438 protein-coding genes, 24 pseudogenes, 5 riboswitches and 2 other annotated features (2 of these 469 only partly in view) are annotated in these 461,373 nt (G+C 34.8%); of the genes and pseudogenes, 352 read left to right on the top strand and 110 right to left on the bottom strand.

The features are described 5' to 3' along the window. From nrdG to AC2CGR_RS12935, 7 genes are all read left to right on the top strand, one after another. On the top strand, nt 1-312 hold the 3' portion of the coding sequence (gene nrdG, locus AC2CGR_RS12965; protein ID WP_087967285.1) for an anaerobic ribonucleoside-triphosphate reductase activating protein. The gene continues 141 nt to the left of window position 1, outside the view; the window shows 312 of its 453 coding nt (coding positions 142-453); its start codon lies off the left edge, out of view; its stop codon occupies nt 310-312. Nucleotides 313-330: 18 nt separating this feature from the next. Continuing rightward, on the top strand, nt 331-1,008 hold the full coding sequence (locus AC2CGR_RS12960; RefSeq protein WP_001044683.1) for a response regulator transcription factor: 678 nt from the start codon (nt 331-333) through the stop codon (nt 1,006-1,008). Between the two features lie 202 nt (nt 1,009-1,210). Further along, nucleotides 1,211-2,452 carry a S1C family serine protease gene (locus AC2CGR_RS12955; protein ID WP_087967287.1) on the top strand — a complete coding sequence of 414 codons (1,242 nt, stop codon included), beginning with the start codon at nt 1,211-1,213 and terminating at the stop codon, nt 2,450-2,452. 79 nt (nt 2,453-2,531) lie between these two features. Next, nucleotides 2,532-2,945, top strand: a complete 414-nt coding sequence (locus AC2CGR_RS12950; protein ID WP_000151382.1) for a CoA-binding protein — start codon at nt 2,532-2,534, stop codon at nt 2,943-2,945. Nucleotides 2,946-3,320: 375 nt separating this feature from the next. Beyond that, nucleotides 3,321-5,285 (top strand): DNA topoisomerase IV subunit B, encoded by a 1,965-nt coding sequence (gene parE / locus AC2CGR_RS12945; protein WP_061657340.1) that lies wholly within the window; start codon nt 3,321-3,323, stop codon nt 5,283-5,285. 1 nt (nt 5,286) lies between these two features. Next, nucleotides 5,287-7,710 carry a DNA topoisomerase IV subunit A gene (parC, locus tag AC2CGR_RS12940; protein WP_001147477.1) on the top strand — a complete coding sequence of 808 codons (2,424 nt, stop codon included), beginning with the start codon at nt 5,287-5,289 and terminating at the stop codon, nt 7,708-7,710. A gap of 169 nt (nt 7,711-7,879) precedes the next feature. Continuing rightward, nucleotides 7,880-8,911 carry an oxidoreductase gene (locus AC2CGR_RS12935; RefSeq protein ID WP_087967289.1) on the top strand — a complete coding sequence of 344 codons (1,032 nt, stop codon included), beginning with the start codon at nt 7,880-7,882 and terminating at the stop codon, nt 8,909-8,911. Between the two features lie 56 nt (nt 8,912-8,967). Here the strand turns inward: AC2CGR_RS12935 and AC2CGR_RS12930 are convergent, their stop codons facing one another. Next, nucleotides 8,968-9,411: a VOC family protein gene (locus tag AC2CGR_RS12930; protein WP_087967291.1), complete on the bottom strand. Its 444-nt coding sequence runs from the start codon at nt 9,409-9,411 to the stop codon at nt 8,968-8,970. A gap of 82 nt (nt 9,412-9,493) precedes the next feature. On the opposite strand from AC2CGR_RS12930, the gene AC2CGR_RS12925 reads away from it, so the two are divergent. Continuing rightward, on the top strand, nt 9,494-10,438 hold the full coding sequence (locus tag AC2CGR_RS12925) for a helix-turn-helix transcriptional regulator (RefSeq protein ID WP_484480895.1): 945 nt from the start codon (nt 9,494-9,496) through the stop codon (nt 10,436-10,438). A gap of 93 nt (nt 10,439-10,531) precedes the next feature. Here the strand turns inward: AC2CGR_RS12925 and AC2CGR_RS12920 are convergent, their stop codons facing one another. Beyond that, nucleotides 10,532-11,134: a TetR/AcrR family transcriptional regulator gene (locus tag AC2CGR_RS12920; RefSeq protein ID WP_270185582.1), complete on the bottom strand. Its 603-nt coding sequence runs from the start codon at nt 11,132-11,134 to the stop codon at nt 10,532-10,534. Between the two features lie 155 nt (nt 11,135-11,289). Between AC2CGR_RS12920 and AC2CGR_RS12915 the strand changes: the two genes are divergently transcribed. The 10 genes and pseudogenes from AC2CGR_RS12915 to AC2CGR_RS12870 all read left to right on the top strand — a co-directional run bounded on the left by AC2CGR_RS12915 (nt 11,290) and on the right by AC2CGR_RS12870 (nt 24,368). Then, nucleotides 11,290-12,183, top strand: a complete 894-nt coding sequence (locus AC2CGR_RS12915; protein ID WP_087967298.1) for an ABC transporter ATP-binding protein — start codon at nt 11,290-11,292, stop codon at nt 12,181-12,183. Then, the gene (locus AC2CGR_RS12910) at nt 12,176-12,982 is read left to right on the top strand and encodes an ABC transporter permease subunit (RefSeq protein WP_087967300.1); all 807 of its coding nucleotides are present in this window, start codon (nt 12,176-12,178) and stop codon (nt 12,980-12,982) included. The genes AC2CGR_RS12915 and AC2CGR_RS12910 overlap by 8 nt, the downstream gene beginning before the upstream one ends. A 351-nt stretch (nt 12,983-13,333) precedes the next feature. Then, complete coding sequence (locus AC2CGR_RS12905) at nt 13,334-13,867, top strand: sigma-70 family RNA polymerase sigma factor (RefSeq protein WP_087967303.1); 534 nt, start codon at nt 13,334-13,336, stop codon at nt 13,865-13,867. A 12-nt stretch (nt 13,868-13,879) separates the two neighbouring features. Then, a complete protein-coding gene (locus AC2CGR_RS12900; protein ID WP_087967305.1) occupies nt 13,880-14,878 on the top strand; it encodes an anti-sigma factor in 999 nt (332 codons plus the stop codon). A 17-nt stretch (nt 14,879-14,895) separates the two neighbouring features. Further along, entirely contained in the window at nt 14,896-15,933 is a 1,038-nt protein-coding gene (locus AC2CGR_RS12895; RefSeq protein ID WP_000427602.1) for an LCP family protein, read from the top strand. A gap of 205 nt (nt 15,934-16,138) precedes the next feature. After that, a pseudogene (locus AC2CGR_RS12890) lies at nt 16,139-17,401 on the top strand (dicarboxylate/amino acid:cation symporter). A gap of 347 nt (nt 17,402-17,748) precedes the next feature. Then, on the top strand, nt 17,749-19,461 hold the full coding sequence (locus AC2CGR_RS12885; protein WP_140349799.1) for a peptide ABC transporter substrate-binding protein: 1,713 nt from the start codon (nt 17,749-17,751) through the stop codon (nt 19,459-19,461). Between the two features lie 380 nt (nt 19,462-19,841). Further along, nucleotides 19,842-21,548, top strand: coding sequence for a peptide ABC transporter substrate-binding protein (locus AC2CGR_RS12880; protein WP_000728446.1), 1,707 nt, complete (start codon nt 19,842-19,844; stop codon nt 21,546-21,548). A 280-nt stretch (nt 21,549-21,828) separates the two neighbouring features. Continuing rightward, a complete protein-coding gene (locus AC2CGR_RS12875) occupies nt 21,829-23,535 on the top strand; it encodes a peptide ABC transporter substrate-binding protein (RefSeq protein WP_087967307.1) in 1,707 nt (568 codons plus the stop codon). Nucleotides 23,536-23,648: 113 nt separating this feature from the next. Further along, nucleotides 23,649-24,368, top strand: a complete 720-nt coding sequence (locus AC2CGR_RS12870; protein ID WP_087967309.1) for a class I SAM-dependent methyltransferase — start codon at nt 23,649-23,651, stop codon at nt 24,366-24,368. Between the two features lie 41 nt (nt 24,369-24,409). On the opposite strand, the gene AC2CGR_RS12865 is transcribed toward AC2CGR_RS12870, so the two are convergent. Then, nucleotides 24,410-24,805, bottom strand: a complete 396-nt coding sequence (locus AC2CGR_RS12865; RefSeq protein WP_087967311.1) for a hypothetical protein — start codon at nt 24,803-24,805, stop codon at nt 24,410-24,412. A gap of 134 nt (nt 24,806-24,939) precedes the next feature. Between AC2CGR_RS12865 and AC2CGR_RS12860 the strand changes: the two genes are divergently transcribed. From AC2CGR_RS12860 to AC2CGR_RS12835, 6 genes and pseudogenes are all read left to right on the top strand, one after another. After that, nucleotides 24,940-25,275 (top strand): hypothetical protein, encoded by a 336-nt coding sequence (locus AC2CGR_RS12860; RefSeq protein ID WP_029439686.1) that lies wholly within the window; start codon nt 24,940-24,942, stop codon nt 25,273-25,275. 222 nt (nt 25,276-25,497) lie between these two features. Beyond that, nucleotides 25,498-25,641: pseudogene (locus AC2CGR_RS12855) on the top strand (VOC family protein); the annotation flags it as partial. A gap of 288 nt (nt 25,642-25,929) precedes the next feature. Further along, the gene (locus AC2CGR_RS12850; RefSeq protein WP_131100516.1) at nt 25,930-27,285 is read left to right on the top strand and encodes an RNA-guided endonuclease TnpB family protein; all 1,356 of its coding nucleotides are present in this window, start codon (nt 25,930-25,932) and stop codon (nt 27,283-27,285) included. 587 nt (nt 27,286-27,872) lie between these two features. Next, a complete protein-coding gene (locus AC2CGR_RS12845; RefSeq protein ID WP_087967317.1) occupies nt 27,873-29,972 on the top strand; it encodes a vWA domain-containing protein in 2,100 nt (699 codons plus the stop codon). A 78-nt stretch (nt 29,973-30,050) separates the two neighbouring features. Then, nucleotides 30,051-33,413 carry a tubulin-like doman-containing protein gene (locus AC2CGR_RS12840; protein ID WP_087967318.1) on the top strand — a complete coding sequence of 1,121 codons (3,363 nt, stop codon included), beginning with the start codon at nt 30,051-30,053 and terminating at the stop codon, nt 33,411-33,413. Between the two features lie 57 nt (nt 33,414-33,470). After that, nucleotides 33,471-33,605, top strand: a complete 135-nt coding sequence (locus AC2CGR_RS12835; protein WP_001116178.1) for a hypothetical protein — start codon at nt 33,471-33,473, stop codon at nt 33,603-33,605. 78 nt (nt 33,606-33,683) lie between these two features. Here the strand turns inward: AC2CGR_RS12835 and gerSC are convergent, their stop codons facing one another. Genes gerSC through gerSA form a run of 3 tightly spaced genes read right to left on the bottom strand, consistent with a single transcriptional unit; the run spans nt 33,684 to nt 37,453 of the window. Further along, nucleotides 33,684-34,820 carry a spore germination protein GerSC gene (gerSC, locus tag AC2CGR_RS12830; RefSeq protein WP_087967320.1) on the bottom strand — a complete coding sequence of 379 codons (1,137 nt, stop codon included), beginning with the start codon at nt 34,818-34,820 and terminating at the stop codon, nt 33,684-33,686. Next, nucleotides 34,821-35,918, bottom strand: coding sequence for an endospore germination permease (locus AC2CGR_RS12825; RefSeq protein ID WP_484480894.1), 1,098 nt, complete (start codon nt 35,916-35,918; stop codon nt 34,821-34,823). After that, complete coding sequence (gene gerSA, locus AC2CGR_RS12820; RefSeq protein ID WP_087967323.1) at nt 35,915-37,453, bottom strand: spore germination protein GerSA; 1,539 nt, start codon at nt 37,451-37,453, stop codon at nt 35,915-35,917. Before gerSA ends, AC2CGR_RS12825 begins: the two co-directional genes overlap by 4 nt. A gap of 448 nt (nt 37,454-37,901) precedes the next feature. On the opposite strand from gerSA, the gene fdhF reads away from it, so the two are divergent. The 17 genes from fdhF (at nt 37,902) to AC2CGR_RS12735 (ending at nt 53,527) form a co-directional block, all read left to right on the top strand. Then, complete coding sequence (gene fdhF / locus AC2CGR_RS12815) at nt 37,902-40,841, top strand: formate dehydrogenase subunit alpha (RefSeq protein WP_484480893.1); 2,940 nt, start codon at nt 37,902-37,904, stop codon at nt 40,839-40,841. Between the two features lie 12 nt (nt 40,842-40,853). Next, nucleotides 40,854-41,336, top strand: coding sequence for a helical membrane plugin domain-containing protein (locus tag AC2CGR_RS12810; protein WP_061685805.1), 483 nt, complete (start codon nt 40,854-40,856; stop codon nt 41,334-41,336). 116 nt (nt 41,337-41,452) lie between these two features. Beyond that, nucleotides 41,453-41,797 (top strand): Na-translocating system protein MpsC family protein, encoded by a 345-nt coding sequence (locus AC2CGR_RS12805; protein WP_000039582.1) that lies wholly within the window; start codon nt 41,453-41,455, stop codon nt 41,795-41,797. A gap of 16 nt (nt 41,798-41,813) precedes the next feature. Then, a complete protein-coding gene (fdhD, locus tag AC2CGR_RS12800; protein WP_087967329.1) occupies nt 41,814-42,611 on the top strand; it encodes a formate dehydrogenase accessory sulfurtransferase FdhD in 798 nt (265 codons plus the stop codon). A 20-nt stretch (nt 42,612-42,631) separates the two neighbouring features. Further along, nucleotides 42,632-43,648, top strand: coding sequence for a GTP 3',8-cyclase MoaA (gene moaA / locus AC2CGR_RS12795; RefSeq protein ID WP_240687573.1), 1,017 nt, complete (start codon nt 42,632-42,634; stop codon nt 43,646-43,648). A 200-nt stretch (nt 43,649-43,848) separates the two neighbouring features. Beyond that, nucleotides 43,849-44,628, top strand: coding sequence for a formate channel (locus AC2CGR_RS12790; protein WP_029439229.1), 780 nt, complete (start codon nt 43,849-43,851; stop codon nt 44,626-44,628). Between the two features lie 24 nt (nt 44,629-44,652). After that, nucleotides 44,653-45,669 (top strand): molybdopterin-synthase adenylyltransferase MoeB, encoded by a 1,017-nt coding sequence (locus AC2CGR_RS12785; protein WP_131100508.1) that lies wholly within the window; start codon nt 44,653-44,655, stop codon nt 45,667-45,669. Nucleotides 45,670-45,687: 18 nt separating this feature from the next. After that, nucleotides 45,688-46,995: a molybdopterin molybdotransferase MoeA gene (locus tag AC2CGR_RS12780; protein ID WP_087967335.1), complete on the top strand. Its 1,308-nt coding sequence runs from the start codon at nt 45,688-45,690 to the stop codon at nt 46,993-46,995. After that, on the top strand, nt 46,976-47,440 hold the full coding sequence (moaE, locus tag AC2CGR_RS12775) for a molybdopterin synthase catalytic subunit MoaE (protein ID WP_131100505.1): 465 nt from the start codon (nt 46,976-46,978) through the stop codon (nt 47,438-47,440). Before AC2CGR_RS12780 ends, moaE begins: the two co-directional genes overlap by 20 nt. 4 nt (nt 47,441-47,444) lie before the next feature. Next, the gene (gene moaD, locus AC2CGR_RS12770; RefSeq protein WP_029439232.1) at nt 47,445-47,681 is read left to right on the top strand and encodes a molybdopterin converting factor subunit 1; all 237 of its coding nucleotides are present in this window, start codon (nt 47,445-47,447) and stop codon (nt 47,679-47,681) included. Nucleotides 47,682-47,899: 218 nt separating this feature from the next. Further along, nucleotides 47,900-48,949: a P-loop NTPase gene (locus tag AC2CGR_RS12765; RefSeq protein ID WP_484480892.1), complete on the top strand. Its 1,050-nt coding sequence runs from the start codon at nt 47,900-47,902 to the stop codon at nt 48,947-48,949. A 13-nt stretch (nt 48,950-48,962) separates the two neighbouring features. Beyond that, nucleotides 48,963-49,187, top strand: a complete 225-nt coding sequence (locus AC2CGR_RS12760; protein ID WP_131100503.1) for a group-specific protein — start codon at nt 48,963-48,965, stop codon at nt 49,185-49,187. Nucleotides 49,188-49,229: 42 nt separating this feature from the next. After that, the gene (locus AC2CGR_RS12755) at nt 49,230-49,628 is read left to right on the top strand and encodes a hypothetical protein (protein ID WP_061685800.1); all 399 of its coding nucleotides are present in this window, start codon (nt 49,230-49,232) and stop codon (nt 49,626-49,628) included. A 158-nt stretch (nt 49,629-49,786) separates the two neighbouring features. Beyond that, nucleotides 49,787-50,035: a DUF1294 domain-containing protein gene (locus tag AC2CGR_RS12750; RefSeq protein ID WP_087967345.1), complete on the top strand. Its 249-nt coding sequence runs from the start codon at nt 49,787-49,789 to the stop codon at nt 50,033-50,035. A gap of 92 nt (nt 50,036-50,127) precedes the next feature. Then, nucleotides 50,128-51,069 (top strand): EamA family transporter RarD, encoded by a 942-nt coding sequence (gene rarD / locus AC2CGR_RS12745; protein WP_087967347.1) that lies wholly within the window; start codon nt 50,128-50,130, stop codon nt 51,067-51,069. Between the two features lie 79 nt (nt 51,070-51,148). Then, nucleotides 51,149-51,574: a divergent PAP2 family protein gene (locus AC2CGR_RS12740; RefSeq protein ID WP_087967349.1), complete on the top strand. Its 426-nt coding sequence runs from the start codon at nt 51,149-51,151 to the stop codon at nt 51,572-51,574. A 99-nt stretch (nt 51,575-51,673) separates the two neighbouring features. Next, on the top strand, nt 51,674-53,527 hold the full coding sequence (locus AC2CGR_RS12735; protein ID WP_087967351.1) for a terpene cyclase/mutase family protein: 1,854 nt from the start codon (nt 51,674-51,676) through the stop codon (nt 53,525-53,527). A gap of 73 nt (nt 53,528-53,600) precedes the next feature. Here AC2CGR_RS12735 and AC2CGR_RS12730 read toward each other — a convergent pair whose 3' ends face one another. Next, on the bottom strand, nt 53,601-53,750 hold the full coding sequence (locus tag AC2CGR_RS12730; protein ID WP_001035808.1) for a YfhD family protein: 150 nt from the start codon (nt 53,748-53,750) through the stop codon (nt 53,601-53,603). A gap of 281 nt (nt 53,751-54,031) precedes the next feature. Between AC2CGR_RS12730 and fabG the strand changes: the two genes are divergently transcribed. Next, nucleotides 54,032-54,772 carry a 3-oxoacyl-ACP reductase FabG gene (fabG, locus tag AC2CGR_RS12725; RefSeq protein ID WP_000395029.1) on the top strand — a complete coding sequence of 247 codons (741 nt, stop codon included), beginning with the start codon at nt 54,032-54,034 and terminating at the stop codon, nt 54,770-54,772. Between the two features lie 50 nt (nt 54,773-54,822). On the opposite strand, the gene dhaS is transcribed toward fabG, so the two are convergent. After that, nucleotides 54,823-56,307, bottom strand: coding sequence for an aldehyde dehydrogenase DhaS (gene dhaS, locus AC2CGR_RS12720; protein WP_000080293.1), 1,485 nt, complete (start codon nt 56,305-56,307; stop codon nt 54,823-54,825). Between the two features lie 273 nt (nt 56,308-56,580). On the opposite strand from dhaS, the gene AC2CGR_RS12715 reads away from it, so the two are divergent. From AC2CGR_RS12715 to AC2CGR_RS12690, 6 genes are all read left to right on the top strand, one after another. Next, nucleotides 56,581-56,859, top strand: a complete 279-nt coding sequence (locus tag AC2CGR_RS12715) for a YhdT family protein (RefSeq protein ID WP_000800722.1) — start codon at nt 56,581-56,583, stop codon at nt 56,857-56,859. Nucleotides 56,860-56,862: 3 nt separating this feature from the next. Then, the gene (panF, locus tag AC2CGR_RS12710; protein WP_131100491.1) at nt 56,863-58,302 is read left to right on the top strand and encodes a sodium/pantothenate symporter; all 1,440 of its coding nucleotides are present in this window, start codon (nt 56,863-56,865) and stop codon (nt 58,300-58,302) included. A gap of 117 nt (nt 58,303-58,419) precedes the next feature. Further along, nucleotides 58,420-59,352, top strand: coding sequence for a nucleoside hydrolase (locus AC2CGR_RS12705; RefSeq protein ID WP_087954667.1), 933 nt, complete (start codon nt 58,420-58,422; stop codon nt 59,350-59,352). A 117-nt stretch (nt 59,353-59,469) separates the two neighbouring features. Further along, nucleotides 59,470-60,579 (top strand): serine hydrolase, encoded by a 1,110-nt coding sequence (locus tag AC2CGR_RS12700; RefSeq protein ID WP_087967359.1) that lies wholly within the window; start codon nt 59,470-59,472, stop codon nt 60,577-60,579. A gap of 101 nt (nt 60,580-60,680) precedes the next feature. After that, nucleotides 60,681-62,189: an argininosuccinate lyase gene (gene argH, locus AC2CGR_RS12695; RefSeq protein WP_087967361.1), complete on the top strand. Its 1,509-nt coding sequence runs from the start codon at nt 60,681-60,683 to the stop codon at nt 62,187-62,189. A 67-nt stretch (nt 62,190-62,256) separates the two neighbouring features. Continuing rightward, nucleotides 62,257-63,090, top strand: a complete 834-nt coding sequence (locus tag AC2CGR_RS12690) for a GNAT family N-acetyltransferase (RefSeq protein WP_087967363.1) — start codon at nt 62,257-62,259, stop codon at nt 63,088-63,090. A 35-nt stretch (nt 63,091-63,125) separates the two neighbouring features. On the opposite strand, the gene AC2CGR_RS12685 is transcribed toward AC2CGR_RS12690, so the two are convergent. Next, nucleotides 63,126-63,875: a (S)-benzoin forming benzil reductase gene (locus AC2CGR_RS12685; protein WP_087967365.1), complete on the bottom strand. Its 750-nt coding sequence runs from the start codon at nt 63,873-63,875 to the stop codon at nt 63,126-63,128. Between the two features lie 117 nt (nt 63,876-63,992). Here AC2CGR_RS12685 and AC2CGR_RS12680 point away from each other — a divergent pair, with 117 nt between their 5' ends. Continuing rightward, a complete protein-coding gene (locus tag AC2CGR_RS12680; protein WP_484480891.1) occupies nt 63,993-71,465 on the top strand; it encodes a DUF7507 domain-containing protein in 7,473 nt (2,490 codons plus the stop codon). A gap of 43 nt (nt 71,466-71,508) precedes the next feature. Here AC2CGR_RS12680 and AC2CGR_RS12675 read toward each other — a convergent pair whose 3' ends face one another. Then, the gene (locus AC2CGR_RS12675; protein ID WP_087967369.1) at nt 71,509-72,066 is read right to left on the bottom strand and encodes a CatB-related O-acetyltransferase; all 558 of its coding nucleotides are present in this window, start codon (nt 72,064-72,066) and stop codon (nt 71,509-71,511) included. 110 nt (nt 72,067-72,176) lie between these two features. Here AC2CGR_RS12675 and AC2CGR_RS12670 point away from each other — a divergent pair. The 7 genes and pseudogenes from AC2CGR_RS12670 to AC2CGR_RS12640 all read left to right on the top strand — a co-directional run bounded on the left by AC2CGR_RS12670 (nt 72,177) and on the right by AC2CGR_RS12640 (nt 76,569). Beyond that, nucleotides 72,177-72,482 (top strand): annotated as a pseudogene (locus AC2CGR_RS12670) (ASCH domain-containing protein). A 32-nt stretch (nt 72,483-72,514) separates the two neighbouring features. Beyond that, on the top strand, nt 72,515-72,910 hold the full coding sequence (locus AC2CGR_RS12665) for an NUDIX hydrolase (protein ID WP_087967373.1): 396 nt from the start codon (nt 72,515-72,517) through the stop codon (nt 72,908-72,910). Nucleotides 72,911-72,996: 86 nt separating this feature from the next. Continuing rightward, nucleotides 72,997-73,617 (top strand): acetate uptake transporter, encoded by a 621-nt coding sequence (locus AC2CGR_RS12660; RefSeq protein WP_000070938.1) that lies wholly within the window; start codon nt 72,997-72,999, stop codon nt 73,615-73,617. A 140-nt stretch (nt 73,618-73,757) separates the two neighbouring features. After that, nucleotides 73,758-74,201 carry a flavodoxin gene (locus AC2CGR_RS12655; RefSeq protein ID WP_087967375.1) on the top strand — a complete coding sequence of 148 codons (444 nt, stop codon included), beginning with the start codon at nt 73,758-73,760 and terminating at the stop codon, nt 74,199-74,201. A 16-nt stretch (nt 74,202-74,217) separates the two neighbouring features. Beyond that, nucleotides 74,218-75,117, top strand: a complete 900-nt coding sequence (locus AC2CGR_RS12650; RefSeq protein WP_484480890.1) for a WD40/YVTN/BNR-like repeat-containing protein — start codon at nt 74,218-74,220, stop codon at nt 75,115-75,117. Nucleotides 75,118-75,333: 216 nt separating this feature from the next. Next, a complete protein-coding gene (gene cspB / locus AC2CGR_RS12645; RefSeq protein WP_001179150.1) occupies nt 75,334-75,534 on the top strand; it encodes a cold shock-like protein CspB in 201 nt (66 codons plus the stop codon). A 189-nt stretch (nt 75,535-75,723) separates the two neighbouring features. Beyond that, on the top strand, nt 75,724-76,569 hold the full coding sequence (locus AC2CGR_RS12640) for an exonuclease (protein ID WP_087967379.1): 846 nt from the start codon (nt 75,724-75,726) through the stop codon (nt 76,567-76,569). 35 nt (nt 76,570-76,604) lie between these two features. Here the strand turns inward: AC2CGR_RS12640 and AC2CGR_RS12635 are convergent, their stop codons facing one another. From AC2CGR_RS12635 to AC2CGR_RS12625, 3 genes are all read right to left on the bottom strand, one after another. Next, nucleotides 76,605-77,357 carry a hypothetical protein gene (locus AC2CGR_RS12635; protein WP_087967382.1) on the bottom strand — a complete coding sequence of 251 codons (753 nt, stop codon included), beginning with the start codon at nt 77,355-77,357 and terminating at the stop codon, nt 76,605-76,607. Nucleotides 77,358-77,483: 126 nt separating this feature from the next. Then, nucleotides 77,484-78,575, bottom strand: a complete 1,092-nt coding sequence (locus AC2CGR_RS12630; RefSeq protein WP_087967384.1) for a DUF3900 domain-containing protein — start codon at nt 78,573-78,575, stop codon at nt 77,484-77,486. Nucleotides 78,576-78,691: 116 nt separating this feature from the next. Beyond that, nucleotides 78,692-79,033 carry a hypothetical protein gene (locus AC2CGR_RS12625; protein ID WP_002022967.1) on the bottom strand — a complete coding sequence of 114 codons (342 nt, stop codon included), beginning with the start codon at nt 79,031-79,033 and terminating at the stop codon, nt 78,692-78,694. 363 nt (nt 79,034-79,396) lie between these two features. On the opposite strand from AC2CGR_RS12625, the gene AC2CGR_RS12620 reads away from it, so the two are divergent. From AC2CGR_RS12620 to AC2CGR_RS12600, 5 genes are all read left to right on the top strand, one after another. Then, nucleotides 79,397-80,308 carry a VanW family protein gene (locus AC2CGR_RS12620; protein WP_087967386.1) on the top strand — a complete coding sequence of 304 codons (912 nt, stop codon included), beginning with the start codon at nt 79,397-79,399 and terminating at the stop codon, nt 80,306-80,308. Between the two features lie 225 nt (nt 80,309-80,533). Further along, nucleotides 80,534-80,640: riboswitch (SAM riboswitch) on the top strand. Nucleotides 80,641-80,709: 69 nt separating this feature from the next. After that, a complete protein-coding gene (locus AC2CGR_RS12615) occupies nt 80,710-81,378 on the top strand; it encodes an amino acid ABC transporter permease (protein ID WP_000667175.1) in 669 nt (222 codons plus the stop codon). A gap of 19 nt (nt 81,379-81,397) precedes the next feature. After that, nucleotides 81,398-82,159 (top strand): amino acid ABC transporter ATP-binding protein, encoded by a 762-nt coding sequence (locus tag AC2CGR_RS12610; RefSeq protein WP_270184905.1) that lies wholly within the window; start codon nt 81,398-81,400, stop codon nt 82,157-82,159. 11 nt (nt 82,160-82,170) lie between these two features. Then, on the top strand, nt 82,171-82,962 hold the full coding sequence (locus AC2CGR_RS12605; RefSeq protein ID WP_029439258.1) for an amino acid ABC transporter substrate-binding protein: 792 nt from the start codon (nt 82,171-82,173) through the stop codon (nt 82,960-82,962). 74 nt (nt 82,963-83,036) lie between these two features. Then, on the top strand, nt 83,037-83,945 hold the full coding sequence (locus AC2CGR_RS12600) for a VOC family protein (RefSeq protein ID WP_000249867.1): 909 nt from the start codon (nt 83,037-83,039) through the stop codon (nt 83,943-83,945). A gap of 21 nt (nt 83,946-83,966) precedes the next feature. Here AC2CGR_RS12600 and AC2CGR_RS12595 read toward each other — a convergent pair whose 3' ends face one another. Together AC2CGR_RS12595 and AC2CGR_RS12590 are read right to left on the bottom strand one after the other, a co-directional pair. Further along, nucleotides 83,967-84,884, bottom strand: a complete 918-nt coding sequence (locus AC2CGR_RS12595) for a GNAT family acetyltransferase (RefSeq protein ID WP_270184908.1) — start codon at nt 84,882-84,884, stop codon at nt 83,967-83,969. After that, on the bottom strand, nt 84,881-85,399 hold the full coding sequence (locus AC2CGR_RS12590; RefSeq protein WP_087967392.1) for a GNAT family N-acetyltransferase: 519 nt from the start codon (nt 85,397-85,399) through the stop codon (nt 84,881-84,883). The genes AC2CGR_RS12595 and AC2CGR_RS12590 overlap by 4 nt, the downstream gene beginning before the upstream one ends. A 291-nt stretch (nt 85,400-85,690) precedes the next feature. On the opposite strand from AC2CGR_RS12590, the gene AC2CGR_RS12585 reads away from it, so the two are divergent. Both AC2CGR_RS12585 and colA read left to right on the top strand, forming a co-directional pair. Beyond that, nucleotides 85,691-86,368: an MgtC/SapB family protein gene (locus AC2CGR_RS12585; RefSeq protein WP_270184909.1), complete on the top strand. Its 678-nt coding sequence runs from the start codon at nt 85,691-85,693 to the stop codon at nt 86,366-86,368. A 202-nt stretch (nt 86,369-86,570) separates the two neighbouring features. Beyond that, nucleotides 86,571-89,486, top strand: coding sequence for a collagenase ColA (colA, locus tag AC2CGR_RS12580; protein WP_270184910.1), 2,916 nt, complete (start codon nt 86,571-86,573; stop codon nt 89,484-89,486). A gap of 461 nt (nt 89,487-89,947) precedes the next feature. Here colA and AC2CGR_RS12575 read toward each other — a convergent pair whose 3' ends face one another. After that, on the bottom strand, nt 89,948-91,201 hold the full coding sequence (locus AC2CGR_RS12575; protein ID WP_087967398.1) for an ATP-binding protein: 1,254 nt from the start codon (nt 91,199-91,201) through the stop codon (nt 89,948-89,950). A gap of 634 nt (nt 91,202-91,835) precedes the next feature. Here AC2CGR_RS12575 and AC2CGR_RS12570 point away from each other — a divergent pair. Further along, entirely contained in the window at nt 91,836-92,276 is a 441-nt protein-coding gene (locus AC2CGR_RS12570; protein ID WP_000671236.1) for a hypothetical protein, read from the top strand. A 252-nt stretch (nt 92,277-92,528) separates the two neighbouring features. Here AC2CGR_RS12570 and AC2CGR_RS12565 read toward each other — a convergent pair whose 3' ends face one another. Next, nucleotides 92,529-92,882 (bottom strand): hypothetical protein, encoded by a 354-nt coding sequence (locus AC2CGR_RS12565; protein ID WP_484480889.1) that lies wholly within the window; start codon nt 92,880-92,882, stop codon nt 92,529-92,531. A gap of 705 nt (nt 92,883-93,587) precedes the next feature. Here AC2CGR_RS12565 and AC2CGR_RS12560 point away from each other — a divergent pair. The 4 genes from AC2CGR_RS12560 (at nt 93,588) to hlyIIR (ending at nt 98,182) form a co-directional block, all read left to right on the top strand. Next, nucleotides 93,588-93,881 (top strand): ArsR/SmtB family transcription factor, encoded by a 294-nt coding sequence (locus AC2CGR_RS12560; RefSeq protein WP_000209271.1) that lies wholly within the window; start codon nt 93,588-93,590, stop codon nt 93,879-93,881. 471 nt (nt 93,882-94,352) lie between these two features. Next, nucleotides 94,353-95,588, top strand: a complete 1,236-nt coding sequence (locus AC2CGR_RS12555; protein ID WP_000791593.1) for an N-acetylmuramoyl-L-alanine amidase — start codon at nt 94,353-94,355, stop codon at nt 95,586-95,588. Between the two features lie 300 nt (nt 95,589-95,888). Next, nucleotides 95,889-97,127: a hemolysin II HlyII gene (hlyII, locus tag AC2CGR_RS12550; protein WP_000710127.1), complete on the top strand. Its 1,239-nt coding sequence runs from the start codon at nt 95,889-95,891 to the stop codon at nt 97,125-97,127. 449 nt (nt 97,128-97,576) lie between these two features. Then, entirely contained in the window at nt 97,577-98,182 is a 606-nt protein-coding gene (gene hlyIIR, locus AC2CGR_RS12545) for a hemolysin II regulator HlyIIR (RefSeq protein ID WP_000520492.1), read from the top strand. Nucleotides 98,183-98,631: 449 nt separating this feature from the next. Here the strand turns inward: hlyIIR and AC2CGR_RS12540 are convergent, their stop codons facing one another. Beyond that, complete coding sequence (locus tag AC2CGR_RS12540; RefSeq protein ID WP_000636229.1) at nt 98,632-99,138, bottom strand: GNAT family N-acetyltransferase; 507 nt, start codon at nt 99,136-99,138, stop codon at nt 98,632-98,634. A 255-nt stretch (nt 99,139-99,393) separates the two neighbouring features. Here AC2CGR_RS12540 and AC2CGR_RS12535 point away from each other — a divergent pair, with 255 nt between their 5' ends. After that, nucleotides 99,394-99,792: a DUF2871 family protein gene (locus AC2CGR_RS12535; RefSeq protein WP_000737904.1), complete on the top strand. Its 399-nt coding sequence runs from the start codon at nt 99,394-99,396 to the stop codon at nt 99,790-99,792. Between the two features lie 679 nt (nt 99,793-100,471). On the opposite strand, the gene AC2CGR_RS12530 is transcribed toward AC2CGR_RS12535, so the two are convergent. Beyond that, complete coding sequence (locus AC2CGR_RS12530) at nt 100,472-101,416, bottom strand: acetyl-CoA carboxylase carboxyltransferase subunit alpha (protein ID WP_000050721.1); 945 nt, start codon at nt 101,414-101,416, stop codon at nt 100,472-100,474. Nucleotides 101,417-101,448: 32 nt separating this feature from the next. Then, on the bottom strand, nt 101,449-101,895 hold the full coding sequence (locus AC2CGR_RS12525; protein WP_000817663.1) for a MarR family winged helix-turn-helix transcriptional regulator: 447 nt from the start codon (nt 101,893-101,895) through the stop codon (nt 101,449-101,451). A 625-nt stretch (nt 101,896-102,520) separates the two neighbouring features. On the opposite strand from AC2CGR_RS12525, the gene AC2CGR_RS12520 reads away from it, so the two are divergent. From AC2CGR_RS12520 to AC2CGR_RS12500, 5 genes are all read left to right on the top strand, one after another. Further along, nucleotides 102,521-103,912: an FAD-binding oxidoreductase gene (locus tag AC2CGR_RS12520; protein WP_071679926.1), complete on the top strand. Its 1,392-nt coding sequence runs from the start codon at nt 102,521-102,523 to the stop codon at nt 103,910-103,912. Nucleotides 103,913-103,916: 4 nt separating this feature from the next. Continuing rightward, nucleotides 103,917-104,885 (top strand): bile acid:sodium symporter family protein, encoded by a 969-nt coding sequence (locus AC2CGR_RS12515; RefSeq protein ID WP_000865818.1) that lies wholly within the window; start codon nt 103,917-103,919, stop codon nt 104,883-104,885. A gap of 12 nt (nt 104,886-104,897) precedes the next feature. Continuing rightward, nucleotides 104,898-105,245, top strand: coding sequence for a DUF4260 domain-containing protein (locus AC2CGR_RS12510; protein ID WP_087967408.1), 348 nt, complete (start codon nt 104,898-104,900; stop codon nt 105,243-105,245). A 23-nt stretch (nt 105,246-105,268) separates the two neighbouring features. Then, a complete protein-coding gene (locus AC2CGR_RS12505; RefSeq protein ID WP_000813600.1) occupies nt 105,269-105,796 on the top strand; it encodes a GrpB family protein in 528 nt (175 codons plus the stop codon). Between the two features lie 134 nt (nt 105,797-105,930). Then, the gene (locus AC2CGR_RS12500; protein WP_000275804.1) at nt 105,931-106,536 is read left to right on the top strand and encodes an FMN-binding negative transcriptional regulator; all 606 of its coding nucleotides are present in this window, start codon (nt 105,931-105,933) and stop codon (nt 106,534-106,536) included. A 309-nt stretch (nt 106,537-106,845) separates the two neighbouring features. Here AC2CGR_RS12500 and AC2CGR_RS12495 read toward each other — a convergent pair whose 3' ends face one another. The 5 genes from AC2CGR_RS12495 to AC2CGR_RS12475 all read right to left on the bottom strand — a co-directional run bounded on the left by AC2CGR_RS12495 (nt 106,846) and on the right by AC2CGR_RS12475 (nt 111,378). Beyond that, nucleotides 106,846-107,034: a Phr family secreted Rap phosphatase inhibitor gene (locus tag AC2CGR_RS12495; RefSeq protein WP_000592021.1), complete on the bottom strand. Its 189-nt coding sequence runs from the start codon at nt 107,032-107,034 to the stop codon at nt 106,846-106,848. Continuing rightward, on the bottom strand, nt 107,031-108,125 hold the full coding sequence (locus tag AC2CGR_RS12490; RefSeq protein ID WP_484480888.1) for a response regulator aspartate phosphatase: 1,095 nt from the start codon (nt 108,123-108,125) through the stop codon (nt 107,031-107,033). The genes AC2CGR_RS12495 and AC2CGR_RS12490 overlap by 4 nt, the downstream gene beginning before the upstream one ends. A 257-nt stretch (nt 108,126-108,382) precedes the next feature. Continuing rightward, nucleotides 108,383-109,849 carry a protein adenylyltransferase SelO gene (locus AC2CGR_RS12485; RefSeq protein WP_061402626.1) on the bottom strand — a complete coding sequence of 489 codons (1,467 nt, stop codon included), beginning with the start codon at nt 109,847-109,849 and terminating at the stop codon, nt 108,383-108,385. A 176-nt stretch (nt 109,850-110,025) separates the two neighbouring features. Next, nucleotides 110,026-111,024 (bottom strand): NADP-dependent oxidoreductase, encoded by a 999-nt coding sequence (locus AC2CGR_RS12480; RefSeq protein ID WP_484480887.1) that lies wholly within the window; start codon nt 111,022-111,024, stop codon nt 110,026-110,028. Nucleotides 111,025-111,042: 18 nt separating this feature from the next. After that, nucleotides 111,043-111,378 (bottom strand): ArsR/SmtB family transcription factor, encoded by a 336-nt coding sequence (locus AC2CGR_RS12475; protein ID WP_206701894.1) that lies wholly within the window; start codon nt 111,376-111,378, stop codon nt 111,043-111,045. A 527-nt stretch (nt 111,379-111,905) separates the two neighbouring features. Between AC2CGR_RS12475 and AC2CGR_RS12470 the strand changes: the two genes are divergently transcribed. Then, nucleotides 111,906-113,525 carry an FAD-dependent oxidoreductase gene (locus AC2CGR_RS12470; RefSeq protein WP_484480886.1) on the top strand — a complete coding sequence of 540 codons (1,620 nt, stop codon included), beginning with the start codon at nt 111,906-111,908 and terminating at the stop codon, nt 113,523-113,525. 387 nt (nt 113,526-113,912) lie between these two features. Continuing rightward, entirely contained in the window at nt 113,913-114,857 is a 945-nt protein-coding gene (locus AC2CGR_RS12465) for a glycerophosphodiester phosphodiesterase (RefSeq protein ID WP_484480885.1), read from the top strand. A 43-nt stretch (nt 114,858-114,900) separates the two neighbouring features. Here the strand turns inward: AC2CGR_RS12465 and AC2CGR_RS12460 are convergent, their stop codons facing one another. The 3 genes from AC2CGR_RS12460 to AC2CGR_RS12450 all read right to left on the bottom strand — a co-directional run bounded on the left by AC2CGR_RS12460 (nt 114,901) and on the right by AC2CGR_RS12450 (nt 117,025). Beyond that, nucleotides 114,901-115,578 (bottom strand): YdcF family protein, encoded by a 678-nt coding sequence (locus tag AC2CGR_RS12460; protein WP_000236532.1) that lies wholly within the window; start codon nt 115,576-115,578, stop codon nt 114,901-114,903. Nucleotides 115,579-115,671: 93 nt separating this feature from the next. Then, nucleotides 115,672-116,181 (bottom strand): DUF3916 domain-containing protein, encoded by a 510-nt coding sequence (locus AC2CGR_RS12455; RefSeq protein WP_061402621.1) that lies wholly within the window; start codon nt 116,179-116,181, stop codon nt 115,672-115,674. Continuing rightward, the gene (locus AC2CGR_RS12450) at nt 116,174-117,025 is read right to left on the bottom strand and encodes a LysR family transcriptional regulator (protein WP_071709383.1); all 852 of its coding nucleotides are present in this window, start codon (nt 117,023-117,025) and stop codon (nt 116,174-116,176) included. Before AC2CGR_RS12450 ends, AC2CGR_RS12455 begins: the two co-directional genes overlap by 8 nt. 107 nt (nt 117,026-117,132) lie before the next feature. Here AC2CGR_RS12450 and AC2CGR_RS12445 point away from each other — a divergent pair, with 107 nt between their 5' ends. Continuing rightward, the gene (locus tag AC2CGR_RS12445) at nt 117,133-118,347 is read left to right on the top strand and encodes an MFS transporter (protein ID WP_484480884.1); all 1,215 of its coding nucleotides are present in this window, start codon (nt 117,133-117,135) and stop codon (nt 118,345-118,347) included. Between the two features lie 192 nt (nt 118,348-118,539). On the opposite strand, the gene AC2CGR_RS12440 is transcribed toward AC2CGR_RS12445, so the two are convergent. Beyond that, the gene (locus tag AC2CGR_RS12440; protein ID WP_087967428.1) at nt 118,540-118,770 is read right to left on the bottom strand and encodes a hypothetical protein; all 231 of its coding nucleotides are present in this window, start codon (nt 118,768-118,770) and stop codon (nt 118,540-118,542) included. Between the two features lie 258 nt (nt 118,771-119,028). Between AC2CGR_RS12440 and AC2CGR_RS12435 the strand changes: the two genes are divergently transcribed. The 8 genes from AC2CGR_RS12435 to AC2CGR_RS12400 all read left to right on the top strand — a co-directional run bounded on the left by AC2CGR_RS12435 (nt 119,029) and on the right by AC2CGR_RS12400 (nt 127,167). Beyond that, nucleotides 119,029-120,156: a serine hydrolase domain-containing protein gene (locus AC2CGR_RS12435; RefSeq protein WP_131100437.1), complete on the top strand. Its 1,128-nt coding sequence runs from the start codon at nt 119,029-119,031 to the stop codon at nt 120,154-120,156. Between the two features lie 287 nt (nt 120,157-120,443). Further along, nucleotides 120,444-121,601, top strand: a complete 1,158-nt coding sequence (locus tag AC2CGR_RS12430; protein WP_484480883.1) for an agmatine deiminase family protein — start codon at nt 120,444-120,446, stop codon at nt 121,599-121,601. 169 nt (nt 121,602-121,770) lie between these two features. Beyond that, a complete protein-coding gene (gene psiE, locus AC2CGR_RS12425; protein WP_000916565.1) occupies nt 121,771-122,190 on the top strand; it encodes a phosphate-starvation-inducible protein PsiE in 420 nt (139 codons plus the stop codon). A 179-nt stretch (nt 122,191-122,369) separates the two neighbouring features. Then, nucleotides 122,370-123,308, top strand: coding sequence for a bestrophin family protein (locus tag AC2CGR_RS12420; protein WP_000233825.1), 939 nt, complete (start codon nt 122,370-122,372; stop codon nt 123,306-123,308). Between the two features lie 184 nt (nt 123,309-123,492). Further along, a complete protein-coding gene (locus AC2CGR_RS12415; protein WP_071679920.1) occupies nt 123,493-124,470 on the top strand; it encodes an agmatine deiminase family protein in 978 nt (325 codons plus the stop codon). Between the two features lie 42 nt (nt 124,471-124,512). After that, entirely contained in the window at nt 124,513-125,334 is an 822-nt protein-coding gene (locus AC2CGR_RS12410) for a MerR family transcriptional regulator (RefSeq protein WP_000288087.1), read from the top strand. Nucleotides 125,335-125,456: 122 nt separating this feature from the next. After that, a complete protein-coding gene (locus AC2CGR_RS12405) occupies nt 125,457-125,714 on the top strand; it encodes a hypothetical protein (protein WP_484480920.1) in 258 nt (85 codons plus the stop codon). 415 nt (nt 125,715-126,129) lie between these two features. Next, a complete protein-coding gene (locus AC2CGR_RS12400; protein WP_484480882.1) occupies nt 126,130-127,167 on the top strand; it encodes an agmatine deiminase family protein in 1,038 nt (345 codons plus the stop codon). 47 nt (nt 127,168-127,214) lie between these two features. Here the strand turns inward: AC2CGR_RS12400 and pepF are convergent, their stop codons facing one another. Continuing rightward, nucleotides 127,215-129,002, bottom strand: a complete 1,788-nt coding sequence (gene pepF / locus AC2CGR_RS12395) for an oligoendopeptidase F (protein ID WP_087967437.1) — start codon at nt 129,000-129,002, stop codon at nt 127,215-127,217. A gap of 117 nt (nt 129,003-129,119) precedes the next feature. Next, nucleotides 129,120-129,911, bottom strand: a complete 792-nt coding sequence (locus tag AC2CGR_RS12390) for an arylamine N-acetyltransferase family protein (protein ID WP_087967439.1) — start codon at nt 129,909-129,911, stop codon at nt 129,120-129,122. Between the two features lie 203 nt (nt 129,912-130,114). On the opposite strand from AC2CGR_RS12390, the gene amyS reads away from it, so the two are divergent. From amyS to AC2CGR_RS12360, 6 genes are all read left to right on the top strand, one after another. Further along, nucleotides 130,115-131,656: an alpha-amylase gene (gene amyS / locus AC2CGR_RS12385; protein ID WP_131100431.1), complete on the top strand. Its 1,542-nt coding sequence runs from the start codon at nt 130,115-130,117 to the stop codon at nt 131,654-131,656. A gap of 483 nt (nt 131,657-132,139) precedes the next feature. Next, the gene (locus tag AC2CGR_RS12380; protein WP_087967444.1) at nt 132,140-132,859 is read left to right on the top strand and encodes a hypothetical protein; all 720 of its coding nucleotides are present in this window, start codon (nt 132,140-132,142) and stop codon (nt 132,857-132,859) included. A gap of 452 nt (nt 132,860-133,311) precedes the next feature. Then, entirely contained in the window at nt 133,312-135,213 is a 1,902-nt protein-coding gene (locus AC2CGR_RS12375; protein ID WP_484480881.1) for an endonuclease MutS2, read from the top strand. 6 nt (nt 135,214-135,219) lie between these two features. After that, a complete protein-coding gene (locus AC2CGR_RS12370; RefSeq protein WP_061131723.1) occupies nt 135,220-135,744 on the top strand; it encodes a GNAT family N-acetyltransferase in 525 nt (174 codons plus the stop codon). A 160-nt stretch (nt 135,745-135,904) separates the two neighbouring features. Next, nucleotides 135,905-136,615 (top strand): histidine phosphatase family protein, encoded by a 711-nt coding sequence (locus AC2CGR_RS12365; RefSeq protein ID WP_071722783.1) that lies wholly within the window; start codon nt 135,905-135,907, stop codon nt 136,613-136,615. 278 nt (nt 136,616-136,893) lie between these two features. Further along, nucleotides 136,894-137,676 carry a putative protein N(5)-glutamine methyltransferase gene (locus tag AC2CGR_RS12360; protein ID WP_000369193.1) on the top strand — a complete coding sequence of 261 codons (783 nt, stop codon included), beginning with the start codon at nt 136,894-136,896 and terminating at the stop codon, nt 137,674-137,676. A gap of 263 nt (nt 137,677-137,939) precedes the next feature. On the opposite strand, the gene AC2CGR_RS12355 is transcribed toward AC2CGR_RS12360, so the two are convergent. Beyond that, the gene (locus tag AC2CGR_RS12355) at nt 137,940-138,905 is read right to left on the bottom strand and encodes a quinone oxidoreductase family protein (RefSeq protein WP_087967448.1); all 966 of its coding nucleotides are present in this window, start codon (nt 138,903-138,905) and stop codon (nt 137,940-137,942) included. 124 nt (nt 138,906-139,029) lie between these two features. On the opposite strand from AC2CGR_RS12355, the gene AC2CGR_RS12350 reads away from it, so the two are divergent. The 3 genes from AC2CGR_RS12350 (at nt 139,030) to AC2CGR_RS12340 (ending at nt 141,231) form a co-directional block, all read left to right on the top strand. After that, complete coding sequence (locus tag AC2CGR_RS12350; protein ID WP_087967449.1) at nt 139,030-139,923, top strand: LysR family transcriptional regulator; 894 nt, start codon at nt 139,030-139,032, stop codon at nt 139,921-139,923. A gap of 301 nt (nt 139,924-140,224) precedes the next feature. After that, nucleotides 140,225-140,737, top strand: coding sequence for a DUF2690 domain-containing protein (locus tag AC2CGR_RS12345; protein WP_484480880.1), 513 nt, complete (start codon nt 140,225-140,227; stop codon nt 140,735-140,737). Between the two features lie 17 nt (nt 140,738-140,754). Next, complete coding sequence (locus AC2CGR_RS12340; protein ID WP_071715722.1) at nt 140,755-141,231, top strand: DUF2690 domain-containing protein; 477 nt, start codon at nt 140,755-140,757, stop codon at nt 141,229-141,231. Between the two features lie 98 nt (nt 141,232-141,329). Here AC2CGR_RS12340 and AC2CGR_RS12335 read toward each other — a convergent pair whose 3' ends face one another. Together AC2CGR_RS12335 and AC2CGR_RS12330 are read right to left on the bottom strand one after the other, a co-directional pair. Continuing rightward, nucleotides 141,330-141,878: a GNAT family N-acetyltransferase gene (locus AC2CGR_RS12335; RefSeq protein WP_071715721.1), complete on the bottom strand. Its 549-nt coding sequence runs from the start codon at nt 141,876-141,878 to the stop codon at nt 141,330-141,332. A 228-nt stretch (nt 141,879-142,106) separates the two neighbouring features. After that, nucleotides 142,107-142,595: a DinB family protein gene (locus AC2CGR_RS12330; protein WP_087967453.1), complete on the bottom strand. Its 489-nt coding sequence runs from the start codon at nt 142,593-142,595 to the stop codon at nt 142,107-142,109. 205 nt (nt 142,596-142,800) lie between these two features. On the opposite strand from AC2CGR_RS12330, the gene AC2CGR_RS12325 reads away from it, so the two are divergent. After that, the gene (locus tag AC2CGR_RS12325) at nt 142,801-143,259 is read left to right on the top strand and encodes a DinB family protein (protein WP_087967455.1); all 459 of its coding nucleotides are present in this window, start codon (nt 142,801-142,803) and stop codon (nt 143,257-143,259) included. Between the two features lie 242 nt (nt 143,260-143,501). Here AC2CGR_RS12325 and AC2CGR_RS12320 read toward each other — a convergent pair whose 3' ends face one another. Beyond that, nucleotides 143,502-144,017 carry a TetR/AcrR family transcriptional regulator gene (locus AC2CGR_RS12320; protein WP_087954937.1) on the bottom strand — a complete coding sequence of 172 codons (516 nt, stop codon included), beginning with the start codon at nt 144,015-144,017 and terminating at the stop codon, nt 143,502-143,504. 391 nt (nt 144,018-144,408) lie between these two features. Between AC2CGR_RS12320 and AC2CGR_RS12315 the strand changes: the two genes are divergently transcribed. Next, on the top strand, nt 144,409-146,619 hold the full coding sequence (locus AC2CGR_RS12315) for an MMPL family transporter (protein WP_327918734.1): 2,211 nt from the start codon (nt 144,409-144,411) through the stop codon (nt 146,617-146,619). A 255-nt stretch (nt 146,620-146,874) separates the two neighbouring features. On the opposite strand, the gene AC2CGR_RS12310 is transcribed toward AC2CGR_RS12315, so the two are convergent. Beyond that, nucleotides 146,875-147,642, bottom strand: a complete 768-nt coding sequence (locus tag AC2CGR_RS12310; RefSeq protein WP_087967457.1) for a DUF817 domain-containing protein — start codon at nt 147,640-147,642, stop codon at nt 146,875-146,877. 275 nt (nt 147,643-147,917) lie between these two features. Between AC2CGR_RS12310 and AC2CGR_RS12305 the strand changes: the two genes are divergently transcribed. The 5 genes from AC2CGR_RS12305 to AC2CGR_RS12285 all read left to right on the top strand — a co-directional run bounded on the left by AC2CGR_RS12305 (nt 147,918) and on the right by AC2CGR_RS12285 (nt 151,992). Next, the gene (locus AC2CGR_RS12305) at nt 147,918-148,952 is read left to right on the top strand and encodes a FecCD family ABC transporter permease (protein WP_087967459.1); all 1,035 of its coding nucleotides are present in this window, start codon (nt 147,918-147,920) and stop codon (nt 148,950-148,952) included. Continuing rightward, nucleotides 148,953-149,969 (top strand): FecCD family ABC transporter permease, encoded by a 1,017-nt coding sequence (locus AC2CGR_RS12300; RefSeq protein ID WP_087967461.1) that lies wholly within the window; start codon nt 148,953-148,955, stop codon nt 149,967-149,969. A gap of 21 nt (nt 149,970-149,990) precedes the next feature. After that, complete coding sequence (locus tag AC2CGR_RS12295; protein ID WP_484480879.1) at nt 149,991-150,899, top strand: ABC transporter substrate-binding protein; 909 nt, start codon at nt 149,991-149,993, stop codon at nt 150,897-150,899. Nucleotides 150,900-151,113: 214 nt separating this feature from the next. After that, nucleotides 151,114-151,665, top strand: coding sequence for a GNAT family N-acetyltransferase (locus tag AC2CGR_RS12290; RefSeq protein ID WP_484480878.1), 552 nt, complete (start codon nt 151,114-151,116; stop codon nt 151,663-151,665). A gap of 99 nt (nt 151,666-151,764) precedes the next feature. After that, nucleotides 151,765-151,992, top strand: coding sequence for a coiled-coil domain-containing protein (locus AC2CGR_RS12285; RefSeq protein ID WP_001047304.1), 228 nt, complete (start codon nt 151,765-151,767; stop codon nt 151,990-151,992). A gap of 72 nt (nt 151,993-152,064) precedes the next feature. Here the strand turns inward: AC2CGR_RS12285 and AC2CGR_RS12280 are convergent, their stop codons facing one another. After that, on the bottom strand, nt 152,065-153,390 hold the full coding sequence (locus AC2CGR_RS12280) for an ArsB/NhaD family transporter (protein ID WP_049114097.1): 1,326 nt from the start codon (nt 153,388-153,390) through the stop codon (nt 152,065-152,067). A 251-nt stretch (nt 153,391-153,641) separates the two neighbouring features. Here AC2CGR_RS12280 and AC2CGR_RS12275 point away from each other — a divergent pair, with 251 nt between their 5' ends. The 5 genes from AC2CGR_RS12275 (at nt 153,642) to AC2CGR_RS12255 (ending at nt 157,317) form a co-directional block, all read left to right on the top strand. Beyond that, the gene (locus AC2CGR_RS12275) at nt 153,642-153,992 is read left to right on the top strand and encodes a YojF family protein (protein ID WP_000407039.1); all 351 of its coding nucleotides are present in this window, start codon (nt 153,642-153,644) and stop codon (nt 153,990-153,992) included. 15 nt (nt 153,993-154,007) lie between these two features. Continuing rightward, nucleotides 154,008-154,670, top strand: a complete 663-nt coding sequence (gene bshB2, locus AC2CGR_RS12270) for a bacillithiol biosynthesis deacetylase BshB2 (RefSeq protein WP_000439461.1) — start codon at nt 154,008-154,010, stop codon at nt 154,668-154,670. A 379-nt stretch (nt 154,671-155,049) separates the two neighbouring features. Beyond that, on the top strand, nt 155,050-155,430 hold the full coding sequence (locus tag AC2CGR_RS12265; protein ID WP_000581443.1) for a hypothetical protein: 381 nt from the start codon (nt 155,050-155,052) through the stop codon (nt 155,428-155,430). Nucleotides 155,431-156,485: 1,055 nt separating this feature from the next. Then, on the top strand, nt 156,486-156,764 hold the full coding sequence (locus AC2CGR_RS12260) for a hypothetical protein (protein WP_087967468.1): 279 nt from the start codon (nt 156,486-156,488) through the stop codon (nt 156,762-156,764). Nucleotides 156,765-157,092: 328 nt separating this feature from the next. Further along, the gene (locus tag AC2CGR_RS12255) at nt 157,093-157,317 is read left to right on the top strand and encodes a hemolysin XhlA family protein (protein WP_000390461.1); all 225 of its coding nucleotides are present in this window, start codon (nt 157,093-157,095) and stop codon (nt 157,315-157,317) included. 43 nt (nt 157,318-157,360) lie between these two features. On the opposite strand, the gene AC2CGR_RS12250 is transcribed toward AC2CGR_RS12255, so the two are convergent. Continuing rightward, the gene (locus AC2CGR_RS12250; RefSeq protein WP_087967470.1) at nt 157,361-157,933 is read right to left on the bottom strand and encodes a DUF5823 family protein; all 573 of its coding nucleotides are present in this window, start codon (nt 157,931-157,933) and stop codon (nt 157,361-157,363) included. Between the two features lie 365 nt (nt 157,934-158,298). Here AC2CGR_RS12250 and AC2CGR_RS12245 point away from each other — a divergent pair, with 365 nt between their 5' ends. After that, nucleotides 158,299-159,498 carry a multidrug effflux MFS transporter gene (locus AC2CGR_RS12245; protein ID WP_484480877.1) on the top strand — a complete coding sequence of 400 codons (1,200 nt, stop codon included), beginning with the start codon at nt 158,299-158,301 and terminating at the stop codon, nt 159,496-159,498. A gap of 723 nt (nt 159,499-160,221) precedes the next feature. Beyond that, nucleotides 160,222-161,613 carry an amino acid permease gene (locus AC2CGR_RS12240; RefSeq protein WP_484480876.1) on the top strand — a complete coding sequence of 464 codons (1,392 nt, stop codon included), beginning with the start codon at nt 160,222-160,224 and terminating at the stop codon, nt 161,611-161,613. Nucleotides 161,614-161,661: 48 nt separating this feature from the next. Here the strand turns inward: AC2CGR_RS12240 and AC2CGR_RS12235 are convergent, their stop codons facing one another. Beyond that, entirely contained in the window at nt 161,662-162,681 is a 1,020-nt protein-coding gene (locus tag AC2CGR_RS12235) for a zinc-binding alcohol dehydrogenase family protein (protein ID WP_484480875.1), read from the bottom strand. A 187-nt stretch (nt 162,682-162,868) separates the two neighbouring features. Between AC2CGR_RS12235 and aiiA the strand changes: the two genes are divergently transcribed. Continuing rightward, the gene (aiiA, locus tag AC2CGR_RS12230) at nt 162,869-163,621 is read left to right on the top strand and encodes a quorum-quenching N-acyl homoserine lactonase AiiA (protein ID WP_484480874.1); all 753 of its coding nucleotides are present in this window, start codon (nt 162,869-162,871) and stop codon (nt 163,619-163,621) included. Between the two features lie 40 nt (nt 163,622-163,661). Here aiiA and AC2CGR_RS12225 read toward each other — a convergent pair whose 3' ends face one another. The 3 genes from AC2CGR_RS12225 to AC2CGR_RS12215 form a co-directional block, all read right to left on the bottom strand. Next, complete coding sequence (locus tag AC2CGR_RS12225; RefSeq protein WP_484480919.1) at nt 163,662-164,156, bottom strand: hypothetical protein; 495 nt, start codon at nt 164,154-164,156, stop codon at nt 163,662-163,664. Between the two features lie 89 nt (nt 164,157-164,245). Next, nucleotides 164,246-164,710 carry a DMT family transporter gene (locus AC2CGR_RS12220; RefSeq protein WP_000965820.1) on the bottom strand — a complete coding sequence of 155 codons (465 nt, stop codon included), beginning with the start codon at nt 164,708-164,710 and terminating at the stop codon, nt 164,246-164,248. Nucleotides 164,711-164,723: 13 nt separating this feature from the next. Then, a complete protein-coding gene (locus AC2CGR_RS12215; protein ID WP_002021936.1) occupies nt 164,724-165,170 on the bottom strand; it encodes a DMT family transporter in 447 nt (148 codons plus the stop codon). A 109-nt stretch (nt 165,171-165,279) separates the two neighbouring features. On the opposite strand from AC2CGR_RS12215, the gene yeiL reads away from it, so the two are divergent. From yeiL to AC2CGR_RS12195, 4 genes are all read left to right on the top strand, one after another. Next, entirely contained in the window at nt 165,280-165,972 is a 693-nt protein-coding gene (gene yeiL / locus AC2CGR_RS12210; protein ID WP_033702248.1) for a transcriptional regulator YeiL, read from the top strand. A gap of 21 nt (nt 165,973-165,993) precedes the next feature. Beyond that, nucleotides 165,994-166,725, top strand: coding sequence for a metallophosphoesterase family protein (locus AC2CGR_RS12205; protein WP_484480873.1), 732 nt, complete (start codon nt 165,994-165,996; stop codon nt 166,723-166,725). Nucleotides 166,726-166,864: 139 nt separating this feature from the next. Next, nucleotides 166,865-167,908, top strand: coding sequence for a flavin-containing monooxygenase (locus AC2CGR_RS12200; RefSeq protein ID WP_484480872.1), 1,044 nt, complete (start codon nt 166,865-166,867; stop codon nt 167,906-167,908). Between the two features lie 280 nt (nt 167,909-168,188). Next, on the top strand, nt 168,189-168,437 hold the full coding sequence (locus AC2CGR_RS12195; protein WP_000666952.1) for a hypothetical protein: 249 nt from the start codon (nt 168,189-168,191) through the stop codon (nt 168,435-168,437). A 35-nt stretch (nt 168,438-168,472) separates the two neighbouring features. Here AC2CGR_RS12195 and AC2CGR_RS12190 read toward each other — a convergent pair whose 3' ends face one another. Then, the gene (locus AC2CGR_RS12190) at nt 168,473-169,510 is read right to left on the bottom strand and encodes a serine hydrolase domain-containing protein (RefSeq protein ID WP_001050171.1); all 1,038 of its coding nucleotides are present in this window, start codon (nt 169,508-169,510) and stop codon (nt 168,473-168,475) included. A 109-nt stretch (nt 169,511-169,619) separates the two neighbouring features. Next, complete coding sequence (locus AC2CGR_RS12185; RefSeq protein ID WP_000819653.1) at nt 169,620-169,814, bottom strand: hypothetical protein; 195 nt, start codon at nt 169,812-169,814, stop codon at nt 169,620-169,622. A gap of 132 nt (nt 169,815-169,946) precedes the next feature. On the opposite strand from AC2CGR_RS12185, the gene AC2CGR_RS12180 reads away from it, so the two are divergent. After that, nucleotides 169,947-170,228 (top strand): hypothetical protein, encoded by a 282-nt coding sequence (locus AC2CGR_RS12180; protein ID WP_484480871.1) that lies wholly within the window; start codon nt 169,947-169,949, stop codon nt 170,226-170,228. Nucleotides 170,229-170,255: 27 nt separating this feature from the next. Here AC2CGR_RS12180 and AC2CGR_RS12175 read toward each other — a convergent pair whose 3' ends face one another. Continuing rightward, nucleotides 170,256-170,546: a DUF3784 domain-containing protein gene (locus AC2CGR_RS12175; protein WP_071709372.1), complete on the bottom strand. Its 291-nt coding sequence runs from the start codon at nt 170,544-170,546 to the stop codon at nt 170,256-170,258. Between the two features lie 116 nt (nt 170,547-170,662). On the opposite strand from AC2CGR_RS12175, the gene AC2CGR_RS12170 reads away from it, so the two are divergent. The 3 genes from AC2CGR_RS12170 to bla2 all read left to right on the top strand — a co-directional run bounded on the left by AC2CGR_RS12170 (nt 170,663) and on the right by bla2 (nt 172,624). Then, nucleotides 170,663-170,944, top strand: coding sequence for a MazG nucleotide pyrophosphohydrolase domain-containing protein (locus tag AC2CGR_RS12170; RefSeq protein WP_001028128.1), 282 nt, complete (start codon nt 170,663-170,665; stop codon nt 170,942-170,944). A 34-nt stretch (nt 170,945-170,978) separates the two neighbouring features. Next, nucleotides 170,979-171,716, top strand: coding sequence for a glycoside hydrolase family 25 protein (locus tag AC2CGR_RS12165; protein WP_000727670.1), 738 nt, complete (start codon nt 170,979-170,981; stop codon nt 171,714-171,716). Nucleotides 171,717-171,850: 134 nt separating this feature from the next. Then, nucleotides 171,851-172,624 carry a BcII family subclass B1 metallo-beta-lactamase gene (bla2, locus tag AC2CGR_RS12160; protein WP_000739381.1) on the top strand — a complete coding sequence of 258 codons (774 nt, stop codon included), beginning with the start codon at nt 171,851-171,853 and terminating at the stop codon, nt 172,622-172,624. Between the two features lie 608 nt (nt 172,625-173,232). On the opposite strand, the gene AC2CGR_RS12155 is transcribed toward bla2, so the two are convergent. Then, nucleotides 173,233-174,264, bottom strand: a complete 1,032-nt coding sequence (locus tag AC2CGR_RS12155) for a hypothetical protein (protein ID WP_484480918.1) — start codon at nt 174,262-174,264, stop codon at nt 173,233-173,235. Nucleotides 174,265-174,539: 275 nt separating this feature from the next. On the opposite strand from AC2CGR_RS12155, the pseudogene AC2CGR_RS12150 reads away from it, so the two are divergent. The 6 genes and pseudogenes from AC2CGR_RS12150 to AC2CGR_RS12125 all read left to right on the top strand — a co-directional run. Next, nucleotides 174,540-175,205 (top strand): annotated as a pseudogene (locus AC2CGR_RS12150) (anaerobic carbon-monoxide dehydrogenase catalytic subunit); the annotation flags it as partial. A gap of 205 nt (nt 175,206-175,410) precedes the next feature. Then, nucleotides 175,411-175,731, top strand: coding sequence for a PadR family transcriptional regulator (locus tag AC2CGR_RS12145; RefSeq protein ID WP_000429483.1), 321 nt, complete (start codon nt 175,411-175,413; stop codon nt 175,729-175,731). 75 nt (nt 175,732-175,806) lie between these two features. Next, nucleotides 175,807-176,148, top strand: a complete 342-nt coding sequence (locus AC2CGR_RS12140) for a DUF1048 domain-containing protein (protein ID WP_061658395.1) — start codon at nt 175,807-175,809, stop codon at nt 176,146-176,148. A 155-nt stretch (nt 176,149-176,303) separates the two neighbouring features. Beyond that, nucleotides 176,304-177,065 (top strand): ABC transporter ATP-binding protein, encoded by a 762-nt coding sequence (locus AC2CGR_RS12135; RefSeq protein WP_131100376.1) that lies wholly within the window; start codon nt 176,304-176,306, stop codon nt 177,063-177,065. Further along, nucleotides 177,066-177,815 carry an ABC transporter permease gene (locus AC2CGR_RS12130; RefSeq protein WP_484480870.1) on the top strand — a complete coding sequence of 250 codons (750 nt, stop codon included), beginning with the start codon at nt 177,066-177,068 and terminating at the stop codon, nt 177,813-177,815. A 289-nt stretch (nt 177,816-178,104) separates the two neighbouring features. Then, complete coding sequence (locus AC2CGR_RS12125; RefSeq protein WP_087967494.1) at nt 178,105-178,476, top strand: DUF805 domain-containing protein; 372 nt, start codon at nt 178,105-178,107, stop codon at nt 178,474-178,476. Between the two features lie 188 nt (nt 178,477-178,664). Here AC2CGR_RS12125 and AC2CGR_RS12120 read toward each other — a convergent pair whose 3' ends face one another. Further along, nucleotides 178,665-179,627, bottom strand: coding sequence for a helix-turn-helix transcriptional regulator (locus tag AC2CGR_RS12120; protein WP_484480869.1), 963 nt, complete (start codon nt 179,625-179,627; stop codon nt 178,665-178,667). A gap of 108 nt (nt 179,628-179,735) precedes the next feature. Between AC2CGR_RS12120 and AC2CGR_RS12115 the strand changes: the two genes are divergently transcribed. From AC2CGR_RS12115 to AC2CGR_RS12080, 8 genes are all read left to right on the top strand, one after another. Then, nucleotides 179,736-180,215 carry a GyrI-like domain-containing protein gene (locus AC2CGR_RS12115; protein WP_003267174.1) on the top strand — a complete coding sequence of 160 codons (480 nt, stop codon included), beginning with the start codon at nt 179,736-179,738 and terminating at the stop codon, nt 180,213-180,215. A 146-nt stretch (nt 180,216-180,361) separates the two neighbouring features. Continuing rightward, nucleotides 180,362-180,619 (top strand): DUF3963 domain-containing protein, encoded by a 258-nt coding sequence (locus AC2CGR_RS12110; RefSeq protein WP_001036174.1) that lies wholly within the window; start codon nt 180,362-180,364, stop codon nt 180,617-180,619. A gap of 151 nt (nt 180,620-180,770) precedes the next feature. Further along, nucleotides 180,771-181,403, top strand: coding sequence for a LysE family translocator (locus AC2CGR_RS12105; protein WP_484480868.1), 633 nt, complete (start codon nt 180,771-180,773; stop codon nt 181,401-181,403). 96 nt (nt 181,404-181,499) lie between these two features. Beyond that, a complete protein-coding gene (locus tag AC2CGR_RS12100) occupies nt 181,500-182,261 on the top strand; it encodes a glycosyltransferase family 2 protein (RefSeq protein WP_484480867.1) in 762 nt (253 codons plus the stop codon). 592 nt (nt 182,262-182,853) lie between these two features. Then, nucleotides 182,854-183,576 (top strand): RNA polymerase sigma factor SigI, encoded by a 723-nt coding sequence (gene sigI / locus AC2CGR_RS12095; protein WP_087967498.1) that lies wholly within the window; start codon nt 182,854-182,856, stop codon nt 183,574-183,576. Then, on the top strand, nt 183,566-184,978 hold the full coding sequence (locus tag AC2CGR_RS12090; RefSeq protein ID WP_484480866.1) for an anti-sigma factor domain-containing protein: 1,413 nt from the start codon (nt 183,566-183,568) through the stop codon (nt 184,976-184,978). Before sigI ends, AC2CGR_RS12090 begins: the two co-directional genes overlap by 11 nt. Nucleotides 184,979-185,149: 171 nt before the next feature. Beyond that, nucleotides 185,150-188,497: a trifunctional glycoside hydrolase family 18/polysaccharide deacetylase/glycosyltransferase family 2 protein gene (locus AC2CGR_RS12085; RefSeq protein ID WP_484480917.1), complete on the top strand. Its 3,348-nt coding sequence runs from the start codon at nt 185,150-185,152 to the stop codon at nt 188,495-188,497. Between the two features lie 228 nt (nt 188,498-188,725). Further along, complete coding sequence (locus AC2CGR_RS12080) at nt 188,726-189,001, top strand: ArsR/SmtB family transcription factor (RefSeq protein WP_000662958.1); 276 nt, start codon at nt 188,726-188,728, stop codon at nt 188,999-189,001. 253 nt (nt 189,002-189,254) lie between these two features. Here AC2CGR_RS12080 and AC2CGR_RS12075 read toward each other — a convergent pair whose 3' ends face one another. Next, a complete protein-coding gene (locus AC2CGR_RS12075; RefSeq protein ID WP_087967504.1) occupies nt 189,255-189,578 on the bottom strand; it encodes a winged helix-turn-helix transcriptional regulator in 324 nt (107 codons plus the stop codon). 122 nt (nt 189,579-189,700) lie between these two features. Between AC2CGR_RS12075 and AC2CGR_RS12070 the strand changes: the two genes are divergently transcribed. From AC2CGR_RS12070 to AC2CGR_RS12040, 7 genes are all read left to right on the top strand, one after another. Next, nucleotides 189,701-190,234 (top strand): NAD(P)H-dependent oxidoreductase, encoded by a 534-nt coding sequence (locus AC2CGR_RS12070; RefSeq protein WP_131100363.1) that lies wholly within the window; start codon nt 189,701-189,703, stop codon nt 190,232-190,234. A gap of 134 nt (nt 190,235-190,368) precedes the next feature. Then, nucleotides 190,369-191,871, top strand: coding sequence for a class I adenylate-forming enzyme family protein (locus AC2CGR_RS12065; RefSeq protein WP_102990376.1), 1,503 nt, complete (start codon nt 190,369-190,371; stop codon nt 191,869-191,871). Nucleotides 191,872-192,036: 165 nt separating this feature from the next. Next, the gene (locus tag AC2CGR_RS12060) at nt 192,037-192,585 is read left to right on the top strand and encodes a GNAT family N-acetyltransferase (protein ID WP_087967512.1); all 549 of its coding nucleotides are present in this window, start codon (nt 192,037-192,039) and stop codon (nt 192,583-192,585) included. Between the two features lie 145 nt (nt 192,586-192,730). Beyond that, nucleotides 192,731-193,294 (top strand): GNAT family N-acetyltransferase, encoded by a 564-nt coding sequence (locus AC2CGR_RS12055; RefSeq protein WP_131100361.1) that lies wholly within the window; start codon nt 192,731-192,733, stop codon nt 193,292-193,294. Beyond that, entirely contained in the window at nt 193,291-193,995 is a 705-nt protein-coding gene (locus AC2CGR_RS12050) for an SDR family NAD(P)-dependent oxidoreductase (RefSeq protein WP_087967515.1), read from the top strand. The genes AC2CGR_RS12055 and AC2CGR_RS12050 overlap by 4 nt, the downstream gene beginning before the upstream one ends. After that, entirely contained in the window at nt 193,992-194,768 is a 777-nt protein-coding gene (locus AC2CGR_RS12045) for a GNAT family N-acetyltransferase (protein ID WP_000638684.1), read from the top strand. Before AC2CGR_RS12050 ends, AC2CGR_RS12045 begins: the two co-directional genes overlap by 4 nt. A gap of 11 nt (nt 194,769-194,779) precedes the next feature. Beyond that, entirely contained in the window at nt 194,780-195,679 is a 900-nt protein-coding gene (locus AC2CGR_RS12040; protein ID WP_484480865.1) for a PhzF family phenazine biosynthesis isomerase, read from the top strand. Nucleotides 195,680-195,858: 179 nt separating this feature from the next. Here AC2CGR_RS12040 and AC2CGR_RS12035 read toward each other — a convergent pair whose 3' ends face one another. Further along, nucleotides 195,859-196,068, bottom strand: a complete 210-nt coding sequence (locus tag AC2CGR_RS12035) for a hypothetical protein (protein ID WP_000801653.1) — start codon at nt 196,066-196,068, stop codon at nt 195,859-195,861. Between the two features lie 175 nt (nt 196,069-196,243). Between AC2CGR_RS12035 and AC2CGR_RS12030 the strand changes: the two genes are divergently transcribed. The 4 genes and pseudogenes from AC2CGR_RS12030 (at nt 196,244) to AC2CGR_RS12015 (ending at nt 198,686) form a co-directional block, all read left to right on the top strand. Further along, nucleotides 196,244-197,092, top strand: coding sequence for an aminoglycoside phosphotransferase family protein (locus AC2CGR_RS12030; protein ID WP_484480864.1), 849 nt, complete (start codon nt 196,244-196,246; stop codon nt 197,090-197,092). A 41-nt stretch (nt 197,093-197,133) separates the two neighbouring features. After that, nucleotides 197,134-197,250 (top strand): annotated as a pseudogene (locus AC2CGR_RS12025) (DUF7010 family protein); the annotation flags it as partial. A 25-nt stretch (nt 197,251-197,275) separates the two neighbouring features. Then, nucleotides 197,276-198,103 (top strand): MBL fold metallo-hydrolase, encoded by an 828-nt coding sequence (locus AC2CGR_RS12020; protein ID WP_270184925.1) that lies wholly within the window; start codon nt 197,276-197,278, stop codon nt 198,101-198,103. A gap of 16 nt (nt 198,104-198,119) precedes the next feature. Beyond that, on the top strand, nt 198,120-198,686 hold the full coding sequence (locus AC2CGR_RS12015; protein WP_484480863.1) for an SGNH/GDSL hydrolase family protein: 567 nt from the start codon (nt 198,120-198,122) through the stop codon (nt 198,684-198,686). Between the two features lie 43 nt (nt 198,687-198,729). Here AC2CGR_RS12015 and AC2CGR_RS12010 read toward each other — a convergent pair whose 3' ends face one another. Then, nucleotides 198,730-199,146: an SRPBCC family protein gene (locus AC2CGR_RS12010; RefSeq protein WP_087967527.1), complete on the bottom strand. Its 417-nt coding sequence runs from the start codon at nt 199,144-199,146 to the stop codon at nt 198,730-198,732. 79 nt (nt 199,147-199,225) lie between these two features. Continuing rightward, entirely contained in the window at nt 199,226-200,236 is a 1,011-nt protein-coding gene (locus AC2CGR_RS12005) for an aldo/keto reductase (RefSeq protein WP_484480862.1), read from the bottom strand. A gap of 429 nt (nt 200,237-200,665) precedes the next feature. Here AC2CGR_RS12005 and AC2CGR_RS12000 point away from each other — a divergent pair, with 429 nt between their 5' ends. The 5 genes from AC2CGR_RS12000 (at nt 200,666) to AC2CGR_RS11980 (ending at nt 205,054) form a co-directional block, all read left to right on the top strand. Next, complete coding sequence (locus tag AC2CGR_RS12000) at nt 200,666-201,007, top strand: winged helix-turn-helix transcriptional regulator (RefSeq protein ID WP_000860823.1); 342 nt, start codon at nt 200,666-200,668, stop codon at nt 201,005-201,007. Nucleotides 201,008-201,199: 192 nt separating this feature from the next. Further along, nucleotides 201,200-201,526 carry a winged helix-turn-helix transcriptional regulator gene (locus AC2CGR_RS11995; RefSeq protein ID WP_131100337.1) on the top strand — a complete coding sequence of 109 codons (327 nt, stop codon included), beginning with the start codon at nt 201,200-201,202 and terminating at the stop codon, nt 201,524-201,526. A gap of 319 nt (nt 201,527-201,845) precedes the next feature. Next, entirely contained in the window at nt 201,846-203,018 is a 1,173-nt protein-coding gene (locus AC2CGR_RS11990) for a cyclopropane-fatty-acyl-phospholipid synthase (RefSeq protein ID WP_484480861.1), read from the top strand. A 204-nt stretch (nt 203,019-203,222) separates the two neighbouring features. Beyond that, complete coding sequence (locus AC2CGR_RS11985; RefSeq protein ID WP_087967536.1) at nt 203,223-204,284, top strand: oxidoreductase; 1,062 nt, start codon at nt 203,223-203,225, stop codon at nt 204,282-204,284. Nucleotides 204,285-204,316: 32 nt separating this feature from the next. Then, nucleotides 204,317-205,054: a GntR family transcriptional regulator gene (locus AC2CGR_RS11980; protein WP_087967538.1), complete on the top strand. Its 738-nt coding sequence runs from the start codon at nt 204,317-204,319 to the stop codon at nt 205,052-205,054. 66 nt (nt 205,055-205,120) lie between these two features. On the opposite strand, the gene AC2CGR_RS11975 is transcribed toward AC2CGR_RS11980, so the two are convergent. Further along, entirely contained in the window at nt 205,121-205,462 is a 342-nt protein-coding gene (locus tag AC2CGR_RS11975; RefSeq protein WP_029440935.1) for a winged helix-turn-helix transcriptional regulator, read from the bottom strand. 582 nt (nt 205,463-206,044) lie between these two features. Between AC2CGR_RS11975 and spxA the strand changes: the two genes are divergently transcribed. From spxA to AC2CGR_RS11920, 11 genes are all read left to right on the top strand, one after another. Beyond that, entirely contained in the window at nt 206,045-206,440 is a 396-nt protein-coding gene (gene spxA, locus AC2CGR_RS11970; protein ID WP_087967542.1) for a transcriptional regulator SpxA, read from the top strand. 46 nt (nt 206,441-206,486) lie between these two features. Next, a complete protein-coding gene (locus AC2CGR_RS11965) occupies nt 206,487-206,621 on the top strand; it encodes a BA3454 family stress response protein (RefSeq protein WP_029440937.1) in 135 nt (44 codons plus the stop codon). A 111-nt stretch (nt 206,622-206,732) separates the two neighbouring features. Further along, on the top strand, nt 206,733-206,867 hold the full coding sequence (locus AC2CGR_RS11960; protein ID WP_000573529.1) for a BA3454 family stress response protein: 135 nt from the start codon (nt 206,733-206,735) through the stop codon (nt 206,865-206,867). A gap of 163 nt (nt 206,868-207,030) precedes the next feature. After that, a complete protein-coding gene (saiR, locus tag AC2CGR_RS11955) occupies nt 207,031-207,444 on the top strand; it encodes an Rrf2-family transcriptional regulator SaiR (RefSeq protein WP_087967544.1) in 414 nt (137 codons plus the stop codon). A gap of 127 nt (nt 207,445-207,571) precedes the next feature. Continuing rightward, the gene (locus tag AC2CGR_RS11950; RefSeq protein ID WP_484480860.1) at nt 207,572-207,907 is read left to right on the top strand and encodes an IDEAL domain-containing protein; all 336 of its coding nucleotides are present in this window, start codon (nt 207,572-207,574) and stop codon (nt 207,905-207,907) included. A gap of 99 nt (nt 207,908-208,006) precedes the next feature. Further along, a complete protein-coding gene (locus tag AC2CGR_RS11945; protein ID WP_484480859.1) occupies nt 208,007-208,690 on the top strand; it encodes a DUF3888 domain-containing protein in 684 nt (227 codons plus the stop codon). 1,014 nt (nt 208,691-209,704) lie between these two features. Continuing rightward, nucleotides 209,705-211,024 (top strand): aromatic amino acid transport family protein, encoded by a 1,320-nt coding sequence (locus AC2CGR_RS11940; protein ID WP_001014168.1) that lies wholly within the window; start codon nt 209,705-209,707, stop codon nt 211,022-211,024. Nucleotides 211,025-211,318: 294 nt separating this feature from the next. Then, nucleotides 211,319-211,672, top strand: a complete 354-nt coding sequence (locus AC2CGR_RS11935; protein ID WP_087967549.1) for an ArsR/SmtB family transcription factor — start codon at nt 211,319-211,321, stop codon at nt 211,670-211,672. A gap of 1 nt (nt 211,673) precedes the next feature. Further along, the gene (locus tag AC2CGR_RS11930) at nt 211,674-212,114 is read left to right on the top strand and encodes a DNA mismatch repair protein (RefSeq protein ID WP_087967551.1); all 441 of its coding nucleotides are present in this window, start codon (nt 211,674-211,676) and stop codon (nt 212,112-212,114) included. 88 nt (nt 212,115-212,202) lie between these two features. Continuing rightward, nucleotides 212,203-213,957 carry a SulP family inorganic anion transporter gene (locus AC2CGR_RS11925; RefSeq protein WP_484480858.1) on the top strand — a complete coding sequence of 585 codons (1,755 nt, stop codon included), beginning with the start codon at nt 212,203-212,205 and terminating at the stop codon, nt 213,955-213,957. Nucleotides 213,958-214,103: 146 nt separating this feature from the next. Next, nucleotides 214,104-214,445 (top strand): zinc ribbon domain-containing protein YjdM, encoded by a 342-nt coding sequence (locus AC2CGR_RS11920; protein ID WP_087967555.1) that lies wholly within the window; start codon nt 214,104-214,106, stop codon nt 214,443-214,445. Nucleotides 214,446-214,633: 188 nt separating this feature from the next. Here AC2CGR_RS11920 and AC2CGR_RS11915 read toward each other — a convergent pair whose 3' ends face one another. Then, entirely contained in the window at nt 214,634-215,116 is a 483-nt protein-coding gene (locus AC2CGR_RS11915) for a VOC family protein (protein WP_087967557.1), read from the bottom strand. Nucleotides 215,117-215,620: 504 nt separating this feature from the next. Here AC2CGR_RS11915 and AC2CGR_RS11910 point away from each other — a divergent pair. The 7 genes from AC2CGR_RS11910 (at nt 215,621) to AC2CGR_RS11880 (ending at nt 223,188) form a co-directional block, all read left to right on the top strand. Beyond that, on the top strand, nt 215,621-216,136 hold the full coding sequence (locus AC2CGR_RS11910) for a heme-degrading domain-containing protein (protein WP_131100328.1): 516 nt from the start codon (nt 215,621-215,623) through the stop codon (nt 216,134-216,136). A gap of 46 nt (nt 216,137-216,182) precedes the next feature. After that, a complete protein-coding gene (locus tag AC2CGR_RS11905; protein WP_484480857.1) occupies nt 216,183-216,656 on the top strand; it encodes a tautomerase family protein in 474 nt (157 codons plus the stop codon). A gap of 582 nt (nt 216,657-217,238) precedes the next feature. Continuing rightward, nucleotides 217,239-218,453: an MFS transporter gene (locus AC2CGR_RS11900; protein WP_484480856.1), complete on the top strand. Its 1,215-nt coding sequence runs from the start codon at nt 217,239-217,241 to the stop codon at nt 218,451-218,453. Between the two features lie 16 nt (nt 218,454-218,469). Continuing rightward, nucleotides 218,470-219,309, top strand: a complete 840-nt coding sequence (locus AC2CGR_RS11895) for an aldo/keto reductase (RefSeq protein WP_484480855.1) — start codon at nt 218,470-218,472, stop codon at nt 219,307-219,309. Between the two features lie 405 nt (nt 219,310-219,714). Then, a complete protein-coding gene (locus AC2CGR_RS11890) occupies nt 219,715-220,788 on the top strand; it encodes a WD40/YVTN/BNR-like repeat-containing protein (RefSeq protein WP_484480854.1) in 1,074 nt (357 codons plus the stop codon). 381 nt (nt 220,789-221,169) lie between these two features. Continuing rightward, entirely contained in the window at nt 221,170-221,769 is a 600-nt protein-coding gene (locus tag AC2CGR_RS11885; RefSeq protein ID WP_087967567.1) for a nitroreductase family protein, read from the top strand. A 624-nt stretch (nt 221,770-222,393) separates the two neighbouring features. Further along, nucleotides 222,394-223,188 (top strand): SDR family NAD(P)-dependent oxidoreductase, encoded by a 795-nt coding sequence (locus AC2CGR_RS11880; RefSeq protein WP_087967570.1) that lies wholly within the window; start codon nt 222,394-222,396, stop codon nt 223,186-223,188. A 282-nt stretch (nt 223,189-223,470) separates the two neighbouring features. Here AC2CGR_RS11880 and AC2CGR_RS11875 read toward each other — a convergent pair whose 3' ends face one another. Further along, nucleotides 223,471-224,466 carry a zinc-dependent alcohol dehydrogenase family protein gene (locus AC2CGR_RS11875; RefSeq protein ID WP_484480853.1) on the bottom strand — a complete coding sequence of 332 codons (996 nt, stop codon included), beginning with the start codon at nt 224,464-224,466 and terminating at the stop codon, nt 223,471-223,473. A gap of 105 nt (nt 224,467-224,571) precedes the next feature. Between AC2CGR_RS11875 and AC2CGR_RS11870 the strand changes: the two genes are divergently transcribed. The 11 genes and pseudogenes from AC2CGR_RS11870 (at nt 224,572) to AC2CGR_RS11820 (ending at nt 237,736) form a co-directional block, all read left to right on the top strand. Next, nucleotides 224,572-224,751: a hypothetical protein gene (locus tag AC2CGR_RS11870; RefSeq protein ID WP_484480852.1), complete on the top strand. Its 180-nt coding sequence runs from the start codon at nt 224,572-224,574 to the stop codon at nt 224,749-224,751. Between the two features lie 134 nt (nt 224,752-224,885). After that, nucleotides 224,886-225,839: an LLM class oxidoreductase gene (locus AC2CGR_RS11865; protein ID WP_484480916.1), complete on the top strand. Its 954-nt coding sequence runs from the start codon at nt 224,886-224,888 to the stop codon at nt 225,837-225,839. 13 nt (nt 225,840-225,852) lie between these two features. After that, complete coding sequence (locus AC2CGR_RS11860) at nt 225,853-226,806, top strand: NADP-dependent oxidoreductase (RefSeq protein ID WP_131100313.1); 954 nt, start codon at nt 225,853-225,855, stop codon at nt 226,804-226,806. 254 nt (nt 226,807-227,060) lie between these two features. After that, nucleotides 227,061-227,597: pseudogene (locus tag AC2CGR_RS11855) on the top strand (glucose-6-phosphate dehydrogenase); the annotation flags it as partial. Nucleotides 227,598-227,945: 348 nt separating this feature from the next. Then, nucleotides 227,946-229,430, top strand: a complete 1,485-nt coding sequence (gene zwf, locus AC2CGR_RS11850) for a glucose-6-phosphate dehydrogenase (protein WP_087967583.1) — start codon at nt 227,946-227,948, stop codon at nt 229,428-229,430. A gap of 39 nt (nt 229,431-229,469) precedes the next feature. Then, complete coding sequence (gene tkt, locus AC2CGR_RS11845; RefSeq protein WP_484480851.1) at nt 229,470-231,464, top strand: transketolase; 1,995 nt, start codon at nt 229,470-229,472, stop codon at nt 231,462-231,464. Between the two features lie 112 nt (nt 231,465-231,576). Beyond that, nucleotides 231,577-232,470: a phosphogluconate dehydrogenase (NAD(+)-dependent, decarboxylating) gene (gnd, locus tag AC2CGR_RS11840; protein WP_001195910.1), complete on the top strand. Its 894-nt coding sequence runs from the start codon at nt 231,577-231,579 to the stop codon at nt 232,468-232,470. 51 nt (nt 232,471-232,521) lie between these two features. After that, on the top strand, nt 232,522-233,190 hold the full coding sequence (gene fsa / locus AC2CGR_RS11835; RefSeq protein WP_131100310.1) for a fructose-6-phosphate aldolase: 669 nt from the start codon (nt 232,522-232,524) through the stop codon (nt 233,188-233,190). Nucleotides 233,191-233,550: 360 nt separating this feature from the next. Next, nucleotides 233,551-234,876, top strand: coding sequence for a gluconate permease GntP (gene gntP / locus AC2CGR_RS11830; RefSeq protein WP_087967590.1), 1,326 nt, complete (start codon nt 233,551-233,553; stop codon nt 234,874-234,876). A gap of 130 nt (nt 234,877-235,006) precedes the next feature. Beyond that, complete coding sequence (gene gntK, locus AC2CGR_RS11825; protein WP_484480850.1) at nt 235,007-236,548, top strand: gluconokinase; 1,542 nt, start codon at nt 235,007-235,009, stop codon at nt 236,546-236,548. 120 nt (nt 236,549-236,668) lie between these two features. Then, nucleotides 236,669-237,736, top strand: a complete 1,068-nt coding sequence (locus AC2CGR_RS11820) for a lactonase family protein (RefSeq protein WP_087967594.1) — start codon at nt 236,669-236,671, stop codon at nt 237,734-237,736. A 42-nt stretch (nt 237,737-237,778) separates the two neighbouring features. Here AC2CGR_RS11820 and AC2CGR_RS11815 read toward each other — a convergent pair whose 3' ends face one another. After that, on the bottom strand, nt 237,779-237,955 hold the full coding sequence (locus AC2CGR_RS11815; protein ID WP_001207874.1) for a DUF1272 domain-containing protein: 177 nt from the start codon (nt 237,953-237,955) through the stop codon (nt 237,779-237,781). Between the two features lie 195 nt (nt 237,956-238,150). On the opposite strand from AC2CGR_RS11815, the gene AC2CGR_RS11810 reads away from it, so the two are divergent. Beyond that, nucleotides 238,151-238,972 (top strand): pentapeptide repeat-containing protein, encoded by an 822-nt coding sequence (locus AC2CGR_RS11810; RefSeq protein WP_087967596.1) that lies wholly within the window; start codon nt 238,151-238,153, stop codon nt 238,970-238,972. A gap of 45 nt (nt 238,973-239,017) precedes the next feature. Here AC2CGR_RS11810 and AC2CGR_RS11805 read toward each other — a convergent pair whose 3' ends face one another. After that, complete coding sequence (locus AC2CGR_RS11805) at nt 239,018-239,902, bottom strand: DMT family transporter (protein ID WP_270184938.1); 885 nt, start codon at nt 239,900-239,902, stop codon at nt 239,018-239,020. Nucleotides 239,903-240,239: 337 nt separating this feature from the next. On the opposite strand from AC2CGR_RS11805, the gene AC2CGR_RS11800 reads away from it, so the two are divergent. Beyond that, complete coding sequence (locus AC2CGR_RS11800) at nt 240,240-241,016, top strand: glycosyltransferase family 2 protein (RefSeq protein WP_270184939.1); 777 nt, start codon at nt 240,240-240,242, stop codon at nt 241,014-241,016. Here AC2CGR_RS11800 and AC2CGR_RS11795 read toward each other — a convergent pair. The 5 genes from AC2CGR_RS11795 to AC2CGR_RS11775 all read right to left on the bottom strand — a co-directional run bounded on the left by AC2CGR_RS11795 (nt 240,985) and on the right by AC2CGR_RS11775 (nt 245,862). Next, on the bottom strand, nt 240,985-241,908 hold the full coding sequence (locus AC2CGR_RS11795; RefSeq protein WP_484480849.1) for an NAD-dependent epimerase/dehydratase family protein: 924 nt from the start codon (nt 241,906-241,908) through the stop codon (nt 240,985-240,987). The genes AC2CGR_RS11800 and AC2CGR_RS11795 overlap by 32 nt on opposite strands. Then, nucleotides 241,905-243,128, bottom strand: a complete 1,224-nt coding sequence (locus AC2CGR_RS11790; protein WP_484480848.1) for a methyltransferase domain-containing protein — start codon at nt 243,126-243,128, stop codon at nt 241,905-241,907. Before AC2CGR_RS11790 ends, AC2CGR_RS11795 begins: the two co-directional genes overlap by 4 nt. A 12-nt stretch (nt 243,129-243,140) precedes the next feature. Then, nucleotides 243,141-244,196 (bottom strand): CDP-glucose 4,6-dehydratase, encoded by a 1,056-nt coding sequence (gene rfbG, locus AC2CGR_RS11785; RefSeq protein ID WP_484480847.1) that lies wholly within the window; start codon nt 244,194-244,196, stop codon nt 243,141-243,143. Nucleotide 244,197: 1 nt separating this feature from the next. Beyond that, nucleotides 244,198-244,965, bottom strand: coding sequence for a glucose-1-phosphate cytidylyltransferase (gene rfbF / locus AC2CGR_RS11780; protein WP_087967605.1), 768 nt, complete (start codon nt 244,963-244,965; stop codon nt 244,198-244,200). A 114-nt stretch (nt 244,966-245,079) separates the two neighbouring features. Further along, nucleotides 245,080-245,862 carry a glycosyltransferase family 2 protein gene (locus AC2CGR_RS11775; RefSeq protein ID WP_102990374.1) on the bottom strand — a complete coding sequence of 261 codons (783 nt, stop codon included), beginning with the start codon at nt 245,860-245,862 and terminating at the stop codon, nt 245,080-245,082. 253 nt (nt 245,863-246,115) lie between these two features. On the opposite strand from AC2CGR_RS11775, the gene AC2CGR_RS11770 reads away from it, so the two are divergent. The 4 genes from AC2CGR_RS11770 (at nt 246,116) to AC2CGR_RS11755 (ending at nt 249,185) form a co-directional block, all read left to right on the top strand. Next, entirely contained in the window at nt 246,116-246,523 is a 408-nt protein-coding gene (locus AC2CGR_RS11770; protein WP_087967609.1) for a MerR family transcriptional regulator, read from the top strand. A 120-nt stretch (nt 246,524-246,643) separates the two neighbouring features. Next, nucleotides 246,644-247,972 carry a hemolysin family protein gene (locus AC2CGR_RS11765; RefSeq protein WP_000402271.1) on the top strand — a complete coding sequence of 443 codons (1,329 nt, stop codon included), beginning with the start codon at nt 246,644-246,646 and terminating at the stop codon, nt 247,970-247,972. Nucleotides 247,973-248,024: 52 nt separating this feature from the next. Continuing rightward, nucleotides 248,025-248,438, top strand: coding sequence for an ATP synthase subunit I (locus AC2CGR_RS11760; protein ID WP_000613872.1), 414 nt, complete (start codon nt 248,025-248,027; stop codon nt 248,436-248,438). A gap of 198 nt (nt 248,439-248,636) precedes the next feature. Next, entirely contained in the window at nt 248,637-249,185 is a 549-nt protein-coding gene (locus AC2CGR_RS11755) for a DUF2179 domain-containing protein (RefSeq protein WP_063548070.1), read from the top strand. 117 nt (nt 249,186-249,302) lie between these two features. Here the strand turns inward: AC2CGR_RS11755 and AC2CGR_RS11750 are convergent, their stop codons facing one another. Beyond that, complete coding sequence (locus AC2CGR_RS11750; RefSeq protein ID WP_000747691.1) at nt 249,303-249,542, bottom strand: DUF3923 family protein; 240 nt, start codon at nt 249,540-249,542, stop codon at nt 249,303-249,305. A gap of 76 nt (nt 249,543-249,618) precedes the next feature. Next, complete coding sequence (locus tag AC2CGR_RS11745; protein WP_270184941.1) at nt 249,619-249,999, bottom strand: hypothetical protein; 381 nt, start codon at nt 249,997-249,999, stop codon at nt 249,619-249,621. A 295-nt stretch (nt 250,000-250,294) separates the two neighbouring features. Between AC2CGR_RS11745 and AC2CGR_RS11740 the strand changes: the two genes are divergently transcribed. Beyond that, nucleotides 250,295-251,209, top strand: a complete 915-nt coding sequence (locus tag AC2CGR_RS11740; RefSeq protein ID WP_087967613.1) for a tetratricopeptide repeat protein — start codon at nt 250,295-250,297, stop codon at nt 251,207-251,209. Between the two features lie 54 nt (nt 251,210-251,263). Here AC2CGR_RS11740 and AC2CGR_RS11735 read toward each other — a convergent pair whose 3' ends face one another. Further along, on the bottom strand, nt 251,264-252,445 hold the full coding sequence (locus AC2CGR_RS11735) for an MDR family MFS transporter (RefSeq protein ID WP_087967615.1): 1,182 nt from the start codon (nt 252,443-252,445) through the stop codon (nt 251,264-251,266). A gap of 112 nt (nt 252,446-252,557) precedes the next feature. Here AC2CGR_RS11735 and AC2CGR_RS11730 point away from each other — a divergent pair, with 112 nt between their 5' ends. The 3 genes from AC2CGR_RS11730 to AC2CGR_RS11720 all read left to right on the top strand — a co-directional run bounded on the left by AC2CGR_RS11730 (nt 252,558) and on the right by AC2CGR_RS11720 (nt 256,390). Continuing rightward, a complete protein-coding gene (locus AC2CGR_RS11730) occupies nt 252,558-253,100 on the top strand; it encodes a CGNR zinc finger domain-containing protein (protein ID WP_131100297.1) in 543 nt (180 codons plus the stop codon). A gap of 41 nt (nt 253,101-253,141) precedes the next feature. Then, entirely contained in the window at nt 253,142-253,897 is a 756-nt protein-coding gene (locus AC2CGR_RS11725; protein WP_087967618.1) for a class I SAM-dependent methyltransferase, read from the top strand. Nucleotides 253,898-254,044: 147 nt separating this feature from the next. Next, nucleotides 254,045-256,390 carry a collagen-like protein gene (locus AC2CGR_RS11720; RefSeq protein WP_484480846.1) on the top strand — a complete coding sequence of 782 codons (2,346 nt, stop codon included), beginning with the start codon at nt 254,045-254,047 and terminating at the stop codon, nt 256,388-256,390. Between the two features lie 71 nt (nt 256,391-256,461). Here AC2CGR_RS11720 and AC2CGR_RS11715 read toward each other — a convergent pair whose 3' ends face one another. Together AC2CGR_RS11715 and AC2CGR_RS11710 are read right to left on the bottom strand one after the other, a co-directional pair. Further along, nucleotides 256,462-256,605: a hypothetical protein gene (locus AC2CGR_RS11715; protein ID WP_000945246.1), complete on the bottom strand. Its 144-nt coding sequence runs from the start codon at nt 256,603-256,605 to the stop codon at nt 256,462-256,464. Nucleotides 256,606-256,702: 97 nt separating this feature from the next. Then, nucleotides 256,703-256,845: riboswitch (cyclic di-AMP (ydaO/yuaA leader) on the bottom strand. Between the two features lie 38 nt (nt 256,846-256,883). Further along, nucleotides 256,884-257,345 carry a GNAT family N-acetyltransferase gene (locus AC2CGR_RS11710; RefSeq protein WP_029439012.1) on the bottom strand — a complete coding sequence of 154 codons (462 nt, stop codon included), beginning with the start codon at nt 257,343-257,345 and terminating at the stop codon, nt 256,884-256,886. Nucleotides 257,346-257,482: 137 nt separating this feature from the next. On the opposite strand from AC2CGR_RS11710, the gene AC2CGR_RS11705 reads away from it, so the two are divergent. Together AC2CGR_RS11705 and AC2CGR_RS11700 are read left to right on the top strand one after the other, a co-directional pair. Further along, nucleotides 257,483-257,731 carry a GlsB/YeaQ/YmgE family stress response membrane protein gene (locus tag AC2CGR_RS11705; RefSeq protein WP_087967622.1) on the top strand — a complete coding sequence of 83 codons (249 nt, stop codon included), beginning with the start codon at nt 257,483-257,485 and terminating at the stop codon, nt 257,729-257,731. Nucleotides 257,732-257,794: 63 nt separating this feature from the next. Next, a complete protein-coding gene (locus AC2CGR_RS11700; protein ID WP_131100283.1) occupies nt 257,795-258,916 on the top strand; it encodes an AI-2E family transporter in 1,122 nt (373 codons plus the stop codon). A 65-nt stretch (nt 258,917-258,981) separates the two neighbouring features. Here AC2CGR_RS11700 and AC2CGR_RS11695 read toward each other — a convergent pair whose 3' ends face one another. Next, nucleotides 258,982-259,278: a hypothetical protein gene (locus AC2CGR_RS11695; protein ID WP_087967626.1), complete on the bottom strand. Its 297-nt coding sequence runs from the start codon at nt 259,276-259,278 to the stop codon at nt 258,982-258,984. A gap of 152 nt (nt 259,279-259,430) precedes the next feature. After that, nucleotides 259,431-259,638, top strand: a binding site (T-box leader). A 197-nt stretch (nt 259,639-259,835) separates the two neighbouring features. On the opposite strand from AC2CGR_RS11695, the gene AC2CGR_RS11690 reads away from it, so the two are divergent. The 7 genes from AC2CGR_RS11690 (at nt 259,836) to AC2CGR_RS11660 (ending at nt 266,972) form a co-directional block, all read left to right on the top strand. Continuing rightward, nucleotides 259,836-260,834 (top strand): tryptophan--tRNA ligase, encoded by a 999-nt coding sequence (locus AC2CGR_RS11690; RefSeq protein WP_484480845.1) that lies wholly within the window; start codon nt 259,836-259,838, stop codon nt 260,832-260,834. A gap of 75 nt (nt 260,835-260,909) precedes the next feature. After that, entirely contained in the window at nt 260,910-261,059 is a 150-nt protein-coding gene (locus AC2CGR_RS11685; RefSeq protein ID WP_087967630.1) for a hypothetical protein, read from the top strand. Then, on the top strand, nt 261,049-261,810 hold the full coding sequence (locus tag AC2CGR_RS11680; RefSeq protein WP_270184943.1) for an ABC transporter ATP-binding protein: 762 nt from the start codon (nt 261,049-261,051) through the stop codon (nt 261,808-261,810). The genes AC2CGR_RS11685 and AC2CGR_RS11680 overlap by 11 nt, the downstream gene beginning before the upstream one ends. Beyond that, nucleotides 261,807-264,296: an FtsX-like permease family protein gene (locus AC2CGR_RS11675; protein WP_484480844.1), complete on the top strand. Its 2,490-nt coding sequence runs from the start codon at nt 261,807-261,809 to the stop codon at nt 264,294-264,296. Before AC2CGR_RS11680 ends, AC2CGR_RS11675 begins: the two co-directional genes overlap by 4 nt. A 305-nt stretch (nt 264,297-264,601) precedes the next feature. After that, complete coding sequence (locus tag AC2CGR_RS11670; protein ID WP_000845612.1) at nt 264,602-265,165, top strand: maltose O-acetyltransferase; 564 nt, start codon at nt 264,602-264,604, stop codon at nt 265,163-265,165. A 336-nt stretch (nt 265,166-265,501) separates the two neighbouring features. Further along, nucleotides 265,502-266,530 (top strand): ROK family transcriptional regulator, encoded by a 1,029-nt coding sequence (locus AC2CGR_RS11665; protein WP_484480843.1) that lies wholly within the window; start codon nt 265,502-265,504, stop codon nt 266,528-266,530. Nucleotides 266,531-266,591: 61 nt separating this feature from the next. After that, entirely contained in the window at nt 266,592-266,972 is a 381-nt protein-coding gene (locus AC2CGR_RS11660) for a VOC family protein (RefSeq protein ID WP_071726219.1), read from the top strand. A gap of 7 nt (nt 266,973-266,979) precedes the next feature. On the opposite strand, the pseudogene AC2CGR_RS11655 reads toward AC2CGR_RS11660, so the two are convergent. Beyond that, nucleotides 266,980-267,240: pseudogene (locus tag AC2CGR_RS11655) on the bottom strand (transposase); the annotation flags it as partial. A 285-nt stretch (nt 267,241-267,525) separates the two neighbouring features. Between AC2CGR_RS11655 and AC2CGR_RS11650 the strand changes: the two are divergent. The 7 genes and pseudogenes from AC2CGR_RS11650 to AC2CGR_RS11620 form a co-directional block, all read left to right on the top strand. After that, a pseudogene (locus AC2CGR_RS11650) lies at nt 267,526-267,786 on the top strand (ABC transporter permease); the annotation flags it as partial. 263 nt (nt 267,787-268,049) lie between these two features. After that, on the top strand, nt 268,050-268,742 hold the full coding sequence (locus AC2CGR_RS11645) for a response regulator transcription factor (protein WP_071715289.1): 693 nt from the start codon (nt 268,050-268,052) through the stop codon (nt 268,740-268,742). Continuing rightward, nucleotides 268,739-269,734 carry a sensor histidine kinase gene (locus tag AC2CGR_RS11640; RefSeq protein WP_087967638.1) on the top strand — a complete coding sequence of 332 codons (996 nt, stop codon included), beginning with the start codon at nt 268,739-268,741 and terminating at the stop codon, nt 269,732-269,734. The genes AC2CGR_RS11645 and AC2CGR_RS11640 overlap by 4 nt, the downstream gene beginning before the upstream one ends. 115 nt (nt 269,735-269,849) lie before the next feature. Beyond that, nucleotides 269,850-270,611, top strand: a complete 762-nt coding sequence (locus tag AC2CGR_RS11635; RefSeq protein WP_484480842.1) for an ABC transporter ATP-binding protein — start codon at nt 269,850-269,852, stop codon at nt 270,609-270,611. Next, nucleotides 270,601-272,448, top strand: coding sequence for an FtsX-like permease family protein (locus AC2CGR_RS11630; RefSeq protein WP_071715292.1), 1,848 nt, complete (start codon nt 270,601-270,603; stop codon nt 272,446-272,448). Before AC2CGR_RS11635 ends, AC2CGR_RS11630 begins: the two co-directional genes overlap by 11 nt. A gap of 187 nt (nt 272,449-272,635) precedes the next feature. After that, the gene (locus AC2CGR_RS11625) at nt 272,636-273,343 is read left to right on the top strand and encodes a TraX family protein (RefSeq protein ID WP_071715293.1); all 708 of its coding nucleotides are present in this window, start codon (nt 272,636-272,638) and stop codon (nt 273,341-273,343) included. 119 nt (nt 273,344-273,462) lie between these two features. Beyond that, entirely contained in the window at nt 273,463-273,717 is a 255-nt protein-coding gene (locus AC2CGR_RS11620) for a YbeF family protein (RefSeq protein ID WP_071715294.1), read from the top strand. Between the two features lie 92 nt (nt 273,718-273,809). On the opposite strand, the gene AC2CGR_RS11615 is transcribed toward AC2CGR_RS11620, so the two are convergent. Both AC2CGR_RS11615 and AC2CGR_RS11610 read right to left on the bottom strand, forming a co-directional pair. Next, a complete protein-coding gene (locus AC2CGR_RS11615) occupies nt 273,810-274,259 on the bottom strand; it encodes an NUDIX hydrolase (RefSeq protein WP_071726214.1) in 450 nt (149 codons plus the stop codon). A gap of 17 nt (nt 274,260-274,276) precedes the next feature. Beyond that, nucleotides 274,277-275,116, bottom strand: coding sequence for a DUF2785 domain-containing protein (locus AC2CGR_RS11610; protein WP_088307315.1), 840 nt, complete (start codon nt 275,114-275,116; stop codon nt 274,277-274,279). Nucleotides 275,117-275,239: 123 nt separating this feature from the next. Here AC2CGR_RS11610 and AC2CGR_RS11605 point away from each other — a divergent pair, with 123 nt between their 5' ends. The 3 genes from AC2CGR_RS11605 (at nt 275,240) to AC2CGR_RS11595 (ending at nt 277,963) form a co-directional block, all read left to right on the top strand. Continuing rightward, on the top strand, nt 275,240-275,962 hold the full coding sequence (locus AC2CGR_RS11605) for a GNAT family N-acetyltransferase (protein WP_087967641.1): 723 nt from the start codon (nt 275,240-275,242) through the stop codon (nt 275,960-275,962). Between the two features lie 49 nt (nt 275,963-276,011). After that, nucleotides 276,012-276,851, top strand: a complete 840-nt coding sequence (locus tag AC2CGR_RS11600; protein WP_087967642.1) for a hypothetical protein — start codon at nt 276,012-276,014, stop codon at nt 276,849-276,851. Nucleotides 276,852-276,940: 89 nt separating this feature from the next. Further along, on the top strand, nt 276,941-277,963 hold the full coding sequence (locus AC2CGR_RS11595; RefSeq protein WP_484480841.1) for a tyrosine-protein phosphatase: 1,023 nt from the start codon (nt 276,941-276,943) through the stop codon (nt 277,961-277,963). Between the two features lie 95 nt (nt 277,964-278,058). Here the strand turns inward: AC2CGR_RS11595 and AC2CGR_RS11590 are convergent, their stop codons facing one another. Next, nucleotides 278,059-278,484 carry a DUF1648 domain-containing protein gene (locus tag AC2CGR_RS11590; protein WP_071726208.1) on the bottom strand — a complete coding sequence of 142 codons (426 nt, stop codon included), beginning with the start codon at nt 278,482-278,484 and terminating at the stop codon, nt 278,059-278,061. A gap of 340 nt (nt 278,485-278,824) precedes the next feature. On the opposite strand from AC2CGR_RS11590, the gene AC2CGR_RS11585 reads away from it, so the two are divergent. Both AC2CGR_RS11585 and AC2CGR_RS11580 read left to right on the top strand, forming a co-directional pair. After that, complete coding sequence (locus AC2CGR_RS11585; protein ID WP_131100256.1) at nt 278,825-279,532, top strand: YjjG family noncanonical pyrimidine nucleotidase; 708 nt, start codon at nt 278,825-278,827, stop codon at nt 279,530-279,532. Between the two features lie 135 nt (nt 279,533-279,667). Further along, the gene (locus tag AC2CGR_RS11580) at nt 279,668-280,630 is read left to right on the top strand and encodes a tubby C-terminal domain-like protein (RefSeq protein WP_484480840.1); all 963 of its coding nucleotides are present in this window, start codon (nt 279,668-279,670) and stop codon (nt 280,628-280,630) included. Nucleotides 280,631-280,677: 47 nt separating this feature from the next. On the opposite strand, the gene AC2CGR_RS11575 is transcribed toward AC2CGR_RS11580, so the two are convergent. Both AC2CGR_RS11575 and AC2CGR_RS11570 read right to left on the bottom strand, forming a co-directional pair. Continuing rightward, nucleotides 280,678-280,881: a helix-turn-helix transcriptional regulator gene (locus AC2CGR_RS11575; RefSeq protein ID WP_270184948.1), complete on the bottom strand. Its 204-nt coding sequence runs from the start codon at nt 280,879-280,881 to the stop codon at nt 280,678-280,680. Then, on the bottom strand, nt 280,869-281,228 hold the full coding sequence (locus AC2CGR_RS11570; RefSeq protein WP_484480839.1) for a DUF3796 domain-containing protein: 360 nt from the start codon (nt 281,226-281,228) through the stop codon (nt 280,869-280,871). The genes AC2CGR_RS11575 and AC2CGR_RS11570 overlap by 13 nt, the downstream gene beginning before the upstream one ends. A gap of 179 nt (nt 281,229-281,407) precedes the next feature. On the opposite strand from AC2CGR_RS11570, the gene AC2CGR_RS11565 reads away from it, so the two are divergent. The 6 genes from AC2CGR_RS11565 (at nt 281,408) to AC2CGR_RS11540 (ending at nt 287,081) form a co-directional block, all read left to right on the top strand. Continuing rightward, nucleotides 281,408-281,602 carry a hypothetical protein gene (locus AC2CGR_RS11565; protein ID WP_000958870.1) on the top strand — a complete coding sequence of 65 codons (195 nt, stop codon included), beginning with the start codon at nt 281,408-281,410 and terminating at the stop codon, nt 281,600-281,602. An 87-nt stretch (nt 281,603-281,689) separates the two neighbouring features. Then, the gene (locus tag AC2CGR_RS11560; protein ID WP_087967652.1) at nt 281,690-282,415 is read left to right on the top strand and encodes an ABC transporter ATP-binding protein; all 726 of its coding nucleotides are present in this window, start codon (nt 281,690-281,692) and stop codon (nt 282,413-282,415) included. Beyond that, nucleotides 282,408-284,066, top strand: a complete 1,659-nt coding sequence (locus tag AC2CGR_RS11555) for a putative ABC transporter permease subunit (RefSeq protein ID WP_270184949.1) — start codon at nt 282,408-282,410, stop codon at nt 284,064-284,066. Before AC2CGR_RS11560 ends, AC2CGR_RS11555 begins: the two co-directional genes overlap by 8 nt. A 56-nt stretch (nt 284,067-284,122) precedes the next feature. After that, entirely contained in the window at nt 284,123-284,881 is a 759-nt protein-coding gene (locus AC2CGR_RS11550; protein WP_087967655.1) for an SDR family oxidoreductase, read from the top strand. Nucleotides 284,882-285,219: 338 nt separating this feature from the next. Continuing rightward, nucleotides 285,220-285,930: a hypothetical protein gene (locus AC2CGR_RS11545; RefSeq protein WP_484480838.1), complete on the top strand. Its 711-nt coding sequence runs from the start codon at nt 285,220-285,222 to the stop codon at nt 285,928-285,930. Nucleotides 285,931-285,989: 59 nt separating this feature from the next. Continuing rightward, the gene (locus AC2CGR_RS11540) at nt 285,990-287,081 is read left to right on the top strand and encodes a pyruvate kinase (protein ID WP_131100242.1); all 1,092 of its coding nucleotides are present in this window, start codon (nt 285,990-285,992) and stop codon (nt 287,079-287,081) included. A gap of 51 nt (nt 287,082-287,132) precedes the next feature. Here AC2CGR_RS11540 and AC2CGR_RS11535 read toward each other — a convergent pair whose 3' ends face one another. Both AC2CGR_RS11535 and AC2CGR_RS11530 read right to left on the bottom strand, forming a co-directional pair. Further along, the gene (locus AC2CGR_RS11535) at nt 287,133-287,414 is read right to left on the bottom strand and encodes a DUF1292 domain-containing protein (RefSeq protein WP_484480915.1); all 282 of its coding nucleotides are present in this window, start codon (nt 287,412-287,414) and stop codon (nt 287,133-287,135) included. 147 nt (nt 287,415-287,561) lie between these two features. Then, nucleotides 287,562-288,245 carry an NAD(P)H-dependent oxidoreductase gene (locus AC2CGR_RS11530; RefSeq protein WP_087967663.1) on the bottom strand — a complete coding sequence of 228 codons (684 nt, stop codon included), beginning with the start codon at nt 288,243-288,245 and terminating at the stop codon, nt 287,562-287,564. A gap of 128 nt (nt 288,246-288,373) precedes the next feature. Here AC2CGR_RS11530 and AC2CGR_RS11525 point away from each other — a divergent pair, with 128 nt between their 5' ends. After that, a complete protein-coding gene (locus AC2CGR_RS11525) occupies nt 288,374-288,754 on the top strand; it encodes a winged helix-turn-helix transcriptional regulator (protein WP_000340656.1) in 381 nt (126 codons plus the stop codon). Nucleotides 288,755-288,813: 59 nt separating this feature from the next. Here AC2CGR_RS11525 and AC2CGR_RS11520 read toward each other — a convergent pair whose 3' ends face one another. The 3 genes from AC2CGR_RS11520 to AC2CGR_RS11510 form a co-directional block, all read right to left on the bottom strand. Beyond that, nucleotides 288,814-289,413: a hypothetical protein gene (locus AC2CGR_RS11520; protein WP_131100235.1), complete on the bottom strand. Its 600-nt coding sequence runs from the start codon at nt 289,411-289,413 to the stop codon at nt 288,814-288,816. Between the two features lie 260 nt (nt 289,414-289,673). Further along, nucleotides 289,674-289,985 carry a hypothetical protein gene (locus AC2CGR_RS11515; protein WP_087967666.1) on the bottom strand — a complete coding sequence of 104 codons (312 nt, stop codon included), beginning with the start codon at nt 289,983-289,985 and terminating at the stop codon, nt 289,674-289,676. Between the two features lie 161 nt (nt 289,986-290,146). Further along, a complete protein-coding gene (locus AC2CGR_RS11510) occupies nt 290,147-291,424 on the bottom strand; it encodes a histidine--tRNA ligase (protein ID WP_131100233.1) in 1,278 nt (425 codons plus the stop codon). Nucleotides 291,425-291,764: 340 nt separating this feature from the next. Here AC2CGR_RS11510 and ybaK point away from each other — a divergent pair, with 340 nt between their 5' ends. The 11 genes from ybaK to AC2CGR_RS11455 all read left to right on the top strand — a co-directional run bounded on the left by ybaK (nt 291,765) and on the right by AC2CGR_RS11455 (nt 301,856). After that, nucleotides 291,765-292,241, top strand: a complete 477-nt coding sequence (ybaK, locus tag AC2CGR_RS11505) for a Cys-tRNA(Pro) deacylase (protein WP_131100229.1) — start codon at nt 291,765-291,767, stop codon at nt 292,239-292,241. A 583-nt stretch (nt 292,242-292,824) separates the two neighbouring features. Beyond that, a complete protein-coding gene (locus AC2CGR_RS11500) occupies nt 292,825-293,043 on the top strand; it encodes a hypothetical protein (RefSeq protein WP_087967673.1) in 219 nt (72 codons plus the stop codon). A gap of 51 nt (nt 293,044-293,094) precedes the next feature. Further along, on the top strand, nt 293,095-293,481 hold the full coding sequence (locus AC2CGR_RS11495; protein WP_087967675.1) for a DUF5412 domain-containing protein: 387 nt from the start codon (nt 293,095-293,097) through the stop codon (nt 293,479-293,481). Nucleotides 293,482-293,774: 293 nt separating this feature from the next. Beyond that, nucleotides 293,775-294,899, top strand: coding sequence for a helix-turn-helix domain-containing protein (locus AC2CGR_RS11490; protein WP_071726184.1), 1,125 nt, complete (start codon nt 293,775-293,777; stop codon nt 294,897-294,899). Nucleotides 294,900-294,911: 12 nt separating this feature from the next. After that, a complete protein-coding gene (locus tag AC2CGR_RS11485) occupies nt 294,912-295,907 on the top strand; it encodes an alpha/beta hydrolase family protein (protein ID WP_084644680.1) in 996 nt (331 codons plus the stop codon). A gap of 157 nt (nt 295,908-296,064) precedes the next feature. Then, nucleotides 296,065-296,640, top strand: a complete 576-nt coding sequence (locus tag AC2CGR_RS11480) for a TetR/AcrR family transcriptional regulator (RefSeq protein ID WP_071726182.1) — start codon at nt 296,065-296,067, stop codon at nt 296,638-296,640. 46 nt (nt 296,641-296,686) lie between these two features. After that, the gene (locus AC2CGR_RS11475) at nt 296,687-297,907 is read left to right on the top strand and encodes an MFS transporter (protein WP_087967679.1); all 1,221 of its coding nucleotides are present in this window, start codon (nt 296,687-296,689) and stop codon (nt 297,905-297,907) included. A gap of 128 nt (nt 297,908-298,035) precedes the next feature. After that, nucleotides 298,036-298,494, top strand: a complete 459-nt coding sequence (locus tag AC2CGR_RS11470; RefSeq protein WP_484480837.1) for a DUF2262 domain-containing protein — start codon at nt 298,036-298,038, stop codon at nt 298,492-298,494. Nucleotides 298,495-298,833: 339 nt separating this feature from the next. Further along, nucleotides 298,834-298,937, top strand: a riboswitch (purine riboswitch). Nucleotides 298,938-299,100: 163 nt separating this feature from the next. Further along, nucleotides 299,101-299,979, top strand: coding sequence for a 5'-methylthioadenosine/S-adenosylhomocysteine nucleosidase (locus tag AC2CGR_RS11465; protein ID WP_087967683.1), 879 nt, complete (start codon nt 299,101-299,103; stop codon nt 299,977-299,979). Between the two features lie 212 nt (nt 299,980-300,191). Next, nucleotides 300,192-300,548 (top strand): hypothetical protein, encoded by a 357-nt coding sequence (locus AC2CGR_RS11460; RefSeq protein ID WP_001968922.1) that lies wholly within the window; start codon nt 300,192-300,194, stop codon nt 300,546-300,548. A 480-nt stretch (nt 300,549-301,028) separates the two neighbouring features. Continuing rightward, nucleotides 301,029-301,856 (top strand): endonuclease I family protein, encoded by an 828-nt coding sequence (locus AC2CGR_RS11455; RefSeq protein WP_071726178.1) that lies wholly within the window; start codon nt 301,029-301,031, stop codon nt 301,854-301,856. Between the two features lie 147 nt (nt 301,857-302,003). On the opposite strand, the gene AC2CGR_RS11450 is transcribed toward AC2CGR_RS11455, so the two are convergent. Further along, a complete protein-coding gene (locus tag AC2CGR_RS11450; RefSeq protein WP_071726177.1) occupies nt 302,004-303,434 on the bottom strand; it encodes a YfcC family protein in 1,431 nt (476 codons plus the stop codon). Between the two features lie 200 nt (nt 303,435-303,634). On the opposite strand from AC2CGR_RS11450, the gene rraA reads away from it, so the two are divergent. The 6 genes from rraA to AC2CGR_RS11420 all read left to right on the top strand — a co-directional run bounded on the left by rraA (nt 303,635) and on the right by AC2CGR_RS11420 (nt 310,388). Then, nucleotides 303,635-304,114 carry a ribonuclease E activity regulator RraA gene (gene rraA, locus AC2CGR_RS11445; protein WP_071726176.1) on the top strand — a complete coding sequence of 160 codons (480 nt, stop codon included), beginning with the start codon at nt 303,635-303,637 and terminating at the stop codon, nt 304,112-304,114. Between the two features lie 338 nt (nt 304,115-304,452). Beyond that, nucleotides 304,453-306,279: a DUF4430 domain-containing protein gene (locus tag AC2CGR_RS11440; RefSeq protein ID WP_484480836.1), complete on the top strand. Its 1,827-nt coding sequence runs from the start codon at nt 304,453-304,455 to the stop codon at nt 306,277-306,279. A 57-nt stretch (nt 306,280-306,336) separates the two neighbouring features. Beyond that, nucleotides 306,337-307,179: a DUF4430 domain-containing protein gene (locus AC2CGR_RS11435; RefSeq protein WP_484480835.1), complete on the top strand. Its 843-nt coding sequence runs from the start codon at nt 306,337-306,339 to the stop codon at nt 307,177-307,179. A gap of 22 nt (nt 307,180-307,201) precedes the next feature. After that, nucleotides 307,202-308,080, top strand: a complete 879-nt coding sequence (locus AC2CGR_RS11430; protein ID WP_087967689.1) for an energy-coupling factor transporter transmembrane component T — start codon at nt 307,202-307,204, stop codon at nt 308,078-308,080. Further along, nucleotides 308,053-309,714: an ABC transporter ATP-binding protein gene (locus AC2CGR_RS11425; RefSeq protein ID WP_484480834.1), complete on the top strand. Its 1,662-nt coding sequence runs from the start codon at nt 308,053-308,055 to the stop codon at nt 309,712-309,714. Before AC2CGR_RS11430 ends, AC2CGR_RS11425 begins: the two co-directional genes overlap by 28 nt. Further along, nucleotides 309,687-310,388, top strand: coding sequence for an ECF transporter S component (locus AC2CGR_RS11420; RefSeq protein ID WP_087967693.1), 702 nt, complete (start codon nt 309,687-309,689; stop codon nt 310,386-310,388). Before AC2CGR_RS11425 ends, AC2CGR_RS11420 begins: the two co-directional genes overlap by 28 nt. A 168-nt stretch (nt 310,389-310,556) precedes the next feature. On the opposite strand, the gene AC2CGR_RS11415 is transcribed toward AC2CGR_RS11420, so the two are convergent. Then, nucleotides 310,557-310,748: a hypothetical protein gene (locus tag AC2CGR_RS11415; protein WP_000544998.1), complete on the bottom strand. Its 192-nt coding sequence runs from the start codon at nt 310,746-310,748 to the stop codon at nt 310,557-310,559. 122 nt (nt 310,749-310,870) lie between these two features. Beyond that, a riboswitch (SAM riboswitch) is annotated at nt 310,871-310,969 on the top strand. A gap of 88 nt (nt 310,970-311,057) precedes the next feature. On the opposite strand from AC2CGR_RS11415, the gene AC2CGR_RS11410 reads away from it, so the two are divergent. The 4 genes and pseudogenes from AC2CGR_RS11410 (at nt 311,058) to AC2CGR_RS11395 (ending at nt 312,922) form a co-directional block, all read left to right on the top strand. After that, nucleotides 311,058-311,327, top strand: coding sequence for a hypothetical protein (locus AC2CGR_RS11410; RefSeq protein ID WP_086387814.1), 270 nt, complete (start codon nt 311,058-311,060; stop codon nt 311,325-311,327). 252 nt (nt 311,328-311,579) lie between these two features. Continuing rightward, nucleotides 311,580-311,969, top strand: coding sequence for an SWIM zinc finger family protein (locus AC2CGR_RS11405; RefSeq protein WP_087967694.1), 390 nt, complete (start codon nt 311,580-311,582; stop codon nt 311,967-311,969). A gap of 27 nt (nt 311,970-311,996) precedes the next feature. Next, complete coding sequence (locus AC2CGR_RS11400) at nt 311,997-312,572, top strand: NAD(P)H-dependent oxidoreductase (RefSeq protein WP_087967696.1); 576 nt, start codon at nt 311,997-311,999, stop codon at nt 312,570-312,572. Further along, a pseudogene (locus tag AC2CGR_RS11395) lies at nt 312,569-312,922 on the top strand (group-specific protein). Before AC2CGR_RS11400 ends, AC2CGR_RS11395 begins: the two are co-directional and overlap by 4 nt. Before the next feature lie 40 nt (nt 312,923-312,962). Here the strand turns inward: AC2CGR_RS11395 and AC2CGR_RS11390 are convergent. Continuing rightward, nucleotides 312,963-314,309, bottom strand: a complete 1,347-nt coding sequence (locus AC2CGR_RS11390) for a short-chain fatty acid transporter (protein ID WP_484480833.1) — start codon at nt 314,307-314,309, stop codon at nt 312,963-312,965. 410 nt (nt 314,310-314,719) lie between these two features. On the opposite strand from AC2CGR_RS11390, the gene alo reads away from it, so the two are divergent. From alo to AC2CGR_RS11370, 4 genes are all read left to right on the top strand, one after another. Beyond that, complete coding sequence (gene alo / locus AC2CGR_RS11385; RefSeq protein ID WP_270184955.1) at nt 314,720-316,258, top strand: anthrolysin O/cereolysin O family cholesterol-dependent cytolysin Alo; 1,539 nt, start codon at nt 314,720-314,722, stop codon at nt 316,256-316,258. Nucleotides 316,259-316,590: 332 nt separating this feature from the next. Then, nucleotides 316,591-317,148 carry a TetR/AcrR family transcriptional regulator gene (locus tag AC2CGR_RS11380; protein ID WP_484480832.1) on the top strand — a complete coding sequence of 186 codons (558 nt, stop codon included), beginning with the start codon at nt 316,591-316,593 and terminating at the stop codon, nt 317,146-317,148. Between the two features lie 14 nt (nt 317,149-317,162). Continuing rightward, on the top strand, nt 317,163-317,525 hold the full coding sequence (locus tag AC2CGR_RS11375; RefSeq protein ID WP_131100189.1) for a DMT family transporter: 363 nt from the start codon (nt 317,163-317,165) through the stop codon (nt 317,523-317,525). Continuing rightward, nucleotides 317,522-317,941, top strand: coding sequence for a YvaD family protein (locus AC2CGR_RS11370; protein WP_484480831.1), 420 nt, complete (start codon nt 317,522-317,524; stop codon nt 317,939-317,941). Before AC2CGR_RS11375 ends, AC2CGR_RS11370 begins: the two co-directional genes overlap by 4 nt. 171 nt (nt 317,942-318,112) lie before the next feature. On the opposite strand, the gene AC2CGR_RS11365 is transcribed toward AC2CGR_RS11370, so the two are convergent. After that, on the bottom strand, nt 318,113-318,655 hold the full coding sequence (locus tag AC2CGR_RS11365; RefSeq protein ID WP_087967707.1) for a transcriptional regulator: 543 nt from the start codon (nt 318,653-318,655) through the stop codon (nt 318,113-318,115). A 125-nt stretch (nt 318,656-318,780) separates the two neighbouring features. On the opposite strand from AC2CGR_RS11365, the gene AC2CGR_RS11360 reads away from it, so the two are divergent. The 3 genes from AC2CGR_RS11360 to AC2CGR_RS11350 are packed head-to-tail and all read left to right on the top strand — an operon-like array spanning nt 318,781 to nt 320,707. Beyond that, the gene (locus tag AC2CGR_RS11360) at nt 318,781-319,020 is read left to right on the top strand and encodes a PLD nuclease N-terminal domain-containing protein (RefSeq protein ID WP_087967709.1); all 240 of its coding nucleotides are present in this window, start codon (nt 318,781-318,783) and stop codon (nt 319,018-319,020) included. Beyond that, on the top strand, nt 319,017-319,922 hold the full coding sequence (locus tag AC2CGR_RS11355) for an ABC transporter ATP-binding protein (RefSeq protein WP_484480830.1): 906 nt from the start codon (nt 319,017-319,019) through the stop codon (nt 319,920-319,922). The genes AC2CGR_RS11360 and AC2CGR_RS11355 overlap by 4 nt, the downstream gene beginning before the upstream one ends. Then, a complete protein-coding gene (locus AC2CGR_RS11350) occupies nt 319,919-320,707 on the top strand; it encodes an ABC transporter permease subunit (protein WP_484480829.1) in 789 nt (262 codons plus the stop codon). Before AC2CGR_RS11355 ends, AC2CGR_RS11350 begins: the two co-directional genes overlap by 4 nt. 421 nt (nt 320,708-321,128) lie before the next feature. On the opposite strand, the gene AC2CGR_RS11345 is transcribed toward AC2CGR_RS11350, so the two are convergent. From AC2CGR_RS11345 to AC2CGR_RS11335, 3 genes are all read right to left on the bottom strand, one after another. After that, the gene (locus AC2CGR_RS11345; RefSeq protein WP_484480828.1) at nt 321,129-322,388 is read right to left on the bottom strand and encodes a serine hydrolase domain-containing protein; all 1,260 of its coding nucleotides are present in this window, start codon (nt 322,386-322,388) and stop codon (nt 321,129-321,131) included. 100 nt (nt 322,389-322,488) lie between these two features. Then, nucleotides 322,489-323,688: an MFS transporter gene (locus AC2CGR_RS11340; protein WP_131100174.1), complete on the bottom strand. Its 1,200-nt coding sequence runs from the start codon at nt 323,686-323,688 to the stop codon at nt 322,489-322,491. A gap of 15 nt (nt 323,689-323,703) precedes the next feature. Beyond that, on the bottom strand, nt 323,704-324,120 hold the full coding sequence (locus AC2CGR_RS11335) for a MarR family winged helix-turn-helix transcriptional regulator (protein ID WP_131100171.1): 417 nt from the start codon (nt 324,118-324,120) through the stop codon (nt 323,704-323,706). A gap of 189 nt (nt 324,121-324,309) precedes the next feature. Here AC2CGR_RS11335 and phaZ point away from each other — a divergent pair, with 189 nt between their 5' ends. The 8 genes and pseudogenes from phaZ to AC2CGR_RS11295 all read left to right on the top strand — a co-directional run bounded on the left by phaZ (nt 324,310) and on the right by AC2CGR_RS11295 (nt 331,431). Then, nucleotides 324,310-325,212, top strand: coding sequence for an intracellular short-chain-length polyhydroxyalkanoate depolymerase (gene phaZ, locus AC2CGR_RS11330; protein ID WP_484480827.1), 903 nt, complete (start codon nt 324,310-324,312; stop codon nt 325,210-325,212). A gap of 60 nt (nt 325,213-325,272) precedes the next feature. Then, a complete protein-coding gene (locus AC2CGR_RS11325) occupies nt 325,273-325,506 on the top strand; it encodes a hypothetical protein (protein ID WP_071726155.1) in 234 nt (77 codons plus the stop codon). 113 nt (nt 325,507-325,619) lie between these two features. Beyond that, nucleotides 325,620-326,816: an MFS transporter gene (locus AC2CGR_RS11320; RefSeq protein ID WP_029438957.1), complete on the top strand. Its 1,197-nt coding sequence runs from the start codon at nt 325,620-325,622 to the stop codon at nt 326,814-326,816. Then, complete coding sequence (locus tag AC2CGR_RS11315) at nt 326,800-327,000, top strand: NETI motif-containing protein (RefSeq protein ID WP_000166303.1); 201 nt, start codon at nt 326,800-326,802, stop codon at nt 326,998-327,000. Before AC2CGR_RS11320 ends, AC2CGR_RS11315 begins: the two co-directional genes overlap by 17 nt. A gap of 537 nt (nt 327,001-327,537) precedes the next feature. Further along, nucleotides 327,538-328,773: a CapA family protein gene (locus tag AC2CGR_RS11310; protein ID WP_087967719.1), complete on the top strand. Its 1,236-nt coding sequence runs from the start codon at nt 327,538-327,540 to the stop codon at nt 328,771-328,773. A 48-nt stretch (nt 328,774-328,821) separates the two neighbouring features. Further along, nucleotides 328,822-329,553 carry a M15 family metallopeptidase gene (locus AC2CGR_RS11305; RefSeq protein ID WP_087967721.1) on the top strand — a complete coding sequence of 244 codons (732 nt, stop codon included), beginning with the start codon at nt 328,822-328,824 and terminating at the stop codon, nt 329,551-329,553. A gap of 255 nt (nt 329,554-329,808) precedes the next feature. Next, nucleotides 329,809-330,570: pseudogene (locus AC2CGR_RS11300) on the top strand (alpha/beta fold hydrolase); the annotation flags it as partial. 402 nt (nt 330,571-330,972) lie between these two features. Next, nucleotides 330,973-331,431, top strand: coding sequence for a VOC family protein (locus tag AC2CGR_RS11295; protein WP_087967726.1), 459 nt, complete (start codon nt 330,973-330,975; stop codon nt 331,429-331,431). 127 nt (nt 331,432-331,558) lie between these two features. Here AC2CGR_RS11295 and AC2CGR_RS11290 read toward each other — a convergent pair whose 3' ends face one another. After that, a complete protein-coding gene (locus AC2CGR_RS11290) occupies nt 331,559-332,644 on the bottom strand; it encodes an S-layer homology domain-containing protein (RefSeq protein ID WP_087967728.1) in 1,086 nt (361 codons plus the stop codon). 403 nt (nt 332,645-333,047) lie between these two features. On the opposite strand from AC2CGR_RS11290, the gene AC2CGR_RS11285 reads away from it, so the two are divergent. Further along, a complete protein-coding gene (locus AC2CGR_RS11285) occupies nt 333,048-333,380 on the top strand; it encodes a DUF3895 domain-containing protein (RefSeq protein ID WP_001071925.1) in 333 nt (110 codons plus the stop codon). A 101-nt stretch (nt 333,381-333,481) separates the two neighbouring features. On the opposite strand, the gene AC2CGR_RS11280 is transcribed toward AC2CGR_RS11285, so the two are convergent. Further along, nucleotides 333,482-334,189 (bottom strand): DNA alkylation repair protein, encoded by a 708-nt coding sequence (locus AC2CGR_RS11280; protein ID WP_071726151.1) that lies wholly within the window; start codon nt 334,187-334,189, stop codon nt 333,482-333,484. 349 nt (nt 334,190-334,538) lie between these two features. Here AC2CGR_RS11280 and AC2CGR_RS11275 point away from each other — a divergent pair, with 349 nt between their 5' ends. The 13 genes and pseudogenes from AC2CGR_RS11275 to AC2CGR_RS11215 form a co-directional block, all read left to right on the top strand. Next, nucleotides 334,539-334,997, top strand: a complete 459-nt coding sequence (locus AC2CGR_RS11275) for a hypothetical protein (RefSeq protein WP_071726150.1) — start codon at nt 334,539-334,541, stop codon at nt 334,995-334,997. A 537-nt stretch (nt 334,998-335,534) separates the two neighbouring features. Beyond that, entirely contained in the window at nt 335,535-337,310 is a 1,776-nt protein-coding gene (locus AC2CGR_RS11270; protein ID WP_484480914.1) for an S-layer homology domain-containing protein, read from the top strand. 324 nt (nt 337,311-337,634) lie between these two features. Then, nucleotides 337,635-338,384 (top strand): DnaD domain-containing protein, encoded by a 750-nt coding sequence (locus AC2CGR_RS11265; RefSeq protein WP_098215180.1) that lies wholly within the window; start codon nt 337,635-337,637, stop codon nt 338,382-338,384. A gap of 80 nt (nt 338,385-338,464) precedes the next feature. Then, on the top strand, nt 338,465-340,855 hold the full coding sequence (locus tag AC2CGR_RS11260; protein WP_484480826.1) for a penicillin acylase family protein: 2,391 nt from the start codon (nt 338,465-338,467) through the stop codon (nt 340,853-340,855). Between the two features lie 552 nt (nt 340,856-341,407). Further along, nucleotides 341,408-342,235, top strand: a complete 828-nt coding sequence (locus tag AC2CGR_RS11255; RefSeq protein ID WP_484480825.1) for a helix-turn-helix transcriptional regulator — start codon at nt 341,408-341,410, stop codon at nt 342,233-342,235. Nucleotides 342,236-342,527: 292 nt separating this feature from the next. Beyond that, nucleotides 342,528-342,767 (top strand): cupin domain-containing protein, encoded by a 240-nt coding sequence (locus tag AC2CGR_RS11250; protein WP_000997182.1) that lies wholly within the window; start codon nt 342,528-342,530, stop codon nt 342,765-342,767. 201 nt (nt 342,768-342,968) lie between these two features. Then, nucleotides 342,969-344,036 carry a glycoside hydrolase family 113 gene (locus AC2CGR_RS11245; RefSeq protein WP_131102617.1) on the top strand — a complete coding sequence of 356 codons (1,068 nt, stop codon included), beginning with the start codon at nt 342,969-342,971 and terminating at the stop codon, nt 344,034-344,036. An 89-nt stretch (nt 344,037-344,125) separates the two neighbouring features. Then, nucleotides 344,126-344,317 carry a DUF378 domain-containing protein gene (locus tag AC2CGR_RS11240; protein WP_000670803.1) on the top strand — a complete coding sequence of 64 codons (192 nt, stop codon included), beginning with the start codon at nt 344,126-344,128 and terminating at the stop codon, nt 344,315-344,317. Nucleotides 344,318-344,523: 206 nt separating this feature from the next. After that, complete coding sequence (gene serC / locus AC2CGR_RS11235; protein ID WP_484480824.1) at nt 344,524-345,606, top strand: 3-phosphoserine/phosphohydroxythreonine transaminase; 1,083 nt, start codon at nt 344,524-344,526, stop codon at nt 345,604-345,606. Between the two features lie 12 nt (nt 345,607-345,618). After that, entirely contained in the window at nt 345,619-346,791 is a 1,173-nt protein-coding gene (locus tag AC2CGR_RS11230) for a 3-phosphoglycerate dehydrogenase family protein (protein ID WP_071743215.1), read from the top strand. Nucleotides 346,792-346,804: 13 nt separating this feature from the next. Beyond that, nucleotides 346,805-348,052, top strand: coding sequence for a DUF1015 domain-containing protein (locus tag AC2CGR_RS11225; protein WP_131102615.1), 1,248 nt, complete (start codon nt 346,805-346,807; stop codon nt 348,050-348,052). Nucleotides 348,053-348,195: 143 nt separating this feature from the next. Continuing rightward, nucleotides 348,196-348,705, top strand: coding sequence for a DUF4303 domain-containing protein (locus AC2CGR_RS11220; RefSeq protein ID WP_131102613.1), 510 nt, complete (start codon nt 348,196-348,198; stop codon nt 348,703-348,705). A gap of 72 nt (nt 348,706-348,777) precedes the next feature. Beyond that, a pseudogene (locus tag AC2CGR_RS11215) lies at nt 348,778-348,897 on the top strand (enoyl-CoA hydratase); the annotation flags it as partial. Between the two features lie 672 nt (nt 348,898-349,569). Here the strand turns inward: AC2CGR_RS11215 and AC2CGR_RS11210 are convergent. After that, on the bottom strand, nt 349,570-350,865 hold the full coding sequence (locus AC2CGR_RS11210; protein ID WP_000193978.1) for an APC family permease: 1,296 nt from the start codon (nt 350,863-350,865) through the stop codon (nt 349,570-349,572). 150 nt (nt 350,866-351,015) lie between these two features. Here AC2CGR_RS11210 and AC2CGR_RS11205 point away from each other — a divergent pair, with 150 nt between their 5' ends. The 13 genes and pseudogenes from AC2CGR_RS11205 to AC2CGR_RS11145 form a co-directional block, all read left to right on the top strand. Then, nucleotides 351,016-351,456 (top strand): Lrp/AsnC family transcriptional regulator, encoded by a 441-nt coding sequence (locus AC2CGR_RS11205; RefSeq protein ID WP_000342841.1) that lies wholly within the window; start codon nt 351,016-351,018, stop codon nt 351,454-351,456. Between the two features lie 201 nt (nt 351,457-351,657). Beyond that, the gene (locus AC2CGR_RS11200) at nt 351,658-352,239 is read left to right on the top strand and encodes a cysteine hydrolase family protein (RefSeq protein WP_000872526.1); all 582 of its coding nucleotides are present in this window, start codon (nt 351,658-351,660) and stop codon (nt 352,237-352,239) included. An 82-nt stretch (nt 352,240-352,321) separates the two neighbouring features. Further along, nucleotides 352,322-353,350, top strand: a complete 1,029-nt coding sequence (gene hypE / locus AC2CGR_RS11195; RefSeq protein ID WP_484480823.1) for a hydrogenase expression/formation protein HypE — start codon at nt 352,322-352,324, stop codon at nt 353,348-353,350. A gap of 10 nt (nt 353,351-353,360) precedes the next feature. Continuing rightward, nucleotides 353,361-355,691 carry a carbamoyltransferase HypF gene (gene hypF, locus AC2CGR_RS11190; protein WP_000755927.1) on the top strand — a complete coding sequence of 777 codons (2,331 nt, stop codon included), beginning with the start codon at nt 353,361-353,363 and terminating at the stop codon, nt 355,689-355,691. A 78-nt stretch (nt 355,692-355,769) separates the two neighbouring features. After that, a complete protein-coding gene (gene ectB, locus AC2CGR_RS11185; RefSeq protein WP_000261661.1) occupies nt 355,770-357,044 on the top strand; it encodes a diaminobutyrate--2-oxoglutarate transaminase in 1,275 nt (424 codons plus the stop codon). 81 nt (nt 357,045-357,125) lie between these two features. After that, nucleotides 357,126-357,269 carry a hypothetical protein gene (locus AC2CGR_RS11180; RefSeq protein WP_000366276.1) on the top strand — a complete coding sequence of 48 codons (144 nt, stop codon included), beginning with the start codon at nt 357,126-357,128 and terminating at the stop codon, nt 357,267-357,269. A gap of 1,004 nt (nt 357,270-358,273) precedes the next feature. Further along, entirely contained in the window at nt 358,274-358,972 is a 699-nt protein-coding gene (sdaAB, locus tag AC2CGR_RS11175; protein ID WP_001024894.1) for an L-serine ammonia-lyase, iron-sulfur-dependent subunit beta, read from the top strand. 22 nt (nt 358,973-358,994) lie between these two features. Further along, complete coding sequence (sdaAA, locus tag AC2CGR_RS11170) at nt 358,995-359,885, top strand: L-serine ammonia-lyase, iron-sulfur-dependent, subunit alpha (protein WP_000281785.1); 891 nt, start codon at nt 358,995-358,997, stop codon at nt 359,883-359,885. 284 nt (nt 359,886-360,169) lie between these two features. After that, nucleotides 360,170-361,489: an aromatic amino acid transport family protein gene (locus tag AC2CGR_RS11165; RefSeq protein WP_001014209.1), complete on the top strand. Its 1,320-nt coding sequence runs from the start codon at nt 360,170-360,172 to the stop codon at nt 361,487-361,489. 761 nt (nt 361,490-362,250) lie between these two features. Further along, nucleotides 362,251-363,186, top strand: coding sequence for a S8 family peptidase (locus AC2CGR_RS11160; protein ID WP_205687605.1), 936 nt, complete (start codon nt 362,251-362,253; stop codon nt 363,184-363,186). Nucleotides 363,187-363,202: 16 nt separating this feature from the next. Further along, complete coding sequence (locus AC2CGR_RS11155; protein WP_000800054.1) at nt 363,203-363,949, top strand: SAR2788 family putative toxin; 747 nt, start codon at nt 363,203-363,205, stop codon at nt 363,947-363,949. Nucleotides 363,950-364,075: 126 nt separating this feature from the next. Next, nucleotides 364,076-364,477, top strand: a complete 402-nt coding sequence (locus tag AC2CGR_RS11150; protein WP_000105602.1) for a DUF4279 domain-containing protein — start codon at nt 364,076-364,078, stop codon at nt 364,475-364,477. Between the two features lie 252 nt (nt 364,478-364,729). Beyond that, a pseudogene (locus AC2CGR_RS11145) lies at nt 364,730-365,014 on the top strand (carbohydrate-binding protein); the annotation flags it as partial. A 176-nt stretch (nt 365,015-365,190) separates the two neighbouring features. Here the strand turns inward: AC2CGR_RS11145 and AC2CGR_RS11140 are convergent. After that, nucleotides 365,191-365,493, bottom strand: a pseudogene (locus AC2CGR_RS11140) (hypothetical protein); the annotation flags it as partial. Nucleotides 365,494-365,529: 36 nt separating this feature from the next. Between AC2CGR_RS11140 and AC2CGR_RS11135 the strand changes: the two are divergent. From AC2CGR_RS11135 to AC2CGR_RS11125, 3 genes and pseudogenes are all read left to right on the top strand, one after another. Beyond that, a pseudogene (locus AC2CGR_RS11135) lies at nt 365,530-366,651 on the top strand (MFS transporter). Nucleotides 366,652-366,872: 221 nt separating this feature from the next. Beyond that, nucleotides 366,873-367,088 (top strand): DUF2164 family protein, encoded by a 216-nt coding sequence (locus AC2CGR_RS11130; RefSeq protein WP_000403244.1) that lies wholly within the window; start codon nt 366,873-366,875, stop codon nt 367,086-367,088. A 24-nt stretch (nt 367,089-367,112) separates the two neighbouring features. Next, nucleotides 367,113-367,223 (top strand): annotated as a pseudogene (locus AC2CGR_RS11125) (HXXEE domain-containing protein); the annotation flags it as partial. A 268-nt stretch (nt 367,224-367,491) separates the two neighbouring features. On the opposite strand, the gene AC2CGR_RS11120 reads toward AC2CGR_RS11125, so the two are convergent. Further along, on the bottom strand, nt 367,492-368,523 hold the full coding sequence (locus AC2CGR_RS11120; protein WP_484480822.1) for a S66 family peptidase: 1,032 nt from the start codon (nt 368,521-368,523) through the stop codon (nt 367,492-367,494). Between the two features lie 290 nt (nt 368,524-368,813). Here AC2CGR_RS11120 and AC2CGR_RS11115 point away from each other — a divergent pair, with 290 nt between their 5' ends. Then, complete coding sequence (locus tag AC2CGR_RS11115; protein ID WP_087964588.1) at nt 368,814-369,455, top strand: ATP F0F1 synthase subunit alpha; 642 nt, start codon at nt 368,814-368,816, stop codon at nt 369,453-369,455. A gap of 194 nt (nt 369,456-369,649) precedes the next feature. On the opposite strand, the gene AC2CGR_RS11110 is transcribed toward AC2CGR_RS11115, so the two are convergent. Then, nucleotides 369,650-369,904 carry a SunI/YnzG family protein gene (locus AC2CGR_RS11110; RefSeq protein ID WP_029438938.1) on the bottom strand — a complete coding sequence of 85 codons (255 nt, stop codon included), beginning with the start codon at nt 369,902-369,904 and terminating at the stop codon, nt 369,650-369,652. Between the two features lie 265 nt (nt 369,905-370,169). Between AC2CGR_RS11110 and AC2CGR_RS11105 the strand changes: the two genes are divergently transcribed. The 5 genes from AC2CGR_RS11105 (at nt 370,170) to AC2CGR_RS11085 (ending at nt 374,498) form a co-directional block, all read left to right on the top strand. Then, nucleotides 370,170-370,439, top strand: coding sequence for a 2TM domain-containing protein (locus tag AC2CGR_RS11105; protein ID WP_029438937.1), 270 nt, complete (start codon nt 370,170-370,172; stop codon nt 370,437-370,439). Nucleotides 370,440-370,775: 336 nt separating this feature from the next. After that, nucleotides 370,776-371,615 carry a YitT family protein gene (locus AC2CGR_RS11100; RefSeq protein WP_087964589.1) on the top strand — a complete coding sequence of 280 codons (840 nt, stop codon included), beginning with the start codon at nt 370,776-370,778 and terminating at the stop codon, nt 371,613-371,615. A gap of 146 nt (nt 371,616-371,761) precedes the next feature. Then, nucleotides 371,762-372,439, top strand: a complete 678-nt coding sequence (locus tag AC2CGR_RS11095) for a response regulator transcription factor (RefSeq protein ID WP_000781968.1) — start codon at nt 371,762-371,764, stop codon at nt 372,437-372,439. Nucleotide 372,440: 1 nt separating this feature from the next. Next, nucleotides 372,441-373,817, top strand: coding sequence for a sensor histidine kinase (locus AC2CGR_RS11090; protein WP_087964590.1), 1,377 nt, complete (start codon nt 372,441-372,443; stop codon nt 373,815-373,817). Between the two features lie 210 nt (nt 373,818-374,027). Then, on the top strand, nt 374,028-374,498 hold the full coding sequence (locus AC2CGR_RS11085) for a DinB family protein (protein WP_000820997.1): 471 nt from the start codon (nt 374,028-374,030) through the stop codon (nt 374,496-374,498). A 104-nt stretch (nt 374,499-374,602) separates the two neighbouring features. Here the strand turns inward: AC2CGR_RS11085 and AC2CGR_RS11080 are convergent, their stop codons facing one another. After that, nucleotides 374,603-375,862: an MFS transporter gene (locus AC2CGR_RS11080; RefSeq protein WP_087964591.1), complete on the bottom strand. Its 1,260-nt coding sequence runs from the start codon at nt 375,860-375,862 to the stop codon at nt 374,603-374,605. Between the two features lie 216 nt (nt 375,863-376,078). Next, the gene (locus AC2CGR_RS11075; RefSeq protein ID WP_087964656.1) at nt 376,079-376,702 is read right to left on the bottom strand and encodes an ArsR/SmtB family transcription factor; all 624 of its coding nucleotides are present in this window, start codon (nt 376,700-376,702) and stop codon (nt 376,079-376,081) included. 185 nt (nt 376,703-376,887) lie between these two features. Here AC2CGR_RS11075 and AC2CGR_RS11070 point away from each other — a divergent pair, with 185 nt between their 5' ends. Continuing rightward, nucleotides 376,888-377,952, top strand: a complete 1,065-nt coding sequence (locus tag AC2CGR_RS11070) for an ABC transporter permease (RefSeq protein WP_087964592.1) — start codon at nt 376,888-376,890, stop codon at nt 377,950-377,952. Continuing rightward, nucleotides 377,952-378,623, top strand: coding sequence for an ABC transporter ATP-binding protein (locus AC2CGR_RS11065; RefSeq protein WP_000202597.1), 672 nt, complete (start codon nt 377,952-377,954; stop codon nt 378,621-378,623). The genes AC2CGR_RS11070 and AC2CGR_RS11065 overlap by 1 nt, the downstream gene beginning before the upstream one ends. Nucleotides 378,624-378,687: 64 nt before the next feature. On the opposite strand, the gene AC2CGR_RS11060 is transcribed toward AC2CGR_RS11065, so the two are convergent. Together AC2CGR_RS11060 and AC2CGR_RS11055 are read right to left on the bottom strand one after the other, a co-directional pair. Beyond that, nucleotides 378,688-379,806, bottom strand: coding sequence for an LPXTG cell wall anchor domain-containing protein (locus tag AC2CGR_RS11060; protein ID WP_484480821.1), 1,119 nt, complete (start codon nt 379,804-379,806; stop codon nt 378,688-378,690). Nucleotides 379,807-379,956: 150 nt separating this feature from the next. Beyond that, nucleotides 379,957-380,538, bottom strand: a complete 582-nt coding sequence (locus AC2CGR_RS11055) for an ATP-binding protein (protein WP_000819857.1) — start codon at nt 380,536-380,538, stop codon at nt 379,957-379,959. Nucleotides 380,539-380,752: 214 nt separating this feature from the next. Here AC2CGR_RS11055 and AC2CGR_RS11050 point away from each other — a divergent pair, with 214 nt between their 5' ends. The 5 genes and pseudogenes from AC2CGR_RS11050 (at nt 380,753) to cuyA (ending at nt 386,550) form a co-directional block, all read left to right on the top strand. Beyond that, nucleotides 380,753-381,673, top strand: coding sequence for a class I SAM-dependent methyltransferase (locus AC2CGR_RS11050; protein ID WP_270184972.1), 921 nt, complete (start codon nt 380,753-380,755; stop codon nt 381,671-381,673). A gap of 451 nt (nt 381,674-382,124) precedes the next feature. After that, nucleotides 382,125-383,236, top strand: a pseudogene (locus AC2CGR_RS11045) (aminopeptidase). Between the two features lie 69 nt (nt 383,237-383,305). Continuing rightward, a complete protein-coding gene (locus tag AC2CGR_RS11040; RefSeq protein ID WP_087964596.1) occupies nt 383,306-383,719 on the top strand; it encodes a DUF6892 domain-containing protein in 414 nt (137 codons plus the stop codon). Between the two features lie 302 nt (nt 383,720-384,021). Beyond that, complete coding sequence (locus AC2CGR_RS11035) at nt 384,022-385,254, top strand: DUF4073 domain-containing protein (RefSeq protein ID WP_484480820.1); 1,233 nt, start codon at nt 384,022-384,024, stop codon at nt 385,252-385,254. A 300-nt stretch (nt 385,255-385,554) separates the two neighbouring features. Then, nucleotides 385,555-386,550 carry a D-cysteate sulfo-lyase gene (gene cuyA, locus AC2CGR_RS11030; RefSeq protein WP_087964598.1) on the top strand — a complete coding sequence of 332 codons (996 nt, stop codon included), beginning with the start codon at nt 385,555-385,557 and terminating at the stop codon, nt 386,548-386,550. 168 nt (nt 386,551-386,718) lie between these two features. Here cuyA and AC2CGR_RS11025 read toward each other — a convergent pair. Then, a pseudogene (locus AC2CGR_RS11025) lies at nt 386,719-387,008 on the bottom strand (hypothetical protein). 99 nt (nt 387,009-387,107) lie between these two features. On the opposite strand from AC2CGR_RS11025, the gene AC2CGR_RS11020 reads away from it, so the two are divergent. The 9 genes and pseudogenes from AC2CGR_RS11020 (at nt 387,108) to AC2CGR_RS10980 (ending at nt 397,293) form a co-directional block, all read left to right on the top strand. After that, the gene (locus tag AC2CGR_RS11020; RefSeq protein ID WP_484480819.1) at nt 387,108-387,527 is read left to right on the top strand and encodes a YhfM domain-containing protein; all 420 of its coding nucleotides are present in this window, start codon (nt 387,108-387,110) and stop codon (nt 387,525-387,527) included. Between the two features lie 893 nt (nt 387,528-388,420). Continuing rightward, nucleotides 388,421-389,866, top strand: a complete 1,446-nt coding sequence (locus AC2CGR_RS11015; RefSeq protein ID WP_484480818.1) for a L,D-transpeptidase family protein — start codon at nt 388,421-388,423, stop codon at nt 389,864-389,866. 1,002 nt (nt 389,867-390,868) lie between these two features. Beyond that, nucleotides 390,869-391,999 (top strand): RNA-guided endonuclease InsQ/TnpB family protein, encoded by a 1,131-nt coding sequence (locus AC2CGR_RS11010; protein WP_087964601.1) that lies wholly within the window; start codon nt 390,869-390,871, stop codon nt 391,997-391,999. A 152-nt stretch (nt 392,000-392,151) separates the two neighbouring features. Further along, the gene (locus AC2CGR_RS11005; protein ID WP_087964602.1) at nt 392,152-392,367 is read left to right on the top strand and encodes a hypothetical protein; all 216 of its coding nucleotides are present in this window, start codon (nt 392,152-392,154) and stop codon (nt 392,365-392,367) included. Nucleotides 392,368-392,476: 109 nt separating this feature from the next. Next, a pseudogene (locus AC2CGR_RS11000) lies at nt 392,477-392,779 on the top strand (LysE family translocator); the annotation flags it as partial. 604 nt (nt 392,780-393,383) lie between these two features. Further along, nucleotides 393,384-394,628 (top strand): MFS transporter, encoded by a 1,245-nt coding sequence (locus tag AC2CGR_RS10995; RefSeq protein WP_087964603.1) that lies wholly within the window; start codon nt 393,384-393,386, stop codon nt 394,626-394,628. Nucleotides 394,629-394,639: 11 nt separating this feature from the next. Next, nucleotides 394,640-395,902 (top strand): ATP-grasp domain-containing protein, encoded by a 1,263-nt coding sequence (locus AC2CGR_RS10990; RefSeq protein WP_102990394.1) that lies wholly within the window; start codon nt 394,640-394,642, stop codon nt 395,900-395,902. Between the two features lie 557 nt (nt 395,903-396,459). Next, nucleotides 396,460-396,621 carry a hypothetical protein gene (locus tag AC2CGR_RS10985; protein WP_165507137.1) on the top strand — a complete coding sequence of 54 codons (162 nt, stop codon included), beginning with the start codon at nt 396,460-396,462 and terminating at the stop codon, nt 396,619-396,621. Nucleotides 396,622-396,894: 273 nt separating this feature from the next. Continuing rightward, nucleotides 396,895-397,293 (top strand): DUF1259 domain-containing protein, encoded by a 399-nt coding sequence (locus tag AC2CGR_RS10980; RefSeq protein WP_484480817.1) that lies wholly within the window; start codon nt 396,895-396,897, stop codon nt 397,291-397,293. Nucleotides 397,294-397,487: 194 nt separating this feature from the next. Here the strand turns inward: AC2CGR_RS10980 and AC2CGR_RS10975 are convergent, their stop codons facing one another. Continuing rightward, nucleotides 397,488-398,459, bottom strand: coding sequence for an NAD(P)H-dependent glycerol-3-phosphate dehydrogenase (locus AC2CGR_RS10975; protein ID WP_240687572.1), 972 nt, complete (start codon nt 398,457-398,459; stop codon nt 397,488-397,490). Between the two features lie 223 nt (nt 398,460-398,682). On the opposite strand from AC2CGR_RS10975, the gene AC2CGR_RS10970 reads away from it, so the two are divergent. Further along, entirely contained in the window at nt 398,683-399,333 is a 651-nt protein-coding gene (locus tag AC2CGR_RS10970) for a YwbE family protein (protein ID WP_087964605.1), read from the top strand. 279 nt (nt 399,334-399,612) lie between these two features. Here AC2CGR_RS10970 and AC2CGR_RS10965 read toward each other — a convergent pair whose 3' ends face one another. After that, the gene (locus tag AC2CGR_RS10965; RefSeq protein ID WP_131102594.1) at nt 399,613-400,215 is read right to left on the bottom strand and encodes a hypothetical protein; all 603 of its coding nucleotides are present in this window, start codon (nt 400,213-400,215) and stop codon (nt 399,613-399,615) included. A gap of 521 nt (nt 400,216-400,736) precedes the next feature. Between AC2CGR_RS10965 and AC2CGR_RS10960 the strand changes: the two genes are divergently transcribed. The 5 genes from AC2CGR_RS10960 (at nt 400,737) to AC2CGR_RS10940 (ending at nt 407,825) form a co-directional block, all read left to right on the top strand. Continuing rightward, the gene (locus tag AC2CGR_RS10960; RefSeq protein ID WP_087964607.1) at nt 400,737-402,215 is read left to right on the top strand and encodes a DHA2 family efflux MFS transporter permease subunit; all 1,479 of its coding nucleotides are present in this window, start codon (nt 400,737-400,739) and stop codon (nt 402,213-402,215) included. A 661-nt stretch (nt 402,216-402,876) separates the two neighbouring features. Beyond that, a complete protein-coding gene (cypD, locus tag AC2CGR_RS10955) occupies nt 402,877-406,074 on the top strand; it encodes a bifunctional P-450/NADPH--P450 reductase (protein WP_087964608.1) in 3,198 nt (1,065 codons plus the stop codon). A 282-nt stretch (nt 406,075-406,356) separates the two neighbouring features. Then, nucleotides 406,357-406,776, top strand: a complete 420-nt coding sequence (locus AC2CGR_RS10950; protein WP_001048550.1) for a MarR family winged helix-turn-helix transcriptional regulator — start codon at nt 406,357-406,359, stop codon at nt 406,774-406,776. Between the two features lie 212 nt (nt 406,777-406,988). Continuing rightward, nucleotides 406,989-407,339: a DoxX family protein gene (locus AC2CGR_RS10945; RefSeq protein WP_060633152.1), complete on the top strand. Its 351-nt coding sequence runs from the start codon at nt 406,989-406,991 to the stop codon at nt 407,337-407,339. A gap of 180 nt (nt 407,340-407,519) precedes the next feature. Then, nucleotides 407,520-407,825, top strand: a complete 306-nt coding sequence (locus AC2CGR_RS10940; protein WP_087964609.1) for a monooxygenase — start codon at nt 407,520-407,522, stop codon at nt 407,823-407,825. A gap of 445 nt (nt 407,826-408,270) precedes the next feature. On the opposite strand, the pseudogene AC2CGR_RS10935 reads toward AC2CGR_RS10940, so the two are convergent. Together AC2CGR_RS10935 and AC2CGR_RS10930 are read right to left on the bottom strand one after the other, a co-directional pair. Further along, a pseudogene (locus AC2CGR_RS10935) lies at nt 408,271-408,753 on the bottom strand (PRK06770 family protein). 285 nt (nt 408,754-409,038) lie between these two features. Continuing rightward, a pseudogene (locus tag AC2CGR_RS10930) lies at nt 409,039-409,295 on the bottom strand (IS4 family transposase); the annotation flags it as partial. Between the two features lie 449 nt (nt 409,296-409,744). Between AC2CGR_RS10930 and AC2CGR_RS10925 the strand changes: the two are divergent. Then, the gene (locus tag AC2CGR_RS10925; protein WP_484480816.1) at nt 409,745-409,960 is read left to right on the top strand and encodes a hypothetical protein; all 216 of its coding nucleotides are present in this window, start codon (nt 409,745-409,747) and stop codon (nt 409,958-409,960) included. Further along, nucleotides 409,950-412,025: a serine hydrolase domain-containing protein gene (locus AC2CGR_RS10920; RefSeq protein WP_484480815.1), complete on the top strand. Its 2,076-nt coding sequence runs from the start codon at nt 409,950-409,952 to the stop codon at nt 412,023-412,025. Before AC2CGR_RS10925 ends, AC2CGR_RS10920 begins: the two co-directional genes overlap by 11 nt. Nucleotides 412,026-412,178: 153 nt before the next feature. Here the strand turns inward: AC2CGR_RS10920 and AC2CGR_RS10915 are convergent, their stop codons facing one another. Further along, nucleotides 412,179-412,493: a hypothetical protein gene (locus tag AC2CGR_RS10915; RefSeq protein ID WP_129075286.1), complete on the bottom strand. Its 315-nt coding sequence runs from the start codon at nt 412,491-412,493 to the stop codon at nt 412,179-412,181. A gap of 69 nt (nt 412,494-412,562) precedes the next feature. Continuing rightward, the gene (locus AC2CGR_RS10910) at nt 412,563-412,955 is read right to left on the bottom strand and encodes a VOC family protein (RefSeq protein ID WP_484480814.1); all 393 of its coding nucleotides are present in this window, start codon (nt 412,953-412,955) and stop codon (nt 412,563-412,565) included. Nucleotides 412,956-413,066: 111 nt separating this feature from the next. Between AC2CGR_RS10910 and AC2CGR_RS10905 the strand changes: the two genes are divergently transcribed. Together AC2CGR_RS10905 and AC2CGR_RS10900 are read left to right on the top strand one after the other, a co-directional pair. After that, nucleotides 413,067-415,376, top strand: coding sequence for an AAA domain-containing protein (locus AC2CGR_RS10905; protein ID WP_484480813.1), 2,310 nt, complete (start codon nt 413,067-413,069; stop codon nt 415,374-415,376). Nucleotides 415,377-415,451: 75 nt separating this feature from the next. Further along, nucleotides 415,452-415,553, top strand: a riboswitch (SAM riboswitch). A gap of 88 nt (nt 415,554-415,641) precedes the next feature. Beyond that, nucleotides 415,642-416,847: a M20 family metallopeptidase gene (locus AC2CGR_RS10900; RefSeq protein ID WP_087964614.1), complete on the top strand. Its 1,206-nt coding sequence runs from the start codon at nt 415,642-415,644 to the stop codon at nt 416,845-416,847. A 169-nt stretch (nt 416,848-417,016) separates the two neighbouring features. Here the strand turns inward: AC2CGR_RS10900 and AC2CGR_RS10895 are convergent, their stop codons facing one another. Further along, nucleotides 417,017-417,457 carry an Lrp/AsnC family transcriptional regulator gene (locus AC2CGR_RS10895; protein WP_001178569.1) on the bottom strand — a complete coding sequence of 147 codons (441 nt, stop codon included), beginning with the start codon at nt 417,455-417,457 and terminating at the stop codon, nt 417,017-417,019. A 169-nt stretch (nt 417,458-417,626) separates the two neighbouring features. Between AC2CGR_RS10895 and AC2CGR_RS10890 the strand changes: the two genes are divergently transcribed. The 6 genes from AC2CGR_RS10890 (at nt 417,627) to AC2CGR_RS10865 (ending at nt 425,184) form a co-directional block, all read left to right on the top strand. After that, on the top strand, nt 417,627-418,391 hold the full coding sequence (locus AC2CGR_RS10890) for an SDR family oxidoreductase (RefSeq protein ID WP_484480812.1): 765 nt from the start codon (nt 417,627-417,629) through the stop codon (nt 418,389-418,391). Between the two features lie 282 nt (nt 418,392-418,673). Continuing rightward, on the top strand, nt 418,674-419,270 hold the full coding sequence (locus AC2CGR_RS10885; RefSeq protein WP_484480811.1) for a TetR/AcrR family transcriptional regulator: 597 nt from the start codon (nt 418,674-418,676) through the stop codon (nt 419,268-419,270). 62 nt (nt 419,271-419,332) lie between these two features. After that, nucleotides 419,333-420,475: an MFS transporter gene (locus tag AC2CGR_RS10880; RefSeq protein WP_484480810.1), complete on the top strand. Its 1,143-nt coding sequence runs from the start codon at nt 419,333-419,335 to the stop codon at nt 420,473-420,475. A gap of 357 nt (nt 420,476-420,832) precedes the next feature. Continuing rightward, on the top strand, nt 420,833-421,399 hold the full coding sequence (locus tag AC2CGR_RS10875; RefSeq protein ID WP_001072301.1) for a TetR/AcrR family transcriptional regulator: 567 nt from the start codon (nt 420,833-420,835) through the stop codon (nt 421,397-421,399). 58 nt (nt 421,400-421,457) lie between these two features. Beyond that, nucleotides 421,458-423,314, top strand: a complete 1,857-nt coding sequence (locus AC2CGR_RS10870) for an alpha/beta fold hydrolase (protein ID WP_484480809.1) — start codon at nt 421,458-421,460, stop codon at nt 423,312-423,314. 272 nt (nt 423,315-423,586) lie between these two features. Further along, nucleotides 423,587-423,843 (top strand) — a binding site (T-box leader). Nucleotides 423,844-423,924: 81 nt separating this feature from the next. Further along, entirely contained in the window at nt 423,925-425,184 is a 1,260-nt protein-coding gene (locus AC2CGR_RS10865; protein WP_484480808.1) for an MFS transporter, read from the top strand. A 363-nt stretch (nt 425,185-425,547) separates the two neighbouring features. Here the strand turns inward: AC2CGR_RS10865 and AC2CGR_RS10860 are convergent, their stop codons facing one another. Further along, nucleotides 425,548-426,093 (bottom strand): dihydrofolate reductase family protein, encoded by a 546-nt coding sequence (locus AC2CGR_RS10860; RefSeq protein WP_131102575.1) that lies wholly within the window; start codon nt 426,091-426,093, stop codon nt 425,548-425,550. Nucleotides 426,094-426,440: 347 nt separating this feature from the next. Here AC2CGR_RS10860 and AC2CGR_RS10855 point away from each other — a divergent pair, with 347 nt between their 5' ends. The 11 genes from AC2CGR_RS10855 (at nt 426,441) to AC2CGR_RS10805 (ending at nt 435,412) form a co-directional block, all read left to right on the top strand. Beyond that, nucleotides 426,441-426,971, top strand: a complete 531-nt coding sequence (locus AC2CGR_RS10855; RefSeq protein ID WP_277482789.1) for a DinB family protein — start codon at nt 426,441-426,443, stop codon at nt 426,969-426,971. A gap of 492 nt (nt 426,972-427,463) precedes the next feature. After that, nucleotides 427,464-427,769 carry an arsenical resistance operon transcriptional regulator ArsR gene (arsR, locus tag AC2CGR_RS10850; RefSeq protein WP_000046018.1) on the top strand — a complete coding sequence of 102 codons (306 nt, stop codon included), beginning with the start codon at nt 427,464-427,466 and terminating at the stop codon, nt 427,767-427,769. A 60-nt stretch (nt 427,770-427,829) separates the two neighbouring features. Continuing rightward, nucleotides 427,830-428,267, top strand: a complete 438-nt coding sequence (locus tag AC2CGR_RS10845; RefSeq protein WP_001271026.1) for an ArsI/CadI family heavy metal resistance metalloenzyme — start codon at nt 427,830-427,832, stop codon at nt 428,265-428,267. 18 nt (nt 428,268-428,285) lie between these two features. Further along, nucleotides 428,286-429,326 carry an ACR3 family arsenite efflux transporter gene (arsB, locus tag AC2CGR_RS10840; protein WP_131102571.1) on the top strand — a complete coding sequence of 347 codons (1,041 nt, stop codon included), beginning with the start codon at nt 428,286-428,288 and terminating at the stop codon, nt 429,324-429,326. Nucleotides 429,327-429,351: 25 nt separating this feature from the next. Continuing rightward, entirely contained in the window at nt 429,352-429,756 is a 405-nt protein-coding gene (gene arsC, locus AC2CGR_RS10835; protein ID WP_484480807.1) for an arsenate reductase (thioredoxin), read from the top strand. Between the two features lie 150 nt (nt 429,757-429,906). Further along, a complete protein-coding gene (locus AC2CGR_RS10830) occupies nt 429,907-430,737 on the top strand; it encodes a GNAT family N-acetyltransferase (protein ID WP_087964626.1) in 831 nt (276 codons plus the stop codon). Nucleotides 430,738-430,793: 56 nt separating this feature from the next. Next, nucleotides 430,794-431,777, top strand: a complete 984-nt coding sequence (locus AC2CGR_RS10825) for a phosphotransferase enzyme family protein (protein WP_484480806.1) — start codon at nt 430,794-430,796, stop codon at nt 431,775-431,777. A gap of 54 nt (nt 431,778-431,831) precedes the next feature. After that, nucleotides 431,832-432,431 (top strand): DJ-1/PfpI family protein, encoded by a 600-nt coding sequence (locus AC2CGR_RS10820; protein WP_087964627.1) that lies wholly within the window; start codon nt 431,832-431,834, stop codon nt 432,429-432,431. Nucleotides 432,432-432,776: 345 nt separating this feature from the next. Next, on the top strand, nt 432,777-433,772 hold the full coding sequence (locus AC2CGR_RS10815) for a CgeB family protein (RefSeq protein WP_270184983.1): 996 nt from the start codon (nt 432,777-432,779) through the stop codon (nt 433,770-433,772). 199 nt (nt 433,773-433,971) lie between these two features. Beyond that, nucleotides 433,972-434,880 carry an alpha/beta fold hydrolase gene (locus tag AC2CGR_RS10810; RefSeq protein ID WP_087964629.1) on the top strand — a complete coding sequence of 303 codons (909 nt, stop codon included), beginning with the start codon at nt 433,972-433,974 and terminating at the stop codon, nt 434,878-434,880. Nucleotides 434,881-435,178: 298 nt separating this feature from the next. Beyond that, the gene (locus AC2CGR_RS10805) at nt 435,179-435,412 is read left to right on the top strand and encodes a hypothetical protein (RefSeq protein WP_270184984.1); all 234 of its coding nucleotides are present in this window, start codon (nt 435,179-435,181) and stop codon (nt 435,410-435,412) included. 139 nt (nt 435,413-435,551) lie between these two features. On the opposite strand, the gene AC2CGR_RS10800 is transcribed toward AC2CGR_RS10805, so the two are convergent. Both AC2CGR_RS10800 and AC2CGR_RS10795 read right to left on the bottom strand, forming a co-directional pair. Continuing rightward, nucleotides 435,552-435,764, bottom strand: coding sequence for a hypothetical protein (locus AC2CGR_RS10800; RefSeq protein WP_333491299.1), 213 nt, complete (start codon nt 435,762-435,764; stop codon nt 435,552-435,554). 289 nt (nt 435,765-436,053) lie between these two features. Further along, nucleotides 436,054-436,191, bottom strand: coding sequence for a DUF3956 domain-containing protein (locus AC2CGR_RS10795; RefSeq protein WP_000376554.1), 138 nt, complete (start codon nt 436,189-436,191; stop codon nt 436,054-436,056). A 269-nt stretch (nt 436,192-436,460) separates the two neighbouring features. Here AC2CGR_RS10795 and AC2CGR_RS10790 point away from each other — a divergent pair, with 269 nt between their 5' ends. From AC2CGR_RS10790 to menA, 3 genes and pseudogenes are all read left to right on the top strand, one after another. Further along, nucleotides 436,461-436,679 (top strand): hypothetical protein, encoded by a 219-nt coding sequence (locus tag AC2CGR_RS10790; RefSeq protein ID WP_061402363.1) that lies wholly within the window; start codon nt 436,461-436,463, stop codon nt 436,677-436,679. A gap of 147 nt (nt 436,680-436,826) precedes the next feature. Further along, nucleotides 436,827-437,028, top strand: a pseudogene (locus AC2CGR_RS10785) (hypothetical protein). 357 nt (nt 437,029-437,385) lie between these two features. After that, a complete protein-coding gene (gene menA / locus AC2CGR_RS10780) occupies nt 437,386-438,297 on the top strand; it encodes a 1,4-dihydroxy-2-naphthoate polyprenyltransferase (RefSeq protein ID WP_484480805.1) in 912 nt (303 codons plus the stop codon). Nucleotides 438,298-438,377: 80 nt separating this feature from the next. On the opposite strand, the gene satA is transcribed toward menA, so the two are convergent. Continuing rightward, complete coding sequence (satA, locus tag AC2CGR_RS10775) at nt 438,378-438,935, bottom strand: streptothricin N-acetyltransferase SatA (RefSeq protein WP_484480804.1); 558 nt, start codon at nt 438,933-438,935, stop codon at nt 438,378-438,380. A 97-nt stretch (nt 438,936-439,032) separates the two neighbouring features. Between satA and AC2CGR_RS10770 the strand changes: the two are divergent. The 6 genes and pseudogenes from AC2CGR_RS10770 to AC2CGR_RS10745 form a co-directional block, all read left to right on the top strand. Further along, nucleotides 439,033-439,131 (top strand): annotated as a pseudogene (locus AC2CGR_RS10770) (peptidoglycan N-acetylglucosamine deacetylase); the annotation flags it as partial. 371 nt (nt 439,132-439,502) lie between these two features. Beyond that, nucleotides 439,503-439,865 (top strand): Na-translocating system protein MpsC family protein, encoded by a 363-nt coding sequence (locus tag AC2CGR_RS10765; RefSeq protein ID WP_016717920.1) that lies wholly within the window; start codon nt 439,503-439,505, stop codon nt 439,863-439,865. Nucleotides 439,866-440,508: 643 nt separating this feature from the next. Continuing rightward, nucleotides 440,509-442,041 (top strand): NADH dehydrogenase subunit 5, encoded by a 1,533-nt coding sequence (locus AC2CGR_RS10760; RefSeq protein ID WP_087964634.1) that lies wholly within the window; start codon nt 440,509-440,511, stop codon nt 442,039-442,041. Beyond that, the gene (locus tag AC2CGR_RS10755) at nt 442,041-444,665 is read left to right on the top strand and encodes a DUF2309 domain-containing protein (RefSeq protein WP_484480803.1); all 2,625 of its coding nucleotides are present in this window, start codon (nt 442,041-442,043) and stop codon (nt 444,663-444,665) included. Before AC2CGR_RS10760 ends, AC2CGR_RS10755 begins: the two co-directional genes overlap by 1 nt. Nucleotides 444,666-444,744: 79 nt before the next feature. Next, nucleotides 444,745-445,266, top strand: coding sequence for a carbonic anhydrase (locus tag AC2CGR_RS10750; protein WP_484480802.1), 522 nt, complete (start codon nt 444,745-444,747; stop codon nt 445,264-445,266). Between the two features lie 300 nt (nt 445,267-445,566). Then, nucleotides 445,567-446,784 carry an NAD(P)/FAD-dependent oxidoreductase gene (locus tag AC2CGR_RS10745; protein ID WP_484480801.1) on the top strand — a complete coding sequence of 406 codons (1,218 nt, stop codon included), beginning with the start codon at nt 445,567-445,569 and terminating at the stop codon, nt 446,782-446,784. 138 nt (nt 446,785-446,922) lie between these two features. Here AC2CGR_RS10745 and AC2CGR_RS10740 read toward each other — a convergent pair whose 3' ends face one another. Next, the gene (locus AC2CGR_RS10740; protein ID WP_000743889.1) at nt 446,923-447,492 is read right to left on the bottom strand and encodes a DUF3841 domain-containing protein; all 570 of its coding nucleotides are present in this window, start codon (nt 447,490-447,492) and stop codon (nt 446,923-446,925) included. Nucleotides 447,493-447,705: 213 nt separating this feature from the next. Here AC2CGR_RS10740 and AC2CGR_RS10735 point away from each other — a divergent pair, with 213 nt between their 5' ends. From AC2CGR_RS10735 to AC2CGR_RS10720, 4 genes are all read left to right on the top strand, one after another. After that, nucleotides 447,706-449,136: a cryptochrome/photolyase family protein gene (locus AC2CGR_RS10735; RefSeq protein WP_270184989.1), complete on the top strand. Its 1,431-nt coding sequence runs from the start codon at nt 447,706-447,708 to the stop codon at nt 449,134-449,136. 131 nt (nt 449,137-449,267) lie between these two features. After that, on the top strand, nt 449,268-449,723 hold the full coding sequence (locus tag AC2CGR_RS10730) for a TspO/MBR family protein (RefSeq protein WP_270184990.1): 456 nt from the start codon (nt 449,268-449,270) through the stop codon (nt 449,721-449,723). 103 nt (nt 449,724-449,826) lie between these two features. Beyond that, nucleotides 449,827-450,537 carry an alpha/beta hydrolase gene (locus tag AC2CGR_RS10725; protein WP_087964639.1) on the top strand — a complete coding sequence of 237 codons (711 nt, stop codon included), beginning with the start codon at nt 449,827-449,829 and terminating at the stop codon, nt 450,535-450,537. Nucleotides 450,538-450,706: 169 nt separating this feature from the next. Continuing rightward, on the top strand, nt 450,707-451,162 hold the full coding sequence (locus tag AC2CGR_RS10720) for a hypothetical protein (RefSeq protein ID WP_131102544.1): 456 nt from the start codon (nt 450,707-450,709) through the stop codon (nt 451,160-451,162). A 17-nt stretch (nt 451,163-451,179) separates the two neighbouring features. Here AC2CGR_RS10720 and AC2CGR_RS10715 read toward each other — a convergent pair whose 3' ends face one another. Beyond that, a complete protein-coding gene (locus AC2CGR_RS10715) occupies nt 451,180-451,545 on the bottom strand; it encodes a YxeA family protein (RefSeq protein ID WP_087964641.1) in 366 nt (121 codons plus the stop codon). 457 nt (nt 451,546-452,002) lie between these two features. Between AC2CGR_RS10715 and AC2CGR_RS10710 the strand changes: the two genes are divergently transcribed. From AC2CGR_RS10710 to AC2CGR_RS10695, 4 genes are all read left to right on the top strand, one after another. After that, a complete protein-coding gene (locus tag AC2CGR_RS10710; protein WP_001051400.1) occupies nt 452,003-453,550 on the top strand; it encodes a spore germination protein in 1,548 nt (515 codons plus the stop codon). 4 nt (nt 453,551-453,554) lie between these two features. Then, nucleotides 453,555-454,658 carry a GerAB/ArcD/ProY family transporter gene (locus tag AC2CGR_RS10705; RefSeq protein WP_087964658.1) on the top strand — a complete coding sequence of 368 codons (1,104 nt, stop codon included), beginning with the start codon at nt 453,555-453,557 and terminating at the stop codon, nt 454,656-454,658. Further along, the gene (locus AC2CGR_RS10700; RefSeq protein WP_087964643.1) at nt 454,655-455,758 is read left to right on the top strand and encodes a Ger(x)C family spore germination protein; all 1,104 of its coding nucleotides are present in this window, start codon (nt 454,655-454,657) and stop codon (nt 455,756-455,758) included. Before AC2CGR_RS10705 ends, AC2CGR_RS10700 begins: the two co-directional genes overlap by 4 nt. An 839-nt stretch (nt 455,759-456,597) precedes the next feature. Continuing rightward, on the top strand, nt 456,598-456,897 hold the full coding sequence (locus AC2CGR_RS10695; protein WP_484480800.1) for a hypothetical protein: 300 nt from the start codon (nt 456,598-456,600) through the stop codon (nt 456,895-456,897). 114 nt (nt 456,898-457,011) lie between these two features. Here AC2CGR_RS10695 and AC2CGR_RS10690 read toward each other — a convergent pair whose 3' ends face one another. After that, entirely contained in the window at nt 457,012-457,146 is a 135-nt protein-coding gene (locus AC2CGR_RS10690) for an acyl dehydratase (protein ID WP_416241365.1), read from the bottom strand. Nucleotides 457,147-457,269: 123 nt separating this feature from the next. On the opposite strand from AC2CGR_RS10690, the pseudogene AC2CGR_RS10685 reads away from it, so the two are divergent. From AC2CGR_RS10685 to AC2CGR_RS10660, 6 genes and pseudogenes are all read left to right on the top strand, one after another. Further along, nucleotides 457,270-457,386, top strand: a pseudogene (locus tag AC2CGR_RS10685) (YflT domain-containing protein); the annotation flags it as partial. Nucleotides 457,387-457,508: 122 nt separating this feature from the next. Next, a complete protein-coding gene (locus AC2CGR_RS10680; RefSeq protein ID WP_087964646.1) occupies nt 457,509-457,901 on the top strand; it encodes a peptidase U61 in 393 nt (130 codons plus the stop codon). A gap of 35 nt (nt 457,902-457,936) precedes the next feature. Continuing rightward, a complete protein-coding gene (locus AC2CGR_RS10675; RefSeq protein ID WP_484480799.1) occupies nt 457,937-458,962 on the top strand; it encodes a ParM/StbA family protein in 1,026 nt (341 codons plus the stop codon). A gap of 303 nt (nt 458,963-459,265) precedes the next feature. Beyond that, nucleotides 459,266-460,216 carry a magnesium transporter CorA family protein gene (locus tag AC2CGR_RS10670; protein WP_087964647.1) on the top strand — a complete coding sequence of 317 codons (951 nt, stop codon included), beginning with the start codon at nt 459,266-459,268 and terminating at the stop codon, nt 460,214-460,216. A gap of 461 nt (nt 460,217-460,677) precedes the next feature. Further along, nucleotides 460,678-461,110: pseudogene (locus AC2CGR_RS10665) on the top strand (MarR family winged helix-turn-helix transcriptional regulator). A 224-nt stretch (nt 461,111-461,334) separates the two neighbouring features. Beyond that, on the top strand, nt 461,335-461,373 hold the beginning of the coding sequence (locus AC2CGR_RS10660; RefSeq protein ID WP_087964649.1) for a LysR family transcriptional regulator. Its footprint extends 840 nt past the window's final position; 39 of the gene's 879 nt are visible here — the first part of the coding sequence; its start codon is at nt 461,335-461,337; its stop codon lies off the right edge, out of view.

Raw genomic sequence — 461,373 nt, 5'->3', positions numbered from 1 at the left:
ACAGTAGATGGAATTGTGAAAGAGATTGCAAGTAATTCATTAACTGATGTAACATTTTCAGGTGGAGATCCATTTTTTCAAGCTGCTGAAGTGAAAAAAGTAGCAAAAGCTGTGAAAGATTTGAAAAAAAATCTATGGATGTATACAGGTTATACGTTAGAAGAGATACAGAGTTCTCAAAATAATGATATGATAGAGTTGTTACATTATGGGGATGTTTTAGTCGATGGAAGATTTGAAATCGAGAAAAAAGATTTAACACTTCCATTTCGCGGAAGCTCCAATCAACGTATTATTCGATTGAAAGAGTAAAAAGGCGGGATAGATTATATGAATAAAACAGTATTACTTGTTGAAGATGAAAGAAGATTACGTGAAATTGTTAGTGATTATTTTCGTAATGAAGGCTTTGAAGTAATCGAAGCAGAAGACGGAAAAAAAGCGTTAGAATTATTTGCAGAGCATGAAATTGATTTAATTATGTTAGATATTATGTTACCAGAAATAGATGGATGGTCTGTTTGTAGACGAATTAGAAAAGAATCAGCAGTGCCAATTATTATGCTAACAGCACGTTCGGATGAGGATGATACATTACTAGGGTTCGAATTAGGTGCAGATGAGTATGTAACGAAACCTTTCAGCCCGAAAGTGTTAGTAGCTCGCGCGAAGACGTTATTGAAACGTGCGGATGGCGTGGTAGGAGTAGCAGAAGAAAATGCTATGTCTTTGGCTGGAATAGAAGTGAATCGTCTATCTAGAACTGTTTTAGTAGATGGAGAAGAAATTATATTGACACATAAAGAATTTGAACTTCTCGTTTATTTAATGGAGAACAAAGGAATTGTGTTGTCACGACAACATTTATTAGATCAGTTATGGGGATATGACTATTACGGCGATGACCGAACGGTTGATACTCATATTAAAAAGCTAAGAAATAAGCTAGGAGATAAAGCGAAGCATATCGGTACTGTTATTCGAGTGGGTTATAAGTTTGAAGAATAATTGTAACGGATTGTGTACTTTAGCCTAGGGAAATGTCAATTTTATGTCCTCTTTGGCAGGTAGAATGTACAAAAAATACTTTTTTTGTCTACAATGTTAGATGAGAGTATTTTTTTAATTGGATTTCACGATGAGTTCACAAGAAGGACACAAAACGTGACTATACTGAAAATACGAATTCACCAGAGAGGGGAAGTAAAACATGGGATATTACGACGGACCAAATTTAAATGAAGAGCATAGTGAAACGAGAGAAGTGAGAAAATCAGGTAGTAAAAAAGGTTATTTTTTCACAGGTTTAGTCGGAGCTGTAGTTGGGGCTGTTTCAATTAGTTTTGCGGCACCTTATATGCCATGGGCTCAAAATAATGGAGCGGCTGTATCATCATTTAGTTCGGACTCAAAAGTTGAAGGTACTGTAGTTCCTGTTGTCAATAAAGCAAAAAATGAAACGGATTTACCTGGTATGATTGAAGGCGCGAAAGATGTTGTTGTAGGTGTTATTAATATGCAACAAAGTATTGATCCATTTGCAATGCAACCGACAGGTCAAGAACAACAAGCTGGATCAGGATCAGGTGTTATTTATAAAAAAGCAGGAAATAAAGCATATATTGTAACGAACAACCATGTAGTAGATGGAGCAAATAAACTTGCTGTAAAACTAAGTGATGGTAAAAAGGTAGATGCAAAACTAGTAGGAAAAGATCCATGGTTAGATTTAGCTGTTGTTGAAATTGACGGGGCTAATGTAAATAAAGTTGCCACTTTGGGCGATTCTAGTAAAATCCGTGCGGGTGAAAAAGCAATTGCAATCGGTAACCCATTAGGGTTTGATGGAAGTGTAACGGAAGGCATTATTAGTAGTAAAGAACGTGAAATTCCAGTAGATATCGATGGCGATAAGCGCCCAGATTGGCAAGCACAAGTTATTCAAACAGATGCAGCAATTAATCCAGGTAACAGTGGTGGTGCGTTATTTAACCAAAACGGTGAAATAATTGGAATTAATTCAAGTAAAATTGCACAACAAGAAGTTGAAGGGATTGGATTTGCTATTCCAATTAACATCGCAAAGCCAGTTATTGAATCACTTGAAAAAGACGGAGTAGTAAAACGTCCAGCTCTTGGAGTAGGTGTCGTTTCATTAGAAGATGTGCAAGCTTATGCAGTAAATCAATTGAAAGTACCGAAAGACGTAACAAACGGCGTTGTATTAGGTAAAATTTACCCAATATCACCTGCTGAAAAAGCTGGTTTAGAACAATATGATATTGTAGTAGCATTAGATAATCAAAAAGTAGAAAATTCACTTCAATTCCGTAAATATTTATATGAGAAGAAAAAAGTAGGCGAGAAAGTGGAAGTTACATTCTACCGTAACGGTCAAAAAATGACGAAAACAGCTACTTTAGCAGATAACTCAGCTACAAAGAATCAATAATCGGAATAAAAGAAAGTCTCTTTCATATTGAAAGAGACTTTCTTTATCGGCTATACTAAAGGAATAGGAGGGATAAATTATGACAATTGAAAACCCAACCCGTACGGAAATTGGTGAAGTATTAAAGAAAAGCAAAACGATTGCAGTTGTTGGTTTATCGGATAAGCCAGAACGTACATCGTATATGGTTTCAAAAGCAATGCAAGATGCTGGGTATCGCATTATTCCAGTAAACCCAACAGTAGATGAGGTGCTTGGAGAAAAAGCAGTTGCTTCACTAAAGGATATTAAGGAACATGTTGATATTGTAAATGTATTCCGCCGTTCAGAATTTTTAATGGATGTTGCAAAAGAGTTTGTAGAGATTGATGCAGATGTTTTTTGGGCACAATTAGGAGTACAAGATGAAGATACATACAAACTTTTAAAAGAAAAAGACTATACTGTAATAATGGATCGTTGTATAAAAGTAGAACATGCGATGACAAAATAGTATAGATTGTAAAGGTAGGAAGATTGCTTCAGCCCTAGTTACATATATAGGGGACGATGAACGAGGTGTTCATCATGAGATTTTTTAAAGGCTGTTTGTGGGGATTGTTACTTGTAATCCCGTTTTGGATATTGATCATTTGGATCATAAAAAAGGTTTGGAATGTGTAATCTTGGCATACATATCCATTTCTCGTTGACAAACGATTATTTTTCTGAAATAGTAGCCTAGAGGAATCCTTGTGAAAAAACAAGGATTTTTCTATTGAAAATGGTATATAAAAGAGATAAGATAACTTGCCAAAACGATAGTCGAGGCGTTATTCTATAATAGAAACATATGTTCTGATTTTGGATTAGGAAAGGGGCAAGGAGTTTGGCGAAGCATCAGTTCCAATATAATGAAGATGCGATTCAAGTGTTAGAAGGACTTGAAGCCGTTCGAAAACGCCCGGGTATGTATATCGGGAGCACGGACAGCCGTGGATTGCATCATTTAGTATACGAAATAGTAGATAACTCCGTTGATGAAGCGTTAGCGGGATTTGGCGACGAAATTTCTGTCGTAATACATAAAGATAATAGTATTAGCGTTATAGATAAAGGGCGAGGAATGCCTACGGGAATGCATAAGCTTGGAAAACCTACACCAGAAGTTATTTTAACTGTACTTCATGCCGGTGGTAAGTTTGGTCAAGGTGGTTACAAAACGAGTGGTGGTTTACACGGTGTTGGGGCATCAGTTGTAAATGCCTTGTCTGAATGGTTAGTCGTAACGATTAAGCGTGACGGAAATATTTATGAACAACGCTTTGAAAATGGTGGTGTTCCTGTAACGACGCTTGAGAAAATCGGAAAGACGAAAGAATCTGGTACGACAATGCATTTTAAACCAGATACAACGATTTTCAGCACAACAAATTACAATTATGAAACATTATGTGAGAGATTACGCGAATCTGCATTCTTATTAAAAGGGATGAAAATCTCAATAAAAGATGAGCGAAATGATTTAGAAGATGTCTTTCATTATGAAACAGGAATTGAAGCTTTCGTTTCCTATTTAAACGAAGAAAAAGATTCAATTCACCCAGTTGTATACTTCACTGGTGAACAAAATGGGATTGAAGCAGAATTAGCATTTCAATTTAACGATGGCTACTCAGAAAATATTCTTTCGTTTGTAAATAATGTACGTACAAAAGATGGTGGAACACATGAAGCTGGATTTAAGACAGCAATGACGCGTGTGTTCAATGAGTATGCTCGTAAAGTAGCACTATTAAAAGAAAAAGATAAAAACTTAGAAGGTACAGATATTCGTGAAGGTGTAGCGGCTATCGTTTCTGTACGTGTACCAGAAGAAGTACTTCAGTTTGAGGGACAAACGAAAGGGAAACTAGGTACAAGTGAAGCTCGCTCTTCAATTGATGCCATTGTATCAGAGCATTTAGCTTACTTTTTAGAAGAAAACCCGGACGTAGCTACACTTCTTGTGAGAAAAGCAATTAAAGCAGCACAAGCACGTGAAGCCGCTCGTAAAGCGAGAGAGGAAGCGCGTACTGGTAAAAAGAAAAAGAAATCAGAAGGTACATTAAGTGGTAAGTTAACACCCGCACAATCACGTAACCCGCAGAAAAATGAACTGTACCTAGTAGAGGGTGACTCTGCCGGTGGTTCTGCGAAACAAGGACGAGATCGACGTTTCCAAGCGGTATTACCATTACGTGGTAAAGTAATTAATACAGAAAAAGCAAAGCTTGCTGATATCTTTAAAAACGAAGAGATTAATACAATTATTTATGCGATTGGCGGCGGCGTAGGCAATGAATTTGATGTGGAAGACATTAACTACGATAAAGTTGTCATCATGACCGATGCTGATACAGATGGGGCGCACATTCAAGTATTGTTATTAACATTCTTCTACAGATATATGAAACCACTTATCGAAGCTGGTAAAGTATTTATCGCACTGCCACCTTTATACAAAGTAAGTAAAGGAAAAGGGAAAAGTGAAGTAATCGAATACGCTTGGTCAGATGAAGAATTAGACGGTGTAACGAAAAAAGTTGGAAAAGGTTATATGTTACAGCGTTATAAAGGGCTTGGTGAAATGAATGCGGATCAATTATGGGAAACAACGATGAATCCTGAAACGCGTACATTAATTCGTGTGAAAATTGATGATGCAGCTAGGGCAGAACGCCGCGTTACAACGTTAATGGGTGATAAAGTAGAACCGCGTCGTAAATGGATTGAGCGTAATGTACAGTTCGGTATGCAAGAAGAAGGAAATATTTTAGAAAATGAAATGATTATGGAGACGGAGGTGGAATAACATGCAAGCAGAGAAGTTTCATGACCTCCCGCTTGAAGACGTGTTAGGTGACCGCTTTGCACGTTATAGTAAATATATTATTCAAGATCGCGCACTTCCAGATGCGCGTGACGGTTTAAAGCCGGTACAAAGACGTATTTTATATTCTATGTATGTAGAAGGAAACGTACACGATAAAGCGTTCCGTAAGTCAGCTAAAACAGTCGGTAACGTTATCGGTAATTATCATCCGCATGGTGATTCCTCTGTATATGAGGCGATGGTACGTTTAAGCCAAACTTGGAAAGTACGTAATGTTTTAGTTGAAATGCATGGTAATAACGGTAGTGTTGACGGAGATCCAGCAGCAGCAATGCGTTATACGGAAGCCCGATTATCACCAATTGCATCTGAGTTATTACGTGATCTTGACAAAGAAACAGTAGAATTCGTATCAAACTTTGATGATACGAGTGAAGAACCGGTTGTTTTACCAGCAGCGTTCCCGAACTTATTAGTGAACGGATCTACAGGAATTTCTGCTGGTTATGCAACAGAAATTCCTCCGCATCATCTTGGAGAAGTTATTGATGCTACAATGATGCGCATTGATAAGCCGAATAGTACTGTTGATGATTTATTGACAGTTATGAAAGGTCCAGATTTCCCAACTGGCGGTATTATTCAAGGGATTGATGGTATTAAAAAGGCGTATGAAACAGGTAAAGGTAAAATTATTATTCGCGGGAAAGCAGAAGTTGAAACGGTTCGTGGTGGGAAACAGCAAATCGTAATTACTGAAATTCCATATGAAGTAAATAAAGCAAACCTTGTTAAGAAAATGGATGAATTACGTCTAGATAAAAAATTAGATGGCATTGCTGAAGTACGTGATGAGACAGATCGTACAGGTCTTCGCATTGTCGTAGAATTAAAAAAAGAAGCAAATTCTGAAGGTATTTTAAATTATTTATATAAAAATACAGATTTGCAAATACCATATAACTTTAATATGGTAGCGATTAATAATCGTCGTCCAACGCTTATGACATTACCGAAAATTTTGGATGCTTATATTGGCCATCAAAAAGAAGTTGTTACGAGACGTTCACAATATGAATTACGAAAGGCGGAAAATCGTCAACATATTGTAGAAGGTTTAAAGAAAGCATTATCGATTTTAGATCAAGTTATTGAAACGATTCGAGCTTCAAAAGATAAGCGTAATGCAAAAGATAATTTAAGTGCGAAATTTGGTTTTACAGAAGCGCAAGCGGAAGCAATTGTATCCTTGCAATTATATCGTTTAACGAATACAGATATTACAGCACTACAACAAGAAGCAGATGAGCTTAATAAGAAAATTATTGAGCTACAGGCAATTTTACAAAGTGAAAAAAGATTACTTCAAGTCATTAAAACAGATTTAAAGAGAGTTAAGAAAACATATAGTGATGATCGACGCGCGATTATTGAAGATCAGATCGAGGAAATTAAAATCGATGTAGAAGTGATGATCCCACAAGAAGATGTCATCGTTACTGTAACGAAAGAAGGATATGTGAAACGTACTGGATGGCGCTCACATAATGCCTCAAATGGCAAAGACTTCGGTATGAAAGAGGGTGACATCTTACTTGAACGATTCGATACGAATACGACAGAGACAGTCCTCTTATTTACGAATAAAGGAAACTATATATATCTGCCAGTATACGAAATGCCAGATATTCGTTGGAAAGATTTAGGTCAACACGTTGCTAATATCGTTTCACTCGATCGGGATGAAACCATTATTTGGGCAACTGTCGTACCGAACTTTGAGGAAGAAAAGCGATTTATCGTATTTGTAACAAAGAATGGTATGATTAAGAAGACAGAATTAAACCAATATAAAGTACAGCGTTACTCAAGAGCGTTCGTTGCTGTAAACTTGAAAAAAGATGATGAAGTTGTTGATATATTTGCGACAGATGGAACGAGTGATATCGTTCTTGCTACACACGGTGCATATGCACTTATTTTCCATGAAGATGAAGTAAGTCCAGTCGGTGTAAGAGCCGCTGGTGTGAAAGCAATTAATTTAAAAGAAGATGACTATGTCGCTTCTGGTAAACCATTAAATGGTGACAAAGATCAACTTATTCTCGTAACGCAGCGCGGTGCTGTAAAACGCTTAAAAGCATCAGAAATTGAGAAATCAACGAGGGCGAAGCGAGGTCTTGTTATTTTCAAAGAGTTAAAACGTAATCCATATCGCATTGTCGGTATTGAAATCGTTAGAGACGATGAACTAGTTTACATGAAGACAGAGAAACATATCGTAGAAGAAATTGATCCGAAAGCGTATCGAAATAAGGACAGGTATAGTAACGGTAGTTTAGTACTAGATGTTAATGATACTGGTGAAGTTATTGAAACGTGGACGAAAAAACGACCGGAATAAAAAAAGCATCTTGCTATGAATAATGGCAAGGTGCTTTTTTCTAGGCAATTTATTATGTAAATAATAATAATCTTGTTATAATAACTGAATGAAATCGTTCTCATAAAGTGAAACTTTAATCAGTGGGGGGCTTACTGCCTACAAATAGCAGGATAAATGGAGGGGTAACATGAAAAAAATAGGTGTAGGGATTGTAGGTTTTGGATTTTCTAGTACAACATTTCATATCCCATTATTACAAACGATAGAAGAATACGATATTCGTGCCGTATTATCTTCAAAAGAAGAGGTAGTAAAAGAAACATTACCGAATGCTAACGTCGTTAGTACAATTGATGAATTGGTGAAGCGAGCTGATATTGACTTAGTCGTCATTACTTCACCAAATACAACTCATTTTCCATATGTAAAAGAAGCAATATTAAACGGTAAGCATGTTGTTGTAGAGAAACCATTTGTTGTTTCAATTGAAGAAGGAGAAGAGCTTATTTCATTAGCAGAACAGCATAATGTGGTATTAAGTGTATATCATAATCGTCGTTTTGATAATGATTTCTTAACGATCAAGAAATTGTTAGAAGAAAATAGAATAGGAAATCTATACGCATATGAAGCGCATTTTGATCGTTTCCGTCCACATGTACGTGATCGCTGGAGAGAAAAGAACTTACCAGGATCAGGAATATTATATGATTTAGGATCGCATTTAATTGATCAAGCATTATCATTATTCGGGAAACCAAATGCGATAAGTGCAGATGTAATCAAACAGCGACCGGGGGCAGAAATTGATGACTACTTCCATGTTATACTTCACTACGGTGTGAAACGTGTCACTTTACATAGTAGCAGTTACGTAAAGCAAGCAGGTCCACACTTTACACTGCATGGAGATAAAGGTTCTATCGTGAAATACGGTATGGATTCACAGGAAGAACAATTAAAAAATGGAATGAAGCCAGGCGATAACGGTTATGGAGTAGACGTTGAAGAGAATTTTGCTACTCTAGAAACAGAAGAAGAGTTCGTACGTATTCCGACAGAAGTCGGTTGTTATGACATGTATTATAAAGGTGTAAGAGATAGCATTGTAAATGGTGAGAAACCACCTGTAACAGCGCAAGAAGGTTTAGAAGTAATTAAGTTGATTCAATTAGCGGTTGAAAGTAGTGAAACGGGTAGAGTTATCACTGTAAAATAAAAAAGACACGAATTTCGTGTCTTTTTTACTAGGGATATGTGACTATGGCTAATTATTTAGCTTAATCGTTTGTCATACATTAACTGGATTTGTATGCCGTAAGGGTCTTCAATAATACCATATGCTTCACTAAATATATTTTTTTCTAGTGGAGAGATTACCTTCACATTCTTATCGGAAGTTAAATTATTATAAAATCTTTGTATTTCTTCTAAATTAGCGCTTTGAATGCAAAGTGACATGTTATTTCCAATGTTATAACGTTCATTAGGATTCATTGTATCTTCTGCTATCATTAGCTTTGTATTCCCAATTTGTAAAACAGAGTGAGCAATATGATCTTTATTTTCACTTGTAATTTTGAAAGAACTATCTCTTTTCGCCAGTTCTTCATACGTAACCATCATTAACTTTTTGGCTTCTAAATTACGTGTATAAAAATGAATTGCCTCCTTTGCTTGCCCATTCATTGAGAGAAAAATAGCTATTTCTAATGTCATAAATTCACAACTCCTTTATTCGTTAATAATTATAATATAGACTAAAAAGGTTTCAATACATGACACCTTTCGGGAGGGAAATATGAAAAAAACGGAACGAATAAATGATATGCTTATTTTCTTAAATAATAAAAGATATTTTAATTTAAAAGATTTAATGGTTAGATATGATATTTCTAAAAGTACAGCTTTACGAGATATTCAATCATTGGAAGAAATAGGTGTACCAATATATTCTGAACTAGGTAGAAATGGAAGTTATAAAATTAGAGAAAATAGTGTATTATCTCCAATTTATTTTAGTGTGGATGAAATGTATGCGTTATACTTTTCAATTCTTACACTAAATGGATACAAGACAAAACCATTTAATATAGAAAGTATTGCGCTTGAAAATAAATTTAAACATGTACTACCTGATAATGTGAGTAAAAACATTTCGATTATGGAACGAACGCTTTCCTTTGAAGTAACAAATCATAGTAATTTTAGTCCATTCTTAAAAGAAATTTTACAGGGGATTTTTGCTGAGCGAGTTTATCATGTAACATATGTAAAAAAAGATGAGGAGAAAGTATTGGTCGCCCAATTTATTCGAATCGAATCTAAATTTGGCCAGTGGTATGCTAAAATCTTTAATTTTGAGACAAATCATGTTCAAATAATTAGATGTGATAAAATTCTTTCTATTGTGGAAACAAGTAATATGCATCCAAAAAATCTTGAAGAATTATTAAGTTATCTTACTACTTTTCATAGGAAGCCTGATGCAACGGATTTTAGTGTCATTGTTAATCAAAGAGGAAAAGACATTTTTGATAAAGAGAATTACCCTTCCATGAGGATGCAAAAGGAAAATGAAAATTATATTATAACAGGCTATTTCAATAAACAAGAAGTTGATTTTATCTCGAACTATTTTCTGAATTTCGGTGAAACGATTATCTCAATTCAGCCTGTTATGCTAAAAGAGTTAATCTATAATAAGGTGTTATCTATAAAGCAGCATTTAACTTCTTTAAGATAAAGTTAGTTTTAGCTATTTATTTGATATGAAAAAGCCCTTGAGATTTAAATGTCCAAAGGGCTTTTTGGTGATTTTATTTGTTTTTAGAAACAATTATTTTTCTGGGACGGACAGTCCATAAAAGAACATCGTAACGATATCTTGTATATGTTTTTCACGATCTCCTTCGAGAAGCTGTGCCCCGAAATCATCACCTAATTTAGTGAACATTTGAATGTATAGCAACATCATTTCTTTAGTAAGGTGGGGGTTAATTTCATTTTTTTGCTGTGCTTGTTCTAATATTTCTAAATACCAAGGCAAGATTTTTTCGTTTTGATAACTATAAATAAAATCTCGGAGCTCTTCATCTCTTTGCATCATTTGTAGTAACATATCCGGCTGAAATAACCCACCAGTATTCATTTTTCTTACAATCATTTTTTGCATCATATCATGAAAAGGTAATTTTTCCGCTGCAAGATCTTTATAATATTGAAATTCAGATATAATAAATTCTTGTATAAGCTCTCGAAATAACGCGTCTTTACTTCCGAAATGATTATAAATGGTAACTTGAGAAACGTTTGCTTCTTTTGCGATATGTTCTATTTTCACTTCATTAAATCCGCGTTCTGAAAATAATAAGAAGGCTGCCTCTTTAATAGCGCGTTTTTTCTTTTCTTTCACTTTTTCAAAGCCGTTCAATGCAATCACCTCAATTAAAATATACAAGAAAAAATAATGGAAAACAATATTTTTGAAATATGTACATATAAATATTTCAAAAAGTTGTTGCGAATATGAAAGATGAGGAGTACAATAATTTTGAAATATCATACATCAAATATTTCAAAAAATGAGGTGGAATTATGATTTCAGTTCAAAATGTCACAAAACAGTTTTCAAATGGAAAAGGTTTGTTTCATATAACCTTTGATGTAAAAGAAGGAGAAGTGTTCGGTTACTTAGGGCCGAATGGTGCAGGGAAATCCACAACAATTCGTAATTTAATGGGATTTATAAAACCGACAGAAGGAAAGTCTTCCATTTTCGGATTAGATTGTTGGGATGATGCTGCGAAAATTCAAAGAGAAGTCGGTTATTTACCAGGAGAAATTTCTTTTATTGAAGGAATGAACGGATTAGAATTTCTGAAGTTAATGCAAGGAATGCGCGGGCTAAAGGATACGAAAAGACGAGATGAACTAATAGAACGTCTGCAATTTGATGTAAAAACACCGATTCGAAAAATGTCTAAAGGAATGAAGCAAAAAGTAGGGATTGTTGCGGCTTTTATGCATGATCCGAAAGTGTTAATTTTAGATGAACCAACATCAGGACTTGATCCGCTTATGCAACAAGTGTTTATAGATTTAATAGTAGAGGAAAAGCAAAGAGGAAAAACAATTCTTATGTCGTCGCATATTTTTACTGAAATTGAACGTACGTGTGATCGAGTAGCGATTATTAAAGATGGTCGCCTTGTAACGGTTGAAAATATTCATGATTTACAAAGCATGAGACGACAGGTAATAGATGTAACCGTATCATCAGAGGAAGAGATTGAATCTCTTACGCAATGTAACTTGCAATTTGAAGCGGTGAAAGGTAGAGAAGCATCGATTATCGTACAAGGAAACTATCAAACTGTTTTACAAATACTTTCAAACTATAATGTAACGGCACTTCAAACGAGAGCAATGGATTTAGAACATTTATTTATGCATTATTACGATAAGAAAGAAGGGGTAAAGCATGAATAAGCAACTGTTTTCAGCTAGTTTGAAAGAAGCGCAAAAAAGTATTTTAAGTTATGCTACGGGTGCTGCACTTTATTTATGGTTGTTAATTTGGATATTCCCTTCAATGGTATCAGCGAAAGGACTAAATGAATTAATAAGTGCTATGCCGGATAGTGTGAAAAAAATTGTTGGCATGGAAAGTCCGATTCAAAACGTAATGGATTTTTTAGCTGGCGAATATTATAGTCTATTGTTTATTATTATTTTAACGATTTTTTGCGTAACAGTTGCAACGCATTTAATTGCTCGTCATGTTGATAAAGGAGCAATGGCATACTTGCTAGCAACACCTGTATCTAGAGTGCAAATTGCTATTACACAAGCGTCTATTCTCATATTGGGACTACTGATTATTGTAGCTGTTACGTATGTAGCGGGTATAGTAGGTGCAGAGTGGTTTTTAGAAGATAATAACTTAAATAAAGAGTTATTCCTGAAGATAAACGTAGTGGGAGGGCTCATATTTTTAGTCGTTAGTGCTTATTCATTTTTCTTTTCTTGTATATGTAATGACGAAAGAAAGGCACTTAGCTACTCAGCGAGTTTAACAATTTTATTTTTCGTAACGGATATGGTAGGTAAATTAAGCGATAAGTTAGAGTGGATGAGAAATATATCATTATTTACGCTATTTCGTCCGAAAGAAATTGCTGAGGGAACGTATAATATATGGCCAGTGAGTATAGGTTTAACAGCTGGAGCACTTTGTATTTTCATGGTAGCAATTATAGTGTTTAAGAAGAGGGATTTACCGTTATAAAGTAGAAAGTCCACTGGAAAAGTGGGCTTTTTTTGATGAGGAGGAAACGGATGAATCGTTTCTTCGATTCTCATTAAGAGGATTAGCAAAGGGAAGGATTGAGTTTTGACGGATCGCCTTGGCTCATAAATTCCTCAAACAAGCAGAGAAGAAATGGTCGTTCGAAGAGAGAAATTAAAACCCGCAGAGAAAATAAATTTTCTTTGTGGGTTTTATTCATTTAGGGAAGATTTTGGGAGAGATTCTTTTTTTTATGTAAAAATATTCAAAAAAATGAACCTTTTCCTAGGTTCCTACGTCTAATACATGTAAAGTTAAATTTGAAGCGAGGATGAAACAGGAGGAGCAATTGTGAAAGTAATCCCTTTGTATAAAATGATTGTAAAAGAAGAAACGGATGTTTCTTTAGCGAAAAAAGGTGATCATGAAGCATTTATGACGCTTATACATACAGAAAAAGTAAAGATGTATCGTATTGCAAAGGCTATGTTACGTGATGAGACAAATATAGAGGATGCGATACAAACAACAATTTTAAAAGCCTATGAAAATATAAAAAAATTAAAGAAGGAAGAGTTTTTTCAAACTTGGTTAATTCGAATTTTAATAAATGAATGTAATAACATTATTAGAACATATAAAAAGATAATTGTGACAGAAGAGAATGATTACAATATGAGTGCGTGCGATCAGTATGAAGATATAGATTTGTGTAATGCGATTCAATCGTTACATGAAGAGTTAAGAGCTGTTACGGTGCTTTATTATTATGAAGATATGAATCAAGAGAGTATAGCAAAGCTTTTAGAAGTACCAAAAGGAACAGTGAAATCGAGATTGGCACGTGCGAGGGAACAACTACAGAAACGATTAAAGATGGAATAGGGGGTGCAAAGGATGGATGATGAAAAATTATTTGATGAGAAATTAAAAAAGAGAATAAACGAAGAGAATGTAATAGTGCCACCAGAGTTAAATGAAAAGATTAATCGTACACTACATAATCTTCCGGTAAAAAAGAAAGGTTACAGAGTTTATATGATGGTTATAAGTGCTGCTGTTCTAGCACTTTCAATTGTGTCCATGTCGGAGTTTTCTGATCAAATTTTTGCTCAAAACGGCGGAGTGTTTGAATATGTAAAGAAAAAGGCATTTTCTGATTACGAAAATGAAGAAGAAATAAAAGCGAATGCAAATTATCCAGATAAAGAAAAGATTCATGAAAAGATGCTAGATTCCATTGATCATTTTAATAATATTTCAGGACAATTTGAGGAATATTCTAGTTCGTCAAGAATTGCTACAACATACAGGTATGCGATTGATACGGAGAAACAAAGAGGTGTCTCTTCGAAAGAAGATAAACTAGCGAAAAAACGAACAATTATATATAACGAGGGCAAGAAAAAAGAGTTTGATGACGAGAAGTATACATACAAAGAGACAAAATGGAACCAAAAAGAAAGAAACAATGAATTATTAAAATTAAATCCTACGGAAAGGGTATTGAGAAAATCAGGTGAGAAAAAAAGATATGATGATGAATATGTGGGATTCGCTAAGTATAGTATTCAATCCGAATTTGCTGATCTATTAATTCGATATAAAGATTGGAATTATAAAGAAACGAAGTATCTTGGACTTGATTGCTACAAAATAGAAGGGACAATAAATATAGAAATGCCTGTAAGTACATCTGAAGATTTAAGAGGGAAGTTTGAAATGGTTGTAGAGAAAAATACAGGGATTATGCTAAAATTCCTTAGTTTCCACGAAGGTATGATTCAATATTCGATTACAACTGAATGGATACAAATAAACAAAGGATTGAAAGAGAATACATTTCAAAAGGAAAGCGATAATTATGAGAAAGTGAAAAATATATTAGATGAATAGAAAACGGAGGAAACTATATGGAGAATCACTCTTCTTCAAGAGAAAAGAAAAATAAACGAAAATATAAAAAGACAACGATAATAAGTGTATTGTTAGCGATATTACTATTTGGCGGATTTGGATATGGTACTTACGTATATATGAAAACTTCTAATCTCGTACAAAAATCAAATGTTAATTTAGCACGTGGTGAAAAATCAAATTTACGTGAGGAAACGGTAAAACCGATTACTAATAATGTTTCACTTTTAATTATGGGAATTGATGAAAATCAAGAACGACAAAAGGAGTATAATGGTGCATTTCATACAGATGCGCTACTGTTAGCTACTTTTAATAAAGATGATAAGACTGTGAAATTAACGAGCATACCACGTGATACATACACATATGTTCCGGTTGAAAAGAAAAAAGATAAAATAACGCATGCATATGGAAGTGGTTTTGTTAAAAATGGTAAAGATGGAGGGCCGCAAGCTTCAGTGGAAGCAGTAGAAAAGTTATTACAAGTGCCTGTTGATTATTTTGTAAAGTTTAATTTTAATTCATTTACTAAAATTGTTGATGGGTTAGATGGGATTGAAGTAGATGTCCCAGTTGAATTTACGGAGCAAAATAGTAAAGATGAACCTGACGCGATCCATTTGAAAAAAGGACTACAAAAATTAACAGGAGAAGAAGCACTTGCATTAGCAAGAACGCGTCATATTGATAGTGATGCAATGAGAGGACAGCGCCAACAACTTGTTATGGAAGCGATTTTAAGTAAATTAAAAAGTGTAGGATCGATTACGAAGCTAGAAAAAATAGTTGAGGCGGTTGACGGTGATTTTAAAACAAATTTAGTAATGGATGATATTTTATCTTTTTATAAATACGGTTTAAACAGTTCAGTTGAAAAAATACAATTAGCTGGTGATGATTTATATTTACCTAATGGTCCAAATGGGCAACGTGTATATTATTATAATCCTAATAAAAAAGATCTACAGAGTTTGAGCAATACGCTTAGAACACATCTAGGATTAAGTGAAAAGCAGATTGAGGAGAATTAAAGCAGATGTAATGTCTGCTTTTTTATTACGTTAAATAGTATGTCGTTTATGCACAAATGTTATATACTATTTTCGAATTTAAGATAATAGTGTAACATAAAGTTGTAGTTTAAGTGAAATAACAGGGGGGCTATTACATAGAATATATCATTAGCAATTATTGAAATAGTATGGGAGAAATGAAAGAAACAGGGGAGTATCAAAAATGAGAATCGTAAAGAATTTAACATTTCAAGTTATTGTGGCCATTATTTGTGGTATTGCAGTAGGAGCAATTTGGCCGAGTGTTGGACAAGAGATGAAGCCAATTGGTGAAACGTTCATCAATATGATTAAAATGGTTATTGCACCGATTATCTTTTTAACAATTGTGCTTGGTATTGCAAGTATGGGAAGTATGAAAAAGGTAGGTCGTGTTGGTGGGAAGGCACTATTATATTTTGAAATTGTTACAACAGCGGCTTTAATTATTGGTATCATCGTAGCGAATGTTGTACGTCCAGGAGATGGATTAGATCCCTCGAAACTAAAAGGCGGAGATGTTTCACAATATGTACAAAGCGGGCAAGAAATGAAATGGATGGATTTCTTTTTACATATTGTGCCGTCTAACATGTTTGAAGCATTTGCGAAAGGTGACATTTTACAAGTTCTGTTCTTCTCCATTTTATTCGGTGCAGGGTTAACGATGCTAGGGAAAAATGGACAACCAGTTATCGACTTTTTTGAAAGATTATCGAAAGTATTTTTTAACATTTTATCAATTGTAATGAAATTAGCACCGGTTGGAGCATTCGGTGGAATGGCGTTTACAATTGGCAAATATGGTTTAAGTACACTTATTCCACTTGGTAAATTAATGATTTGTGTATATGCAACAATGGCATTATTTGTTTTTATTGTTTTAAATTTCATTTGTAAATTTTACAAATTTAGTTTGTGGAAATATTTAGCGCATATTAAAGAAGAATTACTTATTGTTCTTGGGACATCATCATCAGAATCAGTATTGCCGTGAATGATGACAAAGATGGAAGACTTCGGATGTTCGAAGCCGGTAGTAGGTTTAGTCATTCCGACGGGGTACTCTTTTAATTTAGATGGAACAACAATTTATTTATCCATGGCTACTATATTTTTAGCGCAAGTCTTTCACGTCGACCTTTCACTAGGTCAACAATTAACTATAATAGCTATTTTATTAGTTACATCTAAAGGAGCAGCGGCAGTAACAGGCGGGGGATTTATTGTATTAGCCTCTACTTTGTCAGCAATGAATGTTATCCCACTAGAAGGGTTAGCGCTATTACTTGGTGTAGATCGTTTCATGTCAGAAGCACGTGCTATCGTTAATTTAATTGGTAACGGTATTGCGACTGTAGTTGTTGCAAAAAGTGAAAATGAATTTGATAACGAGAAATATATGAAAGTAGTAGAGGAAATGAAAAGAGAAAAAATGGCCGGGTAAAAAGTCAGCTTTGCTGACTTTTTTATTTTTGTAGAAAAGAGGTTTGTTACGATATACATTATTTATTAACAATAATTTACAAGTGTTTTATAGTGAAAGGATATAAAGACTATTAAATCAATACATAGAATTCAATTAGGTATAGTGTTTTAAAGAATTATGGAATTTTTATGAATATTACTGTAAAAAAATAATTTTTTAAAAATTTTCAATAATAACACTTTACAAAACTCGAAAAATTAGTAGAATAATAGTTAATAAGAATCTTCTGATAAATATATAAAGAAAAACAGAATTATCAGAAAATTCTTAAATGAGAGCGTTAAGAATTAGGGAGGGTACAGAAAGTGAAAAAGAAAAAAATGAAAAAACTAACAGCAGTTGTAGCACCAGTTTTAGCAATGAGTATGGCACTAACAGCATGTTCTACATCAGGCGGAGATAAGAAGACAAGCACAAATTCTAGCTCTGGCGGAGATAGCAAATCAGAAGAAAAATTAGCAGCGAAACAAGTGCTAAACCGTACAGAAACAAATGAGATTCCAACAATGGATACTTCTAAAAATACAGATACATTAGGTTCTCAAATTTTAGGGAACACAATGGAAGGTTTATATCGATTAGATAAAGATAACAAACCAATCCCAGCTGCTGCGGAATCAAGTACGAAGAGTGAGGATGGTAAAAAATATACATTCAAATTACGTAAAGATGCAAAATGGTCAAATGGTGATCCTGTAACAGCAAAAGATTTCGTATATGCTTGGCAACGTCTATTAGATCCAAAAACAGCTGCTGAGTATGCATTTATCGCATTCCCAATTAAAAATGCAGAAGCTGTTAATAAAGGTGAAAAACCTGTAACAGAACTAGGAGTAAAGGCAGTAGACGATCTTACTTTAGAAGTTGAATTAGAACAAGCAGTACCATATTTCTTAAACTTAGTAGCATTCCCATCGTACTATCCGTTAAATGAGAAATTCGTAAAAGAAAAAGGGGATAAATTCGGTTTAGAGTCTGATACGACAGTATATAACGGACCGTTCGTTCTTACTGATTGGAAGCATGAGCAAGGCTGGAAACTAAAGAAAAACGATCAATATTGGGATAAAAAGACTGTAAAACTAGACGAAATTAACTATAGTGTAGTAAAAGAAGTAGCGACAAGAGTAAACTTATATGATACAAATGCAATTGATTTTGCGCTTCTATCAGGTGAATTCGTTGATAAGTATAGAAACAATAAAGAAGAGTTTGGCACATACTCACAAGTAAGTACTTACTTCTTACGTATGAACCAAAAACGTGGCGGGCAAGATACACCGTTAAAGAGCCAAAAATTACGTGAAGCAATTGCATTATCAATTGATAAAAAGAATTTATCAAATGTTATTTTAAATGATGGATCTAAGCCTGCGGACTTCTTAGTACCGAAAGGATTAGCAACTGGACCAGACGGTAAAGACTTCCAAGAAACATTTAAAAATGGTATTAAACCAGATGCGAAAAAAGCAGCAGCTGCATGGGAAGAAGCGAAAAAAGAGCTTGGAAAAGACCAAGTTACAATTGAGCTATTAAACTATGACACTGGTAATGCGAAAAAAGTTGGGGAATATGTAAAAGATCAAATTGAGAAAAACTTAAAAGGTGTAACTGTTAATATTAAACTTCAGCCATTCAAACAAAAGCTGAAATTAGAAACAGAGCAAGATTATGATTTATCATATGCTGGTTGGGGACCTGACTACGCTGACCCAATGACATTCTTAGATATGTTCCAGTCTAATCATTCTCATAACCAAATGAGCTTCGCTGATCCGAAGTATGATGATATGATCAAAAAAGCTGGCGGAGAATTAATGGGTGATGCGAAGAAACGTTGGGAAGAGCTAGGAAAAGCTGAGAAATTACTTCTTGAGCAAGATGTAGCACTTGTACCTTTATACCAACGTGGTGATGCATACGTTCAAAAACCAAATGCAAAAGGCATCGTTCACCATAACATTAGCCCAGAGTATAGCTTCAAGTGGGCGTACATGACTGAAAAAGATGGAAAATAATTTTTAAGCAGTGAGGCTATATTTAAGTGGATGTATATAGGTTTCTTAGCTTATTTTGTAGTGAGAACCTTGTTGTCCACAATAGAAAGATAAAATGATAGAGCATTCTAAAAGTAGACGATTTACTTTTGGAATGCTCTTTTATTATGAGAATACATGTAAATAAATAGATAGATAGATGTAAGAAAGAACTTGTATCGTGATAATTGTAAAGAATACTCGTTACTATCACAAAAAAATAATTTTTAGAATATTTTAAAAATAACTTTACAAAATCCGAAAAGTTAGTAGAATATTAATTAATAAGAATTTTCTGATAACTAGTTATTAGAAAATCTATCAAAATTAGTTTCGTACATATAATTGGGGAGGGTACAAAAATGAAGAAAAAGATGAAAAAGTTCACGGCGGTTGTGGCGCCAGTTTTAGCGATGAGTATGGCGTTGACAGCTTGTTCTGGATCTGGTGGGGAGAAGAAATCAACTACGACGTCTAGCGGTGGTGGGGAAGAGAAAAAATCTGAAATTAAATACGCAGCGAAACAAGTGTTAAATCGTACAGAGAATCAAGAGATTCCGACGATGGATGTTTCGAAATCTACTGATACATTAGGTTCTCAAATTTTAGGGAACACAATGGAAGGTTTATATCGATTAGATAAAGATAATAAGCCGATCCCAGCTGCAGCAGAATCTAGTACGAAAAGCGAGGATGGCAAAAAATATACATTTAAACTACGTAAAGATGCAAAATGGTCAAACGGTGATCCTGTAACAGCGAAAGATTTCGTATACGCATGGCAACGCTTACTTGATAAAAATACAGCGGCAGAATATGCGTTTATCGCTTACTATATTAAAAACGCAGAGGCAATTAATAAAGGTGAAAAGCCACTAACAGATTTAGGGGCAAAAGCGGTAGATGATTATACGCTAGAAGTAGAATTAGAAAAACCAGTGCCATATTTCTTGAATTTAATGGCATTCCCATCGTACTATCCTTTAAATGAAAAGTTCGTAAAAGAAAAAGGAGATAAGTTCGGTTTAGAAGCAGATACAACGTTGTATAACGGACCGTTCGTTATGGCTTCATGGAAACATGAACAAGGATGGCAGCTAAAGAAAAATGATAAGTACTGGGATAATAAAACTGTGAAATTAGAAGAAATTAACTATAGTGTAGTAAAAGAAGTTGCGACGAAAGTAAACTTATATGATACAGGATCAATTGATTTCACACTATTATCAGGGGAATTCGTTGATAAATATAAATCGAATAAAGAAGAGTATGGTGAATATTCAGAAGCAAGTACATTCTTCTTACGTTTAAATCAAAAACGTAATGGACAAGATACACCGTTAAAGAGCAAAAAACTACGTGAAGCAATCGCATTATCAATTGATAAAAAAGGTTTAGCAAACGTTATTTTAAATAACGGTTCAAAAGCAACAGATCAATTAGTACCAAAAGGGCTTGCGACAGGACCAGACGGTAAAGATTACCAAGATACATTTAAAAATGGTCTGAAATATGATCCGAAAAAAGGTGCAGCAGCTTGGGAAGCAGCTAAAAAAGAACTTGGAAAAGATCAAGTGACAATTGAATTACTAAGCTATGATGATGGAACAGCGAAAAAAATTGCTGACTACTTTAAAGATCAAATTGAGAAAAACTTAAAGGGTGTAACGGTTAATACGAAAATTCAGCCGTTCAAACAAAAACTAAAATTAGAATCAGCACAAGATTATGAAATTTCATTTGCAGGTTGGAGCCCAGATTATTCGGATCCAATGACATTTATTGATATGTTTGAATCGAAGAGCCCATATAACCAAATGAGTTATTCGAATCCGAAATATGATGAAATGGTGAAAAAAGCAGGTAATGAGTTAATGTCTGATGCGAAGAAACGTTGGGAGACGTTAGGTAAAGCAGAAAAATTATTACTTGAAGAAGATGCAGGGATGGTACCTTTATATCAAACAGGTAGAGCATATGTAATGAAACCGAATATAAAAGGCATTGTGAAACATAACATTAGTCCAGAGTATAGCTTTAAGTGGGCTTATGTAACGGAAGGCAAATAATAAAAAAGAGCGTGTTAAAAGATAATTACCTTTAACACGCTCTTTTTCTATTAAATTAAATAGAGAAGAATAAGAAAAGTAGTACTGACATATAGTAGATGGGGGAGAATTCGTATAGTAGTAATAGTAAAATACTTAGTTACTATAAAAATAAAATAAGTGAAACTTCAAAAATGAGGATAATTAACAGGATGTTAATTAGTGAAACGATATTAATAACTAAGTTCATAGAAAATCTCTCAAAGTTAGTTTCTTACATATAATTGGGGAGGGTATAAGAATGAAGAAAAAGATGAAAAAATTCACGGCAGTTGTAGCACCAGTTTTGGCAATGAGTATGGCTTTAACAGCATGTTCTGGATCTTCTGGTGGGGAGAAGAAACCGACTACAACGTCTAATAATGGTGGGGAAGAGAAGAAAACTGATATTAAATATGCGGCCAAGCAAGTGCTAAATCGTACAGAAACGAATGAAATTCCGACAATGGATACTTCAAAAAGTACAGATACACTTGGTGCGCAAATTTTAGGAAACACAATGGAAGGTTTATATCGCCTTGATAAAGATAATAAGCCAATCCCAGCTGTAGCAGAATCTAGCACAAAAAGTGAGGATGGTAAAAAATATACATTTAAATTACGGAAAGATGCAAAGTGGTCAAACGGCGATGCTGTAACAGCGAAAGATTTCGTATTTGCATGGCAACGTCTAGTAGATCCAAAAACAGCTGCTGAATATGCATTTATCGCTTACTATCTTAAAAATGCAGAAGCGATTAATCAAGGGAAAGCAGAAGTTTCTACATTAGGTGTAAAAGCGGTAGATGAGTATACGCTTGAAGTGGAACTAGAAAGACCAGTACCATATTTCTTGAACTTAATGGCATTTGCGTCATACTATCCATTAAATGAAAAGTTCGTGAAAGAAAAAGGGAATAAATTTGGTTTAGAGTCTGATACAACACTTTATAATGGTCCATTTGTACTTACTGATTGGAAGCATGAGCAAGGCTGGAAATTAAAGAAAAATGAGCAGTATTGGGACAAAAAGACTGTAAAACTAGAAGAAATTAATTATAGTGTAGTAAAAGAACCAGCTACTAGAGTAAATTTATACGATACAGGTGCGATTGATTTCGCGCTTTTATCAGGTGAATTTGTTGATAAGTATAGAAATAATAAAGAAGAGTTTGGCGCATATTCGGAAACAAGTACGTTTTACTTACGTCTAAATCAAAAACGTGGCGGGCAAGATACACCGTTAAAGAGTAAAAAATTACGTGAAGCAATTGCATTATCAATTGATAAGAAAGCTTTAACGAATGTTATTTTAAATGATGGTTCAAAACCAGTGGATTATTTAGTAGCAAAAGGTTTGGCGAGTGGGCCAGACGGTAAAGATTTCGCAGAAACGTTCAAGAATGGTTTAAAACAAGATTCCAAAAAGGCAGCGGCAGCTTGGGAAGAAGCGAAAAAAGAACTTGGAAAAGATCAAGTAACGATTGAACTGTTAAATTATGATACTGGTAATGCGAAAAAAGTTGGGGAGTATGTAAAAGACCAAGTTGAAAAAAACCTAAAAGGCGTGACGGTAAATATTAAACTGCAACCATTTAAGCAAAAACTAAAATTAGAATCAGACCAAGATTATGATTTTTCATATGGTGGCTGGAATCCAGATTATGCGGATCCGATGACATATCTTGATATGTTTGAGACACAAAATTCGCAAAACCAGATGAGCTACTCAAATTCAAAATATGATGACATTATTAATAAAAGTAAGACAGAATGGATGGCTGACGCAAAAAAACGTTGGACAGAGTTAGGAAAGGCTGAAAAAATATTACTTGAAGATGATGTAGCTCTCGTACCTTTATATCAAAATGCTAGATCATATGTAATGAAACCAAATATAAAGGGAATCGTGAAACACAATATTAGTCCAGAATATAGTTTCAAATGGGCGTATGTAGAAGAGAAATAAAAAAGATAAGAGCATTTTTAAGTTGCGGTATAGCACTTGGAAATGCTTTTTTTCTGTGCACACTTTTTTTCTGGAGGAATATATGTATTATAGAAAATTTAAAGGAGAATCCCATGAAACGAAACACATACATCGATTTCTTAGCTTATTACGGAATAGGGAGTGCTCATCCTGGCGGTTTTACGTTAACAAAACAATTGTTAACACAATTGCCTTTTAGATATGGAGCTAACGTCCTTGAGATAGGCTGCGGTACGGGGAAAACAGCAGCGTATATGACAAAAGAATATGGTTATAAAGTAACGGCGGTTGAACAGAATGAGATTATGATTCAAAAGGCGAAAGATAGATGGTCGTTTGAAGGAATAGACATTCAATTAATTGAAGGAAAGGCAGAGCAATTACCTTGTTTGCATGAATCATTTGAATTCATACTCGGAGAATCAATACTTGCTTTTACAGAGAAAGAAAGGGTTATATCGGAGTGCTATCGTGTATTACAGAAGGACGGAAAGTTAGTTGTAATTGAAATGATTATTAATGCCCACATTGGGAGGAAAGAGGAAGAAAAAATCGCTCAATTATATGGCATGAAAGAACTATTAACTGAGAATGAGTGGATACAATTATTTCAGAAAGCAAACTTTAAGCGGGTTACAATTGCTGGCGGTGGCACAATTGCCGAAACGATTTCTGGCTATATAGAAGAGCCGGAATGGAATGTATCACAATTTATTCCCAATGAGTTATATGAGGCATGGGTACAGCATGAAAATGTACGACTTATGTACCAACACATTTTAGGTCATCGTATTTTTATATGTGAAAAATAAAGAAAAAGAGTTGGCTAAAGATAGTCAACTCTTTACTTATGTTAAATGAAAAATAATGCAGCTAATGTAATTCCGAAGATGAAACCAAATCCGAGTTCAACACCCCAGCCACAACCGCCGCCACCCCAGCCGCCGCAACCACAATTACTGCAACCACGACCACCACAACCGCAGCTACTGAATCCACCACCACATCCAAATCCACAACTGTCACACCTGCTAAGGCCGCCGCAAAGATCACAACCACCGTTCGCATATGCGTCGTAGTATCCGAATCCAGTATCAAAAGATGAGTGCTGTTGCACTGGCTCAATCCAAACAGAGTTTTTTGACACATCAATTATTTTGCCTAAATGAATGCGACCATCACGATCTTCAATGCGAACGACTTTACCGAAATAACGTCGGCACGTATCATAGCATTTTTGTCTATGCATATTCATTCCTCCTTCCCCATTACAGTAATACGATATGTAAAGGGGACAAGTGCGGCTTGTACGAATGCCCTAACTATCATAATTGTTATAGGAAAGGGGAAATATAGGAAGAGGATAGATAAGGAGGAAAAGGCATGAAATCTACAGATCAGTTTCAGACATACGAAGTACCGTGGGAAGAGTTTATTGAAGCATTGCGAGAGGAAATGAAGAAGCAAGTAGGGGCAGATATTATTGATACAGTAGTTTGCAATTTAGAAGATGGCTTTGAAATATATACATATGTGCAAGGGGACTTGGATTTTGAATATAAGGAAGCGCTAGAAAGGAAATACGGGAGCGATGCAAAAACTCCTAATGTGTTAACGATTATGTTATTAGCTAGCATTTATAGTACAAGTGAGGAGAATATACGCTTGCATGCGGATCATAAAGACAATCCGATTGTTGAAGTGTATGTAAAACAATGAAACACGCTGTGAAAGGCGTGTTTTTTAATTGTCCCGCATTAACGGGCAGTAAGACCCTCACCTCAAAATTCAGCGGAAGCAAAGAAGTTAGGTAGAGGATTAACTGCCCGTAAAAGCCCGATTGGTTCAACTAATAATCAGTGGGGATGAACAAAATCCTCACTGATTAAAGTTTCACTTTATATGATAAAATATTAGAAAATTAAAAAAGAAGGTGATGGGTTGGGAATTAAACATCTTAATTTAACAGTTGCAGATGTAGTAGCTGCAAGAGAGTTTTTAGAAAAGTATTTTGGTTTAACTTGTAGCGGAACAAGGGGAAATGGCTTTGCAGTTATGCGTGATAATGATGGGTTTATCCTTTCGGAAAGAAGACTCCATCTGATTTGTGTTACGGGTGAAACCCAACAATTCAGGTGGAGATGAATTGCCGTCAGCAGGTAGGCTGAACTCTTTTGTTTCGCTCATAATAATATTTGAGGACGAATGTTTGTTTCTTTTTTTCTTACGATATCATGTAGATAAAGAGGAAATAGATTGTAAGACAACGAAATTAGATAATGATTCTCATTCCGCTACTTGTTCCATTTCTTTCTAAATATTAATTTGTCAAAAATAATTTTAATACTCCTTCTAAGAAAGGTGGTGAAAACAATGGCTAGAAAGAAAGCAGTGAAAGTATTACGGAAACAAAAGAAAAGAGAAACGATGCAACGATTCACGCAGAAACAGAATATCGGACGAGCTTGTCTGACTGCAAAAGAATTTCGTTTACTTCAGCGTATGTCGCATAGTTCAAAAGCGTTGCGAAATGTTGGATTGTACACGATGAAACAAAGTTACTTGAATCATAACAGGATGGCTACTGTCAAAGAAGTGGACACTGCCATGCAAAATGATATGAACTACTCGGGCATTCAATCAAACTCTGTTCAAGCGATTCGTAGAGCCTTATTTACAGAAGGGAAGAGCTTTTTTAAGGCATTGGAACAGTGGAAGAAAAATCCCGAGAAGTTCACAGGTCGTCCGAAGTTTCCGAATTATTCTCGTTCCACTGACAAACGAATTATTGAAATCTATCAAGTGCCAAAAGTGGATGAGAACGGGTATTGGATGATTCCGATGAATGTTGCATTTAGAAAAAAATTCGGTTCTATTAAAATACGTATGCCAAAAAATTTAAGAAATAAAAACATCTCCTACATTGAGATTGTACCGAAGCAAAAAGGTCGGTTCTTTGAGGTGCATTATACATATGAAATGCACGTTTCTCAAATGAATAAACAACCCACGACTACGAGTAACGCTTTGAGTTGCGATTTAGGTGTAGACAGATTAATAAGTTGCGTAACCAATACAGGTGATGCCTTCTTAATTGATGGAAAAAAACTAAAATCCATAAACCAGTACTTCAACAAAATGATATGTAACCTCCAACAGAAAAATATGGACAATGGAATTGCAAAACGTATTGTAACGAATAAAATCGCTGCACTTTGGCATAAACGAGAAAGACAAATAAACGGTTACATTGCACAAACTGTGGGCCTATTGTTCAAAAAAGTGAAAGAATTCGATATAGATACGATTGTTATAGGGTATAACGCTGGTTGGAAACAAAAATCTCATATGGGGAAAAAGAATAATCAAAAGTTTGTTCAAATCCCATTTCAGAAATTGATTGCAGCGATTGAGAATAAATGTGTAAAAGAAGGCATTCGCTTTTTTAAACAAGAAGAAAGCTATACTTCAAAAGCTAGTTTTCTTGATAAAGATCCGGTTCCGGTTTGGTCTAAGGATGATAAGACGCAGTATCGCTTTAGTGGCAAACGAATTACGCGTGGTCTGTATCAAAGTAAAGCAGGAACATGTATCCATGCTGATATTAATGGTGCGCTGAATATATTGAAAAAATCAGGAGTTGTAGAATTGGATGACAATCTGAAAGTGAAAACGCCGATTCTATTAGAAGTGAAAAAACGTAAGGCTGTTACTTCGCGCATAGCTTAGTGGGTGCGTCAACCATCCATGTGTACGCGACTTGTCGGGGCTTGTAGCACACGCCGGAGTCATCTGAGTGGTGGCTTCTTCCACAAGGGAGAACTGCTCTTTTTCGAAAGGGTGGTGCAAGTGGGAAAACAATCGTTCTTTGTCAGTACCAACCAAAAACATACTTGGGGTGTTACCGTAGGGTAGCATGAATGCTAGAGCGTCAAACTGTCTAGCGATAGACGAAAAGACCTAGTGTTCGAACTCAAGCCCCTACTGAAAGGCTTTATCTCAGTGGGGGGAGTTGACGTGGAAGCACCTGGTGGATTTACAATTGAAGTGATGTGTTAAGTCAAAAATCAAACTTTTTGTTATGTGTTTTTAAAATAAAAAGTAGGAAAAGTCTGTTTTAAGTGTAGAGCTTAAACAGGCTTTTTTACTTATAGTATCGGATAGAAAACGCTAGAAGGAATCATATTCAGTTTTTATAACTGTTTACATAATAAAGTTATGCTGCGCTAGTTGTCCTAAAATACAAGTCATATATCTTGTATCCTCTCATAAATTTAAACATAGGAATTTGTCTACAAAGGTGGCGAAGCCTCATCATGAAAATTCGAATTTGTGCCACATTCATGTTGTTTCTATTTATATGGTTACATCCTTTTTGGACTTTTGCAAAAGGAGAGGAGGCAAAGGAAAGGGTCGTTTCACTTGTATATGATGATTCTGGCAGCATGAGAAATAACGATCGCTGGAAATATGCCAATTACGCTTTGCAAAGTTTAGTTGCGCTATTAGATGAAAAAGATACATTTTCTTACGTTCCAATGAGCAAGCCGAATGATCCATTAAACATTTCGTTAACGAAGGATAAGAGACAAACGGAAATTGAGGGAATTGGAGCATGGAAAACGTATTTAAATACTCCGTTTAGCGCAGTCGAAACGGCGATGCAATCTATAAAAAAGGAAGCAGATATAGATGGAAAACGTGAATTTTGGCTTATTGTCTTAACTGACGGGGCATTTAATGATTTAGAGAAAGATAAGGTTGGCGGAAAAGAACAAATTACACAGAAGTTAGCACAGTTTAAGAAGGATATGGATGCAAAAAAGATATCGCTACATCCAATTTTAATTACGATGGAAGAGGATTTAGGGCAACAAGAAAAAGCACAACTAAATACGTTTAAAGAAATATGGAAGAAAGAGCTCAACGGAGTTACGATGCCATCTAGTGGAGAGGATGGTATTGTAAAAAGCGTCAATCAAGTGGCGGCATTAGTCGCAAATCGTGATCCGTTCTCCTCTGTTGAATCAATTGTAAAAACGAAAGTAGTAGGAAAGAAAGTAGAGATTACAACACCATTTCCGTTAAAGCGTATGACGCTTGTACGACAATCGCCTTCTTTGTCTAATTATCAGGTCACACAAATTTCTAAACCATTACAATTACAATCTTCTTTTTCCATACATGCACCAGGCGAAGCAAAATTGTTCGGAAATATAGTTCATATAAGTACGGAAAATGAGGAAGTTATTAAACCAGGAACTTATACGATAGAAGTGGACCGAGATATTGAGAAAGAAGGGTTACAAGTACTAGTCGAACCGGCGCTTAATTATACTGTTTCCACTTATGACAAAGAGGATAAGGATAGAAAAAATGTTGAGGAAATGTATGAAGGTGTGACAGCTGTTATTGAAGCAACACCTACTGAATTGCCAGTTCAGTCTTCTTACTTTCAGGCAGAAGTAGAAATAGACGGGAAGCAATATGCGATGAAGTGGGACGATAAAAGACATGTATTTTATTACGAAACGAAGCTTACTAAAGGATTAGTACGCGGGAAAGTTCATATGAACATAAAGGGATTTTACAGACAGACGAAAGAATTTAAAATCGAAACAACGAAAAAGCCTAAATTATCACTTCAAACTGTCACGAAAGATTATGAAGAAAAAGTAACGAATTTAGAGAATAGTAAACCATTTATTATACAACCACAGTTAGATGATAAGCCGATGACAGAAGAGGCTGTAAAAAAACTATTAAAATCTACTGGTGTCACATCTAAACAATCAATCAACTATGAAATAAAACAACATGGTAATCAAATTCATATTTATCCTCGACCTCATTACTCCGACACGTTCAATTTTACAGATACAGGCACCGTAGAAGCTACCATCGTAGTGCAGGATTCAAAATTACAAGAAGTAAAGAAAGACATAACACTCCATATTCAAAATGCACCGTTTTATGAAAAATATGCGCTTGTTTTTAAGTTTGTTATTCCTATCACTGTATTACTGTTAATAGTAGGGATAATCGTTTTAGGATGGATTGTCCGTCCAAGATTTCACCGGAAAGCATTATTGTATTACGAATGGGATCAAGAAGTAGCGAAAGATTGGTTATATCAATCTGAGCCAGAATTACTTAAAAATAAATGGTGGAAACATTATTTTGGCATTCCGTTTAGAGCGGAAAGGAAGACAGTGCAATCCGTTACGTTTATAGCAAAGAAAGGATCAAAATCGATATTTGTAGCGAAAGAGTCACAAGTAGTAGGAATGATTATTGATGGGATGTTTATAACAGAGGATGAGGTTGGAATGGAACATAAGACGCTGTATCCAAATGAACTTTTAGTAATTGATAGAGGATACGGTAAAGAAATTTATAGGTACGAGTGTGAATAGTAGATAGGGTGAAGAGGGAGGTTTTTTGCTTTCTCTCCCTCCTTTTTTCAAACAAGCAAGAATAGGAAGGTGATTCACATGACGTTACAAGTTCCAACGATATTAATTGGCTTAGGTGGAATCGGTAGTACTGTGACACATCAAATATATGAAAGGCTGCCTGAGGAGCGCCGAAAAAAAGTAGCAATGCACGTATTTGATACAGATGTGAATACATTGAGTAAATTTGATCATATTCGAAAGTTTAAGACGCAAACGAGTTCGAGCAAAACGCCTAGGGAGTATATTGCAGGAGATCCAACGATTCCAGAGTGGTTTCCAATGGACCCGACTATACTTGATAAACCACTGACAGAAGGGGCAGGACAGTTACGCGTTATTTCTCGTTTAGCGTTACGTGCTGCGATGAAAGAAGATAAATTAACCTCCTTTTGGCAAGAAATTGAGAAGATTTTTCCGGTTACAAGCGATCAAACGGAATATGGAGTGCGTGTCATTATCGTAACATCACTAGCGGGCGGAACAGGTTCAGGGATGTTTCTACAAATTGCATTATATTTACGTGAAATGCTTCGAAAAAAACTGCAGCATCACAACATTTTAATACGTGGTGCGTTTCTAATGCCGGATGTGTTAGTGAAGACGAGAACGGTTAGTGCGAAAGAGTTTGAAACGGTGCAAGCAAATGGCTATGCCTCGTTAAAAGAATTACATGCCATTACGCTCGGTTCTACTGGAGAATTATCAAAACGCGGCGGGGTTACGATTGAATTAGAGTATCGACCGGATCAAGTAGATGAGGATGGGAGAACGAATCATACAATTAAACAACATCATTTACCGTACAATTATTGTTTCTTATACGATTACGAAAATTTACATGGACACCATCTGCACAATTTATCAGATTATATGGAGCAAATGGCAAATACGATTTATTTACAGTTATTTAGTCCGATGTCTGCAAATCACTTTGCACAGGAAGATAATCAAATTCAGCAATTGGCAGAATCAAGCGGAAAAGGGCGATATTGCGGGGCAGGAACAGCAAAGATTATTTATCCGTATGAGCACGTGTTAAAATATTGTGCTTTAAAATGGGCTGTGCAAGGTTTAGATGAATCGTGGCTTCATTTAGATCAACTGTTTCAAGAAAAGAAACAAAGATACGATCAAGATGTAAAACGTGGTATGCAGCGTGAAAAGCCAGAGCGTGGGAAGAGTTATTTAGAAGATTTAGAACATCTTGCTACTCGTCCAGAGCAGGCTCATATTTTCTATAGACAAATGTATAACGAAACGCGTGAAGGAGCAGAGGGTGGTAAGGTCGGTGTTGCGAAATCTAAACTGTTTTTAGAAGCTGTAGAAAGCTATGTACAGCGTACGGTGCAAAAAGACGAGGAATTAAATCGTCTGCAGCATGAGTGTAAAATTTCGGCTGCGAAACTGAAAATGATGGAACAAATGAAAGGTGAAGTAGCAAGGGTCGATCATGCGGTTCGTTTATATGCGTATGCGATTCCGAGCCGTGTACATGAACATGTAACGACACTTTTATATGACATGATTGAATCAGACCGTTTTTCACCAAGTGGTTCTGAAGGACAGTCATATCAACTAAATACATGGTTTTTAAAGAAAACGGACTCTGTTCATCCAGTAGCAGCTCGTTTTATGTTGTATGAAATTCGAAAGCAGTTAGTAGAGAAAATGAATCGTTTACATGAAAATAATGAACAAAAGCGTAATTTAATTCAAAACTACGATAAGAAATTTAATGTGAGTAACATTGATGGAACGGTAACAGCTGTACGCCGAGTAGAAATTGCGCAACAACAAGGTTGGTTTGGAAAAATGATTAATAACCAGCAGCGTTTATTTAAAAAGGAATTTGAAGATATTGTAACGCAGTACGTACACAAATTAAACGAATACCGTAAAGAAATGCTATTAGAACTCGTGTATCAATCGCTATATCAAGCAGTTAATAAAATGATTCAATATTGGGAAAGATTTTTTGATAATCTACATGAAACACGTGAAAATTTATTATTCGAAATTCAAAAACGAAGCAAGGAATTTGAAGGGAAAACAAACCCAACGAATGTATACGTATTAGCTGAAGAGAAGTTACAAGAAAAGATATGGCAAGATATGCAACAACATTTAAATTTAGGTGTATTACCGAAAGATATATGTGCGGAAATTTATATGAGCTTATACGGGGAATATTGCCGGGATGCGAAAACAGAAGAGATTCAATCGAAAAAGGTAGAAGACTTTTATCGTGAGCACATACTAAGCTATTGTTACGATGAATTACAAATACGCTATCGCGATAAATTAGAGCTGAACATCGTTGAAGCATTAAGAAAAGAAGCGGATTATAAGAAGCGTGATCGTGATGAATATGTTCGTGAAAAAATTGAAGACTTGTTCCATTTAGCAAGTCCATTTGTGCCGAAAGTTTCTCATCATAGGGAATTACAATATTGGGGTATACATCCATCTTTAAAGAAAGAACTGCAAGAGGAATTAATTCAAGAAATGTTTAAAGAAAAAGATACAGTACATGAAGCTTTTTCACCATTTGAGGTCATTTGTTATCGTGCGCATTACGGTTTGTCATTGCAAGACTTTCCTAAGCTTTCGTCTGGACATATTGCAAATGGATTTATGAATGATAAAGGTGATTATTTTCAGTCGTACTATCGCCGAGTAAATAAGTTGAATAGTAAAAAATCTAGTTTAACGCCGCATTTAGATAAGTATTGGCACTTACCGGCATTCATGCCAGACTTAAATGCAACGCAAACGAAGTTAGATTATGATAAATGTAATCGAGCTCTTCTATACGCGTATATGTATCGCTGGATAAGTTTAGTTGCTGTTGATGGCCAGTTCGTGTATCAATATAACGGCGTTGGACGTAGCTTCTTAATTCAGTCGATGGGGAAAAATATTTCAAGCGAAAGTTATAAATTACACAGAGCATTGCTTCATAACCCATTTATTTATGAAAACATCTTGTCCAGATTTGAAGAAGAACAAGAAAAGGCGATGATACAAGGTGGACATTTATATACACATCCATTTGTATTAGGTGCTCAAGATATTAGATGGCTACGTAAAGAGCATGTCCATAATATTTTAGATATGATTTTAATGTATGACCGTGAAGCGAAATATGATCCAACGTTAGAGGAAACTTCTGATGAATTATTAAGGCTATTCCTTGATGAAATTGAGTTATATTTCCAAAACTATTACGGTACAGGTGCGGATATGGTTGCGAAGAAAGAGAAAGAAATGTTTATTAAACAATTGTGGGATCGTTCGTACGCGAAAGGATACGTAGATCCAAATAGTGCGCCTTATAAAAAATGGCAAAATTTATTAAGCGTTCATGATGAAGAAGAAACGCCAAAAACGAATGTATAATGAATGAAAAGGGAATCCTTAAAAGTGGCAATACAACTTTAGAAAAGAGGGATTCTGATGCCGTTTTTAGGAAGTGTATATCAAATATTTGGATTGTATCCAGAAATTTATTATGGAATGATTTCAGCTGAACTTGCGGAGCAGCAAAGATTGGAACAAGCGGAAAACGAAGAACCGGAAACAGAAGCGTAACTATACAGGAATTTTCAAAATAAAAATGATAACACGCTACTTGTTCTTTAAACGTATAAGAACAAGTAGCGTGTTTTGCTATTTAATAATCCCATTTTCTAAAATTTTAATAGTAGGTGCTACTTTCACGTTAGCTTTTGAAAAGGCACTCGGCCAATCGTCGTCAACTTTTTTCCATTCTTCATATTGAAATGCTCTCGCATAATCACCAAATCCGAATGGATCAAGTTTTTGTTTTTGAATGTTGTGGATTAAATCGTTCAAATCTTTGTTTAGTTGTTTTGTAATAAGAGAAGTTAATTTCTTTCTATCTTTGTCTATATCCATGTTGAATGTAAGTTCAGATACAGCAATTTTTAAATCCATTTTAACATTAAATTTGAAGTGGTTATCGCTATAGTCTGTATGGATATCACGATTCATGCTAAGAACATTTATTGTTACGAAATCGCCGCCATCGGTATCTTTTAAATCACTATTACTTTCAACTGAAGTAGAAGGGATTTTCAATGTAAGCGAAACCGGTGTATTCGCTTTCTTTTGTAACAAAAGAAGAAGGGCGCTTTCATAACGATTTAATGACATTTTATAAATTCCGCGAGAAGTTAATAGCGCGGAACCGGTAACGATAACATCTTTTTTACCTTTTTTTATTTCTGAAATAGCAGGTGTGATACCTTTATTAAAAGTTTGCCTGTGAAATTCATGGAATGTCGTAAAAACGGTCCGATTGTACAGTTTGTTCGTATTAATTAAATCTGTTAAATACTCGGGAAGGGCAGGCTTATCTTTAAAGTTATTATATATAACGGAAGAAATGGGACCGTCTACTGCAACCATACGCATGTTTCCAGTGTTTTTAGGATCACGATACCAAACATCAAGGTAAGGCATAGCCCCTTCTTGTTTTAAAAAATTTGTGCTAAATAAAATGAGCTGTAACTTTTCTGTAGATACTAAACCGCCACTTGAACTATTAAACGTTGCTTTTGCTTCTCGAGGTGTACGTACTTTCGCTTCATGTGTTTCGTACTTTTTTTCTACGTCTTCATTAAAAATAGGGTTTACGTGGTACACAATTAATTTTCCTTTTGCTTTTGCGTCAAAGCCGTAAATTAATGAAATCGATTGTTTTTCTAAGTCGAGTCGATCTCCACAGCCTGTTAAAAAGGTTATGAGAAAGTAAAGTATAGTGAAATGAATAAAGCGCCTCATTTAAACTCTTCTCCTTTTCCAATGCTGATAAAGTGTCATGTATAAGAGAAATACGACTGGGAATAGAAAAACGATAAAATAACTGGCAGTTCCCCAAAAGTCTCGCAAAGCACTTATTTGGTAAGAGGAAGGGATATAAAAGAATAAGACAACAATACACCCGAATAATAAAAACCAAATAGGTAAGGAACTCCCTTTTTTGTTAAGTAATTGATTGATTCCATCTGAAGCAGTAAAAATGTAAGGAATGCAAGAATCAAAAATAATGAAGAGATAAAAAGATAAAAAGATAATTTCAAACCGTTCAAGAAATGAAAAGTGAAATGGGGTAACAAGAGAAAGAGTAGGCCATAAAAACTTTGTTATACCGTCTGGACTAAAATAAACAAAAGAGACAAACGTGACTTGAAGATAAATAAATAGCGTAATCAAATTCGCAAGAACAATTCCTTTTTTTGCAGATGATTTATTACTGAGATAAGGATAAAGGACAAATGCAAACTCAAATCCGAGAAACGCAATGATAGTTGATTTTACTGTGTTTAAAACTGGTATCCAGCCTTCTTTAAGAAGAGGAAGAAGATAAATCCAATGCCCATCTTTAAGCGGAATAAACAATAGAAAAGGCATCCACAGTGTGAAAAATACAGTGAAAACAGCGTAGCGACTTATAATAAGAACGCCTTTACATGCGAGCATCAACATTGGAATAGATAGTAAAATCATAATTAAAAACATTGGAGTTCTAGGTAAAATCCAAATGTGAATAACGTATAAGAGGGAAAAAATTAAGGAAATAGCTGCAAGGACAGCATATAAAATCCAAAAAATCATTCCTACTCTTCCTAGCCATTTCCCCAGATAACGAGTCAGTACATCAAGTAAAGTATATCCAGGATGCTTTTCCATGATTTTTACAATGCATAGACTGACAAAAGTAGTGATAGCGCATCCAATAATAATAGACATCCAGCCATCTGTATTCGCCCCTTGTGCAACTTCACGTGGCAGTGTAAGTACACCGAATCCTACTTGAACACCACTAATCGTTAAAATGTATTGAAATAAACTAATCTCCCTCTTTGTACGCTTTGTCACTTATCTTCCTCCGTTCCTTCTATATCGCTTTGCCGATTCTCTTGTTTTAAGTTAAGGGATAGTGGGCGTTTCTTCATTATTTTCCATGGTAAACGTACAAGAATATCTTTTAAATCTGAAGCAAATAACGGAGAAAAAGGACTACCATAAGGAACACCAAGAGATTCCATAGAAAGTATATGAATAATAATGATTGCCATCCCAACCATAATTCCAATGACACCAAATAAAGAGGCAATTATCATCATTGGGAATCGAAGAAGTCGAATTCCTGCAGACATTTCTAGGTTAGGGATGATGAAAGAAGCGACTGCAGTAATAGATACGACGATAACCATGACATTACTTACTATTCCTGCTTGAACTGCAGCTTGTCCAATGACAATCCCTCCTACGACGCCAATCGTTTGTCCAACGGGACCAGGAAGCCGAACTGCAGCCTCGCGGAGCATTTCAAGTACTAATTCCATCAAAAGTGCTTCTAATATAGGAGGAAAAGGAATTTTAGCTCGAGATTCTCCAATCGTTAACAATAATTTAAGTGGAATCACTTCATAATGAAAGGAAATCATAGCAATATAAAGAGCAGGAGCAAAAATTGCAATAAATAATCCAGTGAAACGAAGTAATCGTATAAAAGATGGAATCATTGGTCTGAAGCTGTAATCATCTATCGTTTGAAAAAAAGCTGAAAAGGTCATAGGTCCTATTAATACGCCTGGTGAACGATCTACAACAACAGCAATTCGCCCATCTAGAATATGATGTGCTGTTGTGTCAGGGCGTTCAGTGATAGATAGTTGCGGAAAGAGAGTATAGGAATTATCTTCAACAAATCCTTCTAATTCTCCGGTAGTAAGAATGGCATCCACTTTGATTGATTCGATGCGGCAGGCCATCTCTTGTACGACATCTTCGTTTGCAATGTCTGCTAAGTACAGCAAAAAAACCTTTGAAGTAGCTCGTTCACCAACAGTGAACTCCTTCACTTTCAATTCGCGATTTGGAATATATCGACGAATAAGTGCAAGGCTGTCGCTCGCTACTTCATTAAATCCTTCGTGTGAGCTTTTTATGGAAGTTTCTGTTGTAGGTTCTTCAATACTTCTTTTTGGCGCCGCTTGCGTATCTAGTTCTAACGCTGTAAGCTGTCCATTTATGAATAAAATACTTTTACCATGTAAAAGGGACTGTTCAATGTCTGTCCACTGCTCAACCTTTTTAATATTTCCGATAGAAACAGAGGCTTCCCAAAAATCGTCTTCATTCCACTCTTTAAATAAGAGAGGACGAAGAATGTTTACGTTAATAACAGTTTTGTCTACAAGTCCTTCCATATATATAAGTGCAGCTTCCTGTCCGTTTTTTAATGGAAAAGTGCGTGTTATTAATTCTGGAATACCGCTAAACAGTTTGGACAAGTGCTTTAAATTAAGGGAAAGGGAAGAAGAAATAGATTTATTTAATGTGTGATTAGCTTGCTCTTGGGTAGAAAAAGATTTTTCACCACGAATCCATTTATTAAAAGACCCCATTTGTTCGCTTACTCCTTGTTATGTTTTATCCCGCTTTAATGGGCAGTAAGCCCCCCTCAAAATTTAGCGGAAGCAAAGAGGTTAAGTAGGGGTCGGGCTGCCCATAAAAGCCCGATTGGTGAGGGCTGATAATCAGTGGGGGATGAAGAAAACCCCCCCACTGATTAAAGTTTCACTTTATATGGGTTATTATGGATAGTTCCAAGCTGACATATGCGCAGTTTAAATTTTATATTGTATATTTTTAACTTTAACGCTATAATTATAGTGTTAAAGATGGAATCGTGATATGACCTGTTATGACTCTATCGTTTTATTTATGAATAAATGGATTGGTATTTTAGCAAGATGTGCTAATAAACTACTCCACCATGATAATAACGTGCCGAAATGTGGTGCGTATATTTTCGTGGTGGAGTTTTTTTATTCTCAAAAAGGGGGAAAGACCATGAATAACAACATGGTTCATATTACAATTGACGGAAAAAAGTATACAGCGGAGCCCGGTTCAACGATATTGGGTGTTATTAATGAGAACGGGATTGAACATCCGCAAATTTGTTACGTGCCAGAAGTAGATCCTATTCAAACATGTGACACTTGTATTGTAGAAGTTGACGGAAAGTTAATGCGCTCTTGTTCGACAGTAGCGACAGAAGGTATGAACATTGAACGTAATTCTACTCGTGCGAAAGAAGCACAAACAGAGGCGATGGATCGGTTACTAGAAAATCATTTATTATACTGTACAGTATGTGACAACAACAATGGGAACTGTAAACTGCATAATACAGCAGAATTAATGGAAATTGAACATCAAAAATATCCTTATGAACCGAAAGTAGATGTAAGTGAAGTTGATATGACGCACCCGTTTTATCGCTATGACCCTAATCAATGTATTGCATGTGGTCAATGTGTAGAGGTGTGTCAAAACTTACAAGTAAATGAAACATTATCGATAGACTGGGAAGCGGAGCGCCCACGAGTGATTTGGGATGAAGGAGTAAATATTAATGATTCTTCATGCGTTAGTTGTGGTCAATGTGTAACGATTTGCCCTTGTAACGCTTTAATGGAGAAAACGATGCTCGGTGAAGCTGGATTTATGACGGGACTAAAGCCAGATATTCTTGAACCGATGGTAGATTTAATTAAAGAAGTAGAGCCTGGATATAGCGGTATTTTTGCGGTATCAGAAGTGGAAGCGGCCATGCGTGATACTCGTACGAAGAAAACGAAAACAGTATGTACATTTTGTGGTGTAGGTTGTTCATTTGAAGTGTGGACGAAAGGGCGTAAAATCCTTAAAGTGCAGCCTTCTTCTGATGCGCCAGTTAACGCAATTTCTACTTGTGTCAAAGGAAAATTCGGTTGGGATTTCGTAAATTCTAAAGAACGAATTACGAAACCTTTAATTCGTAAAAATGGAACGTTTGTTGAATCTACATGGGAAGAAGCATTAAATGTAGTTGCAAGTAAATTAGGGTCGATTAAAGAAGAGTACGGTAAAGATGCTATCGGTTTTATTTCTTCATCTAAAATTACAAATGAAGACAATTATGTGATTCAAAAATTAGCCCGACAAGTATTTGAAACGAATAATATTGATAACTGTTCACGTTATTGTCAATCACCAGCGACAGACGGATTATTCCGTACAATTGGTATGGGCGGAGATGCTGGAACGATTAAAGATATTGCGCAATCTGGTCTTGTTATTATTGTAGGTTGTAATCCGACAGAAGGTCATCCTGTTTTAGCTACACGTATTAAACGTGCACATAAATTACACGGACAAAAATTAATTGTGGCCGATCTTCGTAAAACAGAAATGGCAGAGCGTTCAGATGTCTTTATTAGTCCAAAACAGGGAACAGATCAAGTATGGTTAATGGCTGTTACGAAATATATGATTGATCAAGGCTGGCACGATCAACGATTTATTGATGAGAATGTAAATTTCTTTGAAGATTTCAAAGAGAGCCTTACAGAATATACACTTGAATATGCAGAAGAAATGACTGGTATTTCGCAAGAAACACTAATTCAAATGGCCGAAATGATTCGTGATGCAGATGGTACATGTATCCTTTGGGGAATGGGTGTAACGCAAAATACAGGTGGATCTGATACTTCCGCTGCGATTTCAAACTTACTACTTGCAACAGGTAATTATCGTCGTCCAGGTGCTGGTGCATATCCACTTCGAGGTCATAATAACGTACAAGGTGCTTGTGATATGGGCACTTTACCAGGATGGCTTCCTGGATATCAGCACGTTACGAACGATATGGAACGTGCGAAATTTGAAATGGCTTACGGAGTGAAAATTAATAGTGAACCAGGTCTTAATAACATTGAAATGCTTCACGCAATTGATAAAGGGAAGATGAAAGCTATGTATCTTGTTGGAGAGGATATGGCTCTTGTAGACTCTAATGCGAACCATGTACATGAAGTGTTATCAAGCCTTGATTTCTTCGTTGTGCAAGATGTTTTCTTATCTAAAACGGCTCAATATGCAGATGTTGTATTACCAGCAGCACCATCTCTTGAAAAAGAAGGTACTTTCACAAATACAGAGCGTCGTGTTCAAAGACTATATCAAGTTCTTCCTACGCTTGGAGATGCGAAGCCAGACTGGTGGATCGTGCAGGAAGTTGCGAATAAATTAGGTGCAAACTGGAGTTATAGTCATCCAAGTGAAATTTTTGCTGAAATGGCAAGTTTATCACCACTATTTTCACAAGCAAACTATGAAGTATTGGAAGGATGGAATAGTTTCCATTGGGGAAGTTTTGATGGAACGAATACACCGCTTCTTTTCCAAGATGGATTTAACTTCCCAGATAAAAAAGCTCGTTTTGCGATTGCTGACTGGGTGCGCCCAGCTGAATTCCCAGCTGAGTTCGATCTTCATATTAACAACGGCCGTATGCTTGAGCACTTCCATGAAGGGAATATGACAAATAAATCAACAGGTATTCAAACGAAAGTACCTGGCGTTTTCGTTGAAGTTTCTCCAGCACTTGCAAAAGAACGTGGAGTGAAAACTGGTTCATTAGTCCGTCTTATCTCTCCGTTTGGAGCGTTAAAATTACGTGCACTTGTAACAGACCGTGTAAAAGCGAATGAGTTATATTTACCGATGAACTCTACAGATAATGAAACAGCAATTAATTTCTTAACAGGTCCTGCGGTTGATACGCGTACGAACACACCTGCTTATAAACAGGCGAAAGTGCGTATGGAAGTGCTAGAAGTTGATGGCGAAAATCCGATGCCAAAAGCGAACCCGCGTAATAAAAAACGTCATCCTCAATCTGGTATTGAGGTACATCGTAAGTGGGCACGTCCAGGGTATGTGCATTTAACGGATAAGTAGGAGGAGAAAAATATGGCTGCACCTATAAAAATGATTCAAAAACAAGAATTAACTGAGGAAGAAATAAAACAGAAAAAATTAAATGATTTAAAAGAGCTTCTAGCTAATAATGAAGACGCTCTTAATCAAATGTTTAATATAGTAGGGGAATTGAATGATATTGGCATGTTAGAAGCAGCTAATTCTATGCTAAAGGCGAAAGAACCAATCGCTAAAATTGTTCTTGGCCAAGTGACTCGTGAGCCTGTTACAAATTTAATTAATAATATGATGGGGGCTGCAGGTGCTTTAACAGAACTTGATCCGGAACTTACGAAAAAGCTTATAGGTAGCTTATTAGTAGGGTTAGAAGAAGGTAACGAACATCTGGAGAGTAATAAAAAAGTAGGGGTATTCGATCTTATGAAAGTATTGAAAGATCCAGACATTAACCGTGCTATCGGATTTGGGCTTCATTTCTTAAAAGGTATGGGTAAAGGGTTAAAAGACGAGTAACCTTCACGAAGTGAATCTTTTCGCCCAAATGTTTGTACGAAATAGTTTGGGCGGAAGGCTCATTTTGGTAAAATATATAATAAAGTAAAATGAGGCTTTTTGGGAGGTATAATTGTATGTCAAAAAAAGTACATGAATTTAATGATATGATACGAAAACTTCGAAAGGAACTTTTCGGAAAAGGGCCAGAACGAATTCATACTGTTTTTGCTGAAAATATGGCGATTGCGACTCTTTACGGAAACTTAACACCTACTGAAAAATTCATTTCAAGTACAATGGACGGTGCGGAAATGGTTCATATGGCTAGAACGAAAATGATTCAAGAAGTGTATGCTGCGAATTCTCGTGAACATTTGGAGGAACTTGTTGGGGCGAAATTGGTGAATTTGTTTTCGGATATGAAAGTAGAAGAAGATATTGCAGTTTCGGTATTTGTTTTTGATAAAAATATAACGTGAGAGAAGGATACTGATCGTGAAACCGATACAGGTAGAAAGAGAAATCTTTCGTTATGAACAAGGGGCGTTTAAGCATATAGAGGACAGCATTGTAACAGAGTTTCCAGTCACGATTAAAATGAATGGACAGGAGTTTGTTACAATGGTTAGTACTCCAGAATATATAGAAGATATGGTAATAGGCTTCTTAGCATCTGAAGGAATTATTCGGAAGTATGAAGATATTGATGACATATGGGTACAAGAGAAAGATGGATTTGTACATGTCAAGACGACCAAAGTGAATCCTTATTACGAACAAATGCAAAATAAACGGTACATTACTTCATGCTGTGGTATGAGTAGACAAGGATTTGTTTTTGCGAATGATGCATTAAGTGCAAAGACAATGAATGGCGTCCATGTACAGGTTACTGCAGAAGACTGTTTTCGATTAATGAAAGAAATGCAGCAATCTGCGGAGACATTTCGTCATACAGGTGGCGTTCATAATGCGTCTTTGTGCGATGTGAATGGTATTATTTTAAGTCGAATGGATATCGGAAGGCATAATGCGTTAGATAAAATTTACGGTTATTGCTTAAAAAATAATATTTCTATAAGAGATAAAATCATTGTTTTTAGTGGTCGTATTTCTTCGGAAATACTATTGAAGGTTGCAAAAATTGGTTGTGAAATTATACTGTCAAAATCAGCTCCAACTGAGTTGGCTTTGCAAATGGCAGAAGAATTAGGTATTACTACGATAGGATTTATTCGGAATCAATCCTTAAATGTATATACACATCCAGAGCGTGTTTTAAATATAAAATAAGTAAAAGCGAGGCAATAAATATGAAATCTGTCACATTAGACAAACTACAACGTCCTTTAAAGGATTTACGTATTTCAGTTACTGATCGCTGTAATTTTCGCTGTCGATATTGTATGCCAGAAGAAATATTTGGTCCTGATTACTCGTTTTTGTCTAATGATAAAATTTTATCTTTTGATGAAATTGAAAGGATAACACGTATTTTCGTTTCTTTAGGTGTTAGAAAATTACGGATTACAGGCGGAGAACCGTTACTTCGAAGAGGTCTTCCGCAGCTTATCGAGCGCCTTAATAAAATAGATGGTGTGGAGGATATCGGTTTAACAACCAATGGATCGTTACTTAAAAAGTTTGCTCCTGATTTATATAAGGCGGGTTTATCACGTGTGACAGTTAGTTTAGATTCCTTAGAAGAAGAGCGGTTTTTCTATTTGAATGGTAATAGAAGCAAAGTACAAAGGGTTCTGGAAGGAATCCAAGCTGCAGCTGAAGTCGGTATGAAAATTAAAATAAACATGGTCGTTCAAAAGGGAAAAAACGAACAGGACATTTTGCAGATGGCACAATACTTTAAGGAAAACAAGCATATTCTTCGTTTTATTGAGTATATGGATGTTGGAAATTATAACGGTTGGGATTTAAAAGAGGTTGTCTCTAAACAAGAAATAGTAGATATGATTCATCAAGTTATGCCATTAGAACGGATAGAAGCGAATTATGCAGGAGAGGTTGCGACTCGCTATCGTTATATTGGAAGTGATGAAGAAATAGGTATTATTTCATCAGTAACAGATTCCTTCTGCTCCTCATGTACGAGAGCCCGTATTTCTGCAGAAGGAAAGTTATACACTTGTTTGTTCGCTTCTAAAGGAAATGATTTGAGAGAACTGCTTCGATCTGGATACAATGATGAGGAAATAACAGATATCGTAAGCGATATATGGAACAACCGAGAAGATCGTTATTCAGATGAACGCTTAAATCATACAAGTAAAAAAAGAGCACCTAAAATTGAAATGTCACATATTGGCGGTTGATATATAAGAGTGACACTATGATGAAGCATATACAAAATGGAAAATGTGCAACGGTTGTAGATTTTCTATTTTATAGTAAAAGTGATGATTGATATCTCTGTAAAAGATGTGCAGAGAAATTAAGCAGCATTCAAAAACCTTTATTTTGAGGAGGTTTTTTGAAGCTGCTTTTTTATTTGGAGAAAATGGAGGAATTAGTAATGGCATTTCATAAACCGGAACAAATTGCTGAGCTTGTAATTGAGGCCGGTGTTCAAAAAGTAAGTCAGACCTTGCCAGCAATGCTTATTCTCGGTTTTTTAGGAGGAGCGTTTATTTCGCTAGGTTTTTTACTTAACATTCGCGTTTTAGGTAATTTGCCTGAGCGTTGGGGGAGTTTAGTAAATGTTTTAGGAGGAGCGGTTTTTCCTGTTGGACTCATGCTCGTCGTATTAGCAGGAGGAGAATTAATTACCGGAAATATGATGTCACTATCTATGGCGCTATATGCAAAGAAAATTACATTGGTTAGTGTGCTAAATAACTGGATTTGGATTACTTTCATGAATTTTGTAGGAGCTATTTTCGTAGCGTATTGTTTCGGTCATCTTGGCGGATTAACAGAGGGAGATTATTTAAATAAAACGGTAGCGATAGCAGAAGGAAAGTTACATGAATCATTTGGGCGAACTTTAATTTTAGCAATTGGGTGTAATTGGCTCGTTTGTTTGGCGCTTTGGCTCGCTTATGGGACGAGTGATTTCGTCGGAAAAATAATCGGAATTTGGATTCCCATTATGGCATTTGTAGTGATTGGATTTCAGCAAGTGGTAGCAAATATGTTTGTCATCTCAGCAGTTATTTTTGCAGGTCATCTGACATGGATGGACCTTGCTAGAAACTTTGTTCCTGTCTTTATCGGAAATGTAATTGGTGGAGCTGGTTTTGTTGGATTTGCGTACTTTGCTTGTTATCAAAAACAACATTCTAATATGAAATAGAATTCGTGAGAGGAAGGGTATGTAATGGGTGAGCGGTATTCACGACAACATTTGTTCAAACCAATTGGGAGTAGAGGGCAAGAAAAAATTCGAAATAAACATGTGTTAATTGTAGGAGTAGGCGCATTAGGAAGTGCAAGTGCCGAAAGTTTCGTACGTGCAGGTATTGGCAAGTTGACGATTATAGATCGTGATTACGTTGAATGGAGTAATTTACAAAGGCAACAATTGTACTCTGAACAAGATGCAAGAGAGAAATTGCCAAAAGCAATCGCTGCTAAAAATCGGCTAGAAAAACTTAATTCGGAAGTACAAATACATGCTTTCGTAATGGATGCGTGTGTAGAAAACTTGGAAGGGCTATTAGAAAATGTCGATGTAATCATTGATGCAACAGATAATTTCGATATCCGATTTATAATAAATGACTTATCACAAAAACATAATATCCCGTGGGTATATGGTTCTTGCATTGGCTCATACGGTATGAGTTATACAATTATTCCGCAAGAGACACCGTGTTTACATTGTGTGTTGAAGAACGTTCCAGTTACAGGTGTGACGTGTGATACAGCGGGAATTATTAGCCCGACTGTTCAAATCGTCGCAGCATATCAAGTGGCGGAAGCACTCAAAATTTTAGTAGAAGATTTTGCAGCAATTAGAAAAACATTTTTCATGTTTGATATATGGAGTAATCAAAACCATTTTATAAAACTAGGAAAAATCAAGACAGACGATTGCCCTTCGTGCGGTTTGAATCGCATGTATCCTTATTTATCATACGAAAACCAAACGAAAGTAGCTGCTTTATGCGGAAGAAATACAGTTCAAATTAGATCGGTAGAAAATAGACAGTACAATTTTGATGATGTAGAAAAAGTATTGAAAAAACTGGGGAAAGTAGATCGGAATCCGTATTTACTATCGTGCCAAGTAGATGAGTACCGCATCGTTATTTTTCGAGAGGGTCGTGTTTTCATTCATGGTACAAATGATATTTCGAAAGCGAAACAATTATATTATCGCGTATTCGGTTAATAGAAAGGGTTGTTAATAATGGAAAGAAGAGTGCCAATTACGGTTGAAGAAGCTGTTCGTAAAGTAATGAGATTTGCTCATAACGGCTTAAAGGAGCTACTACCTATTGAATTAGCTTACGGACGTATATTAGCAGAGGATTTAGTAGCTGACCATGATGTACCTTCATTTAATCGTTCACCGTATGACGGATTTGCTATTCGAGCAAAGGATACGGATTTAGCAAGTTATGAAACGCCAATTGTATTTGAAGTAGTGGGTGAAATCGGTGCAGGATCGCTATTCGATGAGAAAGTAGGTCCGTTTCAAGCAATTCGAATTATGACAGGTGCGCAAATTCCGAATGGGTGTGATGCGGTTGTTATGTTAGAGCTAACTCGTCAATATGAGGAGGATGGCAACAAATATATGGAAGTGAAGCGATCATTCAAAACGGGCGACAATATTTCTTTTCAAGGTGAAGATGCTCGTAAAGGAACGGTTCTTGCAAAGAAAGGTTCATACATTCATCCAGGCATTTCAGCTCTTCTTGCTACGTTTGGGTATAGCGAGGTACCGGTGGCTAGAAAGCCTGTAATTGGACTATTAGCGACTGGAAGTGAATTACTGGATGTAAACGATTCATTACAGCCAGGGAAAATCCGAAACAGTAATACGTATATGATATTGTCTCAAATTCGAAGAGCGGGCGGAAGAGTAAAATATTTTGGGAAGTTTAACGATGATTTTCATACATGTTTCACAGCTGTAAAAGAAGCGTTAAGCCAAGTCGATATGCTCATTACAACAGGCGGTGTATCAGTAGGGGATTACGATTATTTACCAGCTATATATGAAAAATTAGGTGCATCTGTTCTTTTCAATAAAGTTGCAATGAGGCCAGGAAGTGTAACGACTGTAGCGCAATTCAATGGCAAGTTATTATTTGGATTATCAGGAAATCCATCTGCTTGTTACGTAGGGTTTGAATTATTTGTAAGACCTTGTATTCGGACGTATATGTTTAGTGAAAAAGCACATTTAAAAAAAGACAAAGCGTTATTAGGAGAAGACTTTTTAAAGCCAAATCCATTTACAAGATTTGTACGAGCAAAACTGACATATAACGAAGGGCAGTTAATTGCTTATCCGTCAGGGTTTGATAAATCTAGCTCGGTTTCTTCATTAGCAGAATCGAATGCTTTTATCGTATTACCAGGCGGGACAAGAGGATATAAAAAAGATATGTCTGTGGATGTTCTTTTATTGGAAGATAACGAAGGTAGTGAATGGCCTTGGACATTTCGCAAAGTGAGAGGTGGTTCCAATGGGACAAGTGCTATTTGAGATTGTTGATATACCGATTGTAGTTGAAGAAGTAACGAATAAAGTTGCAAGAAGAGAAGCAGGGGCGATTACAACTTTTATTGGTACAGTGAGAGAATTAACAAAAGGAAAACGAACGCTATATTTAGAGTATGAAGCATATAAACCGATGGCAGTAAAACAACTTATGAGAATTGGTGAAGAAATTAGTGAAAGATGGCCGGATGCAAAAGTAGCAATTACGCACCGAGTAGGACGACTAGAAATAATGGATATTGCGGTAGTCATTGCAGTTTCATCACCGCATCGCAAAGTAGCTTATGAAGCGAATGAATACGCAATTGAACGTATAAAGCGAATCGTCCCAATATGGAAAAAAGAATTTTGGGAAGATGGGACGATGTGGATTGGAGATCAACTTGAAAATACACCTTATCCAGAAGGAAAACCGAAGAAGGAAGAATGAGAAAATGATTACAATTTTACTATTTGCAAATTTACGTGAGGAAGTTGGATTGGATCGATTCGTAATTTCAGAAAAAGAAGAAATGACAGTGCAGCAATTAAAAGAATGGCTCAAAGCAAGCTATGGTTTACAATCGCTTGATAAAGTGATGGTGGCTGTTAATGAAGAGTTTGTAACGAATGAAGAGATGATAAAAACCGGAGATATCGTCGCATTTATCCCGCCCGTTAGTGGTGGATAATAAGTGTTTCTCGCAACGACAAGAAGATGTTGTATATAAAGTGAAACTTTAATCAGTGGGGGTTTTGTTCATCCCCCACTGATTATTAGTTGAACCAATCGGACTTTTATGGGCAGTTGATCCCCCACCTAACTTCTCTGCTTTCGCTGAATTTTGAGGTGGCGGTCTTACTGCCCATTAAAGTCGAATAAATTAGAATACGAGAAGGGATGAGTTCTATGATTACTCAAAAACAAATAATGGATGCGCTAAAACATGTAGAGGATCCAGAATTACACAAAAGTATTGTAGAGTTAAACATGGCTAGAAATATACAAATGAATGGAACAGAGGTTAAACTTGAAGTAGTGCTAACGATTCAAGGTTGTCCGTTAAAAGCAAAAATTCAACAAGATATTGAAGATTCACTTCACGCAATTGGTGCCTCTAAAGTGGATGTAACATTCGGTTCTATGACAAAAGAAGAACGTGCAGTCTTAACAGAGAAGTTAAAGAAAAATACTAGAACAGAAACTGGTATGCCAAGCATGCTTCGTCCTGATTCAGGGGTACGATTTATTACTGTAACGAGCGGAAAAGGTGGAGTCGGAAAATCAACTGTGACAATTAATCTTGCAACTGCTTTAGCTCGTATGGGCAAAAAAGTGGGGATATTAGATGCAGATATATATGGTTTTAGCATTCCTGCTATGATGGATACGAATCAAAAACCAACGATGATTGATCAAACAGCAATTCCAGTTATTAGTCATGGTGTTAAAATCATGTCTATGGGATTTTTTACAGAAGGAAATAATCCGGTTATGTGGCGCGGACCGATGTTAAATAAATGGATTCAAAATTTCCTTGCGAATACGCACTGGGGAGAATTAGATTATTTACTGCTTGATTTACCACCTGGTACAGGAGATGTCGCCATTGATGTTGCAGCAATGATTCCGCAGGCGAAAGAAATTATCGTTACAACACCACATAATGTAGCTTCATTCGTAGCATCTAGAGTAGGCGTAATGGCAAAACATACGAAACACGAGATTTTAGGTATTGTGGAAAACATGGCTTATTATGAAGAACAAGATGGATCGAAAAATTATCTGTTCGGAAAAGGCGGCGGCGAAATGTTAGCAGAACAATTGCAAACAGAAGTAATCGCACAAGTACCTTTTGCAAAACGTGAAGAAAATAGCGGTTCATCTGTATATGATGAAGATTCTCTTGTTGGAGAAGTGTTTACATCGTTAGCAGAAGATATTATTTATAAAGGATAGAGGAGGGAATTTTATGGCGTGTAATATCGATCATTCTATTGAAGATGTAATGAATAAACTTGGAAGTCAAAAGAGTTTTTTATCTGAAGAGATTTTTAAAGGGTTAAAAAATTTTTTGCAAGGTAATCACTCACAAGAAATATTAAATGATGTATTTCATCTTTTAAAAAAGTATGACTTAGTAAGTGAAGAAGAAAGAGAGACGAGAAATACTCAATTATTGCTGATTATAAAATAAATACACTTTGGCTTTTGGTTTGTAACAGGAGGGGTAAATGTAATGGATATGAAAAAGATGATTGAAATGATAGAAGCAACAAAAGTGACGGAAGAAGAATTATCGATTTCTAATTTACATCAAAAACTTGTGAAGTTATATAGTCAAAAAAATATGGCTGATTATACGGAGCTATTAAAATATATTTTATCATTATCTGTGCAGTTAAAATTACATCTCGTATTGAAATATTTTGGTGTGCGACCAGTTGTTGCCGCCGATGAGCGTATGCAATTTCAAGAGATATTTAAATGCCTGGCTAAGAAAGATGATAATGGCGAATGGTTTCTAAATTTCGTTTCTTTATATGTAGGGCTAATTGTAGTTCTTCATTTTGATGAAAAAGAGATTGAGAGAAGTTTTTTCAATGAAATGGTAGTGGGTGAAGGGAATGAAATATAAGATTCTGCTTATAACATCCTTCTTTTTAATAGCTATAATTGGTCTTTTGATTGGCTATGTAAATATGAAGGTAACGAATTAATAAAAAGTGTTCTTCAGTTGTTTCCATCGTTTTTTCATGTTACCATTAAGCGAATTTTTCATAGGGAGAGAAAGCGATGAAATGGATTTATTTTATTATGATTAACGTTATAGCTTTTAGCCTTATGGGGCTTGATAAACGAAAAGCGAAGAAGAAACAGTGGAGAACGCCAGAAAGTACGTTGTTTTTATCAGCGGCAGCTGGGGGAGCAGTTGGGGCTTGGATCGGTATGTATATGTTTCATCATAAAACTCATAAAAAGAAATTTGTTTTCGGCATACCGTTACTTGTTGGAATAACGGTATGTTTATTATTCGTTGTATGAGAAATGTCGAAAGAAATACAGATTGATTATTGGTAAAGTGAGCATGTGAGACCGTATAATGGAGAAAAAATGAGAAGAGGAGAAAAAGGAAGATGGGGAGTCAATCAGCACAGCAAAAAAAAGGGATTATATATGCGGCTGGTGCGTATACGATGTGGGGAATACTACCAATCTATTGGAAATGGGTTGAGGAAGTCCCAGCAGATGAAATATTAGCACACCGCATCGTTTGGGCGTTCGTGTTTATGTTAATCGTATTAGGTGTTACGAAGAGATTTCGTCAGTTTATTGGAGAGTTCGTGAATCTTTTTAAACGACCTAAATTATTAATGTCATTAACAATAGCTTCGGTCTTGATTAGCGGAAACTGGTTTGTCTACATATGGGCCGTTAATCATAATCATGTCATTGAAGCAAGTCTTGGCTATTATATTAATCCGCTTATTAGTATTTTACTTGGTACAGTCGTTTTAAAGGAAAAGTTAAACTTTTGGCAATACGTTGCAGTTGGTTTAGCTGGAGTAGGGGTTATCATTTTAACAGTACGTTTCGGGGCTATTCCGTGGGTTTCTTTATCACTTGCCCTTTCATTTGGATTATATGGATTAACGAAAAAATTGTTAAACTATGATGCGACAATTGGACTTACGATGGAAACGATGTTAGTGACGCCGTTTGCAATCATTTACCTTGTTATGACAGGCGCGCATGGTTTCGGCTCATTTGGATCTATTTCAATGTTATCAACGCTACTTTTAATAGGAGCAGGTATTGTAACAGCATTACCACTATTTTATTTTGCAAAAGGAGCCCAACTTATTCCGCTTTATATGGTAGGATTTTTACAATATATTGCACCAACAATTAGTTTGATTTTAGGTGTATTCGTATTTGGTGAACATTTTACATCTACTCATATGATTGCATTTTTCTGTATATGGGTTGCATTATTTGTATTCTCGATAGCGAAAACAAAGTTCTTAGTGCAAAAACAACCGAAATTTATAAAAAATAAATCAGCAAAAGTATCATAATGCGTAGTATTTTCTACGCATTTTTCTTTATACTGATACTATATAGGATTTCCATTATAGCTAGTAGGGAGCTGAGAACGTGGAAACAATTTTACATAATGATCCGCTTATGGCCGCTGTAATTTCATGGTTTTTAGCACAATTAACGAAAGTAGTCTTTAAATTAGTCAAAACGGGTGAATTTGATTTTGCAAAGTTTTTCGCTTCAGGTGGGATGCCAAGTTCTCATGCTTCAACTGTTACAGCATTGGCGACAGGTGTTGGCGTTGTGGAAGGTGTGGAAAGTGCTTTATTTGCAATTGCTGCTATTTTTGCCATTATAGTTATGTATGACGCTTCAGGAGTAAGGCTTGCTGTAAGTAAACAGGCGAAAATATTGAATGAGTTTTTTCACGGTAGACAAACAGAATATAAGAAGTTAAATGAACTTGTTGGGCATACACCGTATGAAGTAGTAGTTGGTGCTTTATTAGGGATTATTGTCGGAGTAGGATATTGTTTATGAGCAGAACATTTTATATGTTCTGCTTTTCTTTGTTTTCATACATATTCAACTGCTTTTTTGAATATCGTTATACGGATTTCGAAAGGGTGGGTGAATAACTTGTTATTATATGAAAAAGTGCATGAAGAAATAGCGAGAAGAGCAACTGCACTTCAATCGATGCAACGGCAAGATGGTACGTGGCGATTTTGTTTTGAAGGAGCTCCATTAACAGATTGCCATATGATTTTTTTATTAAAATTATTAGGTAGAGATAAAGAGATAGAACCGTTTGTAAAAAGATTAGAATCACTTCAAACAAATGAAGGAACATGGAAATTGTATGAAGATGAAGTGGGAGGTAATTTATCAGCTACCATTCAATCTTATGCCGCCTTACTTGCATCGAAAAAATATACAAAAGAAGATGCGAATATGAAGCGAGCGGAAAATTTTATTAAGGAACGCGGAGGTGTGGCGCGTGCTCATTTTATGACGAAGTTTTTATTAGCAATTCATGGAGAATATGAATATCCTTCACTCTTCCATTTACCAACACCAATCATGTTTCTCCAAAATGATTCCCCTCTCAGTATATTTGAATTGAGTAGCTCAGCACGTATCCATTTAATTCCGATGATGCTTTGTTTAAATAAAAGATTTCAAGTAGGGAAAAAGTTATTGCCAAATTTAAATCACATTGCAGGCGGAGGCGGAGAATGGTTTCGAGAGGAGCGGTCTCCAGTTTTTCAAACGTTAGTAAGTGACGTGAAGAAAATTATAACGTATCCACTTTCTTTGCATCATAAAGGATATGAGGAAGTAGAACGTTTTATGAAAGAGCGTATTGATGAAAATGGAACATTATATAGTTACGCAACTGCTTCGTTTTATATGATTTATGCTTTACTTGCATTAGGACATTCTATTCAATCACCAATTATTGAGAAGGCTATAATGGGAATTACATCTTATATATGGAAGATGGAAAGAGGGAGCCATTTGCAAAACTCTCCGTCAACTGTATGGGATACGGCTTTACTCAGCTATGCGTTACAAGAGGCACATGTTCCGAAAGATCACAAGATGATTCAACAGACAATAACATATTTATTAAAAAAACAGCATACAAAAAAAGCTGATTGGAGCGTACATGCTCCCGCGCTGACTCCTGGCGGTTGGGGCTTTTCGGATGTGAATACGACGATTCCAGATATTGATGATACAACTGCTGTGTTAAGAGCATTGGCACGAAGTAGAGGGAACGAAAATGTAGATAATGCTTGGAAGCGAGCGGTTAATTGGGTTAAAGGATTGCAAAATAATGATGGTGGTTGGGGAGCTTTTGAAAAAGGGGTAACGAGCCGTATATTAGCAAATTTACCAATCGAAAATGCGAGTGATATGATTACAGATCCTTCTACACCAGATATTACAGGGAGAGTGTTAGAGTTTTTCGGGACATATGTACAAAATGAATTGCCTGAGAAACAAAAACAAAGTGCGGTAAATTGGTTAATGAATGTACAAGAGGAAAATGGATCATGGTATGGGAAATGGGGGATTTGTTATATATATGGTACGTGGGCTGTTATGACAGGTTTACGGTCATTCGGAATTCCATCTAGCAACCCATCATTAAAACGAGCAGCTTTATGGCTTGAACATATACAGCATGAAGATGGTGGGTGGGGAGAATCTTGCCACAGTAGTGTGGAGAAAAGGTTCGTTACTTTACCATTCAGTACACCATCCCAAACAGCATGGGCGTTAGATGCTCTTATTTCTTACTATGATAAAGAAACGCCAGTCATTCGAAAAGGTATTTCATATTTGCTCTCCAACCCTTATATAAAAGAAAAATATCCTACTGGAACAGGTTTACCAGGTGGGTTTTATATTCGTTATCATAGTTATGCTCATATATATCCGTTGCTTACTTTGGCTCATTATGCAAAAAAATATAGAAAATAAACCGAGAGATGTCTCTCGGTTTATTTTGTTGGGTAGTAGGTCCCTTTTGAAAAGAATAAGGTTGTGATGTACCTTATTTTTCGGTTGATTGGCGTTTTTGACGTGCATCAGCGGCATTTGCACGTGCGTTTGCTTCTAAGTCATTGTGGTCAGCGAGTTCACGAGAGAACTCTACATCAATGCCATCAGTAGCTTTGTTTTGTTTGAAATTTTTTTTGTTCATTCGACACAATCTCCTTGCACTTTATCCCGCTTTAATGGGCAGTAAGACCCCACCTCAAAATTCAGCGAAAGCAAAGAAGTTAGGTGGGGAATCAACTGCCCATAAAAGTCCGATTGGTTCAACTAATAATCAGTGGGGGATAAAGCCCCCCGCTGGTTAAAGTTTCACTTTATGCGACGTTGCAAAGTTAGTTTGACACAAATAGACTTTTTTATACAAAGAGGAATTGGAAAGTAAAAAGCCGAAATATACAGTATAAGTAATAGAAATGGGGGATAGGAATGGAGTTTTTAAATGGGAAAACAGCTGTTGTAACAGGAGCTGCACAGGGAATTGGAAAAGAGATTGCAAGGGTTTATGCAAAGCTGGGGGCGAAAGTATTAATTAGCGATGTAAATGAAGAGAAGCTACAAAAAACGACACGTGAATTATCGGACGAAGGATATGAAGTGTGCTCATATCGATGTGATGTGAGTAATCAAAATGAAGCGAAGTCGTTAATTGAATATGCGGTTCAAAAATTCGGTACATTACATATTTTGGTGAATAATGCTGGAATTACAAGAGACGCAATGTTACATAAAATGGAGAAGTCTGCGTGGGAACAAGTATTACAAGTGAATTTAACTGGAGTTTTTTATTGTATGCAACCAGCGCTTCTTTACATGAGACAACAAGGGTATGGACGCATTATTAATATATCTTCAATTAGTAGAGAAGGAAACATAGGTCAAGCAAATTATGCGGCTACGAAGGCAGGCGTTGTAGGTTTAACGAAAACGGCAGCGAAAGAAGTTGGAAGTTTCGGTATTACGTGTAATGCGATTTGTCCAGGGTTTATGGATACAGATATGACTAAAACGATACCAGATAAAGTGAAAGAAAAGATGGTTGGCGCGATTCCAGTTGGTAGAATTGGAACGCCAGAAGATATTGCAAACGCAGCAGCCTTTTTAGCATCAGAATACGCATCCTATATTACAGGAGAAGTATTAAATGTGAGCGGAGGACTGCAAGTTTAAAGGAATACATAATGAAAAGAACCTGACCGGATAGGTCAGGTTCTTTCTCATTAATTTAAGTTAAGCCAAACGCTCTTCACTTCTGTATAGTTATTTAATGCATAAGATCCCATTTCACGACCAAGACCGGATTGTTTAAATCCTCCAAATGGAGATGCTGCATCAAAGACGTTATAACAGTTCACCCATACTGTACCAGCACGTACTTTACTTGCAACATAGTGTGCTGTTTTAACATTTTCTGTCCACACACCAGCCGCTAAGCCGAATTGTGATTTATTTGCACGTTCAATTACTTCATCAATATCGTTAAACGGTATAGCAGAAATAACTGGACCGAAAATTTCTTCTTTTGCGATCGTCATTTCATCATTTACGTCAGCGAATACTGTAGGAGAAACGAAGTAGCCTTGATCGAATGGATTACTTCCTCCGCAAAGTACTTCAGCGCCTTCTTCAATCCCTTTTTCAATGTAGCCCATTACACGTTTTTGTTGTTCTTCCGAAACGAGAGGACCGATTGTTGTTTCAGGGTTAAGACCGACACCTTGATTTAGTTTTTTAGAATAGAGGACGAGATCAGCCATGACGTTATCATACATTTTCTTCGGAACAAATAGGCGTGATCCAGCAGAGCATACTTGTCCTTGATTAAACATAACACCAGAAAGTGCACCAGGAATTGCACGAGATAAGTCGGCGTCTGGTAAAATAATGTTTGGTGATTTACCACCAAGCTCTAAAGTAACACGCTTTAATGTTTCAGATGCTTGTCGCATAATTTGTTTACCGACTGGAGTAGAACCGGTAAATGCAATTTTATCAACGAGTGGGTGATTAACGAGAGCTTGTCCAGCTGATTCACCGAATCCAGGTACGATATTAATAACACCTTTCGGGAATCCAGCTTCTTCAATTAATTCAGCTAAGTATAAGGCAGATAGTGGAGTTTGTTCTGCAGGTTTTAAAACGATTGTACATCCTGTAGCAAGCGCTGCTCCCATTTTCCACATTGCCATAAGAAGTGGGAAGTTCCAAGGGATAATTTGACCAACGACACCAACAGCTTCATGGCGTGTATAGTTAAAGTAATCACCGGAAACAGGGATTGTTTGACCAACGATTTTCGTCGCCCAGCCGGCATAATAGCGCATATGTTCAATTGCGAGTGGTATGTCTGCTGCCATTGTTTCACGGATTGGCTTTCCGTTATCTAATGTTTCGAGCTGTGCAAGCTCTTCTTTATGTTCTTCCATTAAATCAGCTAACTTGTACATAAGACGGCTTCGCTCAGCAGTGCTCATACGAGACCAAGGACCTTCGTCAAAAGCCATACGAGCTGCGACTACAGCTTTATGAATATCTTCGCGACCAGCTTCAGAAACAACGGCAAGTGTTTCGCCAGTTGCTGGGTTAGGTGTGTTAAATGTTTTACCGGAAGCGCTTTCGATGAAGGATCCATTCACATATAACTTTTTTGTACCTTGAAGAAACTTTTCTACCTTTTCATGAAGATTTACAGCTAGTTGACTCATTGTATAACCCCCTTGAAAATATAATGTAAACGCAGTACGAGACGGCGTTTATTCCGAAATCAAGGATGTGGGAACTAGATGGAAAGCCTCTAATTTAAATCATAATTAAGAAATACTGAAAATTCAAATTTCATTTGTGTTACAATTGTAAAAAATATGTAATGTAAGAGAATCTTCTATATGATTATAAAAAATCCTGCTTGTTTTTGCTTTCTAGTAGGAAAAACTAGAAGAACAATGGTACAATAATACATCGTGAGAGGAGGGAGAAAAATGAAGAATTATCATGATGATCCACGCTTTCGAATCGCCCATAGAGAAGCGTTAATTGGTCTTGGACTTGCTATTATCAATTTTATAATATGGTACGGATTTGCTTATGGGCTTGGTAGTAAAAATCCAAGTGAATATACATATGTATTTGGTTTTCCGGCATGGTTTTTTTATAGCTGTATCGTTGGGTTTATCGTTATGGTTATTTTACTTAGTTTAGTTGTTCGTTTTGTATTTCAAGATATTTCACTCGATGAGGAAGAAAAAAGTGAGGAATAATAGATGAATTGGTATGTAATCATTCCAATGATAATTTCGTTTATCGTTGTATTTTTAATTGGTGTATATGCTTCAAGACGTGTACAAGCGACTGCCCATAATAAATTTTTGCAAGAATATTTTTTAGGTGGGCGTGAGCTCGGTGGTTTATTATTAGCAATGACAATGATTGCTACGTACGGTAGTGCTAGTAGCTTCATTGGTGGCCCTGGTATAGCATACAATATGGGGCTTGGATGGGTATTGTTATCTGCGATTCAAGTTGTAACAGGGTATATCGTTTTAACGGTTATCGGTAAAAAGTTTGCAATTATCGCTAGGAAGATGGAAGCCATTACTCTTATCGATTATTTAAAGGGAAGGTACAATAATAAAGCAGTTGTCATACTTTCTGCGTTATGTATTATTATCTTTTTATTTTCAGCAACAGTAGCTCAGTGGGTCGGCGGTGGCCGATTAATTGAGTCGCTAACAGGTCTCTCTTATACAACAGCACTATTTTTATTTACTTTTTCTGTACTTGTGTACGTATTAATTGGTGGATTTCGTGCAGTTGCTCTATCAGATACATTATTAGGTATCATTATGTTAGTTGGAACGACAATCATTTTAATTGCTACTGTTATTGCCGGTGGTGGAATTGAAAAGATTATGCAGGAACTTGTTCAAATCAATCCGAATTTAATTACACCATTCGGAGCGGATGGTAGTTTAACGAAAACATATGTGACATCATTTTGGATTTTAATTGGAATTGGCGTTGTCGGTTTACCGCAAATTAGTGTGCGTGCCATGTCTTATAAAAATTCAAAAGCGATGCATCAAGCGTTAATAATTGGGACGATTGTTGTGGGTACAATTATGATTGGTATGCATTTAACGGGTGTGTTCGCACGAGTTGTACTTCCAGGTATAACGGTACCAGATAAAGTAATGCCGCTACTCGCGATGGAAGTGTTGCCACCTTGGTTAGCTGGAGTTTTCTTAGCTGCACCAATGGCAGCAATTATGTCTACAGTAAACTCGTTATTGTTACTTGTAAGTTCATCAATTATTAAAGATATATATGTAAATTACATAAATAAAGATGCGGCAGACAGTACGATTAGAAAAGGAAGTTTATGGATTACTGCTATCGTAGGACTGCTCGTTTATGCAGCAGCAATTAAACCACCTGATTTTTTAATATGGTTAAATTTATTTTCTTTCGGTGGATTAGAAGCAGCATTCATTTGGCCGATTGTATTAGGGTTATATTGGAGGAAAGGAAATGCAACAGGAGCGCTTGCGTCTATTTTAGTTGGGGTAGGTTCATATATGTGTATCCATCTTTTCTATCCAAATCCGTTCGGTATACATACAGTTGTTTTCCCAATTTGTTTTGCGTTTATCGCTTATATTGTTGGAAGCATGAGTGTTGTGAAGAAAAATAGTATAGGATAGATGAAGAACGTAGTCCTTATAGGACTACGTTTTTTCGTATAATTTTGTTCTTTTTTATTCTGTATGTCTATGGCTATTCATAAATTAATAACAATTGAGGGGATGGAGTTGAGGTCGATGAAAAAAGTGTTATTTTTGGGAGACCCGGGAATTGATGACTCTTTAGCCATCATGTATGGAATTATGCATCCTGATATTGATATTGTTGGTGTTGTAACGGGATATGGAAATGTAACGCAGGAAAAGGCAACGAGTAATGCAGCATATTTATTGCAAATGGCAGGGCGAGAAGATATACCTGTTATTAATGGTGCAAAAATCCCTTTATCCGGAGATGTTACAACGTATTATCCAGAAATTCATGGGGCAGACGGTTTAGGACCAATTAAACCTCCAAAAACTTTTTCGCCAAATATAAAACCTTTTTGTGCTTTTTTTGATATTCTTGAAAAGTATAAAGGAGAATTAATTATAGTTGATGCAGGTAGGTCAACGACACTAGCGACAGCATTTATTTTAGAAAAGCCGATGATGAAGTATGTGAAAGAATATTATATAATGGGCGGTGCTTTTTTAATGCCTGGAAATGTGACACCAGTCGCAGAGGCGAATTTTCATGGTGACCCTATTGCGTCACAATTAGTTATGCAAAATGCTAAGAATGTGACATTAGTGCCACTTAACGTTACATCTGAAGCTATTATTACGCCAGAAATGGTAAAATATATTACAAAACACTCTAAAACGAGTTTCAATAAGTTGATCGAGCCGATATTTACGTATTATTATAAAGCCTATAAAAAGTTAAACCCGAAAATAACAGGTAGTCCAGTACATGACGTCGTTACAATGATGGTTGCGGCAAATCCGTCCCTTTTAGATTATGTATATCGCCGAGTCGATGTAGATACAGTTGGAATTGCAAAAGGAGAGAGTATTGCTGATTTCCGGCCTCAACCTGACTCAAAAGCATTAAAGAATTGGGTGCGAATTGGTTGGTCGTTACATTATAAAAAATTTCTCGAAGATTTCGTTAAAATTATGACGTAGACATAATAGGAGAATACAAGTTAAAATAATGGAGATGATTACTAAAAGAATCATCTCCATTATTTTGTTTGTAAGAGATAGATAGAGAAGAGCTACACAATAGGAGAGGAATTTTACTTGAAAAAAACTATAGTATGCGCAGTGATTGTGGGTATTTTCGTTTTGCTAATATCGGGTAACTTTTTAGTGGAAAAAGTGTGGAGTTCAAATAATGATGATGCACAGTATATCGCATCCTTTATTGAAGAACATAAAGATGAAAAAAATAGTGCACTTCTAGTAAAGAGAAATGATAAAATTGTTTATTCTGTCAATCCCAACGTTGTATTGCCAGTTGCTAGTACAATGAAATTAATTGTGGCGCTTGAATATACGAAACAAGTTACGGAAGGGAAAATTGATTCGTCTAGTTTTGTTTCCATAAATGATGTGAATCGGTATTATGTACCGAATACAGATGGTGGTGCGCAAGATAGATGGCAAAGGTATTTGGAGAAGGCAGGCAAGATAACTGAAGGAGCGGTTTCTTTAGAAGAAGTGGCGAAAGGAATGGTTAAATTTAGTTCGAATGCGAATGCTGAATATTTAATGGAATTGTTAGGGTTAGATAATATTAATCGGAATTTACAAAGTTTATCACTTCCAGCACATCAGCCGCTATTTCCAATCGTTTCATCTTTATACATTCCAGGATATTTGCATAAAGAATTACACGTTCCGAAATATAAAATAGAGAAAAAGTTAAAAGAAATGTCTCAAGAGCAATATCGTCAATATGCGATGATTATTCATGAACGCTTAAAAAAGAAGGGACCATTATTACAGAAGGAAATTCCTCTTTATTTAGAGGAACGTTACGATAAAATTTGGTCAGATCGATTGCCAGCTGCTTCTGCAAATGATTATATGGTACTGCTTCAAAAGGCAAATCATAAAGGTGGCCTGACAGAAGCAGAAGAAAAAGTATGGGCTAACATCGTTGAAACAGATATGAGCGCTAAGAAATACCGTAAAACATTTAGACATGCAGGTCAAAAAAATGGCTATACGCCATGGACAGTTACAAAAGCAGTTTACGCGATGGATAAACGCGGGAACTGTACAGAAATAGTGTTTTTAGCAAATAATTTAAATGAGGACGACAGTGCAGAAATACGGAAACATTTAGCAAACTTGCATTTCCAAGTGTTGCAAAGTGATAAGTATGATGCGACTTTTATTAAGTAAACTCGGTGCAGAGAGCACCGAGTTTATTTTTATGTACAAGCACTTTTTCGCCATCTATGGGTATGATGGGTAGTAATACTTAGATGAAAGGGGAAAAGGTGATGAAACAAAGTAAAGAAGAGTTTATAAAGAGTGAAGGCGCTGATTTCCCTGGAAAAACATATGTGAATTGTGTATTACAACATGTATTTCATTTTCAAAGAAATTACTTATTGAAAGATATGTTTCAAGTGCATAAAGCGCACATTGTGATGCTGATGGAAGAAAATTTAATGAAAAAGGAAGAAGCTAAAGTTATACTACAAGCATTAAAAAAGGTAGAGGGAATTCCAAAAGAGCAATTGCTCTATACAGAGCAGCATGAAGATCTCTTTTTTTTAGTGGAACATTTAATTTCTCAAGAAGCAAAAAGCGATTTTGTAAGTAATATGCATATTGGTAGAAGTAGAAATGATATGGGTGTAACGATGTATCGCATGAGTTTAAGACGGTATGTATTACGATTAATGGAGCATCATTTGCTATTGCAAGAGAGTATATTGCAACTTGCTGCTGATCATAAGGAAACGATTATGCCAGCTTATACACATACACAACCAGCACAGCCAACAACATTTGGTCATTATACGTTAGCAATTTATGATACGATGCAGAGAGACTTAGAACGTATGAAAAAAACGTACAAACTTTTAAATCAGTCCCCAATGGGAGCCGCTGCGCTTTCTACAACAAGTTTCCCAATTAAACGGGAGCGAGTTGCTGATTTACTTGGGTTTACTAATGTAATTGAGAACTCATATGATGCTGTCGCTGGAGCAGATTATTTATTAGAGGTTAGCTCGTTACTTATGGTAATGATGACGAATACGAGCAGATGGATTCATGACTTCTTGCTATTAGCGACGAAAGAATATGATGGTATTACTGTTGCAAAGCCGTATGTACAGATTAGTAGTATTATGCCGCAAAAGCGAAATCCAGTTTCAATTGAGCATGCGCGTGCGATTACGAGTAGCGCTTTAGGAGAAGCATTTACAGTATTTCAAATGATTCATAATACACCATTTGGTGATATTGTTGATACAGAGGATGACTTGCAGCCGTATTTATATAAAGGGATTGAAAAGACTATTCGTGTTTTTTCTATTATGAATGCAGTTATTCGAACGATGAAAGTAGAAGAAGAAACGTTGAAAAGTCGTTCCTATAAACATGCAATTACGATAACTGATTTCGCAGATGTTTTAACAAAAAACTATGACATTCCATTTCGGCATGCGCATCATGCAGCAAGTGCTATTGCAAATATGTTATTGGAGCAGAAAAAGGAGCTTCATGAATTACATTTGAAAGATGTGAATATGTACTTACAAGAAGAATTTAATATAATTTTATTAGAAAAAGAGTGGAAAGAAATTATATCGCCAGAATCTTTTGTTCAAAAAAGAACGGTATACGGTGGGCCGAGTAAAAAAGAAATGGAGCGCATGATTAACAATCGAAAAGAGTTATTTCGAAAAGAAGAAGGGGTATTTGAAAAGGAAAAACAGAGAATTTTACAAGCTGAAAATAATTTGAATACGTTAGCTTCAAATATTATTGAATCGTAAAAGAGGAATTTAGTGAATTAATCGCCAATACCTTAATAAAATTATAAATAGAGAGAAGAGATTGTCGATGATTCAATTGCATGTATATGAAGAGATTGTTAATTTTAAAGAAGAGGTTACACCATTTCTAGAAAAGAATGAACAGGAAAACAATCTTATATTAGGCGTATTACAAATGGTCCAGCAACCGATATTTATGGGGATAGCGAAACAAGGAGAAGAAATTGCGGTTGTATTTCTGCAAACAGAAGAGAAGAAACAAATCATTGTTGCAACTTCTGAAATTGCGGGAGTAACTATTGAGGAACTTGCAAAAGAGTTAACGAAAGTATATCCGGATATTCCTGGATTGATCGGTAATAAGAAAATTGTACAGAAATTAGCGGAAGAGATTGCGGTGCTAGAAAATAAGAAAACGAATGTTGTAATGGAGCAAGGAGTATATGAGTTGAAAGAAGTGAAGAAGAAACCGAGCGAGGATATTTTTTTTCGAGAAGTAAGTAGTGATGAACTAACATTAATAGAAGAGTGGATATATCAATTTTGCAAAGATGTGAATCTTCCTACTACAAAAGAAGAAGCAGAACAAACTGCACATGCATTACTTACTAATCATCGTTTATTTGGTCTAGAAGTAGACGGGAAACTTGTTTCTGTAGCTGCAAAAACACGTCCAACTAAAAATAATATAACAGTTAATTTCGTATATACGCCGAAAGAAGCAAGGAAAAAGGGATACGCATCTAATTGTGTAGCGGCACTTAGTCAACGTATGTTAGATGAAGGGTACAAGACGACTACATTATATACTGATTTAGCGAATCTGACATCGAATAAAATTTATCAAGAAATTGGTTATAAGCAAATTGCGGAGTCTGTGCTTATATTTTTAGAGAAGTAGAACAAAAAGGCGTGCTAAAATAGCACGCCTTTTTGTTATTCATCAATTCTAATAACCTCGCCTTGAGGAAAGTCCTCAGTTTCTAGTAAGTTACGAATAGCTTTCGCAACATATTCAGGTGATAATAGTTTTCCTTCTTCTTTTAATGCAATGAAGCGGTCCAAATTTATGAAATCTTCTTTATTTGTTTCCCGAATTTGTGCTTGCATATTTGTATCAACAACGCCAGGTGCAAAAGCGACGATTTTTACTGGAAATTCTTTTGCTGCTTCTTCGGTTGCTACACACTGTGTAAACATATTTACACCAGCTTTTGTTGTACAATAAGCGCCCCAGCCAAAGTAAGGGTTTTTTCCTGCACCAGATGAAATGTTAATAACGCGTTTATCTACTTTCCAGTCTTTCGTATGTTTCATAAATGTAGATGTAAGAATCATAGGTGCAAGTAAATTAATGTGAACGTTCGTAATGAATTGTTCGCTTTCTGCTTTTTCAATTGGTTTCATAGGTGCAACTGTACCCGCATTATTAATTAAATGAATAGAAGATACACTGTCTTCTTGAATAGATGAAATGATTTTGTTAAAGTTCGTTTCTAAATTATGTACATCTTGAAGATCTAAGGAGTGGAAAATACAATTGCTATTATATTGTTTTGCAAGTTTCGTAAGCTCTTTATTTTCTCTTCTAGAAATAGAGATGACAGTTGTATTTTCTTCTAACAATTGCGTAGCAATTGCCTCACCTAAACCTTGTGAAGTTCCTGTTATGATAACGTAGCGCATAGTTTAGTAAACTCCTCTCCATATATGTGGAATTTTGTTGGACAACGTACATTACATAGTTTGTCTACATTTTATAGTATAGAGCACTTTTTACTATAAATGAAATGAGATGATTGTGTGCCTTTTATGAATCGCTTTACGACAACAGTAACTGGTGCCGTCACGTTCACTGGGAACACGTTAGGACTAAGTCCGACATCACCTGCACCAGGTAATAATTTTGGTACGATTGATGTATTCACAACGGTGAATACATCACTTCAAGTACCTGGATTCCCAGCAGGAACGACGAATGATTGGCCATTAAATTCTTCGAGTGCAATTTTAAACCTTCCAGCAGGGAGTAGCGTCTTATACGCAGAACTTGTGTGGGCTGGCACATACCGGACTGATACTGAGGATGTTACTGCGTTTTTAAATGATGATATCACCTTTACAACACCAGTGGGAACATTTTCTGTTGCACCAGACCCAGCAACTGCGCAGCAAGGTTCAGTAGGGAAGCAGTTTTATTATAGTCGCTCTGCTAATGTAACGAACCTTGTTAGTGCGGCTGGGGCCGGGACATATACAACAGGTGCTGTGCCAGCTGCAAGAACATCAGCTGATTCAACAATTAGTCGTTCAGTTGGTTGGACGCTTGAGGTTGTGTATCAAAATGCGAGTTTACCACTAAGGAATTTATCAGTGTATGCAGGACAAGAAATTATTGATGCTTCATCCCCGCCAGTTGATGCTATTATTTCAGGTTTTGCAACACCGTCTACGGGAATTGTTACAGGAAGGGTACTCGTAACTGCCCAAGAAGGTGATTCTAACATTGTTGGAGATCAACTTCGCTTTGGACCGAATGCAAATGCTACAGTTGCATTATTCGGACCGAGAAACCCTGCAAATAATTTCTTTCAGTCACAAATTTGTAATGACAATGGAAATTTAGATACGAGCGGCACATTTGGAAATCTGAATCAGCCGTTAGGAATCGCTTTAGCGATCCGAAGACAAGGGTGGGATATTACGAATGTAGATGCCTCCTCATCTTTAGTAAACAATCAAACGTCAGCAACTGTTCGCTTCGTTACAAATGGAGATGGATACGCTGCAGCTGGTTTTGGTGTTCAAATTGATGCAACAGGTCCAATTATTAATCCTGTTAAATCGGTTAATAGAACAGTCGCAGGGGTAGGGGATACTCTCACTTATACGATTACGGTCCCGAATACAGGAACAGGGAGTGCAGAAAACGTTGTATTACGTGATAGTATTCCGAACGGAACGACGTTTATAGCAGGTAGTGTAACAGTAGGTGGAGTAACACAGCCGAATGCAAACCCTGCTAATGGAATTAATTTAGGCACAATCCCAAATAACACGCAAAGAGTTGTTACATTTCAAGTACGAATAACATCGTTTCCGAATCCAAATCCTATTCCAAATCGTGCAATGGTGTCTTATCAATTCCGTCCTTTCGTCGGTAGTCCACTTATTACTAGTATGTCTTCTTCAAATACAGTACAAACGACAGTGAATCAAGCAACTATAAGTATGCAAAAATCTGTAGATTTACAGACTGCGACACTTAATGATGTATTAACGTACACAGTTAATGTCATAAATAATGGGAATGTTGCTGCAAACAATGTAATTTTTGTTGATAGTATTCCTGCAGGAACAACATTTGTCGCAAACAGCGTTACGGTAAATGGGGTAGCACGTCCAGGAGCGAATCCAGCAAGTAGTATTAATTTAGGAAGTATTAATGCATCGCAAACGACTGTAGTGCGCTTTCAAGTACGAGTGACATCTAATCCTTTTGTCAACCCAATTCCGAACCGTGCGAGTGCAACATTTACCTTTACTCCAGTGCCTGGTCAACAACCAGTTTCAGGGCAAGCGACAAGTAATACTGTAGTTACGACAATTAATATAGCTGATATAACAACGAGAAAAACAGTGGATAAAGCTTTTGCAACGGTTAACGACGTTCTTACGTACACGGTAACAATTCAAAATACAGGAAATGTACTTGCGACGAATGTTATTTTTCAAGATCCAATCCCAACTGGAACGACTTTTATCACAAATAGTGTAACTGTAGATGGAATTTCGCAACCTGGGGCAAATCCGGCAACTGGGTTTACAGTTGCTAACATATCTCCAGGTGGGACTAGGACAGTTACATTTCAAGTACGAGTAACATCTACGCCGTCAGGAGGTACGATTCCGAATCGCGGAAATGTATCTGCTAATTTCGTCGTTATTCCGAATCAGCCACCGATAACGATTAATAGACAAACGAATACAGTTGTGACACAAGTTAATACAGGCGGTTTAAATGTAATAAAAGAAGTGAATACAATGCAAGCAGCAGTAGGAGATACTTTAACATATACGATTGCCGTTCAAAATACAGGAAACGTTCCGCTAACAAATGTGTTATTTCAAGACAGTATTTCTTCCGCTGTTTCCTTCGTTGCAAATTCTGTAACAATTAATGGAGTATCGCAAAGTGGATTGAATCCGAATACAGGATTTTCTCTTCCGAATATTCCTGCGGCTCAAACGGTTGTAGTCACATTCGAAGTAGTAATTGTACAGAATCCAGAAAATGAAGATATTTTAAATCAGGCAAATGTAACAGCAAGTTTTCAAGTGAATCCGAGTGAACCACCAGTGACAATCAATGTTCCGAGTAACATTGTGAATACAACAGTACAATCAGGGAACTTTGAAGTTGTGAAAGCAGTGAATACGGATGTTGCGACGGTAGGAGATGTTTTAGTATATACAATCGAAGTTATAAATGCAGGTAGTGTACCAGCTACAAATGTATTTTTCCAAGATTCAATTCCACAAGGGACATTATTTATTGAAAATAGTGTATTGGTTAATGGTGTTTTACAAGAGGGGGCAGATCCAGGACTAGGATTCCCATTAAATGATTTACCTACTGGCGCGAGTGTAATTATTTCATTTGAAGTATTAATTGATGAAATTCCGCCAGGGAATAATGTTGTAAATAACGCGAATGTAACTGGAGATTTTCTTGTAAATCCAACAGAGCCACCAATTACTGTGACGGTTCCAAGTAATACTGTTATGACAGTTGTGAATTCCTCAGGACTAAATGTAACGAAGAGTGTAAGCGCTACTGAAGCAGGTGTAGGAGATACACTAACATATACAGTTGCTATACAAAATAGTGGAACGGTAGTAGCAACAAATGTATCATTCCTTGATCCAATTCCAGTTGGAACCACTTTTGTAGCGAATAGTGTAACAATAAACGGGATACCTCAACCAGGTTTAAACCCGACAACTGCATTTCCACTTGCTAATATTCCAGTAGGAGGTATGGTGACGGTTACTTTTCAAGTGATAATCACGAGCGTACCACCAAATAGGGTGCTTCCGAATAATGCAAATGTTACTGCCGATTTTCAAGTAAGCCCGTTGCAGCCACCAATTACAATTGTAACAATTAGTAATACCGTTGTGACACGAGTGAATGTAGGATCAATTAATGTAATAAAAAGTGTAAATACACCACAAGCAGGTGTAGGAGATACGTTAACGTATACGATTCTTATTCAAAATACAGGAACTGTTCCTGCAACAAATATTATTTTTCAAGATCCAATCCCATCTGGAGCTACATTTGTAGCGAATAGTGTAACGATAAATGGAGTCGTTCAGCAAGGCGCGGATCCTATAGCAGGTTTTCCTGTTACCAATATTCCAGTTGGGCAAACTGCTACAATTACGTTTCAAGTTACAGTGACGAGTGTTCCGAGTGGTGGGAATATAAGAAATCAATCGAATGTTACTGCCAGTTTCCTTATAAATCCAGCTGGTCCTCCTATAACGACTACTACAAATAGTAATTTTGTAGTGACACAAGTAAATACAGCTCGATTAAATATACAAAAATCTTCATCTGTACAACAAGCAACACTTGGAGAAACTTACACGTATTCTGTTGTTATTCGAAACAACGGAACAGTGACAGCAACGAATGTCTCTTTTATTGATCCGATTGCTCCAGAAACAACATTTGTAGCAAATAGTGTAACGATAAATGGAACGCCTCAACCTGGATTTGATCCAAATGTAGGTTTCCCGCTTCCTAATATTGCAGCGGGCACATCATTGACAGTAACGTTCCAAGTGATAGTTGTTGCACCATCAACGCTTGGGGCAGTTCTAAACACAGCGACTGCTACAGCTACTTTCTTATTGAACCCTTTACAACCACCTGTAACAACAACGAACTCAAGTAATACAACGGTAGTTACAATACCGTTACCTCCTCCTGGTGAAGTGACAGCAACAAAAACAGTAAATGTTGCAACTGGGGCTGTTGGGGATGTATTAACGTATACAGTGCTAATAACGAATGTAGGAATTATCCCTGTTACAGATGTACTCTTCCAAGATGTCATTCCAGAAGGGACGACGTTTGTTGACAACAGTGTAACCATAGGTGGAATACAGCAACCTGGATTAAATCCAGAAATAGGCTTTACAGTTAGTCCGTTATTAAATGCTGGTGCGAGTATTTCTGTAACGTTCCAAGTGACCATTACGGAAATTCCTGATAATGAAGTCATATTAAATGATGCTGACGTTACATTTACTTCACAACCGAATCCGCAGGAGCCACCGATTACGGAAACGATATTAACGAATTTAGTCGTTACGACAATTAATATAGCTTCAATTTTTCCAGTAAAAATAGTAGATAAAGAGGCAGCGACGGTTGGTGAAATATTAACCTATGATGTACTAATTTTTAACTTTGGAACGGTACCGGCAACGAATGTCCAATTTCTTGATTCTAGTACGAGTGGTGTAGCATTTGTTCCAGGAAGTGTGAGTATAAACGGAGTGCCAGAACCAGGATTAGATCCGTTCATAGGCTTTACAGTTCCAGATATACCTGTAGGTGATTTTGTACTTGTCACATACCAAGAGATGGTAACGAGCATACCTCAAGGTGGAACAGTTGTTAACTTTGTGGACGTTACGGCTACGTTTGCTGTAAGTGAAACAGAGCCGCCTATTACTGAAACGACGACAAGTAACACGACATTAACAGAAATAAATGAATCTGGTTTGAATGTTTTAAAATCAGTAAGTCAGCCGGTTGTTGCAGTAGGCGATACAATCACTTATACAACAGTAGTTCAAAATACGGGAACAGTGATAGCGACGAATGTTCAATATAGTGATGTATTACCATCCTCTATAACATTCGTACCGAATAGTGTAACGATAAACGGTGTGTTACAGCCTGGATTAGACCCTAATACTGGCTTCTCACTTCCGGATATAACTTCAGGTGAAAGTGTAGAAGTCACATTCCAAGTAACAGTTGTTAGCGTTCCGTCAAACGGAACAATTGCCAATACGGCAAATGTTACTGGAAGCTTTATTTTAGTACCAGGAGAGCCACCAGTAATAGTAAATCAGCCAAGTAATACAACACTCACAACTGTAAATAGAGGACGCTTTAATGTTATTAAACAAGTAAATAGAGCCGCTACTCTAGTGGGAGATATATTGGCGTATACAGTACAAATAACGAATACAGGAACAGTAACAGCTAACAATGTTCAGTTTACTGATACGATTTCAACAGGTGCGTCATTTGTAGCAAATAGTGTAACGATAAATGGAGCTCCGCAACCAAACTTAAATCCGATTACTGGATTTGGAGTTGGAGATATCCCAGTTGGTGAAACAGTTATAGTGACGTTTCAAGCGACAGTTACAAGTATCCCGTCATCAGGAACAATTACGAACGTTGCAAATATAATAGGAAGCTTTACTTTAGTGCCAGGAGAGCCACCAGTAATAGTAAATCAGCCAAGTAATACGACAATAACGAGGGTGAATAGAGGGCGCTTCAATATAATAAAAACAGTAAATAAACAAGCAACGCGATTAGGAGATACGTTAACGTATAGTGTGCAAGTTACAAATACGGGAACGGTAACAGCGACGAATGTTCAGTTTATTGACGTTCCATCATCTAGTTTAGAATTCGTTCCTGGAAGTGTAGAAATAAATGGAATTCCGCAAGTAGGCTTAGATCCATTTGTAGGCTTTTCATTACCGGATCTTGCTGTAGGGGATAGCGTATTAATTACATTTGAAGTAAATGTAATCTCGGTTCCGTCTTCTAGTAGCATTATGAATACAGCGAGAGTAACGGGTGATTTCGAATTGATTCCAGGAGAACCTCCGTCTACAATTACGAATTCAAGTAATACGACAGTCACACCAGTAAATAGAGGCAGTTTAGATATGCTGAAAGAAGTAGATCATTCAATTGTTGGAGTAGGGGAAACGGTAACGTATACTGTTCGTATATTAAATACTGGAACTGCTGATGCAATGAATGTTCAATTTATCGATGTACTATCTCCAGAGGCTGTTTTTGTACCAAATAGTGTAACAATTAATGGAGTTCCGCAGCCAGGGGTAAATCCACAGGCCGGATTTACGATACCAGATATTCCAGTTGGTGAGACCGCACTTGTAACATATAAAGCTACGATTACAAGCTTTCCAGATGGTGGTACAGTAGTGAACGTTGCAGGGGCGTTAGCAGAATATAATTTAGTACCAGGAGAGCCGCCAGTTACAGTGATGGACACGAGCAATACAATTATTGTAACGGTAAATACTGCAATCTTATTTGTTGCAAAAGGAGCAAACTTTGAAGTAGCAATGGTAGGAGATGTTGTCACTTACGGAATTGCCGTTATAAATGACAGTACAGTTCCTGTGACGAATATTGTTTTAACAGATATCATTGATCCGAATACGTTATTTATAAATGGCACGGTAACGGTAAATGATGTATCTCTTCCATTTGCCAATCCGAATACTGGTATCCCGTTAGGTGATTTTCAGCCAAATGATGCAGCCATTATTAATTTCCAAGTTGTAATAACAGGAGGACAAATAAATAATTTAGTTACAAATACTGCTATAGCAAATGGGCTTGCAATTGTAAACCCGAATGAGCCGCCAGTAGTAGTTGAAGGTGATAGCAATACAGTTGTTATCCCGTTTATTCCTCAAAATGTCTCAACGACAGTCGTAAAAACGGCAAATTTACAGGCAGCAACAATTGGAGATATTATTACGTTTACGACAGTTATTACAAATACGGGGGATACAGCAATACAAAATATTCGTTTCCAAGATATATTAGATAGTAGTGTACGATTTGTCCTTGGAAGTGTAACGGTTGATAATACGCCAGTGCCAAATGTAAATCCAGTATCAGGATTTCTTATAGGAAGTTTAAATCCAGGTGAAGCGCGAACAGTTGCGTTCCAAGTAGTAGTTCAGAGCGCACCAAATGGTGCAGGAAATTATATTAATCAAGCGAGTATTCGTTTCGAACATCAAGTAGGCACAGTATTGCCACCTGTTACACAAATAGTAGAAAGTAATATGGTCGTCATTCCGTTCGTTCCGACGATTGAACAAATTTGTGAAACAAACTTTAATTGCTTAGATAAAATTCCATTTGAGTGTTCTCCGTGTCATCACTTGCACGGACATAAAAAATAAAAACAAAAAGAGCATCTAGAATAGGATGCTCTTTTTGTTTTTATCAAATAGATTCATTTTCGGAAGAGGTAAAAAACTCGTTGATTTTGTCGGAGAGTAGTAATGGAATAGCTCCTTTTATAACAGAAATGTCCCAGTCCCACCATGCAAGATTCTCTAGTTTGTCAATTGTTTCTTGCGGGAAACGATATCGAATAAATTTTGCTGGATTACCAGCCACAATTGCATATGGCGGTACGTCTTTTGTAACAACACTTTTTGCACCAATAATGGCACCGTTACCAATTGTAACACCAGATAAAATGCAGGATTGATAACCGATCCATACATCATTACCAATTACGATATCACCTTTTGAAGAAGGGTGACCAGTAATATGTGCTCCTTCATCAAAAAGTGCATTAAATGGGTAAGTTGTTATCCAGTCTGCGCGATGTTCACCGCCAAGTATGAAAACGACTTCTTCTCCTAATGAACAAAACTTACCTATTTTTAATTTCGTTTCATCGTTCCAAGAAAAAATGGTTGGCCCTACTTTACTATAAGTATAATCACCAATATCATATTTATTATATTCAGGTTTTTGATTTAAATATAACATGATTCTTCAGCCTCCTTTCTCAATTAAGCGATACGTATGGAATATTATATGCAAGGTGTAGCAAGGTGAGCTGTGTTAATAGGAGAAATGAACAAAAAGGAGTGGGCTGTATGAGATACGAAATGGGTTTATATAATAAACCATTTCAATCAATTCAATCTGGAAAAAAAGTATATGAAGTACGTTGATACGATAAAAAACGTCAACTTATAAAACAAGGCGATCATATTGTATTTACAAACCTTACGACAGCAGCAACGATGACTGTAAAAGTAACAGAAATAAAACGATACGAAAGCTTTATAGCAATGTACGAACAAATTGATAAAAAATTGTTGGATTGTGAAAATGATAGTTTAGAGGAAATGTTAGAAAGTACATACAAAATATATACGAAAGAACAAGAAAAACAGTGAGGAACGGTTGCGATTGGTATTGAGGTAATAAAATGATAAGAAATCGCAGCGTGGCTATCATTGTGCAGGAAGGGAAAATTGCTCTTATAAAACGTATTAGAGAAGGGAAAACAAATTATGTTTTTCCAGGCGGAGGAATTGAAGAAGGAGAAACACCTGAAGAAGCAACGAAGCGAGAAGTTTATGAAGAATTAGGGGTACATATAAAAGTAGGGAACCTTTTTGCGAAGGTGGAGTATAAAGGGACGGAGTATTATTTTAACGCCCGTATTATAGGTGGAGTTTTTGGAAGTGGTAAAGCTGAGGAATTCGAGCTGAAAGATAGAGGGAGTTATATTCCATTGTGGCTGCCGATACATGAGTTGGAAAAAGTGAATATAAAACCGTTTGAAGTGGTTGAAAGTATATTAGAACATTATAAAATATAAGGTCTGACAACATACAAAAAAAACCATTGACATAGTCTTCCGATTTAAGTATTGTATTCGAGTATGTTTATAATCAGGAGGTTTATATGAGCAATCAAACTACTACACATCATGTGAAAATGACAACAGCAGATCCATCTGGAATTGGTCTATTTGGATTAGCGATGGTAACACTTGTAGCATCATCTCAAAAGTTAGGCTTAACAGATGGCGTTTCACTAGTATTACCATGGGCAATCTTTTTAGGAGGATTTGCACAAATCTTTGCTTGCATTCACGATGCAAAGCATAACAATACATTCGGTACAACAGCATTCGGTGCGTACGGTCTATTTTGGCTAGGTGTTGGAATGACTTGGTTAATTCAACTTGGAGTATTTGGCGAAAAATTAGCACAAGCTGCAGATTCAAAACAGCTTGGTGTAGCCTTTATCGGATATTTGATTTTCACAATCTTTATGACAATTGGTGCAATGGAAACACATAAAGTATTATTTATGATTTTCGTCCTTATTGATTTCTTATTTATTGGTCTTTCATTAAGTACTTTAGGTGTTATGCCGCATGCAATGCATAATTTAGCAGCATATTCTGAACTTCTTATTTCATTATTATCTTTCTATGGTTCAGCAGCAGCAGTGTTAAACACACACTTCGGAAAAGTTGTTTTACCAGTTGGAAAGCCGTTTGGTATTTTTAAAAAGTAATAAAAAAGCACAGATGATTGTATAGTCATCTGTGCTTTTTTGTATGGAATAAATAAAAATGAAAAAATATAATTGAAATTGATTCTCATTATTAATATAATGAGAATGAGAATCATTTATTGTTAGAGGGGGATGCCAAGGTGGCGAAAATTTTAATAGCTTATGCGAGTATGTCAGGAAATACAGAGAGTATTGCTGATTTAATTAAAGTTAGTTTAGATGCCTTTGATCATGAAGTAGTATTGAAAGAAATGGAAGGCATGGATGCTGAAGAATTACTAGCCTATGATGGAATCATTTTAGGATCTTATACGTGGGGAGATGGGGAATTACCATTTGAAGCGGAAGATTTCCATGATGACTTAGAAAATATAGATTTATCAGGGAAGAAAGTAGCGGTATTCGGATCAGGTGATACGGCGTATGAACTATTTTGTGAAGCGGTAACGATATTTGAAGAAAGACTTGTAGAGCGCGGTGCAGAGCTTGTACAAGAAGGTTTGAAAATCGAACTAGCTCCAGAAGATGAAGAGGATGTTGAAAAATGCAGTAATTTTGCAATTGCATTTGCTGAGAAGTTCTAAGAATGGGAGTGTCAACGTGGAGACAATGTTAAGTGCGACCGCTATTACAAAGTTAAGAGATGGAAAGCTTATGTTAGCTACTACATATAATGGTTTATTTAATGAACAAGACGGAGAATGGAAACAAATTTTAAATGGTTTTCAAAAACGAATTAGGGATTTACATAGCGAAGATAATGTAGTGTATGGTGTAGGTGACGAAGGAATTTTTATTCGTAGTATGAATGGTGGAGAGAATTGGATGGTTCAACGTTTTCCAACAAAGGCAACGAGTTGGAATGTGTGTAGTAATGTACAAGGAACTGTAATTGCTCATGGAGATAAAACGTTGTATCTTTCTAATGATTTTGGTTCGACATGGGAAACCATTCATCCATTTCTTGAGTATGGTGGCGGAGCACCATCTATTCGATCGTTGTTTTTATATAAACATTACTTATTTATCGGTACGAAAATACATGCTAAATATGGTGGTGTTTGGCTCTTTAATTTGGAGACACGTAAATTAAAGAGGATTAAAATCGTGATGAATCAAATGATCTCAGCGTTGACTTTACACAATTCGTATTTAGTAGCAGCCAGTGGATCGTGCAAGGGGATTAGCGGTAATATTTCTTTTTGTAAAATAGATGAAAGTATTGAGAGTGAAAAAACATATTGGCACACATGTCAAAGTGAGCAGAAAGCAAGTAGCTATTTAGACTTAAGTGTAGATCAACATGTGCTATATACAACGTCAACGCAAAATAAGGCGGGGATTAGTACGGTTTGTCGTGTACTTCTAGAAGAAGGAATTGTTACAGTATGTGACTCAGTTAAAGGGCATGGCTGGCGCATTGTGAACGAAAAAGAAGGCTATGTTGTAGCTGGATCAGGTGAATCAAAAGCGATGCAGTGGAAGAAAAAAGTCATATAGCGAAAAAAACTTTGCTTTTATTATATTGATATGATATATTATATTTAAACCATTTTACTTTTAATAATATAGAGATTTAAATGAGCTGTAACTTCCGAGGAGGATAGCAATGTTAAATCTCCTCAGAGTTGCAGTTTTTTTAATGTCTGACTTATTTTTGTAAAGTGGTTGAAAATGAATATGTACATATAGGTACATTGTAGGAGGATTTTTTACATGCAAAACGGTAAAGTAAAATGGTTTAACTCAGAAAAAGGTTTCGGATTCATCGAAGTTGAAGGCGGAGAAGACGTATTCGTTCATTTCTCAGCTATCCAAGGCGAAGGTTTCAAAACTTTAGAAGAAGGTCAAGAAGTTACTTTCGAAGTAGAACAAGGTAACCGTGGACCTCAAGCTACAAACGTTAACAAGAAGTAATTGTGGAAAAAAGAAGGGCTTGCCCTTCTTTTTTTTTGTATTTTTATTGAATAGCCTCCTATGTACATAGCATAATGAGATTGAATTTTCGTTTTTTAGACGAAGTATCACATGCATAAAGTGTATGAATAAATAAATACTGAAAATAAAGTATGTGTGTGAAAAGGAATGTAGAAAGAGGTAAAAAAATTGGAAAACGCTACACATTTTATTGTGTTTGATATAGAGAGAAATTTTAGGCCGTATAAATCAGAAGATCCGTCAGAGATAGTTGATATCGGAGCTGTAAAAATAGAAGCAAGTACAATGAACGTAATTGGAGAATTTTCGGAGTTAGTAAAACCGGGTGCACGACTTACTCGTCATACGACAAAATTAACGGGAATTACAAAGAAAGATTTAATTGGTGTAGAGAAATTTCCGCAAATTATAGAGGAATTTGTTCAGTTTATCGGAGAAGATTCTATATTTGTTACATGGGGAAAAGAAGATTATCGGTTTCTATCTCATGATTGTACGTTACATAGTGTAGAATGCCCACGTATGGACAAAGAAAGAAGAATTGATTTGCAAAAATTTGTTTTTCAAGCGTATGAAGACTTATTTGAGCATACACCAAGTTTACAATCTGCAGTAGAACAACTCGGTTTAACATGGGAAGGAAAGCAGCACCGTGCTTTAGCGGATGCTGAGAATACAGCGAACATACTTCTTAAAGCATATAACGAGAGAGATATTACTAAAAGGTATAAAAGACATGGTGAACTTGAACTTGTAGAGAACGGAAAACTAACAGAAAAAGCGAAAAAAAAGATGCGGAAATGGGTATTTAAAGAAATGAGAAAAAATACAGAGCGTCCTTTCGTTTGGAGTACATTTGAAAGTAGTGATACGTGGGAAAGTATAACGGAAAGATATTATATAAGTGAACCTACAATAGAACTACTGAAAAAGCATTTTCGTACGGCGGTTAGAAAGGCGGAAAGGCAGATTAGGTATTTGGCTGAGATGGAGGAGAATGCAGAGGTTAAATGACATTCTCCTCTATTTCTAGCTACATAAATTAAAATTTATTGTATTAAATAGCAATTAATTTGTTGCTGTAATTGAGCAGTCATTATTGCTTTGAAATTTAGGGCATTAGTTAGAATGTTAATCTGTTGAGGAGTAGTTAATTTTTCAAATCCTTTTGCATGTGTAAAGAAATGTTGTAGGAATTTTTTCTTCTCTTCAGTTAATCTTTTATGATTTCCTATTGGAAGACCTGCGCATTTATATAAAAATTGTTTAGTATTACTTTTTAACTTTAAATCACTAATCCAATTCATAGTTTTTTCAGTGGTATGGCTGTTTATATAGTTTTTTGGAACGGTTACTTTATAATTGTAATCCCGTAAATCGCTTTTAGTAAAACCTGTCTGTTTTAAAATTTGTAATAGAGGGAAATGTTTTTCCTCAAGTTTATTTAAAATAAATTGCCTATTAATTTTATTAGAATCGCCTTTAGCATGAAGTCTACGAAGTATTTTGAGGTATTGTGAAGGTTGGTCTGTGAAATCTTCGATCATACAGGGCACTTGTCTCATATATAGATTATTAGCTATATATGTGTAATAATCATATTTTCCGACTAAAATGTATTCATCTTTTTTAGGATGTTTTTCAACTGGTAAAAGTAAATCAAATGTATTGAGATATTTAATAGTGCTGTTCATTTTTTGAAAATGGGATTTTGTAATGTGTGGATTATATAGTGGAATTATTTTTTCAATGGGGATCATACTGATGTCAGTTAAAGAGTGCGGGTAATAGTCTATAATCATGTGTATATACCTCCTTAAATCAAGTATATAAAATTAGAAAGTTGTCTTATGATAGTAATAGAAAAGTACGTGAATAATGGGGAAAATCCTATCTCTTACATAGAGATAGGATTTTTTGTAGTTAATCTATTCAATTTCCCCTGAACTATAGCTATACTGCTGCTTATTCTCAATCCGCTCAATTACGTCTTGCAATTCGTCTGGCTTCAGAAACTCAATTGGAGAGAAGCCTTTCTCAAATGTAAGTGTATCAGCCTCAATCATTAATACGTATCGGTCATTTACCTTTGCGATATGTATTTGATCCCCGAAATCAGCAAGCAGGGCCTTCACAGAGATATGATCTGCTTTTAACTTTAATTCTACTTCAGGAGCGTGCTCGACGATTTGAGCGGTAGCTTCCATTACTTCTTCGGTTGAAAATTGTTCCATAATTTCTCGTTTCGGACTGGCAGCCCATACTTCCATCGCTTGGTCGAATTGTTCGCGTTCTTCCGTACCTTCTTCAAATACATCTTCAATTTGGTCATATACCATGTCCATTACTTGTGTTTTCATAATTTCAGGCATAGAGCGTTCGTATTCGACGAATTTTAAGAAGTCTTCAAAGTAACGGGCGTGTGATGCTTGGTGAATCTTTAGCTCGCCCACTTCGACCATACCTTCTTCGGGCATGTACGGATATTGGATAGATTTCATATTTTTTGTTGTGATGGCCATTTCAACGTTACGAATCAGTGTGGATTCATCGGAAATGGAAGCGACTTTCGGCTCGAAGTCACATTTCATAACGAAAACGAATGGATCATCAAAGTATTTGCGTAGTTTTGCTTGCGCGATTAAAAATACACCACCGCGTACAGCACTTGTGTCAAGATATGTATAAACGAGAGGTTCGCTCATATCTTTGAAGTTTTCCTTCGTTTCTGCAAAGCGAATGCGATTAAATAGGTTGTAATGAGGGTTTGAATCAAGTTCGTGCCCTTCTTCTACAATGAAGCGACCGATTTTTGTCGGAGCTTGTTCTGTTTTCGCATGACGTTCTACTTTTCGCTTTGAAATTTTTAATAATTCTCCATTCAAAAATTCTTTTAAGGAGCTATCTTCATACTCTTCAGCGTCTAATGTTTGAAAATGTTTGTAGCGTTTATCAACAGCTTCACCTTTTCCTTCTACTTGCACAACATAAAAGGAAAGATAATTTATTTCAAAATCCATATTTATCACCTTGTTTCATTTCATTAACTCTTATCAGTATAGAGATGGAAAAAACTTTCGTCAATTTATATAAGGAAGGGGGAGCCCCTTCCTTCATATATTTTTTATTTTCAAAATTAAAATCCGTCTTCTAATGCTGAAAATGGAATATTTAGTCTGTTTTCTATTGTACGTAAACGTTGGTTTAAGCGGTTTAATCTACGTGTATGACGCTCAACTGTGTTTTCTAATTGACGAACTCTTTGTTCAAGCTCATTTACTCGTCTTTCTAGTTGACGGTTTCCAGCACCAGGAAAAGAGATTGGAAGTTGGAATTGTCGATTTTGATCATATGGATTAACTTGTTCTGCTGGATCTATATATTGTTGGTATTGTGCTTGTAAATCATATTGAGGCTGATAACCATTTTGGTTATATGGATCGTATGGATTGTAGGGGTACATAAAAACATCCTCCATTTCTTTAAAATAGGTTAATTCACCATAATGTATGTGTAAAAGCGGAGTGTGGCACGGCAAATACCTATTTACGTTCACGAGTTGTTTCTTTATAAATACAAATGTGTAGTTTTTGCATTTGTATTTCGTTTGTCGTATGGTATATACTGGATAATGGGGTGGGGTTACATAAAGGTTACAATTCTATCAAGCTCAAACTTTTATGTAAATAAGTGTAGACATTTAGAAAAGAAAAGAGTAATTTATATAGAGTAAAAAATAACTTGTAACAATTTATAAATATATTGTAAAATGATTGTAACAAAACATACATAAAAATGAAATAATACATAAAAGTAGTATTGGGGAAAAGGGGAGAGTATATTGTTCCGTAAAGTAAAGGGTATATTAGTTGGGGTTTTATGTGTAGCTGTAGTAAGTGGTTGTGGTACAAAAGTAAGTGATGTTGCATTAGTAAGTGATATTGGTGGCCACGCAGTAGAGGCTAAAGCAGAAGTGCAGGATTCTATTAGTTTAGTAGATGGTCGTACAGGTACTGAAGTGAAAAAGCTAGATTTATCGAGTCTAGGCTACTTTGAAGACGAAGCAAAATTTAAAAAATCGGTAACGAAGGTTGCTAGCGAGGTCGGGAAAAGCGTTGATAAAAAGATGGTTCCATCACGTGTAGCACCTGATGGAAGTTGGCAAGAAGGAAAACCTTCTTATGAATTAATGGAAAAAGAATTAGTAGATAAATTATTAAACGTTGGTATGTGGGATTCTTCCTATCAATTACCTATTGTTGAGAAAAAGCCTACTGCAACATTAAGTGATGCGCAAGGAAGTGGTACGGTAATTGGTAGATATGAAACGAATTTAGGTGGCTCAACAGGTGGCCGTATTGAGAATATTCGTTTGTCAGCAGCGAGCATAAATGGAGTTGTATTAGCAAAAGGAGACCGTTTCTCTTTCAATGCATTAATTGGTGATACAACGCCAGATAAAGGATATCAATTAGGAAAAGAAATTGTAGATGGTAAATTAGTAGATGGATATGGTGGTGGTGTTTGTCAAACATCATCAACATTATACAATGCAGCAGATCAAGCTGGTTTGAAAATGGTAGAGAGAACAACACATTCTAAAACGGTAGGTTACGTTCCACAAGGAAGAGATGCTACAATTGCATATCCATACTTAGACTTAGTGTTTGAAAACACGAATGATGCACCTGTGAAACTGTCTATGGGCATTCAGGGCGGAAAGTTAGTTGCTGAAGTACATAAAATGCGATAAGAATAATAATCTATAAAAAAGCCATGCTTTCTATTAACAATAGAAGCATGGCTTTTTCTGTACGGTTTATCCAGTATTAGTGATACATTTCAAGACTAGGTGAATGTGAGGGACAAGCTATTTGGAAAAGTATTGAATTTAATTCTTAGTTTTCGTATTGACATTATGTGTAATTAACTGTATTCTTCATAATAACAACGAAATAAATGGAAAAATTTATTAGTTTTCTTATCAAGAGAGATGGAGGGACTGGCCCGATGAAATCTCAGCAGCAGGCTACAAAAGTACTGTGCTAATTCCAGCAAACGTATGAAGCGTTTGGAAGATGAGGGGAAATGGATTAACATTCAACTCTTCTTATATGTGTAAGAAGAGTTTTTTATTTAGAGAGGGGGGATAGAGTGAAGTTTGATGTAACGTATTTTTTAGAAAGTTTTCCGCAATTATTTAAGTATGTATACATAACTTTAGGAATTACTGTAGTTTCAATGATTATTTCTTTTGTTATAGGGATAGGCTTGGCGATCATAACGAAAAACAAAACGAAATTTCTATATTCTATTGCAAGAGTATATATATCTTTCTTTAGAGGAACACCTTTATTAGTTCAATTGTTCGTATTGTATTTCGGATTGCCGCAAATATTCCCAACCTTTACAGTACTTACAGCGATGCAAGCGACTTTAATTGGTCTCAGTTTAAATAATGCAGCGTATTTGTCAGAAATTATTCGGGGTTCATTAAATGCTGTGGAATCAGGACAAATGGATGCTTGTTTATCAGTTGGAATGACAAAGGCGCAAGCTATGCGACAGATTATCTTTCCACAAGCTATTCGTGTTGCAGTACCGTCACTTGGAAATAATTTTGTTGGATTGTTAAAAGAATCTTCGTTATCCTTTGCGCTTGGGGTGGCTGAAATTTTAGCGCAAGCGAAAATGTTAGCGGCACAATCGTATCGTTATATGGAAAGTTACTTAGCGGTAGCGATTGTATATTGGATTATTACAATTGTAATTAGCTGGGGACAGAAAAAGTTAGAAAAGAAACTGGATGCACCATACTTGTAACAGAAATGAGGTGATATGTGTGATTGAGGCAAGAGATATGTATAAGTCTTACAAACAAAATGAAGTACTAAAAGGAATCTCACTTACTGTCGGTAAAGGGGAGGTAGTAGTCATTATTGGACCTTCTGGTTCAGGTAAATCGACACTATTAAGATGTTTAAATTTATTAGAACAACCAGAGGATGGAAGTATTAGAATTGAAGATTTAGAGATTCATGCGAAGAAGCTTTATAAAAAGGAAATAATAAAATTACGCCAAAAAACAGCAATGGTTTTTCAAAACTATAATTTATTTAAAAATAAAACAGCATTGCAAAATATTACAACGCCATTAACAGTTGTACAGAAAAAAAGTGAAGAAGAAGCAAAAAGAATAGGAAGAGAAATATTAAAACAAGTAGGTTTAGCTGAAAAAGAAAATTTCTACCCAACGATGTTATCAGGTGGGCAACAACAAAGAATAGGTATTGCTAGGGCAATGGCTTTAAATCCCGCTGTATTATTGTTTGATGAACCGACTTCTGCACTTGATCCAGAATTAGTGAACGAGGTATTGCAAGTCATTAAGGATTTGGCAAGGCAGCATATAACGATGGTTATTGTCACACATGAAATGAATTTTGCAAAAGAAGTAGCGGACCGTATTATATTTATGGCTGATGGCATTATTGTAGAGCAGGGAACGACAGAAGAAATTTTTCGGAATCCACAAAATGAGCGTACGAAAAAGTTTTTGCGACAATTGAATGCTTCAGAAGAAGGCAATCATTTCGTTATTTAGGAGGGAAAATTATGAGGAAATCATCATTATTACTAACATTGGCATTAACAGTATCGATTGGGCTTTTATCTGCTTGTGGTTCAGATACAGCGAGCAAAAAAACAGATGAAAAAGTAGTGAAAGTTGGGACGTCTGCAGGTCGTAGTCCATTTATTTTTAAAGAGGGTGAGAAAGTAAAAGGTTTTGATGCTGAAATTATTGAAGCGGCTGCTAAAAAAGCTGGATATAAAGTTGAATGGAACGTTTCTGATTTTGAAGGGTTATTCGGTTTATTAGATTCAGGTCGTATTGACACGATTGCAAATGAATTATCGGTTTCTCCGGAAAGAAAAAAGAAATATGACTTTTCAATTCCATATGTATATTCAGGATCTGTTTTCGCGGTGAAGAAAGATAATAATACAATTAAATCACTAGAAGATCTAAAAGGAAAGACTGTAGGTGTTGGGCTTGGTACGGCTGGGGAACAAGAATTAAAAGCTTTAAATAAAAATAATGCTTTTACAATTAAAACGTTCTCAGAGGATCCAACAGCAGAATTGAACGAAGTAGGACTTGGCCGTGTAGATGCTTACTATAATGATAAAGTGCAAGTAGAAACAACAATTAAAAAAGCGGACTTAGATAATGTGAAAGTAGGATTTGGTCCACTTAAATGGGGAGAGATTGCATTTCCATTTGCAAAAAAGAGCGAAAAGTTAGAAGATATAAATAAAGCGTTAAAAGAATTAGAACAAGATGGCACATTAAGCGAAATATCAAAAAAATGGCTGAAAGTTGATGCTACGAAAAAACAAAATTAAGTTATGTTCGTTGAATGTGGCTATTGTCCATCAACTGATATAAAAATAAAAGAGAACTGGAGAGGAAGTTATTCATGGTACAAATTCATCCAAAAACACGTATTGGTCATGTTGAATTTAAGGTGATAGATTTAGAACGTCAAATTGCCTTTTATGAGAATGTTGTAGGCTTAGAAGTAATTAAGCAAGAGGGGAATAAAGCATATTTATCTGGAAAAGGTGGAAAGAACACATTACTTGTTCTTGAAAAGTTAGAGGACGGGGTGCTGCAAGAGCCGCGTACGACTGGTATATATCATGTAGCCTTTTTAGTTCCGACTCGTGAGGCGTTTGCTTCGGCATTATTTGGTGTGATTCGTAATAAGAATGTAATTGATAGTCCAGCTGAGCAAGAGGGACGTTATACATATTCAAATGAAATTTTACCAATTTCAAGGTTTAATAGTGCAAGTGATCATACGTATAGCGAAGCGTTTTATTTACAGGACTTAGAGGGAAATGGTATTGAAATTTATGCGGATCGTCCGCGCGATCAATGGGGAGACGGGCCAGGAGGAAGTACCCCGCTGGATTTAAAAGACCTAGCAACGCTTGTTGATTATGAGTTTGATGGATTACCTGCTAATACGGTCGTTGGACACGTGCATTTACGAATAGCTGATGTAGAGGAGTCAAATGGATTTTATGTAGATACAATAGGGTTTGAAGTGCAACAACGCGAAGATGATTGCTTATTCATTTCTGCAGGAGGATATCATCACCATATAGGTGCAAATACGTGGAACGGAGTAAATAATCCGCACCCACCAGCGCATGCAACTGGATTAAAAGTGTATACGATAGTACTGCCGCATAAAGAAGCGTTAGATGAAGTGAAAGAAAGATTAATAGAAAAACAGCATGAAATAAATGAAACTATAAATGGGTTTACAGTAGTAGACCCGAGTGGTATTACAGTCCAATTTGAAATAGAAGCAGTATAAAAGAAGCTAGAAAGTGTTTCATCACTTTCTAGCTTCTTTTTGATACGTAATCCAAGTAGGACAATGGTTAAAAGGAAAGGATTTTAATATTTCCAGTGCATATATACTCGTTGAATCGAATTCACCTTGAATGAAAGAGTAGCCGTGTTTATTTGCATACATAGCTTGTTTGAAAACGAGCAGTTTCAGTAAGGATAAATCGTCTATCGTGTGAGTCCCGCACCATCCTAGTTCTATCGTATTATCCTTTTCTGATGTATGGAGGAAAGAGTATGCGATAATTTGATGCGCTTCATCTATAATGAGAAAGCTCCCATCTAGTAGTACGTCATCAGCTAAAATCATCTCTTGCCAAGTTTGTAGCGGGAATGAGGCAACGGGATTTGCTAAGTGTGTTTGCTCATAATTTTCTTTTACTAAGTAGGCTAGTTTTTCTAGTGAATTATTATTGGATACGATGTTCGATAAAGTTTGTAAATGATAATTTGAATTAGGGACTATATCGGTAGAAACTATTTTTCGTACGTCTAATATCGGCATATATGTTCTTCGGATTTCCATAAAATTATTTTGCTTATAATAATTTTTTAAATGAGCTGACGTTTCCCATATAGAGGTTTGCAATGGTAGTTTGAAGTTTTCTCGTTTTTGAATCTCGCTAAATAAGTATTCTTCAATGTGTAGCTCTGAATAGAAAGGATGCGTATATATTCGAAAGTATGTGCAGAATGGATGGAAGTTACTGCCCCAGGTAAAAAAGATGCCTACTACATCTTTTTTATAGTAGGCAACATACGCACATTTTGTTTTATTATTTCGTAATAAGTGAAATAGGTACGATTCTTCATTGTATAAATCAATAAGTTGTTTTACTTTTAATTCATTACTTCTATTATAACTCTCTATAACAAGATTATTTTCATTGGATGAATTCTTCATAGCTCAATCCAAAATCTTCTTACCACATTTCCATCTTCCTCAGTGAAATCATCATCACGAAGCCCGCCGTTATGTAAAATTGTTTTTTCAGAAGCAGTATTTACTTCATCGCACACGACAAGTGCTCTCGTGATGTTTAATTCCTTCGTTTTTTCTAAGGATAATGCTAATAACTTCGTAGCATAACCTTTTCTTCTTTCAGAAGGGCGAATGCCATAACCGATATGACCGCCAGCGTTAAATAAATGTTCGGTTAAACTATGACGTATATTAACAGCTCCTACAATTCTATTATTATCTGTAACGAGCCAATACGTAGAATCTGGTACCCAAGATTCAGGAAGATTTATTCCATTATGTGCATCGAGTAGTTCTTGCACCATAGCTGGGAAGTTAGAAGGGTCCTTTGTAATAACCCAAGGAATCATCGTTTCACCGCTATCTTTCCATTCGTTATAAAAATCTAAGTATTCGTCTTGTAAATCGGTAGTAGGTGTAAGCAAAGAGACGTTCATTGTTAGTAAGCTCCTTTATTTATGTAGTATGTATAAAAAAATTACGACATAGAATGAAAGCGTTTTCTAAACTTTCTCAACCTCATTTCATGTAATCCACCTTTGTTTTTTAAGAAAATGAGTGGAGGTTTAAAATTAGAAGTTATTCATTTTATGTTAATATTTAAAATATTAACATAAAATGGCTGAGGTATTAAATGTATTTTAGTAGGATTCCTTCATATCGATAAATGGATGTATGTGATAATTTTTGTTTTATCCATCTATAATGAATGAAAGGGGGAAGGCCTCGTGAGTGTAAATCTTGATTTCATTATACGAATTGGTGTTGCGGGTTTGTTGGGAGCAATAATTGGTATTGAAAGGGAAATTCGATCAAAAGAAGCGGGATTAAAGACGCATTTCCTAGTAGCGGTAGGGAGTGCATTAATAATGGTTGTTTCGAAATATGCTTTTTCAGATATTATGAATGAAGAACATATGGCACTTGATCCAAGCCGTATTGCAGCACAAGTTGTTAGTGGTGTAGGCTTTTTAGGTGCAGGGACAATTATTATTCAAAAGCAGGCGGTGAAAGGATTAACGACAGCAGCTGGTTTATGGGCCACAGCAGGAATTGGATTAGCAATTGGTGCTGGTATGTATGTAGTAGGAATTGGAGCGACGATTCTCGTTTTAATTGGTTTAGAGATTGTAAGTCGTATTTTTAAGGTGCAATTTTTATTTCCACAAAATATAACGGTGCAAATGTCTATAAATAAACATGAAGCAGTACAACAAATATTAGAAACACTACAAGTGAAAGGCATTCCAATACTTTCATATGAAGTGGAAGCTTCACAGCAAGGTATAGAAACTGTTTATAAGGTAAGGATGCAACTGAAAAATATATCGCCAGAAGAAAAGAATGAGTTTATTCAGCATATACAAACTTTACCGGAAGTTACATTCATAAAGTTAAAATCATAGTGTTGAAACCGGGGATAGATGTAGCGGGATTTTCGCTATTATCTATCTTTTTTTGATATAAAACGCACATAAAGTCAAGTGTTAATTTTGCATGGCATGGATACATATGTGAACGTTACCTTATTTTTTCTCAATACAGTATAAAAAGTAAAAATAGTAAAATAATGGTGTGTTACACTAAAAATGTAAGGTAGGGGAGAGTATGAAAGGCTATTCAAAAAAAGTGTTAGTAGGGGTAAGTTTTGTTAGTTTCATGTTAGGGAGTTTTCAAGGGAGCGCATTGGCAGAAGATACAAAGGGAGAGCAAGTTTCATATCGGAATGTGCTCAAAATGGAGCCGGTTGGTGTACAATTACCAGTGCAAGAATTAGCTCATTCCTCAAAAGTGCTGGAAAATAAGTCTTTTGAGAAAAGGCTACAATTTGCTGATTTGTCACAAAGACCGCCTGAAGTGAAAAAGGAAAGTAAGCAATTAGCTGTAGCGAAAACGTATACAATTGCTGAATTAAATCAATTGAGCAATCAGCAGTTAGTGGATTTACTTGTAACAATCAATTGGGAGCAAATTACTGGGCTATTTCAGTTTAACAAGGATAGTCTTGCATTCTATCAAAATGATAGTAGGATACAGGCAATTATTGATAAATTGAACCAGCAAGGACAAGCGTATACGAAAGATGATTCAAAAGGGATTGAGACTCTAGTAGAGGTATTACGATCTGGTTTTTATTTAGGATTTTATCATACAGAATTAAGTAAACTAAATGAGCGAAGCTATCATGATAAATGCTTACCTGCATTAAAAACGATTGCGAATAACTCGAATTTCAAGCTCGGTACATTAGAACAAAATAGAGTTGTCTCGTCATACGGAAAATTAATAGGAAATGCTTCGAGTGATGTGGAAACGATCACATCAGCTGCAAAGATTTTTAAACAATATAATGATAATTTTTCTACATTGGTAGATAATCTTTCAGCTGGAAATGCGATTTACGATATTATGCAAGGTGTTGATTACGATATTCAATCCTATTTGTACGATACGAGAAAAGCGCCAAAAGATACAGTATGGTATCAAAAAATTGATAGCTATATTAATGAATTAAGTCGTTTTGCTTTAATTGGAACGGTAACAGCGAAGAATGGATGGTTAATTAATAATGGTATTTATTATACAGGTAGACTTGGTACGTTCCATAGTACAGGAACGAAAGGGTTGCAAGTTGTAACAGATGCCATGAAAATCTATCCGTATTTAGGGGAGCAATATTTCGTAGCGGCTGAACAAATTGCGACGAATTATGGCGGGAAAGATGCAAATGGGAACGTTGTGAATTTAGATCAAATACGAGAAGATGGTAAGAAAAAATATTTACCAAAAACGTATACATTTGACGATGGGGCAATTGTTTTAAAAGCTGGAGATAAAGTGACAGAAGAAAAAGTAAAACGTCTATATTGGGCGGCAAAAGAAGTGAAGGCTCAATTCCATCGTACGGTGGAAAGTGATCAACCTTTAGAAAAAGGAAACCCTGATGATGTATTAACGATGGTTATTTATAATAGCCCAGCTGAATATCAATTTAACCGTCAATTGTACGGATATGAAACGAATAACGGCGGTCTTTATATAGAAGGAACAGGTACGTTCTTTACTTATGAACGTACGACAGAAGAAAGTATTTATAGTTTGGAAGAATTGTTCCGACATGAGTTCACGCATTACTTACAAGGTAGATATGAAGTGCCGGGACTTTGGGGACAAGGTAAGATGTATGAGAATGAGAGATTATCTTGGTTTGAAGAAGGGAATGCAGAGTTTTTTGCAGGTGCAACGAGAACAGATAATGTTGTACCGAGAAAGAGCATTATAGGAGGAATATCTTCAAATCCAGCAGACCGTTATACGGCAGAGAGAACGTTAAATGCAAAGTATGGGACGTGGGATTTCTATAATTATTCCTTCGCTTTACAATCGTACATGTACAATAAGAGATATGATATGTTTGACAAAATTCATGATCTTATTAGAAAAAATGATGTAACAGCATATGATGCATACCGCTCTGCTTTAAGTAAAGATGCGAATTTAAATAAAGAGTATCAAGATTATATGCAAATGTTAGTCGACAACCGTGAGAAATATAATGTTCCATTAGTATCAGATGATTATTTAGCAACTCACGCGCCAAAACCAGTTTCAGATATTGCGGCAGAAATTACAGCAGAAGCAAAATTAAATAATGTATCAGTTAAGAAAAATAAATCACAGTTCTTTCATACATTTACACTACAAGGGACGTACACAGGTACTACTGCAAAAGGAGAATATGAAGACTGGAAAGCAATTACACAAAACGTGAATGATACGTTAAAACGTTTAAGTGCAAAAGAATGGACAGGCTATAAAACAGTAACAGCTTACTTCGTAAATTACCGTGTGAATGCATCAGGACAATTTGAATATGATGTTGTATTCCATGGTATTAATACTGAAGAAGGCGCTGTGAATAAAGCGCCAGTTGCAGTTATAAATGGTCCCTATAGTGGAAATGTAAATGAAGCAATTTCGTTTAAAAGCGATGGCTCAAAAGATGAAGATGGGAAAATTGTTTCTTATAAATGGGAGTTTGGCGATGGTACGGTAAGTAATGAACAAAATCCGACTCACGTGTATACAAAAGAAGGAACGTATACGGCGAAATTAACAGTAACAGATGACAAAGGGTTAACGAATACTGTTACAACGAATGTAAGGGTTCAAAAGAAAGAAGATAACGGTGTAGAAAAAGAGCCGAATAACTCATTCCAAACAGCAAATAAACTGCAGTTAAATCAAGTTTTACGTGCTAGTTTAGGAAATGGTGATACGAGTGATTTCTTTGAAATAAATGTGGAAACAGCGAAAAACCTGCAAATTAATGTAACGAAGGAAAATAATATCGGAGTAAACTGGGTTCTTTATTCGGAAGCAGATTTAAATAATTATGTTACGTATGCACAGCAAGAGGGGAATAAGTTAGTAGGAAGTTATTACACGTATCCAGGAAAGTATTATTTACATGTGTATCAGTATGGCGGGGGAACAGGGAATTATACAGTAGAAGTGAAATAGTAAAAGAGAAATAGTCTTTCAATGAATGGAAATCAATTTAAGCTTATATTTAGTAATGCAGGTAACGATATCAGTTACAAAAATAAATACTGGAGTATCGTTATGCATATTAAAAAAATTTATACTTTAAATGAAAAAATAACTGTAGGGAAGTATCTAATGATATGAAGAAATCAAGTACTAAGAGAGCTTATCTTGAAGTTAAGCAGATCTAATCAGTAAATGAGGTACAATCTATAAATTATTATTTCATAGAGATGTGAGCAAAGTAATAAAATTCAAGTATGTTTGATTTAATTAAAGGACCAAAGTTTATCCGTAAAAATAGATAAACTTTGGTCCTTATTACTTTTAATTCATTCGCGAAATCAAGATGACTAATGAGTCGAGTAGCGGGATTTTTTAAATTTATTTAATAAGTTAAGTAGTGAAAATTTTATCATTTAAATAATTCCGTCATATTAGCAGGGGATACTAATAGAAAAACGTGTTCCTTTACCTAATTCACTCTCTATCTCTATATCTCCGTTTAATTCTTTAATAATGCTATAAGCAATCATAGTGCCAAGTCCAGTCCCTTTTTCTGTTGTTGAATAGAATGGCAAAGCAATTCGTTTTATTTGTTGAGAGGACATTCCAATCCCTGAATCAATAATATCGATTATAATATTCCCTTTTATTTTCTGTATATTTATTTGTAATACGCCACCATTTATCATGGCTTCAATTCCGTTTTGTATGATGTTGTTTAGACAGATTCTGAATTTTTCGGGGTCTCCATTTATATAAAAGGAATCTGTACTATTTTGTTTTATTTCAACTTTATATGATAGAGCGAGTGGTGAAATAGTGTCTTTCACTTGATTTAAAATATGATTAATATCTATTTTCTCATTTAGGGTGTTCTGTGGTTTTGTTAAGGATAAATAGTTATTAATAGTGGATTGTATTTGCTGCATTTCAATTAACATGATTTCTAAGTACTGATTCTGAGGTAGCTTAGAGGCATGTTTTTCATTTAACAATTGAGTGAATCCATGTACTGTGGTTAGTGGATTATGAATTTCGTGTGCAATGGACGCGGCTAGTTCGCTAGCTATATAAAATTTTTCAGCCCGTTGCAGCTTTTCTTTCATTTTATATTTCTCAATCATTCCCTCTATTAAATAAACTGATAATAATACTGTGAAAATATTAATGATTATATAATTTAATAAAAATTCTATGAGAGTAGAGTCTATTTTACCACCTGTATTTATTTGAGTTACAAAACCGCAGATAGAAAGTGAAGTTGTACATACTAAAATAAGAAGCAAGCTTAATAATAGTTTTTTTTCTTTAACATACTTAGGTAATACGTTACGAAAGAACATTGTTATAACAGAAATAATAGTAAAGATAATAAATGATGGAAGAACGCCATTTCCGCCTAAGTAAAATCGATAAGAAAGATATAAAATTCCTATAAAAACAATGTTTTTTGTATTTCCGTATAGAAAAACTAATATGATAGGAATAAAACGTAAATCATAAATAAATCCAGCATGTAAATGAAAAGGAAACGTCATGCAAAAAATAATAGCAACGGAGGAAAGGATAGAAATCAATATATGATTACATATTATTTTTTCTTTAAATTCTAACCAAAATACATGGTAGCTAAGGATACAAATTATTATTATAAAGGTATTTAATAAAAGAGTAGAAATTCCCATAGTTTTGCATCTCCGATAGTTTGTATATAGGATTATGTATGAGTTAAACCTAGATGTTTAGTATCAGTAGACTTTCTATCTAAAATAGGAAAAGCACTTGAAAAAGCACTATTATATTATTCGTATTAAAATTGATAAGGAAGTTAGAAGAAATAATAGATAAAAAATCTACTTAGATATTTATATATAAAACTAGAATTTGATTTTTGTATAGGTGAAATTTGGATTGGGTTACTGATAAAAATGATTTTTTTGATTGTGAATATTCTGTGAAGATGATATATGTGGTGACTTCTGTTTTGTAGCCTTCGTTATATTAACATGGAATATATCAAATTACAAAGTGAAAATTTCAAAATTTTTTATTAGTATATTTTATCTGAAATGGAAACACTATTTATTTGAGTGTCTTGGTATTTAATTGTATGAATTCTTGTGGGAAAAAGACTTTGAAATTTACATGTTCTTTTTTGTGAAGCATAATACTGTAGCCTTATCTATGTCAGTTTCTTAATAACCATTAAGGTGTAAATTTAAGATATATAGGTTTAAAGATATGAATTATTACATAAAAACGCACTTACAAAAGAATGTATGATGGTAATAGAATACAAACATCAAGGGGGAACTTAAAATGAAGTTTAATAAACTAGTGCTTAGTTGTGGAGTCATTTCAGCATTAACACTTGGTGTGTTAGGAAATAATACTTATGCTGAAGAAGTAAACAAAATGAATGATACAATTCATTTTGTTGAACATATTCCTACAGACATATTATTAACTCAAACAATGGATTATAGTGGAGAGGCTATAACTTCTTTTGTATATAGTGGGAGTGAAAATTTAAGCTTCTTTATGAAAAATAATGGTCAAAATACAATGGGATATAGTATAAAAGGTCCAAATATGGAGCTAATTGTTGGTGGTTATATAAAACCTGGAGAACAACAAATTAATGTTACAAATGTACGGAATGCTCTATCTCCATTACCAATTGGAACGTATAGTATTTACGTTTCAAATGATGATGGTTCTAAGGGACAATTCCAAGTTGCAGTAAGATCTATGAATTAAATTTAAAACGCCTTTTTTATAAGTTAATTTAGTCTTTACTTACTCGAAAGAAACTATATTGAAATGAGAATTACACATAAAAGTAAAAACGAGGATGTCGATTTTTAGAAATCTTAAAATGAAGGTGACTTGAAATTCAGTTAAATTACATAAGAAACTAGAAAAACCACTTGTATAAGTGGTTTTTCTAGTTTTAGGCTATACATTTAAAATTAGGCTAAGTTAAAGTAATAAGCATTTTATTTGTTTAGATTATTTTGGTTCTGGATAATGATTGTAGTACGAAATTCTAATAAATTCTTGGTATACATTTGTTAATTTGGCATCTCTAAGAGCATCATTGAATTTTTGCATACGAACACTACCTTGAGCGTAGCCTCCACCAGGAACATAAGGATTTCTAGCTTCAAAGTCATCCATAAAGGCTTTTAATTTTTTATAGTCCTGAGATTGATAAAAAGTAGCCGCTTCTTCAGGAGTGACATCAAAGTAAGAAGATGATGTTGAGTTATAAGAAGCCGCTTGAGCGGTAGGTGTTTCTAGCATAGTTGCAGCCCAACCAAACATAGTAAGCGCCATAGAAGATACAATGATTTTTTTAAACATAATAAAACCTCCACATAGAATATTTGGATTAAAAGTGACCCTGTAATCATTATAGTTACATTGAAAATGATTATCAAATGTAATATTGCATAATTTATTATTTGAACGAGAAGTCTCCTTTATCTCTACATGGGGAAGTTTAGTAGGAGATTAATAGATTAAAAGAGGTTTACATATCATTGAGGTTAAACAGAAAATGAAATAAAAAGCATATTTTAATTGAGGAAAGTTAAAAGGATCTGTTATTAAAGACAGTGATATTTTAAAAAGGTATGACAGTTACCAGCTAGAGATACTATTATAGGGGATTTAGCTACGTTTATTGCTGTTGAGGAATACATAATATATCTGTCTGTATAAGATAAAATGAAGAAACATTTCTTTTGGATTTTACAATATGTGTAAGGGGAATCAAGATTTTAATTTGTACTTTAAGTAAGGGAGAAAAGTATTACTTTTTATGCAACGAAGAATGTTAAGTCTCATTCAAAGTTATAAAATAATCCTTTTAAAACAAAATATAGTTTGGCTAAAAATTAGAGGGCATCAATTCATTGGAACAGTAAAAACTGTTTATAGGATTGATGTCTTTTTTTGTTTAAGAACGAGAATATATTTTCTCAACAGGACAAATGATAAATAGCTATAAGTACTACTTATAAGGATAATTGGAAAATAGAAATTAATAATAAAGGGGAATGCGAAATGACAACATTAATATCTAATAGAGATCTAGCTAAAATCCGAGAGGAAGATGTAGATGTATTAAAGGTAATGGCACATCCCGTTCGATTAAAAATTGTAAATGAATTAATGCATCATAAACTGTGTAATGTTACACAGTTGACAGAAATATTAAGGCTCCCGCAATCCACTGTTTCACAGCATCTATCAAAATTAAGGGGAACCGTGCTCCGTGCAGAAAGACGTGGATTAGAGATGCATTATTATATTGATAATGCTAAGGCTCGTCAGATTGTAGGAATTCTAGGTTTGTAGGTTCATAATTCGTAAAAAGTTTTCTAATAGAATCAGTGGCGTGCAAAGTAAAAAGAGTACTTTTCAAAAGTGCTCTTTTTAAGATGTGCATTAAGGCTGGAAATAGGCATCAATAATAATTTAGAAGGAGTGTGCTTAAAATAAAAGATAATTATTTACATTGTTTAATAATTACTTAATAAATTATTAAGTTTGTTACCTTACAAAACTGTAAGGTTATTTCAATTGACACTCATATATATAAGTAACTATACTAGTTACACAATGTTGGTGAATATATTGAATAGTTTCAATCTATAAGTGTATGTCTGAAGATTCTTTTCGGAATAATAGTTCGATTTTAAATTATTCATTTGTAATATAGTGTTAATACCAACTTAATCTATGCTTTATTCTAAGGAGTATTATGTAAAGATTAACTATCAATGATATATTTACTAACTTGTAATAAATTTTTAGAGGTGCTAAATTTTGAAGAACAAATTAATTGCTACAGGAATTCTTGCTGGAAGTCTACTATCTTATTCTTCTAGTATTTTTGCAGATACTCATAAATTCCCAGATGTTCCTGCATGGGCTGACAAATCAGTTACTTATTTAGTTGATAAGCAAGTATTGAATGGTTATCCAGATGGAACTTTTGGTTCAAATGACACATTAGATAGAGCTTCTGCGGCAACCATTATGACAAAGGCTCTTGGTATACACATTGATTTAAATGCAAAACCATCTTTTAAAGATTCACAAAACCACTGGGGAACTCCCTATATTGCCGCAGCTGAAAAGGCAGGAATAATTAAAGGTGAAGGAAATGGAATATTTAACCCTTCTGGAAAAGTTACTCGTGCTGCTATGGCTACTATGCTAGTGAATGCATATAAACTACAAAATAAAAGCACTAACAATGGACAAAGTAAATTTGAAGATTTAAAGGGACATTGGGGTGAAAAGTTCGCAAATATCTTAATTGATTTAAAAATTTCAGTTGGTACAGATAATGGTTGGCAACCAAATAGATTTATAACACGTGCTGAAGCTGCACAACTAACCGCAAAAACAGATATGCTTCAATATAGTCAAAGTAATCCTTTAGAAAATAAAGCAATTATTATTGACCCCGGACATGGCGGCGAAGATCCTGGAAAAAACACAAAGGGATTACCTGAAAGTAAGATTGTACTAGATACTTCTTTACGTCTTCAACAATTGCTTGAAAAACATACTCCATTTACAGTTTTACTAACTCGTGAATCTGATACTAGACCTGGACATGATCAAAAAAGCTCTTTACAGGAACGTGTTAAGTTTGCTAAGCAAAATCAGGGTGATATCTTTATAAGCATTCATGCAAATGCTTTTAACGGTAATGCAAAAGGGACAGAAACATATTACTATAAATCTTCTAAATCTGAAAAAACAAATTCTCATGTGGAAGAAAGTCGTGTTTTAGCTGAAAAAATTCAAGAACGATTAGTAGACGCACTTCAAACACGTGATAGAGGTGTTAAACATGGAGATCTTCATGTTATAAGAGAAAATGACATGCCAGCTGTGTTAACGGAACTTGCTTTTATAGATAATGGTATTGATTACAGTAAGTTATCTACAGAAAATGGAAGACAGATTGCAGCAGAAGCCATTTACGAGGGGATTTTAGATTATTATGAATGGAAGGGGAATAATGTATCTGAATATAGGTTGCAATAGGCAAATGAATATATAGTAATTCTCGAAATAAAGAATTCTATAATTTTTTTGCACTTTTTTAAACAATAATTTTAAATGTATATTTAAAATTATTGTTTAAATCGTTATTCTGTGTTTTGATAATATTGATAATAGTTATCAGTAAAAAGAGATAGAAATTAGCAAAACAAGTGTTGATAGTTATTGTCATAAAGATTAATAAATTTCTACATTGTAACGTTATGAATCTATCTTTAGTATTGAGAGCTAAAAATAATACGTTTATATCTTTTAAATGTTTAAAAAGGAGTGGCTGTCTGTATGAAAAAAGCAAATGGAATAGCTAAAAGTGTTGCGGTAGCGTCGGTTATTATGTCTGGATCACTTGGTTTACAAGCAACATCTGCATTTGCAGATTCTAAAGGAACTGTAGAAAATCTTCAAAATGGTGGAAAAGTCTATAATAGTTTTAAAACTACTTATGACATGAAGCAGAATATTAAAAATTCAATAAAGGTTTCTTTTATTGAGGATCCTTACGCAGATAAAAAGATTGCAATTGTTACCACTGATGGTAGTAATATAGATGCGAAATATACAATTAATGGCGGATACTATAACGCAGGTTTAAAATGGCCATCGGCGTATCATACGGAAGCAGAAATAACAAGTGGTGATAGCGCTCAATTTCATAAAGCTGCCCCAGTGAATACAATGACTTCAGCAAAGGTTACTTCTGAAGTAGGATATACACTTGGCGGAAGTGTGAAAGTTGGGGTAAATGATAAAGGGCCAAATGCCGATGCGAGTATTACAGGTAGCTTTGCTTGGAAAGAAAGTGTATCTTACGATCAAGTAGACTATAAAACGGTATTAGAGACTCATACAGATAAAAAATTGAATTGGAAAGTAGGATTCCAATCGTTTAATTATCCGGAGTGGGGAATTTATAATCGTGATTCATTTAATACTTTCTATGGTAATCAACTATTTATGAAATCACGTAGTTATAATGAAGGAACGAATAATTTTGTTTCAAAAGATACAGTACCTGCTTTAACAGGATATGGTTTTTCTCCTAATGTAGTAGCAGTTATTACTGCTGATAAAACAGAATCTACATCTGATTTAAAAATAACAAATCGTAGAATTTCAGACCAGTACAATATCGAATGGGTAAGTTCAAAATGGTGGGGAACAAATAATAAAGATACATATAATGAGTTCTTTACAAACAACTATAAATTAGACTGGAAAAACCATCAAGTTACTCTTGATAACCAAAAAGCCCTTGTAGAACAAATGAGTAGTATCAACAATGTGAATAACCAACTTAACAAAGGAAAAGGGAAATTATCTTTTTCAATGAATGGAAACCAACTCAAAGCGACATCTAGCAATGCTGGTTATGGTATCAGTTACGAAGATAAAAATTGGGGTATCTTTGTAAATGGTGAAAAGGTCTACACGTTTAATGAAAAAACAACTGTAGGTAATATCTCAAATGACATTAACAAATTAAACATCAAAGGACCTTATATTGAGATTAAACAAATCTAATCAGCAAACGAAGTACAATTGATGGATAATTATTTCATCAAGATATGAGTATAAAGGTTTATGTTAAATCTGCATAACGTAATGAAAGGACCAGAGTTTATCTGTAAAAACAGATAAACTCTGGTCCTTATTATTGTTTGTTCATTCTTATACTCAATTAGAAAAGAGTGTGAAGTATTGGAAAGCTATTCATGCTACACAGCGGGATATTGTTTTAAGTATGGTGTTTATTTTTATTTCATTTTTAAATGAATTCTTTGTATGATGACATAGGACAGAAGAGATTTAGGAGATGTACGTTGTGTGGCCAATAGTTTAAAGTAATCAAGACTTCATCGGTTGTTAAGTTATTACTTTAAATATATAATTAAATTTCATTAAAAAGATACTCTATTCAAAGTCCGTATTGGATTTTTGAAGTGAAATATATATTATTTGAGGTGTGTAAAATGGGGAAGTCTCGAGAGCAGACGATGGAAAATATTTTGAAGGCTGCTAAGAAAAAATTTGGAGAGCGTGGCTACGAAGGTACGAGCATACAAGAAATTGCAAAAGAAGCGAAAGTCAATGTTGCTATGGCTTCTTACTATTTTAATGGGAAAGAAAACCTATATTATGAGGTGTTTAAGAAATATGGGCTTGCAAATGAGTTACCTAATTTTCTTGAGAAGAATCAATTTAATCCTATTAATGCTCTAAGAGAATATTTAACAGTTTTTACTACACATATAAAAGAAAATCCTGAAATTGGCACATTGGCCTATGAGGAGATTATTAAGGAAAGTGCAAGATTAGAAAAGATTAAACCGTATTTTATAGGTAGTTTTGAACAGTTAAAAGCAATATTACAGGAGGGTGAAAAACAAGGAGTTTTTCATTTTTTCTCTATAAATCATACGATCCATTGGATCACTTCTATTGTTTTATTTCCAAAGTTTAAAAAGTTCATTGATTCTTTAGGACCAACTGAAACGAATGATACAAATCATGAATGGATGCCAGAAGACTTAGTGAACAGGATTATTTCTGCTTTAACAGATAAGCCTAACATGTAAATTATTCATTGTTTATGAATTTTCATTTTCCTATTAAAAAGCCTAATTTCTCAATGTATTGTAGAAAGATTAGGCTTTTTTGGACATTTCATTTTAAAATTATTTTATTATTTATTGTTTATTACATTTGAAATAACTTTTAATGTGTATAAGCACGTGATAAGTAAATTAAATAAACAAAGGCCCTGCAAAAAATACAGGGCCGAATACAGGGTTAAGGGAACGCATAGTTTCTTAGTAACATATTAGCATAAACTTTTCATGTAACTACATAAGAGTTTTGACAAATTTAAGAACAAGATAGAGAGTTTTTAAGAATAAATACAGTACTGAAAATTAGGGTTGTGATTTAAATGTTAGCGTTGTTATATCGTTAAAAAACAGATGAGTATTTTAATCATATATTGAAGAAATATTTTTTGATTAGGTTAAAAGAGAACGCTGTCAATTTAATATGCGTTATACCCAAATAATTTTAAATCTTCCCCTGAGTCTGAAATGATCTCTTCGAACTTCAATCCTACTTTTTCTAAAAGCTTTCCTGAATGGATGTTATCAATAGTAGTAATTGCTACTATTCGTTTCAGCCCTAGTTTTTGTACACCGTATTCGATTACAGCAGAGGCTGACTCGTAGCCATATCCTTTTGAACGGAATTCTTCTAAAAAGGCAAAGCCGATATCAACATCTTCTAATGAATCCCTTTTAATAAGACCGCACATACCAAGTGAAGTGAAATCTTCTTTTCGTTCTACTAAGTAAAGGCCAAAGCCCATTTTATTATACATATCGATGGGTCCGTTTAAGATGTATTTTTTTGCATCTTCTAAGTTTTTAATCCTTTTATCACCGATATACTGAATCCATGCAGGGTCGTTTACTAATTTAAGAATAAATGGAGCATCTTTTATATCAAACCAGCGAAGAACGAGGCGTTCAGTTTCAAGAACTATCAAGCTATTGCACCACCTTTAACATTTATAATAATTAGTATGGATTGTGTAATACAAAATCGCAACATATTTTAAAATAGTCCGGATTGTTCACATAAAGTTCGTTTGTTTTGTATAAAGGGATATTTTATAATTAGAATTGATTGTAAAGAGTGAGATGCTTATACAATGACTCCTAGGTGACTAGGAGTTTTTACTATATAACTATCATTATTACTAAATATGACACACTACACATTCTACTCAAGGAGGTACATAATGAAGAAATTATATAATGCATCGTTTACGTATTTGATTATTGGTTTATTATCAGGGATTTTCGCTAGGGAATATGGAAAGTATAAGGGGATTGTAGGATCTACTTTGTTAAATCTTTTGCATACCCATACACTTGTACTTGGCTTTTTCTTCTTTTTAATTGCTTTAGGATTAGCAAAAGTATTCGCGTTTCATGAAGCGAAAAGTTTTAATAAGTGGTTTGTTGTACATAATATCGCATTAATATTAATGTTAGGTTCATTGGCAGCAAGAGGGCTTCTTCAGTTAAATGGAGCGGATTTTAAAGGGTTAACTTATATTGTTGGTTTTTCTCATTCGTTGATGGCAGTTACTTTAATTTGGTTTATGTTGTTAATAAAGAAGTCGTTTAAAATATAGTTTTATCCCGCATTAACGGGCAGTAAGACCCCCATCTCAAATTTCAACGAAAGCAAAGAAGTTAGGTAGGGGGCGGACTGCCCGTAAAAGCCCGATTGGTTCAACTAATAATCAGTGGGGGATGAAACCCCTACTGATTAAAGTTTCACTTTATAGAAAAGAACTTGCCATAATTGATATCTAGGGTAAAATATTTATAATCAAACTACTAAAAAGGTATTACATTTTAATGATGTAGTGCCTTTTTTTATTATATTACATTTAAATATCTACGGTATTATATGTAATATAATAATCAAAATGTAGGTAAATGAAAAATAAAAAAATACATCCATTATCTCAAAAAAGATTGATTTAATGGATGTATTTTTACATACAGGGGTCACGCCACATTGCCATCAACCTAAGCTTTTGAGATACCCCGATACCGAAATTTTCACCTTTTTACAGTTATTTATGAGAATTCAGCCCATTTTTTCGTTTTGGGGAACAATCAATTTCTTAAGTTGATGGGTATGTGATAATGCTTCCATTTGAACAAATTTTCCTTTTCCATACCGATCACACACCTTTTGTAGAGTAATAGTATCAGCATATCCCAGTTTAAGAGGTTACTTACAAAACATTTAGAATTTTTTTGTGGGAATGCTCCGAAATGTAATATGGACTTTAAATATTTTCATTTATAATTCTCTATTTGTCTATACTTTTCATACCGCTGTTGTATAAGCTCTTCCGAGGATAATAGTATCAATTTTTTCAGAGATGATTCGATTACAGATTCAATCATTTTTGCCTGTGATTTTATATCATTTTGTGCTCCACCTTTAATTTCAGGAATGATTTCATCAATAATTCCTAAATGTTTTAAATCTTTTGCTGAAATTTTCATATGTTCAGCAGCTTCTGGAGCATACTTAGCGTCCTTCCATAGGATAGATGCTGCTCCTTCTGGCGAAATTACCGAGTACCATGAATACTCTAACATATGGATATGGTTACCGACACTAATGCCAAGAGCTCCACCACTTGATGCCTCTCCAATTACAATACAAACAATTGGCACTTTAAGTGTAGCCATTTCAAATAGATTTCGAGCTATCGCTTCAGAAATTCCACGCTCTTCAGACCCTTTCCCTGGATAGGCGCCTATTGTATCAATAAATGTAATAATAGGGCGATTAAATTTATCAGCTTGTTTCATAAGTCTTAGCGCTTTTCTATAACCTTCTGGATGTGCCATTCCAAAATTTCTTTCTATATTTTCCTTTGTATTTCTACCTCTTTGATGACCAATAACCGTAACGGGCATCCCTTTAAATTTTGCAATACCACCTATCATTGCTTTATCATCACCATATAATCGATCACCATGAAGTTCGAGAAAGTCTGTAAACAATAAAGGTATATAGTCCAATGTCGTGGGCCGGTTACGTAGCCTTGCAATTTGAACTCGTTGAAAAGGTGTAATATTAGAATAAATTTTATCTTGCATTTTATTTAAACGTTTTTCTAATACATGAATTTCTGGCGATAAATCTACATTATTTTCTTTCATAATTTTCTTTAATTCATCAAATTTCTCTTTTAATTCAATAATAGGAAGTTCAAAATCCAAACTCATTTTACCCTCCAAATGTTATGATTTACCTCACTCTAATCAAAAGGCTTAGAAATAGAATTAATAAATAATTCAAAACCATCCACAACTATTTTTTGTTCTGATTCTGATAAATTATTGAGAATACTTTGATAAAATGTAATGGACTGCTCTCTTAAGCAATTAACAGTTATGTGACCTTTTTCTGTGAGGTGCAGAAAAAGTTCTCTTCTATTTTTTTCATTTACTTCACGATAAATAAGCCCCTTTTTTACTAACTTATCTACCAATCTACTTACAGTTGAAGTCTCTAATCTAAGTTTATTGGATAGTTGCCAAACAGTTAATTTTTCCACCTCTAGTTCCTCTAACGCCATCATTTGAGAAGTTGGTAAAGGTTTTTCAAATGGTCCATTGGGCAAATTTTGAGATTCAAAAACCCCAGTTATTATAATCATTTTCTTAATATCTGTTCTTAGTTTTAAGGCATCTTCTCTTTTCAAATAGGTCACCCTCCTATAACTAATGTATCATACATCAATTGTATTATACATGAATATGTTTTTTTCATAAGCTTAACGTAAGTCAATATTACAACATGGACGAGATATTTCTTCTTGTTAAAATGGTATAAGTGGATTGTTTTCTACAAATGGCAGAACATCAATTATGTATCAGGGGCCTTTATGGGGTAACGCTCATCGCAATCAAGCTAAGAAAATAAAACTACCAAAAAAACGAAAATTTTGTGATAACTTGTAACAAAAAAACTCATAATTTTTTGGGGGAGTTCTAAATTCTTAAGTTGATGGGCATGGGGTAGCACAAAATTTCGGTCTGGGGGGTACTATAAAATTTTAGCTTGATGGGTATGTGGTGCTACCCCATACAAACAAAAAGTTTGATTGTATATAATCAAACTCAAAAACTCTAAATATAAGGTCTGGTTTTGTTTTATTATACTATTTACCCTATATTGAATTAATTGCAAGTTCTTTTTGTTTATTCGATAGTAGGAAACGAATTTCATATATGTAAAACTTGAATTATTTAATTTTTCGGATTATTATGTATAAAACACTTAACATATTTTGTAATTCTAATTTATAGAAAGTAGGAGAATATACGATGGAGATAACAGTAGAGCGTTTAGTAAATGAATTAAAGGGTGTACTTCCCGGCGATCGAGTAGTTGTGAATACGACAGTAAGAGAGTTACATAGTAAAGATGAATCTTATCATGCTAGTAGTTTACCTGATGTAGTAGTTTTTCCGAAAACGACCGAAGAAGTTAGCGCGATAATGAAAGTAGCGAGTCAGCATGGAACAGCTGTCGTTCCGTTTGGAGTAGGGTCCAGTTTAGAGGGGCACGTAATTCCTTATGCAAAAGGGATTACAGTTGATTTTTCGTTAATGAACAAAATTCTTGAAATAAGAGAGAAAGATTTTCTAGTGAGAGTACAACCAGGAGTGACTCGCTCTCAGCTTAATAAAGAATTGAAAAAGTATGGATTGTTTTTTAGTGTGGATCCAGGAGCAGATGCAACGTTAGGTGGAATGGCTGCTACAAATGCAAGTGGAACGACAGCGGTTAAGTATGGGGTAATGCGTGATCAAGTTCGTGATTTAGAAGTCGTTCTTGCGGATGGAGAAGTAATACATACCGGGAATTTAGCAGCGAAGTCATCATCAGGTTATCATTTAAATGGTATTTTCGTAGGTTCAGAAGGGACGCTTGGTTGTTTTACGGAATTAACATTAAAAGTATACGGTATACCAGAACATGTTATGGCCGCAAGAGCATCGTTTCCGGCTATAAATGATGCAGTAGAAGCTGTTATTAACATATTACAAGCGGGTATTCCGATTGCGAGAATTGAACTCGTTGATGAACTATCTATGAAACAAGTCAATCATTACAGTGAAACAAGTTACAGAGAAGAACCTACATTGTTTTTAGAGTTTCACGGTAATGAAGCAGGGCTAAAGCAAGATATTGAGTTTACGAAAGAAATTGTTTTTGATCATAAATGTAAAGAAGTTGCTTTTGAAACGGAAACTGCAGCGAGAAATAAATTATGGGATGCACGGCATAACCTAGCATACGCTTACGTTCATAGCTATCCTGGTAAAAAGCTTATGAGTACAGACGTATGTGTACCAATTTCAGAATTGGCTGGGGCAATTCAACATGCGAAAGATACATTAGATAAGGTTGGTTTTGTTGGTGGTATTCTTGGTCATGTAGGAGATGGGAATTTCCACGTGCTCTTAATGGTTGATCCAAACGATAAAGAAGAAGTGGAAAAGGCAGACGAAATAAATGAAAATATCGTTTTGTATGCTCTTAAACGAGGGGGAACGTGTACAGGAGAACATGGCGTCGGAGTCGGAAAAAGGAAGTATCAAGAAGAAGAACATGGGGCGGCATTATTCGTAATGGAAAAAATAAAGAGAGCTCTTGACCCGCAAAATATTTTGAATCCGAATAAGGTGTTTCAATTAAAGGATAGGGGCTGATTGGGTGAAAGTACTAGAGGCGATAAGTAATATAGCTGGAAAGTATTTTGCATTTTGGGTTATTTGTATTGCAGCTATTGCATATTTTATTCCTGCTCCATTTCTGGGGTTAACTAGTTACATAACGATTTTACTTGGGGTTGTCATGTTTGGGATGGGATTAACATTGAAGGCTGTTGATTTCAAAATCATAGCTACAAAACCATTACCAGTTATTATCGGTGTATGTGCTCAGTTTATTATTATGCCACTTGTCGCATACGTACTAGCCTACGTTATGAATCTGCCAGCCGAATTAGCAGCTGGATTAGTGTTGCTCGGTTCAGTACCGGGTGGCACCGCATCAAATGTTATGGTTTATTTAGCAAAAGGGAACTTAGCGTTGTCTATTGCAATGACGTCATTATCAACGTTACTAGCACCAATTGCTACACCTCTTATTTTATTATTACTTGCAGGGCAATGGATGCCAGTGAATGCTATGTCCATGTTTCTTTCTATCGTACAAGTCATTATCATACCGATTATTTTAGGATTAGTAGTGAAGAAGTTATTCCCTAAAACTGTTACGAAAGGAATGACCGTTATCCCTTTAATATCGGTTGTAGCAATTATCATTATCGTTTCTGCAGTTGTTTCAGCGAATGTAAGTAGCATTACTTCTTCAGGCCTTCTTATCTTTATTGCCGTTATGCTTCATAATGCTTTCGGTTTTTTACTCGGATATATAACAGCATTCATACTTAGACTAGACGAAGGGACAAGAAGGGCTATTTCAATAGAAGTAGGAATGCAAAATTCAGGTTTAGGTGTTGCGCTAGCAACTGCACATTTTGGACCAGCTGCCGCACTCCCAAGTGTATTAGCTGCAGTATGGCATAACATTGCAGGACCAATATTAGCAACCATCTGGTCAAAAAATGCAAAGGATACTTTCAGTGATGAAAATTTATCAATAAGTATAGAAAAATAGGAATGATAAAGAATGCAAAAACGCATTATACATTTTGAAGGCTTAGTTGTATTCTTGGCCGCGATTTATACGTATTCATTATATGAATTTAGTTGGATCATATTTTGGGTATTCCTATTAGCGCCAGATCTATCTATGTTAGCGTATGGGATCAATAATCATGTGGGGGCTAGCATTTATAATTTATTTCACACATATATCATATCGATATTAATTGTTATCATTGGTGTTTATTTTAAGATAGATACCGTTATTATGATAGGCCTAATATGGACAGCACATATTGGAATGGATCGAATGTTTGGATATGGGTTGAAATATGAGACGGATTTTAAGGATACTCATATTCAAAGGTTATAATTGCTTTTGAGGAGTGGGATACGTTGAAACAGAGAATTACTATCGAAGAATATAACATCAAATGGGAAAGTGAATTTAATAAGCTACAAACTTTCATTAACGATGTGATGGAAGACAGCATTTTATCCATTGAACATGTTGGGAGTACATCTATTAAAGGACTTGCAGCAAAACCAATATTAGATATTGATATTGTAATAGAAGATTATGAAATTTTTCCTGAAGTAGTAACAAAGCTTGAAGCGATAGGATACTATCATCAGGCAGAATGGAGTTGTAAAGGGAGAGAGGCGTTTGGCAGAAAGGACGATTTCGTTCCGTGGGACGGAGAAAATACAGATTGGATGGAACATCATTTGTATGTTTGTGATAAAGAAAGTGAAGAGTTAAGAAGACATATAGCGTTTCGTGATTACCTTCGTGAACATGACGGTGTTGCTGTTGAATATGGACATTTAAAGGAAGAGTTAGCAAGAGAGTCAAAAAGTAGAACGAGCTATAGTGAAGGTAAGACGAAATTTATTACAAATATATTAGAAGAAATAAACTAAGGCGGCATGGAATACATGCTGCTTATTTTTTTGAAGTAGAACGCTGCCATTATAAAACAAATACAAACTGGCCCTGTTGAATGCTACGAGATTTAAATATAATGAGAAATAAAAGGTTGGAAAAGAGGGAGAATATGTACATACCAAAATACTTTGCAATACAAGATGAAGAGGTAAAGTATGAAATAATTGAACAAAATAGCTTTGCAACGTTATTTTCTCAACATAACGGGGAACCATATGCGACGCATTTACCGTTGTTATTAAATAGGGAGACCCTTATTTTACATGGTCACTTCGCACGTCCGAATGACCAGTGGAAAGATAGTGGGAATCAACAAGTACTCGCTATATTTCAAGGGCCACATAGTTACATTTCACCGTCATGGTATGAAACAAACAATGCGGTGCCAACATGGAATTACGTTGCGGTGCATGTATATGGTGAATTAGAAATTGTTGAAGATGAACAGGAATTAATAGACTCTCTTCAAAAATTAGTACATACATATGAAGATTCAAAGAGCATGTACTCATTAAACGATGTAGATCCGAATTATATGGCAGGATTAAGTAAGGGAATAGTTGGGTTCAAAATAAAGATAAATAAAATAGAAGGAAAAGCGAAGTTAAGTCAAAATCATTCTGTGGAAAGAAGAAAATTAGTTGTGGAGAAGCTTGAGAAGGTTGGTAGTGAGGGGAGTAAGGGGATTGCGGAATTGATGAAAGAAACAAAATGAGTTTGGTAAAATAAAGGTGATTTACTAATTTTGTAGAAATATATTTTACTTGCAAGAAAAATGCCTCGGTAGCTCTAGAAGGGAAGAGCGCCGGAAAACATGTCGCACCGGGTCGCAAGGCGAAGGTTTCAGAAGCACCGAAAAGCAAATAAGCTGAGACAGGTGGAATTCCTGTCGGTGAAATTCCGTAGGGAAGCGTGTTCGAATCCCGTCGGAGGCATATGGAAATCTCTGTATGAAGAAATATTCGATTACATCTAAATAAGCGCATTAAAAAAAAGACCCTCTTAAATGAAGGTCTTTCGTTCTTTAAAGTGTTTTTTCAGCTGTGGTTGAGTTGTAGTCTTTACTTACGTCAACAGATTGAACAAAATCAGGTCTTTGTGGTGCAGGGAGATCGGCGTGACTTGCTTGATATGTAAAAGAACTATTTATCCCAATAGAAATAATACCGATAACAGACAGTCCTAGAACGACAGAACTAATTTTTTTAATCATTTTAGAGCTCCTTTCTCAAACGTTTTTTCTTTTGCTTGTAACGCTTTATGAAAATACTCACTCGCTTTCACATGATTATTTTCATTATAAAATTTAGTTGCTAATTTCTCTGAATATTCTTGAGTGTAGTTATATAAAGATTCTTTGTCGAAATACGTAATTCCTTCAAGAATAATCTTTTCTAGATCTTCAGTTGTCTCATTATTGTTAAGGGAATTTAAAATTTTAAAATGAAATATATATTCAATATTGTTTAGTTCTGTACAAACTCCCAATCCTTTTTTAATAAATTCTTCAGCAATGTTTATTTCACCAAGTTTATAATGCTCTCTGGCTTGTAAAAAGAGTGCTTTAAAGTGTGTAGGCACTTTGGTTGTTACCTCTGATAAATGTCGAATCGCTAGAGAAGACAGGTTTTGACTTGCATAGAGCCAACCTAGATTATTGCGAACGCTTAATACTAAATCCTTTTCGTTTAGTTTTTGTAAAATTGAAAGAGCAGAATTGAACTTTTCCTCTGCTTGTTCATATTGTTTTAGGAATACACATGAGGAACCTATTATATTGTCGCAAAGTGCTAACTTTATCTCAAATCCATTTTCAGTCATGAAGATGTTTCTGGCTTTTGTTGCTTGCTGAATTGCATCAATCGGTTTATAAAAATGTTGATTAAAGATGGCGAATCGGTAATTATACTCAGCTTCCTCTAGTTTATCTGAAACATTAACTAATAGCTTTTCAGCATTTTCGTAATGTTCACTTGCTAAATTATAATTTGTTGTTAAAGTAGCATGAATCGCTTTAAATAAATGATAGTAGTAAGAAAGTTGGTGATTAGGTGAAATCGCGTAAGAATCTATTTTATTGAAACTGTCTTTTGTGATGCTTAAACCATCAGTTAAAACTTTGAAACGAAAATCCAGTAGAGAATAGTATAATGCTAAGTTTTCATCTTCTTCAAAGTTTAGTTCTTTTTCCTCAATTTCATGCTTTAAGTTTGTTGCCTGGGACACATCTTGTTTTAGCATAGCTAAATACCAATCATTAAATAATTTTGTGATTTGTTCATTACCTTGTAGTTGAACGTTCATGAAATCCCCTCGCTTTTTTGAATATTCTTATAAAATATAGTATCAAAAATAACAATATTTAGAAATACGATTTTTATTTCTCAATATTTGTTTAACAAACTTTTCAGTAAGCCGATTGGAATAGTATTAATTTGTTTTGGAGTAAAGAAAAGGTGTCGGGGGAGGGGGCATTTTAAATTTCTAGTTGAGAGATGAAAATATAAAAAAGGGTGCGTTCACACAATTTGTATAAACACACCTTTTTACAGATTAAACAATCAAGTCCCACAAAAAGTACGATAAGGACGATTCGTAGGCGCAGGTGGAACGCAGTATTCTTCTTGATCTGTAGAATACGCATAAGGATTTGCTAGAGCTTCAAGGAGTTTCTCCATTACGCTATAATCTCCACTTGTAACAGCTGCTTCTAATGCTTCTTCTACACGGTGGTTCCTAGGGATGATGGATGGGTTATTATTTTTCATCATTTCGTAGGCATTTTCTTTCAATTCTTCCTGCCTTTCTAATCGAGATTGCCACAGTTTGTACCATTCTTTAAATTCAGGGCTATCGAATAGAGGGGTATTTTCTAACGTATCAAGAGTTAATGAACGGAATGTATTTGTGTAATCCGCTTTATATTTCTCCATCATTTTTAAAAGTTGCTCAATAAGTGATTGATCTTGTTCTTCATTGCTAAATAGTCCTAATTTCTTTTTCATTCCAAGGAACCACTGGTTTTCATACTGTACACTAAATTTTGAAATTTCATCTTGAGCAATCTTTAATGATTCTTCTTCATCTTCGTGCAGGATTGGTATTAAAGATTCAGCTAGTCGCGCGAGATCCCATGCGGCCATATATGGCTGATTTCCATATGCGTAGCGACCTTGTGTATCAATAGAGCTAAATACAGTTCCTTGGTCGTAATTGTCCATAAATGCACAAGGTCCGTAATCAATCGTTTCTCCGCTAATTGTTATATTGTCAGTGTTCATTACACCGTGAATAAATCCAACAAGTTGCCATTTAGCGATGAGGCTCGCTTGTTTTTTGATGACTTCTTGTAGCAATGCAGTATATCGGTTTTCATGATCTTCAATTTCTGGATAATGTCTTTTTATTGTATAGTCAGCTAGCGATTGAAGATCTTCGATTGAGCCGCGAGCTGCAGCATATTGAAATGTGCCGACGCGTATATGGCTGCTTGCTACTCTAGTTAAAATAGCTCCAGGTAACTTTGTTTCACGATAGGTTGGTTCACCAGTTGTGACAACTGCTAAACTGCGGGTAGTTGGGATATCAAGTGCATACATTGCTTCGCTAATAATATATTCACGTAGCATCGGACCGAGTGCAGCACGACCATCACCGCGGCGTGAATACGGAGTAGGGCCAGAACCTTTTAGCTGAATGTCAAAACGTTTTCCTGAAGGAGTAATTTGTTCGCCAATTAAAAGAGCACGACCGTCGCCTAACATATTAAAATGTCCGAATTGATGACCAGCATATGCTTGAGCTAATGGATGAGCGTCTTCTGGGAGAGCATTACCGGCGAAAATAGCGATTTCGGCTTCTTTCTTCAGTTCTTCAGGATTAAAGCCAAGAGATATTGCTAGCGAATGGTTTAGTTTAACTAACTCCGGTGAACTTACGGGAGTAGGGGGGATGTCTGTATAAAATGATTTTGGCAAAGTAGCATAACTATTATCTAAATTCCAACCTGCTTCATTATTTTTAGTCATTTTATCTCCTCCTTGTTTATTTTTTTATTATGTATTTGTACGTATGTATTCTTTGTAAAATTAGCTAAAAGTATAATATGATATTTCCCCTTGCAATCTATTGTAAGGACTTCACTACACTATGTCTATTTAACAGCAAATTTAAAACCTCCATTAAAAAAATGGAGGTTTTATTATTATTTGATTTTTACAATTATTTTCCCTTTTGCTCTTCCAGCTTCTGAATATTCCATTGCTTTTTGAGCATCTTCAAAAGGGAAAACGCGATCGATTACCGGTTTGATTTTGCCAGCTTCAATATAGTTTGCAATAGTGCGTAATTGATCGCCGCTTGGCTTCATAAATAAAAATGAATATCGAGCATTATGCTTTTTTTCAAGTGCAGTAAGTTTTTTGCTTGCTAATGAAAATAAGAGTGTTTTGAAAAATCCCGAACCGAATTCTTTACCGAATCGAGCATTCGGCATACCTGAAACGGAAACAATGTTGCCACCGCTTTTTATAATGTTGAATGATTTTTCAAGTGTTGTACCGCCGATTGTATCAAATACTGCATCATAATCTTTTAGTATATCTTCAAATTTTTCTGTTTTGTAATTAATAATTTCATCTGCGCCAAGAGATTTTACTAAATTCGCACCAGCTTCACTTGCAGTCGTTGTAACAGTAGCACCTATTATTTTTGCTAACTGAATTGCGAAAGTACCAACACCACCAGATCCAGCGTGAATTAAAATCTTCTGTCCTTTTTGTAATTGCATGATGTCATGTAAAGCTTGATAAGATGTTAAGCCAACGAGTGGAATCGACGCCGCTTCCTCAAAACTTAAATTTTTTGGTTTTAAAGCTACATCATTTTCATGAATGGCTATATACTCCGCGAAAGTACCAATCTTATTTTTTCTTGGACGAGCATATATTTCATCACCGACTTTAAAACGAGTTACTTTTGATCCAACCTTCGTGATGACACCAGAAAAGTCATTCCCAAGGATTAGAGGCATTTCATATTTCAGTAACATTTTAACTTTTCCATCACGTATTTTAAAATCAATTGGGTTAATACTAGCTGCATGAATTTCTGCGAGCACTTCATACTCATTTATTTTAGGAGTAGGTAGCTCGGCCATACGCATTGGGACTTTTCCGTACTTATCAATTATCATCGCTTTCATTTTTTATACCTCCAGATTTCAATAAAAGTTGTGCAATAGTTTTTCAATATCTAATACAAGATTTTTTAATAAACTTAATTTTGTACGTATATCAATATAATAAAAGTTTTTTGTACCTTCTTTTCGCATTAAAATAATACCGGCTTCTCGTAAAATTCTAAGGTGATGTGATACTGCTGGTCGAGAAAGATGTGTTTGTTTCGTAATTTCGCCTACACGTAATCCGGTTTGACATTCTGTTTCCATTAGAACTAACAAAATAGCTTGCCGTGTTTCATCACCAATTGCCAATAACACTTTTTGTGAATCAATAAAATCTCTTTTTATAATATTTAATTGTTCTTGTTTATTCATTTCAATCGCTTTACCTCCTGCTAATTAGTCGAAAGGTTTAAGATGATGGACCATTACTTCGATACGATAATGCTACATGATTGTTGTATGAGCTGCAATATTGGGAAAGAAAATCGAGACGAATGAATTTTTTATGTTGAAAATGATAAGGGGGTAGAAAAGAATTACATATAAGAATGGATAAAGTTTTAAAAATAGAAAATGATTTAATAATACGTTGTTTCCAGATGAGGATGGTTAAGCCATTGAACAAAAAATTAAGCGGTCGTAACCCTGGATAATTTTTAGGGTTATGACCGCTTATAATGTTTTCATTATTTTGGCGTCTACTAAAGTGAGTTCTTTCATTTTACTTTTTCATACACGCATAATACAAGCGGATTATAGTTGTATGAAAAAGTAAAAGTAATTTGGGGCGTAATCTATCTATATGATAATTCAAAATGAAATATAAGTCTATATCTTTGTTGTTTTTTTGATTATATTTATATCACTGAGCTCAGAACAATGATGTGGAGGATAAATATATGAAATCGAATGATGTACCAGTTTTAATTGTTGGAGGGGGATTATCAGGGTTAGCATCTGCGTTATTTCTTGCAAAACATAACATTGAGTACTTACTTATTGAAAGGCATCCGTCTACTGCCATTCATCCGAAAGCAGGCGGTCTTACTTTACGTACAATGGAGTTATTTCGAGAATTAGGTTTGGAACAAAGAATTAAATTGGCAGGTAAAGCATTAGAGAACTGCCGAGGAAGAATAGTAGTTCATACAATAGCTGAGGCGAATAAAGAAGAATTGGAACAAATGAGAGCGACGCAATACGGAAACGATGAAGAGTTACTTCAAAAAATAGAAAAGATTAGTCCATCAAAACAAACTGCGTGTTATCAAATAATTTTAGAAGAGATGATGTTACAAGAAGTGAAAACGCTAGGCGGGCAACTATCTTTTTATCATGAATTAGTTTCATTTGAACAAAATGAAAACGGGGTAAAAGCAACGATTCGAAATCGTGAAACAGAAAAAGAAAGTGTCATACATTGTGACTATGTAATTGCAGCAGATGGAGCGAAAAGTAAAATACGTGAGCAGCTAGGGATAAGTACGGAGGGACGAGGTACAATCGGTGGCTATTATATGAATATTTATTTTGAAGCGGATTTAAGCGAGTTTATACAAGGAGATGCATTTGGTTTCTCTATGGTACTTCATCCGGAAGTTCTCGGTGCACTCATTCCAGTCGATAATGCAAGAAGATGGATTTATCATGTATCCTACGATCCATTAAAAGGAGAGCGACTAGAGGATTTTACTATAGAACGTTGTAAACAAATTATTCAAACCGCAATAGGAAGTACAAATGTTGAGTCAGAAATAGTAAGTGTTTTACCGTGGGAAGCGACTGAAAGTACTGCTACAAAATTTCAAGATAATCGCGTTTTTTTAGTTGGCGATTCTGCACATATTATGCCGCCAACTGGAGGGTTTGGTTCAAATACAGGAATACAAGATGCGCACAATCTAGCTTGGAAATTAGCGGCTGTTATAAAAGGCAAGGCAAAACCAAAATTGTTAGAAACATATCATGAAGAGAGATACCCTGTTGCAAAATTAACGACAGCTTATGCAAGTAGTTTACTGTTTCGTGCTGCGAATAGAGAGGAAGGCAGTTTGAATAATATGGATGGTTTAGCTGTTACAGTTGGATATCAGTATTGTTCAGAGACGATTATAGATGACTCAGTCACTCCACATAGAATGGATAGCGTAGAGTTGAACGGGAGACCTGGAACGCGAGCGCCGCACTTTTGGGGGATGTATAAAGGGAAAGAAGCTTCTATATTAGACTTATTTGGTAACAATTTTGTATTACTTACTGGAGTAGACAATAGCCCTTGGGCTGAAGCTGTATTTGATGTTTCATCTAAATTAGGAATAAATATAAAAGTTTACAGCGTTGGTTTAAGGGGAGACTTTATTACTCAAGAAAATGTTTTTTGTGAATTATATGGAATAGAGAATGAAGGAGTTGTACTAATTAGACCAGATGGCTTTATTGGATGGCGTTCGGAACAAGAAGTGGTAAATCCAGCGGTAATGCTGGAAGAGGTAATGAGAAATGTATTATGTGATTTTTAAGTAACTACGGAAATACTTTCTTATATGTCTCACTTTACTGAAAAAATAATATTCACAAATTTTAATAGGTTTGGTATGATTAATTTCGACAAGTTAATCGAGGCCGGAGATATGTGAGATAAGCCATAAATTTATTTAGGGATACAGAAGTGTCCTCTAAATAAATTATGGTTTTTTTTATTGGAAGAACCGCACACAATAGGGAAGTTACATGTGGAAAGGAGAGATATAGAAAATAAATAGTTTTCTATATTAATAACATAGGGAAAGTATATTTGTAAGACTGAAATTTTAATATAAGCTTATAAAAATAATGAAAATATATCTTCTATTTCGTGTGAATCTCATTAACTTGTTGAAATTTACAACGTAGGAAGGGTTAGAAGGATGAGAAAGATTATTAGCGTTTTAGTTATTTTCTTTATGATGGGAAGTATCTTTGCTGGGGGAGCTGTTCATGCGAAAGCAGAAGGAAAGCATGAAGGGAATACGAATAAGTTTTTAAATATTGCACATCGCGGAGCAAGTGGACATGCACCTGAGCATACTTTTGCTTCTTATGATCTTGTGAAAAAAATGAAAGCGGATTATTTGGAGTTAGATATTCAGTTAACTAAGGACGGCCAGTTGATTGCAATGCATGATACAGCCGTTGATCGAACTACAAATGGTACAGGGGAAGTACGGGATAAAACATTAAGTGAAATAAAGAGTTTAGATGCAGGATCGTGGTTCAATAAAGCTTATCCAGAAAAGGCTAAGCAAGAGTATGTTGGTCAAAAAGTTCCGACTCTTGAAGAAATCTTCCAAAAGTACGGAAGAAGCATGAAGTATTACATTGAAACAAAATCACCAGATGTGTATCCAGGAATGGAAGAGAAATTATTAGCTTTATTAGAAAAATATAATTTAATAGGTCAAAACATGTCTTCTAGCCGTGTTATGATTCAGTCATTTAGTAAAGATAGTTTAACAAAGATTCATAGTATGAATAAAAATATTCCGTTAGTTCAACTGCTTTGGTATTATCCAAATGAAAACAATGAGATTGTTGAATGGTCTGGCATTACACATGAACCGAAAAGTGTAACAAATGAAGATTTTCAAGAAATTAAAAAGTATGCAGTTGGTATTGGACCAAACTTACGTAATGATAACGGAGAACTAATTATTGATGAGTCATATATGAAAATGGCTAGAAATAATGGACTGCTAATTCATCCTTATACAATTAATGAGAAACCAGATATGAGATTGTTAATGAAATGGGGTGCTACAGGAATGTTTACAAATTATCCTGATCGATTACATAGTGTGTTAAAAGAAAAATAAATAGGAGAAAAGGTATACCGACATTTTGGTATACCTTTTTCTATTATGCTAGATTATAGTAATAGGATACATATTCTTCTAAACCTTCAACCTCATTTTCAGGTGGCTCAATGCCGCCCTTTCTACCGTAGCAAATATTTCTCAAGTATTCTCCAAAAATCATAGAGCGACTTTTTTCATTTTCCATCCAATTATATCTATTAATTATAAACTCACCATCGAAACTTGTATTAAATGTATATGGGATACAAGTAATAGTTTTAGGTAAATGTTTTTTTAATACTCTGTATTGCCGACCAGCGCCTAAGCTTTTGCAAACAAATAGTAGCCGATTAATCTTTGTAAAATCAAAAATCTTTTTCGCTTCTATTACATTAGCGATAGAATGGAGGGAGTTTTTCTCGAACATGATAGCATCTTTTGGTACGCCATGTTCAAGTAATTTATTTACAATTACTTCTGCATCTGACAAATCCCCGTAATTCCAGCTCGGATGTTTCATGCCATGCAAACTAGTACCACCTGTAACGATAATTTTATTTCCTAAACCTTGTCGATAAGCTTCTAGAGGAGCTTGCCAATTGCCAGGGTGTGAACCGCCGAAAACGAATATTGCATCACATTTTTGTGGTGTTATTTCTTTTAGAAAAGCGATTTCTGTAATTTGATCGATTTGTTTTTTCGTAAGAGTAGGGACATCAGGATATTTAGGTATTACCATTTGAAAACCTCCTATATAGTAAAATGATAAATTCATTATATAGCGATTTTGTCAGGTGAAAAAAGGGAAGCTTTTCATTTGAAAGTACCCCTTTTAAGATAACTCTCCAATAAACCAAATCTCTTTTTTATCGATTGCATCTTCATCATAAATGACTTCTTGAAAGTGCAACAGTTGGGCAGTAGGGCAAATTGAAATTCCCCATGTTTCCCAAAAATTAATTTCATTTGAAAGAGGAATCCATGTTTGAAATTCATTATTTCTATTAAAAAAATTTTGAAAGTAGTCATCGTTTTTAAATACGATAATTTGCGATCTCCATAAATTTTCTATAGAAATTATAGTAACAACTCGATATGTATGTGTATCACTCGGTTTTATTTTTATTAAATGATTTACTCGATCTATTAAGGTTTGTATACATAATCGTTTTACTTTTCTAGGTGTTTTATGAGACTCGATAAAAGCTTGAGAAACTGGTAAAGGCATATACCAATATTCATCGTTATAGAAAGTAGAAGGGAACGTTTTTGTATGTTCCTCAATGTGTTTAATCATAGTGTTTGTTTTTCGTTTCATACCACGTATTTTCTTTTCATGCATTGTGAGTCATCTCCATAAATTTTTGTAATGCAGCTGAGCGAAATATGTCTTTTCTAGTAATGAAAGTAGTAGGAACTTTTTTGAAGCTATTTGGTAAAGGGTTGAATGATACGTCATGTTCATGCCCCTTCAAAATTGATTTCATCATAATCGCTACGCCCATACTTGATTTTACACATGCAAGTATAGCTTCGATTGTCCCGAATTCTAAAACTCGTTTAGGCGAGATGTCTTCTTCTTGAAGCCAGTCTTCTAATAAACTTCTATAATAGCACCCGTGACTAAAAGCGAGTAAATTCATATCTTCTATGTCTTTAAGAGAGGACAAAGGTGTTTTACTAATGAGAACTAATTCTTCTTTATGAAATACATTTGTATGGAGTTCAGCATACTGAGTAGAGCCAGCTATAAACGCTCCGTCTAGTTTTCGCTCTAATACAAGCTTAATTAGTTGTTCAGTCGTATTTGTTTCCAAAATCAATTCGACTTCTGGGTACTTCTCATAATAGGCCGTTAATATAGATGGCAGCCTTACCGCGGTTGTAGATTCTGTACACCCGATTTTTAAAGTACCTTTAGGATCAGTTCCATTACTTTGAACCGCTTTTATAGATTGATCCATTAAGTGGATAATTTGTTTGGCGTATGTTAATAAAATCTCGCCGTTAGAAGTTAAAGTTACACCTTTTCCGTTACGGTAAAATAAAGGCACGCCTAATTCATTTTCTAGTTGTTTCATACGCATTGTTACGCCTGATTGCACGTAGTTCAAATTTTTCGCTGCGTGAGAAATATTATTTTCCTTCGCGACCTCGTAAAATACAGTTAAATCTTTTATGTCCACGTATCATCCCTCCGAAAAGGTATCATTTTTTTTGATGGATTATATGATGAATCTTTATTTTATATGATATCAGAACTTTCATACAATGGAAGGGGGGAGGGATTATTATGTTGATTGAAGAAAGGGTGAATAGTACTAATAAATGGGTTATGTTAATTGTTGCGACGATTGCTCAAACAACAGCGACACTTATAACGTATGGTGTCGGGGTTTTCGCTTTATTTTGGAAAGAAGAATATGCACTTACGAATACGGAGAGTGGATTATTAGTAAGTGTTGTAAATATTGGACCGTTATTTTGTATGCTTTTTGTCGGTCGGCTACTTGATCAATATAATGAAAAAAGATTAATTTCTATCAGTTCATTTTTGCTAGGGAGTTCGCTTTTACTGACTAATATAGTAAATGGATTTAATGGATTATTATTTGTACTTTTATTAATGGGCATGTTTTATAGTGTTTCCCAGCCAGGAGGAAGTAAAGTGATTTTAAAATGGTTCCCAAAAGAAAATCGTGGGTTAGCGATGGGAATAAGGCAAGCTGGTATACCGATTGGTGGCGCGTTAGCGGGAGTGCTAATCCCGTTTCTAACAATACAATATAATATGACTTACGCGATAAATAGTATTGCATGCATTTGTATTATTGGAGGGCTATTATTTTTTGTGTTTTATAAAGAGCCATATGTTCAGGCGGAAGTAAGGAAAGAACATACTAAAGTTTCTTTTTGGACACAGCTAAAAGTAGCGATATGCAAAAAAGAGTTGTATCCAATTTATATGGCGGGTATTTGCATGATTTCATTACAAATGGTGTTAGTTGGACACTTCATGAAATTTTTAGTAAGGGAACAATCAATTACATCTATTGTAGCCGGAACAGTATTTTCAGTTATGTTCTTTTCTGGAATGATTGGTCGTGTTGTATTAGCAGCTATTAGTGATGTGTTTTATAAGGGGAATCGGCGCATACCTTTATTTATAACTGTCTGTGCTTCTATCGGTTTGGTTCTATTGTTAGTAATAAGTATACATACAATAACGAGTGGAGTATTGTATGGTGTAAGTGCATTGTTAGGATTCTTTTCAATTGGATGGTTTAGTCTTTTTATAGCCGAAGTTGCTGAATTGGCAAGTGAAGAATCTGTAGGAATAACAGTGGGTTTGGCGCTTACATTAAATCAAATTGCGATTATTATTGCACCTGTTTTATTTGGTTATATTGTGGACGCGAAAGGATATACGTATGCATGGTTTTGTATAGTGGTATTACTAAGTATTTCGGCAGTGAGTTTATCCCGCAATTTGCCAGGCAGCCAGTAAAAGCCGGATTGGGGTGGGCTAATAATCAGTGGGGACGGACAAAACACCACTGATTAAAGTTTCACTTTATATAGCAAAAATAAAAGAAAGTTAGCAATGTAAATTTTTTATGAAGAAAGTCTAAAGAAATGCCGAATGAGCGACATTTCTTTTTTATATGTTGTATAATTAAAATTTAAATGAGATTCGTTTTCAGTTGCGTTCATTTCCTCTTTTGAAATTGCCTGTTACTTTAGCCATAATGAGTTGTTTTTCTGTATCGTTATGTGCATGATTTATTTTGTATAAAAATTTTTCAGCGTCATTTCCTTTTAATATCATAATCCGTTTTACGTAATATTCAATTAAAACTATGTTGTTTTTTGTTACCCTGTAATGAAACGCCCTATCATTTAAGCGATTGTGTTTGTCAGTATTTTTCATCGTAACAACTCCGTTTCTTATCGTGTGTAACAAATGTTACATAAGATGTTGAAATTATAGTAGGGTGCATCCGATTGTAAGGTGGAAATTTTGCAAGAAAGAAATACAATAGAGAGTAGCCAAAAACTGAATATGAGAAAAAGGAATCTAGTTCATTTAGGTGAATAATAGGTAGTATTATAAAATATTTGAAAATTAAAAGATATAGAACAGAATGGATGTACGTTAAGTGAAACTATATAAAAGAGGGTTCCTATTATGCTAAAGAAATGGTTAATCGTTTTCTTTATTTTTGCTATTTTTTGTGGGAGTGTCGTTGCACTCATACATGCAAATAAAGGTAAGAAATATGATATAAAGGCATTTTCTAATGTAAATAGTAAGCAAAAGGACGATATGCAAGAAGTTAATGCAACTGAGAAAAAACGCTATGAAGCTGTAGCTGGAAAACTAGATCAATATTTAAAAGATAAAGGATTTAATGGGAGCGTTCTTGTAGCTAGTAAAGATCATGTGATTTTACAAAAAGGTTATGGATATGCGAATGTGAAAGATAAAGTAGTAACAACACCAAGAACGAAATATCGTATTGGTTCTATTACGAAAACGGTCGTTGCAATATCTATTATGCAGCTAAAAGAAAAAGGAAAATTAAACATTGAAGACAATGTAAATAAGTATATTCCATCGTTTCCAGCAGATAAAAACATTACGTTACGAAATCTATTAACACACACATCTGGCTTGCCAGATCAAGGACAAGGTAGGGTGGATGCAGGGTCACGTTTAAAGTTAGTAACATGGATTGGAGCGCAAAAATTGCAATTTCCTGCAGGGACAGGCTGGAAATATACAGACTATAATTATATGGTGCTTGCATATATTGTAGAAAAAATTACGAATAAACCGCTCGCTGAATACGTCAAAGAAAATATTTTTACTTCTGCTGGCATGCGTGAATCTGGAATGGGGGCGACTCTCCCAGAAGATATTTTTTTAGCAGAAGGTTATACGAGAAAAGATAATGAATTAATAGCTGCACCCCGCTTAAAAATGAACTGGTTGTATGGGTGTGGTGAAATGTATACGACTGTTGAAGATATGAAAAGATTAGATGAGGCAATAATGGATGGAAAACTGTTATCTAAACAAAGTGTATTAGATATGTTTACGGCATCACCTGCAAGAAAATATGGATTTAGTTTCTATACGTATCCAGATTATTATCATAACCACGGCGTATTGGCAGGTTGGAATACTTTTAATAATTTTAACTGGGATAAGAAAACGTTTGTCATATTATTCTCTAATGTCCAAAATGGTATGAATGATACATTTAATCAAGATTTTAGGAAAATGGCGAATGATTTAATAGAAGGAAAATAATAATTTAAAAATCGGTATTGATATGTAATTATCAATACCGATTTTTTTGTTTGGGGATGTTCAGCTTACTGAAGAAGTAATGATGAAAGGGTGATATTAGAATAATTTTGTATAGGAAGTTAAATGATATGGATGTTAAATATAGGAAAGTTACTGTGTGAATTTTATCTATTCGTAATGAATTTATGCGGAAGATTAATTGGTAAATTTTACATCGATAAAAAAGCTTGAGCTTAACACTATGTGAAGCTTTACATTATTGGAGACAAGAACAGGAGGTTTACAAAATGAAAAAAATAGTAAAGTTTTGCTTAATGGCTACATTATCTACAACGATTATTAGTGGATGCTCTTTTGAGGGGAACAATGAAAATGCTAAAGGGAAAGGGAATGAAAAAGTAGAGGTACAGAAAACCGTCGGGAAATATACGATGCCAGATGAAAAAGATAAACATGAAGGTACATGGCTACAATGGCCTCATGAATACACATATGGTGAAGAGTATAAGCAGGAAGTTGAACCGATTTGGGTTAAGATGGCAAGTGCTTTAACTGAGGGAGAAAAAGTCCATATTGTTGCATACGATGAGGAGGAGAAAGAGCGAATCAATAAACTTTTAATAGATAAAGGACTGAATATGGATAAAATTGATTTCTTTATCGCTCCTACTGATGATGTATGGGCACGAGATAGTGGACCGATTTTTGTTTATGACAATAATAAAAATTTAAAAATATTAGATCCAGCATTTAATGGGTGGGGAAAGAAAACGCCGTACAAAAATGATGCTCGTATACGTGAAAATGTGAGTAAACAAGCAGGGATTGAAAGAATTGATTGGGGGAAATTTGTCCTTGAAGGAGGCGCAATTGAATTAGATAGCAATGGGACTGCTTTATTAACTCGAAGTGCGGTAACGAATAAAAATAGAAATCCTGATTTATCAGAAAAGGAAATTGAAAAATATATAAGTGATCTTGGGGTATCAAACTTTATTTGGTTAGATGGAGTGCCGAATTTAGATATTACGGACTTTCATATTGATGGATTTGCTAAATTCCATAATAAATCTACCATTGTAACGATGAAAGAAGATGACCTAGCCGAATGGGGTTTATCAAATAAAGATATGGCTACATTATTAGATGCAAAAAATGCTGCAGGAAAGAAATATAAGTATGAATACTTACCGCTTAGTAAAGAAAAAGTTGTATTAGAAAATGGAAAAACTCTCGATTATAAAGGGTCATATATCAATTATTATATTGGGAATACAGTGGTATTGGTGCCAAATTATAATGATCCAAATGATAAAATTGCAAACGATACGATTCAAAAATTATACCCAGATCGTAAAGTAGTTGGTATTGATGTGAGAGAGCTTTATAAAAATGGCGGTATGATTCATTGTGTTACACAGCAACAGCCAATTGCATTGAAGTAATGGATTGAAATTACGTTGTGCTGCTATATAGACAAAATAGGTGAAAGATTATCTTTGCCTATTTTGTCATTCCTTATTATTTATAACAATAAAAAATATAAATGCAATGATAAATGAATTATAGTATGTATTCAATTTTCGATTTATATGGAAAAGGAGAAAGGTTTCTGTGTTAAAGAATTTTAAAATAGTATTTTTATTTTTCCCTATCGTTCTACAGTACATTTTAAATGTAGCTTTGATTTGTTTAGGGATTGTATTAAGTGTGTTTCTAATGAAAGAAGTCATTCAATTTATACAAGAGCTGAAAATAAATGGTGAAGAATCTAGTTATCATTTGATTGATAGTATCGTCGTATTCTTTTTATATTTTGAATTTATTGTAATGATTATAAAGTATTTTCAAATGAATTTTCATTTCCCATTACGATATTTTATTTATATAGGTATAACAGCTATCGTTCGTCTTATTATTATTGATCACGATAGTCCGATAGATTCATTGTTATACGCCTGTGCGATTCTTGTACTAATTAGTGCCTTATTCATTGCAAATTCTAAAATAATGCGTCGTGATTTAGAAGAGTGAATGTTTGTTATTTGAATTTAAAAAGAGTTATATCTTTTGACGAAAAAAGGAGTAACGGTATTGAAAGAAATAATTTTAACGAGTTTCGTCATGATAGGATTTATGATTCTACTATGTAATTGTATACTCTCATGATTTTAAAGAATAAAAAGTTAATAAGAGAAGAGGTTTTTGTAAATATGGTGCATTACAATAATCAAAATAGTTTACATCAAATATTTACATTAAAGGGAACAGTAATAAGAGATATTTTCCCGCAAATTTTATTATATATATGTGTATCAACGGTAGTAACTGTAATTCATTATTATTATGCAACAATAAAAATGAATCAAACCCCTTGGATAATTGTTGGAGGCTCCTTAGGTTTACTATTAGTTTTTCGTACTAACACTGCCTATGATAGATATTGGGAAGGTAGAAAGTTGTTTGGCACAATTGGTGCTTGTAGTAGAAATTTAGCAGTTAGTTTTTTATGTTATTGGGATTCCGAGGGGAAAAAGATGGATCAGGAACAACTGAAATTTTTACATTTATTAATTGCTTTTCCGAAGATAGCGAAAGGACATTTGAGAGACGAAAAAGATTTATCTGAAATAAAAGAATTATTAAATGTTTGTTCTGAGAAGGAGAAGGAAATGTTGGAGCAGTCTATGCATTTACCGATTAGTATCGTTCTTATGTTAAAAACTATATTATCAAAAGGTTTGAAAATGGGTCAAATTCATCCCAATGCAATAATTAATATGGAAACGGATTTGAATAATATGCTTACGGCTGTGGGGGGATGTGATCGTATCAAAACGACACCTATTCCTTTTGCCTATTTTGCGCATATAAAAATCTTATTGCTCATATTTTGCGGGACTTTACCGATTGGTCTTGTTGATAGTCTTGGCTGGGTTACAGTGCTTGCAACTATGTTTATCAGTTTTGCGTTTATTGGTATTGAAGCGATAGGAGTTGAAATTGAAGATCCTTTTGGTCAAGATCCAAATGACCTTCCGTTAGAAGGGATTTGTATAGGCGTAGAAACGAATTTATTGAATTTATACAATCAAAACGGTCTGTTAGAAGTCATGGATATGAATCAGGTTGAAAAATCATGTAATCGTTAATTGTGTACAACTATTAATTTTAGAATGTTGTTATAAAAAATTATTTGAAATCGTGTCACGAGTCAAATTACAGCTCAACGACGGTTTTATATTTTTTATATAAATATATAATATTATCATCCATTCAAGAAATGTTGAGGAAGAGCTGGCTACTTCATTATTATAAAAAAGCGAGGGAAAGGAAATGGAACAAAAACAAAAAGGAATTATTTTTACTGCGATACCAGATGAATCAAATGAATATTATGAACCGTTTTATGAAGAACTTATTTATTTTAATGAAAATTTAAATGAAAAAAAGGGAGCTACAGATCAATTTATTTCTTTATCTGTTGAAGAACAAGACTTTCATACAAGCTTTTTTGAGTATGATGATATTTGGCTAAGAGATGTAGCGCCAGTTGTAACGAATCATCTTGTTAAATTTAAATATCGACCAAATTATTTGCCAGATGATCAAGGGCGGTATTTAGATCAACAGTTTAATAAATGGTTGAAAAAGAATGACTTTGAATATGTGAAATCCCCATTAATATTAGATGGTGGTAATCTGATTTGGAATAAAAAAGATACCGTTATATTAACAGAACGCATATTTGATGATAATGATGATTGGACAGAAGAGGAAATTATTGAGCAATTAGAGTGGGATTTAGATGTGAGCCGAGTTATAATTATTCCTGCTGAAGAGGGAGATGTCCTGGCACACGCGGACGGAATGGTTAAATTTATTGGTGAACATACGATGTTTATTAGTGATTTTTTAGGGGATGATGAATTTAGATATCATGTTCAAGAGATAATTCAAGAGCAAATGCCAGAAGCTGAATTTATCGTTGTTCCTTCCTCATATACAGAGAAAGGGCAATATGATCAAGAAATAGCATCGGCAAAAGGATTATATATAAATATGTTAGAAACATGTGATGCTCTTTACGTCCCTAAGTTTGGGCTAGCTAAAGATAGAGAAGTTTTACGATATATTCAACAACATACAGAGAAACAAGTTATTCAAATTCATGTAGGAGAAATCTCGACTATGGGAGGCGCAATGAATTGTTTAACGTGGTATTGTCCGAGTCATTTGTTACCTTCAAAAATGAAAAGATTAAACAATCAGAATGAAGGTTCTTCAATTAGAAAGTTTTTAGATTGGTTTTAATAATAAAGTTTACAAAAGAAAATGTATTCAAGGGGTATGTATATGTATACGATTACTGAATTTTCTCGGATTTGTAAAATGAGTACACGGATGCTAAGGCATTATGATAAAGAGGAAATATTGAAACCGGCATATGTGAATCCAGTAAATGGTTATAGATTTTATGAGCAAGGGCAGTTAGAGATAGCCTTGAAAATTAAAAAGCTGAGGGAGTACAAGTTTCCTTTGCCGAAAATTAAAGTAATACTGCAGTCATCAGATCAAGATTCATTTATTCACCATATGCAAGCGCAAATTATCGAGTTGTCTCATGAGGTGAAACAAAATTTACAGGTTATTTCTGAAATGAATGAAATGGTCAATATGAATTATGCTTTAAATACTGCTCGCCATAGAAATTACGATATATTAAATGGAACGAGAAATGAAATAACCGTAATTGCTCAAAGGTTACAAATAGATATAGATTATATGGATGATTATTTTTATGATTTATATGAAGAAGTACAAAAAAATAGTTTGCAAATAGTAGGCTCTCCTGCTACCGTTTTTTATGATGAAGAGTTTATGCCGGGGCACAGTGATATTGAATTAAGAATTCCGGTTATGGATAGTGAAGATAAAGATGGATTACAAGGATGCGAAATAAAAAAGATACATCAACATCAAATTGTTACTACTATGCATTATGGTAGCTATGACTATATAGGTTATGCTTATATGGCATTAGAAGAGTGGGTGGGAAAAAACGGTTATATAATAGATGGTCATCCATATGAAGTGTATATAAAGGGACCTGAATGTGATTGTTTAGTAGAAGAGTATGTGACACAAATTTGTTTTTTAGTTACGAAAATAGAATGAGAATAAGGATTAATATTATGTCCATGTATGGATGAAGTTCCAAATACGAAAATTTTTAATGCTAATTTTACAAATAGAAACCGTTTATCATAAGGATAATAGAGATGGAAGGAACGACGTTGATGAAATTAATGCAAGCGAATCTAGAGATTTTTGAGGATAAAATTATTAAACCGTCCAACTATTTAATTGAGCGTGTGGGGAATCAATATATATTGCACAGAGAGGTTGCGCAATATGAAATAGAAGCGTTTAGAGAAGAAAAGTTATTTCAATATAAAGGGAGAAGTTTTTTGTCAAATATTGAACGATTTCCTTCAGAGAAGCAAGCTAGAGAAGCTGTATGTTCTTATTGGACAGCGATTAGTGAATTAGATTAAAAGTGGATATAATCATTTATTGATACTCATATAAAATAGCAATACATATAGCGAGTTAAAAAAGAGAGCAGACTTTGAATGCTCTCTTTTTTATTTGGAAAATTCCGGAAAATAATTATAGTGTCTGTGTAATGATATATTCGCTTGGGCTTTACCGTAATGATTAGCCTTCGAATAGGTATTCTTTTTTATCTCGCATTAGCAAGTAGTAACGATACCTACCTCAAGATTCAGAGAACACGAGCAGGTTTGATGAGAAATTAACTGCACATAAAACCTGATGACCTCACTTAATAATCGGTAAGGAATGACCAAAGTTTTATTTTATTCTTTTGTTAATCACAAGTATTTTGTTGACCTTAACACGATGTCAAAGTATAGACTGTACTTACATTCAAAGAAGGGGTGAACACGTATGACAAAAAGTTTATTTTATATGCCTGCAGAATGGGAGAAGCATGAGGGGACATGGCTCCAATGGCCTCATGATAGAACTCATAGAGGTGAAGGATACAGAGTTAAGTTAGATGATATTTGGGTAACGATGGTAAAGGAGCTTCATTACGGAGAAACTGTGCATATTGTTGTATATGATGAGAAAGAAAAAGTACATGTCCAATCGAAGTTAACGGAAGCGAAAGTGGATATGGATAAAATTGATTTTTTAATTGAAGAAATGGATGATGTTTGGATACGAGATAATGGACCGATCTTTGTAAAGGATAAGAAAGGCAATCTCTGCTTAACACACTGGATATTTAATGGCTGGGGGGAGAAATATCCGTATAAAAAGGATGCTGTTATTCCGGTGAAAATAAGTGAAATGTATAGCATTCCAAAAGTTAAATCTAGTGTTTGTCTAGAGGGCGGGGGAATAGAGATAAACGGAAATGGAACTTTAATGGCGGCAAAAACTTCTATTATAAATGAAAACCGAAATCCTACACTAAGTCAGGAAGAGATTGAAATAGAGTTAACGAAGTATTTGGGGGTAACGAATTTTATATGGATAACTGGCATTCGCGGTGAGGATAATTATGATGAAGATACGGATTACCATATTGATGGCGCAGCACGTTTTGTAAATGAAAATACAATTCTTTATGAATATGATCCTTTCGGGGAAGGGGAGCCCTACCTTTTAGATGCGTACGAAAAGCATTATCAAGAATTACGACAGGCAAGAAATTTAGATGGAAAGCCATTTCAGCTCATACCAGTACCAGTGACAAGAAAAGTGGTAAAAGAAGCAGAATGTAAGGGTTCATATTTGAATTTTTATATAGGAAATGAAGTCGTAGTAGTTCCTATATACGGTGATGAACATGACAAGTTAGGGCTCCAAATCATTGAAGGACAGTTTCCTGGAAGAAGAATTATCGGCATTTATATAAATGAGCTATTTGCGTATGGTGGCATGATTCATTGCGTAACGCAGCAACATTCAGTATAAAGTAACCGAAATGAAAAAGCATGCAGAGTATATACTCTGCATGCTTTTTATAATGCTGAAAATTCTTCAACAAGTTCACTAAAACGATTTAATGCACTTTCAATCGGTTCTGGCGTAGTTAAATCAACACCAGCTTTTTTCAATAAGTTTAATGGGTAGTCTGAACTTCCGCCTTTAAGGAATTCAATATAATGTTTTTGAGCATTTGGATCGCCGCTCAATAACTTGTCGGCAATTTGGATTGCAGAAGCGAATCCAGTTGCGTATTTGTATACGTAAAATGGACGATAGAAATGCGGTATTCTAGCCCAGCCGTATTTTACTTCTTCGTCAAATACGAGGGAGTCGCCATTATATTCTCTAAACAAGTTTTCGTAAACCGTGCTAAAAGTTTGGGCATTTAATGGTTTACCTTGCTGTGCCATTTCATGTGTGATTTTTTCAAACTCAGCGAACATGATTTGTGTAAAGAAAGTGCCTTTAAATTTCTCGATGAAATGGTTTACTAAATGATTACGTACATCAGCATCTTTTGCTTCTTTTAATAAATGATGAATTAAGAGCACTTCATTTACTGTAGAAGCGACTTCTGCGACAAAAATAGTATAGTGTGCAGAAATTCTTGGTTGGTATCCGTGTGAGTAGTGCGTATGCATACCGTGCCCACATTCGTGAGTAAGAGTGAAAAGGCTATTTAAATCATCGTGATGATTTAAAAGAATGAATGGATGAACACCATATACACCAAAGTTATAAGCACCGGAACGTTTTCCAGGTGTTTCTCTTACGTCAATATAACGTTTATCTTTAAAGCTTTTTAATGTTTCAATATATTCTTCACCTAAAGGAGCTAGTGATTCAATCATTATGTCAAACGCTTTATCGTATGGAATGTCTTGTTTTACACCAGATACTAAATCAACGCTTAAATCGTACTGGCGTAGTTCATCTACATTTAATTTTTCTTTTCGAAGTTTATTATAAGTATGTAAAGATTGAATGTTTTTTTTCGTTGTATCAATTAGGTTTTCGTATACTTCTTTCGGAACCATGTCGCCAAATAATGATTTTTCTAGGGCTGATGGATATTTTCTTAGCTTTGAAACAGTAACATTATTTTTAATAGCAGCAGATAAAGTAGAAGCGATAGAATTCTTTAATTGAACGTATGGTTTGTAATAAGCTTTATAGGCTTCTTTACGTTTCTCGCGATTCTCATCTTCTATTAACTTTGCATACATACCGCGCGTTAAAGTTACTTTTTCTCCATCATCAGTAGTCACTTCACCAAATAGTATATCTGCATTATTTAACATGCCATATGTATGTTGAGGGGAGGAGAGTGCTTCGCCCATTTGTGATAAAATCTCTTCTTGGTCCTTATTTAATACGTGTTTTTTATAACGGTATAATTCAAATAAGTCTTCTTTATAATATTGTAAACCGTCTGCTTCTTCTATGTAAGATTGTAATGTGTTTTCATCTACGCTAAGTAAGAAGGGGGAAAAGAAAGATTTAGCCGCACTTACTTTCACATGTAATTGTGATACTTTATCGACAAGAGATTGAGCTTCAGTATCGCGCGTATCAAGATCAGATTGTAATCGTGCATAAGCGAACATTAAAGATATGATGCTAGAAATCTCTTCACTCTTTGTTAAATAAGCTAATAAGCTATTACCATCGTAAATATTGCCATTAAACTCGTGTAATTCTTTCGTTAACACTTCGATTTTTTGGAAATCACTTTCCCAATCTTCAATTGTATGATAAATATCCGTTAAATCCCATTTCTCTTTCTCATCTACTTGTAGTCGATCTTTAAGTTCAGTCATAATCATTTCCTTTCTAAATATGTAGTTATATTCCTATATAACTATGAAATACAACAAATTGCAAAAAATCCCTGCTGAAAATTGAAAAGCCTTGCTAAAATGGCAAGGCTTCAAAAATTATAATGTAATTCCGAATTTTGAATGTAAAAGATTTTTATATTGTACATCTATAACGGTTTCTTTTGTTTTTGCACCGTTTTTCGCTATTGTCAGACTATCCTTCGTTAAAGATGCATGCCCATCTTCAGTTAGTTTTACAATGAGAGGTACTTTGTTAAATGGTGAGCCCTCATGTTCAACAATAATTTTTTGTGCTGCATTTGCTTTTTCTTCATCCACTTCTTCTATATAAAATGCATAGCCTAACGTCCAATCATCAGTAGAAGATTGATCCAAAAACTCATTGTTTTTACGCATCTCTAACACGTAGTTTCCTTTTTCGGTCATTTCCTTACGAATACGATAATCTCCTGTAACGGATTGAACGACTTCACCTGAGAAAGGGACTGGTGCAAGCGGTAAGTATGATCCGAATCCTACTTCAATTAAGTAAAGTTCATTATGATGTGTTAAAACGGTTGCAATATGGCCAGAATCAACAGCCCATATAGAATTTGCAGCATTGTACACTGTTCCTGAAACGAGATGAACATCAAATCCAGTGTCTTTAAGGAAGTAATACATAGTAGGATTGAGTTCATAACAAAGACCGCCACGGTTGTTTACTAAAATTTTTTCTTTTAAATTTTCTTTTGATATTTCCTTAAAATTCTTTTCGAGAACATTTAAGTTTTCAAATGGGACAGTTTGTGCCATTGCGTACATAATGTTGGGTAAATCTTTAAATGAAACTTTGTGTTTTTCTTCTATATTTAATCTTGTGAAAAATTGTTTTTGAAAGTCGGTCATAGAAATCCCTCCGTTATGCTTTTATAGATAAATTGTAAACAATCTTGAATGGGATGTGAAATGAAAACTACGTTGAATATTTGAAGTTTGATTAAAAATAATGTGGAAGAGTGAGAGATTGATACTTTACTAACAGAGGGGTGAATATTATAATAATTCTGATAAACTATGCAAACGTTTTCTTAGGAGGGGATGGAGTACAGATGTTTAAAAGAATAACAATAGTCGGATTGTCGGTTGTTATGTTTTTACCTAGTATATATGGGGGGAGTAAAGCGTATGCAGATACGGTTAACAATGGAACGTTAATGCAATATTTTGAGTGGTATGCTCCAAATGATGGGAATCATTGGAATCGCTTGCATTCGGATGCTGAAAATTTAGCTCAAAAGGGAATTACATCTGTTTGGATACCACCTGCATATAAAGGAACTACGCAAAATGACGTAGGATATGGAGCATATGATTTATATGATTTGGGGGAATTCAATCAAAAGGGAACAGTGCGGACGAAATATGGGACGAAAGCACAATTGAAGTCTGCAATTGACGCTTTACATAAGAAAAACATCGATGTATACGGTGATGTAGTTATGAATCATAAAGGTGGGGCTGATTATACAGAAACTGTCACAGCAGTTGAGGTAGACCCAAGCAATCGAAATATTGAGGTATCAGGTGATTATGAAATTAGTGCTTGGACAGGATTTAACTTTCCAGGGCGTGGAGATTCTTATTCTAATTTCAAATGGAAATGGTATCATTTTGACGGAACGGATTGGGATGAAGGAAGGAAATTAAATCGAATTTATAAATTTAGGGGGATAGGTAAAGCATGGGACTGGGAAGTGTCTAGCGAGAATGGAAATTATGATTATTTGATGTATGCAGACCTTGATTTTGATCATCCAGATGTTGCGAATGAGATGAAAAATTGGGGGACGTGGTATGCGAATGAATTAAATTTAGATGGTTTTCGTTTAGATGCTGTTAAACATATTGATCATGAATATTTACGCGATTGGGTAAATCATGTCAGACAGCAAACAGGGAAAGAAATGTTTACAGTAGCTGAATATTGGCAAAATGATATCCAGACTTTAAATAATTATTTAGCGAAAGTCAATTATAATCAATCTGTATTTGATGCACCACTTCATTATAATTTTCATTATGCTTCAACAGGAAATGGAAATTATGATATGAGAAATATTTTAAAAGGAACAGTAGTTGCGAATCACCCTACACTTGCAGTTACGCTAGTTGAAAATCATGATTCACAGCCTGGTCAGTCATTGGAATCTGTAGTGAGCCCTTGGTTCAAACCTTTGGCATATGCATTTATTTTAACTCGTGCAGAGGGATATCCTTCTGTTTTCTATGGTGATTACTATGGTACAAAAGGAAATAGTAACTATGAAATTCCAGCGTTAAAGGACAAAATTGATCCGATTTTGACGGCACGAAAAAACTTTGCATATGGTACGCAGCGTGATTATTTTGATCATCCAGATGTGATTGGCTGGACAAGAGAAGGTGATAGTGTACATGCTAATTCTGGTTTAGCAACATTAATCTCTGATGGACCAGGAGGGTCAAAGTGGATGGATGTTGGAAAGAATAACGCAGGGGAAGTATGGTACGATATTACGGGTAATCAAGCAAATACTGTAACAATTAATAAGGATGGTTGGGGAAAGTTCCAAGTGAGTGGAGGATCAGTTTCCATATATGTTCAGCAGTGAATTGTTGATAGAAAAGAAGAGGTAGACTGAAATATAAGTTTTCCTCTTCTTTTTATATTGTTATCATTCCTAAATCTTTATTTTAATAAAAGAACTAGTCGAATTTTGAAACAACAAGAAATGCATTGGAATAAATGATGTCACCCGTGTTTCTCTTATTCGTACTTGAAGAACATCTCCTTACTGTGATTACTATAGAACTAAATATTAGTATGTTTTTAATGTGATTTAAATAGATATTATATTTGCTTTACGATAAAATGCTTATAGTGTAAAATTACACTATAAGTGTAAAATGATAATTAATGTTTTTGTACTTATGATTATTAGGGCTTTCTAAGGCAAAGTGATGAATTTTTATTATTTAAGTCAGCGAAGGTGATTTGATGTAGTGGTTATTAGAAGAAGTTTTTTATATAAATCGTAAATTAAAATCCTTAAGGACATTTCTGTATAGGTGGTAGTAGCAAAAGGAGAGGCAATATGAAAAGAACAATAATGAAATGTAGCATAATGCTTAGTTTATTACTATTAACATCATGTGATATATCGGATGAAGAAATTGAACAAAAAGCACAAAGTTATACAAAAGCGGAGTATGGTATGGCGGTTAAATTAAACGGCGTTGAAACATTGGGCAATGGAAAGGACTTCCTTGGTCCCAAGGGGCGGATAGCTACTGTACAGCAAGCCGATGAACCGCATTTGCAATTTCAACTTTATTTCGAGGGACAAATCTCTCCAGAAGTAAATAATGATAATTATAAAATAAAAAAGAAAACCAATGATTTACAAGGAAAGTTTAATACATATTATGAAGAGAAAAAGAATAACACTATATTTACTTTTAATCAATTGCAGACTGGGGACGATGTTTTCAATAAGAATGCTGAGGAAAAAATAGCGAAGAAAAACTTGCAACAGTATTATACGGCAGTTTTTAAAAGTAATATTGTTTTAGATGTAAACAATTCTGTGCATATGGAAACATTAGCGGAAGTTGCAAGAAGTATTCAGGAATTTAATAAAACGATTGAAAATAGTAATAGTAGTGTGGATGATATAACGATTCAGCTGCCAAATGCTAATAAGGATGTATTACTACATATTGCGGTAGATTATATAGTAACGGCTGAAGATGCGAAAAAGACCCTTGAGAAAAAGGCTGATTATATGAAAGCTTTACAATCTGCAAGGAAATAGTCTGACACCTTTACTTCTTATAAAACATATAGTATGATGATTTCAGTAAATTAGATTTCAATGACTATAATATAAATTAATGAGAGGTGCTTTTTGTGAGTGCGGTAGGTACTAAATAGGAAAAATTTAATGAAATAAATCGGATAAGACCAGGGGATTTTTATGTATACCATACCCCTAATTTTGTCATGGATTTATTTCGATACCTATGAAGATACCTACAATACTTTATAAAGCGTGTAATAAGGGGATTTCCATCCGTTTTTATGGTTTATTTCCTCATATGTTATTACTCATGCCTTGTAAATGTAAAAGCTGCGGTATCCCCGCAGCTTTTTTGTATATATTTTTAATGTATAAAAATGGTAATTGGATAATGTAGAACTCATTGGAATCTAATGAGTAGGTATCTTCATTTATGATAGAAATCAATCATAGTGAGGAGAAACAAAATGAATACGATGACTTTTGAAAAGTTACAATATAGCGAATTAAAGGATATAGTGAAATCTTATTGCGTAAGTGGATTAGGTAAGGAATTATTAAATAAATTAGAACCAAGTACGAGTATTAAAGTAGTGAGAAATCGTTTGAATGAAACAACTGAAGCGCGAGCTATATTAGATGCAGAAGGGCATGTTCCTTTCTTCGGTATTTCAAATATCGCAAGTACAATTCAAAAATTAGAAAAAGGGATGATTTTAGATCCAGAAGAATTAGTAAGTGTTTCAGATTTTTTACGTGGATGTAGAAAGATTAAAAAGTTTATGTTAGATAAAGAATTTTTTGCGCCAGTATTAGCTTCTTATGCAAATTCAATGACTGAATATAAAAGTATTGAAGAGGAAATTAACTTTTCAATTAAAGGAAATAGTATTGATTCTGTCGCTAGTAAAGAGTTAAAACGAATTCGAAATAACATTGATTCAGTAGATGGGAAAATAAAAGAACGTTTAACGAAGTTTTTAAATAATAGTGCAAATAAGAAGTATATTCAGGAGTTCTTCATTAGTAAGAAGGATGATAGGTATACAATTCCAATTAAATCTTCTTATAAAAATCAAGTTGAGGGAAGTGTAGTTGAAGCCTCGGCAAAAGGCTCTACTGTATTTATAGAACCGCATACGGTTACAAAGTTAAATGTGGAACTCGCAAGTTTGAAAGCAGAAGAAGCGATGGAAGAGTATCAAATTTTAGCAACTTTATCAGGAATGGTAGTAGAAAACATTTATCATATAAAAATTAATATGGAATTAATTAGTCAATACGATATGGTATTTGCGAAAGCGAAGTTTAGTAAATCAATCGATGGAATAGAGCCGAAGTTAAATGATCATGGCTACATTCATTTAGTAAATTGTAAGCATCCGCTTTTAAGTGGGAACGTAGTACCGTTACACTTTGAAATCGGTCAAAACTACCGAAGTTTAATTATTACAGGACCGAATGCGGGCGGGAAGACAATTGTATTAAAAACAATTGGACTACTAACATTAGCGACAATGTCAGGCCTTCATATTGCTGGAGATAAAGAAACGGAAATTGCTATTTTTGACAATGTATTTGTAGATATTGGTGATAATCAAAGTATCGAAAATGCACTCAGTACATTTTCATCACATATGAAAAATTTATCTGAGATTATGAGGATGTCAAATAATAATACGCTTCTATTGTTTGATGAAATAGGAAGCGGAACCGAGCCGAATGAAGGGGCAGCACTTGCAATTTCTATTTTAGAGGAGTTTTATCTTGCGGGATGTATTACAGTTGCGAGTACACATTACGGTGAAATTAAGCGATTCTCAGAAATGCACGATGATTTTATGAACGCAGCAATGCAATTTAATAGTGAAACGTTAGAACCACTTTATAAATTAGTAATCGGTAAATCAGGTGAAAGTAATGCACTTTGGATTGCAAATAAAATGAACGTAAGAGAACATGTACTGAAAAGAGCGAAAGAGTACATGGGAAATAAAGAATACGCTTTAGAAAAAGTGAATGAAAGTAAAATTAGAAAACCGAAATTTGTGCAAGAAAAAAGAGAAAATAATTATGAGTACAAAATTGGGGATCGCGTAAATTTATTGGATTATGATGATTTTGGTATTATCTATAAGGAAATAGATAATTTCTATAACGTCGTTGTCTATTATAACGGTGAATTTGTTGAAGTAAATGTAAAACGTATTACATTAGAAGTAGCAGCAAAGGAATTATACCCAGAGGGATACGATTTAAATACACTATTTGTCGATTATAAAGAAAGAAAAATGCAGCATGATATTGAGCGTGGGTCGAAAAAAGCGCTTCGTAAAATCCAAAAAGAAATAAGAAAGAATAGAGGATAAGTTAAAATGGTAAAGATTAGACAAGAGCAACAAAATGAGTATAGAAAAACAGAAGAAGTTGTACAGCAAGCATTTTTACATGAAGAATTTAGCGATAAAACAGAACATGAACTTGTAAAGCGTATTAGAGAATGTGACGCGTTTGTTCCTGAGTTATCTATCGTTGCGGTAGACGAGGAAATAGTCGGGCATATTATGTTATCGAAAATTAAGATAGAAAAGGATGGAGCTTCTGTAGATTCATTAGCGCTTGCCCCAGTTTCAGTTGCTACGGGCCATCAGAAAAAAGGTATTGGCGGGAAACTTATTGTAGCTGCGCTAGAAAAAGCGAAAGAACTCGGATACGGATCAGTTGTAGTATTAGGACATCCAGAGTACTATCCGAAATTTGGTTTTAAGAAAGCAAGTGAGTGGAATATAAAAGCACCATTTGAAGTGCCAGATGAAGTGTTTATGGCGATGGAATTAAGAGAAAATGCTCTTGAAGGTGTAAAAGGAATTGTGCAATATTCGAGTGCTTTTGCTGAGTAGGAGTATCGGTTAAGAAATGTAATCATAAAAGATGCTATCTTTTTGTATGGATATACAGAAAGGTAGCGTTTTTTATTAAGCGAAGCTACTTACATATATTTTGCTCAATGAATAATTAAGGTGGTAAAATTGATATAGAAATGTAAAGGGAGAGAATTGAATGAAGAATCGAGAAACAAATAGCAATGAGAATGTAGTTACGTTATATGTTACAAGACACGGTAAAACAATATTAAATACGAACCATCGCGCGCAAGGTTGGGCAGACTCTCCGTTAGTAGAAAAAGGTGTGGAAGTTGCCTCTAATTTAGGAACGGGATTAAAAGATATTCATTTTACAAGTGCGTATAGTAGTGATAGCGGCCGCGCGATTGAAACTGCTAATTTAGTATTAAAATATAGTGAGCAATCAAAATTGAAACTTGAGCAAAGGAAAAATTTAAGAGAATTAAATTTCGGTATTTTTGAAGGTGAAAAGCTTGAAAATATGTGGGATGTGGTTGGAAAAGCTGCGGGTGTTGCATCACCAGAAGAACTTATGAAGTTTTCTATTCAAGAAGTGATTGATCTTATTAGAGCAGCAGATCCTACGAAACAGGCAGAAAATTGGGAGTTATTTTCTACTCGTATAAAAGCAGAGATTGATAAAATTAGTGAAGAATCTGCTGTAAATGGTGGCGGTAATGTTTTAGTTGTTGTTCATGGGTTGTTGATTACTACCTTAATAGAAATGTTAGACAGTAGTAAAACAAAACTTGGAGTGGAAAATGCTAGTGTGACGAAGATTGTATATCAAGGTGGAACATACACAGTTGAGTCGGTTGGAGATATGAGCTATGTTGCAAAAGGGAAAGAAAGTGTGGAAATATAAAAAATTCATATAGAAATAAGAAAAGGAAGGTAGAGAAATCTAGCTTCCTTTTCATTTTTTTAGTACATCATTTATAAGGTTATATTGGGATGTTATGGTAAGTTTTTCTATTGTGTAGAGTGTTTCTTTGTTCAACAATTGGGTCATTTAATTAAAAAAGGGCGTATTTTTTTGAATAGGACCACTTTGTTAAAAAGGATACATCCAATTTTTAGCGAATACAGGTTTATAAATAAGAAAAAGTGGTGAGGTAAATAGGAAAAGAATGTAATTCCTTTTTGGACAATAAAACGGAAAAATGTATAATTAACAGGCTTCAGAGCGCGGGTTGTGTTTTCGCAGAAGAAGAGACCCGGTTACTTATTTCTGCAGCCCGAACTCCAGAGGACCTCAAGAGAATGGTGGAAATGCGAGCCGATGGTTTACCACTTGAATATGTTGTTGGATACACAGAATTTTGTGGGTTGCGGATAGAAGTGGACCGAGGTGTTTTCGTACCTCGTCAACGTACCGAGTTTCTTGTTCACCAAGCAGAAGCTCTGTTATGCTTTGGTGATATCGTCGTTGATCTATGTTGCGGTTCAGGTGCTGTCGGTGTAGCTCTGGCGGCAGCTTTAGGACGAGTTGAATTGTATTCTGTTGACATTGATCCTGTCGCAGTACGATGTGCTAGCCGCAACGTAACAAATTTCGGTGGCCATGTTTTTGAAGGTGATTTGTATAAAGCTTTGCCTCACGCACTTAAAGGACATGTGAACACCTTAGTTGCCAACGTACCTTATGTTCCTACCGAGGCAATAAAGCTGCTTCCACAGGAGGCCCGCCTACATGAACCGAATGTGGCGCTAGACGGAGGAGAGGATGGACTCGACATTCAGCGAAGAGTAGCAAAAGAAGCATTTCTCTGGCTCGCACCGGGAGGGCATCTTTTAATAGAGACGAGTAAAATGCAGGCAACTCAGACCTTTGAAATCTTTGCTGGTGCTGGGCTTACCACAAGAGTGGCTAGAGACGAGGAACTAGACGCTACAGTCGTTATAGGATCGAATTCTAGTTTTTAGCATAAATCCGTACGTAATCTTACTCAAAAATGAAATGATAATTTCCTAGCAATATACAAATAAAAAAATCCATATTCAATTAAAGAGCGTTTTAATTGAGCAAGGAGCACAAAAATTATCAGAATTTATTCGAAAGCTATACTGGCCCGTTATTTGAAGAAGAAAGGAGATAACATATTAGTCATATAAAATATGTTATCTCCTTTCATTTATCAATTTTTTCAATTTAGGTCTTGATAAAGCTTCTTTTTTTATTGGAACAATTATGGAATTAATAAAATCTTCCCTGTACTTTTTCTGCTCTCTAATAATTCATGGGCGCGAGCACCGTCTTGTAAAGAGAATGTAGTAGGGCTCGCGATGTTTAATTTTCCACTTGCGATCCAATCAAATAATTGAGTAGAGCGTTTTTTTCGTTCTTCAAAAGTAGTAAGCACGTTCCAAAGGTCTCCGCCAGTTAAAGTTTTTGAAGTATCCATAAGCATACGCGGATCAACTGGCGCAGGATTACCACCGGCCATTCCGTAAAATACGACAGTACCACCAGTTTTAGTAGCGTTAAAACTTTTCTCTAATGTAGAACCTACTGATTCATACACAACATTTACTCCATCACTATTTGTTATTTCAACTACTTTTGTATGCCATGCTTCCGTATATAAAAATACGTGATCAGCACCAGCTAACGTGGCTATCTTTGCTTTTTCGTTTGATGACGTGAGGCCGATTGCTTTTCCGCCCAGTAGTTTTATCATTTGAATAAGAAGTTGACCAACGCCGCCAGCCGCAGCATGGACTAAAGCTGTATCACCTTGTTTTATTTGGTAGCTATCTTTCGTTAAATAATGTGCTGTTAAACCTTGCAATAAGACAGAAGCGGCTGTTTCAAAAGAAATAGAATCCGGAAGTGGGATTGCTTTTTCTGATGGAACGGCAACTAATCCTGCATTTGCAAATGGAACGTCAGCAAATGCGATACGATCTCCAGGATGGATATTCGTAACGTTAGCTCCTACTTCTTCAACAATACCAGCCCCTTCATAACCTAATATATAAGGCGGATTGCCAGCGAGATGATAATCACCGCGGCGTCTATAAATATCAGCAAAGTTTAAACCGATTGCTTTCGTGCGGACAAGAATTTCATTTGCATTTATGATTGGATCATGTATTTCTTTATATTGTAGTACATCCGGATTTCCGAACTGTTCGAAACAAAGTGCTTTCATATGGAATACCTCCATTTATATTGTTTGTCGATGCTCTTTATCATACAATACAAATATCAATAGACAAAGAGGATTATTTCGATGAAATCAATCGGAAATACCGATTGAAAAAGAGGGATGATAAATGGAGATAAAACAGTTAATTACATTTAAAATAGCCGCGGATACTTTGAACTTTACACAAACTGCGAAGAAATTAAACTTTGCTCAATCGAGCGTGACAGCGCAAATTAAAACGTTAGAAGCTGAGCTAGATACGCCGTTATTTGAAAGATTAGGGAAACGTCTTTTCTTAACTGAAGCAGGAAGGAAGTTTCAACTATATGCTGATAAGATGATTGCACTTAGTAACGAAGCGAAAATGGCTGTGAAAGATGATGAAGAAATAGCTGGTACGTTAACGATTGGTGCACAAGAAAGTCAGTGTACATATAGGCTTCCATCTATATTAAAGAGGTTTAAAGCACAATTTCCTGAAATAAAGCTTATATTTAAACCAGCGCATTCCAATAAAGATGCGAAGGAGCAATTGATGGAGGGAAAAGTCGATTTTGCATTTATTTTGGACGAATGTAAAACAGAAGATGCTTTACATGTGGAGCCGCTTATGAAAGAAGAATTAAAAGTAGTAGCTGCTTCAGGGCATCATTTACTCCAGCAAACTTCCGTCTCTATAAAAGATTTAGAGAAGGAAACACTTTTATTAACAGAAATAGGGTGCTCATATCGGACTTTATTTGAGGAGTTATTTCGTGCGAAAGACATATATCCAGCAAATAAGATTGAATTTGTTAGTGTAGAGGCAATTAAACAATGTGTGATTGCAGATTTGGGTATAGCCGTTTTACCGGCGATAGTAGTAGAAAAAGATATACGAGAGGGGACGATAAAAGAGTTACATCTAGAACATACTATCAATCCAATTTTCACACAAATTGCTTGGCATAAAGATAAATGGATGACAGTGCCACTGCAGCAGTTTATTGATGTAACGAGGGAGTTTTTTATAACGGATTAAGTGGAGAAATATTTATTTTATATAAAAGAAAAAATGGCAATTTTGTATAAAGAACCGATGCTTGCATGAAACGAGTATCGGTTCTTTATGTTTTAAATAAAGGATGTTTTCAAATGTGTATTTCTCAACTTTTTTTCTTAAAAGGATAAGTAAATTTCTTCGTATATTCCAATAATCGTAAGGGAATTTACAACTTTTATTCGTTTCTGTAAGATGCCTCTAGGCAGCACGAAAGGAGGGGCGTACATAGGGAGGAGATTGTCTTTAGTATACGTACTTATTTTGAGGGAGGAGATTTACAATGTTTAAAAAGTTAATGAAAGTATGTGTGTTAAGTGTAGCGAGTGTAGGGGTATTATTTAGTTTTCAAGGAAGTACATTTGCAGCTACTGATCTGAGTAGTTATTATGACGGGAAAAATCCAGCAACAACGAAAGTATACGGAGGCAGTACAACATGTGATGCAGATGGATTTAATGCAAAGTCTACAGCGGTGTATGAAGGTAGTAAAAAAGTAGGAACAGTGTATTTACGTTACAGTAATAACTGTCACACGGCATGGTCTAAGTTTGTTTTAGATCAACCAGCACCTTCTGTTTCTGGAGGAGTATATGCTTACGCTGTTATTAATAAATATAAAAATGGTGTATTCCAAAAATCAGTAGATTCTAATAGTGGTAATGGAGCAATTAAAACAGGACAAACGAGTACGTATACAGGAATGGTGTTTGATTTAACTGCGGATTTTGGTTATACAGCTGATGCCGAAGCGGTGACGATTAATAATGGCTACGGGAAAACTGGACGTTATTAATAAAGGAGTGGAATGCTATGAAGCTATTTAAAAAGGTAAGCGCATGTCTTTGTCTGGCATTGCTCGTCATAACTAGTGTTTTTAGTACGATGAATAATGATAAAGCATTTGCAGAAGACCATTCATATGATGGGAAAAGTCCTTACTACAATAGCTGTGATCAATCAGCAGTAACGAAAGAAAAGAAGTGGATTGATTCTAATTCATATGTGGAATTAAAATTTAGCACGACATGTAAAACAGCGTGGGCAAAGGTTACTGTAACACATGCAGCGGTTTATAATAATGAAGCTGATGCAAGGATAGTCAGAAAAACCGATGGAAAGGCATATACTTGCGGAAGTGCTGGAGGAAATGGTGTTGTGAATAAAGGGCAAACATCATGCTATACGCCAATGGTATATGATTTAGATCCAAGAAAGGCACAAGCACAAGGGAAACATGCTATACCAAATAGTGATGCATATAATTATGCTGAGACAATTTGGTATTAATACGATTATAAATGCGTTAAGAGCTGTTATTTGATATAAAAAAGAAAGAGCCTTACTACATTTTATTGTGGTAAGGTTCTTTAAAATTGTTTCATAGATTAAGTACAGTCATTTACAAAGGTCTCTCTATAATCGCTTTTAAGTATGGCCATAATAATTTCATCTGAGTATGTATCGTTATAAAATAAAGATTGACGTAAGGTTCCTTCTTTTACAAAACCAACTTTTTCATAAGCTTTAATTCCGCGTAAATTATGGCTAAATACTTCTAACTGTAAACGATTTAATGATAGTTGTTCAAAAACAAATCTTAAAACGATTGTAATAGCTTCAGTTCCATAACCTTGTCCTGTTAATGCTATGGAAAGCATTGATATTCTGAATCCTGCTCTTTTGTTCTCCTCATCGATATCTAAAATCGACAACTCTCCAATCATCTCGTCAGTGCTTTGTAAACAAATAGCGAAATCATAGCGACTTGAATTATTATTTATATGATCTATATGTTTCGTGATTTGCTCCAATGAAAAAGTGGACTTAGTTCCAGTCATATATCTTATTTCATCATTCATTGTACTTTCTAATATAATAGGAGCATCTAGCTGACAAAGAGGCCTTAAATAAATTCTTTCGCTCTCTAATCTCATTATAATTTTCTCCTTTAGTTAGTAATTGAATGTATAAATACTTAAACTTTCTTCAATGAGTTACATAAAAAATATGAACCTTAATTCGATGTTACATGAATTTTATAATGGTATGGTATACCTAAAACAAATAATAAAAGTTTTATACACAACAAAATGTAGCAACGAGTTTTTTGATAATACTATTATTATTGCTGCTCATTCCGCTTTTAAATGAACACGAATGTATTAACTAAGGTCTGTGTCTGGAGGATTGTATCCAAGGTGACGAGCCATAGATACAATTTGTCCTTTATGGTGAAACTCATGCGTCTCCGTATGAGTTAAAAGCCATAACGGTGTTGTACTCCAAGGTTCTTTTTGCCATTTCACTTCATTTGCTATATTTTCGAGCCAACGGTCATTGTATTCGTCTAAAAAACGTTGTACAGTCTCATCTACTAACTTAAATCTAGCACGGATTTTCGTGATATCTGCATGCTCAACTTCATAATCACTAGCGAATAAAAAATCTGCTCGTTTTTGCTTGAATGCGAATGATCCAAGCCAGTATCGATAGCAATCGGCTACATGAATATGTGTTTTTATAATGCTACCATTTCCGAAATTCGGAACTGTGCTGTGCAATTTTTCTAATGGGATTTCTTCCAAAAATGAAAATAAGGTTTCTCTTGTAGAGCTAATAAGACTATATTGTTGTTTTAAAATATGTAACATGTAATTGACACTCCTCTATTATTTACTAAACTAACTGTGTAGTAAGTAATTCTATATTTATTAGGGGTGAACCTTTTAAATATTTTTACTAAGCATATTAGATGTTTTTCTTAATCGTTTCTGATAGATTAAACAAGGTGAAACTTTAATAAGTTGAACATTCTTAGTTCATAATAAATGGTACATGAAGAAGGGGAACGATTAAATGAATAGACTAGTTGGTTTAAAACAATTTGAAATAACGCGCGGGGCATTACTTAAATTTATGGAGACGTTAGATGATAAAACTGCGGATACGCAGCCGGATGGCTTTAACAATACAATTCGCTGGCATATCGGTCATGTATTAACGGCAGCAGAAGTTTTCATGTTTGGAAAAGAATTCAAACAATTACCAACTGAATATCCAGGCATGTTTGGGTATGGATCAAGACCATCTAAATGGAAAACAGAAGGACCGTCATTAGAAGTATTAATGGCCCAATTAAAAGAACAAGCAAAGCGTATTAACGAAATTCCAGCAGAAGCATTTGAGAATAAACTGCCAGAGCCGTTCCTAGGACTAGAAACAGTTGGTGAGCTTTACGGTATGATGCTTTATCATGAAGCAGATCATATTGGTCAGATGAAGACGATGGAACGTATTATTAAAGCAGGAAAATAAATATGTAAAAAGGTCCTACAGTTTTAAAATTATTAAGAGCTAAATTAAAAATACTAAAAATAGAAAGGCCCTAACATATTATACATGGCTAATATGTTAGGGCCTTTTGTTTTTGGTCATGAGTTTTCTTGAGTAGAAATAACTAGAGTTCCATTAACGGTCGTTTATGGTTAGATGAACTACTCGTAGCTTTGTATGTAATGCACATTTTTTGAGATGTAATAAAAGATGGAATAGTTGTATCAGGAGCTTGTAAAATTTCTGGTATCTGCTGTCCCGTATGGAAGAATCTCGTATATTTTTGCAGCAAGTGCTTGGGGAGATTCCTTTGTCCCTCTTTTAAGCCAATCGTTAACAATATTATAGATACCTCCTGCTAAAAATAGGATCTGCATTCTACTTATTTCATGATTGCGCGTAATATCTGCTTGAAAGACCTTTTCCATTGTGTAATTCAAATAATCAAGCATCATATTAGATATATTTGAATCCAGCAATTTTCCTGATGGTTTCTGTGCAGACACAAATCCCTCTATGATATATTCAATAATTAGCTGCATACTTTCATACGGATCCAAACTATCAACCTCATTCAAGAATTGTTGAACAATTTCATCCACAGATACTTGCACGACGTCGTAAACGTTGCGGTAGTATTTGTAGAATGTGACTCTGGCAACTCCAGCCTTTTTACAAATAGCTGTTACAGTTATATCTTGCAGTTTATGTTCGTGCAACAGGGCGCTTAATGCCTCCATAATGTATGTCTGAGAGTGTATACTGTCTTCCCTTGACTTTCTCAAAGCTAACACATCCCTTCATTCTGTTCGTTTTAAGTGAAAATCATCACATAGTGCTTGAAAGATGAAAATCCACTGTTATACTTACACATGTAAGTACAATTGTTAGCATGGTGATAACAATTGTATAAAAGGACATTATTGCTGTCAATGTGTACCATCTTCTTTGTTTCCTATTGGCAATTTGGCGCCATTCTGCAAGCTATAAATAGGGAGATATATTCGGATATAATTTATAATTAAAATTTTATAATCTTTATATATTGATTATCAAAATAAATGTAAGTGTATTTCTAGATTGCAACGTAATAACAAGAAAAATTTTTGACAAGAATAGGGTGAGTTTTAATTGGCAAAATATTTGTATAATTTAGGGTGTTGGGCAGTAAAACATAGGATAAAGATTGTATTCGGTACACTTGCAATTCTTATTGCATTAGTGCTTTTTGCAATCAACATGGGTTCCGCTTTCAGGGATGAGCTGAGCATTCCAAACACACCGGCAGATAAAGCAGGAAAAGTAATTGAAAAAGAGTTTAAAGAGATGCAACCAGCAGGTGTCCAAGTAAAAGTAGTGTTTAAAGCACAAAAAAACGAAACTTTGGAGTCAGTGGGAGTACAACAGAAAATTGCAGAAGTTCTTGATGAGATAAAAAAAGATTCAGCGGTTGATTCTGTGGTAGCACCGATGCAACTGCAGAATCTTAGTAAAGATAAGAAAATTGGATATGCAGTTGTTACGTACAAAATGAGAGCGGAAAAGGTCACAGGAATTTCTAAGGATAAGCTTTTAAATAGCATTGAAACAACAAGGGATGCTGGCATTCAAACGGAGTTATCAGGAAGTGATATTAAGTTTTCTGACTCAGATACTTCAGGTATGACTGAAATTGTCGGAGTACTTGTTGCCTTTGTAGTCTTGGCATTTACCTTTGTGTCTTTTCTGGTAGCTGGATTGCCAATTCTCACTGCGATAATTGGATTAGCGATTGGGATGCTAGGAATCATGATTGGGACCAATTATATGGAAATCCAATCAGTTTCTTTATCCTTGGCTGCTATGCTAGGACTCGCAGTAGGCATTGACTATGCGCTCTTCATTATCAATCGTTTTAGACAGCAACTTGCAAAAGGAGATTCTGTTTCGGAATCTGTTGCCATCGCAACGGGAACAGCAGGAAGTGCTGTGATTTTTGCAGGGTTAACAGTTATTATAGGTCTTTTGGGACTGTCTGTTACAAAAATCCCATTCTTGATAGCGATGGGCGTATCCGCAGCCTTTACTGTGCTTATAGCTGTGTTGCTTTCTGTCATCATATTACCAGCAATCTTAGGTCTTGTCGGCCATAAGATTGCACCATCTAAACAAAATCGATTCTTGCAAAAGATGACTGGGGCAGGTAAGAAACATGCTGGTTCAAATAAATGGGGAGAGTTTGTCATAAGACGTCCTCTGATTGTTACAGTTTTTGCAATCGGACTACTTGTAGTAATTACGATTCCATTTTTCCATATGAACCTTGGCCTTCCTTCTGATGGAACAACAAAGTCTACAGAAACAACAGAAAGAAGAGCATATGATTTATTGACGGAAGCATATGGAGAAGGAGTTCATGCCTCTTTAGTGGTAGTGGCAAAATCAGAGGAAGCAACAACTGAAATGCAAAATGCTATGAACACTATTGCAAAAGAATTGGGTAACCTATCTGACGTGAAAAGTGTGACACCAGCCATTCCTGGGCCTTCTGGAAAGATTTATATGATTTCCGTCGCACCAAAAACAGGGCCTGACGATACAAAGACAAAGGATTTGGTAAAAGCGATCCGGGACAGATCGAACCAGACCGAGAAAGAAAATGGAATTGAACTAATGGTAACGGGGACAGCAGCGATGAATATTGATATTGTGCAAAAGCTAAGTGATGCCTTGCCAGTTTTTGCTGCCCTTATTGTGGGACTTGCATATGTACTCTTAGTTCTAGTGTTTAGATCTCTGCTCATTCCATTAAAAGCAGTATTAGGGTTTTTGCTTTCTCTTGGTGCTACGTTGGGAGCTGTGGTATTTTTCGTGCAGGATGGGCATTTCCAAAATATATTTGGTTTCCCGGCAGCCGGTCCAATCTTAGCCTTCTTGCCTGTCATTCTGATTGGCATTCTGTTCGGACTCGCCATGGACTATGAGGTGTTCCTAGTGAGCAAGATGCGGGAAGTATATACGCATACAGGCGACCCGAAGAGAGCTATTTTAGAAGGAATGCAAGAGAGCGGTAGAGTCGTAGTCGCAGCAGGGTTAATTATGATGTCTGTATTTATTGGATTCATGTTGGCACCTGATACTATCATTAAATCCATAGGCATGGCACTTACATTCGGTGTTTTCTTTGACGCATTTATTGTGAGAATGACAATCGTGCCCGCGGTCATGACTCTAATGGGTAAGTCAGCATGGTACTTGCCAAAATGGCTGGATAAAATGTTGCCTAACATTGATGTTGAAGGAGAAAGCATTATACATCACAAGGAGGACAAAAGTGAAAAGATATATAAACAGAACAATTAAAGTTAATTCATAGTTGTATTCAGTTAAAAAACCGCTTCTCTATAAAAGAGAAGCGGTTTTTTTAGAAAAAGTATGTAGCATCATGTCATTCTGTATTTCCGAGCTTGAGCAAGGAATATATATCTTTTTTTATTACCATCAACACTTTCTGTATTTTTATAATATCCTTCTTCTTAAAGCATAAGATTATATATTAAAATAGAATTTTTTATAGAGTTTATAATTTTAGAATGTATAAAAAAGAGGACATTATCATCAATATCTTTTCGACTCCTTCAAATATTTGAGTTGCGTAACAATCATAATGCTAATAACAACGAGTAAAAACCATGAGCTAATTTTGCTTAAGTGAACGAGATTCCACGCTTCTCTTTGATTTGGATATTGCCATGCTCCGAAAAATGTTGCGATGTTTTCCGCAATCCAAATGAAGAACCCGATAAGGAAGAAGGAAAGAACGAGTGGCATTTTATATGTAACGCCTCGTAATGAAAATTCCACAAATGTTCGAAAGAAAACGATGAATAATAGTAAAGTTAATACCCATCTAAAGTCATATAGAAAATGATGTGTGAAAAAATTAAAGTAAATCATTGCGCCTAGCGGTACGGCAAAAATAGCCCTCGGCCAATGGTGCATTTGTAAATGCAATCTTCTCCACGCTTGGCATATGTAACTGGCAACACTTGCATACATAAAACCACTGTAAAGCGGAACTCCAAAAACTTTTGAATAAGCTTCTTCTGGATAACTCCATGAACCGAAATGTACTTTATATATTTCTAGTAGAAGGCCGATGAAATGGAAGACAGTAATTACTTTTAATTCGTCTTTCGTTTCAAGTCCAGTTTTGTACATAATCCACTGCATGAGAAGACATACGATGAGTATGAAATCGTAGCGGTATAACCCTGGGATAGAAATGATTTTTGATAGGGCTAGTGTTAAGAAAATAACAACTGGGAATAAGCAAGAGAATGCTTGCTCGTAAGTGAAGTGTAGTAGTTGTTTTATATAGAACATTGTGTCACCTTCGATATTTTTGTTAGAAAACTCAAAATAATGACTAAGTATACTACAATTTAAAAAATAAGCCAGTAGTTTATTTTTCATGTATTTGTAAGTTTTAGAAAGGAATTGTAATAAGTATTTTAATATTTAACGAAGTAAAAAAATAGTTTGCTATTTCAAAAAAGTGGGGATATAATATCTAAATGAAAATGATAATTATTATCAGTAATGATTATAAATTAAAAATAATTATAAAAAACAACTGAATATAAAGGATGAAATGAAACATGTTACATAAGTTTGCTGTACATGCTGGCAATAATCGCTGGATACATATTAAGTTCATATGTTTCATGAGCTTAACAATTTTATGTTTAATCGGATCTATATTTTTAGCTATTGCATTCGGTGCAAAGGATATCCATTTGCAAACTGTATGGGCAGCGGTTTTTGATTATAATCCGAAAGTAACGCAGCACCAAATTATTTATGAATTAAGGCTTCCAAGGGTAATTGGTGCAGCAGTGGTAGGAGCAGCTTTTGCGGTCGCAGGGGCAGTTATGCAAGGAGTAACACGAAACCCATTAGCTGATGCAGGTGTGCTTGGAATAAATGCAGGTGCGATGTTTGTAGTTGCACTTAGTTTTGCCTTTTTCCCGCATATGCCATATTCCTATTTAATGATTGTTTCCTTTATTGGAGCGGTTTTAAGTACAGTACTCATTTTTATTATCGGGTCAGCAACATCAGGCGGATTAACACCGATGAGGTTAACGATTGCAGGGGCAGTTATGGCCGCACTTTTGCATTCGTTAAGTTCAGGTGTCGCGATTTATTATGACTTAAGTCAAGATTTAGCGTTTTGGTACGCTGGTGGTGTTGCAGGGGTTAAGTGGGAGCACTTGAAATTTTTAGTTCCTATTATTCTTATAACCATTCTTTTTGCGACAGTGATAGGGCGGTCTATTTCACTCATATCAATGGGAGATGACGTCGCTACCAATTTAGGAGTAAAAACGAACCGAACGAGAATACTAGGGATGATTATAGTAGTCATTCTGGCAGGTGTATCTGTTTCAGCTGTTGGTTCTATCGGATTTGTAGGACTTGTTATTCCGCATATTGCTAGAAAATTAGTTGGTGTGAATTATCGACTCATTATTCCTATGTCAGCGTTATTAGGAGCTATGTTATTAGTTTTAGCTGATTTAGGGGCAAGAACAGTAAACCCTCCTAAAGAACTTGCGATAGGAATTATGGTAGCTCTTGTTGGAGTTCCGTTCTTCCTCTATATAGCACGTAAAGTTGGGAGGGAGCTATAAGTGAAGGATCTTTTGAACACAGATAAAAAGAGAGCTATTATTGTAACTACAATTTTTGGTTGTATTAGTATCGCTGTCATTTTAATTAGTTTAAATACAGGGACACTAAGCATAGCGCCACTTAAAGTAATTCAAACACTTTTCGGTTATGGTGATTTTGAGAGTGCAACAGTGCTATACGATTATCGTATGCCAAGAATTATAATTACAATGTTAGCTGGTATTGGCCTTGGGATTTCCGGTGCGATTTTACAAGGATTATCACGCAATGCACTTGCAGACCCTGGTATTTTAGGATTACATTCAGGTGCATCTTTTGGGTTAATTATATTCGTTACTTTCTTTCATTCTATTAATGAGAATGTATCGATTTTAATACCGTTATTTACATTTGGTGGGGGAGTACTAGCTGCGTTTTTAATTATTATGCTTGCGAGTGATCGATCAAAAGGCTTACTTCCTATTAGACTCATTCTCGTTGGTATTGCTGTTTCAGCTGGCTTTAGTGCGATTTCGTTATTTTTCTCCCTCAAGTTAAATGATGAGACATATACATTCGCTTCTAGATGGTTAGTTGGTAACGTGTGGGGAAGGGATTGGATTCATGTCCTAGCATTATTACCTTGGATTTTCATACTAACCCCGTATGCATGGCTAAAATCTAAAACGTTAAATGCATTGTCACTAGGTGATAGTGTGGCAGCAGGACTTGGTGTTTCTGTTCAAAAAGAACGGTTACTTCTTTTAGCTACAGCGGTTGGATTATCTTGCGCGAGTGTATCGATGGCAGGGGGGATTGGGTTTATCGGTTTAGTTGCTCCGCATATTGCAAGAAAGTTAGTAGGTACTACCTATCAACATTTCCTTCCACTAGCTGGCATTATTGGAATGATTATTTTAGTGCTAGCAGATACGATAGGTCGTTCTATATTCGAGCCAAATTCTATTCCAGCTGGTGTAGTAGTGGCAGCTTTAGGAGCACCGTATTTTCTTTATTTACTTACAAAAACAAAATAAATACTTCAAAGAGGAGAACATATGAAAAAGAAACTTACTATTTTATTTAGCATCATGTGTATTTTAGTATTAGCAGCATGTGGCCAAACGAAATCTAATGAAGAGGCAACGAAAAAAACTGAAAAAAGTAATGATCCGAAAATCGCTTCTATGTCCATTCACTTAACGAATAATTTACTGGCATTAGGAATTACACCTGTAGGCTCTGTTATTGGTGGAGATTTAAAAGATTTCTTACCGCATGCAAAAGAGCAGTTGAAAGATACGAAGAAACTTGGTGTTGTAACGGATCCGAATATGGAAGCATTACTTCAATTGAAGCCAACTGACATTTATGTGGATGAAAAATACGCTGGCAAAGATTTAGCGAAATACGAAAAAATTGCAAAAACACATTCTTTCAATTTAGATGAAGGTACGTGGAGAGATCAGTTAATACAAGTTGGTAAACTTGTAAACCGTGAGAAAGAAGCGGATCAATATATTCAAGATTACGAAGAGCAATCAAAACGAGTAAGAAGTTTAATAGATAAAGAATTAGGTAATAACGAAAAAGTAATGGCAATTCGTGTTACTGCAAAAGAATTACGTGTATTTAGTACGAAAAGACCGATGGGACCAATTTTGTTCCAAGACTTAGGATTACAACCTGCAAACGGTGTAGAGAAAATTGATGGAAACCGTCCTTTCGAAGTCATTTCACAAGAAGTATTACCTGACTTTGATGCAGATGCTATTTTCGTTGTTGTAAACAGAGATGATAAGGCAAAAGCTGCATTTAAACAACTTCAAGAAACATCAATTTGGAAAGACTTAAAAGCAGTTAAAGGTAAGCACGTATACATTATTAATGACCAACCATGGCTTGACTATTCTGCTTTAGGAAACAAAATGGCATTGGATGAAGCTGAGAAAATGTTTACGAAATAATATCGATTCGTTGTTAGGAAGATCCTCTAAATTTTGAGGGTCTTTTTTATTGTTAGAATAAATAAAAAATTTTACAATGAACGTAATTTAATGCAGAGGAGATGTGCCAATGTCAGCGCTTATTGTAAGTATCCCGTTTATAAAGCAGTTTATGGAACAAGGGGATAAATAGGCTAAAATAAGTATCCCCGTTATTAAAAAGGGGGAGTTTGAAATGACGATGAATCTTTTTCAAAATAAAACGATTAAATTATCAGCTATTAGAGAAGCAGATGCTGAAGTAATGGCAATATGGCAAGAAGATAGTGAGTATTTAAGAAATGTCGATACAGATGTAGCGTTTCCGCAATCGTTACAAGAAATAGCAAGTGATAGGCTATTAAAGGGACGGAGATCGAATAGTGTATCTTTCATGTTGAGGACAGTTCAAGATGATCGTTTAATTGGTTTTGTTGCAATTCATAGTATAGAGTGGAATAACAGAACAGGGTTATTAGCAATTGGTATAGGAGATGCAAATGATAGAGGTAGGGGATATGGAAGAGAAGCAATCCATCTTATTTTAAAGTATGCTTTTTATGAATTGAATTTGCACCGCGTCGGTCTGGATGTTATTTCTTATAACAAAGCTGCTATTGAGTTGTATAAAAAGATGGGTTTTCAAATGGAAGGCTGTATGAGAGAAGCAGTGCAAAGAGAGGGGAAGTGTTTTGATCGCATGATTATGGGGATATTGCGGGATGAATGGATAGAGCTGCAAGGTTAGAAAGTACATTCGAAATTATATATGTAGTATGCAGGAGAAATAATGATAATTGGCGAAAATTTACAGTGTACTGATTGAATTTATAAGGGGCTATGCAAAATGAATTTAGAAAAAGCAAAACCAGTAAATGAAGAGGTCGCTGAATTAAAGGAGTTAATTAAAGAATTGCACGGAAGTGTACATCAACTGCAAAGCGAAGTGCAGCAACTAAGGCACGAAAGACCGGTTGTAGAAGTGAGGAAAGGTGTTCAACTATCGCCAACAATCGTTGGACAAATTGGTGGTATGATTTTAGGTGGATTAGCAATTATCGGTATATTTTGGTGATGAAAAAAGGTTTGCAGCACGGATGCTGCAAACCTTTTGTATGTGACGATATAATTTCATGCAATACAACTTTTACATTAAATAACGTAAATATATATAAGCATGTGATAATAGTAATGCAATGATTGTTAACGGCAAACCAATTTTTAAGAAGTCCATATAAGAGAAAGCATGTCCTTCACGTTTTGCAATACCAGCAACGACTACGTTTGCAGATGCTCCGATTAACGTTCCGTTTCCTCCTAAGCAAGCTCCAAGTGATAATGCCCACCATAGTACTTCGATTTGCGGAGAATCAACAGATAGTCCGAGTCCTGTAGCTAAGTCTTGAATAAGTGGTATCATCGTTGCGACAAATGGGATATTGTCAATTGTTGCAGATGCGATACCCGATACCCATAAAATAAGTATAGCGGCGAAACCGATATCGCCATTTGTGACGTCGATTACTTCTTTTGCGAGTGAAGAAATAAGTCCGATATCAATTAAACCACCAACGAGAACGAATAGTCCGGCAAAGAAGAAAATGGTTACCCATTCGACGTGGGCAAATACATCTTCAATATCATGTTCTTTCACACCGATTAACATAAGAAGTGTAGCACCTGTCATCGCGATAACTGCAGCATCTACATGAATAATGGAATGAAGTACAAAGCCTAAAATAGTTAGTCCTAAAATCGAAATGGATTTCAAAAGGAGGCTTTGATCTTTAATATAATCTTTTTCATTTAATGCCATTAATTTTTCGATTTGCTCAGGTGTTGTTTTTAGTTTGTTACGATACATGAAGTAAATAATGCCAAGTGTCACGATAGAAATAATAATTACAATAGGAGCTAAGTTAAGTAAAAAGGCATTGAAGTCTAAATGCTTATTTGCTGATCCGATCATAATATTAGGTGGATCACCGATTAATGTTGCTGTTCCGCCTATATTTGAAAATAATACTTCTGAAATCAAATAAGGAACAGGATTAACTTTTAAAATACGTGTAATGGATAGCGTAACAGGTACGATTAATAATACGGTTGTTACGTTGTCCAAAAATGCTGATCCGACAGCGGTTAATAGGGATAGCAATAATAAAATACGGATTGGTTTTCCTCCAGCTGCTTTTGCCGCTTTAATGGCCACAAATTCAAAGACGCCCGATTGACTCGTAATATGTACGAGAATCATCATCCCAATTAAAAGGGTAATCGTTTCCCATTGAATATGTGATGTGAAAGCAGTATGTAATTCTACAACTCCAAAAATAATCATAATAGCAGCACCGAATAGTGCGATTACAGCACGATTCAATTTCTCAGAAATAATAAATCCGTACGTGACTAAAAATACGGCAATTGCAAAATAATATTGCCAATTTGCTACTTCATGTGCTGATTGTTCCAATCATGTCACCTTCTTTAAAGTATGTATTCAATTGTAAACATGCATCCTTCTGCGTAATTTATATTGTAGCAAATTCAAAAAAGAAAGAAAACTATTTAACAAAGTGAAGGAAAAAATGTGTTTTTTACATATGATATAAAAAAATAAAGAAACACAGTGCAAAATATTAGGAAAAGTGGGCGTTGTCCTCTAATATAGAGATAGCAATTTACATTATTTTTGCGTAAAATGGTTTAAAGAGGTGAATTCCGATGGAAATAGTAAAAGATAGTTCTCTTATTCAAAATGAAATTGAACGTTTTGTAAATAAAGATGTATATATTCATTTAGAAACGACGAACGGAGCGTACGCGTCACACTTTAATGAAAAGATGATGACAGTTGGAGCATTTATTCGAAATGCAATTATTCGCTTTGAGCGCGGGAAGATTACTGGAACAAACCCATACCGAGTTGGTTTAAAGATGGATCATGGCTGGGTATATGCAGAAGGTATTACGCACTGGGAAGTAGACGATAAAGAGCGTTTATTACTTGCAGGGCACGATAATCAAGGTCGCTTAGCAGTAGCGCTTGAGTTAAGCTTAACGCCATTTAAGTAAGAAGGAGGGAAACTTATGGAGAGACATGTACTTGTTGTATTTCCGCATCCAGATGATGAAGCATTTGCGGCGGGAGGAACAATTCGCTTATTAACAGATCAAGGAGTACCTGTAACGTATGCGTGCGGTACGCTAGGACAAATGGGACGTAACATGGGTAAGAACGTATTTGCTAACCGTGAAACGATTCCGAATATCCGTGAAAAAGAATTAAAAGATGCATGTGAAGCGATGGGAATCAAAGATTTAAGAATGCTTGGTTTCCATGATAAAACGTTAGAATTTGAAGATGTTGATTTCGTTGCAGACAAAATTGAAGCAATTATTCAAGAAGTAAATCCATCTCGAATTATTACATTTTATCCAGAGCACGGCGTACATCCAGATCATGATGCATTTGGCCGCGCTGTAGTTCGCGCCGTATCACGTATGTCAAAAGAAGAACGTCCAGTTATTCATGCGGTTGCGATTACGAAAAATCGTGAAGCAGTACTTGGTGAGCCGGATGTTGTAAATAATATTAGTGAAGTATTTGAGCATAAATTAGCTGCACTAGGTGCGCACCGTTCGCAAACAGAAGCGATGCTTGAAGAAACACACGCGAAAATCAAAAACAAAGATGCGGCAACATTAAAATGGTTGCAACTTGAACAATTTTGGACTTATAAATGGGAGTAGGCTAGAAGGGAACCTTCTAGTAGCTCTTACATAGAAAAAGCACCGTCACTTGTGACGGTGCTTTTTTGTGCTATTAACAACATTAGCATCATCCCTTGTTAAAGATAGGAGAGCTTTAGCTACTTCCTTACTAGAATGAGGATGTTATAAGAAAGTTATTTACCTTAATTATTATTTGGGATGAAAACAGTAAATAAGTAATGCAATATAATAATTATTTATTGAAAAACGATAAATATCATGTTAATATCAAATTGAAAATTAGTAAGAGAGGTGCTTTGCATGAAATATAAAACAAATGTTATGTACTAAAAAGAAATCGATGGAAATTAGGAAAGTTATATATTTTAATAGCAAAAAAAGAAAAGGGAGTTAGAGCATGATTCATAAAACAGTAAAGAAAGTTATCTTAATTGCAGGTGGTTTGTATATTACATATTTAGTAGGTGTAGTCATATTAGCGGAATCTATACCATATCCTACATCTCAACAACTTACAGAAGCTGAAACAGTAGTTGAACGCTATGTAGGTGAAAATAATGGAGTGAAAATGATAAATACATCTAGCAGCTTCACGGCTGAGATGTTCGATCGTACAATTCATATTGAAGGGAATTCAAAAGAGAATCCGGAACAAGTATTTCGAATGGATTTAGATCAAGTTTCTAGTGAAAGTGAAAAGATAACCGAAAAATCGATAAATAAAATTTGTAAATCAAATGATGCAGGAAAGAAATTTACGTGTGCTGATGCTGAATAACTAAAGGTAAGAATGTGTAGCAGCATAGTAACGGTTGATAACTACTACTCTAGTTAAATAGGAAAAAGCCTCGCAGGGGGGCGAGGCTTTAAACAGGGTATTAAAAATTATCGATTCGTTAAGAATAACTTCTTTTGAATAAACTAATTTTAGCATAATAACTTATATATATGTGTTACGAATTTATGAACAAAAAATCCATGATAAGAATATAGAAAAGATAATAATTTATTTAGAATCTATGTCATTACATAAAGTTCAAGTGGAGAAGAGAGTATACTTTTTGTATGGTGTAATAAAGATATAGCCCGCCTACAGAAATAGGTAGGCTATTTTTTATAAAGAAAAGACAACTTAAGGTTAGAGCCCTTGTTAAGAAATAGGGTGAAAACAAGATGTTTTAAGGAGAGATAAGGTCGTTCAATAGATAAAGATATCGTATTTGAAACACGTGATTATTCGTGGGTTAAGTTATATTTTTGATAAAAAATCTTTAAAAAGCATTACAATTCCTAGAAGAGATAAGACTTCAATCGAAAACCAAAATACACTTTTTTGAGGTTTTTTAAACTCCATTATTATGGAGAAAAATAAAAAGATAGCAATGAGAAAAAAAATTAAGAGACGAAGTATATCAAACATCAATAGCACTCCTAATAGTTAATTTGTTTCACTATATAGTTATTTCCAATATTGCAGAATTTAAGAAGCGACTTATTAATATTAAAGCAAAAAGTTCTCAGAATCTATGAATGAAAAATAAAAAAATTGAGCCACTGAGAACAGGGGGACTATATATTAATTAGTTTAGCGATTGAAAGAGTAATTTTTTAATCTCGTAAATGTCCGGTTAGTTCAACTAAATAATTAGTAGGGGATAGATACCCCTCTTAATGATTAGAATTTCACTTTATTTGTTTTCTTTTTTATATAAAGCCTTAGAACTGGAATTTAGTAATGGTTTATAAGAAACGTATGTTTTGAATTGTTTAATATAATAATGTATATTTATATCGATTTAATGATTTTAGTTTGTTAAAAATGGGGAAATCGATATGAAGGTTAAATTTGCCGTAATAAAAGATGAAAACTTTGATTGTAGTTTATTAGAAACAAAATTACTGAAAACTTTTAAAGAAGTAGATTGTGAAGCAGGTATTGTAAAGATTGAGGATGAAATTTTTGAAAACAATGATATACAAATGCATTTATCAGAAATAACCATTCATGTTACTGGAAAAAATATCGGTTATAGGTCTGTTTCAGCCAGTATATTTATTGTTCTAGAGAGCTTATCAATACAGCTATTTCGTATTAATATTAGTATACATTGAGCAGCTAACAAGTGGACTCTTCATAAAATCATACTGACTATATTGAGTTGGTAAACATGAAAATGGTGATGAAAACAATAGAAATTATCTTAGGTGCTCTCGTATACTGGAGAGCACCTTGTTTGCTGTTAAATAAACAAAGGGTTCCTTTTCTAATTTTAATTTATCTTAACGTTGATTTATATAGAAGAAAGGAAACATGTAAGTAATTCAATTAGATTGTACAAATAATTTGGTGCGCACATATACGGAATGTATTCACCGGTAAGAGGGTTGTCTCATAATATATATAGATTTTTCTATTAAGATGAACAGAGGGTGTGAATATATGGAAGATGTTTACGCTAAAATTGACAGTTTAAAAGCGGAACAAAAAGAAATTATGAGAGACATTCGTGCTTTAGAAACGCGTACTACTATTAATGAGAAAGACATAGCAACAATTAATAAGCAATTAGAAAAAATAAGTACAAACACAACGTGGATTTTGCGAATTATTATTAGTGCGATAATAATGTCAGTTTTAGGATTGATATTAAAAGGGATGATTTAAAAGAAAGAGGGGAGCTCCCTCTTTCTTTTATGTAAATGAGAAACTATACATTTTCCGTTTCCTTTTCCTTTTCATCTGCATATTTTTCCTCTAAAGAAATTAGTAGAGCAATTAACCCGAGTACTATAATAATTAAAGTGGTTATAAAAGATTTAGAAAGAGAGAAAGGACCATCAATTAAAAGTGGTAAAAACTTGAATGAAAGTATACTAGCTAGTAAGGAAATTACTAAAATAGTAAAAAGAGATATATTTTTATTTTTTATAGATGTTTGTAGAAAATCTTTAATAAAGCCTGTAGCAACAAATATAGTTAGTATGATAAGAGAAATAAAATAATGTGTTACATTTGTCATACTAATAGTAGGATCGTCTATTATGTAGGCAAGTAACTTAGATAATAATATACCGCCAAACAATAGAATGATGAAAGCAAGTAATTCAGTTGATATATAAGTGCTGAAATTATCTTTCTTTTTAAAGAGCTTATAGCTTAGAGTAGCCTGGATCATTTGCATGATAAATAAAGCGATAATCCACACGTAATAGACAATTGGTAATTCCCCTGAGAATAGAGAGATTAGGAAGTTTATTACGGTCCTTAAAATTTCAATCATTACGAAAGTCCTCCTGTTTGTAAGCTTTGCGACATTAAAATGTGCTAGTTTATCGTTAAATAATCAGATCTATAAATTCAAACTATTTCTAATTATTCCATAAAAAGGTGGTGGTATCAAGTTATACTTTTAACCAATCCCCCAAGGCTCAATACTAGAAAAAGCAATGTAATATGTAATATAATTGAAAAAGTATATTTAAAAAATCAATGTTAATATTACCCTCCTATAAGTATTAACATACGTAATTGAGGTGTTTTCTTTGTTGTTTTATGATCGAATTTCTATAATGGCCCCTCCTGTTCCGTAGCTAAGGAAAGTCTTTTTATTTCTGAGATTTTCAAAGTTATAGGAGGGTATGAAAAATGAAAAAAGTCTCAGTACCATCACTTTTGTTAATGATTATTCTTGTCGCATTTCCGCAAATTAGTGAAACGATTTACACACCGTCTTTACCGGATATTTCAAAGGCGTTACATGTAAGTAATAATGAGGTGCAGTTAACACTTAGTGTGTATTTTGCTGGATTTGCTTTAGGTGTATTTTTTATTGGATGGCTATCAGATATAATTGGCCGTCGCCCGGCAATGTTATTTGGAATTGTTGTATATGGCGTGGGGAGTTTCTTATGCTTTATTGCAAATTCCATTGAAGTTTTATTGGTAAGTCGTTTTATTCAAGCGTTTGGAGCAAGTGCAGGATCCGTGGTTACACAAACGATTCTTCGGGAAAGTGTAGATGGCCATAAGAGGCATGTTATGTTTGCTCAAATTTCGGCAGTCATTGCTTTTACACCAGCGATAGGACCATTAATTGGTGGCTTTCTTGATCAAATGTTTGGATTTAAAATTGTATTTTTGAGTTTAGTAGTTATGAGTATCGGGATTTTTCTGTATACGTTTATTTCTCTTCCAGAAACAAAGACGGACTCAGTAACGAATAAAATAAATGTGTTTTCAGTCTTGAAGAGGTTAATTACAAATCCGAAAGTAGTAACATATGGGTTATTAATTGGAGGAGCGAATGGTGTTTTATTTAGCTATTATGCAGAAGCGCCGTTTATCTTTATTGAATACTTTCAGTTATCGCCTAGTATGTATGGATTTTTAGGAATTGTTGTTGCGTCTGCTTCTATTGTTGGAGCGAAAGTTTCAAAACGTTTACTTGCCACTTATAAACCAGAGAAAATTATATATATCGGTTGTTTCGTAATGACAGGAGGAGCTATCCTTTTATCTGTTATTACGTTTGTTGGATCAAATCCGAATGTAATATATATGGTTGTATTTTTAATAGCGATGTTTATATTGCTATTAGGAATTGGCATAGCGTTACCTAACTGTTTAAGTTTAGCGTTAGTAGATTTTCAAGATGTCATTGGTACAGCAGGTGCATTGTTTAGCTTAGGCTACTATGTAATTGTAACGATGACAATTTTGGGAATGAGTCAGCTTCATACAGGTTCATTAATGGTTATGCCTCTTTATTTTCTAGCTATAGTCGTTATCATGATGGTGTTTACTAGGGTGTTTATTTTAGGTAAACAAACTTCAAAAACGATTTAAATATGAAATGGTAAAAGAGTCTCATTAAAAAATGAGACTCTTTTATATTTTATCCCGCAATTTTATGGTAATAAGATTCCTACCTCAAAATTAGGCTGGAGTAAAGCGATTAGTAGTTTATTAATATATTAAATTTCTGATTGGTATATGAATCGGACGAGTGAGGATTTACGTTATCAACTATAAAGATTGAAGTACATGCGGTATGAAACAGAGGTAGAAATACTCTCCTCGGTTATTTATATTGTAATAATGTTCATACTATAATCAAATTGAATAGATGTATTTTATTGTTAATTTAGTTAAAAATTAATCAGACTTATGTATAATAATTTATCCCGCTTTAACGGGCAGTAAGACTTCCACCTTAAAATTCGGATAGTCAAAGAAGCTAGGTGGCAGATCAACTGCCCATAAAAGCCCGATTGGTTCAACTAATAATCAGTGGGATACCCCTCCACTGATTAAAGTTTCACTTTATCAAAAAAATAATTGAATTTTTCAGATTAATGAATTAATATAAGGTAAGTAATTTTAAGATTTATAGAATATTGGAAGATGAAAGGTTTTGAGAATTTTATTAGGAGCACAAAACGATTTTAGGATAGCTTTAAAGCTAGTGTAAAATGACGTTTGCTTCATCATTTTCAGGGCCGAAAGGAATTAGGGGAAAGCATCTTACTTAAAAATGCGGCTATGAATCATCTAAGAGGGGGAAGTGAAGTGGCAAACAAAGAATTGAAAAGAGGTTTAGAAGCACGTCATATTCAAATGATTGCTTTAGGCGGAACAATTGGTGTTGGTTTGTTTATGGGATCAGCCAGCACGATTAAATGGACAGGTCCGTCAGTAATGCTTGCTTATGCAATTGCGGGTATTTTTATCTTCTTCATCATGCGTGCCATGGGAGAAATGTTGTATATGGAGCCAAGTACAGGATCATTTGCAACGTTCGGTCATAAGTATATTCACCCGTTAGCTGGTTATATGACAGCGTGGAGTAACTGGTTCCAGTGGGTTATCGTTGGGATGTCAGAGATTATCGCGGTTGGAGCGTATATGCAATATTGGTTCCCAGATTTACCAGCATGGATACCAGGTGTAATCGCAATGGTTATTCTTGGCGCAGCTAACTTAATTTCTGTTAAGTCATTTGGTGAATTTGAATTTTGGTTTGCGATGATTAAAATCGTTACGATTCTATTAATGATTATTGCGGGATTTGGACTTATTTTCTTTGGAATTGGTAACGGCGGAGAAGCGATTGGCATATCAAATCTTTGGTCAAATGGCGGTTTCTTTACAGGTGGTTTTTCTGGATTCTTCTTTGCATTATCACTTGTAGTTGGAGCCTATCAAGGTGTGGAATTAATCGGTATTACTGCTGGTGAAGCGAAAGATCCGAAGAAGACACTTACAAGAGCGATTCAAAGTACAATTTGGCGTATTTTAATTTTCTACATCGGTGCGATTTTCGTTATTGTAACTGTATATCCGTGGGATCAATTAAGTACAATTGGTAGCCCGTTTGTAGCAACTTTTGCGAAGGTTGGTATTACGGCAGCGGCTGGACTTATTAACTTCGTTGTTATTACAGCAGCAATGTCTGGTTGTAATAGTGGTATTTATAGTGCTGGTCGTATGTTATATACATTAGGTGTAAATGGACAAGCACCGAAATATTTCACGAAACTTTCTGGAAATGGTGTACCTTTATTTGGTACAGTTGGTGTGATTATCGGTTTAGCGGTTGGTGTTGTATTAAGTTATATCGCACCGAAAAACTTATTCGTCTATGTATATAGTGCGAGTGTACTTCCTGGTATGGTACCATGGTTCGTTATTTTAATTAGTCAAATTAATTTTAGAAAAGAAAAGGGAGCAGAGATGAAAGATCATCCGTTCAAAATGCCGTTTGCTCCTGTTACAAACTATTTAACAATTGCCTTTTTAATTATGGTATTAATCGGAATGTGGTTTAACGATGATACGCGCATTTCATTAGTTGTAGGTATTATTTTCTTAGCTATCGTTACAATTAGTTTCTATGCTTTCGGAATAGGAAAGCGAACTCCGTTAGAGGTTCAAAATGATCAAGAGATTTCAAGTAAATAAAGATAGTAAAAAGTCCGATTTCTCATTTGGAAATCGGACTTTTTGTTATTAAAACTTTTCTAAAACGATCTTCCCAATTGTACTTCCGCTTTCAAGTAGTGCATGTGCTTTCTTTACGTTTTCAGCGTTAATTGGTGTGAATGTTTCATTTAAAGTAGTCTTTAAAATGCCTTCATCTAGTAGTTCGCTTACTTTATTTAATAGTTCGTGCTGCGTAATCATATCTCCAGTTTCATACATCGATTTTGTGAACATAAACTCCCAAACGAATGTAGCACTTTTACTTTTCAAAATACCCATCTCAAGAGGGTGTTCATTTTCTACGATAGAGCAAATTTTTCCTTGTGGTTTAATGAGGTCACACATTGCTTGCCAATGTTGATCTGTATTGTTTAAGCAGAAAATATAATCTACATCTTTTAGCCCGAACTCTACTATTTGATCTTGTAAAGGTTGGTGATGGTTAATGATATAATCAGCACCGAATTTTTCAACCCAGTGTATCGTTTCATTGCGGGATGCAGTTGTGATAACATTCAGTCCAGCCCATTTTGCAAGTTGAATGGCAATTGAACCTACACCACCAGCACCGCCTATAATTAAAATGTTTTTAAAGGAGTTTGTATCTTTCTTATTATAATCAATACCTAAACGTTCGAATAAACCTTCCCAAGCTGTAATAGCTGTTAACGGAAGTGCTGCAGATTCAGCATCACTTAACGTTTGTGGTTTTTTACCAACGATTCTTTCATCAACTAGGTGGTATTCACTATATGTACCTTGTCTCGTAATGCTTCCAGCGTAAAACACTTCGTCGCCTTCTTTAAATAACGTACAATTTTCGCCGGTTTGTACAACAACACCACTCGCATCCCATCCAAGTATTTTCGCTACATTTTCTTTTTTCTCTTTTGGAGATCGAACTTTTGTATCAACTGGATTAACGGAAATAGCGTTAATTTTAACGAGTATATCTCTCCCTGTAGCAACAGGTCTTTCAACTTCCATATCAATTAAACTGTTTTCTTCTTCAATAGGTAAGTATTCATGTAAACCAATTGCTTTCATTTGTAATCCCTCCATTAAAGTAAGAATCCTTTACTTCTATATTATAGATGGTGAAATACTGCTATGTAAAAAAATACCCTCTTTTTTATGTAAGCTGTACTGATAGTCTAGAAGGAGTTTATTTCTAAAAAGAAGAATTTTTTACTGTATTACTTTATCCCAAACTAAATGTAAAGGTGGATACATAATGACAGTAAAGAAGCTTTATTTCATCCCAGCAGGTCGTTGTATGTTAGATCATTCTTCTGTTAATAGTACGCTCACACCGGGGAATTTATTGAACTTACCTGTATGGTGTTATCTGTTGGAGACAGAGGAGGGGCTTATTTTAGTAGATACAGGTATGCCAGAAAGTGCGGTTAATAATGAAGGACTTTTTAACGGTACATTTGTTGAAGGGCAGATTTTACCGAAAATGACTGAAGAAGATAGAATCGTAACTATTTTAAAACGTGTAGGGTATAAGCCGGAAGACCTTCTATATATTATTAGTTCTCACTTACATTTTGATCATGCAGGAGGAAACGGTGCTTTTACAAATACACCGATCATTATACAGCGTGCTGAATATGAGGCGGCACAGTATAGAGAGGAATATTTGAAAGAGTGCATACTGCCGAATTTAAACTATAAAATTATTGAAGGTGATTATGAAGTCGTACCAGGTGTTCAGTTATTGTATACACCAGGACATTCACCAGGGCATCAGTCATTATTAATTAAAACGGAAAAATCTGGTCTTGTGTTATTAACAATTGATGCATCTTATACGAAAGAAAATTTTGAAGATGAAGTGCCGTTCGCAGGGTTTGATCCGGAATTAGCTTTATCTTCAATCAAACGCTTAAAAGAAGTTGTGACAAAAGAGAAACCGATTGTTTTCTTTGGTCATGATATAGAGCAGGAAAAGGGTTGTAAAGTGTTCCCGGAATATATATAGTGCAAAAAGTCATGAGTTCGCGTGCTCATGACTTTTTCGTTTAAATAATTTTTTTGAATAAGTTATAAACCTTTTTTGAGCTATCTTCATTTAATTGATAGTACGTAAGGTTTACATCATCAGGAGTATCTTGCTGAGCAATCATCACTTCGTTACTGTGATGATCAACTACCCATATGAAATATTTTTTATAAGTTCCATCCTCAAAGGTAATCCACATATCACAATCTATTAAATCTGATCCTTCTTCATCTAATGTTAATTTTCCTTTTTTTGCGGTATCCATACTATTAATAAACGTTTTTAATTCATCTGTTTTTGTGAGGAAGATATCCTTTTTTGTTTTAATGGATTCGACATGTATATCTTTTATTTCCTGTTTTCCTAAGAAGACAGGGGGCTCATTTGAATCCCTTTGCGTTGAAATAATAGTAGCTTTTTTCTTTGGTTTATTTGCTGTATACAAATCTTGAATAGATTTTCCAGAGTTTACAAACCATATGATCCCACAAATAATCAATGTGCTACAAAGCAGTAAAATAATTTTCTTAATAGAATATTCTCCTCTCTATTACTTCGTATGAAGAGCTTTTCTATTAATATATGATAGGTAAGCATAAAGTATTATAGTTGAACGTGGTTATGTTTCACTGTTTTTATTGGGCGATCAACGAGTAAATTGTAAGTAAGCCCAATTAATACGAAAACACCTCCGATAATCTTTCCAGTTGAGAGTTCATTTGTTAGGAAGAAATCAATGATAGTTCCTGCAAATAATTGTCCGATAAAGATGAGTAACGTTAAATAAAATGCTGATATTTTAGGAGTAATATAGTTCGATAATGAAATAACGATAACGCCTACTAATCCGCCTAAATATACAGCGATAGGAATGGACTGTAACGTATGCATTGGAATATACAATGAATCTGAACTGAACATTAAAAATAACATAGAGAAAAATAAGCCAGTAATATAATTAAAAAACGTGCCTTCCCAATTGCCAATTTTCTTTGCTAAATTCGCGTTAATAATTCTAGCAACGACGATAGAAACACCAGCTAAAATAGCGATCGTAATATATAACATTTTCTTGCCCCCATTAATAAATTGTCATGATTATAATTCCAGAAGAGATGAAACATAATCCAATTAGTTTTTTCTTTTCAAACTTTGCAACTTTCATTCCTAATAAGCCGAAATGATCAATAACGATGGAAGCAATGGATTGACCGAGTAAACTTAATGCAATCGTAATAGAGGCACCAAGGACGGAGAAACTTATATTGTTAAAAAGAACAGTGAATACTCCAATCGCTCCAGCGCTATATAAAAAAAGTGGAATACTTTTATCAAAATGGATTTTATGTTTGTTTATGATTAAAACGAAAATAACTGCAATTAAACCGACAAGGTGAATGACGATACTTGCTGTATACTTGCCGATTAACTCAGATAAAATCCCATTCAATGGGAGCATAACGGCGATGAGCACACCAATAAAGACAGAAAGAAAGTTATACAATGTAATATCCCCTTTGTATTTCATATTTGTAATGACTGTATCATGCTGAAATTGTGTATTACTATGACATATGTCATAGTGGAAGGAGAAAATTTTGATTACAATGGGGAGTAGTTGTAAAGGCGGGGGAACTATGAAGAAAATATGTAATTCTATTAAATTAGCAGAGTATATGAAACAAAATAATATTGACTCATTTTTTAGTAATGATATGAAACCATATATGGAACTTATATTTTTTAAGAAGAATGAGTTTATTTGTAGAGAAAATGAAGAGATAGATTATTTATTTTTCTTCGTTGAAGGAAAAGCGAAAGCGTTTAATACATTAAGTAACGGGAAATCTGTATTATTATGCTTTTATGATAGCTTGCAGCTGTTAGGAGATGTGGAGTTAATTCATTCTCAAAAGACAACTTCAAACGTACAAGTGATGGCAGATTCATATTGTGTTGGTTTGCCTTTAGGGAAAGTGAGAAATCAACTATTTCATGATGCGAAATTTTTACGATGTATTTGCGGATCGTTAGCGCATAAGTTAAATCGGCTTTCAAAAAATAGTACAATTAATTTACTATATCCTCTTGAAAATAGACTTGCGAGTTACATGTTAGCAGCAGGAGAACGGGCAGTACAGCACGGAAATAGAATTGTATTTAGTGGGAATTTAACGGAAACAGCGGAATTGTTAGGAACGAGCTATCGGCATTTGTTGCGCACATTAAATGTTTTTTGTGATAAAGAGATAATAAAGAAGAATGATGGTTGTTTTGAAGTAGTAAACGTGGAAGTTTTGAGAGAATTGGCGGCAGATGTTTATAAATAATATAGTAAAGTGGGGATTTAGATGAAAATAGCAATCATTTCAGATGTTCACGGAAATAGTCACGCTTTACAAGCAGTATTAAAAGATATTGCACGTCGTAAGGCCGAAATGATAATAAATTTAGGGGATAGCGTGTATGGGCCATTAGATCCTTTAGGAACCATTGAAATATTAATGAAGAACGAGATGGTACATATTAAGGGAAACTGTGATCGCATGCTTTGGGAACCTATACAAGAGCAGTCGGCTACACTAACTTTTGTCCAAAATCAATTAACAAAAAATCATATAGATTGGTTACAACAACATCCGTCACAATTTATTATAGAAGATATGTTATGTTGTCATGGTACGCCAATTTCAGATGAAGTGTATTTGTTAGAAGAGATGAATGAAAATGGTGCGATATTAAAGAATGAAAAAAATATAATGGATCAACTTCAAAATATTGAACAAAAAATAATAGTATGCGGTCATACGCACATTCCTAGAGTTGTGTATTTAGCAAACGGAAAAATCGTTATAAATCCAGGGAGTGTAGGACTTCCAGCATACAAAGATGAGTTACCTGTTATACATAAAATGGAATCAGGAACTCCGCATGCAAAATATGTAGTGATAGAAGAGGTTTTAGGAGAATGGATAATTGAACAAATTTCAGTTCCTTATAATTGGGAAGAAGCTGCTGAATTGGCTATTCAACAGGGAAGGTATGACTGGGCACAGGCGATAAAGACTGGGAAGATAGAATGAAGGGGAGCTTACTTTATGGTAAACTGCTCTTTTTTATTTTGAGTACATATTGAATTATATAAAAATAAAATGTTATGATTATGGAAACGTATGAATATATGAACAAGTATTCATATATTTGAGAAGAGGAGGGATTAGAATGAAAGACCTAATTATTATTGGATCGGGTCAAGCTGGATTAACAATGGGATATTACTTGAAACAAGAAGGGTATAATTTTTTATTACTTGAGGCAGGAAACCGAGTTGGTGATTCATGGAGAAATCGATATGATTCTTTACAGCTTTTTACTCCGCGGTCTTACAGTAGTTTGCCGGGTATGGAGTTAATAGATGAAAAAAATGAATTTCCATATAAAGATGAAATTGCAACGTATTTAGAAGAATATGCAAGACATTTTCAATTACCGATCCAATTGCAAACCAAAGTTTTTAAAATAAAGAAAGAAAGAGATATATTCGAAGTACATACCCCTACAGAAATTTTACAAACGAAAAAAGTTATTATCGCAACAGGTGGTTTTCAGCAACCGTTTATTCCCTCAGTTTCAGCAAATCTATCATCACATGTTTTTCAAATACATTCATCACAATATAAATCACCACCACAAATTCCTAAGGGGAAAGTACTCGTAGTAGGTGGCGGGAATTCAGGAATGCAAATTGCAGTAGAACTGGCAAAAACTCATGAAGTTACACTGTCTATTAGTCATCCTTTAACGTATTTACCGTTACATCTTTTTAGAAAAAGTATTTTCAATTGGTTAGAAAAATTGGGTTTATTGTACGCCGAAGTAAATACAAAGAGGGGGAAATGGTTTCAAAAGAGAAAGGATCCCATTTTTGGATTTGAAGGTAAGGAACTCATTCGTAATGGATCAATACAACTACAAGAAAAAGTAGTAAGTGCATCAGAAAATAAAATTATGTTTCAGAACGGTGAAACATATAGTGCAGAAAGCATTATATGGTCAACAGGCTTTATTCAGAACTATAACTGGATTGAAATAGAAAAGGCAGTGGATGAGAATGGATTGCCTAATCATGTAAAAGGAATAAGTCCAGTAAGAGGATTATATTATATCGGCTTGCCATGGCAATCTCAAAGGGGTTCTGCACTTATTTGTGGTGTAGGAAAGGATGCAGCATATTTGCTTTCTGAAATCAAAAAAATAGATCAGTAGCAACAGCAGCTACTGATCATCCATATGTACATGAATTAGGAGAGGTCAAACATTTATTAACTTTATTATAATAGATTTTCAAAAGAATAAAAACTGAAAATTCTAATTTTATGTTGAGAAAGTTTTTTGTATCGAAATATATAAAAGAATAAGGGTTTTTAGTAAAAGGAAATATGATATTTATATTTTACTAAAGTGTGATATAGTCTATATAGAATTTATTTCCTTAAATTGGGTTTTTGTGGTCTTTATATTTTTAAAGTAGAAAGGGGAAGTGATTGTGAAGTTTGATGATCAACGCCTACTAGGAGTACGATTAGGATCGGTACTTGTAACAGAGGAAAATCAATATTTAGTAATTAAGAAAAAAGATCATTATGCATTATTAAATATACATACTTTAGAATGCACACATGTTGAAGTACAGTTAGAACATATTGAAGAAATGTTGCAGGAAGATTTCCAAGAAAGTATAACGGAGATTATCGCACCAGAACATATAAAAATTGTTGCGAAAAATGTTATATAAGAAAGAAGCTGAAAGGAACAGCTTCTTTCTTTTCATTATAAGGACAACGTTTTTAAAACTTCACCAATAATCCCTTCCATTTGATGAACACCTAAATCAGTGTTCGTCATTATAACAGCACCATTATCCCGGTATGGATAACAAACCATCATACATTGAAATCCAATGCCCCATCCAAGTGAATATATTTGTAAGTCTTCATTTGAATCATCTAGAAAAACACCTAGTCCAGTCCATTTTGAGCAACCTTGCGGAGAAGTCATATCTTGAACTGTTTTTTGAGAAAGTTTTAGTTTACCCTTTCCTTGTAAGGAATGAATAATTTCAATTAATAAAGTTGATAAGTCAGTTGGTGTTGTCCAAATGCCTGAAGCAGCTGCGAATGGATAAAATGGATACTTCTCATTTGTAACGGTGCCATCTTTATTATGTCCGCAAGCAAAAGCATCGGTTTTATCTATGTCTTTAGGAGAGAAGATTGTACTATTCTTCATTTGCATTGGCTGAAAAATATATTCTTCAAGTAAGAGGTTGAATGGTTTTCCAGTTATATCTTCAAGTAGTAGTTCGATAATACAAAAGTTTGCATCAGAGTAATGAAATTCGCTTTCTGGTTTATAAGTTACTTCAATAGGTACGGAGCAATATGATGTTTTACCAGCAAGGAGTTCAGCCATGTTTGGTCGTCCTTGTGCAAGTGTATAATGCTCAAAACTATTAGGAGGATCAATAATTCCAGATTGGTGACTTAATAAGTTTCGTAAAGTAGTTTTTTTCTGTGAAGTAAAGAGATTGGTAGGAATATTCCAAGATATGAGTCTATCATTTACGTCTTCATCTAAATGCACGATTTCTTGATCTGACAACGTCATTACGAGCATTGTAGTGATGAATTTACTAATTGAGCAAGAGTTGAATATAGAATTCGTAGTTACCGTTCTAGTTGTTCCAGATTCAAGTGTTCCGAAAGCAAATGCTTCGTCTAGTTTACGGTCACGTATAACGGCAAGACTTAAACCAGCAACGGAATGTTGGTTCATTTTCTCGTATATATTGTTACTTTTTAAGTTCATAGTGACTCCTTTCTTGTAAGAGACAGAATATTAGTTCTATTATATAGTATTTAATAGAGAGAATGAGAGAAAAGAAAAAACTTCATCTTTTATCGATGAAGTTTTTTAGTTAATTCGAATTGAATGCTTTAAAAAATTTATCTCGGTACATGTACATTAGCCATGAGGCTGTTAGTAAGGAAATAATGCTTACTTTATTTTTAATTGGTGCACTGAAAACAAGCCAGCCAACAATATCAAATAATACATGTAGTGCAATTGAAAGGACTACAAATTGTAGTAGCGTATTTAAAAATCTTTTCATAAAGTGTCCCCCTAAAATAAAAGGTTTATCAACAATGTTGTATAATACTATTATACATTAAATGTTTATTGTGGTAAAAATTACATAAGTTAGTGAAATAAAACAAATGAAAGCTAATGAGGAGGGATAGTCATGGAATTTTGGATGATCATACCGATAGCGATCTTTGGGTTTATTTATATCGTTGAAAAATTAAATAAAATCGAAAAGAAAACGGATACGCGTTTAAAGAGGATGGAAGATAGACTACAGTTAATTACGAAAGAAATGGGAATTATAGATAGAGAACCTGAAATTAATAAAGAATTACGTCAGCTTATGGAAGAAGGAAAAACAGTTACAGCAGTTAAGAGAGTAAGAGAAGCTTTTGGGTTTTCCTTACTAGAAGCGAAGCAATATGTTGATAAATTATAAAAAAGATCATCCGATTGGTGGTTTTTTTCATTGAACCATGCGTGTATTTACATAAGCAGCAATTATAACGTGTCCAATTATAATGATAGGAAATAAGATTTTTACATTAGGAGTAAGAAAAACACTACCAATTGTGGCAATAACACCAGCAGTTAAATTATAAAGACCAACTATTTTTGATAATTTCACTTTATCTAGTACACGGCGTTCATTGAATCCTGATAAGAGCCAAGTGTATTGCTTAACTCCGATGAAATAAGCTAATGCAAATGAAATAATTGCAAGTATGAATAATGATGGAGAAGCGAGGAGAGTCATTGAAAACACCTCCGTTAAAGAGTTATAAATAAATTATAGTATAAATGTTATAATTTAACAGAAAAGATTTAAGTGTAATAGAAAAACGGAGTATGTATCATGAAGGGGGATTAAGTATGAATATTGTGGAATTCCAGAGATATGTATCAAATTTCAGTAAAGAAAAAGGATTTCAAGATACTACAATTGAAGAACGTGCAATGTATGCAATGGCGGAATTAGGTGAATTAGCGGAAGTTATATTAAAGCGTGATAAAATAAAAGATTCGAAAAGAGAGATTGGTTTAGAAATGTTTGATGTCATTTGGAATGTATGTGATTTAGCAAATAAGTTAGAAATTGATTTGGAAAAGGCATTTGAAGAAAAAATGAGGATAAATAAAAAACGTGAATGGTAAGTGGAATATTAATGTGTAAAGATGGGGGATACGAGTGAAAAAGAAGCTTTTTATAGGAGGAATCTTTACCTTAATTAGTGTAATGAGTGTTTTCGCTTACTTAGTTTTTCAAGGTATATTCATTCCGAATCAAATAAGTGCGGATAAGTATGAAATAAAAGGTGTAGATGTTGCGTCATATCAAGGGGATATAGATTGGAGAGAGTTGGAAAAGCAAAAAATGAAGTTTGCGTTTATAAAGGCTACTGAAGGAAGCGCGTTTGTAGATAAGTACTTTTCGAAAAATTGGACGAATGCAAATAAGACAGGTATGCGCGTCGGAGCGTATCATTTTTTTAGTTTTGATAGTAAGGGTGAAACACAAGCAGAGCAATATATACGAACTGTTCCAAAATATAAACAAGCATTGCCACCTGTAATTGATGTTGAGTTTTACGCTAATAAAAAAGATAATCCGCCTAAGCGTGAAGATGTTGTGCAAGAGTTGTCGGTCATGGTTGAAATGTTAGAAAAACATTACAGTCAGAAAGTAATATTGTATGCAACCCAAGAGGCATATGATTTGTATATAAAGGATGCATATCCCCGATGTGATATATGGATTCGTAGTGTTTTTACAAAACCGAGTTTATCTGATGAGAGGAAATGGACGTTTTGGCAATACACGAACCGGGAGAGATTAAATGGTTATAATGGAAAAGAAAAGTATATTGATTTGAATGTATTTTATGGGAATGAAGAAGAGTTTGAAAATTATGGAATGAAAGGTTAAGTTTTAAAGCGCACAAAATTTTGTGCGCTTTAATTAATGGTATGAAAAATAGTAAGAAAAGATGGAACAAACACTGAAGATGAATTGTCTATTATAGGTAATAACTATTTCGTTTGAAAGAAAGGGTGGAGAAAATGAAAAAGAATATATTATTAAAATTAGGGGTATGTGTTAGTTTACTAGGAACAACTCAATTTGTTAGCACAATTTCTTCTGTACAAGCATCACAAAAGGTAGAGCAAAAAGTAATGAAAAATGAGGCAGGAACTATTTCGATTTCTCAGTTAAACAAAAATGTATGGGTTCATACGGAGTTAGGTTATTTTAACGGAGAAGCAGTTCCTTCGAACGGTTTGGTTCTTACTACTTCAAAGGGGTTAGTACTTGTCGATTCTTCTTGGGATGATAAGTTAACGAAGGAATTAATAGAGATGGTAGAAAAGAAATTTCAGAAGCGCGTAACGGATGTCATTATTACACATGCGCACGCCGATCGAATTGGCGGAATGAAAACGTTGAAAGAAAGAGGCATTAAAGCGCATAGTACAGCACTAACTGCAGCACTAGCAAAGGAAAATGGATATGAAGAACCACTTGGAGACTTACAAACCGTTACAAATTTGAAGTTTGGAAATATGAAAATAGAAACATTCTATCCAGGGAAGGGACATACAGAAGATAATATTGTTGTTTGGTTGCCGCAATATCAAATTTTAGCTGGAGGTTGTTTAGTAAAATCTGCGGAAGCTAAAGATTTAGGGAACGTTGCGGATGCTTATGTAAATGAATGGTCCACATCGATTGAGAATGTGCTGAAGCGATATAGAAATATAACTTCGGTAGTACCTGGTCATGGAGAAGTAGGAGACAGGGGATTACTTTTACATACATTAGATTTATTAAAATAAGAAATTGTAGAAATACAAAAGAGAGGAGAAATAATTTTCTCCTCTCTTTCTTCTAACTATATTTAAATGCTGAATCTGTCCATTACTTCAGCATATATTACTGAGATTTTAATTCCAAGTATACAAATACCAGTACCGTCATAATTGCGATAACAACGTAAGTAGCATCAAGCATTATAAGTGTTTTTAAAGTTTCAGTCATCCTCATTCACCCCTGGTATAAAAATATAAACATAATCTCTTATTAATTAGATAAGAGATTATAAAGATTACAATGTACATGAAATTTCTTAAGTAGATTCTATATAAATATATCATATAAATAATGTAAACAATGTTAAGATAGTGTAAATGTATTGTAAAGAAAGGGGTGACTCATCAGTCTATAAATCTATTTATCCCGCTTTAATGGGCAGTAAGACCACCCCTCAAAATTCAGCGAAAGCAAAGAAGTTAGGTGGGGGATCAACTGCCCATAAAAGTCCGATTGGTTCAACTAATAATTAGTGGGGGATGCCCCCCACTGATTAAAGTTTCACTTTATTTGTAAATACTATGTATCTCTCGTGTGCCGGATAGAACGCAGTTATAATATGTGAAAAATAGATTCATTTTAATAAATCAATCACGATGCTAGATGTTACTACATTTTCCTCTATTACTTCTACCTGTACTTGTTCATCGTTTCTCCAATTGATATTGAAGTTGTCTGTCGTATACATTTCCTTAAGAGTGACCTCTTTATATTTTTCTAAAATGCTACCTCTTTTCCCATAATAGATTCTTACAGTTGAGCTGGGACTTGGTCCTTTTGATTTTATTGTTTCTCTAAGCTCGATAATATTTATGAGATTTGGAGATTCACTTTTTTGAAAGGTAAAGGAACTGACCACTTTTTGTACCTTCTTAAAAACAGGACCATTGGATTTATTTGATATGTTAAATTCCACAACTTCAGGTACGGATTCTTTTCCTCGTAGTGTTATCGTTGCTTCATAATCGTTTTTCCAATCTACGAAAACGTTTGAGGAATCGAGGCGTTCTCCCTCATTTGCAATACTTATGTCAAAATGTTCCCATAAGCCGTATTTAATTCTGACAGGAGAGGAACCATGAGAAGAGTCTGAATCTATTTTCACTACTTTAATCGTATTTTTATTATTTGGAGAATGACTTTTTTCTAGTGTAATGTCCTGTAAATACAAAATGTAAGACAAACAGCCTACTACTAAAATAATCGAAATTACAATACGTAAGGCAGTAATTGGACGGATTCTTTTCCTTTTTTTCTTAGTGCTTTTACTATCTTGTTCAAGTTCTTTTTCAATACTCGTTTGAACTGTTACTTTTGGCGGGCAAATAAACCACCAAACGAAAGCTATAAGTAGTAAGAAAAGAGGTATTCCTTGAATAAAGAAAAATCCTTTCCAAAAATCAAGTGCAGTACTATATGGAGAATCTGTTGCCATCCCCCCTATAAAAAGTGCCACTGGACTTGCAAGTATATTTATCCCTAAACCGATCAATACGAATGAAAGATTTTTATTCCTAATTTTTCGTGACCCAGCCATAATAAACAGAAATACTGCAATACCAAGTATAAGAAACAGTATTCCGTAATAAAACATCATATATACCATCATATTGTCCCTCCATAACTTTAATTGTACCATTAGTAAGGAAAAATTTGTGAAATGTTAGGTGGATATGATATTTGTATTCCTTAAAAGTGCACCGATATATGATGAAAATAAATCAAGTGCAAGTATGAATATCAGGATACAGTAAAAATATTATGTCGACAATGTGAACTGTCACAAATTCTTATATATTATTGTGATTGATATCACATCCTTTTTTCTCAATGGGTATTATCCTTAGTTTGTAAGCAATCATTGGGAGAGGGTGGGATGATATGTTTTGTTATCAATGTGAACAAACGCCAACAGGCGGATGTAAAGTAATAGGTGTTTGCGGTAAAAATGAAACAATTGCAAGTTTACAAGATACGATTGTGTTTGGGTTAAAAGGAATTGCGGCCTATCGTACGCATGCTGCTCAGCTAGGATATACGGATGCTTTTGTAGATGCTACGACGCAAGAAGCACTGTACATGACATTAACAAATTCTAATTTTAATGAACAAGAACATATTGATATGGCTATGAAAGTTGGGAAATCAGCTTTACGAGTAATGGAGTTGTTAGATGAGGCACATACGAATCACTTTGGTGTGCCAGAGCCTGTTCAAATTACACAAAACCATGTAGAGGGTAAAGCTATTGTAGTTACAGGCCATAATTTATTTGCATTAGAAGAACTATTAAAGCAAACGGAAGGAAAAGGAATTAATATTTATACGCATTCTGAAATGCTACCAGCGCACGGTTATCCGCAGCTGAAAAAATATAAGCATTTAAAAGGGAACATTGGTAAGGCATGGTATGATCAAAGACGTCTTTTCGAAAAATTTACAGGCGCCATATTAGCGACAACGAATTGTGTTATGCCAATTAAAGGATCATACTCTGATCGATTCTTTTCGTATGATATTGCAGGTTTAGAGGGTGTACAAAAAATTTTCAGTAGACAATAGGTAATAGCGGATTTTTGAAAAATTTTGAAAATCAGTTGACATCTACATCTACTTAGTCATACAATGTAGATGTAATAAGTGATACGGAATAGTTCGGATTAACAAAAACTATTCGGTAAAAAATTCGCCTTAGTACTCTGTAATACTGAATATAAGTCAGACAGAATAGGGGGTAAAGGAGGATCAGAACATGGAAAATTTAACTGAAATGCTGAAAGGTTCACTGGAAGGGTGTGTGCTGGAAATCATTAGCCGCCGTGAAACGTATGGCTATGAGATTACACGTCACCTGAATGATCTTGGGTTTACTGAAGTCGTGGAAGGTACGGTGTATACCATCCTCGTACGATTAGAGAAGAAAAAGCTTGTGAATATTGAAAAGAAACCATCAGATATGGGACCGCCTCGTAAGTTTTATTCATTAAATGAAGCTGGACGTCAGGAACTTGAATTGTTTTGGAAAAAATGGGATTTTGTATCGTCAAAAATTAACGTCTTGAAGTCAAACTAGCTTCATAATATAAAATGTTCCGGCTCATATTTGGAGAGTTTCTTGTTCTGCTTTATAAAAAAGGAGGAAAATAAGATGTTAGAAATGTTCAAAAAGTTAATTGGTGATAAAAAAGAGTACAAAATGATGATGGCACGAGTTGAGGATCTGCCAGAGGACTACCAATTTGTGTTTAAGAAAATTCAAAACTACATGTGGAATTTCTCAGCGGGTAATGGGATGGATATGTTACACATACAGTATGAATTAATCGATTTGTTCGAAGCTGGTGCAGCGGAAGGTAGACAAGTGCTAGACATTACTGGGGAGGACGTAGCATCCTTTGCTGACGAACTAGTGGCAAACGCGAAAACGTATGTCTCAAAATATCGTGAAGATTTGAATGAAAGTATTATGAAGAAATTGAGAAAAAAATAAATGCAATACGTAATACCGACTGATTAGCTGGTTACAAATGTGAATTGCCGCCATCGCTATTCAGTTATATTTTTAAACCACTACTAAGTAATACAGATTATCAGTATTACTAAATAGTGGGTGTAGGTAATCTATTTTTATAAGGGGGAAAAAGTATGAGCAATACAGCGATTTCTATAAAAGGTTTAAAAAAATCTTTTAAAGATAAAGAAGTCTTAAAGGGAGTAGATTTTGAGGTGCAGCGTGGAGAAATTTTCGCGCTGCTAGGCTCAAATGGAGCTGGAAAGACGACAACGGTTAACATCCTTTCGACGCTACTGAAGCAAGATGGTGGTGAAGTAAGTATTTGCGGATTTGATATCAAGCGCCAACCAGATTATGTTCGCCAAAGCATCAGTTTGACAGGACAGTTCGCAGCTTTAGACGGCATGCTAACTGGGAGGGAAAACTTGATCATGATCGCCAAGTTACGTGGTGTTTCTAGTCCCGCTCAAGTCGCTGACAATCTACTTGCAAGATTTAGTCTGACAGATGTGGCCAACCAAAGGGCAGATCAGTATTCAGGTGGAATGAAGCGCCGGCTTGATATCGCGATGAGTTTGATTGGGGCGCCAGCAGTTATTTTTCTTGACGAACCGACGACAGGGCTTGATCCTGAAGCGCGGATTGAAGTTTGGGATACAGTGAAGGAACTTGCTGGTAGCGGCACAACGATTTTGCTTACGACTCAGTACTTGGAAGAAGCAGAACAACTGGCAGACCGTATCGCTATTTTACATGGCGGAAAAATTATTACGACAGGTACTCTTACTGAACTGAAAGAGATGTTCCCACCAGCTAAAGTGGAGTATATCGAGAAGCAGCCGACACTGGAAGAGATTTTTCTTGCTATTATCGGTAAAAAGGAGGGGATGTAAATGAAAAGTAAAACAGGAGTATTACTAGGTCGTTTAATGCGTAACATTATGCGTAGTCCGGATACAATTATTACGGTAGCGATTACACCAATTATGATGATGCTATTATTTGTCTACGTGTTTGGCGGCGCAATACAAACAGGAACGGAAAACTACGTAAATTATTTATTGCCGGGAATTTTGCTAATGGCTATCGCATCCGGTGTAGCTTACACTTCCGTTCGACTATTTACGGATGTAAAGAGTGGGCTGATGGCACGTTTCATTACGATGCCTATTAAGCGCTCATCGATATTGTGGGCTCACGTATTAACCTCTCTTGTTGCTAATGTACTTACTATCGTGGTGGTTATTCTTGTTGCACTCTTAATGGGCTTTCGTTCCAGTGCTAATATGCTAGATTGGCTTGCAGTAGCTGGGATACTAGGAATGTTTACGTTATCGCTAACATGGCTAGCTATCATTCCAGGGCTGAAAGCGAAGTCTATGGAAGGGCCGACAGCATACTCGTACCCACTCGTTTTTCTTCCATTTATTAGTTCAGCCTTCGTACCTACTGAAACGATGCCAAAAATTGTTCGTGCATTTGCTGAGAATCAGCCTGTAACTTCAATCGTGAATGCGATTCGTGCTTTATTATATGAAGGAACTGTTGGCAACGATATTTGGATTGCACTTGCTTGGTGCGTAGGTATCATGATTATCTCTTATCTTTTCGCTAGTAAAGCATTTAAACGTCAGTTAGGGTAAGTTTCGAGGTAACTGAATTTATCGGAATAATATATATAAAAAGAAAAGCACGGAAGATTTTCCGTGCTTTAATCATACATTCATACTTCGCTTAATTGTAGTAGTTTTAAAGTGAATAGGAGAATAATAAATCGAATACACATGACTTGAAGTATGGTATGTAACACTTCGTAAAAAAATAAACAGAATATTCTATATAAAAATAGAGCTTAAAGATGTTATATTTATACTTATAAGGTATATAATGTATAACATCGTTGTTTAGGGGATAGAAAAGGGAGAGGTTCAAATGAGATGGTATTTCTATACTCTCAAAAACTATGCGAAATTTAGTGGGAGAGCTACGAGAAAAGAATACTGGATTTTTACTTTATTTAATAAGATTACGTTTTGGTCATTAATATATTTGGCCTCTTATTCTTCGTCTGCCTTTTACTTAAGAGCCAACATTACCTTGTTATATATAGCAATTTTTATCGTTCCTACTCTGGCAGTGGAAGCTCGTCGATTACATGATAGTGGAAAAACAGGATGGTGGCAGCTATTAAATTTGGTGCCATTTGGAGGAGCGGTTCTACTTGTGTTTTGTATCATTGAAAGTGATGAAGGTGAGAATCAGTATGGACCAAATCCACATTCAAATCTTAAACAAGCAATTTAATGTATGTATAGTAAACTCTAATATAAAAAGGTGTGGACTAAAAGTTAGTTCACACCTTTTTTGTTGTATTATTCCTAGAAAATTCGTTCAGCATTGATAGCAAATACACGGTTTTCCCTAGGTATTTAAAAATATGGTCACCTGGTAACGAATGAAACTCAATATTTTGAGGTTTAACCGATTACTGCTTATGGAGAGTATAAACATAACCGCTTTTGTAAATCGCTTAATACTTCTTCAGGCATTTCCTTTATTGTAATATCTTTTCCTAGGAAAAGCAGCCAATTTGTTATCTCTGTCACTTCATCGGAATTGTTAACATTGATAAATGTTTTTAAAATGGCTGTGGATTGGTAAGGGTTTGTGTAAGATATTGAAACTTTGAAAGGGTGGTATTTTTTGAACTGGGCAATTGCTTTCGGGCCAAGTTCAAGCACAAGATTGATAATTTTGTCTTTCTTACTTAGTTTTTCTAAAATCTTTTTCTTATTTAACCTTTTTTTCGTCGTGTCCGGTTCGATATTGATAAGGTCATCGACAGGAAACAGCAGCTTCTTTTCTTCTTTTAAATCAAACCCTTCAATGATCCAATGGCTTTTTTCTTTATAAAGGTGTAATAGATAAATTGGATAAGACTGGATTTCCTCTTCTTCTTTGACAGTAATCAATAAATGTCTATCCAAAAGAAGGATTTGGATGAGTTTTTCTAACATCGGATGGGGGAGGTCAGAAAGCTCAAGTAGATCAGGGTTATGTGGGTTAGTCCCTTCAAAAAGCAAGAGTTGATTTAAAAGAACAAGGTCATCCTGCTGGGTTTCTGAAATGAGTCCTAGTAGTTTTTCGGCTAAAGATTGACGGCTCTTGAGATAGGGAAGTTGTTGATTGCTTGTAGCCATAAAGGCAATAAAAAGAGCTTTCACTTCGTTATCAGTAAAGCGAACAACGGGTAAGATAGAGTTATGCATAACGTAATATCCACCAGCTCTTCCGACTTCTGCTACAAGTGGCATCCCCATTGCTTCAATTTCTCTAATGTCTCTAACAGCTGTCGATCGTGATATGTTAAATTCTCGTATGATTTCAGAAATGGTAAAGTGGGAGCGGTTGTTGATATACCGCATAATTGTATTAATCCGTTCAACTTTTTTCATTTGAGTCTCCTAAACAGTATCATTTTTTGACATGATTTAAAGATATTATAAACTCATCAGATGAAAAGATAAATCGTTTGATTAATAAAAAAGAGGCAGGTTTTGCATATGAAAAATTATACGATAGAAGAAAAAGATAGCTTTATTGTGTTAGGTATTGGAACTGAAATTAAGAGCGAATACACAGACTTTGCTGGAATAAATAAAGAAAAGGAAGACTTTTGGTCGGCTGTTAAAGAAGATGGAAGGCTGGACACATTAAAAGCTCTAGCTACAAATGAATACATTTTTTCTGTGAGCGAAGCGGTGAATAACAAGATGATGTATTATGCTGGTGTCATGACAGAAGCACAAATAGAAGAAGAGTCTAGAGTGATCCAGTTTCCGAAGGGAGAATACTTAGTAGTGAAAGGAGAAGACAAAAATGCTGAAGAGCTAAGCAATAAGCTTACTGGCATCGCCTTCGGTCAAGCTTTACCAGATGCAAAAGATTTTGCCTATGTTGGTGGGCCGAATACAACGGTTGCGATGGGACAAAGAAACGGCTTAGTTTTTGGTGAAATGTGGATTCCGGTTGTTAGGAAGTAAAGTGATAAAAGGTACGAATATGGGAAGTAGAGGCTAACAATCTTGCATTGTTGGCCTTTTGGGCATAAATAAATTATTCATATGCTACTGCACTTTATGTTCTGATAAAATGGAATAAAAGGGAATTAATGTAAGGCGGTGACGGGTTGAATAAAAAAAGGATATTTGAGCTATTTATAGTAATGTTTGTTTTTCTATTCCTTCATGTAAGCACATATACCAATGAAAAATTTAACGATAAATTAGGTTCCTTTACTTTCGTTGTTCTATTTCTTATGGTTTATATTTACGCTGTATTTATAGAACGTTATTTTGATGATATTCAGAAGTGGGTTCGAAATATAACAATTTGTTTTGCTTTGTTAGTAGTTGCTGTAGTGTCACTATGGATAGGTTATTTTTAGTCCTTACTTAAGAGAATGAGAAATATGTGATTACACTACATTCGATCCGATAATACTACTTAGCTGCATCGGTTTATATTAATCTTTTTTCTCTTCAATCATGATAAAATGTACAATAGGAAATTTTATGTAACATAAAGGGGGAAGGTTTATGGTCAGCTTGAGTACTTTGGTAGCTTTTGCAATTGTTTCGCTTAGCATGGTTTGTTCACCTGGGCCTAATATGATTTACCTCATTTCCCGTTCCATTACGCAGGGGCGTATGGCGGGATTTATTTCTTTATTGGGCATCATGCTCGGATTTGTAATCTATATAATCGCAACTATGTTTGGACTTACAGTTCTATTCGTTGCTGTTCCCGCTGTATATGAAGCAGTAAAGTGGGCAGGTGCTGCTTACTTACTCTGGCTAGCTTGGAATTCGATTAAACCGGGTGCTACATCTATTATGGAAGCTCGTACAATTTCTAATGAACCACCACGGAAATTATTTTTAATGGGACTCATGACTAATCTTCTCAATCCAAAGATTGCTATTTTGTATGTATCACTTTTACCTCAATTTGAAGATCCAGAGAAGGGGTCGTTACTTTTTCAAGGTGCAGTTTTGGGCCTTACGCAAATCACTGTTAGCTTTATAGTTAACCTTCTAATTGTATGTACAGCAAGTAAAATTGCGAAATGGTTTGGCACACGCCCAACGTGGTTACGAGTGCAGCGTTGGCTTATGGCAAGTGTTTTAACGGGGCTTGCTGTACGTCTTGCTTTTGAACGTCGACAGTAAGAGCCTCTTTACCTTCAGTTTCTATAATATAACCTAATAAATATTAATATAATTTATGTATAGTAGGTAGTTACCTTATAAAATAAGGGGGATATTATGACTGATACAAACGAATCTTCAGGAGTCAATTTGAAAAAAGATGTGAAGTTTTCTATTATAATCCCTGCACATAATGAAGAAAAGTACATTGGAAAATGTTTAGATTCAATTGCAAAGGCATCAGAGGCATATAAAGAGCAAACGGAAGTTATAGTTGTTTTAAATCGTTGCACAGATAAAACAGAGGAAATAGCAAAATCTTATCATTGTATTACATTAAAAAATAACGATAAAAACTTATCTAAAATTCGAAATGCAGGGGCTAAAATAGCTAGTGGAGAAATAATCGTTACTATAGACGCTGATACGATAATGACAGAGTCTATGTTGTCTAATGTAGATAAATATTTAGCTTCAGGTAAATACATTGGTGGTGGGGTAAATGGGAAGTTTGAAAGAATATCTTTAGGAATTTTCTTTTCCGCAATTTTAATAATCATCCCCTTACTCTTTAAGTACGGAGCTATATCTGTAGGGATTTTTTGGTGCTATAAAAAAGACTTTATGGCAATCAACGGATTTAATGAAAACATGCTTATGGCAGAAGATGCAGATTTCGCGAAACGGTTAAAAGTATGGGGAAAGCAAAATAATAAGAAATTCGGTACTATTAAAAATGGAATGATCACTTCATGCAGGAGATTTGATACATATGGAGACTGGGCTTTACTCAAAAACCCAAAAGTAATATTAGCTTATCTAAAAGGAAATGATAGAAAATATGCAGATAAGACATATTATGATAATCAAGAAAGGTAACGCTTGAGAAAATCGATAGGAAATAGTGAGAACAGCTGATTTTTTAATATATATTGAGAGCCCAACTTAATTTAATAGATATGATAAGAAAACCATTGATTCGTTCTTTTTCAAATCAATGGTTTTTATTTTTGAAATAAATATCTATTTTTTTATAAAAATATTTTTTGACCCCCATAAAATTTTGTACTCCTCCGAATATGTATAGTGAAGAAAATAAATAGAAGAAAAATGACTATGAAAGAATATAGAAGTATTAATAAAATTACTAGATTAAGTGGGCATCCGAAATAAAAGGATTAAATTACTAATTATATAAAGAAGAGTTATGCAAGGATTGCAGATAAAATAGAAAAAGAGTAAGCAAAACAAGCGGAAGAAAATAAGAACGTATATTAAAATATAAGCTTAACTTTAGTGCCGAGGGAAAAGGAAAATCATTAGGAAAACGGTGGGAAAAGTTAGACTCGAAAAATATAACTAACAGAAAGCAGACAAGACCAAAGAAAAGTGCTAACAAAATGTGGTTAAATGGTCACTTGTTTAGTGACCATTTTTCTATTTCAAGCAGAAGGAGGCTGAGAGATTACCAGTGTTAAGTTTAGTAATGAAAATCTTAAAAAAAACGAAAATAGAAGATATCGTATGTAACATACAAAATAACGAAGAAGATAAAGAAGCATTTATCGTACAGTATCAGCCGTTTATTAGAAAATCAATCTCGTCTGTCTGCCGCCGATATATTACAGAACAGGATGATGAATATAGTATTGGATTGTTTGCGTTTAACGAAGCAATTGAACAGTATTCATATAAAAAGGGAAAATCTTTTCTAGCGTTTGCTGATCTTCTTATAAAAAGAGATGTAATTGACTATATACGCAAGGAGTCTAAGCATAATCGTGTCTTTTTAAAAGAAGATGAGCAAGAGGAAATGTTAGAAATGCAAGTGTCGCTTACGGAGTATATGAAAGAGATGGATAATAGTAACCGTAAGGAGGAAATTCTTCATTTTCAAAGTGTGTTAGCTGAGTTTAAAATCACATTTTCAGAGCTTGCAAAAGAATCTCCTAAGCATCGTGACACCCGTGAGCACTTAATAGAAATTGTAAAGATGATTATAAAAGAAGAGAAAATGATGGAGGAGCTGTTCCGAAAGAAAAAGTTACCGCTTAAACATATTGAACCGCGTGTTAGGGTAAGTCGTAAAACATTGGAGCGGCATAGAAAATATATCATTGCAATGTGTATTATCTTTGCAAACAACTATACATACATTCTTGATTATATAAGGGGAGGGAAGCATGATGAATAAAGGAATTGTGATGGATATAAAAAAACATAGTGTAATTGTTTTAACACCGAATGGAGAGTTTATTACGTGTAAAAGAAAAGGGGATTCTTGCATGATCGGGGAGGAAATTTCATTTGATGAGCAAGAACAAAAAGCATCGCGTTTTTCAATCCCTTATTTCTTAAAGCCGGCATCATTACTTGTTGCTTGTTTTCTATGTGCGCTGTTATTTTTCTACAACCAACCGGAAGAAAAAGTATTTGCTTACGTCTCAGTTGATATAAATCCAAGTTTAGAGGTGAGCGTAACGAAGGATCTTCGCGTTATAGATTTGCGGGCTTGTAATGATGACGGAAGGCGTATTTTAAGAGAAATGAAACGGTGGGAAAATAAGCATTTGCAAGATGTGATACGCACTATTATAAAACAAAGTCAAGAGGATAAGTATTTAACGAATGATAAGCAAGTTATGCTAACAGCTGTTGCAAAGGACAAGTCGTTAGAACCACAGTTGGAACGGGCTATGCAGGAATTAAAGAAAGAATATGAAATCAAACATATTACAGTCGAATATCAAAGTAGTACGATGCAAGTACGAGAGAATGCTAGGAAAGCCGGAATAGGCACAGGTGTCTATATAAAGCAAGAGAATGAGAAGAATAAATCGCTTACGCCACCTGCCACTCCGTCTAATCCGGTGGAAAAGGAAGAAGAGGTGCAATCGCAGCCGGAGTCATCTTCTGGTGCAGCACCAGATTTGTCTTCTGTAAAAGAAAAAAAATATGAGAAGCCAGAGAATGAAGAACAAAAGAAAACAGAGGAACAACCATCGAAGCAAATAAAAGAAAATAATGGTAGAGGATCTCAGCAAGAAAATAGAGGGAATCAGCAAGGGAGCAACGGTAGGGGATCTCAGCAAGAAAATAGAGGGAATCAGCAAGGGAGCAACGGTAGGGGATCTCAACAAGGAAATAATGAAAATCAGCAAGGGAATAACGGTAGAGGATCTCAACAAGGGAATAATGGGAACCAGCAAGGGAATAACGGTAGAGGATCTCAACAAGGGAATAATGGGAATCAGCAAGGGAACAACGTTAGAGGATCTCAACAAGGGAATAATGGAAATCAGCAAGGGAACAACGGTAGAGGATCTCAACAAGGGAATAATGGAAATCAGCAAGGGGACAATGGAAGAGGATCTCAACAAGGGAACAACGATAGAGGATCTCAACAAGGGAATAATGGGAACCAGCAAGGGAACAACGTTAGAGGATCTCAACAAGGGAATAGTGGAAATCAGCAAGGGGACAATGGAAGAGGATCCCAGAAAGAAAATGATGGAAACGAGCAAGGGAACAATGGCAGGGGGTCTCAACAAGAAAATAGAGGTAACCAGCAAGGGAATGAAAAGAAGAATCAATAGAATATTGAGAGATTCATTTCAAAGCGAAAAGGATTAATCTCGCTATTGCGGGCAGTAAAACTCCCATCTCAAAATTTGGCTGGGGTAAAGAAGTTAGGTGGGAGTTGGGCTGCTTAAAGTTGCACTTTATTATTCTATAGTTCTATTAAGAAGGAGTATGTGAAAAATATAATGGAGAAAAACATTCAACAAGAGAAAGGTAAAGCAAAACCTGTTTTTTATGATCCGAAGGGAAGGAGAAACATAGCTTTTATTTCGTTTCTATGTATCTCAATAGTTAGCGTAAGTATTGTATTTTATTTTTTCTTTCAAAGTATTTTTTCAACACCAGAAATTCCAAATATGAATACCGCTGTACAACAAGATAATAAACTTGTACCTATTAATCAAAAACTTAGTGATCAGCAGTTAAAAAAGGAAGAATTTAAACCAAATACCGAAAGGAAGGATAACAAAAATTTGGTGAATTCGACGAACGATAGTAAACAACCTAAAGAAGTGTATGGTTTTTATGTAAACTGGGATGAAAATAGTACCGCTTCTTTAAAAGAAAATATCGATTCATTAACCACGCTAGTACCAGAGTGGTATCATTTAAAAGCAGATTTAACGATTAGAAGTGAGATAAAACCTGAGATAGTAAAATTAGCAGAAAAAAACCAAGTGAAAATTATGCCTTTACTTACGAACTATACAGAGGAAGCTTCTGGTCCTGATAGTGGGCTGATTCATAAGTTACTAAATTCCCCAAATGATGTAAAGACAAAGTTTATAAATGATTTAGTAAAGCAAGTTGAAAAGAATCGATTTGCGGGTATTAATATTGACTTTGAGGCGATACCTGAAAGTGATAGAGAAAACGTAACAAATTTTATGAAAGAACTTACTATGGTCTTTCATAAACATGGTTTGCTTGTTACACAAGATGTTCCAGCTAACGATAAGGCTTTTGATTATAGTGCGTTAGCAAAGGTAATAGATCGAATGATTGTAATGATGTACGATGAGCACTATGGAGCGGGGGAACCAGGGCCAATTGCTTCGAATAAGTGGTTCCAACATACATTAAAAGAACTGAATATTCCGTCTAATAAACTTATAGTTGCTTTCGGTAACTATGGATATGATTGGAAAGTGAAGAGTAAAGAACCTGCGAAGTCTTTAACTTTTTCAGAAGTTATGGCAATGGCTCATAATTCAAATATGAAAATTCAATGGGATAAGATTAGTGGAAATCCTTATTTTAGATATAAAACAGGAGAGAAAGAACATACTGCTTGGTTTTTAGACGGTGTTACTCTCTACAATCAAGTGAAAATCGCAATGGACAACAATGCAAAGGGGTTTGCATTATGGAGATTAGGAGCAGAAGACCCTACAATATGGAAAGTTTTAAAAAATCCGATTGAGGCACAAGAAAATCCTGATGTATTACATAAAATCACTAGTTTAGATGAAGTGAATCATTCTGGACAAGGTGAAATTTTACAGATTGAGAATGAAAAGCAAAATGGATTGAGAGATTTTAAAGTAGGCAAAAATGGTTATCTTACAGATGAAGTATATCAATCCTTACCAACTGCATACGAAGTACAACGATATGGAAAACCAAAGGGGAAACAAGTAGTATTAACATTTGATGATGGACCAGACCCGAAATATACGCCGGAAATTTTAGATATATTAAAAGAGAATAAAATAAAAGCTGCTTTTTTTGTACTTGGTGAAAACGCGCAACTAAATACTAGTATTGTAAAAAGAATATACGATGAGGGGCATGAAATTGGCAATCATACTTTCAAGCATCCTAACGTAGCTGATACGTCTTTACTACGAACAAAAGTAGAACTTAATACGACCCAACGTTTAATTCAGGAAGTAACTGGACATTCTACGGTTTTATTTAGACCGCCATATGAAGCCGATGCTAACCCAGATTCGTCAAATGAAATATTGCCTATTTTACGTGCGCAAAATATGAACTATACAATGGTAGCGGAAAAAGTGGATCCTGAAGACTGGGCAACACCATCAACAAATGAATTAGTAAAGCGTGCTCTTAATCCCGTTTATAAGGGAGAGGGAAATATTATTCTTCTCCATGATGCAGGAGGGAATCGTACCCATACAATAGAGGCGCTGCCAATTATTATTAAAGAACTTAAAAAGCATGGATATAGTTTTGTAACAATTTCAAATTTAATGAATAAAGAACGAGATGAAATTATGCCTCCTGTTTCTTCAGAGGGTGAGCAATATTTACTTTACAATAAAGCTGTCTTTTCAGGGGCGGGATATTTTAAACATATATTAACAATTATTTTTTATGTTGCTATTGGATTAGGTATTTTTCGATTCTTATTCTTAATTTATTTTGCATGGAAGCAGAAAAGAAAAACGCTATCTCACTCTATTCATTCGTCCTATCAACCTTTTGTTAGTGTTGTCATAGCAGCATATAATGAAGAAAAGGTGATAGCCAAGACAATTCGCTCAATTTTGGATAGCGATTATAGAGAGTTTGAAGTTATTGTTGTGGATGACGGATCGACAGATGGTACGTCAAAAGTAATGCAAGAAACATTTTATAAACACCCTAAAGTTCGTTTCATTCAGAAAGAAAATGGCGGGAAATCATCGGCAATGAACTTAGGGTTTCAACAATCGCGAGGAGAGATCATTGTCACTTTAGATGCGGATACTATTATTGCGCAAGACGCCATTTCTCTCATGGTTAGACACTTTGAAGATCAAAATGTAGCAGCAGTTTCAGGTAATGTCAAAGTGGGGAATAGACGAAACTTGTTAACTACTTGGCAACATGTTGAATATATAACAGGGTTTAATTTAGAACGCAGAGCTTTTGATGAGTTAAATTGTATTACAGTCGTTCCAGGAGCTATCGGGGCATGGCGTAAGAAGAATGTTGTTGAATCTGGATATTTAAGCGAAGATACATTAGCAGAAGATACCGATCTTACTATTACATTTTTACGTCAAGGACATAGAATTGTATATGAAGAAAAGGCTTATGCTTTTACGGAGTCACCTGAAGATGTAAAAAGTCTCATTAAACAGCGATATCGTTGGTCATATGGTACACTTCAATGTCTTTGGAAACATCGAAAAGCGTTATGTAATTCAAAGCATAAAACATTAGGATTTATCGCATTGCCAAATATGTGGTTATTCCAATATGTTCTCCAATTCATTGCTCCTTTTGCAGATATATTAATGATTGTGGGACTATTTAGTAGTGATCCGCTAAAAGTTTTAGGATTTTATTTTGTATTCTTTTTAATGGATCTTCTCGCTTCTCTGTTTGCATTTAAATTAGAAAATGAGAATCCGAAACCATTAGTATGGTTAATTTTACAACGCTTTATTTATCGCCAATTTATGACTTATGTTGTCATTAAATCTATATTCTCATCGATTCGAGGAGTGGCGGTGGGGTGGAATAAGCTAAAGAGAATGGGAAGTGTAAAACATTCCACGGAACATAAAGAGGCATCTTAAGAGAGCGGGTTATCTGCTCTCTTTTTTACTGATTTTAGTGAGTTGAGTATAGAGTAGATACGTCTGTATCTATAAGAGTTCTGATAGTGAGACATTATGTTAAGATACTCCTTTAGTTTCGGAAAAAAGTTTTTTATATTTTTTTTAAAATGACGGACATAAAATCGTACATACCTTCGAATTATATATATGGATAACATAAATATGTATATAAAAGGGGAAAATAAGATGAAAGAACAAAAAGAAATGTTTGAAGAAATCTCTGAAGTACTAAAGGTATTGGCACATCCTGTTCGTTTATCCTTAGTAAAAATAATGCTTGCAAAAGGTCCTACTAATGTAACAACAATGTATGGGGATTTACAAATGCCTCAAAGTACAATTAGTCAACATTTATCTAAATTAAAAGCTGCTAAAATGGTTACAGGTACTCGAAAAGGATTAGAAATTTATTATGAGGTAACTGACAATCGCACAAAATCAATATTAGCATGTTTAGTTTAAATGCTGACTTCTATTTCAAAATAAAAAACGCTATTCTTTCCTATGTTTTTACAGAGAGAATAGCGTTTTAACTTTTTAAGGAGTATTTTTTTATATCTTGATCAATCGTTGGTACGCCTCATGTTGATTAACTTCCCCTAATTCCATTTGGGGGACTTTACAATCTTAGGTCAATGACATGTGACAGTACGCTATTATAAAGTTTTAGGAGGATTTTTGACATAAAAGACTTAACGAAGTTCATCGTGTTGTTTTAGTCATGTAATCTTTTGATTTGATGATCTTTTCCCCACTCAAATAGTTCATTCATAATTTGCATTAAAGATTTCCCGTATTCGCTTATTGTGTACTCAACCTTTGGTGGTACTTCTTGATATACAGTACGATGGATAATCCCATCAGCCTCAAGTTGCCGAAGTTGTTGTGTAAGAACTTTTTGTGTAATGTTTGGGATTTCCCGTCGGATTTCATTTGTACGCATTTTTCCATCCATCAAAACACATAAAATATGAACTTTCCATTTTCCACCGATTACATCGAGAGTCGTTGCAATTGGGCAGTCATCATTTTGATTCATATAACACCTCCAAAGGTACCTCAAGGTTCCTATAGCACCTGAAAGTACGTACTTTTCAATTATATGTAACGCATTCATACTAATACGTAAAGGATTGATAATTTATAAAGGGGATGGAAATGATGAGAACACTTGTAATTGTAGCACACCCTGAAATTGAAAAATCAAAAATTAATAAAAGATGGATAGAAGAACTTGAGAAACATTCGGATGAGATTACGGTGCATGAATTATATAAAGTGGCACCGAATTGGGAGTTTAATATTGAAGAAGAGCAAAAGTTATTAGTAGAACATGACAGATATATATTCCAATTTCCGCTTTACTGGTACAGTTCCCCACCATTATTGAAAAAATGGTTTGACGATGTATTAACATATGGATTTGCGTACGGATCAAAAGGGGATAAAGTGAAAGGAAAAGAATTTGGTGTAGCTATTTCGATAGGTGGATTAGAAAAAGATTATGAAAATAGTGGAATCACGATGGATGAATTAACGAAACCATTCCAAGCTACTTGCTTATATACAGACATGAAATTTATACCTTCATTTTATTTATATGGTGCTGAATATAAATTAAGTGATGAAGAGATTGATAAAAGTGCACCTGAGTATGTGCAATATGTAATGAACAAAAAGTATTCTAATATATAAGGAGAAACAGTCATTTACTTGTGAAGTAAATGACTGTTTTTTATATATTTTATATTCACTAAGTGTAATCTTTAGTAAATTAATAATTAATCTGGTAAAATAAAAAACCTAACATATATAAAGGGGAGTTTTACTTGAGAACGATGCAAAAATTATTACAAAAAAGAGCAATACAATCACCAAATTTGGAAGCGCTTGTAGGCGGAGAGAAAAGGTATTCGTTTCAACAGTATAATGAACGAGTAAACCAGCTTGCACACTGTTTGTTACATAACGGTGTACAAAGAGGGGATCGTATAGGAATACTTAGTAAAAATAATCACCCGTTTCCAAGTGTTATGATGGCAAGTTTAAAAATTGGAGCGGTATTTATTCCGCTAAACCATCAACTTACTACTTATGAATTAGAAACGATAGTAAAAGAAGCAAAATTAAAAGTGTTAGTTATTGATGAAGAATTTAGTGAAGTGTTATTAAAGGTTGATGCTGTGAAAGAAATTCCTTATGTAATTCAAACGACAAAAGAAGGCTTTGGTTCATTTGAATTAGAGTTGCAAAAACAGCCAACGACAGAACCGGACATAGAAGTTTATGAAGATGATGATGCAATTTACTTATTTACTTCAGGAACGACTGGACAGGCGAAAGCATGTGTAATTGGACATGAAAACTTACATCATTATTTTGAGGAGATTGCAGGACAAAGAGAAATTCCAGCAGGTGAACGCTTTTTATCCGTCCATCCATTGTTTCATATGAGTGGCGTGCTTTCTATTTTAAATTGCATTTATCATGGTGTTACGATGATCTTCTTAGCTGATTCGAATCCTACTCTTATTTGGGATAAGATTGAAGAAGAGAAAATTACTACGATGCTTGCATTTCCAGCTGTTTATAGCTATATGCTTGATGAACTAAATAAAAAAGAACGTAACATTGCTACTTTTAAAGTAGCACAAAGCGGTGGAACAAAAGTGCCAGAAACACTCATTCAAAAATATATGGAAAAAGGAATATATATGGTGCAAGGCTATGGTAGTACAGAAGGTTGGGTTGTAACATCGTGGCATCCAATGATGGGAAAAGAAAAGATGTCGTCTGTAGGAAAAACCTTGAAAAATGTAGAGGTGAAAATTGTTCATCCAGAAACAGGTGATGAACTAACAACAAATGAAGTTGGAGAGATCCATGTAAGAAGTCCATACATGTTTAAAGGGTATTGGAATAATGAAAAGGCGACAAAGAAGGTAGTAAAAGATAATTGGTTTAACATGGGCGATGCTGGCATGATAGATGACGACGGATTCCTGCATATTATGGGAAGATATAAAGACGTTATTATACGTGGTGGTGACAATGTATATCCAGACCAAGTAGAAGATGTCATTCATGAAATATATGGTGTTTTAGAAGTTGCAGTAGTTGGAGTTCCAGATGACTTTTGGGGAGAGGTTCCGACTGCGTACATTGTAAAAGATATGCAAACGTCTTTAACAGAAGAAGAAATTATACAGCATTGTAAAGAAAAACTGGCAAGTTATAAAATACCCAAAGTTGTATTTATGAACAAATTACCGAAAAATGCTTTAGGAAAAGTATTGAAAAGGGAATTAAGAGAAAATGTACTTGTAAAATAAAAACGATTAAATGATGAGGAATCCAGTTATGTATAAAGCATAACTGGATTTTTTGTTTATGATTCTGTTGGTGGATATTGTAAATATTTAAAACCTTTTATGTTTTTTTAGTGCAATATTGAAAATAAAGGGAGCTAACTAATTTCAGTACTAGGGGGAGAAACTATGGCTATAAAATTAGAAACTGAGCATTTATGTATAGAACCTTTTACTAATGATGACGTGTTTAGAATTAAAGAGTTAGCTAATGATAAGGAATTAGCTAATATTCTTGGGCTTCCACACCCATATAAATTAGAGTTCGCGCAAGATTGGGTTGATATGCAACCAGAACTTATAAGGAAAGGAATCGAATATCCTTTAGGAATTGTCTCTAAAGAATCAAGAGAAATTGTAGGTACAATTACACTAAGAATTGACAAGGGTAACAATAGAGGTGAACTTGGTTATTGGATTGGTAAGAATTATTGGGGAAAGGGTTTTGCAACTGAGGCTGTAAACAGAATGATTCAATTTGGCTTTATCGAATTAGGGTTAAATAAAATTTGGGCATCTGCCATTTCTAGAAACCGATCATCAATTAAAGTGTTAGAGAAGTCGGGCTTACGTAAAGAAGGCACATTAAGACAGAATAGACTTTTATTAAATACATATGAAGATGTTGATGTGTATGGAATATTAAAGACAGAATACAAGGTTTTAAATAGAGTATGATGACAAAAGGAAAACCTTTAGAACAGGGTTTCCTTTTGCATTTTAATAGAACCTTGTTTATCAAAAACATAATAATTTACTAGATTTTGTATTTTGTGTAAGATAATAAAGAATATTTAAATATTAATAAAGGGAAGAGATGTAAATGAAGCTGCCGCTATTAGAGGTAGAGACAGAGAGACTCATGATCCGTCCGTTCCAAAATGATGATTATGAAAGTTGGTTAGATGGATTTAATAAGAGGTTACCATCCCAGTATAAATATGACGATGGTTATCAAGTTATGGCATCATCAACAAAAGAATGGTTCACGGAATGGATAAGAGGCTTTGATGAAGCAGCACATCGAGATGAGATGTATGTATTAGGCATTTTTCGTAAAGAAGACGGAGCTAATATTGGAAAGCTAGAACTTATAAAGATTTTACGTATGGATTATCAGTGGGCAATGATGGGCTACTCAATTCATAATCAATATTGGAAAAATGGATATGGGGAAGAAAGTGTAAAAGCTGCGTTACCGTTATTTTTTAATCGTCTTTATTTTCATAGAATTGAATTACATATACGTGTTGATAATGAGCCATCCGTTCGTCTTGCGGAAAGAGCAGGTTTTTCTTTTGAATGCAAGAGAGAGGCGTTTTCTTTAGAGAATGGTAAGTGGATAGATTTTCTTATTTATTTTAAAAATAAGGAGATGGATATATGAGGGTTCTAATTACAGGTGGAAATCGCGGGTTAGGGTTACAGTTAGTAAAAGTATTTCATGAAAATGGGCATATTGTTTATCCGTTAGTTAGAACTAAGATTGCGGTAACGCAATTGAAGCAAATGTTTAGTTGTAGATGTTTTCCTATATTGGCAGACTTATCGGCTGATGAGAGTACGGAGCAAATGAAAAATCAGATTGAGGAATATACAGAGTATATTGATCTAGTTATCAATAACGCAGGAATTACTGGAAAGGAGACTGAGGTTTTACATACAAATTCAGAAGAGTTAACGGACTTATTTAATATTCATTGCTTAGGTGTAATTCGAGCTGTAAAAGGTACATATATGGCTTTAGCTAAATCGGATCATCCGAGAATCATAAATGTGTCCTCTCGGTTAGGTTCATTGCATAAAATGGCGAACAAAGAGTTTCCACAAGGTCAGTTTTCATATTCATATCGAATTGCTAAAGCTGCACAAAATATGTTAACGCTCTGTTTACAACAAGAGTTTGAGGATAAAGGAATTCGTGTAACTGCTATTCACCCTGGAAAATTAAAGACTGACATTGGTGCTTTAGATGCGAATATGACTCCGGCTAAAGGAGCAAAAAATATATATGATTGGGTAATAGATTCAAACGAGGATGTTTCAGGCAAGTTTATTGAGCCAGGTGTAGGTGAATTAAAATGGTGATATATGATCTTGCAATCATTCAGAATCTGTTTGGCCCTTCTAAAAAAGTATTAAATGGCTTACCAAATGCAGTAACGATTGAAGAAATCGAAGAAGACGTTTTGTATAACGTACAAACATATAAAGAAAAGATAAGTAGATTTGAAGAGGTTTGTTTTAATTGGGAGTTAAAAAGAGCGAGTATTGTATTAAACAAAAGGTTTAGTAGTCATAACTCAAGCGCAAAAGTGTTACTTGATGCCGGTTTTTCTTTGTATGCCGCAAAGATAGAAGTATGTAGAGAATTGAACAATGTAGAAGAGCTTGAAAGACAATATACATATCGATCAATAGCAGAAGGAACGTTATCGGAAAAAGATTTTAAATATATTTGGGAACAATGTATGTCGGGTTCAGGGAATCAAACTTCAATTTTAACTATCGATGAACATTTTTATTCTGTACAAACAGAGTTAGGTAAGGGCTGGGAAAAGTCATGTATTGTTTTTTATGATAAAAATGAGCCGATTGGTATGTCCATACCGCATATAGAAACTGGAACAGAAAGTGAAGGACGATTATTTTACTTTGGAGTAATGCCTTATTATCGTGGGAAAGGAATTGCTTCCCGGCTGCATCTTCAATCTTTACATATGTTAAAGGAAATAGGGGCTACTTATTACATCGGAAGCACACATACTTCAAATGAAAAGATGCAGAGAATATTTTGGAGAAATAATTGTTCGTTGAAAACGGAGATAGAGCTTTATTATAAAATTTTTAAAGAAGGTTAGGAGAAAAGAAAATGAAGACTATAAACGTATTTCATTATGACACATTTACGAATAAACCAAATATGGGGAATCCAGCAGGTATTGTATTAGAGGCAGATGGATTAACGGAAGAGGAAATGCAAATTATTGCTGAAAAAGTTGGATATAACGAAACAACTTTTGTTCTTTCCTCAGAAGTAGGAGATATAAGAATGCGCTACTTTACACCTGGTTTTGAAATGGATTTATGTGGTCATGGGACAGTTGCAACAATATTTGCTTTGCGTGAAAGAGGGTTATTAGAAGAGAAAAATAACCTTACGATTGAAACGAAGGCTGGGATTTTACCGATACAAATAGGTGTAAAAGAAAATGGAGAAGCCTTTATTAAAATGAGGCAGGCAGCACTTCAGTTTAAAGAATTTACAGGTTCAACAGAAGAATTAGCTCATAGTATCGGTTTAGAAGTAAATGATTTAGATGTAAGTTTACCGATTGTATATGGAAGTACGGGGAACTGGACTGTAATTGTACCGATTAAAAATCTAGATGCGTGTGAGAGAATGAAGCCTAACAATGAGATGTTTCCATCAGTATTAAAAGAAATACCTAACGCTTCTATTCATCCAGTTTGTCTAGAAACTTATGATGAACTAGCACAAATGCATGGACGTCATTTCTCATCGGCTTATGCTGGAACAATAGAAGATCCAGTGACAGGAACAGCTTCAGGTGTAATGGGGGCGTATTATGCGATGTATTTGGAAAAAGATTTTGACCATGAAATGGAGTTAATTGTTGAACAAGGACAGGAAATACATAAAGATGGTCGTGTAACGGTGTATGTAACGAAAGTTGAAGGGAATGCGAATTTACAAATTGATATTGCTGGAACAGCGGTGTATGTAAAAGAATTTGAAGTTTCAATATAAAGTGAAACTTTAATCAGTGGGTGGGGCATCCCCACTGATTATTAGTTGAACCAATCGGGCTTTTACGGGCAGTTGATCCCCCACCTAACTTCTTTGCTTCCGTTGAATTTTGAGGTGAGGGTCTTACTGCCCGTTAATGCGGGATAAAAAAGAAAGCCCGGCATACATCCGGACTTTCATTATCTGTTCAATACTTCAATATACGAAGCATCTCCAGTTGTTCTTAAAGCAGAGCGAAAATTGTTATTTTCTAGCGTTTTAGCGACTTGTTGTAACTGCTGTGCATCATCATGATGGATAAGTAAGCTGTCAGCACCGCTTTCCTCTATATGAATGTGTTCGACATTTCCGATGGCATCATGTACAGCTTTTAAAAATTCAGGTTTCATATTGTCCTCCTATATGTATGTAACGTTGTTGTTAGTATTTCCTTATTTTTGAAATATAAAAGTAAGTGATTTTTTGTTATATTAAGATTTTTGAAGGGATTTCCTATTTGTTTGTCAAATAATAGTAAAGTTGTCTTTTGAATTGCGGGAATCTTCGAGATTAAAGGGTGAGGGAATGGACATTTCAATAATTGCGGCACAACTAGTTAAGGAGAACGTGATTTCACATTATCCAAATAGCATAAAAGTGCTGAACGGAGGAACGACAAGTACTGTATATTTATTGGACGGAAAATACGTTGTAAAGCTGAATGAAGAGGAAGTAATACGTGAAGAAGCCTATTTTCTTTCTTTTTATGAGGGGAATACTTTGTTTTCAAAGCTTTTGTATAAGGAGCCTTTATATACATATATTGTGTATTCTTTCCTTGAAGGTAGTACTTCGTGCGAACGAGGACATAAACGAAGTACGCTTAGCACTCTTGTAAAAGAGGCTATTAATAAGTATGAAATAGTTCAAAAGGCGAGTGGCTGGGGATGGAAAGAAAGCCCGGTTCAATCTTGGAATGAATTTTTAACGACAAATGTGATGGAAGCTTATGAAAATGTAAAACGTTACATAAGTGAAGAAGAGTATAGAACGGTTCTTAAATTAGCAAATAGTTCAAGTAGGGGGACTGGAATAAATCAGCCATTTTTATTACATGGTGATCTTGGATTTCATAATTTTATATTTCAAAGGAATAAGCTGCATGGTGTAATTGATCCTTTACCAGTGTTAGGAGATCCTATATACGATTTAATTTATGCATTCTGTTCAACCCCGGAAGATGTAACAAAAGAAACAATTCATTATGCGATGAAACAGTGTGTATTTCATAAAAAAGAAAGTGATTTATATGAAGAAATAGTCATAGGATTATATTTGCGTATAGATACATGTTTAAGGCACCACCCGAAAGATTTAGAAAATTATTTAGCAGCTTGGCGTTATTGGATGGGCGAGGTTGAGGTGACTTTATAGTACAAATATTTTTGGGGAGATAGTGAGATGAATGTTTCAGAAGCGAAAAAGGATTCACTGTAATTCCCTTATCGGTTACAGCTGTTTATTTCCTTACTTTTATAAGTTTATTAATTGAAAACAAAAAAGCAGATCAGTATCAACGAAAATCAGCTTAATAAAAATTTAGGGACAGGGGAAATTATGATGAAAAATTTTGTTTGTACAACGTGTGGCGTGCAGTATGCAGCGAGTGTAGAAGAACCGGTGAGTTGTCATATTTGTGATGAAGAGAGACAATATGTGAATCCGAAAGGGCAATCTTGGACGACACTAGAAAGCTTACAAACAAGTGATACATATAAAAATGAAATAATCGAAGAGGAAAATGGGCTTTATAGTATTACAACAAAACCAGGATTTGCGATCGGTCAAACGACATATGTAGTGAAAACAGAGTCATATCGTTTACTGTGGGACTGTATTACTTATTTAGATGAAACGACAATTACGAAAATAAAAGAGCTTGGTGGATTAGATGCAATTGCATTATCTCACCCGCATTATTATTCAACGCAAGTAGAATGGGCAGAAACATTTGATGTACCAATTTATATACACGAAGATGATAAAGAGTGGGTAATGCGCCCAAGTAGTCGTATTATTTATTGGTCTGGTGAGTCTTTACAATTAGCTGATGGCTTGGTCATTTATCGTTTAGGAGGTCATTTTAAAGGTGGATCTGTCTTACATTGGGAAGAAGGTAATGATGGAAAAGGGATTTTGTTAACGGGTGATATTATTCAAGTTGTAGCGGATGAGCGATGGGTAAGCTTCATGTACAGCTATCCAAACTTAATTCCATTACCAGCGAGAAAAGTGGAAGAAATGGTGAATCGAGTGAAGCCGTTACAGTTTAATCGGTTATACAACGCTTTTCATCGAGTAGTAAAAGAACATGCAAATGAGGCAGTGGAACGTTCTGCTGAAAGATATATTAAGGCGGTAGAAGGAAAGTTGTTTCATACGTAAAAGGAGAGTTAGTTTTATGAAAACGTTAGTATGCTTTGGGGATAGTATTACAGCTGATGAAATGTTCTTCAATGGAACGCCGAGGTTAACACCACGTTTGGGAGAGATGTTTCCGAATTGGAAAGTAGTGAATGCAGGTGTTCCAGGTGATAATACGTTTGATGCGTTAAAAAGGATTAAAGAAGATGTATTATCATATAAACCAGATTTTGTAACAGTTTTTCTTGGCACGAATGATGCGGTATCTTTTTCACAAACGTCACTACAGGAATATAAAGAAAACTTAGAGCAGATTGTGAAACAGATTTCATCAAATAAAGTATTACTGATTAGTCCTGCACCAGTTGATGAAGAACGACAGCATAATAGAACAAATGAAGTGCTCGGTCAGTATGCAGACGTCGCAGAGGAAGTGACGAAAGAAACAGAAAGTTATTTTCTAAATTTGTATGCTGAAATGATTCAAGAACGGAATTATAAAAGGTTTCTAGAAAATGATGAAAAAGATGGATTACACTTTGGACCAGAAGGCTATAAGTATGTAGCGAAGTTAATTGGTGAAAAGTTAAAAGGGATTTTATAAAAAAGCAAAGCGATATCGCTTTGCTTTTTATTGTTTTTAGTAGTTAGTCTAGAAATGCTTGCTGCAATGCTTTCAGTCCATCACTGTAAATACCATGAAACAGATTAATTGCCTCTTCATCACTAACCTCTACAGGAGTGAAAGTACCAGACCACTCTACTAACGATGTGTTACTTTCAGTACCTTCTTTCACCTGGATTGTAGATAGATAATTAGTGACTGGGAATGGTGAATTCATGATTGAATACGTGTAGTAGCGTTCTTTCTCATTGAATACTTCTAAGCGTTCTATAATTGTATCACCATCTGGATTAGCTAGATGACGTACACGACCGCCTTCCGTTAATTTACTGCTCGGTATATAAGGTAACCAGTCTGGAAGGGAGTTGAATCCTCCGATTAATTGCCATACTTGTTCAGGTGAACCGAAAATTTCCATAGATGTAGTAATATGTGCCATGTTCATTATGCTCCTTTTTATCTCGATATTTGCGAGCAAATAATCAGTGGGGGATTGCCCTACTAATTAAGGTTTCAAATTATTTTACGTTGATTGGTAGTGGTGCGTTGGGTGCTACTAGTTTTTGTTCGCGCATTTCTTCCCAGAATGCTGCTGGAATTATTGTGTTTAAGGCGTTTTGATCTTCTACAATTCGTTCTGGTTTACTTGCACCAGGAACAACAGCAGCAACTGCTGGATTCGCTAATGAAAATTGTAATGCAGCAGCCTTGATGCTAATTTCGTGACGATCTGCAAGAGCTTTGATTTTCTCAACTTTTGCAATAATTTCTGGCGATGCTTTTTGATATTCGAAGTGAGCGCCTCCAGCAAGAATACCTGAGCTATATGGGCCACCAACAACAATATCCATATTATGCTTAACAGCTGCAGGCATTACTCGTTGTAAGGCACGCTCGTGGTCTAATAATGAATAACGACCAGCTAGTAAGGATATATTTGGCTTCGCTTCTTCTAAATCAAGCATAAGTTCAATTGATTCTACTTTGTTTACTCCTAGCCCCCAGCCTTTAATGACTCCTTCTTCACGTAAACGTGTTAGTGCACGGAATGCTCCTGTTCGAGCGATTTCAAATTGTGAAATCCACTCATCACCATAAAAGTCTTGTGCTAAATCATGAATGAAAACAAAGTCTAGACGATCTGTTTTTAAACGTTTCAAACTTTGCTCGATAGAACGAAGTGTTGCGTCTGCGCTATAGTCATTGATCATTTTATTTTTACGGCCAAATTCGAACAGTCCGCCTTTTTCACCTAAATCACGTGCAGATGGATCTTCTAGTTCATCTGAAATCGTTCGACCTACTTTCGTACTTAAAAAGTAATCATCACGATTTCTTTTTGATAGTGCTTCACCAAGACGAATCTCCGCTAAGCCAGATCCATAAAGTGGAGCTGTATCAAAGTAACGAACGCCATTATCCCAAGCAGCATCCACTGTAGCGATTGCTTCTTCTTCTGGAATATTACGGTACATATTTCCTAGTGGTGCTGTACCAAAACCAATTTTTTCTTTTAGTAATTTACTCATTATAAATATCCCCCTAAAATGTATTTAAAAATTAATTCATCATTGTGAATGGATGTGAAAATGAAAACATGTCATTTCATCGTCTGACAAAAGGCATGATAAAAGTATATAAACAGTTAAAAAAGTACGTTAGCACTAAAAGATAACATGGGTAATTTCTAACACTGCATGACTCACTCAACTCTTACAAATGCTATTATGAAATGTATTTTACATAATGAAAAGTACGTACTTTAAAGTAATATAGATACTAAAAAGTAATACAGGTACTTTTTAGTGCCGTACTACTCATCTGCTGTTTACGTATGCTATTATGAAACATGTTTAACAGGGTAAAAAGTACGTACTTTAAGGTGCTATAGATACTTAAAAGTAATATTTAAATCTTTAGCTTAATTGCCTTATAACATTATTAAAGGAGATTTTTATATGAAAACATACAATATTCCTGTAGAGGCGACTTTAGAGGTTATCGGTGGAAAGTGGAAAGTAGTAATCCTTTGTCATTTAAAGAAAGACAAAAAGAGAACTTGCGAATTAAAACAATTAATGTCTGGTATTACACAAAAGATGTTAACGCAACAATTACGTGAATTAGAAGAAGACGGTGTAATCGAGAGAAAAGTGTATAACCAAGTGCCGCCAAAAGTAGAGTATTCGTTAACGGAATACGGTCATTCTTTAGATGCTATACTCGATTCTCTTTGTAACTGGGGAGAACATCATCTTGAAAAGAATGGCAACACGTCTATGCTCATTACAGCAGAATAAACAAGAAAAAAACGAACGAGAATACGTTCGTTTTTTCTTTTTGTATATAGGGAGATTTTTAAACGGCATAATTACTTTTTGGTAATATAGGTACTTTTTTGTGCTGTAGGAACTAAAATGTGCCGTATAGAAAATTATTTATTTTTACGTAACAATAGAGAAGGAATTTAGAAAAAAGGAGGGGAGACCCGAGTGAAACAATATAATATACCGATAGAAGCAACTTTAGAAATTATCGGGGGAAAATGGAAGGTCGTCATTTTATGTCACTTAACGAAAGGAACGAAGCGAACGAGTGAGTTGCAACGTTTGATTCCTGAAATTTCTGTTAGAATGTTAACGCAACAATTACGTGAGTTAGAAGAAGATGGTGTGATTACACGTAAAATCTATAAAGAAATTCCACCTCGAGTAGAATACTCCTTAACTGATTATGGTTGGTCTTTACAAAATGTATTAAACCAATTAACAGTATGGGGAGAACGATGCATAGATAGAAAAAATAGTGAAGTTAAGTGAAATCTATATATGTAATATTGAAATACCACCCAATGAAGAGGTGGTGTTTTTTCAGTATAAAACTTTAGAAAGTTACTACGGTGAAAAGTAAGAATCTATACCAAAATAGCAGCTGTTTTAGCCGTGATGAATAATTGATTAAAGTTTTTATAGGTACTTAAAAGTGCCTTCATCACTTTAAAGTACGTACTATGCTTCATCATATAACCGTTTTATAATGACACTCGTAGTAAGAAGTCGTAACGGTTTTAAGCTATGTTCGAAAAGACTTATTAACTAGAATAGTTTTTTGTTCAATTTTTTAGTAGGAGATGTTTATATGGTTGAAGAACTTTTTTATAAAAAAATACTCAAAAATCTTTTTTCAGATCCAGTTCAAATTACACTTTGGAATGGAGAAACAATCCAATATGGAGAAGGGGAACCTCCATTTCATGTAACATTCCATAAGCCACTTTCAAAAAAAGAGATTGCTAAGGATCCTTCTATTGCATTTGGTGAAGCATATATGAATGGGGACCTTGAAATAGAGGGGGATCTTGAAAAAGCAATTCAATCTATTTATAGAAGGCAGGATAGCTTTTTAGGTGATAGTAAGTTGCAATATTTCAAAAGTAAATGGAATTTCTCAAAACAAAAAAATAAAGATGATATTGCTCATCATTATGATATTGGGAACGATTTCTATAAATTGTGGCTTGATGAAACAATGACATATTCTTGTGCATATTTTCAAAATGAGCAAGATTCTTTAACGACAGCTCAGCATAATAAAGTGAATCATATTTTGAAAAAGTTGAACCTTCAAAAAGGTGATACACTATTAGACATTGGTTGCGGGTGGGGTGAGCTTATTACAGCTGCCGCTAAGCAGTACGGTGTGAAAGCGATGGGAGTAACGTTAAGTGAGGAACAATATGCTAAGACTTCCGAGCGAATTAAACAAGAGGGACTTACAGATTTAGTTGAAGTATCTTTACTGGATTACCGCGATATTAAGAATCGTAAATTTGATAAAATTGTTAGTGTAGGTATGATTGAACATGTAGGAAAAGACAACATTACGCAATACTTTGAGACAGTGAATGAACTGCTAAACGATGGTGGAATTTCTCTTCTTCATTGTATTACTTCTCCGGCCAATGGTGGTGCTACGAATGGTTGGATTGAAAAATATATATTCCCTGGCGGATATGTTCCTGCTGTTAACGAATTAATCACGAACATGACGAACGAACAATTTTTCATTGTTGATGTGGAAAGCTTACGCAGACATTACGGGAAAACATTACAACATTGGGCCCGAAATTTTGAAAACGTACTGGAGGAAGTTCGCAAAACGAAAGATGAGCGATTCATTCGTATGTGGCGCTTATATTTAAATGCATGTGCAGCTTCGTTCTTCACAGGTAATATTGATTTACATCAATTTGTATTTACAAAAGGTATTAACGATACAATTCCGATGACACGTTCTTATATGTATGAATAAGAGTGTAATCTAATAGCACTTAAACAATGTTTAAATTTATAAATCCATAATTTGAAGTAAAAATTCGGGATGAAAATCGAAATGATTTGTATCCCGACTTTTTTATTTATTATATATATTTAAAATCAAAACTATATACTTTTAATAATAAAAATATATAATAAATGTAGAATCAAAAATTTATGAGCAAGGAAGTTGAAGAATATGACATTAACAATGGGCTTTATTGGATTTGGAAAATCAGCTAACCGCTATCACTTACCGTATGTAAATACACGTGAAAATATAAAAGTAAAAACGATTTTTGCTCGCCAAATTAATGAAGAATTAGCGGCTCCATATAAGGAAAAAGGTGTTAGTTTCACTACTGATTTGGATGAATTGTTGAATGATAAAGAAATTCAAGTGGTGACGGTCTGTACGCCAGCACATACACATTACGAATTAGCGAAAAAAGTTATACTTGCTGGAAAATCAGTTATCGTTGAAAAACCATTTTGCGATACAGTAGAACATGCGAAAGAATTGTTAGCTTTAGGGCGAGAAAAAGGTGTAGTAGTTATGCCTTATCAAAACCGCCGTTTTGATGGTGATTTTTTAGCGGTGAAACAAGTTGTAGAACAAGGATTCCTTGGTGATATCGTTGAGGTTGAATCACATATTGATTATTTCCGTCCGGGTTCAATCACTCACGAAGGTCCAAAAGAAGAAGGTTCATTTTATAGTTTAGGTATTCATACGATGGACCGTATGATTTCACTATTTGGCCGTCCAGATACGGTGACATACGATATTCGTAATAATGAAGTGGAAGATGCAGTTGATAATTATTTCGATGTTGGTCTACATTACGGAAATAAGCTGAAAATTAAACTGAAAACGAACCATGTTGTAGCGAAAGATTATCCACGCTTTATCGTCCATGGAACAAATGGATCGTTTATTAAATATGGTGAAGATCAGCAGGAAAATGATCTGAAAGCGGGTATTATGCCTGAGAGTGCAGGATTTGGTGAAGATTCGCCGATGTACTATGGGGTTGCTAAATATAAAAATGCAAACGGTGATTGGATTGAAAAACAAATTAAAACGCCACTTGGCGATTACGGTCGTTTCTATGATGCGGCGTATGAAACAATCGTAAATGGTGCACCAAAGCTTGTGAAAGACGAAGAAGCGGTAACGAATATTGAAATCTTAGAAAATGGATTTGCTGCCCCATCACCTTCAGTTTACAAACTTGAGGCTTTAAACTTGAATGAATAGAAGAGGGAATACAGCATAAAGGAGGTATAGAAATGGCAAGCGGATCAACACAAGTAAAATACCTCGGCATTTATCAAAAAATGAAACAGCAAATTTTAGACGGCGAATATAAAATTAACGAAAAAATTCCAAGTAGCCCCGTCCTTGCTGAAGAATTTTGCGTTTCAGTCCTTACTATTAAAAAAGCGCTGGATTTGTTAGTTAGAGACGGATATATCATCCGCCGGCGCGGAAGTGGAACAGTCGTTCAAGATTGGCGTCAGCAGGAAAAGGCACGAATGATTCAAACTTTAACAGGTACGAAAGCTGTTTACGGCAGTGAGGTAGAAAGTAAAATTATCGAATTTACGATTGTCGGAGCCGAGGAAATCATTGCTGAAAAATTGGGCATTTCAGTAGGGGATTTTGTATATAAAATCATTCGCCTCCGCATCATTCACAGTATCCCAACGATTATGGAGCATACATGGATGCCTATTTCGGTTATCCCAGGTGTTGATGCTTCTGTTTTAGAGGAATCGATTTACGCACACATTCAAAATAAACTAGGTCTTGAAGTGGGAACATCCGTTGTAAGGGTCAAAGGAATTCGCCCGGATAATAAAGAAAAGCAGTTTATGAACTTAACAAATCAAGATTTCTTAATGAGGGTTGAACAAGTGGCCTACTTAACGGATGGACGCACTTTTGAGTACTCTTACGCCGACCATTTACCGGAAACCTTTGAATTCGAAACAGTCATTACCGCAAAAAGTTATAAAGAGGCATAAAAAATAGGTTGGGGGCACGTATTGCCTCAACCTATTTTTGTTTCTTCAATATAGTAGGAACAATGATTATTCAGCTGTAATAAGCATAGACGTATTTCCGTTTTTTTCAAGATGAACTTCTCCCCAAGTGCAGAGGGAATCGAGTATGGCTCCTAGGGATGAACCATAATCCGTTAAAGAATACTCTACTTTCGGTGGCACTTGGTCATATACTTTTCTTTGGATGACATCGTCTTCTTCTAGTTCACGTAATTGTTGTGTTAACATTTTTTGTGTAATACCAGGCATTAAACGTTTTAATTCGCTCGTTCTTTTTGTTCCTTTCTTTAAATGGCAAAGGATAACAACCTTCCACTTTCCACCAATAACTTCTAAAGTCGCTTCTACAGGAATATTATATGTCTTCATAAAAAAACTCCTTTGATGAATTTAGATTACAGTTGTGAGCCTACATCCGTTGTAATACTAAAATTATTTCTTTTTAGTGCCTATAACACTTTAAAGTGCGTACTATTTATTGTGCGAAATATCGGTCATAATAACCGATGTAAGAGAGAAATAAGCAGAATGGCACTTGAAAATGCATATGTTACTTTTTAGTGCCTATAACACTTTAAAGTGCGTACTTTTTATTAGGATGAATATAATCCATAATAGCACTTGTAAGCAAGAAATGCGTGAAATGTGCTTTGAAGGAGCCATCATGCTATGGGGAATTTTACATGAGAACAATTTGTTCTGTTATTAAAATGAATCCAAGACTTAACAGTTGATTAATCGAACTGTTAAGTTTAAAATTACAGTAAGATTTTTAAAAGTGAGTTGTTATCGTCTGTAAAATGTAGCATGAACAATAGAGATAAATGAAACATTGCCGAATAAATAACATTACGTGAATTTGATTCTGAACTGTAATTTTTTTTAATACATTTAAATGACTGATATTTAAAATTGAAGTTTCATAAAGAATATTAAAGGAGTGAGTGAAATATGGTGGTTTTATATACAACAGCAAGCTGCGGTTCATGCCGAAAAGCGAAAGCATGGCTGGAGGAGAATCAAATTGATTATATTGAAAAAAATATCGTATCCAATTCTATGACAGTCGATGAACTTAAATCCATTCTTCGTTTAACTGAAGAGGGTGCTACTGAAATAATTTCAACTAGATCCAAAACTTTTCAAGACTTAAATATAAATATAGATGAGCTTTCGCTGAATGAATTTTATAAATTAATAATTGAGCATCCGCTAATGTTGCGTCGCCCAATTATGCTGGACGAGAAAAGATTACAGATTGGTTTTAATGACGAAGAAATTCGCAAGTTTTTACCACGTAGCGTTCGAACATTTTTGAACATTGAACTGCAAAAGCTGGCTAATTAATAAGTAATATTTTTAGGAAAAGTTGTATGAAAGGAGGAAGCAGAAAATGATAGAAGTATGTGTTACAGTCAATTATAACGATAGAAACTATCAAACAAATGTTATTGTAAGTAAAGATACGATATGGACAAAAATTAAACAATTGGCAGAAGAACAAGTCAAAAAACAGTGGGGCTTTTAAATTGGCTGATTTAAAAAGTGAAGTTACAAGTCAGAGGTTTTAACTAAACCCAAGACTTTTCAGGACTTAAATATAGATAAGAAATTTATTTGAAAGGAGAGGAAGCAGGAAATGATAGAAGTATGCGTTACAGTTAATTATAACGATAGAAATTATCAAACAAATGTTATTGTAAATAAAGATACGATATGGACAAAAATTAAACAGTTGGCAGAAGAACAAGTGAAGAAACAATGGAGTCTGTAAATGTATGTTTAACTTAAAAAGCTAAATGAAGTTATGGAATCTATTGCTTTATGCTAAGAGTGGTTCTTATATATTTTAACGTTCAACTAACCTATCTGTAATGTTTATGGCTACAGTATGTTAATATAGGAGAAACAATATTTTTGATCGTAGGAGGAAAACAATGAACAGCGACTTTACCTTGGCCATACACAGTTTAACTTATTTAGCTTTACAGCCAGACCGGATGTCAACAAGTAATGCTATTTCAGAAAGTGCAGGTGTTCATCCAGTACGCATTCGCAAAGTGCTAAGTTTGTTAAAAAAACATAAGTTTATACAATCGAAAGAAGGGACTGGTGGCGGTTTTATTTTCGCTCGAGATTTAAGTGAAGTTAACCTCTGGCATATATATCAGATAACCTCTGAAGGTGCGTTGCAGCCTAAGTGTCCTGAATCAAATGATCAGTGTATTGTAGGTTTGAATATGCAAAAAGTCCTGTTCACTATTTTCTTAGGTGCGGAAGAACATCTAGGTGAATACTTAAAGAACTATACAATGAAAGAAGTTGTTGATCTTATCAATCAAGAACGTTAAGCGGCTTACCTGTTATATAGAGCAGTAAGTTCTTACCATTTAAATGTAATGGAAAATATTACAGTTTGATTTCGTTTTTATTTCTTTTTTATCGCTACAAAAAATATTTATAAGAAGGTGAAAAAGTATGATGTCAAATAATAATCAAGTTTTAAAAGTAGGAGATTGGGTTCGTGGAATATCAAATGAGGGGGAATTCATAGTTGGTTACATTGTATCACTTGATGAAGTGGAAAATGTAGTTACAGTTAGTATTGTGAAACGTGACGACAAATACACAATAAACGAAGCGATTTTACTCTTTAGTAAACATGTTAACAAACTTCCTGAATCAAAGGTAATAAATAAGGAGCAAATCCTTTATCTGATAGACCTAGCATTATTAACAGGGGACGAAGAATGGTTTATTGAGCTTTCTTCAAAATTAAACTCGATAAAAGAGCTAGTTAACGAGAGGTTTTAAAGATTACATGATTTGCTTTTAATAGGTTGAAACGTGCAATAAGCTAAGCAATAATATTACCTCTTTTGTTGCATTTTAATAAAAGAGGTGATTGATGGTATGAAAATAAAAATAATTAGCATCATATGTTTTCTGAGTTTTTTATTACCCTGTATTTCCGCTCAAGCAATTGTGAAAATGGAAAATAATAGAAATGAAAGCTTTGACATAGATTTAACCGGTTATGAACTTTATTCGTTTGGTGATTTTAATCAATTAGGTTATAAGATAACACCACTTACTCAACTGTTTCTAGGGATATTCCAAACAGAAGGTGAGTGGATTGATGAACCACGATTATATATTAAGGGAAATAAAGGTTATTTTCATCTTTGGAAAGCAGATGGTACAAATGTTCTGTATACCGTTGAAAAGAGCGGTGATTTTTGGAAAATTATAGATGTGAAAAGAAAGAAAATCAACAGAATACCTGTACCAAAACAGTTTTTAAAAGAAGTAGTCATGAATCTCTTATTAGAGCGGATAAGTCAAGAAGTTGAAAACTATTATAAGGAACCAAAACTATGGGATCGAGGCTCTGAAAAAATACTTGAAATAAAAAAAGACGAAATAAACTCTATTTTCTATGTAACTGTTCAAATTCAAACCTTTGAGGGTGCACACAATCCGCCTTATGGAGAGGATACAATTACTTTTCGCATAAAGGGAAACGATGTAAAAACGATTCATTATAAACATAGAGATATTCCTGAAGAAGAGTTAAAAAAACTGGAATTAAGATGACATTGTATTGAGTTGTTTGCACACCTCTGATAACAATTGTTATGTAAATAAGCTGCCCGATATGGGTAGCTTATTTTGTTTTTTGCGTTTAGCGTAGTTTTTTGTAAAATGGTAGCAGTCCTCTTATTGCTATCAAGAAAAAAAGTATCTTCCTAAAAATGTATATGAATGCAATGTTGATAATATATATCCTGAAAATTGGTTGGTATATTCAAAAAAATATTTCTTTTTAACCACGTTAATTATTTATTAGAATATCTTTTTTTATTAAAATGAATTTTTTTGACAAAGGAGAATATAAGTATCTTTATAATGAGTAACTTGAATAAATAATATATGACTGTGTTTTATGCTAATTCATTCAGTTTTAAGCGATAGGAACAAGGGTTACATACGAACTGTAAAAAGTTATCCATATAAAATTATATCCAATTAATATTTCTGAAAATATAAAAATATTAATTTTATAAATATACACGTTATAATGAGGGCGTCCAGAGAAATTTTATTATCTCTGGAGAAAATATAAAAAATGCGATTCTTAGTAAGAAAGGTGTGTGATTAGAGGCGAAATGTATGTAATGTGCTTCAGTGGCTTGTGTAAGCAATATCATCAGTGCTACCGAAGTTATGAAAGTTAATGTATAGAATTGAGAAAGAAATGCCTCGCAAATGAAGAGGGGCCGGTTTAGCTAAAATTACTGTTAAAAGTAAAAAAGAGAAACCATTAAAGTAATACACTGTTATTAGAAATGTTGCAACGTATTTATGAAGTCTATTCCATATTGTTCTCTTAAGGGGTCTTTATATAAAGAGTGGATATTACGAGTAAACTTTTTTGTGAACGCTAACAATTATATTAGGACGCTAACTAGCGAATGTTTCAATTTGGTTTCATTATGATGAAGGACATACAATGTGGGGCAACTTGTAAGGAATTCATTTTCCCAAAAAGGAAAATATTCGGTAGCTATTAAGAGAGAGGCAGGAATAGATACAAGGGGGAGTTATTATATGAACGGGAATACTGCAAAGAAAATAGAAGTTCAAGCTGAAAATACCGCACTAAAAAATGAGCAATATGCAGATCCGAAAAAGTGGCATAAGCAGGATACTACATGGGCACTCAGTCTATTTGGAACTGCAATTGGAGCAGGGGTGCTCTTTTTACCGATTAATGCAGGTTCAGGTGGTTTATTATCTTTACTACTAATTACATTGCTTGCATATCCAGTTATGTACTACTCACATAGGGCACTTGCTAAAATGATATATGCTTCTAATTCTGCTGATGAGGGGATCACAGGTACAATTAGAGAGTATTTCGGAAATAAAGCGAGTATCATTTTTAACATCGTATATTTCGGTTCAATTTATACAATCGTACTAATGTATTCGGTTGCGCTTACAAATACTGCAAGTAGTTTTATCGTGCATCAATTGCACATGCCAGAACCTCCAAGAGCTATTTTATCACTTGTATTAGTTCTTGGTCTTATCGCTATACTAAATTTTGGTCAAGATATTACTGTAAAGGTAATGAGTATGTTAGTGTATCCTTTCATAGTTTCTCTACTTTTTATCGCAATATCTTTAATTCCACAGTGGAATACGTCAATGCTTAGTTTTTCAGCTGTTTCAACTGCTTCAACAGGAACAGGCTATTTTGGGACGATATTGATGATTCTACCAATCATCGTATTCTCATTTAATCATTCACCTATGATTTCATCATTTGTTGTGAAACAGAGAGCTACGTATGGAATCGAAGCCACTGATGCGAAATGTGCGCAAATACAAAAGGTTTGTTATATCATGACATTCGCTGTTGTTATGTTCTTCGTTTGGAGTAGCGCATTGAGCTTGACTCCAGATGATATAAAAATGGCAAAAGAACAAAACTTATCAATTCTTTCATATCTTGCTAATGAGCTTAATTCGCCTGTAATCACGATTGCAGCTCCAATTATTGCTTTTGTGGCTATTACAAAGTCTTTCCTTGGCCATTATATCGGAGCATTTGAAGTAATGCGTGACATGATTATTAAGTTCGGTAAATCGCGTGGAAAAGATATTGAAGAAAAAACAATTAAGACAATAATCCTTACTTTTGTTGTATTATCATGCTGGTTTGTTGCTTATACAAATCCAAGTATTCTTGGACTTATTGATTCTCTAAGCGGTCCTTTAGTTGCTGCTATCTTATGTCTATTACCGATGTATGCAATTCAAAAAGTACCAGTACTAGCTAAATACAAAGGGAAAATGAGTAACGTATTTGTTATTATTGTAGGTGTACTTACTGTTTTAGCAAGTATTAAGTCATTATTCTAATTCACTATTGTAATGAATTAAATTTATATAAATAATTTTACTCATCCAATAGTATCAAGATCTAAAACTAAAAAAATTAAATTACTAAGCGCCTACCATATTAGTCACACATAATATGGTAGGCGCTTTTATCTTTAGTAATTGAATAGTATATGTCTCTACCTGGGTCTTATTTAATATTTCAAAATGTGTATTGAAAATTTGAAGTTTTAAAAGTATCATATACATATTCAAACATTTGAAGATGTATATGATACTTTTACAAAATTGAGGATAGGTAATGGAGGGGTTTGAATGGGAAACGAAATGCAACAATTTAAAGCAGATTTCTTTAAAGCATTAGCACATCCTTTGCGAATAGGTATTTTAGAATTATTGTCAGAAGGTGAAAAAAGCGTAAATGAAATCCAAGCTATTTTAAATAAGGAAGGATCAGCTGTTTCTCAGCAGTTAAGTGTACTACGCTCAAAAAATATTGTTGTTGGTACGAAAGATGGGAAAAGAGTTTTATATTCTTTACGAGATCCTATCATTGTGGATTTATTGGTTGTTGCACGGAAGATTTTTAACAACCATTTAATCGATACGATTTCAATGTTAGAGGAGCTAGATGAAGTAGAAGGTGAACTGATAAGCAAGGAGGGATAGGTTGAGTATTGAAGTAAAGAAAGAGGACATCATCCAACATGGGATTGAAATATTTCGCTTATCAGGAGCTTATCACGTTTGTAAAGTTTGTATTAACAGTGGGAATTCTTGTTGTTTTTCATGCCAGCATTTACAAGATGGAGTTGGATGTCAACAAAGGAATACAGCTTGTACAGCTTGGTTGTGTGGGGTGCAAGGTTTTTTATTTGACCAAATAGGATTACTAGATGAATGGGATCGTTTTTGGAGTGAAATTCCAGGACAAATGTTTCGTAGAGATAGTACTCCAGATACGGTAAGGATTACATCGTTTATTGATACGAAGAAGCTAGATAGCCGTGATGGAGAACAGCTAGCGGAAAGATTGAAATCCTATGTACAAGAAGGTGGCGATATAGGTAAATTAGAGCGCCATTTAAGCAAAACGTATAGTGAATATTAATCTTTTGTAAAAATGAAGATTTCATGTATAAGGAATGAGAAATGTATTTGTAATCCGGATTGATTAAAATAGAAAAGAAGGGTTTGTAATGAGAGGTTTATTTACGGGAAGGTTTGAAGGCTATTCATTAGGGCATTTTCAAAAGGATCTTCTTTCGGGAATGATTGTTGGAGTTGTTGCGATTCCACTTGCTATGTCTTTTGCTATAGCTTCTGGCGTTAAGCCGGAGTATGGGATTTATACAACTTGTATTGCCGGGATACTTATTTCACTGTTTGGTGGTTCGAAGTATCAAATTGGAGGACCTACAGGTGCTTTTGTTCCGATTCTTTTAGGAGTTGTAATTACCTATGGATACGAAAATTTACTACTCGCGGGTTTAATGGCTGGAATTATTTTATGTCTTATGGGAATCTTCAAGCTAGGCTCTTTAATTAAGTTTATTCCACGTCCTGTAACAATTGGTTTTACGTCAGGTATTGCTGTTATTATCTTTACGGGACAAATTGCTAGTTTTTTAGGTTTAACAGGTATAAAAAAGCATGAGGGATTTTTAGCGAATCTGAAGGAACTCTTCACTCATATTAATACTACCGATTTTTATAGTGTTATAACTGCTTTGATTTGCTTTTTTGTTATAATCACAACACCAAAGATTTTGCCGAAAGTGCCAGGTTCATTAGTAGGCGTTGTTATTTCAACTATAATTGCAACTGTATTTTTCTCAGGCCATGTACCTACTATTGGTACAGCATACGGTACGATTCCAAATACACTTCCGCAGTTTGATATACCAGAAATTACATTAGCACGTATAGAACAGTTAATTGGTCCTGCATTTGTTATTGCGATGCTTGGCGGGATTGAATCTCTTTTATCCGCTGTCGTAGCAGATGGTATGACAAATAGTAAACATAACAGTAATAAAGAGCTTATCGGTCAGGGGATTGCCAATATTGTTACCCCGTTATTTGGCGGAATTCCGGCGACTGGAGCAATTGCTCGTACAGCGACTAATATTAAAAGTGGGGCTGTATCTCCGATGTCGGGTATTATTCATGGGGGATTTGTGTTATTGACACTTTTACTGTTAGCTCCATATGCTTCACATATTCCTCTTGCTAGTATGGCTCCTATTTTAATGGTGGTAGCTTGGAATATGAGCGAGCAAAAACATTTTTATCACATCCTTAAAATGAAGACAGGAGATTCTCTTGTATTACTAGTAACATTTTTACTTACTGTATTCACTAGTTTAACAACAGCTGTGGAAATCGGTCTTATTTTAGCTGTTATTTTGTTTACAAAACGTATGAGTAATATGCTTGTTATATCTAAAGTGCTTCCTGATCATACAAAAAAGAATGAAAAATTGTTACCACATGTTGTAAATAAAGCTCATGATTGCCCACAAATTAGTATTTATACAATAGAAGGGCCATTATTCTTTGGGGCTGCTCAAACATTTGAACAAAACATTTTAGCAACTATTCATTATAAACCTAAAGTTTTAATTTTACGTATGGGAAAAGTTCCTTTTATTGATACGACAGGAGAGTCGTATTTTAGGAATATTGTTCAGCATTTCCAAAAGCAAGGTGGCGTACTTCTTATTTCAGGAATTCAATCCGAGCTAAAAATAGCTCTAGATAAGAACGGATTGTATGCTGAGATTGGGGAAGAAAACTTCTTTGATCACACAGGAGAAGCCATTGATTGTGCTTTAAGACATTTGAATACAAAAAAATGTATAGGGTGTAAGCATTTCGCTTTTCATGAATGCACCGGGCTTTCTCAGGAGATGAATACAAGAAAGAGTAAAGCAAATGCATTAGAATATTAAAAAGTTTACTTTGGAGAATGTGGGGAAGTTTTTTATATATTCAACAAATGATTATCAAGTGGCAAGAAGAGAGTGTCTTTCTTGCATTTAAGTGAAAATAATATTTATCTTTTAGAATGTACGATAACGAGTGGAGGAAATAAAATATGTCAAATTTACCAAACTGTCCAAAATGTAATTCAGAATACACTTACGAAGATGGAAATCTTTTTGTTTGTCCAGAATGTGCTCATGAGTGGGCTTTAGAATCAGAAATTGAAAATAGTGAAGATACAAAGGTAATTAAAGATGCAAATGGAAATACTTTAAACGATGGTGATTCTGTAACAGTAATTAAAGATCTTAAAGTAAAGGGGACTTCATCAGTCATAAAAATTGGTACAAAAGTAAAAAGCATCCGATTAGTTGATGGAGACCACGATATTGACTGTAAAATTGATGGTTTTGGAGCTATGAAATTAAAATCTGAGTTTGTTAAAAAGGTATAAATATTATTTCATTAAATAAATGAATATATATAGTTTTTTCTGTTGTACCTTATGTTCAGCGGAATTACCCTCATATTAATACTAAAAACCACCTTATTATAAAAGGTGGTTTTTAGTATTAATATGAAAAAATGTAGTATCTATTCACAAGGCTATTATAGGACTGTAACCATCTTGATTTATATGAATTAGTCACGTCTAAATGGACCTTTTGGAGCAATTAGCTCTAAATTAGTACCATCTGGATCACGGAAGTAGGCAACGCCTGTACCAAATCCAGATTTCAAGCCGTCTTCTTCTTGAAAGACAATTGGTTCTCCATCTGGTTCTACCCCAATTGCTTTTAGACGTTCTACAGCAGCATCGATATCTTCTACTTCAAAACAGAGATGCATCGCACTAATTTGGTCATTTGAGTAAGATGCTTTATCTGATTTAGGGACAACGTATTCTAGAATATCGATATTCAAATTATCTAAGTGAAGGTTGGCATATTTAATACGAGTATCATCAAGTCCTTGAGTTTGCGCCATTCGTTTCCCACCAATTTCATCGATGTTTGATACTTTCTTACCTGTTAATGCTTCATAAAAAACGATAGATTTTTCTAAATTACTTACTGTAATTCCAACATGATTTACTTGTGAAAAGCCTGCTGTTTTTTCACTCATTTTTGTTTCCTCCTATTTTTAGGTGGTGTAATGTATTTGTTTCACCAATCTTTTACTGTAATTAAAATGAGCTTTTAGTAGAAGTTCTATTCTATGTCTTTTGTAACAAGACAAGAGAAATATGAGAATGTTTTTTGATCAAAAAAGAATCTAGTATCGACTAGGTATTTTTCATTTGTCTTAATGAAAAATTGATGGACTTGAATTACAACCATTGATCAAAAAGAGTTTGTTATTAAAAATATTAGTCATTAGTACATACATTTTTAAGATGTTAAATATATTTCATAATAGTCTCTGTAAGATAGGGATAAGTAAAATAGTACTTTAAAGTACCTATAGCACTTTAAAGTGCGTACTTTTTATAACTTTGAATATCATTCATAATAGCACCAGTAAGAAGAAAACAAGCTTTACGGTACTAGTTACCACCGATGTTACAGCATTTTATTTAGAATCAGATTGATTGAAAGGTTGTACTATGTGGCCTAATAATTTCAAAAAATGCCGCAGTGGCATAAAACGATTATGGAGGTTAAAGATATGAGTACTTCAAATTTGAATGAAATAAGTAAACAAATTTTAAAAGAGGAGGAAACACTTCAATTTTCCTCTTTTACAAATGAAGATGCCTTGCAACTAGGTTTATTTATCGTTGAAACAGCAAAGCGAGAGGGTAAATTAATTGCTGTTGATATAACAAAAAACGGTGTGCAATTATTTCATTTCAAGATGACAGGGACAAATGAGGAAAATACGAAATGGATTGAGCGTAAAAAACGAGTCGTTTCCCTGCATGATCGTAGCTCGTATTATATGCAGATACAAAGTGAAATAACTGGAATTTCATATAATGAAAAATATCTTTTAGATACTTCGGAATACGCTGCGTTTGGTGGATGCTTTCCTATCAGAATAAAAAACGTAGGGGTTATTGGAATGATAACCGTTTCAGGATTACCACCAGAAGAAGATCACGAATTGGTAATAAGGGCAGTTAAAAATCATTTGAACCAATAGTTGTAGCTAGTGAATAAATAATTAATTAACTTTAGGGGGCAATACTATGCCATTAATTGAACTAAATACTTGGCCAACCATGTCAACAGAAGAAAAGAAGGAATTCATTTATCATGTAACGGAACTTACAATAAAACGATTAAGAATTGTCCCTGACAAAATTCAAGTGTTGATAACGGAACTTGAGAAAGAAAATTGGGGGAAAGCTGGGGCTGTAGCAAGTGATGCTACCTTTGCTGAAAAAAGTAGGGTGTCCAATTGGGAGACAAAAGAGTCTTACGATACACCGTCTGGTAACGTTGATGGAATGGCTATTATCAAGATCGATATATGGAATACATTTGATCAAGATACAAAGGATAAGTGGGTAAACGAACTTACACAAGTAACATCTAAGTATACGCATGCACCTTTGGATAAAGTGCTAATTCTTATTTGCGAAATGATTCCAGGAAACTGGGGACAAAGTGGTGTAACGGGAGCTAATGCAGATTTCCTTTCCAAAAGTCGTACATTTTAATTGTTAAATAAAAAAGGCAAAAATGAACATATTTCTGTTCGTTTTTGCCTTTTTATTATTTGTCTGCAGTAATGAACATGATCCTTTACATGTTTAAGCAATGTTCTCTAAAGTTGCCTCTACGAGAAAAGTGTATTTCTTCATTTGAAAGCCTTCTTCATGGAATGTAGATTTCAATTTTTGAGCAAAATAAGCTAGGTTATATAAATGTTACTTTTTAGTACCTATAGTACTTTAAAGTACGTACTTTTTATTAGGATCAATATCATGCATAATAGCACATGTAAGAGAGAAACAAGCTTTACGGTACTAGTAACTAACTATGTTACTTTTTAGTACCTACAGCACTTTAAAGTACGTACTATTTAATATGTTAAATATATTTCATAATAGTACATGTAAGAGAGAGACAAGCTTTATGGTACTAAAAAGTACCTATAGTACTTTAAAGTGCGTTCTTTAAAAAAAGAATGAAACCATTCATAATAGCGTTTGTAGAGATTAAATATATTTTTTGAAAGATAAAAGGGCCTTTTTATCGCACTATTATGATAGGAATTATAGGGAAGAGGGGAAACTCAATTGAATTCATATACAGCATCGTCTTCAGAAGTTAAGACAAGTCGAAGAAGTATATTTGCGTTATTAGCGCTAGCAATTAGTGCGTTCGGGATTGGGACAACTGAATTTGTTAGTGTCGGTTTATTGCCATCTATTTCGGAAGATTTACATGTGTCGGTTACAACAGCTGGTTTAACAGTTTCTTTATATGCGTTAGGTGTAGCGTTTGGTGCTCCAGTATTAACGTCATTAACAGCTAATATGTCACGAAAAACGTTATTAATGTGGATTATGATTATTTTCATTATCGGTAACGGAATTGCAGCTGTCGCAACAAGCTTCACTGTATTACTTATTGCGAGAATTGTGTCTGCACTTTCGCATGGTGTGTTTATGTCAATTGGTTCAACGATTGCTGCGGCACTTGTACCAGAAAATAAACGTGCTAGCGCGATTGCTATTATGTTTACTGGTGTAACAGTTGCAACTATTACAGGTGCACCCATTGGAACATTTATTGGTCAACAATTTGGCTGGAGAACATCATTTTTAGCAATTGTCGTAATTGGAATGATTGCCTTAATCGCAAATAGTATTCTCATTCCATCTAATATGAAAAAAGGTACGTCTGTATCATTCCGCGATCAGTTTAAATTGATTACGAACGGAAGACTGTTACTAGTTTTCATCATTACTGCATTAGGATACGGCGGAACATTCGTAACATTTACGTATTTATCTCCGTTATTACAAGAAGTAACAGGATTTAAAGCTAATACGGTTACTATCATTTTATTAGTGTATGGAATCGCCATTGCGATAGGGAATGTGATTGGCGGAAAATTATCGAATCATAATCCAATTCGAGCGCTATTTTACATGTTCTTTATTCAAGCGATTATATTATTTGTTTTAACATTTACGGCACCATTTAAGATAGCTGGGTTAATCACAATTATTTTTATGGGACTATTCGCATTTATGAATGTTCCAGGGTTACAAGTATATGTCGTAATGTTAGCTGAACGATTTGTGCCGAGTGCTGTGGATGTTGCATCGGCAATTAATATTGCGGCGTTTAATGCTGGGATTGCTCTTGGTGCTTATTTAGGCGGTATTGTCACGAACTCATTAGGGTTAATTCATACAGCGTGGGTAGGCGGCATTATGGTAGTAGGTGCTGTTATTTTAACAGCATGGAGTATGTCATTAGAAAAACGAGATCAAGTAAAATAAAAGGAGAGAAAATAAAATGAAAAACTTACAAAGTACAACAACATTGCATAACGGTGTAGAAATGCCTTGGTTCGGTTTAGGTGTATTTAAAGTAGAAGAAGGACCAGAACTTGTAGAAGCAATTAAAGCAGCAATTAAAGCAGGGTACCGTAGCATCGATACAGCGGCGATTTATGGAAATGAAGCAGCTGTAGGTGAAGGGATTCGCGCAGGGATTGAAGCAACAGGGATTTCAAGAGAAGAAGTATTTGTCACTTCAAAAGTGTGGAACGCAGATCAAGGATATGAAACAACAATCGCTGCATATGAAGAGAGTTTAAAAAAATTACAACTAGATTATTTAGATTTATATCTTGTTCACTGGCCTGTAGAAGGGAAATATAAAGATACGTGGAGAGCGTTAGAAACACTTTATAAAGAAAAGCGCGTATGTGCAATTGGCGTAAGTAACTTCCAAATTCATCACCTGCAAGATGTAATAAAAGATGCAGAAATTAAGCCAATGATCAACCAAGTAGAATACCATCCTCGTTTAACACAAAAAGAATTACAAGCTTTCTGTAAAGAACAAGGTATTCAAATGGAAGCATGGTCACCACTAATGCAAGGTCAATTATTAGATAATGAAACATTACAAGCAATTGCTGAGAAACACGGTAAAACAACAGCGCAAGTTATTTTACGTTGGGATCTTCAAAATGGAGTAATCACAATTCCGAAATCAACGAAAGAACACCGCATTATTGCAAATGCTGACGTGTTTAACTTTGAATTAACGAAAGAAGATATGGAAAAAATCGATGCGTTAAATGAAAATCACCGCGTTGGTCCAGATCCTGATAATTTTGATTTCTAAGATTAAAGAATGGGTAAAAAGAGTGCAAAGTTGCACTCTTTTTTTATTCAATAAAATGCTTCTGTGTATATTATGACTTTTCAATTACTTTAGGCGATTTAAAGAACTGATTCTAAAACAGTATTAAAGTTTGACATGTAATCATGCATTCTATAACATGTATGCTATAGCATGTATTTTGTAAGTTATTTGGAGGTGGCATATGGACTTATATGGGTTAACAGGATACCTTGTTCATCATACTGATGTGAAGTTAACAAATGATATAATGTAAGTTATTAATCACATATTTCTTATAAAATTTATCTTTTATATGCTATAGCATATAAATGGTGCCTCTTAACTTGTCATGCTCAAAATTTAAATAAGATAGTAGAAAATTCATGAATCGAGGAGATTTTAGTTATGGAAAAATTCATATTAGCGTTTGATAGAAAACTTGTAATCGCAGAAAAAAAAGACTCAACATGGAGCGTCCAATCGCAGTTTGTAGGTGCGAATCCAGTTGCTTTAGCTGTAGATCCATACGACCCAGAAAGAATGTATTGTGGTACTTTTGATAGGGGATTATGGAGAAGTAAAGATGGGGGAAGTTCATGGGAAGCAATTGGTACGTTACCCTCCTTTGGTGAAGTGTTCCCAGCTAATGCTATTCATATGAGAGCTATTACAGCAGTTGCTGTATCTCCAGCGAAGGGGGATGATGGTAACGGGATTGTATATGTAGGAACTGAACCGAGCGCAATGTTTGTATCGAAAAATGGGGGAGACAGTTTTGAATTGCTAACGGATTATCGACAAATGCCATCGTATTCATCATGGTTCTTTCCTCAACGAACATATACACACCACGTAAAACATATTGAAATTGATGCTAATAATCCAGAAACTATTTATACAACGATTGAGGTAGGAGGATTAATTAAAAGCGTAGATGGCGGTATGACATGGACTGAGGAAAAAGAGGGGAACTATCCTCAAGATATTCACATTCTTACATCACATCGCAATGCGCCAAATCGCTTATACGGGGTGTTAGGTGATTCATTCTTGAAAGAACCAGGTCACGAGTATGCGGAGAGTAATGATGGAGGTAAGACGTGGAACTATATGTGTAGTGGGCTAAAGCATCATTACGCATATCAAATGGCAGTTAATCCGAATGATCCAGAAAATATTATTATCGCGACATCTTCAAATCCACACGTAGCACATGATTACAATAATGGAAATTGTGAATCATTCATTTATAAGAAAGAAAAAGATCAGCCTTGGGCAGAAATGAATGCAGGTTTACCAACTCCTAAAGGAACAATTATACCAGTATTAAAGGCAACAAGTGATGGAACGTTCTATCTGTTTAGCAATAAAGGAGTGTATCAGTCAGTAGATGGTGGTTCAAATTGGACATCATTAGAGATTCCTTGGGAGAATAGATTTATGGAACAACATCCTTATGAGATGTTAATCATTAAATAAGTGATGGATATAGTTATTACTACTATTCATTAAAAATGGTTAGTTGAATTTACAATGTAAAAAGCCAGGTAATGCATTACTCATGCTACCTGGCTTTTTTGATCATCAATTTAAGGTTATTTTCATATTTGTGTAAATATGAAACAAGCAGGATACATGAATAGAGAATGGGTAAAATAATACCGAATGATCACTAGATTGTATCAATGATGCTATAAGAGTTTTTTAGGTAAACTGAAGCAATAAGCAGTGGTTTAGATTCAGAATGACTGGCAATTGGTGTTATAGAGTTCAATGGTTCAAAAATGAACTCATTTCAACTCATATTATCTTCGCAATGTAACATTTTGAAGAATATTAAAACTTAGGAGGAATTGAATTATGACAAAAGATTTCTATACTGCACTGAAAGAAAGACGTACTTACTATGGGATTAATAAAGAGGTACAAGTATCAGATGAAAAAATTAAAGAAATCGTGGAGTTTGCTGTGAAATATACTCCATCCGCTTTCAATTCTCAAACTGCGCGATTAGTTGTATTATTTGGTGAAGCTCATGATAAATTATGGGATATTACAACGGAAACATTAAGAAAAGTAGTTGGAGATGGAGATTTTTCAGGAACGCAACAAAAAATGGATTCTTTTAAAGCTGGTTATGGAACAGTACTATTCTTTGAAGATGAGGCTATCGTTAAATCGCTTCAAGAAAAATTTGCTGCATATGCTGAAAACTTCCCAATTTGGTCACACCAAGCATCCGGTATGCACCAATTAGTCGTGTGGACAGGTTTAGAAGCAGAGGGATTAGGGGCATCTTTACAACATTATAATCCATTAATCGACAATGAGGTAAAACAAGAATGGAATGTTCCTGCTAATTGGAAACTAATTGCACAAATGCCATTTGGTAATCCAACAGCTGCACCAGGTGAAAAAGAATTCCAACCGCTTGAAGAGCGTGTGAAATTTCATAAGTAATAAACGTTAGTCATAAGGAATGAGTAAAAAAATCCTAGTTATGAATTCAATCACAAATGTAGCAATATGTATATTAAAAAACACGAAGACTTTAAAGTCTTCGTGTTTTTTCTGTTCATGTTTGAAAGTGATAAAGGAGTATAATGGTTTTTAGTTAATTAGGATAAAAATAATCTTATAACTGTATGTAAGAATATATAATTTTACAATCTTTTTTATGATAGAAAAGGATACTACGTTAGTAAATATAAAGGGTTAGAAATTATAGTATATAGGGCACTTTTTTGTTCCTATGGAACTTTAAAGTGCGTAATTTTCTTTATCGTTAATATATATCATAATGGTATTTATTAGTTGGTTTTAGCTTTACTCTGCTGTTGGTGTGATTTTTTAACATGACAATGATTAGAATCAGGATTATCGAGTAGATCACAATGATGATAATTTCGATTTTTAATTCCGTACAGAGTCCAATAGCTACATAATTTTCGTTTATACTCTTTTGAGAAAAGAGTGGATTTGCTTATTTTATGTTAAAGATAAGAGAAGTGAACGACAATATAAACGTAATTATTTATTCCAACGTAAGTCAATCATCTAGCACATGAATTTGGAGGGATCTATATGCATATGCAATTAAAAGGAAAAATAGCACTGGTTACTGGATCTACGGCAGGGATTGGAAAAGCAATTGCCACTTCATTAGTAGCGGAAGGAGCTACTGTACTTATTAATGGACGCCGTGAAGAAAATGTTAATCAAACGATAAAAGAAATTCGAGCGCAATATCCGGATGCAATCCTTCAACCTGTAGTAGCTGATTTAGGAACAGAACAAGGGTGCCAAAATGTGATTGAAAAGTACCCTGAAGTAGATATTCTTATTAACAACTTAGGGATTTTTGAACCTGTAGAATATTTTGATATTCCTGATGAAGATTGGTTTAAATTGTTTGAAGTCAATATTATGAGTGGTGTTCGACTTACTCGCTCGTATTTAAAACAAATGATTGAAAGAAAAGAAGGAAGAGTCATCTTTATTGCTAGCGAAGCAGCTATTATGCCATCTCAAGAAATGGCTCACTATAGTGCGACTAAAACGATGCAACTCTCACTTTCTCGCAGTTTAGCTGAGCTGACGACAGGAACGAATGTGACTGTTAATACTATAATGCCTGGTTCGACTTTAACGGAAGGAGTGGAGACTATGTTAAATAATCTGTATCCTAATGAGCAATTGACAATAGAAGAAGCTGAGAAGCGATTTATGAAAGAGAATCGACCAACCTCTATTATTCAAAGACTTATTCGACCAGAAGAAATTGCCAATCTTGTCACTTTCTTAAGTAGCCCACTTTCCTCAGCGATTAATGGTTCCGCGTTGCGAATAGACGGGGGATTAGTACGTAGTGTATTTTAAAAAATTTAAAACAACATAATATTCTGTTGCAGGTAAAGATGGTAAGGCGAATGAGTTGTATTTTATCTATTAAAGGAACTAGACGAAAAGCAAATTGCAGCATGCAAACAGCCGAATTTTTCTACTATAAGAAAAATTCGGCTGTTATTCTTTTATTTGTTGTAAAAGATGGAAAGCTGTTAGCGTTGTGGCATCTCTTAAGAAAAAGATATGACCGGTTAAAGCGAATCCTCAATTATTTTCTAACAATAAACAATTGTTATTTGTATTATGAAGTGAAAGTTACCAAACGTTTTTCAACACTATTTTACCAATTGCTTTATTCGACTCCAAATATTCATGTGCTTGTGCGACTTCATCAAACGTAAATGATTTAGAATCTAGCAGTGGGCGAAGTTTTCCTTCTTCTACAATTTGCGTTAGTGTAGTTAAAATTTCCCCGCAAGCGTCACGTTTATCTGTATGTAATATTTTTAACGCCATAAAAGTAACGTGCAGAGAGAGTCCTTTTGCGTGTAAAGAAGAGAGGTCATGAGTTGAACGAGCTGCAATTGTTACGACAGTTCCATTGACTGCAGCAGCTTCAAAAGAATGATCAAGATTCTTGCCGCCTACCGTATCGAATATAACTTCAAATCCGTCGCCATTCGTATGTTTTTGCACATATTCTTGAACAGATTCTTCTTTATAATTAATAGCTATGTCGGCTCCTAGACGATGGGCTATTTCCATTTTGTTCTGCTGAGAAGCTGTTGTGAAAACTTTAGCACCAGCCCATTTAGCTAATTGAATGGCTACGTGTCCTACGCCACCAGTAGCTCCATGAATGAGTACATTTTGACCAGATGTAATATTTGCACGATCAAATAAAGATTCCCAAGCTGTAATTGCAACTAATGGTAGAGCTGCTGCTTCTTCCATTGTTATATTGTTAGGTTTGTGAGCAATTAATCGCGTATCAGCAAGCATAAACTCTGCAAGTGCACCACCAGTTTCTTTAAAACCTCCGGCACACCCGTATACTTCATCGCCAGCTTTGAATTTCGAAACACCTTCGCCGACTTCTATAACAATACCAGCGACATCCCCGTGTAATATAGCTGGAAATTCAGGAGCAACTGATGAAACAGCGCCACTGCGCATTTTCGTATCGATTGGATTTACACTTGTTGCTTTTACATCGATTAGAACATGACCTGGTAAAAGTTTTGGTTTTGAAACTTCTTCTAATTGAAATACAGATGAATCCCCAAAAGAATGGATAATTTGTGCTTTCATAGTTTATACCTCCTGTTTGTGGTTATAGCATAGCAAAGTACGAAAAATAAGTATAATATTTTGAATTTGGTTAGTGAGAATTTTATATAAAGAAGAGGAAAGTACATGGGATCATGTAACGTACTTGCAAAAGCAACTGTAAAGTTTTTTGAAGAAAGGATAGATGTTATTTTTGCAGCACGATTTATTCATTATGTTTATTACTACTTACTTAGTACAGGTACTTTTAAGTGCCTACATCACTTTAAAGTACGTACTGTTATTCATGTTATGGCCGATTTATAATAACACTCGTAGCACAAAGAAAGTTATAACGATGACAATCGGCAACAATGTGGTGTTACAGTATTGCCTATCAATTTTGAGAAGAAATATGAAAAATATAGATTTATATGAATGAAGGAAAGTGAGTGAAACACATGGAAAAGTTTGCGAATCATTTTGGATATAATCGTATGTTTGCGAAAGATCAACTTACATTAGGAATTCACATTCCGATTGAAAATTATCAGTTTCATGCGCCAACGATGGAAAAACAAGTAGAGTTGGTACAAAAAGCGGAACAATATGGTTTTACAGGCGTATGGCTTCGCGATGTTTTACTGCAAGACCCTGACTTTGGTGATCCTGCAACAGGTCAAATTTACGATATGATGATTTATTTAACGTATTTAGCAAGCAAAACAGAGAAAATCGCATTCGGAACATCGGCAACTGTATTGTCACTTCGCCATCCATTGCGTGTAGCGAAAGAAATTGCGACATTGGATGAACTGTTTCCAGAAAGAATTATGCTCGGCGTTTCATCAGGTGACAGACGTGCCGATTTCAAGGCGTTAGGTGTTAGTCATGAAACACGAGGTGAAAAGTTTAGAGAAGCGTTTGCTTACTTGGAAGAGATTTTGTATAAAAACTTCCCGTCTATCCAGTCGACGCTAGGAGAAGTGAATGGAGCGAATTTAGTTCCAAAACCTTCTAAACGTGTTCCAACCTTTATTACAGGTTTTAGTCAGCAAAATATGGACTGGTTCGCTGAACATGGTGATGGATGGATGTACTACCCACGTAGTCCGGTGCATCAGGCAGCAGCAATTGGACAATGGAGAGAACGAGTAGAGGATTATCATCCAAATGTATTCAAACCATTTATACAACCGATGCATTTAGACTTATCTGAAGATCCAAATGAACGTCCTACACCGATACGTTTAGGTTACCGTACAGGACGTAAGGCGCTAATTGAATTACTTGATATATATAAAAGTATTGGTGTGAATCATTTATTCCTTGCTCTATTTGATGGTCAACGTCCAGCTGACGAAGTATTGGATGAGTTAGGAGAAGAAGTGCTACCTCATTTCCCAGCATTGTAAAGGAGTGAAAAGAATGAAAGCAATAGGACTTATGCAATATGGAGATAAAAGTGTACTACAAGAAATTGAAATGCAGACACCGCTATTGGGAGACAACGATGTACTGATTGAAGTATATGCAGCTGGTGTAAATCCCGTGGATTGGAAAATACGTGAAGGTTTACTTCAAGATGTAATTTCTTATGATTTCCCGCTCGTTTTAGGATGGGATGTTGCAGGGGTAGTTGCTGCCATAGGGCCAAACGTTACAGCATGTAAAGTGGGGGATGAAGTATATAGTCGTCCAGAGATTGAACGAAATGGTGCTTATGCAGAGTACGTGGCTGTAGATGAGAAATATGTGGCGAAAAAACCGAGAAATTTATCTTTTGAGGAAGCGGCATCAATCCCTCTAGTAGGTTTGACAAGTTGGCAAAGTTTAGTGAAGTTCGCTAATGTCCAAAAAGGTAATAAGGTTTTAATTCATGCTGGATCTGGCGGGATTGGTACGTTTGCTATTCAGCTAGCCAAAAGCTTCGGTGCGCATGTTGCAACTACGACTAGTACGAAAAACATGCAATTTGTAAAGGATCTAGGCGCTGATACTATTGTCGATTACAAAACGGAAGACTTTTCTTCGCTTTTGCATAATTACAATATTGTATTTGATGTGTTAGGCGGAGATGTACTAAAGGATAGTTATAAAGTGCTTGCACCAAATGGAAAGTTAGCGTCTATTTATGGTCCGAAAGGTATGGAAATTCCGCAAACCGAGATATCAAGAGAGAAAAATATTGAGAGTGACCATATATTTACTGAACCTAACGGATATGAACTTTCTCTTATTACAGAATTAATTGAGGGCGGGAAGATTAAACCCGTTGTAACGCATGTGTTGCCTTTACATGTAGAAGGCGTAAAAAAAGCACACCACATAAGTGAGTCAGAACGTGCTCTTGGCAAAATTGTATTAAAGAAACATTGGTAAAGTATGAGGATTTAGAGAGAGCGTTGTGCTAAGTAGCGAGAATGAGCTAATACATTCTTTTCTAGCAATTGTTTTAAAAAGGGAGATAGCAAATGGATTCAATGACATTTCTTTTACCCCGCATTAACAGGCAGTAAGACCCTCACCTCAAAATTCAGCGATATCATAGAAGTTAGGTGGGGGCAACTGCCTGTAAAAGCCCGATTGGTTCAACTAATAATCAGTGGGGGATGAACAACCCCCCCACTGATTAAAGTTTCACTTTATCCGGAGCGACAGGGGATTTAGCGAAACGAAAAATTTACCCTGCTTTATACAAACTATTTAGTAATCAACATATACCGCAATCTATTTCGATTATCGGTATTGGCAGAAGGGTAATGTCAGATGTGGAATTTCAAACAAAGGTAGAACAATCCCTTGCTACATTTTCTAGAAGATCTACTGATGACGAATCAGGAGTAGAAGAATTTATTAGCACATTTCGTTATTGTCAATTAAATATAGCGAATATAGAGGACTATCAAGATTTGTTGCGTCTTGTAAAGAGACGTGAAACAGAATTAAACATTCCTGAAAACCGCATGTTTTACTTATCTGTTATACCAGAAGTATTTGATGTCATTGCTTTAAATATTAAGGAAAGTGGATTGTGGGCTACAAAAGGATTGAACCGTTTTATTATAGAGAAGCCTTTTGGTTATCATGTAACGTCTGTTCACGAGTGTAACGAAAAATTAATTGAAGATTTTGATGAAACTGATATTTATTATATCGATCATTATCTTTGAAAATGAATGGTAATTAGGAATACACTTAGAAAAGCATTACGAAATAAATCGTATGTAATTCAAGACATTTTTATTGACGATAATAATTTATGTGGTTAATATACTAGACATAAGATTATTTAATTACTAAAAGTAATCAAATATAAATTGTTTTGTTGAGTTATATAAGTAAGTGAGTTGTGGTAGAAATGCTTTGAATTGCCACTATTAATATTGGGGACAATTAGAAAGCGAAAGGTATAAAAAGAATTGGAATTTGATAACTCTTTGTTTTTATAAAACATGAGCTTCTGTACAATTCATTTTTAATATATTGACCAGGATTATACAACAAGAGGGGGACTGAAATTGGAATCAATGACCTTTGTTTTATTTGGAGCGACAGGGGACTTAGCGAAACGCAAAATTTACCCCGCACTATATAACTTATATAGAGATCAAAAGCTTCCAAAGCAAATATCTGTTATCGGGCTTGGGAGACGTGAAGTATCTCATGTAGATTTTCAAAAAAGAATAAAAGAATCAATAGAGACGTTTTCTCGTCATAGAGAAGAAGGGACTTCAGAGCTCGAAGGTTTTTTAGATAATTTTCGCTATTGTCCATTAGATGTGAGTAAGCCGGAAGACTATGAGAGATTATTACAAGTCGTTCGCGAAAGGGAAGAAGAACTACATATAAAAGGTAATAGAATGTTTTATCTTTCCGTTGCTCCTGAATTTTTTGAGACAATTGCTTTAAATATTAAGGAAAGCGGACTTGATAAAACGGATGGATGGAAACGCCTAATGATTGAGAAACCGTTTGGGCACGACCTTACATCTGCTCGTGAGCTGAATGATAAGCTTAGTCGCACATTTGAAGAAGACGAGATATACCGTATTGATCATTATTTAGGTAAGCCGATGATTCAAAACCTTGAAGCACTAGAATTTGCAAATCCTGTTCTCCAATCGATTTGGAATAAAGAACATATAGCGAATGTACAAATCACAGCGAGTGAAACAGTTGGGGTTGAAGAAAGGGCAGGATATTATGATCAGGCAGGAGCCATTCGAGATATGGTTCAAAATCATATGTTACAAATATTAATGATGACTGCTATGAATTTGCCGGAAAAGGTTAATGCATGTGAAATTCGAGAGGAAAAGCGAAAGGTAATGGAGACGCTTCGTAAAGTGAAAAAAGAAGACGTTCAAAACCATATCATTCGCGGACAATATGGTGCAGGTGAGATAAATGGCGGGCAAGTTGTAGCATATAAAGAGGAGCCAGGAGTAAATCCTTCTTCTCACATAGACACATTTGTTGCTGCTCGCTTATGGATCGATAATCCATTTTGGACTGGCGTTCCCTTTTATATACGAACAGGCAAACGAATGAAAGAAAAGTCTACTCGTATTGTAATCGAATTTAAAAATACGTTAAAACAGCAATATCAAGATAGTAATCCAAATGCAGCACCTAACTTGTTAATAATTGAAATTAGCCCAGGTGAGAACGTTTCATTACAGTTAAATAGTAAAAATCCATTGAAAAATGGAGAAATTGAACCGATGCGTATTAACTTTACTTGTGAGCAAGCAGATGTGGGAGTACCTGAAGCGTATGAAAGACTCATTCATGATGCTGTGAGTGGAGACGCTACATTCTTTGCACATTGGAGAGAAGTTGAATTGTCATGGGAATGGGTACAACCAATTCTTGAAGCATTCGAGGAAAACTTATTACCACTTCATGAATATGAGTCTGGTTCATATGGTCCAGATGCGTCTAATGAACTATTGCAAGAAAGTGAATTTAAATGGTGGTTAGATCAAGAAACGAAAAAATAAGTACTTTCTTTCATGAAAGCATGTAGGGGGACGATTACTATGACACAAAACATAAATCAATTAGCAGTGAATACAATTCGTACGTTATCAATTGATGCTATTAATGCGGCAAATTCAGGTCATCCAGGTCTTCCGATGGGAGCAGCGCCAATGGCTTATGCATTATGGGCGAATCATTTAAATCACAATCCTAATCATCCAAAATGGTTTAATCGTGATCGATTCGTTTTATCGGCGGGACATGGATCTAGCTTATTATATAGCCTACTACATTTAGCTGGATATGACGTTTCAATTGATGACTTGAAAAACTTCAGAAAGTTAAATAGTAAAACACCAGGACATCCTGAGTTTGGTCATACTTCTGGAGTTGAAGCGACGACAGGCCCGTTAGGACAAGGGATTGCCAATGCTGTCGGAATGGCAATGGCAGAAGCGCATTTAGCAGCGAAGTTTAATAAGGATGGTCACTCTATTATAGATCACAATACGTACGCTTTAGTTGGAGACGGTGATTTAATGGAAGGTGTCGCTTATGAAGCGATGTCAATGGCAGGACATATGAAACTTGGCAAGTTAATTGTGCTGTATGATTCAAATGAAATTTCACTTGATGGTGAATTAAACATTGCTTTCTCTGAAGATATGCAGAAAAGGGTAGAATCTGCACATTGGCAATATGTAAGAGTTGAAGATGGAAACGATGTTGATGCAATTACAAAAGCGATTCAATTAGCGAAAGACAATACGGACCAACCTACTCTTATAGAAATTAGAACCATTATAGGTTACGGAAGTCCAAAAGTTGCTGGAACGAACAAAGCACATGGTAACCCTCTTGGATTAGAAGAAGCGACAGCGACAAAACAAGTGTATGGTTGGCATTATGAGGAAGACTTCTTTGTGCCTGAAGAAGTAACAGCTCATTTTAATGAACTGAAACAAAAAGGTATTGAAAAAGAGAATGGCTGGAATGAGCAGTTCAACTCATACAGAGAGTCGAACCCTGCACTAGCAGATGAATTAGAAAAAGCGATTACAGGTGAGGTTTTAATTGAAGCGAAAGACATTCTATCCTTTGATACTGAAAAAACGATTTCCACTCGTGTTGCAAGTGGGGAAGCTATTAACCATTATGTGAAATCGATTCCTTCTATTTTCGGTGGAAGTGCGGATCTTTCTCATTCTACGATGACAGATATAAAAGGTGAAGCAGTGTATGCAGTAGAATCGTATGCTGGCCGAAATATATACTTCGGTGTACGTGAACATGCAATGGGCGCGGCAGCGAATGGACTGGCTCTTCATGGAGGAGTAAAACCGTTCGTGAGTACATTCTTTGTATTTAATGACTATCTTCGTCCATCTATTCGACTGGCTGCATTGCAAAAGTTACCTGTTACGTACGTATTTACACATGATTCGATTGCTGTAGGAGAAGATGGTCCAACGCATGAACCTATTGAACATTTAGCAGCTCTTCGGGCAATTCCTGGTTTAACAGTTATCCGTCCGTCAGATGCCAATGAAACAGCAAGTGCGTGGGCATATGCTTTACAGCAAACGGATGGTCCAGTTGTTTTAGTACTGAGCCGTCAAAATTTACCGGTATTTAATGAAACGAAAGCGAATATAGAGAATCTTTCTAAAGGAGCTTACGTATTAACGCAAACAAATGAAAATCCGGATGTGATTTTCATTGCGACAGGCTCTGAAGTTTCTTTAGCTGCTAGTGCGAAAGCGAAATTAGAAGAAGATCAAGTTTCTGTTCGTATCGTTGCAATGCCAAGCTGGGAGTTATTCGATCGTCAATCGAATGAATATAAAGAATCCGTTCTTCCGTCTTCTGTAACGAAACGAGTATCTCTTGAGATGGGTGTATCTCTCGGGTGGGAGCGTTATGTAGGACAAGAAGGGAAAGTACTATCAATTGAAACATTTGGAGCTTCAGGCACTGGAGCTGAAGTCATGAATCTATTTGGATTTACGACAGAAAATGTTGTTCAAATTACAAAAAATGTGTTGAATTCTTAAGCTATGACTGTGAATACCTTTCTGGACAGATCAACTTATCAGTGCTGAAAGGTATTCAAAATCGTAGTGATATGAATTTTTAATAAAAGATGATTTGAGGAGGAAGTATATCATGCAAGTAGGATTAATTGGTTTAGGTAAAATGGGATTAAATTTAGGGAAAAATTTAATGGATCATAAACATGAAGTAGCAGCATTTGATTTAAATGCAAGTGCAGTGGAAGAAATGAAAGAGTACGGGGCTACAGGTACATCTAGTTTAAGTGAACTTGTTCAGTCATTACAATCACCAAGAATTCTTTGGGTTATGGTACCACACGCTGTTGTTGATTCTGTTATTGATGAGATTACACCCCTTTTATCAAAAGGAGATATTTTAATTGAAGCGGGTAATTCACATTATAAAGAGTCTATCCGCCGATATGAGCAATTAAAGAAAGATGGTATTCACTTTATGGATGCAGGAACTTCTGGCGGAATGGAAGGCGCTCGTAATGGTGCTTGTTACATGATCGGAGGAGATCAAGAAGCTTGGGATATCGTTGAACCTATCTTCCGAGATACTGCTGTAGAAAATGGATTCTTATATGCTGGAAAAGCTGGTAGTGGTCACTTCTTAAAAATGGTTCACAACGGAATTGAATACGGTATGATGGCTGCTATTGGTGAAGGATTTGAGATCCTAGAGAAAAGTGAATTTGACTACGATTATGAAAAAGTATCAAGAGTATGGAATAACGGTTCAGTAATCCGCTCTTGGTTAATGGAATTAACAGAAAATGCATTTTCTAAAGATGCAAAATTAGATGAAATTAAGGGTGTTATGCATTCTTCTGGTGAAGGGAAATGGACAGTAGAAACAGCATTAGACCTTCAAACAGCAACTCCTGTTATCGCAATGTCGCTATTAATGCGCTACCGCTCATTAGATAATGATACATTTACAGGAAAAGTAGTAGCAGCTCTGCGCAATGAATTTGGCGGACATGCAGTAGAAAAGAAATAAATATCTTAAAAATTTAACTCATTGACGTTTAAAAAATGGAGGGAATAGATCATGAAGTTTTTTATTGATACTGCAAATCTTGAGGACATAAAAAAAGCATATAAACTTGGAGTTTTAGCTGGTGTTACAACGAATCCTTCTTTAGTAGCAAAAGAGGGCATTAAATTTGAAGACCGTATTGCAGAAATTTGTCAGGCAGTTCCTAAAGTTGAATCTGTTTCGGCAGAAGTAACGCCAGATGCTGTTACAGCTGAAGAGATGATCGCCCAAGCAGAAGAACTGATTAAAATTAACGGTGGCGATGAAAAAATTACAATCAAACTTCCGATGACGTTAGCAGGATTAGAAGCTTGTCGCTACCTTACTGAAAAAGGTGTGAAAACGAACGTTACCCTTATTTTCACTGTGAACCAAGCTCTTTTAGCTGCTCGAGCAGGTGCAACGTACGTTTCTCCATTTTTAGGACGTTTAGATGATATTTCTGAAGATGGTGTATTATTAGTTGCTAAAATTGCTGAATTATTTGATGTTCATCAATTAGATACACAAATTATTGCGGCTTCTGTTAGACATCCAGATCATGTAACTCGTGTAGCGATGGCAGGTGCTCACATTGCAACAATCCCTTATAAAGTAATTGAACAACTTGCTATGCACCCATTAACAGACCAAGGTATTGAGAAGTTTGCTGCGGATTGGGCGAAAGCTCCTAAATTATAAGGCATAAAAGTGAGGGGGCTTTCCGAAAAATGCTTTTCATGAGAGGACAAATCCTAAGTAACTTCATCGTTTAAATTGGATTCCGAGTTTGGAGTCTTCCTACGTGAAAATAGTAAGAGAAGAAAGCCTCATTCACTTTTAAAAAAGAAAATTTGCTTACGCGTAGCATTTATCACAATAACATTATAATTATGAAAGAGAAATCCCCTTATCAGAGAAATGCGTTAAAGTGTATCTCTGATAAGGGAGATTCTTTTTATATCAATATGTAAAGGTATCTTTTACCCAAGTAAGAACTATATAGATTCTTTTAATTATATAGAGATTTGAAAGGGTTTACATAAAGAGGTGGAATTGCGTATGAATATGTACCTTTTAATGATTACATTATTATCAATTGTAATTGTTATTTTAGGCGTATCTTGGTGGAGATGGCATGCATTTATTAGTTTAACGATTGCAAGTTTGTTTTTAGCAATTATGTCTGGAATGCCAATGGATAAAATAGTGAGTGCTTATGAAACGGGAGTCGGAAGTGTTCTCGGGCATTTAGTAGGTATTTTAGTATTAGGTACAATTTTAGGGAAAATGATGGCAGAGTCAGGTGCTGGAATGCAAGTGGCAGAGTTCTTTATTAAATCCTTCGGAATAAAAAACTTACCGTGGGCGATGTTAATTGCAGGTTTTATTATTGGAATTCCGGTGTTTTTTGAAGTAGGTATTTTAATATTGTTGCCGTTAGTAATTTCAATTCATAAAACTACGAAACAAAATATTTTATTGATAGCGTTACCAGCAATTGCTGGGCTATCTGTCGTACACGGCCTTGTTCCTCCGCATCCAGGGGCAATCGTTGCAATTGGTATTTATAAAGCGAATCTTGGGAAGGTACTATTGTATTCACTCATTATTACATTTTTTGCAGCGATTATTGCAGGTCCTATATTCGCTAAATGGATTCACAAACGTGTAATTCCTGAAAATGAGCCAGAATTGATTCGTGTAAATACAAAATCAACGAAATTACCAGGAATAGGAGTTTCATTTTTAGTTATATTGTTACCTGTTCTGTTAATGGTGTTAGCAGCAGCGGCTCCTTATGTTCCACTTTCTACTACTTTGATGAAGATTGTCACATTAATCGGTAGTCCTATCATTGCGTTATTGATTGCATGTTTTGCAGCGTTTTATTTTCTTGGATTTCGTCAAGGTATCGATAAAAAGGCTATTAAGAAGGTAACAGAAGATAGCTTATTACCAATCGGTTCAATTGTTGCGATTATTGGTGCTGGTGGCGGATTTAAGCAAATTCTTATCGATAGTGGCGTAGGGAATGCTATTGCTCAAATGTCTGAGCATTTAGCGCTATCTCCAATTGTATTAGCATTTATGGTAGCTGGATTAATCCGAATTGCGACAGGGTCAGCGACAGTCGCCTTAACAACAGCAGCGGGTATCGTTTCACCGATCGTTGAAAATACGTCAGGTGTGAACTTAGAGTTGCTCGTCATTGCAACGGGTGCAGGAGCATTAATGTTTTCACACGTAAACGATGCTGGGTTCTGGATGGTAAAAGAATACCTAGGGTTAACAGTGAAAGAAACATTTAAAACATGGACGGTATTAGAAACATTACTTTCATTTATTGCTTTTGGAGGAGTTTTACTACTCGATATGTTTGTTTAAAATAAGGATATTTTTATATGAATTGGGAGAGACAACTTTAGCACATAACGTTATGAATAGATAAAATAAATATATTTTTATGGTTCTTATATGATTAGGATACTGTAGGGATTTTTGTTAGGAGGAAGAAATGGTGAGCTCAAAATATATGATTGGTGTAGATATTGGGACAACTAGTACAAAATCGGTTCTATTTTCTACTGATGGATCTGTTATTGCAAGTCATGGAATTGAATATCCTTTATATTCTCCTACGCCTGAAACAGCAGAACAAGACCCAGAAGAAATTTTTCATGCAGTAATAAATACGATTACAGAAACTGTACGAGTAAGTCATGTACAGCCGAATGATATTCTTTGTGTCTCTTTTAGTTCGGCAATGCATAGTATCATTGCTGTAGATGAAAAGGGAAAGCCGTTAACGAGATGCATCACTTGGGCAGATAATAGAAGTGCAAGCTGGGCAGAGAAAATAAAGAATGATATGAATGGTCATGAAATTTATTTGCGTACTGGGACACCAATTCATCCGATGTCACCACTTTCGAAATTAGTTTGGTTACAGAATGAACAGGCAGAATTGTTCGCAAAAACTTATAAATTTATTTCTATTAAAGAGTATGTTTTTTATAAGTTATATAAGGAGTATGTAATTGATTATTCTATAGCATCAGCAACAGGAATGTTTAATTTGAAATCTTTAAAATGGGATGAAGAGGCTTTACATGTTGCGGGAATTACAGATGAAAAGCTTTCTAAACTTGTTCCAACGACGCACAGCTTAACAGGATTAGATGAAGAACTCGCAAATGAGATTAATGTACTTGTTTCCACTCCTTTTATAGTAGGAGCGAGTGATGGAGTCCTATCCAATTTAGGTGTAAATGCAATTGATCCTGGTGTTGTGGCTGTTACAATTGGTACAAGTGGTGCGATACGTGCTGTAACAAATCGTCCTGTAACAGATCCGAAAGGTAGAATTTTTTGTTACGCCTTAACTGAAGACCATTGGGTAATTGGTGGACCAGTTAATAACGGTGGTATGATTTTCAGGTGGGCTCGTGATCAATTAGGCACTTCAGAGATTGAGCTTGCGAAGCGTTTAGGAAAAGATCCATATGAAGTGCTTACTGAAATAGCAGCAAAAGTGAATCCGGGGTCCGACGGTTTATTATTTCACCCGTATTTAGCGGGGGAAAGAGCTCCTTTATGGAATGCAAATGCACGAGGATCTTTCTTTGGACTTGGATTGCATCATAAGAAAGAACATCTTATCCGTGCTGTGTTAGAAGGGGTAATTTATAATTTATATACAGTTCTTCTCGCTTTAAAAGAACTAATTGGCGAACCGAACAAAATTCAAGCGACAGGCGGTTTTGCAAGATCAGAACTTTGGAGACAGATGATGGCGGATATTTTTCATCAAGACGTATATGTTCCCGAAAGTTTCGAAAGCTCTTGCTTAGGAGCTGCAATCCTCGGTTTATATAGTTTAGGTGAAATAGATACGTTGCATGTAGTTTCTGAAATGGTAGGTGCGAATTTCCACCATGAACCAAACATGGAAAGTGTGGAAAAGTATAAAGATTTAACACCAATCTATATTCGTCTGTCACGTCAATTGGAAGAAGAATATGAAAGTATAGCAGTGTACCAAAAAAAGTGGGTTTAAAAGCTATTTAACAAGAAAATATGGTAACGTATAAAGAGGTACTCCGATTTTTTAGGATACTCTTTCAACATAAAACATTGTGAGAAGTAAGATGAATGAAAAATATAGGGAGAGAGGGTTATGAAAATGAAGGATAACAAAGAGTTTATTGGATATGTTGGAACATACACGAAAGAAAACAGTGAAGGAATATATAAGTTTACTTTAGATACGGAAGCAAAGAAAATTAGTAATGTAGCACTTGCGGCAAAGCTGGATAACCCTACATATGTAACGATTAATCGAAATAATAAATATCTCTATTCCGTTGTTAAGGAAGGTGAATCTGGCGGTGTAGCTGCTTATTCAATTGATAGTAAAACAGGGGAGCTAAAGGAAGAAAATAGACAAGTAGTAGAAGGGGCTTCTCCTTGTCATATTAGTGTTGATAGTGGAAATCATGCAGTAGTTACAGCGAATTATCATAAAGGAACGATTGAGTCTTTTGAAGTAAATGAAGAAGATGGAACTGTAAATCCTGCCGCATCTATTATGGCACATGAAGGCTCAGGTCCGAATAAAGAAAGACAAGAAAAACCACATGCACATTATGCGGGATATACTCCTGATGAAAAGTATGTAGTTGGCGTTGATTTAGGGATAGATAAATTAATTACGTATGAAATAAAAGATAGTGTATTAAAAGAAGTGAATAGTTTGTCTGTAAATCCAGGAAGTGGTCCAAGACATATTACTTTTCATCCAAATGGAAAGTATGCGTATGTGATGACGGAGCTTAGTTCAGAGGTTATTGTGTTAACATATAACCCGTCAGAAGGATCCTTTACAGAATTACAGTATATTTCTACCGTTCCTGAAGCATTTGATGAAAATAATCAAGGAAGTGCGATTCATATTTCTTCTGACGGCCGCTTTGTATATGCAGGTAATCGTGGTCATAATAGTATTGCTGTTTTCAGTGTGGATCAAAACTCAGGTGAGCTTACATTTGTGGAACACACATCTACAGAAGGAAATTGGCCAAGAGACTTTGTATTAGATCCTACTGAAAAATTCCTTGTTGCTACAAATGAAAAGTCACATAATCTTGTGCTATTTTCAAGAAGTGAATCTACAGGTAAGTTAACACTTTTACAATCTGATGTTGCTGTGCCGGAGCCTGTTTGTGTGAAGTTTTTAAATATATAATTTCAGATGCCTAAATAAAAGCAAAGCGATATCGCTTTGCTTTTATTGTTTCTTTTTCGGTCTACGTACTAACTCGCCGCCACAGTTTGGGCAAACGTTGTGTCTTTCTTCTGTACATGGTGCACAAAATGTACATTCATATACGCAAATGTATGCTTCAGAATCTTGTTCCAGCGATTGATCGCAAATTTGACAGTTTGTTTTCATTTGTAGTGCCATAGTAAGTCTCCTTTTAGTTAGAAAATTTGTAATTTAATTATAATTCATTAAATAGAAATAGTCTTTTTCAATTGAAAGGAAATCAAATGATAAAGTTATGAATTGAAACGAAAGATGCCGGTTTATTTTAAAATTGATTATTTATTACAGTTGGAATATTATGAAATAGTCAAAAGACAACAGGGGGTATAGATTTTGACTAATCATAATGATCATTTAAAAGCAAACTGTGAAAAATGCTTCGGTCTATGTTGCGTGGCGTTACCGTTCGCAGCATCGGTAGATTTTGCAGTGAATAAAGATGGTGGTAAACCATGTTCCAATTTACAATCAGATTTTAAATGCAGTATACATAAAAATCTTAGAGGAAAAGGTTATAAAGGCTGTACAGTATTTGAATGTTTTGGCGCTGGACAGAAAATTTCTCAAGTTACGTTTAACGGGATTGATTGGCGGAAAGATGCTAAGCACGCGAGAAAAATGTATGATGCTTTTCCAGTTATGCATCAGCTCCATGAAATGCTTTGGTATTTAAATGAGGCTATTTTATTGAAGGCGACACAATCCATTCATAAAGAATTAAGTAAAGCGATTGAAGAGACGGAGCGTCTGTCCAATTTAAGTCCAGATGAGTTAACGAAAATAAATGTTCCATTACACAGAGCGGAAGTGAACATTCTTCTTTTAGAAACGAGCGAATTAGTATGGAAGGAAATGAATGCGAAGCGTAAGAAACGAATCATTCACCGTGGAGCAGATCTTATGGGAGCGAATTTGAAAAAGAAAGATTTACAAGGAGCGAATTTAAGAGGAGCGTATTTAATTGCGGCTAACTTACATGAAGCAGATTTAAGAGGAGCAGATCTCATCGGAGCAGATTTGCGAGATGCAGATATTCGCGGGGCTGATTTTACAAATAGTATTTTCCTGACGCAAGTTCAAGTTAATGCGGCTAGAGGGGACAAACATACGAAATTACCAAAATTATTGTCTCGTCCATCGCATTGGGGTGCGTAAAAAGTGTAAAAAGACAGGCAGAGATATTTAATCTCTGCCTGTTTTTCATTTCTTTTCAAAAGTAGTAATGAAAACACTACATATAATAAGGATACCACCAATAAAAAAGTTACTATTTAATGTCTCATTTAATAAGAGCCAACCAAGCAACGACCCGACGATAGGTTGGAAGAAGAAAAATAACGAACCGATGCTTGCGTCCATTAATTCTAATCCTTTATTCCAAAGGAAAAAGGCACCTGCTGTTGAGACGATTCCTAAATAAAGTACGCCTAATAGTACGTACATATTCATATGTTCAATAGGGTTTGATTGAAATTCCCATATCATAAAAGGTGTAATAAAAAAGAGTGAAAAGAATATGGCGTACGTTGTAATCACTAAAGATGAAAATCGAGCTGAAGCAATTTTTACATAAATAGATAGTAAAGCCCACGTAATAGCGGCTCCAACTAAAATGATTGTTCCGATAAAATAGGAGCCAATTTCAATATCCCATCCGATTACGATAATGACACCGATTGTCGCTATTATAGTAGATAACAGTCTACGAGCGGTTAGTTTTTCTTTCAAAATGATCGCTGCAAATATAACGATAAATGCAGGTGTAGCTGATGTTACTAACGAGCCTGTATGAGCGTCGGATAATTTTGTTCCGATAAATTGACAGGTGATTGAAATGAAATATCCGATAAATCCAATCCAAGCGAATAATAGCCAATCTTTTTTGCGAATGGTTACTGTTTTCTTTTGTTTTTTCTTAGCTACTTTCAAAATGCCATATAAAACAACAAAAGCAATGATAAAGCGTAGCCAAACGAGTGTTAGTGGTGGGATAAAGTCGAGTACATATTTGCTAACAACATACATACCGCCCCATATACTAGCTGCTAGTGATAAACATATAGCTCCTAAAATTGTTTGTTTCATGTAAAGTACCTCCGTCTATTTTTAGGGTAATATGAGTTCCCTAAGACGAGGCATAGTGTATGTGTTATAAGCCCGTCTTAGTTTATAGACGGCCTACAGGTTGATCGTTTTCGAATGAAGTGTTGTAATACATGCGTGCATTCCTCCTTCATAATTTTATAATGATATTATAACTTAATTTTCAGTTTATTAGGGGGTTTCTTTAGAAAATGAAAATGGTGGTTGTGTAAGAAAGCATAGTATATGGTAGAAAAACATATTTTTTAAATAAAAGAAACCAATTACATAATTGATAAGTATATTAAGAGTAGGATGAAAAAGTAGATTAATAGAGAAAGTGGAGGAGATTGTTATAACTACAACCGTTATTTCTCATTTTTATAATGAAGAGTATTTATTACCGTGGTGGCTTATACATCATACGAAACTGTTTGATCATGGCATTTTAATTAATAAAGGCTCAACAGATCGTTCGGTTGAAATTTGTAAAAAATTCGCGCCACACTGGGAGGTGCGAGATTCTGTACATCCAGAGTTTGATGCATATGCGACAGATCATGAAGTGATGAGGATAGAACAAGAAATACAAGGATGGAAAATGATTTTAAATACGACCGAGTTTCTTTGTGTGCAAGATAAAAATCAGTTTTGGAAATCACTAAATGAATTGGGAGGGAGGATGTATTGGCTAGAAGGGCTTGTTATGGTGGATGATCCTAACTATAATTATCCGGAACTTAACTTTGGACTACCTTTAATGAAACAGCGATTTCATGGTTATTTACCAGAGGAGTGGAGACTATGGAGAAGGGGCAGATTTATTCATAATCATGAACATGGAAGTTATACGGTTGGAAGACATTTATCTGCGCATGAATCGATGATTTATCCACCTCTTGCTTGTATATTATGGTTTGGGTTTAGTCCTTGGAACGATGCAATGAGAAAGAGAAAGTTACAAATTGGTCCGACTCTTTCTGAAGCTAGTAAGCATGGAGGAATGGGTACGCATCATATTATTACGCCGGAAAGATTAGAAGAATGGTATAAGGAATTAGCGAGAGGAACGAAGGATTTACGTTTTAGTGATGCATATCGTTATGTTTTTGTATAAATGATTCCCACCATAAAATTGTTTCTTCAATTCCTGTATTCAGATCGTATGTTGGTTTCCAGTTTACTTCAGTTTTTAAACGTTCTACATTAACCCCGACGAATAAAGGTTCATCTTTAGAGAAAGGGATTGCACCTAGTTTAATTAAATGTTCTTTTCCTATCTTTTTAGCGATGATAGAAGCTAACTCTTTAATTTGTACAGATTGACCAGAAGCGATATTGATTGTGCCTGTAACGCCATGTTCTAATACTGTTACGAGAGCGTCAGCGACGTCGCTCACATGGAGGAAATCTCTTGATTGTTTTCCATGTGTACATAGTGCTTCCTCATTTTTTAATAAAGAAGTGATAATGTTAGAAACGAGTCGATTCCCTTGTTCGTGAGGGCCATATAGATGAAAAATGCGGCCCCAACACATGCTGAGACCGGTTTGCTCGGCGTACGTTTGTAGCCAGGAGTGTAGTGCGTTTTTACATAATGAATACGGGGTTTTATAGGAAAGAAGCGGTGAATCTTCAAATAGTACGCCGTTAAACCATTCATATTCTGCGCCAGTACCTGCAACGACGACTCGCTTTCCACCGCATGTTGTGAAGTGCTGGATCAATGAGATGCTGGATGTAAGCCAATAGTAATTGTTAATGGATACGTAGCATGCTGGCGGCACTGCTTCCCAAGCTAAATGAATGAGATGACTAGGCTTTATGTCGTAAATGAGTTTTTTTATTTCTTCATCGCAAAGTAAGTTTACTTTATGCCAATGGCAAGAAAGGTGAGAAGGCTTATTTGTATTGTAAGTGGCGTGCACTTCATAGCCCTTTTGGATAAGAGAATGTACAACATATTTACCAATCCATCCACTACCGCCTGTTAAGAGAATTTTTTTCATGGCTCCATTACCTCAACTTCTGGTATTGTTACTAAAAATTTGCCGCCCCATTCACGAATGAAAGAGCATTCTTTCATAATTTCCTCTTTCAAATTCCAAGGAAGTATGAGAATGTAATCAGGTTTTGTACGTTTTATTTCTTCTGGAGATTTTATGGGAATGCGGGTACCTGGTAGAAGAAGATTTTGTTTATGAGGGTTTTTATCTACTGTATAAGCTAGAAATTCTTTTCCTATCCCGCAATAATTTAAAAGAGTGTTCCCTTTAGCTGGCGCACCGTAACCGATAATTTGTTTGTTTAAAGCTTTCGCTTCGATAAAAAACTGTAAAATATTTATTTTCAATTGTTCGATGCGTTTAGAAAAAAGTAGATAGCAATCTAAAGTATCTAGTCCGTAATCTATTTCTTTTTGAATTATTTTTGCAACATTGGAATGGATAGAGGATTGGTCATTTAGATGGTTTACAAAAATCCGTAAGGAACCACCGTGTGTTGAAAGTTCTTCTACATCGACAATTTGTAAATGATGATGAGCTAAAATTTTTTGAAGGCTTATAAGTGAGAAATAGGAGAAGTGTTCATGGTAGATTGTATCAAACTGTTTAAAGGATATGAGGTTTAGTAAGTGCGGGAATTCAATTGTTATCGTGCCATCTTGTTTTAATAACGTTTTTAAACCGGCGACAAAATCATGCAAGTTCGGAACATGTGCTAATACGTTATTAGCGATGATTAAATCGGCTTGCGGTAATTTTTTTGCTAAGTCATTGCTGAAAAAATTCACTTCGGTAGGAATTCCTTTTTGAATCGCAATTTCTGCTACATTTTTTGCTGGTTCAATTCCTAACGTTTCGATATGTTCTTTTTGAAAGTATTGTAATAAGTACCCGTCGTTACTCGCAATTTCAACCACCTTTGAATGTTTCTTTAAGTGGAAGCGCTTAATCGCCATTTCTACATATTGTTTAGCGTGCAGTAGCCAGCTTGACGAGTAAGAGCTAAAGTATAAATAGTCATGAAAAATATTGTGCGGAGATTCAAATTCATCTAATTGTACAAGTAAACAAGAGTGACAAACAAATGTGTGCAATGGATAAAATGGTTCCATTTTATATGAGTTTTCTGGAGCGACAAATGAGTTTGCGAGAGGGGAAACACCTAAATCTAAAAAAGCATTTGTTAGTAATGAGTGGCAAAAACGGCATTTTTTCTGTTCCATTTTATAGCCTCCTTATAAATTTTTGAATGCATCGATTTGTTGCCGCGTGAAAGATTCTATATTTTCACCGGATGCATATTTTTTGTACCAATCAACAGTCCAAGCGATAGCGTTATCTGTTGATAACTTAGGAGTCCAGCTGAGTTTATTTACTGCTTTTGTACTATTGAGTGTTAAAACAGGCGATTCATAAGGAGTATTTGCAGAGGGGGGAAGGATTGTTAGTGGTTTATTCCATAACTTTATTATAGATTGAATGACGTCATGGACTGTTCGGTTAGGTTCGTTCAGCGGACCGAAATTCCACGCTTCTGCATATGCAGCGTCTGTCCAAAGTTTTTCAGCTAAAAGGATATAGCCATGTAAAGGATCTAATACGTGTTGCCACGGGCGAATAGCGTTTTTGTTTCTAATAGTTAATGTATCATCTTGTAAATATGCACGAATGACATCTGGGAATAATCGGTCTTCTGCCCAATCACCACCGCCGATGACGTTACCTGCTCTTACTGAGGCGAGTTTCTGTGTATTAGTGCGGAAGAATGATTTTTGATAGGATGTTGCCACTAGTTCAGCGCAAGCCTTACTAGCACTATAAGGGTCGAAACCTCCTAGCCGGTCACTTTCCACGAATGCCTGGTTACCGCTCCCGTCATTTTCATAACATTTATCACTTGTAACATTAATGATGCCACGTATACTGTCTATATGTTTTGCCGCCTCTAATACGTGGACAGTTCCTAAAACATTCGTTTTAAATGTTTCGATAGGATTTTTATATGAAGTGGTGACGATTGGCTGGGCTGCTAAATGAAATAGTATGTCAGGATTATGTTGCTTTAGGGCGTGGAATAAAGAATTGTAATCTGTAATGTCGCCATGAATTGTTATGCATTCTTTTGCTACGTTACCTTGTTCAAAAAGGTTAGGAATGGATGGGGGATGAGAAGAAAAGCCAACTACTTCTGCACCTAAAGAAGTTAAGAAAAGGGTGAGCCATGAGCCTTTAAAGCCAGTATGTCCCGTAATAAATACTTTTTTCTTATTCCAAAAAGATGATGAAGCCATATTACCAAACCTTCCACGGAGCGTTATTACTTTCCCATAGCTCGACTAATTTATTTTTATCACGCAATGTATCCATTGGATGCCAAAAACCAGTATGTTGATATGCGGCCAATTCGTTTTTGTTTACTAACTGAACTAAAGTGTCTGTTTCAAAAACAGACTTATCGCCACTAATGTAATTGAAAACTTCAGGATTTAAAACGAAAAATCCACCGTTAACCCATCCGCCATCCCCGAGTGGCTTCTCTTGAAAAGATGTGACAGACTGTTTATCTAATATGAGAGAACCGAATCTACCAGGAGGTTGTACGGCGGTAACAGTTGCCATTTTTCCATGTTTTTTATGAAATGCAATAAGTTCTTTTATATTTACGTTACTTAATCCATCGCCATAAGTGAGGCAGAAAGGTTCGTCTCCAACAAAATTTTGAATCTTTTTCACTCGTCCTCCCGTTTCTGTATTTACACCAGTATCGATTAGTGTAACTTTCCATGGTTCTACACGATGAGAATGGCTAGTAATTGTATTATCGTTTAACTGTATTGTGAAATCAGACATGTGTAGGTTGTAATTTAAAAAGAATTCTTTAATTGCATATCCTTTATAGCCTAAACAAATAATAAATTCAGTAATACCGTAATGGCTATACAAACTCATAATGTGCCATAAAATAGGCTTTGTTCCAATTTCAATCATAGGTTTCGGTTTTAAATGTGTTTCTTCCCCAATCCTTGTCCCATATCCACCAGCAAGAATAACAGCTTTCATTTTTTCCTCCTAAAATAAAAATTTATAATATATACAGTATTCATATTGTATGCAAATGGTTTTGTTTTTGACTAAGTGCGTAAAAATGTGTGGAAAATGATGGTGTGAGAAATATTAAGGTTTAAATTTAGGGAATAATTGTTGATATTCAGGGTGGTTACGAAGATCTTGGGTTAGGCTACTAAACTCTAAAAATCGAGTTTCGAGTTGCTCAAGGGACTGACCATAATGTGCTTGAAGTCCCATTCGAATGCCCTTTTTTGAAAGGGTAGGTGTTATTTGTAATTTTCTTGCCTTTGCATGTTCGTTCCAAGGGCTAAAATAAAACTTGAAAATGAATGAAGGGGAGTTATAAACGATAGGTTGGTGCCGCGTAAAATGTCTGCCTGGTAAATATGCGCCATCAAGATGATTGTGTATAAATCTCCAGGCACAGCCGATTTCTGGTTTATAAGGAAAAAGACCATGGTATCGTTGCTCTACTAATGAAATAGAATATCTTAGTTTTGGATAATTGTAATCATGCTTATCAATCATGACAATCATTCTAATCGCATACATATTTTGACCTAGTGTATGAAGTGAAGAGAAAAATTCTTCTACATTATTGCAACAAAGAAATTCCGTAGTATTTAATACCATCTTCCAACCTGAAACTTCTCTTTCAATTTCCATTACTTCAATGTCAGTATTAGTGGGATCGAATTCAAGAAATCTTGAATCTCGTACTTCCCAGTGGGGAGCAAATAATTTGCAAATTTCAACTGAACGATCTGTAGAACCTCTATTAATTAAAATACCGTGATCGAATATTTTCGTGTGATGCATAAGCCACCATGGAAGTAGGTATTCTTCATTATAAAAATGTGAAATGAGTGTCTTTCTCATATTAATCATCTCCTATACAAGTAATCATTATTAGTAGGATATGTTTTTAAATAAGAAAGGTTAAAAGGTGCAGACAATGTAGTGATGAAGTAATAGTTTAGTAATTTTCTTGTATAAGTATAGATTACTTGTATGGAATAATAATAGGGTGGATCTTGGAATTTTGTATAAATTATGAACAATAAACCGTCACGTTTGACTGTACAGTTTATGTATTGTATGATGTAAGTAATATAAACAAGGGGGGAAGATCGTTGGGAAGGTGTATCGAATCGGACAGTTGGCTCTCATGGCTCACGTGTCGAAACGAACGATTGATTATTATACGAATCTAGGTATCTTAAAAGCGGAGCGATCTCAATCTAATTATCGCTATTACGACGAAACAGCATTTGAAACATTACATTTTATTGAGAAGTGCAAAGAAATGCATATGCCGCTTTGTGAGATTAAAGAGAAAATCGAGGAGAAGAAGAAGCTGCTCGGTATCAATGAACACGTTTCGAAACAAGTGAATGAAGTGACAGACCATATTCATCGATTAGAAGTGGAGCTTACTGAGTTAAAACCGCTTTTAGATGAATTGACTGATTCACAACGTGAAAAAATATCGAAATCTTTATCAGGTCAAACGACAGCTTTAATACAGACACTTGCTCTATTATTATAGAATAAGTGAAATCCGACCTCTTTAATTTTTGTATCGGGCTATGTTTTCTAACGAACAAATAAGAAAACATTATAGTATACAGGAGGTGGACACCTTAGTTTTTTTAACTAAGGGGATTCATTGGAAATATTTAATTTAGTCATGGTTGCGATTTTAATCGCATTTACTGGATTTTTCGTAGCAGCTGAGTTTGCGATTGTAAAAGTACGTTCAAGTCGTATTGATCAGCTTGTTGCAGAAGGAAAACGCGGTGCTTTAGCAGCAAAAAAAGTAACAACAAATTTAGATGAATATTTATCTGCTTGTCAATTAGGTATTACGGTTACAGCTATGGGATTAGGTTGGTTAGGTGAACCGACAATTGAAAAGTTATTACACCCGTTATTTGAGAAATGGAACTTAAATCCTTCTATTTCATCAGTATTAACATTTGGTCTTGCTTTTATGATTATGACGTATTTACACGTTGTAGTAGGGGAATTAGCTCCGAAAACGATGGCAATCCAAAAGGCTGAAAGGGTAACGTTATTATTGGCAGGTCCATTAATGATGTTCTATAAAGTAATGTATCCATTTATTTGGGTATTGAACGGTTCAGCGCGTGTTGTAACTGGCTTATTCGGTTTAAAACCAGCTTCAGAACATGAAGTAGCTCATACAGAGGAAGAATTACGCCTTATCCTTTCAGATAGCTATGAAAGTGGCGAAATTAATCAAGCTGAATACAAGTATGTAAATAACATTTTTGAATTTGATAATCGTATTGCAAAAGAGATTATGGTACCGCGAACAGAAATCGTTGGTTTCTACCTGGAAGATTCAGTAGAAGAACACATGAAAGTAATCCAAAATGAGCGATACACACGTTATCCGATTTTTGGAGAAGATAAAGATGATATTATCGGTATGGTCAACGTAAAAGATTTCTTTATTCGATATATGACCGAGGATCAAAAAGATTTATCATCTATTCGCTCGTATATGCGTCCGATTATTGAAGTGATGGAAACGACTCCAATTCACGATTTATTACTTCAAATGCAGAAGAAGCGAATTCCGATGGCTGTTTTATATGATGAGTACGGAGGAACAGCCGGAATTGTAACGCTTGAGGACATCTTGGAGGAAATCGTCGGCGAAATTCGTGACGAATATGATGAAGATGAAGCGCCGCCAATTCAACATGTGAACGAGCAACATATCATTGTTGATGGAAAAGTGCTTATCTCAGAAGTGAAAGATTTATTTGGATTACACATCGAAGAAGATGATGTGGATACAATCGGTGGATGGATTATGATGCAAAATCATGAAATCGAAGAAGGACAACACGTTGAGGCGGAAGGTTATGAATTTAAAGTGTTAGAAAAAGACGCTTACCAAATTAAACGTGTTGAAATTCGTAAGATGGAACAAGAACAAGAAGAAGAGAAAGCAGCAACTGTGTAAGTTGCTGCTTTTCTTCTAAAGTACAAAAAATGAGAACTTAGGAGCGGATATTTTGATTCAAGAAGCCTTACGTGTATATCGATTACAATTGTATGTGATCTTTAGTGGTTTACTACTTATGTGGACGATTACTCCGTTTGGAAAACAGGTAACAGGGTTTGGTATCGGATTAGCTGTAAGTGCATATTGCCTTTGGTTATTAGCTCGCAGAGTGGAGAAACTCGGGAAAAGTATCGTAATGAAGGAAAAGGCTCCGGGATTAGGAGTTCTAAACAGATTTGCAGCTGCCATTTTAGGAGCTATCATCATGTATGAAATTGAACATGAAATGGAAATGTGGGCATTTGGTACAGGCATTTTAGGTGGTCACTTTTTAATGATTGCGAATTTAGCTTATGCAAATATGCAGTTAGTGAAAGAAGAAGAGAAGAAAAGAGAACATACTTCGAAAAACATAGAGCTATGATGAGAGGGACCTAATGGGGTTCCTTTTTTATTTTAGTGGAATGATACAAGTAACCAAATTAACGACAAATATAATACGCTTCTTTTTTGCGTTTTTCAATAGTATGAAAAATAATAAAAAAAATTTTAAAAACCCATCGATTTCTAAAGGTTATGTATGTTATCATGACAAAAGACTTTTTGAAAGAGGTGGATACCAATGTTACAAGCGCTACTTATTTTTGTGCTTCAAATTATTTACGTTCCTATTTTAACAATTCGTACGATTTTGCTTGTAAAGAATCAAACAAGATCCGCTGCTGGTGTAGGATTGTTAGAAGGAGCTATTTACATTGTCAGTTTAGGTATTGTGTTTCAAGATTTATCAAATTGGATGAACATCGTTGCCTATGTCATTGGCTTTAGTGCAGGACTGTTATTAGGCGGTTATATAGAGAATAAATTAGCAATTGGTTATATTACGTATCAAGTTAGTTTACTAGACCGTTGTAATGAATTAGTAGATGAGTTACGTCACTCTGGATTTGGCGTTACTGTATTTGAAGGCGAAGGTATTAATTCGATACGTTATCGCTTAGATATCGTCGCAAAGCGTTCTAGAGAAAAAGAACTATTAGAAATTATTAATGAAATCGCTCCGAAAGCGTTTATGTCTTCGTATGAAATTCGCTCGTTTAAAGGTGGATACTTAACGAAAGCGATGAAGAAAAGAGCGTTAATGAAGAAGAAAGATGAACATGTATCATAAAAAGGGGAATCGTGCTGTATTAAAAGTGCAGTATAAACCCATATGTAAAAGAGAGGAATCTATTTGATGTAGATTCCTCTCTTTTTTATGAAAAAAATGTATCTGTTCATTGAAAAACTAAATCGTATAATTATTTTTTTTACTCATCCTCAAATTAATGATTAGCCATATAACTTGAAAAAATACAGGTATGATAAACGCGATTAATATAACGATAAGTGATATGGATTTAATTTCAGGTGTTTGAATAACACCAGCACCATCAACATCTCGTAGCCAAATAATAGCGGCCCATATTCCAAAAACGATAATCCAAAATAGGTTACCGATCCACCAAGAAATCCATCGTTTTTTCATGTTAGCACCCCTTACATGTATCCACTGTTAAAAGTATATTTTCGTTCATTATATTTATAATGAAATGACTATTAAATTAATTTTTTTTAACGGTATATCTAACTTGTTTAAAGGTTACCATTTCTCCATCTTTATCATCATCCTCATTCTGTAAAAGTTGAACTCGTGGCTTGTAGTCTGTCCTATGGGCATCCTTGATACCTGTAATATCAAGTTTGTAGGATTCACCATTCTTTATTTTTTGTTCGAATACTTTTGTATTGGCAACATAAATAAAAGTTACTTTATTTTCATCAATGCCTTCAGTCTTAATTTCTAATTCGTTATCTTTTGTTGTAATCGTTGGTGTTAATAATGCCATACTGCCGCTTCCAGTTTCTAAAGAATTTTCTGCTATAGTTGAACATCCTGATAGTATGATTCCGGTGAATAGAAGAACAAGTAATTTCTTTTTCATAACATCCCTCGATTCTATGTAATTTTTGATTTTGGCATTGTTAGACTGCTAGTGTGGAGCGTAAATGTTTAGCTAGTACTCTTTTGATTGTACCATAATATGTAAATTAAAAAAGGCTGTATATCCAATTTAAGGGAGACTGAAAAATTTACTTATTGTTGTAAATTCGTGTGTTTTAGCTTCTAGTTCAATCGAAATGTAGACAGGAGAAAGAAATTTTTGTGGAAATTACAATTTTTACATTTTACTATAATGATAAGGAATAGATGAATTCATTCAATTCGGAGGTAGTTATTTGAACATTAACGAGAAGGCAATTGAAATGTTTGAACAAAATAAATATGAGGAAGCAATGGAACTGTTTCAACAAGCAGTACATAAATCTAGAGGTGTACAATCTCTCAATAATCTTGCTTGGATGTACTTTTATGAGGAAGAGAATGATGATAAAGCTCTTGAATTAATAAGAGAAGTTGTTAATTTGAATCCTTCTTCATACTTTCCTTATAACATCTTAGGGGACATTTACATGAAACAAGAAAAGTGGATAGAAGCGAAAGAAGTATTACAAAAGTCTATTTCGATTCAACCATCCGATGAAGCATATCACAATGTAGCTGTAGCTCATTATAATCTTGGAGAGCTGGAAGAAGCTTCGGAATTTTTCTTGCGAGTTGCAGGGGATTCGGACTATATCATGTATAGCTATGTAAAATGTTTAATTGATCTAGAACGAACGACAGAAGCGAAAGAGAAGTTAGATGCTTTTAACAGGAAATCTGATGATTTTATAGGAGAAATTCGTGTAGCAGATTTGTATGTTGAGTTGAATTGCTATAAAGAAGCAATTGAATGGTTCGAAAAGGGATACAAAGAATGCTGGAAAAGTCCTAATTGGATTAGTAGATTTGTTTATGCTCTATATAAAGTGAATCATTTCTCGCGTATAAATGAAATTATACGGGAATCTATCGAAGCGAAAACGGCAGAAATAAAAGATGTCGAGAATGAAGAAGTAGAAGACAACTGGACAGAGAAAGATAAGAAAGAGTTAATTGAGGAATATACAGAAGCGAATAATGATTATAAAACAATGATAGAGCGTATTAAATCTGGATATGTTCCAGGGTTAGAATTTGAAACGGATTTTATAGGTGGGTGCTATTTGTTTGGTTGTAAAAGGCATAATCATCTTGAATATGAAGAATAAAAAATTCGACTGTCACATATGATGGTCGAATTTTTTTATTATAGGACGCCTGTATTACATAGGTATATATCTATCCTCTTTAGAGGCCACTTTTTTTATATTCAAAATATGTAGTGAAATAAAACCAGTAAGCCCTATTCCGCCAAAAATAAGCCATGGTGTATACATTCCGTTTAAATTTGATGTAAACCATGTACCGGTATAGTTACCGATGATAAAACCAAATGCGAGTGATAGTTGATAAAAACCGAAGTAAGTAGCTGTATATGATTCGTTACTGTAATTTGCAATAGTGATATCAGCGTTTGGTAATACAAGTGTTTCACCGATTGTAAATAAAATTATACAAATAAATATCCAATATGGGTGTTGAAATAAAGGAATGAGTAAAAAGGAAATACTCATTAGTAAAACACCGTATTTAATAAAGGAAAGGGTGTTGTATTTGAGAAAGAGTTTTCGAAATAACACCATAAATAGGACGCCTGTTATTGCATTTATCGTAATGACTAATGTAGCAAGCTGATTGCTATTACTAATGTTTTTCATATGAAGTGGAAGTGCGACAGTAAGCTGAGTAAACATAATATAGAAGAAAATCATGATAAGTGAAAACAGAAGGAAAGACTTGTTTTGTAAGATAGTCTGTATTCCTAATGTAATAGACGTATTTTCAGTAGTGACTTGGAAGTGGTTTTTAAGTAAGTAAAAGATTAAAGCAAATATCAGCATAAGAAATCCTGTTAGAGAGAAAGCATAGATTGGATCGAGTAAGAGTAAGAATCCTCCTGCAATTGGTCCGATTATTGCACCGCAATTAAAGCTAAGGTTTAAATATGTAAATAAATTTTTTCTCAAATGAGCTGGCTGTGAGCCAAATATAGCGCGAGCGGCAGGTTCGTAAAATGCAGTTCCGAAGCCAATAAGTGCAGAAGAAATAGAAATTGTATAGAAATCAGAGCATATTCCTAAAGCGATAAATCCGATTCCTCTCAAAAATAAACCGGCTATCATCATAATGATATAGCCTATTTTGTCAGCAATTAATCCTGAGAATAATGGGATAATTCGTGATGTAATTGTCATAACCGTCAACACTGTCCCTACTTGGACAGCAGAAAAATGAAGAAAGGTTAATAGATAAATAGCTAAAAATGCGTATACTGCAAAATACCCAAAAGACATAAAAAATGAAGAAATAAGCATGAAACGTATCGGTGTTGAGAAACTTTTCATAGAAATCCTCCTAATTATGTAACCAGTAAAATCATTTGATGGTTAACTATTTTATATTATAATTATACATAAAGTCAGAAAAAAGTAAATTTTAAGAAGAAGGTGGATCGAATTGAATCAAAAAGCTCCAAATGAACTAGAATATATTCAGGAATTTTTAAATACATGGAGAATACCAAACGATACGAGAGAGCCCATTGATTTGCTGCAAACAAAAGAAGATATAAAGCTCTTTATGAAAGAATATTTTGATGAAGAGCTTCCGTTTCATACGATAGAAGAATTAAAAAATTTTCGAGAAGATATTCGGATGGTAATTGAAGGTGAAGAATCATTACATAAATGGTTAGAGAAATATCCATTTCAAGTAAACGTAAGGGAAGATATGAAAGGTATTACATATGAACCAGTGCTGGAAGAAAATATGTATACAAAAGTATTAAGCATTGTGTTAACGGCAATTCAAGAAAATTTGTGGGGAAGGTTAAAAGCATGTCCAGATTGTCGCTGGGTATTTTATGATCATTCGCGTAATGGAAGTAAAAGATGGTGTGGTATGTATGCTGGAGAAGAAGGAGGAAGAGCGTGCGGAACAATCGCGAAAGTAAAAAACTACCGAGCAAAGAGAAAAGGGAGATCGGGTTATAATGTGTAATTTATATTAGGGGAAGAAAATTGGATGGGGGAATGTAGAATATGGAAGGTACACAAATGTTAGCATTAAATAAAAAGTGTTGGGATACAGTTGCACCATATTTCTTTCAAGTGGATTGTTTACCGAAATACGGACCGTATACGGCGTCTGAAGATGAAATTCATTTGTTCGATTCAATTAGAAATAAAAAGGTACTTGATATTGGATGTGGAAGTGGGCATTCGTTGCAATATATGGCGGAACATGGTGCAGAAGAATTGTGGGGACTTGATCTTTCGAGTGAACAAATTAAAACAGCGAATGAAACGTTAAAGAGTTGGAATTCAAAGTTAATATGTGGAGCAATGGAAGAGGAAGGGGATATTCCGAAAGAGTATTTTGATATTGTATACTCCATTTATGCATTAGGCTGGACTTCGGATTTAAGAAAAACGTTGGAATTGATTTATTCGTATGTAAAGCCAGGAGGAAGCTTTGTTTTTAGCTGGGAGCATCCCGTATATTCAAACTTAATGTATGGAACAGAGGAGATTGCTTTAAGCTCGTCTTATCATGAAGAAACTCCTATTACGTTTGAAACATTTAAAGGGGAGGATGTACAAGCGACTTTATATAAACGAAAAATAAGTACATACATAAATGAGTTAAATAGAGTTGGTTTTACAATTGAGAGAATAGAAGAGCCTGAACCATCGAGCTCGTTTGATGAAGAACTAGCTGAGCCGTCTCCGAAATATTATTCTTTACATAAAGCTAGAATGGTGCCAACTACTTTTATTATTAAGGCGAGAAAGTAAAGTGTTTTATAAAAAGAAGCCTATCATTTCAAATGAATGAAATGATAGGCCTCTTTATTTTTTAAAAAATGAGGTCAGATGTGTACTTTTCTTATAAAAATGCATTTCATATAAAAGGTGTAATTATTTTGGGGAAGGGGGATTGTTGTGCGTCATCATAGAAAGTGCAAAAAATTTGGAGTGGCACTGCCTCTTCCGCTTATAGGAGCAACTGGCCCAACTGGTAATAGTGGCCCTATTGGTCCAACTGGAGGGCATGAAGGTCCTGTTGGTCCTACAGGGGTGACTGGCCCGACGGGAGCAACTGGGTCCCAAGGTCCTCAAGGTATCAGGGGAATACAAGGTCCACGGGGGACAACAGGAGCACAAGGAATACAAGGAGCTATTGGTAATACAGGAGAGCAAGGTGTAACAGGTCCAACTGGCCTCCAAGGTCCTCAAGGATTAATTGGAAACCAAGGTCCAACCGGTGATATTGGAGTACAAGGATTAGAAGGGATACAAGGAGCGATTGGTCCTGCCGGTAGTCAAGGTATACAAGGTCCCCAAGGAATACAAGGAGAGATAGGTGAGCGAGGACAAACGGGAGCACAAGGAATGCAAGGTGTGATAGGTGAAGCTGGTATGACAGGTGTAACAGGTCCTCAAGGTTCCCAAGGAGCGCAAGGAATACAAGGGGAGGATGGAACTACAGGTATACAAGGAGAAGAAGGTCCACAAGGAATACAAGGAATTACTGGAGAGCAAGGACACCAAGGTGATCAAGGGATACAAGGTGTAGTAGGCCCAACCGGTTCTACTGGTCCACAAGGCCCTCAAGGTATAAGCGGAATAAAGGGAATAACAGGTGTAATAGGGCCTCAAGGTCCATCAGGTATTCAAGGAATACAAGGGATAAACGGATCCACAGGTTTTCAAGGGGCAAAAGGAATACGAGGGATAACAGGAGCGATCGGACCTACTGGTACACAAGGTCCAGTAGGTCCGCCTGGTGGGCCAACAGGAACAACCGGTCCCATTGGTCCGTCTAGTGGAGTGACTGGTCCATCTGGTCCACCCGGTCCACCTGGTGGGCCAACAGGTCCAACGGGCGCAACTGGTGCGCGGGGTGTAACAGGGGGAACTGGTGCGATAGGAGCACAAGGATTACAAGGAATAATTGGTCCAACTGGTCCTCAAGGTGTAAGAGGAGTGCAAGGAGCTCAAGGTGTAGTTGGAGCAGTTGGATTTCAAGGAGCACAGGGACCCCAAGGTTTTCAAGGGATAACAGGAGCAACCGGTGTAGAAGGTCCACAAGGAATTCAAGGCATACAAGGTGAACAAGGTGTAAGAGGAGCAACGGGTCCAACAGGTCCAACAGGTTTACAGGGGCTACAAGGGATTCAAGGAATACAGGGACCAACTGGGCCCCAAGGAATCCAAGGAGTACAAGGACCGAGCGGCATAACAGGCCCAACCGGTCCACAAGGAATTCAAGGAATACAGGGACCTCAAGGAAATATAGGTCCAACCGGAGCGACTGGAATCCAAGGAGTGCAAGGTCCAGAGGGGCAAACAGGTCCAACAGGGGCAACAGGACCACAAGGAATTCAAGGGATACAAGGTCTACAAGGCCCAGCCGGTCCACAGGGCATTCAAGGAATCCAAGGAATCCAAGGGCCTATTGGTCCAACCGGCCCAACTGGACCGCAAGGAATTCAAGGGATAACCGGAGCGACGGGCCCAACAGGTGCAACTGGAGCAACCGGAGCGACGGGAGTAACGGGCCCTCAAGGTCCACAAGGAATTCAAGGACCACAAGGCGTAACTGGGCAGGCGGGAGCAACAGGACCGACGGGAGCAACCGGTCCACAAGGCGTGCAAGGAATCCAAGGTCCACAAGGGGTAACGGGGCAGGCGGGAGCGACCGGAGCAACCGGAGCGACTGGAGCGACTGGTGCAACAGGACCGACAGGAACACAAGGGATACAAGGCATAACAGGAGCGACAGGGGGAACAGGGGTAACCGGCCCAACAGGTGCAACGGGTCCAACAGGCTTAACTGGAGCAACAGGATCATCTGCTATATCGACAGGTGGCGGATATTTCTTTTCTACATCAACAAGCACAATAGCAGCAAATGCCAACATTCCAATTAATTCAGGATCCACTGTATATGGAACTGGTGTATCGTTAACTAGTGCTACGACAGTCACAGTAACGACGCCAGGAATATATTTAGTAAGCTACTATTTTCAAGGGGATGCCAATGGTGGGAATGAGACAGTATCTGTTAGATTGCTATTAAATGGAACACAACTAGCAGGGAGCTTTATACAAAACGTAACGACATCAACTGTAGTAATTGAACCAGCCATTTCAAATACGCTTCTTGTGAATGTAACGAGTGCCAATTCAACATTAATATTACAAAATGGTCCGTTAGGGGTAGGGCATGTAACGACCATAGCGGGTGCGATTACAGCAAGTTTAAATGTAGTGAGAATTTTATAAGAAAAATAAAAAACACAAGGGATGCCTTTTTAGACACACCTTGTGTTTTTGATGTTAAATGAACCATTTCTTTATCTTTTTGGTTGAAAAATATGTTGAAAGAAGTATTTGTGATGTAAGTTATCTACAACTTTATTTGCTTGGTATGTGCGATGTTGTTCGAGCCGAAGTCTTTGCTCCATCATTTTTATTGCGTGATCAGATAAACGTAACATAGTGCATGTCTCCTTTTCTATAAATATAGGTGTCTATTTGGTATCGATCCCATATTTATAATTAAGGAGGCAAAATGTGTAACATAGGCAAAAAGCACCTTCCTCTCCCATTACGCTTACGAGGTTAGCTGTCGGACTCGGGAAGTGAGAGTTTCCCTACTTAAATAAGATTCGCCCCAAGTAGCATAGCTACAAAAATGGTTCCCCCGCTCCAAATTTTGGACTCAGCAAAAGGTTTTATAGAGTAAAAGATAACATAAATAATCAGTTTAGTCAAACTATTTGTTGTTTTCTGTCTTTTTTAGCGAGGTTAAAATCACACCATCAGGCAATACGATATTTTGTACTTCGATAAAACCATGTTTTTTATATAAAGACAAAGCAGGTGTATTTCCTTTCCCTGTTTGTACAATATATGTTTTGGAAGAGGAGAACATGTCAAATAAATATAGTAATAGCTTCGTCGCAATTCCTTTATGAAAATGATCGGGGGATACTACTAAACGATGAATATCAATTTCCTCTTCATCTATTTTAAAAGAAATAAACCCGGCAAGTGTATTTTCATAAAAGTATCCGTAGAAAATTTCATCACATGATTGAATATCGGTTACAGTATCATAAAGGCGAGGGATAGCTGTACTATTTATATATTTTGCCTCGATTTCATAAGCCGGTATTTGAATATTTAAAATAGAAGCAGCAGTGTTGTGAGAAGTTGTTATTAATTTTTGAATCATAGCGTAAAAACCTCCTTGTAGACTTTATTTTCATAGATTTGACAACATTTTTCTTTTTTGGATATAATAATTATAGTAGTTACATAATCATTTAGTATGAAAAAGAAATACACCATAATAGAAATGGAGGACTAAAAATGGGATGGATTATCACATTAATAGTTGGTGCTATTATAGGTGCAATTGCAGGTTCTATAACGGGTAAAAATTTCCCAGGTGGTATGTTCGGCAATATAATCGCCGGTTTATTAGGTGCTTCATTAGGTGGTAGATTATTTGGATCTTTTGGGCCATCATTTGGTGGGATTCATGTCGTGCCAGCATTATTAGGAGCAATCGTGTTAATTTTTATTGTATCATTTGTAGTGAAAGCTGCAAAGAAATAGATATATAGATTATGATGAAAAGCCCTGGATAAGGGCTTTTCATCATTCGAAGAGGTGGTTTCGTTGGAGAAAATAAATATAAGAAAAAGGGATAAGCTGAAAAAGTTTTTTAGAGAACACAATTATTTAGCAGTGTTACTTGGGTTTGCACTATTGTTCATTAATATTTTATTACTAACAAAAATATCATTTGTTTTTACACCGTTTATCGTCTTTTTAAAGACAATTTTCTTCCCGGTCTTATTAGCAGGCGTACTATTTTATATTTTGCATCCATTCGTTTCGCTTTTAGAAAAGAAGGGTGTTTCAAGAATTGTATCGATAGCCTCGATATACTTAATAGTAATTGGATTATTTGTGTTTTTAGTTTTAACGGTTATTCCTATTATTAAAGATCAAATCGATGCATTAATAGATAACTTACCGTATTTCGGTCATGAAATTGAACGTGCGGCACGTAGATTTGGAGAAAGTAATTTACTAGGGAAAATTCAGGAGAATTTAAATATTGATGTAGCGAGTATGGTAAAAGATTACACTGTTGATTTTACGAAGTCGTTATCATCAGTAACAGGAAATGTAACTGGATTTTTAAGTACCCTTACCGAGGTCGTTTTAACGTTTGTAATGGTTCCGTTTATATTGTTCTATCTTTTAAAAGATGGTGAGCAATTGCCGAATCATTTCTTAAAGTTCATTTCAGAACAAAGACGACCAGCAGCGATGAGAATACTAGATGATATGCATTATGCAATTAGCTCGTATATTAGAGGTCAAATTATCGTTAGCTTGTTTATCGGTATTATGCTATTAATTGGTTACCTTATTATCGGTATTAAATATGCGGTACTACTCGCTATTTTAGCGATGATTGTAAATATCGTTCCGTACGTAGGCCCGATCATTGCAATTACACCAGCTTTAATTATCGCATTTATTGACTCGCCAGCAATGGTTTTAAAGGTAATTATCGTAATGATGGTCGTACAATTAGCAGAAGGAAAATTTATTTCTCCGCAAGTCATGGGGAAAAAGCTAGATATTCACCCGATTACTATCATTTTTATTATTTTAACTGCCGGAAATTTATTTGGAATTATGGGGATTATTTTAGCAATTCCAGGGTATGCAATATTAAAAGTGTTAGTTACGCACGGTTATCGATTTGTTAAGTTGAATACGTGAAAAAAGCTAGAACAGATATTACTGTTCTAGCTTTTTTTGCTCTTTCTATAGTAGACAAATTGATCTTATGCGTAGGCTTTTAATTCAACAATAGGTAGATTGCTTTCCTTCAGTTTGTAATCAAATATTAAATCGTCCATGCGAAAATTAGCATCCACTTCAAAAGAAATAAAAGTACCCCCAATTTCTATTTGATTTCCGTTCTCATTTTCAAAAGTGAGCGCACCTTCAAATGATTCTATATACTCATCGCAGGTGTATAAATATATAGCGATAGGTGTGAAATGTATAATTACTCCTAAAGTATCATCCTTTTTAAACTCATCAATCTTTTCATCGTTCTTTTTAGTAAACCAACTCATGACATCACCTCTTTTTTGTATTACAAATCGCTTCTGTATATATTGATTATATATTGTACGGAATAAATTGGTAATATTTATTGTTAAAATGACAATAAGTTTGAATATTTAGTTTTTCATGGAGAGAAAATGTGATAAACTGTAAAAAATAACAAAAAGCGACGAAAGAGAAGAGTACATATTCGAAACTTTTCAGAGAGCTGATGTATGGTGGGAATCAGTAAGGGATGAATGTGGAATGGGCTCTGGAGCTTCTAACTGAAATGAGTAAGTAAAGACGGTTGCTTCACGTTAAGAAGTTGAAGTGAGCTATAATGATAGCTAATTAAGGTGGTACCGCGGGAGTCTCTCGTCCTTTTTTAAGGATGAGGGACTCTTTTTATCCCGCTTTAATGGGCAGTAAGCCCCCCACCTCAAAATTCAGCGAAAGCAAAGAAGTTAGGTGGGGGGATCAACTGCCCATAAAAGTCCGATTGGTGTGGGCTAATAATCAGTGGGGGATGAAGAAAACCCCACTGATTAAAGTTTCACTTTATTTTGAGAAAGGAGGAGTTAGGATGGATGGAAAAATAATGTTAACAGGGATTAAGCCGACAGGTTATCCGCATTTAGGAAATTATATTGGTGCGATTAAACCTGCGTTGCAAATGTCAAAGAAGAATGAAGGAAAAGCATTGTATTTTATAGCGGATTACCATGCGTTAAATGCTGTGCATAATCCGAGCCAGTTTAGTAGCTATACGAAAGAGGTAGCAGCTACTTGGTTATCACTTGGGCTTAGTGAAGACGTTATTTTTTACAGGCAAACAGAAGTGCCAGAGATTCTAGAATTAGCTTGGATATTAGCTTGCCTAACTCCGAAAGGGCTTATGAACCGTGCCCATGCATATAAAGCGAAGGTAGAGCAAAATAAAGAGGCGGGTTTAGAAGTAGATGCTGGAGTGAATATGGGGTTATATACGTATCCGATTTTAATGGCAGCGGACATATTACTATTTCAGGCTACGCATGTACCTGTCGGAAAAGATCAAATTCAGCATATTGAAATCGCGCGTGATATTGCGACGTATTTTAATCATACTTTCGGCACGACATTTACACTTCCGGAGTATGTCATACAAGAAGAGGGCGCAATATTACCAGGGCTTGATGGAAGAAAGATGAGTAAAAGTTATGGGAATGTGATCCCATTATTTGCAGAGCAAGAAAAACTACGAAAGTTAATATTTAAAATAAAAACAGATTCTTCACTTCCAAACGAACCGAAAGAACTAGAAGCGTTATTTACAATTTATAAAGAATTTGCGACGGACGATGAAATACAGTCTATGCGTGAAAAATATGAAACTGGCATTGGATGGGGCGATGTGAAAAAAGAGTTGTTTCGCGTTGTAGACCGTGAATTAGCTGGGCCTCGTGAGAAATATACTATGTATATGAATGAACCGAATTTATTATATGAAGCGTTGGAAAAAGGTGCTAATCAGGCAAGAGAAATCGCGAAGGTAAATTTAGCGAAGATTAAAAAATGGATTGGATTTGAGAGGGGGCGCTGAGCGTTCCCTTATTTTTTTATAAAAAATCGAACGAAATTTCAATTTGTTACCAATATAGAGTGAGGAGGGATAGAAATGATTACAACTTTCGAGTTAAAAGTGTTGTTATTCCAAATAGGAATAGAAATTGTACCACCTAGTAATCTAAAAGAAAAAATTTTAATTCAGGTTAATTTGGTGGAGGGAATAAAACTTAATAATGTTGAGGTGAATAATGGTGAGTGAAGTTGTGTTAGCAGTTCAAGGTTTAAGTAAGACATATGAGAGTGTAGATACAAATGTTAGAGCCTTACAAAATGTATCTTTGGAGTTAAATAAAGGAGAACTCATTGCCATAATGGGAACGAGTGGATCTGGAAAGAGTACATTACTAAACATTCTTGGTGCTCTAGATAAGCCTGATGAGGGGGTTATCTATGTAAATGGTGAAGTACCTGAAAATATGTTCATTGAACCGTATGCGACAGAGTACAGAAGGGATAACATAGGATTTATATTCCAGTCATTTCATTTATTAAAGGATTTATCTGTAGAAGAAAATATTGCGTTACCCCTCATATTATCAGCTGATTCAGAAGAGGAGATACGAGAAAAAACAAATGAAATATTAGATGTTCTAGGTTTAGTAAATTGGAAAAATCATCGACCAGTGCAGCTTTCTGGGGGACAACAACAACGTGTTGCAATTGGTAGGGCGTTAATAACATCTCCTCCAATCGTCCTTGCAGATGAACCAACTGGAAATTTAGATTTCAATACGTCTAATGATATTTTACGGGTACTAGTCGATATGAAACAAAGATTCAATCAAAGTATGATTCTTGTTACTCATGATCCACACATTGCTACGTATGCAGATCGGGTTCTCTTCTTTCATGACGGAGAAATTGTTGATGATTATACATGTTCTCATGGAGTAAATGATATGAATATCATTTTAGATAAATTCAAAAAAATAATGGAAAAATCAAAATGATAAAATCAGTACGAGGATTAAGTTTACGTTTTTTTAAGACGAATAAATTTACTGCTATTTCTTCTATTGTTAGCGTTATGTTGGCCGTTTCTCTAATTGTTACGATGATTGTATTTTCGAGTCATGCGAAACAGTCTGTTATAAATGAAGTGAAAAATGTATACGGAGATATGGATTTATCTGTCGGATATAATCCTGATCAAAATAAGTTGATGGATAAATCTTTACTGCAAAATATTAAGAAACAAGAAAATGTTGAATACATGTCAAAAGTATTCGTAAATCATTTGCAAGTGAATAAATTGAATGCAAGTATTTATACGGTAGGTGTTCAAAATGATATGTTATCTAAAAGTCGATATCACTTTTCTAAAAATTTATCAAATAAGGAAGTAACATTAAATGATGGATTAGCGGAAACTTTACAAGTAAAAGTTGGAGAAAAGGTTGAAATAGAAAATAAATCATATGTAGTAAAAGAAGTGTTACCTGATATAGAAGCTGGAGGTTCAGCTCCAGATATACTTATTTTATCTGAAGGTGCGGTGAAACAGCACGTATATGAAAAAACGGGTAAACACAATGAAGCTACTTATTTGTTAATAAAAGCAAAAGAGAATGCAGATGTACTAGCATTGTCTAGTGAAATTCATAAAATAGACAAAGAATTAAGAATCGATATTGCGGAGGAAGACGAGTTTTTAAAAAGTAATTTAGCATCATTACATATTTTTATAATCGTTTTATCTACATTAATACTTATTATTACTGCGTTATTGTTGGTGTCTAATTTTGAAGTGTTTTTATATAAATATAAAAGTCAATTTGCTATTATGCGATCAATGGGAGCAACAACGAAACAAATGTTTAAAGTTATATTTATTCAATGTAGTGTAATCAATTTCTTTGGTGGAATATTTGGTTTGTTACTAGCTGTAATAAGTAACCGTTTTTTACAAAGTTGGCTAGAGCATGTATTTGCTTTTCAAATTAATTCAATAAGTTTTGACTATGAAATAGCAATTGTAACAGTGATTTGTAGTATCTTTTTCATTGAATTGTTTATGATATATCCTTCATACAGAAGTTCGAAAATATTGCCAGTAAAGCTTATGCGGGAGAATGAAGAATCCGATTTTTCTAATAAAAAAACACGCAGTATTATGGGGAAATTCCTTTTAATGAGTAGCGTATTTTTAACTGTTTTAGGTGGGTTTGTAGCAAATACGGGAGATACGCAGGCAATAGTGATAGTAATAGGAGCTATATTTCTCGTTTTAGGAGTATATATTTTATTTCCGACTTATCTCTCTTCGATATTAATAGCATGTCTACCTATAATGAAAAAAATATTTGGAAGGAATACATTTGTTGCTATTAAAAATGTAATTCCGCAAGTAAGAAAAAATACATTTGTTATCTTAATGATAAGTACAATGATGATGATAGTTGTCTTCGGGTCCACTATATTTAAAACGATGCAAAAAAATAATGAAAGATATTTACAACGAGAATTTCCAACACATATTGTTGTGGAAAATCGTTTGAATAATGATTCAACAATTTCCTCACCTCATATACAAAATATATGTAAAGAAATAAGTAGTGTAAAAGGAGCTAGTACGATTAGTACGAACTCACTGGCAGAATTAAAGCAAGGTGAAAAATATATTACTTTTGACTATAATTTAGGTGATGTAAAGGAAATGGAAAAGCAAGGGTTATTGCCAGAAGTACCTGCAAATTTAGAGAATAGTATAATTGTTACAGAAGAGTTAGCGGGGCGATATAAACTTCATGTAGGGGATATCGTTCAATTGGGTCTATTTTCAGAACAGGAACAAAAGGTTAGTCCGACTGGTAAGGTAGAAGTTGGATTAATTGTTAACGAGCTACCGAATTCTCCTTCGGTACTCATGGATTGGAGTAATGTAACATATAAACAAGGTTATACAGTTTTTGAGCGTGCATTTATTAGTTCAAATAATGAGAGAGAGACGTTGGAGCAATTAAAGAAAGTGAAAGATCAATATCCACAATTAAAAATAAGTAGTTATACTCAATCATTAAAGCAATCTAATTTAATGTTTCAGCAAAGGTGGTCCATTTTCATCGTTGTTATTGTAGTAATTTTGTTTAGTGTAACATTAGGGGTATGTAATACACTTATAAATAATATTCAATCTAAAAGAAAAGAGTTTGCTATTTTACGAGCAATAACAGTTAAGAAAAAAGGGATTGTACAAATTATTTTGACGCAAGTTAATTTATATGTACTTATTGGAATCGTACTAGGGGCTGTTATAGGAGCATTATTAACCTATATGGTAAGTATAATAGATCGTACACCTTTATTTTTTGATTTCAAACTTATCGTAACGGTAATAGCGGCGATGTTTGGAATAGTCCTTATTATTTTTATCCCTTTTGCTAATAGAATAGGAAAAAGGGATATTGTACAAGAGTTAAATAGGGATAATAAATAAAAGAGGTTAACCCAAGTAGCTATTCAGCTACTTTTGGGTCAATCTCTTTTTTATTAACAATTGATTTGCATATTGGTGTGCTCATTCATAAATGTATAGTGCATTATATTAGTTAAATGCCACCGAGTAATATCATTAGGTGAAGTAAGGAGTTCGCATTTCTTTTTGAAACTTATTAGTTGCATATGTTAAAAAGTATGCTACTATAGGGTTACTTATTAAACTTGTTTAATAAGTATAATTAAAGTCGCTTATTAAAGAGGTTTAATAAGTGGGGTTCATTTGATTACGAAGGAGAGGATTGTATGAAAACAGAAAAAGAAAAGATGTTAGCGGGAGAAATGTATATTGCGGATGACGAAGAATTAGTGGCTGATAGGGTGGAGGCAAAACGTTTAACACGCCTTTATAACGAGGCGATGGAGACAGGAGATGAGAGGCGTTTTACGTTATTAAATCAGCTTTTAGGTTCTTCAGCTGATGGGAAAGCGCAAATTAATCCTGATTTTCGTTGTGATTACGGCTACAATATCCATGTTGGAAAGAGCTTTTTCGCAAATTTCAATTGTGTAATTTTAGACGTTTGTGAAGTTCGAATCGGTGATCATTGTATGTTTGCACCTGGTGTTCACATTTATACTGCTACTCATCCTTTACACCCGGTAGAGCGGAATTCTGGCAAAGAATATGGGAAGCCTGTAAAGATTGGTAACAATGTTTGGGTTGGCGGGGGCGCTATTATTAACCCTGGTGTTTCAATTGGAGATAACGCTGTAATTGCTTCAGGAGCAGTTGTGACAAAAGATGTACCTAATAATGTAGTTGTTGGTGGTAACCCAGCCAAGGTTATTAAAACGATAGACTTATAGAAAGTATTTTTTATGAGTACATGAATAAACTGATGTCGTATCGTATAGAAAATGTAAAAGGTGTTTCATATGAAGAAAAAGAGTGCGGAAAATCGTACGAAGACATTACTTGCTTCTTGAAACGCTCTTTTTCTTATTTGCTTTGCCGGTTTTCTCGTTTGCTGTAAGTTTCTATCATAGGTTATACACAATTTTTAAGTATACTAGGGGAAGCATTCGGAATACTACTAGTAGAAATATAGCATCTTTATTGCTTTAGAAAATGATGTATGATATATTGTCAACGCAACTTATTAAAAGTGTTTAATAAGTATGTTGATTAAGGTGGTGAGCGGTTTGAGTGAACAATTTGTTACTCAAAAATCGATTAAAGAGACAATCCTTCGCGGCATTCGTACAGCTCTTCTAGAGCGAGGTAGTGCAACGAAAGTTGAGCTTAGTAATACATTAGAAATCAGTTTTCCAACGATAAGTAAATTTATAGAAAAAATGAAACAAGATGGTGAAGTCACTTTAGCTGGTTTAGATGATTCAAGTGGTGGAAGAAGAGCGAAACGATATGAATATAATCCAGAATATATGTTAGGTTTAGCGATATTTTTAGAAAAAAATGAGACGAACTATACAATTTTTAACTGTTTAGGGGAAGTAAAAGAACAGGGGAGTACTTCAAGTATGTTAATTGATACGGGCGTAAATCTATTATCTAAACATATTGAAGGTCTTATCGCTACATTCCCGAAAATAAGCTCTATATCAATTGGTGTGCCTGGTTCGGTTGATAATGGTCGTATTTTTTATATTCCTGGATATGAAAAATTCCAAAATTTTAATTTGAAAAGTCATTTGGAGGAACAGTTTTCTATACCAGTAGTAATAGAAAACGATATGAATGCCGCAGTGCTTGGTTATTATAAAAACACTGGAAACTATGATAATTCCTCTCTTGTATATTTGTATTCCGGTCAAAATGGTCCAGGTGCAGGTATTATGATTAATGGAGATGTCGTAAGAGGAAGTACTTTTTTCTCAGGAGAGATATCTTTCGTTCCGCAGTATAATAATAAAAATTTCTTGCAAGCTTTGAGAAGTGAAGATTCGAATAATCCAGAGGAATATAATATAGATGCTATTACTCGTTTAATAGCTACATGTATAGCTATTATTAACCCTCATGGATTCATCTTCTGTGATGATGAAGTGAACCAATTCGTTATAGATCAAATTGTAAAAAGTTGTCCGCAGTACATTCCGGTAGAACATATCCCGAAAATAACAGTGAGCAATTGGAAAGAAGATTATTTATATGGATTAAAAAGTCTAGGACTTGATCTTATGATTACGAGAACCAATAAAGAAAATTAAATGTGCTGGCAATGAAGCATCCAATTGTCAGTTGAATAACATAAAAGAAAAGGTGTCGATTATGAAAATTGAACATGTAGCAATTTGGGTGAATGATTTAGAAGGAATGCGTGATTTTTATAAACAGTACTTCGGTGGTGAAGAAAATAGCTTATATCACAATCCGAAAAAGCAATTTAGATCTTATTTTATAACTTTTGAAGGTGGTGCGCGTCTAGAACTTATGAAGCAGGTAGGGATAGATGATGCATTACAAACACAAACAATAGGATATGCGCATATTGCTTTTTCTGTAGGTAGTGAAGAAAAAGTGAACGAATTAACGAATACATTAAGAGGAGCAGGATATCCTGTGTTAAACGGCCCGCGTACTACAGGGGATGGTTACTACGAAAGTGTAGTAAGTGACCCTGAAGGAAATCAGATTGAGATAACGATCTAACATTTTATTCACTCAGCTCCTGTTTTTTCTTTTTAAGCAGAAACTGAAGCATTTGAATCATCGTAGAAGAACAGAGGAGAATGCCGATGAGTTGTCCATATAAATGGCACTCTAGGCGTTCTCTTTTTATATTTTGACATTCATCAATTTCAAAGAGTGACTTCCACGTTTTAAACAAAATTTCAATCTGTCAACGAAGTGAATATAATGGATGCACGTAGTTCGTCGGTACTTCTTCTAGCGACGTGTTCGTGATATATACATTTATGTCATTCACTTTAATAGCTATTGTCTCAATAAAAATCTTGAATAATTTTAGACAAGAGCAAAAATCCGAGTTAAAACAAGGTTAGTTATAAATTAAATATTTATCATAGCTTCTGCCAATAGTTCCTTAGCATAGGAAAAATCGAATAAAAACAACATATAATTTGCAAATTATTTTAGCAAGAGTAATGAGGACAAATAAACCAATTCCTTGTACCTTAAGGAATTGGTTTATTTGTGGGGCATACAATTTTTACTACATTGTTGGTCTGAAATTCAACGAAATTCTGTTATGAATTCACTGGAAAATGCAATCTATTCATTAAAGGATCCTAAGGATATTGATGCATTTAAAGAAGAAGCAAAAAAATTGGGGTTACCAGCGTTCTATGAATTAGATGCAAAAGATAACGTTTATAAACAGATGATTGGTCCAATCGAGAATATTGCATCTTTTTCGAAAACGATTGTAATTATGGTGTCTATTGCAGGTGCAACGATTTTAAGATTAATAATTATGCTCTCTATTAAGGAACGTAGAAAAGAATGAAGATAAACTGGAAGATCCTATTAGGGGTACCGCCACATCACCATCAAGCTAAGAAAATACAACTACCCCCAAAACGAAATTTTGTGCTAACTTGTATTAAAAAAGTCCATTTTTTCATTTTTGGGTGTTATAAAACCTTTAAGTTGATGGGCATATGGTGCCACCCCATATAGTATAAGAATGGTCTCATTTTGAGCAAAAGCAATAATAGTTTAAAATTAAGATATGAAACAAAGTTAATAAATAAATCGGAGGATGAAATGTATAAATTATTGATTGTTGAAGATGAAATGAATATTGCATATACACTAAAAAACCATCTTGAAAAATATGGCTATCATTGCCTCATTGTAGAAGATTTTCAAAAGGTATTAGAAATTTTTCGGGATTTTCAACCCCACCTTGTCATTATGGATATTACCCTTCCTGCCTTTGATGGTTATTATTGGTCACGTAAAATAAGACAAATATCGAATTGTCCTATTGTGATTCTCTCTGCTCGTATGAGTGAGGCGGACCAAGTGTATGGCATTGAAAATGGGGCTGATGATTTCATTACTAAACCCTTTTTATTAGGAGTGGTACTTGCAAAAATTAATGGACAAATTCGTCGTATATATGGCGAATATGCAAGAAATGTACAGGAGAAAATTATAAAAATAGGAAATACAGCTTTAAACCTGGACACTGTACGATTATGCACACCTAATCAGGAGGAGCTATTAACGATAAAAGAACTCCAGCTATGTACAATGTTCTTTGAAGCGTTTCCTAATGTTGTAACACGACAGCAACTACTTACCGCAATTTGGGATGAGGAAGAATTTGTTGAGGAAAATACCTTAACAGTAAATATTGCAAGAGTACGAAAGAAATTAGAAGCCATTCATTCTACTTTAGAAATTACAACTATTCGAGGAATTGGCTATCAATTAACGGAGAAACTCACATGAAGTTATTTTTAAAAGACCATATGAGCTTTATTATTTTGTATATCATTACATTTATTAGCTTACCAATTGTGATTCATAGATTAGATGGTTTTGAAAATCATTATACTTATTTTATATTTCTAGCCTTCTCTCTATTGATCGTACTACTTTTTTGTCGTTATTTACGTCGTAAAAAAATGTATACACATATTGGGAACAAGAACATCCATACGGAAAGTTTTATGATTCATCAGCCGATTGCTCCATACGAGAAAGCATACGCAACTCAGTTGCAATATATTCAATCCTTATTTTTATCAAAAGAAGAGGAATATAAGAGTTCTTTACATAATCAGCAATTAATGATTTCTCATGCAGTTCATCAAATGAAGACGCCACTTTCTGTCATTCAATTGCTTATACAGTCTAATCAGTTTAAGGAACCCAATTCCCTTGCAGAGTGGCAAAAAGTAAAAGTTGAATGTGATAAACTGAACTTCTCTTTAAATCAGTTACTAATGTATAGTCGCTCTACTAAATTATTAGCAGATTTAAAAATAGAACCAATCCAGTTAAAACTTATTGTACAGGAAGTTATTAATGATTTAAGGGATTATTTTATTGAGGAAGAAATCTTTCCTAAAAGCACTATACCGGAGCATATATTGCTTTATTCAGATCGTAAATGGCTAAAGGTTGTGGTTTACCAGTTATTAAGTAACGCAGTTAAATATGGCGAAAAACACTCTGCTATTATGATTCATTATGAAAATGGACAGTTGTTCATTAAAAATAAAGGAGAAACGATACCTGAAAGTGAAATAAAACGTGTTTTTGAATTATTTTACACAGGAACGAAAGGACGTATAAAAGGGGAAGCAACTGGTATCGGTCTTTATTTAGTAAAAAGTATCCTTACTACATTAAATCATCCATACCACCTACATTCTAAAGATAATGAAACAACATTTACAATAGATCTCTCCAGAAGTATAGAAACGGCTACCGAATAAGGTAGCCGTTTTGAATGTGACAATTTTGTCATCTTGCTGTCACATTGAGAGATGTTAAGAAGTAACAAGCATATTTATACTAAAATACTGAAAGATACAAAGGAGTGAAGTACTGATGTCAAACCCCATTTTAAATGTAAAAGGGCTTCAAAAGGAATATACAGGAGAAATTACCTACAAAGCGTTAAAGGGCATTGATTTTCATTTAGACAAAAATGAGTTCGTTGCAGTAATGGGTCCTTCCGGTAGTGGAAAAACAACGCTCCTTAACTGCATCTCAACAATCGATCGCCCAACTAATGGATCCGTTACAATTAATTCAAAAAATCCGTATGAATTAAATGATGAGGAACTAGCGAAGTTTCGTCGCACAGAATTAGGATTTGTATTCCAAGATTTTAATCTCGTTCATACTTTAACAGTCGAGGAAAATATTTTATTACCTTTAACACTCGACTCTGTAAAGGCTACAGAAATGAATAAACGTCTAGAGAAAGTTGCGATCTTTTTAGGGATTCAAGGGATTTTAAAAAAGCGCACATTTGAAATTTCAGGAGGACAGAAACAACGTGTGGCAATTGCACGAGCTGTTATTCATGAACCCGGGTTATTATTAGCCGATGAACCAACTGGAAACCTAGATTCTAAAGCGGTAAATGATGTTATGACATTGTTTGAGTCAATTAACAAGACCTTTAACACTGCTATTTTAATGGTGACACATGATGCTTATGTTGCTAGTTTTGCACATCGTGTAATTTTTATAAAAGACGGCATTCTTTTTAATGAAGTGTATCAAGGTAATAATAAAAAGGAGTTTTATCAGGAAATCATGGATACACTTACATTTTTAGGTGGTGGTCAGCGTGAGTTTTAATCATATAGTCCTTCAAAACATTTTGCGCGATAAATGGACCTATATTTCCTATTTTTTAAGCAGTGTATTTTCCATTTTAATATTTTTCTTATTTTCGATTATAGCATTCCATCCAATGGTGACGACCATTCAAATAGGAAGTACACTTAGCCTTGTAATGATGCTTACGAGCTTTATTGTGTATATTTTTTCATTCGTTTTCATCATTTATTCGATGTTTTCATTCTTGAAAAAGAAAACAAAAAATCTTGGCATTTTTATGATTACTGGGGCATCTATGCAGCAAGTGCGTAAGATGTTGTTCAGAGAAAATATGTTTATTGCTGGTATAGCAATCCTAACAGCGATTGTGCTTGGGCTTGTAATCGCCCCTTTGTTTTTAATGATCACCAAAAGGGTGTTACAAGCGAGTAGCTTTGGTATGTATATACCAGTACAAGCTATCGCATTAACGACTATTTTATTTACAATTTTATTCTGTATCGTTTCTAAATTTATAACACGTTTTATTAACAAGGAAGAAGCTGTTCTTCTGTTAAAAACAGATGTAACACAGGAAAAGTTAATAACACCTGCACCATGGAAGTTGTTACTATCTGTAATAACGAGTGGATTTTTAGCACTATCACTTATTTTAGAACTGAATTGGATTGAATCACCTGGAATGGTCTATTACCTTTTACTATTTGTCAGTTCCCTATTAGCCATTTATTTTATAATCACGCAGGGAATGTTGCTATCGATTCGTGTATTACAAAAGCATCCATCATACTACAAAAAAACAAATATGCTTTATGTTTCGAACCTTAAAGCCAAAGGGCGCTCACATGCCCATCTTATCTACTTATTAACTATCTTATTGTTAGGTGTATTTTTATGTACAAACGTACTGTACAGTTCTTATTACAATATAGATAAGAGAGTGGAATCATTAGAACCGTACAGTTTTCAGTATATCTCACTTCCAGGAAATAAGCCGGAAAGTGAGCAGGAAGACGTTTCATTCATTGAACATACATTAGCAAAACAAGGTAAATACGAGGCATATTATTCTGCATTTAAAACAGATAAAAATCAGAATATCGGTTTTATGTCGGTTTCAAATTATAATGCATTTAGCATTCATAAAACTCTTTTCTTAAAAGATGATGAGTACTATGTTGTAGCAGGATATCAAAATATTCTTCCAAGTACGGAATTAATTCATGACTATCCATTTGGAGAACTTCAATATGCAGGAATTGAGAAACGAAATATTTTAATGTCAGGTGTACAAAGGGTATACTACATCGTCCCAGATGCGGTTTATGAAACCATTGATTATCCTATATTCAAAGTATTTTCTTATGAGGTTGAGCATTGGACTGAAAAAAACGAATTAGCTGAAACCATTTTCTCTAAAATTACCCCAATACAGTATGAGCGCCAAATTCATTCGAAAATTAATTTATACAATACAGAGAAGTTCACGGTAAGTCTCTTATTCTTTATCGGTTTTATGATGAGTCTTATCTTTTTGAGCGCAGCAATGAGTATACTTTATTTTTACCTGCAAATGGCACTTGAAGGAGAAAAAGAAAAATATGCAGGAATACGAAAACTTGGCTTTTCTATAAAAGAATTAGCTTCTGTTGTGACCAAGGAGTTAGCGACATTAATTTTTATCCCGTTTGTACTTGCATCTATTCTTCTATGTGGAATTATGTTTGCAATGCGTAACCAGTTTTCATCCGCGCTTTATGGGGTCACAGCAATAGGTGTAGGAATATTTTTATTGCTATTTGTTATAAGTTTTTTCATCATTCGACGAAGTTATTTGAAAAAACTTATAAATTAACAAGACATGGGGTTAAGGTTCTAGTTACTTAACCTCAATATATTATAGTAAGTTTCACTATTTAGGAGGTTCTATTTTTACAAAAGAACCTCCTAGACAAAAAATTAATACTTTTTATGAAAATAAAAGAGTGTTTCCAGAAGATTAATAGTATCTAAGTATCATGTAAGGTGGAGGTTTAGGTTTTATGAGGTTAAATGCTTTTCAATTAAAAGTTTTTGCAATGATCCTTATGATCATTGACCACGTGTATACTTACATTCCAGGTATGCCAATGTGGATGCATCATCCAGGACGTATTGTGGCACCAATCTTCTTCTATTTTGTAGTGGAAGGGTTTTTCTATACACGAAATCGTAAAAAGTATGCTACGCGTGTGTTTATATGGGCAGCAATTATGTTTGCAGGTTCAGCGCTAATTCAGTACATATTCCCAAGGGGAAGTGGACTTCACAACAATATTTTCTTGTCGCTTGGGTTTGGAATCGTGTTATTATGTGCGATTGATTATACAAAGCGTACAAAAAACTATCTACTAGGAATTCCAACTACCATTATTGTCGCTATATTAGGAATGTTTACAGAGGCAAGTATTTTTGGAGTGACAATGACCTTAATTTTCTACTTCTTTAGGGAGAAGAAAATATGGTTAATTGTAACATATGTATTACTTTCATTATCAGATGTTCCAACGTTACTTATGGTCGGAGAACTCTTTACAGATACAGGTCTATTTGGTTTCAATAATCAATGGATGATGATATTTGCGTTGCCATTCTTCTTCATATATAACGGGGAACGTGGTTTAAATAATGCATTTACAAAATATATGTTTTATATTTTCTATCCGGCCCACTTATGGATTATCTATACAATTGGATATTTTTTTGAGTAAATAAGGCCAAACACTTTGCATAATATGCATAGCGTTTGGCTTTTATTCTAGTATCATTATAAAATTATCATTATGGGGGTAATTAAGAATCTTTGCTTGATGGATATGGGGACATACCACTGAGTGAGTCAATTTTGATTTTCTGTATATATCCATTGCTTATTTGTATTTTTTCAATAGCTGTGACATATAAAATAGGTATATTTTACGTGATGCCAATGGTAACATTTCTTATTTTTCTTATGTTACATGTTACAGTGCACGATCCAGCATTTTTCTTTTGGGTTGGCATGTATACGATTCTTTCATTTATTGTTTCTTATATAACTATCCTTTTTGTAAAGGGATATAAAGTTGTAGAAAGAGAACGTTAATATCATTTTGGGGAAATAGGGATTTACGGTGAACGATAATAACCTCATTTCACGTTGTCATGACGGGAAATGAGGTTATTTGATTTCTATTTTTAATTGGAGTGATGAAAATCACGAAGAATCCCCTCAATGATTGGATGAAGAGTAATAGGCAATTCATCAAATGGGAAGAAGCGCAATTCTTTTGACTCAGTTTGATCACATTTAAGCTCACCGTGGAATTCGCGGCAAATATAAACAACGAGTACACCGTGTACTTGATCGCCGTTTGGATAGATTTGAAAGTAATCTGGTCCTGAGTATGTACGAAATAGTTTTGGATTTTTAATAATAAGTCCAGTTTCCTCATATACTTCTCGTTTTAAAGCGTCTTCTAACGTTTCGTTATATTCTAAGGCGCCGCCAATAATACCCCAGCGGTTGAAGTCTGTACGGAGCTGCAATAATATTTCATTTTTCTCATTTACTATAATAGCGTGTGAACCTATTAAAATCAGTGGATGATTTCCTACTAAATTTCTCATGTCTTCGATATACCCCATAGTTGTTCTCCTTATAGCTAATAATAATTAGGAAGTTCTTTTAACATTCTTTCTGTTTTACGTGCTGTAAAGGCTAAGTTATGGTCATCTTTCGTTCTGAAAAATAATGTGCGTAAAAAGGTTTTAATGTTGGCGCATAAAATACAATATTCATTTAACGAAAGGCGTTTTCTAATTTGAGGAAGCCTTTTTATTTTTTTATGAATAATAGAAATTAACTCGTCTTGCGGAAAGTCATGATACAACATCGCTAGTAAAGGAGTAACGATGCGTTCATCTTCGTTATTATGAAAAAGGTCAGATGGAATGAAGATTTTATTTAATAAACAATGAATTAACTCTTCGTACCATTCAAAAGTTGTATACGTATTATGAACAATTTCCGTAAAGGCATCAGATACGTGAGCAAGACAATGAGCCCATCCTTTATTTTCAATATAGCCTCGGAAATCTGTTTCTAAGTTTGTGTATGTAATGAGTTTGTTTTTTATTTCTTCAATATCCTCCTCTGTACAAAAGTAGTGCGAATTAGCGAATTGGAGTATTAACGCAATTAACGAAACAGTGTAAGAACGTGTGAAAACCCCATCTGAATGCGGGGAGTAAATGTCATAATATAAATATTCATCACTTAAACAAGTTTGCAACAGTAATTTCAGTTGATCATCCATAAGGAATTCATGATGAATAAAATGCACAAAACATTTATATATAAGCTGGTAACGAACGTAACTATCAGTTGTTCCGATATACTGAAGCATATGGAGCGTTAATTCATTTATATCTATATGTCGCAGTTGCGTATAGTCATTTTGTTGTATAAGCTCTAACTGTTGTTGCAGCGCTGTAATGTCCAATGGAGAACCTCCTCCGCACTTTAAAGATGCGATGTTTTCTAGTATTCTATATATTCAAGGACAATCCTGCTCATGCAAGGAGAACAAGTAGAAATTCAAGTATGACATAGATGAGGGAAGAATATGATGACCATAGAACAGTTAGAAAAACATTTTAAAATAAGAAGAAATGCTTCTTCTATCATGATAAAAGAAAATAATGCAGAGATTTTTACAGAAGAGCAATTAAAGGGAATCATGCAATATTGCGTTGCTGAGGCTGAAAAAGAGGGAATTGAAAACTTACATTTTGAAGTTTCTTCAAAAAGCCCAAATTATGATGTGTATAAGAAATGTTTCGAAGCGTATTCTTTTGAATATGTTACTGAAAACATGATTGTATGTAAGGATATATATGAAGTGGAAGATGTAGAAAGTGAAATTGATTTTAAGTTGATTGAAGAAGTAGGAGAAGATACATTTTATTCTCTTTGGAACGAAATGACAGAAGAACAAGTCACTTATGATCAATTTGTAAATATGATGCTACAAGAAATTGGTGAGCAATGGAAAGAACATTGTTTAACAGCGAGTGTAGGTGAAGAGCCGATAGGAATTGTAATCCCGCATATTGAAAGGGGTACGTTAGAAGAAGGGAAACTCATGTATTTCGCAGTCGCTCCAAATATGCGAAAGAAAGGGTATGAAGCAGCATTCTTTACAGGAGCAATGTTTGTCTTAAAAGAAATAGGAGCATCTTATTATATCGGTGAGACAAATGTGAAAAATGAGTGGATGAAGGATGTTTTTGAAAAGAGCGGATGTCAGCTGCTTAGTCCAACTGAGCGGTATGTGAGGAAGTTTTAGGAGGGGGAATGATGTACTTTCCCGAACTTATTTAGCGGGAGGGGTGAAAATGTTAAAACAATTCATGCATTCATTCGTTTTACTGTATCCAAATGTATTGTTAGAAGGATGGAGAATTGAAAAAGTTTCAGAACGTTATGAAGGTGAAAAGTGGGAAAGTTTTTGGTTTCAGGTTGTTACTCCAACTGGAATGTTTCGGATAAAAGAGTTTTTTCTCGATATAATGGAGCCAGTATTTCCAGATAGTTGTATTTCTCAAGCAAAAGGAGAATGCTTTCAATATAAATGGCTTGTGTATTGGAAAGGTATAAATTATAAGGGGAAAGAAAGTTACGTTACATCTAGATGGAAAACACAAATTGAAGTTTCTGTTGATCGTGGATATGTAAACCAAGATGAAATGGAACAATTTCTATTTGATTTACAACCGGTAAATATGGAGCTTGCAAGAACGATATTACATACACCATTTCACTTATTAAGCTTTCAAGCGAAGAGAGGTGAAATGGGCGAGATAGGAAGATGTCGTGAGTGGAATGATCCCGAAGACGTATCCTATGTTAAATTATCAATTCATGAAAAGGTAAGTTGGAAACTTGAATCAGTTGGTTTTGGAAATGATGAAATACAATATGTATACTGGGATGAAGATAATGAACTATATGCACTTTGGGTTTGTAGACATAAAAACAAAGCGTATTATCCTGTTTCTTCATGGGCAATGAATTATGGCCCAAAACAAATTATAAACGGGTTAGAGTTTTATTCGCACCCTGATCGCGGAACAGTTGTATATGAAAACTTTGGTAATGAACAAATCGCATACGTATTTCGAGGGAATCCATGTACAAATTTTGAACAAGTAAAAGAACTTTTTGCGTGTTTGTAAGATAAAAAGAAAAATGAGAACGACAAAGTAGATATTCCTATAATACAATAGAGTAAGATTCGATTATAAGAGAAAGCGTTGGTGAAAGAATGGAGCAGCAAAGACATTGGTTACAAGCAACTGTAGAAAGAAATGAAGATAATACGTTACAAATAAAGTGGGAAAATAATATAGAGGAAGTTCGCATTTACTGGAGTACTTCGCCAGATCATATTGAAGAAAATGGAGAATTACTTGCAACGGTAAATGGAGAATCATCATATACAATTGAAAACCCGAGCGGAAATGAGCGTCCATATTTTAGACTAGTAGGTAGTAATGGACAAGCAGTAACAGTAGCTGAGCGTAGACTGCCATTACAAGGCGCGTTTAACTTCCGTGATATGGGAGGATATGAAACGACTGAAGGCCGTAAAGTAAAATGGGGCAAGTTGTACCGTTCTGAAGAATTAGCAGGACTAACAGAGTGGGATATTGCGTATTTACAAAAGTCTGGTTTAAAGTTAATTTGCGATTACCGTACAGACTTTGAAGTGAAGCATAAGCCAAACCCTGAGATTACAGGCGCTCGTCAAGTGTGCTTACCAGTTATGCAGGACTTGGCGAAAGATTTAAATATAAATGAATTTTTCCAAGTTGGTGACCTTTCTATGTTAGGAAAACCAGGTGAGTATCTTGTGAAAATGAATCAAGACTTCGTAAGTGGTAACGAAGCATTCGTGAGCTTCTTAAACTTAGCGCAAGACCCGGAAAACTTACCGTTAGTAAACCACTGTACAGCTGGGAAAGACCGTACTGGATTTGGATCAGCATTATTATTACTTTTACTAGGTGTACCAGAGAAAACAGTAATGGAAGATTACTTATTAAGTAACGGATTCCGTGAAAAGTTAAACGAGAAAATGATGGCCTTTTTAGGTGCAAAACTACAAAACGATGAGAGTAGAGCGATATTAGGTGCGATGTTCGAAGCACGTGCTGAGTATTTACAAGCAGCGATTGATGAAGTGAAAAAGCAATATGGTTCAGTTGAAGCGTATGCTGAAAAAGCTTTAGGCTTTACGAACGAGTCGTTAGAGGAAATGAAAGAGTTATTGTTAGAGGGAAAATAATGGGGAGGGAGGCTGATGTGGATTAGCCTCCTTTTCTTATTGTTCATATAATTTTGTTCCATAAAGTGATTGATAACCGAATATCGTTGTTTGCATTATGAAATTTTTCGTTGCCTTATGATGCCTATAATAATTGGAATAGCTGTCCCAATTATTAATATTGGTAAAAATAATTTACCAAAACCGCCACTCCAATTTAAAGCTATTGAAATTGTTTCAAATTGGATGAAAGAAAAAATAAGTAAACAGACATTTTTTAATTGATTAAGCATTTTTCTGCTGTTTAAATAAAACTGCTTCGCATTCAATTCATTAAATCTTTTTGGGTAGTTATGAACTTCTGGAAACTTTTCTAAAGTCTGCATTAAAAGGAGTATGAATGCTCCTATTCCTGGTAGAAGTAAAAGCTCCCACTTTGATCCCCAACGATCTACAGTACCATATGCGTTATAATGTGCGGGTACTTCCTCAGGTAATCTTCCCCAAATGATAATCAAAAAAATGATGGATCCAAAGAACAATGAATATCCAATACTATCTCCAACCCATTCACTTTTTGTTTTTGGGATGTTTATTTTAGGTCTTTCCCATGAATTTACTATATTTTTCCGCTCCCTTCCTATAAGAACTAGAGTAATACAGTTTCTGGATTGCCAGTTTATAATTTGAATCTATTATCCAAATTATCTCAAATTTATAGTATTTTCACAATTAATTATTTTTGAATAACATGACTCATGTGTTTTAAACAACTGTAAGATCTCTGGACAGCTGCTTTTCGTAAAAGAAAAAAATTCGACTTAAGAGACAATTAATGAGAAAATACAAGTTGTAAATAACGTACTAGTTGAGGAGAGCATAATGAAATATAAAGTTATATTATTCGACGTAGACGATACATTATTAGATTTCCCTGAAACGGAAAAACACGCATTACATAATGCGTTTGTACAGTTTGGTATGCCTACAGGGTATAGTGATTATCTTGCAAGTTATAAAGAGATTAGTAATGGATTATGGAGAGATTTAGAAAATAAAATGATTACGTTAAGTGAATTAGCGGTAGATCGATTTAGACAATTATTTGCACTTCATAATATAGAAGTAGATGCACAGCAATTTAGTGACGTATATCTTGAAAACTTAGGGAAAGAAGTACATCTTATTGAAGGTGCAGTGCAATTATGTGAGAAGCTACAAGATTGCAAGCTAGGCATCATTACGAATGGATATACGAAGGTGCAACAATCTAGAATCGGAAATTCACCTTTAAGTAACTTCTTTGAACATATTATTATTTCTGAAGAGGTTGGCCATCAAAAACCAGCGGGTGAGATTTTTGATTATGCGTTTGAAAAGTTTGGGGTTACGGATAAATCAAGTGTACTAATGGTTGGAGATTCGTTAACTTCTGATATGAAAGGCGGAGAAGATTACGGCATTGATACGTGTTGGTATAATCCGAGTTTGAAAGAGAATAAGGCGAGTGTTAAGCCGACTTATGAAGTGGAGAGTCTGCTTCGCATTATGGAGATTGTGGAAGAAACACGAGAAAAGGTGACCGTATAGTAGTATTGTCGAGATTTGTTGATAAGTCGATATTCTTTGTCCAATCGTCGATATATCGAAAAAATCGTTGATATATTTTGAATTGCTGCGGTCAATTTAGGAAAGAGCTGTGTAACAACTAGAGGTGAATAAAGAATGTTAAAGTTTTCATTTGAGTTAGACAAGAATATCCCGCAGAAGGATGAGCCGCGGTATGATGCTTTTTCAAAGGGCTTTATCGAAGGGGATGTAACGATTTGCGCGAGTGACAGCGTACTTTTTCAAAAGTCACATGTGAAGGTCGCAGAGCTAGGCATTTATTTAGGACAGTGGATGGAGCAAGTGCAACACGGGCAGAACGTACAGATGAATTATGAAACGGTTGACCGTGATGAGATCATTCTTAATTTTTCCTATGAAGAGGACGATCAGTGGAGAATTTATTCCAGTTGGCAACAATTTGAACTTCAGGAATGTATCTCTACTGCAACATTAGTGGAGAGCGTTCAATGCTATTTATATGAGCTAAATAAGGAACTGCACGCGATACAATATCCTGTGACGTTTGATCAGTACTTAAGAGGAGAGCGAAAGATGCAGCTTTCTTACAAACGACCGTGTGATAGTAAAGCGGATACGGTTCCTATCGACGTTTACAATGGAAGCGAAGGTGTAGGCGTAGTACGGGGCTATTATAAAAATACGTTAATGAAAGTGCTAGACTTCATTCCGAAAGTCGGTAGTAATATCATTTATGAAATAAAGGATAGTAAGAACAACATTCGCGTCATTGCAAAGGATGTAAGTAGGCAGCGCCAAAGAAGAATTTTAGTAACATATAAAGATAATCATGATGCAGAGCATGAAATACTTGTATGTGACGGAAAGTTATTAGATGCAAATTTCTTATTTACCTTTACATATAAGGCAGAAGAATTTGTTGTTCATAAAACTACTTTTGGGATGGGAAAGTTATTGCGAAAAGGTTATATAATCGCAGATTGGAATATTCGTCTTGAGGAAGATATGTATGATATTGAGATGAATGTGTATGATGAGGGTTATATAGAGGATCAATATTTACTGTTGGGCGTATTTCATGCGGTTTTGTATGGGTGATAAACGAAAAATACCGGTATTCTTTGTGAAAAGAATACCGGTATTTTTTATTCATCCTCAAAAATAAAAACTTCATCAATCGTACTATGAAGTGCCTTCGCTATATCGTGAGCAAGCTGTAAGGAAGGATTATATTTTCCCTTTTCAAGATGGCTAATTGTTTCACGACGTACACCAACACTTTTTGCTAAATCTTCTTGTGTCATATTCAATTTGGCGCGGTATTCTTTTATCCTTGTTATGAACGCCATGGTGCATCTTCCATTTCGTCAATTGGTTTATCGTAAAAGAACATAGAAAAACCAAACGTAAGAATGAGTGTACCGAAAATAAGAGCGATATCAATTTCTTGTAGAGCCGGGTTTGGAAATAACATTTCAAGAAACAGAATGATAGCAGTAGTTAGTAATGTAACGATAAAGGCATTGCGGCACGATTTATTAACGATTTGTTCAAACAGTTCATCGTGTTGAACGGTTCTATATGAGGTGAAAAAGGAGAAGAAACAAAACATAGTAAACAATCCTTTTTCATAAAAAAAGCCAAGAAAACCGAAGAAACCAAGAAATCCTAAATATTTTATCCAAGTTGTTTTCATGATAGCTCCTCCTTATCATGTTAGAAATAAATCACGTTATGTTATAAATATATCACGTATGGATAGGAATGGTAATAATAGTTTTCCAGTTTGTTTCATAATAATAGTAAAAAGAGGAAATATGCTGCGAAATAAAGAGGATAATATTGTAAAATGGTTGTAAGGAGGGGGAGGAAGGTATGCTAACTTGGATCATGGTCGTTGTATTACTTGTAGTGATTACTGTAGTTGCGACAGTGTTAATTGGGCGAAATGGTGATGCAAATTATAGTAAAGCAACAAAAGGAAATATTAGAAGGCTTACAATGATTTATATTATACTAGCTGTCGTTTTAATCGTTGGATTAGGCTTGTATATTTATTTCAAAGGTTAAAAAACTGAAAAATACAAAAATCTAAAAATATAAGTATGCTATAATGTTGATATAGTTATTTGGTAATTAAGGAAAGGATTGGATGGAATGATTGAAATTACGAATGTGTCAAAAAGTTATAATGGTTCTACCTATGCAGTAAAAGATTTAAGTTTATCTGTGCCTAGCGGAGAAATCTTTGGATTTTTAGGACCGAATGGTGCGGGTAAATCAACGACAATTAAGATGATTACTGGTATTCATGGGGTGGACAAAGGGACGATCACGATTAACGGTAAAGATATTATGAAAAATCCGATGGAAGCGAAAAGGACGTTTGGTTATGTTCCAGATAGCCCAGATATGTTTTTACGTTTAAAGGGAATTGAATATTTAAACTTTATGGCAGATATGTATGAAGTGCCGAAAGAAGTACGCCAAGAACGAATCGAGTCTTTAGCGAAGAAATTTGATCTTTACAATGCGTTATCGGATCAAATTCAAAGTTACTCACACGGTATGAGACAAAAAATCGTAATTATTGGTGTGCTCGTGCATGAGCCAGATGTATGGATTTTAGATGAACCGTTAACTGGGCTTGATCCGAAATCTGCATATATTTTAAAAGAAATGATGAGAGAACATGCGGATAAAGGAAAGATTGTGTTTTTCTCTACACACGTATTAGAAGTGGCAGAAAAATTATGTGACCGCGTTGCGATTATTAATAAGGGGAATTTGCAGTTTAAAGGGAATTTAAATGAAATGAGAGATCATTTTAAATCCAATGAATCACTTGAAAAAATGTTCTTGGAGATGACGGGCAATGAGTAAAATTTGGACGTTAACGAAAGTATTATTGAAATTAAATTATGCAGATTTTATAACAGATAAGAAGAAGAGATGGGCATATTTATTTTCGTTTGCAGCAATACTATTTGTGGGCTTTTTAATATTCGGCTCGATGACGCACGGAATGTATGAAGGTATGAAACATTTAGGGCAAGACCCAGGAATGATTATTGCAATGGGACTTGCGATTGCGAGTATATGGGTATTTTTAATGAGTATAACGAACATTTTAACTGTATTTTACTACAGCAATGACATTGAAATGTTACTACCATTACCATTGAAACCAGCGCAAATTATCTCGGCAAAATTTTTAACGGTATTAATTACACAATACGTAATGAGTTCATTTATTTTACTACCAATCTTTATTACGTACGGTTTAAAAAGTGGCGCATTTATTACATATTACATATACATGATTTTTATTTACTTACTTTTCCCGATTGTGCCGTTAGTATTAGCTTCGTTACTGATGACAGTTATTATGAGGTATACAAATATAGCGAAAAATAAAGATCGAGGAAATATATTTATTGGAATCGTAAGTATACTATTTATTGTAGGGATTAATGTATTTTTGCAGTGGAAAAATAAAAGTTCGTTTTCTGAAGATGCAATTACAAATTATCTTGCAAACAACGAATCTTCTCTTTTAGTACAAATGACAAATTATTTTCCAACTACATATTTTGGAGCAGTGGCGTTAGTAGAAAATGCAAATTGGAAGGGTCCTTTATATGTAATAATCTTTGCACTTATTTCATTTGTATTTTTTGTGTTGTTTTATTACATTGCAGAGCGTACATATTTAAAAGGGGTTATTGGACTTTCAACGAGTACAGCAAAAAAAGAAGTCATTTCAGCAGAAGGCTTACAGAAATCAACGGTACAAAGCTCACATTTGAAAGCGTATGTGAAAAAAGAGTTTAAAACGTTATTCCGTACACCACAATTTTTCTTAAATTGTATCGTACAAACTTTCGTTATGCCGATTATGTTGTTCTTCGTTTTATTTGTACAAGATGGAAATTTAAAATGGATTACGAGTTATATTAATAATCCAAAATCAGCAGGTCTTGCAATTGGGGTAGGCCTTTGTGCCTCTCTATTCTTAATGGGAAGTAACGTTATTGCAACAACGTCATTCTCACGTGATGGAAGCTCTTGGTTTGTGAATCGATATTTACCTGTAAAAGCTTCGGATATCTTTTTTGCGAAAGCAATTACTGCTTGGTTAATTAATGTAATTATTTTAGCAGTGTTCGGTATTACGATGGCAGTTGTAGCAGGGATTTCTCCTGTTTTCATGTTACTGTGGTTTTTACTAAGTGCGAACGGTTTACTGTTAATTAATTTAATCGGTACACGCTGGGACGCACAAACTGCAGATATACACTGGGATACAGAGCAGAAGTTATTTAAGAGCCGCTATACAACTTTGTGGAATTTTTTAGCTAATATTTTTATAGCTTTAGTTCTTGTAGCGGGAGTAAGCCTATTATATTTCTTCCTTCAAGTAGGACTGTGGGTTATGTTTATCGTTTTATTTATAATGTTTACGATAGTAAATTATATCTTTATTAAAATGTTAAAATTAGGTGCAGAACGTATATTGTCAAATATTGAATAAAAAGATAGATCCTCTGTATTCGTGCAGAGGATTTATCCATAGATGGAGGAGAAAAGGTGAAGAAAATAGCAATTGTAACAGGGGCAACTCGTCTGAATGGAATTGGTGCAGCTGTATGCAAGGTGCTTGCTCAAAAAGGGATAGACATTTTTTTCACGTACTGGTCTCAGTATGATAAAGCGATGCCGTGGGGAATGCATGACGAAGAGCCCTTTTTGTTGAAAGAGGAGATTGAAAGTTACGGTGTTCGATGTGAAATGGCAGAAATCAACTTATCGCAGTCGTATTCGCCAAATCGTTTGTTTTATATGGTATCAGAACGGTTAGGTAATCCATCTATATTAATTAATAATGCAGCGTATGCTACTCATACGAGAATTGAAGAATTAAATGTAGAACAGTTAGATAAACATTATACGGTAAATGTTCGGGCTACTATGTTATTAAGTTCATTATTTATAAAACATTATGCAAGCAAGGCGAGTGGAAGTATTATTAACCTGACTTCAGGACAGTCACTCGGGCCAATGCCTGATGAACTGGCATACGCAGCAACGAAAGGGGCAATTGAAGCATTTACAAAATCAGTAGCACCAGTCGCGATGGAGAAGGGGATTACAGTGAATGCTGTTGATCCAGGACCAACGAATACAGGATGGATGACAGAGGAGCTGAAGCATCACTTAGTATGGAAGTTCCCGCAAGGTAAAGTAGGAGAACCGGTAGATGCAGCACACGTAATTTCTTTTTTAGTCAGTGAAGAAGCAAAATGGATTACTGGGCAAATTATTCATTCGAATGGTGGTTACTCATAATAATGTTATGTTAACAATTGTTGAGAAACAAAAAAACAGAAGAAAATTTTATTTTTTTGTATAAATAAAATGTCAAGAAAGATAAAAAATTGATAGAAGAGTATATCGTCATATGAGGATCGCAATGCTTCATGTGACAATATACTCTTTTTCTTTTACTTGCGAGCAGAAAAATGAAGTAGAAGAAACTCGAATATTAAAATGAGTTTATCAGTTTTTGTACGTATTATTATGAAGATTACTGTCGGAAAAATGATAATTCGTATGAAAAGGGATTTTTTACGGGGAAATCGAATCGTAAAGGGGAGGATAAATTACGTAAACATAGGGGGATTTATATGAAAATGAAAAAGGTCGCTATCGCATCGATAACAATTGGTACAATGCTTACTATGGCAGCTTGTAGTCCTTCAGCAGATAAAGATACGGAAAAGAAAGAGCAAGTAACAGCGCAAAATGAAGGAGAATCAAAAACGACAAGTGCAGATGAAGCGTCAAAAACAACGAAAGATACTGAAAAAGAAACAAATACTTCTTCAAATGAAAAAACAGATAAAGATGCAAAAAATACGAAAGAATCATCAGGAACAGAAAGTAACGGTAAAACGTCAACTCAAAATGAGAATGTAAAAACAAAAGAAAAAGAGACGACAGAAAAGACGAATGATCAAACGACTAGCGGGAAAACAACAGATCAAAGTACAAGTACAAACTCAGACGGAAAAACAACGAAAGATCCGAAGAAAAGTGTAGCTGTGAAAACGAGTGTGAAAGAAGTTGCTGCATTAATTGATAGCTTAGACAAGCAATTAGCTGCTAATCCGAAATTAGAAACAGTAAATAAACTTGGAAAACAAATTAATGCAAAGTGGGATGTAATTGAGAAAGAGTTAGAAACATCACACCCAGCTGAATATAAAACAATTGGACAAAGTATGTATCCGTTAATTGTAGGAGCGGAGAAAGAAAAGATAGATATTACTAAAATGAAGTCATTAACGACGAAAACGAAAAAAGATTTAAATCAGTTATTGACGAAACTTTCGTAGTTTCAAAAGCCTACTTGTGGGAGTAGGCTTTTTTTATGTAGAGAGTGTAATTAAAGTTTATGGGAAACCTAACGAAAAAGGATGGTGGAAATATGACAATCGATCGAGTTTGTACAATTGGGCCAGCAAGTAATAATAAAGAAACGTTAGCGCAGTTAATAAATAATGGTATGAAAATTGTTCGGCTAAATTTATCACATGGTACGCATGAAAGTCATAAAAATATCATTCGTTTAGTCAAATCGTTAGACGATTCTATTAAAATTTTAGGTGATGTACAAGGTCCTAAAATAAGGCTAGGTGAAGTAAAAGGAGAACAAATTACACTTCAGGCAGGAGATTCTTTTATTTTGCATACGCAACCAGTTACAGGGAGTAGTACTGGAGCAAGTGTTGATTATGAAGGAATCGCGAATGATGTGAAAGTTGGAAGTAGAATTTTAATGAATGATGGTGAAGTTGAGTTAATCGTTGAGAAGGTAAGTACGGATAAAATAGAAACAAAGGTCAAGACAAGTGGTAATATCTCATCTCATAAAGGCGTGAACTTACCAGGAGCAATCGTTAGTTTACCAGCTATTACAGAGAAAGATAAAAAAGACATTCAGTTTCTTTTAGAAGAGGATGTTGAATTTATCGCATGTTCTTTCGTAAGAAAACCTAGTCATATAAAAGAAATAAGGGACTTTATAAAAGAGCATAAAGAAACTGCTCCTAATTTAATTGCAAAAATAGAAACGATGGAAGCGATTGAGAATTTTCAAGATATATGTAAAGAAGTAGACGGAATTATGATTGCAAGGGGCGATTTAGGAGTAGAGTTGCCGTACCAATTTATTCCGCTCTTGCAGAAAATGATGATTCAGGAATGTAATCGAACGAATACATATGTTATTACAGCAACACAAATGCTTCAATCCATGGTAGAGCATTCTATTCCAACAAGGGCTGAGGTGACTGATGTGTTTCAAGCCGTAATGGACGGAACGAATGCTGTTATGCTTTCTGCTGAAAGTGCGTCAGGCGAGCATCCGATTGAAAGTGTAAAAACATTACGCCTTGTTTCTGAATTTGCTGAGCATGTAAAAAAAGACGGTCCTGTTGTGATGAAAGATGTACTAGAATTGCTGCATAAGTCTTTGGATGAGTGATGAATAAAAAAGAGGGCGGATATGCATCCGTCCTCGTGTGTTTCCTGCATTCTATTCTTGCTCTTGCTCATCCAAAATCTTTTCAAATGCAGCAGATACTTTTTCAAATTCTTCGTCATTCTCAATGTATGAGAACTCACTATCTGCTTCTACTTTTAAAAAGAAAATATCAATGTCTTCCTCAGTTTCTGTTTGAATGTCTTCTACGAAAGCAACTGCAATATATTCAGCACCTTCGACATCCATTGCTCCAAGTACTTCTACTTCTTGCTCTTCGTTATTCTCATCACTAAGAGTAAACACTTCGCCAACTTCAATATCAGACATATTTATTCTCCTCCTGTCCAACTCTAATAAATAGAGTGTTTAAACTGCATACATACTAATATATCTTTCCATGAAAAACTAATTTCATACATAAGAAAAATGAACTTCTACTTCTTTCGTATGGGTATGCAGCTATAAGGAGCGCGTGTTATCTTATTGAATCCATTCAACAATTGCATCCATAGTCTGTCTTGTTTTATCACGTTTTGGCTCTTCTTTACGGTAACCAAAGGCAACCATAACAGATACTTCAAAGTTATCATCTTTTATAATGCCTTCTTGACGAAGTAAAGAATCTACTTTCTCTTTATCAAATCCTTCTATTGGACAAGAGTCAATACCGATTTGAGCTGCGCTCGTCATCATATTACCTAAAGCAATATAAGTTTGTTTAGATGACCAATCAAATACAGCACGATCGGATTGTAATAAGTTAAAATCTGATTCCTGAAACTTTTTGAAGAATTCATATCTAATTTTTTGAGTGTCTTCAGGCAATCCAATAATATCGTTCATCATATATTTAATATACTTTGCATCATAGTGCATATCTTTAATGTTTCTTGAAAGAACAATGACAAAGTGGCTAGCTGTTGCAAGTTGCCCACCAGCACCCCATGAATACGGTTGTAGTTTTTCTCTTACTTCTTTATTTTGTACGATAACAAATTTCCAAGGTTCATATCCAAAAGAAGAAGGAGATAATCTTCCTGTTTCTAAAATGAAATGAAAATCCTCTTCTGAAATTTTTTGCATAGGATCGAACTCTTTACAAGCATGTCTGAAATGAAAAGCCTCCATAATTTTTTCTTTTGTAATTTGATTTGTATTTGTCATAAAAGTTCCTCTTTTCATTTATTTATTTTGTAAGTAAATTATATTTTTAAAGTAACATAGACACAAGTACGCACATTTATGTGGTATAGTATCAAAAAAGATACTAATGTTAAGGGAAGGGATTTATTATGGATTGTTCAAATGAAAATAATATAAATTACCCATTTTTAAATAAATATTCTTGTCCAGTGGAAGCGATGGTTGAGGTCATTGGAGGGAAATGGAAAGGGGTTATTTTGTATCATTTATTAGATGGTACAAAGAGGTTTAATGAATTAAAAAGATTAAAACCAAATATCACACAAAGAATGTTAACATTGCAGCTGAGGGAACTCGAAGCAGATGGTATCATACATCGTGAAGTGTACCGTGAAGTACCCCCGAAAGTAGAATATTCGTTAACGGAGCTTGGTGAATCACTTCGTCCAATGATTCTATTAATGATGGAGTGGGCGACTCATAATATGGAGAAAGTTTTGGAGAGTAGGAATACGAAAAATAACAGTTAAGAGTTTTAGAAATAAAAGGTGTTTTCCATATGTGAAGACACCTTTTATTTCTATGTTTTTTACTTTTTAACTTCAACTGCTGAAATTGCGAAGTCATTCAAGTTTACAGTTTTGCCATACCAATCAGCGTGTTTAAAAACAACACCTTTTCCATATCCTTCAGTTGAAGTACGTTCCCATAGCGTTGTTGAATAGCTAGCAGTAGGGGATGCTGTACTTACGGAAGAAATTCTATTTTGCCAACTAGGGGGCAAATTTTTAAAACCGTTACTAAGAGAAAAATACTCGCCACCTTTATTTGTGTGTTCATAGAAGTCTGTACTATTAGGTCCGCTCCCACCAACACCAAGAGGAGTGATTGTATGATTCAACCTTTGTTTATCTTTTTTAATAAAAGACTCTAAACTTTCTTTGCTCGAAAATCCATAAGATAACCAGTCTCCATTTTGATTTTGTTTCGGTAGAACTAACGTTATTTTTACGTCTTCCTTTGATGGAGCACCAAACTTGTTAAACGCATCTACTGTCTTTTCATCTACAGTTTCATATTCAAAAGAGGTAATCGAATAATCCTTTTCGGTACTAGCTGATACTGATCCCAATCCCACAGTTAATGATGAAATGGCGACAACTGCACCTACTATCAATTTTTTTAGCATGAATTCATCTCCTTTACACTTAGTTTTTTTACATAACTAAAATGTATGGTAATTAATTTATATTGTAAATATTTAGAAATTTATAAAAATAAAACGGAATATTCTTTTATTGGTCTGGAGTAAGGAGGATAATTTAAAAAAGGATTTACTTTTTGAGTAAATCCTTTTTGGGTGTTAGCAATAAGCTTAATGTGCGTGCTGATTTTGCAATTTGCTAACTAACTTCAAAACTCTACTGATTAAAGTTTCATTTTATCCTGTTATGAATCATACACTTCTTTTGTATTCATAGAAGCAGCATCTATGAAAAGGAAAAAGGCTGCTATCATATGTAGAACGATGTCTATATAAGGAAAAAATGCAACTAGAGTAACGATAATGCCTATAAAATGAGGGTATGTATTCATGTCTTCCTTTTTAGCTAAAAGTATTGTAATGATATGTAAAGTAATCACTGTAAGCGGTGGTATCCCATACAAGTCAACTAATCTTGGAGTTAAATAATAACAAGGAATTAGTATAAGGTGGGAGATACCTGTAGTCCACTTTAGTGCTTGTATGTAAGTTTTCAAAGTAAATCCTCCTAAAATCATTCGTATCTATATATTACCAAAGATGATAGGTAATTGGATATTAAATACTTGTGGTTATTAGTTAATTGTAATTATTTTATGTAAACTAATGTTTCGTTATCTATAAAATAGAAAAACCACCCAAACGAGGGTGGTTCATATTATAAATAACTATTTAAAGAAGAAAGCGGAACTTTCACCTCACTACCTTCCTTCATATTCCGTAGCACAACAGTGTTTGTACTAAGTTCTTCTTCCCCAATAATAAGCACATAAGGGATATTCTCTTTATTGGCATAATTAAGGGCACGTTTCAATTTGCGTCCCGCTAGTTCTAGTTCGACTTTTAAGGAAGTAGTAGAACGTAATTGCTGGGCAATTTGTAAGCATTGTAATTCTGTCCCAAGTGGGATGATAAATACATCCACTGTAGATGATATTGTTTCTTTCTGTGATAGTGCTGTATAAATAACATCTAATCCGAATGAAATACCGACTGTTGGATAGTTTATGTTATCACCACGGAATGCTCCGATAATGTTATCGTAACGACCGCCGCTACCGATGCTAGATGTAATCGATCCATCTTTTAAAAAGATTTCATATACGGTACCTGTATACATTGTGAGTCCGCGTGCTAAAAACGGATTGAATATAGCATTTTCATTTATTCCAAGAGCGATTAAATATTGCTGTAATTGTTGTAATTCGTCTACTCCACTGGCAACGAGTGGAGTATTGAAAGCATCTTTAAAGTCAGCAATCGTAAGCTGTAGACAAGATAATACGGTATTACAGATTGTATCGGCCATTTCTACAGTAACTCCGCGTTCTAATACATCTTTTCGTACACCATCAATCCCAATTTTTTCGATTTTGTCTAATGATAAAATGACGTCACTCGTTATTTCAGTAGGGATGTTAATAGCTTGAAGAATACCGTTTAATAATTTACGGTTATTATATTGGATCGTTACCTCTAAGTTTAACGTTCGGAACAGTTCAAACGCCATGCTCATAAGTTCCGCTTCTGCCATGACCGACTCAACGCCGACTATATCAACGTCGCATTGTATGAATTCACGGAATCTCCCTTGTTTAATCGGCCCATCTCGAAATACTTTCCCAATTTCATACCGTTTAAAAGGAAGGCGGATATTCGGATTCATTGCCACGACTTTTGCGAATGGAATAGTTAAATCGTAGCGTAAGGCGAGTTCGCGTTTTCCTTGATCTTGAAGTGTATATATTTCTTTTAATATTTCATCGCCACCGCCGTACTTATATGACATAAGCTCATACATATTTAATGTTGGTGTCTCTAACGGTTTGCATCCGTATCGTTCAAACGTATCTTCACAAGCTCTTTTAATTTTATTTCGCAGCACTTGTTCTTCTGGTAAATAGTCTTTCGTTCCTTTTACATTTCTCATTTCCATCATAATCACTCCTTTTTTAAATTAAAAAAAGCTATGCAGGTATAAAAATACCCACATAGCTTTATGAACGCTTCGTGGGTCAACAGGAAAAGCCCTGTACCCACGAAGAAAAATTTTTCTTCGGATACACGGCGTTACGTATGATGATGAAGTTGGAAAGAAGTATTAACATTTCGCATTACAAATCTCTCCTTAACATAAGTTTTTCCAAATTATATCAGATGATTTTTGAATTATCAATATTTTTAGTTTTGAAATATACGTGAAGTTATGTAGGAGAAATGGAAAAGGGTGTATAATAAAACTTAATAATATGAAATAACCTTTTAAGGAGAACGTTATGAAAAAAGATAAAACAAATGCGATGCGAATATTAGATAAAGAAAAAATTGAATATTCGATGATGTCATATGATCCAGACGATGGGAAAATTGATGGCGTATCAGTAGCCGAGAAAATTGGACGAGAAGTGAGAGAAGTATATAAAACATTAATCGCTCAAGGGAATAGTAAAAATTATCATGTGTTTATTATTCCGGTAGATGAGGAACTAAATTTAAAAGCTGCCGCAAAAGCGGTTAGTGAAAAGAAGATTGAAATGATTCCTGTAAAAGATATTACGAAAGTGTCAGGATATATTCGCGGTGGTTGTTCACCAGTCGGAATGAAAAAGTTGTTTTCTACATGTATCGATGAAAGCGCCCAATCGCTTGAAACGATCATTGTAAGCGGCGGGAAAATCGGTATCCAAATTGAGCTTAAAGTGGATGACTTAGCGAAAGTGACGAGAGCGCAGTTTGGTGAGATAAAGAAGTAAATATACATAGGAAAAGAAATTCGAGTTTTATTGAATTTAGATAAAGATTTATAGGATAGTTAGTCTATTATTGGACTGATTATCCTTTTTTATTTACAGACTAGATAAAGATTGGATATTCAGTTTAATATAGGCGTGTAATTTGAATCATTTGTTTGGCTTTAGGAGGAGTGCAATGCCTCGTTACAAGGACTTTAAATAAACAAGCAGAGTTACCCTTAAAGATAGACAAAGGACTGGAGAGTGTTTTAATGAGGGTTCAAGAAATATCCATAAGAAAGCACGTGTTGGGGGCCAGTATTTTTGAAAACCCCCACGCTAAGAGTATGAAAGATTTTATACAGTTTTTTGGCTAATCCAGTAACAAACAAGAGCACTAAAACCGCGTTAGGATAGGAATATATAGGTTCATAGAACTAAAAAAGCAGATGCCCTTGTGAGAGCAGGGTTATACTTTTTCATTGCTACTGATAATAGGACATTATGTAAACATAAAATGAATACTTTATGCAATCAAAATACCTTTCATTATCTATATTCTTAATGTGGTACAATCTGGATAAAAGATAGAAGGAGATAGTCAATGAAAGAAATCATTAAAGAGATTGTTTCTCAAAGCAAAAGATACAAGGTTCAAGTCCTTAAACGAAATGATGGCTTTTTCAATACAGAAGTTTTTGCATGGTTTGAGGATTCCGGATATAAGTATTGGGCCCCTATTAAACAAGGAATATCGTTAATTGATACAGAAAAACATGCTATAGCCATAGCAATAGAAGATTTAAAAGTGTATTCAGGTTAGAATGATTAGTGGATGTGGATTACTATGAAAGTCATTAATAGGAGCTAAAATATGAATTTTACAAAGAAAGAAATTAAAAAAACTAAACGAAAATCTTTATTTATATTATTTTGTATAGTTGGTTTGTTCGTATACGGAGTGTATTGGGCATTTTTCAGTTTGGATCGACTACCGACAGGTGAAAAGATTGCTGAAAAACAATCTCCTGACGGAACATATACATTTAAAGCTTACGTAACAAACGGCGGAGCAACAACGAGTTTTGCTGTTAGAGGGGAGTTAGTATTTAATCACCGCAAATATTTTAAGACAAAGAATGTGTATTGGAATTACCGAGAGGATACGGCAAAAATTGTTTGGCAAGACAATAATACAGTGATCATTAACGGACATACATTAAATGTTCCTGAAGATACATACGATTTCAGAAGAGAATAAATAGCATAACAAAAATTGCTTCTGATAACGATAATTATGTAAATAAGCTGTTCACTGGAATGTCATAGAAAACTGTGATGAGATGAAATATTTGATTTTGAAGCACTTCAAAATCTTAGCTAGATGGCTATGTATCGGTAACCTACAATAAAAAGGCAGGAACATATCAAATATGTTCCTGCCTTTGATTTTAGAGAAATGTTTCCTAGCAGTTGATTTTGTTAACGAAAGTCGACTTCAAATCCATATTTTGTTTGAAATAAAAGCATATAATAAAAGTATGAGGTGATGATGTGAAGGAGATAAACATTCATAAAGTAATTGCGGATAAGAGAAAAGAAAAGGGAATTACGCAGGAAGAGTTAGCGGCGTATATCGGTATTACGAAGGCGTCTGTTTCCAAATGGGAGACGGGGCAGAGTTATCCGGATATTACATTTTTACCACTATTAGCATCGTACTTTAACATAAGTATTGATGAACTAATTAGTTATACACCACAAATGGAGCAGGAAGATATTAAAAATTTATATCATCGACTAGCCGAAGCTTTTAGTGAAGAACCGTTTGATGAAGTAATGATGGAGTGCAGAGAAATAATTAAAAAATATTATTCTTGTTTTCCGTTATTACTTCAAATGGGACTACTTTTTATTAATCACCATATGTTAACTGAGGATACGGATAAAAGAATTGAAATTTTAGAAGAGGCAATGTATCTCTTTAGCAGAGTGCAAGAAGAAAGTAACGATGTTTCTCTTGTGAAAGAGGCGGTATCGTTTCAAGCAACTTGCTATCTTATACTCAATAAACCGAATGAAGTATTGCAATTGCTTGGCGAAACGATACGTCCTAACGTCCCAGCGGAAGATTTAATCGCACAGGCGTATCAAATGCTTGGAAATGCTGAAAAGGCAAATGAAATAATGCAAATTAGTATGTATCAACATTTAATACAACTCGTTGCGACAATACCGAATTATGTAGTAGTAAATGCCTCAAGCGTTGAAAAAGTAGAGGTAATTTTAAATAGAGCTTTCATGTTAATAGATATATATGAAATAGAAACATTACATCCTAATATGACTTTAAAAGTATACTATGCTGCTGCACAAGTATATTGTATGCAAGGCAATTTTGAAAGAGCATTAGAAATGTTACGGAAATATGTAGCAGTTTGTGCGGCAAGCTTCACAGTAAATAGTCTGCATTTACACGGTGATTCCTATTTTGATGCGATTGATGGGTGGTTTGCAGAATTTCCGCTCGGCGCTAAAACAGTTAGAAATGAAGAGATTATAAAGCGAAGTATGCTACAAAGTATTGCAGAGAACCCGGTTTTCGTTCCGATGAAAGATGTAAGAGAGTACAAAAATATAATAGCGAGTTTGAAATTCAAATTGGATATAAAAGAATAGGGGGACAAAATGATGACTTTTGATGAATATGAAGTAGCGATAAAGAGTGAGTTTACTTTACAAGGTACGATTACAAAGCCAAAAGCTGATGGGAAGTATGCGGCTGTTGTCATTATCGCGGGATCTGGAGAGATTGATCGTGATGGAACGATTGTACCGCTAAAGCTTGAGGCGAACATATATAAAGATTTAGCGCATGTAATAGCGGGGCTGGGTGTAGTGACGCTCCGCTTTGATAAGCGCGGAGTAGGAAAGAGTGACGGAGAAATTCTGAAGACTGGAATGTGGGATTTAGTTAGTGATATAGAGGCCATGATAACGTATTTAAAAGAACAGCCATTTGTTGATTCGGAAAATATCATTTTAGCTGGTCATAGTGAAGGTTGTATGTTAGCGACGGTAGTCAACGCAAAAACACCAGTTAATGGACTTATACTTCTTACAGGAGCTGCGGAATCGTTAGAAGAAGCTACTAAAAGACAAAGAGAATTTGCATATAAAGAACTAAAAGAGCAGAAAGGAATAAAAGGAAAACTAATGCGCCTTCTCAATGTAGAGAAACGTGGAGAGAAGCAAATGGAAAAAATAAAAGAGAAAATGATGAACACAGAAAAAGATACGATTAAAGTTGGTTTTAAACCGATGAACGCAAAATGGTTTAGAGAGCATTTTCAGCATGACATCTATAAAGACTTACAACAAGTAACATGTCCAGTGCTAGCTATTGCTGGTGATAAAGACTTTCAGGCGAATCCTGAAAAAGCGAAGCGAATTGGTGATTATGTGAAGGGTGATTCTGAAGTATATGTAATAAAAAATATGGATCATACCTTGAAATATTTTGAGGGTGATTTTAAGGCGTTGGAATTTAAGAAGATTTATGCGGAAGGTGCAGATAAGCCACTTCACCCGCAGCTGGAAGAAATCATTGTGAATTGGATGGATACGCATTTTGTCTCGCCGCATGCGGGTAGTAAGACGCCTTTATCTAAATTAGGTGGAGAGTAACTGCCTGTAAAAGTCCGATTGATGAGGGTTAATTAAAGTTTCACTTTATATAGACATTTAAGGTACCGTCTAACGGAAGACTTAATTTCAGTATATTTTTCTGGACTTATCGTTCCGGAAAAAATATACTGAATTATATGATAGGAGGTGTTATTAAATGGGGAGAAAGATTAGTTTTAACAAAGAACAAGCTTTAAATAAAGCGATGCATTTATTCTGGGAGAAAGGTTATGATGCTACATATATATCAGATCTTATTGAAACGATGGGCATAAGTCGCTCTACTCTCTACGATAGTTTTGGAGATAAGGATGCATTATTTAAACTGGTTTTAGAACAGTATAAAAACTATGGCTCTCAAAAGAGAAGTTTACTTTTTAGTGGGATAGACACGAAAGCATCACTTACATCCTTTTTTTATCAACATATTGAAAAATGTTATTCAGATGATATTCCAAAGGGGTGTATTATAACAAATTCTTCACTGCTTATTGGAAAAATTGATCCTGCCATAGAAGAAATACTCATAAATGATTTTAATGAACTTGAAAAAGTATTTAAGCAAGTTATCGAAGAAGGAAAAAAGAAAGACGAAATTTCACAAGAGGCTGATACTGAATTAGTTGCATATTCTTTATTAAGTTTAAATCATAGCCTTAATATAATGGCTAAATATAAAAAAGAGAAATATCTAGCCTATAATTTAGTGGATAAGACTATTGAAGAACTATAGTCTTTCTTTTTTAATAATTTCGGAATGAGCGTTCCGAAAAAAAGGGATGATAACGTTGACTAAAAAGACAAATTTTCTAATATTCATTTTGGCAATTAGTTGTGGATCACTTGTTGCAAATATTTATTATGCACAACCAATTGTGCAATTCATTGCAAAGGACTTGAATATCTCCTCTGATTTATCTGGATTGCTCACTACTTTGACGCAAATTGGGTATGGATTGGGATTATTTTTTATCGTACCAATGGCAGATTTATTCAAAAGTAAGAAAATAATAGGGATTCTTATTGGGCTAACTATTCTTTCGTTAATGGGTACGCTAATTTCGACAAATGGAATTGTTTTTTTACTATTAACAACTGTAATTGGCATTGGAGCCTGTGCCGCTCAAATGTTAGTTCCACTAACAATGAGGATTGTGCCTATTGAAGAGACAGGTAAATATGTGGGGAAAGTAATGAGTGGTTTATTGATTGGGATTATGATTGCTCGTCCATTATCTATCGGAATAGCTGAATGGTTCGGTTGGAGAATGGTATTTCTTTTTTCATTAATAATCCTAGTTGTTGTATTACTCATAATTATAAAATTTTTGCCCAATTATGAAGTAGTATCGGCTAGTAACATGTTATATTCAAATTTAATAGCTTCTATGGTAAAACTACTCATACATACTTCGCCGTTACAACAACGAGCTTTTTATCATGCATGTTTATTCGCAACATTTAGTCTGTATTGGACAGTTATTCCAATCTTATTAAGGTCAGAGCCGCTACATTTCTCAAATAATGAAATTGCATTGTTTGGCTTTGTTGCAATAGCTGGAGCTTTATTAACTCCTACTATTGGTAAAATCGCAGATAAAGGCTATATATTTACAATGACTAATGTATCAATGGCACTCGTATTATTATCTGTCGTACTATTGTTTTTTGTTCAAGATCATTCACTATTTAGTGTAATTTTAATACTTATCTCAGGGATTTGCATCGATATTGGTGTAGCAGGAAATTTATTATTAGGCCAAAAAGTTATCTTTAGTTTGAGTCCGGAGATAAGAAACAGGTTGAATGGATTATATATGACTATTTTCTTTTTGGGAGGAGCTTTTGGTTCGTGGATTGGAAGTTATACGTATTATAAAATTAATAGTGAAGTAGCTTTACTCATTGGAGCAGCTTTTCCTTTAATCGCCTTATTCGTTCATTTCATAAAGAATAATACAAAAAAATTATGGAAAACCAAAAGTAAATACATATCTTGACTATTCATTTTTCTAAAAAGTCAGGGTTAAAATTCAATTTTGGGATATCTTTGATGGGCATGGGGATCGTCACATGTCCATCAAGCCAATTAAAGTTACTCTTTCACAGATAGAAAGGAAATGAAATCATGGAAAAATCAATAAAAAGTGAATTGATTGGAATGTTTATCTTTAATGAAACTTTTCATACATATGAACAAAACGAAGGAAAAGTACGTTGGGGATTGGATGTTAGAAATGAGCGTGTGCACGTACATGAAATGATGAAAAGAGCAGAAAAGCTTTATGTATGTTTAGAGGAATTTGATAAAAAAGCCAAGGTCGCTATAGCGGAAGAATTAGTTGAGTATAAAAATGATTTTTGGCCTGAATATGATGAGCATGATGAACAACTAAATTGGGATGCCGTAGACGCAGGAGAATATGATATGACGAAAGAAACATTTGAAAAGTCTATTACTCTTATGGACATTGTAATGAGAGAAAATGATATATATTGCGAATATAATGATGGAGATTTATTTGGAGGACATAGAATCCATGCTTCTTTTGACTACGAGCACAATTTATTAGATGCAGAAATTTAGTTTTGAGAGATGAAAATGAAAAGGATTGATTATTATGATCAATCCTTTTTTCATTCTTATAAGATAATGGTGAAATAATAGGTAGAGAGGTAGAGAGGTACATAGTTTTAACGTATTATCCGAAAGAAATCTCCTTCCTAGGGCGTGTGAAAGGCGATAGTCTAGCGGTAGGTGGATTTAGTTTAGTATTTAGAATATAAGTTTTTTTGCGGTATTTTTCACTTTGAAATGGATAAAAAAGTAATTAAGCTTTTAAAAACGAACATTAAATATAATTTTAATAAAAATGTTCATGTTTAGATTGCGTGTACACTAAAAGTTTGATATATTACCAATATAATAATTTTACACATCATCACTCGTATATACTCGGTAATATGGTCCGAGCGTTTCTACCTAGTTCCCAATGAAAGAACTGGACTACGGGTTAAAGTATTCGGTCGCTCTATGTAATGTGCGCTACCGATCTATAATTTTGCATGTGCTTAATTAACTTTGACTACCGTAGTTCTAGAAAGTAGAGATTCTTCTACAATTTCTAGAACTTTTTTGTTTGGACCAAAAGCATCGAGTATAGAAAACAACAAGAGAAAGAGGAGATTATCTATGGAGAAGAATACGTTGAAAAAATGTGCTGCCCTAGTAACTACTGTTGCATTGTCATTCTCGATACTTGCGGGATGTAATGCGAGTCCGAAACAAGTTGAGGCAAAAAGCAATCAAAAACCAATCTTAATTCAAGGTCCAATGCCGATAGAAGCTGAAAAGTTTGCAAAAAGGTTAAAAAATGTGAAAGAAGAAAAGTCTGGAACTTTCGTATTTTATAAAGGAACTGTCGACAATTATCCTGTAATCGTAGCGAAAACAGGTAAAGGAATGGAAAATACAGCAGCCGCTACAGCAGTAGCTATTGAAAAATATAAGCCTCAGGCGATTATTAACCAAGGAACATCAGGTGGACACGATCCAAATTTAAATGTATTTGATATTGTTTTAGGAAAACAAGTTGCAAATATAGGTTCATTAAAAACAACAAATATGGATGATAATCAAGGAATTGAGCCGACAAAATGGATATCTATGGATTTAATGGCTTCTGAAGGAAGTGCAGGAGAAGATCCAAATGCTGAGAAAATCCGATACTACGAAGGAGATAAGGATTTACTTGCAGCAGCTCATGCAGTAAAAGATAAATATACAAAGGGTAAAGTAGTTGAAGGTACGATTGGTTCAGCAGATGTTTGGAATAATGAAGTGGATAGAATTAAGTGGTTCCATACAAAATACGGTACATCTGTAGAAGAAATGGAAGGAGCTGCTGCAGCTCAAATCGCGAAAGCTTATGATGTCCCATTTTTAGGGATTCGAGTATTATCTAATAATAAAACAAACGGCGGGAAATATAATCCAAATACAGCAGCGGCAAATCAAGAATATGTATATGAAGTAGTTAAAAAATATATAGATTCAATGCAAAGGAAATAGTAGTAGTTCTGTCCCAGCATAAACGTCAAGTAACTGTAAATGTTTTCGAGACGGATAAACTTGTCTTAGGCATGGTAGTTGAAAAAGAAAAGCTTGTTTCTTATAAAAAATATAAGAAACAAGCTTTTTTATTTAAAATAAATTAGGCAATTAAACTATAACGTCAATACGTATCGTTGAATATAATAATAACATAATGGGGGTGATGTTATTTGGCTCTTACTACAGGACCAATTGAAAACGTAGGAAATCAACCTGCTAATGCAAATAGAGTTAGGGTGAAAATCCTTAACCGTACTGCGGGTCCGCTTACTGGAGTAGCTAGAGTTTTTAGACTTGACGGTTCATTAGTGTTAATTGAACAGGTAAACTTCAATGTGAATTCTAATGCTTCTACTTTTGCAACTCTAAGTTTAGTTCATCCTGCTTTTGGACAAGCATTTGAATATGAAGTTCAAATTGTTCCTAATCAACCTGGTGGACTATATAGTGTTTATGGGCTAACAGCTGAAAGTGTTATCATTACTGCACAACGTGTTGTGAACTCAGAATTGACACAATTTCTTTAATGAAAATAGATTGGTGCCTACATGGTATCCAATCTATTTTTGTACGTATTATTCAGAGAAAGAAAGATTTTACACAAAAAATAAAGACAGTTATGGAAAAAGGAAAAGTCGAGCTATCATCTTGGTTTTTATTATTTCTGTCTTAGACTGTATCTGTTTTACACGGTTTTCTTTGAATGCTTTTTATTCAAACTGTTTTTTAAGTATTTATCAAATATGCATTATTGCATAAATAAATTTAAATTTATAAGTTAATATTAAACTACTTTTAAATTGCAAAGAATATTTTAACAATCTTTACTAGAGAGGAATATTCCTTGTGAAAAGTAGATAAGCCAAAAGTGTGGAAATGATACAGACTCATTAGAGTTTTGTAGTAAATAAAAAGAAAAGGGGTATGGGGTTTTAAAAGCTTTCGGGGGTTAAAAAGCACGTTTTAGTTAATAGCTTCAAATTATATTTTAAAGGGGAAATGGGTATATGAAGTTTCGAAATACAAAGATTGCTATGGTTACACTATCTTCATTTTTTATTTTAGGTTCTGCATCTCTATCATTCACAGATACTATACACAGTGAAGTAGCTTCTGTATCACCACAAGAGATTACTGTAAAAAGCTATGACGATACATATTATAATAATGCAATAGGAAAGACTGGTTTAGAATTAAAGAAGGAACTTCATAATATTATTGATAATCATACAAAGTTATCATACAGTGCGGTTTGGGAAGCGCTTAGAGATACTGATGAAGATCCGAATAATAAAAATAATGTGATACTCTTATATACGGGGCGTTCGCAAGGGAAACTTACGAATGGTTCAGGAGTTGATAACTGGAATCGAGAGCATGTTTGGGCAAAGTCACACGGTGATTTTGGCACGACTGCAGGACCTGGAACAGATTTGCATCATTTAAGAGCGACGGATGTATCTGTAAATAGTTCACGTGGAAATTTGGATTTTGATAATGGTGGCGTGAATCATTCAGAAGCGACAGAATGTAAATATGATAGTGATTCTTGGGAACCTCGTGATAGTGTAAAAGGAGATATCGCTAGAATGCTATTTTACATGGCAGTTCGTTACGAGGGAGACAACGGCGAAGTAGACTTAGAACTAAATGAAAAGGTGAATAACAATAAAGACCCATACATGGGCAAACTATCCGTATTACTAAAATGGAATGAACAAGACCCGGTCGATGATTTAGAGCGAAAGCGTAATGAAGTGATTTTTACGAAATATCAACATAATCGTAATCCTTTTATTGATCATCCAGAATGGGTAAATAAAATTTGGAACTAAAATACTTAAAGGTATTTTACTTTGAGAAAAGGGATTGATCACTATGATCAATCCCTATTTATATCTATACTAGAATAAATGATTTTTATAGGATTGGAGAGGAGAATAGGATAGATATTTTATCAAATTAAGTATAATACACGTCTTTTAATACGGTCCCCATTCAATATTAACCCCAACAATAAGAAAAATAAGTCCAATGACAAACCAAATGAATGCAAGTGGAGCCATAAATCGAATCCATTTTCCGTAAGAAATGCCGCTCGCTGCGAGTACGCCCATTAAAACACCAGAAGTTGGATTGAGGCAGTTCACTACACCTTCTCCGAGCATAACAGCTTGTACTGTAACTTGGCGTGTAATGTGCATGAAATCAGCTAATGGAGCTAATATTGGAATAAAAATAACAGATTCACCTGTACCGGATGAAATAAGGAAATGTAATGCGGCACTACTTACATACATACCGATCACGCCAAATACAGGGCTTTGTCCTTCAAGAGACTGTGCGAGTTGGTTAACTATTGTATCAAGTAATTTGCCTTGTTCTAAAATGACTGAAATACAACGAGCCATTCCGACGATCAAAGCACCGTATATGAGATTTTGGCAGCCTGCTAGAAAAGTAGAAGCGATATCGTTTGCTTTCATACCACCTATTATTCCCGCTGTAATTGCAATGAAAATAAAAGTAGCGGTCATTTCTGCGTCTGTCCAATGTAGACGAAAAGCGCCTATTAAAAATGCAATTAATGATAAAGCTGCAACGAGTAAAATTAATTTATGACGTATTGTCCAAGGAACTTCTGTTTTCTGTGCCTCTTTTCCACTTGAAAGAGCATTACTTGGAAACCAGTTGTCGCCGAGTATGCTTCCTTTATTCGATTTTTTTAAGCGTTTTATATACCAATTAATATATAGAATGGTAGCCAATAAAAAAGAGATGTAAATTGCCGTACGTAAACCAATTCCCGAAAACATCGGAAGTTCTGCGATTTTTTGTGAAATCCCTAAAGGTGAGGGAGATAAAATAGTGGCATTAAAACCAGCATAAGTGCCTAAATAAATAATTGCTACGCCAACGATAGCGTCCCATTTTAATGTGCGTGCCACGATGATGCCAATGGGGATAAAGCCGATAACCGAATTAACGATAATACCAGTCGTTCCGAGAATAGAAAAGAGTGCGGCGACAATACATATGAAAAGTAATTGCTGATTACGAAATTTGTTAATAACATGATAGATTAAACCGTCAAGAGCACCTGTTTTTTCAAGAATCGCAATAGCGCCACCCGTAAATAAAATTAAGAAGATGATAGGAGCAGCAAGTGTCATTCCTTTTTCAATAGCGGTAAAAAAAGAAACAAATCCTACCGGTGATTGCGGAACAGAATGGTAACTTCCTGGTATTGTCGTTGTAACAGTACCATTTGTAACTCTTTTAAATTCGCCAGCAGGAACGAAATAAGTAGCTATGGCACATAGTAAAGCAATAAAAAATAGTAGTACGTACGCATCAGGCATTTTAAACTTTCGTTTACTAGGTTGTTTTTTTACTTCAGTTTGTAATTGCATAAAATCCCTCCTTTTTCACCTAATTAATTTTTAATATTCCGAAATTTATCTGTGAAATAGATTATAATAAAGGTGGCTTCTTAAGGCAATAGTTTTTGTGTCCTTTTCCTGCATATACAAATTATCGCAACAATAGACAGGGAAACGAAAATAATCCAAGAATATGTTAAATAGAAAGTAAAAGGAAAAGAGGGAAAAAGATGTGGAAAACTACGGATCTATGTGATGAGTTTGAAAATGAATTGCAAATATGTCGCCAATCTTTTCGGTCTTTTGGGAAGAAAGAACAATTCCACGGGAAAATTGCAACGGTAAAAGTGAAGGATGATAATGTACTAGTGAAGGAAGGATTGCAAACATTACCAGAAGGAACGGTATTAGTTGTGGATGGCGGAGCATCTACGAATTGTGCGTTACTCGGTGATAATTTGGCAGCTATTGCGGAGGAAAGAAAGCTAGCAGGAATTATTGTATATGGATATGTTCGTGATTCTAGTGAACTAAAAAATATAAACATAGGTATTTTAGCGTTAGGGACAATGCCAAATAGAAGTGTTAAAGAAGGGAAAGGAGTACGAAATATTTCATTGCAATTTGGGCAAGTAGAATGGAAGCCAAATGAATATGTGTATGTAGATGAAGATGGCGTCATTATTAGTGAAAAGAGTTTGCATCGTTAAAGGTTATTAAGTTACTATTCTTAGAAAATAAATCCGATAAAGCATGGACAAAATTCTTTGTCAATAGTAAAATAATACAGAAATTTAAAATTAACAGAATGTATAGGTTTATCGTTTTACGATAACTTAAATGGAAGTAAGTTGTGCCTAGAAAAGTGAATGTTATCACAATGATACGTTCATAAACAAAATTATTTTTCCTATACAAATATAGCCGCGAATGATGCGGGTAGGAGGTGTTGCACAATTTGTTCGACACTTACAAAAAAAGAGTGTCAATTGCACGCCCTTGAAGGGCCTTTTTTTGTGTGAATAGTAGTAAGGGAGGAAATTTTGGGATGGCAATGTTAAAAAAATGGCTGCTTACGTCGTTAATGGCAGTTACACTTGTATTTGTTTCTTTTGCGAATACAGTACATATTACGTTTGCTGAAGGAAATACAGCAAAACTTGCAATTGTTGGTGAATCACAAAAGGGCATTATGTTATGTCCGAAAGAAGAGCAAATTAAAGATGGGGAAACAGCTTTAAGCTTGCTGCAAAAAGTCATGGGGGACAAAGTAGAAGCTGAAACGATGTCGTTTGGAACGTATGTGAAAGGCATTGATGGGCTAATGGCCGGGGCTACAAGTGGCTGGCTGTATGATGTAAATGATAAATCTGCAGAAGTTGGAGCGGATAGTTATAAATTAAAATCTGGAGATGTTGTTGTTTTCCGCTTTGTTTCAGACTGGAGCAATATGAGTCAAGAAACATTACAACAAACATTAGATAAATTTGGTACTTGTAAAACGGTAGAAGAACCAAAGACAGACGATCCAAAACAAGAAAAACCAGAAGAGCCAAAAACAGATGATCCGAAACAAGAAAAGCCAGAAGAACCAAAGAAGGATGATCCAAAACAAGAAAAGCCAGAAGAACCAAAGAAGGATGATCCAAAACAAGAAAAGCAAGAAGAACCGAAGAAGGATGATCCAAAACAAGAAAAACCAGAACAACCAAAGCAAGAGAACATTCAAGTTCCAGCAGCACAAGTAAATGACGCGATCTCTAAGACATCTGAAAAGATGTTACAAGATGGAATTGAAAGTGATTGGGTAGCATTAGGCCTTTCTCGTTCTGGAAAGAATGTGCCAATTGAGGCGAAATTAAATTATGTTAAGGCAGTAACTGAAAAAGTAGAAAAGCGTATAAATCGTTTTTCAGCGACAGATTTAGCTAGAACGATTATTATGATGAATGCAATGAATGCAGACCCGAAAATGGTAGGCGAACATAATTTAGTTCAAAAATTGTACGAATCAGATAAAGTGAATTCTGTTACAGGTTATACATTTGCTTTACTTGCATTTGATACGAAGAAATATGAAGTTCCAGTAGATTCAAAATGGAATCGAGTTGCTTTAGTAGATGCAATTTTAAACGCGCAGCATGCGGATGGCGGCTGGACTTACGATAGTGCAAGCAGTAAAGACAGTGCTAGTAGCGTTGATGTAACAGGTATGGTTTTATCAGCATTAGCTCCTTATCAAGACCGAGCAGATGTGAAACCAGCTGTGCAACAGGCTGTCGCATACTTATATAATGAACAACTAGAAAATGGTGGTTTCTCTGCTGATGGACAAGAAAATTCTAATAGTGCTGCACAAGCAATTATTGGATTATCACTTGTGAAAGATGTAGATCAAAACCGTCTACATAAGGCAGTACAAAATCTATTGTCATATCAACTTCCAAATGGTGAATTTAAATGGTTACCAGGTGATCAAAATGGTAGCGGAATGGCAACAGAGCAAGCATTATTAGCTTTAATTCAGTTTAAAGAACTTGGGAAATCTATTTATGATTGGTCGAATGTAGTCATTGGTGAAGTAATTAAACCGAAACCAATTGAACAGCCAGAAAAGATTGTTGAACCGGAGAATAATGTAGTAGATAAAGAAGTTACAGAAGAACCGGAAGAACAAAAACAAGTACAACAAGAAACAAAAGATGACAATTTAAAAGTTGTTGTTGATAACGAACCGGTTAAAAATAAAAAATCCGGAAACGGTAGCACACTACCGAAAACAGGAGCATCTTCTCATAGTGCAGCTACAGAAGTAGGTATGGGTGTATTATGTATTGCTTCTGCATATGTATTATGGAGACGTAAAGCAGCTTAACAAAAATTAGGAGCAATCATTTGCTCCTAATTTTTAATATGAAAGGTGAGAGACAACATGAGTAAGATGAAGTGGTGTATTTCTTTACTGCTTTCACTTGGGTTACTTGCCGGATGTGAAGAGGCAGCTGTAAAGCCTGAGAAGAAAGTAGAACCAAAGCAAGAAGAAGTAGCAAAACAAGAAGAGAAAAAAGAAGAAGCGAAACCGGAAGAAAAGCCGGAGGAAAAACAAGCTGAACAAGAGCAAAATAAGCAAGACGAACAGAAAGAGAAACAAGAACAAAAAGTAGAAGAAAAGCCGAAAGAAGACAAGACGCAGCCACAGCCGGAAGTAAAGAAAGAAGAGAAACAACAGGAACAACCGAAAGAACAACCAGCTGTAAATAAACAACCAGAACAACAAAAAGCACAAGAAGAGAAACAACAGCAACCGAAAGCGCAAGAAGTAAAAGAAGAAGCGAAGGTTGTGAACCAGCCGAAAGAAACACCGAAGCAGGAGCAAAAACTTGATCCGAATAAAGGGCAACAAGGAACTGTACCAACTCCGCCACCACCGGTACCAGATCCAGTACCGCCAGTGCCAGATCCAGTAATACCAAAACCAAAACAAGTCACTATCTCAGTAAAAGGTAATGAAGGATATTTATTAGGTGCGAAAAAGGTGGATGTACAAGAAGGCGATACTGTGTATAAAGTATTGCAGCGTACAGGTTTAGATGTTGATGCAACGGGCTCTAAAGACGGAGTTTATGTAAAAGGTATTAATGATTTATATGAAAAAGATATTACCGCTACTAGTGGATGGAAATATCGTGTGAACGGTGCATTCCCAAACCATAGTGCAGGTGTAGTTACAGTAAAACCAGGCGATACAATCGAGTGGGTGTTTGTATTAAAATAAGAAAGGCATTCGGTAAAGGACTATGAAAATAAGTTTTTCTTCTTTACATCCTTTTGTGAATTTTTTCTATTATATCGGGGTGATGATACTATGTATGATGTGTCTTCATCCTCTTTTTTTAATTGGAGCAATAGTATTAATTATTATGTTAAATGTGATGCAAGGAAATAGCGAAAAGATAAGAAAGATGCTACCGAGCACAATTGTTTTCTTTTTTATGGTCATTTTATTTAATTCGCTATTAACGCATAGAGGTCGAACGACGTTATTTTGGTTAGGTGATAGCCGTATTAAGCTTGAGGCGATTATGTTTGGACTAGTAATGGGGTTATTACTAGTTGCGATTATGTTTACGTTTGCTTCGTATAATGATATTATTTCAAGTCATAAATTTTTATATTTGTTTTCTAGAATTTCACCGAAAGTAGCATTGTTAACGATGATTACAGTGAGATTTGTTCCATTGTTTATGAGGCGATTACAGAAAATAACACTCGTCCAAAAAACGAAGGGTGTACAAGTAGATGCAGGTTCCATTATTGAACGCGTGAAAAATGGAATGCAATTATTGCAAGTATTATTAATTTGTTCATTAGAAGATGCACTGCAAACAGCAGATTCTATGCAAGCTCGTGGATTTGGTGTAACGAAGCGTACGACATATATTCGGTATAGAATGGAAAGACGAGATTGGTACACGCTCAGTTATTTAAGTATTCTATTTATAGCTGCTATTATATGTAGTAATTATGGCGGAGGAAAATTGATTATTTATCCGAAAGTCGAATCGATTTTATTTCAGCAGTTCGATGGGATGATGTTTGTCGTATTTACGATGTTTATTAGTTTACCAATCATAATGGAAGGAAGGGAATGGATATGGTGGCGCATGCAGAAATAAACAATTTATCATTTGTATATGCTGATGAAAACGAAAAAGCGTTACAGCATATTTCTCTTTCTGTTCAAAAAGGAGAGTTTATTGCACTTGCTGGAGGATCAGGATCCGGGAAGACGACTTTATTAAAACATTTTAAAAAAGAATTACTTCCAATTGGTAAGCGTACTGGGGATATATATTATGATGGTACTTTATTAGAAAATGTACCGGATTTGTTATCTGCCCAAGAAATTGGCATGGTATTTCAAAATCCAGAAAATCAGCTCGTAATGGATACAGTAATTCAAGAATTAGCGTTTTCTTTAGAAAATATCGGATTACCATCACATATTATTCAAAAAAGAATAGCAGAGCTTATTAGCTTCTTAGGATTTCAAGATTTATTGCACCAATCTGTTCATACGTTATCTGGCGGGCAGAAGCAACTTGTCAATTTAGCTGCGGTATTAGTTATGCAGCCGAAGTTATTATTATTAGATGAACCAACGGCGCAGTTAGATCCAATTGCTGCGAAAGAATTTTTAGGATTATTAAAACGTATTAACGAAGAACTTGGCATTACGATCGTTTTAAGTGAACATCGTTTAGATGAAGTAATACCGCTTGCAACGCGCGTTATTTGTATGGATAACGGCCGAATCGTGTATGACGGTAGTCCGAAAACGGTTGTAGCGAATATGTGGGAAGTTGAAGAGTTTCGTCCATTTATTCCGCAAATTCCAAGATTGTTTTTAGAGTGGAATGCGAAAGATATTCCGTTTACAGTGCGAGAAGCACAAATGAAACTGAATGATTTTTCAGCGATATCATATGTAAATGAGCCAATAGCACAAAGTGAAAAGCAAGAAGTCATTTTAAGTGCAGAGCATATTTCGTTCCAATATGAAAAAAATAGTCCGCTCATTTTACGAGATTTAACGGTATCGATTGAAAAAGGAAAATGGGTAGCTCTCGTTGGAAAAAATGGTACAGGAAAGTCTACACTGTTGACGATTTTAGCAGGGTTACAAAAAGCGAGAAGAGGGAAAGTAAAGTGGAATGGGAAAGTGATACATAAAATTGATTCGAAAGAACGATTTAAAAGTATTGGGTATATATCACAGCATCCGTATTATCATTTTACATTTGATACAGTGTGGGACGAGGTGTATGAACGAGCGCGTGAATTATATGGAGAACAAGGAAAAGAAATAGCAGAACATCAGCTTAAAAAGTTTTGGCTATATGGACTTAAAGAACGTCATCCACATGATTGTAGCGGGGGAGAGCAACAACTACTTGCATTATGTACAACGTTATTATCAAAGCCGACTTTATTATTACTGGATGAACCGACAAAAGGATTAGATCCGTGGAAGAAAGAAAGAGTAGGAGAGCTATTTAGGAAGTTGCAAAAAGAAGGTACAACAATTGTAATGGCAACGCATGATATTGAGTTTGCAGCGAAATACGTTGATCAATGTATGATGTTATTCGACGGAGCAGTCATTATGAATGATGCACCGAAAGAATTTTTTAGTGGAAACTTTTTTTATACAACATCTATTAATCGATTCATTCGAAAAGAATTGCCATATGCATTAACGTGGGAGGATGTGTACGAAGCGTGTCCAAACGATATGTTGCATTCATAATATGTATTTTTGCAGTAATAATAGGCACATTACTCTTTACTACACTTATCATGGATGGTTATTACATGTTAAGTAGTTTGTTTTTATTAGTCGTTATTATGTTACCTTTCTATATCCGTTTTGAAAGGAAGGCGTTTGTTTCACGTGAAATTGTTCTCGTTGCTGTATTAGCTGCAATTGCAGCAGTGAGCCGCGTCCCATTTTCTATTTTACCGAGTGTACAACCAACTTCTTTTGTTATTATCGTTTCTGCAATCGTGTTTGGGAGTGAAACTGGTTTTATGATTGGTGCAACAGCGGCTATCGTATCTAACATCTTTTTAGGACAAGGTCCATGGACGCCGTGGCAAATGTTTTCATGGGGTATGATTGGTTTTATAGCAGGATTATTACGTAATACATTTTTAATGAAAAAGCTATGGGGAAGACTTCTATACGGATTGTTTGTTGGATTTTTATTTGGCTGGATTATGAACTTCTGGGGGCTTCTCGGTTTTATACGAGAGGCAACGTGGGAAGCTGTCATTTCGTATTATATCGCAAGTTTTTATTTTGATTTGAGCCATGCAATTTCGAATGTTATTTTCTTACTACTATTTAGTACGTCTTGGATTACGATTCTTACAAGATTTAAAAAGAAATACGGTATATTAGATGAGCATAACATGGCATAGAAAAGCATACTCATATAAGGTAGGGTCGCGACTTACATATTCGTTTGCCTCTTTCATGCTTCTTACATATTGTAAGGAGCATTTTTCTGTATATTTTTTAATCATAACGGCAATAATTATGAAGTATGCCATTTGAAAAAGCTTCCCACCTTATGATGGGAAGCTTTTTCAATCTTGTTCTAAAATATGAACCGTGTAATCGCAGCGTTGAATAGCTTGTTCGATCGCATAAAGGGATTGTTCAATACGAGCGCGATTAAAATCTTTTTCAACAGTCTGTAGTGCTGCTTCTAAACAATGTTTTGCTTCTTGTAATGATTGAAAAGAGTCTTGGACATATCCGCGGGCATTTTCGTGCATTTCATAATCCTCCTTGCATATTCATATATGTATAGTATGAACAGGAAGAGAGAAAATATAATTTGTTATATTTGTTTGACAATTAAAGTGAAATTACGTATAGTAAGATTTAAGTGAATATTTTCTTATCCAGAGAGGTGGAGGGACTGGCCCGATGAAACCCAGCAACCGCGATGCAGGTGCTAATTCCAGCAGAACATATTTGTTCTGGGAGATAAGACGAAGATATATACGTAACTTCTTCTTATCGAAGAGGTTTTTTTATTGCAAAAAAACCGACTACGAAAATTTATATGAGGAAGAAAGGGGTTGCGCATTACTGTGACACTCGAAAAATACGTAAAACTGCGTAGTACAGTTTATGAATATATGATAGAGCAAGATAAGCCGATATCATTGTTAGATATTCAAGAACATATCGTTTCGCATCATGAAGGAAAATTCACGAAAAAGATGTTACATCAATTTTATTTATCAAGGCTATTAGATGAACTGAAACTGGATGGGAAAATTACATTAGCTGATGAATATCTCTATACTGAAAAAGGGGTATTTTATAAGGCGAGAAAAGGGAGCTAAGCTCTCTTTTTTTGAAGTATGTAGAGTAAAAGACTGCTTAAGCAGCCTGATACAGGGAATGGTGTTGAGTGTGTAGTGTCAAAGATTGAATGTGCCTGAAAGAGGCACTTCATATCGGCTGCAAATGAAAAGAGACACCTCCGCCGAATAGGTGTCAGTCGTTTTGTCACATAGACTTGCTATTTGACAGTTATTAGAATAACATGCAGGGGTTGTGGAAGTCAAAAGGGAATTAAAGGAAGAGGTGCTATGATGTACGCTTACTTATTACATGATATAACGAAATGGATTCCTAAATACATTATGGATAAAGGTTATGAATATTATGAAGATGGACATGTAGAAGATGTTGAAATACAAGACAAGAAAATATTTGCTTTCGTTACTGGAAATGCAGGAAACTATGAAGTGATTATTGATCTTGAAGATTTTACAGAAAGTAGCTGCGAGTGTCCGTATGAGAATCTTTGCAAGCATATGGCGGCAGTTGTTTATGATATTCAAGATGCTGGTGAGAGTAAGGTGAAAGAGAAACTGAAAGGTTTAGAAAAGGAAGAGTTACTTACAGTATTAAACCGTTTATTACAAAGTTCGAAAAACGTGCAAATTGTAGAGAAGATGTTAAAGAAGGAGAAACTTTAACTATAGTATAGAGGGAGTTGTTTTGCAGTGAATGTATTAATTATATACGCTCATCCTAGCCCTTCAAGTTTTAACTCGGCCATTTTAAAGCATGTGCAAAAAGGATTACAAGAAACAAATCATTCAGTTACGGTACTTGATTTATATAAAGAACAATTTGATCCAGTCCTTGTATTTAATGAAGAGAAGAAAAGACGAGATTTAGTAAATGAAGAAGAGACAGCTCAGTACAGAAAATTAGTAGCAGAAGCGGATATGCTTTTATTCATCTATCCGATATGGTGGTGGGGGATGCCTGCTATTTTAAAAGGGTTTATTGATCGCATTTTCGTCGCTGGATTTGCTTATAAATATGAAGGTGCCCTGCCAAAGGGCTTATTGAAAGGAAAGAAAGCGTGGGTAATTCATACGCTAGATTCACCGTTATGGTACGTCGCACTATTATATCGATCAGCGGATTGGATAATGATGAAGAGAGGTGTTTTACGTTTTTGCGGCATTCGCGATATAAAACGATCAGTTTTTCAATCTGTGAAAACGAGTAAACGAGAGAAGCGGGAAAAGTGGTTATTACAAATAGAAGAAAAAGCTCGTACATTATGAATGAACTTGATCGTATTATAAATTGTTGTAGGTATGATAACGAACTTTTGCAAACATATATTACATGTTTACTTCAATTGAAAAAATGTAGCGAAACGTTTCAACAAATTCAAATGTAATTAAGAAATGATTACTTAATAAGAGGAATTTGTGAAAGAGAAGTTGATGAAGTAGTAAGGGGAAGTAAGGAGTATGAAATGCATTTTCTTCCTAAAGCGTTACAGTGGGATTTCTTGAGGGGAAATCCGCATCTAATTGAAAAAGTATGTGAACATTTTTTTGCATGTGAGGCATTACATCTTACGGATATAGAGTGGAAGAAGATTATAAATTGCATGGGAAATAAATGATTTATTATGTAAAAAAGCTAGTATAAAACTAGCTTTTCGTTTAAATAAATAGGAAACATAGACTTATGATAAATCCTGCATATAGTAAGTTAACAACGCAAAATCCCATAATATCACGAGCGCCTAAACCTGCTATCGCTAATGCCGGTAATGCCCAGAAAGGTTGAATTAAATTCGTCCAAGCATCTCCCCACGCAATGGCCATTGCTGTTTTTGCAGCAGGTACACCAAGTTCAGCGCCAGCTGGAATCATAATGGGTGCTTGCACAGCCCATTGACCGCCGCCAGATGGAACGAAAATATTAACGATGCCAGCACTTAAAAAAGTAAAGAGCGGGAAAGTCGTTTCATTTGAAATGCTAATAAAGAAATTTGAAATAGCTCCTCCAAGTGAAAGTCCTTCACTATTTACTCCAATCATCATCCCCATAATTCCTGCGTAAAACGGAAATTGAAGTAAAATACCAGAAGCACTTTTCGTAGAGTCTGAAAAAGCACGAATATATTGAATCGGAGTACGGTGGAAAATAAGTCCAGCAATTAATAGCATGAAAATAACGATATCAAGTGTAAGGTTAAAGCCTTTCGTATAAAAGTAATTGAAAATATAAATGAGACCTAACAATCCAACGCAAAGTGTAATGATGATACTATTTTCCATTTTTTCAGCGAACGTATTATTTCCTACCTCTTGAGCTGCAGCTTCTTCATGAAACACGCTAGGGTCTACTGTAATCGTATGTTTTTCATCTGGATGCATCGATTTATTAATGAGAGGCATCGTAACTAAAAAGATAATAACCGGAACGAGAGCGTATGGTGAGAATAACGTTTCTGTAATTGGAATCGCTTCTTTAATACTTCCAGCTGTCGTTTTAATTAACGTTTCTCCGCCTGTGGCTAACGTAAGAGGGATAGAAGCAGAAAGCCCCGCATGCCAAATGAGAAATCCAGAGTAAGAAGAAGCAATGGCTAGTCTATAATCTAATCCTTCCAGCTGTCTTGCCACTTCTTTGGCATATAAAACAGATACAACAATACCAAAGCCCCAGTTTATGTACGCCCCTAGTAAACTTACGATTGAAATGGCAATAATACCTTGTCCATTCGTTTTCGGTAGTCTTGCCGCTTTTGTTAATCCTTTTTTAATAAGAGGAGCGTTTGCTAAAGCAGATCCTGTCACGAGTACAAGTGCCATTTGCATAGAAAAGGCGAGAAGCCCCCAAATGCCATTACCCCAGTGATTAATCATTTCCACAGGTGTTTGGTGCGTTGCAAACATGCCGAAGAAGATAACAAAAACAGTTAATAAACATGATAAAATAAAAGGTTCTGGCAAGAAACGTTGCACTAAAGCGACGCAACCATTTGTAAAAGAACGAAACAAAATAGATCAACCTCCTTATGTATATGTATTACAATTATTCGAGGTTGTTTCGTTCATACCCTTTTAAAAATAGAAAATTCTGATATTTTTAGAGGGATTGAAATATGTTCAAGAAGAGTAGTAGCATTATCACCCTGACAGAAAAAGTTGCTTTTTCCCTAATATGAAATATTGCATATAAAAATGAATTGATGCAAATGTAAAAGCTTATTATAATGAAAGCATAAATATACAACACATCTTAATACAGCAAAGAGGAGGAAGTAATATGGAAATCGCAATGGCAGTTTTAAAATTTTTAGGTGGAGTAATTCCTTTAGTCCAAGAACTTTTAAAAGCGTTTATGTAAGTGTATTCGTTAGCTATCATGTATCAATCATTATTATTATATCTTACTAAAAAAGAACGGGGTGATTTTTCTGAATAATAAGAAAAATACCAAGAGAAGAAAGTTCCTTACATGTGTATTAGTTAGTCTATGCACTCTTAATTATTCATCTATTTCTTTCGCAGAAACACAAGCCAGTCATGTAACTGATATAACTAAAAATGCTAGTAGCATTGATACTGGTATAGGAAATCTTACATATAATAATCAAGAGGTTTTAGCTGTAAATGGTGATAAAGTAGAGAGTTTTGTTCCGAAAGAAAGTATCAATTCAAATGGTAAATTTGTAGTGGTGGAACGCGAGAAAAAATCACTTACAACGTCACCAGTCGATATTTCGATTATTGATTCTGTAGCAAATCGTACGTATCCAGGGGCTGTACAACTTGCCAATAAAGCTTTTGCAGACAATCAACCGAGTTTATTAGTGGCTAAGAGAAAGCCTTTGAATATTAGTATAGACTTACCTGGCATGAGAAAAGAAAATACAATCACTGTCCAAAATCCGACATATGGTAATGTAGCTGGAGCAGTAGACGATTTAGTATCTACTTGGAATGAAAAGTATTCTACAACACATACGTTACCTGCAAGAATGCAGTATACAGAATCTATGGTTTATAGTAAATCACAAATCGCAAGTGCCCTTAATGTTAATGCTAAATATCTTGATAACAGTCTAAATATAGATTTTAATGCGGTAGCAAATGGAGAGAAAAAAGTGATGGTGGCGGCATATAAACAAATATTCTATACCGTAAGCGCTGAATTACCTAACAATCCATCCGATCTCTTTGATAATAGTGTTACTTTTGGTGAGTTAACTCGTAAAGGAGTAAGTAATGCAGCTCCACCTGTTATGGTCTCAAATGTAGCTTATGGTAGAACGGTTTATGTAAAATTAGAAACAACATCTAAGAGTAAAGATGTACAAGCTGCTTTTAAAGCCTTACTTAAGAATAACAGCGTCGAAACGAGTGGACAGTACAAAGATATTTTTGAAGAAAGTACCTTTACTGCTGTAGTATTAGGCGGAGATGCGAAAGAGCATAACAAAGTTGTTACAAAAGATTTCAATGAAATCCGAAATATCATTAAAGATAATGCTGAATTAAGTCTTAAAAATCCAGCATACCCAATTTCATATACAAGCACTTTCTTAAAAGATAATGCAACTGCTGCTGTTCATAACAATACAGATTATATCGAAACGACAACTACAGAATATTCAAGTGCTAAAATGACACTTGATCATTACGGTGCTTACGTTGCCCAATTTGATGTATCTTGGGATGAATTCACATTTGATCAAAATGGGAAAGAAGTACTAACACATAAAACATGGGAGGGTAGTGGCAAAGATAAAACAGCTCATTACTCTACAGTAATCCCTCTTCCACCAAATTCAAAAAACATAAAAATCGTAGCAAGAGAATGTACAGGTCTTGCATGGGAATGGTGGAGAACAATTATTAATGAACAAAATGTTCCATTAACAAATGAAATAAAGGTTTCAATTGGAGGAACAACATTATATCCAACTGCTACTATTAGTCATTAAGTTGAAGCGAAGCGCCCTGTTTATAGGGCGCTTTTTTTACTTAGGTGAAAGGTAGATTGGAGTTTCTCGCCATCAAGCTAAAAAAGAACATATACTAACATATCCTTATAGAGCTGCATGTAACTTTTTTAAGGCTTCATGCATCAGTGTGATTCTATACATTCACTTGATTGTTGAATATGCAGGAATGTTCCTCATTGCTCTCATGTTTATCTGTTTTGAGTTGAAAATTAGAAATTTTAAAATATTTATTGTATACATTATGTTAAATATTGTAAAATGAAATGGTACTAAAAAAACCAAAATGGTACCAATGGTTTAGGGGGCGGATTATGAAGCAAAGAATAGTAACAGAAACAATTCATCAAATTCAAACGAAGGGGTTTACATTTACAATTAGTGATTTAGCAAAACAATTAGCTGTCAGTAAGAGGACAATCTATGAGCACTTTTCTTCAAAAGATGAAATAGTAGATGAAGTTATTCGTAGTGTAATAGAAAGTATTCAAGAAAAGGAAAAAGATATCGCTGAAGACGGTACGTTACAAACAGTTGAAAAAATAAGACTCATCTTAATTTGCATTCCACAACAATTTACATTCATGGATGCACGTTTATTAGTAGAACTAAAAAAACATCATTATAACCAATGGTTAAAATTAGATCAGTTTTTACGTGAAGGTTGGTCTACTGTAATTGGTTTAATAGAAGAGGGAATGAGAGAAGGAAGCATAAGAAAAATTCAAATTCCGTTTTTTATTGAAGTATACTTGGGGGCACTGAATCGCATATATGATCCTATGTTTATAGAAAAGAGTGATTATACATTGGGAAGTATGCTTGAATCGATTATGGATATGTTACTATACGGAATTTCTAATCCGAAATAGAAGGTGGGAGAATAATGCAGTGGATTTATTTATGCTTAGCAATTTTATTTGAGGTAGCAGGTACAACTGCAATGAAACTATCTGATGGATTAACGAAACTTGTACCAAGCATTCTTATTTTTGTATTTTATGTAGTAAGTTTTGCATTTCTGACATTTGCATTAAAAGGGATGGAGATGTCCGTTGCATATGCGGTTTGGTCAGGTATGGGAATTGTAACGATTACAACAATTGGTTTTGTTTATTTTGGAGAAAGTATCAATGTAAGTAAGATACTAGCAATTCTTTTTATTTTAGTTGGAGTCGTAATATTAAATTTTAATAGTACGACACATGAAGCGAAGAAAAAAGAAATGGTGGAGGAACGTATACATTGAATCGATTAAAGTATTTTTTCCTTATTACTGATGTTGGGTTTGTTATATATTGGCTCATAACAATTTTTCATATGATTCCACAAGAATATTTGTTTAAAGATTATGAAGATCCTATTTTAGTAGCTTGGAACTGGTCTTTTTTACCCTTAGATTTGTTAATCTCGTTAACGGGATTTTTAAGCTTGTATTTGCATTCTAAACAAAAAAAGATTTGGAGCCACTTTGTGTTCCTATCATTAATTTTAACTTTTTGTTCAGGGTTACAAGCTCTAGCATTTTGGACAATCCGTTTAGATTTTGATATGTCTTGGTGGATTCCCAATTTATATTTATTAATTTACCCATGCTTCTTTTTAAAAGGCGTTTGGAGAGAGTGTGGATCGTATGAGATTAACGCGAGAAAAGAATTCATGTAATATAGATAAAATTTTAAGCACATTCGAATTCTAGATTCTACAACATTTCAGCTTCTAGATCAGTTTTTTCGCCAGCCATACAGCAGAAGTCAAAATAATTTTCGAAATGAAGATAGCCGATGTTTCCTATGGCAAGGAAGCATCGGCTTGTATGATGTATGTTGAGTGAGTTCACGTTTCTGGAATAATTGTAATAGCGACAGTCCGAACCGGAGCCTCTATTTCATCTTTACTTTGGCTATTATAGTACTTAATCATTAATTCGTTAAGTTCGCTTTGAAATTTTCCAAAGTGTTCTTCATCTAGCTTTAATTCCACTACAGAAAAAGTAGCAGTATCTTCTTGACTGTTTTGTTCCTCTAATTTCTTAAGGTAACTTTGATATTGTGTCATAAGTGATAACTGATAATAGGAAATGTAGTTTAACTTTTCATCATCCGATAATCCTTTCCATTCACTGCCTTCAATCTTTGCATCTTCTTCATTAATTGCGTAATATTTTTCAGAAACAGATTTCACCTTTTTTTCTTTAATTACATGGACGATACCAGAATCAACCATAGTTTGTAGCTGTCTATATAGTGTGGCTTGTGGTACATTTTTAATGATTTTTACCATTTCTAATGGTGTTAACCCATTTTCCTTATTTCTCATTAACACTTGGCAAATTTTCATTCTTACTGGATGCATTAAAATTTCAACTTTATTACTCATTCGCTCACCTTATTTATTATGTATTTTTATTCTCATTATAAATAATGAGAATAATGTTTGCAATTCATTCGTTTATGTTTTATCATTATCGATAATGAGAATGAAATTAGGGAGGAATGATAATAATGCAACTACATTATGGATTGAATGATCTTAAAGACATTGATATTATGACTTTTCTACCCATTATATTGCCAGTTATTGCAGTGGGGGCACTTTTAGTCCTCATTGCATTCATTGATTTATACCGACATAGAAAAACAAGAAAAAATGTACTTGTATGGACGTTCATTATTCTTTTCGTTCATATATTGGGACCTATTTTCTACTTCGTTATAGGGAGAAAGGACAGTGAGAAATTATGAAACTAGAGATTAAAAATGTAACAAAATCATTTAAAGGAAAAATTGCTGTCAATAATTTCTCGATGGAACTGCAAGCGGGGGAATGCGTCGGATTAATTGGACCAAACGGAGCAGGAAAATCTACATTAATAAAAGTAATTTCGGATATTATTCATCCAACTGCTGGTGAAGTTTTATTGAATGGGATAAAAATATCAAAAATGAAAAGTGAAATTGGTTATTTACCGCAATATCCTAATTTTTTTCATTGGATGACAGCGAGAGAAACGCTTACGTTTATGGGCCAACTTTCCGGATTGAAAAAAGAAGAATTGTCAAAGTTGATTCCAAAGATTTTGGAGAAAGTTGGACTAAGGAACGAAGAAAACGCAAAGGTTAGTACATTTTCTGGTGGAATGAAACAACGACTAGGTATTGCACAAGCATTATTGCATAAACCGTCACTTATTGTCATGGATGAACCGGTATCCGCATTAGATCCGATTGGCCGGCGGGAAGTATTGAATTTAATTGAAGAAATAAAAAAAGATACAACCATTTTATTATCAACCCATATATTAAGCGATGCAGAAGAAATCTGTGAACGATTTGTCATTATAAAAGATGGAACAAAAATAGAAGATACAACGATTACGGAGCTTGTACACCGGAATAGTGAAAATAAATTAATAATTGAAATAACAGCTAAAGATCAAAAGTGGATTGAAGTTGTAAAAAAATTACCGTATGTGAAGGACGTTGAAGTGGTTGGGCTTAAAATCAAAGTGAAGGTTGAAAGTATTGAAATAAATAAAAATATGTTATTGCAAAATGCACTCGAACATAAAGTGGACATCGTTAAATTTGAAATGAGCAACGATACTTTAGAAGAAATTTTCTTGAATTTGGTGGTGCAAAAATGAATAACTCAATTGTATTGATAAAAAAAGAATGTGTGCAAATGTTACGTGATTTTAAGATTATTTGGCTACCAATTGTTTTTATTTTTTTAGGTGCAACACAGCCGATAGTAACTCATTATTTACCATCAATTCTAGAAGCGTTAGGTGGAGGACAGGGAATTATCATTGATCCAAATATGGCAACACAAAACGGAGGCGAAGTATTAGCGAGTACTTTGGGATCTCAGTTTGATCAGCTTGGACTTATGATTCTAGTGATATCTATGATGGGAGCTATTCAAACAGATAAAGCAAATGGTATGTTGGCTTTTATTTTAACAAGACCCGTTACTGTTACTTCATATGTAGGTGGGAAAATAGTGTCAAATTATTTAATGGCAGCTTGTAGTGTAACAATTGGATACGTTACATCTTATCTATATGTAAATTATCTTTTTACTGCTGTTCCATTCGCACACCTAATTACTGGATTACTATTTTATCTAATTTGGGTTCTTTTTATCGTATCTTTCACAACAATGATAAGTGCTATTTTTCACAGTCAAGGTATTATCGCATTAATTTCAATTGTTTTCCTGTTAGCCTGTAGAGTAATCGTCGGTTTGAATCCAATAATGGATCAGCTTAATCCAGCCAGTATGAGTACGTATGCAATGGAAACGTTAGTTACGGGGGACGTACATTCAAACGCAATAATTACAGGATTACTAACTATAGTTTGGATTTTGTTGACACTCTTCGTAATGTATTATTGGATTGCTAATAAAAAGTTTCATTATGAATAAACGTGATGAGGGTAATGGGTTTAAATAAAACCCCCCAACAATAAAAAGCTTCCACTACTGTGAAAGCTTCTCTAACTGAAAGTGTTGGAAGTACTACGAGAACAGTGGTGCCTTATGAATAAGGGACAATAAAAAAACTTCTGGATGCAAGAGGATTTTTTTATTGGGAATAGTAAGGATGAGGGGAGGTGTATTACATATGGGAAAAGGTAGAAGTAATAATGCTGGTAAAAAGCAACCAAATTTCGATGATTCATCTAATTTCGCTAAACAGAGTCAACCGACAGAAAAGAAGAAGAAATAAAAAAAGGAGCTCTCTTTATCAAGAGAGCTCCTTTTTTAGATATATTGATGTTTCAACACAACAGATTGTGTGTTCAATCAAATAGTCATACATGTAAGGTTTAAACTCCTGCTTCCACTACTGTGGAAGCTTCTCTAGATGATGTGCAATATCAATATACATATTAGAGTAAACAGAATGGATTTCATTACTTGGCGTAGCGTTAGAAGAGAAGTGGACAATTACCATATTTGCTTTCGGATCGATGTAAAGTGTTTGTCCGTAACTACCTAACACTTCAAAAGCACCTTGTTCATTGTGTGGAATCCACCATTGATTATGATAAGAAATGGAAGCTCCAGGACCAACTGCAAGTTCACCTTCTTGAACATTTTTTATATCTTCAGTAATAGAAGAAGGGAGAATTTGTTTTCCGTTATATTCCCCGTTATTTAATAATAATTGTCCAAATCTCGCCATATCTCTAGCAGTTGCATTTAAACCAGCGCTTGCTTGTTCAATTTTTGTTTCATCTGTTACGTAATACGCGTTTTCTTCCATACCAATTTGAGACCATATGCGCTCACTAACGTTTTCAGCTAATGATTTACCAGTGATCGTTCGAATAATCCAAGCGAGTGTTTCTGCTGATCCGTTATCGTAAGAAAAATCGGAACCAGGCGGTGCAGTTTCTTCTGCTTCTCGTAACATATCATAAATTTTCATCGGGCCGTCGTAATTTTTACCTCGAGGTAAAATATTGCTCGCTAAATATAGTTGTGCATCTTGATTTTCTAACGCTGGGTGTTCATAGCCGTGAGTCGGGTACTCTGCAGACACTTGCATGTCCATTAATTGCTGAAGCGAGGCATTACCGAACGGTGTATTTTTTAATTCTTTTATATATGTGTCAGCTGTTTTTTCTAAGTCAATACGTTTTTCTTCAGCGAGTGATTGTATAATTGCCCCGGTAAAGACCTTTGCTAATGATGCCATGCCATGAGGTTCACTCTCGTTATATCCATTAAAATATCGTTCATATACAAGTTTTCCATTATGTACAACAACGAAAGCATCCGTTTTGTTATCGTCTAAAAGTTTTTTTAGAGGAGTTGTATTTCCAAATCTACGCTCCACAGCAAAATCGTCTAAGTTTTGCAAAGCGGTAGAGAAGTGGGAAACTTGATCTGGGTTATGATTTACCTCGTTAATTAAAGTGAATTCTTTCATATGTGTATACGACCAACGTAAGTACGGATCGTCTAACCAATTTTTTTTCGTCACATTATTTTTCGACGGGATTGTTTTATTATGTTTGAAGTATGTAAAACCGAGCCCTGTAATTACAAATAGGAATGTGATTATGAGTAAGAGTAGGGGAGATTTTTTAAGTTTCATATCGGTCCCTCCTTTTTATTTCTATTATAAGTATACGCTTCAATTGAAAGAAATACAAAATAAGGAAAGTAAACGGATAAGTTTACTTTCCTTATTTACGTTAAGCGGATATTTGTCCGTCTGTACGCTGTTTCTTGAATTTTTGTTTTCGTCCGTGTAATCCATAGTATAAAAGTAAAGTGAACGCAACGATAATAGCTGCGATAAAATACATATTATGATAACTTGATTTCGCTGCGACGATACCTAAAATGAAAGAACCAAAGCCAATACCACTATCAAAGAATGAGAAGTACGTAGCTGTCGCAGAACCACGTCGATGGTTTGGAGCGGCAGAAATTGCAATCGTTTGGAAGCTAGGAATTAATGTTCCGTAACCTAAACCGATTAGCATCCCTGCGCCAAGGAACCAAAATGAAGTTTGTGCTTGGCTTAAAATGAACATCCCAATTGTGAAAATAATAATAGCCGGATAAACAAGTACGTTTTCACCGAAGCGATCAAAAATCTTACCTGTAAATGGACGAGAAATGACAACAACAAGTGCGTATAAAATAAAGAAGTAACTTGCAATATCAGCTAAACCAAGCTCTTTTGCATAAATAGGAATAAAGGATAAAATACCACTATAAGAAAAGGCTAAAACAAATCCTGTAAGAGCGATTGGAATAGAAGATGGTTCAAGTAAGTCTTTCCATTTCATTTTTTCTTGTTTTTGTTTCTTTACTGGTGCTTCATGCGGAATATTTACAAGTAGTCCTAATAAAAATGCAAGCAATGAAAATACGGAACAAACGATAAATAATACAGTAAACGAAAAATGAGAAATAATTGTTAAACCTAAAAAAGGACCAATTACCATCGGCAAACTCATAAATACGCCGAAATAGGCAAGTGCCTCGCCTCGTCTATGAGCTGGCGCAACATCTGTGACAATCGTACCAGTTGCAGTTGTTGCCATACCGAACCCAATACCATGTAAGAAGCGAAGGGCTAGTAATAAAAATAAACTTTGTGCACCGAAATACATAACGGTAGCGGCTAAAAATAGTGAAAGTGAAATAAATAATATTTTCTTTCTTCCTAAATCATCGAGCCATTTTCCTGTGAATGGTCGACATAAAACAGATGAAATAAGAAAAACAGTTGCAACTAAACCAATTTCCTCAGGTTTTCCTTTTAGGCCGTCTATTACATAGACAGGTAAAGTAGTCATAAGCATGTAAAATGTTAAAAAGAGAAATAGACTACTAAAACAAGTTCCGAGGAAATCCTTCGTCCAAAGTTTCTCACTTTGCATGGTCATCCCTCCAAGTTAATCTAAGTTTTTAATAATTTGTTGTAATACTTGAAATGCTTGATGTAAATCCTCTTCGTTAATACCTTCTAGTGTCTTTTCTTCGAAAGTATCCACTTCTTCTTGCCATACCGGAATCATTTTTATCGCTGTTTCTGATAACGAAATGAGCTTCTCACGGCGATCTTTTCCTTCTGTACGAATAATCCAGCCCATCGTTTCCATACGTGTTAACGTACGGGTCATCGTTGGTGATTCAACGTTTAAATACTGACATAATTCTGTTTGCGTACAAGAACCAGTTTGATTGATACGGAAAATAACAGCCCACTGCGCACTAAATAACCCAGTTGGAGATACGCGTTCATTAAATTTCTTCGTAAACTTGCGAGAAGTCTGGCTGACGATGTGAAAAAAATGTTGTTTTTCGTCCATGTATTTTGATCCTTTCAAATTAGTTACCTAGCTAACTATATACTTTTTTATTTTAATTGTCTAGTAATAGACATGTTGATTTATGTAAAAAATTCTTATAGGTTTTATGTTGCGAACATATATTCTACGTGCTATTCTTTAAGTAAGTAAAGAATTTTCTTTCTATTAAATAGAATGGGGGAACTTGTGATGATTAAGCCTGCAACAATGGAGTTTGTTTCACTCTCGAACGGAGAAACGATTGCATATCAGGAAGTTGGAAGGCGAAATACAGATATTCTTGTACTTATTCACGGGAACATGACATCGTCACAACATTGGGATTTAGTTATTGAAAAGCTGCAAGATCAATACCATATTTACGCTCTCGATTTAAGAGGATTTGGTCAATCAACATATAATCAATCAATAGATTCATTAAAAGACTTTGCAGAAGATGTAAAACTATTTATCGATCAATTAAAACTAAAGAAATTTTCATTAATGGGCTGGTCAATGGGCGGTGGTGTTGCAATGCAATTTACAGCGAATCACCCAACTTTTGTAGAAAAGTTAATTTTAGTAGAATCAGTAGGAATGAAAGGATACCCAATCTTTAAAAAAGATACGAATGGGCAGCCGATCGTATCTAGTTTAGTTAAGACGAAAGAAGAAATTGCGCAAGATCCTGTACAAATTGCACCAGTGTTAGATGCGATAAAAAATATGAATAAATTATATTACCGTACAGTATGGGATTTATTAATATATACACATAATCAACCTGAACCGGACCGTTATGAAAAGTATTTAGATGATATGTTAACGCAACGTAATTTCGTAGATGTGAATTATGCGCTCATTACATTTAATATTTCAGATGAACATAATGGGGTTGTAGAGGGAAGTAAGCAAATTCATCATATTAAAGCGCCGACACTCGTCATACAAGGTGATAGAGATTATGTCGTACCGCAAGTAGTCGGTGAGGAATTAGCAAAACATTTGCCGAATGCTGAATTACAATTGTTAGAAGATTGCGGTCATTCGCCGTTTATTGATTGTTTAGATGTATTTATAAAGCATGTAGAGGATTGGTTAGAACAGAAATAATCCCCGAAATGAAAGGTATTGCATATACTATAACATTGTAAGTAAAAGGGGAGATTATCAATGCACCATCCGTTCTTAATTGCGCATTCTCCATATAATCATCATATGTATACAAAAATGATGATAGCTCCGCTGTATATGCAAGTTTCACCAGTTGTAGTTCCTTTACAACTGCAATACTCCCACCCACCAATCGCTAGTGCACAGCAATACGTGTATGAAACTGCTTTTTATAAACATCCGTATTTTAAGCAATTCCATAACAATGTGAAAGCGCAAGTTTGGGAAGGATAAGAAGCTAAAAGATTCATTCTTTTAGCTTCTTTTTAATTGCGAATATTCGTACACGCATTTGCAGAAACAGTTTATAATGAAAGGTGGAAAGCGTGAGAAGGAGAGGGAAAGGAATGTCAATGCGTTTTACTTTTTGGATTATGGTTGGGATTGTAGCAATCTCGGGTTTATCACAAGGTATGCTTTTACCGGCCATTGCAATGATTTTTGAACAAGAAGGGGTTAGTTCAAGTATTAACGGTATTCATGCGACGGCACTATACATTGGGATATTAGTAATCTCACCGTTTCTTGAAAAACCGATGCAAAAGTTTGGAATGAAGCCAATTATCGTGATTGGTGGGTTTCTCGTTATTATTTCATTATTCTTTTTTACACAAACATTTTCGTTTTGGGTATGGTTTATCCTTAGATTTCTAGTTGGAGTCGGAGATCATATGCTTCATGTCGGAACACAAACATGGATTACGACAACATCAGACCCGAGTAAAATAGGGAGACAAGTATCAATATACGGTGTATTCTTCGGAATTGGTTTTGCCGTCGGTCCGTATTTAGCAAGCACAGTTCAGTACGGTCTTGCAACGCCGTTTATTATATCTACTATACTTTGTTTAATAGGTTGGCTCCTATTACTTCCAACGAAAAATGCATTCCCAGCGCAAGATGAAAGAGAAGTGAAGAGTGAATCATCATTTTCTCGTTATAAACAAGTTGTTGGATTAGGATGGATTGCACTGCTGGGACCACTTGCATATGGCGTACTGGAAGCAATGTTAAACAGTAACTTACCAGTATACGCACTTCGAAAAGGATGGTCCGTTTCAGAAGTTTCCTTCTTATTACCAGCATTTGCAGTTGGGGGCATTATTACACAAATTCCGCTCGGTATATTAAGTGACAAATACGGAAGGGACCGTATTTTAACGTGGACGTTCTGTATAAGTACGGGCATTTTCTTGCTTGCAGCCGTATTTGATCAATATTACTGGATCGTCTTTGCCTGCATGTTGTTAGCGGGTATGGTCATTGGATCGTGCTTCTCGTTAGGACTTGGGTTTATGACAGATTTATTACCGAGACACTTATTGCCAGCAGGTAATATATTATCTGGAATTGCCTTTAGTTTAGGAAGTATACTGGGACCTGTATTAGGAGGCGTATTTATAGAAAAAATACAGTATACAAGCTTTTTTATTGCGGTTATGATTATAATAGGAATTCTCGCAATGTTATATATGATCTACATGAAGAATCAATTCGCATCAAGAAAAATAGAAAGTAGGTTAGGGCATGACAAAACAACCTAATAAAAAGAAATTTGAAGTACTCGAAAACGAAACAATTACAGACTGCTTAGCACGTATGGAACAAGAAGGCTACGCACCATCTCGTCGCATGGAAGAGCCAATCTTTCATGAAGTGAAGAAAGACGGTAAAACAGTAGTTGAACCGTGTGGTAGGAAGATTGTTTTTGAGGGGAAATTGAAGTAATCTAATAAAAGTTCTTCTTTGTGGTATAGAGCCCTCCAAATCGTTTGAGTTGGAGGGTTTGTTTATATTGGGCGGAGAAAAGATTGCTACTTTTTCCGTATATTGCTAAAATAAGTTCTTGGGGCTTACTTGTTGTTAACGGTATAATAATTGTCGCTCAATTTAAAGAAATTAGTTACACAGATTTCGCACTAACTAAAGAGGGGGCGGCAGCAATCCCTTATTTTTGGAGCCACTCATACACGTAAAGTAAGAGAGGAGGATATATGAACTATTCGCCTCTTTTGTTTAGATTAACCAGCTATTACAATTGGAACTGGTATATCAAATTCAACATCCTATTGGATAATGTTTTTCTAGCAATCTATTCATTCTGATAGAAATAATAGATTGTTAGAAAGTGAAAAAGATTATCCGTATATTCCGAAGCAAATGTAATAGAGTGTTTTCAAAAATTAAGTGTAAAATCAAAATACGCTGTTTTAAAAGTTATTTGTTAGAATTGGTTATTAGTAATATGACAGAAAAGAGGATTACATGTTAGATAATTTACAGAGAAATAAAAAGTTTTTTTTATTATGTTTTATTTTTTTATTGATTTTAACCGCTTGTGACAATACAGATATTAAGACATCTAAAGCTTCATTACCACCGGCTCAATCAAAGGCAGATAAATCATTAAAAACACCCAATTGGGTCGATAAAAGTCCTATTCAAAAATCCCCTAATTTTATGGAAGATAAAAAAGTAAAATCGGTAGTGAATTTAATAGCAACGGGTGATAATTTATATCATGACGCAGTAATTAAAGATGGCAAACAAAAAGATGGTTCATATGATTATAACTATATTTATGAAAATATAAAAACAGCTGTTCAATCAAGTGATCTTGCTATTGTGAACCAGGAGACTCCAATTGCAGGAAATCATCTAAAAGTACAGGGATATCCTACTTTCAATACACCTGAAGAAGTAGGTCAATCTTTAGTGGACACTGGATTCAATATAGTGACTCAAGCGACAAATCACACGATGGATATGGGTATTAAAGGTGTGATGAATACAAGAGAATACTGGAAGAAATATCAGGATGTTATCCCATTAGGCATTAATGAGAGTCAAAACGAACGCAATGAAATAAAAACGATTACCAAAAATGGTATTCGTTTTGCGTTACTAAATTATACATATGGTACGAATGGAAATAAAATTCCAGGGGATAAGTCTTGGGCATTAAATTTAATTGATAAAGAAGCGATACAAAATGATGTGGAAAAGGCAAAGAATAATTCTGATATGGTGATTGTTATGGTGCATTGGGGAGTAGAATATACCTTTACGCCTTCAAAGCAACAAAAAGAAATTGCTCAATATTTAACAGATTTAGGCGTAGATGTAGTAATTGGAAATCATCCACATGTAATCCAACCAATTGAGTGGAAAGAAAATAAAGATGGACATCAGACGCTAATCTATTATTCTCTTGGAAATCTTATTTCTGCTCAAGAAAAATTAGAAACATTGATTGGAGGACTATCGTATATACAATTTGTTAAGTATGAAGATGAAACTTTTGGTATACGACAAGCTGCAGTTGTACCGACAGTAACCGACTATGCTGATGGTAAGAAGCATTTTAAAATTCAATTTTTAAAAGATTATTCAGATGAAAATTCTAAAAAACATGGGGTTAAAGAATTTGTCGGCCCTGTTTCTTTGAAGGATTTTAAGGATATTCCTAAAGAAGTGTTGGGAAATTGGTATAAAGACTAATAAACAAAAAGGGAATGAGATACAATTAAAAAAATTATAATTTTAGCATTGGTATTGGCATTGGGATGGAGTCTTGCTGCTTGTAGTGGAAAACAAACATCTCAGGAAACTACTAATCATAATGATAAAAATAAAGTTGATATAAAAGCGAATAAAAAAGATGCATTACCTATTTCTGATCTTAATGATTGGAGAATTATTCTTGTAAATAGAGAACATATGTTACCAAAGGAACTAGGGATTGAATTAACAAGTATCACCCAAAATGCTAAGCCAAATATGAAAATAGATAGCAGAATTGCAACTTCCTATCAGGATATGGTAACAGCTGCAAAAAAAGAGGGCATTAACCTTTATTTAAGGTCAGGTTATCGAGCTATAAAATTACAACAAACTTATTATGATGCTTCAGTTAAAAGCTATAAATCTCAAGGTTTGTCGGATACAGAGGCTAGTGCTAAGGCATTGGAATATCTTCAGTATCCTGGCGCAAGTGAACATCATACTGGATTAGCGTTAGACATTATTTCAGTTGAATGGCAGAATACTGTAGAAGACTTAAATGCAAAATTTGAAACTACCGATGCATTTAAATGGTTAGATAAGAATGCTGCAGAGTATGGTTTTATTCTTCGCTATCCAAAGGATAAAGAGGAAATTACTGGCATTAAGTATGAGCCATGGCACTATCGTTATGTAGGAAAAGAAGTTGCTATATATCTAAAAGAAAAGGGATTAACTTTAGAAGAATATTGCGAAAAAATTAAGTCCGACAAATAAAAGTACACTTTGATTCTATTAAAAAGTCAGTAGACATATTTCTCTTCAGTAAAGGAGATAAATTATGCATTGTCACTGGAAAAGTTGGATCTGAAGGATGTCTCCATCTTCCTCTTCGTATTGCGAAAACTGTGTATGATAATGTAAGTACGTATGAATCAATGTATGTATCAAGAACTTAAAGTTATAAAAGAAGCAGTGAAAAAGGATCTGATATTCATATCAGATCCTTTTTCATTCGTAACATGGAATACTTGTTTACATGGGGTAGGTATCCCTAGTCTTACCTTCATAGAAGGAGCTGAAAAACTAAAAGACGAGTACAGGTTTATTGTATTATATGCAGCAGGTCATGGGAAAATGGATTCACTAGATTTAACTGAAGAATATGAGATGCCAAATATAATAGATTGGTTGCATGAAATAGCAGATATTCTTGAAATCGATCAATTTTATTCTCTATCGCATTCTTGGGGGAGTTTTGGATATTTATTTTATATAAATAAATATCCGCAAAGGGTCAAAGGTACGATGCTTATTGATGGTGGGTATTAAACGAAGAGGTTAAAAGTTCAAACACTAGAAGAAGTAGTAGCGCATTATGAAAAAGACTTTGATGAATATACATTTGATGGTTGGGATGACTTTTTCAAAATAGAAAAAGCAGCATATACACGATGGTCACCGATGATTGAAGTGGCAGTTAAAGACCTTGCTGTTGAAAAGGAAGGTAAAGTTCATTGGCATGTAAGTGGTACTACTGCAGTTAATATCATTAAAGCGATGCACAAGCATGAGACAATAGACATTTATGAAAAATTACCATCTTCTATGATTTTATTAAGAGCGACTGAACCTAATAGCTGGAATGAATATAGAGATAAAACAGCTAAAATTTTTGAAGAAAAAGCGAAGGGGATAGTAAAACTTATCCCGGAATCTACTCATATACTTCATTGGGATTATCCGGAAATCGTTGTTGACGAAATAAGAAAGAATTGGTCTTTCTCTCAATAACGATTTAATATGAATGTATTCTACAGAACAATTAGATAAGAAACCGAATTTAAAAACACTGCGATTGGCAGTGTTTTTTGTTTGTGTGATTTGTGCAATGGATACTTATTATCGCTTTCAGTCCAGCAATAACGAATTCCACAATAGATGACGGAACGTACAATCTGTATAATTGAAACAGACTACTTAAAATAATGCACATAAGTTATAAAGTGAAACTTTAATCAGTGGGGTCTTACAGCTCGTTAATGCGGGATAAATAAAATCCGTACATTCACATGTGTTAATACCTTTGTAGGAAAGAATAATGATACAAAAGTAGGATGATTTCAAATATATTTATTTGTATGATAAAGACAAAATATATTTGGAAAAACCGTAATGTAGGGGGAGGGATACATAATGATACAAAGCATATATGAAACTCATTTACATGTAAGAAACTTAGAAAAGGCGATAGATTTCTATCAAAATAAATTAGGTTTAGCATTAGCAAAAAAACTATCGAAAAGGCGGGGTGCTTTCTTTTGGATAGGAGAAAATAAAAAACAAATGCTTGGATTATGGGAAGTACATAGTAATGAAGATTTTGAGACGAAACACTTCGCTTTTTGTGTAGATTTAGAGTTTTTGAAGAATTCTAAATTGTGGTTAGAGAATCGTGGAATAGAGGTGATAGGAAGTCAGGGGAAAGGGAATGAAGAGCCAATTGTTCAAAGATGGATGCCAGCTGTAAGCGTATATTTTCTAGATTGTGATGGAAATAAATTAGAGTTTATTTCTATGTTATATGATGATCCGGATGAATTAGAATATGCAACGTATTTAAGCGAATGGGAAGCGGAGCACCAAGAAAAATAAAGTTTAATCAGTAGGAGTTTTATAGCTTTGGATTTTGTTAAATAGATAAGGAAAAATAAAATCCCTCAAGAAAAGGCATGTTCTTGAAGGATTTTTTATGCTTTATATATTTTATATTGCTTGTAACTTAGTAATTAAATTTATTTTTAGATATTTCAGCGCGTTGAATATAACCATCAGAGAAGCTGAAATAAAGAGAATAGCTTCCTCGATTATATATGAAGCCTTCACTAGTCATATCTTCTCCGATTCCATCTGGTTCACCAAACCACTCTTTCAATTCGTTAATAGTGATATCCATTTTCACCGATATATATCTAGCGTCCCAAGGATACATGTCAATATTATAATCGCCGTATACCGCTATATTAGGTGCATCACAATCTGTACATGATGCTTTCTTCAAAACATCAGGTGCTCCATATTCTTTTTTTACCTCGGATAGATCTTTACCTAATGAATTTAATTTAAATGGACCAAACGTCCCATTCTGTAAAGCTGTTGTTAGCATTTGTTTTAATTCTTCTTTTGAATTGATGTTGAAATTATAATCTCTGTTTTTTGCTATTGCGTTATAGAAAAATTGTGCATACTGCTCACGCTTCACAAATGTGTTTCCGTTAAAATTACCTGCCTCGTCACCTTGTGCTATACGGTTACTACGCAGTGTATTTACAGCTTCATAGGCCCAATGACCTTTTGGTACGTCTTTAAATTTCCCTTGTTCTTTTGATTCTAAATGAAATGCTCTTTGTAATATTACTGCCATCTCATAACGAGTTAATACATCATCAGGACGAAATGTACCTGTTCCATCTCCTGTCATAATTCCAGCTTGCGCAATGGCTTTAATATCCTTTTCAAACATATGATTTGTAATATCACTAAACATATTTCCTTGTTTATCGTCTGCAATTAAACCTAAATATCGATTGACTAAAGAAGCTACCTGTCCTCTAGTAACATTGTCGCCAAAACCAAATTTCCCATTTCCATACCCCTTATAAATCCCTGCTGCCGCTAAGTAATCAATAGCATCTTTTGACCAGTGGTCCTTTGGTACATCTGTAAATACAGTATTTGCATTGCTAGCTACCTTATAGTTATTCGTAGTTGTTTCTGCATTTACTGTACCTACCAGTGTTGTAGTTGCTATTGCTGCGGTGATTACGAATCCGAAAAACTTTTTAGTTTTGCTTGTTTTCTTGCCCATTTGCGCAAGCCTCCCCAGTTTCATTTAACTTTATTAAATATACGCATTACAAATATGCATGTAATTCAACTAAATGCATGCATCGTAATTATAACATGTAAATGACAATTATTTGTTATTTATTTCCGTAATGTGGATAAATTTTCGATAATATAACTGAAAATGTAATATTTGGATGATGAATGTTCAGCTCTATTTAATAATGGTACATACAGTAAAATGTTTTGTTTTCCAATCTACGATAGAAAATAGAACGTATATTTGGTATAATCGAAATATACTATATGAAACGATGTACATGAGTTTGACATTTACGTACTTAGGTACGTACTACATAACAATAACTACGCTATACAATTCAGTTTATGTTATACAAATCAATTGTTAGAAAGGAAAAGAAGGAATGAATCAAATTTCATTTGAAGATTTATTTGAAGAAGAAAACAAACGAGAAAAGGCGGAGGTAGCTAATATACCAGTACCTTTATCGCCATTACAAAAAGATATATTGGAATTAGTAGATTCTGAAGAAATAAGTGCACTTGAGCTATGTGAACAATTAATACGATCTGGCAAAATATCAGATGAAAGATTCACAACGAATAAGCCGAAAGCATATGGACAAGTATGTTTAGTGTTGGAAGACTTTGTTAAAGAAGGAAAGCTTACTTTTGTCAAAAGCGATGAGAAAAGAGATAGAGTTTATAAATTGAATGAAGAAGTTTCTAACATGTAAGTTATCCAGAGGGAAATGAATGTTTTCTGAGAGGAGAGCTCAGTAGTCAAAGAAAAAGGTGGTTAACAATCTTTCTTGATTGATAACCGCCTTTTTCTTTTTTAACATCTTACATATTTACGTTTGAACCCAAGTCTGCCTCTATCAAGTTCTTTCTGAATACTTTCTGCAGCATTTAGCAAACTGCTTTTTTTATTAGCACGTTTTACTTCAACTATACCAACTTCTTTTGCAATCTCGACTGCCTTTTCGTGTAGTGGCACATATGAAATTGCTACCGTGTTTAGAAAATTATTCATAGCGGATTTTGTTCGTTCTGGCGAATCATGAATCGTATTTTTCACCATTTCAAGCATAGTGGAAATTTTACTTTCAGAAAACTCATTGTCTTTGCGATTTCCTAAAAGCCAGCAGTAGCAACTCCAACCTGCAGACATTTTAAGCTCGTCCCCACTTGCAATCCATTTATCAGCAACATCTTGTGCAATATTTGATTCTGATAAAGTGACTGCCACCACATAATCAGACAACATATAAAAATACGCTCCGTCTATCCAGCGATCAAAATCAGATTCACTCATAGCTTTCGGATCCGCAATAATGCCTGCAAAATACATAGCATCGTAGTTGCCTGTGGCATAAAGTTCTTCTGCTAACTCTTGATTTACTTTTATTTTTTTAGCGATTGGTTTCATAGCACCTGTAGCTACGCCGAAAACTGGCTCGTGCGCACCGTTAGATATGTATATTTTTTTCGTTCGTTCCTTGCCTAGGGCTTCAAGCTCCTGCATAACTGTTTTAAAATCCAAAGCTGTGCACTTCCTTTCTTCATGTAAAGACCATTTTAATTGCGAACAACTAGCCAATATTTTTTATCATGTTTTCCATACTTTCTAATTTTAAATCTTATGTGAGTAGGATGTCTACTTTCTATAATTTGTCGATAGTGCAGGTAGTAATTTTGAAAATCTAGCTATTTATAATTGTGAGGGTATTATATGAAAGTAAAGGGGAAGGCAATACTGAGGTTTAGTTTTTTACATAGATTTTTAGAATGAAAATAATATTTTACCTTTGACTCTTTCTCGGTATTATTATGTTATTATTTGGTAAAGGGATAAATGGAATGTAAAGTTAAACATGTGAGGTTGGTTATAAATGATAAAGAAATTTACGAGAATAGTATTAACTGTAGTTATGCCAATTAGTATGATTGTGGGTTGTGGAAATACTGAAAAAACTGAAGCAAAAGAGCCGAAAGCGGTACAATCGGAGAAAAAGGACTATACGGATTACTCATATGGAAGCAAAGGTATAGTAGTAAGTGGCAAAGCGAAAGAACGTCAACAATACGAGGTTGGATATATGGATGATAACAAGTTAATTGGGATTGACGAAAATATTGAGGACTGTATTGTGTTAGATAATAAGGATAAAGCAGGTCTTGTTTGGAAACAAATAGAGCGTGGATCGATTATTGAAGTGCAATATGGTAAGGATCGCAATGATATCGTAGGCGTACAATTAGTAGGAGATCGTGAGCCATACGAAATTAGTGATAAGTTTGATCGAAATACGATAAACGAGATTGTCGAAAATGTTAAAGGGAATTTGTAATAAAAGCGAAAAGGAAAAAATATTTAAGTTTACTATTCATAACTTCTTTTAATTTGAAATAGTTTTCCAAAGTATCTTGCACATGATATAGAGTTTCTCGTCTATAAAAACGTCTGAGTAATCACTTATATATTTTCATTCCTTATCGTAAGAATGTAAAAATGTTACTATTTTCAAAGGGAAAAGTACAAGGAAACAGGATTTATTTAATAGAGACTTGATAGTTATGAAAAATTATAAAAATCCTTATTGTTGAAGCAAAATAGTAAAAGGTATCCAAATCTATTTTTTGAGAAGTAGTGGTGTGTAAGGGAAGAAGTATTTTTGACGGCGATTACAATTGGTTATAAAGTAATGTCTGTTAAGGGATTTTTTAGAAACTATAAATTACCTACTGGGGATAAATTGAAAGTATTTATAAAAGGGTGGAATAAACGTAGTTTTATACATACATAGTAGATTCATAGTATTTCAATAATGAAAAAATAAAGGGAGGTCGAGATACTTATACGAACAGTGTAGGTATCAATGAAAGCAATGAATATTAAAAAACGAGTAATCGCACTATCAACAAGTCTAGTAATGTTAGGGAGTGCACCTTTATCAATATCAGCAGAAGAGATAAATAAATCTCATACTGACCAGATTAGTATTGCACAAGGGGAGCGTGGAACGAACGGATTACGTTATTCTAATTTCAATCTAGAAACTCCAGATTACATGCAAATTAATGAAGCAGAAGTATCAGAGAATGAGAAAATTCTTCTAGAAGAATATAAGCATAAACATAATGAAACAGAAGAGTTACATAAAATGAAAGAAGCGAAAAAAGGTGAAGTAGCAGAAGATGAAGCTATTTCAAATATTGAAAAGGCATTTGAACAGGTAGACGGTCGAAATGATGGCTCTACTCGTGAAATGAAGCCGTTTGAAAAGCCAAGAGCTATTCAGTATAGTGCATCGATTACTACAAAGAAATATGGAACACTTGCAGGTGTACCGTTTGTAGAGTGGATTGTTCCAGCAGGAAATCCTGATATTCGCCCTGGTAATCCGATGAAAGCACGCTATATTACAATTCACGAGACTGCAAACACCGCTCGTGGTGCAAATGCTGAAAATCATGCGAAATATTTGTATAAACAAGCAACGGAAGGTACGTTCCGAACTGCTTCTTGGCATTTTACAGTGGACGATAAACAAATTTATCAGCACTTACCAACAAATGAAAATGGATGGCATGCAGGAGATGGCGATGGGTCAGGAAATAGAGAGTCTATCGGTATCGAAATTTCAGTTAACCAAGATGGAGATTACAATAAAGCATTAGAGAATGCAAAGAGACTTGCAGGTTATTTAATGAACAAAGAAGGAATTAGCGCGGATCATATTTATAGGCATCAACAATGGAGCGGTAAAAACTGTCCTGATATTTTAATTTCTCGTGGAAATTGGACTGGCTTCGTACAAGGTATTCAATGGTATGCAAATATTAACGCACAAATTGATTCGCCTTTACAGGAAAGAAATGAGCTATTTGATTCAAATGAATATAATCCAGCTGAACCTAATATGGAGCTTGTAGTGAATGGTGATGGTATAAACGTACGTAGCGGTTCGGGACTTGAGCATCATATCGTTCGTAAAGCTTCAAACGGAGATCGTTACAAAGTATTAGCAGTTAAAAACGGTTGGTATAAAGTAGGTAATGATGAGTGGATTTTCTATAACCCAAGTTGGATTAAGATAAACTATAATGTGCCAAATAAAGAAGTGCAAAAACCAAAAGATGATATTACAGGTGGATGGTTTGAAGGGCATATTCGTAAGCTAAACAGCCTAGGAATTATGAACGGTGAAGGAAATGGTGTATTTGCGCCTTATCGTAATGTTACGAGAGCTGAGTTTGCAACATTAATCTCAAATGCTCTCAAGCTACCAGAAGGAAATAAGTCATTTGTAGATATGAACAAAGCGCATCCATCGCTTCATAGCGGTATTAAACGTAGTGCAAGTGCAGGAATTATTAACGGTCGTGGCGGCGGGGTTTTTGATCCTAACGCATCTATCACACGTGAAGAAGCATCGATCATGATTGATAACGCATTACAGTATAAAGGTGTTACAGGAGAATTAGTCGCATTACCATTTAGGGATAAACATTTGATCACATACAAACAGCCTGTTCAACGATTATACAGTTTAAAGGTAGTTACTGGTGTTGGAAATAATGAGTTTAATCCTAAAGGGACAACAACTCGTGGTGAAGCAGCTGCCTTTTTAGTAAAGATGTTAAACTCTATGCAGAAATAAATGAATTGTATGTAGTAGTTTATACTGGTACAAGGAAAAGTAATAAGGATTTTAAAGGAGCTATTCAAATGGAACAGCTCCTTTTTATATTAGCCACTATGAAGCCCCTTCCAAGCCCCTTATAAGCACCTACCAAGTAATAAATCACTAAGAAAAAACAAAACAAAAACAACTACAAGAACAAAAAAGCACGAAAAATTAAAACCGTCGTTGTAGTAGTTAAAAAAATTTGGAATTCAACTGCAAAAACCAAGCCCTTACTCCTATATGTATATTGAAGGATTGAAATCTGCCTTTTTATGAATACGAGGAGGAGGTAAACATATGGCGGTGTACCGTAATGTGCAAGTGAACTTTTGGCAAGATGAATTCATATTAGATTTAACGCCAGAGGAGCGTTATTTTTACATATATTTGTTAACTGGTACGAAAACGAAGCAATGTGGAATTTACGTATTACCGAAGCGTGTGGCAGAACTTGAAACAGGCTACAATATGGAGACTGTTGAGAAGTTATTAAATAGGTTTGTTGAATACGGAAAGATTTTATACGATGCGGAAACGAAAGAGTTATACATACTAAATTGGTTACACTATAACCCTATTTTAAATACGAATGTAGAAAAATGTGTGTTACGTGAGTTAAAGACTGTAAAAAATAAAGAATTCATCCATATGTTTTTACGTAAATGTCTGGAAGAAGAATGGAAGATTCCATTGTTGTTGCAGCATTTTGGTATGCCGGAAGAAGAGGATAATAATAGTTCGGAAGTAGTTATTGAAGAGAAAGAAGTAGAAGAGGTAGAAAGTATAGAAGAGGCGGTTCCCAATAGTAAAGTGTACAAGTTTTATGAACAACATATTAGTAGTTTATCCCCATATGTCGTGAAGGAATTGAAGAAGTGGATACGAAAAGTTTCAGGAGAAAGAGTATTAGAGGCACTTAAAATTGCATTTGAACAGAATAAGCGAACGTTTGCTTATGTGAAGGGGATTTTGAGGAATTGGTGTAAGAAAGGACAGGGGAATTTAATTGAAGGAAAGGAAGGAGAAGTTTGTTTACATGATCCATAACATGGGAAAAGAAGGATTTTTCCTATTCAAAAAGGTTCTTTCAAAATAGAAGCGAATAGTTTGAGAAAGGAGGGGGTTAAATGGAAGTCGTCATAAAGAAGAAACAAACTAGAGGTAAGAGAATTTTTATTTGGTCGAGTAGTATTGTTCTTTTGTTAATAATTTGTACAGCGATTTTTTTGAACATATATACGCTTAAATCTGTGCCAAAGATAGATGGAACGATAAAGATAGAGGATTTACAACGTGCTGTTACGGTAAAGCGAGATAGTAAAGGGGTACCGCATATTAAAGCGGAAAATGCACATGATTTATATTTTTCGCAAGGGTATGTACAAGCGCAAGATCGGTTGTTTCAAATGGATTTAAGTAGAAGGCAAGCTTCTGGTATGTTAAGTGAAGTTGTGGGGGAAGCAGCTGTTGATCGGGATAAGTTGTTTCGAACGCTCGGTTTACGGCGAGCAGCAGAAGCTTCTGTTAGTCAATATGACGGGGAAGCGAAATATGCCCTGCAGTCATTTGCTGATGGGGTAAATGCTTTTATACGCGAGGCAAAAGAGGAAAAGAAATTGCCGGTTGAGTTTACTATACTAGGATATGAGCCTACTGAATGGTCCATTGTTGATACGTTAACGATTGGAAAGTATATGGCGTTTGATTTAGGCGGACATTGGCACGGGCAGGCGTTTCGATATTGGGCGCTGAAAAATTTACCGAAAGAGCAAGCAAATGAGTTATTTCCTACATATCCGAAAGATGCGCCTAGATTGCTAGCTGAACTCGAGAATACAAATGTGAATGTCGCACAAAGTTTTGCAAAAACGATCATTCCACCAGAGTTTAATGGTAGCAATAACTGGGTCATAAGCGGTGAGAAGAGTGCGTCTGGTAAGCCGATTTTAGCGGATGATCCTCATTTATCTCTTGCGACGCCTTCAATTTGGTATCAGTCGAAACTTGAAATGAAAGATTTACATGTGAGTGGCGTTATTTTCGCTGGCGTACCAGGCGTTATATTAGGACACAATGACAAAATAGCATGGGGCGTTACGAATACAGGTCCTGATGTGCAAGATTTATATATTGAGAAGAGAAATCCTAATAATGAAAATGAATTTCTGTATAACGATAAGTGGGAAAAAGCGACTGTTGTTGATGAATCTATTAAAGTAAAAGGCGGGAAAACAATTCCGTATAACGTTACAGTTACGAGGCATGGACCAGTCATTTCGGAGTTTGCGGATAAAGGGAAAGAGAAAACGAAAACAGTATTCGCTTTGAAATGGACTGCTTTGGAACCTTCCGCTGAATTAAAGGCTGTATTAAATATGAATAAGGCGAAAGACTGGAATGAGTTTGAAACGGCTCTTCAAGACTTCCATACCCCAACTCAAAACTTTGTATTTGCATCAAATGACGGCACAATAGCTTATAAAGCGAATGGAAATATACCAGTGCGTAAAAAAGGCGATGGGAGTTTACCGGTGCCAGGGTGGACAGATGAATATGAGTGGGAAGGGTATATCCCATATGATCAACTGCCAAAAGTAATCAATCCAAAACAAGGGTTTATTTCAACTGCGAATAATAAAATTGTGGATGATAACTATCCGTACCATATTAGTAATACGTGGGCACAGCCATATAGGCAAATGCGTATTCAAGAGTTTTTACAAGAGAAGGAAAAGTATACGGTGAAAGATTTAGAAGAGTTACAGATGGATCAAAAAAATTTATACGGGAAAGAATTTGTCCCTATATTTTTAAAAGAGTTAAATAAAGCATCTTTAAACGAAGTAGAGAAAGAAGGCGTAAAACAATTAACAAAGTGGAATTTTTATGATAATAAAGATGAAGCGGCACCATTACTATTCCATTTGTTAATGAAAGAGATTTCAAATACGCTATTTTCAAAAGAAATACCGAAAGATGTGATGGAGTTATTTGAAGGGAAGTCACAAGTTGTTGATGAATTGATTCGAAAAGAAGTAGCGGGAGAAAATACCACTTGGTTTACGAAGCACGGAGGCTTCACGAAAGTTGTGCATACATCGTATGAAAATGTAATGAAGAAATTACAGAAGGAATATGGACCGAATGTTGCGGAGTGGAAGTGGGGCGATTACCATCAACTTGCTTTTACACATCCAATCTCAAAATCATCTAGTATGTTAGCATTACTTGCATTTAATCGTGAAAAACCAGTTCCGATTGGTGGAAGTCAAGTTACCGTTCAAGCAGCGAGTTACGGAGATAACGGTATTGTCAATCACGGAGCTTCTTGGCGATTCGTTATTGATACGAAAGATATGTCAAACGGTTATCATATTGTAGGGCCGGGACAATCAGGACATTTTAGAAGTGATTGGTATCATGATCAAATAGATGATTGGGTAAATGGAACATATCATACGACTACATTGAATACGGAGGGGATAAAGGGGAAGGTGTTAAATTTAGAGCCGAAGTGATAGGATGTTTTTGTTTGTGGAGGGGACTAGTAATAATCTTTTTGATAATGAAAGCTTATCATTTAGAACATAACCCAGTTCTTAAATCATTTTAACAGCCAGCCTACTATTATTTAATTTGATAGTAGGCTATTTCCATCTTCGAAATACGCTGTAGCAACTTCTTCAGGCTTACGATTATTTCCACATGCTGCAAGTGCTGTAATTAATAAAGCTATTACAACTATTAACATGATCATTTCAGTTTTGAGGGGAATTAGTTAACAAAGACCAGATTTTATTTGTAACAGAACTGTCCCTCTGTACCCCTTTTTTCGTCATTTTTCTAGGCCATCCAACTTGACAAATGTTTTTTTATCAAACTATAATGAAAATCATTATCAATAATGTAGGGAGGATACTTTTGTCAATAAATGAAAAAAATATATTTATAGGTTAATAACCTGATCTTGTTAAGTCGTATGTACTATTTTTAGTTTAGCGTTGCCCAGAATGTACCCCAATTAATCTCGCGAATTACAAGAAAACTATTATTGAAATGAGGCGTGCATTGTGAAGTTGGACGTGAATGAGTTAGCAGAGTATCTTGCCAATAACCCTTTCCGAGTAGAAGGAGTATATCGTTATGCTAAAAATCCAGGTGTGCCTTGTGCGGAGTCTACAGATTCTTTCCCAGGATTTGTATTCCCAATTGCAGGGAAGACGCAATTTCAATTTAATGGTACGCCGTATATCCTTTCCCCAGGAAAAGTTATACATGGGGGTGCAAAAATGACATTAGCCCATAAAATGCTTGGTGAAATAAACTGGGAATATATTCTTGTTTTATATCAGATAAGCAATTCAGAACGAGAAAACTCTAGCTTTACTCATCGGCATTTTGAATTATTAACAGGACAATCTCCTCGTCTTGTTGAAGTACTTATGCGTCTTTGGGATGTGTATAATCAGCGTGGAGGCATTTCGATGCTTCAGACCGAAATGCTGTTTCGCGAAGCGTTGAATGAAGCTTTATTAAGTGTTGTCAATAGAGAAAACAACTATGAGTCGCATATTCTATTCGAACGAATATCTATTTACGTTCATGAATACTATTATAAAGATATTACAATACATACGCTTACAGAACAAAATAATGTTAATCGAAATCGTCTTTCTTACGTGTTTAGAAAGCATGCAGGTATGGGGCCAGCAGAATATTTATTGAACTATCGTATAAAGATGGCTCAAAAAATGTTATGTACAAGTAGTGTGCCTGTACAACAAATTGCACAGGCTGTTGGAATCGCAGACCCTTTTTATTTTAGTAGAGTTTTCAAGAAGCGAGTTGGCATTTCGCCTACTAACTATCGCGAGAAGTTCATCAATAATCCATACTAATATCAACAGGGGTCCATTCGTATTTGAAAATCACTGTTCTATACTTATGGAGAGTTAAAGGAAACATTGGATTGAAAGAACTTTCATTGAAATCATTCCTTTGTACTATCTGAATGAAAAGTTCTGGCCGGAGCATTTTCTTTTTAAGCGTAATGACGATTTTTTACTTAGATTACTGTAATATAGTGGAAGTTAAAAATGAGGAGGGATTATTATCCATTACCAACCTATTAAACTAAATGACGAGTTATCTAAAATTAACGATTATTGGTATCCACAAGTAATTGGTGAAATGAATGATGATCAAATTCAGCTTTTTAAAGCTAATGGAGATTTTATATGGCATGAGCATCCTAATACGGATAAGCTATTTATTGTGCTTGAAGGGGAGATGTTCATCGATTTTCGTGATGGACAGGTGAAAATTTCTAAGGGCGAGATGTTTATTGTCCCGAGAGGCGTTGAGCATAAACCTTTCACTGAAAAGGAATCCCACATCATGTTGGTAGAGCCTAAAAGGGAAATGGATTGATAATCGTAAAAAGATAAAAAAGGAGCGGAAATCCGTTCCTTTTTTATTTATCTTACTATTTTTAGGAGCTTAGTATGAATAAGATGTAAATAAAGGATGAATAGCATTTTTATCAATAAAAATTTATTGGATTTTTTGTGGAATATATATGAAACATTGTATAAAATAATCAAGAAAGCCAAAAATTATAGGGGGAAAGTTGTGAAGAAAAATAAGAGTTTAATAAGTTTTTTAGGAGTGTTTATTATGCTGTTTTCTTTTTGTTTTCAAGGAAATGTACAAGCAGATGTAAATACTGTTCAATCTGGAAAAATCAAATCAGGAAATGTAACGGTATGGGAAGTTGGAAATGTAGCGAAAGTGTTAGCTGATGTAGAGCGCTTAAATTTAAATACAGTAAATGTACCGATTCAGGTAGATATTCCGAATGTGACTTCTACGAATATGGTAATTAATCAAGCGCAAAAGCAACAGGCTATTATTTTAATTCAGGAATTATTAAAGCGTAATATTCAAGTTATCGTGGAACCGTTCCCATATATTCAGCAAGGGAATGTTGGGGAAACGGAATGGAATCCAAGTAATATTAATGATTTCTTCTGGAATTGGAAAACGATTATTTTGCAAGACATCTTTAACTCGATTACAAGTAAATACAATGTGTACGGGCTCAAGATTGCTTCTAATTTCGTGAATATGGAATATGCAGAAGGATATTGGAGCGATACGATTGATTTTGTTCGTCAGCAGTATAAAGGAAATGTTTTGTATCAAATGAATTGGTGGCTAACAGCAAGCTGGGATCCTTCATATGAAGCGAAGTTTGTTGAGAAAATAAACCGTCCGTATTTAAAGAAGGTAGACATTGTTAGTATCGATAGTTGGTTTGAAGTGTCAGGAAAAAGAAATCCATCATACGAAGAAGTGAAGCAAAGTTTGTTTGCGACGACAGTATATAATCGTGGGCAGAATGTTGTTCAGCAACTAGAACAATTACATAAAGCAACAGGAAAGCCCGTATACTTTGGTGGATTTAACGTTCCAGCGCGTGAACTAGGTTTGCAAAACCCGTGGAATCCAGATGTTTCTAATGTGCTTTCAAAAGACGTACAATTAAACGGATGGCGCGCTTACCGTAATGTATTAGAACCGAAACCATATTTTAAAGGTTTTTCAATTTGGTTTATTGGATCTAATAATAGTGCGCATGCGTATCAAATACATAGTCAAGAAACGGCGGCAGTTATTAACGGCTGGTACCGAAAATAATTTTTATAAAATAGGTCAGTTTTAAAGTTTACCACATATATTTCTAGTGAAAGGCCTTTCACCATCTTATCACCTAGGGGGCAATCATAATGAAATTTTTGTCTTACCTTACAGTAATTTTGGTGATTCTTGGCGGTTTGAATTGGTTATTTGTAGCGTTAGATTACAATGTAGTTGAGAAATGGTTTGGTTCTATGCCGGCGCTTGTGGACACTATTTATTGGCTCATTGGTCTTTCTGCAATTTATCAAATTTTTGATCGGTTCTTCACGGATAATTAGCAATTATACTTTATTACTAGAGTGTTAAGTACGATTATGTACTTAACACTTTTTTATATGTTTATAAAAAAAGTTTACACATGCAAGCGATTCCATTGCTTCTTGCGCCGTAATACTAGAAAAGAAATTGACCGTGTCTTGTATTGTGGGTTATAATTCAGAAAGTTTAAAAAATTAAAATGAGAAATAGGGAGGTCATCCGGGTGATGGAAAGAGTGTATAATTTTTCAGCAGGACCATCAATACTCCCTTTGCCAGTTTTAGAGAAAGTGCAAAAGGAGCTTGTAAATTATAAAGGGACAGGCATGTCTATTATGGAAATGAGTCATCGATCTTCTTATTTTCAAAGTATTATAGATGAAGCGAGTAGCTTGCTTCGTGAATTAATGAACATTCCTGATGAGTATGAAGTATTGTTTTTACAAGGCGGTGCGTCATTACAATTTTCTATGATACCGCTGAATGTAATGAATACGTATAAAAAAGCAGGATATATATTGACTGGCTCATGGTCTAAAAAGGCGATGCAAGAAGCTGAAAAAGTAGGAGAAGTGCAAGTGATTGCTTCTTCTGAAAATGAGAAGTTTACTACAATTCCTAAACTGGATGGTTTACTAGGCGATGAAAAACTAGATTATGTACATATTACAACGAACAATACAATTGAGGGAACGAAGTATGTGGACATTCCACATGTAGATAAAGTACCGCTCGTTGCGGATATGTCCTCAAATATTTTATCAGAACGATATGATGTTTCGAAGTTTGGTCTTATATATGCGGGAGCGCAAAAGAATTTAGGGCCAGCAGGCTTAACGATTGCAATTATAAAAAGAGATTTAATTGGGGGAGCAGATCGCTCTTGTCCTACGATGTTAAACTATGAAACTTACAGCAAAAATAACTCCTTATATAATACACCGCCGTCCTTTAGTATTTACGTAACGAAACTTGTACTAGAGTGGCTGAAAGAGCAAGGCGGGGTATCTGCGATTGAAGAACAAAATAGAATGAAATCTTCACTTCTTTATAATTTCTTAGATGAATCAAAATGGTTTACTTCACCAGTTGATCCTACGTATCGATCACTTATGAACATTCCGTTTACAACACCGTCAGAAGATCTGAACAGTGAGTTTTTACAAAAAGCGAAAGAACGCGGCCTTGTTACGCTAAAAGGACATCGCTCAGTCGGTGGTATGCGCGCAAGTATTTACAATGCGATGCCAGTACAAGGCGTACAGCAATTAGTAAATTATATGAAGGAATTTGAGATTGAGAATAGATAGGGAGATGGGGATATGTTTCGTGTTCAAACGTTAAATCAAATTGCAGAAAAAGGTTTGCAAGTGCTTAGCGGAGAGCGTTATGAAGTAGGGGAGAGAATGGACCACCCAGACGGTATTTTACTTCGCAGCTATTCTTTACATCAAGAAGAGTTTTCAAAAGATTTAAAGGCGATTGCCAGAGCTGGTGCTGGTGTAAATAATATTCCTGTCGAGCGATGTACAGAAAAAGGGATTGTAGTCTTTAATACGCCAGGGGCAAATGCTAATGCAGTAAAGGAACTTATTATCGCCAGTCTTATTATGTCTTCACGTAACATTATTAACGGAGTAAGCTGGACGAAAAATTTAGAAGGTGAAGAAGTACCGCAACTTGTTGAATCAGGGAAAAAACAATTCGTTGGATCAGAGATTGCAGGGAAACGTCTAGGTGTTATCGGACTTGGCGCAATTGGTGCTTTAGTTGCGAACGATGCGTTAGCTTTAGGCATGGACGTCGTCGGTTATGATCCTTACATTTCAGTTGAAACAGCTTGGCGCCTTTCTACACATGTACAAAGGGCATTTAGTTTAGATGAAATTTTTGCAACATGTGATTATATTACCCTTCATATTCCTCTTACGAATCAAACGAAAGGGATTATTGGTGAACATGCTGTAGAGAAGATGAAAAAAGGAATGCGTCTATTCAATTTCTCTAGAGGAGAACTTGTAGATGAAAAGGTTCTTCAAAAAGCGTTAGAAGAAGAGATTATTGCGCATTACGTAACGGACTTCCCGAATGAAAATGTGATCAAGATGAAAAATGTAACAGCGACACCACACCTTGGTGCATCTACATCTGAATCAGAAGAAAATTGTGCGGTCATGGCAGCGCGCCAATTACGTGAATATTTAGAGACAGGAAATATTCGTAATTCAGTCAACTATCCAAATGTTGAGCTGCCGTATATCGGAAAGAAACGTATTACAATCATGCATCAAAACGTTCCGAACATGGTAGGGCAAATTACAGGATGTTTAGCGGAGCATCATATTAATATTGCAGATATGATAAATCGTAGTAAACATTCTTGGGCGTACACAATGATTGATATTGATAACGGAATTGATGATATAATAAAAGAGAATATAGTGGAAAATATAAGCAAAATTACAGGTGTTGTAGCCGTTCGAATGATTGTATAAAGGAGAGAGGAACTTGGCAAAAATCCGACCGTTTCGGGCCATTCGTCCAGTTGAAGAAAAAGCAGCACAAGTTGCAGCTTTACCGTATGACGTATTAAATAGTGAAGAAGCAAGAGAAGTTGTAAAAGGAAATCCATATTCTTTCTTACACGTTGATAAAGCAGAAATTGATTTAGACCCAGCACTTTCACCGTACGATGATCGCGTATATGAAAAAGCGGGTGAAAATTTAAATCGTTTTATACGAGAAGAAGTGTTCATTCAAGATGAAGAGCCAGCACTATACATTTATGAACTGACGATGCAAGGAAGAACGCAGTCCGGTCTTGTCGTTTGTACATCTATTGATGAGTATGAAGATGATACAATTAAAAAACATGAAAGAACGCGTCATGAAAAAGAACTTGATCGTATTCGCCACGTAGATATGTGCGACGCAAATACAGGTCCTATCTTTTTAACATATCGTACAAAAGAAGAAGTGAAACGTTTCATCGCAAGCTGGAAAGAAGAACATACGCCAATCTATACATTTACAGCGGAAGACGGCGTGGAGCATGTTGCGTGGAAGATTGCAGATGAAGAGGTCATTGCAAGTTTAGTAAACGTATTTGAAGATATCCCAAATCTTTACATTGCAGATGGACATCATCGCTCCGCATCAGCTGCGAAAGTAGGGCTTATGCGTAGAGAACAATATCCGAATTACACAGGAGAAGAAGAGTTTAATTTCTTTTTATCTGTGCTATTCCCTCACGATGAATTATCTATTTGGGACTATAACCGAGTTGTAAAAGATTTAAACGGCTTATCAGAGGAACAGTTTTTAAGTCAAATTACGCAGTACTTTTATGTAGAAGAAGCATCTGTTTCTCCGTATAAACCAAATGAACCAAAAACATTTGGCATGTATGTGAACGAGAAGTGGTATAAGCTCACAGTGAAAGAGGAAACGTTTGATGCGAATGATCTTGTGAAAGGTTTAGATGTATCTATTCTGCAAGATCACTTATTAAGCCAAGTACTTGAAATACATGATCCGCGATCTGATTCACGTATCGATTTTGTCGGAGGAATTCGTGGATTAGAAGAACTAGAACGCCTTGTAAATAGCGGTGCATATAAAGCGGCGTTCTCATTATATCCGACATCAATGGAATCTTTATTAGCAATCGCAGACGCTGGAGAAGTTATGCCACCAAAATCAACGTGGTTTGAACCGAAACTGCGTAGTGGGTTGTTTGTTCATTCGTTAAAGTAAATAGAATTCTTTAGTTTGGAAAACCGAAATGATTTTTAGTTTCGGTTTTTCTTATTTTGGCTCAGTAAACGTTTAATGTTGATTTTAATGTTAAGATTGAAATATGTAACAACAGGTCGCTACAAAAAAACGGAGGAAATACGATGAAAATACAGCTGCAAAAAAGTTTTTATGTTGAATTGAAAAATGCAATTCGTTGTCATTATAACGAACTTTTAACAAGATGCGGTGTTGACACAATATATGGGTACTCCATATTAACAGACAATTGTGTCAATAGTATTGGACCAGTGGCTAATGAAGAAAGACTAATCAAAGTTAATAAAGCGGACCCTTTATACAATTATTATAGATACGGAGCTATTGAGTGGAGCGAATGGGACGATTTTGGAATGTTTGATGAAGTGAACAAAATTATTAAGAAATATCATAATATCGTCGAAGATGACTTTAACATACGAGTACATACACTGTTGAAAGAAACGTTAAATGTGTTAATGGAACTTGAATTAGAAGGATTGTTTGGAGACAGAAATGATAATCGATTTATTGTCATTTGTGTAACTGATTCATCGAACGAAATCATGATTGAATCAGCTCGATTGCTTAATACATTAAAGACATACGAAGAATATGCTTCAGAATTTGCATAAGAATGAATATAAGTAAAACTGCGCTCTATAAGAGGCGATTTTCATTTAATAGAAAGTCACCAATTAATAGTAACCATTCGTTGTGACGTGACCATCGAACAATTTGAGCCTGATGAAAAAAATCGCACAAAGGTTATTGCGATGTTTACATGTAGGAATCAACTTGAAAAAGAAGTTATGAAGGGGAGATAAGGCTAGGTAGCATAAAATATATCACTATAGGTGGAGTGATTAATGCAAACATGTGGGTTCATTGGTTTTAAATGATGAATTTGCAGTGGTAGCGGTAGTGGAGGGGAAAGAATATGTTGAGTATAAAGATAAAAAGGTATTTTTGCTTTGTTGTTTTTCAAAAATAACGGATAAAATTTTCATATTTACGAACTTAGTGCATAATGATTGTTGGATAAATTGGAATACCACGTTCCTTTAGAATTTCAGACATATTATCTTTTTCAAACTACTTTTCTTTAACGTATCTTATCTATTATGCTCCTTAGTTGGTTTTTCGGAGTTTATTATAGTTTAAAAAAGCTGCACGAGAACCTATATTTATACTGTTAAAATACACAACAATAAGGATAAAACCTACTTTGTAATTGCGAATGAAGCTTATGTATATGTGAAGTAAGGTGAAAGAGGGTCTGCACATAATCAATCACCCTTTTTTATAACATTTCTTTGCAGAGATACGTTATAAAAAAGGGTTGTTATTTGAAAGTTGAAAAATAAATTCTATTAATCATTCATATTTTATTAAATTACTTTGACCTAGTTATAAGTCAGCTGAAACTGTACTTATTCCAACTTGGATAGTGTTAATAACAGTATATAAGTTGTGGTATTAGTTTATAGGAGTAGAACCTAATTTTCATTTGATGTATTTATTGAATGATTGGTTATAGTACTATACTTCTTATTCATAACTATATAAATCCAACCAATAACTGATAAGATAACTGGATAGAAAATAGCCCAACCACTAAATGAGTATACAATAATACATATAATTAGAGATAGGAAGGCCATCCACCAACCTATATCACGCACTTTTAATAATTTAAGAGCAGCTAGCATTGTAAAAATATATGAAGTAATAAATATTACACTAGGACCTTTAAGAAGCATTTCTAAATTTGGTCGTGCCATACCATAAAAAATTAAAATACAACTAAAAATGCCTCCTAGAACTAGTAATACCCTAGTTGGAGTTTGAAATTGAGAGTGTAACTTAGCAAAGAAGGAAGGGAAATGTCCTTCTCTAGCTTGAGCGTAAATCATTCTTGAAAAACCTGCAATGTTAGCATGTACAGCACTAAACGAAATGAAAATTGCTAAAATAGTTGTTATATATGTACCTATCGGTCCTAACCCTTTTGATATTAGAATACTAAGGGAAGCTATCTGATCCTTATCGCCATATGAGTGGGTCCCTATTGTTACAAAAGATATTGCAATGTACATAATGGAGATACAAATTGCTCCTAAAAATAAACTAATCGAAATATCCTTAGCGGGCCTTTTAAATTCTTCAGCTAATGGGGTTATCATTTCCCACCCTACAAATGAGAAAAAGATAATTACAGAAGAAGCGCCAACGGAAGACCACCCGTTTGGTACAAATGGTGTAAAAGAACTTAATTTTACATATGGTATAGAAACGATAACAGCGACAACTATTAAAAGTGAAATAATACAAATTACAAACACACTAACTTTTGATGATAGCTCGATCCCTTTTATATGTAAGAGTAAAGAGGTAATTAAAATTAATGCTGCAATTCCTATAACACTAAGATTGCTTATTGGAAAAACATATCCAATATAATGGGCACCTGTTAAAGCAATAATAGGTACTCCAATAGGAATAGAACCTAACATAATCCAGCCTAGGATGGCACTTGTATTTGCATTAAATGCCATTTGAACATAAGCTGTAATTCCTCCAGCACTAGGAATCATTTTAGCAAGACGCGCTAGAGTCGCTACAATAGGAAAAGCTAATATAGACATGATAACCCAAGATAAAATTGAAGCTGGTCCAGCGCTATTTGCAGTAATTGAAGGTAAAATAAGGATTCCACAACCTAACACAGCTCCGATGGTTAATGCGGTCCCCTGTACCCAAGTAATTGAACGTTTCAATGATTGTTGTGTCAAGATTCTCAGCCTCTCTTTCGTTAATTGATATTAATTATATAAAGTTTAAAAAAAAGATAACATGCTATAATTTATGTATTAATTATAATTTTCTTAAAGAATTTAAGAATTATTAAATGTTTTCTTAATTAATCAAGGGGAGGCCAAGCAATGGATGATACAGATTTAAAGATTCTTTCTCATCTTCAGGAAAATGCACGTTTAAGTATGGTTGAAATAGGAAAACTGGTAGGTTTGAGTTCTCCTTCTGTTACAGAGCGAGTTAGAAGACTAGAAGAACAAGAGGTAATTATAAGTTATCGCACGATTGTTAATCCGAAAGAATTAAAAAAACATATTACTGCGTTTGTTTTGATGGAACCAAGGGATTGCAACAAATATAAAAAGTTTGCAATGGAACATTCAGATGTGGTTGAATGTCACCGGATTGCCGGTATGTATAGTTATCTAACAAAGGTAGTGACGGAATCTGTACATACACTCGAAGACTATATCAATTTGTGCTTAGAGTATGGAAAGCCTACAACCTTAATAGTGCTTTCTTCTCCAGTAGAACATAAATCATTTTTTTCAAAGAGTGAAAAACTTTAATTACATATGAGCGATCATTCTAAATAAAAAGCGTAAAATTAATACCTAATGGGAAATAGTCCTATTAGGTATTAATTTTCAGAAAATTATTTAGAAAATTTAGATAAAAAATAATATTTGACATATTCTTACTACTGGTGGAATAATGAACATTGTATTTTAGAAAAATTAAATTCTTAGTTAATTGGAGGTAGGGTTATTATGAAATATGCAGTGCTCACAAATGATTTACAGTACGATTTGGTTAATAAAAATGAGGATAGAATTGCAGCTGTGGAGGCGTTTACGCCTAAAATGGTGTCTTTCTTAGATACTATGAGAGAAAATGATGTTTCTATTATTCACCTGCAGTTAATTAACTTAGAAGATGATCCGAAAGCTGAACGATATGGTGATTTTTTACCAGTCACAAAGGGATCTAAAGGGGCAGAAATCTTACCTGAGTTTCTTCATGAAAAAGATATTATTATGGAGAAAAATAAGGATAGTGGCTTTTTTGAGACAAATCTTGATGAAACCTTAAAAAAATTAGGAGTAGATACAATTATTATTACGGGTATGCAAACTCAAATTTGTGTTCAAACAACTGCAGCGGATGGATTTTTCCGTGGTTATAATGTAATCGTACCAGAAGATGCAGTTGTTTCAGCGAAGGCTGAAGATAAGGAACGAGCTTTAAAATGGTTAGGTTCATATTGTGCAAAGATTATGAGTATCGAGGAAATCTGCAATTCAATTTCTAAAAATGAAGATATTTCTTTTGATGGAGTTGCAATTCCGTAAGTAAATACGTTGTAATATCACTTGTTCTATGTAGCAAGTGATATTATTTTTCAAAAATAAAAATGAAAAGGAGTTTTAATAAATGAAATTAACTAAAGATTTAGAAAATATAATTTTAGACCATGGAACAGGAGGACTATTGAGTCAGGATTTAATTAGTTCAATTATTACTGCAAAACTAGAAGATGTTCACCTTGGAAAAATGGAGGATAGTGCCATTCTTGAGGTAAGTAGTAGAAGATTGGCGATGACAACAGACTCTTTTGTTATTGATCCTATCTTTTTTGGTGAAGGGAATATAGGTAAAGTAGCAGTTTGTGGAACGGTTAATGATTTAGCGGTTAGTGGTGCAAAACCACTTTATCTATCATTGGCATTAGTACTAGAAGAGGGTTTTCCAATTAAAGATTTGGAAGAAATATTAGATTCTATAAAAGAGACCGCGAAAGAAGCTGGAGTGTATATTGTTGCTGGTGATACAAAAGTTGTTAAAAAAGGTGAAGTAGACAAAATCTTTATTAATACAACTGGAATAGGAGTTTTTGAAGGAGATGTATCACCGTTTTCGGTAAACTCTATTCAAGAAGGTGACGATATCATTATAACAGGACAACTAGGAAACCATAGTATACATATCCTTTCTATCAGAGAAGGATTAGGGTTTGAACAGAGAATAAATAGTGATTGTGCACCATTAAATCATATGATATCAGAGTTGAAAAATCATTTTGGTGATTCTATACATTGTATGCGAGATATTACAAGAGGCGGGTTAGGTACAGTTTTAAATGAAGTCTCAGAAACAATTAATACTGGAATAAAAATACAAGAAAGAGATATTCCTATGTTAGCAGAAACTATTATGGCTGCCGACATGTTAGGTGTTAATCCAATGTATCTAGCTAATGAGGGCAATGTTTGTATGTTTGTGTCTCCAGAGGTAAGTGAGGAAGTCGTGAGGGTATTAAAAAATACTAAATATGGTAAAGAAGCTGCGGTAATTGGTAAAGTTACTCAAACAAAAGAAAGACAAGTGCTCATGGAAGCAAAATCAGGTGAATTGAAACTCATTGAGTTGTTATATGGGGCAGAATTACCTCGATTATGTTAGGAGACAATCTATGAAAAAAGTAATAAATATGTTTATAAAAAAGTATCAAGTTAAAGGCATTGTGCAAGGTGTTGGTTTTAGACCTTTCGTATATAGGATAGCAAAAAAGTATCATCTAAACGGATGGGTATTAAATGATTCAAATGGAGTGCTTATAGAAGTAGAAGGGGAACAAAATAATATTACGCATTTTATTCATGATATTGAATTTAATTCCCCAGAATTGGCTTATGTGCAAGAGGTTAAATTAATAGAGGAACAAGAATCCAACAATCGTTATAGCTCTTTTGATATTTTGAGTAGCCAAAAACATAGTAGTAGGCAAACTTTAATATCTCCTGATACTTATGTATGTAATGAATGTTTAGACGAATTATTTGATCCAACGAATAGAAGGTTTCGTTATCCATTTATTAATTGTACAAATTGTGGACCTAGATATTCAATAATAAAAGATATTCCTTATGATAGACCATATACTACAATGGCCAAATTCCCTATGTGCAAAGAGTGTGATAAAGAATACAAAGACATATTGGATCGGAGATTCCATGCCCAACCAAATGCTTGCTGGAAATGTGGACCACAAGTTCAATTGAAAACAACAGATGGTACAAATGTCTCCACTGATAATCCAATAGAAAAAACAATTGATTTGTTGAAAAAGGGGAAAATCCTAGCTATTAAAGGGTTAGGTGGATATCACTTAGTTGTAGATCCAATGAATCATGAAGCTGTAAAAGAATTAAGAAAAAGAAAAAAACGGGATGAAAAACCTTTTGCTTTAATGTCATCTCAATTAGATGATGTGAAAAATTTTGCTGAAATAACAAAAAATGAAGAAACTTTATTAGTTTCTAAAGAACGACCAATTGTGTTATTGAACAAAAAGGATAATGAGTTTATTTCTTTAGATGTTGCACCAAATAATAATAATTATGGGGTAATGTTAGCCTATACACCACTTCATCATCTTATTTTAAGAGGGAATTTTATTGCATTAATAGCTACGAGCGCCAATGTTTCTGATGAACCTATTGTATATAAAGATGGAGATGCAATTGAGCAGCTAAAGGGAATTGCAGATTATTATTTAGTACACAATAGGGAGATATTCACTAGAGTAGATGACTCTATTGTTAGGGGTATTGATTTAGATGATGAAGTAATAAAACTACAAATAATTCGTCGCGCTAGAGGTTATGTACCAAACCCAATTGATTTTAAAGAAGGATCAACTAATGTACTTGCTTTAGGAGCAGAATTAAAGAATACGATTTGCCTAACTAAAGACGAAAAAGCCTTTATTAGTCATCATATTGGTGATTTAAAAAACTATAAAATTTATGAATCGTTTAAAAATACTATAGCTCACTTACAAAAAATCTTTGAAATTAGTCCTTCTGTAATTGCAAGTGATCTTCATCCTGATTTTTATAGTACAAAATATGCATTTGATCAAAAAGTTTTACCAGTTGTACAGGTTCAGCATCATCATGCCCACATGGCTTCTTGTATGGTTGATAATCAATTAGATGGTCCTGTTTTAGGAGTTATTTTAGATGGTACGGGTTATGGTGATGATGGGAATATTTGGGGTGGAGAGTTTTTAATCGGTGATTTTCTTAATTATCAAAGAGCGGCATATATCGATTACTTTCAGCTGCCAGGCGGTGATAAAGCTGTTAAAGAACCGTATAGAATTGCTTTAGGAATATTGACGCAAATATATGGTGAACAAGTCAAAGAATTACCAATAAAGATAATTTCAGAGCGAAATAGTTTTGAACTAGATGTACTTATAAAAATGATTCAAAAAGGAATTAATTCTCCTCTTACTTCAAGTATGGGAAGGCTTTTTGATGCTGTTTCAGCACTATTGGGTGTCCGTGAAACAGTCCAATATGAAGGACAGGCTGCTATTGAGTTGGAGCAAGCGATTGATATCAATAATTCTTCCAATCCTTTATTATCATATGAAATAGTTGCTTCGAATGGAATTAGAAAAATCGATATAAAACCTATGTTTAAAGAGTTGGTATCTTTGATACTTAAAGATAAGTATACCAAGGGTGAATTGAGCTATCGTTTTCATTATACAATGGTTCAAATGATTACAGAAACCTGTAAACAAATTCGTCAAGAAACAGGGATTAATAAACTAGTTCTTAGTGGGGGAGTATTTTTAAATAAGTTTTTACTTGTAGAAACCTATAAGTCACTTAAGGCTTGTAAATTCGAGGTTTACATGCACAAACAAGTACCTACCAATGATGGGGGAATCTCTCTTGGTCAAGCAGCAATAGCAGCTCATCGCTATAAAGATATGCATTCGGTATAAATTTACAATAGCAATTATATAACTTTTCATTATTCTTTGTGAGTATAGTAAAAACGAAAAATTAGGAGGTGCTCTTTTATGGTAGTTAGTTCAAAAATGGATATATTTAATGAACTAGAATCCCAAGTTCGAAGTTATAGCAGAAGCTTTCCAACGATCTTCACTAAGTCTAAAGGATATAAATTATGGGATGTAGATGGAAAAGAGTATATTGACTTTTTCTCAGGTGCTGGTGCTCTTAATTATGGACATAATGATGATAAAATGAAACAGGTATTAATAGATTATCTTTTAGAAGATGGTATTATTCATAGTCTTGATATGGGAACAAGTGCTAAAGTGAATTTTTTAAAGCACTTTAACAAAATTATTTTGGAACCACGTGATTTAAACTATAAAATTATGTTTCCTGGTCCAACAGGTACAAATTCTGTTGAAAGTGCACTGAAAATTGCTCGAAAAGTGACTGGACGAACAAATATCATAAGTTTTTCAAATGCTTTTCATGGAATGAGTTTAGGATCACTTTCGATAACGAGTAATCATTTTAAGAGAAAGGGTGCTGGAGTACCACTAAATAATAGTATTATCATGCCGTATGAAAATTATTTAGATTCCCTTAATTCTTTATCCTATTTAGAAAAAGTATTAGGCGATAGTGGAAGTGGAGTGGATTTACCTGCTGCAATTATTCTAGAAACAGTTCAAGGTGAGGGTGGTTTAAATACGGCTAGTTCCCAATGGTTAAAGGGAATTGACAGACTGTGTAAAAAATATAATATATTATTGATTGTCGATGATATTCAAGCAGGGTGCGGACGTACGGGGACATTTTTTAGCTTTGAACCTGCGAGCATTAAACCAGACATAATTTGTTTGTCAAAATCTATAAGTGGCATTGGCCTTCCGATGGCTATTACACTAATTAAACCGGAATATGATAAGTGGGAACCAGGAGAACATAATGGAACGTTTCGAGGGAATAATCTAGCATTTTTAGCAGCTACAGAAGCATTGAGTTATTGGAAAGATATAGAGTTTATTAATGCTTTAAAATGGAAAAGTGAAAAAATCACTAGCTTTCTTAATGAGATTTGTTTGAAATACCCCCAACTTCAAGGAGAAGTACGAGGGAGAGGCTTTATGCAGGGCATAGCGTGTAATACTTTTGGAATAGCTAAAAAGATTTGCTCAGTTGCATTTGAAAATGGTCTAATTATTGAAACATCTGGACCTAATGATGAAGTTATTAAGTTGTTACCTTCTTTAACAATAGACTTAGAAGGATTAAGTAAAGGATTGGAAATGTTAGAGGATAGTATTTCTACTATTTTAAAAGAGGTAACTCACTAAGTTTGAACGACTCGCACTTAATAACCTTGCGAACCGTTTGCAGTAGTTGCGGTAGAAGAAGGAAAAGAAGCGGCCCACAAAGTGGATCTAACATTCTCATCTATTATGAGAGATTTAGATAAAATAATAAGTCAAATTCAAGAAGTTTCTGCATTAACAGAAGAGATATCTGCCGGCACAGAAGAAGTAAGTGCATCTCTTTCGCTAGTATATCATTCTAAATAATATATGATATTTTAAAATTCAAAACACCTTTCATTCACCATTAAAGAAAGGTGTTTTGAATTTGTTTTTTTAATTGCTTTTATAAATTGCACGTTGATGATGATATTATTTATATATAATCCCCTTATTTTACCTCAAATCGATAGGTGGGGAGAGAATTAATAAATGAGTGAATAATATATAAGGTAGTTGAATTGTAATGATCTATTCAACTATTAAAACAGCAAGTGAAATTTCTATTTATGAAGATAACACTTCTAAATATCCAATTTCATTAGGGTTTTGGGATAAATAATATATAACCTATATAGAAGAGTTAACATCCTGTTTTATAGTAGTGGATAGTTATAAATTAGTACTTTAGGATTCATCAAGAAAAGTTCTTTTTTTCTGAATAATGTATATAAATTCGTGATATTTTATTATTAAACAAAATGTTTTTATATTTTATTAACTTATTACTTTCCATCTTCAATAATCATTTATTACAACAGCTTTAACGTCCAAAATAAGATGTTCCAACATAGGACAATATAAGTATCTTTATAATGATTTTTCAATATAATCAATGTGTTAATGAAAGTAATTCTGTGTTATTTTTACTTTTCTATTAACTAATACAGCTTCAAACAAAGGACATAATTGCTACATACTAAGTGAAATTTATTACCCATTCAAAATTCTGCCTATTCAATCTTTCTAAAAATAAAAAAAGATTGAACTCATAAATATACAAGTTATAATGAGGGCGTCGAGAGATAATATATGACCTCTAGCGAAAATATCAAACCTCGTTTTGGTTCGAAAATTCTAAAGAACTTGCCAGTGAGTTTCTAAAATTTGACATACTGATATGATTACTATATGGAGGGTTGTGGAACAAAAGGAAAGTCTATTCAACTCAAGAAAGAAAGCGCTATCAAAAGGGGTCTTATTTTGAATTGATTATGCTAATAACTTAGATTCAACAGCAATTAAAAATAATAAACCATGGGGGTGCTTATATGAACATAAATGTAGCATCTATTAAAGAAAAAAAGGTTGTTAAATACAAAAGTTGTTTTGATGTGATTGGGCCCATAATGATAGGTCCTTCAAGTTCACATACTGCAGGTGCTTTGTCTATTGGAACAGTTGCTAATAAATTATTTCAAGGTCTTCCAAAAAAAGTTGTGGTAACGTATTATGAATCATTTGCTGAAACCCATAAAGGTCACGGAACTGATTTTGCAATAATTGCTGGTATATTAGGCTTTGCTGCCGATGACAGCAAAGTGCCAGATGCTATTAAAATAGCAGAATCTAAAGGGATTGACATTACTTTTATTGAAAAATCAGGTGATAGTCCTGCGGGTCATCCAAATACGGCAGATGTATATGTAGAGGATGACAGTCGAAGTATTAGAACGATGGGTATTTCAGTCGGTGGTGGATTGATCGAAGTCAAACATGTTGAAATTGACGGATTTAGCTTAGAACTGCAGGGACCATTGCCAGTTGTTATTGCAATTTCAGAAAGAGCTGACTTTGAATTTGTCTTACGCAGGATCTTTAAACAATATGATGTTGAAATTAACAACTTTCATAGTTTGAAAGATAAAACAAAATATTTATATGCATTCGCTTTGGATTCGCTATTGCCTGGTAATGCTCAGAAGGAATTAGGGAATTTAAGCAATATAGCTAATCTTATTATTCTTTAGTTACATTAAGGAGAGAAAAAATATGTATATGGCCATAAAAGAAATTGTGGATGCAGCTAATAAAAGTCAAAAGACAATTTATGAATTAGCAATTGAACAGGAAATCGAACAAACTAAAACTTCTTATGAAGAAGTTTGGAGTAAAATGGAACAAAATTTAGCGACTATGCAAAATGCTATAAATAAAAGTATCGAGGGCGACGGTGTATTTTCTCCAACCGGTTTAACCGGAGGTGATGCAGTTAAAATTAAAAACTATCGAGAAAATAGGAAAACTCTTTCTGGAGATTTGATGGTGTTAGGGATTCAAAGTGCTATCGGCGTTAATGAAGTAAATGCTGCATTAGGAGCTATTTGTGCAACTCCAACAGCGGGTGCGAGTGGGACGATTCCGGGAGTCCTATTTAGTATTAAGGATACGTTGCAGTTAAGTCATGAAGATATGATACATTTTCTATTCACATCAGCGTTATTTGGAACGATAGTAGCAAACAACGCTTGTATTTCAGGAGCGTATGGAGGATGTCAAGCTGAAGTAGGCAGTGCTTCAGCAATGGCGGCTGCAGCTGCGGTAGAAGCTGCAGGTGGAACGCCACAGCAATCTTCTGAAGCTTTTTCGATTGCATTACAAAATTTACTCGGTTTAGTTTGTGATCCGGTCGCTGGTTTGGTAGAAATTCCTTGTGTAAAGAGAAACGCCATTGGAGCGACAAATGCTTTAGCAGCAGCGGACATCGCATTAGCTGGCGTAAACAATATCATCAATGCTGACGAAGTTATTGAAGCGATGTATAGAGTTGGAAGACAGATTCCTCGCGAATTAAGAGAGACAGGTTTAGGTGGAATTGCGGCTACACCTACAGGGATTGCCATTAAAAATAAAATATTTGGGGAGAAACAATCAAATCAATGAACAGTTAACGTCTATATTGTGAAAAAGTTAACAATCTATTCTCTATTGTTCGCTTAAGGATTTCTGGATATTGGGGGAATTATCAGTAAAATATCCTACTATATAATTGAAACATTTTGTAAGTGGTAACAAACTCGTCAGGTTGATGCTTCGTTAATTTTTTGAGTCTGATCAACTTAGAAGAAGGATATACGATGTGGCGCACTTTATAAACAAAAAGAACGGTCTATATTCCTATACCTTAAATAAAGACGTAAGAATAGGAAACAAGGAGGAATTAATATATGAATGGGAATACTGCAAAAAACATAGAATTTCAAGCTGATAATACGGCAGTAAAAAATGAAAAATACCTAGACCCTAAAAAATGGCATAAACAGGATACTACCTGGGCATTGAGCCTTTTTGGAACAGCAATTGGAGCAGGGGTACTCTTTTTACCGATTAATGCAGGTTCAGGTGGTTTATTATCATTGCTGTTAATTACCATACTTGCATATCCAGTTATGTACTACTCACATAGGGCGCTTGCTAAAATGATTTACGCTTCGAATTCTGCCGATGAGGGGATTACAGGTACAATAAGAGAATATTTCGGAAATAAAGCAAGTATCATTTTTAACATCGTATATTTCGTCTCCATTTATACGATCGTGCTGATGTACTCGGTCGCACTTACAAATACTGCAAGTAGTTTTATTGTACACCAATTGCACATGCCGGAGCCTCCAAGGGCTATTTTATCACTTGTATTAGTACTCGGTCTTATCACTATACTAAATTTTGGTCAGGATATTACTGTAAAGATAATGAGCATGCTAGTATATCCTTTCATTGCTTCTCTACTTTTTATTGCAATATCTTTAATTCCACAATGGAATACTTCAATGCTAAGTTTTTCAAGTGTTTCTACTGTTTCAACTGGAACAGGGTATTTCGGAACGATTTGGATGATACTACCAATTATCGTATTCTCGTTTAATCATTCTCCTATGATTTCGTCATTTGTTATGAAACAGAGAGCTACGTATGGAATAGACGCTACTGATGCCAAGTGTGCTCAAATACAAAAAGTTTGTTATATTATGACATTCGCTGTTGTTATGTTTTTTGTTTGGAGCAGTACTTTAAGTTTGACTCCAGATGATCTTAAGGTAGCAAAAGAACAGAACTTGTCAATCTTATCATATCTTGCTAATGAGCTTAATTCGCCAGTAATCACGATTGCAGCTCCTATCATTGCGTTTGTGGCTATTACAAAGTCTTTCCTTGGCCATTATATAGGAGCGTATGAGGTAATGCGTGACATGATTATCAAGTCTGGTAAAAAACGTGGGAAAGATATAGGAGAAAAAACAGTTAAGACAATGATTCTTACTTTTGTTGTACTAACATGCTGGTATGTCGCTTATACAAATCCAAGTATTCTTGGAATCATTGATGCTCTTAGCGGTCCGTTAGTCGCTGCTATCTTATGTCTATTACCGATGTATGCGATTCGTAAAGTACCAGTACTAGCAAAATACAGAGGGAAAATGAGTAATGTATTTGTAATTGTTATAGGGATACTTACTGTTCTAGCAAGTATTAAGTCATTATTCTAATTTACTGTAGTTAGTTCTGATGCAAAAATAATAGGATATGAAATGAGAATGAAAGATTCCTAGCGGAACTAAATTATATAGTGTTAAACCAAAGAGATTCTGGTTTTGGACAAACTATTCATCTGGGATAGTTTGTCCTTTTTTGATTATATGCATAACTTCTATTACAGCAATCTTTTTTTAGCTGGTTGTTATGATTTTAATCCAAGCCTATTAGGGTGCTGATCCATGTGCATCAAGCTAATATTTTGAAGTATCCCACATTTGTTTTCTTAGGTTGATGGGAATGGGCCGGTACCCCATGTATGGCGGACAACTAAAATGGCTTTATTTCATCACATGTCCGAAGTCATTGTATCTCCCACTTACTCATTTCGCGTTCCTTGAGGAAGGAGAATTCTTTCGGGGAATAGGTTAAATTAAACTCGGTTTTTAGCACATCATAAATGGTCGGAAAATAAAGGTTGCATAATATATAGTTGCAAATTTCTCATTAATTCTGATGTTAAAGACTATATGAAAATAGTACATTTACAAATAATTAAAAACTGTATATTTAAATTAAACAATATTAAACAAGGTGTAATATTCCGATTATTCATATTGATTATACAAAAAAAAGAAAGAGAATAATAGGCTTGTTATTAATTTCTATTGACCTTAGTATTTAAAGGGTCATAAGAACTTTAACTTTACTACAAAATGTATGCCCTTTCATTTTAGGAGGAAAAATATTTTGGGACATACAAGATAAAGGAGTGATGTTTATAAAAAAAGTTTGTTCCATCAGTATAATTTGTCTCTTTTTTTTATGTTCTTGTTTTAGCTCAAACAGCAAACCCGCATCTAAAAAAGAGAAGAGCGACGAAGCAAAGATTACTAAACAAAAGAATTGGGGATTTAAAGCAATATATTCTGATGAGACTAAGATTAATGACTATAAGTCATTACCTAAAGTCAAAGTAGCAATATTGGATAGTGGGATTAATAAAAATCATCAAGATTTAAAAGGAAAAATTGTAAAAGATTATAATGCTATTAATCCAGGAAACGAAAATGTTGATAATTATGGACATGGGACTGCAGTTGCTGGAATCATAGCCGCCCATGATGATGATTTAGGTCTCACTGGAATATCCCCTAATGCAGAGATTTATGACGTTAAAGTTCTCGATGACAAAGGTTTAGCAGATATTGATACATTAATTAAAGGTATACAATGGTGCATTCAAGAAAATGTGAAAATAATGAATATTAGTTTCGGTGTACAATCAGATAATCCGAAATTAAAAGAAGCTATAGATGAAGCATTAGACAAGGGAATCATAATTGTTGCAGCTTCAGGAAATACATTAGGATTATCAGTTGATTATCCAGCTAAATATGAAAATGTAATATCTGTTTCAGCAATAAAAGAAAATTTAAAACGATCTGGTGTATCTGCAAAAGGGAAAATAGATTATGCAGCTCCCGGAATAAATATCTTAACTACTGATAATAAAGGTGACTATTCATATTATAGTGGTACCTCTTTTGCTACTGCGTATGTTACGGGTACTGTAGCAGTCCTATTAGCACAAAAAGATATAATTTTCAATGGTCAGAATATTAAAACTTATTTAAATGATAAAACTAAAGATCTAGGTGAAAAAGGATATGATTCTGAATATGGTTCTGGATTAATAATGATAGATTGAAAGAGGAGATCGATTAATGAAAAACGTAATTGTTAAAATATTAGTGTTTTCTATGTTACTTACTTTACTTCCTAATATACAATATGTAAAAGCAGATACAGGAATACAAGATAAAGTAACTTCCGTTGATGTAAGTAAAGTGGAATCTGAAGTAAATAAAGAATTAGGAATTGAAGTTTCAAATGAATTAAAGATTAATATAGAAAAAGAAACAGACGAAAAGGTCGTAGTTAATACAACTTTAGACACAACAGATTTATCAGTTTCAACAGATATCGACATGAACCTTGAAACAGGGGGAATTACTGTATTCGGTAAGACGGTTGATGAAAATGGTGAAGAAACCCAACAAAACTTTGATGTTTATGTACAAGAAGTTGAAGGAAATGACTTTATAGCTACATTCGTTGATCAAGAAACAGGAAAAGAATATGAAGTTAATACCCTAAAAGCAAGTGCTTCTATTTGGCCTGTAGTAGTAGCGGCTGTGGCTAGATATGGTATACAATATGCAATAAAAAAGTATGGAAAACAAGCAGTAACTTCAGCAATGAAACAGGTTCCCAAGAGTATAAATAAGGTTGATGATAAATTCCTTAAAAGAAAAGGTATTGATGCTCACGAATTAAAAAGAGACTACTTGGGTAGAAGTGTTAGTATTTCAAAATATGATATCTATGTGGATAAGAAAACAGGAAGACTTTGGATTTACCTAAAAGGTGGAAAAGGAACTCCGATACCAACTGATTCATTTATAAAATAAAAAAATCTAAAGTCATTTGTGAAAAAATGACTTTAGATTTTTAGTTATAATGAATTATAAGTATGAAGTAAAGGATAAAATTTATTATCCTTTACTTCAAATATTAATAGGGATGTGTTAAATAATTTGAGTACATTAATAAATGTAGAACTAGCCATTTTCGGAGAAATATTTAATCCAGAAGAGCTAACTAAACAATTTAATTTAGAACCAACGATGACTTATAAAAAAGGTGACTTTATTAGAGGTAATTCGTTATTTATTCGGGAAGAAACAAACTGGAGTATTGAAACAGGGTATGAAGAATCTCTTAATGCAGAAGAGGTTGTAAAAAAGTTAATTTCCATATTGGAACATAAAAAAAATGAAATAATTAATATGCAAAGTAAACATAATCTAAAATGCAAATTATCTGTTGTTGTAAAAATAGAAAATAATGAAGTCCCTTCTTTATGTTTTGATCAACATACTATTGGTTTTATCAATAGTATTGGTGCGGAAATTGATATTTGTCTATACTTATTGTAAGTCTAGCGGTAGGATTAAAATATTTGTTAAATGATGCAATGTACCTTTGATAGTGTCTGCGATAAAATGTTTGCCCTAAGCATTAAATTGAATTCTACTTCTGATAAAAGATAGGGCCTTCCTTAAGAGGAGGGTTCTTACAAACTAATTGTATAGGTGAAGATGGACAACAGCAACCAGAAAGTAGCTTTTAATATTAATTGAAGATAGTCTCTATGAACGAAATGATTCTACTAGTATTAAAATAAAGAGTCTAACTTTATGGATAAGGAATTGAAGGCTAATACATCGTATAAATATGTAGTAACAGCGGTTGATTTAGCTGGAAATGAATCTAGTAGAAGTGATGTATTGGATGTAACAACAAAGGCAGAGGATTCCACATATGAAAAATGGGATGCGAGAAAAGCATATACTAAAGGTGATAGAGTAGTATATGAGGGGAAAGTGTATAAAGCAGTTCAAGGTTATCAAGGCAATGGTGACACAAATTGGATTTTTGCCCTATCGCTTTGGAAGCCAGTTTTGAGTAAATGATAAGCAGGAAAATGTAGTTAATATTTTTGGATTTTTCTTTGGAAATAAACGGCCGTTCAAAATATAAATTCTCAAATGGTTTAAATGATTTGCAAATAAATTTAATCTCCATCTATTGTTTACGAAATGAAATCGAAAAAGAATCCCAATGGTACTCCATTGGGATTCTTTATTTTCTAATTTGTAATAGCATAAATTTGCACAGTGAATTTGTTAGTGGCACCAATTGGACTTGCGATATAATATTTGGTATTTGTGTAAGCTTCAGTCCTAGATTCATGTGAAATATTTTTCCAACGAATAGAATCAGTACCTAGGGGAACATCAATCATTACATTGAAAGAGATAGTAGAAGGATGATCTTTTTCTGAAGGCACAATAACCCATTTCAATTCTTTGGTACCTACAGGTAAACTATCAATTTTAAAGTTTTGACTGGATCGATTTTTTTGTCCGGATAAAGGACTAGATATGGTTGCTTGTTTTATTTTATTGTAGGAATAATACATGTTTGCATAGGTAGTTTAATTCCTTCATTCATACAATATTATGGAAGAACCCCTGATCAATTAGGCGTTTTAATATTTTTTCAATTTACGGGTTTTTTATTTGGTGTTCTAAGTTCACCCATACTAGTAAGAAAGTATCATTATTTTAAAACAATAACATTAGGTGTTTTAGTAATGTCCATCGTTCTAGGAGGTTTTATATATATTAAAGAATGGGCATATTTAACTGTTATTTGCTTTGTATTAGGGGTTTGTTAGAAACTACGGTGGGTTCCTTTATTATTTCAGCAGAAAGGAATAGTGCTGCTAAATTTAGCATTCTCGAAGTATGGTTTGGGGTTGGGACGCTAGGGTTTCCGTTACTAGTTAATTATATTATAAAATTTTATGAATGGTATTTTATTCTTTATGGGATATTACTATTCTTTATTTTTACACTATTTGTTTGGTACATGTTTGGACGTACAAAATTTCTAAATTTTTCTCCTCAAAATAATGGAAAGGGAGGAGCATCCCTTTCCTCATTTACTCTAAAATTTAAAAGATTACAGTTATATTATTCATTTCACTTTTTGCATTTTTATATGCAGGCATAGAAACTAATCTTGCAAATTTTTTATCTACAATAATGACTCTTACCGAGAATGAATTAATCAGTTCAGTAAGTATATCTTGTTTTTGGCTAGCAATAGTTATAGGAAGAATACTTGTAGGTAAGCTAGCCCATAAATTTAATTATTGGACATATATTACATCTAGTTGCTTTACATTAGTGATTCTTTTATCTCTATTTCCCTTTGTTCGAGGTACAGGTATGTATTTGTTTGTCATCTTCATTATTGGTTTAGTCATAGCGGGTGTTTTTCCAATAACATTAATCATAGATTCCCGTATTATGGAAAATAATATTGATCAAGTGACTAGTCTATTTATCGCATCGGCCAGTTTAGGGGGGCACTAGTATCTTTCTTAATTAGCTGGAGTCTATCATTAAATACTATAACTGTTACTTTTGGGATATTTGCACTTTTTGCATTGAGTCTAGGTTGTATTATTTTAAAAATGAGGAAAATTGCAACTTACGGTAACGAAAGTGCCAAAAAGGTAGAAGGTATGAAAAATTTATAGAAAAAATTTAATAATATGAAAAAGTTAATTTTATTTGGAATTCCTAAAAAAGTTGATAAAGTTAAAAATTCTGTATTTGGGCTTTGTTTTATATATTGTGCTGTGTAATATATAAAACAGAGATACTTCAAAAAAAGATATGCAACAGTGACCAGTTCTCAGGTAATAAAAAGTTATTTTAATTAGCTTTTCAGATTAATCTAAGAGGGGTTTGTTATCGAATGGAGATAAAAATTAGTAAAAAGGATAAGATTGATATCTCTAAAAAATTAAAGTCTTTTTTAGCTGAACAATATTCACTGGAATTGGGTGAATACATAAGCTATGAGTTACTTGAATTCATAATAAAGGAATTAAATCCACATTTTAATCAAGTTACTAGGGATAGGTTGGAAATGCTGTTAAAGAATATAGAGAAAGATATATACAGTCAATAGACTTTATATGAGAATTGAAAAACTATAATATCATTTTTTTTAATTATAAAAGGAAATATGTTACTGAAAAGTAAGGAGACAATCCATTACTTTTCTAAAAAGCAATTAGATCCGTACAATGATGTATTAAAGTGATTCCGAAGGGATTTTGGATGCTGAAGAGAGTACAAGTGAGTTAAAAAAGAAAGGTGCGTAGGCGCCTTTCTTTTTTGAAGGAGATTTTTATATTTTGGGATAGCGCCACATCGCTATCAACTTAAGAAATTAATTGTTCCCTAAAACGAAAAAATAAACTAAATGTCCTTGGTTACCTATGAAAAGAATAAATTTTTGTTTTGGGAGTACTTCAAAATGTTAGCTTGATAGCGATGTGAATGGACCCCCCACTGATTAAAGTTACACTTCATTCCACGCCACTCTCTAAAATAGAAAAAGATACATTTTCACAATCAAGTTCTGCCAACGCGCCGTAAGGTAAAATAAACTTCGGTTCAGTATGGCCGAAATTTAAATTATAAAGAATCGGTAAATCTTCTAAATGATGTTCCTTCATAACTTGCAGTATTTCATGTTTATATTCTTCATAATATTGTTCATCTTTCGGTTTACCGAAGATAATACCTTTTGCTTTTTGCAGAATGCCTTGCGCTGCATAATTTCGTAACCAATACTTTATATAACTTGGTTCTGGATGATCTTCAGAAGTTTCAAAGAAGAGAATACTATCCTCCCAATGTTTTCTCTCAGGCCAAAGCTCCGTTCCTTTTGCAAATTCCAGTACTTCAATGCAACCACCAATTAAGTGCCCTTGTACAGTGGTAGAGCCTTGAAGTAACTCATATCCATTGTTTTGCCGCATTGTACGCTTTGTATCCTTATTTATCTCTATCCATTCTAAACGCTCACTCGTCCATTCATGAGCTGGTTGAATTTCGCCAATCATTTCATTGGAAAAGAGAGTTCGATTTACCATTTCAATTGTATATGGATCCATCTCTACATTTTCAGCAAAATCCGTTAAAATGGCTGGACCGTAAAAAGAGGAAAGACCTGCTTTATGGCAAAATAAATGTGAAATAGTAACGTCAGAGTACCCCATAAAAATTTTCGGGTTTTCACGTATCACATTAAAATCTATATAGGGAAGTAAGCGAATGCTATCTTCACCGCCAATATTCGCAATAATTGCTTTCACGCGGGAATCTTTAAATGCTGTCATTAAGTCTTCTGCACGGGCCTCTGGGTTGTTATAAAGATATTCGCTACCTTTTAAGCTATTTGGCATTGGAATAACAGTAAGACCGAAAACTTCTTCTAATCTTTTTACGCCTTGTTCATAACGCCATCGTATGTCAGAATCACCTGCGCCGCCCCACGAAGGACTTACTGTCGCCACGATATCTCCTGCTTGTAACCTCTTTGGTTTTATTAACATGTTAACTCCGCTCCTACATAATGTAATGGACTACGATTCTACAAACTGTAGCATTGAAAAAATATGATGCATGACATTAGTTTCTTCATCATCAATTCGTTTCCCTGCTGTTATGCAAGAATTTGGCAGTATTGTTGAATATAGAAACAATCGATTTTTATGTAAAAATCACATTATGCATCATTGCATGAGAAAGAGGGTTGCTATTTTTTATAACCTGTAACTATAATAGTTACAGGTTGGTCGTATCCAATCAAAAATAAAATCATCATGAATGGAGATGCTTCATAATGGGTATGAAAAAATTAATTTTAGCAGGTGCTTTAGGAATCACAGCATTATCAGGAACGAATGTACCAGGACTAGAAGTAACAAAAGCGAGTGCAGCTTCTATTGAATCGAATTTCTCGACGTTAGAAGGACGAGTAGTAGAAGTAGATAACGGTGTAATTGTTGTAAAATCTAAGCAATACGAAGAACCTGTTAGCGTATATATAGATTCACTTTCAAACGTGAAAGTAGGAGATGAAGTAAAAGCTACTGGATCTATGATGCGTAATTTTACAGAATATATGGTTGCAACTGCAATTGAAAATACAACAAACAAGTTAGGGATGCATATGAAAGAAGATGGCTCACCTGATTATGTAATTGGAGAAGTAGCAAAAGTAGGAACGATGAAAGATGAGGGAGTCGGTGCTACTAAATATGTCGTAGTGGAGTATCCATCGCTAAACGGGAAGAAAGTGATTATTGATGTTTTCCTAACAAAGGGACAAGTATTTAATACGGGTGAGAAAGTAAAAATTGATATGAAGTATGTAGGCTGGGGCGGAAGTTCTATTAATTGGAACACAGTTGATCATATCGAAAAGGTTTATGACGTAAAGAGCAACGTTGAAAATAATGATGATGTTTGGATTTGGTCTTAATTAGACTTCTGTAAATAATAAATGTATCATGTAGTACTCAGCAAATGGTCGCGTGTATGACAATTTGCTGAGTACTTTTTTCTTTATTTTATATTTGGGGCTAAGGTACATCATTGTATCTATAATAATTTTTAAAATCCGGGTATACAGTTGAATCGAATAAACCTATACAGACAAGTGTTTTCAAGTAATGCTTATGCATTGATTTTATTCAAAACTGCTACTCTATTCGTCGTAAATAATAGATAATTTTGTTTTACGGTTTTGATTAAAATTCGATCTGTTGTAGCATATGCTGTTCCAATTCGGATTACGTTTTCTTCTTCTACACCAGCATAAGTTTCATCTTCTGTAACTTCAATAATATCACTTAATGGAATTTGAACCTTAGCTAGTTGCCATGAAATAATTAATTCTTCATCTGTTTTTTTGACATCGATACCTAGCATGTTATCAAAACCTTTCTGTATTAAAATACCACTATTAATTTCATTATACAGATTTAAAGGTTTTATTTCTATTGTGAAATTTGATTTTTCACAAGGTATCGTACTACGAACAAAAAAGGGTATCCACTGGCACCTGCAATCTTTCGGCAATGAAGACAATCTTTTTTATTTTGTAAATTTTTGAGAATAAGGGAATTCCGATTAGAATATGATGTTTAAATCGGAGCGAATTTAAAAAATACAATAATGAAAGAGGTGTTTATATATGGAGCGAGATGAGAAGTATTTACGAGCTAAAAAAAGGGTGGAGAATTTAAAAGCGTTTTATATTCATTTAACGGTGTATATACTAGTTAACTTAATGCTTTTTTTCATAAATATAAGTTCTGATTCAAGTAAATTATGGTTTTTATATCCACTTGGAGGTTGGGGGATTGGTATCGTTATACACGGTTTAACAACTTTTCCATTTGGGATATTCGGAAAAGAGTGGGAGGAACGAAAGATTAAAGAGTATATGGAGAAAGATAAGTGAAAAAACCAGAGATTTATGAATATAAATCTCTGTGAGCACACGCTTGAGGCGAAGCCTATTCTATAGCTTCGCCTATTTGTTTTGTACTCGAAGTTCATGCGAGTACGTGTTCCTATTCGGTTTTTAGCATGAATGGCATGTGAAATCAAAACTATCTTTGTAGTACATAATAAATACAGTTGTAATATTTTTTTAATTACATGTGGATAGAGGATAAAGTTGATTTATCATCCTATATTAAAATAAAAATAAACCACTGTTCGATTTGAATATTCCACGATATAATGGTGAGAGTTTATATCTGAAGAAATATTTGCATAAGAAGTGAGGTACTATATGAAAAAAAGAACGACAGACATTATTTTTATTATTATTGGTGCATTCCTTTTTGCTTTAGGTGTCAATTTATTTGTTATTCCGAACGAATTTGGTGAGGGCGGGGTAACAGGTATCACGATTATTACGTACTACTTATTTGAGTGGTCACCAGGTTTAGTCAATTTAATTTTAAATGCGATTTTGTTAATAGTCGGCTATAAATTTTTAAATAAGATCACAACGATTTATACGATTATCGCTGTAGTTACGAACTCGCTATTTCTTCATTTAACAGAAGGATGGACGATTACTTCAGATGAAATGCTGGTAAATGCTATTTTCGGTGGAATATTTATCGGGTGCGGGATTGGTCTTATCATTCGCGTTGGTGGAACGACAGCAGGAACTACGATCTTAGCGAGGATGACACATAAATACTTAGGCTGGAGCATTAGTTACGGTCTACTGTTCTTTGATTTAATCGTTGCGTTTTCATCTTATTTCATCATTGGTGCAGAAAAACTGATGCTGACAATTATTATGTTATATGTAGGAACGAAAGTAATGGAATTTGTAATTGAAGGTTTAAATCCGAAAAAGGCCATTACGATTATTTCGGATAAACCGGATGAAATTGCCGGGAAGGTGACAACCTTAATGGGCAGAGGAGTTACCGTGTATTCAGGTCATGGCTATTACACGAAAACGCCGAAGGACATTCTTTACGTTGTTATTAATAAGCAAGAAGTAGTGAAACTAAAGAGGATTGTTCAAACTACAGATCCGGCTGCGTTCATCGCTATACACGACGTTCGTGATGTATTCGGAGAAGGATTTGTTGATATTTCTAAGGCTTAAAAGTTGTTTTTGATTAAAATAATCTTAATACTGAAACGTGAGAATCTATTTTGAATCATCTGTTTTCAAAATAGATTCTTTTTCTTGCAAAAAATCTAATTGTTTTTTAATGTAGTGATGTATAAGGATGAACAAGAGAGGGTTTAATGAAGATGATACATATTTTATTAGCTGATGATGATAAGCATATTAGAGAGTTGTTACATTACCATTTACAAAAAGAGGGATTTAAAGTTTTTGAAGCAGAAGATGGAAAGGTAGCGCAAGAAGTATTAGAGAAGGAAAATATTCATCTTGCGATCGTAGACATTATGATGCCGTTCGTTGATGGTTATACGTTATGTGAAGAAATTCGTAAGTATCATGATATTCCTGTTATTTTATTAACGGCGAAAGATCAGTTAGTCGATAAAGAAAGAGGATTTATTTCTGGTACAGACGATTATATCGTAAAACCATTTGAACCAGCTGAAGTCATTTTTCGTATGAAAGCATTATTGCGCCGTTATCAAATGCTGAGTGCGGACATAATTACACTTCACGGGACGACAATTGATCGTAAAGGTGTTGAAGTAAAGTGTAACGGGCAGACGATTTTGCTTCCATTAAAGGAATTTGAATTATTATCACAATTAGCTAGTTATCCTGGGAGAACATTTTCAAGAGAAGAGTTAATTGAGTTAGTATGGGGAATGGATTTTGAAGGGGATGAACGAACGGTTGACGTTCATGTGAAAAGGCTCCGAGATCGTTTCTCCAAACGAACGGATGATTTTCAAATTACAACAGTGCGCGGACTCGGTTATAAGTTGGAGTTGAAATAAAATGAAATCATTATACTCTAGATTTGTTTTTATGACGGTCGGTATTATGCTACTTAGTAGTATTATTGGCTTTTTATTAACGAACGTATATTATCAAGTGAAGTTAAAACCGTATAACAGTGAGAAGATTTTAACGTATGCGGAAGAAGTTAAGTCATTATATGAAAAGCAAAGTGAAGGAAATCAAGAGGCATATTTACATTCTATCGCAAAATTAGGATATGAAATTTATATTGTCGATGATCAAAAGAATGGAAAGCGTATCGGTAATGCGTTTCGTAAGACGACAATAAGTGATGATACCGTCCGTAAAGTGTTGAATGGCGAAACGTTTAATGGTGTTTCCACATATCCGACTCGCCTATTTATTACCGGTTTTTTCGATAATGAATTAATAAATAGTGTCGGTGTACCGGTAAAGCACGGTGATAAACAGTACGCTTTATTTATTCGTCCCGATATTCAGAACCAATTTGGCGAGATGCGAATTTTCTTAGCGGTATTACTTGGGTTTATCGTACTATTAAGCATTATCTTTATAGCAATTGCCGCAGGATATATCGTTCGTCCCATTCGTAAATTTACGAAGGCTACGCAAAAAATTGCGAGTGGGGAATATGAAATTGAATTAGACGTAAAACGAAAAGATGAAATAGGCACATTATCTACAAGTTTCCAAAAGATGACGAAAAGTATAAAAGAGTTAGATGAAATGAGACAAGAATTCGTTTCGAACGTTTCACATGAATTCCAGTCGCCGCTTTCTTCTATACAAGGTTTTTCGAAAACATTGCAAACAGAAAAGATGAGTGAAGAAGAAAGAAATCATTACTTACAAATTATTGAAGGTGAAAGTAAGCGAATGTCTAGTTTATGTAAACAATTACTTACGCTAGCTTCTTTAGATAAAGAAGAGAAAGTATTACAAATAAAAGAATTCAATTTGCAAAAACAAATTAAAGACGTCATCTTTATGCTGGAATGGAAATGGCGTGAAAAAGATATCGCTGTTGAGTTTGATGTGCCGGACATTACAATACAAGGTGATGAAAACTTACTTCATCAAGTATGGAGTAATATCTTTACGAATAGCATTAAATTTTCAAACGATGGTGGGACCATCGAGTTTTTCGTCGAAGAGTTAGAGTCTAGCGTTATAATCTCTATATCCGATAACGGAATCGGTATGGAGCAAGAAGAAATGGATCGTATTTTTGATCGTTTTTATAAGGTGGATACAGCAAGAGCAAGAAACGTAGAAGGTAGCGGTTTAGGGTTATCGATTGTGCAGAAGATTGTTGAACTGCATCATGGAAACGTTTCAGTGTATAGTACGAAAGGGGAAGGGACGACTGTTCGAGTTGAGCTTCCAAAATAGAGGGAAGAGGCTGTTTGGGAACGGCCTCTTTTTTGTTCGTTAGTCTATGTGTAAAGTGAAAAGAGTTGTTTTAAAGATGTGAGTAATCCTATTCCATAATTGGACTTGTTTGTAGAATAAGATTAGGAGGAAGTTTATTTGAAAATGTAGAATCTCTACAGAGTTATAAGGATTTTATTGAAACTTTCGCTATTTAGGGAGGAAATTATTTTGAAACGAATTGACTTGTTATTAAATAAACTAGATTCAACATTCGATAAAGAGAGTTGGTATGCACCGTTTAAACATGCTATAGAAGGACTTACAGCCGAACAGGCTATGTGGAAACCATCTAGTGAGGAAACGAATACCATTTGGGAGAACGTTAATCATCTCATTTATTACAAAGAGAGGCTTGCTGCCAACTTGGAAGGCCGTGAATGGACACATAACCTTGATGGAAATGAGACATTTTATCTTACTAAGCAATCTAATGATGATATGGAATGGAAGAAAGTCGTTGAACGTTCTGAAGATGCTCAACATAATTTAAGACAGGTATTAAGTGCAATTTCCGAAAGAGAGCTTGAGCAAAATTCACTAGAGGGGAAATTACTGGATATCATGCTTCATGATGCTTATCATACAGGACAAATTATTCAATTAAGGAAAATGCAGGGGGCTTGGCCATCAAAGCGTTAACTGCCGTTTTGGTGCTTTTGTTGAATAAAATTTAGATATTCAAACGACTTTATTATTATATTTTTAACCCCGTCCCAAATTTAGAACGGGGTTATGTTTGCTTGCTATAAAGCAGCACCTTTCCCGCGCTCCTCCTTAAACTGCACCCCAAAAGTATCCGCTGTAATCTCATCAGCTTTCGGCAATGCTCGTAATTTCGGATGAAGTAGCCATACGAGAGAAATAAATAAAATCCCGATGCTAGCGAGCGCGAAAATGAGTTGGCTACTAAATACATTTGCAGTGTATCCGCCAATTAAAGAACCGATCGGCATAGCAATTGTACTCATACTTCGCATGACTGAATTGATGCGGCCAATATATTGATTTGGAATTACAATTTGGCTAATTGTCGCAAATAATATGTTGGTTGCACCAATTGGAATCCAAGCTAGGCCGAATAAGAGAATAGATAGCCATTGAAACGGTACGATTGTAGAGAGAAACCAAAAGGTAGCGCCAGTCGCAAAGCCAATAATAGAGACACGGCCAACATTACGTTTACCAACCCATGAACTGAATAATGCACCGATGAGACTACCTGCTGATATAGCAGCTAAGAAGAAGCCATATGACTTCACGCCCCCTAAAGAATCAGCGAAAGAAGGGAGTATGGCCATCGTCATACCAATTGAAAAATTAGCGACAACGGAACCGATTAAGAATACGCCCATTAAGGAACGGAAGACGATTGAAAAACCTTCTTTTAAATCAGAGAAATATTGTTTAGTTGAAAGTGTTGTACCTGTTTCGGTTTGCTTTGGTATTTTCAATGAAAAGAACAAAAGGGCAGTAATCGCGAATGTGAAAGAGTCAATTACATATAAAGTGATCGTGCCAAATAGTGCTACTAATATTCCAGAAAGCGTCGTACAAATTAAATCAATGCCTTGATACGCAAATGAGAAGAGAGAGTTTCCTTTTAATAATTGTGTTTTATGCAGTAGAAGTGGTAAAGCTTTTGACTGTGCAGGATAGGCGAATTGTTCGATAAAGGCTACGATGGGCATGATGATGAGTAGTAGTTGGACTGTTAATAGGTCGAAGTAGTGTGTAATAGGAATGATTAATATAAGAATGCATTGCAAAACTTGTGTAATGACGAGGGTGTTTTTAATTGGCCATCTATCAACGAATGGGCCGGTAAGAAATTGTAATGCAGAAGGTAGTAACGTAAGGAAACCAGCCAATCCAGAATAAAAAGGATTACCACTTAGTTTATATACGAGCCACATCGCGGCTACATAATACAAGCTATCTCCTATGTTTGTAAAAATTCTCCCTAAAAATAATAAGAGGAAATTCCGGTTTTTCAATATGTCCATTTAATCTACTCCTTTATAATAAAGTGAAACTTTAATCAGTGGGAGGTTCATCCCCACTGATTATCAGCCCCCACCAATCGGACGTTTACGGGCAGTTAATCTCCCACTTAACTTCTTTTTTTAGTTGAATTTTGAGGTTAGAGTTTTACTGCCCGTTAATGTCGGATAAATTTATTCGGTAAAATAAATTTGACCGTCTCAGTAAAAAAAATCGTATTACGATTTTTCTTCTTCTTTAACAAATTGTTGCATTGTTCTCTCTGCGATTTGAAGTGCAGTAGTAGAAATATAATAAGGTTTACTATTCGGATCTTTATCTGCACCTTTTGTGATTTCGTTTAATTCAGCCATCAATTGATGAAATTTTTTCACCCACACTTGAAATTGTTCTGGCGTAGCATCAAACTCCCAGCAGGATGAAACGTAATTCCACTTAGCTGGGTCTTCACTTGCATTTCGTAATGTAAAAGCTTCTTCTGGTGCAGCGAGAATTTGGCTTTTTGTTCTTTCTATCATTTGTAAAAATATTTGGCGACCCGATTCGCTTACTATTTCTAAATGAGGTAATAGATCTGCGGCAGGGGTAAAGCCTTTCGCGACAGATTGATAAAACTTTTGAACGATGCCATTCTTTTCTTCTGTATAAACGATCTCTATAAGACCATTCTTTTCTAATTCTTTTAAATGATAATGAATTTTCGCCCTTGAAATGCCGAATTTCTCAGATAGTAATTGTCCGGTATAAGGACGTTCGCATAGACGTATCATCATTTCGGCACGTAGTGGATCGCTTAATGCTTTTAGTTGACTATAAGTAGTTAGTGTTAATACGGGCTTCAACATGATCAACTCCTTTAATAAAATTACTCGGTCAAGATTATTTGACTGAATTGTATCAAGGATTTCAATTATTTTCAATACTTTCTGAAAATTGAATCTTAAACTCTGTAATCTTCTGTTCATATTCCGTTCATATTTCTTTTTTATGATAAGTGCATAGAAAGAAAGAGGAAGGAGCGAGCGAAATGTTTTTAGCTCTGCGTGAATTAAAACAATCAAAATTAAGATACGGATTAATCGGATTGATTATGGTGTTATTATCATTTTTAGTCCTTGTGATTTCAGGATTAGCAAATGGATTATCATATGATAATGCTTCATCGATTCAAAATATGGAGGCAAACAAGTTCGTTTTAGCAGATGATGCGGAAAATAAATTACTTCGTTCACAAATTAAGAAAGACGATGTAGATAATGTAGTAAATCAAGTAGGAGAGAAAGAGGCAGTCCCGTTTCGTGTGAAAGTTTCAACGTATGAAAAGAAAGATAGTTCGAAAAAGGTTGATATCGCTATTTTCTCAAGTGAACGCGATACATTTTTAGAACCGAACATTGTAAAAGGTGAGAAATTAGGTACAGCAAATAACGAAATGGTTGCTGACGAATCGATTAAAGAGAAGGGAATCGATATTGGAGATACAATTATCGATCCTGTTTCAAAGAAAGAATTTACAATCGTTGGATTTACGAAAGATCAAATGTTTAGCCATACACCAGTCGTTTATGTAAATGAAGACGTTTGGGGTGCTATTACACAACCAAACCAAAAAGATTATAGCGCGATTGCACTTAATACAGATAAAGAGATTAAAAATGCTCACGTTATCGATAAAAAAGAAGTACTGCAAAGTATTCCAGGATTTAAAGAAGAGCAAGGAACATTAACGATGATCATTGCATTCTTACTTGTAATCGCTGCTTTATTAATCGGTGTATTCTTCTACGTCATTACACTGCAAAAAACACAGCAATTAGGTGTATTAAAAGCAATCGGTACAAAGAACTCGTATTTAGCAAATAGCTTAGTCGTGCAGGCGTTATTCTTATCAGTCGTTGCGATGGTAATCAGTATCGTTCTTGTACAAGGATTAGAACAAATTTTACCAGCAGGTATGCCGTTCTTATTAACAACACCGATGATTGCACAATATGCAGCAATCTTTATCGTCATTAGTATTTTAGGAACACTTATTTCGTTATACCAAGTATTAAAAGTTGATGCGCTAGAAGCAATTGGAGGCGGGATGTAATGACTTCATTATTAAAATTAGACAAAGTAAGTAAAGTGTATGGAGAAGGGAATACGGAAGTAACAGCCCTTCATCCGATATCACTTGATGTGAAAGCTGGAGAATTTATCGGAATCGTCGGTCCTTCTGGATCAGGAAAAAGTACGTTATTATCAATCGCGGGTGCACTATTATCACCGTCAAAAGGGGATATTTACATTCGTGAGCAAAATATTACACAGTTATCAGAAAAGGAAATGACAGATATTCGTTTGAAAAAAATCGGTTTCATTTTCCAGTTCGCAAACCTTGTTCCATATTTAAATGTGAAGGAACAGTTACTTTACATTGCAAAGCTGAAAAAAGAAAGTAAACAAGAATCAGAAAAGCGCGCGGATCATTTATTAGCGGCATTTGGATTAGGAGAAAGAAAAAATCATTATCCAAATCAACTATCTGGTGGGGAAAAACAAAGGGTAGCAATTGCTCGTGCGTTCATGAACAACCCAGATTTAATATTAGCGGATGAGCCAACGGCAAGCTTAGACTCAAAACGCGCACGTGAAGTTGTTGAAATGATGAAACGTGAAGTGAAAGAGAGCCAAAAAGCAGCCATTATGATTACACATGATGAAAGAATGCTTGATGTATGTGATCGTATATTGACGCTTCGAGATGGACAATTAATATAAAGAAAAAGGCCAACCGTACATGCGGTTGGCCTTTGTATAATTATTTCTAATAAGTATAATGGCTTTATTTTGAGAATAACGTTTTAATTTTATTGCGCGCAACTAATAAAACGCCGCTTAAAACAGATAACATACCTAAAGCCATATTATTTGATTGCTCACTACCAGCGTTAGGGAGTTCTCTAGCATTATTGTTTGCATTTGTAGTACCAGTTTTTGTTTCTGTTTGTTTCGATTGAGATACTTCATTGATCTTGTTATCTACATTTTGCTTCGTTGTATGTAACTCAGCTAATTTGTCATCAATTTTTTTCTCAGTATGTTTAAAGTCGTTGATTTTAATATCTAAGTCTTGTTTTTTCTTTGATAAATCGTCTGAAACAGTTTGTTTCGATTGCTTAATCTCGTTAATTTTATTGATTAAATCTTGTCTAGCTTCTTGTAATGCAGCTAGTTTGTTTTTCACATCTTGTTTAGCTAGTTCTAAGTTAGCGGAAAGGCTATCTAAATTGCCTTTAATTTTCTTAAGTTCCTCTAACGTGTTACCAGTATTCGGTTTGTTTTCTTTTAGCTCAGCAAGTTTGTCCTCAGCAGTTTGTTTCGCTTTCTTTAACTCAGCTAACTTTTCATCGACTTGTTTTTTAACTTCCTTAAGTTCATTAACCTTTTGATCGATGTTCTCTTTATGTTGTTTCATTTCATTCACTTTTTCATCGACAGTTTGTTTATGTTCTTTAATCTCATTAACCTTATTATCGATATTTTGCTTATGTTCTTTCACTTCAGCAACTTTATCTTCTACTTGTTTTTTATGCTCTTTTATTTCCGCGATTTTATCTTCGGCGATTTGTTTATCTTGCTGAAGTTTTGCATCGAACTCTTCTTTACGTTGCTTCATTTCGTTAATTTTTTCATCGGCAACTTGTTTACGCTCGTGTAGTTCATTCACCTTCGTATCAACATTTTCCTTAACTTTGTTAAGTTCATTCAATGTTTGATCCACGTTTTCTTTGTGTTGCTGCAATTTCGCATCTAACTCTTGTTTATGTTGCTTAATTTCAGCTAATCGATCTCCCGTACTTTGCTGAGGAGTAGCATCAGTTACTTCCGCATGAACAGAGTTTGCGCCAGCAATCATTGCTAAAGCTAGTGTAGACGCAGCGATTGTTTGTTTTGTTTTCATATTTTTGTACCTCTTTTCTTTCATATGCATGAGCTGTTTTGTGTAAAATTGAGCATATAGAAGTAGATTATTTTATCATTATATACTATGTTAGGCGCTTAGAGGAAGGATTTGCATAATAATCTATCATTATGTAATTCTTATAGTCTCTTATTTTGGAGTAGGAGACAAATCTTTAGCTAGATGAACAATTTCTTCAATAGTAAAGTTTACATCTTTATTATTGCGGATAACAAACAAATAATCAGCCTCGTTTTCTATAGGATCTACAACATCTTCGTGAAGTGACTCGGCCTGTTGGCGATTCAGAACTTCTTTGAAACTAGAATAACTACCTCTAAAAATATTGGTACTTCGTGTGCTTCGAGCCACTCTTTCGTAAAGTACATCATCTGGAATGTCAAAATGAACGAGTATGCGTACATATTCATTTTGTGGAAATAATTCGTTTAGTAAATATAACCTTCCGTTTTTACTGCGATTGGAGTTACTAATAATAAGGTGTAAATTTGTATGTCCTTTCGCATAATCAACAATGAATTTCGAAAGACCGTGCTTAAATGTATTAGGGCCTTCAGCCGGCTGTAATTTTTCGTAATGCGTGTTAATAAATTCAGCTTGGTTATCTTGATCCATAACGAAAGAGTGGGGTAACTCTTTTTCTAAAGCCTTTGCGAATGTAGTTTTACCGCTGTGTGTTTTTCCTACCGTAATAATGACGAATCGTTTCATATTGGCCTCCATGTGTGTTGTTATAGTCTGGAATATTCAATGTAGATTGAATATTTTCCTGCCAGAGAATATACAAAGTGCCGAAGTGATAGTAGGCTGGAAACTTGACAAAAAAACTTATTTGTGCTATAATTTACCAATATAAAAATAAAGTGTATAATAGGGTTCTCCTGGCCGGGGGGACCCTATTTTTATTGTCAAAATGAAGGAGTGTATGTGCGTGAAAAAAGGTGAGTCAAGTGTAACGTCGTTAGTATCAGCTTTCAGCAGGGCATATCATAGTGAATTTGATCGTCCGAAAATATTTGATGATTATATAGCTAAAGAGTTCATTTCACAACAAGAACGTAACGACATTGAAACGAACATGGTTCAAGGAATACATTTTTTCAATACAGACATTGCAGAGCAGTTTCAAGATAATCCGAAAGAAATATTAAAATGGATTACGCAAGTTCAATTATCACCAACACCTTTAGCACGTGCGGCATATTGTGAAAAAGTATTATTACATGAAATTACATTAGGTGCAAAACAATACGTCATACTCGGTGCAGGTTTAGACACGTTTAGTTTTAGAAACCGAGAGTTAGAAAATAAATTAGAAATATTTGAAGTGGATCATCCTTCTACGCAGCAGTTTAAGAAGGAAAGAATAAAAGAAGCAGAAATTGAAATTCCAAACAACCTTCATTTTGTTTCAATGGATTTCACGAAAAGATTTTCCTATGAACAGTTAAGGAATGAAGGATTTGAACATAAAAAGACTTTCTTTAGTCTTTTAGGTGTTTCATATTATTTAACGAAAGAGGAACTTTCCAGTTTAATAGAATGTCTATTCGAGATGGTTCCAGAAGGGAGTTCTATCGTTTTTGATTATCCCGATGAAAACTTATTTACGGAAAAAGGGTTGTCTAACCGAGTTGAAAATATGGTAAAAATGGCAGCGGTAGGCGGAGAACCGATGAAATCATGTTTTTCTTATAATGAAATGGAAGCACTGTTAGAGAAGGCGGGCTTACTCATTTATGAGCATTTATCACCAGAGGACATAAATACATTATATTTTGAAGGACGAAATGATTATTTAGAAGCTTTTGAGACGGTGCATTATGTGCATGCGGTGAAGAGGTAGGGGATTATTAGGCATGGAGAGGAATCTCTGTGTCTTTTTTGTGGAAAACAAGGGAATAATACGTGGTGCTGGGAAGTAGTAAGTATATGGTTATTGGAAGGGGATTAAGAGTATGAAAAATAATCTTATTGTTTATATTGGGATGCTTGTATTATATAAGTATGTTTGTACTCTCGATAGTTTTTCTGTTTTTTAATCCTTATAGTAATCGAGCACCTAGTAAAGAAGTATTGAGTACTGTTTCTTTCCTGGTTTTGCTTCCTTCTTTTTTAGCAGTTATTACAGTATTTTCTAGGGAAGCTTTTCTAATGGTATTTTACGGCGTTTGGTTTTTACCAATAACCTTTTATCTTGGAATAGTAGCAATCTCAAGTGTTTGGAACCTATATATTTTGTTTTTAATTGGTTATTTTTCAGCAGTTTTCTGGATGAAAAAGGAGTGAAGAGTCTAATGAAGCAAGAACTATCTAAATTAGCAGATATACTAGTCAACCATTCTACGAAAGTACAGCCTGGTGACCAAGTGTTAATTCAAAGCGTTACGGAAGTAGATCCTATAGTAGTTCGTGAGATTATTAAGTCAGTGGAAAAAGCAGGGGGATATGCACATGTATCAATGCGCGATGTTTCTGTTACGAGGCAATTAATTTTGTCTGGATCTGAAGAGCAATTTCAGTTATTAGCAGATTGGGAATGTTACCGCTTAAGTAAGATGCAAGTGTATATTAATCTTCGTAGTCCTAGAAATGCATATGAATTAGCGGATGTACCAGCAGAAAAATGAAATTATACCAAAAGATATTCGGAAAAGCTCATAGTGAAGCGGTGTATAAAAAGAGATGGGTGACAACTCGCATTCCGAATGCGGCTTCTGCACAAGAAGCAAATATGAGCACGGAGGCTTATGAAAAATTCTATTATGATGTATGTACGCTAGATTACAACAACATGTCGAAAGCGATGGAGCCATTAAAAGAATTAATGGAAAAGACAAAACGAGTGAGGATAATTGGAGAAGGAACAGATTTGGAGTTTTCCATTGAAGGAATAGGCGTTTTAAAGGGGGATGGTACGGATAATATCCCGGATGGCGAAATATATACAGCACCTGTTAAAGATTCTGTAAATGGAGTAATAACATTTAACACAGCTTCCATTCAACAAGGTTATGCGTTTCAAAATATAAAGTTACATGTTAAACATGGGAAAATAATAGAGGCATATGCAAATGATACAGAGCGAATAAATCGCATTCTTGATACGGATGAGGGAGCAAGATATATTGGAGAATTCGCGCTAGCTTTTAACCCTTACATACTACATCCGATGAATAATACGTTATTTGATGAAAAAATAAATGGTAGTTTTCATCTAGCGATTGGAGATTCCTTGCAAGGTGCAGATAATGGGAATACATCAGCGATACATTGGGATTTAGTAAACATTCAAAGGCCAGAGTACGGCGGTGGTGAAATTTGGTTTGATGATGTACTGATTAGAAAAGATGGGGGTTTTATTTTACCAGAGCTGTTAGGATTAAATGAAAAGAATTTAAAAAGGTAAAGTACTTTTTGGAAGTTGTGTAAAGGAGATTAAAACCCTAGGACAGGGGCAATATAGGAGGAAGTTAAAATGGGAAAGAGTGAAATGTTTCAGGATTTTAACTTTAAATTAGTGGTAATTGAAGCTTTATTAGATAAAGAGCCACTATTTCAAATGGAATTGAAAGACTTAATAGATAAGTATACGAATAATTTCGAATGGTATGCAGGAGCTGGACCAATTGTTGAAATCAGAGATTTTTTAGAAGAGTTAACTTTGGAAATAAGTGATTTGGAAAAGATTGAATCCCTTTGCTTTGATGGCGGGAATGAAATTTATCATATTTTAAAGCCTGATTGGGACGGTGAAGACAGTTTATTTGATGTTATATCTGTTGAAGGATTTCAAAATCTAAAAAATTTAAAAACAGTGGAGTATATTTCAATGTGTTATCCGAAAGTATTAGAACCATTAAAACAAGCTGGAATAGAAATTGAGGATTAATGAAGAGAATTTAAAATGGTAAAGTACTTTATTGAAATTGTGTAAAGGAAATTAAAACACAACAGATTAAACGAAGTGATGTATCGTATAAATTTACATTCAGTTAATATTAGTAGGTTAATAGAAAAATTAGTGTTAATTGTTGAATGGGGCGTGTAAAAAAGACAAAATCTCTTAAAAAACACTTAAATTTTTACTCCATCTATCTTTACAATCCCTCTTTATAATGTGAATTGGACAAGCACCTAAGAGAAAGCAAAACATGTCAGTTTATACATTTTATTATTAGGGGGAGAATTTGTATGAAAAAGGCAGTTGCTTCATTAGCTGTTATGGCGGCGTTATTACCGACATTTTCAGCGCATGCGGAAGGGAAAGAGCAAGTTCGAAAATCAGCTACAACTTTTAATGTTATTAGTGACATTCAAGGTGATTTAGGAGATTTTGATCACGTATTAAAAGATATGAATAAAGTAACGCCACTTTCTAGAGCACTTATTATGAATGGGGATATAACGCCAACTGGACAACAGTTCCAATATGATGATGTGAAGCGTGTATTAAACAAAAATAAACATCCAGAGAATGTATGGTCAACTGTTGGGAATCATGAGTTTTACGCTGGTAAATGGACAGCTGATGGGAAGCTCTCTCAAAGTACATGGCCAAATGGTGTAACTGAGGAAACTTTATTTAACCGCTATCTGAAATTTAGTGGACAAGAAAAGGTATATCATAAAAAAGAATTAGACGGTTATCCGCTTTTATTTTTAGGAACTGAAAAATATATGAAATACCACGATTCAAAAATGTGGGACGAAGTATATATGAGTGATGAGCAACTAGGTTGGTTAAAACAAAATTTAGAAGAGTACAGCCAAAAAGATAAAAATAAACCAATTTTCATTTTCTCTCATCACGTTTTACCTGATACTGTGTCTGGGTCAAGACAATCACCATATTTACAAGACTATTTAAACGTTGATAAATTGTACGATATATTAAAAGACTATCCGCAGGTCGTTTTCTTTACGAGTCATACGCATTGGGATTTAAACTTACCGGACTGGGCTGGTAAAAAGAAAATTGCAGGCGGAGATAAAAAAGGATTTACTGTTGTAAATACGGGCGGGATTGAAACGGGCTGGATGTCGGCTGGACCAAATGGAGGAGAGAAGACTGCTCCTGATGGCTATTCATTTAAACAAGGGTTGCAAGTGAAAGCATATGGTAGCGATGTAATGGTGACAGCATATGATTACAAACGTGATAAGGAAATAAAAAAATTATTAATTAGTGATTCGAAAATTGCACAAATGGCACCAAATATAACGGCAGATGATAGTAAAAACGTAATCGTCGGTGCAACAGAATACATGGAGTACTCTATAGAAGGAACGGACGAGTGGCATACTTATAATCCAGGAAACCCACCCAAATTTGACGGGGACAAAATCGTATACGTACGCCATAAAGGCGAAATGAATTTAGAGCCAGGATTAACACAGTTACTCCGTTTTTCGGCAAATAAGTGATTGGAGGGAGCCCACATTTGAATGTGTGGGCTCTTTTTATTTTGTTGTTTTTTGTCGATAAGTCGATATATTTAAAAAATCGCTGATATAAATTAAGAATCGGTCGATATAATTTGAAAATCGCCGATATGAGTTAAGAATCGCTGATATAAATTTCATGTACCGTATTGAAGTTATAATTTCATTCACCAAAGCCGAATTCCAATACATTTTCCCCCAGAAAGATGACTTCATCATTTTTACATGCAATAATAGTAACGTTACATACATTGTAAAAGAAGTACAAAAGGAGCGTTATTAATGAATTTAGCTAAATTCCCGAGAAAAAAATATACAGAGTCATATACACCAATTGAGAAATTAAACAATTTTTCTGAAGCACTTGGTGGACCGACTATTTATTTTAAACGAGATGATTTACTTGGTTTAACAGCTGGTGGTAATAAGACGAGAAAGTTAGAGTTTCTAGTTGCGGATGCACAGGCAAAGGGTGCAGATACGTTAATTACAGCTGGTGGTATTCAGTCCAATCATTGCCGCCTGACACTGGCAGCTGCGGTGAAAGAGAAAATGAAATGTATTCTTGTATTAGAAGAAGGGCTTGAGCCAGAAGAGAAGCCAGACTTTAATGGAAACTATTTCTTATATCATTTACTAGGTGCTGAAAATGTCATTGTTGTACCGAACGGAGCAGATCTTATGGAAGAGATGCATAAGGTTGCGAAAGAAGTAAGTGAAAAAGGGAACACACCATATGTCATTCCAGTTGGTGGATCAAATCCTACTGGCGCAATGGGATACGTTGCTTGTGCGCAAGAAATTATGGCGCAATCATTTGACCAAGGAATTGATTTCAGTTCAGTCATTTGCGTAAGCGGTAGCGGCGGCATGCACGCTGGTTTAATTACAGGTTTTGCTGGAACACAAAGTCACATCCCAGTAATCGGAATTAACGTAAGTAGAGGAAAAGCAGAGCAAGAAGAGAAAGTAGCAAAACTTGTAGATGAAACTTCAGCTCACGTTGGTATTCCAAACTTTATCCCGCGCGAAGCTGTTACATGCTTTGATGAATATGTAGGACCAGGTTACGCGTTACCAACGCCAGAGATGGTGGATGCAGTGCAGCTGTTAGCAAAAACAGAAGGTATTTTACTAGATCCAGTGTATACGGGTAAAGCAGTAGCGGGACTAATCGATTTAATTAAAAAAGGTACATTTAAAAAAGAAGACAACATTTTATTCGTACATTCAGGTGGTTCACCAGCTTTATATGCGAATACATCTTTATTTGCGTAAGTGTGAAAAAGCATTGGGTATCCAATGCTTTTTGTTATATAATGGAATTATTTGGGGTCAGAAGGGGGAGTATATGAGTTCAAACTTAAAATGGATGATATACACGGTGCTCGGAATTTTCATTTTATTAATTTTATTTGTAGCTTATGGAGTTTATTTATATTTCACTTAAGTGAAATGGTAACCGAACCAAAGGAAGAATAAAATAATTGCTGTATTAAATAGAGTAAAACATAAACCGATAATCGCTAAAATTTTCCTTTCATTCGACTACAAAAAGATATTACCGCTAATAGGATTGCTATAACAGCGGAAGCTAATATGAAGTAGGCGAAAGGCATGACATATTCTACCCCAACTCTGTCTAAAATAGGTGTGAAAAGAAAAAGATTAATCGTACCGAATATACTTACAATGAGAAACGTATAACTTTTCCAAGTGTATGTTTTTAGCTGCATGGAAGGCACTCCTTTCTGTTACTCTTTATATTGCTAACTATAAAAATATTCCCTTTATTTTACAATGTTCGTATTTTGATTGAAATGAGGTTGATGAATATGAAGGGGAGAAATTTATCTGTAGTTTTTATTGCCATAGTTATATTCATAGTAACGGGTTGTTCGAATATAACAGGAAATGAAAATCAAACGATCAAAGTGCAAAAACATGTAGATGATACATATGAAGATTTGAAGGTAGTTACAGATAATAAGCAAGTTCAGCAAGTAAAGAAAATATTAAATGATACTCATTTTGAAAATAAAAAAGTGCAAATGTCTCGTCCAGCTGATTATCATTTTGTTTTTCAATTTAAAAATCTGAAAATAGAGGCGAAAGCTGTGTTGTATCAAATTTGGGTAATTCCTAATAAGGATAAAATAGAAATCATAGCGGGGAATAGCCAGTACGTTCAATTAGATGGGAAAAATGCAGCCACTTTGTTTCAGATTGTTACAGGGGAGAAGTTAGTTGAATAAATGTATATGGAGTCTACAGTTTTTTGTTTTGGAAGATACTTAGTTTTCAAGAAAAATAGCCATCTTTTATATGGGAATAAACTCTGAGAGCGAATTAAACAGAAATTGAACCTTGACTTGATGAACGTGAAGTTTTACCCTTATAAATGCAAAAAAAGCACCTTAAAGCGTCCATTAATCCGCTAATGAAAATAAAACTAGTAAATATATTGTTTTTACAAAGATTCGATGGTATGTTTAATTTTCTCAATATAATATTTTACTTATATAGGAGTGGCTATTTGAATAAATTTATATTATTGGTTTTATTGGTTACATGCTGCCTTATTATTGCAGGATGTTCTAATAATAGGGTTATAACAAAGAATGAGTCAAAAACTTCAACACCTGTAAAGGTTGAACGTATCAATAAAGCGTGGTACAAACATATATAATAGTTTAAAGAAACTTAAAATTATTGCTGATAAAAGGTCATAAGGTGAAATGAGTTAGGCTGATAGTAGATGTTGTGAACCTTGGTGAAAAGCGGGAAGCATAGGGGAATTCTATATTTATAAAAATCCGATATTAAAATGTTCACAAATAGAAGACATGCTAAGGTGCTATCCTCTAACTTGAACCTACTAACATTTATTTCACTAAGTTAAAGTTCATGGAGAGTACTACTCTTCAAAATTCAGGGAATACTAGGGCCCATAATAGCTCGATTGATGTGGTTCCTTTTTCACTTTATCTACCATATTTATATATCTTTCTATAAAAAATCTAACTTTTAACGATTAAATGAGATAAAACCTAGTTAAAAACAATGAAATTTCAGGAAAAATAAGGTACACTATTCAATGGTTTTGGTTTAAAATCAATTGACGTTAATGTATACGGGGGAAAGATTGATGAACAACAATACAGTAAATGAATCTGTTGAAGAAGTTGAGAAAAAACGGGTAAGATCCAAAAAACGTTTTACAAATTGGAAGCTTATCGCAGCAGGTGGCGGTGTACTTGCACTTCTCCTTGGAGGAATGAGCTATTATCAGGCAACTCACTTCAATTCTAATGTTACGATTAATGATACAAAAGTCGGTGGTTTGAGCGCTGATCAGGCAATGCAGAAATTAAAAACATCTGGATTAGCAAACAAAGTTTATATTGATCAACAACAAATTTTAGATGAAAAAGAGACAAAGACGGAACTGACGGAAAAAGATTTGCCGCAGGTTAAGAAACTATTAAAAAGCCAGTGGACATTTTTCCCTTCTGCAAAGGAAAAAGAGTATTCATTGCTACCAGAAAAGGCAGAGCAGTATCGTAGTGAAACGATGAAAAAACTTGTAGAAGAAAAGCTTGTTTCTATGAATACACAATTAAAAGAGCCTCAAGATGCTATGGCGAAGCTTGAACAAGGAAAAGTTGTAATTTCGAAGAGTGTTGATGGAAAACAATATGACGTTGCGAGTTTACTAAAAGATTACGATAAACAGAAGCATAAAAGCGAAATTCATCTAAAGTCTGCATACATACAACCTATTAAAGAAGAAGATCCAATTATTAAAAAAGAAGAGAAAGCATTACAAAATCTTCTTACGCAGTCTGTTGATTATAAAGTGCAGGATGAAGTGTATTCGTTAAAAGCGAAAGATTTAATTCAAAATGCCTCTATGTCAAAGGATATGAAAGTGACAATCGATGCGAGCGATATTAAGAATAAGGTTGCTGAAATTAATAAGGCTAAATCTACATTACATAAAGACTTCGCTTTTAAAACACATTCTGGTTCGGTTATATCAGTAAAAGGACAAGGATACGGCTGGGCACTAGATGTGGAAAAAGAGACAAAACAAGTTCAACAAGCCTTTGAAAAAGGCGAAAAATCACTTTCTGCTTCTAACATTCACGGGAATGGTTGGGAGAAAGAAGGGATCGGTTATAAAACAACATCGAATAATGGCATAGGAGACACATATGCAGAAGTATCCATTGCAGACCAACAAATTTGGATTTATAAAGATGGCAAACTAGTCGTTACAACAAATGTAGTAACGGGTAAACATAGCACGGGTGAAGATACATCACCAGGTGTGTGGTACGTTCTATACAAACGTACACCATATACGCTAAGAGGCAGCGCAGTAGGGAAAGCTGATTATGCAGTTAAAGTAGATTACTGGGTTCCATTCACAAATAGCGGTCAAGGATTCCACGATGCCGGCTGGCGAAAAGACTGGGGAAGTAATGCTTATTTAACAGGAGGATCAGGCGGTTGCGTAAACCTTCTTCCTAACGTTGCAAAAACTGTATATGATAGTTTGAACACGTATGATCCAGTTATCGTGTACTAGAAAATAGCTGCGTATTAAGAACTTAAACGAATAAATAAAGCACCTGATGGTACATGAAAAAACACCTCTTGCATTCGCATACAAAGTGTGCAAATGCAATGGAGGTGTTTTTATTTGAAGGCAAGAGTTCATTGTTTATAAGAAACAAAGTGGGAAGAGATTGAGATGGAAAACTAGGTGTACAAATAATAAATAAAATTGACACTGAATATCATTTTCATTTATTATGGAATCGTCGTATATAATTGGATAGGATTTTGTGAAAAAGTTTACTTTTTTTATTAATATAATAAATTTCTATTAAGCTCTCACATTCAAGAACTATCACTAAATTTTTTAAGAATTTAAACATAGGAAAGGGTAACTAACTGTTACGATTTATTTAACAAATTATAACGAAAGTTAATTAAATATATCAGTAAGCCCTGCTAGTCAAGTGATTGGCTAGTAGTGAGGGTTAACTGCGGGCAATCCCTAAAGCTGATTGAACTACAACGTGGCTAGAAATAGCGAGCGTGAATGTTGCGAAAGCAGAAAAAATCAGTCAGATGGTGCAAGGTTAAATCCTAAACACTAGAACAATGGGTCTTCCGCCTCGAATCATCTAAGTCAAAAGTGATAAGATGAACGTTCAACGACTATCTCGTATAACTGACGAGAGTACACCACAAGCCTATGGTGGTGGAAAAATCCTCTATCTCTAAAGAGATAAACATATAGTCTGCGCTCATGTGAAAATATGAGAAGTTCATAAGAGAACTGGCTAAGGAATTGCGACCTTAGTTGAACGAGATACATTTAATTAAATCTATCAAACCTCATCGAACGAACAGAACGTACGTACTGTGATAGGTTCAATGAGGTAAGAATAATAATGAATTTTTTACGAGTTAGTCAAGTATCAGAATTAACAGGTTTGCATACGAGTAGTCTCGGGAGAATGCTGGTGGAACACGCTACGATTCAGAAGAACAAATCTTTCATTAAAGGAGTTACATTCTGATGATATTGGCGAAGAAAGTTAGACTGATTCCAACGCCTGAACAAGAAAAAGTGCTTAGAAACCATGCTGGTGCTGCAAGATTCGCTTATAACTATTGTAAAAGAATGAGTGATAGATATTATAAGCTATTTGGAAAATCTGTTTCACAGTTAGCTTTACAGAAACGATTTACAAAGATCAAGAAGCGAAAAAGATATGAGTGGTTACAAGACATTAATGCACAAGTTCCTAAACAGGCTTCAAAAGATTTTGATACGGCGAGAAAAAATTCGTTCAAAAAGTACAAAAATGGTTCTCACACTTCTTATAAATCCAAAAAAGATTTAATCCAAGGATTTTATGCCAATTATGAAAGACTGGTTATAGGAAAGAAATTGGTTCATATTCAGTCCATTGGAGAAGTAAAAACAAGCCAACAACTACCAAGAAACAAAAAACCATCCAATCCAAGAGTTACCTTTGATGGTCGTCACTGGTGGATTAGTGTAGGATTCCAAGAAGACTTTGAATTACAAGAACTAACGAACGAGTCGATTGGTGTGGATGTTGGATTAAAAGAGCTTTTTGTAGCTTCTAATGGTATGAAAGAACGAAATATAAACAAAGATGCTAAGGTTAAAAAACTTTTGAAAAGGAAAAGGTCAGCACAAAGAGATATGTCTAGGAGATTTAAAAAAGGTGTAAAAATTCAATCTGCCGGATATGAAAAAGCGAAAGCGGAGCACCTGCGGTTATCTAGGAAAATTACGAATATCCGAAATAACCATATCCATCAAGCAACAGCTAAATTGGTGAAAACCAAACCAATGAGAATTGTTGTGGAAGACTTATCTATTTCAAACCTGTTAAAAAACAAAAAACTATCGAAAGCATTTTCATTTCAAAAATTACACTTCTTCTTTCAATGTTTGTCATACAAGTGCGAGAAACATGGCATTGCGTATGTAAAAGCTGATAAATGGTTCGCTTCAAGCAAGATTTGTTCATGTTGCGGAGTTAAATACGACCATTCAGTTCAACCAGAAGGACAGTGGAGTTTAAAAATACGTGAGTGGTGTTGTGTTTCATGCAATAGCTATCACGATAGGGATGTAAATGCTGCGACAAATTTATCAAGGTGGGTAAAATAAATGCTTGATAATAGGAGGTAACGATACTGCCTCGTGTGGAGTGTTATACCCCTCGTCCCTTCGGGGTTGCGAGAACACGATGAAGCACTAACTCGTGTAAATTTGATTGAATTGTATAGATTTAGTTAAGTTTATCGTATCGGTAATATAAAATGAACTGGAAAAAAGGCGGATTATGGGTTATTATTTTTTTCGTTGTAAAAGGCACAATTTCTACACTTTTAATCGTTACAGGTGCTAAATATTTTGATTTGTCATTTATGCAACTTATCGTATTGATCCTCACTTTATTAGTGATTTCTCTCATAAGTCGAAAATTGCTGTATAGACATAGAAAAAACAAAAAGCAAAAAGAGCTAAATATATAAGGAAGCCCCAGAGATCTTTGGATTTCTGGGGTTTTACTTATTCAATAGTGAGTTTTGGCTCCGTGATACGAATGGTATACCACATCAGTTTTATCGGTTGTAAATCAAAAGAAAGATATATTTACAAGGACTCTTAACAAGTCTTACGAACCCAAAAGTCTCTTTATTCTTTATTGCATTTCTGCCGCAGTTTATAGATACAAGGGCTTCAGGTCCTATACCTTTTATCATTTTAGGAATTACTTTTACAGTAACTGGACTATTGTGGTGTTTATTTGTTGCTTATTTCTCTTCCTATGTCACCAAAAAATTAAGAGGAAATCAAAAGGTAGGAATGATTCTAAATAAAGTAACAGGACTGATTTTTATTAGCATGGGGTTAAAGTTGCTTCAAACGAAGGCTCCTCAATAAACATGAATAATAAAAAAATGCCCCCTTTTAAGAGATGTTATTTTTAATTTAAGTTAATTTCTATATATTAAAAAGCCCCTTCAAATTTGAAGGGGCTTTTTGCTTGTTATTTTGGTTTATCTAAAAATTTATCCCATAGGGCTTGATGTATTTTAATCAATTGTCATGTATATATGTGTCCTCCAATAACAAGGTTAAATCCATTCAGTTCGTCATCGTAGCTTCGTTATCTTGCTATTACATTCCAAAATGCGTACAACAGCGTGCCTGCAAGGTTATACTGATGCTGGAGGTGATTCAAAGTGACATACAATGGGAAAATGAATTCGAAACAAACTAATTAATAAACTGATTCTTACAAGCAAATTCAATCCATATATCAATTGATTTATAAACGAATGCGGAAGTATCTTTCGGAAGGTGAGCTTTTCATTAGCCAGGTAATTTTTAAACATCAAGTTTTCATTTTGAAACTAAACTCGCTTGTATAGCAGGTTTCCAATTTTTATGTGGTACAGACATTAGTTGAAAGATAGTTTTTGCCTACTCTGACTTATACCGTAAACTTGATAATTTATAAAGATGGATTTAACGGGGGGATATTATGAAAGGTAGCAAACATTTTAATTTTCACAAGCTTTGGCTAGGACAGTCTATAAGTTTGTTAGGTACTCAGTTTACAATAGTAGCTTTGCCACTTTTTGCATTAGAGGTGTTACAAACAAGTGAAGCAAATGCTGCTATGCTTCGTGGGGTTATATTCGTCCCTTACCTAATTTTTGGGTTAGTAGCCGGTGCTTTAATAGACATTTTTCATAGGAAAAATGTTTTGCTAATTTGTAGTATATGTCAAGGTATATTGTTTTTATCAGTATTCATACTGACTGTAACAAATATAATAACGTTCCCTTTATTGGTGTTTATCATGTTTTTAAATGGAATACTCACCACGTTTTACAACATTGCCATTCCTTCTTTCTTACCGGAAATCGTAACAGATAAAGACAACTTAAAAAAAGGAAATGCTCAACTAGCACTTTCGGAGTCTCTTTCTATAGTAATTGGTCCTATGCTAGCTGGAATCGTCATTACTCTAGTCGGATTAACAGGATCGTTTACTGTTGACGCAGTAACGTATTTTGTTTGTTTTATGTTTGTATTATTTATTTCAAAGTTTAAACCGCATACAGAGGGTTCTTTAAAAGACGTAAATTTAAAATCCATATACGAAAACATATATGAGGGTTTGATATATTTCAAAAAACACCCTGTATTAGAGCCAATTGTGACATGTGGTGCTGTTTACGGTTTTTTTAAATACATACTAAATAGCATTTTAGTAATATTCCTTTATAAGGTAATGGGGCTATCTGAAATTGAAATAGGATTTGTTGTAGGTTCAGCAGCGGTAGGGTTTTTAATAGGTAATACGGTTCTCATGAAAAAGAGTCAACAAATTAATAATACAAAAATGCTTATTTATAGCGCTGCTGTATCAGTTACCGGTTTGGCTTTTATACCGATAATGGGATATATGGGAACAGTTTACGGTATAGTAGCCGCAAGTATCATACATGGTATGGGAGAAGGTGTATTTGGCCCTTACGCTGCAACTATAAGACAACTTGCCTCACCAAATCACATGCTGGGCCGAGTAAATGCTGTACAGCGCACGCTTAATTGGGGAGCTTGGGCATTGGGAAGTTTTGCTAGTGCATTTTTAATTTCTATATTCGGGCTTCAAACTACGTTATTTATAGGAGGTTTCGGAACAACATTGTGTTTAGTTGCGTTGTTAAGACGAGGCGTATCAAAAGGAACTGACATTGAATATACGAGTTCATTTTAGAGGGGATGATTATGATGCATAAGGTATTAAAAGGAACTGACATAGAAAATAAACCACACATTTTATTTATAGGGGGATGGACAAAACCTATACAAGATGCATTAGACAGTGGGTATACTGTTTCGTATATAGGCTCTTACGCTAAACACATATATTTTGATGGAGTTATCTTAGAAAAATGTTTCTATAAAAAAGAATTAGACACAACAAACATACCCTTGTCTATATACTATGCTGAAGAATTATTTAAAGAGCGACCCTTTCATGTGGTTGTGTCTTTTAACGAAACAGCATTAGATACGGCTTGCATAATTGCAAAGATTTTTAATGTTAAAGGACCTTCTTACAATGCTAATATGATAACTCGCAATAAAGACATGATGCGTGAAATTCTAGCAGGTAAGGACTTTTCGATAGATTCGACAGTTTGTAATAATACTGAAGACATTAATGAATTTTTGAATAAAAAAGATAGTGTTATAATAAAGCCGCCGATTGGGGCAGGGGGTAAAGGAGTATGTAAGCTAAACTCGGGAGATGACGTAGGGGTGTTTATTAAAGAAAATGGTATTCAACTACCTGTTTTAGTGGAAGAGTATGTGGAAGGTGATATAGTTTATACGGTTGAAACCGTTTCTTATAACAAAAAACATTCTATACTTGCTATATCAGCTGAAGTATGTAAAGAAGATACATTTATAATAAACTATACGATTATGCCAGCACCTATAGATGAATCTCAAAAACAATTCATTATGGAGAAAGTAATGTTATTTTTAGACGATATAAAAATGGAAAATGGCATTACTCATACAGAAATAAAGTTAGACAAACAAAATAAGCCAATAATTATAGAGTCTCAAGTTAGAATAGGTGGTGGCAACATCTGGAAGATGGTGGAACTAACAACTGGCATATCTCAATTTGGATACTATTATGATGCGCTAGCTACTGAGATTATAGATGAATTTAGATGTGTACCTTCAAAATATCAAGCTATGTCTTTAAGCTTGATTCCAAAACCAGGTTGCTTAAAAGAAATCAAGTATAAAGAGTTAACTAACATATCCGAGATCGTATTAATTGATCTAGTAGTAAAAGAGGGCGACACCATACCAACTATTGTAGATAGTACGCAACGCAAAGGGTCTATATTATTTACGGCTAATGATATAAAACATATGTATGAAGTTGCAGAGGAAATATGTAACAACATAACGTTTGTTTATGAGGATTTCTCAGAATGGAAACCTTCTTTTAAAAAATATATGTAAAAAGAAATGTGGCAAATGACTGGTCTATATAAAAAAGGATCATTTAAATCACATGTGTCTATTAACCAAAAACCGGATAAAAGTGTATTAGCTAGAGCTATGTTTTTTGATGAAAATGACGAGTTTATATAACGAGTCCTTCAAGGTCAATTACAATGAGCCGGTTTATCCTTAGTGGGACAAAAATCGGCTTTTTTGTATGAAAATGTGCTTAGTGTGGTTTTTGTTCGAAATACTGGAGGAATCCCATTGCTATCATGTAAACAAATACATTCTTCCCTCAAATGAAATTTTAGTTTGATAGCGACGAGCTACTGATTGTGGAAAATCTCCAGGCTTCTATTAGTTGATTAGTTGAAGAATTTGTTCCATAGCTCTTAAGGTATTGTAATATAAATAATCAAATCATCCTTCTGCCATTTATTTAAATGGCTCATTCTCTACGTCTTATGAATTCCCTGAAAGTACTAAACTTAAGCAAAATAATTAACACATCCTATGCAAGAAAGTTGAGGTAGCTAATAGCATATATTTTACTGAAGGGATGTGATTGAACTATGGAACGGCCGAATTGGGGAATTGGAGGATTAGTATTCGTTGGCTGCATGTTTCTTGGCGGAGGATTGGGGTCTATGTTAGGTAATACCCAAACAGGATGGCTCATAGGAATGGGTGTTGGATTTCTTGGGATGGCTTTAACGAGACTGATCAGAAAGTAATATAACGTGGATTCTTAATATCATAAGCACTCCATACATTACAGTTAGAACTTTTTCTTTTGTATTGATTGGCCTTTTCTAAATTTTTTTCATACATAGATATGTTTCTCAAGTCGGAGGATGGCACCTTAGGGTGTATTTTTTATGCTTTCTAAAAATGTCTTACCGTATAATAGACTTCATTAGGTTCTGATAATCTTTTTTGTAATAGAATAGATTCATTACCGTTTCAGACCTTTGTATTTATTCATAACCTAACAGTAAAAGGGGGGGATGATGAAAGGTATGGCGTGTAATGATGAATTAATTTGTCAACAGTTTGCAAGAATTATTGGTGGCCAAGAAGGATTTGCCGGTGGAAAATGCGTGGCAACGATAAACCGGGATGAAATCAAGGCAACAATTTTAGGGAAACGTTTTAGGGTAACAAGTTCCTTTTCATTCGAATCAAGAGATCAAAAAACTGGACGGGCATTATGTCTAGGACGGGTAGCGCTTTTGCAAAAGGAAGTCACCGGATTTGTTGCCGCAATTATTAAGCAAGAAATAATTGTTTCGTCTATTCATAATGAGTGGTTATGTGATGATCCAAATTTAATCTACGTTAATATTGAAGATGTGGATGATCCGCTAAGCTTCGCAAGGAAAGTTAGAATAGCGTTATGTAATTAACAAGTTTCTTTCGTTAAATGTGTGATTTTGTTAAGTAGAATAGTTCCGATTGTTGAAAGGATTTATAAAGTGAAAGAAGGCATTCCATATTTGGAATGCCTTTTCTTGATGGTTTTGTTGTTAATGTGTGTTGTTACATTGTTTTCATTGATTATGTAACTCATCTTAAAATAGCAAGAATTGGTGAAGTATCTTTAAAATTCAAATTTAACAGGTCTTAAAAAAAGTTCTTCTAATGTATCTTTTGCATCTTTATTTTCAAATAAAATCTCATATAAAGCGTTACTAATTGGAAGTTCAACATCGTATTGTTTAGATAGTTCTTTCAATGCTTTTACTGTTGAAACTCCTTCTGCCAACTTTTCGAATTTTTGGCCTGAGACAAACGCTTCTCCGAATTTTCGGTTATGACTATGTAATGAAAATAATGTTGCCTCATAATCTCCTAAATGACTCAATCCGTATATCGTTAAATCATTTCCTCCCATAGCTGTAACCAAACGTGAAAGTTCTCTTGTCCCTCTAGCCATGAGTGAACCTTTCAAACTGCTGTAATTCAATCCATCTAACATTCCTGCGGCAATGCCCATAACATTTTTTGTAGCAGCTCCTATTTCATTGCCAATCAAATCTTGTCCGTAGTAAAATCGTATTAAATCACTATTAAATTCCTGCACAATTTCCTTAGTGATACTAATATTCTCAGATCCAATCACCATACAATTCGGAATGTCATTTACAAAATCCTGTACATGTCCAGGTCCTACCCAAACAGCTATATTGACATTTTTTTCAATGGTTTCACTAAATACTTGAGAAAGTCTCTTTCCGCTTGTTGCTTCAAGTCCTTTCATACATAAGATGAAGGTTTTTCCTTGTATTTCATTAATTAAGTTTAATTGACTAGCAAACGAACGTAATTCTTGTGCACTAATCGATATAATAATAATCTCCGCAAATGAAATTGCTTTATGTAGAGAATTACTTAGCTCAATATCTTCTGAGAGCGTAAGATAATCATTTTTTCTAGTTTCACTTAATTTATTATAATTTCTTGAGTTTTCTCTGCCCCATAACATGACATTATGACCAATTTTGTTAGCATACCAAGCTATAAAAGTACCCCAACGCCCACAACCAAGAACTGAAATGTTCAATAATCTCACCTTTGTCTTTATAAATTTTTATGATGTTTCTCTTTGCATGAATGGCTCTATTTATATTGTTTAATATTTGATATACATTAACAAATATCCTTCTTCTAATTGTAATGCCTAGTATTTTACAGGGAATTAAATGCATACGACAAATTTTGACAAAAGAATACATATACTTTTGCTATACTATGAAAGTTATTAATTTGTAATGTATATATAGGAGGATTTTTAAATGTCAAAGAAATTGTTATTATTTGCACTTATGAGTTTATGTGTAATTGCTTTAAGTGCTTGTAAGGGTAATGAAGAAAAATTAAAGGGCGCACCAGATGAGCAAAAAGTGGATGAAGACAAAAAAGTAGTAGGGGAAGAAAAAGGTAAGCAAGAAGAGCAACAAAAAGTAGAAGAAGAAAAACGTAAACAAGAAGAACAACAAAGAGCAGAAGAAGAGAAGCGCAAACAAGAAGAGCAACAAAGAGCAGAAGAAGAGAAGCGTAAACAAGAAGAACAACAAAGAGCAGAAGAAGAGAAGCGTAAACAAGAAGAGCAACAAAGAGCAGAAGAAGAGAAGCGTAAACAAGAAGAACAACAAAGAGTAGCTGAAGAAAAACGTAAGCAAGAAGAGAAGAAGGCTCAGCAACAGCAGTCTACACAACAAGAGAGAACACAAAAACAAGAAAAACCAACACAAGCAACAGGTGGAAAACCAACAAGATCACAAATTTCAGTTGGTTCACATGTAGTTATTCAATTGGATAATGACTATAGTAAAACTGTAAGTGGCGTTGTGAAAGACATTTTGACACATAGTGAAACACACACGTACGGCATTAAAGTTCGATTACAAGATGGACAAATTGGCCGTGTTCAAAGTGTTAAATAATGCAAAAAAGATTTGACTACTTTTCAAATAAATTAAAATTAAAAACCCGGTTCTTTCGTAAAGGAACCGGGTTTTTGCGTACGAAATTTGCATTTTGTTGGTGCTACCACACCTCTATAAAGTTATTGGATACAAGATAATAGATGTTTTTATAATTTGAAAGATGAGGAAACGAACTTGGAGGGAGTATTGGAAGCATGTTTAAGAAGATGAAATCCATGGAGAAAAGGAACTGGTTTTTAAGTCGGGGCTATGGACCTATCCTCTCGTTCTAATCCACTAAAAGAAGAACTTCCCCATACCCATTAGACTACTAAGCATTCCAATTCCATTCATAGTGCCTTTTCCTACTGTAAGTAAGTTTCCAAGCATTCCTGGCTGACCGTAACCTCCGTTATTCCCCCATCCCATGGGACTTATCTGCCCTCCCCATCCTGGAGAGTTTCCGAAAATACCTCCGTTATTGGTATTGAATTTAAAAGCCTTAGCTGGTGGCGATAGTAAAGCGGCAAGATGTCCTTGTGCAAACATCCCTGTATGATTGAATGGTTGGGCCCAGGGGATGGGAGGTTTTTGATAATTAAAACCTGCATGGCCTGGTAATGGAGTCCAATTAGCAGGATGTCCTTGGGGCATCATCCCTGCATAATGGATTGGTTGAACCAAAGAGAAGGGAGGGGGCTCGGGATTGAAAGTCGTATAATTGGCTGGTGAATCCCAACCAACTGGATAGAAGCGACAACTCCAATTCTCAGAAATCTTCAAACCACTCATTTCGTCAGCTTTAGTTATTTGGGGCTGTGAATATAATGAAGGCATTGAATTTTGGTTATTATATTGTTCCTCGTTTCCCTTTGAATTCACATACCAATATGGGTGCATAAGCTTATTCTCCTTACTTTAAAAATGTAATGTTAGACTTAGCCTATGTAATATTCCTTTTTATGGATGGTTACATAACTAGATTTCCAAGCCTGTATTTTAAGGAATGGGTGTGTGGTCTTGTTGATTTATCCCGCTATTTTTGGGCAGTAAGACCCCCACCTCAAAATTCAGCGGAAGCAAAGAAATAAGGCGTGGGTCGGGCTTCCCGTAAAAGCCCGATTGGTGTGGGCTAATAATCAGTGGGGGATGAACAAAACCTCCACTGATTAAAGTTTCCCTTTATTTTAGAAGGGGATTTTCATTTGCTCCTTTTGTTTATTTCAGCCTAATGTAATTTCGGTTAACAAACGTGTTTACATATTCATTCAAAATCTTAAGTTGGGTAACTAGAATTGCTAAAAAGAGAATATCCATTCGAAGAGTTTGGCAAAATACTGCAAGGGTAATATCTTCTCGTGCAAATATGCAAACGAGTTAAATTAATCAATGGAATTGATAATGAAGGGGCAAATAAATATATGAGTGAAACGTTACATAAAAGAAAACCACCATATGTAATGCTTGTAATCCTTTTTATTGGGGCATTTGTTTCATTTCTAAATAATTCACTTTTAAATGTAGCCTTGCCATCAATAATGAAGGATTTAGACATTAAAGATTATTCAACGATTCAGTGGCTTTCTACAGGGTATATGCTTGTAAGTGGTATATTAATTCCGGCATCAGCATTTTTAATAACCCGCTTCTCCAATAGAAGCTTATTTATTACATCTATGTTGATTTTTATTCTTGGTACGGCCTTAGCGGCTGTAGCACCGAACTTTAGTTTATTACTGACTGGCCGGATGGTTCAAGCAGCAGGTTCTTCAGTCATGGGGCCTTTGTTAATGAACATTATGCTAGTAAGCTTTCCAAGAGAAAAAAGGGGAACAGCAATGGGGATTTTTGGATTAGTTATGATTACAGCTCCAGCCATTGGACCGACACTATCGGGGTATATTGTAGAGTATTATGACTGGCGTTTGCTTTTTGAAATGATTTTACCGCTAGCAATCATTAGCTTACTGTTAGGGATTTGGAAATCGGAGAATGTCATGAGGCAAAATAAAAATGCAAAACTTGATTATCTCTCATTATTATTATCTTCTGTCGGTTTTGGCGGTCTGTTGTATGGATTCAGTTCTGCAAGTTCCGATGGTTGGACGAATAAAGTGGTCTTAACAACCTTAATCATAGGCGCTATTGCCTTAATTGCTTTCATTATACGTCAATTAAAAATGAATGAACCGCTATTAGATTTACGTGTTTACAAGTACCCAATGTTTGCACTTGCGTCTGTAATTGCAATTGTCAACGCAGTGGCCATGTTTTCAGGTATGATTTTAACACCAGCTTATGTACAAAATGTCCGCGGTATTTCACCGCTGAGCTCTGGGTTAATGATGCTTCCAGGTGCGGTAATAATGGGGGTTATGTCACCAATTACAGGTAAACTATTCGATAAATATGGCCCGCGAATTCTTGGTATAGTAGGACTTTCCATTACAGCCGTTTCAACTTATATGCTGGCGAACCTGCAAATCGACTCTAGCCACACACATATTATTCTCATTTACACATTGCGGATGTTTGGGATGGCGATGGTGATGATGCCGCTTATGACAAATGGCCTTAATCAATTGCCAACTCGCTTAAATCCGCACGGTACAGCCGTTAATAATACAGCTCAACAAGTGTCCGGTTCGATTGGTACTGCTATTCTTGTTACGATTATGAATTCTGTAACAAAAACAAAAGCTGAAAGTCTAATGGCTCATGTAGATCCAACAACCTTCACAGAAGCTACGAAGGTAATGTTAACGCAGAAGGCTTTATTATCCGGAATTCAGCATTCATTCTATGTAGCGCTTGGCATGAATGTTGTTGCACTCCTATTAGTTTTTTTCGTGAAACGTGTAGATACAAGCCCAGAAGCTGTCGAGAAGTTAAATCGGTAGAGAAGAATAAAACTCTACATAATGATTTCTATAAGTTTTTTGCTGTTTAGTTAGACTATGAAGAAATGTAAATTTCTGCTGCTAAGGCGCTGGTACTTAAATCTGGAAAAGAACCAGTGAAATAATTATATATAGTAAAAAGGATCTGATATTCCTATCAGATCCTTTTTCATTAGCAACACAGTATACTTACTTATCGTATTCGTTTGAATTGACATGAGAAACTACTGGATTTCCCAATACTACAATTTTTAGCTCTCAACTTTCGATAAACATTATAATAATACGCTTCATTTTCATGTAGTATTTTTGCTGCAAGTTAGAAATCTAATAGCAACAAACAACTTAGATTACCAACCTTATAAGCAATATCATAATCATGAATAGTTAGGGGAAAGATAAATTAAGGTAATTAATTACATATTTTTATCCCAGGCGATTCATTGCTATCTTCTTTTTATTGAATGGGATATTTTATCCCGCTATTTGCCGGGCAGTAAGACCCCCACCTCAAAATTCAGCGAAAGCAAAGAAGTTAGGTGGAGGATCAACTGCCCGTAAAAGCCCGATTGGTGTGGGCTAATAATCAGTGGGGGATGAAGAAAACCCCCACTGATTAAAGTTTCACTTTATTTCATGCTTTTTTGAAAGGGTGTTTGTAATGGATAAAAAAGTATCTGCCATTCCTCAGCCGAAAACATATGGACCGCTGGGGAATCTCCCATTAATCGACAAAGATAAACCGACCTTATCTTTTATCAAGATAGCGGAAGAGTATGGTCCTATTTTTCAAATTCAAACTTTAAGTGATACGATCATTGTCGTTTCTGGACATGAACTGGTAGCAGAAGTCTGTGATGAAACAAGATTCGATAAAAGTATAGATGGTGCTTTAGCGAAAGTTCGCGCCTTTGCTGGAGACGGATTGTTTACAAGCGAGACTCACGAGCCAAACTGGAAAAAAGCTCATAATATTTTGATGCCTACATTCAGCCAACGAGCAATGAAAGATTATCATGCTATGATGGTCGATCTTGCCGTACAACTCGTTCAAAAATGGGCGCGGCTTAATCCGAATGAAAGCGTAGATGTACCGGAGGATATGACTCGCCTTACATTGGATACAATTGGTCTATGTGGTTTTAATTATCGATTTAATAGCTTCTATCGTGAGACCCCTCATCCTTTTATTACTAGCATGAGCCGTGCTCTAGATGAGGCGATGCACCAATTACAGCGGCTGGATATAGAAGATAAACTCATGTGGAGAACGAAACGTCAATTTCAGCATGATATTCAATCTATGTTTTCTTTAGTAGATAATATTATTGCTGAACGTAAAAGTAGTGGAAATCAGGAAGAAAATGATTTACTTTCCCGTATGTTAAATGTGCAGGATCCGGAAACTGGTGAAAAATTAGATGATGAAAATATTCGTTTCCAAATTATCACTTTTTTAATAGCTGGGCATGAAACAACGAGTGGATTATTATCTTTTGTAATCTATTTTTTATTAAAGAATCCAGATAAATTGAAAAAAGCTTATGAAGAAGTAGACCGTGTTTTGACAGATTCTACTCCAACATACCAACAAGTTATGAAACTTAAGTATATACGGATGATTTTAAATGAATCGCTACGTCTATGGCCTACTGCTCCAGCATTCAGTCTCTATGCAAAAGAAGATACAGTGATTGGTGGGAAATATCCAATTAAGAAAGGAAAAGATCGTATTTCTGTTCTTATTCCACAGCTACATAGGGATAAAGACGCGTGGGGAGACAACGTGGAAGAATTCCAACCTGAACGATTTGAAGAGCTTGATAAGGTTCCTCATCACGCTTATAAGCCATTTGGAAATGGTCAACGAGCATGTATCGGTATGCAGTTTGCACTTCATGAAGCCACACTCGTAATGGGAATGCTTCTTCAACATTTTGAATTCATCGATTATCAAGACTATCAGCTGGACGTAAAACAAACATTAACGCTAAAGCCTGGTGATTTTAAAATTAGGATTCTACCCCGAAATCAAACTATTAGCCATGCTACTGTTCTTGCGCCTACAGAGGAGAAACCGAAAAAACATGAAATTAAGCAGCAAGGTCAGAAGACTCCTTCTATTATTGGGGCCGATAATCTTTCGCTTCTTGTTCTGTATGGATCGGATACAGGGGTAGCAGAAGGTATTGCAAGAGAACTAGCAGATACAGCTAGTTTAGAAGGTGTTCAAACGGAAGTGGCAGCTCTTAACGATCGAATTGGAAGTCTACCGAAAGAAGGGGCGGTTCTTATTGTAACTTCTTCTTATAATGGAAAGCCGCCAAGTAATGCAGGACAGTTTGTGCAATGGTTGGAGGAATTAAAACCGGATGAGCTAAAAGGTGTTCAATACGCAGTTTTTGGTTGTGGAGACCATAATTGGGCTAATACCTATCAGCGAATTCCAAGATACATTGATGAGCAAATGGCTCAAAAAGGAGCAACAAGATTTTCTAAACGCGGAGAAGCGGATGCAAGTGGTGATTTCGAAGAACAGCTCGAGCAATGGAAACAAAGTATGTGGTCTGATGCGATGAAGGCATTTGGATTGGAACTTAACAAAAACATGGAGAAAGAACGCAGTACTTTGAGTCTTCAATTTGTCAGCCGTCTTGGAGGTTCTCCTCTTGCGCGAACATATGAAGCAGTTTATGCATCTATATTGGAAAATCGTGAACTTCAATCATCTAGCAGTGAAAGAAGCACGCGACATATTGAGATATCCTTGCCAGAAGGCGCTACGTATAAAGAAGGTGACCACCTTGGGGTGCTGCCAATTAATAGTGAGAAAAATGTCAACCGAATTTTAAAACGCTTTGGATTAAACGGGAAGGATCAAGTTATACTGAGTGCAAGTGGACGAAGTGTAAATCACATACCTTTAGACAGTCCTGTTCGTTTATATGACCTTCTTAGTTATAGTGTCGAAGTTCAAGAAGCAGCCACTCGAGCACAAATACGAGAAATGGTGACATTCACAGTATGCCCTCCTCATAAAAAGGAATTGGAATCATTATTGGAAGAAGGAGTTTATCAAGAACAAATATTAAAGAAACGTATTTCAATGTTAGATCTTCTTGAAAAGTATGAGGCTTGTGAAATCCGATTTGAACGCTTTTTAGAACTTCTTCCTGCGCTCAAACCGCGTTACTATTCTATCTCAAGTTCTCCACTCGTTGCCCAGGATCGTCTGAGCATTACGGTTGGTGTTGTTCATGCGCCTGCATGGAGTGGGGAAGGGACATATGAAGGAGTCGCTTCTAATTATTTAGCTCAGCGTCAAAATAAAGATGAGATTATTTGTTTCATTCGAACGCCACAATCAAACTTTCAATTACCTGAAAATCCAGAAACACCAATTATCATGGTTGGGCCAGGTACTGGAATTGCACCATTCCGTGGATTCTTACAAGCGCGTCGTGTTCAAAAGCAAAAAGGTATGAACTTAGGAGAAGCACATCTATACTTTGGTTGTCGTCATCCTGAAAAGGATTATCTCTATCGTACAGAACTAGAAAATGATGAAAGAGATGGATTAATCTCTTTACACACAGTTTTTTCTCGCCTAGAAGGACATCCTAAAACATATGTACAGCATGTAATAAAACAAGATAGAATCCATTTAATTTCGTTATTAGATAATGGAGCTCATCTTTATATATGTGGTGATGGAAGTAAAATGGCTCCGGATGTAGAAGATACCCTTTGTCAAGCCTATCAAGAAATTCATGAAGTTAGTGAACAAGAAGCAAGGAATTGGTTGGATCGTGTGCAAGACGAAGGACGATATGGAAAAGATGTTTGGGCTGGTATATGAATGTTTCTTAATTAGAGAACTATTATGTAACGAATGAATTTCTTTCGAATAAGTGAATAACTCATTTATAAAAATCCCGTATTTTTATTGAATACGGGATTTCTTTATTTTTAATAAGCTGGACGGATACTGTAGAAAAATAATAGGTAATTCATTTGACAATTAAAATGACCTACTATAATATATATGCCATAGCATATAATTAATGAAATGAATACATTCATCGTGAATAATTGACTGGTATGCTATACTCTTTTATATATTAATTTATAGAGGTGATACATGAACTTACATGATTTAATAGGCTATCTTGTTCATCGTACTGATGTGAAAATGACGAATTATTTTACGAAGAAATTAAAGCCTTTTGGAGTTACGCCAGAGCAGTGGGGGATTATTAGTGTTCTTTGTAGCCAAAGAGCCACTACTCAAAAAGAGTTAGCAGAAGCGATTGATAAAGATCAAACTACTGTCGTAAGAATGATACAGTCGATGGAGAGAAAAGGGATTGTAAAGAAGGCTTTGAATGATCAAGATAGGCGTTCACACAACCTTTTTTTAACTGAAAAAGGTGACGAATTAAAGAAAACAATCTTGCCTGTCGTGACAGACGCGCACCATTTTGTTACGAGTAATTTGAGCGAAGAAGAGATTAAAGTATTACAATCATTATTAAACAAGTTGTATGATACACGCTATTAATATTTGTTCCTTATTGATGCTATTCATAAGGAACAAACTTTGTTATATGCCATATACATGCTATAGCATATAATTTCGTTTTAAGGAATGGTGAAGATATCTTTATTTTGTATGATATTTGATTCAGGATCACGTTTTTTCCTAGTACCAGTCAAAATTCCGTATTATACATGCTATAGCATATGAATTATTAAATAAATAAGAAAGATGTGATTGCTATTTTAATATTAATCAATGTAGTAAAAGTTGTATTGTTTCTGTTCTTTTTAATGACAGGTACGAAAATTATATCTGGGAAAATGGCAGATGAGTTTAAGCGATTTGGTTTACCTTCGTTTTTTAATTTCTTAACCGGAGCTTTTGAGATTGTAGGAGCGATTGGAATGTTGATAGGAATTTGGGTTCCAACAGTAGCTTTATTAGCAGGATTGTTGTTAGGTGGTACAATGCTTGCAGCTGCATTAACTCTTATTGTACTAGCGAGAGATCCCTTTAAGAAAGCGATACCTGCGCTTGTTTTGTTTGTCCTTAGTATAGGAATAAGTTGTTATCATATTTTTTAAATATAACCGAAAACGGTTAAACTTTATGCGTTCAAGCTGATATCGTTTTGTAATTATTTTATAAAAGGGGTTGTGAAAATGTAGGTGAAATTTCAAATGAGTGCAGGAATAATAGAAGCACTCATTTAAGATATTATCTGCATTCGAATTGAAAAATATTGAAAATAGGAGTGAGCGAAGATGGCATATTTATTACAAGTTGATTTTCCGTTTGAAGGTCCTTTTGGTGAAGAAATGGAAAAAGGATTTTGGGATTTAGCAAAAAGTATTAACGAAGAAGAAGGATTCCACTGGAAAATATGGACAGAGAATGAAGAAACAAAAGAAGCTGGAGGCATTTATGTATTTGAAGAAAAACAAGATGCTGAAACATACGCTGAAATGCACAAGAACAGACTTGAAGCAGCTGGTGTTAAAGATATTAGAGTAAGAATTTTTAACATCAATGAAAAGTTAACGGAACTGAATCGTGGTTATACGAAATAATTCCGACAGTCGGAGCAAGCTTAAAAGGAGGGGATAATCCCCTTCTTTTTTTAATTCTTAAATTGATGGTGAGGGCTCGCGCAAAAAATCCCTATATAGATAGGGAGGCGTGTATCAGCATATAGTTCCTTGGAAAAGGTTGTATGAAGTCTAATATATGAGAGTTCTTACATTTGTGAAATTGACGTGGGGAAAACTGTATTGAGATAATTATTTATAAAAGGGTACGCCCCTTACTGGGAGGTAAGGGGCACAGGAAATGCAAATTTATTTGTAATTTGCTAAAGAAATTATAACATATATACCTGTCTATACATGTTACAAATTTATGAACATAACTGTTGATTAGTAACCAGAGGTAACGAAGGGTAGATGACTTAAGTAGTTTTTAAAGGGGTATAACAGAGAAAATGCAAGAAAAGACCTGATAACAGGTCCGTTTTTGTTATTGTTTTTCAGACTTCCCTTGTTCTAGAATGTATGCTTCTTCTTGTTCCGGTGTCGCTAATTCGTATGCTTTACCAGTGCTGTTATTCTCCCATTCCCATAGTAAATTATGCTCCTCAACCGATTGAGAGAAATCGCCTTCATATCAACGAACCAAAATCTTGAGATACTGTTCTTTATGTTGTAAGGTTCCACTATTACTTTCATCAATTACTTGACGTACTTGTTCAATGTTTTCTGGAGTCATTTTAATAAATCCTTGCTTTTCGTGAGATAATACTTTTTGATGAGTCATTTTGTGCATTGCATTGATTATATGACGATCAGAATTGAGGTCAAGTATTACATCTTCCCCTTTAATTCTTTCAGTCTGCTTTTCCTTAACGTCTGAACCTGCATATGTACCCACTTTGTAACCAGTAAAAATACCAACTGCTATAGCAATAACTAAGCTTGATGTGATTTTGATCCACTTTTTCAAAATTCCCCCCCTTTTTATTGAAGTGTACCATAAAAGAAGAGTTATATACTCCTATCTGTCTGTATAATCTACATAAAGCAGCATTATCAGCAAATCAATGATGCAGAAAATTTTCGTTTTGGGAGTAATTAAAATTCTTAGCTTGATGGCGCTATCCTATCGCTATCAAGCTAAGCTCATACAACGTCAATTATAGTAAAGTTTGTTTCGTTTTTCTAAAGGCTAGATGTAGGGAATTGAAAGATTTGCATACGAAATAAACCCTAATGGGTTTCATTTTTTGATTTAAGTCGCTTGATTATTAGACATGGTACAATTGTAAACGACACCCAATATATCAAAGACTGTTTTCTTCTCAGACCTATGAGATTTTCGCCTGTTTTGCTGTAGGAGGTTAAACAGACGAAGGAGAACCTTTGATAATTCTTGGGTGTCTTTCTGTATAGCTTGGAAAAGAAGAAGAAAGTAATCTTTAATCATATACATGGTCTTATATTCACTCAGTTCTCGTTTCTTTTTATAAGAAGTAATTGCCACATTTGCATGCCCATCAAGCTAAGAAAACAGATGAACCCCAAAACAAAAAAATCCTTCGCAAAATTTGTGAGAGAAAAGGAGAGATAAAGGTATTTTAACCTTATCTCTCTTTTTCTATATTCATTTATTTTCAGGTAAGGAGTTGATTAGTTATTGCTATTTATAAGAACGTGAAGAAGTGTTGATGCCAGTTGGAACTGTTGTAAAGGTTGAGGAGGGGAATCCAAGGAAATATCAGAGATGTGCATGATGATTTGGCGCAGGGTTATGAATCCATCTTCTATGAAATCGTGGGATTATATAAGCATTTATTATTCTGGAGATTTTAAAATAAAACCTATCTAATTACAGAAGTGATTTGAACGTAAGGAAATTGTAAGAAATGCATAAGAAAAAAGAAATTTTTATTGTGTAGGATACAAATATAGAGAAGCACAAAAGAGGGAGGATAAATATGATTTATTTATACGAAAACCAAACTAGTAATAAGCGCATTCTAAATAAAAAAATCATTTATGGTACTAACGTACATGTGAAAAAGAGAGGTTTTACCGTTTGTTACGACAGTATGGATAAAGCCAGAATAGTAGTTTATGTGATGTTTGTAATTGAACAAATAAAAGATGAAATTAATCATTTATCTAAGGAGGCATTTATTTATGGAAAATAAATTATCTGGAGTGTTAGCCGCTACCTTAGCTCTAACGATGAGCCTACCAACAGGAGCGCTAGCGTCTTCTAGCAGTAAGACTCCGGTTGTATCTAGCCAAGAAGTTGCTAGCCAAGATTTGGAGAAGATTGCTGCAGAGAACGCTGAACTACTCACGAAGTCCTATGAGACGACTAGCGTGCAGTATGCGCTGATTGATAATGGTAAACTTATTTTGTCGGGGCAGACAGGCAAAAACGACATAGAAGGGAAAGAACCACTAACCAAAGATACTCTATACGGAATTGGTTCAACCAGTAAAGTATATACGGCTGCGGCTGTTATGAAACTAGTAGACGAAGGAAAAGTAGATTTGGATGCTCCTGTTGCCCGCTATATTCCTGATTTCAAAATGAAAGATAAACGATATAAGCGTATTACACCGCGTATGCTGTTGAATCACTCCTCGGGTTTGCAAGGTTCGACGTTCAATAATGCATTTTTATTTAAAGATAATGATGCTTATGCCCATGATATCTTGTTGCAACAATTGTCCAACCAAAACTTGAAGGCAGACCCTGGCGCGTTCTCAGTATACTGTAATGACGGTTTTACGCTGGCTGAGATCTTGGTAGAAAGAGTCAGCGGTATGAGTTTTACTGAATTTCTACATCAAAAGTTTACAGAGCCATTAAAACTGAATCATACGATAACATCGCAAGAAAAATGGGAAGACGAAAAGCGGGCTGGACAGTATTCTCCGACATACCAGGGACAGCTTCCAAGTGAAATGGTAAATGTGATTGGTACGGGAGGAATCTCTTCTACTGCAGAAGATGTGGTGCGATTCTCACAAATATTTATGGGACAGGGAAAAGAAATTCTCTCTAATAAAGCAGTCAAGGCGATGGAACAAGAAGAATATAAAAAAGGAATGTGGCCGGGAGATAGCGAAAATGTGGTCAACTATGGTCTTGGCTGGGATAGTGTGAAACTATACCCATTCAGTGAATATGGGATAAAAGCCTTGGCTAAGGGGGGGGATACGATACTGCAACATGCTACATTGGTCGTGCTTCCGGAACAGAAGATGGCAGCAGCTGTATTGTCCTCCGGCGGCTCCAGCATGAAAAATCAATTGTTGGCAAACAAATTATTGCTAGCTAGGCTTAAAGAGAAAGGAACAATTAAGGATATAAAACCAGATAAATCCTTCGGTAAGCCCGTCAAGGCTAAAGTTCCTCAAGACGTGGTAAAAAAATCGGGTTTTTATGGAAATAACCGCAGCCATTTCAAAATAGAAATTACGAAGAAGGGAGAACTGTTTTTACCAACTAAACCGGAAGAAAAATATGTATATACGGCGGATGGAAGCTTTATAAATGAGAAGGGTACTTCCAAGCTTAACTTCGTCACTGAGAAAAATGGAAAAGTTTATTTGAGAGAGAGCACATATGAATTATCGCCGGGATTGGGGCAAAATATGCTGACTCACTATTTAGCCCAGAAATTAGAAAACAATGTGTTACCGAAGAAAACAGCTGCTGCATGGGCGAAGCGCGAGGGCGGCAAGTTCTACCTCGTTAACGAAAAATTTAACTCTATAAATTATCTAGGACAACTAATACCTCTTAACACACAAATTACAACCAAGGATGGGTATTGGGACGGCAAAAAAATTACAGGTCCAAATTCGGCGATGCATCAAATTCAGATTCCCGTGATGAATGGGCGGGATACAAAGGAAGCCCATTTTTATACAGAGAATGGTACTGAATATATGGAGATGGCCAGCTTTTTATACGTCAGTGAATCTAACGTAAAATCCCTTGATGCAGGTCAATTATCGAAAGTTGCACTGCAAGAAAATGGGCATGCGAAATGGTTTACAATTCCGCAAGAGGCAGCAGGGAAAACGATGAATGTGGAGTTGCCATCAGGGAGTTCATTCGCGGTGTATGATGAGAATGGAGTATGCGTCAATTTTAGCGTTGTTAGTAATAATAACAAAGTGAAACTACCAGAGAACGGAACGGTTGTATTTGCTGGCGCACCGAACTCCGAATTTACAGTCGCATTGAACTAGCTACAACTCGGGGTAGACTTTAATAAAACAGTATCACTTGGAAAAGATATTTTATTTGTATCTTAAGTATTCCCTTAAATGCTATTACATTTAAACGCTTAGCTTGATAGCAATGTGGCGCTACCCATTAAAAAAGAAATAGGAGTGGATATCCTATTTCTTTTTATTAATATAATAAAATGTAATAACTAAATCCAAAGTAATGATAATAATTAGAAGTAACAAGTGTATAAGCGCATCAGTTTTCCAGTTTAGTAAAGATTTGATAAAGAAATCCCACTCTGTTTCATGATCTACCCAATTTCGTTGCAGTCCTAACACCATTCCATTTATGAAATAGACAATGCTTAATAGAATCCTTCCAACAAATAAAGCAGCTACTTTTATATTCCACTTCTTTATCAGTATTATATAAAGAAGTGGAAATAGTATAAGTACCCAAAAAACGATAATAAAAACTGTATTCATCAGTTTCTACTCCTTATGTGGATCATAAAGTTATGATCCCGTTAATTGTGGGCTGACTAAAGCTTCGTTTTATCTCTCCGTCTCAAAAAACTCAATCCACTCTCCATCAGGACCCGCGAAGAATATGTAACGTGTTCCATCTGGTAATGTTTCGATTTCTTCTCCTAGTAAAAAGGTTACTTTATGTTTCTTTAGTCTTTCGATTTCATCCTCTAATGGATCTACTTTAAAGCAAATGTGATGTACTTTTCCTTCTGCCGGAAGAGAGGAGTTGTAACCTTCAATGAGTTCCAGTATCGTTTCCTTCGATTCTTCCACACCTAAAAAAGCGAGTTTTAAGTCTGGGTTTGGATGTCCCATTCGCTTAATAAGTTGTAAGCCGACTACTTTTTCATAAAAGGTAATAGATGTTTCTAAGTTTGCAACCATAAGTCCGACGTGTTCGATTCTTCTAACTGGCATGTAGATTCCTTCTTTCTGAAAATTATATACAATATGTTATTGAAAATTAAGAAAATAAGCAAGATAAAAACCTTACAAATTTTAGCGTGTTATATGGTATAGTGAGAAAGTATGTTTGGGGAGAAGGAAGGAGATTATACGATGAATACACCTACTCAAACTCCTTCATTATCGGAAACGATGAAAGAGTGGCATTATGCATTAGCATATGAAATTAAACATTGGAAAACGATAGGTGGTAGTAAAATTTCTATCATGAACGGTCGTTTTTTATATACAGATTATGAAAGCACAGTATACGTATTTCAGCTTATTTCCGAAGTAAGCTTACCTGAAGGTTCACCAATTCGAATTGAGTTCGATGGTGAGGAAGCGACAGGAGAAGTATTATCTGTACATGGATTAGAAATAGAACTGAAATTAAATGATTATATACAAGGTGAAATACGAGAAGCTGTTTTATATAGTGAACCGTGGCAATTGTTAGAGCAACTACAAGAGAGGTTAAAGGAAGCACGTAAAGATAAGCTAAAACGTAATCGTATAAAGCGTCTTGTTGATGGGACGAGCAGTCCGAAACATATTGAAAAGATGAAAAATCCGAAAAATGAATTGGCGTATCGCGCGTTTTACAATCCAACAACTTACGTATGGGGACCACCTGGAACAGGGAAGTCTTACAATTTATCACGTATTATTTCGGCGCATTATCAAAAAGGAAAGTCGGTACTTGTGTTAGCTCATAGTAATGCAGCAGTAGACGTATTAATGAGTGAAGTAACGAAGCAAATTGAAAAGAAAAAGAAATGGACGCCTGGTGAAATTGTTCGTTACGGTTATAGTCAACATGAACATATACGAAATCATGAAACGTTACTTGCATCTAAGTTAGTTGAAACGACGAACGGATCATGGGGAGAAGAAAGACTCTATTTAGAGGAAACACGACAAGAGCTTCGTGAAAAGATTTTATCATATAAAGCGACTTCTGCTGATAAGAAGCGTATACAAGAGATTGAAAGTGATCTTCGAAAGCAAAAGGCTAAGATTAAAGAAGTAGAAAAAGAATATATTGAAAATGCGAAAGTAATCGGTGCAACTTTATCGAAATGCGCCATTGATTCACTTATTTATGAGCGTACATTTGATTTAGTTGTTGTAGATGAAGTAAGTATGGCATATGTTCCGCAAATTGCATTAGCTGCTTCACTTGGAAAACGCATCGTCGTTTGTGGTGACTTTTTACAGTTACCTCCAATTGCGATGGCAAACCATGAACTCGTTCGCAAATGGCTCGGCGAAGATATGTTTTACCATGCTGGGATTGTGGAGTCTGTTAATAAATCAGAAGCACATCCGAACCTGTTTATGTTGCAGGAACAAAGACGTATGCATGCGGATATATCGAAGTTTACAAATTCATTTATTTATAAAAATAGAGTATATGATCATCCGTCTGTTTCAGAGCGTAAGGAACTTGCGCAATTGCAGCCGTTCGCAAATGAAGCGAGTGTTTTATTTGATACGAGCCAAATGGGGGCTTTTTCGTTAAAAGATGCTGCTTCTGGTTCACGTTTTAACATTATGTCTGGTTTAGTAGCAATGCAAATGATGTTAATCGGATTGTTAGATGGTGTGCAATCCATTGGTGTTGTGACACCTTACAGGGCGCAGTCACGCTTTTTATCGACGTGTATGAGAGAAATGTTGCAGAGAACGAAATATCAAAACATACCAGTTTTAGCGGCGACAGTTCATAAGTTCCAAGGTTCTGAAAGAGATATGATGATCTTTGATACGGTTGACAGTTATCCGCAAGAACGACCTGGCGTATTATTCTTTGACCATAAAAACCATCGCCTCGTCAATGTAGCAGTGACAAGGGCGAGAGGGAAGTTCATTCAATTATCAGATTGCCATTATATGCGTAAAAACCTTTCGAGAAAACAAGCGTTATCACAATTAACAGCTCATATAGAACGTCACGGAGATGTGTATGATCGCACGACATCAAGACAATTGTGGGAACGGAAAATTTCGAAACGTTTACGCTGGTTTATGGAAATGAATCTTGAAGAGCCGAAAGGGTTATTGAAAGATATTTTAGCCGCAAAACGAAAAATTATTATTTCACTTCCAAGTACGAAGCAAGTGGATAAGCGAGTATGGCAAGCGTTAATGCGTACAAATGCGCAAATAACAGTGTATAGTGATGGACCAGTTCCACTGAAAAATGTAAAGTTACAAAGACAAAATAAAGCATTCCCATTTATCGTAATTGATGATGAAATCTTTTGGGCAGGGGCACCGCTCACATCTCAAATGATATTTGAAGGTAGTACGGAATTCCCGTACGTATGTGCAAGACTGCAAGCACCTGAGACAATTGGTGTATTAAAAGGATTTTTAGATATTCGGTAAATTCGGATAGGAATTCCTTGACTTTTATTTGGAATAAATTTAGAATGAATGTAATTTAATATAATTTTATGAAAATTCTTATCACGAGAGGTGGAGGGACTGGCCCTATGATACCTCGGCAGCGGATTCGTTATGAATACTGTGCCAATTCCAGCAAGGTAACTTGAAAGATAAGAAAGAAGCTCATTTTGACTGTATATACAGAAGCCTCTTTCTATCTTTTAGAAAGAGGCTTTTTTACGTGAAAATAAAAGGAGGAAGAAAAATGGAAGCGACAGGAGTAGCGTCACAAAGAAAAACAATTGAAGAGAGTATCGAAAGAAATAAGGAAAAGTACATAGAAACAAGCCATGATATTCATGCGAATCCCGAGATTGGTAACCAAGAGTTTTATGCATCTAGAACGTTAAGTTTATTGCTAGGTAGTGCAGGATTTCAGTTGCAGCACAATATAGCTGGACATGAAACGGGATTTATCGCACGAAAAAGCTCTGGAAAGCAAGGACCAGCAATCGCATTTTTAGCGGAGTATGACGCTTTACCAGGACTTGGCCATGCGTGTGGTCACAATTTAATCGGCACAATTAGTGTTGCAGCAGCAATTGCATTATCAGAAACGCTTGAAGAAATTGGCGGGGAAGTTGTCGTATTCGGAACACCAGCTGAAGAAGGAGGACCGAACGGTAGCGCAAAATCGAGTTATGTAAAAGCTGGCTTATTTAAAAATATTGATGCGGCGCTTATGATTCATCCGAGCGGAAAGACAGCAACAACGAGTCCTTCACTAGCTGTCGATCCACTTGATTTTCATTTTTATGGAAAAACAGCTCATGCTGCAGCTTCACCTGAAGAAGGAATTAATGCATTAGATGCGGTGATTCAGCTGTACAACAGTATTAACGCACTTCGCCAACAACTTCCGTCAGATGTGAAGATTCATGGCGTTATTACAGAAGGCGGAAAAGCACCTAACATTATTCCAGACTACGCCGCAGCAAGGTTCTTCATCCGTGCAGCAACGCGAAAAAGATGTGCGGAAGTAACAGAAAAAGTAAAAAATATCGCACAAGGGGCAGCGCTAGCAACAGGTGCGAAAGTAAAAATCCATCAATTCCAAAATGAAATCGATGAACTACTCGTAACAAAAACATATAACGACATCGTAGCTGAAGAACTAGAATTACTAGGTGAAGATGTAAACCGTAAAGAAAGACTCGGCATCGGCTCAACCGACGCAGGAAACGTAAGTCAAGTCGTACCAACCATTCACCCGTACATTAAAATCGGCCCAGATGACTTAATTGCACATACGAATGAATTTAGAGAAGCGGCGCGTTCAGAATTAGGAGATAAAGCGTTAATTACATCCGCAAAAGCGTTAGCAAATACGGCGTATCGATTAATTACGGAAGAAGGGTTGTTAGAGAAGGTGAAGGAGGAGTTTAGAGAGGCCCAGAGAAATCAGGGATAAGGGGATTAAGGTGCTCTTTTCGCAGAGCAATTTAATTAATAAGTAGAGATATAAAAAAAGAACATTGAAAATCAATGTTCTTTTTTTGTTTAATAATCATTAATTTTGTTGGTTTTTCTCATAAAGGAAAAACTTTTACTGTTAGCGGAGGATAATATGTATCTCTTTATTAGAACGACAATTTCTCCTCAAACTCACTCTTTAATACAATTAAAGGAGACGATAAACCAAATTGCATTAAAGAGTCTAAAAATGCAGCGAGGGAATCCATCGAATCGCTCATGACCTTCATCATATAATTAAATTCACCGCTAATTCGATATAAATCTGTTACTTCAGGAGCGGCATTACAATATTGGATAAAATCAGAGCATTGGCTCGTTTTAAACATGATGAATGCTTGAATATTTTTATTAATTTTGGAAGGCTCAAATTTTGTTCGGTAAGCAGCTATAACTCCTTGATCTTCAAGTTTGTTAATTCGTTCTTTTACAGCAGGTTGCGTCATGGATATAATTCGTCCTATTTCTGAAACAGAAATTCTCGCATTTTCATACAACAAGTTCATTATTTTATGGTCGATTTCATCTAGTTTTACTGCATTTTGCATTGAGTTATCCCCCTTGTTTTATTTTCTAAAGTAAATTGTATTTTATAACTATAATATCATAAGTAAACGAACTGAATTACCTATAAATCTATATTTAAAATGATTGGAGTTTACATGAAAATATAAGTGTAGGTTTTTATCAAACGGAAATTTAGGAAGGATGGAAAAAATGAAGAATCTTGATGGGAAAGTAGCGTTAGTAACAGGGGCGAGTCGCGGTATTGGTCGTGCGATTGCGATGAGATTGGCAAACGACGGTGCATTAGTTGCAATTCACTACGGCCGAAATAAAGTAGCTGCAGATGAAACAATTCGTGAGATTGAATCCAATGGAGGAAAAGCGTTCTTAATTGAAGCAGATCTCAATTCAATGGATGGTGTTAAAAAGCTAGTAGAACAATTAAAGAATGAATTACAAATAAGAGTTGGTACATCAGAGATTGATATTTTAGTAAACAATGCAGGGATAGGTACACAAGGGACGATTGAAAATACGACAGAAGAAATTTTTGATGAAATTATGTCTGTAAATATGAAAGCACCATTCTTCTTAATTCAGCAAACATTACCGTTACTACGAGTAGAAGGGCGCATTATTAACATTTCATCAGCTGAAGTACGACTTGGTTTTACAGGGTCCATTGCATACGGCTTAAGTAAAGGTGCATTAAATACGATGACACTGCCTCTAGCTAAACATCTTGGAGAAAGAGGGATAACAGTGAATACAATTATGCCTGGATATACGAAGACAGATATCAATGCAAAATTGCTAGATGATCCGGAAATACGAAATTTTGCTACGAATTCATCTGTGTTCGGACGAATCGGGCAAGTTGAAGATATTGCAGATGCAGTAGCATTCCTTGCTTCTTCTGATAGCCGCTGGGTAACGGGGCAGATTATAGATGTTTCTGGAGGTTTTTGTTTATAGGGGCACTACTCCATACCCATTAAGTTAACCAAGTAAATTACTAGATATGAAACGATCCTCGTTTCATATCTGGTGATGTATAGAAAGGTAGGGATGCTAAAGAAGCCTATTCAAACGTGATTTTTTCGCTAGGCAACTTGAATAAGGGGCTATTTTTCATTATTCGTAATCTAAAATGATCAAATTTTATTTTACAGTAACAATAAAAACAAAATTATTGACCGCGTGGTACAAAAAAGGGTATTCTATTCATGTTATCTTTAAAATGAGAGGAGGATACGATTGAATAAACGCGGCAGACCTCGAGAGTTTGATTATTCTTCAATTGTAGATGTTGCAATGAAAACATTTTGGTTAAGAGGATATGAAGGGTGTTCTACACAAGATTTATGCAGTGATACAGGACTTGGAAAAGGGAGTTTATACAATACTTTCGGTAGTAAACATGAGCTGTATAAACAAGTATTAGAACGCTACCATGAAATTGGGATTAAGGAACAAAGGAAATTGTTACATACTCCAATTCCAGTTAAAGAACGATTAAGTAATTTTTTTGAATGGGCATTGATAGAAGACTTTGAGAATATTGATCAAAAAGGATGTTTATTGATTAATGCCAGTATAGAACGTGCTAAAAACGATTTAATGGTACAAGAAATTTTCTCTAAGCATGTTGAACTTCTTAAACAAGCTATTGTAACAGTGATGGAGGAAGGATTGCAAACAGGTGAAATTTCAAAGAAGCAATCAGCTGAGGAATTAGCTAGTCTGCTTTTAAGCAGTTATTACGGATTCCGTGTTCTTAATGTATCGATGCAAAATCGGATGTTGTCTGAACAAGTTATCAAAGGAACAATAGAGTCTATTTGTGGCGCTTAGTGCGCTCTTTTTTCGTACTATTTTTGTACCGATCATTACAATAATGAATAAGGAGTGTTTTTATGCCATCGATTATTTATTTATTAGCTTTAGCAATCTTTTGTATGACTACATCAGAATTTATGGTTGCAGGTATGATGAATGAACTTGCTCTTGCATTCCAGGTTCCTGTATCATCTATTGGGTATTTAATTTCAGCTTATGCAGGAGCAATGGTAATAGGAGGCCCCATTTTAACTGCAATCCTCTTACGAATGCGCAGCAAACAAGCATTATTGTTTTTAATGTTCGTATTTTTAATTGGTCAATCGCTCGGAGCTATTGCTTGGAACTATGATATTATGATGATTTCACGAATTATAACTGGTATTGCTTCAGCTTCAGCTTTTGGAGTTGCGATTTCCTTTTCAGCAACATTGGTTCACTCTGATTCAAGGGGAAAAGCTGCATCAATTGTACTTGCAGGTTTAATGTTCGCAACTGTATTAGGCTTACCTATAACAACCGTTATTTCCCAATCTTTTGGCTGGCGTATTAGTTTTGGGGCTGTTTCTGTTCTTGTGCTAGTATCAGGGCTTATGATTCAATGGTTGTTACCATCATCTTCAAATAAAGAGCAATTAAATTGGAAAGACGAACTTCTGCGATTTAAGAATATTCATCTTTGGGCAGCGTACGTAACAAGTATGTTCATTATTGGTGGTACGTTTGCAGCATTTAGTTATTTCACTCCGATCTTTACAAATGTCACAGGCTTTTCAAGTGCAAGTATTCCATATTTACTTGCTCTCTATGGTAGTGCGACGGTAATTGGGAATATAATAATTGGCAAGTTCGCTGATAAATATACAATGAAAATACTTATGGGTGGATTAATTATATTAATTATAGCGTTGTCTTTATTTGCTTTAAGTGCAGAGAATAAATACATTGCAGTGATTTCTACGATTTTTGTTGGTTTAACTGGTGTAGCTTTGAATCCAGCTATGGTTGCGAGGGTGATGAAAACAGCTAGTAATGGAATAATGATAAATACCGTTCATAGTTCTTTTATTACGCTAGGTATTGTTATTGGTTCGTCACTAGGTGGTCTGGGGATCAGTAAAGGATATGGTTTTGTATCTCCGCTATGGATTGGAGCTTGTTTAGCTATCCTTGGGGTAATTTCGTTATTCCCATATTTACATAAAGGAAAGGCAGATTAAGAGGTTTAAAATTTCTTTATATGGGGTACCGCCACATCACCATCAAGCTAATACTTTCATATCCCTCTAAATTAAAATTTTCTTTCTCTACAGATAGTTATTCTGAGAAGTCGCTCATTTATTTGTTTTGGGGCATTTCTTTTTCTTAAGTTGATGGGTATGTATGGTGACCTCTATTAGACGATAGTGAATGAACAATTTCGGGGGGGCAGTTAAACTTTATTTAAAATAAGATTTTTTTGCAGTAAAATCAATGTTAGTGGAATTTTTTAATCAAACTTTTTTAAAAATTAATATAAATACTTGCAATATTTAAATTAGTACTATATAGTTCTAGTTATGACAAAGGTAAAATTAATGAATCAAAAACGTGTGATTGAAGTAGCTGCAACATTATTTTTAGAAAAAGGGTTTGCTTATACAAGTATGGATGAATTAGTACGTGTAAGCAAAGTTTCAAAGTCTAATGTGTATTATCACTTTTCTAATAAGGAACAATTATTAGAAGGAGTCGTTGATTATTGGATTGAAATGTATCAATCTGCAATTGATGACGTACTTTCTCAGAACCAATTTTTAGTTGAAGATCGTATCCAACTGTTTTTAAAGCAATTATCACAAGGAGTTCAGTCGAGAGAGTATAAGGGGAGCTGTCCATTTATTACTCTTTATATTCAAAGTCCTACACAGGCCACGCAAATAAAAGAAAAAATAGGTCTTTTTTTTACAGGATTACAAAAGAAAATGTCTCTATTACTTAAACAAGGGGTAGAGAATGGAGAATTCAGAAATACGATTCATATTGATGAGGTTGCATCCCTTTTTATTACAAATCTTGAAGGTGCGTTATTTATTTCAGAAACATTGAAGGATGCAACTGTAATCACGAAAACAGCAGATCATTTTTTAAAATTGCTTCGATAAAAGAAGCATTTTTTTTACATCAAATTAGTACTAAGTAGTACTAAAAAGGGGATCTTATATGAGAACAGTATTTTTAACTGGTGGAACAGGCTTTATTGGAAAGCAATTAGTAAAAGAATTAGCCAAAGAGGATGTTAAAATTCTTCTTTTAGTAAGATCGAAAAGTAAAGCAATACGCATTTTTCAAGAAAGAGGCATCTTAAAAAAAGCAGTTATGCACTTTATTGAAGGTGATTTGACGAAAATAGATTTAGGTCTAAGTGCTGAAGATAAGGAGAGGGTATTGAAAACGGATGTGATTATTCACGCAGGAGGCCCCATGGATATTCAAGCGACAAGTAAAGAGGCAGCTTCCGTATTTTTAAATGGCGCCAAACACATTAGTGAATTAGCTAAAAGTATTCATCAATTGAAGGGCTTGCAACAATTTATTCATGTTGTAGGTTATATGAGTCCCTTTGATGATAAAAATAGCAAGATTGCAATTGATGTGTTTAAAGAAGGAAACAATTATTTGAAAATAAAAAATCCATATGAGAGAACAAAATTTTTAGCAGATCTTTATATCCGTCACCAGGCATCAGCAGTAGGTTATCCGCTTTCTGTAATTAATCCGCCAACTGTAGTCGGTAGTAGTAAAACAGGGAGTACAGAACAGATAGCGGGATTAGGTTTGCTTGTGATGAGTATGCGAAGAGGGCTCATGCCAGTGATTCCTGGAGGTAAGGGATATAGGTTACCACTTATTTCAAACGATGAGCTTGCGAAGTTTATTGTGCAGGTTTTCAGATTGGAGCAACCGACTATTCAAACATATACACTTGTTGAAGACAAACAGCACGATCAGAACATTGCTGAGTTATTAAGTATTATGTCGGAAAGTATGAATATGAGGGCACCAAAAATCTCTGTTCCAATGCCACTTATGAAAGCAATTATGAATAGTGGAGTAAGTAAAATAACAAAAATTCCTTCTGATGGACTGAATTTTATTACAAACCGAAAATTTTCAGATGTTTCAGCGAAAAAAATTATGGGAGGAGATTGGTTTAAGAAGACGAGTGTAATGAAATTTTTCCCTGCCGTAGTAGCTGATCTGGATTATCGAATGATGTATCAAAATGGCCAGCATAATCATTTATTTAAACGAACATTATGCGATAACACTACCCTTTACCAATTACAAGGAGAGGGTCAACCGTTTATTTTATTACATGGTTTATTGAGTGATGGAGAGGATTTATTTCCTTTAGCACAAGAGCTTCATGAAAAAACTGGTCAACCTGTATGGATCTTGGATCTTCCAGGTTTGGGACGTTCTCCTTTTAAACAAGAGAAGAATCTTCTAGATATCTATTTGAATGTAGTGAAAAAATTATTGGAGAAAGCTACGAATGGTGCACATCTAATTGGCCATTCATTCGGTGCGTTTATTCTTCTGGAAGCATTGGTACAAGAGTACATAGATAAGAAGTATGCAATCACTTTACTTCAGCCACCTGTTGCTAAAAAAAATGCTAAATCGCTAAATATTCCTCAATTTATGAACAAATGGACATTAAAACTGGCAACTACTAATTTGATAGGGCGATATTTATTAAGTAATGGTTTGTTTGAAAGTATGGAGAGCATCCCTGAGAATTATATTGAAAAAATAAGTAACAGTTTTACTTCTCCTAGAATTTTAAATACTACGGTTCAACTTAACAGTTTACTACTGAAAAATGATCAAGGTGATTTCAATGAAGTAACAAAGTATAATCTTCACATTATTTGGGGGGATTATGACAGAGCCTATTCTGCTCCATCGCATCTTGGTAAGGTTGATTTTGTTCCATATGGCCATCATTTTCCTCTTAGCCATCCGAGTGAAACGGCAACATTAGTAATAAAAAATAGTAATACGAGCAGATGAGAGTGTGGGATAAATAAAAAGTGTGTAGTAAGATCGTTGTGTTTTTGAAATAAAATCGTACTGTTCGGGGTCCCGCCCCATCGCTATCAAGCTAATATTTTATAGCACCCCCAAAACGAAAAAAACGACTTTGTATTAAAGTTGCAAATAATTTTTGCTCTGAAGTATTTTTCTTTTTAGTTGTTAGATAAGAATCATATATCTTAATAGTTTTTTATTGTAAAAAAATTCAGATATTTACACGGATACCAATAGGTGATATTATATAAAAAATAAATGCGATGAAGAGAAGAGTAAATATAGTGAATTCTATACAGAGAACCTTGGTAGCTGAAAAAAGGTTAGAATTTCTTTATTGAAGCAAGCCTCAGAGCAGCACGTCGGAACCTTTTAGGAGGGGGTGATGTGACGGGAGCTCCCGTTATAGAGCTAAGGTATAAGCATTTTTAAATGCCGTACCTGATAAGGTTAATATGGCGACATATTAATAAACTAGGGTGGCACCGCGATGATAAATCTCGTCCCTAAGACTTCAAGTCTTGGGGGTGGGATTTTTTTATTTTGTTTTAAGTATTGCATTCTATCTGATTATATTTTAGGAGGAATTCAATTGAGTTTAAAAAAAACATTGGAAACTTGGCGGTATCCATCTATCTTATTGTTTAGTATTGGTGTTTCAAGTGTTGGAAGTTGGGTTTACTTTATTGCTCTAAACCTAATCGTTCTTAACATAACAGAATCGGCAATTGCTGTCTCTGGTTTATATATTATTAGGGCTTTATCAACATTGTTTACTAATATTTGGTCAGGAAGTCTTGTAGATCGTTCAAATAAAAAATATCTCATGATAGCACTAGGTGTCTTTCAGACTGTGCTAATTGCATTATTACCTTTCTTCTCTTCTTTAGGGCTTATATATGCTATGGTCTTTCTTATTACAATAGCGAGCTCTATGTATCACTCCACATCGGTAACTTATATTACAAAGTTAATACCAATAGGACAAAGAAAACGTTTCAACTCTTTACGTAGCCTACTTGATTCCGGAGCATTTTTGACTGGACCAGCAATAGCGGGAATGATGTTTACAATTGGTACACCTAATATGGCTATTTATATCAATGCTGGAGCTTTATTTTTATCTGCATTAATTACAGTAGGAATGCCTAATGTTGAATCCTCTGCACAGTTAGAAAAAACATCAGATACAACAAAATTATCTCTTAGGTTATTAATAGATGATTGGAAGCTTGTTATTGGATTTAGCCGTAAGTTTCTATATATCATGATAATATATCTTTTATTTAGTGCGATGGTAGTCATGATGACAGCTACAGATTCGTTGGAAGCTGCTTTTGCAACTAGGATACTTTCTTTATCTGAAGGTGAATATGGAATTTTAGTCAGCATTGCTGGAGCAGGAGTATTGGTAGGTTCTTTATCTAATGCAATAATTAATGAAAAAATACCTACCTCATGGCTTATGGGTATGGGTTCCTTAATAACTGCAGTAGGTTATATGATTTTTACATCTTCTAATACCTTTTTTATAGCATCTGTAGGGGCTTTTGTTTTATCATTTGCTACTGCCTTTTCTAATACCGGTTTTTACACATTTTATCAAAATAATATACCTGTTGATGTGATGGGCAGAGTTGTCAGTATTTACGGGTTTATTGAGGCTTTTTTAATTATTACAGTTACTGTAATCTTTGGTGTTTGTTCAGAGCTTATATCTATACGATTTGTTGTAGTTTCAGGAGCATTTGTAATGTTTTTGATATCTATCATACTATTTATTTGCAGTGTTCAACCATCAAAAGCAAAATTCTATTCTAATTCAACTGAGCTTAAAGATTCGTTTCAATAAATTCTTTTTTAAATAAATAAAATTAAATAATGGTAATGAAATAAAAAGGATCTTTACTGAATGATTCTTTTTATTTCCGATAACGAAGGTCATGTAAACATAGGTAAATAACAGAATTAATTGTTAAACGGCTATATAAAGTACTGCTATAAAGCTAAAGTTTTGCACTATCCATAAAACTAAAAAGACGTTATCCTTTCTGTAGAATCATAGGAAAGGATGGCGTTTTTGTATGTCTATTTCTGTATCCGATGAATTGATATAACACCCTAATTTTTATAAATTAATATGTGTATTATCTTATAAAAAAACTCAGCAGGATTTATTCTGATGAGTTTTTTTGATTATATAATTTATCAATAATTATTCTTTTTTCTCCGGCTGATAGGAAAGAATAACGACACCTGAACTGGTCGTTCTTGTTTCGATCAGTTTTAAAGCCTTTGTATCGTTTCCGGTTTTAAAGAGACGCTTTCCGCTTCCTACGATAACGGGATTGACCATAAAATGATATTCATCAATGAGGTCGTGTTGCATCAATGTTTGTATAAGCTCACCACTACCATAAATTAAAAGGTTCTGACCGGGCTGTTCCTTCAGTTTCGATATTTCTTCTATAACATTATCCTTGATAAGATTTGCATTCCATTCGGTTTTTTCCAAAGTTGTTGAAGCAACAAATTTAGGAATGCTGTTCATCTTATCAGCAAAACCTTCTTCATCAGTCATAGAAGGCCAGGCAGCTGCAAAACCTTGATAGGTTACTCGCCCTAGTAGAAGAGCTTCACTTTCAAACAGTAAATTGGATTGAAACTTTGCTACTTCTTCATTGAAGTATGGAGCAGTCCAAGCTGGTTCCTCCATGACACCATCTAGTGAGAGGTACATCGATACAATTATTTTTCCCATTTTGTTCTCCTTTAGTTTTAAATTGAGATTTTTACATATTGGTAAAACAATTATTAATTCTCCAGCTAGAGAAAATTTCCCTTTTTAATAGTTTCGACAAAATGTATTTATGTGTGTTTCGGAATAACCTAATATATATTAATAACTTCGAAATATTGTATAACAGATAATTTGTATGCATTATTGATTAGCATTGCTTATTGTGCTAACGAATTAGGATAGTGTGGCGGCCGACTAAATAGTTGCTTATCCTCAATTATTAGAAGGGAAGTTCTATCATTTCACGAATTTATTAGACATAGACGAGTGCTATAATTTTCTATATCTACATAAAGAGGTGACTACGCATGAATCAAAGACCGCTAGAAGAAGAATACGCTGGGAGCTCCGGCGAATATATCCGTTTGGTGCCAGACGGTAATATCATTGACATTTTGCTCGCCCAGGAAAAGCAAATGACCGAGCTCCTAGCATCGTTGACCGAAAGCCAGGCCGCATATCGGTATGCGGAAGGAAAATGGACACTGAAAGAAGTCGTGGGCCACATTACAGACGCGGAACGCGTTATGACCTACCGCCTGCTCCGGTTCGCAAGAGGGGACCAGACGCCTCTGACCGGTTTCGATCAGGAATTGTTCCTGCCTCCTTTCGGAAGCTGGACAACCGCGCAATTGGCCGAAGACTACCGGGCCGTAAGGCAATCAACGATCACATTGCTGCGCGGGCTACCGGCGGAGGCGTGGACCCGCAAGGGCACAGCCAACAACCTAAGCATTACGGCGCGCGCCCTTGCGTACGGCATCGCAGGACACGAACTTCATCACATGGGGGTCATCCGAAACCGGTACTTGAGTAAATCGTCGGCTGAGGCTTTTTGAATGGAACAAACACCTCTCATACAACCTTAGATACCGTTCTTATTGGGGTCCCGCCCCACAACTAGCAGCTTAAGGATTTAGACTATTTTTGAAATGAAAAGCACGTTACTATTCTCTTATGTTAATGAGAAAGGGTGACGTGCTTTTTATAAATATGCACCAAAAACAAGAGTTATATCGATTATTCTCATTTTGGGGTATTTGTTTTTCTTAGATTGATGGTGATGGGGCACTACTCTATAATGATCAAATTAAAATTTAAATAGTTATAGAGATTCCATTACTCGGAAATATTGTAACTATTAAGTTGTAAAAAGAACCGTAGTTTTTCATTTTTGAAAAGGCGATGGTCTTTTTTAGTTGGAGCAAAGTTATGATACGAGGAAGTTTTTTTAATTAATCAAAAAAACTTGATTAATTATTTGCATAAAGAACTCACCAGCGTATATACTATAAATATCAAAAAAAGTTGATGAAAGGAAGTGAACTACAGTGGCACAAGATTTTCAGTTATATGAGAAAAAGTTTAAAGCGTTGGCGGATCAGAAACGTCTAGAAATCATGTATGAGCTTTGTCAGCGGGGACAGACGTGTGTATGTGATTTAACAGAGGTTTTTGAAATGACGCAATCTAAGTTGTCCTATCATTTAAAGATTTTATTAGACGCAGGTTTAATTGTAAAAGAAACAAAAGGTACGTGGAGTTATTATGATTTAAATGATGCGGAAGTGAATAATTTATTATCAGAAGAATTGTGCTGTATCTTTAGAAAAACAGGAAAAGGTAGCTGCTGTTAAAATTTTGAGATATTAATCAAAAAAACTTGATTAATTATATATAAAGAGGAGGAATAAGGTATGAGATATGTTCACGTTGGTATAAACGTTACGAATTTAGAGAAGTCTATTGAATTTTATGAAAAAGTATTTGGTGTATCACCAGTTAAAGTGAAAACGGATTATGCAAAATTTCTATTAGAGACGCCAGGACTTAATTTCACGCTGAATGTGCGAGATGAAGTGAATGGAAATCAGGTAAATCACTTTGGTTTCCAAGTGGATACAGCTGAAGAAATTACATTACATAAAGAACGATTAGAAAAAGAAGGTTTCTTCGCGCGTGATGAGATGGATACGACTTGTTGCTATGCAGTGCAAGATAAGTTTTGGGTAACAGACCCTGATGGGAATGAGTGGGAATTCTTTTATACGAAAGCACATAGTGATGTTCACAAAATAGAAGAGTCATCTTGTTGTACGACTTCTAATGAAGTAGCTAAAAATTCTTGTTGTTAATAGGAGATGGAAAATAAAATGAAACGTTTATCTTTTCTAGACCGCTATTTAACGCTATGGATTTTTCTAGCGATGGCTGTTGGGATTGGTTTAGGGTTTGTGTCCCCTAGTGTAGTAGACGGACTGAATACATTACAAGTTGGCACGACGTCTATTCCGCTTGCAGTTGGTTTAATTGTAATGATGTATCCACCATTAGCGAAAGTTCGCTATGAGGAAATGGGCCGAGTATTTAAAGATGTTAAAGTGTTAGTTTTATCATTAGTACAAAACTGGATTATTGGTCCGGTACTTATGTTTGTTTTAGCAATTATTTTTCTTCCTGATAAACCAGAATATATGGTCGGACTCATTATGATTGGGTTAGCACGCTGCATTGCAATGGTCATTGTTTGGAACGATCTAGCTGATGGGGATAAAGAATATGCGGCAGGTTTAGTTGCTTTTAATTCGGTATTCCAAATGCTCTTTTTCTCAGTTTATGCATACGTATTTGTAACTATAATTCCAGAATGGTTAGGGATTGAAGGTGCTATTGTCGATATTACAATGGTAGAAGTAGCAAAATCAGTATGTATCTATTTAGGAATTCCTTTTATAGCAGGTATGTTGTCACGCTTTATACTTGTTAAGTTAAAAGGAAGACAGTGGTATGAAAAGGTGTTTATACCTAAAATTAGTCCACTTACATTACTTGCATTGCTATTTACAATCATCATTATGTTCTCTTTAAAAGGGGGGATGATTGTTAGCGTGCCACTAGATGTAGTAAGAATAGCGATTCCGTTATTAATCTATTTTATTGTAATGTTTTTTGTTTCTTTCTTTATGGGAAGAAAAATTGGTGCAAACTATCCGGTAACAACAACGTTAGCATTTACAGCAGGTAGTAATAACTTTGAGTTAGCAATTGCTGTAGCAGTTGGTGTGTTTGGAATTCATTCGGGCGCAGCATTCGCAGCTATTATCGGACCGTTAGTTGAAGTCCCTGTCATGATTGCACTTGTAAACGTCGCTTTTTGGTTTAAGCGTAAATATTTTAATGACCAACCAGTATAATTTAAAAACAAAGGCGGAAAACAACATGGAAAATAAAAAGACAATCTATTTCTTATGTACAGGAAATTCATGCAGAAGCCAAATGGCAGAAGCATGGGGCAAACAATATTTAGGAGATAAGTGGAATGTATATTCTGCAGGGATCGAAGCACATGGAGTAAATCCAAATGCTATTAAAGCGATGAAAGAAGTGAATATCGACATAACGAACCAAACATCGGATATAATTGATGCAAACATTTTAAGTAGTGCTGATTTAGTCGTTACGCTTTGTAGTCATGCAGATGCTGTATGCCCATCTACTCCGCCGCATGTGAATCGTGTTCACTGGGGATTCGATGATCCAGCAGGAAAAGAATGGTCTGAATTTCAGCGTGTTCGAGATGAAATTGGAGAACGTATAAAGCGATTTTTTGAAATAGGGGAGTAAATAAAGGAAAGAGTCAATCTTCTATTGTGTTGGAGATTGGCTCTTTTTATTATATATTTCATTGGTTTAAAACAACTATTAAAAAATGGAGAATATTCTGTCGTGGTGGTAAAGTTAGAATAAAGCGATTTCAGAAAGGTGGTTTAACTTATGATTTCTGAATTAAGCAAGAATGATTTTTATAAATGTAGCGGTTTAATAAATGCACAAGGTCAATTAGAAGTCAAAGCTGTAATTGCAGGAGTGAATCCTGGTCGTATATTTGTAGATAACGTGACTGCTCCTAATTCGGGGCTTATTTGGTTAGGTAATAATGATGGCTTCTTCTTTATTGGAGATGCTGAAAATGAAGAGTTTAATAAAGAAATGAATCATTTTATTAATCATGTAATAGTACCTGAGGCGAGGACAGCAGGACTAGATTGCTTTGAAGGAATCGGGAATCATTCAAAGTGGAATAAAACAATCGAAAGAATATTTCAGCATCGTAAATTAAAGAGTTGGAATCAAAGAGTGTATATGCTAAAGGAAGAGGATTATGAAGGTAATCATGAACCTAGAATTGAACAAGGGTACACAGTGCTGAAAATGAGCAAAACGCTTTATGAAAATCAAAGAGATTCATTGAAGAACATTGAGTTTTTACAATCAAAAATTTTAGAGTTTTGGTCTTCACCGGATCGCTTTTTCAATGAGGGAATCGGTTATTGCATTGTCTACGATGATCTAATTGTGAGTGTTTGTTTTTCAGGGTTTGTATTTGAAAATATACACTGCATAGATATTGAAACAATAGAGGGGCACAAAGGGAAAAAATTAGCTCAAAAGATAGCTCATAGTTTTGTGAAAGATTGTTTAGAGAATAACATTACTCCATATTGGGACTGTATGGAATTGAACAAGCCTTCTGTCGCAGTTGTGGAAACTGTAGGGTTTACAAATGTTTTTAATTATGTAGGATATTATTTTCCTTTTGAGTAAATTAAGTGTATTTTACAAACCTATCATCGAGGATTTTTACATGTAAGGAGAATCGGATGAAACACATAATAAAAGACGTATTAATGAATTATTTTAAAGAAATTCATTCACTAGCAGTGGAGGAAGAGTTACATAAGGAAAGTTGGAATACCGATCTACACTATAAAATTATGGTGAATGGAAAGCGGTATTCCGCACGGTTTATGAATAGCATGCGAACAATCAATCCAGCTTTTGGAGCGTTATCAAACGAACAACTGATAGAGCAAGTACGCTTTACATATTATTTACATGAGCATGGAATTCCTTTTATGAAAATTAACAAGAATACGTCAGGGGAGTCATTTACATTAGTTACTTGGAATGATGAACAGTACCGATTTGTATTGGCAAATTGGATTGAAGGAGAGCATCTTACACACTGCACAGAATCTATCGCAGAATCCTTTGGAAAGGAAGCAAGAAAGATTCATGACATATCTTGCGCATTTCAAAGCTCGATTTTTCAAAAGAAATCACATTTGGATGGGTATGCCCAGTTTATTCATATGTTAGAAAGTAAGGCAAGCGCATGCAAAGAATTACGGGAGTATATAGATCTCGCTACATATCATATAGAGTGTGCATATACGAGTGAATTAGAGTTTATCATACAGACAGATTTAAATCCTTTGAATGTTTTATGGGACTCAAGTCAACAGGTAAAAGGAATTGTAGATTTTGAATCGATTGGCTATGTAGACCGCATTGAAGGATTGTCCTTTTTAATAAAATGGTATTCTCGAATAGAAGGAATACATTCGCATGAAGTAAGTCCAAGTGTTGCTAGTGCATTTTTAGAAGGTTATAGGGCTCATAATATTGTAAAATCAAATGATTACAAAAGACTTTCTTCGTTACTATGGCTATCCGGTAGTTTGAATTGGAATTTTGTGAAGAAAACGCTAAGTGTAATAAGTGATGAGAGGGAGTTAGAAGAACATTTGGAAGTTTATAGAGTGAGGGGAGAAAGACTATCTTCATTATTAATTAGTACATAACATGTATGCTCCTAATTTGGGATTTAAAAAGAAACAATATGAGGTGTTCAAAAAATGAAAATACAAATTGTATTGTTTGACGGTTTTGGAGAACTTGTCTCCTTTGCACCTTTTGAAGTATTAAACAGAGCGATAGAAGAAGGGGCTCCGTTTACAGTTGAATTTGTGTCGAGTGAACCAAAACAAGAAGTTACTACTTCGTTTGGAGTTACAGTTAAATTACATGATTTTTTACGAATGGATAATCGTCCAGATTTGTTAATTGTACCTGGTGGTGGCTGGAATCATAAAGCAAAGCACGGGGCACGAAAGCAGGCAGAGCTTGGTACTTTAACCAAAATGATTAGAGAGATGAACAATGAAGGAACGATTGTTGCTGGAGTTTGTACAGGAGGTATGCTACTAGCTGCATCTGGTATATTGAACGGTCAAAAGGCAACAATGCATCATTTGGCGCAGGGTGAAATGAGTAAATATGGAGCAGAACTTCTTCCTTACAGAATTGTGGATCAGGGCGATATGATTACTGCAAGGGGAGTTACTTCAGGAATTGATTTAGGACTTTGGATTACGGAAAAGTTCGCAAGTTCTAAAATTGCAGCTGCTGTTGAATATAGAATGGAATATGAGCGGCGGGGAGTTGTGTGGGAGTAATTTAACTTGAATCATAGTTTTTACTGTAGAGTGTATTACATATTGTAAAAGAGAAAGAGCCAACTCATGTGAGTAGGCTCTTTCTTTTATGTATTCATTTTCTATGGTTAATAATTTGGCTGAATATATCCTAACTTTATTCCCTTTGTGACAGCTCCCTAAATCCCATTAGCTTATAAAATAAGGGAAGTTCAACATAATGGACATAAAAGGTGCTTATAAATATAAAGTAGGATGTTATGAAAATGAATAAAGATTGCAGAGCCTACATAAAAAGGACCTTAGCTAAACCCAGAATATAAAGAGCTTTTTTGAGAATGAGAAAATACGTATAGGAGGAAGGACATGAAAGGCAATACTCCTAAGAAAATTTTATTTATTCAATCGGGAATTTCTTTTTATTATCCAATGATCGAAGCAGCAATTTTGAATAGTTTACAAAAGGTAAACAGCGATACAAGTATGGTGAGTCCAGAAAAAGCTATAAAAACCGCGTTAAAAATGAAACCAGATTTTATTTTGGTACTGAGCGGTTTAAGTGAAGAATTTAATCATATTATGCCATTCTTAAAAAAGGCAGGGTTTACTACTGGGCTTTGGCTAACAGACGATCCTTATTATACGGATGTAACACAAAACGTTGTTCCGTTTTATGACTACATATTTACGCAAGATTTAAATTGTATCAAGTTTTATAGGGGGATAGGATGTAAGAATGTATTTCATCTCCCATTAGCAGCAAATCAAGAGGTATTTAAACCTTCCCCTAAAGAAGATACATATAAGTATGATCTTAGTTTTATAGGTACAGCATTTGAAAATAGAATTCACTTTGTTGATTCGATTGCAGAGTATTTAGTAGGGAAGAACATGAAAATTGTAGGATTCGGTTGGGAGAAGTTAAAGAATTATGAAAGATTAAAGGATAAAATTCAACTCTTGCCACTTGCAAAGTATGAAGATGCGTTACATTTTTACGTATCTACTAAAATCAATATAAATTTGCATCGTTCACTAATTGATCAGGAATTGAATTGTAATTCTGCAAATATTCAAGCGTATTCAGTAAATAATAGGACGTTTGAAATTAATGCCGTAGGTTCTTTTCAATTAACTGATATACGTCCAGATGTAGCAAAACATTACATACCAGGTGTTGAAATAGAAACTTTTAATAGTGCATCGGAGTTTATACAAAAAGCGGAGTATTATTTGGAACATATACAAGAAAGAAAACGTATAGCAAAAAATGGACTGGATAGGACCTTGAAACACCACACATATGATAAGCGAATCATACAATTATTAAACTATATTAATTTGAGGGGCGTGAAGATGTAATCTAGTCATTAACTTACATGAATTAACATCGGTATACATGAAGTTAAGCGTTTGGTGCTTTTAACTAGAGTTGACTCTCGCATTCTACAAAAATCATTTGTGAAAAAGGGATTTGGATAATTTTGCCGAATTTATCTATTCTGAAAAAACAATGTCGCATTTAAACTAATTTATATCTGATCATTAGAGGAGATTAAAAATGAATCACTTTTTTGTAGAATTTGGTGAATACCAAGCAAGTGTTTGTGAATGGGGGGATAAAAGTAACCCTCAAATCATTTGTTTTCATGGTTTAGGAAGTACAAAATTAAGTTTTATAGAAATAGCGGAGTTTTTCAAAGATAACTATCATGTTGTATCGATTGATCTACCTGGACATGGGAAAACACCAAATTTTGAGAAGGATGAAGATTATGGTGCAGCCCATTTAACAAATTGGGTAGTAGCATTACTTGAGCACATAGGAAAAGAAACATTTCATATAGTAGCACATTCATGGGGTGCAAGCATTGCGCTTCACTATGCAGCAGAATGTCCAGAAAAAGTGAATAAAATGGTTTTGTTAGATGGTGGTTATCATCATGGTGAAATGAATGCAGATTATTTTGCGAAGCTATATAAAGATGCGAAAGAAGGAGAGTGTCCACCGCGATCATTAGAAGAAGAGATCACTCATTACGAAAAGGATTTTGATGAATATGTTTTTGACAGTAAAGAAGCATACATCCAATCAGAAAAAATGGCTTACAGCAGGTGGTCTCCATTAATAGAACGTGCGGTTTATGATTTAATGCGAGAAGAAGATAGTAAAGTGAAATGGCATGCTACTGGTGATACCGCTCGAGGTGTAATTAAGTTTCAATATACGGTGTATAAAACATTGAAATCTCAAAAAATTAAAAGCGATATTTTACTATTGTATTGTGATCTTCCCGATAATTATTTAGAAATAAGAGAATTGCAGATAGCAGAATGTAAGAAGCGTATTAATATTACGACTAAGCTTTACAAAGATACAGGGCATTTAATGCATTGGGATAGACCAGAAGAGATTGCTGAAGATGTTTTAAATTGGTTCATAGAAAGAAAGTCCGTTGTTCGAATGTGAGCAACGGACTTTCTCTTGAAAAACTTAATGTAGTTGCCATAGCCAGTTCCTTTTAAATAGACGCAATAAAGCCTAGTTATAAGTTCAAAAGGCAAAAAGTGATGAAAATAAAGAATTAACAAAGCAAGCCAATGCATTGCAAGGTAAGATTCAACAATAATTTTTAGCTACATTTAATAAGTTGAACATGAATGATATTACTGGCGATGTAAAAGAATCCCGTAAATCTTTAGATGGTCTTATGGCTTGGAGAAGGTTGAGAGTAGTAAGTTTGACAGATTGTTCTGTAGCCGTTTAAATGAGTTATCAACTACAGAAAGAAGTGCAGAGAATGAATGAAGTTATCATTGAAGAAGGATTTAAAAAAGAAATAATGGAATGCAGGCAATGCGGATGGGAGGCAGAATTTATTACTTCCAAAAATGCTGCAATTTTGAAAAATGAACGACGGATTGCAGTAGAAAAGGTCACGTACCGATGCCGAATCCTTAGTTGTTCTGCAAAATCGGAATATTACTTTAATCGATCGTAATTAAGCGCTAAGCATCCATAACGGGTGCTTTTTTCTTTGCTATATAGAAATTACACATTAAACGTATTTAAATACTGTTTTAGGTATAACATGAATTGCTCACCAATGGTACAGATAACGGATATTTTTTCTATTTAGATTAGATGTTAAATGTACCGTGAAACTCTTGGAAATACAATGTTGGAAAAATATAATGATATTGATATTGATATATTACAGAAGAAGGCGCAATTGTAGGAGTAAAGGGGATATGCCCAGGTTGCATACCATATTGACCATATGAAGGGTGGTGAAGTAAATGTTGCCAAGTCGAAGTTGGAGCTACAAAAATCCTCATCGGGAAAGGATTCATAATATAATCACTCCTAAAGTAGCATTCATGTAATAGGGTATGCACTTACTGAATATAGATGTGCATAATCTAGGTTTATAAACATAATAATTAACGGACAGAAAATAGGGTTACTAATCTTATGATGTGTTCATTATGGGTGTTTTATTTTACTATGTAGATAGAACAAGCAGGTGTATAGCAATTATCGTAGGCGCTGCCGTGATCTGGTGGTGTCTTGCTCGTTATCAAGCAAAGATAAGGGGTAAATAAAAAAGAGAGCTAATGCCCTCTTTTTTTGATCTGGTAATTAATCGCAGATTGGTATTCCAAGCACTCTTAGAGCTAATGCAACTTGAAGAGAAATCTCTAATCTAGCAATTTCAATACCAGCTACTGAAAGAACTAAAAAAGGTTGTCCATTTACAAACACAACGCAACTATCCATGGTTACGCCTCCTTTCTAGTGATCTAATATAGTATATGAATTAATCATTAATATGTAATAGTTGGATTAATTGATTTTAAAGAATTGATAGATTTGCCCATTTAAACAAAACAAACGAACACAACGATTGAAAATAGAGGGGGAAGATAGACTCGCAAATTGAAATATTATTAGTCTAAAACGCAAAACATAGACTAGTAAACAAGCTGTTTTCCCTTTTGAATCATAGAATATGATGAATTCTATTTTTAGAGGAGGGAATCATATCTATGGGATGGAATAATAATTTTGGGCATTCTCGAGATCGTAATAACTTTTGGGATGATTTAGTATTTTGCGGATGCGGTCGTAGACGTAGAAGAAACGATTTTAACGATTGTCATTGTAGACGTGACTGTGATTGTGATGAGTGTCGTCGCAGACGTAATCATGACCGCGACCACGATCGTGAACATAATCATGATCATGGTGATCATCGAGATTGGTAAAATCTTTTGAAAGAGTGCACATCTTAATTGCACTCTTTTTTATTATGTTTTTATGAATACTTATTAACTCGAAGGATACAGTTTCAATTTGATTTAACATCTGACAAAATGAACGAACACAACGAACAAAAATAGAGGTGAAGAATCATGAACGCTAACGTTACATTTTCCATGCAAATGAATGGAGAAAGTAAAGATGCTACGGCTTAAGTTAGTGGTATTGCAAATATATCTGCATTTCTGTTAGCTAACGCAGATAGACATATAGTTGATAAGTTGATAGCTCAAGTTGACATAGAAGAGAAGATGTTCAGAAGCTACTTTAGCAGGATTAAAACATCATTCTTAATAAGTACAGTGTCTCAAAAACATTTTATTAATTAGCATGATATACCATCACATCATCAGAAAGACTAATATAAATTAGTATCCATACAATAAAAAACGTCATCATTTCTAATCTGGCCTGTTTAGAAATGATGACGTTTTTTTGTATTTAAAGGTATTAAAATTTCTTAAGTTGATGGGCATGGGGTACTACCCCATATTAGAAAAAATGATATTTTGATGCAAAGTTATGGTGCAAGCAAGAGCATTACGGTTCTATTACCAATTCATTTTTTGATATAATGGATGCGTGGCAGAAAACAGATAGAAAGATACTGCTAGTAATCTATACTTAAATGTAGGGAGATTGAACAGAGTTATGGGGACAGAAAAAGAAATTAGTTCCGCTAAATTAATATGGAAGATGACGCGCCCGCATACGTTAACGGCGACGTTTTCTCCTGTAATTTTAGGAACAGTGGCATCACTTTATGTTGCCAAAATTGATTGGCTTTTATTTATTGCGATGATGGTTGCATGTTTAGCATTGCAAATCGCAACGAACTTATTTAATGAGTACTATGATTTCAAACGTGGATTAGATACAGCTGATTCTGTTGGAATTGGTGGCGGAATTGTCCGTCATGGATTGAAACCAAAAAATGTGTTAACAGTCGCACTTTTATTGTATGTACTAGCTGCACTTATCGGAATTTATATTTGTATGAATAGTAGCTGGTGGTTAGTCGTCATCGGTTTAATCGGAATGGCGGTTGGCTATTTATATACAGGTGGTCCATTACCAATTGCGTACACTCCGTTTGGGGAATTAGTTTCTGGATTGTTGATGGGGACATGCTTTGTACTTATTGCTTTCTTTATTCAAACGAATACGATAACGACTGAAAGTGTATTAATTTCCATTCCAATTGGAATTTTAGTCGGTGCAATCAACATGTCAAATAACATCCGAGATATCGAAGAAGATATTAAAGGTGGAAGAAAGACATTAGTAATCCTCCTTGGGAGAGAAAAAGCAGTAGTAACACTAGCTGTAGCCTTTTTCATTGCTTATTTATGGATTGCCGTAATTGTATTAATGGGTTATATAAGCCCTTGGGCATTAGTGATGTTCCTAGGTTTGAGAAAACCAATCTCTGCCATTCAAAGTTTCCAAAAAGGTGCAAAGGATCCCGGATATATGCGCATCGCCATGAAATCAACAGCGATGACAAATACGATTTTCGGCTTCTTATTATCAGCAGGATTACTAATTAATTATCTGTTTTAGATAAAAACCCCCAGTTTCTCAATTTTAATTTAGAGAGATTGGGGGTTTTATTTTGACTATGTTTAAAGTTAAGAGCATTTTCATTCGAAATGCAAATACCAATACATTGCCACTTCATCACTTGTCATATCCAAACCTTTGTAAACAAGAAAATCAAATCCACCAATTACAAATCCACATTTTTCATAAAATTTACATGCTGCGACATTATTATTTTGCGTTTCAAGCATAATCCCGGGCATATTGCCATCTTTTGCCCACTGCTTTGCTTGATCAATTAACCGTTTGCCAACTCCGAGTGTACGATATTTTTTATCGACTGTTATATCTTCTATGTAAGCATAGTGATTCCAATTCTTTTTCAATACTATGAATCCGATGATTTGGTTATGTAACAGTGCTATGTAAATTACTTGATTCGGTTTATTTATATAGTCATTGTAAGCAAGTTCTTCATTATCATATTGATTTTGCAAATAACTTTTTTCATAACTTGGAACGTCTTCTACTGTATATTCTATGCGTCTATTTACTTTGGAAAGAGAAAGAATTAACCGAGCATTCACTATAAAACTATCATCAATCTCCGGGAAATTGCCTACATCATTTTTTTCTAACTTTCTAATGAAAAGGTTCATCGGAGTACCTCCCAATAATATTATTTCTTCTGATTTTTTATTTGATTCAAATGAATTGCGATTACAAAATTATAATAGAATTTCAATGGTAAGGCTATCATTACAAGTTCTTCCTGAAATCATTAAATTTTATAAAGAGAAAGGGTATGAATTTAGGGTATACAATGATGAGGGTCATTTTCGTTTAAACTTCTAGAAAAATCAACGTCTATAGTATAAGCTTATTTCTTTTAAAAAGTGTTTTTATTATTAAATCAATAACTAAGACAAAAGTCGATTTAATATTTTATAAAGAAATCGGCTTTTTCTTTTATGTATTACGTTACAAGAGCTTTCTTATTTTACCCGGAATGTCCTTTTTAGAAATGCATGCAACAGAGCTTTTATAGTAAGAGTATTTTGTTGGGGATGATCAAAAAAATCTATATTGTAATATAAAAAATTACTATGATTTGAAAGGATACCTTGCAACAATCCCAATAAATTCTTCTCAATAATTGAAAATAAAATCAATCCGGATTATTATATTGTTATTGTAAATTTATTTTATTGAAGGAGGATACATAGATGAAAAGCTCAAAAGGCTCTATTGAATCAGAGATAAGCAAAGCAATTACTCACTGGGAAAAGGACTACCTAGGACGCGGGTCTATATCCGTTAAGACAGATATATTACGGGATATGATTATCGTAAATTTACAAGGTATTTTAACGCCGGCTGAATATACTGTTTGCGAAACAAAAGACGGTATGCTAACGATAAAGAAAAATCGTTCGGAGCTAGTTGAATCTGGAATTGATGATCTGAAAGAGATTATACTAGAATTAACTGGAGAGAAAGTGAAAAGCTTTCATACGGATATAAGCTCGCGTACAGGTGAGCGAGTAATGATTTTTAAATTGTTTCATAATCTTGAGGAGAAATTTTAAAAATTAAAACCACCGTAGGGTTTGTGGAAGATAAATTAAAAATGCAGTGAGGTAATTAAGAAATCTACAAGTTGTGTACTTTATTTTATCTTATTAACAAGGTAATGATTAGAAAACAAGAAAAATTGAAATTATTTATGTATAATGAATTTTGATTCGGAAAATGGATAAATAAATTGACAAACTGCTTAATATGGTTTATCTTATAAATGTTTTAAAAATTAATAGATGCTTATTTTAACTGTTTGCTATAATTAAGGCTTTAGCATTTTTTTAATATGTAATATTGACTAAATGAAAAAGTTTCTTAATTGAAAGATAGCGCATAACATAAATTGATATATTGATTGCATAATCTAGGAGATCAGAGATATACTGTTATTTTTAATAGGAGTAATACATACATTATTATCCTCTATAAAATGGGAGCTCTTCAAAAAACTTTATTGAAGTTAGTTGAAGTGAAACCGACAATCTCCATAATTCAATGATGATATAAAATCATTGAATTATGGAAGTTGTCGGTTTTTTTTATGGAAAAAACGATGTACGAAAAAGAGTGAATAAAAATTGAAATTAAAAAAACTATCGTAATAAAAAGGAATTTTTATAAGTTATTTTCGTTTGGAAGGGAGTATTTTACATGTTAATTTCGCTAAGTTCATCAACACTGTTAACATTATTTTTTATCGCGCTTAGTGCTTCTTGGCTAAGTGGATTATTGTTTTTACATGCAAGGATGCCTTTACGTTTTGTTCATATCCATATTGGTATCGCTGCTTTGCCTTCATTGGTTTCTTTACTTGCACTTGTTAATCACAATGGAGATAGAGTTGTGGGGCCTTGGCATCTAGATACTTTAGCTTGGTTAATGGCTTTCTTCGTTCTTACAATTGGTTTAATCATTCAGCGATTTTCTGTACGTTACTTAATGGGAGACCGCTCATATAGAAAATACTTTGCACTTTTTACATTTACTACAGGTGTATCTTCGGTTGCATGGTTAAGCGATGATCTTCGCTTCATGATTATGTGTTGGGGAGCAACTCTTATAGGATTGGTTCTACTCATCGGGCTAAATAAAGGGTGGAAGGTAGTTAGTGAAGCAACAAAAATCTCAGGCTATTTATTTACAATAAGTTGGATTGCCTTACTATCAGCTATCATTTGGCTGTTTCAAATAACTGGACAGTGGCAGTTAACATCAGTTTTAACGAATGAAAATGTAGCTCAATTTGGAACATTGGAGAAAACAGGAATTAACTTATTGATTATAGTAGCTGTGATGATTCCAGCAGCACAATGGCCTTTCCAAAGATGGTTAATTGAATCAGCTGTTGCTCCAACTCCTGTTTCTGCTATTATGCATGCGGGTTTAGTAAATGCTGGTGGTATCATGTTAACTAGATTTTCACCTCTTTTTCATGATGATATTGCACAAATCATTTTACTCATTTTCTCTAGTATTTCTGTCTTAATAGGTACAGGAATTAGTTTAGTCCAAGTTGATTATAAACGTCAGCTAGTAGGATCAACTATTGCACAAATGGGGTTTATGCTGATTCAATGTGCATTAGGCGCTTATTTAGCAGCTGTTATTCATTTAATTTTACACGGTTTATTTAAAGCCACACTGTTTTTACAAGCTGGTTCTTCCGTGCAACATTTTGAGGGAGTGAAACAATCTAATGAAAAGATGTCCAATTTATGGATGGTAGTTGGGCGTGTTTTAGGATTATTTATAGCGATTGCTTTCTGGTTTATGACTTCTGGAGAGGGGTATGAATTAGTTAGTGCGTTAATCTTAGGATGGTCATTATACTTTTCGTGGAAACAGCTTGTTGTTTTTGGCGAGGGAAGAATGGGACGAATTGTTGGCGTATTTATTTTAGCTGGATTTTCTCTCATTTACTTTACCGTTCATAATTCTCTTTATAAATGGTTGCATACTGACATGTATCAAAGTGTTCAACCTTCAGCTCCAGCCGTTATCTTTGTTATATGTATCTTACTATTTAGTAGTGTTATTTGTACTTTCGTTACTCGTAATCAATCTTCTACTTTATCCGCTGTACTTTATCTTTGGTTCGTTCGAGTAGGTGAGGCGAGACGAAAGTCAGTAGAAAGTCATCCAAGCTATCTGAAACATGATGTATCAAAGGGAGGTAATTCGTGATGAGCATACCGTCAATATTAAGGAAAGAGGCTTTAAAAAAGAAAGATACAAACATTGAAATACAAGAAAAGAATATGAATGATTTAGTTGAATCTGCTAGCCGAGTGATTGCACCACTTTGGCCGATTGCTACATTTGCAGCTCATCACCCTTGGATGGGACTTGAAAAACAATCATTTGAACAAGTTGCAGATTGGTTAAAAGAAGCTCGTAATGTAGATATTTATCCTAGTGCCTCCATGATTCATTCGGCAAAGGCGAAAGGTGAGATTAAGGAATCATTTTTACAAATTGGCTTATCTCGTTGGCTTGATTCACAATCTTTTCATATTCCGCGAGAGACAGCGGAGCGTTTTTGCCAAGCAGCTTTAAAGTTAGAGAGATTACCTTCTAGTTTATTATCATCGCCAGAATTAAATACATTCGCAAAGGAAATGAGTTATGTAAATACAGGGAGTATGGAAGACTCTTCTATGCAACCAATAAGCTCGCTTATAGAGAATCAAAATGGTGACAACCTATCAGATGTTCTTAATTATCATATTATTAAATGGTGTAAATTATATCTTGATGACGCTGGATCAAGTTGGACGATGCCAAATCGAGAGAAAGGTTTGTATCGTGCATGGCAACACCTTATTACATTTGATCCAGCGCTCAGTAAAAATGAACGTAAAGTTTTAAAAGATTGGCCACAGGATGCCCAGGGAGCTTTAACAAAAGCATTATCTAAACTAGGAATTCCTGAATCTAACAGGCAAGCTTACCTTGAAGGGCACTTACTTTCTTTGCCTGGATGGGCAGGAATGATACGATGGCGTTCGCAACAATCAATTGAGGAACAGGAACTTCTCATAGAATATTTAGCAGTTCGAATTTCTATGGAGCTAGCCATTGTAAAACCGTATTTACCTTTAAAAAATCAAAAGGCTGAGAAAAAAGTTTCGATTGTCCCACTTATAGCTTCTTGGATCTATTGGGGAAATATTTCAACACGGGAATGGTTACAAATGTCTGCTACTGAACAAAGCGAATTATTAGCATTTGCTTATCGTTTTGATGAAAATATTCGTAAGAAACTTTGGCTGGATGCTTGGGAACAGACACATGCAGAGCAATTAAAGGAGAAGATTTCTTCTAAACAACGTGTAACTAACGATAAAAAGCGTGTAGTAGCCCAATTAGCATTTTGTATTGATGTCCGTTCAGAACCGTTTCGTCGTCACCTTGAAAAATTAGGTCCGTTCGAAACGTTGGGTATAGCTGGTTTCTTTGGGTTACCAATTGCGACTAGTGAACTAGGGAGTAATAACAGCCATCCTTCTTTGCCAGTTATATTAAAACCGAAACATCAAATAAAAGAGCTCGCAGATGAAAATGAATGTAAATCTTATGAGCAACGTAAGATGGTAGGCAGTTCGTTACGTTATACATTTAAAACGATGAAACAGAACGTACTGACAAGTATGTTGCTACCTGAGGTAAGTGGTCCTTTACTCGGGTTACAGATGGTGACAAGGAGTTTTGTGCCAAGAAGAGTAGGTGGCTTCATTCGTAACCTTCGTAAAAATATGTTGCAAAAGCCTAATACAACATTCTCGCTTAATCATGTTCATGATACAAAATGCGAGATACCTATCGGTTTTACGAAAGAAGAAAAAGTGAACTATGTGCGTCAAGCTTTAAAAATGGTGGGATTAACAGAAGGTTTCGCTCCTTTAGTTGTAATGTGCGGACACAGTAGTCAAAGTACGAACAACCCTTATGCTGCAGCGCTTGAGTGTGGTGCGTGTGGCGGAGCGGCGGGAGGATTCAATGCAAGAGTTTTCGCTACTTTATGTAATCTTCCAGAAGTAAGAGAGGCGTTGTCTGATGAAGGCATTAAAATTCCTGAAGACACCATTTTCGCAGCAGCTGAACATAAAACAACAGTGGACGAATTGGAATGGATTTACGTTCCAGAACTTTCGGAAACTGCGCAAGAAGCATTTGATTGTATTGAGTCGATTATGCCGAATGTGAGCCAACATGCAAATAGAGAGCGTTTAACGCAATTACCTCATTTTAAAACGAAAATAAAAAATCCGAGTAAAGAGGCACACCGATTTGCAGAAGATTGGAGTGAAATACGTCCGGAATGGGGATTAGCTCGTAATGCATCTTTTATTATCGGGCAGCGTGAATTGACTCAGGATTGTGATTTAGAAGGTAGGGCTTTCCTTCATAATTATGATTGGAAACAGGATGAAAATGGCGATATATTAGCTAGCATTATAGCGGGACCAGGAACAGTAGCGCAGTGGATCAATCTCCAATATTACGCTTCAACTGTAGCTCCTCATTATTATGGTAGTGGAAACAAAACAACCCAAACTGTTACGGCAGGCCTCGGTGTTATGCAGGGAAATGCAAGTGATTTGTTATCAGGCTTACCTTGGCAATCCGTTATGCAGTCAGATAGTGAGACGTATCACTCACCACTTCGTTTACTCATTGTAATTCAAGCACCTATTGAATATATAGAACGCTTGCTAAATAAGGATTTCACATTTCGAGAAAAAGTTCAAAATGGGTGGGTTAGACTGGCGAGTGTTGATCCAGAAGGACAATGGAAAAATTGGTAACAATCATGTCATGAATAATCAACTATCGTTACTAGCTTAAAAGTCTCATAAATACAATCATGAAGAAGGAGTGCTATATATGAATGCAAAGCATAAAAAGGTTTTATTGTTAACAGACATGGAACAAGGAATAGAGCCTATTATCCAACAAGTAACTAACATTCAACGAGAAAATATGTTGACTATACACAGCTGTGATTCTGTAATTGTACATCCTTTTGGAGATATAATGAGGTCTATTGTTATTGCTATTTATCAAGAAAATGTGGAAGAAATTTTTGTTGTCGGAATAGAGGATAAAGAAACTAATGTAGTTAATCTACAAATTCAACGTGATTCTATAAAAAATAACAAGGAACTAGACTATCTCTTTGAAAATTGTATGCCTGAATTTTCAAGTGGTAGCCTTGAGGAATGGCTAAGTGGAAAAGAAAATGTTAGTGAAAATATTGAGAAGAGTATAGATATGATTCGTCAGCATCCACTAGTACCGTCTGATGTTAAAGTTCATGGTTTCAAGATTGATAGAACAGGGGAAAAAGAAACGGTTGTTAAAGTTTCTGTTAATAAAGTAGTGAAACAAATGCATTCTTATGTGTAAGTTATCGATAGATAAGCAACTTTTATTTGGTAGATACTATAATATGTTAAATATTTGGAGTTGTTTCCTTTAAAAAGAGTAAAAGAAATCTTCTATAAATGGAGATCTTTTGCTCTTTTTATAATAAAAATAAAAAATTATTTGACGTTTTTTCGAAAAAAATTTTTAAGACAAGGCTTTTAGGTTTATGAAAACCTTTATTCATGATAGCAAGATAATTTTGATAAGAAGTATATAGTAAGAATGATTTGGAGATACCGATGGGGATATAACTATTTTATTTAGGACGGTGCAATTAAAATGGATTTACAGAAAGGGAAATTATATTGGAACACGACTTTTTCTAATACACCTTCTTATCCTCGTTTGGACGAAGATATAAAATGTGACGTACTAATAATAGGAGCAGGAAGTTCGGGTGCTCAATCAGCATACTATTTGAGTGAATCAGATTTAAATATTGTTATCGTTGATAAAAGAAAGGTAGGACATGGAAGTAACCTTACAAATACAGCACTTATTCAATATTTAGGTGATAAGATGTTTTTTGAACTTGTAAATACATTTGGGGAAGAGTATGCAGTTAAGCATATGAAATTATGTGAACAAGCTATTAATGATATTGAATATGCTGATCAAAACTTGCCTTATTGCTCTGACTTTAAACGACGTGACAGCTTATATTATGCAAGTTATGAAGAGGATATAAAGAAATTAGAAAAGGAACTGTATTATTTACATAAGCATGATTTTAAAGCGGCTTGGTTATCAGAAAAACAAATTGGACAGAGATATCCATTTAAAAAACGTGCAGCTATTTATACGTATAATGATGGTGAAATAAATCCTTATAAATTTACACATAGTTTATTAGAACAAGCCTCTAATAAAGGAGTTCAAATTTATGAAGATACAGAGATTGTTGGCAAAAAGTTAGAGAAAGAATGTGCTATCTTTTATACAAAGGAGGGCAATTCTATTACTGCCAATAAAGTAATTGTGGCTGCAGGATATGAAGGATTGGAATTTAAAAAGGAAAAGAACGCTACACTGATTAGCTCATATGCAATTGTTACTAATCCTGTGGAAGATTTATCTTCTTGGTATAAACGCACTCTCATTTGGGAAACTGCGAGACCATATATTTATATGAGAACTACTGCAGATAATAGGATTATTATAGGTGGATTAGATGAAGATACAAACATTGCTCAAGAAAGAGATTCAAAATTAATCCATAAAAAAGAGAAATTAGTGAATGAATTTAATAAGCTCTTTCCCAATATAACAGTTGAACCTGAATTTTATTTAAGTGCTTTTTATGGTGGTACTCATGATGGTTTACCTATAATTGGAATGTATGAAGAGTTTCCAAATTGTCACTTTATCTATGCGTATGGAGATAATGGATTAGTTTATAGTATGGTACTTTCTAAAATTGTTCGAGATATAATTATTAACGGTTCAAGTCCAGATTTGAATTTATATTTACAAACTAGACCAAAACTAAATGAGTAAACTGCATGTATACAAAATCATAGTAGTAAGGAGCTTATTTAGGGGTCCATTATAAAAAAACGCTATTTTAAATGTATTAGTTTCATGTGACTATTTGTTATGTTTATGAATGTTTAAATAAAGCATTCATAAACAATATTATTTGTTAAATCCATTCATTTTACTAAGTTCAGTTATTTGTATAATCCATTCTTTTTTTAGGTAGGGTAGAGTTGCTTGGATATGATGATATTCCCATTCTTCCTCAATGGTAGGGTAAAGATTAAATAAGTATTTTTCTTCATCATTTGTTACACTTGCTTTAGGATTGCCAGTAAGTTTAAAATAAATGTCGCACCATCCGCTATAGTTTGTTAACATGAATAAAAAATTAGGACATGTGAATTCGATGAGGTATATTTCTTTCTCTAATTGAATATCTGATAGTAATTCTCTTGCAGTCTCATAAGTAGGCTTCTTTTGGTAACCATTGCATGAATGCCATGCCCAAATGGGTAAATCTATAATAAAGTCAATACCTTTCTGTTTCATGTGTCTTACAATGTATTTATATGCTGTGCAATCTTCTTTACTAACAAAAATAGGATCGGCTATAAGCTTACCTTCATTCAAAAGTGTATTTATGGCATTTTGGTTTTGAAAAGTCCATAGGATTGTTGAATCTATAGATGTATTTAAGTTTGATTGTTTATAAAATTGTTTTTTCATCTTTCTCTCCATTTTCTTTTTTATTTTATAAGAGTTTAAGATAAGTACAAAGTGCATTATATTTTTATCTTTATTAAGAGTTGGAAAAATCCATTAAAGATAGAAGAGTTTGTTTGCAATTACAAAAAATGATTCTTATAATCATTTAAAAATAACAGAAGTATTTGTTCTAATAAAGAATGAATTTTGCTTTAAGGATGGGAAAGGATAGCCATGCAAAATAAAATTATCGTTATGTTTCAAAAAGATTTTCGTTTATATGATAACCCAGCTCTATTTGAAGCTGCTCAGTCTGGTGAGGTTCTTCCACTATATGTATATGATGAAACTTTTTCAATAGGAAGTGCGTCAAAGTGGTGGCTACACCATACTATAATAGATGTAAAGAGGCAACTTGAGGTATTGGGATCTACTTTAATAATCCGCAAAGGAAATACACTGGAAGAAATACTTTCTCTCATAGAACAGTTAGGTATAACGGCTGTATATTGGAATATTTGTTATGATCCGGAAAGATTACAATTTAATCAAAAAATGAAAATGATGTTAGAAGATAAAGGTATTACCTGTAAGGAATTTAATTCGCATTTATTATTAGAGCCTTGGATGATTAAAAAGAAAGATAACACTGAATATAAGGTGTTTACGCCTTTTTATCATGCATTTCAAAAGCAGGTAATATCTAAACCTATTAGTAAAGTGCAGCGTATAAAATGGGGAAGTTCTTTACCAGCAAGTTTATCTGTTTCAGAATTACACTTGCTGCCGACTATACCGTGGACATCTCATATGGAATCAATATGGGATCCGACAGAAGAAGGGGCATATAAAACATTCAAGAAATTTTTCTCTAGCAAACTGACCTCTTATAGTGAAGGAAGAGATTTTCCAGATCAAAATGTCCATTCGATGTTGGCACCGTATCTTTCATTTGGTCAAATATCAGTAAAGCTAATGTATCATTACTTAATAAATAAAAGTAACGAAAAACAATGTAGTCTTTTTGAACAACAAGTGAATAGCTTTATACGTCAATTCATTTGGCGAGAGTTTTCTTATTATTTGCTATATCATTATCCATTTACAGTATATAAACCTCTTAATAAGAACTTTGAACATTTTCCGTGGAATAATGAAGAGGAGTTATTAAGAGTATGGCAGAAGGGCGAAACTGGTTATCCGTTTATTGATGCAGGAATGCGGGAACTATGGCAAACAGGTTTTATGCATAACCGAGCAAGAATGGCTGTGGCTTCTTTTCTTGTAAAGCATTTGTTAATTCCGTGGCAAGAAGGGGCAAAATGGTTTATGGATACACTACTAGATGCTGATATTGCAAATAATACAATGGGATGGCAATGGGTTGCTGGAAGTGGAGCAGATGCATCACCGTACTTTCGTATTTTTAACCCAATCACACAAGGAGAAAAGTTTGATAAAAATGGAGAGTATATAAGAAGATGGGTACCAGAATTAAGAGATATCCCAAACAAATATATACATAAGCCTTGGGAAGCACCTGAGCATATTTTACAAAAATCCAATATAAAACTTGGGGATACATATCCTTTTCCGATTGTTGATCATAAGGCAGCACGGGAGAGAGCCCTTTGTGCATATAAAAGTATGAAAGAATTTATATAAAATACACGAGTCAATATGAATTTGATATGTAAAGGTTATAATGTCTATTTACGTATTAAAGTTGTATTCATTGAAAGAGCATACGAATCATATAGAGTTTCTAAAACCTTCTATTAAAAAGGAGAATGTTTATGAAAAAATCTAGTATGATAGTATTTTTACTAACATATGGTTTGTTTTATGTTTCTAGTGTTTTATTTCCTATTGATCGTACTTGGTATGATGCGTTAGAAAAGCCGTCTTGGACACCTCCTGGTATGACAATCGGAATAATATGGGCTGTATTATTTGGACTTATTGCATTATCAGTTGCAATTATTTACAACAACTATGGATGTAAGCCAAAAACATTTTGGTTTTTATTCCTTTTAAATTATATATTCAATCAAGCGTTCAGCTATTTTCAATTTAGCCAAAAGAATTTGTTTTTAGCAACAGTAGATTGTTTACTAGTCGCTATTACTACGTTACTTCTCATTATGTTTTCTTCCAATTTATCTAAAGTATCGGCATGGTTGCTAATCCCGTATTTTTTATGGACTACATTTGCTACATATTTATCTTGGACCATTTATAGTATGAATTAAAGACGTAAATGAAAACTTGAGCATAATAAAAATGCTCGAGTTTTTATGTTTATTAATGAGAATCTAAAATATAGAATATATACATCTTAGGGAGGTCATCTTTGTGAAGAAATGGATAAAAATTACGCTGTATTCTTTACTTGGTATTTTACTTATAGGAAGTATTAGTTTTTTTGTTTGGTCTCAGTTTAGTTACAAACCGACGAAAGAGGCTTTGTCGTTAGTGGATGAAAAAAAAGATGAAGATTATATAGCTTTTGGAGAGAAAGATGCTAAAATAGGGGTTATTTTTTATCAAGGAGCTAAAGTAGAAGCCGAGGCTTATAGTTATTTAGGAGAAGCTCTTGCAAAAGATGGACATTTTGTAGTCATGCCTAAATTACCATTAAACTTAGCGATACTTGGAATCAATGAGGTAGATAGTGTAATTGAAAAGTATCCGGAAGTTCAAAAATGGTATGTTGCGGGGCATTCAATGGGCGGAGCTATGATTTCTAAGTATGCCTTTCAACATGAAGAAAAGGTAGACGGGATTATTTTCTTAGGTTCGTATCCTGCAGATGACTTCTCTACTAAGTCGATTCCAATGTTATCAATTTATGGGGAAGTAGATGCTTTAGCAACTGTAGAAAAAATAGAAAACAATAAAAAGTTCATGTCAAAGAATACAACTATGCACATGATAAAAGGCGGAAACCATGCTCATTTTGGCATGTATGGTGAGCAAAAAGGTGATAATGCGAGCTTAATTACGCCAAAAGCACAACGAGATGAAACAGTGAAAGTAATGGAAGAGTGGCTATTGAAACAATGATAATCAGTTTAATAAATCGATGGTGATTATAAAAAAAGATTCTTACTATGTAAGAGTCTTTTTTTTTTAATTGCTAGCATTTTTGATGTATATCCAGATCTTGAATGGATCAATTCGCATGAAATAACCTTATTTGGGTATAAATATTAAAAAATTGAAGGAGTTTAATATGAAAAAAATGATAGCGGTTTTGTTTACTTGTAGCTTTCTTTTACTAGGTGTACAAGGGATGGCAAATGCAGAGGATTCTTCAAAAGAGATTTCCTATACAGAAAACAATGCAAGTAAAATCTTTGAAAATCCAAAAGTTTTTTATAGTAAGGTTAAAAATCATACGTATCGTTCTTTCTATGTCCCTTTTCATGACGCTGAAAATCATATACAGAAAACGGTTCTATATAAAGATTTACAATCGACTATGAAATCCGAAATAGGACCGTGGATAAGTAAGACAGCGGGTACACAAGAAAATCCTAAAATTAATCCGAATAGACAAATTTACTTAATAGCATCATGGACAGAAACGGAAAAAAATTTCCGGGTAAAATATCTTATCGCTGATGCTGAAACAAAGACTACTCTTTGGACTGGAGAAGATAAAGGAATGAAAAAAATAAGCCGATAAAAAATCAGCTTATTTTTTTATTTGTTTACTATCTTCAATTGCTCTCTTATTTTCTCCGGAATATCCTTTTCTGCAATAATATCGTAAGAATAAACATATTTTCCTTTTACATGAATCTTTAAGTAAGTTTTTCTAATAAAATCATTAGGGGTGTTCGTTCCCACTTTATATTCTTTCTCATTGCTTAATTCATCAACACTTTTTAGTGAGTAAATAGCCCGGCCTTTATAATGATAATCTGGAACGCCATAGCCCTGCGCAACGGCGTATACATTTTTTTCTTCAGCAATCGGATTAAATCTGTCTAAATCCCCGCGTAATATGAAAGGTAGTAAGTATATAGGAAGACCTATTCCTATTATGTAAATTACAAATTTTTTCATGATCGTTTCTCCTCTTGTTCATTTACATGCTTCAGTATAGAAAAAAATTCTTATGAATAAAGAGAGATTTTCTTAAGTTTTTCTTAAAAAGAGTTTTAAGGGTATTTTAACCAAACATCATGTTACTAGAACATATAGAAGAGAAAAGAAAAACTATCATCAACATGTTAAACATCTACTTTTATAGGGGAGTGAATATAGGAGAATTTAAGCAATTTAGATTCTGAAATTACACGATTAGTAGTCGTTAGGCAAGAAAGAGGGTTTAGAGTTTCAGATGTGTATCAGTTACAATTGAAAAGTTTCATCAATAACAAAAGGCAATACATGAGTAAACAAGGTAGCGAGAGATGTATGTAATGTCTTAAAAGTGTAATTGTAGGAACTATTAGGATATTTTTCCTTAATATATGCATACTAAACATACTATAAAAGGTACATAGAAAGTGAGGGAATCATGGCTAAATTTTTGAGGCGTTTAAAATATAGAGACAACCCTAAGTCATGTTCAATACGAGACAATACTCATTTTCAGGAAAAAAATATTGAAGAATCCCTCTTAGACGCTGATTTATCCGAAAACATAGCTCATATTCAGAATATATTTCGTCAAGCACCTGATTTAGTAATTCGGCAGTTTCAAATAACAGTAGGTGGATTAGAAGCAGCTTTAGTATATTTATCTGGATTAACAGATAAAGAATTGATTCAAAATCATGTTCTAAGCCCTTTGATGAATAGAGATTTTGATACCAATACAGAACTTCCAATTCCATTAGGACAAATTAAGATTATTAATACATTGAGTCAGATTGAAAATGCGATTTATGGGGGAGATAGTGTTTTATTAATCCACAGTCGAACAACAGCACATCAATTGGATACAAAAGGATGGCCACAAAGAAGTGTTGAAGATGCACATAACGAAATAGCCCTAAAGGGTGCACATCAAGCATTCATAGAAACTGGAAGTCAAAATATCGCCATGATTCGAAGGTATATTCCTCATCGTGAATTAGCAATAAAAGAAATAGTAATTGGTGTACGAAGCAAAACCAAAATTTCTATTTTATATTTGAAAGATGTAGCTTCTGAAGATGTGCTGAAGGAATTAGAAACACGAATTCAAAATATTACAATCGACGCTGTGACTAGTAATGGTGAACTTATAGAATTCATTGAAGATCACCCTTACTCGCCGTTTCCGCAATTTATATTAACTGAAAGACCTGATTTGGCTGTATCTCACATTTTACAGGGCAGATTTGTAACTGTAATGGATCATTCACCTAATGTATTAATTACTCCAACAAATTTTATTTCCTTTTTTCAAGGAGTTGATGATTACGGTACAAGGTGGTTAGTTGCTTCGTCTATTCGGTTGCTTCGTTTTGTCGCCTTTATGGTTGCTTTATTTTTGCCGGCGAGTTATGTTGCGTTTATTTCCTTTAATTTTGAAGTTATTCCTGTAGAGCTATATTTATCTATTGCTGAATCAAGAACGCGCGTACCCTTTTCTCCAGTTATGGAAGCATTACTTATGGAAATAACATTGGAAACGATGAGAGAAGGGGCTTTACGGATACCTACTCCGATTGGTCAGACAGTTGGAATTGTAGGTGGTATTGTCATTGGTCAGGCGGCTGTTCAGGCGGGAATTGTAAGCAATATTATGATTATTGTCGTCGCTGTTACCGCTATCTCTTCTTTTGTTATTCCTAACTATGATATGGGAGCGGCAGTAAGACTTTTACGTTTTCCAATGATGCTAGCAGCTGCCTTATTTGGAATTGTAGGACTTGTTATCGGATGGATGACTTTAATTGGGCATCTAAGTAGTCTTAAATCGCTAGGTACTTCTTATGGAACACCATTAGCACCCTTTCGTTTTGCAGATATGAAAGATGTTTTTGTACGCTTTCCTTTATGGACAATAAGAAGGCGTCCTAAGGGGAATGGAACCAATCAAACTATTCGACAAGGAAAGAATCGTAATAAAAGGTGAAATTATGAAAAAGTATGCCTATAATGAAATCACTCTTATGCAGTATATTATTTTAATTAATGGAGTGCAGGTGGGTACTGGCGTTTTATCGCTTCCACGTGTGCTTGCAGAAAAGGCTGGAACAGATGGATGGATAGCTATATTAATTGGTTGGATTTTTTCCACAATATCAGGTGTGTTTATAGTGAAAACAGCTGCAAGATATCCTGAGGATACGATTTATGATATTCTTATACGATTGTTTGGAAAAATAGTAGGGAAAGCATTCGTTGTTATTTACATGATGTACTTCGCTTTTTATTCTTGTATCGTTCTTATAAACGCTATGCTTTACCTTAAGGGATGGCTTCTCCCGAAAACGCCTGACTATATCGTTATCTTTTTGTTTTCGATTCCTACCTATTTTGTTGCACGTAACGGTCCTAGTATTTTAGGACGATACGCCGAACTTTTTTTTTATATGGCGCTTTGGATTCCGATATTTTTTTTAATCCCTCTTATAGGGGATGGAAGTTGGATGCCCTTCTTTCCGCTTTTAAAAGAAGGATGGAAACCTATATTAACCGCTGTACCAAGCACTGTTTATGCTTATTTAGGGTTTGATATTGCTTTCTTTTTATATCCATTTTTACAAAAAAAACAGTATGCAGTTCATGGAATGGTTATAGCAAACACCTTAACGATGTTATTTTATTTATTTGCTACTATTGTTTGCTTTGCCTATTTTAGTCCTGATAGCATTACGCAATATAATCAGCCGGTACTAAATTTGCTGAAAGTAATTGAATTTCGTTTTTTAGAACGTTTTGATATGATTTTATTGGCTGTTTACTTAACTATTGTTTCCACATCATGGATTCCTGCCCTATACTGTTCTGTATTTTGTTCAAGCCAATTACTTGGAAAACAAAATCACAGCTCTCATGTAGTTGTTCTTTTATTACTTATTATCGGATTCACATGTTGGAGTCATCCTAGTTGGAATGAATCTGAAATTTGGCAACAGGTATTATCGAATATTGGATTAGGAGTAACATATATATCACCTATTATTTTATGGCTGTATTGCTGTCTATATGAGAAGTTTCGCCAGGGGAGGATACATTGAAAAGAAAAGTACTATATTGTATTTTGTTATTGGTGTTCATGATGACTGGATGCTTCGATCAAAGAAATGTTGAAGATGTTTCTCTTACTCTTATTCTTGGTATCGATTTAGATCGTAATGATAATTTATTAGTGTATATATCAAGCCCTGTTTTCAATAAAGAGGCAAAAATAAAAGAAGAAACAACTGGTGTGAAATCTGCTACGGTTCGAAAAGCTAGAGACCAATTTGATGCTACGGTTATGGCGCTTACTGCGGGAAGTAAAACACAGGTTATTTTAGTTGGAAAAAGGTTACTGAAACAAAAAAACTGGGAAAATTACCTCGATCCATTTTACCGTGATCCAAAAAATACAGTTACTGCAAGGGTTCTCGCTGTAGATGGACCTGTTTCGGACGTTATCTTCTATAGCCCAAAGGATAAGCCACGACTTCCTATATATTTAACAAAACTAGTTGATACCGCTTTTTTAAGAAATATCACGGTGAAAACAACACTTCAAGAACTATATGAACAAAGAGCAGATAAAGGGCTAACAGCAAATATTACTGAACTGAAAAAAAAGAATAAAATATGGGTGACAGGTACAGCTTTGTTGGATGAAAAAGGAAAGTATAAATTAACGCTGAAACATGATGAAAACAAGCTTTTACGCATTTTGCAACAAGGAACTGCAGGGGAGTTACCATTTACAGTTCCAATTAAGCTAAATTCAGATAGTCAAGATAAAGATTTGATAAGTTTTACTGCCTATGGTATTAAAGTAAAGACAAAGGCAAGATATGATGATCATTTTATATTTAATATAGATGTAAAGATGAGAATCGGTATTACAGAACGACTTTTTTCGTTTAACACTAGAAAGGACGCAGCAAAATTACAAAAGGCGATTGAAACTAAGCTAGAAGCTGATTTCAAGCAATTAATACAAAAAATACAAACCGCCAAAATTGATCCTATTGGGCTTGGAGGATATGCAAGAACATACACATATATGGAATGGAAAAAAATACAAAATAATTGGGGTAACGAATTAGCAAAAGGCGATGTAAACGTCAAGGTTAAGATTAAAATTGGTGGAATGGGTACGATTAAGTAACATGAATTCAACTGTGATTCGTACTAAGATTGCAAGTACTGTCTACTTTAGAAGGAGAAATACCTTTAATAGGAATACCGTCACATCGCTATCTGGGCTTTACCGTTATAGGTAACATTTTTCAATGCGTAAATAAGAAGGTTCTAGTGTAAAAATTTCAGAGCAATGGCACCAGAATCACTATTGGATCAGTTTAGATCTATAAGAATTAAAAAAAGATTCGACATCCTGGAGTAAAAAATGGAATTGTGAAAGGTGAATTTCAAATAATGCTAATGTTTTATAAAAACATTGTATACGAAGGGATGTACCGCTTATGATTGACGGGAAAACAATACAAATTGTGCAGTGAACGGCTCCAGTATTAAAAGAACACAGTATAGTAAAGGAATTGATTCATTATGAATCGTTTAGCCCCTTTGTAATTCTAGGAGAGTGACTAATACCGGATAGGGTTATAGTCATAATAATGTAAGTAAATAGTTTTTTTGCGATACTTCAATAGTGAGGTATCGTTTTTCTTTGTATAACTAAAGCCCAACTATGGATTCTGATGTAATGTTGAAAAATGCTCCTAAGTAATGATTTGTCTGTTGTAATACTAAGTAACTATGATGAAATTGAATCTAAAAAGTATGCTAATAAAATAGCGAAAAATTTTTTGGAAAAGTAAAAAATAATAGAGTTTAGATTTGCAATAATAAATGTTTTTTCATTAGATAATTACTTTACCAATAATCGGGATGTTTGCGGATACATTTATTTTTGGGATACATAATTATATTTAGAGAATACCCAGTTCCAGTATTTGAACTTTTAATAAGAAGGGATGCGAAGGAATGAACTCACAGAGACAAGGCTATGCAGGCTGGTGGCAAGGCGGACACGGTGGTTGGCCGGGTGGACACGGTGGTTGGCAAGGCGGACACGGTGGTTGGCAAGGCGGACACGGTGGTTGGCAAGGCGGACACGGTGGTTGGCAAGGTGGACACGGTGGTTGGCCGGGCGGACACGGTGGTTGGCAAGGTGGTTGGCAAGGCGGACATGGTGGTTGGCCGGGCGGACACGGTGGTTGGCAAGGTGGACACGGTGGTTGGCAAGGCGGACATGGTGGCTGGCAAGGTGGACATGGATATTAAAAAGATACTATAAAATCTTTTTTCATGAAAAGTTTGTATATTTTCATTTTTATTAGGTTATATGTTTTTAAAAGCACTCTTTGAAAAGGAGTGTTTTTTTATTTTTCTTTTGATTTAATTAACGAAAAAAGTATCTTGTACTCCGTTTGTAACCTTTTCCAAATAGAATTTTTCTATAAAATAATGGGCTTTCCTTTCAAACAAATCGTTATTTGTAGCACTGCTATCAAAGGAAAGTGCTCGTGACATCTCGTTAATATTGAAAAACAGTAATAACCTATTGTGTTAAATTTTTTGAAAATTTAGGTTTAACATCTTTAAAATAGGTGTATTACATATTACATAACAACTAAATAAAAAATAAAAAATCTAAAGGAGGAAGCTAACTTATATGAAGAAAAACTAGATCAAGGGAGAATTTTACTCCTAGTAACAGCTGAAATACCAACGGGGAGTGATAGGCAGCCGCAGAACTATCATTCTCTCTAATAGATTGCAACATCTGATAAATAGGTAAGATAATGCTAACTTCCTATTTTAAGAAAAAATTGAAATAGACTACATTTTAGGCTCTAGCATTGAAGAAAATAAAGTAGAGAAGGGTGAGAAAAATGAAACATACAATATTTAAATATGCTGTGGTTGGGATTACAACCGGAATCATGGTCTCCTTATTAAAAAAAGAAAATCGGAAAGCTATACAAACAAAAGGAAAAAGCGTAAAAGACAAACTACAAGAAGGAAACATAAAGGAAACATTGGAGAAGGTAACTGAGACAAGTAAACAATTTTCTGTAACTGCAGCTAATGTTGCAAAACAAACATTACCACAACTGCTTACAGCCACACCAGTTGTCATTTCTACTATTAAAGATTTAACAGAAAACGAAAATAACAAAAAGAAAAAAGATGAAAAGGATTACGAAATAAATGAAAATAGTAAGGACTTAGGCGGGGAGAAAACGAAAAATGAAAAGAAATATAGGAAAGAAGAGAGTGCTTAGATTTAATTCTAAAAAGAGAAAGTGAGGAAAAAAGTATGAAATCTCTGTATGCAATTGATGTAGGAATTGGCTTTACCAAGCGGGCATATCGACAGGATGTAGATTCTGAGGTGACGATTAAGAGTGAGGCTTCTACACTAGCCCCTGTACCCAATCATGCTGAAAGTGAAGATTTAACAAAGGTAAGTTTTATAGACTTAGACTTTGCATACTACATGGGAGATGAAGCACATCAATCTGACGCTTCATTCCTTCCTCCATTTGGCGAAAAAATAGAAAATTATTATGAAAGCGAACGGTTTAAACAACAAATATTTGGTTGCATTGCAAAGGATTATAAAGAAAATGTCGTGTTACCTTTAGTTGTTACCGGGCTTCCTGTTACTTGTTTTGGTAGTCAGCATGAGCAATTACAACGTGCACTAAAAAAAGAAACTTCCGTGCAAATTGATGGGAAATTTATTACCATTACGGTGGAAAATGCTTTGATTCTTCAGCAACCGGTCGCTTTACATGCTTATTTCTTAAAAGAGGGAATCATCCAGGAACGAGATCGTATCTTAATTATTGATGGTGGATTTCGTACATTAGAAATGACAGATATGAAACAGAATGTCATTTTAAATCATTATGAGAAAGAGCTAGGATGTAGCAAGCCTTTGAAAAATATTAAGAATATCCTGCAGAATCATGCGGGTGAAAGTAATCAATTGCATATTAACGACATGCCAAACATATTAGAAAAAGGATATGGAGGTCGAGAAGAAAATCCTCAGACAAGTCAGGTGGATACTTTGATTCAAAAAGAGTTGGATGCACACTTCCAAGACGTTATGCGTGTATTACAAGAACAATTTAAGTTAGAACAGTACGATACTATTATTTGGACAGGAGGAATAGTAGATCTCCACAAAAAACGAATTAAAAAAATGCAAAGTGAAATTTCTTCTTTCCGTATGGTAGACGCTTCGAAAGAGGCTGCACTTCATGGCTACTATATGATTGGAAGTGAAGTATTTGACGACATCACCAATCAATCTGTATATGAATCTAAATTATAATCACGACCGAAATGGAGTTCGTTGAATAGACGTGCCAAATTATGTACCTTCTTTTCCACATATAAAAAATGCTTTATAAGAAAAGATAAAAAGTGCTTATATAGAGGAAATGTTTAAAATTGAGAATGAAAATAACTAATATAGGGGGTCTTCCTTTTAAAAGAATAAGACCTCCTATGCCATTTATTTTGTAATTTAGTTGCTTTAAAAACTTTTCCTCCAAGGCATGAATACCTACATACAAATTACATATTACGGATATGATTCGATCAAACATAAAACTATTCAGAAAGGAAGAATATTATGGAATGCATAAAAATGCCGAAATGGAGTTGGTATCATGTAAGAACTAGTGAGCTTGAAAGATTTTCTTCTATAATCCCTCGTGATGTAACATCTTATTTCTCTCAATTTGTAAAGAAAATAAGTTCTCCTTGTGAAAATGGATTATATGTTTATACGTTATCACCAAGTCAAACTTGTGTATATGGTTCGTTTTTATATGATCAAGATAAAAAGGACGCCAAAATTCAAAAATTTCTTCATTATTTCGTAGCTCATGGAATACTGATAACAGTTCAGGAAAAAGAGGAAGAGGATTTCCAAAAATTAATACATAATTGCCCTATGGGTACAAAAAATTGTAATAGTTCCGCTGAAGGATTATGTGCTATCTTATCAATGTTTATAGCTCACTACTTACGAAAGGTCGACTATTTCGAAAACAATTTTAGGAATGTATTATGGGATTTTTATCATCATAATAACATAGCAGTTTTAGAAAGAATTTATCATATTCGTCATGAACTATTTATGAACACACATGTGTTTCGCTTAATACAAGAAGTGTTACAAGGGCTGAAAGAAGCTTGGTTAGAAAACGTAACAAACACTCTTTGTTATAAACAAACAAACGCAAAATTAGAGCGTGGATTACAACTTGTTAAAGAGTACCAAGAAGAATTAGACACGATGATTCATTTACAAGAAGTTGTTTCTTCTCATCGTGGGAATGAAATTATGAAAGCTCTTACTGTATTAACTGCTGTAAGTACGCCTTTGACGGCCTTAGGAGCATTGTGGGGGATGAATTTTAAATATATGCCTGAACTAGAATGGAAATATAGCTATTTAATTGCTCTCTTATTTATTATTTTCACAACAGGAGGTATGTATATGTATATGCGATTCAAAGGGTGGACAGGTGATTTATTACGAGTAAAGAAAAAGAAATCTTTTTTTAAATCTAATTAATCTTGTTTATAAAAAATGTGATAGATATGTGGTTAGTAATATTATTAATTGAGGTAGTATCATATCCCCATCAAGTTAAAGTTTTGATGTCCCTGCAATGATAAAAATGTTGAATATTTATTATGAAAGATTAGAGCTCACTTCTTGTAGGAGAGCTCTAATCTTTGTTTAAAAACTATATCATATACATGGGGGGGCAGACTCATTATCTGAAATTTGTCCGGATCCAATTTAGAATATGGCAAAAGAGAACTTGCGATTAAAAACAAGCTCTCTTTAAAAGAAATAACGTAATTGAGATACTTATATAGTAACAATTGTTGTCTTCTAATTCCATATGTCTTATGTTGAGAAATAAATTATAAGTGGCTTGATAAAGCTAAAACGAATGATTGACATAATATTTTGACGATAATATAATAAATCTCGAATTCAAGATAATTTGTAAAGGATTGGTAATTATGAGTGTGATTAACGATGAGAGCTTATCTTTAAAGTTATTTGTTATATTATCAAGGGAATTACAGCCAATCACTAAACGTATTGAAAAGGATCAAAAAAATTTATGGACTTAATCCAACTGAATTTGCAGTGCTTGAGCTACTATACAGTAAAGCTGATCAGCCTATAAAAAAATTGGGGACAAAATATTACTTGCAAGTTTTTGTATCACGTATGTAGTGGATAGGTTGGAAAAGAAGAGGTGAAACCATGTCCTAAAGACCGCCATGTCACGTATGCATCAATTATTTCAGAAAGTATTGAATTGGTGACACTAATTTTTCCTCAGTATAAAGAGGGGATTCGGCAAATATTTGGTAGTTTGGACTATATTGAGAAAAAATGATAATGAAAAAGTTGAAAAAGTTAGGATATTACGCACAGAAATTGTAAGTTTTTAGAGGTTATTTCTGTTTAGTAATATCCTAATTAAATATAAATTAAATAAATAGGAGGGAAAATTAATAAATAGTAGTAAATGTATTGTATTACAAAATAAAGAAATTATGTAATTGCAATTGATATAGTAGGAAAGATAGTTGTTCTGTTAACGTATACATATTGTCCTTTTCATTATAAATCTTTCATAAAGCGGAGAGTGGGAGTGGGTATCAAGAATGGAATTACGTCATTTAGAGTACTTTATTCAAGTTTGT

It is taken from the genome of Bacillus sp. LSHTCR4 (genome assembly GCF_057197025.1).
The sequence above is the reverse complement of the archived record's forward strand: the minus strand, read 5'-3'. Positions and strand labels throughout refer to the sequence as shown.

Bases quoted from the DNA above. Each gene is read 5' to 3' on its own strand.
- AC2CGR_RS12960 (WP_001044683.1), top strand. From the start codon at position 331: ATGAATAAAACAGTATTACTTGTTGAAGATGAAAGAAGATTACGTGAA.
- AC2CGR_RS12955 (WP_087967287.1), top strand. From the start codon at position 1,211: ATGGGATATTACGACGGACCAAATTTAAATGAAGAGCATAGTGAAACG.
- AC2CGR_RS12950 (WP_000151382.1), top strand. From the start codon at position 2,532: ATGACAATTGAAAACCCAACCCGTACGGAAATTGGTGAAGTATTAAAG.
- parC (WP_001147477.1), top strand. From the start codon at position 5,287: ATGCAAGCAGAGAAGTTTCATGACCTCCCGCTTGAAGACGTGTTAGGT.
- AC2CGR_RS12935 (WP_087967289.1), top strand. From the start codon at position 7,880: ATGAAAAAAATAGGTGTAGGGATTGTAGGTTTTGGATTTTCTAGTACA.
- AC2CGR_RS12930 (WP_087967291.1), bottom strand. From the start codon at position 9,411: ATGACATTAGAAATAGCTATTTTTCTCTCAATGAATGGGCAAGCAAAG.
- AC2CGR_RS12925 (WP_484480895.1), top strand. From the start codon at position 9,494: ATGAAAAAAACGGAACGAATAAATGATATGCTTATTTTCTTAAATAAT.
- AC2CGR_RS12915 (WP_087967298.1), top strand. From the start codon at position 11,290: ATGATTTCAGTTCAAAATGTCACAAAACAGTTTTCAAATGGAAAAGGT.
- AC2CGR_RS12910 (WP_087967300.1), top strand. From the start codon at position 12,176: ATGAATAAGCAACTGTTTTCAGCTAGTTTGAAAGAAGCGCAAAAAAGT.
- AC2CGR_RS12900 (WP_087967305.1), top strand. From the start codon at position 13,880: ATGGATGATGAAAAATTATTTGATGAGAAATTAAAAAAGAGAATAAAC.
- AC2CGR_RS12895 (WP_000427602.1), top strand. From the start codon at position 14,896: ATGGAGAATCACTCTTCTTCAAGAGAAAAGAAAAATAAACGAAAATAT.
- AC2CGR_RS12880 (WP_000728446.1), top strand. From the start codon at position 19,842: ATGAAGAAAAAGATGAAAAAGTTCACGGCGGTTGTGGCGCCAGTTTTA.
- AC2CGR_RS12875 (WP_087967307.1), top strand. From the start codon at position 21,829: ATGAAGAAAAAGATGAAAAAATTCACGGCAGTTGTAGCACCAGTTTTG.
- AC2CGR_RS12870 (WP_087967309.1), top strand. From the start codon at position 23,649: ATGAAACGAAACACATACATCGATTTCTTAGCTTATTACGGAATAGGG.
- AC2CGR_RS12865 (WP_087967311.1), bottom strand. From the start codon at position 24,805: ATGCATAGACAAAAATGCTATGATACGTGCCGACGTTATTTCGGTAAA.
- AC2CGR_RS12860 (WP_029439686.1), top strand. From the start codon at position 24,940: ATGAAATCTACAGATCAGTTTCAGACATACGAAGTACCGTGGGAAGAG.
- AC2CGR_RS12850 (WP_131100516.1), top strand. From the start codon at position 25,930: ATGGCTAGAAAGAAAGCAGTGAAAGTATTACGGAAACAAAAGAAAAGA.
- AC2CGR_RS12845 (WP_087967317.1), top strand. From the start codon at position 27,873: ATGAAAATTCGAATTTGTGCCACATTCATGTTGTTTCTATTTATATGG.
- AC2CGR_RS12840 (WP_087967318.1), top strand. From the start codon at position 30,051: ATGACGTTACAAGTTCCAACGATATTAATTGGCTTAGGTGGAATCGGT.
- AC2CGR_RS12835 (WP_001116178.1), top strand. From the start codon at position 33,471: ATGCCGTTTTTAGGAAGTGTATATCAAATATTTGGATTGTATCCAGAA.
- gerSC (WP_087967320.1), bottom strand. From the start codon at position 34,820: ATGAGGCGCTTTATTCATTTCACTATACTTTACTTTCTCATAACCTTT.
- gerSA (WP_087967323.1), bottom strand. From the start codon at position 37,453: ATGGGGTCTTTTAATAAATGGATTCGTGGTGAAAAATCTTTTTCTACC.
- fdhF (WP_484480893.1), top strand. From the start codon at position 37,902: ATGAATAACAACATGGTTCATATTACAATTGACGGAAAAAAGTATACA.
- AC2CGR_RS12810 (WP_061685805.1), top strand. From the start codon at position 40,854: ATGGCTGCACCTATAAAAATGATTCAAAAACAAGAATTAACTGAGGAA.
- AC2CGR_RS12805 (WP_000039582.1), top strand. From the start codon at position 41,453: ATGTCAAAAAAAGTACATGAATTTAATGATATGATACGAAAACTTCGA.
- moaA (WP_240687573.1), top strand. From the start codon at position 42,632: ATGAAATCTGTCACATTAGACAAACTACAACGTCCTTTAAAGGATTTA.
- AC2CGR_RS12790 (WP_029439229.1), top strand. From the start codon at position 43,849: ATGGCATTTCATAAACCGGAACAAATTGCTGAGCTTGTAATTGAGGCC.
- AC2CGR_RS12785 (WP_131100508.1), top strand. From the start codon at position 44,653: ATGGGTGAGCGGTATTCACGACAACATTTGTTCAAACCAATTGGGAGT.
- AC2CGR_RS12780 (WP_087967335.1), top strand. From the start codon at position 45,688: ATGGAAAGAAGAGTGCCAATTACGGTTGAAGAAGCTGTTCGTAAAGTA.
- moaE (WP_131100505.1), top strand. From the start codon at position 46,976: ATGGGACAAGTGCTATTTGAGATTGTTGATATACCGATTGTAGTTGAA.
- moaD (WP_029439232.1), top strand. From the start codon at position 47,445: ATGATTACAATTTTACTATTTGCAAATTTACGTGAGGAAGTTGGATTG.
- AC2CGR_RS12765 (WP_484480892.1), top strand. From the start codon at position 47,900: ATGATTACTCAAAAACAAATAATGGATGCGCTAAAACATGTAGAGGAT.
- AC2CGR_RS12760 (WP_131100503.1), top strand. From the start codon at position 48,963: ATGGCGTGTAATATCGATCATTCTATTGAAGATGTAATGAATAAACTT.
- AC2CGR_RS12755 (WP_061685800.1), top strand. From the start codon at position 49,230: ATGGATATGAAAAAGATGATTGAAATGATAGAAGCAACAAAAGTGACG.
- AC2CGR_RS12750 (WP_087967345.1), top strand. From the start codon at position 49,787: ATGAAATGGATTTATTTTATTATGATTAACGTTATAGCTTTTAGCCTT.
- rarD (WP_087967347.1), top strand. From the start codon at position 50,128: ATGGGGAGTCAATCAGCACAGCAAAAAAAAGGGATTATATATGCGGCT.
- AC2CGR_RS12730 (WP_001035808.1), bottom strand. From the start codon at position 53,750: ATGAACAAAAAAAATTTCAAACAAAACAAAGCTACTGATGGCATTGAT.
- fabG (WP_000395029.1), top strand. From the start codon at position 54,032: ATGGAGTTTTTAAATGGGAAAACAGCTGTTGTAACAGGAGCTGCACAG.
- dhaS (WP_000080293.1), bottom strand. From the start codon at position 56,307: ATGAGTCAACTAGCTGTAAATCTTCATGAAAAGGTAGAAAAGTTTCTT.
- AC2CGR_RS12715 (WP_000800722.1), top strand. From the start codon at position 56,581: ATGAAGAATTATCATGATGATCCACGCTTTCGAATCGCCCATAGAGAA.
- panF (WP_131100491.1), top strand. From the start codon at position 56,863: ATGAATTGGTATGTAATCATTCCAATGATAATTTCGTTTATCGTTGTA.
- AC2CGR_RS12705 (WP_087954667.1), top strand. From the start codon at position 58,420: ATGAAAAAAGTGTTATTTTTGGGAGACCCGGGAATTGATGACTCTTTA.
- argH (WP_087967361.1), top strand. From the start codon at position 60,681: ATGAAACAAAGTAAAGAAGAGTTTATAAAGAGTGAAGGCGCTGATTTC.
- AC2CGR_RS12690 (WP_087967363.1), top strand. From the start codon at position 62,257: ATGATTCAATTGCATGTATATGAAGAGATTGTTAATTTTAAAGAAGAG.
- AC2CGR_RS12685 (WP_087967365.1), bottom strand. From the start codon at position 63,875: ATGCGCTACGTTATCATAACAGGAACTTCACAAGGTTTAGGTGAGGCA.
- AC2CGR_RS12675 (WP_087967369.1), bottom strand. From the start codon at position 72,066: ATGTTATATTTAAATCAAAAACCTGAATATAATAAATATGATATTGGT.
- AC2CGR_RS12665 (WP_087967373.1), top strand. From the start codon at position 72,515: ATGATAAGAAATCGCAGCGTGGCTATCATTGTGCAGGAAGGGAAAATT.
- AC2CGR_RS12660 (WP_000070938.1), top strand. From the start codon at position 72,997: ATGAGCAATCAAACTACTACACATCATGTGAAAATGACAACAGCAGAT.
- cspB (WP_001179150.1), top strand. From the start codon at position 75,334: ATGCAAAACGGTAAAGTAAAATGGTTTAACTCAGAAAAAGGTTTCGGA.
- AC2CGR_RS12635 (WP_087967382.1), bottom strand. From the start codon at position 77,357: ATGATTATAGACTATTACCCGCACTCTTTAACTGACATCAGTATGATC.
- AC2CGR_RS12630 (WP_087967384.1), bottom strand. From the start codon at position 78,575: ATGGATTTTGAAATAAATTATCTTTCCTTTTATGTTGTGCAAGTAGAA.
- AC2CGR_RS12625 (WP_002022967.1), bottom strand. From the start codon at position 79,033: ATGGAGGATGTTTTTATGTACCCCTACAATCCATACGATCCATATAAC.
- AC2CGR_RS12605 (WP_029439258.1), top strand. From the start codon at position 82,171: ATGAGGAAATCATCATTATTACTAACATTGGCATTAACAGTATCGATT.
- AC2CGR_RS12600 (WP_000249867.1), top strand. From the start codon at position 83,037: ATGGTACAAATTCATCCAAAAACACGTATTGGTCATGTTGAATTTAAG.
- AC2CGR_RS12595 (WP_270184908.1), bottom strand. From the start codon at position 84,884: ATGAAGAATTCATCCAATGAAAATAATCTTGTTATAGAGAGTTATAAT.
- AC2CGR_RS12590 (WP_087967392.1), bottom strand. From the start codon at position 85,399: ATGAACGTCTCTTTGCTTACACCTACTACCGATTTACAAGACGAATAC.
- colA (WP_270184910.1), top strand. From the start codon at position 86,571: ATGAAAGGCTATTCAAAAAAAGTGTTAGTAGGGGTAAGTTTTGTTAGT.
- AC2CGR_RS12575 (WP_087967398.1), bottom strand. From the start codon at position 91,201: ATGGGAATTTCTACTCTTTTATTAAATACCTTTATAATAATAATTTGT.
- AC2CGR_RS12570 (WP_000671236.1), top strand. From the start codon at position 91,836: ATGAAGTTTAATAAACTAGTGCTTAGTTGTGGAGTCATTTCAGCATTA.
- AC2CGR_RS12565 (WP_484480889.1), bottom strand. From the start codon at position 92,882: ATGTTTAAAAAAATCATTGTATCTTCTATGGCGCTTACTATGTTTGGT.
- AC2CGR_RS12560 (WP_000209271.1), top strand. From the start codon at position 93,588: ATGACAACATTAATATCTAATAGAGATCTAGCTAAAATCCGAGAGGAA.
- hlyII (WP_000710127.1), top strand. From the start codon at position 95,889: ATGAAAAAAGCAAATGGAATAGCTAAAAGTGTTGCGGTAGCGTCGGTT.
- hlyIIR (WP_000520492.1), top strand. From the start codon at position 97,577: ATGGGGAAGTCTCGAGAGCAGACGATGGAAAATATTTTGAAGGCTGCT.
- AC2CGR_RS12535 (WP_000737904.1), top strand. From the start codon at position 99,394: ATGAAGAAATTATATAATGCATCGTTTACGTATTTGATTATTGGTTTA.
- AC2CGR_RS12530 (WP_000050721.1), bottom strand. From the start codon at position 101,416: ATGAGTTTGGATTTTGAACTTCCTATTATTGAATTAAAAGAGAAATTT.
- AC2CGR_RS12520 (WP_071679926.1), top strand. From the start codon at position 102,521: ATGGAGATAACAGTAGAGCGTTTAGTAAATGAATTAAAGGGTGTACTT.
- AC2CGR_RS12510 (WP_087967408.1), top strand. From the start codon at position 104,898: ATGCAAAAACGCATTATACATTTTGAAGGCTTAGTTGTATTCTTGGCC.
- AC2CGR_RS12500 (WP_000275804.1), top strand. From the start codon at position 105,931: ATGTACATACCAAAATACTTTGCAATACAAGATGAAGAGGTAAAGTAT.
- AC2CGR_RS12495 (WP_000592021.1), bottom strand. From the start codon at position 107,034: ATGATTAAAAAAATTAGTTCTGTCGTTCTAGGACTGTCTGTTATCGGT.
- AC2CGR_RS12490 (WP_484480888.1), bottom strand. From the start codon at position 108,125: ATGAACGTTCAACTACAAGGTAATGAACAAATCACAAAATTATTTAAT.
- AC2CGR_RS12485 (WP_061402626.1), bottom strand. From the start codon at position 109,849: ATGACTAAAAATAATGAAGCAGGTTGGAATTTAGATAATAGTTATGCT.
- AC2CGR_RS12480 (WP_484480887.1), bottom strand. From the start codon at position 111,024: ATGAAAGCGATGATAATTGATAAGTACGGAAAAGTCCCAATGCGTATG.
- AC2CGR_RS12475 (WP_206701894.1), bottom strand. From the start codon at position 111,378: ATGAATAAACAAGAACAATTAAATATTATAAAAAGAGATTTTATTGAT.
- AC2CGR_RS12470 (WP_484480886.1), top strand. From the start codon at position 111,906: ATGAAATCGAATGATGTACCAGTTTTAATTGTTGGAGGGGGATTATCA.
- AC2CGR_RS12465 (WP_484480885.1), top strand. From the start codon at position 113,913: ATGAGAAAGATTATTAGCGTTTTAGTTATTTTCTTTATGATGGGAAGT.
- AC2CGR_RS12460 (WP_000236532.1), bottom strand. From the start codon at position 115,578: ATGGTAATACCTAAATATCCTGATGTCCCTACTCTTACGAAAAAACAA.
- AC2CGR_RS12455 (WP_061402621.1), bottom strand. From the start codon at position 116,181: ATGCATGAAAAGAAAATACGTGGTATGAAACGAAAAACAAACACTATG.
- AC2CGR_RS12445 (WP_484480884.1), top strand. From the start codon at position 117,133: ATGTTGATTGAAGAAAGGGTGAATAGTACTAATAAATGGGTTATGTTA.
- AC2CGR_RS12440 (WP_087967428.1), bottom strand. From the start codon at position 118,770: ATGAAAAATACTGACAAACACAATCGCTTAAATGATAGGGCGTTTCAT.
- AC2CGR_RS12435 (WP_131100437.1), top strand. From the start codon at position 119,029: ATGCTAAAGAAATGGTTAATCGTTTTCTTTATTTTTGCTATTTTTTGT.
- AC2CGR_RS12430 (WP_484480883.1), top strand. From the start codon at position 120,444: ATGAAAAAAATAGTAAAGTTTTGCTTAATGGCTACATTATCTACAACG.
- AC2CGR_RS12420 (WP_000233825.1), top strand. From the start codon at position 122,370: ATGGTGCATTACAATAATCAAAATAGTTTACATCAAATATTTACATTA.
- AC2CGR_RS12415 (WP_071679920.1), top strand. From the start codon at position 123,493: ATGGAACAAAAACAAAAAGGAATTATTTTTACTGCGATACCAGATGAA.
- AC2CGR_RS12410 (WP_000288087.1), top strand. From the start codon at position 124,513: ATGTATACGATTACTGAATTTTCTCGGATTTGTAAAATGAGTACACGG.
- AC2CGR_RS12405 (WP_484480920.1), top strand. From the start codon at position 125,457: ATGAAATTAATGCAAGCGAATCTAGAGATTTTTGAGGATAAAATTATT.
- AC2CGR_RS12400 (WP_484480882.1), top strand. From the start codon at position 126,130: ATGACAAAAAGTTTATTTTATATGCCTGCAGAATGGGAGAAGCATGAG.
- pepF (WP_087967437.1), bottom strand. From the start codon at position 129,002: ATGACTGAACTTAAAGATCGACTACAAGTAGATGAGAAAGAGAAATGG.
- AC2CGR_RS12390 (WP_087967439.1), bottom strand. From the start codon at position 129,911: ATGACCGACTTTCAAAAACAATTTTTCACAAGATTAAATATAGAAGAA.
- amyS (WP_131100431.1), top strand. From the start codon at position 130,115: ATGTTTAAAAGAATAACAATAGTCGGATTGTCGGTTGTTATGTTTTTA.
- AC2CGR_RS12380 (WP_087967444.1), top strand. From the start codon at position 132,140: ATGAAAAGAACAATAATGAAATGTAGCATAATGCTTAGTTTATTACTA.
- AC2CGR_RS12375 (WP_484480881.1), top strand. From the start codon at position 133,312: ATGAATACGATGACTTTTGAAAAGTTACAATATAGCGAATTAAAGGAT.
- AC2CGR_RS12370 (WP_061131723.1), top strand. From the start codon at position 135,220: ATGGTAAAGATTAGACAAGAGCAACAAAATGAGTATAGAAAAACAGAA.
- AC2CGR_RS12365 (WP_071722783.1), top strand. From the start codon at position 135,905: ATGAAGAATCGAGAAACAAATAGCAATGAGAATGTAGTTACGTTATAT.
- AC2CGR_RS12355 (WP_087967448.1), bottom strand. From the start codon at position 138,905: ATGAAAGCACTTTGTTTCGAACAGTTCGGAAATCCGGATGTACTACAA.
- AC2CGR_RS12350 (WP_087967449.1), top strand. From the start codon at position 139,030: ATGGAGATAAAACAGTTAATTACATTTAAAATAGCCGCGGATACTTTG.
- AC2CGR_RS12345 (WP_484480880.1), top strand. From the start codon at position 140,225: ATGTTTAAAAAGTTAATGAAAGTATGTGTGTTAAGTGTAGCGAGTGTA.
- AC2CGR_RS12340 (WP_071715722.1), top strand. From the start codon at position 140,755: ATGAAGCTATTTAAAAAGGTAAGCGCATGTCTTTGTCTGGCATTGCTC.
- AC2CGR_RS12335 (WP_071715721.1), bottom strand. From the start codon at position 141,878: ATGAGATTAGAGAGCGAAAGAATTTATTTAAGGCCTCTTTGTCAGCTA.
- AC2CGR_RS12330 (WP_087967453.1), bottom strand. From the start codon at position 142,595: ATGTTACATATTTTAAAACAACAATATAGTCTTATTAGCTCTACAAGA.
- AC2CGR_RS12325 (WP_087967455.1), top strand. From the start codon at position 142,801: ATGAATAGACTAGTTGGTTTAAAACAATTTGAAATAACGCGCGGGGCA.
- AC2CGR_RS12320 (WP_087954937.1), bottom strand. From the start codon at position 144,017: ATGGAGGCATTAAGCGCCCTGTTGCACGAACATAAACTGCAAGATATA.
- AC2CGR_RS12310 (WP_087967457.1), bottom strand. From the start codon at position 147,642: ATGTTCTATATAAAACAACTACTACACTTCACTTACGAGCAAGCATTC.
- AC2CGR_RS12305 (WP_087967459.1), top strand. From the start codon at position 147,918: ATGTTACATAAGTTTGCTGTACATGCTGGCAATAATCGCTGGATACAT.
- AC2CGR_RS12295 (WP_484480879.1), top strand. From the start codon at position 149,991: ATGAAAAAGAAACTTACTATTTTATTTAGCATCATGTGTATTTTAGTA.
- AC2CGR_RS12290 (WP_484480878.1), top strand. From the start codon at position 151,114: ATGACGATGAATCTTTTTCAAAATAAAACGATTAAATTATCAGCTATT.
- AC2CGR_RS12285 (WP_001047304.1), top strand. From the start codon at position 151,765: ATGAATTTAGAAAAAGCAAAACCAGTAAATGAAGAGGTCGCTGAATTA.
- AC2CGR_RS12275 (WP_000407039.1), top strand. From the start codon at position 153,642: ATGGAAATAGTAAAAGATAGTTCTCTTATTCAAAATGAAATTGAACGT.
- bshB2 (WP_000439461.1), top strand. From the start codon at position 154,008: ATGGAGAGACATGTACTTGTTGTATTTCCGCATCCAGATGATGAAGCA.
- AC2CGR_RS12265 (WP_000581443.1), top strand. From the start codon at position 155,050: ATGATTCATAAAACAGTAAAGAAAGTTATCTTAATTGCAGGTGGTTTG.
- AC2CGR_RS12260 (WP_087967468.1), top strand. From the start codon at position 156,486: ATGAAGGTTAAATTTGCCGTAATAAAAGATGAAAACTTTGATTGTAGT.
- AC2CGR_RS12255 (WP_000390461.1), top strand. From the start codon at position 157,093: ATGGAAGATGTTTACGCTAAAATTGACAGTTTAAAAGCGGAACAAAAA.
- AC2CGR_RS12250 (WP_087967470.1), bottom strand. From the start codon at position 157,933: ATGATTGAAATTTTAAGGACCGTAATAAACTTCCTAATCTCTCTATTC.
- AC2CGR_RS12245 (WP_484480877.1), top strand. From the start codon at position 158,299: ATGAAAAAAGTCTCAGTACCATCACTTTTGTTAATGATTATTCTTGTC.
- AC2CGR_RS12235 (WP_484480875.1), bottom strand. From the start codon at position 162,681: ATGAAAGCAATTGGTTTACATGAATACTTACCTATTGAAGAAGAAAAC.
- aiiA (WP_484480874.1), top strand. From the start codon at position 162,869: ATGACAGTAAAGAAGCTTTATTTCATCCCAGCAGGTCGTTGTATGTTA.
- AC2CGR_RS12220 (WP_000965820.1), bottom strand. From the start codon at position 164,710: ATGTTATATATTACGATCGCTATTTTAGCTGGTGTTTCTATCGTCGTT.
- AC2CGR_RS12215 (WP_002021936.1), bottom strand. From the start codon at position 165,170: ATGAAATACAAAGGGGATATTACATTGTATAACTTTCTTTCTGTCTTT.
- yeiL (WP_033702248.1), top strand. From the start codon at position 165,280: ATGAAGAAAATATGTAATTCTATTAAATTAGCAGAGTATATGAAACAA.
- AC2CGR_RS12205 (WP_484480873.1), top strand. From the start codon at position 165,994: ATGAAAATAGCAATCATTTCAGATGTTCACGGAAATAGTCACGCTTTA.
- AC2CGR_RS12200 (WP_484480872.1), top strand. From the start codon at position 166,865: ATGAAAGACCTAATTATTATTGGATCGGGTCAAGCTGGATTAACAATG.
- AC2CGR_RS12190 (WP_001050171.1), bottom strand. From the start codon at position 169,510: ATGAACTTAAAAAGTAACAATATATACGAGAAAATGAACCAACATTCC.
- AC2CGR_RS12185 (WP_000819653.1), bottom strand. From the start codon at position 169,814: ATGAAAAGATTTTTAAATACGCTACTACAATTTGTAGTCCTTTCAATT.
- AC2CGR_RS12180 (WP_484480871.1), top strand. From the start codon at position 169,947: ATGGAATTTTGGATGATCATACCGATAGCGATCTTTGGGTTTATTTAT.
- AC2CGR_RS12175 (WP_071709372.1), bottom strand. From the start codon at position 170,546: ATGACTCTCCTCGCTTCTCCATCATTATTCATACTTGCAATTATTTCA.
- AC2CGR_RS12170 (WP_001028128.1), top strand. From the start codon at position 170,663: ATGAATATTGTGGAATTCCAGAGATATGTATCAAATTTCAGTAAAGAA.
- bla2 (WP_000739381.1), top strand. From the start codon at position 171,851: ATGAAAAAGAATATATTATTAAAATTAGGGGTATGTGTTAGTTTACTA.
- AC2CGR_RS12155 (WP_484480918.1), bottom strand. From the start codon at position 174,264: ATGGTATATATGATGTTTTATTACGGAATACTGTTTCTTATACTTGGT.
- AC2CGR_RS12145 (WP_000429483.1), top strand. From the start codon at position 175,411: ATGGAAAATTTAACTGAAATGCTGAAAGGTTCACTGGAAGGGTGTGTG.
- AC2CGR_RS12140 (WP_061658395.1), top strand. From the start codon at position 175,807: ATGTTAGAAATGTTCAAAAAGTTAATTGGTGATAAAAAAGAGTACAAA.
- AC2CGR_RS12135 (WP_131100376.1), top strand. From the start codon at position 176,304: ATGAGCAATACAGCGATTTCTATAAAAGGTTTAAAAAAATCTTTTAAA.
- AC2CGR_RS12130 (WP_484480870.1), top strand. From the start codon at position 177,066: ATGAAAAGTAAAACAGGAGTATTACTAGGTCGTTTAATGCGTAACATT.
- AC2CGR_RS12125 (WP_087967494.1), top strand. From the start codon at position 178,105: ATGAGATGGTATTTCTATACTCTCAAAAACTATGCGAAATTTAGTGGG.
- AC2CGR_RS12120 (WP_484480869.1), bottom strand. From the start codon at position 179,627: ATGAAAAAAGTTGAACGGATTAATACAATTATGCGGTATATCAACAAC.
- AC2CGR_RS12115 (WP_003267174.1), top strand. From the start codon at position 179,736: ATGAAAAATTATACGATAGAAGAAAAAGATAGCTTTATTGTGTTAGGT.
- AC2CGR_RS12105 (WP_484480868.1), top strand. From the start codon at position 180,771: ATGGTCAGCTTGAGTACTTTGGTAGCTTTTGCAATTGTTTCGCTTAGC.
- AC2CGR_RS12100 (WP_484480867.1), top strand. From the start codon at position 181,500: ATGACTGATACAAACGAATCTTCAGGAGTCAATTTGAAAAAAGATGTG.
- AC2CGR_RS12090 (WP_484480866.1), top strand. From the start codon at position 183,566: ATGATGAATAAAGGAATTGTGATGGATATAAAAAAACATAGTGTAATT.
- AC2CGR_RS12085 (WP_484480917.1), top strand. From the start codon at position 185,150: ATGGAGAAAAACATTCAACAAGAGAAAGGTAAAGCAAAACCTGTTTTT.
- AC2CGR_RS12080 (WP_000662958.1), top strand. From the start codon at position 188,726: ATGAAAGAACAAAAAGAAATGTTTGAAGAAATCTCTGAAGTACTAAAG.
- AC2CGR_RS12075 (WP_087967504.1), bottom strand. From the start codon at position 189,578: ATGAATCAAAATGATGACTGCCCAATTGCAACGACTCTCGATGTAATC.
- AC2CGR_RS12070 (WP_131100363.1), top strand. From the start codon at position 189,701: ATGAGAACACTTGTAATTGTAGCACACCCTGAAATTGAAAAATCAAAA.
- AC2CGR_RS12060 (WP_087967512.1), top strand. From the start codon at position 192,037: ATGGCTATAAAATTAGAAACTGAGCATTTATGTATAGAACCTTTTACT.
- AC2CGR_RS12055 (WP_131100361.1), top strand. From the start codon at position 192,731: ATGAAGCTGCCGCTATTAGAGGTAGAGACAGAGAGACTCATGATCCGT.
- AC2CGR_RS12050 (WP_087967515.1), top strand. From the start codon at position 193,291: ATGAGGGTTCTAATTACAGGTGGAAATCGCGGGTTAGGGTTACAGTTA.
- AC2CGR_RS12040 (WP_484480865.1), top strand. From the start codon at position 194,780: ATGAAGACTATAAACGTATTTCATTATGACACATTTACGAATAAACCA.
- AC2CGR_RS12035 (WP_000801653.1), bottom strand. From the start codon at position 196,068: ATGAAACCTGAATTTTTAAAAGCTGTACATGATGCCATCGGAAATGTC.
- AC2CGR_RS12030 (WP_484480864.1), top strand. From the start codon at position 196,244: ATGGACATTTCAATAATTGCGGCACAACTAGTTAAGGAGAACGTGATT.
- AC2CGR_RS12020 (WP_270184925.1), top strand. From the start codon at position 197,276: ATGATGAAAAATTTTGTTTGTACAACGTGTGGCGTGCAGTATGCAGCG.
- AC2CGR_RS12015 (WP_484480863.1), top strand. From the start codon at position 198,120: ATGAAAACGTTAGTATGCTTTGGGGATAGTATTACAGCTGATGAAATG.
- AC2CGR_RS12010 (WP_087967527.1), bottom strand. From the start codon at position 199,146: ATGGCACATATTACTACATCTATGGAAATTTTCGGTTCACCTGAACAA.
- AC2CGR_RS12005 (WP_484480862.1), bottom strand. From the start codon at position 200,236: ATGAGTAAATTACTAAAAGAAAAAATTGGTTTTGGTACAGCACCACTA.
- AC2CGR_RS12000 (WP_000860823.1), top strand. From the start codon at position 200,666: ATGAAAACATACAATATTCCTGTAGAGGCGACTTTAGAGGTTATCGGT.
- AC2CGR_RS11990 (WP_484480861.1), top strand. From the start codon at position 201,846: ATGGTTGAAGAACTTTTTTATAAAAAAATACTCAAAAATCTTTTTTCA.
- AC2CGR_RS11985 (WP_087967536.1), top strand. From the start codon at position 203,223: ATGACATTAACAATGGGCTTTATTGGATTTGGAAAATCAGCTAACCGC.
- AC2CGR_RS11980 (WP_087967538.1), top strand. From the start codon at position 204,317: ATGGCAAGCGGATCAACACAAGTAAAATACCTCGGCATTTATCAAAAA.
- AC2CGR_RS11975 (WP_029440935.1), bottom strand. From the start codon at position 205,462: ATGAAGACATATAATATTCCTGTAGAAGCGACTTTAGAAGTTATTGGT.
- spxA (WP_087967542.1), top strand. From the start codon at position 206,045: ATGGTGGTTTTATATACAACAGCAAGCTGCGGTTCATGCCGAAAAGCG.
- AC2CGR_RS11965 (WP_029440937.1), top strand. From the start codon at position 206,487: ATGATAGAAGTATGTGTTACAGTCAATTATAACGATAGAAACTATCAA.
- AC2CGR_RS11960 (WP_000573529.1), top strand. From the start codon at position 206,733: ATGATAGAAGTATGCGTTACAGTTAATTATAACGATAGAAATTATCAA.
- saiR (WP_087967544.1), top strand. From the start codon at position 207,031: ATGAACAGCGACTTTACCTTGGCCATACACAGTTTAACTTATTTAGCT.
- AC2CGR_RS11950 (WP_484480860.1), top strand. From the start codon at position 207,572: ATGATGTCAAATAATAATCAAGTTTTAAAAGTAGGAGATTGGGTTCGT.
- AC2CGR_RS11945 (WP_484480859.1), top strand. From the start codon at position 208,007: ATGAAAATAAAAATAATTAGCATCATATGTTTTCTGAGTTTTTTATTA.
- AC2CGR_RS11940 (WP_001014168.1), top strand. From the start codon at position 209,705: ATGAACGGGAATACTGCAAAGAAAATAGAAGTTCAAGCTGAAAATACC.
- AC2CGR_RS11935 (WP_087967549.1), top strand. From the start codon at position 211,319: ATGGGAAACGAAATGCAACAATTTAAAGCAGATTTCTTTAAAGCATTA.
- AC2CGR_RS11925 (WP_484480858.1), top strand. From the start codon at position 212,203: ATGAGAGGTTTATTTACGGGAAGGTTTGAAGGCTATTCATTAGGGCAT.
- AC2CGR_RS11920 (WP_087967555.1), top strand. From the start codon at position 214,104: ATGTCAAATTTACCAAACTGTCCAAAATGTAATTCAGAATACACTTAC.
- AC2CGR_RS11915 (WP_087967557.1), bottom strand. From the start codon at position 215,116: ATGAGTGAAAAAACAGCAGGCTTTTCACAAGTAAATCATGTTGGAATT.
- AC2CGR_RS11910 (WP_131100328.1), top strand. From the start codon at position 215,621: ATGCCGCAGTGGCATAAAACGATTATGGAGGTTAAAGATATGAGTACT.
- AC2CGR_RS11905 (WP_484480857.1), top strand. From the start codon at position 216,183: ATGCCATTAATTGAACTAAATACTTGGCCAACCATGTCAACAGAAGAA.
- AC2CGR_RS11895 (WP_484480855.1), top strand. From the start codon at position 218,470: ATGAAAAACTTACAAAGTACAACAACATTGCATAACGGTGTAGAAATG.
- AC2CGR_RS11890 (WP_484480854.1), top strand. From the start codon at position 219,715: ATGGAAAAATTCATATTAGCGTTTGATAGAAAACTTGTAATCGCAGAA.
- AC2CGR_RS11885 (WP_087967567.1), top strand. From the start codon at position 221,170: ATGACAAAAGATTTCTATACTGCACTGAAAGAAAGACGTACTTACTAT.
- AC2CGR_RS11880 (WP_087967570.1), top strand. From the start codon at position 222,394: ATGCATATGCAATTAAAAGGAAAAATAGCACTGGTTACTGGATCTACG.
- AC2CGR_RS11875 (WP_484480853.1), bottom strand. From the start codon at position 224,466: ATGAAAGCACAAATTATCCATTCTTTTGGGGATTCATCTGTATTTCAA.
- AC2CGR_RS11870 (WP_484480852.1), top strand. From the start codon at position 224,572: ATGGGATCATGTAACGTACTTGCAAAAGCAACTGTAAAGTTTTTTGAA.
- AC2CGR_RS11865 (WP_484480916.1), top strand. From the start codon at position 224,886: ATGGAAAAGTTTGCGAATCATTTTGGATATAATCGTATGTTTGCGAAA.
- AC2CGR_RS11860 (WP_131100313.1), top strand. From the start codon at position 225,853: ATGAAAGCAATAGGACTTATGCAATATGGAGATAAAAGTGTACTACAA.
- tkt (WP_484480851.1), top strand. From the start codon at position 229,470: ATGACACAAAACATAAATCAATTAGCAGTGAATACAATTCGTACGTTA.
- gnd (WP_001195910.1), top strand. From the start codon at position 231,577: ATGCAAGTAGGATTAATTGGTTTAGGTAAAATGGGATTAAATTTAGGG.
- fsa (WP_131100310.1), top strand. From the start codon at position 232,522: ATGAAGTTTTTTATTGATACTGCAAATCTTGAGGACATAAAAAAAGCA.
- gntP (WP_087967590.1), top strand. From the start codon at position 233,551: ATGAATATGTACCTTTTAATGATTACATTATTATCAATTGTAATTGTT.
- gntK (WP_484480850.1), top strand. From the start codon at position 235,007: ATGGTGAGCTCAAAATATATGATTGGTGTAGATATTGGGACAACTAGT.
- AC2CGR_RS11820 (WP_087967594.1), top strand. From the start codon at position 236,669: ATGAAAATGAAGGATAACAAAGAGTTTATTGGATATGTTGGAACATAC.
- AC2CGR_RS11815 (WP_001207874.1), bottom strand. From the start codon at position 237,955: ATGGCACTACAAATGAAAACAAACTGTCAAATTTGCGATCAATCGCTG.
- AC2CGR_RS11805 (WP_270184938.1), bottom strand. From the start codon at position 239,902: ATGAAACAAACAATTTTAGGAGCTATATGTTTATCACTAGCAGCTAGT.
- AC2CGR_RS11795 (WP_484480849.1), bottom strand. From the start codon at position 241,908: ATGAAAAAAATTCTCTTAACAGGCGGTAGTGGATGGATTGGTAAATAT.
- AC2CGR_RS11790 (WP_484480848.1), bottom strand. From the start codon at position 243,128: ATGGAACAGAAAAAATGCCGTTTTTGCCACTCATTACTAACAAATGCT.
- rfbG (WP_484480847.1), bottom strand. From the start codon at position 244,196: ATGGCTTCATCATCTTTTTGGAATAAGAAAAAAGTATTTATTACGGGA.
- rfbF (WP_087967605.1), bottom strand. From the start codon at position 244,965: ATGAAAGCTGTTATTCTTGCTGGTGGATATGGGACAAGGATTGGGGAA.
- AC2CGR_RS11775 (WP_102990374.1), bottom strand. From the start codon at position 245,862: ATGATTAATATGAGAAAGACACTCATTTCACATTTTTATAATGAAGAA.
- AC2CGR_RS11755 (WP_063548070.1), top strand. From the start codon at position 248,637: ATGTTACAAGCGCTACTTATTTTTGTGCTTCAAATTATTTACGTTCCT.
- AC2CGR_RS11750 (WP_000747691.1), bottom strand. From the start codon at position 249,542: ATGAAAAAACGATGGATTTCTTGGTGGATCGGTAACCTATTTTGGATT.
- AC2CGR_RS11745 (WP_270184941.1), bottom strand. From the start codon at position 249,999: ATGAAAAAGAAATTACTTGTTCTTCTATTCACCGGAATCATACTATCA.
- AC2CGR_RS11735 (WP_087967615.1), bottom strand. From the start codon at position 252,445: ATGAAAAGTTTCTCAACACCGATACGTTTCATGCTTATTTCTTCATTT.
- AC2CGR_RS11725 (WP_087967618.1), top strand. From the start codon at position 253,142: ATGGAAGGTACACAAATGTTAGCATTAAATAAAAAGTGTTGGGATACA.
- AC2CGR_RS11715 (WP_000945246.1), bottom strand. From the start codon at position 256,605: ATGTTACGTTTATCTGATCACGCAATAAAAATGATGGAGCAAAGACTT.
- AC2CGR_RS11710 (WP_029439012.1), bottom strand. From the start codon at position 257,345: ATGATTCAAAAATTAATAACAACTTCTCACAACACTGCTGCTTCTATT.
- AC2CGR_RS11705 (WP_087967622.1), top strand. From the start codon at position 257,483: ATGGGATGGATTATCACATTAATAGTTGGTGCTATTATAGGTGCAATT.
- AC2CGR_RS11695 (WP_087967626.1), bottom strand. From the start codon at position 259,278: ATGAGTTGGTTTACTAAAAAGAACGATGAAAAGATTGATGAGTTTAAA.
- AC2CGR_RS11690 (WP_484480845.1), top strand. From the start codon at position 259,836: ATGGATGGAAAAATAATGTTAACAGGGATTAAGCCGACAGGTTATCCG.
- AC2CGR_RS11685 (WP_087967630.1), top strand. From the start codon at position 260,910: ATGATTACAACTTTCGAGTTAAAAGTGTTGTTATTCCAAATAGGAATA.
- AC2CGR_RS11680 (WP_270184943.1), top strand. From the start codon at position 261,049: ATGGTGAGTGAAGTTGTGTTAGCAGTTCAAGGTTTAAGTAAGACATAT.
- AC2CGR_RS11675 (WP_484480844.1), top strand. From the start codon at position 261,807: ATGATAAAATCAGTACGAGGATTAAGTTTACGTTTTTTTAAGACGAAT.
- AC2CGR_RS11670 (WP_000845612.1), top strand. From the start codon at position 264,602: ATGAAAACAGAAAAAGAAAAGATGTTAGCGGGAGAAATGTATATTGCG.
- AC2CGR_RS11660 (WP_071726219.1), top strand. From the start codon at position 266,592: ATGAAAATTGAACATGTAGCAATTTGGGTGAATGATTTAGAAGGAATG.
- AC2CGR_RS11645 (WP_071715289.1), top strand. From the start codon at position 268,050: ATGTATAAATTATTGATTGTTGAAGATGAAATGAATATTGCATATACA.
- AC2CGR_RS11640 (WP_087967638.1), top strand. From the start codon at position 268,739: ATGAAGTTATTTTTAAAAGACCATATGAGCTTTATTATTTTGTATATC.
- AC2CGR_RS11635 (WP_484480842.1), top strand. From the start codon at position 269,850: ATGTCAAACCCCATTTTAAATGTAAAAGGGCTTCAAAAGGAATATACA.
- AC2CGR_RS11625 (WP_071715293.1), top strand. From the start codon at position 272,636: ATGAGGTTAAATGCTTTTCAATTAAAAGTTTTTGCAATGATCCTTATG.
- AC2CGR_RS11615 (WP_071726214.1), bottom strand. From the start codon at position 274,259: ATGGGGTATATCGAAGACATGAGAAATTTAGTAGGAAATCATCCACTG.
- AC2CGR_RS11605 (WP_087967641.1), top strand. From the start codon at position 275,240: ATGATGACCATAGAACAGTTAGAAAAACATTTTAAAATAAGAAGAAAT.
- AC2CGR_RS11600 (WP_087967642.1), top strand. From the start codon at position 276,012: ATGTTAAAACAATTCATGCATTCATTCGTTTTACTGTATCCAAATGTA.
- AC2CGR_RS11595 (WP_484480841.1), top strand. From the start codon at position 276,941: ATGGAGCAGCAAAGACATTGGTTACAAGCAACTGTAGAAAGAAATGAA.
- AC2CGR_RS11585 (WP_131100256.1), top strand. From the start codon at position 278,825: ATGAAATATAAAGTTATATTATTCGACGTAGACGATACATTATTAGAT.
- AC2CGR_RS11580 (WP_484480840.1), top strand. From the start codon at position 279,668: ATGTTAAAGTTTTCATTTGAGTTAGACAAGAATATCCCGCAGAAGGAT.
- AC2CGR_RS11575 (WP_270184948.1), bottom strand. From the start codon at position 280,881: ATGGCGTTCATAACAAGGATAAAAGAATACCGCGCCAAATTGAATATG.
- AC2CGR_RS11570 (WP_484480839.1), bottom strand. From the start codon at position 281,228: ATGAAAACAACTTGGATAAAATATTTAGGATTTCTTGGTTTCTTCGGT.
- AC2CGR_RS11565 (WP_000958870.1), top strand. From the start codon at position 281,408: ATGCTAACTTGGATCATGGTCGTTGTATTACTTGTAGTGATTACTGTA.
- AC2CGR_RS11560 (WP_087967652.1), top strand. From the start codon at position 281,690: ATGATTGAAATTACGAATGTGTCAAAAAGTTATAATGGTTCTACCTAT.
- AC2CGR_RS11555 (WP_270184949.1), top strand. From the start codon at position 282,408: ATGAGTAAAATTTGGACGTTAACGAAAGTATTATTGAAATTAAATTAT.
- AC2CGR_RS11545 (WP_484480838.1), top strand. From the start codon at position 285,220: ATGAAAATGAAAAAGGTCGCTATCGCATCGATAACAATTGGTACAATG.
- AC2CGR_RS11540 (WP_131100242.1), top strand. From the start codon at position 285,990: ATGGGAAACCTAACGAAAAAGGATGGTGGAAATATGACAATCGATCGA.
- AC2CGR_RS11530 (WP_087967663.1), bottom strand. From the start codon at position 288,245: ATGACAAATACAAATCAAATTACAAAAGAAAAAATTATGGAGGCTTTT.
- AC2CGR_RS11525 (WP_000340656.1), top strand. From the start codon at position 288,374: ATGGATTGTTCAAATGAAAATAATATAAATTACCCATTTTTAAATAAA.
- AC2CGR_RS11520 (WP_131100235.1), bottom strand. From the start codon at position 289,413: ATGCTAAAAAAATTGATAGTAGGTGCAGTTGTCGCCATTTCATCATTA.
- AC2CGR_RS11510 (WP_131100233.1), bottom strand. From the start codon at position 291,424: ATGGAAATGAGAAATGTAAAAGGAACGAAAGACTATTTACCAGAAGAA.
- ybaK (WP_131100229.1), top strand. From the start codon at position 291,765: ATGAAAAAAGATAAAACAAATGCGATGCGAATATTAGATAAAGAAAAA.
- AC2CGR_RS11500 (WP_087967673.1), top strand. From the start codon at position 292,825: ATGAAAGAAATCATTAAAGAGATTGTTTCTCAAAGCAAAAGATACAAG.
- AC2CGR_RS11495 (WP_087967675.1), top strand. From the start codon at position 293,095: ATGAATTTTACAAAGAAAGAAATTAAAAAAACTAAACGAAAATCTTTA.
- AC2CGR_RS11485 (WP_084644680.1), top strand. From the start codon at position 294,912: ATGACTTTTGATGAATATGAAGTAGCGATAAAGAGTGAGTTTACTTTA.
- AC2CGR_RS11480 (WP_071726182.1), top strand. From the start codon at position 296,065: ATGGGGAGAAAGATTAGTTTTAACAAAGAACAAGCTTTAAATAAAGCG.
- AC2CGR_RS11475 (WP_087967679.1), top strand. From the start codon at position 296,687: ATGATAACGTTGACTAAAAAGACAAATTTTCTAATATTCATTTTGGCA.
- AC2CGR_RS11470 (WP_484480837.1), top strand. From the start codon at position 298,036: ATGGAAAAATCAATAAAAAGTGAATTGATTGGAATGTTTATCTTTAAT.
- AC2CGR_RS11465 (WP_087967683.1), top strand. From the start codon at position 299,101: ATGGAGAAGAATACGTTGAAAAAATGTGCTGCCCTAGTAACTACTGTT.
- AC2CGR_RS11455 (WP_071726178.1), top strand. From the start codon at position 301,029: ATGAAGTTTCGAAATACAAAGATTGCTATGGTTACACTATCTTCATTT.
- AC2CGR_RS11450 (WP_071726177.1), bottom strand. From the start codon at position 303,434: ATGCAATTACAAACTGAAGTAAAAAAACAACCTAGTAAACGAAAGTTT.
- rraA (WP_071726176.1), top strand. From the start codon at position 303,635: ATGTGGAAAACTACGGATCTATGTGATGAGTTTGAAAATGAATTGCAA.
- AC2CGR_RS11440 (WP_484480836.1), top strand. From the start codon at position 304,453: ATGGCAATGTTAAAAAAATGGCTGCTTACGTCGTTAATGGCAGTTACA.
- AC2CGR_RS11435 (WP_484480835.1), top strand. From the start codon at position 306,337: ATGAGTAAGATGAAGTGGTGTATTTCTTTACTGCTTTCACTTGGGTTA.
- AC2CGR_RS11430 (WP_087967689.1), top strand. From the start codon at position 307,202: ATGAAAATAAGTTTTTCTTCTTTACATCCTTTTGTGAATTTTTTCTAT.
- AC2CGR_RS11425 (WP_484480834.1), top strand. From the start codon at position 308,053: ATGGATATGGTGGCGCATGCAGAAATAAACAATTTATCATTTGTATAT.
- AC2CGR_RS11415 (WP_000544998.1), bottom strand. From the start codon at position 310,748: ATGCACGAAAATGCCCGCGGATATGTCCAAGACTCTTTTCAATCATTA.
- AC2CGR_RS11405 (WP_087967694.1), top strand. From the start codon at position 311,580: ATGTACGCTTACTTATTACATGATATAACGAAATGGATTCCTAAATAC.
- AC2CGR_RS11380 (WP_484480832.1), top strand. From the start codon at position 316,591: ATGAAGCAAAGAATAGTAACAGAAACAATTCATCAAATTCAAACGAAG.
- AC2CGR_RS11375 (WP_131100189.1), top strand. From the start codon at position 317,163: ATGCAGTGGATTTATTTATGCTTAGCAATTTTATTTGAGGTAGCAGGT.
- AC2CGR_RS11365 (WP_087967707.1), bottom strand. From the start codon at position 318,655: ATGAGTAATAAAGTTGAAATTTTAATGCATCCAGTAAGAATGAAAATT.
- AC2CGR_RS11360 (WP_087967709.1), top strand. From the start codon at position 318,781: ATGCAACTACATTATGGATTGAATGATCTTAAAGACATTGATATTATG.
- AC2CGR_RS11355 (WP_484480830.1), top strand. From the start codon at position 319,017: ATGAAACTAGAGATTAAAAATGTAACAAAATCATTTAAAGGAAAAATT.
- AC2CGR_RS11350 (WP_484480829.1), top strand. From the start codon at position 319,919: ATGAATAACTCAATTGTATTGATAAAAAAAGAATGTGTGCAAATGTTA.
- AC2CGR_RS11345 (WP_484480828.1), bottom strand. From the start codon at position 322,388: ATGAAACTTAAAAAATCTCCCCTACTCTTACTCATAATCACATTCCTA.
- AC2CGR_RS11340 (WP_131100174.1), bottom strand. From the start codon at position 323,688: ATGCAAAGTGAGAAACTTTGGACGAAGGATTTCCTCGGAACTTGTTTT.
- AC2CGR_RS11335 (WP_131100171.1), bottom strand. From the start codon at position 324,120: ATGGACGAAAAACAACATTTTTTTCACATCGTCAGCCAGACTTCTCGC.
- phaZ (WP_484480827.1), top strand. From the start codon at position 324,310: ATGATTAAGCCTGCAACAATGGAGTTTGTTTCACTCTCGAACGGAGAA.
- AC2CGR_RS11325 (WP_071726155.1), top strand. From the start codon at position 325,273: ATGCACCATCCGTTCTTAATTGCGCATTCTCCATATAATCATCATATG.
- AC2CGR_RS11320 (WP_029438957.1), top strand. From the start codon at position 325,620: ATGTCAATGCGTTTTACTTTTTGGATTATGGTTGGGATTGTAGCAATC.
- AC2CGR_RS11315 (WP_000166303.1), top strand. From the start codon at position 326,800: ATGACAAAACAACCTAATAAAAAGAAATTTGAAGTACTCGAAAACGAA.
- AC2CGR_RS11310 (WP_087967719.1), top strand. From the start codon at position 327,538: ATGTTAGATAATTTACAGAGAAATAAAAAGTTTTTTTTATTATGTTTT.
- AC2CGR_RS11295 (WP_087967726.1), top strand. From the start codon at position 330,973: ATGATACAAAGCATATATGAAACTCATTTACATGTAAGAAACTTAGAA.
- AC2CGR_RS11290 (WP_087967728.1), bottom strand. From the start codon at position 332,644: ATGGGCAAGAAAACAAGCAAAACTAAAAAGTTTTTCGGATTCGTAATC.
- AC2CGR_RS11285 (WP_001071925.1), top strand. From the start codon at position 333,048: ATGAATCAAATTTCATTTGAAGATTTATTTGAAGAAGAAAACAAACGA.
- AC2CGR_RS11275 (WP_071726150.1), top strand. From the start codon at position 334,539: ATGATAAAGAAATTTACGAGAATAGTATTAACTGTAGTTATGCCAATT.
- AC2CGR_RS11270 (WP_484480914.1), top strand. From the start codon at position 335,535: ATGAATATTAAAAAACGAGTAATCGCACTATCAACAAGTCTAGTAATG.
- AC2CGR_RS11265 (WP_098215180.1), top strand. From the start codon at position 337,635: ATGGCGGTGTACCGTAATGTGCAAGTGAACTTTTGGCAAGATGAATTC.
- AC2CGR_RS11260 (WP_484480826.1), top strand. From the start codon at position 338,465: ATGGAAGTCGTCATAAAGAAGAAACAAACTAGAGGTAAGAGAATTTTT.
- AC2CGR_RS11250 (WP_000997182.1), top strand. From the start codon at position 342,528: ATGAATGATGATCAAATTCAGCTTTTTAAAGCTAATGGAGATTTTATA.
- AC2CGR_RS11240 (WP_000670803.1), top strand. From the start codon at position 344,126: ATGAAATTTTTGTCTTACCTTACAGTAATTTTGGTGATTCTTGGCGGT.
- serC (WP_484480824.1), top strand. From the start codon at position 344,524: ATGGAAAGAGTGTATAATTTTTCAGCAGGACCATCAATACTCCCTTTG.
- AC2CGR_RS11230 (WP_071743215.1), top strand. From the start codon at position 345,619: ATGTTTCGTGTTCAAACGTTAAATCAAATTGCAGAAAAAGGTTTGCAA.
- AC2CGR_RS11220 (WP_131102613.1), top strand. From the start codon at position 348,196: ATGAAAATACAGCTGCAAAAAAGTTTTTATGTTGAATTGAAAAATGCA.
- AC2CGR_RS11205 (WP_000342841.1), top strand. From the start codon at position 351,016: ATGGATGATACAGATTTAAAGATTCTTTCTCATCTTCAGGAAAATGCA.
- AC2CGR_RS11200 (WP_000872526.1), top strand. From the start codon at position 351,658: ATGAAATATGCAGTGCTCACAAATGATTTACAGTACGATTTGGTTAAT.
- hypE (WP_484480823.1), top strand. From the start codon at position 352,322: ATGAAATTAACTAAAGATTTAGAAAATATAATTTTAGACCATGGAACA.
- hypF (WP_000755927.1), top strand. From the start codon at position 353,361: ATGAAAAAAGTAATAAATATGTTTATAAAAAAGTATCAAGTTAAAGGC.
- ectB (WP_000261661.1), top strand. From the start codon at position 355,770: ATGGTAGTTAGTTCAAAAATGGATATATTTAATGAACTAGAATCCCAA.
- sdaAB (WP_001024894.1), top strand. From the start codon at position 358,274: ATGAACATAAATGTAGCATCTATTAAAGAAAAAAAGGTTGTTAAATAC.
- sdaAA (WP_000281785.1), top strand. From the start codon at position 358,995: ATGTATATGGCCATAAAAGAAATTGTGGATGCAGCTAATAAAAGTCAA.
- AC2CGR_RS11165 (WP_001014209.1), top strand. From the start codon at position 360,170: ATGAATGGGAATACTGCAAAAAACATAGAATTTCAAGCTGATAATACG.
- AC2CGR_RS11160 (WP_205687605.1), top strand. From the start codon at position 362,251: ATGTTTATAAAAAAAGTTTGTTCCATCAGTATAATTTGTCTCTTTTTT.
- AC2CGR_RS11155 (WP_000800054.1), top strand. From the start codon at position 363,203: ATGAAAAACGTAATTGTTAAAATATTAGTGTTTTCTATGTTACTTACT.
- AC2CGR_RS11130 (WP_000403244.1), top strand. From the start codon at position 366,873: ATGGAGATAAAAATTAGTAAAAAGGATAAGATTGATATCTCTAAAAAA.
- AC2CGR_RS11120 (WP_484480822.1), bottom strand. From the start codon at position 368,523: ATGTTAATAAAACCAAAGAGGTTACAAGCAGGAGATATCGTGGCGACA.
- AC2CGR_RS11115 (WP_087964588.1), top strand. From the start codon at position 368,814: ATGGGTATGAAAAAATTAATTTTAGCAGGTGCTTTAGGAATCACAGCA.
- AC2CGR_RS11110 (WP_029438938.1), bottom strand. From the start codon at position 369,904: ATGCTAGGTATCGATGTCAAAAAAACAGATGAAGAATTAATTATTTCA.
- AC2CGR_RS11105 (WP_029438937.1), top strand. From the start codon at position 370,170: ATGGAGCGAGATGAGAAGTATTTACGAGCTAAAAAAAGGGTGGAGAAT.
- AC2CGR_RS11100 (WP_087964589.1), top strand. From the start codon at position 370,776: ATGAAAAAAAGAACGACAGACATTATTTTTATTATTATTGGTGCATTC.
- AC2CGR_RS11095 (WP_000781968.1), top strand. From the start codon at position 371,762: ATGAAGATGATACATATTTTATTAGCTGATGATGATAAGCATATTAGA.
- AC2CGR_RS11090 (WP_087964590.1), top strand. From the start codon at position 372,441: ATGAAATCATTATACTCTAGATTTGTTTTTATGACGGTCGGTATTATG.
- AC2CGR_RS11080 (WP_087964591.1), bottom strand. From the start codon at position 375,862: ATGGACATATTGAAAAACCGGAATTTCCTCTTATTATTTTTAGGGAGA.
- AC2CGR_RS11070 (WP_087964592.1), top strand. From the start codon at position 376,888: ATGTTTTTAGCTCTGCGTGAATTAAAACAATCAAAATTAAGATACGGA.
- AC2CGR_RS11065 (WP_000202597.1), top strand. From the start codon at position 377,952: ATGACTTCATTATTAAAATTAGACAAAGTAAGTAAAGTGTATGGAGAA.
- AC2CGR_RS11060 (WP_484480821.1), bottom strand. From the start codon at position 379,806: ATGAAAACAAAACAAACAATCGCTGCGTCTACACTAGCTTTAGCAATG.
- AC2CGR_RS11055 (WP_000819857.1), bottom strand. From the start codon at position 380,538: ATGAAACGATTCGTCATTATTACGGTAGGAAAAACACACAGCGGTAAA.
- AC2CGR_RS11050 (WP_270184972.1), top strand. From the start codon at position 380,753: ATGTGCGTGAAAAAAGGTGAGTCAAGTGTAACGTCGTTAGTATCAGCT.
- AC2CGR_RS11040 (WP_087964596.1), top strand. From the start codon at position 383,306: ATGGGAAAGAGTGAAATGTTTCAGGATTTTAACTTTAAATTAGTGGTA.
- AC2CGR_RS11035 (WP_484480820.1), top strand. From the start codon at position 384,022: ATGAAAAAGGCAGTTGCTTCATTAGCTGTTATGGCGGCGTTATTACCG.
- cuyA (WP_087964598.1), top strand. From the start codon at position 385,555: ATGAATTTAGCTAAATTCCCGAGAAAAAAATATACAGAGTCATATACA.
- AC2CGR_RS11020 (WP_484480819.1), top strand. From the start codon at position 387,108: ATGAAGGGGAGAAATTTATCTGTAGTTTTTATTGCCATAGTTATATTC.
- AC2CGR_RS11015 (WP_484480818.1), top strand. From the start codon at position 388,421: ATGAACAACAATACAGTAAATGAATCTGTTGAAGAAGTTGAGAAAAAA.
- AC2CGR_RS11010 (WP_087964601.1), top strand. From the start codon at position 390,869: ATGATATTGGCGAAGAAAGTTAGACTGATTCCAACGCCTGAACAAGAA.
- AC2CGR_RS11005 (WP_087964602.1), top strand. From the start codon at position 392,152: ATGAACTGGAAAAAAGGCGGATTATGGGTTATTATTTTTTTCGTTGTA.
- AC2CGR_RS10995 (WP_087964603.1), top strand. From the start codon at position 393,384: ATGAAAGGTAGCAAACATTTTAATTTTCACAAGCTTTGGCTAGGACAG.
- AC2CGR_RS10990 (WP_102990394.1), top strand. From the start codon at position 394,640: ATGATGCATAAGGTATTAAAAGGAACTGACATAGAAAATAAACCACAC.
- AC2CGR_RS10985 (WP_165507137.1), top strand. From the start codon at position 396,460: ATGGAACGGCCGAATTGGGGAATTGGAGGATTAGTATTCGTTGGCTGC.
- AC2CGR_RS10980 (WP_484480817.1), top strand. From the start codon at position 396,895: ATGATGAAAGGTATGGCGTGTAATGATGAATTAATTTGTCAACAGTTT.
- AC2CGR_RS10970 (WP_087964605.1), top strand. From the start codon at position 398,683: ATGTCAAAGAAATTGTTATTATTTGCACTTATGAGTTTATGTGTAATT.
- AC2CGR_RS10965 (WP_131102594.1), bottom strand. From the start codon at position 400,215: ATGCACCCATATTGGTATGTGAATTCAAAGGGAAACGAGGAACAATAT.
- AC2CGR_RS10960 (WP_087964607.1), top strand. From the start codon at position 400,737: ATGAGTGAAACGTTACATAAAAGAAAACCACCATATGTAATGCTTGTA.
- cypD (WP_087964608.1), top strand. From the start codon at position 402,877: ATGGATAAAAAAGTATCTGCCATTCCTCAGCCGAAAACATATGGACCG.
- AC2CGR_RS10950 (WP_001048550.1), top strand. From the start codon at position 406,357: ATGAACTTACATGATTTAATAGGCTATCTTGTTCATCGTACTGATGTG.
- AC2CGR_RS10940 (WP_087964609.1), top strand. From the start codon at position 407,520: ATGGCATATTTATTACAAGTTGATTTTCCGTTTGAAGGTCCTTTTGGT.
- AC2CGR_RS10925 (WP_484480816.1), top strand. From the start codon at position 409,745: ATGATTTATTTATACGAAAACCAAACTAGTAATAAGCGCATTCTAAAT.
- AC2CGR_RS10920 (WP_484480815.1), top strand. From the start codon at position 409,950: ATGGAAAATAAATTATCTGGAGTGTTAGCCGCTACCTTAGCTCTAACG.
- AC2CGR_RS10915 (WP_129075286.1), bottom strand. From the start codon at position 412,493: ATGAATACAGTTTTTATTATCGTTTTTTGGGTACTTATACTATTTCCA.
- AC2CGR_RS10910 (WP_484480814.1), bottom strand. From the start codon at position 412,955: ATGCCAGTTAGAAGAATCGAACACGTCGGACTTATGGTTGCAAACTTA.
- AC2CGR_RS10905 (WP_484480813.1), top strand. From the start codon at position 413,067: ATGTTTGGGGAGAAGGAAGGAGATTATACGATGAATACACCTACTCAA.
- AC2CGR_RS10900 (WP_087964614.1), top strand. From the start codon at position 415,642: ATGGAAGCGACAGGAGTAGCGTCACAAAGAAAAACAATTGAAGAGAGT.
- AC2CGR_RS10895 (WP_001178569.1), bottom strand. From the start codon at position 417,457: ATGCAAAATGCAGTAAAACTAGATGAAATCGACCATAAAATAATGAAC.
- AC2CGR_RS10890 (WP_484480812.1), top strand. From the start codon at position 417,627: ATGAAGAATCTTGATGGGAAAGTAGCGTTAGTAACAGGGGCGAGTCGC.
- AC2CGR_RS10880 (WP_484480810.1), top strand. From the start codon at position 419,333: ATGCCATCGATTATTTATTTATTAGCTTTAGCAATCTTTTGTATGACT.
- AC2CGR_RS10875 (WP_001072301.1), top strand. From the start codon at position 420,833: ATGAATCAAAAACGTGTGATTGAAGTAGCTGCAACATTATTTTTAGAA.
- AC2CGR_RS10870 (WP_484480809.1), top strand. From the start codon at position 421,458: ATGAGAACAGTATTTTTAACTGGTGGAACAGGCTTTATTGGAAAGCAA.
- AC2CGR_RS10860 (WP_131102575.1), bottom strand. From the start codon at position 426,093: ATGGGAAAAATAATTGTATCGATGTACCTCTCACTAGATGGTGTCATG.
- AC2CGR_RS10855 (WP_277482789.1), top strand. From the start codon at position 426,441: ATGAATCAAAGACCGCTAGAAGAAGAATACGCTGGGAGCTCCGGCGAA.
- AC2CGR_RS10845 (WP_001271026.1), top strand. From the start codon at position 427,830: ATGAGATATGTTCACGTTGGTATAAACGTTACGAATTTAGAGAAGTCT.
- arsB (WP_131102571.1), top strand. From the start codon at position 428,286: ATGAAACGTTTATCTTTTCTAGACCGCTATTTAACGCTATGGATTTTT.
- arsC (WP_484480807.1), top strand. From the start codon at position 429,352: ATGGAAAATAAAAAGACAATCTATTTCTTATGTACAGGAAATTCATGC.
- AC2CGR_RS10830 (WP_087964626.1), top strand. From the start codon at position 429,907: ATGATTTCTGAATTAAGCAAGAATGATTTTTATAAATGTAGCGGTTTA.
- AC2CGR_RS10825 (WP_484480806.1), top strand. From the start codon at position 430,794: ATGAAACACATAATAAAAGACGTATTAATGAATTATTTTAAAGAAATT.
- AC2CGR_RS10820 (WP_087964627.1), top strand. From the start codon at position 431,832: ATGAAAATACAAATTGTATTGTTTGACGGTTTTGGAGAACTTGTCTCC.
- AC2CGR_RS10815 (WP_270184983.1), top strand. From the start codon at position 432,777: ATGAAAGGCAATACTCCTAAGAAAATTTTATTTATTCAATCGGGAATT.
- AC2CGR_RS10810 (WP_087964629.1), top strand. From the start codon at position 433,972: ATGAATCACTTTTTTGTAGAATTTGGTGAATACCAAGCAAGTGTTTGT.
- AC2CGR_RS10805 (WP_270184984.1), top strand. From the start codon at position 435,179: ATGAGTTATCAACTACAGAAAGAAGTGCAGAGAATGAATGAAGTTATC.
- AC2CGR_RS10800 (WP_333491299.1), bottom strand. From the start codon at position 435,764: ATGAATCCTTTCCCGATGAGGATTTTTGTAGCTCCAACTTCGACTTGG.
- AC2CGR_RS10795 (WP_000376554.1), bottom strand. From the start codon at position 436,191: ATGGATAGTTGCGTTGTGTTTGTAAATGGACAACCTTTTTTAGTTCTT.
- AC2CGR_RS10790 (WP_061402363.1), top strand. From the start codon at position 436,461: ATGGGATGGAATAATAATTTTGGGCATTCTCGAGATCGTAATAACTTT.
- menA (WP_484480805.1), top strand. From the start codon at position 437,386: ATGGGGACAGAAAAAGAAATTAGTTCCGCTAAATTAATATGGAAGATG.
- satA (WP_484480804.1), bottom strand. From the start codon at position 438,935: ATGAACCTTTTCATTAGAAAGTTAGAAAAAAATGATGTAGGCAATTTC.
- AC2CGR_RS10765 (WP_016717920.1), top strand. From the start codon at position 439,503: ATGAAAAGCTCAAAAGGCTCTATTGAATCAGAGATAAGCAAAGCAATT.
- AC2CGR_RS10760 (WP_087964634.1), top strand. From the start codon at position 440,509: ATGTTAATTTCGCTAAGTTCATCAACACTGTTAACATTATTTTTTATC.
- AC2CGR_RS10755 (WP_484480803.1), top strand. From the start codon at position 442,041: ATGAGCATACCGTCAATATTAAGGAAAGAGGCTTTAAAAAAGAAAGAT.
- AC2CGR_RS10750 (WP_484480802.1), top strand. From the start codon at position 444,745: ATGAATGCAAAGCATAAAAAGGTTTTATTGTTAACAGACATGGAACAA.
- AC2CGR_RS10745 (WP_484480801.1), top strand. From the start codon at position 445,567: ATGGATTTACAGAAAGGGAAATTATATTGGAACACGACTTTTTCTAAT.
- AC2CGR_RS10740 (WP_000743889.1), bottom strand. From the start codon at position 447,492: ATGAAAAAACAATTTTATAAACAATCAAACTTAAATACATCTATAGAT.
- AC2CGR_RS10735 (WP_270184989.1), top strand. From the start codon at position 447,706: ATGCAAAATAAAATTATCGTTATGTTTCAAAAAGATTTTCGTTTATAT.
- AC2CGR_RS10730 (WP_270184990.1), top strand. From the start codon at position 449,268: ATGAAAAAATCTAGTATGATAGTATTTTTACTAACATATGGTTTGTTT.
- AC2CGR_RS10720 (WP_131102544.1), top strand. From the start codon at position 450,707: ATGAAAAAAATGATAGCGGTTTTGTTTACTTGTAGCTTTCTTTTACTA.
- AC2CGR_RS10715 (WP_087964641.1), bottom strand. From the start codon at position 451,545: ATGAAAAAATTTGTAATTTACATAATAGGAATAGGTCTTCCTATATAC.
- AC2CGR_RS10710 (WP_001051400.1), top strand. From the start codon at position 452,003: ATGGCTAAATTTTTGAGGCGTTTAAAATATAGAGACAACCCTAAGTCA.
- AC2CGR_RS10705 (WP_087964658.1), top strand. From the start codon at position 453,555: ATGAAAAAGTATGCCTATAATGAAATCACTCTTATGCAGTATATTATT.
- AC2CGR_RS10695 (WP_484480800.1), top strand. From the start codon at position 456,598: ATGAACTCACAGAGACAAGGCTATGCAGGCTGGTGGCAAGGCGGACAC.
- AC2CGR_RS10690 (WP_416241365.1), bottom strand. From the start codon at position 457,146: ATGTCACGAGCACTTTCCTTTGATAGCAGTGCTACAAATAACGATTTG.
- AC2CGR_RS10680 (WP_087964646.1), top strand. From the start codon at position 457,509: ATGAAACATACAATATTTAAATATGCTGTGGTTGGGATTACAACCGGA.
- AC2CGR_RS10675 (WP_484480799.1), top strand. From the start codon at position 457,937: ATGAAATCTCTGTATGCAATTGATGTAGGAATTGGCTTTACCAAGCGG.
- AC2CGR_RS10670 (WP_087964647.1), top strand. From the start codon at position 459,266: ATGGAATGCATAAAAATGCCGAAATGGAGTTGGTATCATGTAAGAACT.